Here is a 362,723-nt window from a genome sequence, read left to right on the forward strand (position 1 = left end):
AGGGTGGCGTTTAAAAATACCTGCATTAATACTTCTGATAATTGCTGGATTTGTTTTAGGACCAATTACAGGATGGATTAACCCTAAAGAAGATCTTGGCGATATAATGCATCCTATAATCTCTCTTGGTGTTGCAATAATTCTATTTGAGGGTGGAGTAAATTTAAAGTGGCATGAATTTAAACAAAACTCTCAAGTCATAAACCGCTTAGTAACATGGAATGTTTTAGTTACTTTTTCATTAGGTGTAGTTGCTTCGCACTATCTTGTGGGCTTATCTATGCCTGTAGCATTAATCTTTGGAGCTATTATTATAGTAACTGGACCTACTGTAATTGTACCCTTATTAAAGCAAGCAAATCTAAATAGACGACCAGCGGCACTTTTAAAATGGGAAGGGATTATTAATGATCCTATTGGAGCATTATTAGTCGTATTGATATATGGTTATTATATGTTATCAGAGAGTGAAACTTTGATAATTGATGTAATTATAGGGCTAGGATTAAGTCTTTTTACCTCTTTGATACTTGGTGTTGGTATTGGTCATATTATTGCAGAATCTTTTAAAAAGGGAAAAGTTCCTGAACACTTAAAATCACCTATTATTTTAATTAGTATTTTTTTAGTTTATACCCTAGCAAATCTTGTTCAAAGTGAAGCTGGACTTATGGCAACAACTATATTAGGTATTACACTTGCAAATACAAGATTAAGTTCATTGGATGAATTAAGACGCTTTAAAGAGTATGTAACAATACTTTTAGTTTCAACTATATTTATTATATTAACAGCAGATATAGACCCTGAAATACTGCAAAGATTGGGTTGGGAAAGTTGGCTACTTCTATTTTTAATAATATTTATATTTAGACCTGTAAGTGTTTATCTTTCTACAATCAAAACTAATATTAAATGGAAAGAGAGACTATTTATAGCTTGGGTTGCTCCTAGAGGTATAGTTGCTGCTGCTATTGCTGGTCTATTTAGTCCACAACTTATGGAAAAGGGTTATGTTGGTGCTGAATTATTACTTCCTTTAGTCTTTGCTTTGATTATTCTTACTGTTGTATTTCATGGATTAAGTATTGGTTGGTTGGCTAAAAAACTTGATTTGGCATCTAATCATCCCGATGGATTGATGTTAATTGGCGCATCTTCTTGGTGTATAGCCTTAGCTAGTGAATTAAAAAAGAATGAAATTCCTGTATTGATAGTTGATAAAAAGTGGGATAATTTAAAACCTGCAAGAATGCAAAGTATTCCTACTTTTTACGGAGAAATATTAGCAGAGAGGACAGAGGAGGTCTTAGAACTTTCTCATATTACTAAGCTTCTTGCATTGACATCAAATAAGTCATATAATACTTTAGTATGCTCACAGTTTGCTCCAGAACTTGGACAGAATAATGTTTATGAAATAGGTTGGTATGAAATAAAGGAAAATGAAAAGAAAATACCAAGTGAAGCAGTAAGAGGAAATACTCTCTTTGATTCAGAAATATATTATAGTGATTTTGTAGCTAAGTTTAGAGAAGGATGGAAGTTTCAAACAATTTTATTATCTGAAGAATTTACATATGAAGATGCAATAAATAAAAAGAAAGATGATTCTTTGACTATTGCTATTATAACAAAAAGTGAGCATATTTTTCTTTACCCTTTTGAAGAAGATAAAATAGATAAAGATTTAAAAATTCTTATAATGTTTATACCTCCAAAAAAATAAATAAAAAATAAAAAATAAAAATTAACATAAAATTAACAGAGATATATAATAATCTTTCTCAAAATTTAAGGAGAAAGTATTGAAAAAATCTATTTGTTTATTTAGTATTATTGCTTCAACTTTTTTATTAGCTAATGAGATTGAAGTGCCAACTGTAAATGTTGAGGAAAAAGTTAATACAAAAGTTGTAAAAAGTGTAAGTGAAAATGAGATTAAAAGTGCTGATTTAGCAGAAGCTTTAACTCAAAACATCCCTTCAATATCACTTGTTAGAAGAAGTGGAATTGCAAATGATATTATTCTTAGAGGTCAAAAGAGAGATAATATTAACGTAATGATTGATGATGCAAAGATTTACGGAGCTTGTCCAAATAGAATGGATCCACCAACATCACATATTCTATCAAACAATGTAGAAAGTGTTGAGGTAACAGAAGGTCCATATGATGTAGAGAACTTTGGAACACTTAGTGGAAAAGTAAAAGTAAATACAAAAGAGCCAAGAAAAGATTTAGAAGGTGAAATCAACTTAAATGCAGGAAGCTTTAATTATAGAAAAGCAAGTGCAACTATTAGTGGTGGAACTGATAGATTTAAATTGTTGCTTTCTGCTTCAACAGAAAGCAGTGACCAGTACGAAGATGGAAATGGAAATGATTTTTATGAACAGCAAGTTAAATCTGGAATGCCTGCAGCAAATCAGTATTCAACAAATAATAGGGATAAAAAAGCCTATACTAAAAAAACATTACTTTCAAAAGCAATATTTAATATAGATGATAGTTCAGAAATCAAATTATCATACACTGCAAATAGAAGTGATAATGTTCTTTATCCAAACACACCAATGGATGCTAATTATGATGATTCAAATATTTATACTTTTGCATATGCAAAAAGAGATTTAGGAAAATATTCTAAAGAGTTAAATTTTGATTATTACTATTCCAATGTTGATCATCCTATGAGTACAACACTGAGAAATAATGGTGCAATGCAGATGACAAATCACATGAAATCATCAATTTGGGGTGCCAAAATAAAAAACAGTATGGATATAGAAGATGATATATTATCTCTTGGCTTAGACACAAGTGTAAGAAACTGGAAAGGTAAATATTATAATAAGACAAATCCATATATTAGAGACTCAATTGCTAGTACAGATACAAAAAACAAAGCAATATTTGCAACATATGAAAAAAGTGTTGGTGCCTTAGATATTGAACTTGGAACTAGATATGATAACACTTCAATAGATAATGTTGATGCAACAAAAAAAGATAATGATTATGATGCTTTAAATGCAAATATTTTTACAATATATAACTTAGATAAAAAAACAAAAATCTTTGCTGGCTTTGGAAAGTCAGAAAGAGTTCCTGATGCTAGAGAGTTATATTTTGTAAATTCAGGTGGTACAGTGGTTGGAAATCCTGATTTAAAAGCTGTAAAAAACTATGAAGCTGATTTTGGTTTTGAAAAAACTATTGGTGACTTTAATATTAAATCAAAACTTTTCTATTCTGTTTTAAAAGATTATATTTATAGTGTAAATGGAACAGGCTTTACAAATATTGATGCAAAAATATATGGGATAGATGTAAGTGGGTTTTATTATATGAATGATGCACTATCACTTGATTATGGAATTGCTTATCAAAGAGGTCAAAAGGATGAAGCACTTGCTGGACAAACAGACAAAGACTTAGCAGACCTTCCACCTTTAAAAGCTAATTTAGCACTAAATTATGAATTTTTAGCACAAAAAATAACAGCAGAAATGATAGCTGTTGATAATTGGAGTAATAATGATAGTGATAATGGGGAGCAAGAGTTAGGTGGATATGCTGTTTTTAATCTAAAATATAAAAATAAAATCAACAAAAATTTTGAACTTACTCTAGGAGTTGATAATATTTTTGATAAAACTTATGCTTCAACAAATACTTATAAAGATATCACTTATGTGTCAACAGGTGGAAATCCAACACTTATAAATGACCCAGGAAGATATGCTTATGTTAATCTAAGATATAAATTCTAAAAAGATAAAAGGAAGTAACTCTTCCTTTTATTCAAAATCCATTCTAACTTGAGTTTGTCCTGTAGTTCCAAAGGCTAAGTCTATTTTGGTTGCAATCTCTTTAAAGTCAACGTCTTGTACGATTTTTAAAGATTTTAAAATCTCTTTTTTCCCATTTACTAACTCTTTTGATTTTATTCCATGGGAGATTGATAAACTAGCTTCAATAAAAGCTGATAACTTATCACACTGTTTTAATGCAAGACCATCTATTGCATTGTATTTATCTACGTTATATGATGCTAGTCCGTTAGTTACAACTTTTATTTCATCTTCATAAATTTTGTCTAAGAACTCATCTTTTATTCCATCATATAAACCTAAAAGGTATGAAAACTCATCTTTTATTTTTTCTGGAACATTTGGCATAATATCATCATCTATTTTGATAATCTCATACTCACTTATAATATCAGATAAATCATCAACACAATATTTTACAGGCGAAATAATATCTCTTGTAAGAGCTTCTGGTAAATCATGAAAAAGGGCTGTATAAAAGTTATTTTGCAATCGTTTTTCACAAGCATTTACATCAAGTGAATAAAAATATCCAAATAAAGCTACAGTTAACATATGACCTAAAACAGACGTTTCTGGTATTCTTGGAGTTTGAGACCATCTTTTTTGAAATCTTAGTCTTCCACTTAAATCAATAACTTTTGATAGCTTTTTATTAAGTGCAATTTTTCGCACTCCTATTAACTCATAATAGTCTTCAATCTCTTCTTCAACACTTTTTTTAACCTCTTCAATATCACTTAAAAAAGCACTTGTTTGATATACAATTGAAAACTCCCATTTAGTAGAGAGATATGAGGCTGCTTTATTTATAAATCTCTCTTTTTTGTACATATTTGGATTTTCAAGATACTCTTCAAATTTTTTAAGAAAATTACCACCATCTATATCTTTTATAGAGTCATGTAGTTTACTTATAACCCAGCTATTTATCTCTTTTGATTTTCTTTGCAGAGCTTTTCTAAATACATCAGGTCTTATATCAGTAACTACCACCCGTCGTAAAAATTCAAAAATTCCTGCTTCTATTAGGTGGGTATAATTTACATTATCTTCAAGTTTTGCTATAAAATAAGCTATTATAAACTTATGTGCTTGTTTATCAAGTTCTACTAGCTCAACCATTCTAGGATAGTCATTCCATCTTTGAATTGAAGCTGAAGAGAAAATATAATCTATAATCTTGTGGTTAATCATCTTTTTTATCTTTCTTTTTTGAGTCATCGCTAAAGAATATCATTTTTTTACCTATCATCATCAATGTAACTACTGTTCCAACTACTACATAAGCTACCCAAGGTTCCTGCATCTTTGACTCTTTATTTTTGTTTTGATTATCCCATAATATTGATAAATAGGTACTTAGAAAATTCTTTTTTTAAATTTGATGCAAAATGAAAAATAAGATGTATAATTCCAAAAATTAATATAAGGAAAAAGATAAATAATGTCAACTTTGACAATAAGCAACTACACTTTAAAACACTTTGATTTAAAAGCACGTGATACTATGACTGAGTATTTAGAACTCATCAATGTAGACGTAAGTGATTACACATTTGCAGGTAACTATATTTGGCTATCAACAGCTACTGGGTTTTATGCAATAGTAAATGATACCTTTTGTCTATTTATTTTAAATTCTGGTGAATTATCTATGCTTTTACCTCCAATTGGAAAAAAAGATAATACCTATGATGCCATGCTTCAATGTTTTGAAATAATGAATGCACACAACAGTAATAGAAACTATTCAAAAATAGAGTATGTACATGAAGAGTTATTAGAAGGGTTTGTTGATTATTTGGAAGAGGGTACTTTAGTATATGAGATGCTAAAAGACTTTATTATTGAGAAAAAACTTGTAGATTATATTTATAAAGTTGAAGATTTAATTGAATTAAAGGGTGACTCTTATAAATCAAAAAGAAATGAGATAAATAAATTTAAGAAAATTTATCCAGATCATAGAATAGAAATTTTAAATAAAGAAAAACATGGAACTGAAGTATTAAACTTATTTAATAAATGGGTAAAAGATAGAACAACATATATGCCAAAAGAAGAAGTAGAAATTTTTATGGATGGGATATATTTTGAGAGATTTGCCATCAAAAGATTGATAAATGATTATGATAACTTGGATATTATAGGACTTGTTATTTATATAAATGATGAGTTAAAAGGCTTTACAGTTGGAGAGCAAATAAATGAACAAACTGCAAGCGTTATTATAGAAAAAACAGATTTTGAGATTCTTGGTTGTGCTCAGTTTATCTTTAGAGAGTTTACTAAAATATTAAAAGAAAAGTTTGATATCGAATATATAAATGTTGGTGATGATATGGGATTTGAAAACCTAAAAAAAGTGAAAATGTCATATAGACCAAATAAGTTAGTACCAAAGTATACAATTTACCAAAAATGAAAATTCAAGTAGCAAATAAGGAAGATATAAAAGAGCTTTTAAATATAGAAGAAGCTCTTTTTACAAATGATAGTTCGGCTTTATCAAAAGCTTCTTTTTCATATCATTTGAAAAAAAATATAATTTATAAAGTAGTAATTGATAAAAAAATAATTGCTTATATTTTATGGCTTAAAAGAAAAAATTATTATAGACTCTATTCTGTAGCTATTTTAAAAGAGTTTCAAGGAAAAGGATTGGGAAAAGCTTTGTTGGAATACTCTTTGACAAATCTTGACAAAGATATATTTGAACTTGAAGTAAGAGTTAAAAATACTGTTGCAATAAAACTATATGAAAAATTTGAATTTAAAAAAGTAAAGATTTTAGAGAATTTTTATGATGATGAAGATGGGATTAAGATGAGACTAAAGAGATAACTCTTTAGTCTTTAGTTTCTACAGCTACCAAAAAGGTTATTGATTTTTTTAACTCTACCTTCATGTCTTCCACCTTGGAAAGTTGCTTTATCCCAAGCTTCAACTATAGCTTCAACCATACCTGGACCTGTAACTCTTTCACCTAAGCAGATTACATTTGCATCATTATGTTCTCTTGCCATTTGTGCAGAGTATTCATTATGACAAAGTGCTGCTCTAATTCCATCAAATTTATTAGCAGCCATACTCATACCAATCCCTGAACCACAAATTAAAATACCTTTTGAACCCTCATTTGCTAAAACTTCTTTACAAACTTTTTCTGCAAAATCAGGATAATCAACTCTATCTTTGCTTTGTGGTCCCAAATCAATAACTTCATGACCTCTTGCTTCAAAAAGCTTTTTTACATAAGCTTTTATATCAATACCTGCATGATCTGCGCCAATATAATATTTCATTAATAAATTCCTTTTTCATGATTGATAGAAAGCTCTTTGCCTTCCATCTCTTTTTCTATACTTTCAACTGTTCTAAAAACTCTATTCCATCTAACTTCATAGTTTTTATCCCAAGAAAAATAGATAAACCAAGGAGTTCCAACTATATATTTGTATGGAACAGTACCCCAAAATCTAGAATCATTTGAATGGTCTCTATTATCACCCATCATAAAATATTCATTTTCAGGTATTTTAATCGGATTCATATCAAAAAGTTGTCTAAAAGGTGTTCCAATTCTTGATATTGAGGGGTCGTTATGAATACCAGGATGCTCTTTTTTATAAGGGTCCATTACAAATAGTTTTCCATCTACTTCTGTTACATGATATCCAACATAGTTTTTCTTAACAAATTCATTTCCCTCTTTTGGATGTAAAAATAGATGTTTATCTTGTAAAGCAACAATGTCTCCACCAACTGCTACACATCTTTTTACATAATGAATTGTCTCTTCTTTTGGATATCTAAAAACAACTATATCCCCTCGACTTGGTCCTTCTGCACTTATAAGATGTCCATTATCATTAAAATCAGGAAGTACTTTTACCTCAAGCCAAGGAAGTCTAGGTGTTGGGATACCATAAGAAAATTTTTTTACAAAAAGCATATCCCCTATTAAAAGAGTGTTTTTCATACTCCCACTTGGAATTACAAAAGCTTGAGCAACAAAAAATATGATACTCAATACAATTACAATAGTACCAGTCCAAGAACTAGACCAGTTGTATAGTTTTTTTAACATTAATTACTTTCTCTTTTCTCTCTTAATTTTGCAGCTTTAAGAGTATTTTTTAATAACATCCCAATAGTCATAGGTCCAACTCCACCTGGAACTGGAGTGATAAATGAACATTTATCTTTACAATCTTCAAAATCAGCATCACCTGTTAATTTACCACTATCTAGTCTGTTGATACCAACATCAATAACAACAGCCCCATCTTTTATCATGTCTGCTTTTAGTAAATGTGGAACGCCAACAGCAATAACAACTATATCAGCCTCTTTTGTATGAGCTTTTAAATCTTTTGTTCTTGAGTTACAAACTGTAACTGTAGCTTTTGCATTGATTAAAAGTGATGCCATTGGTTTACCAACTATGTCACTACTTCCAATAACAACTGCATTTTTACCACTTAATTCTATACCATACTCTTCAAACATTCTCATAACACCAAAAGGGGTTGCTGGTAAAAATGAATCTAAGTTTGAAACCATTCTTCCTACATTGTATGGGTGAAAACCATCCACATCTTTTAGAGGATTTATAGCTTCTAAAACTGTTGTTGTATCAATATGTTTTGGAAGTGGTAATTGCACTAAAATACCATCAAGTTTTGGGTTATTGTTCATACCTTCAATTAAAGCCAATAACTCTTCTTGAGTTATTGATTCATCTTTTGTATGAACTTCTGAATATATACCTGCTGTTTCACATGACTTGTGTTTACTATTTACATAAGTAGAACTTGCAGGGTCATTACCCACTAATATAACTGCAAGTCCTGGTGTGATTTGCTCATTTTTTACAAGTTCTGTTACTTCAACTCTTACTTCTTCTTTTATTTTTGCTGATAATGCCTTACCATCTAATATAACCATTCTAGTTACCTTATAACTGTTTTAATTTTAGCTTGCTATAATACCCAAAAAGAATTTATACAAAGGTTAAGTTTGAGAATAGTAGTTTTTGCGATTTTACTTTTATTTTATAATGTATGTTTTGCAAAAGATATTATAAATAACTCTTTTATTACTGATTATGAATATGGGGCAATGTTATATGAAAACCCAAGAGGAATAGGGTGTAACAAATGCCATGATAGAGGTGATAAAAGTGTAATTATTGCAAAATATAAAAATAAAAAAAATGAGACTAAGACCTTAAATTCTCCCGCAATAAATAACGTACCTTTTGAAAAATTTGTAGATGTATTGACTACAAAAAGAGGTAGTTCTAATATTATGCCTTCATACTTTTTGACTAATGATGAAATCAAGTCTATATACTTTTATTTAAAAAACTTAAAAAAATAGAGTCCAACTTAAACTTAGTTTAAATTAATTTTTAGTATAATCCCCAACTTTAAATTAAAATAAGGAATTAAAATGTTAGAGGGTATCGTAAGAGATAGTATAACTAAGCAAAATGCTAAACAACTAAAAAGAGATGGTTACATTTTAGCTAATATTTATGGAAAAGGTGTTGAGAATATCAATGCTGCATTTAAAAGAAATGATTTTATCAGATTCTTAAAAAACAAAACAACAATTGCATTTGATGTAAAAGTTGGAGATACTACTTGTAAAGTAGTTGTAAAAGAGTACCAAAAAGCACCTATTACTTCTGAATTATTACATGTAGATTTAATGATGGCTTTACCAGGTGTAAAAACTAATTATACTGTGCCAGTAACTGTTGAGGGAACTCCAAAAGGTTTAAAAAACAAAGGTCTTTTTGTTTTCCATAAAAAAAGAGTTGCAGTAAAATGTACAATTGAAAACTTACCAGAAAATTTCCATATCAAAATTTCTGATTTAGATACAGGTGATAACGTTTTAGTAAGAAATCTTACAATGCCAGAAGGTGTTGATTGTTATTTAGACCCAAGAGTACCAATCGTTGGTGTAATTAAAGCTAAGTAGTAAAAAAATATGTTTTTAATAGTAGGACTTGGTAATCCAGGGACTAAATATGAAAACAATCGCCACAATGTAGGTTTTTTAGTTATCGATGAGATAGCTAAAAACCTTACAACTTCAAATATAAACAAATCAAACTTCAATGCAGATGTTTTAAAATCATCAAATGATCTTCTTGTAAAACCAATAACCTATATGAATAACTCTGGACTATCAGTTCATGCAATAAAAGAGTACTATAAATTATGTCTTGATGATATCATTGTAATCCATGATGATTTAGATTTACCTTTTGGAACTGTTAAGTTTAAAATAGGTGGTGGACATGGTGGACATAACGGCTTAAGATCAATAGATTCTCATATTGGAAATATGTATATACGTGTTCGAATAGGAATTGGAAAACCTCAATCTAAAGAGGATGTTGCTAATTATGTATTATCAGACTTTTCAAAAGAAGAATTAAATAAACTAGAAGGTATAATCTCTCATACTATCAAAGCTATAGAATCACTGAAAACTGATTCAATAGATGAAGTAAAATCCAAATTTACAATGAAATAAATGAGAATAATAACAAAATATTTACTACAAAAATTTATTAGAAATTTTGTCATAGTTTTAATATCTTTAGAGATATTTTTTGTGGGAATTGACTTCTTGCAAAATTATGATGAACTTCCAAATTCAGCAAACCTTCAACTATTATACATGCTGTATAACAGTTTTTTTACACTTACACTTACCTTACCTTTATCTTTAGTTTTTGGTTGGATTATTACAATTGTAATAATGGTTAAAACAAATGAAATGGTTGCATCTTTATCTCTAGGGGTTGGACATAGACAAATTTTTATGCCTGTAGTTAGAGTATCTATGGTATTAGTTATTTTACTAATTGGACTTCAAACTACACCTCTTGCTTATTCATATGATTACACTTCAAAGATTTTAAAAGGGACATACTTTACAAATTCAAAGAGTGATATTTTTGTTAAATATAATGATTATTTTGTCTACTTTAAGAAGTTATATCCTCTTCAAAAATATGCTGAAGATATACATATTTATAAAGTTGTAGGTGAAGATATAGAAGAGGGGATTGTTGCAAAAAAAGCATACTTTCAAAATAACAAATGGTATGTAATAGATGCAAAAATTACTAAAAAACCAAAAAATATAGATTGGAACAGTTCTAAAGTTGAGATACATTATGAAAAATTTTTATATACCCTTGAGGGCTTTAAACCTAAAATTTTAGATAATGTTTATGAATCAACATCATCTTTTTCAATAGTAGATGCAATATCAGCATTGGTACTTTTAAATGACCAAGATGTTAATACTGATAAAATAAGGGCTTCCCTATACTATGAAATTGTTGCCCCTTTATATTTTATACCTTTGATAATTTTAATATTTTCATATACATCATTTAATAGTAGATTTTTTAATATAGGAAAATTTACCTCTTTATCTATTGCTTCAACTTTAGTTATATGGGGGATATTTTTTATGCTACATAAATTTTCATCTTCAGGTGTATTAAATCCAGAGTTTTCTATTTTATTACCAATTATTTTATGGTATATTATTACGTACATTTTAATAAACAAAAAAATAGGTTATAAATAATGGCAAAAAAGTATGCTTATGGTGTGTGTTTGTACAAGATTGAAGATAATGATATAAAAATATTATTATGTAAGTCTGTAAAGAGTTTTAATAAATGGGGCTGTCTCAAGGGCGTGAAGTGTAGTAATGAAACTGCACATGAGTGCGCAAAAAGAGAGTTTTTTGAAGAGAGCAATATTAAAGTTGAAATTTCAGATTTTGAAGAGTATTTTGATCAAGTTAATTTAGAAAAAGATATTGGGATTTGGCTAATAAATGCGAATAAAGTAGCAGATTTAGACCATTATTTTTTAGAAGATAGACTTTTAGATAATAATTTATCTTGGGAAAACTCAAAAGTGAAGTTTTTTTCTATCTTTAAATTACCAAATATTAGAACTAAACAGATAAAACTAATAGATAATATTACTGATTTTTTGCAAAATAAGCATCAATTCCATCAGCAATACCTTTAGCCAAGGTTTTTTGATAGCTTTTTACAAAAAGTCTTCTTCCCTCTTCTTTATGAGTAATGTAACCAATTTCTATAAGAATTGAGGGCATTTGAGCTCCCACTAGAACCCAAAATGGACCTTCTCTAACTCCACCATCAACTACATCTTTATATTTCTTTCTTGCACTATATAAGAGGTGTTGTTGTACATCAATACCTAACTTTTGACTAGAAGTAATTTTACTTTGATTTAAGATTGTTAAAAATGTATTTTGAGAGTTATTACTCATTGCATTCATATCTGAACTATTTTCTAAGGCTGCAACTCTTTTTGCCCTAGCACTTCTAGCAGGACTTAAAAAGTAAGTTTCAATACCTCTTGCTTTTGCTCTTACAGATTTAGGTGCTGCATTTGCATGTATGGAAATAAAAATATCTGCTTTTTTTCTATTGGCTAAAACTGTTCTATTTTTTACTTGAATAAATCTATCTTTATTTCTTGTAAGGTAAACTCTATAACCTCTTTTTTTCAAGTCATTGTATAAATACTTACTTACCGCAAAAACAGTATTTTTTTCATATCTCTTTTTATCTCCAACTGCACCTGAATCTTTTCCTCCATGTCCTGAATCAATAACAATAACTTTATTTTTATTTAATAAAGTTTTTACTGCAGTAACATTTGATTTACTCTCTTTTATATCAAGAACTTTTATTATTATTCTTTTTTTACCTATAATATATATTGTTTTTAGATTTTTTCTATGTATTAATTCTATTCTTAGTTTTCTATATTTGTATTGAAAAATTTTAATTCTATCTACACCATTCATTTTAAGTACAGTAGGAGATGCATCTTTAAATCTACCATTAAAATCAAAAATATCTAAATATTTATTTCCTCTTTTTTCTTCTATAAATTTAATATAATCTTTTTTAAGATAATGTTTAAAATCAATAATAATTTGATTGTCTTTTACAAAAACATTGTCAATGTTATATGTAGAATTTTTATATTCTGGTTCTTTTTTTAAAGGCTCAATTTTTTTGATTTTGTCTATTTTTTGAACTTTATCGATTTTTTGAATTGGTTGATTATTTGAAGCTAGTTTTTCCAGTTCTTTTTCATATGTTGTTGTATTTTTATTGAGTTTTTTCCCAATTTTGACTAAGTCTTGTAAATGTATTTTTTCATTTTTTTGGTCACTATTTAATACAGCTCTTAAATAGTTCATCTTAGCTGAATTAAATTTTGTAGTTAATTCAGAAGATGTAGCAAATAAATTATATGATAAGAGAATTAGAAGAATAAATTTGATTAAAATTTTATTCCCCTTTTATCAATTTTTCCATAAGTTCATGAACAGTAATTATTTTATCAATTTTATATCCATTTGAACCTGTAAAAAATAATCCAGTCTCTACATCACCTTGATAAGCAGCACCTAGTCTATCTGCAATACAGTATCCAACAGCTTTTGCTTCAACTCCTCTATGACATGGAGCCACACAGTTTGAAATACATACTACTTTTGGAGCAGTACCTTCTAGCATAGATTTTTGTAAGTTTGTTTGAACACCACGTGCAGGAAGTCCAACAGGAGATTTCATAAGTTTTATATCTTCAGATTTAGCTTGAATTAAAACATTTTTCATATTAACATCAGCATCACATTCAAAAGTTCCTATAAATCTAGTTGCCATTTGAACCCCAGCACAGCCCATATTTAAATATTTATCAATGTCATTTTTATCCCAAATTCCACCTGCTGCTATAATTGGAGGATTTCCCCAGTTTTTAGCTTCTTCAATAACAGGAGGCACAATATTTTCTAATTGGAACTCTTCTTGGAAACATTGTTCATAAGAGAAACCTTGATGTCCACCACTTAATGGACCTTCTACTATTACTGCATCTGGAAGTTTATTATATCTTTTCCATTTTTTACAGATAAGTTTTAAGGCTCTTGCACTTGATACAATAGGTATAAGTGCAACATCTGGATAATTTTTTGTAAATTCTGGCATATTTGTTGGAATACCAGCACCTGTAATGATGATGTCTATACCCGCTTCACATGCATCTTCAACTATTCTTCCATAGTCATTACACGCATATAATATATTACAAGCAAGTGGTGCATCACCACAGATTTTTCTTGCATTGTCAATGATTTTTTTAAGGGCATCTTTATTGTAGAAGTTCATTACATCTACAGGTTTTTCTCTTCTCATTTTAATAGATAGGTCTTTGTTTTCTTTATAATATCCAGTTCCTACTGCTGATATTACTCCAAGTCCTCCCTCTAAACTTACGGTTCCTGCTAATTTATCCCAGCTTATACCAACACCCATACCACCTTGTATAATTGGATGTTTTATTTCATATTTTCCTATTTTCAAAATTAGCCCTTTATTTTATTATTATCTTAGCGAAACTTTTTTTACCTTTTTGTAAAATATATTCACCCTTTGATAAATTTAGTTTGTCATCGCTTACTTTTTCTTGATTAATTTTAACAGCACCTGCTTTAACATCTCGTCTAGCTTGTGAAGTTGAATTAACTAATTTTGAATCAACTAATGCTTGGCAAACCCAAGTGTTATCACTTAATTCAAACTCTTCTATATCTGTAGGGATATCTTTTTTTGCAAAAACTTTTTTAAACTCTTCTTGAGCTTTTAAACCCTCTCCCATTCCATGAAATCTATCAACAATCTCAATAGCTAAAGAGTCTTTTACAACTTTTGGATGAATAGTTCCATCTTGTACACCTGTTTTTAACTCTTCTATCTCTTTTAATGATTTAGACGATAAAAGTTCAAAATATCTCCACATAAGTTCATCTGATATAGATAATACTTTTCCAAACATATTATTAGCTTCATCAGTTACACCAATATAATTGTTTAAGGATTTTGACATCTTTTGAACTCCATCAAGCCCTTCCAAAATTGGCATCATTAAAACAGCTTGTTGTTTTCCTGTATTATACGCTTTTTGTAAGGTTCTACCCATAAGTAAGTTGAACTTTTGGTCTGTTCCACCAAGTTCTATATCAGACTTTAGATGAACAGAATCATAACCTTGAAGTAAGGGGTATGTAAATTCACTTACTGCAATAGGAGTATTTGAAGCATATCTTTTAGAAAAATCATCTCGCTCTAACATTCTAGCTACTGTTAAATTTGAAGCCAAGGCAATAATTCCTGCAGCCCCTAAGTCATTTAGCCAATTTGAATTAAATACCACTTCAGTTTTACTCTCATCTAAGATTTTAAATACTTGATTTTTATAACTTTGAGCATTTTCTAAAACTTGGCTCTTTGATAATATTTTTCTTGTTTCACTTTTACCAGTTGGATCACCAATACTTGCTGTAAAATCACCAATTAAGAATTGAACAATTCCTCCAAATTTTTGGAAAACTGATAGTTTTTGAAGAAGAACCGTATGTCCAAGATGTAAATCTGGAGCAGTTGGATCAAATCCAGCTTTCACATAGAAATTTTCACCTTTTTCATAATAATTTTTTAATAATTTTTCAATTGATTCAATATCTATTATTTCAAAGCTTCCTCTTTGAATTTCTAATAGTGCTTCTTTTATTTTGTTTTCCATAATCCCTCTTTAAATAATCGTTTATTATACTTTTTATTTATTAAATAAAAATTTAGTTTTTGTTATATGCATCTTTTTTTGAAAAAAACTCTATAACCTTTACTTTTTGTTCTATTAATTTACGAACTTCATCTCTATTTTTCTTATTTATTTCAAATTCTATATCACAATATTGAATATAACTATGTGATTCTCTACCATAACTAACAGATAATATATAGCCTTCATATTGACTCATATAAGTTAATAGTTTTGCTAACTCACCTTTTGTATTTGGTAAACTAACAACCATTTTATATTGGTAGAGTTTATTTTCTATCCATTTACAAAAAAGCATCTCTTTTTCAGTTTTTATTTTTTTGTAGGCTTTATCACACATTTTGTGGTGAATTATAGCTTTATTTCCCTCTTTAAATGCAACAATATCATCTCCAAATTTTGGATGACAGCAGTGTTCAAAAGAGATTGAACTAATTGAAGTGTTTGAATAAAAAAGAATATTTTCAAATTTATACTCTTTTAGCTTTGTTGTAGGCATTTTAAACCTTGCAACAAAGTTCATATTTTCTTGTATTTTTTTTTCAACTAATCTTTTTGTATGTTTTAAAAAATCTAATAATAAAGGAACTCTATGGAGATGTTCAACTTTATATATATCCACAATATTTGGTTTATATTTTATAAAAATTGTATTTAAAATATTTTTACCACTGTACTCATTTATCTCTTTTTCTCTTTGTGTACATAATATTTTAATCTGTTTTTTTGCTCTATTTGTTCTAACCATATCAATCCAAGAACATCTTGGAATATTGTGGTCTGTAGTATTGATTGAGACTATATCACTACTTTGAAGTTCTGTTAGAAGTGGCTTTCGAACCTTATTTATAAAACAATCAATTGCTCTGTTTCCAACATCAGTGTGAATCATATAAGCATAATCGTAAGCAGTTGCATTTCTAGGAAGAGTAAAAGTATCACCTCTTGGAGAATAGATTACCATATCTTCTGAATATAGGTTTTCTTTAGCTTCACTATAAAACTCTTCTATGTTTTCATTTGAGTATTCTAAGGCCTTTAGCCAATTTAGATTTGGAGAGTGTTTTGCCCCACTTTTATACTTCCAATGTGCTGCAATTCCAAACTCTGCAACTTTATGCATATCATATGTTCTAATTTGAACTTCATGAATCTTAGAGTTATAAAAAACTGTTGAGTGAATAGTTTGATAGCCATTCTCTTTAGGTGTTGCCACATAATCTTTAAATCTTGAGATTAAAGGTTTATACTCTAAATGTATATGTCCTAAGACTTTATAACAATCAATCTCTTTATCAACAAGAATTCTAATAGCCATCAAGTCTAAGACTTCATCTATAGTTACACCTTTTCTTTGCATCTTCATATAGATTGAGTAGTAGTGTTTAACCCTTGTATATATTTTAATTTTGCTATCATCATAACCATTTTTTTCTAAAAGAATTTTTGTTGATGAAATAAATTGATTGAAACTTACTTGAATAGTTTGTTGATGCTCTTTCATAAAATCATCGATTTTTTTATACTCTTCTGGGTATATATAAAAAAAACCTAAATCTTCAAGCTCATTTTTAATAGTTGAAATACCAAGTCTATGGGCAATAGGAACATAAACAACTAAAGTCTCTTCAGCAATTCTAAACTGTTTATTTTCAGGTAAAGCAGAAAGGGTAAGCATGTTGTGAAGTCTATCACAAAGTTTAACAACTAAAACTCTAGGATCATCAATTGAGGCAATTAGCATTTTTCTAAAAGATAGTGCAGAGGTTATAAGTTTCTTGTCTGAGCTTGATGGTAGTAACTCATGCTCTCTTATCTCATCAATTTTAGTAAGTCCATCAACAACATGGGCAATATCTTCGCCCCATTTTTCTTTTACAAACTCTAAGTCATATTTTGTATCTTCTACAACATCATGAAGTAGGGCAGCTGCAACAATAGTCTCTTCTGCTGAAAAGTGGGCAGTTATACAAGCTACTAAAAGAGGATGTACCGCATAAGGTTCACCACTTTTTCTATATTGACCTTCATGGGCTTGAATTGTAAAATTAACAATGTCTTTTAATTTGGGGGTTATTTCAATTTGAGAGTTTAACTCAGCATAAGCACTTTTAATAGTGTTTATACGCTGAATTTTATTAATATATGGGTCCATATTAATTATTTATTTACTAAACCTTCAATAACTAATAGTCCTTGACCAATTTCGTCAATTGCAATATCTGTATATTTCATATGTTGTGTATTTTTTTCTAAAAGTGGTTTTGCACCTTTACTTAATTCATCAGCTCTTTGACCAACTGCTAATGAAAGGATATATCTATCATTGTTTACTCTTTTTAATGCTTGTGATAATCTCTCTTCTAATCTCATACTATTCCTTTATTTATTTTACTATTGAACATTGACTTAAATCACCATTTATGATTTTAAGTAAATTACCTTTTGTGTACATATCTGCAACAACTATTGGGAGTTTATTGTCTTTTGCAAGAGCAATTGCAGTATCATCCATAACTTTTATTGAATCTTCTAATGCTCTATCATATGATATTGTATCTAATTTTAGTGCATCATCATATTTATTTGGATCTTTATCATAAACACCATCAACTTTAGTTGCTTTAATTAGCATAGATGCGCCAATCTCTGTAGCTCTAAGTGTTGCTGCTGTATCAGTTGTGAAAAATGGATTTCCAGTACCTGCACTGAAAATAACTACTCTTCCTTTTTCTAAATGTCTTTTTGCTCGTCTTACAATAAATGGTTCAGCAATTTGTTCCATTTTAATAGCAGTTTGTAATCTTGCATTTAAACCTTTATGCTCTAATGCTTCTTGCATAGCAATACCGTTCACTACAGTTGCTAACATACCCATATAGTCTGCACTAGTTCTTTTAATAACACCATCAGCAGCGGCTGTAACACCTCTAATAATGTTTCCCCCACCAATAACAATACCAACTTCTATACCGTTATCAATCAACTCTTTTATTTCATCTGCAATGTAATCAAGTATCTTTGTATCAATACCATATCCATCACTACCAGCTAAAGCTTCTCCAGAAAACTTAACAAGTACTCTTTTTTTCATAGGTATGTTTCCTTAATATAATTTTTGGATTTTATCTAAATTAAACTAAATACTCATTTAAACGAATTATTGAACAGCCCATTCATAAAAGGGTAAAATATTTATTTCTATTTTTTTGTAGCTTAAAACATCACTATTTCCAGCAGTTATTATATAAACTTGTGTAATATTTAACTCATCAATAATATTATGAATTTTTTTAATAATTGCACCATGAAGCATGGTATTAAAAAAAGCAATTGATAAAACTAGACTTTTATTATCTTCAATAAAAAAGTCAACTTTATCTAGGTAGTATATATTTTTATACTCTTTTTGAAGATGTAAAAAAATCATATTTGTAAACTCATTTTTAAACTTTTTATTATGAGAAATTGAGCTTAAAAAGGAGTGATTGTAGGCATATATTTTTTTTGTTGATTTTTCATGGTTAAATTTTTTTAAAAAAAATATTAATTGATTTGATTCATAAAATTTACAAAGTTCATAAAATCTATCCTTTGAAATTTTTATGCTTTTTTTAAGTATGGTAAAAAGTTGATTGATAGATTTATTTTCATCTATTGATGAAAATAAGAGTTTCAAAACTTCAATCTCAGTTTTATCTTTACAAAAGAGTTTAATAATTTCTTGTAATCTATTAAATTTTTTGTTTTCATCTATTGCTATCATTTCAGGTAAATTGCCATATTTAAAAAAATGATTAAAAGAGGCAATTGTATTTTGGTGTTTATTATCATGTAATAAAAACTCTTCAAAATCTAAGCCATGTACAAATATAGTTTTAAATCCAAAAAGTTTTTTATAATTTGTTGTAGTAATTAAAACACTTTGCATAATAGGAATTTCAAAATCAAAATCAAAGTTTTCTAAAACTAAAACTTTTATCTTCTTTTCTTTTATAAAGTCATCTAAAAAAATAATTATTTCTTCTTTTTGATTTCTAAAATCATCCAAATTAATATAGAGATAATCTTCACTTTCAAAGTTAGATAAATAGTCATATATTAGGTAACTTTTTCCTGTTTTTGGAGGTCCACAAACTATTGTTTTAGGATGTGTTATTTTATTTTTTCTCTCTTGAAAGTTTATTTTATTAAATTCAAGTTCATAACAAGAGTCTAAGGTTTTCATTATTATTTACTTAAATTAATAGCTTCTTTTACTGCATTAATGTAGCTTTTTAAAGATACTTTTGAGTTTTTATAAGCTATGTCAAATGCAGTTCCATGGTCAACTGATGTTCTAATAATTGGAATATTTAAACTTACATTAATACTCTCTTCAAAATATAGTGCTTTTAGTGGTATTAATCCTTGGTCATGATACATACATACGTAGTGTTTATATCTTTTTCTATTCATTGGAGAAAAGGCAGTATCAGGTACTAATGGACCTTTAAAAATATTTTTGCCAAGTTCTTTATTTGCATTTTTTATGGCTTTTACAATCTCAACTTCTTCATCTCCTAAAACTCCATTATCACTTGCGTGGGGATTAAGCCCAAGAACTGCAATATTTGTCTGTTTTACATTTCTATAAAAGTCAAGTAGAAATTTTGTTATTTTCTCTTCTTCGATTCTTTTTGCAACTTTTCTAAATGCTATATGTTCAGTGTATAAAGCTACAAACATTTTAGAACATCCAAGCATCATAATTGCATCTTTTCCAAAATAGTCTCTTAGAACTTCTGTGTGACCTTTATAATGTAAATCAGCCTTATTCCATGACTCTTTATTTATAGGTAGGGTTACTATTGCATCCACTTTTTTCTTTGAAGCTAGTTTTATGGCTGTTGTAAAAGAGTCAAAAGAGTAAGCTCCTGCATCTTTTGTAACAGTACCTGGTTTTATAGTAAATTTACCTTTTACTTTTTCAATCTCAAAGTCTTCAGGAACATCTAGATTTAATAGTTTTGCACCATCTTTTAACAAATCTTTATTTATACAATAAATTGGAGTACAGAGTTTTTTGATTTTCTCGTGGGCTTCAAGGGCTATTTGTAAACCAACACCATTTAGGTCTCCAATAGATATTGCAATTTTCATTATATTAGTCCTTAATTAGATTTTTCATATCAATAATTGCATCTTTAAGGCCTGTAAATACAGATCTTGCAATTATACTTTGTCCAATATTCAATTCTCGTATTTGTTTTATTCTTGATATCATAGTAACGTTTTGATAATTTAGTCCATGACCAGCAGCTACTTTTATATTTAAATCATCTGCTAAAAGAGCAGACTTTTTTATCTCTTTTCTTGATTTTGTTAAAAGTTTTTTTAACTCTTCACGTGGTAATTCTAACTCTTTTATACTGTGGTGTGTATTGATTAGATTCCCATGAAGCATCGCGTAAATATTTGCAAATGTTCCAGTATGAAGTTCTACCCACTCAACTTGAAGTTGCTCTGATAGTTCTATCATATCTTTAGTTGGATCTATAAAAAGTGAAACTTCAATCTCATTTTCATGTAGTTTATTAACAGCACTTTTAATTTTTTCAAAATTAGATTTTAAATCTAAGCCACCTTCTGTTGTAACTTCTTCTCTATTTTCAGGAACAAGAGTAACTCGAGCTGGTTTAAATTTACATGCTATTTCTATGATTTTTTCATTGATTGAACACTCTAAGTTTACAGGTAGAGTTGAAAGTTTAATAATATTTTTTGCGTCATCATCATGTATGTGACGTCTATCTTCTCTTAGATGAATTGTAATTTGATCTGCACCTGCTAATTTACAAATGCCAAGTGAATCAAGGGGATTGGGGTCATTTATTTTTCTAGCTTCTCTTAAAACGGCAATGTGGTCTATATTTACGCCAAGTAGCAAAGTTTATCCTTTTAATATTGGTTGTTATTTTAAAACAACATCATATCCAATATTAATTAAGATAAATCTTTTAATGTTTTATGCTAAATCTTTTAGTGTTGCAATATTTGCAGCTAATTTATTCTGTACTTCAAGGTATTCAAGTTCAGGAACAGAATCTGCAACAACTCCTGCACCTGCTTGGAATATCACTTTATCATCAGTTAGCATTGTAGTTCTAATTGTAATTGCACTATCCATATTTCCATCAAAACCAAAATATGCAATACTTCCAGAGTAGAAGTTTCTTTTTATTCCTTCAAACTTTGCGATTAATTCCATAGCTCTAATTTTTGGAGCTCCTGTCATAGTTCCTGCTGTAAAAGTGGCTGCAAAAAGGTCAAACATATCATACTTCTCATCAATAATTGCTTCTACATCTGAAACTATATGCATAACATGAGAGTATCTCTCTATTCTCATTAAATCAGTAACTTTTACAGTTCCCGGTTTTGCACATCTTCCCACATCATTTCTACCTAAATCAATTAACATAATATGTTCAGCTCTCTCTTTTGGGTCAGAAATAAGCTCTTTTTCCATCTCTAAGTCTTTATCGATGGTTTTTCCTCTTTTTCTAGTACCTGCTATTGGACGTAAAAGAATATGTCCATCGATAAGTCTAACCATAACTTCTGGCGAGCTTCCTGCAATAGAAAAGTCTTCAAATTGTAGTAAATAAAGATATGGACTTGGATTTTTACTTCTTAATGCTCTATAAAAACTCAAATGATCCACAATTGCTTTTTGTGTAAATCTATTTGACATAAGTATTTGAAAAACATCTCCACTTCTTACCATCTCTTTTGATTTTTCTACCATTTCAAAAAATTGCTCTTTTGTATAATTGAATTTTCCTTCATCTAAAAGCTCGGCTTTTTTTAGAGGTAAAAAATCATAAGGTGTGAAAAGTTCTTTTTCAATAAGGTCTAAATCATCTTTACACTCTGATATGGATGTAAGAAGTACTAGTTTAGAAGTTTTATGTGAAAATCCTAAAATAATTTTAGGACGTATTAAGTCCAAATCAGGGATATTTAATTCATCTTCTAAGTTATCCATATATGGCTTTAATACAGGCTCAAACTCTTTTCCAATGTCATAACCAACATTTCCAATAAAACCATCAATTAGGCCAATTCCTAACTCTAAAGATTTCTCTTTATAGAACTCTTTATCGAACTGTTTGTAATACTCTTTTAAAAACTTTAAAGGGTTTGAATCAACTTCTTTTACTTCATTTAGTTCATTTCTAAAAAATGTTTTTGAGCCTTCGTGCCATACTCTCTCACGTGCACCAATTATGATATAAGAGTAGTTTCCATCGCTAGAGTTTATAGTACTTTCAAATAAAAAAGTAATTTCATCTTTATAGATTTCTTTTACTTTTTTATAAATTGATACGGGTGTAAATTGATCTAAAAAAAGTTCCTTAGAAAAAATTTGCATATATTAGAACCTTTTTTATAATTTTAAAATAAAAGCACTTTTGATATTCAATTTAGCTTTTACACTATTAATATTTTTTAGGGCATCATTTCTAGTGTTATAAGGACCTACTAATACTTTTGTAAATGTAGTTCCTTTTACATCTACTTTATAAAGTTGATAGTTAAGTCTGCTATTTCTTAAGTTGTCCATATACTCTTTATCAATACTTTTTGAAAATGCACCCACTTGAATAAATGTTCCACTAGGTTTACTTGTACTTGCACTTTTAAAACCAGTATTAGTAACTGGTTTTTTTACTTCTTGTTTAACAACTGGTTTAGGTGTAGGTTTTGGAGTTGTTTTTACAACTACTGGTTTTGGTTTTTCAACTTTTTCTTCTTCTACATTAAAAATATCTTTTTTTAGTTCTTGAGCTTTTTGAATATCTTTAGGTGAAGCTTCTGGTACTACAACCTTTTTTTCTTCTTTTTGAATATTAGTTAAGTCCATAGCTTCACTAATCTCTTTTTTCTCTTCTTCTGTTTTTTTATTTAAAGCTTCAATACTTTTTAGTTTTTCATTTACTATTTTTTGGTACTGTTGCTCAATATTATCACCTAATTGTTTATCTTGAGGAATAGTCTCTTTATTCTCTGCTAATGAGTCATCTATTTTAGATTCATTATCTAAAAGACGAAAGATTATAATTGTAATTAAAAATAAAACAGCAAGAACCAATCCTAAGATAATATATTTTTTCTTATTATCTTTATTTTGTGAAGAGTTATTTGCTCCTAAAAGAATATCATCCAATTCAGATTCTGTTTTATTAACTTCTTCTTCATAAGTAAAATTATCATTACTTGCGTAAGGATTATTTTGCTCATATGGGTTGCTAGATGTAGAGTTTACATTTCTAGCTTGTGATTCAAGTTCCATTAATCTCTCTTCCAATTCTGTTTGTTCTCTTTTTATTTGAACATTTTTTATAAAATCTTCGCCTTTTATTTCCATAATAAGCCTTTATATTGTTTATTAATATGTTGAACTAGTATAAATAACAAAGTTTTTAGCTAGTTCTTCTAACTCTTTATTAACTTTTGCTTGTAAATCTCTGTTTTCAATGTCATCTAAAACATCACAAATTTTATTTGCAATTATTTCAAACTCTTTTTCTTTCATCCCTCTACTTGTAAGTGCAGGACTTCCGATTCTAACACCACTTGTAACGAATGGGCTTCTTGTTTCTCCTGGAACTGTATTTTTATTAACAGTAATCCCAGCATTTCCTAATGCAGCATCTGCATCTTTACCACTAAATGGTTTATTTAAAAATGATACTAATATTAAGTGATTATCTGTTCCACCACTAACGATATCATATCCTCTTTTCATTAATACATCAGCTAAAACTTTTGCATTTGCTTTAACTTGTTTTGCATAATCTTTCCATGAAGGATCAAGTACTTCTTTAAATGCAACAGCTTTTGCAGCCATAACATGAACTAAAGGTCCACCTTGAAGTCCTGGGAATATTGCAGAATTGATTTTTTTAGAAATCTCTTCATCATCTGTTAATATAAGTCCACCTCTTGGTCCTCTTAATGTTTTGTGTGTTGTAGTAGTTACAACGTGTGCATGAGGAAAAGGTGATGGATGTTCACCAGCAGCAACTAAACCAGCAATATGAGCAATATCAGCAAATAAAATTGCACCAACTGCATCAGCTATTTCTCTAAATTTTGCAAAATCAATCTCTCTAGCATATGCGCTAGCACCACAAACAATAATTTTTGGTTGTGTGATTTTTGCTATTTCCATAACTTTGTCATAGTTAATTCTACCATCAAGTTCTACACCATAATAAAATGCTTGATAGTTCTTACCTGAAAATGAAGGCTTAGAACCATGTGTTAAGTGTCCACCATGAGATAAATCCATACCTAGAATTTTATCACCTGCTTTAATTAGTGCAGCATAAACAGCACCATTTGCTTGACTACCTGCATGTGGTTGTACATTTGCATATTTACAACCAAAAATTTCACAAGCTCTATCTATTGCTAATTGCTCAGCTTGGTCAGCAAATTCACATCCACCATAATATCTTTTATATGGATAACCTTCTGCATATTTGTTTGTAAATACAGAACCCATAGTTTGCATTACAGCTGGACTTGTAAAGTTTTCACTTGCAATCATTTCTAAATGATGAGTTTGTCTTTCTAGCTCATTTTCTATGATGTCAAAAATTTCTTTATCTGCTTGTTCTAAATTTTTACTACTAATATAACTCATTTTTTAATTCTCCGATTTTGTTTAATATTTTTACTCGAATTAAAAAAAGTGAATTTATCACTTTTTTTAATTCTCCTCATCTGCATGTAAATCTATTTCATGCTTAATTGGTTTCATTGCTGGAAATAGCAATACATCTCTAATAGTGTGTTGATTTGTTAACATCATAACAAGTCTGTCTATTCCTATACCTTGGCCGGCTGTTGGAGCCATACCATAAGATAAAGCATTTACAAAATCTTCATCCATTTCATGTGCTTCGTCATCACCACCATCTTTTGCTGCCATTTGACTTTCAAATCTTTCAAGTTGATCAATTGGGTCATTTAACTCTGAAAATGCATTTGCAATCTCTTTACCTGCAATAAAAAGCTCAAATCTATCTGTTAAGTGTGTCTTCTCATCATTTCTTCTAGCTAATGGCGAGATTTCAACTGGATACTCAGTTATAAATGTTGGATTAATTAATTTTGCTTCAACATACTCATCAAAAAGTTCACCTTGAAGTTGACCAATATTCATATTTTCATTTACTTCTAAATTCTCTTTTTTCATAAATGCAATGATTTTATCTCTATCTTCAACAATCTCTTGTGGAACTCCACCTATTTCATAAAGTGATTGGATAAGAGGAATCTCTGAAAATTGATTAAAGTCTATTTCAAAATCTCCATATGGTAAAACTGTTGGTAAATCTAAATGCTCAAACAGATACTCAAAATACTCTTTTGTAATTGCTATTAAATCTTTATATGTTTTATAAGCCCAATAAAACTCAATAGATGTAAACTCAGGATTATGTGTTGCATCCATTCCTTCATTTCTAAAGTTTCTATTGATTTCAAATACGGCTTCAAACCCACCTACAATTAATCTTTTTAGATATAACTCAGGTGCAATTCTTAAAAATCTATCAACACCAAGTGCATTGTGATGAGTAGTAAATGGCTTAGCATTAGCTCCACCTGCAATTGGATGCATCATAGGTGTTTCTACTTCTAAGAAGCCTTTTGATTCAAAGAATCTTCTAGTAAGACTTACCACTTTACTTCTAACATGAAAAGTTTTTCTAACTTCGCTATTCATAATTAAGTCTAAATATCTTTGTCTATATCTTAACTCTTTATCTTGAATACCATGATATTTCTCTGGTAGAGGAGAAATAGATTTTGTAAGGATTTGTACATCATCAACATGTAGTGATAACTCACCTTTTCCCGTAACAAAAGGATATCCACCCACTTCTATAATATCACCAACTTCAATATTCTTTTTAAATATATCGTTATAAAATCCTTCTGGTAAATTATCTCTTGATACATAAATTTGTAAAATACCGCTCTCATCTTCAATTTTTAAAAAAGAGGCTTTTCCCATTAGTCTGAAAAATTTGATTCTTCCTGAAACTATATAGTGTCTTTTTTCATCTCTTTTATCTTCTTTTTGAAAAATATCACTATTTACATTTAAATATTTTGCTACTGTTGTATTTCTTTTTGATTCATTGGCATATGGATTTACCCCAAGTTCTCTTAAGTTATTTGCTTTTTCAATTCTTTGTTGTATATATTTATTTTCAAACAATATTTAAATCCTTTATTTTTCTTCTGCCGGTTTTGTAAGTGTATCTTTTATTATTTCACTTGCTGTCTCTTTTACTTTTTTAACAGCTTCACTTGTTGATTCAGTGATTTTATCACCTAGAGTCTCTTTTGGCTCTTCAGTTGGTGCAGGAGTATTTTCTAATACTTCCTCTTCACTAGTTGTCTCTTTTACTTCTGTTTGTTCTTTTTTTACTGGCTCATCATTTTTTGCTGGCATGAATTTTGAAGTATCAAGTTTAACTATAAAACCACCAGTTTTTACTAAATATGGAAAAACTAAAGATTTAGAAAATTTCTCATTTAGTGTTGATTTGAATGATTCGATTTGAAATAGGGCATAAACAATTACAGAAATTATTAAAAATATTTTAGCTGTACCAAAAATAAACCCAAGCAGTCTATTTACTGCACCAAGTCCACTCATTTCAGTAATTTTACTTAAAATAGAACCTAGGATATAAACTAAAATCCAAAATCCAATTAAAGTAGCTACAAATCCTATAAGTGAAAGAGTTGCATTACTCTGTATTCCAATTATTGGTTTAATAAGATTGCCTACAACTTCTGACATTCTTGAAGCTATAAATATACCTCCAATGATACCAACAAGTCCAAAAACTTCTTTTATAAAACCTTTAAATAGACCTTTTAGTCCTAAAACTACTGAAATCCCAACAACAATCATGTCAAAAGTAGAAAACTCTTGCATCTAGTTCCTTTTATATAATATTTGGCAATTATATCGAAAATAGTTAAAATAAAAGTTAATGGTTAGTTATTGGTTTATTTGTTGAAGTTTATAATGAAATTTGCACCAAAATATTCTTTTGAATTATAGGTAAAATGGTCATTTTTTGCATGAAGTTTATAATTCATATTTTTTTCTAAAATCATTTTAGACATATACAAACCAAGTCCTTTTCCTTGACTTTTATGTTTTGTTGTAAAATAGGGTTCAAATAAGTGTTCAATTACATCATCTTCTATTCCCTTTGCATTATCTTGAATACTTAAGATTGAGTTTGCATAAGAGATAATAATTAATCTATTTTCATCTATATTTTCAATAAGTGCTTCAATTGAGTTATTTATCAAGTTCAGTATTGATTGTTGAAATTGATTTTTACTACAAAAAAGTTCAATATCATTTGGAATATCTATAACTACTTCTATTTTTTCACGAACAAGTATGTTATTAATAAGCTCAATATCTTTTGATATTACCTCTTTTAAAAGGAACTTACTCTCTTTTTCATTATCTTTAAAAAGCATTCGAAAGTCTTCAATAGTTTTTGATAAAAAATTTGAACTCTCAACAATATGTGAACATAAAAACTTTACTGATTCACCATCTAATACATCTAACTCTTTTTTCAATAAAATAGAACTTGCAGAAGTTGATATTGCACTTAATGGTTGTCTCCATTGATGGGCAATGTTATTTAACATCTCTCCCATTGAAGCCATTTTGTTTTGTTGAAAAAGTATTCTATCTTTTTCTTTATTTTTTTTAATCTCTTCTTCAACTTTAAATTCAAGAAATTCATTTAAATCTTTTAACTCTTTTGTTTTTATATCAACTAAACTTTCTAAGTTGTTATTTAGACGTTTTAGTTCAGATTTTTGTTTGATATCAGCTGTTATATTTGTAAGTGTAACTACAATATATGGTATATTTTCACCCTTGAACTGTGTTAAGCTCACATTTAAAACAAAGTGTTCTAATTTTCCATCTTTTTTCATGGCAGCTTTAAAGCTTTTTTCTGGATTTGTCAAGATATATTCAGCCCAGTTTTTGCCATCATAATCTTTTTCTATTAAATAACTTTCATCTTTTAAATCTACAAACATCTCACAGATACATTTATGTTCTAATTTAAACTCTTCTATTGTTTTATATTGATTAAAAAAGTTTAAAAACTGTTTATTTGCATTATTTAGATTTTCACCATCTGTTAAGATAATAATATTTTGTTGTGAATCAAGTATCTTTTGAGCTTTTCTCTTTTCAAGGATAATTTTATTTGAAAAGAAGTAATAAAAAATAAGTGTTAAAATAAAGAATAAAATAACAAGTGTAAAGACTATATTAAACATGAAATTAGTTTTAAACTTTTTTATTTCACTAATATCTATATCTTGAAGTTTTTTTGAAAGAATTATATATCCAACGTGCTTATTTTTAAAATCATCTACTTTATAGCTTATTACGAAATGATTATCCAAAATCAAAAAGTCATCATTACTTTTTAAGATAGTATCTACTTCATAATTTTTAATTAAATCTATCAAATACTCTTTAGCATTTACATTTGCAATATAATATTCATCTATAAAATTATTGGTAAAAGGAAAAACTACAGTCTTGGAGAATCTTTTATCAGCTAAAACGATAGTATCGCTTTTTGTTTTTTCTAAGGCTCTTGATATGGAGTTAAAGTGTGTTATAACTTCAAAAATTCCTATAAATTGATTATTTTCAAAAATAGGAATCAATGAGCTAAATGTCATATCATAACGTCCCACACTTATAGTGGATTTTATATTTTTATTTTTAAGTATATCTTTTATGTCATCTCTAAATAATAAAGAGTCATTTCTCTTTTCACTCCAGCTTCTATAAATGCTTTTACCTTCTTTGTTAATAAGCTGAAACCAAACATTTTTAAATTTTGTTTCAGTTCTTAGCTCATTGGAAAAAGAAGAAAAGTCTAAATTATCTACATCTTTTGAAATAAAAGCATTTTTTACTCTTTCAATTTTAGATGCTGCAATACTAAAAGATAGTGTGGCTACTTTTTTATCTTCAATTAAAAAACTAATATTTTTTTTAATCTCTTTTGATAGAAGTGTAAATTTTGTGTTCAATAACCTATCTTCTTCATTTTCAAGGTACTTAAATGAAATGATTATTACTGTTAGAAGTATAAGTATAGATAATAATATGTAAATGGTAAATGCTTTTTTATTCATTATTTCTCCATATATAAAATTGTACCATTTCTTATATAAAATATTAAAGTTTTTTTTTATTTTAAAATTTATCTTTTTTTGCTACAATCCCGTCATGATAAAAAGATACCCTACAAAAAAAATATATGTTGGTAATGTTGCAATTGGTGGAGATGCTCCAATATCTGTTCAATCTATGACATATAGTAAAACATCAGATATCCAAGCTACAGTAGAGCAAATAAGACAATTACACTTTGCTGGTGCTGATATAGTTAGAGTTGCTGTTCCAGATATGGAAGCTGCCCTTGCACTAAAAAGTATCAAAGAACAAACTTCTTTACCCCTTGTTGCAGATATACACTTTAACTATAAGCTTGCACTTATTGCTGCTGAAAGTGTTGATTGTATTAGATTAAATCCGGGAAATATTGGAAGTAAAGATAGAGTAAAAGAGGTAGTTCGTGCTTGCCAAAATAGAAATCTACCAATAAGAATCGGGGTTAATTGTGGTTCTTTAGAAAAAGAGTTTGAAGATAAATATGGACAAACACCTGAGGGTATGGTTGCCTCTGCTGATTACAATATCAAATTTTTAGAAGATTTAGGATTTACAGATATAAAAGTATCTCTAAAAGCTAGTGATGTTCAAAGAACTGTTCAAGCTTATAGAGATTTAAGACCTATGAATAATTATCCTTTTCATTTAGGTGTAACTGAAGCTGGGACACTTTTTCACTCAACTATTAAATCATCTATTGCATTAGGAAGCCTACTTCTTGATGGTATTGGTGATACTATGCGTATTTCTATAACTGGTGAGTTGGAAAAAGAGATTGAAGTAGGGCGAGCTATATTAAAAGATGCAGGGCTTACTAAAGAGGGCTTAAACATTATCTCTTGTCCAACTTGTGGAAGAATTGAAGCTGATTTAGTAAGTGCAGTAGCAGAGGTAGAAGAGAGAACAAAACATATAAAAACTCCTCTAAATGTTTCTGTTATGGGCTGTGTTGTAAATGCCTTGGGTGAAGCAAAAAGTGCTGATGTGGCAATTGCATATGGAAAAGGTAGTGGTTTGATTATAAAAAAAGGTGAAACCATAGCCAAACTTCCTACAGAAGAACTACTTGAACGATTTTTGCAAGAGGTTGAAAAAGAAGTAGAAAAACAAAAAGAGTAGATTAACAAAAGAATAATCTATTCTTAGCTAGAATCGTATCCTTTAATTGGAGAAATAATGGATAGTATTTATAGTATAAACATAGAAAGAGCAGTCTTAAGCTCAATTTTATTTAATCCCGATGAGATAGAAGATGTTTTAGGGATTTTAAAAGCAAAAGATTTTTATCTTCCTGCTCATCAAAAAATCTTTGCTGTGATGGAAAAACTTCATAATGATGATATGCCAATCGATGAAGAGTTCATTAGAAAAAGAGTAAGTGCAAAAGATGTTGATGATGATATTCTTATTGAAATTCTTTCCGCAAATCCAATAACAAATACCTTAGCTTATACAAAAGAGATAAAAGATGGAAGTGTAAAAAGAGAGCTTTCAACACTTGCAACAACCATAAAAAAAGTAGCAATTGAAGATGATATTCCAGCAACTCAAGCTGTAGATACAGTTCAAAATGAACTTTATAAAATCACTACTGATTCGGCATCTAGTGAACTGAAAGATATTCATGTAATAACAGATGATACTTTGTCATATATCAAAAGAATGAAAGAACTAGGTGGAAAACATCTTATTGGTGAAACAACAGGTTTTTATGAGTTAGATAAAAAAACAACTGGTTTTAATGATGGGGATTTAATTATTATTGCAGCACGTCCTGCTATGGGTAAAACAGCATTAGTGCTAAATATGGCACTTAAAAATGTTGAAGCAAATAAAGGGGTGATTTTTTTCTCACTGGAAATGCCAGCAGAACAACTGATGCTAAGAATGCTAGCTGCTAAGACCTCAATTGAGTTACAAAATCTTAGAAAAGGTGATTTAAATGACCAACAATGGTCAACATTAAGTGCTGCCTTTGAAGATTTAAATAAAAAGAAACTTTTTGTTGATGATGGGGGAAGTGTAAATATTAACCAACTTCGAGCAAGAGTGAGAAAACTAGCCCAAAATAAAGATAATAATATCTCTTTAGTTATCATCGATTATTTGCAACTTATGCAAGGAACAGGAAATAAGGATAGACACCAAGAGGTTTCTGATATTTCAAGGGGTCTTAAAATGTTAGCAAGGGAGATGAAAATACCTATTATTGCCCTTTCTCAGCTAAATAGAGGACTTGAGAATAGACCTGATAAAAGACCAATGCTAAGTGACTTAAGAGAGTCTGGTTCTATAGAACAAGATGCGGATATTATTATGTTTGTATATAGGGATGATGTATACAAAGAAAGAGATGAAGCTAGAAAAGAAAAAGAGGCAAAAGATAAAGGTGATGAGTATAAATCATCATTTATAAATAAACCAATAGAAGAGGCAGAAGTTATTATTGGTAAACAAAGAAATGGACCAATAGGAACAGTAAAACTTGACTTCCATAAAGCTTTAACAAAATTTATAGATAAAGAACATAGAGGCGAAGCTCCTATTGAAGTTGTTTTTGAGTCTGTTGCTGATAATCAAAAAGAGACAAATATTGACATACCAAATATATTATAGGGGAGCTTTTTGTTAGAAAATATAGATTTAAATGATATAAAAAATATAGCCCTAGAAGCTAGCAAAGTGATAATGGAAATTTACAAAAGAGATTTCAAAGTTGAGTATAAAGATGATAAGTCACCTTTAACTGAAGCTGATTTACAAGCAAATGAAATCATATGTAATAGTTTAAAAAATCTATATCCAAATATCCCAATCATGTCTGAAGAGAATAAACAAACAGATTATGAGATAAGAAAAAATTGGGAGTATTATTGGTGTATAGACCCAATAGATGGAACAAAAGAGTTTGTGAAAAAAAATGATGAGTTTACTGTAAATATTGCTTTAATACATAATCACGAACCAGTTCTAGGAGTGGTTTACGCTCCTGCTATTGATGTAATGTATAGTGCAAAAATAGGTGTGGGAGCATTTAAAAACACGCACAAACTACCAATAAATAGAGATGATAATAAATATATCATAGTAGCAAGTAAATCTCATATGTCAAAAGAGACACAAGAGTATATAGATAATATAGAAACTTCAAAAGAAAAAGAGTTAATTTCAATGGGAAGTTCTTTAAAACTTTGTTTAGTAGCAGATGGAAGTGCCAATTGTTATCCTAGAATTGCTCCAACCATGGAGTGGGATACAGCAGCAGCAGATGCAATTGTAAGAATTGCAGGAAAGATGACATATCATTTTGAGACGCAAAAACCACTTATTTACAACAAAGAAGAGTTGTTGAATCCTGATTTTGTGGTTAAATAATATATAATAAAATAAAAAGGAGTTAAGATGAAATATGAATTTTTTAATGATTTTGATTTTATACCATATGATTTAGTATTAAAATTTGAGTATAGATTAGAAAATGTAATTTACAAATTAGAAAATTTTTTCAAAAATGTAAAAATTGACTCCTTTGAAGATGAATATGTTGAGTTTTATTTGGCTGGTTCTTGTATAAAAGCGGATAGTTTTAGAGATATTGATATTTTCTTAACTACAAAAGAGAAGTTAAAAAGAGTATGCTCAAACTTAGATAGAAAATATTTTTTGTATGAAAATAACTCAAATACCTATTTTTATGATACAGATTTGATTCAACTAGTTTACAGAGAAAGATTTTTAGAAAAAGATTTAAAGTTTATAGTTGATATTTTTGATTTTTATTCGACAAAGATAGGTTTTAAGTGTGTTTTAAATACAAAAAACTTTACTATAGAAATTGTAGAAGCAGATATAAGAAAAGAGTTTGTTGACTATGTTTTAACAAAGAAAAATGGCTTATCAAGGGTTAATACAAATCCTTTTGTGTCACTACAGCGTGCAATTCACTTCTTAAGCAGAGGGGATGATGTTCCTTTTTATGTATTTTTAGAGATTTTTTCAAAAATATCACAAATTGATAAATCTGAGCCAATAGAAAAATATTTTGATAGATTACAAGGTGATGAAAATAGAGTAAAAGAAGTAAAAGAAGCAATTAATAAATTTTTATCTTTTAGTAATTAAAAAGTAATTTAAAAATTTCATGATATAATCTTTTTTATTATTAAAAAGGTTTAACATGGCATATAAAAAAGCTTTTTCACTTTTAGAGTTGATTTTTGCAATAGTTATTATTGGAATTATATCTACTGTTGCTGTTCCAAAATTGATGGATACTAAAGCAAATGCTGAAGTTGCAATAATAAAAAAAGATATTGCTACTATTGTTTCTTCTGTTAGATCTTATTATCTTGTAAATGATAGTTTAGATGACTTTACGAGTGCTTTAACTTTAAATCAAAATATATGGGAAGTAGATGGAATAACAGCTACATTTAATGATAACGAAACTCCTTGTATAACTATTTCAATAGAAGATAAAAAATTAAATGTTATAGTAGCCAATGACAATAGCGGGAAAATTTGCGAAAAAATAAAAGATTCTGGTATTGCCTCAACAATTTATGAATTATAATGGACAAATAATGCAAAAAGCAATTTTTTTAGATAGAGATGGTGTTATAAATATAGAAAAAAACTATGTTTCAAAAATAGAAGATTTCCAGTTTATTGATGGTGTTTTTGATACATTAAAACATTTACAAAATAGTGGTTACAAACTCTTTATCATCACAAATCAGTCAGGTATAGGTAGAGGCTATTATACTAAAGATGATTTTGATAAATTAACATCATGGATGTTAAGTGAATTTGAAAAAAAACAAATCTCTATTTCTCAAGTAGAACATTGCCCTCACAATCCAGATGAGATGTGCCTTTGTAGAAAACCAAAAAGTGGTATGATAGATAATATTTTAAAAAACCATAATATTGACTTGGAAAAATCTTGGCTAATAGGAGATAAGAAATCAGATATCCTATGTGCAAAAAATGCTGGTATAAAAAGTACAATTCAAGTAAAAACAGGACATGCTTTTGATGAAAAAGATTGCCCTGCGGATTTTGTATGTGACTCTATAAAAGAAGCAAAAAATATAATTACTCCTTCTCTCTAACTCTTAAAAATGAAGCAAATTTTGGTTTGCCATTTTTAGTTAAATCATAATATTTAAATGTTATTTGCTCTCCTATCTTTGGCGGGTTTAACCTTTGTTTATCTGTAAATCCATTGCCAAGGTTAAAGGAAATTCCATTTTTTAATTTGATACTTAAACTTTTCATTTTATGATCGACATAATTAATTTTTTGAATAATTCCTTCATCATCATAATGCCTCTTCACCTTCAGAGAGTTTTTACTTCTTTTATTTATGTATTCAAGAGTTGGATTTTTTATTATTACTCCTTCCCCTTTTAATAATACAATTTTTTCAAGGAAGGTATTTAGTTCTTTTTTATTTTTACATTGTATTTGTTTGATTATATGTACATTTATATTTGGATTTTGATTAAACCAATTTTTAATTTTTTCTAACCGTACATAAAAGTTGCCCTTAGTATTTGGAGTTTCAAAAATGTTGTATGTTATTTCACTCCATTTTGAACTTGGAGTTTTATCTAAAACTATACTTTGAATATTCTCAAAGTCATCTCTTTTACTCCAAAGTTCACCATCAAGTTCAAAGGGTGGAAAATTATCTGTAAATCCATTTGGTGTAAATATTTTATTTCCGTTTTTGGTATATAGAGTTTTTCCATTCCAATAGGCTCTAATACCATCTAACTTTTCACTCATAAGCCAATTATTTATATTATGTTCTTTGTATATTTTGGGTTTTTCTAAATCAAGACTAAAGATATTTGAGATAATAAAAATAAAGATAATTAATATTTTCATATGAACTCCATAAATAATATAAAAAATTATATTTTAAATTGTCTGATTTTATTATAAAACCGTAACTTATTTTTCGCTAGAATAAAGCCCATTTATGTAAAGTAGGTAAATATGAAATATACAGAATACGATTTTAATGAAAAAACTATATTAATTACAGGGGCTGCTGGATTTATTGGCTCAAACTTATGCTTTTATTTTCAAAACAACTATCCCTTGGCAAATATTATTGCTTTAGATTCATTTAGAAGTGGTGAAACACTAAGCAATGGAAACCTAAAGTCTTTTGGACACTATAAAAACTTATTAGGCTTTAAGGGTACAGTTATTAGTGGTGATATAAATGATAAAGAGTTATTAAAACAAATCGATGAAGATTATAATTTTGATTTTATTTTTCATGAAGCTGCTATCTCTGATACAACTGCCAGTGAACAAGACTTGATGATAAAAACAAATGTTAATGCCTATGAAGATTTATTAAAAATGGCAATTAGACATAATGCAAATATGATTTATGCAAGTAGTGCCGCAACATATGGGGATGCTGCATCTCCTCAAACTGTGGGAAATGAAAACCCAGGTAATGTTTATGGTTTTTCAAAACTTATGATGGATAACATTACTTATGATTATTTAAAAGATGATTTAGATATTTCTATTGTAGGACTAAGATATTTTAATGTATATGGTCCAAGGGAGTTTTATAAAAATAAAACAGCCTCTACAGTGATACAGTTTGGACATCAAATAATAGCAGGTAATACACCAAAGCTTTTTGAAGGAAGTGATAAAATACTTAGAGATTTTATCTATATAGAAGATGTAATTCAAGCAAATATAAAAGCAGCAACTCCTAAAAAAAGCGGAGTTTATAATGTAGGAACTGGAAAAGCTAGATCTTTTCAAGATATTGCAGATATTTTACAAAAAGAGTTAGGAACTAATTTAGGAACAAACTATATTCCAAATCCATATGTTGGACAATACCAATTTCACACAGAAGCAAATATAGAAGAGACAAGATTAAATCTAGATTATGAGCCAAGATATGAGATGGAAGATGGAATAAAAGATTATATAAGCGAAATAAAAAGAATATATGAAGTGGAGGTTAAATAATGGAAAGAATTTTACAAAATGATAAAAAACCAAATATTTTAGTTATTGGTGATTTGATGGTCGACCACTACTTATGGGGAACTTGTGATCGAATTTCACCAGAAGCTCCTGTTCAAATAATTGATGTACAAAAAGAGACAAAAGTTTTAGGTGGAGCTGGTAATGTTATAAATAACCTTTTAAGCCTTGGTGCTGATGTTGGTGTTTTATCAGTTGTGGGAGATGATGAGGTTGCAGAAGAGGTGAAATATCTAATTGATGCAACTGATGCTAAAAGTTTTTTAATACTTCAAAAGGGAAGAAAAACTTCTAAAAAATCAAGAATCATGGCATCAAAATCTCAAGTTGTAAGATATGACCATGAGAGTAAGAATAATATCTCTTTTGATTCTACTGATAAAATGTATGCTAAATTACAACAGATAATCAATGGATATGATTTAATCTTATTATCTGATTATGGAAAAGGTGTTTTAACAAATGATTTAACACAAAGAATTATTAAAATAGCAAATTCTCATAATAAAAAAGTAATAGTTGACCCAAAAGGTACAAATTATGCTAAGTATTCAGGAGCATACTTTTTAACACCAAATAAAAAAGAAGCAGAAGTAGCAACTGGTATAAAAATAAATTCAGATGATAGTTTAAGAGATGCCTTAAAAGAGCTTCAAAAAATAGCAAATCTTCAAATGTCAGTAATAACTCTAAGTGAAGAGGGAATTGCAGTACTTAAAGATAAAGAAGTAACAGTTAAACCAACTGTTGCAAGGGAAGTTTATGATGTAACAGGGGCTGGAGATACAGTTTTAGCATCACTTGGTTACTCTTTAGCATTGGTTGATGATATCTATTCTGCAATTGAGTTTGCAAACTTAGCAGCTGGTGTTGTTGTAGGAAAACTTGGAAGTGCAACAGTTACCCTTGATGAGATAGAAGATTATAAAGCAACTTTACATAAAAGTTCTATTGAACTACATATAAAAACAGTAAAAGAGATAAAAAAAGTAGCAAAAAGATTAAGAAAACAAAATAAAAAAATCATCTTTACAAATGGTTGTTTTGATATCTTGCATAAAGGACATGTAACTTATTTAAATAGTGCAAAAGCCTTAGGTGATATATTAATAGTTGGTTTAAATTCTGATGATAGTGTTAGAAGATTAAAGGGTGAAAATAGACCTATAAATGACCATGACGATAGAGCATATATTTTATCTGCTTTAGAGTGTGTTGATTATGTGGTTATATTTGATGAAGATACACCTTATGAGTTAATAGAGAGAGTTAAACCAGATGTTTTAGTAAAGGGTGCTGACTATGAAGGTAAAGAGGTAGTTGGTTCTGATATTGCTAAAGAGACAGTTTTAATTGATTTTGTTGAGGGTAAAAGTACAACTTCAACAATTGAGAGAATATTAGGTAGATAATATGAAGAAAACAATAGAAAATGAATTTCAATCACATTTAGAGACTATTCAAAAAGTGATTGAAACTATGACAGAGCCATTGAAAAAAGCTTCAAAGTTAGCAGTTGAGACACTAAAAGCTGGAAATAAAATCTTGATTTTTGGAAATGGTGGAAGTGCTGCAGATGCTCAACATATAGCAGCAGAACTTACTGGAAGATACAAAACTGAAAGAAGAGGCTTACCAGGAATTGCCCTTACAACAGATACAAGTGCCCTTACTGCTATTGGAAATGACTATGGATATGATAGAGTTTTTGATAGACAAGTTGAAAGTTTAGCAAATGAAGGTGACCTTTTAATTGGAATTTCAACATCAGGAAATTCAAAAAATGTAATCAATGCTTTTGAAGTAGGAAAAGACTTAGGTTGTAAGATTATAGGTTTTACAGGACGAGATGGTGGAGAGATGGACTCTTATTGTGATGTTAACTTAATAGTTCCTTCAAATAATACTCCAAGAATACAAGAGATGCATATACTTTTTGGACATACTATATGCCAACTAATTGATGATGCTTACGAAGGATAATAATGAGTTTAACACAAGAAAATAGAGATTTAATTTTTAATTCAATAAGAGATATAAAAGATTTTCCTAAAGAGGGAATAGTATTTAAAGATATTACAACACTGTTAAATAATAAAGAGGCATATCAAGCACTAATGAATCATCTTGAGGAAAGATACAAATCTTATGATTTGGATTATGTTGCAGGTATTGATTCAAGAGGATTTATTTTTGGTGCTGCTTTAGCTGATAGACTTAATATTGGTTTTGTTCCAGTTAGAAAAAAAGGAAAACTACCTGGTACTACAGTTTGTGAAAAATATGAGTTAGAGTATGGCTTTGATGAGGTTGAAATTCACTTAGATGCTTTCCCTAAGAAAAATGCAAGAGTTTTAATGATTGATGATTTAATTGCAACAGGTGGAACTGCAAATGCTGCTGCAAAACTTATCAAACATGTTGATGCTAATTTAGTAGAAGTGTGTTTTTTACTTAATCTTAAATTCCTAAAAGGGGATAAAAAAGTTTCTGAACATGCCCCAGTATATTCTGTATTGGATATCTAATGAGAGAAGTTTATATTCCAAAAAGAAGTAAATTTGATCCAGATGAAAATGGTCATTTTGGAGAGTTTGGGGGAAGGTATGTTCCAGAAACTTTGATGCCTATTCTACTTGACCTTGAAAAACAGTATGAAAAATATAGATTTGATAAAGAGTTTTGGGAAGAGGTAAATGAACTTCTAAAAGAGTATGTTGGAAGAGATACACCTTTATATCATGCTAAAAATATCTCTGATGAGATAGGGGCAAAAGTATATTTAAAAAGAGAAGATTTAAACCATACGGGTGCACATAAAGTAAATAATGTAATTGCTCAAGGACTTTTTGCTAAAAAACTTGGTAAAACAAAAGTTATAGCTGAAACTGGTGCTGGTCAACATGGGGTTGCAACTGCAACTATTGCTGCACTTATGGGTTTAGAGTGTACAGTATTTATGGGTGCAAAAGATGTTGAAAGACAAGAACTAAATGTATTTAGAATGAAACTTTTAGGTGCAAAAGTTGTCTCTGTTGAATCAGGAAGTAAAACATTAAAAGATGCTATGAATGATGCAATTAGATACTGGGTTACAAACGCTAGAGATACTTTTTATATAATAGGAACAGTTGCAGGTCCTCACCCATACCCAATGATGGTTAGAGATTTCCAAGCAGTTATTGGTTGGGAAGCAAGACGTCAAATTTTACAAAAAGATGGAAGATTACCTGATTATGTATTGGCTTGTATTGGCGGTGGGTCTAATGCTATTGGTATTTTTTCACACTTCTTAGAAGATGAAGAGGTAACTTGTATAGGTATTGAAGCAGGTGGACTAGGAATTGATACCAATAAGCATGGTTGTTCTTTAGAGAAAGGAACTCCTGGTATTTTACATGGACAATGCTCATATTTACTTCAAGATGAAGATGGACAAGTAACAGAAGCTCACTCTTTTAGTGCTGGATTAGATTACCCAGGAATTGGTCCTGAACACTCTTTTCATATGGTAAATAAGAGTGTAGACTATGATTCAGTAACAGATAAAGAGGCCTTAGATGCTTTTGTATGGTTAAGTAGAAAAGAGGGAATTATTCCAGCTTTTGAAAGTTCACATGCCATAGCATATTTGAAAAAAGCAAAAGAGAAATTTAAAGGTAAAACAGTAATTGTAAACTTATCAGGACGTGGGGATAAGGATATGGTTCAAGCAAAAGATTTATTAAATTTTGAATAGGATAATTTTTGACTAAACGATTAAAAAATAACTCAGGTAAGATACTTTTTGTTGTAGTAGCGACATTTTTTTCATTTATTGCATATAGTTTGTATCAAGCACCAGTTAGTGGATTGGAAAATAAATTTTTATATTTATTAAAAGAGTATGGATATATTATTCTTTTTGCCTGGTCTATTTTAGAAGGAGAGTTAGGTTTAATCATGGCAGGTCTTATGTCTCATGATGGCTCTATGAACTTGTATATGGCTATTTTTGTAGCTGGTATTGGTGGCTTTGTTGGTGATCAAATCTATTTTTATATAGGAAGATTTAATAAAGCTTATGTGCATAAAAAATTTGCAGGGCAGAGACGAAAGTTTGCTTTGGCACACTTATTGCTACAAAAATATGGTTGGCCAATAATCTTTGTTCAAAGATATATGTATGGAATGAGAACAATAATCCCAATTTCAATTGGACTTACAAGATATAGTGCAAAGATGTTTGCCTTTATCAACCTTATAAGTGCTTGGTGTTGGGCAGCGCTTACTATTGTTCCTGTTTGGTATTTTGGAGAAGAGATTTTAAAAGTGATTCATTGGGTAAAAGAACACTGGTATTTTGCAGCTCCATTTGCAATCATTATTGGTGGAAGTATGATTTATTATTTTAGTAAAGCATCAAAAAAGAAGGAAAAGAACTATGAAAATAACGTTAAGTAGTGAAAATATAAAAAAAGTTGATACAGCAGTTGAGATTAAAGTTGTTTTAGATTTAGAAAATATATGTAAATATGATAAAGAGATTTTAGATGATTTAAACTTTAAAGCAAAAGATGAAGAAGTAGTATTTTTAGTTGAGTCAAAAAAGATTTATGTAGGTTGTGAAGAAGAGTCTTATGATGCAATAGCAATTGCAATATCAGCAGCTATCAAAAAGTTTAACTCTACAAAATACAAAGATGCCAAAATAGAGATTTTTGGTGAAGAAAAATCAACACTAAAAGCTCTAGTTGAAGGTGCTATTTTAGGTTCATATATTTTTGATAAATATAAAAGTGAAAAAGAAAAAGAGATTAAAAAAGAGCTAATTATTATTTGCCAAGCCTCTAAAGAGCTAGAAAAGATAGTTGAAGAATCAACTTATATTGCAGACTCTGTAAATAAAGTTAGAAATTATGTAAATACTACACCTCAAGACTTTTATCCAGAAGTGATGGCTAAAGAGGCTAGAAAAGTTGCAAAAGATAATAATATAACTTGTAAAATCCATGGTGAAGAGTATTTAGAAAAAAATCATATGAATGCCATGTTAAGTGTTGCAAGAGCAAGTGTTCATGAACCAAAACTAATTCACATGACATACAAACCTAAAAATGCAACAAGAAAAATCATACTTGTAGGAAAAGGTTTAACTTATGATTCTGGTGGATTGTCTTTAAAACCTGCTGATTTTATGGTTACAATGAAATCAGATAAAAGTGGAGGTTGTGCAGTTATTGGTATTTTAAATGCTGTTGCAAAACTAAACTTACCAATTGAAGTTCATGGAGTAATTGGGGCTGTTGAAAATATGATAGGTGGAGATGCTTATAAACCTGATGATGTACTTGTGGCTAAAAATGGTAAAACTATTGAAGTGCGAAATACAGATGCAGAAGGAAGACTTGTACTTGCTGATTGTTTATGTTATGCCCAAGATAAGATAAAAGATTTTGATTATATTTTTGATTATGCTACTTTAACAGGTGCTTGTGTTGTTGGTGTTGGAGAATACACAACAGGAATTATGGGAAATAATACAGTATTAAAAAGAGATGCAGTATGTTCTGCTTTAAACTCTGGAGAGTATGCTACAACTTTACCATTTAATAGATTTTTAAGAAAAACTATCAAATCAGAGATTGCAGATATTTGTAATATCGCTAACACAAGATATGGTGGAGCTATTACAGCAGGTCTATTTTTAGATAACTTTATCTATGATGAAAATAAAGAAAAATGGCTTCACTTTGACATTGCAGGTCCTGCATTTGTTGAAAAATCTTGGGGTTATAATCCTCATGGTGGAAGTGGTGCAGGGGTGAGAATGACAGTTGAGTTTCTTAAAAACTTGGCTTAATTTTTCATTAAAGAGGATTTTGAATACCTTTTGGGTATTATTTCGCAAGTAAAAATGTAAGGGAAAGATATAAACAATGATTGAAAAAAAAGGTTCAATACTATCAGTTAGAGAAGACATCAAAGTTTTTGATTGTACTATTAGAGATGGTGGATTAGTAAATAACTACCACTTTACAGATGAGTTTATAAAAGCACACTACGAAACCTGTGTTGCTGCTGGTGTTGATTATATGGAAATAGGGAAAAACAACTCTCCAACTATCATGAGTGAAGATGAGTTTGGAGCATGGAATTTCTGTAAAGAAGAAGATATTAGAAAAATCGTTGGTGAAAATAACACAGATATGAAAATAGCAGTAATGTCTGATATTGGTAGAACAGTTCCATCTGAGCTATTACCTAAAAGTGAAAGTGTTGTTGATATGATTAGAATAGCAACATATATTCACCAACTTCCTGCTGCAATTGAGTTAATTGAAGAGGCTCATGCAAAAGGTTATGAAACAACTGTAAATATCATGGCTATATCAAAATCTTTTGATGATGAGTTAAATGAAGTACTAGAACAACTAGCTAAAACAAATGTTGATATTATTTATATTGCTGATAGTTTTGGATCATTTTACCCTGAACAAATCAATAAACTTACAGAAAAATATTTAAGTTATGCAGAAAAAACTGGTAAAAAAATAGGTATTCACGCTCACAACAACTTACAACTTGCATACGCAAATACAATTGAAGCTATGATGTATGGAGCAAGTTTTCTAGATGTTACTATTTCAGGTCTTGGACGAGGGGCAGGAAACTGTCCACTTGAGCTTTTAATTGGATTTTTGAAAAACCCAAAATATAAACTTATGCCAGTACTTAAGTTCATAGAAGAGTATATCGTACCTTTAGAAAAAGAGCTTGATTGGGGTTACTCAATTCCATACATGCTAACTGGTCAGTTAAACGAACACCCAAGAGCTGCTATGAAAGCAAGAGATGAGGGTGATACTAAGTATAGAGAGTTTTATAGAAACTTACTAGCTGAGTAAAATAATGAAGAGTTAAAACTCTTCATTAGTAATAAGGCTTTTTATTTTGTCACTGATTTCATTATCCTTTGGAAATCTTCTTTTCTCTTTTGGTAAAGCTAGTTTACTAAAAATCTCTTTTTTATCAACTTCTACTATGAACGTGCCGCCGCTACCTTTTATAAGATTTATTTTTGCATCTGGAAAATCATCCTTTAATTCCTCTTCTAACCTAGAAGCTTGTGGTAGATAATTTCACATACCGCAGTAATATATTTCTATATTCATTGTATATCCTTGAAATTTTTTATATTAATAAATTTATCAAAATATAAGAAGAAAAAGCTTAAAGTCTACATCTAATTATAAAAGGAAATTTATGGCAAATATTACAGATAAACTTAGCAAAATAGATATAGAATTTATAGAAAATCAAAAGATGTTTTTTATTTCAACTGCTCCAAAAGATGGAAAAATAAACCTTTCACCAAAGGGTTTAGATGATACTTTTAAAATAATAGATGAAAACAAAATCCTATGGCTAAACTACTTTGGTAGTGGAAATGAAACAGCAGCTCACTTACTAGAAGATAACAGAATGACAATCATGTTCTGTGCTTTTGAAGGTGATGCAAATATTTTAAGACTATATTGTAAAGCAAAAGCCATACAAGAAAGAGATGATGAGTGGGAAGAGTATATCTCTAACTTCTCTACCAAAAGAGCAGCAAGACAAGTTTTTGAAGTAACTATTGAAAATGTAAACAACTCATGTGGTATGGGTGTTCCTTTATATGACTTCTTAGGTCAAAGAGATGAGTTAACAAATCTTTATAATAAGATGACTAAAGAAGAACACATATCTTACATGAAGAAGAAAAATCAAGTAAGCTTTGATGGAAAAGATACAAAGCTTTTCGAAGATTAAAAGAGAGAAAACTCTCTTTTAAATCAAGGCCTCTTTTGGTGCTTTTTTTGTATTTTGATAGATAAGTACACCTGCTAAAATAAATATAATATTTTTTACAATATATTGTCCCACAAGTGTAAAGGCATAAGGAGCTTGTGTAAATGAAAGCTCAGGCAATAAAAATAGTGGGGTAAATGTAAACAGCATATGCGTTAAAAATATAGCTACGATAAATCTAGTATAAACTCCAAATATAAATCCAAGTCCAATACAAACTTCCCATATAGCCAATAACTTTATAGATAGTGTTTCAGGTATTAGTCCAAAGAAGAGTATATCTATAGTTTTAGTGGCTAGTACTTCTGCGGGGCTTAGGTTAGGGAAGAATTTTAGGATTCCATACCATAAAAAGATTATCCCTAAAGAGATTCTAATTAATTCAATTGTTTTTGTCATATTATTCCTTTTTTTGAAATTATACTTTTCTATACCTTTAATATATATTAATATTCATTATCATTATTGTATAGTTTTTCTTTTTTATGTTGGGTTAAGAAAATAGGGTGGGTGTTTTGTTTGATAAATATAAGTCAAAACATATATTAAAAATTTAAATAATAGTCTATATAAAGTTGTTAATATATCACAATAAAGCAACAAATAATGTCATTACATTAAGGTTATTTTATATAAAATAAATCATTAATCAATAGTTACATACATTAGAGATAAGGGAATTAAATGAAACTAGATGCTGTAAAAATAAAAAATTTTAGAGGGTATAGAAATGAAATAACAATTCCTATATCTAATTTAACTGCTTTAATAGGTAAAAATGATGCCGGTAAAACTACAGTACTAGAAGCTTTAGAAATTTTTTTTAATAACAAACAAGTAACTTGTGAAAAAGATGACCTCAATATAAATGCTACTTCTAATCAAATTGAAATCACATGTATATTTTCTGATTTACCTGCACAAATAATAATTGATGCTACACAGCCAACAACACTATTAGATGAACACTTATTAAATATAAATGGTAAACTAGAAATTAAAAAAGTATTTGTTGCTACTATTGCAAAACCAAAAGAAAATATATATATTGTATGTAATCATCCAACTGTAGAAAATGCAGATGATTTACTTACCTTAAAAAGAAACGAATTAAGAGCGAGAGCAATATCTCTAAATATTGATGAAACATTATATAATGCTTCAATTAACACTTCAATTAGACAAGCAATATTAGCAAACTTTCCAAATCTTGGATTAAGTCATACTGAACTCTTAGTTGACAAGGAAGACTCTAAAAAAGTATATGAATCTATTAAAAACTATTTACCACTTTTTGCATTGTTTCAATCAGATAGACAAAGTACGGATGATGACAAAGAAGTTGTTGACCCCATGAAAATAGCTGTTCAACAAGCATTATCTGAATTAGCAACTGAACTTGAACATATAAGAACACAAGTAAAAAATAAAGCAATTGAAACCGCGAATAGAACTCTTGCTAAATTGCAAGAAATGTCTCCTGAACTTGCAAGCCAGTTAGTGCCAGAGTTTAAAGCTGAACCAAAATTTGATTCACAATTTAAATTATCCATTAAATCAGATGATAATATTTCAATTAATAAAAGAGGGAGTGGTGTTCGAAGATTAATATTATTAAACTTCTTTAGAGCGGAAGCAGAACGAAGAAGAAATGCTAATAATACAAATGAGGTGATATTTGCATTTGAAGAGCCTGAAACATCTCAACACCCCGACCATCAAGAAATGCTTATCAATGCTTTTTTAGAGTTATCCAATACATCAAATAGTCAAATTATTCTAACAACACACACTCCAGCTTTAGCTGGATTATTACCATTAGAAAGTTTACGTTTTATTGAAAATAATAATATTGAATATGGAACAGATGAGATATTTGAAAAAATTGCTGATACATTAGGAATCCTTGCTGACCCAATTTCTAAAAGTGCTAAAGCATTACTCTTAGTTGAAGGGAAAGGTGATGTGACATTTATTAATCATACAGCCGAACAATTGAAAAATGCAGGTTATATAGCACATACTTTTATTGAAAAAAGGATAGCTATTGTACCAATTGGGGGATGTGGAAATATTAAGCATTGGCGAACCATGCAATTGGCTAATCAATTTGATATTCCATATTGTGTTTTATTAGATTCTGATAAAGGAACAGCAGAAGAAGCACAGAACATAGCAAAACAATGTGAACTTCATAATGATGGTGTAAAAGCTTATTTAACTCGTAAGCGAGAGCCTGAAAATTATGTACATTTAGATTGTTTAGACTTAGAAGCAGGAAGTACATTTAGTTTCACTGATTTAGATGATGCAAAGATATTGATTAGTCAAGAAAAAGGTACTAGAAGAACCAATGTATTAGAAGATTACTGGGTTAGAATGAATGTAGAACAAATTAGAGAAGTAGAAAAATATAATATTGATGGTATTGATAAATATGAATTTACAGAAATGTTCAATGACTTTTTAGAGCTTGCTGATTAAAGTTTCGAGTATAGGACAATTATTTGACTATTTAATTAAAAATATTTATCATAAACACCTAAAGGTATTCCCTTTCTCTTACTTTGTGTGGACAAAGTAAGCAAAACCACCAACAGAGTTTCAAAGCCCTTTGGGTACCCTCACTTATTATTTTTATCTTTTCTGCTTGGCAAAACTCGCTTATTAAAACTTCCATTTAGGAACTTTTAAACACTCAAACAGTTGCCAACCTTGTTTAGAAAAGAAAAAAATAAACGTTCGGCTTTTGCAAATGTTGGAGATAAAAGGTGGGATAAGGACATTGTATTTTTGATTTGTTTAGACTTGTAACTTATATATGCTAAATTTATAAATGATAGTTTGAACTTTCTTTCTTCCCAGACTTTGATGAAGCCGAGTAGTTTTAAATTTTTTTCGGAAAAAGTCGAGGACATGTTTGAAATAAAAAAGAGTGATAAACTCACTCTTTTTTATGAGTCTCGCAGACTAGAAAATAAATTTAGAACTGGGAGGGAATCTTTGACTTCATCAACTCGTCTGGTGGCTTTCTTGTTTCTTCTTTGCCATCAAAGAAGAAAAGAGCGGAGAGGTTTACCTCTTCAAGAGAGAAATTTTAAAAGTTCAGTAACTAGTTATATTATTAAGCTATAATCAAAAGAAAAAAAGGAAACACCATGTCGGGAAAAATATCAAATCTTCTTATTTCAAAAAGTATTGAAAGTTCTATGCAAAATGTAAACCAAGTGGTTTTAGAAGTTGGTAAAGGTATATTTGGAGATAGATATTATAATCAAGAAGGGACATTTTCAAACAAAGGTACAGTTGAGCCTGATAGAGATGTTACTTTAATAGAGATTGAAAATATAAATGCATTAAATGAAGAACATAATCTTTCAATTACACCTGAAGATTTTAGACGAAATATTGTTGTTTCTAATTGTGATTTAAACTCACTAGTTGATAAAGAGTTTCAAATAGGTGAAGTTATTTTAAAAGGTATTAGACTTTGTGAGCCTTGTAAATATCTAGCTGATAAACTAGCTGAACAAAAAACATTGACTCAGATGGTACATAAAGCAGGACTTAGAGCTGAAATTATTAAGGGTGGAAGTATAGACTTAAACTGTCAGATTGAAGTATTGTAATTAAAAGGCTTCACTAAAGAAGCCATTTAATTATTATTTATAATATCCTGCACCAATCCACAAGTTATCATTGATTTTTTTAACATAAGATGTTTTATCTGCAATTTTTTTAGTTGTAGGATTAGACCATTTATAATCTACCCATCCCTCACCAGTTTTTGCAGTTTCAATTAACTCTTGAATAACCATTTTACCACCTGCACCTTTTACATTAATAAGGTTTTTACCTACCATTACTGGTTTTCCACCAAATGCTTGTACAGTACCCTTAAAATCATAAGCGAAGATATAAAGTTCACCTTGAACAAATTCACCTTCTTTAACGTTAAATGCTTTTAAACATGCATCAACACCTTTATCTGCACAAAGTTGTGCACCTTTTTCAACAAATGTCTTTGCTTCATCTGAAGTTGTAGCAAAACTTAATGTCATACAAAGCCCTAAACCTAAACCTATTTTCGCAATTTTTGAAATCATTGTCTCTATCCTTATATTTATATTCAAAAATCATTTTAGCCATAGCATGTAAGATTTTTATGATAACAGTATGAAAATGGTGTGATATTTTAAGCTAAATTTTAGTTTAATAGAAATATTATATTTTACTTACATAATTTTTACATAAAAGGGGAGAAAATGAAAAAAATTGCGCTTTTACTGGTCTTTTTGTACAGCTTAACATATGCAGCTGAATATGATCCTATTCGAGGTCAGATGTTGTCATTATCTTGTGCCTCATGTCATGGGACAGATGGTAAATCAGAAGCTATCACTCCATATATAGCTGGTATGGGCAAAGCTAGTCTTTACCAAATATTATTGGATTATAAAAATGGAAAAAGAGTTGAAACTATGATGCAAAAACATGCAAAAGGTTTTACGGATGAAGAATTAGAGCAAATTGCTTATTATTTTTCTAATGTTGAAAGATAAAAGGATATTATTATGATGAATAGAAGAAATTTTAACAAAATACTTTTAGGAACAACTGCACTCTCTTTTGCTGCATGTAATGGTATGACTTCTCTTTCTTTTCCTGCTGATAAAAAAAGAGTTGTAATAGTTGGAGGTGGTTTTGGTGGTGCAACTGCTGCTAAATATCTCAAAAAATTCTCTCCCCAAACAGAAGTTGTTTTGATAGAACAAAACAAAGAGTATTATACTTGTCCATTTAGTAATACTGTAATTGCAGGAATAAATGATATGGATTTTATAAAACATGATTATAAAACTTTAGAGAGTAAATACAAAGTTATAGTATTGCATGAAAAAGTAAAAAAAGTTGATGGTGCAACAAATAGTGTTATTTTAGAAAGTGGGAAAATCATACCTTATACTAAAGCAATAGTATCTCCAGGTATTGATTTTAAGTATGAAAAAGGTTATGAAAAAGGCTCAGAACTTCTTGCCCCTCATGCTTATAAAGCAGGTTCTCAAACTGAACTTTTAAGAAAACAACTTGAAAATATGAAAGATGGTGGGACTTTTGTAATGGTAGCTCCTGCAAATCCTTTTAGATGTCCTCCTGGTCCTTATGAAAGAGTATCTTTGGTTGCACATTATTTAAAAAATCATAAGCCTAATTCTAAGATTGTAATTTTAGACCAAAAAAACAAGTTCTCAAAACAAGGCTTATTTCAAGAGGGTTGGGAAAAACTCTATCCAGATATGATTGAGTGGAGAAGTGCTGAGTTTGGAGGAAAAGTTCTATCTGTAAATCCAAAAACAAAGGTTGTAACAACTGAAGATGAAGAAGTTAAAGCAGATGTATTAAACTATATTCCACAACAAAAAGCTGGGGAGTTGGCATTTAACTCTGGACTTACAAAAGGTGACTGGTGTCCTGTAAATACAAAAACTTTTGAATCTAAATTAGTAAAAGATGTTTATGTGATTGGTGATGCTTCAATAGCTACAAAAATGCCAAAATCAGGATTTTCTGCAAACTCACAAGGAAAAATTGCTGCATTGCAAATCTCAAGGGTTTTAGCAAATCAGCCAATAATAAATCCTCCAAAACTTGCAAATACTTGTTATAGTTTACTCTCTCCAACTTATGGAATTTCTGTTGCTGCAGTTTATGAAGCACATGAAGATAAAATTGTAACGGTAGAAGGTGCGGGGGGATTAAGTCCATCAAATGCACAAGCGAATTTTAGACTACAAGAAGCTGAGTATGCAGAAGGTTGGTATAAAAATCAAATGGCAGATATCTTTAGATAGGTTAAAGTAGAGTAAGAGATGAAAATCTCTTATTCTTTTATTTATTAAATGGTTTTATAAGTTCTTCTAACCATTTACTAGCATCTTCAATTGTTTCAAATCTTTTTGATTTTGCTACTTGGTCTTTACCTTCATAAAATCTAACTCGAATACCATCTTCCACATGGTCAATCTTTGTTCTTGTGATTCTATTTAGGTTTAAATGTACTCTTTCATTTAGTTTTATAAACATTTGTTCTCCTTAAATTTGTGACATTATATCTATTTTTAACTTTTTTATTTTAATCTTCCCGTTATAAATCTAACTATTAAAAATACAACAACAGAAAACCCAATAATAACAGCAGCAACGGGTGCAGAGAAACTTAGTCCATAGGAGTTAAATCTATCGAAAATAAGCACAGGTGTTGTCATAGGATGATATACAAGTATAACAACTGCTCCAAACTCTCCTAGACCTCTACTCCACATCATAAGTGCACCATTTATAATATCTTTTTTAGCATTTGGTATGGTGATTCTAAAAAATACTGATATGGGGTTTGCCCCTAGTGTTCTTGCTACTTTCTCTAGTTTTACATCTACTTTTCTAAATCCATCTTTTGCAGAGTTTATTAAAAAAGGAGCTGATAAAAACATCATAGCAATCATAATCCCATACTCAGTTCCTACAAACTCTATGCCAAAAAACTTAAAAAAATCTCCAAGCATGGTATCACCAAAAGTTGTAAGTAGTGCAATACCAGCAGCAGTATGAGGAATCATAATAGGTATATCTACTATTGATTCTAAAAGACTTCTTCCATAAAAGTTATATCGCGCAATTATATATGCTAAAGGAAGTCCAGTAAAAAGTACGAAAACCATGGCCCATGCCGATACTTTCATGGTAAGTAAGATTGAGTCAATAACTTCTCCATCTTGAATAGTCTCTATTAATTTTGCACTTCCAACGCCAACAAACATTTTTAAAATAGGAATAGATAGGAAAAATATAATAATAAATCCTAAAGCTACTAGGGTGATAATAAACGATTTACTTTTCATATAAAACTGATATCCTTTTTGTCAAATCCGATATTTATAATACTTCCACTGTGAGCATAACACCCTTCGTAATCTCTTTTAAGTATTTTTATAAAAAATTGATGTTCGTTTACATTTACAAAGAGTTTATAGTGGTCAACTATTCCCATACACTCTTCAAGTCTACCTTTAAAAATATAATCACAAAAAAGTTCATCTTCAACAGATACTTTTATTACATTTGGGTCAACTGAAAAAAACTCACAAGAAGAGTTGTTATCTATAAAAGAAGCTGGAAAAATATTTTTAAATCCTAAGAATTTTGCAACATCAATATTTATAGGATTGTTTAATACCTCTTCGGCATTTCCTACTTGTTGAATTTTACCTTCCATTAAAATAGCAATTTTATCGGCTAAATACGAGGCTTCCCTAAAGTTATGGGTTACATGAATAGTTGTTAAATCATATCTTTTATGAATATCTTTAAGACTTTTCATAATAGAGTTTCTAAAAGTTGGATCTATTGCACTTAAAGGTTCATCAAGAAGTAAAATCTTTGGTCTTGAAAATAAAGCTCTAGCAATAGCAACACGCTGTTTTTCTCCACCACTTAAGTTTTCTATCTCTCTTTTTAGCAATTTTTCAAGCTTTAAAAAACCTACTATATCATCAAATAACTCTTTTGATTTTTCTATTTTTTTATAACGTGCAGAAAATCGTATATTCTCTTCCACATTTAGATTAGGGAAAAGTGCAAACTCTTGATATACAAATCCAACATCTCTTTTTTCAGGAGTAAAATTTATTATATCAATGTCATGATGATATATACTTCCAGAACCCTCATTTAAGCCTGCAATTGTCTCAAGAAGTCTTGTCTTTCCACTACCACTTTGTCCAAGAAGTACAAAATACTCATTTTTGTCTATGGTTAGGTCTATATTATCAAGCAAGAAATTATCTATCTTGCTTGTTAATTTTTCTATTCTTAAATAGCTCATTATCTTCCTATAATTGATGCATCACCAGTTATAATTGGTGGGTTAATTACACCTTGACCATTTTTAGTCATAATAGCTTGTCCTTCACTTGATAATACAAAGTTTACAAACTTGATTGCTCCATCTTTGTTTTGTGGAGATTTTTTGTTTTGTGCAACTGTAATACCATAAACCATAGCTCCACCTTTTTTACTGATTAGTTCACCTGGCTTTTTTCCATCAATTTTAAATGATGCAGTTTTATAAAACTCTGCATTTTCATTATCTTTTAGAGAAACCTCTTTTGGAAGAGTAATATATTTTAAACCATGTTGTTCTGCTACTGATTTATAAATATATAGATAATCATAAGCATTTGCTTCAATAAGTCCTAGTAAATCAGTCTCTTTAGGTCTAACTATTACTTTATCTTTATTCTCTTCACCAACTTTATATGACTCTCCATATCCAAATAGTTTTTCATAAAAACCAGGCATCTTGTAGTGTGATTCTGCTAATTTTGTAACAAGGATAGATCTATATCCACAAGGGTCCATATTAGGATTTGAATGTCCAACTTTAACACCATCTCTTAGGAAGATTTCTGGCCAGTTTTGTGCATTGATTTCATCTGCATATTTTGCTTTTGGAGTGAATGCTATTGCCATCTCATTTGTTGCAAATTGAGCGTTGAATTTTGCATCTTTTGGAATCAATAAGTTATCAATAACTTTATAATCAGCACTTGCCATAACATCAGCAGCTTTACCAATCTCAGATATTTTCCTAGCAGCTGCTCTACTTCCTGATGCTTCTCTTTGTACATCATATTGTGGATACTTTGCTTCAAATGCTTTTTCAACTTGAGAAAAAGGAACCGCTAAACTTCCTGCATGAAATACTACTATTTTCTCTTTTGCCATAAGGCTACTTGCAACTACTGCACTTAATCCTAGTGTTAATAATGTTTTTTTAATCATTGTTTTCCTTTTAGTTAAATATATTGATTTGTTTGTTTTGTAATTTTTTATTAAACTCAATTACAAAAACATCTTGATTTGCATTTATAAGTGAAGTAGAATTTCCCGTAACCAAAATAGAGTTACTCTCATAAAGTGCTGTTATCATTCCTGAACCATATTTGTTATCTCTTGTCACATCAAACATTGTATTTTTGAGACTTCCTAATACTATATTGACCCTCCCGTTTTTAGTTTTAAACTCTTTTGTATTTGTAGCTTTTGATATATCATGGTAATACTCATTTGCTCCTTGTAGTTTTTTAAGCATTGGTATTACAAACAAATAGATATTTACCATGGCAGTTAGTGGATTTCCAGGAAGACATATAACAACACTTTTATCCATTTTTCCCATCATGATAGGTCGTCCTGGTTTTATATTTACCCCATGAAAAGATGTCTCTAAACCATTTTGTAAAAATGCCTCTCCCACAAAGTCAGCATCACCCATAGAGATGCCTCCCGTTGTAATTATCACGTCGTAGCTTTTCAAGTTTGAGATATAATTTTTTGATTCTTCTAAACTATCAGGAACTACTCCACAATATGTAGCATCGAAGCCTTTCTCTTTTAGCTGTGAGATTAAAGCATAAGAGTTACAGTTGTATATTTCTTCTTCATCTGCATTTTCCCATGGCTCTTTTATCTCATTACCCGTTGAAAGAACAGCTATAGTGATTTTTTTATACACTTCAATCATCACAATACCTTGTGAAGCTAGAAGTGTTATATGAGATGAGTTTATCTCTTCACCTTTTGCAAAAAGTCTGTTTCCCTCTTTTTGCTCTTCACCTTTAAGTCTTAGGTTTGCACCTTTTTTTATATCTTTTGGAATAGTTACACTATCCTTTGTAACATCAAGGCAATTTTCTATAGGTATAATTGTGTCTGCATCACTTGGAACTTTTGCCCCTGTCATGATTTTATAACACTCATTTTGTCCCAATGACTCTTGTACTTTTTCACCCTTATCTCCTGCAAAAATAACTTTGTTTATTTTAAGTGTTTTTCCAGCATCACTAAACTTAATGGCAAAACCATCCATAGCAGAGTTATCAAAAGAGGGAAGATTCTTTTTGCAAATAATATCTTTAGATATAACTCTTCCTAAAGCTTCAGATATTGAGACTATTTCTACCCTTGAATTTTTATTTGCAAGCTCTAAACTTTTAGTAAAAGCTTCATCGAAATCCAAAAAGTTTAATTTCTGATTCATCTAGTTTCCTTCATTTAAGACTTTTATTTGTCTATATTTTTTTGCTAGTTTTTGTACTATTTTTTCAACTTCATCTTGTGTATACGCTTTATCAAAACTAAAAGAGATAGAGTTTCTACTTGTAGTTTCATCATAAGCCATAGCTTGTATGATTCTTGATGGTTTTGATAGTCCTAAAGAGCATCCTTCTCCATTTGTAATATGAATATCATCTAAGGCCAAAGTTCGTATAAGCTCCCTTGCTTTAATGCCTTTTAGTGCAAAATGTAAAGAGTAGGGGAGGGTTTGTTTATTATCTACAAAAAAGTAAATATCATCTTTTAAAACCTCTTTTAAACTCTTTTCAAAAAGCTCTTTAGAACTCCCATCAAAACTCTGTTTTTCTAAAGCTTCATATATAAAATCAACGGCAATAGAATTTGTAAAACCAATAGTTTTTTCTTCAAATAACTCTTCATCAAAAAGTATCACTCCTCCCATAAAAAAGCCAGTCAATTTATAAGAGTCAAAATATATTGCATCACTTGAAATATCATAGTTTGCACTTGCATTTGAGATGATTTTTGCATTTGTAAGTTTTTTTATCTCTTTTAAATTGGTTTTTACAAAGGTATCCATAACATATGAAGAGATAAAGATAAAGTCAAATTCTGTTGAAATATCTGCTTTATTTATATTCCCATCTTTTTGTAGATTTATCCAAGATAGCTTTAGTCCAAGATTTTCAAACTCTTTTGCAGCTTCTATTAAACTCTGCGTTTCTCCCACACTTATAGCTATCTTGCCTTTTTTGTTTAGTTGAAGTAAAAGCTCTAAAAAACCGGCTTTATCAAAGGAAAAAGTATTTAAAAAATTGAAACTATATTTTGATAGAAACTTTTTTTCTAACTCTAAATAGCTTTGGTTATTTTCTAATATGCTTAACTTTAACTCAGGTCTAATATGTAGATTTTGCATATTACTATATTGCAAAATATTTAACTTAGTCATTGCTATTTTCCTTTGTATTTATTAGTTCAGAGTTCTTCAAAATAAATAGCTCTTCAAATCTTTTTGTAGCGAACTCTTTTATATCTTCATCTAAAGTTTTATATAAAGACATTAGCTCTTTAGCCTTTGGAGTAAGTTTTGTTCCACTATCTTCTCCTCTACCTTTTTTTGTAATTACCAAATCTTCTTCTATATAGTTCTCAAGTATTTTTATGTGACTCCATGCTTTTTTATAGTTCATACCTACTTTTTGGGCAGTTTTTGAAATAGAACCCGTTATGTCAATATATTCTAATATCTCAGTTTTTCCACTTCCAAAAACAAGATTTCTATTTTCATCTTCTATCCAGACTTTAACTTTTATGTGCATTCTTTAAGCCTTTCTTTTCTCTAAAACATCCAAGTTGACAGTGTGTTACTTCAATATCTGAGTTTTTTACAGTTGAACCTACAATATTTAGTGTTGATTTTTGGGCTTCATCCCATAAAACTTTACACTCTAAATCTTTGTGTCCCATGTAGTTTTGTTTTATTCTGTTATATACATTTATATCTGATTGTCTGAATTTTAACTTCCCAAAAACTCCAAGCTCACAATTTGTAATTTTTATACCTAAGCTTTTTGTAATAGCAGACATCTCTATTGGTTTTCTTCCAATCTTTCTTGCCACTTTAAAAGCTTTTAGACAAGAGAGTTTCCCCTCTTCATCTAAGTTTGTAAATATGAACTCTTTTTGAGTAGAGTCCAACTCTATATTTATATTATCATCAATACTAGACATCTATTCTTCCACTATGTGTATATAAATTCATCTTTTTACCACGGGCAAAACCTATAAGAGTAAGCCCATGTTTGTGTGCAGTTTGAACTCCAAGATAAGTTGGAGCTGTTCTTGAAACTACTATTGGGATTTTGTGCATTACTGCTTTTGTAACCATCTCTGAACTCAATCTTCCCGATACAAAAAGTATGGACTTTGAAGTATCTAGTTTTTGAAGTTTACATTTTCCCATAACCTTATCAATAGCGTTGTGTCTTCCTATATCTTCAGCTGTAATAGTTGTGCCATCAAGTAGATAAATCATAGCTTTGTGAACACAACCTGTTAAATTATAAAGTTCACTATCTTGATAAAACTTTTTTACTTCTGTATAAATTGTCTCAGGTTTTATTTTAAAAGCAGTTTGGTTAAATGGTATTTCCAAACTACCCTCTACATTGCCAGTGACTCCACCACCACAGCCACTAACTAATGTTTTTTCTTTATAAAGATTTTGTAAAGATTTTTCATCAATCTTTGCTTTAATATCAACTCTTAAGCCATCAGCACTAACTTCTAAGAGTTCTATATCATCAATACTTGATATTACATTTTCACTCATCAAAAAACCAATTGCATGGGCATCTTGGTCTTTTGGTATAGTCATCATCGATATGGCTTTTTCTCCATTTAAAAATAGATTCAGACGTGCCTCTTCTATAGTTACGTCTTCAAATTCATGAGCTTCATTTTCTATAAGTTTGTCAATTACTACTGTTTTTAAATATTTTGTGTTGTCGTCCATATCTTTCCTTAATATGCAAAATTTGCATATTTAAATATTTAAAGAGCAAACGTTGCTCTCTTTAGGATTTGCTTCTTCAACTGTAATTTATTTACAGTGTTAAAAGAAGTAAAAAAATGAAAAAAGAGAAGCAAAAAGCTCAAAAGAGCTTTTGTGCTAATCTTATCTTAAACTACTGTCTTCTTCTAGAACGTCAGGTCTTATCTGCTCTAAATACTCAACAGGTAACTTCCCTGTTATTACACCTGGAATATATCCTTTTACAGATACAAAATAAGAGTAAACTGTTTCAAATGTAAAAAATGAAATAATTGCACTTCCCATAAAATGGATAAAAAGAAGAAATCTTTTTATTTGGATTGTCTCAGCATGAGTAGCTGCATCTGGAAACATATACCAGATGATAAAACCACTAATTACTAATTTTGAACCAAATGCCACAAACATGTAGTAATTGATTCTATCCATATGCTTATATTTTCCTCTTAAGAAAATTTTATTCCATATTTTTACACTAGGTCTTACAAAATACTTATGATCTTTAAAGGCAATTATTGTCATTAAAAACCAAATAGGCATCCATCCTAGTCCCACAATTTCATGTGTTGCTCTCATCATTCTTGCTAAATATCCTCCACCAGTCCAGTTTCCAAATGTGATTGAAAAACCAGTGATAAAAAGATAAATCATAATTACGATGTTTAATAAAATCACAACTCTTTGAAAAAGTGAATAGACTTGTACTTTGTCATTTTCTCTTGTAATTTCTGCTTGTTTTCTTCCTTTTGCTACAATGAACATTGTTAAAAATAGAAAAAATTCTACTAAAAATACTATTGGTAGAAGATGTTGTCTCTCTTCAAATGCTCTTATAACTTCTGGTGCAATTGCATCATATCTTGGACCAAATAATCCTACTTCCATTTGTTGATAATGAGTTAAACTCTCAAAAGGAACAACTTGACCTGTAAAATTACCTTGTGCCATTTGCAATAAAAACTGATATACATAATTTATATCAGCTATCGTTGCTAACCAAAAATACCAATATGTTAAAAGGATGAATAATAAGCCTATAATACAATAGGCTTTATACTCACTTAGAAAACTTTTATTTTCCATATGCTTTGTCCCAACCATAAGGCATAGACTGTACTCCATGTCCAAATGATAGCACTCTCTCTCTGTAAATGTTTGCTATAGATTCTGAATCACCAACTAATAATGCTTTTGTAGAACACATTGCTGCACAAACTGGAACTTTACCTTCAGATATTCTGTTTTGACCATAAAGTTCTCTTTCGTGTTCACTATTAGTTTCATCAGGACCACCAGCACACATAGTACATTTATCCATAACACCTTTTGTTCCAAATGCTCCATCTTTAGGAAACTGTGGAGCTCCAAAAGGACAGGCATATAGACAATATGAACAACCAATACATGTATCTTTATCATGTAAAACGATTCCATCTTCTCTGATATAGAAACAATCTACTGGACATACTTGTTCACAAGGTGCATCTGTACAGTGCATACAAGCAATAGATAAAGAGAACTCCATCCCTTGCTTACCTTCATTAACTGTTATTACTTTTCTTCTAGAGATTTCAACTGGTAACTCATGCGCTTCGGCACAAGCAACAGAGCAACCGTCACAATGAATACATCTGTGTTCATCGCAGTAAAATTTCATTCTTGAAAAGTCTACTTTATTACTACTCATGTTACTTCTCCTACGCTCTTGAAATCTGACATAAACCACCTTTTGTTTCAGGGATTTGTGTAACTATGTCATAACCGTAGTTAGTAACAGTGTTTGCACTTTCACCTGTCGCATAAGGAGCAGTTCCATCAGGATATTTATGTAATAAGCTTTCACCTTCCATTACACCCGCAAAGTGAATTGGAATAAATACTCTGTCATTACTAACAGAGAAAGAATAGTGTGCTTTTACTTTTATTTTAGTTCCTTGAGGTGAATGAATCCACATCATTGAACCATCTCTAATTCCGTATGTTCCAGCTAAGTCTGGATGAATATCACAGAACATTTCTGGAGTTAATTTCGCAAGATATTTACTTGCTCTATTTTCCATACCAGCACCATTTAAGTTTACAAGTCTTCCTGTAACTAAATTGATTGGGAAATCTTTTGCCCAGTCTTGTTTAGTTTGCTCAGAGATATATCTTGTATCAACTCTATAGTGATCTTTTTTATCTGCAAAACTTGGATACTCTTTTGTCAAATCCGTTCTTGGAGAGTGTAATGGCTCTCTATGTTTTGGAATCGGATCAGCAAATGTCCATACTTTTGCTCTTGCTTTTGCATTTCCATAAGGAGCAATACCTGCCTCCATACATTTTTCAGCAATAATATTTGACGTATCAACTTTCCAGTTTTTACCAATTTTAGATTTCTCTGCCTCAGTTAACTTGATTTTTAATACTGCTTCAATATTATCTTTTGTAATTTCAGGATATCCATCTTTATTATTTGAATCTTTTGGAGCACTTCCTTTACCTGCTAGTAAATCTACACCATCATGTTCCAATCCAAATCTATTCCTAAATCCCATACCACCTTCTTTTACTGATCTGTTTATATTATATAAAACAGGGCTTCCAGAGTGTGATGTTGTCCAACAAGGCCATGGTAAACCATAGTACTCACCAGTCATTTCACCATATCCTCTACCAGATACTTCATCAAACATATGCCAATTTTCTTGATGTTTTTTCAATCTATCAGCAGTCCAACCAGTTAATCCAATAGTTTTAATAGTTCTAGCAATTTCATTTGTTGCATCATCTGGCCAAACAAAATCTTTACCTTTTTGCATACCTGCTGTTAATTGTTCAAAGAAACCAAGTTTTTTAGCTAATTCAAACATAATGTCTTGGTCTGTTTTAGACTCATACATTGGTTTAACAACTTCTGTTCTCCATTGAGCAGATCTATTTGTAGCAGTAACACTTCCTGCTGTTTCAAATTGAGTTGCCGCTGGTAAGATATAAACATCGTTTTGCTTATCAGTGATAATTGCACCTTCATTAACAAATGGGTCACAAAAAACTGCAAGGTCTAAGTTATCTAAAGCCTCTTTTACTTTTTTTGTTTGAGCTGTTGATGTAATACCATTACCCATAACAAATAGAGCTTTTAATCTTGTTCCTGCATTGTGAATAGCATCTTCTCCTGGATTTTCTCCAAGAACACCTGCCCACCATCTAGCTAATGTAAATCCTTTTTTACCCATCCATGATGGATCTTTAAATCTACCTTGAAGCCAATCAAAATCTACATTCCACATTTTTGCAAAATATTTCCATGAACCTTCACTTAATCCATAATACCCTGGTAATGTGTGTGATAAACAACACATATCAGTAGCACCTTGAACGTTATCATGACCTCTTAGGATATTACATCCTCCACCTTCAACACCCATGTTTCCAAGAGCTAATTGTAAGATTGGAGCCATTCTTGTATTTGATGATCCATTTGTATGTTGAGTTAAACCCATAGCCCAAATCAAAGTTCCAGGAGTATTTTGTGCATAATGCTTAGTGATTTGTACAATCAAATCAGCATCTACACCTGTAACATCTGCAACTCTTTCAATTGGCCAGTTTTTAGCCTCTTTCATAATGTCTTCCATACCATAAACTCTATCATTGATAAAGTTTTTGTCATGCCAACCATTTTCAAATATAATTTTTAACATTCCATACATAAATGGAATATCAGTACCTGGTCTAATTTGTGCATAATAATCTGCTTTTGCAGCAGTTTTAGTATACCTTGGATCTACTACAATTATTTTTGTATTATTTCTCTCTTTTGCTTTGAGGAAATGTTGGAAACCAACTGGGTGGTTAACCGCTGGATTCGCTCCAAAAATAATAATCGCCTTAGAGTTTTGAATATCCCCTAAAGAATTTGTCATAGCACCATAACCCCATGTATTTGCCACACCGGCAACTGTTGAGCTATGTCAAATTCTAGCTTGGTGATCTATATTATTAGTTCCAAACATTGCAGCAAATTTTCTAAAATAATAAGACTGCTCCGTTCCAAATTTTGCTGATCCTAAAAACATTGTAGAATCAGGACCATCTTTTTGTCTTAAGTCTTCAAGTTTAGAAGCTATACCATTTAAAGCTTCATCCCAAGAAATTCTTTGCCATTGACCATTTTTCTTAACCATTGGGTGTTTAAGTCTTACTTCAGATCTAACCATATCAATCATATCAGCACCTTTACAACAGTGCCCTCCAAGTGATACAGGATGATCTTGAGCAACTTCTTGTCGTACCCAAACTCCATTTTGAACTTCAGCTATTACACCACAACCTACAGAACAAGCAGTACAAATAGTTTTAACTAATTTTGAACCAGGGAATGGATTTTTAATCTCTTCCGCTGTTGCTTCTCTAGTTGCAGTAGTACTAGCAAAAGATGATGTTACTCCAAATGCAGTTGCTACAGCAGCCATTTTCATAAATGACCGTCTACCAACCTTAGCATTAAGAGTTTCATATGTATTTGCTGACATACATGTCTCCTTTAACTATTTTGCGTTTTTATAATACGCTTCCCAAGCTGCAGTTTTTTTGTAAAGAATCTCTTTATTTCTAGAGCTTCCTTTAACAACACCATTATTACTATCATCTTGAACAGATGATTCACCAGTAGCAGCCAATACACTTGTACCAGCAATTGCTGCTGCACCTGCAGTAATCATTGCTGTTTTTTTTGCAAATTCTCTTCTGCTTTTTTGCACGACTGACCTCCTTATAGAAATTAAGCCCCTAATATATAGAGACTTTATAAAAAAAGCTTGGCTTTCTTTATAAAATCTCTAATATAGGATTTACCTATATTAGATTTCTGATTCTACATCATATGCGATATCAATTGGACAAGCTTCATCTTGAGCATTCTTAGGTCCTAGTGCTTTTAATGCTTTATTTTTAGCTCGTCGTTCCATCTCTTCTTCTGAGATAGTTTCGTTAGTATCTTTTTCTACTTTTTCTTTTGGTGCAGGTTTTGAAACTTCTAAATACAATCTTTCAAACTCCACAAAAGAGTGAAGAACTACCATTAACTCTCTGAAAACATCTGATTTTTTATGTTCATAAACATCTTTTGCAAACTCATCTATAAATTCATTTATAATTTGTGCAAAGATACAGTGAACTGTATTTTCATACTCTTTATTACCATTTGCAACAGCATCACAAAGAGATGCCATAAGTGAAAAAATAAATCCAACTGAATCTTCATATTCAAAAAAGTTTTTTTCATCACGTCTAAGTTTTGTTTTGGCAACAAATTGAATCATTTCAACTCTTTTTTTACCAGACTCAACTCCTTCGTCATAAAAAGAAGCAGTTGTTCTTATTTTTTTTGTAAGGGGATTATGAAACAGATCATCATACTCTTGGACTAACTTTACATTTGAAGTAGGGTCAAGTGTTTCTGAAATCTTATTTAATGAAGTTCCAGAAGTTACATCTAAAGGGTTCTCTTTTAATACGTTTATTAATCTTATTAGCTCAAAGTAGTTTTCACTTTTTGAACTAACTACAAAAAAGTTTTCAAAAAGATTATAATAAAGGGCTCTTGCTTTGTTTATAGAGTTTTTATCTTGCATCATTTAGTCCTTGGTTCTTTTGATCAAAATAGTTTTGCATCATAATTTTTGGTTTACAATCAGCACAGCAATAAAGGCTTCTTTCTTTTACTGGATCACTTGCGAACAGTGGTCCCATGATTCCAGCTATTTTTTCTATTGATTTTGTAGTGGCAAACTCTTTTCCACACTCTACACAAGCAAAAAGTGTATCTTGTGCTAAGATATTTTCTTTAAACCAAGTAGGTTCTAAGTGAATCACATCTCTCTCAATTGTCAGACAATCAGCTTCAGGACATGAAACTTCACAATAACCACATGAAGTACATAAACTTGGGTTTAATCTTAGAGTGTTATCACTAGCATCTGCTTGAAGAGCATCCACATTACATGCTCCAACACAAACTAAACATAAAGTACAGTTTGCATCATTTACTTTTACTAGTCCATAGTGCACATGTTCACCTGTTTTAACTACACCTAAATTATCATCGCCTACGATTTTTTGTAGTCTATGTGAGAAAATTTCTCTTTTTTTAAGTTCATCTTGATTGAAATTAAAATAAGAGCCTTCTATGAAAGATACTTCTTCTATTGCTTTAGTTAACTCTTCTTCATTTTCTGCAATTATAATGGCATCTTTTGAGTACTTTTTTTGATAGATATCATTTAAGATTCTAATAGCATCACCAGTACCTTTTGAGATAAAGTCAGTATAGAATATAAGTTGTGAACCTGACATTTGAAGAAGTGTTAAAAGTGTCTCTTCATGTAAGAACTTTTCTCCTTCAATTGCAAAAGGTAAAACATCTTCTTTTAATGAAACATCTAAATTATCAAGTTGCATTTTTGCAGGAATTATTAGAGGGTATCTATTTTTATAAAATTTACTTAATTCAAAAAGTGATTCTTTGTTTGATGGAGCATAATCAAGTGCACCACTAGGACAAACAGAGATACATCCACCACAACCATGACAATCAATTTGTGAAAACTCTAAAGTTTTTGTTTTATCATCTTTTACAATAGCAACAGTAGGACAAACTTCTTCACACTTGCTACAAATCTCTTCTCTTCTTTCGTGGTACTGACAAATGTTTTTATCATAAGTAGTAAACTTTTTGTATGAGTATGAGGTGATATTTTCTCTTAAAGTATTTATTACATCTTCTAGGGTAGATGTATTTGGGTCAAAGGTTCCACTTTGTTTTAGACCCTCTTCTTTTGCATCAAACCAGACAATTTGTGCAACATTTAATGTTACATCTTTACTTTCATCATCAACTACTACACTCAAACTTCCAATATGTCCAGAGATAGATTTTAAAATATCCTCTTTTATATAAAAAAGGTTGAAATCATCGTTTAACGTTGAAGCAATAAAATTATCATAATCCTCTTTTTCATTTGCCACAAGTAGAATATCTTTTGATACCTCTTGGTCATATGAGATATCTTGGGCAAAATCATACTTTGTAGCAGCTATTTCATAAAGTAGTGATACATTTTCAATTTTTTTTGATAAAGCATCTTTAGAGTTTTTTATGTAAAAATCAACTTCTCTTGCTGTTAATTCACTTGATATAAGATTTGTATTTGATATTAAAAATGATTTGTTTTGAACTTCATTTAGGCTAGTAGTAACCAAAATATCATCGCTAATAGGAAAGTCAAGTCCCTTAGGATTGTAGTAAATAAATTCTTGCATAAACTATGCCCTTTGGTAAAATATATTTTACCTTATTTTAGTTGTTTAATATTAAAAATAACTTAAAAGTTAAAAAATAGTTTACCTTTTTTTATTGAAGTGTTACCTATTGATAAAGCAAATTTTTCTGTTATTTTTAGTAAACTTCAATATGATTAAAAGAGCCCCAATTATCTTGTTTATATTTGTTATATTTTATTACTACTTTAAAAGTGAAGTATATACTGAAAATAAGATTGTAGTAGGTTCCTCACTACCTAAAACTGGAATTATTAAGTCTTGGGGTGAATCGGTAATTTATGGAGCAAATTCATATTTTACTTATGTAAATGAAACAAATTTATTGGGAAATAAAAAAATTGAGTTTTTAACTTATGATGATAAGTATGAGCCAGAACTTACAATTGACAATTCAAACAGACTTGTTTATCAAGATAAAGTATTTGCACTTTTTGGTTTTGTGGGCACTCCTACAGTAAAATCAATTTTACCAATACTATATGATGAAAAGATACCTTTTATTGCTCCTTTTACAGGGGCCTCGTTTTTAAGAAATAACCATAATAAAAACTTTATAAACTTAAGAAGCTCATACTCAGAAGAGATAGAGAGTTTAGTCTATTATTTGCATAATAAAAAAGGCTTAAAGAAAATTGCAGTTTTTTATCAAAATGATGATTATGGGGAAGAGGGTTATGTCTCTCTTTTAAAAAGTTTAAGAAGTAGAAACTTGCCCTTGGTTGCAGAGGGGTCATATAAAAGAAATACCTTATCAATAACCCATGCTTTTAATGAGATAAAAGATGCAAATCCAGAAGCTATAATTATGATTGGAGCATATAAATCAAATGCACTATTTATAAAAAAAGCTAAAGAGAATATACACTTTAAAGATACACTTTTTTGTAATATATCTTTTGGAGATGCAAATGCCATGATAAAAGAGCTTGACAATTATAATTTAGATGCAAATAATTTGATTTTTTCACAAGTTGTTCCAAGCTATACACAAACTTCAATTGCTGTTATAAAAGAGTATCAAACTCTAATGAAAAAATATTATCCAAAAGTTGAGTTAGGATTTATTTCCCTTGAAGCATTTTTATCTGCAAAAGTTTTAGTTAATGCAATATCACGTATTCAAGGGGATAGAACTAGAGGTAAATTAATTTATACTTTAAGAACTACTCCTGTTGATGCTTTACCTGGTATTGATATAAACTTTAAAAATACGCAACTATTAAATAAAACATATCTTTTTAAATATATAAATAATGAATTTGTAGAGATAAAATAATGAAAGAAAAATTCTCAAATATACTTGAATATTTTGATAGATTAAGTTTTGCATATAAAACATATTTTTTGATTTTTATTATTGCAGGAGGAATGGTTTGTATAGTCTTATTGTCCCAAGTCTCAATTTTTACAGTCAAAGAGGATTTTGATAGATTCTTTAATAAAAGAACAAAATCTCTTATAAAATTAGAAAATATAAAAGATACATATAAGGTAAATATTCAAGATACTTTAAAAGATTTTGACAATAAAAACCTAAGTTATGAACAAGGACGAGAGGTAATTTCACTTGGAAAACAGATAATAAGAAAAAACTGGGAGCTATATAAAAAAGAGATGGCTTTTGAGGATGATGAAATAATTACCTCTTTTATAAAAGAGTTTATAATCACAAAAAGTAAAAATGATGATAATGAAATATTAAAAGAGAATATTATTAAAAATATAGATACTAAAATGGTAGCTATTGAGAGTGCATTAAATAGTATTAAAAATGAGCCTGATGAAAAGCAATTGACAAAATTAAATTTGCAAATAAATGCCATATCTATTTATTTAACTAGTTTGATAAACTATGACTTAGCAATTGCAATAAATGAAAAAAGTGATACTCAAAAAGTCTTTAATACCATCATCATATTTTCAATTATCTCCATTTTCTTTGTTTTTTTATTTTCCATTGTTTTATCAATCTTTATTACAAATAACTTTAAAAAACTCCATGATTCTTTGGAGAAAAATGTTGATGAAAAAACCATGGAGTTAACACTACTTAATAACTCTTTGGAAAAAAAGATATTTAAGGAAGTTCAGCAAAATAGAAAAAAAGATATTATTATGTTTCAACAAGCAAGATTGGCAAGTTTAGGTGAGATGTTAAATAATATTGCTCACCAATGGAGACAACCTTTAGGCTCTATTACAATGATAGTACAAAGTTTCCAAACAAAAATGCAACTAGGAAAACTTACAAATGAGTTTGTAGATGATAAGGTAAATGATGCCTTATTACTTGCAAGTAATATGTCAAATACTTTGGATGATTTTAAAAACTTTTTTTCACCTGATAAAACAAAAATAAAATTTGATATTCAAAACTGTATTGAACATACAATAGAGTTATCAAAATATCTTTTAACAAAAGAGAATATAAAAATAGAGTTACTAGTAAAAGATAAAATTACAATAAATAGTTACTACAATGAACTCTCACATGTTTTTTTAAATATTATTTCTAACTCAAAAGATGCTTTATGTTCAAATATTGATAAAAATGATAGAATAATTAAAATAATAGTTAGTAAACATAAAAATAATGCAATTATAAATATGATGGACAATGGTGGTGGAATTTCCCAAGAAATTGTACCTAAAATATTTGAACCCTATTATACTACAAAGTATAAAAGTGCAGGTACAGGTATAGGGCTTTATATGTCAAAACAGATAATTGAAAAACATATAAGTGGTTCAATTATTTATAAAAATGTAATGCATAAAATAAAAGATAACAAAAATTATAGTTGCTCTCTTTTTACAATAAAAATACCAATAAATGATGGAGAAATAAATGAATGATAGAAATCTAAATATTTTACATGATTTCAATATTTTGTATTTAGAAGATGATGAAAATCTTTTAAAACACACTTCAGATGTTTTGGAGGATTTTGTAAATAATATATATGCAGTTAAGACATCAAATGAAGCTATGGAAGTCTTATTAAATAAGAAAGTTGATGCGATTATTTCAGATATTTTACTTGAAAATGAAAATGGAATTGATTTTTTAAAACATATAAAAAGTAAAAATATAAATATTCCTACCATACTTACAACAGCACATACTGATACAAACTATTTGCTTGATGCCATAAAATTAAAAGTTGAAAACTACATAGTAAAACCTATAAATATAAAAGAGTTACTTAATACTTTACATGATATCTTATTGCCTATTGTTCAAGAAAAAGAGATAAGAACAAATGCAAATGTTATAAGAACAATTGCTGCAATTACTGATAGTAAACAAGTTGCCATTGTAAAGTACATAATAAGCAAATTAGATAATGAAAACCATTTTACTGCTTCTTATTCAGATGTAATGGAAGAGTTTTCTATTTCTAAACCTACCTTAATAAAGCTATTTAAAGAGTTGGCAGAAAAAAACATTTTAGTAAAAGTTCAGCATAAGACTTATAGGTTTAATGAAGCTAGCTTAGAGAGCTTATAAAGTTCATCTTTTAAAAGATTTCTGCGTCAAAGACAAGTTTCAAAATGCTCATGTACTGCTTGTACACTCCGCTTTTGAAACTTGCCTTTTCCTTGAACTATTTTAAAATATGAACTTTGTAATTTATAATTAAATTAATCATTTTTTGTATTGAGAGGTTGAAAGCACCACCCCTTCATAGGAAGTTGTTTTTATTGCATCTAGAATATCTTTAAGTTTTACTTTTTCATCATAGATGACTTTTGCTTCTTTTGTATTTAGTCTCACACTTACTTTTTCTATGCCATCGAGTTTTTTTATAGCTTTTTTAACAGCTGTTGTACATAAAGGACAGTGCATTTTTTCAACTTTTATAATGCTAATATTTGAAGCAAATAAAAAAGAACATAACGATAAAAATAGTATAAGTGTTTTCATAATCAATCCATAAATAGTGGTATTAGTTCAGGGTAAAAAAGTAAAAAAAAGATTAAAGAAAAAAATGCAATAAAAAGTGAACACTGCATAATAATATCTTTTTTTGAACACTCACATGAGATTTTTTTCTTTAATCTTTTTATTGCAAAAAATAAAAGTGCAATAGTAAGTATAGCCATTGGAACTCTTAGATAATCAAGGCTTGTAAAGTAAGTTAATACTCCACTTGATACTCCAAAAAATATAAATAAAAATGCTGGTAAACAACATAGTGTTGATAAAAGAGCAGTAAAAACTGCCCCAATTATCGGAATATTTATTCTACTCATACAACTTCTTGTGAGATATAACTATATGCAAATGATTTTGCATCATAATAATCTTGTGCATCTTCACCAAGTTCAGCATAAGGATAACCTAACATATTTAGTGGGTATTGAGCAGGTTTTGGATTTAATACAAAATCTCTAGCATAGTTAAATGCTACCCAGTTCATCTCCCAATTTCCAAACATAAAGGCTTTTGTATCTTTTGTTTTTTTATCTTCATTTGTTAGTTTTTCACCAAGTCTAACTTTTGTAACATCAGCAGGATCAGCTGGAACCCAACCTAAACCACTAAGGTAGAATTCTGCACGACAATGTTGACCACCAGTTATTTTTGCTAAACCAGAAGCATCTGCTTTTCCACAAACTTTTGAAATCTTTGATTTACCAGCTCTTATTCCAAATACTTCCCTTGCTGGAATATTTGCATTTCTAAGTAAGGCTACAAATACAGAACTTATATCTGTACATTTCCCACCATAGATTTTCTCTTCAATAGTTCTTTTTGCATCACCAATACCACAACCAATAACACTGTTATCTCTATACATAGTAGTAACAGTCCAGTCATAAATAGCTTGTGCTTTTTCAAGTGGAGTATTTGCATCTTTTATAATGTTTTGTGTGAAAGTTTTCATTTTATTGCTTACTGGAATATGAGCAGTTCCTTCTAGGAAAGTTTTCACTTCACTTGGATAATTCATATCATTTTTTGCAAGGCTAAGATTATGCTCTTTTTGCATAGTTACAACATTCATATGAACAGTTAACTCTCTTTTTTCTGTTCCTTTGTCCCATTTTACGTAAAGAACTTTTGCATCATAATCATTTTTAGAGATATATGCTTCTTTGTAATTTCCTTCATATTTTAACTCTGCAACTTTTTGATATGATGAGTCTAAAGGAATTGGAACCCATAACTGTGCTTCTTCTTGGCTTGGCTGAATTTCAAAGCTGTTAGTAATAGAGAATTTTCTAGTTCCCTCTTTGATTCCAAAAGCATTTGTCTCTTTTGCGCTTAATAAACTTGGATTTATCAACATAGTTGTTGAAAGTAGTGCTGAACCTTTTAAAAATGTTCTTCTTTTCATGGGTAATAACCTCTAATAGTGTTTTGTTCTATTAAGAGATAAAGTAAGTAAATCTACTTTATGTCAAACCATAACCTATGGTCTTGAACTAAATTTATAGTGGAATAATATAGTATGCTTTATAAACAAAAGCTTAAAAAGTAAAAAATACTTTACTATAATTAAATCTATATTTAAAAATAAAAAGATATAATCTCTGTAATAAATTGCATTAACTCATGGATTGGGTTTACATAAATGTTCTCTACTGCGTCTTATATTAAATCAATCCACAAAATGCAATCACAAGGGTAGTTATGAACAACGAATATAAATTAACAAAATTCGTTCAAGCTGCTGGTTGAGCTGCAAAGATGGGTCCGGGTGATCTCAAACAATCTATTTGCAATCTTAAACCAACAGATGAAAGAGTTTTAGTAGGCTTTGATACAAGTGAAGATGCTAGTGTTTATCAAATAAGTGATGATAATGCACTTGTTCAAACACTTGATTTTATCACACCAGTAGTTGATGACCCATATATTTTTGGGAGAATTGCTGCTGCAAACTCTTTAAGTGATGTCTTTGCCATGGGAGCCGAAGTTAAAACTGCTATGAATATAGTAGGTTTTGATGTGAAAAATCACAAAAAAGAAGTTTTGGCTGAGATGTTAAATGGTGGAAACGAGAAGATAAAAGAGTGTGGTGGAGTACTATTGGGTGGACATACTATTGAAAGTCTTGAGATGTATTATGGTCTGTCAGTTACGGGGATGATTCATCCAGATAAAATATATAGAAACAATACAGCTAAAATAGGACATGTATTAGTTCTAACAAAACCTCTTGGAATGGGAATATTAACAACTGCAATTAAAAGAGATATTTTAAGTGATGAGACAAGAGATGAAGCTATTAAAATAATGGAGACACTAAATTATCTACCATCTAAAATACTTAGACAATATGATGTGAGTGCTTGTACAGATATAACTGGATTTGGTCTTTTAGGTCATGCCTTAGAGTCTACAAATCCTTTGACATCATTTGCAATACATTGTGGAATAGTTCCTGTTATGCCTGACGCTCAGGATTTAGCTGAGCAAAATGTAATACCAGGTGGAACAAAAAGAAATATGAAATATCTTGAAGATAAGACAACTATTATGTGTGCTACATCTAAGTGTTATACTATGTATTGCGATGCCCAAACTTCGGGTGGATTGTTAGTTGCTATGGATAAAGATGATGCGAAAGAGTACATAAAAAAAGTAGAAGAGTTAACTTACGGTTATGCCACGATTATTGGGGAAGTTATTCCAAGGGGAGTTACACCAATTATAATTTATTGATTGGCGAGAAGATGAAGGAATCGAACCTCCCACGGCGTATTACACATAAACCGTCAATCAGGGTTGAAGCCTGTGGTGCCCACCAGGTACACTTATCTCCCATGTAAGAAAGAATATTACATTAAAAAATTTTAAAACCATCTGAAAGGGTAAAAATGATTTTACTAAAATCTATTCCAAAGATAGACAAATTTGTATCAAAGTCTTGTTTTGATGGATACTCAAAAAACTTGATTACTAAAATATCAAAAGAGGTAATTGATAGTTTGCGAAATGAGATACTTCAAAGTAATGTTACAAATATAAATGAAGATGATTTAGTAAAAGAGGTTATTAGCAAATATGAAGATATAGTTTCTCCTTCACTACAAAAAGTTATAAATGCCACAGGAATAATAGTACATACAAATCTAGGACGAAGTTTAATAAGTAAACAAAGCCTAGAAAAAGCTATGGAAATAGCAACTTCTTATAATAACTTAGAATATGATTTACAAAAAGGTCAAAGGGGAGAGAGATATTCTCATATAGTAAAAACACTACAAGCTCTAACTGGATGTGAAGATGCCATAGTTGTAAACAACAATGCCAGTGCAGTTTTTCTTATCATGAATACTTTTGCTAAAAACAAAGAAGTGGTAGTAAGTAGAGGAGAACTTGTAGAGATAGGAGGAAGCTTTAGAGTTCCAGAAGTTATGGCTCAAAGTGGAGCAGTTTTAAAAGAGATAGGTACTACAAATAAGACTCACCTAAGAGATTATGAAAATGCTATAAATGAAAATACCTCTATGCTTATGAAGGTGCATAAATCAAACTATACTATTGAAGGCTTTGCCAGTGAAGTTGAGTTTGAAGATATAGTAAAAACAGCTTTTGAACATGATGTAATAGATTATTATGATATGGGAAGCGGACATATGATTGACTTGCCTTTCAATCTATCAAGTGCTGAACCCTCTATTTTAAAAATAATGGAATACAACCCTTCACTTTTGAGTTTTTCAGGGGATAAACTTCTAGGAAGCGTACAAGCAGGCATAATCATAGGTAAAAAAGAGTTAATAGAAAAGATTAAAAAGAATCAACTTTTACGAATGTTGAGGGTTGATAAAATCACTTTAGCAATAATTGAAGATACACTAAATTCATATTTAAAAAATGATTTAGAAAATATTCCTACACTAAATATGCTACATATTAAGATAGAAGTACTAGAACAAAGAGCCAATAGACTTAAAACTCTTATAGGTGATATATGTAAATGTGAAGTAATAAATACCCAAACATTAATTGGTGGTGGTACAACTCCAAATAAAAAGATACCTACTATTGCATTAAGTTTGCAGTTTAAAGATTACAAAGCAAATAAAATAGAACAAGAGTTAAGAAAGCATAATCTTATTAGTAGAATAGAGAATGAAAAAGTACTCTTAGATTTTAGAACAATACAAGAAGATGAGATAGAACAAATAGAAAGTATAATAAAAAAGGTATTTAATTAATGTCAAATATCATTATTGGAACAGCTGGACATATAGATCATGGAAAAACAGCTTTAATAAAAGCTTTAAATGGTTTTGAGGGTGATGATACAAATGAAGAAAAAGAAAGGGGTATTACTATTGATTTATCCTTTTCAAACCTAAGTCGAGGTCAACAAAACATAGCTTTTATAGATGTCCCTGGTCATGAAAAGTTAGTTAAGAATATGATTGCTGGAGCTTTTGGATTTGATTATGTGATGTTGGTTGTAAGTGCAGTGGAAGGTATAAAACCTCAAACAGTAGAACATATAGAAATCATAAACTTACTTGGAATAAAAGAGTTAATAGTAGTACTTACAAAAAAAGATTTAGTAAGTGTCGAAGAGTTAGCTTTAAAAAAAGAGCAGATATTGATGTTCTTAGGAACTTTTGATTTTGAGATAAAATTTGTAAGTGAAGTCTCTATTTATGATGAAGCTTCAATAGAGAAACTAAAAAATCAACTTTTTACCATAAGTAATAGTACAAAAGAAGAAGAGAATTTCTTTAGGTTTTATGTGGATAGAGTATTTTCTCCTAAAGGTATAGGTACGGTTGTAACAGGAACAGTCTTAGGAAAAAAAGTAGAACTAAATGAAAAAGTTTTTATTAGTGAAATTCAAAAAGAGACAAAATTAAAAAACATACAAGTACACAATCAAAATGTCTTAGAAGCAAATATCTCAAATAGGGCAGCACTAAACTTACAAAATGTAGATGTGAAAAGTATAACAAGAGGTGACTTGATTACTAAAAGAGGATATGTAAGGGGATTTGATGGAATAGATATCTCTTTTTCTTGCTTGAAAGATAAAAAACTACTGCATGATAAAACTTACACACTATTTATTGGAGCAAAAAAAGTGGAGGTGAAAACTTTACTTTTTGATTGTATTAGCTCACTTGAAACAGGATTTGCAACACTAAAAGCAAAAGAAAAACTCTATACAGTTTTTGGTGAGAAAGTGATACTTAGAAGTGGCAATGAAACCATATGTGGTGGAAAAGTTCTAAATCCAGTAATTGACCCCATGAAAAAAAATCAAAAAAGAAGATTGCTAGAAGCTTTAGATAAAAGTGATTTTACAAGTGCTTATTATGAACTTTTAAATGCTCACAAAAAAGGACTTGGAATAATCTCTTCAACTCAAAGATTTGCCCTAAGTCATGAAGAGGCTTTAGAGTTTGCAAAAAGACTTGATGAGGTATTTGTGGATGAAAAAGATTTAATCATCTATCCAAACTCTACAAAAGAAGAGTTAAAAGAGCAGATTAAAAATATATACGAAAAGAACTCCTATGCTATGCTTTCAAACTCTTCTATATCATTGAGAGCAAAATGGGCAAGTGCACTATTTATAGATGCTGTTTTAGATGAATTAGTAGAAGAAAGCTTTTTAATTAAAGAGGGCAATTTATATAAAAATGCCAATATAAAAGAGGATTTTTTAAAAGATTTAGAAGAGATAGTTTTAAATAGATTAAAAGAAGAAGATATAAGTCCAACTGCTCCATATAATATCTATGATGATTTAGATATTGATAGAAAATTAGGTGATGACATCTTAAAATCATTGACATCAAAAAAACAAGTAATAAGACTACAACATAACCTTTTTATTCATTTTGAGAGTCTAAATAGCATAGTAAAAGCTATGAAAAGTATCATAAAAGAAGAGGGGTATATAGAACTATCAAACTTCAAAGAGAAATTTGAACTAAGTAGAAAATATCTAATTGCATACTTAGATTATCTTGATAACTATTCAGAGATAAAAAAAGTAGAGACAAAAAGAGTTTTTGCCTAAATGACTTGTCCTTTATGTTTTAATAATGCAAAACTTTTTTATAATAATACTCACTACAAGTGTGAGTGTTGTACTGGTATATTCAAGGCAAAAGAGTTTCACTTAATTGGTGTTGATGAAAAAAATATTTATGAAAAACATAAAAATGATTCAAGTGATATAAGATACCAAAACTTCCTCTCTCCTATTACAAACTCAGTTTTAAAAGATAAGCCTAATAATAGTATAGGTCTTGATTTTGGTTGTGGAAAAGATTCTGCGATTATAAAAGTACTTAAAGACAATGCTTATGATATACATGGCTATGATCTATTTTATTTAGATGATAAAGGGCTTTTAGAAAAAAAATATGATTACATAACTAGTAGTGAGGTTATTGAGCATTTTCAAGAGCCAAATAAGGAGTTTACTCTTTTAAAATCACTTCTAAAAGATGATGGTAGTCTATATCTTATGACAGATATTTATGATGAAAATATAGACTTTGATACCTGGTACTACAAAAATGACCCAACGCATATTTTTATGTATCAAAGAAGAACTTTTGAGTGGATAAAAGAGGAGTTCGGGTTTTCTCGGGTTGAGATAGAGGGTAGGTTGATTCGGTTTTATATTTAATTTTTCTCATGAATACCTAAAGGTTTTCGCTTCTCTTACTTTGTGTGGACAAAGTAAGCAAAACCACCAACGGCTGCGAAGCCCTTTGGGTACCTTCGCTTATTGTTTTATCTTTCCTGTCTTGCAAAACTCATAAATAAATATGCGTTTAGCATATTTATTTACTCAAACAGTTGCAAGCCTTTTCCGAAAAGATAAAACAAACACTCAGCTTCTGTAGATGTTGGAAACAAAGGTGGGATAAGGACATTTGAACTTTTGATTTGTTTAGATTCCAAACTTTTACTTACTCTAATTAATATAAAGACTGTACAGAAGAAGAAACAACCGAAGGGATTTCTTTCTACATCTGCAGGAGCCGAATGTTTATTTTTCATTTCGGAGAAAGCTGAGGACTTGTTTGAGTAAAAAAGAGTGATAAACTCACTCTTTTTTAGGAGTTCCGCAAGCTAGAAATTAAAAATAATAAATGAGGGAACCTTTGGCTCCGAAGCCGTAGTTGTTTTTGCTTACTTTTCGTCAATACAAAAGTAAGAAAGCGAAGAGGTTTACCTCTTCAAGAGAATAAATATAACAAAATGTAGTTTTATCACGATTTCTGACAAATAGTTATACATAATGTAGTTTTATTAGGTAAATACAGGGGTAAACCATACATAAAATTTCAGAAATATACTTTAAAAATATTACAATATAGACAAATTGAAATCAATAATTAAAAGAAAAGCCTAAATAAAGGCTTTTCTTTCATACATTAAACCAACATTATTTATGTTATAAATATCACAAATTCAAGGCTATTTTGTATATAATGAATGTTCAATAAATAATTATGTGAAGGACAGACAATGAGATTATTATTAGCATATCCAACGAAAGTTGGTACATTTTATATAGGACAGTCTTCAGATGGAAGATTTCATCCAATATTTGATAATGAAAGTTTAGGCAGTTATGCTGAAGCTTGGCAAGCATCAGAAGATTTAGCAAATGATGTCACTTTTTCAGTGCTTCATCCAGAAACAGGAGAACTGCTGGATACATCTACTTTTGGAATTCCAGAAGATCCAACAGAATGGGAAAGAGTTTAATTAACTATGAAACAAAAACTGTTTGAAACTTGGTTAATTGACAACAACAGACCAGAAAGATATGCTAAAACAATAATAACTATTTCAAAAGACTTAGAAAAAATAAAATATACAAATCATGATTTATACTCAATAAATAATGTACAGACTATTCAAAAAATTAAAACCGATTACTTTAAGATTGATGAATATTATGAAAAAAATCGTCGTGGTCAAAATATGTACAATAGTGCATTAAATAGATATATCGAATTTTTAAAAGAACATAATGAAAATATCTTGATTGAAAAATCTACACAAAAAAATAACATGCTAACAATCAAAGATAAAGCATATTTCGCATTACAACAATTAGGTGGAAGAGCAACAGAAGCACAGTTGGTAGAGAAATATATCAAAATGTACCCAGACTATGACAAAAACTATACAAAAACTGAAAAAACATCAAAAGAAAAGATTAGAGGTACACTTAGTGCTGTCTTAATTTCAAATACACAACATGAAAAAATAAAAGTTGACAAGACAAAAAAACCATATGAATATTACACAATTGATTCAAAAAAACAGTTAATTGTTGTACAACCTATTGGAACACATAATTCTATTGATGATTTTTTAGAATATAACAATAGTAGATGGGCAGAAAAAGAAAGATATAAACAACAATGGCTGCAGTCAAATGGTGCCATTGTTCTTTTTGTAAAAAATGCTAATGTATTTGCGATGGGAAATATTACAAACATTGAAGAAACAGATGACAAAGAATATCCATTGGATTATTCATATAATCTAGAATTGGTTGATTATATTGATTATCAAACAATTTTAGAAATAGTAAAGCCACAGTTAGGAAATTTTAGAACTTATCAGTTATTAGACAATATAACGAGTAAAAAAGTTATTGACCATATAAATTCCCAAAAAGTTTACTATCTTGATGATAATTCAGCGGATGTAGAATTGCAAGAAAATATAGAAAATATAAATTCAAATGAACCCGAACATAAACCACAGCCGGTAAAATCGTCAAAAGAAAAAAATGGTGGAAAAATATATCCTAGAAATTTAGCATATGCAAAAAAAGCCTTGGAAGAAGCAAGTTTTATATGTGAAGTGGATAGTACACATAAAACTTTTTTCTCAAGAGCAACAAATGAACAATATATGGAAGCACATCACTTAGTACCTCTACAATTTCAAGAAGAGTTTTTGTATAGTTTAGATATCCCCGCAAATATTGTTTCTGTATGCCCTACTTGTCATAGAAAATTACATTTTGGTTTTATAGAAGATAAAACAGAAATATTAAACAAATTATTAGAAATAAAAAATGACAGACTAAAAGAGTTTGGCATAGAAATTACTGAGGATGAGTTATTTGAAATCTACACATAACAAATCAGAGGAGCCAATAAATTACCCCTGCGGGCAATTTATTGGCTCATTTTAAACGTTATACTAAATTGAAAAGGAAAAAAATGTACACACATTTTAATACTGACAGTTGCTATTATCCTGAATGCCAAAATATAGCGATTAATGCACATGCAATTTCCAATAAGATATCCTTACAATCTATTTCTGAGAATCAACATTTAAAATGTTTTCTTCCAAAACAAAATAGTCAATATACTAAAAAACCGTATTTTGATAATATTGGAATTAATGAAGCCACTGCTTCTTATATTTTTTGTAAAAAACATGATGATATATTTGAAAAATTAGATACAAAAGGTATATTTACAGTAGAAGATATTATTTTACAAACATTTCGTTCTTTAGCAATTTTATTAAATAATGAAAAAAATGCTTTATTAAGTACATATAATTACAAAAATTGGAATAAACCAGAATTAATATCAATAGAAGAAGTTAAAATATATTTACAGAGGAAAGGATATGATTCGTTAATAGAACATTTAAATAATGATGAAATATTAATAGCGATAAAGAAAAAAATCATTTTTGAGGTCAGTGAACATACAGATTCTGAAATCATAACAATAGATAATTTATTAAAGTATTTAGAATATAAATTATTACCTCAATCTAATAACAATCAACTAAAAGATAATATTTTAAATACTTTAACAACAGAAAATATGGAATACACATTGTTATATTATATCACTGATTTTCAAATGCCAGTAGCAATTAATTCACTTAATAAACTTATTATTAAAGAAAAAAAAGTTAACTATTATATTACCGTAATTCCATTTGAAAATAAAACAGTTATTATTATTTTAATACCTAATGAACTCTTAGAATTTCAAGAGATTGTAAATAAAATAAATAATTTTTTTACAACTAAACTTACAATATTAAATTTTATTGAAGCGATTATGGCTTCGCATGATGATTGGTATGTGCAACCATCAATTATTGATAATTTATCGGAACATAAAAGGAATATTTTTATAGAAGATTGTATGTTTATTAATGAAAGAAGATTTTATAATGAATATGATCTTTCTATATTTGATAAATTAAGAACAGAATTATGTTATGAATTAAATAATAGAAATGAATTAGAAAAAGTTTTCTTTATTCCTAAAAGGGATGAATATAAAACTAGATATAAAAAGATGCTTGAAAAGATAGTTGATTCTAGTTTTATATAAGTATAACAAAGCCTAGAAAAGGAACAAGTAACCCAGCGAATTTTATAGCATTTATTAGCTATCATCCAGTGGTTACAAAAAGAAATCAGCGAACTGTTTGAGGGGTATTGTCCCTTAAGTCGGTCGTTAAAGTTTTCAAAAGCGACTAACAACCTTTATTTACACTACACAATAAAACAATAAAATCATTCCCAAGTATAAAAATACTAAGGAAAATTTATGAAAGTAGATAAAAGTCACGATACATACTCTGAAAAAGCTTCTAAAGAAAAAGAGACTAAGAAAGTTCATGATTGGAAAGCTCACAATGACTTTGATATGATGCTAAAACAAATCATGGAAAAAGATTTAGAAGATGAAAAAGTAAGAAAGCGGAGAGGTTTACCTCTTCAAGATAATTTCTAACTACACCTTTCATCCAAATCTTTTAATTCTAAGTTCAAAGCATTTGATGAGATATATACTTCCCACAAAGAGATACATAAAGATAGACACATAGTTATTAAACTTAGTCCAAATACTTTTTTACCCACATCATAAAATCCTAAAAAAAGTGCAAACATTGAAATAGTACATAAAAGCATAGATACTACTCCAAAAAACTGCATCCATTTTGTTAGCTCTAGTCTTCTTTTTAAATTTGCTATTTGTCCACTAAGCTCTTGCTCACCGTGTTCTCTAGCTTGTCGACTAAGTGAACGAATAAGTTGACCTGTTGTTAAAAATCTATTTGTATATGCTAAAAGCAGTAGTGAAATTGCTGGGAAAAGTAGGGCTGGGGTGGAGATTTCTATTTCCATAAAGTGCCTTTTGTATTTTTTTGTATTGTAACAAAAAGAATAAAAAATGATGGTTAAAATATATACAGTAAATTTATATATTTAATGACTTACAAATATATTTCTAATAGCAGATGTAGTAGAATAAAATATCTATATTTTAATATATTAGGAAGACATATGTCAGATATCGAAATAGCACAAAAAGCCTCTATGAAACCCATAATTGAATTAGCCAAAACAAAGTTTAATATTCCCCCTGAACATTTGGATCCTTATGGTCATTATAAAGCAAAACTCTCTTTAGAGTATGTTGATAGTTTAAGTCATCAAAATAAAGAGGGAAAGCTTATCTTAGTAACTGCAATAAGCCCAACTCCTGCAGGTGAAGGAAAGACAACTACAACAGTTGGTTTAGGTGATGCTTTAAATAGAATTGGAAAGCAGACAATTATTTGTCTAAGAGAGCCATCTTTGGGACCATGTTTTGGTCTAAAAGGTGGAGCTGCTGGTGGAGGATATGCTCAAGTTGTGCCTATGGAAGATATAAATCTTCATTTTACAGGTGATTTTCACGCTATTGGAGTTGCCCATAATTTGCTGGCAGCGATGATTGATAATCATATTCATCATGGTAATGCTTTAACTATAGACTCAAGACGTATAAAGTGGAAGCGTGTTTTAGATATGAATGACAGGGCTTTACGAAAAATAACTGTGGGTCAAGGTGGTGTTGGAAATGGCTTTTTAAGGGAAGATGGCTTTGATATTGTGGTTGCTTCTGAAGTTATGGCAATACTTTGTTTGGCTACCAATAGAGCTGATTTAAAAGAGAGATTAGGGCGAATAATTATTGGATATAAGACTGATAAGATAACACCTGTATATGCAAGTGATTTAAAAGCTCATGGGGCAATGGCTGCTGTGTTAAAGGATGCAATTAAACCAAATATTGTACAAACTTTAGAGAACAATATTGCCATAGTTCATGGGGGTCCTTTTGCAAATATTGCCCATGGATGTAACTCTGTAACTGCTACTAAAACAGCTCTAAAACTTGCAGACTATGCAGTAACAGAGGCTGGCTTTGGGGCAGATTTAGGAGCTGAGAAGTTTTTAAATATCAAATGTAGAAGTTCAAAACTAAAACCTTCTGCTGTTGTATTAGTGGCAACTGTTCGAGCACTAAAGTATCATGGTGGAGTTGAAATTGACCATCTAAATCAAGAAAATCTTGAAGCTCTAGAAGCGGGTTTTTCAAATATTAAAAGACATATTATAAATATCACAAAGAATTATAATCTTCCTGTAGTAGTTAGTATAAATCATTTTACTTATGATACAGATGATGAAACAGAACTGTTAAAGAAAAAGTGTGAAAAGTTGGGTGTTAAGTGTGTGATTTCTAGACATTGGGCAGAAGGTGGAGCAGGTGCAGAAGAGTTGGCACATGAGATTGTAGATATAGTTGATAATAGGGAAGCTGGTTTTGATTACCTGTATGAAGATAAACTTCCTATTTGGAAAAAGATAGAGACAATAGCTACTAAAATATATGGAGCAAAAGAGATAGTTGCAAGTGCAAAAGTACATGATGAAATAGAAAAACTACAAAAAGAGTATGGAAAACTTCCTGTATGTATGGCAAAAACGCAGATGTCATTTTCAACAGATCCACACTTAAAAGGGGCTCCTAGTGGGCATATTATTGAAATAAGTGATGTAAAGCTAGAAAATGGGGCAGGATTTATTGTAGCAATTGCAGGAAATATGATGACTATGCCAGGACTTCCTAAAGTGCCAACTGCTGAGAGAATAGATATAGATGATAGTGGTGTTATTACAGGACTTTTCTAAGATGGCAAAGTAAAACTTTGCCAGATGTTTATACTCTTGAAAGTTTTACTAGCTGATTAATCATAATCTTAGCGCTATCTTCACTTAGTGGTTTTTCATAGGTTGTTAGTAATTCTCTTGCTAGAATATTTGCACCTAAGTGTTGAAATTGGATTCTCATAGCTTGAAGACCTTTTTGTCCACCTCCACCACTATGTGTTGCTAAACCTACAATCTTCTCATTGAAAGCATCTCTCCAAGACTCAGTTGCTCTTGATGTCCAAGCCATAGCATTATTAAGAACTGGTGGCATAACTCCATTATACTCAGGAGCTACAATAATAAAAGCCTTAAGTGCTAAGATTTTCTCTGCTAACTCTTTTGCCGTATCTGGTATGCCATTTTTTTCTTCTTCTACTGTACTATATAATGGTAGATTTAAATCTACTAAATTAATAACTTCTGTTTCAACGTTTTGTATTGTTGCTAACTCTTTAAGTTTATCTCCAAGTTTTCTGTTGTTGTTTGCACTTGCAACCAATATTCCAATTTTTGACATATAAATCCTTATAATATTTTTTAAAATATATCAAGTAAAACTTTAGTGCATATAATAAACAAAAGCAATATAAAAATCTAATAAAATCTTAAAGAGAGAATTAGTGTTGGTTATTTCATATTTGCTTTAACTTCGTTTACAAATGCTTTAAATATTTTTCTATGATTCTTTTTATAAAAAAGATATTCAGGGTGCCATTGCACACCAAATATCAAATTCTTTTCATCTTTTTTTGATATGGATTGAATAATATCATATTCATCCATTGCTTCTATTTTAAATGAGGCAGGTGTTTTTTTTACAGCTTGGTGGTGTAAGGTATTTATTTTTATAGTTGTACTTTCTAAACAAGCTTCTAAAACACCACCTTTTTTTATGGTTATATTTTTCCAAGGCAAAGGTGTATACTTATATCTATAGCCATCCTTTCTTACATCTTTAAAAAGTTCTCCACCAAAAAATATATTTATTAGTTGATGACCTCTACATATGCCAAAAACAGGCTTGTTCTCTTCTACGGCTTTATTTAAAAGTTTGTACTCTAATACATCTCTTTGATAAGTAATTACATCTTCTATTTTGCAACTCTCTTCTTCTATGAAAGCATTATATAAGTCATTGCCTCCACTAATTAATAATCCATCCATTTCCCAGTCATCATAAGGAACATTTGGAGTGATTATTTTACTACGTGCTCCACATAAGAAAAGTGAAAACATAATAAAAAATCTAGATATAAATCCTTTTTTAGGACCTGTGATTATGATAAGAGGTCTAGTATATGGCTGTGACATTGGTCTATCCATTCATTTTTGTTAAATAAAGGTGAATCAAGTTGTATTAAAAACTCTTTACTCATTTTTTCAAATATCTCTTCATTATTTGCAAGAAGTTCAACTATAACCCAAAGTTGAAACTCTTGAGAAAGATTCCATCTAAAAAGATTTACTTTTGAGTTTGGTAATCTATAATGATAGGTTGGTCTTGGGTTAATTTTTTCGTTTGGAAGATATCCTCTTACTTTTTTTTCATCCCAAAAAGCTAGTTGGGGTAACATATCTAAAATACGATTTCTAGTTGGATTATCTTTAATATAATCTTCTAAAAACTCTTCTTGCGTGGGTTTGTAATCTAAGTCTATTATTTTTTTAATATACTCTTTTGGAAAATCATTTATATAAGGTGATATTTTTCTAGCAATGTCAACTTCACTTTGTATTTCTATCCATTTTTGGATTAGTAAAAATGATTTAAAAAGTTTAAGTACATCTTCTATATCTTGGCTTGGTGGTTCTATATTAAAATGAACTCCAAAAGCATAATAGAGGGTATGTGTTGTTCCTAAAGCACCATTTAACCTTAGCTGTTCAACCATTATATCTGCATCATGAATATTTTCAATGGGTATAGGAGGTGCAGCTATTTCAAATGGTACAAATCTCTTAGATGTTTTATCTACTATATCATCTATATCATGGGAAACATTTCCTATGATTTTGCTAAGTTTATCAAAAAGATTGTCACTTTGCATTTTTTGAAGTAACTGTGCATCAAGTTCAAATTTAAAATCCCCATACTTCGTATCTTTTAACAATAGTTCATATTTTGTAACTTTTTTTAAGTCTCCACCAAACAATTGAGATACAATCTTGGCACTTCTTTCTAAAGAAAGATTTGAATACTCTATTTCAATACCAAGATGTCTTGGTTTGTTTTTTTTATTTAAATATAGTCTAGAAAGATACTTTTTTTCTATGATTTCATTATATTTTGTTTCCATGATACCTCTTTTGTCTCTTCTAAGTTATGAGTTAATTTTTGGTATATCCCAAGTCCTATTATAGCAAATATAGCAGTTAATATTAAGGCAGATGGATAGATTAGCAGTGTTACGTCTTTTGTTCCAGCTTTGAAGATATAAACTAAACCTTCAACACTAACAGCAATAGCAATAATTGTCATTATTTTAGTAAGGGTTCTTCTTGCTTCCTTTACTTCTCTTAGCTCTTTATTTCTAAACACTTCTTCTTCAATAAAATATTTTGCAATATCTAAAATGGCAATAGAAATAATTGTGGTACTAACAGATTGAAGCATCACAAGAATAAATTTATCTTTACCTATATAGTTATCTACTGCATATAGTACTTCATTTGTAGACCACCACAAAATACAAAATGATATTCCTGCTAATATTAATGCAAATCCAAAATAGATAATGGTGATAAATATTTCAAACATTTTTTTCATTATTTATCCTTTTTTCTAGGTTAGAATCAAAGATAACATAAGTTATTTAAAAATAACTTAACAATTTATTAAGACAAGTTTTATAATTTATTGATTAGTTTTCACTATCTATTGGCAAAATTATTTGGAACTCTGCACCTTTGAATTGTTGATTTTTATATTCAAAATCTACATTTGCAACTTCAAGTTTACCATCCATATTTTCAATTATTTGTCTACTCATGTAAAGACCTATTCCTGTTCCATCACTATCTTTTTTTGTTGTGAAATATGGAGTAAATATTTCATTTATAATATCCTCTGGAATACCACCGACATTATCTCTAATTTTTATATATACATTATTATTTTCTTTATATGTATCTATAAATAAGTACTGTTTATTATTAGTATCTTTTTTTAGAAACTCATCTTTTGCATTTTTAATGATATTGATAAGAACTTGTAATAGCTCATTTTGATAGCCAGAAATCTTAATGCTGTCAATATTTTTAATAATCTCTATATTGCTAGTTTTAAACTCTGAATTTATTAGTTTAAAAGTCTTTTCCAAAATAGTTTCTGTACTAAATAGTGTTTTTTTCTTATGAGGGTCAAAGAAATTTCTAAAATCATCTATGGTAGTAGATAAGTGAATAACCGAATTATCAATATTTTCAATAGCTTCATTTATCTCTTCTTGTGTATTTAAACCTTCCTGTTCTTTATTTAATTTAACTAGAGTATTTGACATACTAATTAAACTTAGAGGTTGTTTCCATTGGTGAGCAATATTTCCTATCATTTCTCCCATAACAGCCATTCTTGATTGTTGAACTAGAAGTTTTTCTTTTTCAATAGTTTTGTTTATCTCTTCTTGTATATTATTTTTATATTGAGTAAACCTTTTTGAGATTATATTTGAAATATAAAAAGATATGGCAACAAGTAAAATTGTAACAAGTATGCTAATTCTTAAAATCTTATTTATTACTGATTCATTATTTTTTACAAGTTCTTTTTCTCTTTGTTTTATATCTTTGCTTAAGCCATCTAAGTAAAAACCAGTTCCTATGACCCAGTCCCATTTTTCAAAAAGTTCAACATAAGAAATTTTATTTGATGAGCGCATGTTATTATTGAAAGTAGATAGATAATTAATATACCCCTCTTTTTTCTCTTTTGCAAAAGTAATAATATCATTAATTGGATAGTTCTTATTTTTGTCTTGTATATTAAGTCTATTTTTCCCAATATTCTCTTCTACAATATGAGATAAACACACACCATTTTTATCATAAATAAAAATATAACCATTATCCCCATATCTTATCTTTTTTATCCAATCTAAAATTTTCTCTTTTAATTCTTGCTCAAAGTCAACTACATATTCACCTGTACCTATAACTGCATTATATGGAGCAAAATATTTATAAAAACTAATTTTTTCATAGACTTTAGTTTTATCATTTGGCTTGTACCAATAATACTTATCATAGGCCTCAGTTTTATCTTTTATTGTTTGTGAAATCTTTTTTACAAATTTATATCCCTTTGCATCTTCAAATTCCATCATATTTTTACCTTCAAAGGCTTTATTAAAAGGTTGTAATATTTTTACTCCATTTACATCATCCATGAAAAAGTAACCTCTATCATTGTTATATGACATTCCTGTTAGGGCACGTTTAATTGTTTCTAATATATGTTTTTTAGAATGGTAGTGTCCATTGTCATTTAAATCTTTTGATTCACCTTGATAAAGACTATTTGCCACTTTATATGCTTCGTATACTTTCTTTTTTATGGATTTTTTTAGACTCTCTTCTGATTTTTTAATTTCACCATTAATCAAATCTATGACATTATAAATCTCTTTTTTTATTATTATTTTATTTTGATTAAGATAATTCTTTTTTAAAGTTTGAATGTCACTATTTAAGTCTTGTTTTTTTTGTTCTATAAAAATGTTAGTTATTATGAGTGAAAAGATGACAACAGCAACTATTGCCCCATATTTGATTATATTTAAGATATATTTTTCGTTATCCAAAATTTTCATTGTATTCCTAATTTAATAGTATATTAAAATTATTTCTATTCTATCTAATATAAAATTAAAGTGTGACTATTTTGCAAAATTAAGAAAACTATTTATTAATTTCAAAAGTTATACTAGTTGTTAAGCCTTTATAATGTTTAGAGTTATATTCAAATTCATCATTATAAATATTTATCTTTCCATGATGTCTTTCTTGTATTATCTTATTTGCAATTGAGAGGCCTAGTCCTGTTCCTACAGACTCATGTTTTGTTGTAAAATAAGGCTCTTGTATTCTATTAATTATTTTTTCATCTATTCCACCAGCTGTATCTGTAATTTTTAATTCAATTGAATTTGGTGAAAGTTTTTTTGTATTGATAAAAATAAATTTATCATCTTCATTTTTAATTTTTTCTTTTAGAGCATCTTTACTATTGTTAACTATGTTTATCATAGCTTCAATAAGTTCATTTGTGGAACCATCTATTTCTAGGTTGTCATCAATATGTATAACCAAAGTAATAAAATTGTTTCTTAAGGAAGCTTCAACTAAATTGATTGTTTCATTAACAACTCTTTTAATATTTGTTTTTCCAAAGTCTTTACTCTCTTTGATGAAATCTCTAAAGTTATCAATAGTTTTAGATAAGTATTTAGCTTGGTCTAAAATCACATTCATATTTTCATCTATAGATGTAAGTGCTAAGGTTTTGTATTCAGCTTCCAATTTTATACCACTTGCAACGGTGGTAATGACACTCAATGGTTGTCTCCATTGGTGCGATATATTTCCAATCATCTCTCCCATTGATACAAGTTTTGCTTGTTGGAAAATTATTTTATCTTGTTCAATAAATTCAGTTTTATCCACAAAACTAAGTACAATAGCTTTATTACTTTTATCTTCACTCATGGGTAAATTTATTCTTTTGATACTAAAATAATAATTTCTTTTTTTATATGTAACATCATAACCAGTTTCAAAATCATAGTTTAAACACTTTTTAATGTTTTCTAATAAATTTGGTAGTTCAATATTAGAATTTAATAATACATTTGAAAAACTCTCCTCATCATTTGTAGATAAATCAAAGAAGTCAGCAATTCCAGCTGTATATTTTACAATATTTAATTTGTCATCAAGTATTACTACGTGTGCACCTAGATTTGCCAATACATTATTAAAGGCATTATTTGCAAAATCTAATTCTATATTTGAAGTATTTAGCTCATCATTTACTGCTTGTAACTCTTCATTAGTACTTTGTAGTTCTTCATTACTTGTCTCAAGCTCTTCATTTGTGCTTTGTAGTTCTTCATTAGTGCTTTGTAGTTCTTCATTAGTACTTTGTAGTTCTTCATTTGATGTTTCTAACTCTTCAATAGTTATTTGAAGTCTCTCTTTTAATGTTAATAATTCATCTTCAAGTACATTCATATCTGTGTCATTAAAATCGATTGGGTCATATTTATCTTCACTGACACTTGACTTTGTATCTGTTATTTTGTCAAAAGAAACAAAATATGTATCTTCTCCTAATTTATTTTTCTCTAGTGGGTATACATTGATTATTACATACTCTTTAGGCTCTGAGATTGGCAAAATTCTTATTTTTTTTGAAGATACATAAGAACCTGTTTTTTTTGCTTCACTAATTGTTGCCCTTACATCTAATCTTAGAAAATCTACAACTAATCTAAATAACTCATTGGTATGAACACCTTGAGGATGGTGTAAAAACTCTTTGCAGTCACCTTTATAAAAAAGAATATTATAACTAGTTCCATCTACTACTATACCATTTTGTATAAACCTATTACTTATTGATTTATTAATTGAAATATCAATATCAATTAAATTAGTAGCTTGATTATTTATGTATCTATCTTTGGCAAAGGTTGAATTTCTTTTTCCATAGGTTAATGTTTCAAGGTCAACTTTTGCCAGGTCATTAAGTTTTTTATATATTTTAGATTTATTACTTATAACTGAAAATAGAGAAGTTAAGGTTCCAATAGTTTCGCTTTTCCCTAGAAATAACAAACTTTCATATCTTAGTGAATAATAAAATATACTCAAAATTCTTTTTTGTAATTCATTATTAAAATAAATTAATAAATTTCTACAACTTATCATATCAAGGTTTAAAAATGGTGGATCTTTTATTATATCATGTTTAGAAAAGACAATCATATCTCTAATTTTTTTATTTACTTTATATGATTTTTGAGTTTTTTCGAAATATTTATCTATATGGCTTTTGCGTACTCCATGCAGTTCATCAGCTTTAAATACTCTATTTCTAGATTCATTTATAACTTTATCACTAACATCTGTTGCAAATATAGTTACTTTTTTTACTTTATTATGCTCTTCTAGAATATCACTAATTATCATGGCAATTGAGTATGCTTCTTCTCCTGTTGCACAGGCTGTGACCCAAATTCTAATATTATTATCTAGTTTTTTTTCAATGAGTGAGGTTAATTGTTTTTTTAACTCCACAAAAGCATCTTCATCTCTAAAAAATGATGTTACTATTATAAGAAGTTCATCTTTTAATTTAGTAACTTCATCTGCATCACTTTGGAGAATTTTTATATATTCATTGACACCTTCAGCTTTTTTTTCAACAATTCTTTTTTTTATTCTTCTTGTAACCGTAGCATTTTTATAAGAACTAAAGTCTACAAAAGTTTCGTCTTTTAAGATGCTAAATATTTTTTCTAGGGAGTCTTCTATTTCAAAGTATTTATCAAAATACTTTCTATCTTCTATTAGGTTTATTATTCCATCAGCTAAAAGTTCTGGAGGTAGAGCTACTAATACTTTACCAGAGTCTATTGCTGATTTTGGCATAGAAAAGTATTTTGCAGCTTCATCTTCAGCTAAAGCAATACCACCATTTTTTTCAATTTCAATTATACCTTCTGTGCCATCACTTCCCGTTCCACTTAAAATAATACCAATAGCTTTTTCTTTTTTTTCTTGAGCAAGTGATTTAAAAAAAATGTCAATTGATGGTTTAGGGGAATGTATGTTTTTTGTAGGTTCATAAAATAAAAATTTACCATCTTGTACAATTAAATTTTTATCAGGTGGACAGTAATATATATGATTGCCCTTGATCTCTTCTTTTTCAGAGATAGCAGATATATTAAATCCAGAAAATTTACTTAAAAGTTCACCTAGTAAGGTAGGTTTTTTGGCATCTAAATGTTGGCAAATTACATAAGATATTCTATCATCCATTTGGATTTTTGATAAAAATTTTTGTAAAGCTTCAAATCCACCAGCACTGGCTCCAATGCCTACAATAAATACATCTTTATAATTCATAATAACCCTTAAAATATTCTTCTTAATTCTCTTAATATTTTTTGTTCTTTTGTAACATCTTTTTGAATACCTAAATAATAAATTATTGTATCATTTTTCTCATCAAAGATTGGAGAAATTGATAGCTCAATATATTTTAGTTTATTACTTTTTGTATAATTTCTTAAAACTACAGTTGTACTTTTATCGTTTTCAATTGCATTTTTTAATATGGTTATACCTTTTTGTTCTAAATCCTCATTTCTTAAAAACCCAGGGTTTTTACCTAAAACTTCTTCTTGTGTATATTCAAAAAGTTCTGTAAAAGAGTTGTTTACATATAAAATATTTACCTTGTCATCTGTAAGAATCATACTTGTAGAAGCCTGAGAAAGTATTAGTTTAGGATCAATATTTTTTGATAAAAAACTATTAGCAAGTTTATACTCATGGTTACTGTATTTTACTTTGTCTTCTAGTTTAGATTTGTAGTGAAAGTAAAAAATTTCATTGATTTTTTTAAATACAAAAAAGATAACAACAGCAATAAATATCATCAATGAAGTGAAAATAAAAACTCTTAGTTTAAATTGGTCATTTTGAAATTTTTTAAAATATTCTTCTTTTAATTTTGAGACTATAATTACATTATTTTTTATTGTTGTATCAAATTTATTTGAAATATAGTTTTCACCTATATGCTCTTTTTTAATTAAAATATCTCTAAAACTATCAGGAAAATAACTATTCAACCTGCTATTATATGTCTTATCTTCTTTATCAAATGGCAAAATTACTTTTCCATTTGAATCACAAATCATGACATTAAAAAGTGTAGAATCAAAAAATAGATTAACTTCTAGATTTACTATTAGTTCTCCAACAAACTTATCATTTTGTAAAACTGGTAAAATTATTCTTAATGTTGGTCTAAATGGAAACTCAATATGTCCATTTTCAATATTTAAATCAAGGTTTGAAATATAAATATCACTCATTTTTTTTGATTCTATAAAATAATCTCTATTTGACTTGTCTTGAAGATTATTTTTAGTTACGTTGGTTGGATTAACTGATAGACTACTTCTATCAACTCTTAGTTGTTCTTTTCCTTGGTTATCGACAAATCTTAACTGCATAAAATAAATATTTGTTTGAGATATTGTTAAAAATAGAGTTTTTAATTCTTGTAAATTGTTATTAGCAACAGCTTCTTTAAAGATTTTTAAATTACTGATATATTTTAATGTATTTTCTGTGTCAAATATTAATTTATTTAATTCATTTTCTTTTTTTATGATACTTACACCAAAGCTATTTAATATCTGTTTTTTAAACTCATTTTCTAAAAAATATTTTTCAATTATTACAAATGCAGCAAATATAAGTAAAGTAGAAATTATCAATGTCTTTAAAATTGATTTTCTATATTTAAAATCAATTTCGCCATTATTATTTTTGTTATCTTTCATAAGAAATATTAACTAAAAGATACTAAATTAAACAATAAACATAAAGTTATTATTTAAAAAGCTTATAACTTTTAATAAGTCTATTTAATAAATAAAAGCTCTTTAGCTACTTCTTTGCCATTATCGTTTATAATGCGATTAAATAAAAAAACAAATATTTAAGATAAAAGGTAAAAAATGGGATTAGGTGTAGGAATAGTAGGACTTCCAAATGTAGGTAAATCAACAACTTTTAATGCTTTGACAAAAGCTCAAAATGCAGAGGCTCAAAATTATCCATTTTGTACTATTGAACCAAACAAAGCGATTGTTCCAGTACCTGATAAAAGACTTGATGCTTTAGCAAAAATAGTTATACCTGATAAAATCCAATACTCAACAATTGATTTTGTTGATATTGCTGGACTTGTAAGAGGAGCTTCTAAGGGTGAAGGTTTAGGTAATCAGTTCTTATCAAACATTAGAGAAGTTGAAGTGATTTTGCATATGGTTAGATGTTTTGAAGATGGAAATATTACTCATGTGGAAGGTGATGTAAATCCTTTAAGAGATATTGAGATAATTGAGACAGAACTTATTTATGCTGATATTACTCAATTAGAGAAAAAAATCGATAGACTTAAAAAGCAAGCTAAGTTTGATAAGTTGGCTGCAGCTGCACTTGTAGTTGCGGAAGAACTATTTAAACACTTAGAAGAGTTAAATCCTGTTAAAACTTTTGAAAAACTTGATGATGAAGTTTTTATGGCACTTGATAAAGAGCTTAGATTTTTATCAAATAAAGATGTGATTTATGGAGCAAATGTTGATGAAGATTCACTAGCTGATGGTGGAAATAAATTTGTTGATATATTAAAAGAGCATGCAAATAGTGTAAATGCTGATGTAATAGTTCTTTGTGCAAAGATTGAAGAAGAGTTAGTAGGACTTGAAGATGATGAGGCACAAGAGTTTTTAACTGATTTAGGTGTTGAAGAGTCAGGGTTAGAGCAAATTATTCATAAAGCTTTTGATAAATTAGGACTTCAATCATATTTTACAGCAGGTAAAATAGAGGTTAGAGCTTGGACAATTAAGAAGAATACAAAAGCACCACAAGCTGCAGCTGTGATTCATAATGACTTTGAAAAAGGGTTTATTAAAGCAGAAGTTATTGCCTATGAAGATTTTGTCTCTTTAGGTGGAGAAGCCAAATGTAAAGAGGCTGGAAAGCTTAAGCTTGAAGGTAAAGATTATGTAGTTCAAGATGGTGATGTGATGCACTTTAGATTCAATGTTTAACCTACAGAAGAAATAATACTAACATAAAATAACTCAAAAAATAATTTTACAGTTTTGTATAGTTTTTATACAAAATTGTAAAAAAAACTCCTACAAAAAAAAGTATAATTTTACCGGAATATAGAAAGGGTAAAAATGAATAATCAATTAATAAATTATAAAGGTATAGAGGTAAAATCAGACTTACTTCAATATTTTAAACATATGGTTTTAGTAGATGAATACAGAGAAGAATTAGTATCATTATCAAAAAGTTGGGATAACTTATCATTGCTTAGCCATTTTGGTAATAGCAGTGCAAATATAAATGAAACAAAAAATAACTTTTCTAAGCTAACTTCAAAACTATTAAATCACTTATCAAATGAATTGTTAGAAAAAACAATAAGACAAATGAATTTTAAATCACAAATTTCAATTGATATAGTAATTAGAAATCTATTTGAAAGAACTGCTGATATTGGATTTTTATCTACTGATAATGACATTCGAGAGTTTATTGAAAATAATAAAAATAGATACGACCATGATTTTACAAATAATGTAAAGATACTACGAAATAGATTTTTAGAATATACACAAAAGTATAGTGTTTATTATGACATTGTGTTAATGGATACAAAAGGTAAAGTTCTAGTTCAGCTAGATAAAAATCAAAAAATAGATAAATCAGAAGATGAGATTATTAATTTATCGTTGAGTAGTAATGACTACGTAGAGTCATTTAAATATCATGACTTTATACCAAACAGAAAAAAGAGTTTAGTATATGCTTCAAAAGTTACTAAAACTAATGACCCTAACTCTGAAGCAATTGGAGTGTTATGTTTATGCTTTAGATTTCAAGATGAGATGAAAGGTATTTTTAATAATCTAAAAGATAACAAAAATAAAGAGTGTTTAACTATTTTGGATAAAGATGGTGTAGTAATTGCAAGTAGTGATAAATATCATGTCAACTTAGGAACAATTTTAGAATTTAATCCAAATAGCAAGTTCTCAGTTGTTTCCCATGCGGGTAGAGACTACTTAGCTAAAACTTGTAAAACAACAGGATATCAAGGATATTTTGGTCAAGAGTGGTATGGTCATATCATGGTTCCTTTAGAGTATGCCTTTGTAAGTGAAGATGATAATTTAAATATAGACCAAGATATATTATTGGCTATTTTACAAGAGGGTGAAGGCTTTAGTGATGAGTTAAAGAAGATTCCCTTAGAGGCGAATAATATACAAGTAAATCTAAATAGACTTGTTTGGAATGGAAATATCAATAAAGGTGAACATGACCAAAGTGAGATGACAAGAACTTTTTCAAGAGCCCTATTAAATGAGATAAGTTCAACAGGTGAAAAGACTAAAAAAATCTTTGATTTATCAATAGCTAATTTGACTAAAACAATTATTTTAAACAATGCCACTTATGTAGCTTCTTTAATGGTAGACATTATGGATAGAAACTTATATGAAAGAGCAAATGATTGTAGATGGTGGGCGTTGACACAAGACTTTATGGATGTATTAACATCAAGTAATGTTGATAAAACTCACAACCCAAAATTAACTGAGATATTAAAATATATAAATAATCTATATACAGTTTATACAAACCTTTTCATTTATGATACAAATGGAATAATTTTGGCTGTTTCAAATGAAAAAGAGAAACATCTTATTGGAATGCAATTAAATGATAATACAGTTGAAAAAACTATGGATATAAAAGATAACAATGATTATTTTGTATCAAAATTTAAAAAGACAAAGTTTTATAATGATGATTTTACGTATAACTATTATGCCTCAATCAAATCAGATGAAAAGGTAGTAGGTGGTATTGGAGTTGTTTTTGATTCAAAGGTTGAATTTAAAGCTATGCTTGAAGAGTCAATTCCAAACTTTAAATCAAGTGAAGATGAAAAAAGATTTGGAGTATTTACAGATAAAAGTGGACTAATAATTTCATCTACAAATGAGGAGTTAAAAGTAGGTACAGTTTTAGATATAGATTCAAAACTTTTCAATATGGTAAATGGTGAAACTCATAGTGAAATTATAGTTTATAATGGGAACTATTATGCTATTGGGGTGAAGTGTTCTCAAGGGTATAGGGAATACAAAGTGAGTGACAACTACTCTAATGATGTGTATGCAATATTTTTCTCATATATTAGTTCTGCTGAGTTAAAGATATCTCATACAAAAGAGATATTCAAAGAAGTAAGTGGAAATAAAATAGAAAATACACAAGAAGTAGGTACTTTTTATATTGGTGGCAAATGGCTAGGTGTTGAGATAGAGAATGTAATAGAAGTGGTAAGTGTTGATAAACTTGAATTATCACCAACTTTAGATAACGATCACTATTTTAAAGGTACATTAATCTATAAGAATAATGCAGTTGGAGTAATAGATATCAAAAACTTCTTAGGTGAAGAGATTGATAGGGAGTATAAAGAAGTAGTAATTATAAAACACTTTGATAAAAATAGTGAAAACTATATTGGAATACTTGTAAATGAACTAGGAGATATCCCTGAAGTTCCAAAAACAAGAATTAAAAAAATAGATAACTATTTATTAGGAAGTTGTACATTAATAAATAAAGTTGTTGTGCCACAAGAGGAAGATAAAGAATCTAAATTATTATCAATACTTGATATTGCAATGTTAAAAGATAATTTGGTTGAATAAAAACTAAAAAAATTATTATTTAATTTTTTATCTAATAATAATCTATATTTTATAGTTTAAAATAAGTATAAATATCATACAATAGCTTCTTTATGATATTAATACTTATGGCGACAATATGAATTACAAAAATGAACAAACTATTTTAAAAATTATTAAATTTACTCCTCCAATATTTATTATTTCTATGTCAATCTTTTTAATTATTTTCTTATATTTTGAATATAAAACAACATACCTCCAAGAAAAACAGCTAATGGAAAAAGAGTTTGTGAAATACAATAAAAAAATAATTAAAAATAATGTTGAAACTGTCTATAACACTATATTGGAAATGCAAAGAAATACAGAATCTGAATTGAAAAAATCAATTAAAGAGAGAGTATATGAAGCTAAAAAAATAGCAACTAGAATTTATAATGAAAACAAAGATAGTAAAGATAAAGAAGCTATTACTAAGATGATAAAAGATGCTTTGGTTGACATTAGATTTAATGAGGGCAGAGGTTATTATTATATTTATTCTATGGATTATGAGTGTATTTTATTTCCTTTAAATAGAGAGATTGAGGGAAAAAACTTTTATAATTTTAAAGATGGAAACGGAAAGTATTTAACTAGAGATATAATTACTCAATTAAAACAGACAAATGAAGGTTTTTTGAGTTGGTATTTTTATAAGCCAAGTGATAAAAACAATAATTATAGAAAAATAGGATTTAATGTATATTTTGAACCTCTTGATTGGTTTATTGGTACGGGGGAATATTTAGATGAGTTTGAAGAGGGTATTAAAGAAAAAGCACTTTCTTATATAAAAACTTTAAAATATTTAAATAACAACTATATTTTTGTGCTAGATTATGATGGAACTTATTTAAATCATATAAAAAAAGAGGTTATAGGAACAAACGGTATAAAACCAAGAGGTACTCCTGATGTAAAAAATAGTTTCGACGTTGTTTCAAAGGCAATAAATATCGCAAAAAATCAAGGTGAAGGTTATTTGAGTTATATACAAAATAATAAACCAACTAGTGGAAAACCTACTACTAAAACTAGTTTTGTAAAGGGTATACAAAACTGGGAGTGGTTTATTGGACAAGGTTTTTATGAAGATGATTATGAAATAGCCTTGGAAGAGAAAAGAGTTATATTAGAAGAAAAATTTAAAACATATGTTAAAAATATCTTTATCATAAGTATTTTATTGATGATAATTTTATTATTTGTTTCAAAATATGTATCTATGATTTTACAAAAGAAGTTTAAAGATTATAAGATTGAGATAGAAGAGTTTGTAAAAGAAAATAATCATCAACGAGATGTTTTAGCTCACCAAAGTAAAATGAGCGCAATGGGAGAGATGATAGGTAATATTGCCCACCAATGGAGACAGCCACTATCTGTAATAACAACAGCTGCAAGCGGTGTGAAGCTAAATAAAGAATTAGGTATTTCAAATGATACAGATATTGATACTTCTATGGATGTAATTGTAGAACAGTCAATGTATTTATCTCACATAATAGAAGACTTTAAAGATTTTCTTAAAGATAATAAAGAAAAAACCTGTTTTAAAATTGAAAGAGTCGTTGAAAAAGCTATTAATTTAGCATATGGACAGTTTGAAAATAGTGGAATAAGAATTATCAAAAATATTGATGAAATAGAGATGCAAAGTGCTGAAAATCAATTTGTTCAAGCTTTAATAAATATTTTTAAGAACGCAAGTGATGAGTTTGAAAAAATAAATGAAAAAGATAAACTTTTAATAATCTGTGCAAAAATTAAAAATAGTGAGATATATTTCACTATACAAGATAATGCAGGCGGAATTCCAGAAGATATACTTCCTAGAATCTTTGAGCCATACTTTACAACTAAACATCAATATCAAGGTACGGGTATGGGACTTTTTATGTCTGAAGAGATATTTACAAAAGTAATGAATGGAAAAATAACAGTTTCCAATGAAGTATTTAAGTATGAAGGTAAAGACTACAAAGGCGCTAAATTCGAAATTATTTTACCTTTAGAAGATAAAATTTAAAAAAAATATGTATTGATATTGATTAAGCTTATTTGATATTTTTAAGATATAATATAATAAATTATATCTTAAAAAAAACTGGATTAAATGTGAAAATTATTGAGACAGAAAAAAATATATTAAATATTATAAAATATGGCGCTATTGTTGGGATTTTAACTATTTCTTTAATTCTGACCTATATGTTTATACAGCAGAAAAATGAAGACTTAAAAAAAGATATTGAATCTATCAAAAATACCTATTTAGAAGAGAATAAAAGAGTAGTTCAAAATGAAGTTTTAAGGGTCTATGACTATATACAGTTTAATGTTGAAAATTCAGAAAAAGAGTTAAAAAAACTCCTAAAAGAAAAAGTTTATGAAGTACATAATTTAGCAACTAATATATATGATGAAAATAATAATGATAAACATCATCATGAAAAAGATGAAATTTTTGCTTATATAAAAACTGCAATATCTGGTATCTCACACAATAAAGATAAAAAGTATTTTTTTATTTATAGTTCAAACGAAATTAAATTAATGCCTCATATTCAAGAGTTTGAAGGTAAAAAAATGAGTGAGTTTGAAGATATAACAGGTTATAAATTTAGTCAAAAAATTATTGAAACAATAGATAATAAAACTGAGTCATATGATAGATATTATTGGTTTAAACCCAATCAAAATACTCCTTCAGAAAAAATCTCTTTTTATAAATATTTTAAACCATATGATGTTGTAATTGGAACAGGTCAATATATAGATGAGTTTGAAGAAAATATAAAAAAAGAAGTATTAGAATGGATTAGGAAAATTAGATTTTCCAATGGCAATTATATATTTATCTTTGACAAAGAAGGTAATACCTTATCCCATAAAGATGAAGAGTATATAGGGACAAATAGACTTAATATCAAAAATAATAGAGGTAAATATTTAGTAAAAGAGTTATTAGATTTTACAAGAGAAAATAAAGAAGGTTTTTATAATTATGAGTCAACTTATAAACTTGATGATACTTTAAATACCACAGAAAAAATATCTTACTTGAAACTATTTGATAAATGGGGTTGGACAATTGGTACTGGATTTTATTTAGACTCCTTAAATAGTAAAATAATAAAAAAAGAGGAAGAGTTAAGACAGAGCAATAATAATATTATTAATTCAATAATAGTAGTAAGTTCTATAATTACTCTTTTTCTTGTGATTGTATCTTTTTATCTATCTAAAATTATTGCACTTAAATTTAATGACTATAAAAAAGAAATAGAAAAAGACACTAAAATTATCATCGAAAATGAAAAGCTTTTAGTTCAGCAATCAAAGATGGCACTTATGGGTGAAATGATAGGAAATATTGCACACCAATGGAAACAACCTTTGAGTTTAATTAGTATGTCAAATGCTTTAATTCAACTAGATAAAACAAAGGTAATCAAAGTTGAAGAAAAAGAAGTAGACGAAGCCATAGAAAATATTGATAATTCTGTTAAACATTTATCCCAAACTATTGATGACTTTAGAAACTTTTTTAAACCAAGTAAAGAAAAAAGCTTTTTTTATATTGACAAGGTATTTAATAAGACATTTAAACTAATAGATTCTCAGTTTAAAAATAACCTTATTGCAACACATAAAGATATTGCTGATATAAAAGCTTATGGATATGAGAATGAACTTCTACAAGTGATAATTAATATCTTTAAAAATGCTAAAGATGAGTTTGTAAAAAAAGAATCAAAGGCAAAAAGATTGCTTTTTATAAATACAGATGAAAAAGACAATCAATTAATAATTACAATAAAAGATAATGCAGGTGGAATACCCGATGAATTTCTAAACAAAATCTTTGAAGCATACTTTACAACAAAATCTGACAATGATGGAACAGGTATAGGATTATATATGAGTAAACAAATTATTGATGGAATGGATGGTGAGTTAAAAGTTTCAAATGTAGAGTATGAGTTTGAAGGAGAAAATTATATTGGTGCACAGTTTACTATAAAAATCCCATGTACTCCTTTTGAAAAAAATATATAGTAACTCACTTCTCTAATAGTTTAAGAAATAAAGAGTTTAGCCTTTATATAATAAATTTGACTTATTTTTTAAAATTTGTGATAATATTGAATATAAATTTCATAATATGAAAGGATATAAAATGAAAAAAATATTAATGAGTTTAATAGTTGCTGGAATTTTAGTAACAAATGCTTCATCAAATGAATGTATAGAAAAAGAAAATAGAATTGCATTTGGAGTACTTGGAATTTTACAAGGAGCACTTATTGGTGGTCCTATTGGTGCATTTTGGGGACTTGGTACTGTCTTTTATGCAGACAAATATCAAAATGATTGTGTTAAAGATGAACCCAAAATGGCTTCAATAGAACCTAAAAAAGAAAAAACAGGTGCAAGTGAAAATGTTGATCAAAAGCTTGATAAACTACAAAATGATAAATCAATGGAAGATGAAAACAAAAATTTTCTAGAAGTAGAAAGTTTTGTAAATTTTGCATTTGATTCATATGTTATAAAAAAAGTTAATAAAGATGTGAAATCATTAGAACTTTCTAATAGTAACAAAGTAGTTATAGAAGGGCATACAGATTCTGTTGGTACAGATGAGTATAACTTTGCTTTAGGGTTAAAAAGAGCAAAAGCTGTAAAAGACTATTTTTTAAAAAATAGTGTAATAGAAGAAGGTAAGTTATCTGTTGTGTCATATGGAGAAACTGCACCAATTTCTACAAATGATGCAGAAAATAGAAGAGTTGATTTAAAACTTTTCAATAAGTAGTATCGATCAAAAATAGAGATTTTCTCTATTTTTGATAAGTAAAGAAATATATAAACCTCTCTTCTTTTTTGATATAGTTTTAAGTACTAAATTATTTTATTCTTCACACTTTTCTTCTTCTAATCTTTGTAAAATAGCAGGAATAAACTCCACTTGTGCATTATCATTTTCTTTATTTTTTGATGTTAAAACAAGTGCTGTATTTGCTAACTGATAGATTCGATGTTGGGTTTGCTGTTGGGGAATAGTCTCTCCACTTTGAATAGAACGTTCACAAAGTGAGGCATCTGGTGAAGTAAACCATCTGCATACTAATGGCCTTTGTTCATAAATTTTACAGCATTTATCTTCACCTAAAAAAGGGCAAGTGGCTCTAAAATACGGAGCTTTTCTTTCTTTTATATTTTTATGAAATGCTACTATAAGGTTTTTAATTTCTTCTTTTGAATAGTTTGTTTCAATATGTTTTGCAATATGCTCAATAGTTTGAGGTGGACAATGTATAGGAAAAGAACAACAAGAAGAACACTTCGCCTGACAAGCAATAACTGATTTACTTGGAAAATATAAGCTAAAGGCATCAAGGATTTCATCTAGTTCTTTATGTACAATATCTACTTGCTCACAACTACCCTTTTTCATAGATAGTTTTTCATAAAGTTTAATGCCAAAGTTATCAAATAATTTGTCATACTCTATACCAACTTGTTGCATTTGTTGGGCGACTTTTTCTACTTGCGTTTTGAAAGACATGTGATTACCTTTTATTTATTAGTTATATTTTAAGATTTAAGTATTTGTTCTTTCTTTAGTAAAGAAATTAATAATTTTTTTTTTGATTAATTATAAGCATTATTATTATAAAATAATCTTAAGAAAACACCGGGAGTGTAAAATGTTTAAAAATATAACTATTAAAATGAAGCTTATTATTTCTACTTTGATAAGTGTTGCAGGGTTGATTTCATTGATAATATTTTTTTATTTTTCATCTTTAAAAATTGAGACCTTAGATGAAAACAAACTAATGATAGAAGTTTTAAAATCAGATATGCTTATGTTAAGAAGAAATGAAAAAGATTTTATTCTTCGTAAAGATATAAAATATGTGGATGAATTTAATAAGAACATAGAAGAAATACGTTCAAATATCAAAAATTTACAAGCTGCTTTTATATTAGATGATTTTGATACAAAACATATAAATAGTTTTGATAAAGTGATAGTTGATTATCAATTGAAATTTGAAAGTTTTGCAAAAGCTCAAATAGAAATTGGACTAAATGAAAAACTAGGATTGTATGGAAGTTTACGATCAAGTGTTCAGAATGTCCAAGAGAATGCAAAAAAAACAGAAAACTATGAACTTCTTTCAATAGTTTATGACCTACGAAAACAAGAAAAAGATTTTATGCTTAGACGTGATTTAAAATATGTGGATAAATTTAAAGATAAAATTGACATGTTACTTACAAAAGATTTTGTAACAGCTAATATTAGCAGTGATATAAATAATTATAAAAATGACTTTTTATCGCTAGTTAAAGCAGAAGAATTAATTGGTTTAAATAGTAAACAGGGACTTCAAGGTGAAATGAGAGAAACAGTTCACCAAACAGAAACAATACAAAAAAAATTAGTTGAATATACTGAAAAAGAAGTACATGCAAGAATAATTGCACTAGAAAAACTCATAGTTATTATTGGTGGAATCTTTGTATTTATAATCACATTTTTGTCTATTCTAACAATCAAATCAATCATAAAAAATATTGAGACATTTAGAGAAGGTTTATTTAATTTCTTTAAATACTTAAGTAGAGAAAATGAATCAGTTATTCCATTAAAAGTTGATACTAAAGATGAACTTGGTGAAATGGCTGAAGTTGTAAATGAGCAGATTAAATTAATTGAAAAAGAGGTTGAAGAAGATAGAAGTCTAATAAATAGTTCAATTAAAATTTTAAAAAGTTATGAAGAGGGTGATTTTACACCAAAAATTAATGAAAAATCTTCAAACCCTTCCTTAAATGAACTTACATTAATAATGAACAATATGAGTATCAATTTAGAGAAAAATATTGATGATATCCTTAAAGTAATGAGTGACTACTCAAATTCAAATTATAGAACAAAGATTTCATTAGGTAATAAAAAAGCACATTTAGAGAAACTTGCAACTGGTGTAAATAACTTGGGAGGTAGTATTTCTGAACTTCTTAAAAAATCTCTTGAAATTGGATTAACTTTAGGAGATTCCTCTAATGTTTTAATATCAAATGTTGAGACATTAAACAACTCTTCAAATACAGCCGCTGCATCATTAGAAGAAACAGCCGCTGCTTTGGAAGAGATAACTAGTACAATCATAAATAACTCTCAAAATATTGCAGAAATGAATAAATATGCAAATGAGTTAAGTGACTCTGCAAAACAAGGTCAAACCCAAGCTTCAAATACAACAAAGGCAATGGAAGAAATTACAAATCAAGTAACTATGATAAATGAAGCTATTATAATCATTGATCAAATAGCTTTTCAAACAAATATTCTTTCTCTTAATGCTGCTGTTGAAGCAGCTACTGCAGGTGAAGCAGGAAAAGGCTTTGCTGTTGTTGCACAAGAAGTTAGAAATCTAGCTTCAAGAAGTGCAGAGGCTGCAAAAGAGATAAAAGAGTTAGTAGGAAATGCAACAACAAAAACAAATGAAGGTAAAAAAATTAGTGCAGATATGATTGAGGGTTACAACTCTTTATTAATAAATATCGAAAAATCTACTAAAAAAATTGATGAAATTTCAGTATCTAGTAAAGAACAAGAAACAGGTATTAAACAAATTAATGATGCCGTAAATCAGCTTGACCAACAAACACAACAAAATGCTTCTATTGCTGCAAAAACAAATTCGATTGCAATAGAAACAGATTCTTTAGCAAAAGAGATTATAAGTGATGCTCAAAGTAAAGAGTTTGAAGGCAAAGAAAATGCTAAGTTAAGAAAACATTCTGAAATTGAAGAATCTACAAAAAAGTTAACAGCTACTAAAACTAAAGATAATAAAACAACAACAGTAAAAGAAATATCAAAAAAAGAACCTGCCCTTAAAAAAGAAAAAACAAAGGTTCAAGTTATCACTCCAAAACAGAATAAAGATGACGAATGGGAAAGTTTTTAATTAGTATTGAATACAGAGACAAAAGTCTCTTTATTCATCTATTTTTATATTCCTTGAAGTAGAATCTGCCAAATATATTCCACTTCTTCATCATCTAAATAAATAAGAGATTTCTCTTTAAATAGTTCATCTATTTTATGAAATTCAAACTTTTTTGAGTAGGTACAGTTTGGATGAACTGGATGAAAACTTCTTACAAGTGAGATTTCATTTTCTATTTTTTTCTCGCAAAGCAGACAAACATATTCACTATGAAGTCTTCCTTCTTCTTCTAGTAGTTTTATATAAATTTCACAAATAGCTCTTTTGGCATTTTGTTTTATAAGTTTATGGGCTAGTTCTTCAAGTAAGTTAAAATAAAAGCCATCTATTGTTTCTACATCTTTTAAGTGAGGATAAAAAAGCTTTAAAAATCTTTGCCAACAGTAGAGTTTCTCTTTTTCAAAAATCCAATTAAAACCTATTTGAATAACATCTTTAAGTCTAGGCATTGTACTTTTATGATTTGATTCTAATTCAAAGTCAATTTTATAGCCCACATTTACATTGGAGTGCCTTCCTCCATAAAATCTATAGGTAGTATAGATATTTTCATCTGTTAAAATTGTAACAATTAAATCATCATCTCTAACAGACTTTATATCAATAATATAACCTTGCATCTACTCTTTTAGACTCTTCATATCTATAATTTCATCAATTATCTCTTGAGCTTCTTCTTCATCAATCTCACCAGCTTCTATATCATCAATAAGATCTTGAAACTCTTTTCTCATCTCTTGCATATATTTTATCTCTTCTTTTGTCTCATCATCGCTTTTTTTAGAAGCAACTAGTTCAAAAAGTTCATCTAAATAATCTTCAACATCAGGTATTACTTCATTGTGTACTAGATTTAAAAGTTTTTCTTGTGTAGTCATATCTTTCCCTATTTAAATTTAAAAAATTATAACAAAAATTATAATACTTTTACCTGAAAATTCAAATGATAAGTTTTTGCTATTTAGTGGTATTTTAGATGATTTTATGGTATATTATATACACTAATTATATATTTTTAGAAATGAAGGAACATGATGTTTTTTGGTAATAGTAAAGAAAAAGATAAAGAGATAGCTAAATTAAAAGCTAGGGTTGAAGAACTAGAAGCTCAAAATAGAAGTGAGGATGTTTTACTTGAAGAGATTAGTGAAGTTTTATTAAAATTTGAAAAAGGATTTTATGGGATTTTTGTTAAAGGAGATAGTAAGAATAATCATTTAAATCAAATAAAAGATAATTTAAATAATGCACTTGTAAACAATGCAAATTTGGCAGATAGAGGTATTCAAACACTGATTGAATATGGAAATGCAAATTTTGAACATAATGTAGATACAAATGATTTAAGTGGGAAAATGGGTTCTGTTATTCTTGGTATTAGAGCATTAGGAAGTAGTATTTCTGAACTTTTAGCCCTATTGGATATGACTTCTGAGGAGTTACATAATGAAATGGTAGAGTTATCAAATGCTTCAAATTCATTGGCAACTGCATCAAATCAACAAGCTGCAAGTTTAGAAGAGACAGCAGCTGCTCTAGAAGAAGTTACAAGTACGGTCATAAGTACAAGTGAAAATACTGCAAAGATGGAAAAACTTTCTCAAACAGTTAATCAATCAGTTAAAAAAGGTCAAGATCTTGCAAATAATACATTTACGTCAATGGATAATATAAATAATGAAGTTAGTTTAATAGAAGATGCAACGTCAATGATTGACCAGATTGCTTTTCAAACAAATATTTTATCTCTTAATGCGGCTGTTGAAGCAGCAACAGCTGGAGAAGCTGGAAAAGGCTTTGCTGTAGTTGCTGCAGAAGTTCGTAACTTAGCAACACGAAGTGCAGATGCTGCAAAAGAGATTACCTCAATAGTTCATAAAGCAAAAGAGAGAGCTTCTGAAGGAAAACAGACTGCACAGAGTATGATAGATGGTTATAGTGTATTAAATGAAAATATCTCTAGCCAACTTAGTATTATTCAAGAAGTTTCAGCTGCTAGTAAAGAACAGCAGCAAGCAATAGAACAAATTAATGATTCAATAAATGAATTAGACCAAACAACACAGCAAAATGCAGCATCAGCAGCTCAAATTAGTTCACAAAGTCAACATATTGAGACACTTTCTCAGAACTTAGTTAATGTGGTTAATAAAACTACTTATATAAAAAAGGCAAGGGAACAAGTTAAAGATATAGAGTTAATGTTTACATTAAATAGATTAAAACTTGACCATATCAATTTTAAAGATACAAACTATAAACAACTAGATTCAAAAACAATTTGGAAAGTTAAATCAGAAAAAGAGTGTAACCTAGGAAAATGGATACTTGAACAAGAAAATACAGATAAAGAGTACACAAAAACAGAAAACTGGGCACATCTAAAAGAGGTTCATTATCAAGTACATAATGGAGTACAAAGAGTTATTGAAGATAATGCAAATGGAGATGTTAAAGATATGTTAAGTACCTCATTAGAGATAGATAAAGCGATTTCAGATGTATTTTGGACAATCCAAAAAACAAAAAGAGAAAATAATAAGTAAACAATAGTTACTACTTATAGAATAATTGGAATAAACAATATTACTTGTTTGTTTCATAATTATTCTTATGGTATGATTCTGCATAGATTACAATAAAGGAAAATTTTGATGGCTGTGTTTGAAAATGTAAAAATAGCTAAAAAAGCAAATATTTTATATGAAGGTCATGTTACAAGTAGAGCAATTGAGTTTGAAGATGGAACAAAAAAGACTTTAGGTGTTATGTTACCTGGAGAGTACGAATTTACTACTATTCACGAAGAAATTCTTGATATACAATCAGGGGAATTAGAAGTATTATTACCAGCACAAGACTGGAAAAAAATTGTTTCTCCTCAAAGTTTTTCAGTTCCTGCAAACTCTAGATTTAAATTAAAAGTAGTTTCACTAGTTGATTACTGCTGTTCATTTATAAAACATTAAGATAGAACTTAGTTTCTATCTTAACTTATCTGTAAAAGCTTATACCCTACACCTCTTAGATTTAAAACCATTCCATTTTTTAGTTTTGTTCTAAGTTTATGAACTATTGTTCTCATACTAACTGATTCCATCTCTTTACTATCCCAGACATATTCATGAATCATATCTAAAGTTACTGTTTTATTTATGTTTTTAACTAAAAGTGATAATAGAAGTTTCTCTTTTATAGTTAGTTCTATTTCATGACCATGTTTATATAAAGTTTGATTAATCAAATCAAAACTGTACTCATATCCTAAATCAATACTAAGATTTACATCACTGCTTTGAGTTATGTGGTTTAGATGATATTTTATTCTTAAAAATAGTTCTTCAAAATCAAAGGGCTTTTTTATATAATCGTTACAACCAAACTCAAAAGAGTTTTTGATATTTTCTATATCTATTTCAGCACTTATCATGATAACTGGGGTGTTAGTATTATCTTTTCGTATGGTTTTTAGTATTTCATGTCCATTAAATCCAGGAACATTTAGGTCTAAGATATAAAGATCATACTTGTTGTTTATTATTCGTGTGGCAGCTTCATATCCATCACTACAGTTTTCCACAAAAAAACCTCTATTTTCTAAAGAGAGTCTTATGATTTTATTTAGTGAAAAATCATCTTCAAGTAAAAATATTTTCATTTTATGACTCTTTATTTATTAGATTTTTTGGGAATATATATCTAAATGTTGTATATTCATTTGACTCTATTTCTACTTCTATTTTATAGCTATCACAGATAGATTTTACAATATTTAATCCAAGACCAAGACCTATGTTTTTTACTTTTTCTTGATAGTATTTTTCAAAAACTAAAGAGGTATCTTCTATCTTAATTCCTTCATTAATTATTTCTAAAAAGTACTCTCTTAATGAGATTGTTAAAGTAGTATTTTCAAAAGAGTATTTTATAGCATTTGAAATTGTGTTATCAACAACTCTTTCTAACTCATACTCATCCATCAAAACTTCAAATTCTGAATCTATCTCTAAATCTATAATTATATTTTTTGTTTTTGCAATCTCATCAAAAAATATTATTCTAGAAGATAAAAAGTTTACAAGGTTTATGGCTTTTATATGTTTTTGGATATTCTCTTTTTTTGTTAAATAGTATAGGTCGTTATATATTGATGAGAGAGATTTTGAAGATGCTTTTATAGCTTCAAATTGCTCTTTAGGTCCTAATTCTCTCTCTAAATTATCTACATTTAGTGATATAACACTTAGTGGTGTATTCATCTCATGGATTATTTTTTTAAGAAAAAAGTCTTGTTGTTCTACAAGATTTAAAATCATTTGATTGTTCTGAAATATTTTTAGCTGAGTTTTTATTCTTGCTATTACTTCTTCTTTTTTAAAAGGCTTCGTTATATAGTCAACTCCCCCTTGCTCAAAGGCTTTTACCTTTATTTCCACATCATCTATTGCACTTATAAAGATTATAGGTATACTTTTAAGTTTTTCATCTTTTTTAAATAGTTTACAAACTTCAAAGCCATCAATATTTGGCATTTTAATATCAAGTAAGATTAAATCAGGAGGATAGCTTTGTGACGATGTTAAAGCAAAGCTAGGATCTGTAGTAGCTCTTATATTATAATCATAACTTTTTAGTATATTATTTAAATAGTGAAGGTTTTCACTTTTATCATCAATGATTAATATTGTATATTTTTTATGCATTATTTAGCTCGTTTTATATTACTTTGTTGCTAAGATTATAGGATAAAAGATATAAAATCAAAATGAGGGTGCCTTTGAATCTAAAAAAACTCTTTATGTTACTTTTTATTTTAAATACTATTTCATTTATTAGTGTGGCAGTAGTTATTAATAAATATCAAAACTCTACTATAAAGCTAGAAGATGCTTATCAAATGCAGTACAAGTCACTTATTCTTGCCCATGAATTAAGACAAAGTAGCGATGACTTGACAAGAATGGCAAGAACTTATGTTATCACAGGCAACCAACGCTTTGAAGAGCAATATAAAAGAGTACTTGACATTAGAAATGGAACAGCAAATAGACCTAAAAGATATAATGGAATCTTTTGGGATTTTTATACTTTAGATAATACTACCCCTATCTTAGATGGAGAAAAAGTACCCTTAAGAGAGCTCATGAAAAGAGCAAATTTCCCAGAGTCAGAGTTAAATTTGCTTTTTGCTTCACAAAATGAATCAGATGATTTGACAAAATTAGAACATAAAGCTATGAATGCAGTAAAAGGAATATTTCAAGATGACAAGGGAGAATTTACCATAAAGGGTAAACCTGATTTTAAATTAGCGAGAGAACTTATGCATTCCCCTGATTATCATAAAGCTAAAATAAGAATTATGGAACCCCTTGACAACTTTTACAAAGCCTTTGAAAGTAGAACACAAGAGAAGGTAAATGAAGCAAGAAAGATGGTAAAAGAACAAGAATTTTATGTAAATGTGATAGTTCTTTTTTCTGTAATATTTTTCTTGATGTCATTTTTTATCATATTGTTTAGAATTGTATATCCAATAGATTTATTAAGAGTTGCTATGCTTAGACTATCGTCAAACGATATGAGTGTAGAACTAGAAAAAAATAAGTACGAAGATGAAGTTGGAGATATGATTGGTGCCGTCTCTATTTTTAAAGATAATACAGAAAAACTAATCAAAAGTGAACATCAACTAAAACTTGCGATGGAAGATGCAAAAAGTGCAAATAGAGCAAAATCAATATTCTTAGCTCGTATGAGTCATGAACTGAGAACTCCGCTTAATGCCATACTTGGATTTTCAAATATTCTAAAAAAATCCATGAATGCAAACCAAGAAGAAAAAAACAATCTAAATATCATAAAAAGAAGTGGAGAACACCTTTTAAACATCATAAATGAGATTTTAGAGTTATCAAAAATAGAGGCTGGAAAAATAGAGATTATGCCAAAGGTCTTTAATCTAAAAGAGCTTATAGAAGATATTAACTCAATTTTTGCTTTTAGATGTAAAGAAAAGGGATTAGAGTTTAAAATTATACTAGATGATAATTTACCCCAAATAGTCAAAATGGATGATTTGAGACTAAGACAGATACTGATAAATCTTTTAAGTAATAGTTTAAAGTTTACAAATAAAGGAGAAATCTCTTTATATTTATATGAAAAAAGCCATAAGCTATTTTTTGAGATAAAAGATAGTGGTATAGGAATAGAAAATAAAGATTTAAAAAAGATATTTAGGCCATTTGAGCAGATAAAACATGATGATTATAATAAAAATGGAACAGGATTAGGACTCTCTATTACAAAAGAGTTAATAAACTTGATGAATGGTTCTATTTATGTAAAAAGTAAAGTAGATATAGGAACAGAGTTCTATTTTAGTGTTGATTATAAAAGTGCACAAAAAAGTGAAATTTTAGTTCAAACAAATGTAAGAGATATCATAGGTATAGAAAAAATATCAGAAAAAAAATCTATACTAGTAGTTGATGATATAGAAGTAAATAGGAATTTAATGACCCAAATATTAAGCTCTTATGGTTTTGAAGTATTTCAAGCAAGTAGCGGTTATGAGGCAATTGAAATATTTGAAAAAATGAATTTAAATCTTATATTTATGGATATAAAAATGAGTGGTATTGATGGGCTAGAAACTATAAAAATAATAAGAGAAACAAACAAAGATATACTAATAGTAGCAGTCTCAGCAAATGTATTTAATGAAGATAAACAAACAGCTCTTAGAAGTGGAGCAGATAATTTTTTAGCAAAACCTATTAATGAAAAAGAGTTATTGATAGTTCTTTCAGAGTATTTTAACTTGAAACTAAAATTTATGAAAAGTGATAAAGATGAGATTGATATCTTTGAAAGATTAGCAAAGCTTGATAAAGAGTTTTATACAAGCTTAAATGAGTTTGCTTTACTAATGGATTCAAATAGTATCAAAGACCTTTTGTCAAATAGTAATTTAGATGAAGATTTAAAAACTTACTTCAAAAATCTAGTTGAAAACTTCAAATATAAAGAGATAAATGAAATCTGTATAAAAAATATACAGTAATTTTTAAAAGTTCTTTTTAAAACAACACTTAAACAACACTTCTATTTTATACTTCTTCTTAGTAGTCATAAAGACTAAAATTAAAGGAGAATTAATGAAAAGTAGATTCACAAAAGTTTTAGCTGCATCAGCAATTGTAACTATGAGTATGATAGCTCAAGCTGCTGATACTATCAAAGTTGGTGTTTTACACTCACTTTCTGGAACAATGGCAATTTCAGAAACAACACTTAAAGATACAGTTTTAATGTTGATTGATGAGCAAAATAAAAAAGGTGGAGTTTTAGGTAAAAAACTTGAAGCTGTTGTAGTTGACCCTGCATCAAACTGGCCTTTATTTGCTGAAAAAATGAGAGGTCTTTTAACAAAAGATAAAGTTGATGTTACATTTGGTTGTTGGACATCAGTTTCTAGAAAATCTGTTCTTCCAGTTGTTGAAGAGTTAAATGGTTTACTATTTTACCCTGTACAATATGAGGGTGAAGAGTCTAGTAAAAATGTATTTTATACAGGTGCTGCGCCTAACCAACAAGCAATCCCTGCAGTTGATTATTTAATGAATGATATGGGTGTTAAAAGATGGGTACTAGCAGGTACTGATTATGTATATCCAAGAACAACAAACAAAATCTTAGAAGCATATTTAAAAGCAAAAGGTGTTGCTGCATCTGACATTATGATTAACTATACTCCATTTGGTCACTCTGATTGGCAATCAATTGTATCTGACATCAAAAAATTTGGATCAGCTGGTAAAAAAACAGCAGTAGTTTCAACTATCAATGGTGATGCAAACGTTCCTTTTTATAAAGAGTTAGGTAACCAAGGTATTTCATCTTCGTCTATTCCAGTTATTGCATTCTCTGTTGGAGAAGAAGAACTTTCAGGACTTGATACTAAACCTCTAGTTGGACACTTAGCTGCATGGAACTACTTCCAAAGTGCTGAATCAGAACTAAATGATGAATTTATTTCTTCTTGGAAAAAATATATCAAAAATGATAAAAGAGTTACAAATGACCCAATGGAAGCTACATATATTGGATTTAACTTATGGGTAAAAGCTGTTGAAAAAGCTGGTACTACAAATGTTGATAAAGTAGGTGATGCGATTATTGGTCTTTCTGTTCCTAACCTTACAGGTGGAACTGCGACTATGCTTAAAAACCACCATATTACAAAACCAGTTCTTATTGGAGAGATTCAAGAAGATGGTCAGTTTGAAACTGTATGGTCTACTGAAGGTGATGTTGCTGGAGATGCTTGGTCTGACTTTCTACCAGGAAGTAAAGATTTAATCTCTGATTGGACAAAACCAGTTAATTGCGGAAGCTATAACACAAAAACAAAAATGTGTGTAGGTGCAAAATAATTAAAATATGAGAGGAAACTCTCATATTTTATACTTCACAATTTATGAAAGGTAACCATGAAAATATTTAAAATAATATTGCTTAATTTATTAATTCTAACATCGTTAGTTGCTTCAAATCTTCAAACTGACTCACAAGAACTCTTATCAAACAGTTTTTCTAAAAAAGAGAAAGCTATTTTAAACTTAACTAAAAACTATAAAGATAATGAGAAGTTAGAAGTTTTATTACAAAAACTTTTAGGTGGAGATTTATACTATACAAAAAGTGATAAAAGAGTAGTCTTTTTAAAAGAGAAAAAAGCTAAAGAGTATTTAACAGTTGATGTTTTTACAAATAATCAGTTAGAAATAGCTTCAAAATATGATTTTAAAAAAGTAAAAATCAATAATAAATTAAGAAATATTATAAAAGCTTCATTGGCGAAAATAAATCTATTTTCAAGAAATGAAGATAAAAGATTAAGTTCAGCAAAGAACTTGTTAAAGTATTTAAAAATAGAGGACAAAGAGCTTATTGTAGAGGCTTTAGAAAGTGAAAAGTCTTCTAATGTAAGAGATGTGCTAGATGAAGCAAATACTATTTTAATAGCCAAGTATGGAAGTGATAAAGAAAAGTATGAAGCAGTTGATAAATTAGGAAGCTTCATATCTTCTAAGACACTTGTAACTTTAAAAGATGTTCTCAAAAATAGTAAAGATGAAAAACTAAAAGAGATAGCAAAAAGCTCTCTTGATATAGTTGAACTTAAAAAAAGTTTTTACTCTTTTGTAGAAACAGCATTTTTTGGACTTAGTATGGGGTCAGTTTTACTTTTAGCTGCTATTGGACTTGCTATTACCTTTGGTGTTATGAAAGTAATTAATATGGCACATGGTGAACTTATTATGATAGGTGCTTATACCACATATACAATTCAGCAACTAATGCCAGGCTTGATAGAGTACTCTGTAATTATTGCGATACCTGCTGCTTTTGTTGTAAGTGGAATTGTGGGAATTTTAATTGAAAGATTAGTTATAAGACATCTATATGGAAGACCACTTGAAACACTACTTGCTACTTTTGGGGTAAGTCTGATTTTACAACAGTTAGTGAGAACAATATATTCACCCCTTAATCAAGAGGTAAAAACTCCTTCATGGATGAGTGGCGCATGGGAAGTTAATAGTGCCTTGTTTCTTACCTACAACAGATTGTATATAGTTGTATTTTCAGTGATGGTATTTTTAGCAATTCTTTATGTTATGAAAAAGACTTCACTTGGATTAAAAGTGAGAGCTGTTTCACAAAACAGACCAATTGCTCGTGCTATGGGAATAAAGTCAAGCTTTATTGATGCAGCAACTTTTGGTATAGGTTCTGGAATAGCTGGTGTTGCTGGTGTTGCTTTATCGCAACTTACAAATGTAGGACCAAACTTAGGACAAGCATATATTGTAGATAGTTTTATGGTGGTTGTATTTGGTGGAGTTGGAAATCTATGGGGAACTTTAATAGCAGCACTTACACTTGGTGAAATTAACAAATTTATTGAACCAATATCAGGAGCTGTACTAGCTAAAGTTATTATCTTAGTATTTATTATTTTATTTATACAAAAAAGACCTAGAGGATTATTTCCTCAAAAAGGTCGAGATGCACAGGATTAGAAGATGAGAAAAGAATCAATAATTTTTAAAATTTTACAAAATGACAAGGGTGGAAAAATAGTACTTTCAACTCTTGCAATTGTAGTATTTGTAGTATCATTTTGTAACTTATTTGTTCCTAGTGATTCAGTGTTTTATATCTCAACTTTTACGGTTACTATTTTAGGTAAGTATTTAGCCTTTGCACTTTTAGCACTTGCTTTAGATTTAGTCTGGGGATATTTAGGTGTTTTAAGTCTTGGTCATGGAGCATTTTTTGCTCTTGGTGGATATGGACTTGCCATGTACCTTATGAGACAAATTGGTGATAGAGGAGTTTATGGAAATCCTGATTTACCTGATTTTATGGTATTTATGAATCTAAAAGAGTTGCCATGGTTTTGGTATGGATTTGATAATCCTTTATTTACATTTATTATGGTTATGCTCATCCCTGCAATCCTAGCTTTTGTATTTGGTTGGTTTGCTTTTAAGTCAAGAGTTACAGGAGTTTACCTTTCAATCATAACTCAAGCTATGACTTATGCTCTTATGTTAGCATTTTTTAGAAATGACATGGGCTTTGGTGGAAATAATGGTTTGACAGATTTTAAAGATATTTTAGGATTTGATTTACAAGCTGATTCTACAAGAGTAGGGCTTTTGATTATTACCTTCTTAGCTTTAGTTTTAGGATATTTGATTTGTAGATTTATTATAAACTCTAGACTTGGTCGTGTGGTTATATCTATAAGAGATGCAGAAAGTCGGGTGAGATTCTTAGGATATAAAGTAGAACAGTACAAAGTATTTATTTTCGTAGTTTCAGCAATACTTGCAGGAATAGCAGGGGCACTTTATGTTCCACAAGTGGGAATCATAAATCCAGGAGTTTTTTCACCACTATTTTCTATTGAGCTTGTTATTTGGGTAGCAATAGGTGGACGGGGAACTCTATATGGAGCAATCATTGGAGCAATCATTGTAAATTTTGCAAGTACATATTTTACATCTGCTCTTCCAGAAGTTTGGTTATATGCCTTAGGTGGATTGTTTGTATTAGTAACTCTTTATCTTCCACAAGGTGTAGTTGGGCTTATCAGTAAAATCAACGCAAGACTTGGAAAGGCTAAATAATGAAACTATTAAGACATGAAAATGAACAAAATATTGGTAATCTTAAAATTGGAGATAGAATATTATTAGTTGATGGTGTTAGTGTTAGTTTTGATGGGTTTAAAGCCTTAAATAATCTAAGTTTTTCAATCAATTATGGAGAACTAAGATGTATCATTGGTGCAAATGGTGCAGGAAAGTCAACTATGATGGATGTAGTAACTGGAAAAACTACTCCTGATGAAGGGGAAGTGATTTTTGGTGAAGCTGTTAATTTACTTGAATTAGATGAACCATCAATTTCAGAAATAGGTATTGGAAGAAAATTTCAAAAGCCAACAGTTTTTCAAAATCATTCAGTTTTTGAAAACCTAGAACTTGCCATGAAAGATGACAAAAGATTTTTCAAAACACTTTTTTCAAAACTTAGAAGTGAACAAAAAGATAAAATAGAAGAGACTATGAAACTAATTGGTCTAAAAGAGCTTTACAATATGGACGCAGGTATCTTGTCACACGGTCAAAAACAGTGGTTAGAAATTGGTATGCTTATCATGCAAGAGCCAAAACTACTATTAGTAGATGAGCCAGTTGCTGGAATGACACCACAAGAGGTGGAAAAAACAGCAGAGATTCTGACAAGTTTATCAAAAGAGAATGCAGTAGTTGTAGTTGAACATGATATGGAGTTTATACGAAGTATTGCTTCAAAAGTAACTGTGTTACATGAGGGTTCAGTTTTAGCAGAAGGTAATATGGATGCCATACAGAACAACGAGAAAGTTCGAAAAGTATATCTAGGAGAATAAAAATTCAAATTATGTCACTATTGCGGCGTTAAAGATTTCTCATTTACTAATAGTAAACTTCAAAATCTTTGCCTTGTACTAGCAACATACTTTGAATTTTTTGGGAAATTGAAGGGAAAATTATGTTAAAGATAGAAAAAATAAATCAATTTTATGGACAAAGTCATACCTTATGGGATTTGGACTTGGAGATTAAAAAGGGACGATGTACTTGTCTTATGGGAAGAAATGGTGTGGGTAAAACAACACTTAGTAAAGTAATCATGGGCTTACTTCCAATCAAAGATGGAAAAATCATCTATGAGGGGCAAGATATTTCAAAATTAGCTGACCACAAACGTGCAAGTATTGCTATAGGTTATGTTCCCCAAGGAAGAGAGATATTTTCACAACTGAGCGTCCTAGAAAACTTACAAATTGGAGTTTTGGCAAATAGAAATAAAATCTCAAAAGTTCCAGAAAAGATATATGAACTTTTCCCAGTATTAAAAGATATGCAAAAAAGAAAAGGTGGAGATTTATCAGGTGGACAGCAACAACAACTTGCAATCGCAAGAGCACTATGTATTGATCCAAAGTTTTTGATTCTTGATGAACCAAGTGAAGGGATACAGCCAAATATAGTAGCTCAAATTGGTGAAGTAATTGATTATCTTACAAAAGAAGAAGATATGACAGTTTTACTTGTGGAACAAAAGTTGCCATTTGCAAGACGACATGGGGATGATTTTTATGTTGTAGATAGGGGAAGTGTAGTTGCCCAAGGAGAGATTTCACAGTTAAGCGATGATATAATAAAACAACATTTATCAGTATAACTAGGAAAAATATGAGTATTAAGTTTAAGTTTGAAAATGAGAAGTTCTCTTTAGATAAATTGGAACTTCCCTCAAGACACTATTATTTTCAAAATGAAGAAAACTATATAAAACTTCTTAATATTGGGGAAGGTCTTTTCCCCAAAGATAAAATTCGAACATCTTTTAAACTTAATAACTCAAAGCTAATATTAACAACAGAATCAGCTACAAAAATCTATCCATCAAAAAAAGAGTATGGAATTCAAAAAATTGATATTACTTTAGAAAACAGTTCAAATTTAGAGTTTCTAAATGATGAACTTATCTTATACAAAGACTCAAAATATATTCAACTATTTAATTTGAAGTATGATGATAGTTCAACATTCTTTTATACAGATATTTTGAGTCGTGGAAGAAGTTTTGAAGATTTTGATTTTTCAAATATGCTGATTAAAAATAGTTTTATTTGTGATAAAAAACTTGAATATATAGAAAAGTTTGATGTATGTGGCAATGAATTAAAAGATTATATGCAAAGAAAAGATAGTCAGAATTTTATCTTTGCAAAGATATATATAAAAACAAAAGAAAATGAAAATTTTATAAAAAATATACAGCAAAATGGCTTTGAGTCTTTTACTTTTAGTCATAATAAAAAAATCATAATTGGAGTAATTAGTTCCAATAATATGTCAAACTTGAAAAAGAAAGTTATGCATATTTGGGAAATTTATAGAAAAGATTTAAATAAAGAAAAATTTAGTCTAGGAAAACAATAAATTAATTGGAGGTAAAAAGATGTTTCTAACAAATCGTGAACAAGAAAGATTGATGATTTATACAGCTTCAAAATTGGCACTTGAGCGAAAAGAAAAAGGTTTAAAGCTAAACTATCCAGAAGCTGTTGCAATTTTGAGTTCATACATTCTTGAAGGCGCAAGAGAAGGTAAAACTGTAGCACAACTTATGGTTGATGCTACGAAAGTTTTAGGTGAAGATGATGTTATGGATGGAATTGCTTCTATGATGCATATGGTTCAAATAGAAGCTACCTTTGATGATGGTACAAAACTTGTCACTGTTCACAATCCTATTACTACAAGTAAAAAAGCAAAAATAGAACCGGGTGAATATTTTGTAAATGAAGGTGAAATAGTTCTAAATGAAAACAAAGAACTTACCACAATACAAGTAGAAAACAGAGGTGATAGACCAGTACAAATTGGATCACACTATCACTTTTTTGAAGTTAATAAAGAACTTGCCTTTGATAGAGCACAAGCTTATGGCAAAAGACTTGATGTTCCAGCAGGAACTTCAGTGCGATTTGAGCCAGGTTCAATAAAAGAGATAAATCTAATAGATTTTAGTGGTAAAAGATATATGAGTGGATTTAATGGTTTAGTTGAAGGCTTTTTAGATGATGTTCCAACAAAAGAAAATGCCATGAAAAATTTAGAAAAGTTCCTAGGAGTATAAGATGAAAATATCAAAAGAAAAATATGCTTCAATGTATGGACCAACGACTGGTGATAGATTTAGACTTGCTGATACATCTTTAATAGCTAAGATAGAAAAAGATTATACAACTTATGGAGAAGAGAGTAAGTTTGGTGGTGGTAAAACAGTAAGAGATGGAATGGCACAAAGTCCAACGGCTGTTGATGTTGCTGATTTGATTATTACAAATGCTGTTATTATTGATTATACAGGTATTTATAAAGCTGATATTGGTATCAAAGATGGTGTAATAATAGCTATTGGAAAATCTGGAAATCCAAATCTTTGTGATGGTATTACAGAAGGTTTAGAAATAGGAGCAAACACTGAAATACTATCAGCTGAAGGTAAAATTATAACTGCTGGTGGTATAGATTCACATATTCACTTTATAAGTCCTGGTCAAATTGATGTTGCACTAGCTAGTGGAGTTACTACTATGGTAGGTGGTGGAACTGGACCAAATACAGGAACAAATGCCACAACTTGTACCCCAGGGGAGTGGAATATAGGTAAGATGATACAAAGTGTTGATAACTTACCACTTAACTTTGGTTTTATGGGAAAAGGAAATAGTTCTTGTAAAGAGGCTTTAGAGGTTCAAATAAAAGCTGGAGCTATGGGACTAAAACTCCATGAGGATTGGGGAAGTACACCAAAAGCTATTGATACTTGTTTAAGTGTTGCTGATGAATATGATGTACAAGTTGCTATTCATACAGATACCTTAAATGAATCAGGCTTTGTTGATAATACAGTTGACTCTTTTAAAGATAGAACAATACATACCTTCCATAGTGAAGGAGCAGGTGGTGGACATGCACCTGATATTATGAAAGTGGCTGGACTAGCAAATATATTACCATCAAGTACTAATCCTACTTTGCCATATACAAAAAACACTATTGAAGAACATCTTGATATGCTCATGGTATGTCACCATTTAAGTCCAAAGATTCCTGAAGATGTAAGTTTTGCAGAGAGCAGAATTAGAGGTAAGACAATTGCAGCTGAAGATGTGTTACATGACTTGGGAGCTATTAGTATAACTAGTTCAGATTCACAAGCTATGGGAAGAGTAGGGGAAGTACTTACAAGAACTTGGCAAGTGGCAGACTCTATGAAAAAACAAAGAGGTGCTTTAGATGGAGATGATGAACTAAGTGATAATAATAGAATCAAAAGATATATCGCAAAATATACTATAAATCCTGCAATCGCTTGTGGAATAGATGAGTATGTAGGAAGTGTAGAAGTTGGTAAGATGGCTGACTTAGTTTTATGGAATAGAGCTTTCTTTGGGGTAAAACCTGAGATTATTATCAAAGGTGGATTTATAGCACTTAGTATGATGGGTGATTCAAATGCTTCAATTCCAACACCAGAACCAAATATGTATAGACCTATGTTTGGAAGTTTAGGAAAAGCAAGTGCAAAAACAAGTGCAATCTTTACTTCAAATATAGCAATTGAAGAAGGTATAAAAGATAAACTTGAAATCGATAAAGCTGTACTTGCTGTTAAAAATACAAGAAGTATAGGTAAAAAAGATATGAAGTTAAATGACTTTATTGGAGATATTGTAGTTAATCCAGAGACATATGACGTAACAGTTGATGGAGAGTTAATAGAATCAAACTATGTATCAACAGTACCAATGGCAAAAAAATATTTTATGTTCTAGGAAAGAGTATGATAAAAAAAGTTATAGAAATCAAGAAAGATATAAAAGCCAGTGATGAGGTTGAATTATCTTGGTTTGATATGCAAAAACCAAACCTAACTGCTGTTAGTAAAAGTGGAGTAAATTTTGTAGTAAAAGCAAAATTTACCCATCTACATGAAAATGATATTTTAGTTTGTGAAGACGACTATTCTATAAAAGTAAAACGAAGTGCTGATGAAGTTTTTGTTTTAGAGTTTTCAGATGCTCTAATTTTTGCAAAAACTGCATATGAAATAGGGAATCGACATCAACCTGTGATGATAGAAGAGTTTAAAATAACTATTTTAGACGATATTTCTTTAGGTGATATTATAAAAGATTGTTATGCAAATAAAGATATAAATATAGAAAAAACAAAAGGGTATTTTAAGCCAAATGGTAAAGCACACCACTCACACTAGTCTTAAATCACTAAGTAGATTTATACAAATACTTGATGGAACTTTTCCCTCTGGAATGTTTGTGCACTCTTTTGGACTTGAACCTCATATTGTTAAAGAGGTAGTTTATGATGAAAAGAGTTTAAAAATCTATTTGAAAAATCTAATTATAGACCAATACTCTAAAATGGAGTTTGTATATATTAAAAAAGTATATGAAGCTTTAGAAAAAGATAAATTAAATTTAATAAAAAAGCTTGATAATGAATATGGGGCATATCTAACTTTTGAGTATGCAAAAGCTTCTAAAGATATAGGTGAAAACTATTTTGTACAAATAAAAAGTTTAGCCTCAAAAGATATAGTAATAAAATATTTCAAGGAAATTGAAAATAAAACTTGTGAAGCAAATGAAATAATAGTTTTAAGTGCATTAGCTTATGATTTAGATATTTGTATGGAAGATTTTATTGTGATGTGGACGAAAAAGAACCTTATAAACATAGCAGCAACAACACTTAAAATATCAAGAATAAAACCCTCTCAAATACAACAAATGCTATTTGAATTTGATGAAATATTAGAGAATATTGTTTTTGAAAAAATTGATAAAAAAATCACAAACTTTAATCCACTTTTTGAAGAAATCATTTTTTCTCACAAGAATTTAGAACCAAAGATGTTTATAACGTAAAGGATAATTAAAAAATGAGTTTAAAAATAGGAATAGCAGGACCTGTAGGAAGTGGTAAAACTTCACTAATAGAGAGTCTTACAAATATATTAAAAGATAAATATTCACTTGCAATTGTGACAAATGATATATATACAACAGAAGATGCAAATTATCTTAAAAAAACACTTGACTTAGATGAAAATAGAATAATAGGTGTAGAAACAGGTGGTTGTCCTCACACAGCAATAAGAGATGATATCTCTATGAATCAAAAAGCTGTACGAGAACTTGAAGAAAAGTTTAATCCAGATATTACTTTTGTGGAGAGTGGTGGAGATAACCTTAGTGCAACTTTTTCTTATGAACTTGTTGATTATTATATGTATGTAATTGATGTGGCACAAGGGGCAGATATTCCACGTAAAAAAGGTGCAGGATTGCTTTTTTCTGATTTACTTGTAGTAAATAAAACTGACTTAGCACCATACGTAGGAGTTGATTTAGAGTTAATGAAAGATGATGTACAAAATAATAGAAAAAATAAACCTTCTGTTTTTATATCTAATAAAGAAGAAAAAAGTTTAAAACAACTTGCAACTTGGATTGAAGCACTAATATAATCTAAATTATTATTTAGATATAATCCAATATTTTATTAGGAATTCTTATATTTGAAAAGATTATTTAGCTTAATTTTAACACTGTTTTTTACACTTCATTTATTTGCTTCACACGTTGAATTAACCCAAAAAGAGAAAAAATGGCTTGCAAAGCACCCTGTAATCACATTGGGTACAGAAACAACATGGGCACCATTTGTTATAAATAATGGCAACTCCATTAATGGATTTGATGTTGATATATTAAGCTTAGTTAATAAAAATACTGGCGCAAACTTTCAATTAAAAGTTGGTACATGGAAAGATATGGTACAAAAAGCTATCAATAAAGAGATTGATGGCTTAAGTACAAGTGCTGTACATGAAGAGAGAGCCAAATTTTTCAACTTTTCAAATAGTTATACTTCTACAAAAAAATATTTTATTACACTAAATAATAATCCTAAAAATATCAATTCTATTGATGATTTACTTGGTAAAAAAATTGGATATTTAGAAAATAATTTATTTGATAAAAAACTTATTTCCCAATACAAAGAGTCGATTTTAGTTCCCTTAAAAACATTGGATGAGATACTGCATAATCTTATAACTGGAAAAATTGATGCTACGATTGGCAATCATGAGATTTTTTATTTAGCACAAAAAGAGAGGTTACCCTATCTTAAAATTGTGGATAAAGTACAAAACAGTACTTTAAACTTAGTATTTTCCATAAGAAAAGATTATCCTGAAGCAATTTCTATTTTAAATAAAGGCTTAGCTTTTATACCTGAAGATACAAAAAGCTATATAAGTAAAAAGTGGTTTGCAACACCACAAAATATCCCAGATGAAAACCATCTAAATTTAACAAAAGAAGAAAGAGAGTATTTAAAAAATAAAAAAGTCCTTCATGTTGCAAACTTAAAAACATTTCCACCTTTTAACTTCAATGAAAATGATATTCCAAAAGGGTATAGCATAGATTATATGAAGTTGGTAGGCAAATATTTAAATATAGAGATTAATTTTATCACTAATAAATCTTGGAATGAGTTTTTGATAATGTTAAAAGATAAAAATATAGATTTAATTCCACATGTTGCAATTACTAATGAAAGAAAAAAATACTTAGATTTTACAAACTTTAACCATATTGAATTTTCAACTGGAGTTGCAGTAGATAAAAATAGTAATTTCAAGTCAATGAATGACTTGAAAGATAAAATAATAGCAGTAACAAAAAAATCATTTGTAGAGACATATTTAAAAGATAATTTCCCAGAACAAAAACTACTATTCTCTTCATCTACTGCAAATGCAGTTGAAGATGTATCTATGGGACAAGCAGATGCTGCAATAGGAAGTCTTCCTGCTTTACAATATTATATTCAAAAAGATTGGTTAAGTAATGTAAAGACAATAACTTTAAATGATCTTGGATTAGAGAAAAAAACTGCTCTTCCTATGGCTGTATCAAAAGATAATTTATTATTAAAATCCATATTAGAAAAAGTAAATGATGTGATACCTCACAATGAAAAAGTAAAGCTAAAACATAAATGGATGAACCTTTCAGATTTAAATTATAGTTTAAATAATGAAGAAATTAAATATTTAAAAAAGAAAAAGATAATAAAAATGTGTGTTCTTCCAGACTGGTTACCTTTTGAACAAATTGACAATAATGGAAACCATAATGGAATAGGGGCAGATTTAATAAATATAATTTCTACATATATTGATACTCCTATTAAACTTGTCCAAACTAAAGAGTGGTCACAATCTTTACAAAATATTAGAGATAGAAAATGTGATATTCTTCCTGTTGCGATGGATCTTGCAAGCCGTAGAGATAGTATGAACTTTACAAATCCTTATCTAGCTGAGCCATTTGTTATTGCCACAAAATTAGATAAATTATTTATTAAAGACTCAAAAGAACTTAGTAACAAAAAAGTTGGGATTGTAAAAAGTTATGCTTTTAAAGATGTATTAAAACAGAGAAATCCCTTAATTGAAATTGTAGATGTTAAAAATGCAAAAGAGGGACTAGAAAGAGTTAGTAGTGGGGAGTTATTTGGCTATATAGATATTATGCCAGCTATTGGTTATGGTATACAAAAGTACTCTATGTTTGATTTGAAAATTGCAGGAAAGTTAGAATTTGATATTAAATTGAGTATTGCATCAAGAAATGATGAACCCCTATTAAATAATATTATGCAAAAAGCTTTAGATGAGATAAGTGAAGAACAAAAAAGAACAATTATAAATAAATGGATAGAGATAAAGGTTGCCCAAGAAGTCAATTATACACTGCTTTGGCAGACAAGTTTAGTTTTTGCGATTATAGTTTTAATTATTTTATATAAAAATAGAACAGTACATTTACTTAACAAAGATCTTACAAAAGCAAAAAATGAGATAGAAGAACAGCAACATATGGTTAATAAATATGTATTAATTCTTACAACTGATACAAATGGAATAATTACAAAAGCAAATGAACCATATTGTAAAACTGTTGGTTATACAAAAGAAGAACTACTTGGTAAAAAACATACCCACATGCGACATCCTGACCTTGATGATGATTTTTTTGTTAATTTATGGGAAACTATTTCAAAAGATAAGATATGGTCTGGAGAAATTAAAAACTTAAGAAAAGATGGTGAAACCATTTGGCTTAATATGTATATTGAACCAATAATTAAAGAAAATAAAAAAATTGGATATAGAGCAATATCAGAAGATATTACAGATAAAAAAAGAATCGAAGAACTCTCAATAACTGATAAATTGACAGGCTTATATAATAGAATGAAACTTGATGAAACAATGTTAATAAAAGTAGAAGAGTTTAAAAGATATAAAACACAATTTTCAATTATATTATTAGATATTGATGATTTTAAAAAGGTAAATGACACCTATGGTCATGATGTTGGTGATTATGTATTAAAAGAAATTGCAAAAGCTTTAAAAATCAATCTTAGAATTACAGATATTATTGCAAGATGGGGTGGAGAAGAGTTTCTTATTATTTGTGAAAATACAAGTTTAAACGATGCTAAAATTGTTGCTGAAAATATAAGAAAACTTGTAGAAGATATAAAGTTTGAAATTGTAGGAAGAGAAACAATTAGTTTAGGTGTAGTAGAGTTTAATAACACTGATACAATTAATACGATTTTCAAAAGAGCAGATGAGGCTTTATATGAAGCAAAAAAAACTGGAAAGAATAAAGTAATTGCGATTAAATAGATTAAAATAAATTGTAAGTTAGTTTTTCTAATATCTTTTGTAAGTTTTTTTGTTCATCTATTGTAAGTACATCAAATAGTCTCTTTCTATGTTCTACTATGTCAGTTAGACATTTTTCTACAAGTTTTTCACCTTTTTTCTCCAAATATACTAATGTACTTCGTTTATCTTTTTCGGAAGGTTTTCTTGTAATATAAGCACTGTTTTCTAGTTTTTTTAGAATTTTTGTCATGCCACCTGATGAGAAAACTGTAGCTGCATATAAATCTGTTGGTGAAAGAACTTTACCATTAAAATATAAAGCAGTTAAAACATCTATATCAGAATGTATTAAATCATAGGTTACTTTTAAATAACTCTCTGTTTCATTAAATATATTTCTATATATAAGCATTATTGGGAGTGTAAATCCAAATTGATTGTATTCTTGTATTGTTACGATATTTTCAAAAAAATTGTCTATGTGCTTTTTTTCCATAAGCGAAGTTTAGCGAAAGTTTTATTAAAGAACTATATCTTTCTAGAAAGACAAATTTAAGTTACTCTATGTTATCTTTCTAGCAAGATAAAAGGAGTGAAATTGAAAAAATTGTGTTTTATTTTCTTAATACCAATTTTTATGTGGAGTCAAAACTTAAATGAGCTAGTTGAACTTTCATTAAAAAATAGATTGGTTGATTCTTATAATTATGAATTAGAGTCATTAAAAAATGAGTTTGAAAGTGTGAAAAGTGGATATCTACCAAAAGTTGATGTTGGGGCAAGTTATTCTCAAACAAATAAAGAAACAGCAAATGTTGCAAATGAAGGGTCAACCACCTATGCAACGGCAAGTTTTATTTTATATGATGGTGGGAAAAGAAGTGATACTTTCAAAAGCTATGATTCAAATATTAAAAGTACAGAAGAAGCTATTCAAGCCAATAAAAATAAGATTGCTTTAAATGTAGTGAACTACTATTTTAGTTATTTATCTCTTCTTTCAAGCAAAGAAGCAAAAGAAAAAGAGATAGAACAATTAAATGCCCAATATAATAGATTAAAAAAATATTTAGATGTTGGAACTACAACTGAAGATGAATTAGAAAAAATAATCTATAGAGTTGAAAGTGCAAATGTAAGTTTGCATGAAATAGAGTTACAATTACAAACAATAGTGCACAATCTTAATTATATTACTGGCGTTGATGTAAGCATTGAAAGTGGTTCTTTATTAAATGAGTTTTCACAATTGCCAACTGAATTAACTAGAGCAGATATTAAGTCTTTAGAATATGATTTAGATACACTTTTAAATAATGCAAATATAGAAAAAAGTGGCTATCTTCCTACAATAAATTTAAAAAATACATATACAAAATATGATATGAATTATAAAAATTCAAGTTATGATTCTACTTTAGATGATCAAAATATTGCATCTATAAATTTGACTTGGAATATATTTTCGTTTGGAGAAACAAAAAACAGATATGAATCTCAATATAAAAAATATTTAAGTCTAAAATCAAAATATATGTATGAAAAAAATAAAGCAAATGTTGATTTACAACTTGCAATAAAAGCATATGATATAGCAAAACTAAAAGTAAAATCTGCACAATCAGGTTTAGCAGCTGCAAATAGTGCCTATAAAGTTGTTAAATCAAAATTTGAGAATGGATTAATTGATAATATTGCTTATTTAGAATCATTAACTGAAAAATACAATGCAATAAGTGTTTTAAAAACAGCCCAATATGACATAGAAATCAAAAAAGCTAATGTAATTTACAATAGTGGAAATAATTTAAAGGAATATATTAAATGATAAATCAAAAAATATTGTTATTTATAACAGCAGTAATTATAGTTTTTACAGGATGTAATGATAGTAAAACAAGCACTCCTACAACAAATGTATCAAAAGAGAAACCTGCTTTACCAGTAAAAGTTTTTATTGTAAAAAAAGAGAATACTTCTATATCTAAATCTTATCCTGGATTAATTACACCTTTTGAGGAAGCAGGTGTAACAGCAAGGGTTAAAGGTATATTAGAAAAAAAACATTTTAAAGAGGGTAGTTTAGTTAAAAAAGGTGATTTACTTTATACAATAGAAAAAGATACTTATAAAGCAAGTTTAGATCAAGCAGAAGCTAATTTTAATAAAGCAAATAAGGATTATGTTAGAGCAAATGCACTTTTAAAAAGTAAAGCTATTAGTGTACAAGATTATGATACTTACGAATATACCTATGAAGATGCCAAAGCAAAATTAACTGAAGCAAAGATTCAATATAGCTATACAAAAGTACTTTCTCCTATAAAAGGAATAGCAGGAGTTAAGCATAATGATATAGGTGACTTAGTAGGCACTGATTCAACAAATACTTTACTTGTAACTATTACTTCAATTGATCCTATACATGTTGAGTTTTCTTTAGCTAAAGATGATATTAGCCTATTTCTTTCACAAATAAGAGAAGGGAAAGCAACTGTTACACTTGTGAATAATGATAAAAAATATGAAAATGGTATTATTGATTATATCTCTCCTAAACTTGACTCTCAAACTGATACTTTACCCTTACGTGCAAAGTTTGAGAATAAAAATCAAGAACTTTTAGTAGGAGAATTTGTACAAATAGAATTGGGTAATTTAAATATTCCAGATGTATTTATTATTCCTGAGGAGGCATTATTAAAAACTGTAAAAGGAAACTTTGTTTATGTAGTAAAAGATAATCAAGCTAAAATAATACCAATTGAAATAGGTCAATTATTATCACAAGGCGTAGTTATAAAAAGTGGATTAAGTACAAATGATAATATAATCATAAGCAATATTGCAAAAGTAAGACCTGATACAAAAGTACAAATAATAAATGAGACAAAATAATGTTTTCATCATTTTTTATTAAAAATCCTGTATTTTCAGCAGTCGTATCTATAATTATTGTATTAGCTGGAATAATCTCAATGATTAATTTACCTATTGAACAATATCCAAGGGTCGTTCCTCCTCAGATTATTGTTTCTACAAATTATCCAGGAGCTAGTGCCGAAACTATTTCAAAAACAGTTGCAGCACCTATTGAAGAACAAATTAATGGTGCTAATAATATGCTTTACATGAACTCTGTAGCTGCTGATAATGGAAGTGTAAGTATTAATGTATTTTTCCAAGTTGGTACAGACCCTAGTGATGCAAAGATTGATGTTAATAATAGAGTGCAAGCGGCTCTTTCAAAACTACCTGAGCAAGTACAAAGACAAGGTATAAATGTACGCGAGCGTTCACCTAGTATGCTACAAGTTTTTATGCTTTATTCTCCAACAAATAGTCGAGATATTACATATCTATCTAATTATACTTTGATTAATATTGTTGATGATATTAAGCGTATAAGAGGAGTAGGTGATGCAACAATATTTGGGGCAAAAGATTATGCAATTCGTATTTGGATTGATCCTTTAAAACTCTCAAATCAAAATCTAACTACATCAGATGTTATTGATGCAATTAAAGAACAAAATGCTCAATATGCAGCAGGAAAATTTGCAGCTGAGCCAATTAAAAATAAACAGATGTTTACATATACTTTGCAAACACCTAAACGATTAACTAATCCAAAAGAGTTTGGAGAGATAATTATACGTTCCAATATGGATGGAAGTGCTTTACATTTAAAAGATGTAGCTACTGTTGAGTTAGGTTCTCAAAGCTATAATATGACTACACAATTAAATAACAAACCAGCTATTCCCGTTGGAATATTTTTACAAAGTGGTGCTAATGCATTAGATACAGCACGTGCTGTTGAAAAGGTTTTAGAAGAGGCAAGTAAAAAGTTTCCAGAAGGTGTCGCTTACAGTATTCCTTATGATAGTACTGCCTTTGTTGAAATTTCAATTAAAGAGGTTGCTAAAACATTTATTGAAGCAATTATCTTAGTTATTGCAATTATTTTTCTATTTTTACAAAACTGGAGAGCAACACTTATTCCAATATTAGCAGTACCTGTTTCAATTATAGGTGCTTTTGCTGGGATGTATGTTCTTGGATTTAGCATTAATTTACTTACCCTTTTTGGTTTAGTTCTTGCCATTGGAATTGTTGTTGATGATGCTATTATTGTGATTGAAAATGTTGAGAGGCATATGAGTGAAGGAATGAGCCCAACAGAGGCTTCTTACACTGCAATGAAAGAGGTTTCAAGTGCATTGATTGCAATTATATTAGTACTTTCGGCCGTATTTATTCCAGTTGCATTTATGGGTGGATTAAGTGGAGAAATGTATCGACAGTTTGCTATTACGATTGTTGTATCAATAGTGATATCAGGATTTGTTGCTTTAACTCTTACACCATCTTTATGTGCAACTATGTTAAAAGCTGAACACACTAAACCTCAAGGATTTTTCAAATGGTTTAATAATTTATTTGATAAAGCAACAAGTGGTTATTCTTTTTTAGTGAAAAAAACTATTCGTTACTCACTTATAAGTATTTTACTATTTGGTGGATTGATTTATATTTCATATGATATGTTCGATAGTATGAAAAAGGGTTTAGTACCACAAGAGGATCAAGGTACAATTTTCTTATTTAGTTACAACCCTCCAGGATCTTCATTACATAGAACTGAGAAGTTAACAACAGAAATTAATAATACAGTTTTAAAAGATAATAACGTAAAAGATGTGATTACCTTAACAGGACTTGATTTAGTTACTTTTGGACAAAGAACTCACGCAGCTGCAACTATTGTTAAATTAAAAGATTGGGATGAGAGAAAAAGACCTGAACAACATGCCTCAGTAATTAATAAAAAATTTAATGGTCAACTTATGGGGACAACAACAGATGGATTTACATTTGGTGTACTTCCTCCTCCAATTATGGGTATGAGTTTATCTGGTGGATTTGAAATGTATGTACAAGATAGAAGTGGTGGAACAGTGCAGGATTTAAATAAATATGTTTCACAAATTATTCAAAAAGCAAATGCAAGACCTGAGTTACAAGGTGTAAGAAGCTCACTTAATGTGAATATTCCTCAATATAAAATAGATGTAAACACACAAAAAGCAAAAGCAAAAGGTGTGAAAATATCAGAAATATTTTCAACTCTTAGTTCAACTTTAGGAAGTTATTATGTAAATGATTTTAATTTATATGGGCGTACATATAAAGTCAATCTTCAAGCAAAAGGTGAATTTAGAAAAGGTATTGATGATTTAAAGTTTATTTTTGTTAGAGGAGCCAATAATGAACTTATTCCAATTAGTTCTTTAGTAAGTGTTATTCCCACTGTTGGAGCAGATTTGATAGAAAGGTTTAACCTCTTTCAAGCAGCAAAAGTTTCAGGACAACCCGCACTTGGATATAGCTCAGGAGATGCACTTAGAATAATTGAAGAAGTATCAAAAGAAGTATTACCACAAGGATATACTATTAGTTGGATTGGTACAGCTTTTCAAGAGAAACAGATTTCAAGTAGTAGTGCACAAGCATTTATTTTTGGAATTGTTTTACTATTTTTAATTTTAGCAGCACAATATGGAAAATGGTTAATGCCTATTTCAGTTGTTTTAGCAGTGCCATTTGCCATTTTTGGAGCAATTTTAGCTACTCTTCTAAGAGGTTTAGAAAATGATATTTATTTTCAAGTGGGACTTCTAGTACTGGCTGGACTTGCTGCAAAGAATGCAATCTTGATTGTAGAATTTGCATTACAAAAACAAAAAGAGGGAATGAATTTAGTCGATTCAGCTCTTGAAGCTGCAAAAATAAGACTAAGACCAATCATAATGACATCATTGGCATTTACTTTAGGAGTTATTCCTTTAGCTATTAGTAGTGGAGCAGGAGCAGCAAGTAGGCACTCTATAGGAACAGGTGTAATTGGGGGGATGTTATCGGCAACATTTTTAGCAATTATATTTATACCACTTTTTTATATTTTAGTTTCTAAGTTAAGTAAAGCAAAAAAATAAAGATGTCTTCTTTAATTAATAAAAATAAAAAGAGAAAGTGCATAGCACTTTCTTGTAAAAAAATACTTTTAGAAGAAAGAATAAATAAACTAACAATTGCACAACTTGCAAAAGAAGCAAATATTGGAAAAGGTACTATTTACGAGTATTTTGAAAATAAAGAAGATATAGTCTTAGAATTAAATACTCTTTTATATGAAAATTATAGAGAGAATATTTATGAAAAAATAGAAAAAGAAAAAGATTATAGAGAAAAAATCAAACTCTTTTTAACCTTGATTTATGAAGATAAATTCAATTGTCATCGTAAAATATTTAAAAAATTTATAGGAATAACTTATTCTTCTGAAAACAACTCAATTATAGAATTTCAGAGAAATTGGTATAAAGAAAACTTTGAGTATTTAAAAGTTTTAATAAAAGAGTCAAGTGAGAATAAAAGATTAATTAATAATGATATAAATGTAGATGAATTAGTTGATTCAATAATAAATACAATGTTAGGTTTTTTTCTTTTATCTTTTTTTACAAAATCTATTAGTGAAACACAACATGATATAAAAAAATATATAAATAGTATATATAAAAAGTAATAGAGAAGTTGAGAGAGAAGTTCTCTCTCAATAAGAAGTTAACTATTCTGCTACAGCTACTTCTACAGGAGTTGATTCCCAAATACCATGTTTTGTACAGTATCCATGAGCAACTAAGTTTAATTTTTTACTAGTTGGAATAATAGTAAAAGTTGTAGTATTGTGTGCTTTTACATTTCCTAATGTTCCTGGAACATAACTAGCTTTTGCTAATTGAGTATCACCGTTAAATAGTGTAACTGATTCAATAAAGTGATCAAAATCATCTGGATGAGTATATTCATTACCCATTTTAACAGTTACTTCAAACGGCTCACCTGCTTTTGCATTATCGCTACAGTGGATAAATGGTGAGTGTCTATCAATTAAGTCTTTCTTAGCTTCTCTTTCAACAGTATCTATATCAACATATTTGTTAATCTTTGGCATATTTCAATCTCCTATAAATTTGTGTATTGCATTATACAGTATGTTTATTAAATTTTAAAGGATAAATTTTATCCTAAGCTTTAATTTAAGATAAATATCAGAAAATCAAGTCTATTTATGATAAAATCCGCGCTATGAACAAAGAAGATTATTTTATAAAACAATTTAAAAACAATCATAAAAATGTTATTGGTGATGATGGAGCAGTTATTGGTTCTCATGTCTATAGTATGGATGCTTTTTTTGAAAATATTCATTTTAAACGTGAATGGATGAGTCTAAAACAAATAGCAAGAAAAGCTATGATTGCAAATATATCTGATGCAATTGTTATGAATGCTATTCCAAAATATGCACTTTTAAGTGTTGCAATTCCAAAAAGTTTTTCAAATGAAGATTTAAAAGAGTTAGCAAAAGGGTTTAAAAGTGTTGCTAAAAAATTTGGAATCAAAATAATTGGAGGAGATACAATATCAAATAATAAACTTGATATTTCCATAACAATTATTTCAAAGACAAAAAAACCAATTTATAGAAAAGGTCTAAAAAAAGATGATTTACTTTGTTATAGTGGTGAGTTAGGAACTTGTAAGAAAGACTTAGACTCTTTATTAAATGGAAAGAAAGTATCTAAAAAATCAAAGTTCATAAAGCCAAAATTAAAGCCAAAATTCTTTTATGAAATTGCACCTTATATTAATTGCGCTCTTGATATATCAGATGGACTCTTTTTTGAGCTTGAAAGATTGTCTAAAATAAATAGTTTAGGTTTTAATTTTTTTGATAAAATTAGTAAAGAAGTAGGATGTTCAGGAGAAGAGTATGAAGTTTTATTCTCTTTTTCACAAAAAAACAAAGAGATAATCTCTAAGATTGCAACAAAACACGAAGTAAAACTAAACATCTTTGCAAAAGCAGTTGATGGAACATATAAATGTGATTGTCAAAATCATCATTTTAAATAAGGGAAAATATTGGAAGATAATACACAGTTAAATAAACATAATTTGCAATACTATTTAAATCACTCAAAAATAGATGTACTTTTTAAACAAAATAAAGATGATTTCGTAGTAACTGAAATTCCTTTATATGAATTTACAGGTGAGGGTGAGCATATAGTTGTAAAACTTAGAAAAAAAGATTTATCTACATGGGATGCATTACAAATTATTGCTGATAGTATTGGATGTAAGCTTAGAGATATAGGATATGCTGGTTTGAAAGATAAAAATGCAATGACAATCCAGCATATATCTATTCCAAAACAATTTGAAGAAAAGATAAATAGCTTCACCCATGAAAATATAAAATTTTTAGAAACTATAAATCACAACAATAAAATTAGGATTGGACATCTAAAAGGTAATAAGTTTTTTATTAGATTAAAAAGAGTTAGTTTAATGGATGCAAAAAAAATAGAACAGACCTTAGGAAAAATTGCAACATTTGGTATTCCAAATTATTTTGGTGTTCAAAGATTCGGTGCATATGGGGATAATCATGAAAAAGGTCAACAAATAGTTGAAGGAACTTTAAAAGAGAAAAGAAGAAATCTAAAACAGATGTTTTTAAATGCTTATCAAAGTTATCTTTTTAATTCATGGCTTTCAAAAAGAGTTGAGATATCAAAACTAATAGATGCCTTTGAGCCAAAAGAGATTTGCGATAAAGTTGGACTTCCACAAGATATTGTTAAGCAAATGAAAGCTCAAGCTCATCCCTTTAAGATGCTTCCTGGGGAACTTATGAGTCACTATCCTTTTGGAAAGATATTTATAGCAGAAGAACTTGAAGTTGAGAGTGATAAATTCTATAAAAAAGATAGAGTGCCAACTGGTTTATTACCAGGAAAAAGAGTTAAGATTAGTGAAGGTTTAGCTTTTGAGATAGAAAAAGAGTTTGATAAAAAAACTTTTGAAGATGGTGCTAGAAGATTTGCTTGGGTTTTTCCAGATGAAATTGAATCAAATTATAAAGAAGATAAAAATTGGTTTGAAGTTTCATTTACTTTACCAAAAGGTTCATATGCCACACAAGTTATCTCTGAAATAATCCATTAATAACATATTTTATTCTTATCTCTTTAAGCTTAGCTTTGATAAACTTTAAATAATAATAAAATAAAAGGCTTACTATGAATTATGAAGAGATAGTAGCAGAACTAGATCAAGTGACAAAAAGTTCTGAAAAGGTGGCTGTAAAAGTTTTTGAGAAACTAGAATCAGCTTTATCATTTACTAAAGACAAAGAGTCTTCTGATTTAATCCTTGAAGTCATGAATATGATTCAAGAAGAAGATATATTTAGACAAAAAATTGAGAGGGTTATTAATAGTATTTGCGAAGCTCAAGATATAGATGTAACACAATTTAACATAGCCCCAACTGCAAAGCACATTTCAGGTGATAACTACGACGAAATGTCACAAGAAGATATCGATAATATGTTTGCTGCTAATAATAAATAGAAAGTTTAAACTCTCTATTTATTTTTACAAACTACCTTTTTTACTTCATTTAATACATTAAATATTTTCATTGTTTCATCATCAGCTTCTTTAGCTTTTTGAGCTAAAGTACTATTTGATTCATTATTTGCATTTGCATCTATCAAGGCTTGCAGTTTTGAAGTTAAAACTTGACTTAAACTTTTTAAGTTCTCTATTAAGTCATCAGCTTGACCTGGGTATTTACCTTCAAAATCATTTATAAAAGTAGTTAATGATTTTGAGTTAGAAGTAGCCCATTTCTCTTTAGTTCCTAATTTAGCAAAGATATCATCTTTTTGTTCAAGGATATGTACTTTTACTTTAGCAGTATTATAAACTAAATCCACATCAGCAACTTGTTCTCTTGAATCTTGAAGGAAACTAGCATTTGAAGCAGCTGTTACAAGTGAGTTTGACATTTCAGCAATTACTGTTGACATTTTAGAAATATCTTCCGCTACACTTGCATTTTGTTGTGTTGCTTGGTCTAAAGTAGTAATTGCATCATTTATTTGAGTGATTCCACCCTCTTGTTCTTTTGAAGCAGTTGAAACACTTTCAATCATCTCTATTGTATTTGAGATATTTTGATTTAGTTCGTTATATCCTTCAATCATTTTTGCTGATACTTCTTTACCACTTCTAGCTTTTGCAGTTGCTGTTTCAACTATACCTTTAATCTCTTTTGCAGCTTCAGCACTTCTTGAAGCTAGATTTCTTACTTCTTGTGCAACAACAGCAAATCCTTTTCCAGCTTCACCAGCAGTTGCAGCTTCAACAGCAGCATTAAGAGAAAGAATATTTGTTTGGAAAGCTATTTGATCAATTACTTCAATGGCCTCATTGATTGAACTAACTTGTTTATTGATATCTTCCATTGAATCAGCAGTTTGACTTGCAAGATTTTGACCACTTTTTGCAGAGGCAGTAACATTGTGTGCAAGCTGAGTCATTTTAACTGTAGCTTCTGTTGTTCCTTTGATATTACCTGTTATTTGTTCTAAAGCAGCTGCTGTCTCTTCTAAAGAGGCAGCTTGTTTATTTGAAGATAAAGATAACTCATTTGCTGCAGATGATAGTGTTTGAGTATTTTGTTTTAATGAATCACCCGTATTCATAATCATTGCTAAGATTTCAGAAGTATTATTACCCACTAGTTTTATACTAGCCGTAAGTGAACCTAAATCACCATATATACCCTTATCATCAATAACAAAATCAAATTTTGATTCAGAATAGTGTTCTAATGATTGATTGATTCTTTCTAAAGTATCTCTTGTATGAGAAATCATTGTATTAAGTTTAGTTTTTAAGTTCTCAACATGAGGATTTGAAGCTTGCGCTTTTACATCATATACAAAGAAACCATTTCCAGTTTTTTCTAATACATCATTTGCCTCTTCAATAACTTTTTCATCTTGTACTAAACCAGCTTTTACTTTGTCCATATAAGCATTAAACAGTTCAGCAACTTCTGCAATTTCATCTTTTGATTGAACAGTTAATCTTATATTTGTATCATTTGATTCAATCAAGTTTGTAAAACCTGCTTTTAATGAATTAATTGGTTTTGTAGCACCTCTTACTATAAAGAAGATAATTGCCATAGTTAAAAGACCTAATATAAGTGATGTAGTTGAAATACTAACAACTAAATCAACTAATCTTTCATCTGATTCTTTTAACGAGAAAGTTAAATCCATAACACCAATAACATCACCAACTTGCTGATTAGCATGACACATCAAACAGTCTTGCTCTGCAATCATTGGTTTTATCATTCTAATTTGATGACTTCCATTTTCATTTATTTCAAGAATCTGAGGAGCTTTTGTTTCAAAAGATTTTAAAATGTCTGAGTCTTCTGTAAATTTTGACTCTGGTGAGTACATTTCAATTAAGGGCTTACTTTTTGCAACTATTAGGTTTTTTACACCTTTTATGTTTTGAGCATCTTCTTCTGCTTTTTGAATAGTTGCGACATCTCCTGTTGACATTGCATTTCTAAGACTTTGGAACATTGCAGTATTAAGCATTTCCAAATTCTCTTTTGTTATTGCAATTGAATCACTTTTTACTTTTGTAGTACTAAAATAAACTACGGATACACTACTAATTGTCATTAAAATCACTAGTGCAAACATAATTTTATTATTAATCTTTTTAGTTATAAAATCAAACATAAACTAACCTTAATCTTTAAGTTAGGATATTATATAATTAAAACTATTTATAAACGATAAAAAAACAGAAAGAATTTAAAAAATAATGATAGTTGGCATAAAAGGTAAAATTGAGAAAAAAGAACCAACCTTACTACATATAGATGTAAACGGATTAGTTTATGAAGTATTCGTATCGGTTAACTGTAGTTCTAAAATCACAGAAAATAATATTTCACTCTTTACTACATATATAATAAGAGAAGATTCACAAGCTTTATATGGTTTTTTAGATATAAATGAAAAAAAACTATTTGATACGGTTATAAAAATAAATGGTGTAGGTCCTAAAGTTGCCTTAGCAATTTGTTCTACCTTTACTCCTAGTTCTTTTTCTCAAATAGTAAGTTCAAATGATATCTCTATGCTAAAAAGAGTTCCTGGTATTGGTCCAAAAGGGGCAAGTAGGATTTTAGTAGAGTTATCTGGCTTTGTTATTGATGGAAATGGGGAAGAGGATTCTGTAGGTACAAATATGATGGAGGCTTCTATGGCCTTAGAGTCTTTAGGGTTTAAAAAAGATATTATAACTAAGGCATTAAATAGTTGTAGTGCTACAAATACAAGTGATTTGGTAAAAGAAGCACTTAAAAAATTACAAAAATAGATTAAAAGGTTAATAAAGTATGAAGATTGCTATAGTTTTTGGTGGAAGTAGTTATGAACATGAGATTTCAATAGTATCAGCTATTGCGATGAAAGATGTTATTAAAAGTGAAGTAGAATATATATTTTTAGATGAAAATAGAGATTTTTATCATATCCCAACAAAAACAATTAAGTCAAAACTTTTTAGCAGTGGTGAATATAAAAAGTGCGATAAGCTTACTATTAAAAAAGGTACTTTTTCAAAAAAAGCTATGTTTGGTGAAAAAAATGTAGAGTTTGACGTTGTATTAAACTTAATCCATGGTGGAGATGGTGAAGATGGAACTATTGCTTCACTTTTTGAGTTTTTTGATATTAGATATATAGGTCCTAGAGTTGGAGCTTGTAGTGTGAGTTTTAATAAGTTTTTAACAAAAGGTTATGCTTCATCTTTAGGTATTAAAACAATAGATTATAAATACTTTACAAAGTTTGATAAAGTAAGTGTAGATAACTATCCAGTTATTGTAAAACCAGTTACTTTAGGTAGCTCTATTGGAGTTAGTATTGTAAAATCTAAAGAAGAGTTAAACTATGCACTTGATGTTGCCTTTGAGTTTGATAATGCAGTTTTAATAGAGACATTTATTCCAAATATAAAAGAGTACAATTTAGCAGGTTGTAAAATAAATAATGAGATAAAATACTCAATAGTTGAAGAGCCACAAAAAGTTGACTTCTTAGATTTTGATAAAAAGTATTTAGATTTTGCAAGGACGCAAAGAGTTAGTATTGCTGATATAAGTGATGAGTTAAAAGAAAAGTTGAAAAAAAGTTTTGAAACTATTTATAATACTACTTTTGATGATTCAATGATTAGATGTGATTTTTTTGTGATAGATGATGAAGTATATCTAAATGAAATCAACCCAATCCCAGGGTCTATGGCAAACTATTTGTTTGAAGATTTTGATTCAACTTTAAATGAACTTGCTAAATCGCTAAGATTAAGAGATAAAATCAAAATTTCATATGATTATGTAAATAAAATCCAATCGGCAAAAGGTAAATAAGCCTTGGCTTTAAAATCAATCCAATATGATAATAAAAACTTTGATATCTCATATGAAATAGTAAACCAAGGTTTAAAAAAAGATATTATTATTCTTCATGGTTGGGGTTCAAATAAAGATATCATGAGTAAAAACTTTAAAAACTATTTGCCAAGCTTTAGACATATCTATATTGACCTGCCAGGTTTTGGTAAGAGTATAAATGAGTATGTCTTAAGTACAAATGATTATGTAACTATCATGGAGATATTTTTAAAAGAAATTCATGCTTCAAAAGATACAATTATGGGACACTCATATGGTGGGAAAGTTGCTACAAAATTAAATCCTAAAAACCTTATACTTTTAAGCAGTGCTGGAATAGTTGAAGAAAAATCTGCTAAAGTTAAAAGTAAAATTAAGATGGCAAAGTTATTTAAATTTTTGGGTTTAGGTGCTATTACAAAGATTTTTAGAAGTAAAGATGTGGATAATATGAGTCAAAATATGTATGAGACTTTTAAAAATGTACTAAATGAAGATTTTACAGATGAGTTTAAAAATTATGAGGGAAAAGCATATATATTTTGGGCTGAAAGTGATACTGCGACCTCTTTAGAATCTGGTAAAAAAATAGCCTCACTTATAAAAAATAGTGAGTTTAAATCATATGAAGGGACACACTTCTTTTTTGTAGAAAATGCAAAAGATATAAGTGAAAGAATAGAAAATGGAATACTTTAATATATTTACACACATAGTTTTAGTTATGTCTTTAGGTTGGTATTTGATTACCAATTTACAATGGTACAGCTATAAAATAGAAAGAGTTATCTTTAAACACCACAAACTAAACTGGCACATTATCTATTTTGTGATGCCTTTTGTTATGTATTATTTTTTACCTTCATTATATTTTTTAATATATTTTTATGCTTTATATTTGCCTATTTTGATTTTATGGAATATGAAACTTGATAAGCCTTTGGTATTAACTTCAAGGGTTCAAAGATTTTTGGCCATACTTCTGTTTGTAACATTTTCTATAAGTCTTTTATGTTTTGTAAGTGAGAATTGTAAAACTTCAGGCTTATTTATACCTCTATTTATAGCTTATATGGTCTCATTTTCACTAGAGAGAATATTTTTTATATCTTTTAAGCATAGAGCAAAAAAGAGACTTCAATCAATTCCAGACTTAAAAATCATTGCAATTACTGCCTCATATGGAAAAACATCCATAAAAAACTATTTGTATCAAATTTTAAAAACAAAGTTTCATGCATATAAAACACCAAGAAGTGTAAACACACTAGCTGGACTTGTACTTGATGTAAACAGAGACCTACCTGATAATGCAGATATATACATAGCAGAAGCAGGTGCTAGGATGCCAGGGGATATTGAAGAGATATCTAACTTTTTAAAACAAGATTATGCCATCTTAGGACAAGTAGGTGAGCAACATATAGAGTATTTCAAAACCTTAGATAATATAATTCATACTAAAATGGAAATCCTAAAATCACCAAAGATGATAAAAGCATTTGTGCATGAGTCTGTGCCTATTTTAGATTATAAAAAGGTAGTAAAATTTCCAAATAACCTAAACATAACCATGAGTAACCTAGATGGTATCTGGTTTGATATAGAAATCGATGGAAAACAAGAACATTTTCATGCGCCAATACTTGGTAGTTTCAACGCTGTAAATCTAACAGCTTGTATTCTTATGGCAAAAGAGTTAGGTATGAGTATAGACCAAATCAAAATAGCCTTAGATAAAATCAAGCCAGTAGAACATAGACTTCAAAAAATAGAAGCTGGTGGAAAAATCATCATTGATGATAGTTTTAATGGAAACTTTGAGGGTATGTTAGAGGCTGTAAATCTTTGTAGTGAATACAAAGGAAGAAAAGTGATCATAACCCCTGGACTTGTTGAATCAACAGATGAGACAAATATCCTTTTAGCAAAAGAGATAGATAAACACTTTGATTTTGTTATTTTAACTGGTTCATTAAATACTCACCTTTTTAGTGATAACATAGATAAAGAAAAACAATTTATCTTAAAAGATAAATCAAAGATGGAAGAGACTTTAGCAGAACAAACTAGAGCAGGGGATTTAATCCTTTTTGCAAATGACGCACCTAATTTTATTTAAGCTTTTGGCTTTAATAAAATGAAAAATGAAAAGTGAAAAGTGAAAAATGAAAAATATTTTGAAAGATAAATCTTATCAATTTGCTATTCGCATAGTCAAATTAACTAAATATTTGCAAGAAGAGAAAAAAGAATCCATTTTGTCAAAACAAATTCTTAGAAGTGGTACTGCTATTGGTGCTTTAATTTCTGAATCTGAATTTGCACAATCAAAACCTGATTTTATATCAAAATTACACATTGCTTTGAAAGAAGCAAATGAGACTAATTATTGGATAGATTTGTTAAGGGACAGTGAATATATAAATGATAAAATGTATGGTAGTATTCAGCCTGAAATAAAAGAACTTATTAGTATTCTTGTAAGTAGTATAAAAACTTCAAAGGAAAACAATGCAAAATAATTTTTCACTTTTCACTTTTCATTTTTCACTTATTTTCCAAAGGAAAATATAATGGAAAGAATATATGCACCTTGGCGATTTGAGTATGTAACAGAAGATAAAATCGAAGGTTGCGTATTTTGTCATATATACAATAATTCAAATGATGACGAAAAGCTAGGTGTAGTTTTTAGAGATAAAAACTGCTACGTTGTCATGAACAAATACCCATACACTCCAGGTCACATGATGGTAATACCAAATATTCATACAGATAATATAGAAGAGTTAGATGATGAAGTTTGGATTGATATGTCTTTGCGAGTAAAACAAGCTACAAGGATGCTTAAAGAAGTACTTAATGCAGAAGGCATAAATATAGGGATGAATCTTAGCAAAGCAGCAGGAGCTGGAATTGCAGAGCATGTTCATTATCATCTTGTTCCTAGATGGGGAGGGGATACTAATTTTATCACTTCTATTGGGAATACTAGAGTTTATCCTGTGGATTTTCATAAGTTGTATAAAAAGCTTTGTGAGAATCAAGGTAAGTATTTTTCTTAATATTTAAATTTAAAATAAATAATCTAAATTGTTTTTTATAAATATGTATATTATTTATTGGAATTAATTAATTACTTTTTTGATAATATCAATAAACTAATTTAGGAAAAATCATGCCAATTTATCCAAACCTTTTGGAATCCCTTTATCACATTGATGGAAAGTTAAAAAATCATATTGTTTTAGAATATGTTAGTACATATATTAAAAATGAGATATTAATTGAAAATTTTTCAAATACAATTAACTCTTTAATTAATAAGGCTAAAAAAGGTGATATTGATACAGACCTTGCTAATGAGCTGTATAGTAAACTAAATAAATTAAAAAGTATGTTGTCATCAAATACAAATATATCTGCTTATAAAATTGATATAGTAGATATTATGAATGACTTTATTACTAAATACACTGATACCCAAACTATTAACATATCGGAAGATGAATTTTCTAAAAGATATGATAAATTAATTTCACTATTAAATGAGACTTCTGAAGAATCAAATCTGACTTTACAAACAAAGGCTAAGAATAAGCCTTTTAAGGTTTATAAAAGTAAAAATAATGCAATTATTTTTATTGGTGGTGAAGAAAAAACTGATATGTCAGTATCAAAAGAAAAATTTATTAATATTGCATTTCATGATATGCTACCACAATATGGCTCATACGAGCCAATTATTATTGAAAAGATAATCGATAATACAATTTTTAATGAACTAGATGTTAATGATTTAATCAATAATTTTAAAAATAGTTCAACTGAAGGAGAAAGACTAAGAAAATTAGAAGATGATAAGTTAAAGTTAACAGGAAAAATTACAGAGCTAGAAGAGAAATTAGATTCTAATAAAGAATTATTTGATAGTGTTAAAAATTTATATGAGAATGCTTCATCATTAGAAGAAGATTACAAAAATGCAAAAGATACAGTTTTGAGTGAATTAAGAGTTCATGCATCAACAGAATTTTGGGAAGACCAAATTAATTTTTATTCAAAAAGGTATATAATATATTTATCCATTGCAATAATTGCTTCTCTTATACTAGTATTTAGTATTTTAGAAATTGATACAGGTTTTGCATTAGAAGCAAAAGCAGAAATAATTAAGACAATTGAAGTGTCAAATCCAAACGTTCAAAAAGATAGCGAAACATTGAGTAATAGTTTATTCAATATAGATTTAATTAAGTATGCCTTTATGCTTTTACTAATTTCATTAACAATTTGGATTATTAGAATAGTGATGAAAATTGCTCTTAGTAGTTATCATTTATCTATTGATGCAAAAGAAAGAGTTACAATGATAAATACTTATTTGGCATTAATGAAAGAAGGAAATACCTTAGAAGAAAATGATAAAAAAATCATGATAGAAAGTATTTTTAGACAAACAAATCATGGAATTATAAAAGATGAAAATAGTGTAACTGTTACAGATATAATTTCATCATTTAAGAAATAAAGACTGATTCTTATTTTATTCTTGAACACCTAAAGGTCTCCGCTTTCTCTTACTTTGTGTGGACAAAGTAAGCAAAACCACCAACGGCTGCGAAGCCCTTTGGGTTTCTTCTCTTATTGTTTTCTCTTTTCTGTCTTGCAAAACTCACATAAAAATATGCTATTAGCATATTTGTTCTGTTCAAACAGTTGCAAGCCTTTTCCGAAAAGATAAAACAAACGCTCAGCTTCTGTAGATGTTGGAGATAAAAGGTGGGATAAGGACATTTGCATTTTTGATTTGTCTAGTCTTTTATCTTTTTCTTGTTCTACTTTACAAATGATAGTTTGAACTTTCATTCTTCCCAGACTTTGATGAAGCCGGAAGTTAGATGTTTATTTTCGGTTATGCCCGAAACTGTTTGAGCGTTAAGAAGAGTGCTAAATGCACTCTTTAGTGAGTTTTGCAGGGCAGGAAATAAATATTTAACTGGAAGGGAGCTTTGCCTTCATCAACTCGTCTGGTTGCTTTTTGTCTTACTTTTTACAACTAAAAAGTGAGAAAGCGAAGAACTTGTTCTTCAAGAGAAAAAATCTTACAATTTCATTCAAATATAACTTTACAATGTTATACTAAAACTATAAAACTCAAAAGGGATTGATATGATAATTAGAAAACAAGTAAATGAAAGAATGAGTAGAATCGTTGAGCACAATGGAGTTATTTATTTAGCTGGTATAGTATCTGATGATAAAGATCTAGATATCAAAGGTCAGGCTCAAAGAGTGTTGGCTATGGCTGAAGAGAGACTTGCTGAAGCTGGTAGTGATAAAGATAACATTTTACGTGCTGAGATATTTGTAAAAGATATAGCTCGTGATTTTGCTGATTTTAATGAAGTTTGGGATTCTTGGGTATCTAAAGAAAATCCTCCCGCTCGTGCTTGTGTAGAAGCAACTATGGCAAGTACTAATACACTTGTTGAGATAATATTCATTGCAGCAAAAGTTTAAACAAATATATTACATCTTTTTCTTACTTTAAGTATAATATTTGCATAGTATTATGCCAAGATAAATATTGGAGAACTAATTATGAAACGAGACACTATTATTATAGGAGCTGGAGTTGTTGGCCTTATGTGTGCTTACTCTTTGCATAAAGCAGGGCGTAAAGTAACTATTATAGATGAAGGCGATATCACAAATAGTACATCATTTGGAAATGCTGGATTATTATCTGCTTTTGATAAGGGCTCTTTGAGTTACCCAGGTGTTATTACAAACACAATGAAGCAGATGATAAAAGGTGAGTCTCCTGTAAAAGTTCATCCAAAACTTGATCCAAAACTTTTTAAATGGCTTTTTAAATTTGCCACAAGTGCAAATGAGACTAGATTTAAAAGAACTATTATGTTGTTTGAAAAGTATGGGGAAGAGACTCTAGGGCTTTATGAAAAAATGCAAAAGAAAGAAAACCTTGATTTTGATTATCATCGTACTGGTATGCTCTCTGTTTTCACTGAAGATGCAACTTATGAAAAGAAGCTAAAAGAGTGCGAATCAAAAGAAGCTAAAAACTATAAAATATTATCAAAAGAAGAGACAAAAGAGTATCTACCTTGTGGAAATGAGAAGATAAAAGGCTCAATCTTATTTAATAGAAATGCACACTTTGACCCTCAAAAAGTTATGCTTCAAACAAAAGAGTTTTTACAAAAAGAGGGTGTTGAGTTTATACTAAATGAAAAAATCACAGATATAAAATTTGAAAACAAAAAAGTCAAATCAGTAAGTTCTGCTACTAATACCTACAAGGCAGAAAACTTTATACTCTCTACAGGGTATCAAACACTTTTGGCTGATATTAGAAAGAAAAGTTTGATGATGACTCCGGCAAAGGGTTATAGTATAACTTTTTCTATGCCTAATGAGCTCAAACCAAAAACATCAACACTATTTAGCGATTTGTTTATCGTTATGACCCCTAGACGCCATAGCGTAAGACTTACTTCAAAGTTAGAGTTAGGTTCAACTGATACAAATATAGTAAAAGCACAAATTGAAAGTATTAAATCAAACTTTGAAAAATACACAGTTCCTTTTGAGATGAAAGAGATAAAAGAGTGGACAGGATTTAGACCACTCACTCCAAATGACATGCCACTTCTTGGACGAGATGAAGAGTATAAAAACTTGGTATACGCTATGGGGCTTGGATGGCTTGGTATGACTTTTGCTCCAAGTGTAGGAAAAATAGTAAAAAAGATGATTACAAAAGATTTAGACAACAAAGACAGTGATGATATTTTATTATTTTCTGGTTTATACCAATAATAAAGATTTTTCATGTCATGTAAAATAGCAAAGCTTGGTGAAGATGTACTAAGATTAAAAGCAAAAAAAGTAAAAGATATACATAGTGATGAAATACAAACTATCATAAAAGAGATGTTATCTTGTGTAAAGAAAAGTAATGGAGTTGGCTTAGCTGCTCCTCAAGTTTTCCACTCTTATGAGATACTTATAATCTCTTCCCATCCAAATGAAAGATATCCCCATGCACCATATATGGAAGATGAAATTATCATTAATCCCACAATAATAGAAAAGTCAAAAGAAAAAGAAAAAGGCTGGGAAGGGTGTTTAAGTATCCCAGGTATAAGAGCCCAAGTTCCAAGACATACAAAAATCAAAGTTAAATATACAAACATAAACAATGAAGAAAAAACAGAAATATTTGAAGGATTTATCGCAAGGGTTTTTCAGCATGAATATGACCACCTAAAAGGTCTTGTTTATCTTGATAGGGTAGAAGATATGAAAGATATTATTACAGAAGAGATATATTTTAAAAAGATAGATTAACTCTAATTCAAATCTCTTTTTTTTATCTCATCTTCTAAGTCGTCAAATTTAAATCGAGTATTCATCTGCTTTAGGCAATCTTTGTGAATAAGAATTTGTTGTTCATCAAAGGAGTCTGCATTGTCTTTTAGTTTATCATACATATCTTCTAGTTCATTGTCATTGAACTCATCAGTTGATCCCTCATAATTAATCTCTTCAATCTCTTTTATATCATCAGGCATTTTAAAATCACTATAATAAAGCATATCTTTATTTACGCCCCAATATCTAAGTCCTAGCTTATTATAAAATTTTATTGAATTATTTACACTATGAAGTTTACATCTTTCTATATTTTTAGGTTTTACAGAAGAAAAAAGATATTTTAAAAGTTTATATGCATAGCCATTTCGTCTATATTTAAATGGAGTTAGGATATTGTTTATTGTTAAGTATTTGTTATCTTTAGAAATATTATAAAATAAATAAGTAACATGGCGTTTATTGACAACAAGAGCCAAGGGAGGAAATTTTTCCCAGCTGTAGTAGTTGTCCCATAAGTCAAGTGCTCTTTTTAGAAATTTTAGATTTTCAAAATGGCTTAGTTTTTGTACGGATTCAAGGTATTCTTCTCTAGTTAGTTTTACTACTTCCAAAACTACTCTTTGCTTTCTTCTAGCAAATCCATAATTTTTTCATAAACTTCTGCAGCTTCCACATCACTAATTTGGTTTGTATTAATTGCTTCTACGATATTTTGAAGTTCTACCATAAATGATTCCATCTCTTTAATTGCATCCATATCATCATCTGTTGCTTCGTTATTTTCTATAAGTTTTAATAAATCTTCTAGGTATAATTCAACCTCAGGTAGCATAGTTACTTCAACAATTTCTTTTAATTCGTCTTTTATATTTGGCATTTTTTCTCTTTAAAATAAATTTTTGTATGGTTAAAATACAAATGCAATATCTGCAATAGAAATATTATACATTAAAACCTTTGTATTGTCAGAATCAATAACACTATATTTTATAGTGATATCATCTGGATTTTCAATTTCACTATATTTTTCTACAAAATTTCTATACTTATCTTTGTCTATAACTGAATATATGAAAAAAACTTTTTCTTTAAACTTCTCATTATTAATGTATAGGTCAAATATTTCACTTTGAGTATCTTTATCATATTTTTCAGTAAAGTTACTTTTATATAAATTTTCTACAAACTCACTTTTTGTAAAATCTTTTGAATTATAAGTATAATAATCATCAGTTAATATCTCTTCTAATTCATCAGAAATCTCAAATAAATTAAATCTTGCATAACCATTATCTTCTTCTATTAGGTATTTTTTCTCAATCATAAATCTCCTTTTATATGAGACACTTTATAAAAATAGGACTTTAAGAAAAATAAAATAAAATTTTTGAAGAAAACTTCCATTTAACTTAATAATATGTCAAAAAAAGGATAGTTATCCTTTTTAAAAGGAAATAAAAATAGTAATTAATGAGATGAAGACCCATATATGTTGACATTTTATATAAAAAAAGTTATAATCCGCGTCCATGAAAAATGGTTAGAGTGTGTTTATCGCACATTTAACGAGTTCTTTAAAGGAAAAAAATGGAAAAAATAAGATTAAAGCTTAAAGCTTACGATCACAGAGTTTTAGACAGAAGTGTTGCTTCAATTGTTGAAGCTGTTAAGAGAACTGGTGCTGAGTTGAGAGGTCCTATACCTTTACCAACTAAAATCAGAAGATATACAGTAATCAAAGGTCCTCACGTAAATAAAGATTCAAGAGAACAATTCGAAATCAGAGTTCATTCAAGAATGATTGATATCGTATCTGCAACTCCTGATACAGTAGATTCATTAATGAAACTTGACTTAGCTCCTGAAGTTGATGTTGAAGTTAGATCTATGGGTCAAGAATAAGAAAGGGTAACAAATGGAATTTATCGTAGAAAAAATTGGTATGAGTAGAACTATTTCAGTTCCTGCTGTTCCTGTTACACTTTTAAAAGTTCTTGATACTAAAGTATGTGAAGTAACTGATGGTGTAGCAATTGTATCATATAGTAGTGGTAAGAAATTTAACAAGACTATTGAAGGGCAACAAAAAAAATACAACTTATCTAAAGAGTTCAATAGATTTGCAACTATGGAAGTAGCAAATACTGAAGCTGGAGATTTAGATGTATCTGTATTAGCAGACGCTAAAGTTTTAAAATCAACTTTTAAAACAAAAGGTAGAGGTTTTGCCGGTGCTGTTAAAAGATGGAACTTTGCTGGTGGTAGAGCATCACATGGTCACAGAATGGGTAGAAGAACAGGTTCTATCGGTAATGCTGAATGGCCAGGTAGAGTTATGCGAGGTAAGAAAATGCCAGGGCATTACGGAAATACAAATGTAAGTGTTAAAAATGAGATTTTCTCTTTTGATGCTGAGACTGGTATTTTAGCTGTTAAAGGTTCAGTATCTGGATCAAATGGTGGATTAGGAAAAGTAAGGATTGCTAAATGAGTAAAGCAGTATTAGTAAAAACAAGTGAATTACCAGAAACATTTCAAAATGTTAATTCGCACAACTTGTACTTATATGTTAAATCATACCTAGCAGCTCAAAGAGCAAATACAGCTAGAGTAAAAAACAGAACTGAAGTTAGAGGTGGTGGTAAAAAACCTAAAGCTCAAAAAGGTTCTGGTGGTGCTAGATGGGGTTCTAAGAGATCTCCGTTATTTGTTGGAGGTGGACAAGTATTTGGACCATCTGCTAGAAATTACAATCAAAAAATTAATAAAAAGCAAAAAGTATTAGCATTAAGATATGCAATTAATACTCATGCTGAAAAAGATTCTTTATTTGTAGTTGATTCTGTTAAATTAGAATCAGGTAAAACTAAAGATGCAGTTGCAGTAATAAATGGATTAAAACAAAGAGATACTTTAATCATCGTTGATACAATTGATGAAAAAACATACTTAGCGTTCAGAAACATTAAAAACTGTTATATGATTGAAAAACAAGAAGTAAATGCTTATATTGCAGCTGCTTATCACTCAATCTTAGTTGAGAAGTCAGTTCTTGAAGCATTAAAAGAGGCATAAGATGGCAGATATTACAGATATAAAAGCAATATTATACACAGAAAAAACTATTGAGTTACAAGAGAACGGTGTAATTGTTGTTCAAACTAGTCCTAGAATGACTAAAAGCGGATTAAAAGATGTTTTCAAAGAGTATTTTGGAGTTACACCTTCAAAAGTTAATTCTTTAAAACAAAGTGGTAAAGTTAAAAGATTTAGAGGAAAAATTGGTAAAAGAGCTGATTTCAAAAAATTCTATGTAACATTACCTGAGGGCGCTGAAATAGCGAACCTTTCAGCATAAGGAGATAGTATGGCAATTAAAAAATTTAGACCAATAACTCCTGCTAGAAGATTTATGTCAGTTATGGATACTTCTGATATTACTTCAAAACCAACAGTTAGATCTTTACTTAAAAGAGTAAAAGCTACAGCTGGTAGAAATAGTAATGGTAGAATCACTTCAAGACACAGAGAAGCAGGTGCTAAAAAACTTTACAGAATTATTGATTTTAAAAGAGATAAATTTGGAGTAGAGGGTACTGTTTCAACAATTGAGTACGACCCATATAGAAACTGTAGAATCTGTTTAGTAACATATTCAGATGGTGATAAAAGATATATTTTACAACCAAGTGGTTTAAAAGTTGGAGATAAAATCTCTGCTGCTGAATCTGGTTTAGATATTCTTCCTGGAAATGCAATGAGACTTATCAACATCCCAGTTGGTACAATGGTTCATAATATTGAAATGAAACCAGGTAAAGGTGGACAAATTGCAAGATCTGCTGGTGGATATGCTCAATTAATGGGTAGAGAAGACAAATATGTAATTATGAGACTTCCTTCAGGTGAAATGAGAAAAATTCTTGCTGTATGTATGGCAACAATTGGTATCGTTGGAAATGAAGATTTCTCTAACATGGTTGTTGGTAAAGCGGGTAGAAGTAGACACCTTGGTATTAGACCTCAAACTAGAGGTTCTGCAATGAACCCTATTGATCACCCACACGGTGGTGGTGAAGGTAAAACTAACTCAGGTAGACATCCAGTTACTCCATGGGGTATGCCAACTAAAGGTTATAAAACTAGAAAGAAAAAAGCTAGTGATAAATTAATCATTTCAAGAAAAAAGAAGTAAGGGTTTAAGATGTCAAGATCAGTAAAAAAAGGTCCATTTATAGACGCGCACTTAATGAAAAAAGTTATCAAAGCTGTTGAAACTAATGATAAAAAACCAATTAAGACTTGGTCAAGAAGATCAACAGTATTACCTGATATGATTGGGTTATCTTTTAATGTGCACAATGGAAGAAACTTTGTACCTGTAAATATTACAGAGAACCACGTAGGTTATAAATTAGGTGAATTTGCACCAACTAGAACTTTTAAGGGTCATAAAGGCTCTGTTCAGAAGAAGGTAGGATAAGATGGGTAAAGCTATATTAAGATTTATTAGAGTTTCTCCAATCAAAGCAAGACTTATTGCTAGAGAAGTTCAAGGTATGAATGCAGAGTATGCTATAGCATCTTTAGAATTTACACCTAACAAAGCTGCTGGATTAATTTCAAAAGTTATCGCTTCTGCAGTTGCAAATTCTGGTTTAGAAGCAGAAGATGCAATTATTACATCTGCAAGAGTTGACAAAGGTCCAGTACTTAAAAGATTTACTCCAAGAGCAAGAGGTTCTGCTTCTCCAAAGCATAAGCCAACTGCACATATTTTTATTGAAGTAGAAGCTGCACCTAAAGGAGATAAGTAATGGGTCAAAAAGTTAATCCAATTGGTTTAAGATTAGGTATCAACAGAAACTGGGAATCAAGATGGTTTCCAAAATTTTCAAGTATGCCTTCTAATATTGCAGAAGATAGCAAAATTAGAAAATTCGTTAAAAAAGAGCTTTACTATGCAGGAATTGCTCAAACTTTAATTGAAAGAACAGCTAAAAAAGTAAGAGTAACAATCGTTGCTGCTAGACCTGGTATCATTATTGGTAAAAAAGGTGCAGACGTTGAGAAATTAAAAAATTCTTTAACTAAATTAGTTGGTAAAGATATCGCTGTTAACATTAAAGAAGAGAGAAAGCCTCAACTTTCTGGACAGTTAGCTGCTGAAAATGTTGCTCAACAATTAGAAAGAAGAGTTGCATTTAGAAGAGCTATGAAAAGAGTTATGCAAAATGCTATTAAAGGTGGAGCAAAAGGAATTAAAGTTTCTGTTTCTGGTAGACTTGGTGGAGCTGAAATGGCTAGAACTGAGTGGTACTTAGAGGGAAGAGTTCCTTTACATACTTTAAGAGCTAGAATCGATTATGGTTTTGCTGAAGCACATACTACATATGGTTGTGTTGGTGTAAAAGTTTGGATATTCAAAGGTGAAGTACTTGCAAAAGGTATTCCAGTTGAAAGAGAAGAAACTTCTAAACCAAAAAGAAGACCAACAAAGAAAAGAGGTAAATAATTATGTTAATGCCTAAAAGAACAAAATACAGAAAAGTAATGAAGGGTCGAAATAGAGGTAAATCTATGAGAGCCAATACTTTAGCATATGGTGATATTGGTATCAAAGCTTTAGAACATGGAAGAATTGATTCTAGACAAATTGAAGCTGCCAGAATTGCTATGACAAGAGCTATCAAAAGACAAGGTAAAGTATGGATTTGTGTATTTCCTGCTAAACCACTTACTGCTAAACCATTAGAAACAAGAATGGGTAAAGGTAAAGGTCCAGTAGATAAATGGGTAATGAACATTAAGCCAGGTAGAGTATGTTTCGAAATGGCTGGTGTAAGTGAAGATGTTGCTAGAAAAGCATTAACTTTAGCAATTCACAAATTACCATTCAAATGTAAAATTGTAACTAAAGAGAGTGAAAATGACTTATTCTGATATCCAAGATAAAAGCTTACAAGAGCTAAACGAGTTATTAAAAGAGAAAAAGGTGCTTCTTTTTGAATTAAAAGCTAAGCTAAAAACTATGCAGTTGACTAATACATCTGAATTAAATGTTGCGAAAAAAGATATCGCAAAAATTCAAACAGCTATTACTGCAGTAAAAGCTAAGTAAGGATCTGTAGTATGAGTACGCATAAAAGAGAGATTCAAGGTGTAGTGGTAAAAAAATCTGGAGATAAAACTGCTTCTGTAGTAGTTACAAGATACGTTTTACATCCAAAATATCACAAGACTGTAAAAAGATTTAAAAAATATTTAGTTCATGATGAAAAAAATGAATTAGCTGAAGGTGACACTGTAATTGCTATTGAGTGTAGACCTTTATCTAAAACTAAATCTTTTAGATTAAAGACAATTGTAGCTACAGGAGTTAAATAATGATTCAAAGTTTTACTAGATTAAATGTAGCAGACAACACAGGTGCAAAAGAGATCATGTGTATCAAAGTTTTAGGTGGTTCTAAAAGAAGATACGCAACAGTTGGTGACGTTATTGTTGCTTCTGTTAAAAAAGCTATTCCTACTGGAAAAGTTAAAAAAGGTCAAGTTGTTAAAGCTGTTGTTGTTAGAACTCACAAAGAAGTTCAAAGAGAAAATGGTTCATTAATCAGATTTGACGATAATGCAGCAGTTATCCTTGATACTAAAAAAGAACCAATTGGAACAAGAATTTTTGGACCAGTTGCTAGAGAAGTTAGATATTCAGGTTTCATGAAAATCGTTTCACTTGCACCGGAGGTATTATAATATGGCAGTTAAATTAAAAATCAAAAAAGGTGATACAGTTAAAATCATCGCAGGTGACGATAAAGGTAAAACTGGTGAAGTTTTAAGAGTTATCCCATCTAAGTTACAAGTTATCGTAAAAGATTGTAAAGTAGCTAAAAAAACTGTTAAGCCTGATCAAGATAAAAACCCTAATGGTGGTTTTGTAAACAAAGAGATGCCTATTGATATCTCAAATGTAGCAAAAGTAGAAGGTGAGTAAGATGGCAAACAGATTACAAGAAAGATATAATGCAGAGATTAAACCAGTTTTAGAAACTGAGTTTCCTAAAAACAAGACGTTAACTGCTAAGTTAGAAAAAGTAGTTATCTCTGTTGGTGCTGGTGAAGCAATGAAAGATACTAAGTTGATGCAAAATATTCAAGATACTATCTCTTTAATTGCAGGGCAACATGCTGTGCAAATTATTGCTAAAAAATCAGTTGCTGGTTTTAAAGTAAGAGAAGGTATGCCAGTAGGTGTAAAAGTTACACTTAGAGGTGAAAATATGTATGCATTCGTGGACAAATTATGTTCAGTTGCATTACCAAGAGTAAAAGACTTTTTAGGTCTTGACAGAAATGGTTTTGATGGAAGAGGTAACTTTAACTTTGGTCTTAACGAGCAATTAATGTTCCCAGAAGTTGAATACGATAACATTATTAAAACTCATGGTATGAATATTTCTATTACTACATCTTCAGCTTCTGATAAAGAAGCTTATAGATTATTAGAGTTAGTAGGAATTCCATTTACAAAAGGTAGAGAATAATGGCTAAGAAATCAATGATTATGAAACAACAACGAACTCCTAAGTTCGCTGTTAGAGCATATACAAGATGTTCAGTATGTGGAAGACCACATTCAGTTTATAAAGACTTTGGTCTTTGTAGAATTTGTTTAAGAAAAATGGCTAACGAAGGTTTATTACCTGGTGTTAGAAAAGCTAGTTGGTAAGGAAATAAAGCTATGATGAATGATATAATCGCAGATGCTTTAACTAGAATTAGAAATGCAGCATTGAGAAAACTTGAAGTTACTACTTTGTTACATTCTAATACAGTTGTAGGTATCCTAACAGTATTAGAGGCAAAGGGTTATATAGACTCTTTCAAAGTTGTTGATGGTGTAAATAATAAAAAAACTATTCAAGTTGCATTAAAATATGATGAAAAAGAGACTTCTGCAATCAATGAGATTAAAAGAGTTTCTAAAGGTGGAAGAAGAGTTTATAAAGGTTCTTCTGAGCTTAAAAATTTCAAAAATGGATATGGTACAATCATTGTTTCTACAAACAAAGGTATCATTGCTAACGATGAAGCTTTCGCTTCAAAAGTTGGTGGTGAAGTACTATGTACTGTTTGGTAGGGAGTTAGAAAATGTCAAGAATTGGAAAACAACCTATCGTAATCCCATCAGGTGTAGAAGTTACAGTTGATGGAACAGTTATCAATGTAAAAAAAGGTAACAAAACTTCTTCAGTAGAGACTCATGGTAGAGTTTCTGTAGAAATTGCAAATAACAGTGTAGTTTTAGGAAAAGTTGGTGAAGCAAAAGAATCATCAGCTTTCTGGGGAACTTATAGAGCTTTATTAAGTAATGCAATTGTTGGTTTAAGTGAAGGTTTTAGTAAATCTTTAGAAATCAATGGTGTTGGTTATAGAGCTGCTGTAAAAGGTAAAGTATTAGAGTTACAATTAGGGTATTCTCACCCAATTAACTATGAAATCGCTGATGGATTAGATATTACAGTTGAGAAAAACTTAATTCACGTAAAAGGTGCTGACAAACAACAAGTTGGTCAAGCTGCTGCAATTATTAGAGGCTTTAGAAAACCAGAACCGTACAAAGGTAAAGGTGTTAAGTATACTGACGAGCATATCGTTAGAAAAGCCGGAAAAACTGCTAAGAAGTAAGGTGTAAAGAATGAGTAGAGCAAAAGATATAGCTAAAAAAAATTCTTTAAGAATTAAAAGAAGAAGAAGAGTAAGAGGAACAATTTCTGGTACTGCTTCTAAGCCAAGAGTTTCAATTTTTAAATCTAACAAATATTTAAGTGCACAAGCAATTAATGATGTTGAAGGTGTTACACTGGCTTCGGTTAGTTCTCAAGCACTAGATTTAAGAGTTAATAAAGATAATGCAGTAAAAGTTGCAGCACAATTTGCTGAAAATTTAAAAGCTGCTGGGATTGATACAGTTGTATTTGATAGAAATGGTTACCTATATCATGGTGTTATTGCTGCATTTGCACAATCACTAAGAGATAATGGTATCAAATTATAAGGGTTAATGATGGCAGCAGTAAATAGAGAAGATTTTCAAGAAGCAATCGTTAAAATCGGAAGAGTAACAAAAGTTGTAAAAGGTGGACGAAGATTCAGATTTACAGCTCTAGTTGTTGTTGGAGATAAAAACGGTACAGTAGGATTTGGAATGGGTAAAGCAAAAGAAGTTCCAGATGCAATTAAAAAAGCTTTAGATGATGCATTTAAATCTTTAGTAAAAGTTTCTATTCATGGAACTACAATTGCACATGATATCGAGCATAAATATAATGCTTCTAAAATATTATTAAAACCAGCATCTGAAGGTACAGGACTTATCGCAGGTGGTGCGGCAAGACCAGTTCTTGAGCTTTCTGGAGTTAAAGATATTATTGCAAAATCTTTAGGTTCAAATAATCCTAACAACTTAGTGCAAGCTACAGTTGAAGCTTTAGCTAGAATAAAAGGATAAACTATGACATTAGAAAGTTTAAGACCAGCAGATGGTAGTACAAAAAATGTTAAAAGAGTTGGTAGAGGACAAGGTAGTGGTACAGGTAAAACTGCCGGTAAAGGTAACAAAGGTCAAAAAGCTAGATCTGGTTACAAAATAAAAAGAGGTTTTGAAGGTGGGCAAATGCCAATCCAAAAAAGACTTCCTAAAATCGGTTTTACATCAAGAGTAACTAAGCCTTATTCAATTAACGTTGATAGAGTTAAACAAGTTGCTGAGTTAAGTGAAATTACATTAGAGACTATAAAATCTGTGTATAAATTATCAAAATCAGTAACAAAAGTTAAATTAGTTGGATCTTGTGCAAAAGATTTAACTTCTAAGATCAAAGACGAAAACGTTACTACAACTGGTAAATAACCATGAGTAAAGATCTAATAAATAAGATTCTTATTACATTAGGTTTTATATTTCTATACAGAGTATTGGCATACGTGCCAGTACCTGGTGTAAATATTGACGTAGTGAAAGAGTTTTTCGACTCAAATGCAAATAACGCATTAGGGCTAGTTAATATGTTTAGTGGAAATGCAATTGAAAGATTGTCTATTATTTCACTTGGTATTATGCCTTACATTACAGCTTCGATTATTATGGAGCTTCTAGCAGCAACTTTCCCTGGCCTTGGTAAAATGAAAAAAGAACGTGATGGTATGCAAAAATATATGCAAATTATCAGATATGCAACTATTGTAATTACTTTAATTCAAGCAGTTGGTGTATCAATGGGTCTTAATTCTTTAACAGGAAAAGCAGGTCAAAGTGCAATTTCTATAGATATGGATACATTTGTTGCAGTCTCTGCAATCTCAATGTTAACTGGAACTATGCTTTTAATGTGGATTGGTGAACAAATCACACAAAAAGGAATAGGAAATGGTATTTCATTAATTATCTTCGCAGGTATCGTTTCGGCAATTCCTAGTGCAATTGGTGGAACTATTGATTTAGTTAATAACGGACAAATGAATTTCTTAACAGTACTTGCAATATTAATTATTATTTTGGCAACTGTTGGAGCTATTATTTATGTTGAGTTAGGGGAGCGAAGAGTTCCTGTTTCATACTCTAGAAAAGTTATGATGCAATCTCAAAATAAAAGGGTAATGAATTATATTCCTATTAAAGTTAATTTAAGTGGTGTAATTCCAGCAATTTTTGCTTCTGCAATATTGATGTTCCCAGCTACAATTTTACAAGGTAGTCAAAACAAAATGTTATTGACACTTTCTGACTTTTTAAGTCCAACAAGTTATACATTTAATTTCTTGATGTTCTTATTTGTTGTATTCTTTGCATTCTTTTATGCATCAATTACTTTTAATGCGAAAGATATTTCTGAGAATTTGAAAAAACAAGGTGGTTTCATTCCTGGTATTAGACCTGGAGAAGGAACAGCTGAATTTTTAAATGAAACAGCAAGTAGATTGACATTTTGGGGAGCTTTATATTTAGGAGCGATATCTACTGTACCTTGGCTTTTAGTTAAGTCTATGGGCGTGCCATTCTATTTTGGTGGTGTAGCAGTACTTATTGTTGTTCAAGTAGCAATTGATACTATGAGAAAAATTGAAGCACAACAGTATATGAATAAATATGAAACATTAAGTGCAGTTGGTCTGTAAATAAAATGGCAATTCCATTAAGAAAATCAAATGAAATAGAAAAGCTTCGTACAGCAAGTGTTGCTGTTGCGAAGACTTTAAAGTATTTAAAAGAGAATGTTAAACCAGGTATGACTTTACTTGAAGTTGATGCTATGGGTGATAAATATTTAGAAGACTTAGGTGCTAGACCTTCATTTAAAGGCCTTTATGGTTTCCCAAATGCAGTATGTACATCTCTTAATGAAGTAGTAATTCATGGAATACCATCAAATACTATTTTACAAGAGGGTGATATTTTAGGAATAGATATTGGTTCTGAAATTGATGGTTGGTATGGTGATGCTGCCATTACTATGCCTATTGGAAAAATATCAAAAGAGGATGAGGAATTAATTGCTTGTTCAAAAGATGCGTTATATTACGCTATTGATATTATAAAAGAAGGTATGAGATTTAAAGAGTTATCTTACGCAATAGAGCAATTTATTGTAGAAAGAGGATATCAACCATTAATTAGATTTTGTGGACACGGAATTGGTAAAAAACCTCACTGTGAACCAGAAATCCCTAATTATGTAGAGACACCAAATATCAAATCTGGACCTAAAATTAAAAATGGAATGGTATTTTGTTTGGAACCGATGATTTGTCAAAAAGATAGAGAACCAGTTATTTTAGATAATAATTGGGATGTTGTATCAAAAGATGGGTTAAGAGCTAGTCATTATGAACATACAGTTGCTGTTATCGACGGAAAAGCAGTAATTTTAAGCGATGCATAGAAGGAAAAAATGTGGCAAAAGATGATGTAATTGTAATTGATGGTAAAGTAATTGAAGCTTTACCTAATGCAATGTTTAGAGTTGAATTGGATAATAATGGGCATGTAGTTTTATGCCATATATCTGGAAAAATGAGAATGCACTACATAAAAATCTTACCAAATGATAAGGTAAAAGTAGAAATTACTCCTTATTCTTTAGATAAGGGTAGAATTACTCACCGATATAAGTAGTTAGAAAATAAGAAGGTATTAAATTAATACTTTCTTTTTTTTAGCTTATTTTAAAAACTTACTGATATAATCTTCACACCTATATTAGTAATGGACAAATAATGCAAAAAGATATTGATAATAATGAAGAGTTAGAAGTTAGTACACAACCAAACTCTAGTTCAAGTTTTATATCAAAAGAGATGTTACATAACACAAAATCTCAACTTCAAAATATAGAAATACTAAAATTTATAACTTACTTACCCGAACTACTAAAACCTTCAATAGATCAAACAATTTATCATAAAATAGAAGAAGTTGTTTTTGATTTAATGAAAAGCCCTGAAAAACTTGATGAAGATTCAATGATTAATAAACTAGTAAATATTACCAACGAAAGGGTAGATTTAGATAGATTAACACTTAAATCAAAATCAGAAGATACAAAAAAATTTATATCACTATTACTTAAAGAGTATGAAAAATCACTAATTGTAAGTAATAATTCAAATGAAAAAATAGAAAATATTAAAGATGATTTAGCATCCCTTGAAATATCAGAACACTCAAATAGAGAGATGAAGCTTTTGCATGCAAAATTATCAGATGTTATTTATGACTTACAAACTAACCTGAGCGATTCAAAAAAAGAGTTAGCTAGAGGAAAAGACGAGTGTCATAAACTTGATAAAAATATTAAAAAACTACAAAAAGATTTAGAAAAATTAAAAGTTGAAAAAGATATTGACTTTTTAACTGGTGTATTAAATAGAAGAGGGTATACCTCAGTTGTTTTAAAAGTTGAAAATAGATATATAACTTTTAACTCTGATTATGCAATTATATTTATAGATATAGATAACTTCAAAGAGATAAATGATGAGTATGGTCATGATTGTGGTGATGTTGTATTAAAAACGTTTTCTACTATATTGAAAAAGATGATGAGAGATGAAGATGTTATTTGCAGATATGGTGGCGAAGAGTTTGTTACTTTGATAAACTATACTAAAGAAGATGAAGTTTTCAAATATATAAAAAGAGTCAAAGAGATAGTTGATAGTCACAAATTTATATATAATGAAAAAACAAAAATAAAAGTTAATTTTTCAGCAGGTGTATCTTTTAGGTCAAAATATAATTCATATGAAGATGCTATAAAATATGCAGATATATTGCTTTATAAAGCAAAACATGAAGGTAGAAATAAAATTATTTTCGATGATTCAAAAACTTTATCATAATACTCATATCTATGAAGCCTAGTTTCATGCTAGCGCAATTTAAAAGTATGCAAAAAACTAAAGCTCCATAAAAATAAGTACTAAATATTTTCCATTACTCTTTGTTGTGTTAAACTAATCTCCTCTTCCAATATTTTCTTTTGTTGTATTAAAAGATTTAAATTCTTTTTTAACATCTCTTTGTCTTTATATGAATCAATTATAAATTCAAAAAGCTTAGGTCTACTTTTCTTCCAATTATGCAATGTTGTTTTATTTATTTTTAAATCATTCTCTAATTTTCTTAAACTTGGTGCTGTCATAATTAATCCTATGAAATATCTTACTTTTAAAATTGTACAACTATTTGGAACGTTTGTCAAGTAATATTTATAATTTGTTCCAATTATTTGAACAAATTATAAAAAAAGGGATAATTATGTACAATCTCATATGACAAAAATATTACAAAATAGATTACTCTATCAGCTTAATTTTTTAAAATCTATTGGTTATGAATATGGACAAAATATTAATTTCCAAAATAGTAATAACGAACAAGTGGAGTTGCCAGAAGATATTAATAAACTAGAAGAGTTAGTAAAAAACTGTTATTTGTGTCAACTTTCAAAATATCGTGAAAATGTACTATTTGGTAGTGGCAATATAGATTCAAATATTATGTTTTTAAAAGAGTCACCTACTATTAGCGAAGATGAATGTGGAACATTTTATGTTGGTAAGTCAGGAGATTTGCTAAAAAATATGATTGAAAAAGTTTTAAAAGTCAATTGTGAAGAGGTCTATATTACAAATATTGTTAAATGTATATCTCCTAATAGTGAAATAAAACATGAACATGTAAATTTTTGTAAATCCTACTTAGATAAACAAATTGAACTGATTAAACCAAAACTTATTGTGATTTTGGGAGAGAGTGTATATAGGTATTTTACTAATGATAACACAGCTTTTAGTGAAATTAGAGGTAAAGTTATACGTAATAATGATTTAGATATTATGTGCACTTATGAACCAAGTTATCTTCTTAGAAATCCTTCATCAAAAGGTGAGGCATACGAAGATTTATTAAAAATTAAAGCAATTATGGAGCAGATGTGAAACAATTTTACCTTTTTGTAGCGATACTTTTTTTATTTACTGCTTGTAATAATAAAGAGATAAATTTACCAAAATCTGAAAGTGCGAATGAGAATACACAAAGCTCATCTTACACTTATATAAAAACTACGCCAGATTATTTAAAGAATAATGACTTAGATGAAGATGGAAACTTTAGAATAGCAGTTGTTTTCCCTTCAAAGGTTGTTGGAAAGTATGGAAATAGTACTATAAATAGTGTTATTGGATATTTACTTTTTCAAAATAGTAAATTTGAAATTGAATCATTTGATAGTGAAGATGAAAGTATTGAAAATATATATAACACTTTAAATGAAGTAAAAAATAAAGGCTACAAAAAAGTTATAGCTTTATTTACAAAAAACTCTTTGGCAACTGTAAATAATATCTCTTCTGTTGGTAATATGGAAATATATTTTCCACTAATTAGTAAAAGTGAATCTTATTATAAAAATACATCAAATTTTATTTATGGGGCAATTTCATATGAAAACCAGATGAAAAAGCTTTTAGAATTATCAAATGGAGGTAATACTCAGTTTTATGAAGATTCTAGTATTGGTTATAGATTAAAAAATATTTATGAAGGTTTAGTTCCTCAAGTACTAGTAAATCAAAAAATATTACAAAGTAATAATAATTTTAAAGAGATGGTTACCAACGAGAACTTAAAACATACAAATCTTATGTTAAATACTACAATTGTAAAAGCATCAATTATTCTTTCTCAATTGTATGCATATGAGACTCAAAATGGCGCTATTATGACTACTCAACAAAATTTTGATCCTTTGATTTTATCCCTAACTCAATATGAAGATAGACTAAACTTATTTTTTGCAAATTCTATTGAAAATACAGATGATAGACTTACAGAGTTACTAACTTTACTTGATACTGATGTGAAGTATAATTGGGTAAATTATTCAACTTTAATAGGAATTGACTACTTGTTTTCTAAAAATAGAGATGCTTTGATTAAAAATAATATTGTAAATAATGAAGTACTTTATAATACATATTTATACTACAGTACTGAGGCTAGTTTCAAAAAATTGGAACATAACTAACACTTTAAAAAAACTCTTAACAACTTTTGGATATAATCGCGGATAATTTATAAAGGGCATTAGCCCTGTTTTGGAGCATGAATTGAGAACGCATTATTGTACAGAAGTTACTGAATCACTTATTGGTCAAGAAGTTACTGTTGCTGGTTGGGTAAACAGTAGAAGAGATCATGGTGGTATTATTTTTATTGATTTAAGAGACAAGGGTGGATTAGTACAACTTGTTGCTGATCCTGTTGATTGTAAAGATGCCTTAGAAGTTGCAGAAAAAGTTAGAGATGAATTTGTTCTAATTGCAACAGGAAAAGTAAGACAAAGAGGTGAGGGATTAGAAAATCCAAACTTAGTTACTGGAAAAATAGAGATTATATTAACTAATTTGATTATTGAAAACAGATCAAAGCCAATGCCATTTGACTTAGGTGATGAAAAAGTAAATGAAGAGATTAGATTAAAAAATAGATTCTTGGAACTTAGAACAACAAAATCTTATGATATTTTTAAATTAAGAAGTACTGCAAATATTGCTATTAGAAACTGTTTAAACGAATTAGACTTTTTAGATGTTGAAACACCAATCTTAACAAAATCTACTCCAGAAGGTGCAAGAGATTATTTAGTTCCATCAAGAGTTCATGGTGGAGAGTTTTATGCATTACCTCAATCTCCACAACTATTTAAACAACTACTTATGGTAAGTGGTTTTGATAAATATTTCCAAATCGCAAAATGTTTTAGAGATGAAGATTTAAGAGCTGATAGACAGCCAGAGTTTACTCAAATAGATGTTGAAATGAGTTTTTGTACTCAAGAAGATGTTATCAAAGTAGCTGAAAAACTTATCCACGATACATTTAAAGCTTGTGGTAAAGATGTTCCTCAATCATTCCCAAGAATTACATATAACCAAGCTATGGAAACATACGGAAGTGACAAACCTGATTTAAGATTTGATATGCCAATGGTAGATGTAATTGATATCTTTGCTAATAGTACAAATGAAATCTTTGCAGATATCGCAAAAGATAAAGCACACAATAGAATCAAAGCAATCAAATGTCCAAATGGAGATAATCTATTTTCTAAAAGACAAATGAAAGGTTTTGAGGATTATGTTAGAAAATTTGGAGCTAAAGGTTTAGGATACTTTCAAATGAAAGAGGATGGATTAAAAGGTCCATTAACAAAATTCTTTAGTGAAGCAGATTTAGAAGAGATTGTTAAAGTAACTGAACTAGAAATTGGTGACGTTGTATTCTTTGGAGCAGGTCATAAAAAGGTAGTTTGGGACTATATGGGAAGATTTAGACTTTATTTAGCTGAGCAAATGGATATCATCCCAGCAGATACATTTGAGTTTGTATGGGTTGTTGATTTTCCTATGTTTGAAGTAGAAGAGGGTAAAATTAAAGCACTGCATCATCCTTTTACTATGCCAAAAGATTTAAATAAAGATAATCTTGAAGAGATTGAATCAATCGCTTATGATATTGTATTAAATGGTACAGAATTAGGTGGTGGAAGTATAAGAATTCATAAAGAGCATATTCAAAATGAAGTTTTCTCTTTAATGGGAATAAGTGAAGAAGAAGCACAAGAGAAATTTGGTTTCTTATTAGATGCTTTACAATTTGGTGCACCTCCACATGGTGGTTTTGCTATGGGACTTGATAGAATGATTATGCTTTTAGCAGGAACTGATTCTATTAGAGATGTTATAGCTTTCCCTAAAACTCAAAGAGCACAATGTCTTATGACAAAGGCTCCAAGTGTTGTTGATGATGAACAACTAAAAGAGTTAAGCATAAGAATCAGAAAACAAGCTAATATCTAAGGATATTAGTTTTTTATAAAAAGGAAGTTTTAACTTCTTTTTTATACACTACTATAATGAAAAAATTAATTTTAATACTAATCCTTTTATCATCTTCACTTTTAGCAAGAGTTATATACACTGTAACAATTGAGCCCCAAAAGTTCTTTTTAGAGAGAATTGGGCAAAGTAAAATAAAAGTTAAAACTATTTATGAGAATGTTGACTTTACAAAAGAGTTACCCCATGTGCATTTTAGGAAATTTGCTTTTTCTGATGTATATTTTACAATAGGGCTTCCTTCAGAGAAAGCATATGCAAAAAAGTTACTTGAATTTAATGATGAAATTAAAGTTGTGGATACTAGTAAAAATGTAGAGATGCTTTATAATGATGGTAAAAAAAACCCTTACTTTTGGTTAGACCCATTAAGAGTAAGAGAAGTTACAAAAGTAATGCTTGAAACATTAATTAAAAATGACCCTGAAAATAAAGAATACTTTGAATCAAATCATGAAACCTTGATGAGAGAATTAGATAAAATATTTTTAAGGCTAAAAGATACTCTTTTTTATTCAACAAATGCAGTTATGGTATTCAACAATAAACTAGATTACTTTTTAAGAAGATTTGATGTTCGATATTATAGAGCTGAAAACAAGGTATTAAGTGGTCCTAGATTTACTGAAGTTTTTAGATTAAGCAAAGAAAAAAATATAAAATACCTTATAGTTGATAGTAGCATAAATTATGAAGTCTATAATACCTGGTCAAATGCAAACAATATGGAAGTTATACATTCTGATATTTACTCATATAATTGGTTTTCTGATTTATTTGTTCTTTCCGATAAGATAGCCTCTAAAAAAGAGGAATAAATGTTTTTACCCACTACAAAAGAGGAGATGGACAAACTTGGTTGGGAACAATTAGATGTTATCTTAATCTCTGGAGATGCCTACGTTGATTCTCCATTTATTGGTGTTGCTGTTGTTGGAAGAATACTTGAAGACTTAGGTTATAAAGTAGGAATTATAGGACAGCCAAATTTAGAAAATGGTGATATTACAAGACTAGGTGAACCTAAACTTTATTGGGGTGTTAGTGGTGGAAGTATTGATTCTATGGTTTCAAACTACACAGCAACTAAGAAGTTTAGAAATAGTGATGATTATACACCAGGTGGAAAAAACAACAAACGGCCAGATAGAGCTACCTTAGTCTATACAAATCTCATAAGACGTCATTTTAAAAATACAGTTCCCATCGTACTTGGTGGTATAGAAGCAAGTCTGCGAAGAGTTACACATTATGACTACTGGACAAATAAATTAAAAAAACCAATTTTATTTGATGCAAAAGCTGATTATCTAATCTATGGCATGGGAGAAATAGCAATAAGGGATTTTACAAATGCCTTAGCAAATGGTGAAGATCCAAGAAGTGTTAGGGGAGTTTGTTATATATCAAAAGAAGCAAATGAAGATTATATTGAACTTCCAAGTCATGATGAGTGCTTGAAAGACAAAAATAAATATATAGATTTATTTGACCATTTTTATCAAAACAATGACCCAATAAACGCAAATGGACTTTGTCAACAAATAGATAGTAGATATTTAATTCAAAATCCTCCTTGTGACTATTTAGATGAAAAAGAGATGGATTATATTGCAGATTTTAAATATGTTCGTGAGTTACATCCATATCATGTACCTGAAGGTAAAGTAAAGTGTTTAGAGACTGTAAAATTTTCTATACAGACTCATCATGGCTGTTGGGGAGAGTGTAATTTCTGTGCTATTGGGGTTCATCAAGGACGAACAATACGAACAAGAAGTGAAGCAAATATTTTAAAAGAAGCAAAAGAGTTTACAACGTACAAAGATTTTAAAGGAATTATCTCTGATGTTGGTGGGCCAACTGCTAATATGTATGGTTATGAGTGTGGTAAAAAGCTTAAAAAAGGTACTTGTGACGATATAAGATGTGTAGATTTTGATAGGCTTTGTAAAGTAATGAAAGTAGACCACTCAAGACATTTAAAACTTTTGCAAAATATTAGAAAAGTTCCTGGAATAAAAAAAGCTTTTGTAGCATCAGGCCTAAGATATGATTTTATAAGTGCGGATAAAAAACATGGTTATGAGTACTTAAAAGAGCTTGTAAATCATCACATATCAGGACAGATGAAAGTAGCACCTGAACATACCTCAGATAGGGTTTTGAAACTTATGGGAAAACCAGGAAAAGAACCTTTGATTGAGTTTAAAAAGATGTATGATAGATTAAATAAAGAGGCTGGAAAACAGCAGTTTTTAACATACTATTTAATAGCAGCACATCCAGGATGTGAAGAAAAAGATATGCATGAACTTAAGCATTTTACAAAACATGAATTAAAAATGAATCCAGAACAAGCTCAAGTATTCACTCCAACTCCGGGAACATACTCTAGTGTTATGTATTATACTGAATTAGATCCAGTTACTAGAAAAAAGATATTTGTTGAAAAAGATACAAAAAGAAAAGAGAAACAAAAAGATATAGTAATTGACAAGAGTTATTACCAAAGAAGAAAATCTGGCGGTGCTAGTTTTCAAAGCTAAAAAAAAGGGCAAAACTTATAAGTTTTGCCCTTTTTTATTTTTTTAAGTTATTTTCTAAAGTGCAGCAATCATATCTTTAGTTACTTCTGATACATCTTTTGTACCATCAAGTTCAACAAATACACCCATATCAGTATAAAAATCAATAAGTGGTGCTGTTTGTGCATGGTATGCTTCAAGTCTACTTTTAACAGTCTCTGCATTATCATCTTTTCTAATGATAAGCTCTCCACCACAGTAGTCACATACATTTTCTTCTTTTGAAGGATTAAATTCTACATGAAATGAAGCTCCACATTTAGAACAAACTCTTCTTCCTGTAATTCTTCCAACAATTAGTTCATCTGGAACATCTAATGAGATTACTTTATCAAGTAATATTTCCATATCTGCCATTAGTTTATCTAAAGCCTGTGCTTGAGCTAATGTTCTTGGAAAACCATCAAGGATAAAACCTTTTTTACAGTCATCTTCAGCCAATCTATCTTTTATAATACCAATAATTGTTGAATCAGGAACTAACTTTCCTTCATCCATGAATTTTTTTGCTTCCATTCCCATATCTGTATTATCAGCAATAGCTGCTCTTAAAATATCTCCTGTAGAGATTTGAGGAATACCATACTTTTCAATTAAAAATTTTGCTTGTGTTCCTTTACCCGCTCCTGGTGCACCAAATAGCATTAAATTCATAGTTTACTTTCCTTAGTTTTTTTGTATTGTATTCAAAAAGCTTTTAATAACAAATAAAAATTTTAAATCAATTTAGATATAATCAGCTCACGTAAATTGGACTAAGGGCATAAATGAAAAAACTATTTTTGATTATTGGAGCACCAGGAAGTGGCAAAACTACTGATGCAGAATTAATAGCAGCAAAACATGATAATATCACTCATTATTCAACTGGAGACATGTTTAGAGCAGAAGTAACAAGCGGAAGTGAAAGAGGAAAAATAATTGATAAGTATATCAGCGTAGGTGCTATAGTACCAATTGATATAGCTATTGAGACAATTTTAGGTGCAATAAAAAAAGCTTCTACAAGTGTTGTGATTATTGATGGTTATCCAAGAAGTTTTGAACAAATGAATGAGCTTAATAAATATTTAGTAAATGAAACTGAGGTTGAATTAGCAAATGTTATTGAAATAGAAGTTTCGCAAGAAGTTGCATGTGAAAGAGTTTTAGGTCGTGCAAGAGGCGCTGATGATAATGTTGAAGTATTTAATAATAGAATGAAAGTTTATACTGATCCTTTAGCTGAGATTCAAGAATTCTATTGTAGAAAAAATCTTTTACAAAAAATTAATGGTGAGAGAACTATTGAAGAAATTGTAGAAGAAATAGATGATTTTATTCAATCAAGAATATAATGCAAAAAGATTTTAACTTTTACTCAGTTATTATTGGAACTGAGCTTTTAAATGGGCGGAGAAAAGATGCCCATTTCTCTTTTTTAAATGAACAACTTCTTAAAAGAGGTTGGACACATAAAGCATCTTTTGTTATTGAAGATGATACAAACTTGATGAAAAACATCTTTAGACTTATAAAAGCTGATAAAACTAGCGTAATGTTTTGTTTTGGTGGCATTGGAGCTACTCCTGATGATTATACTAGACAAATAGCTGCTGAAGTTTTTACAGATGGACAAACAGAGTATCATGAGAAAGCAAAAGAGTTAATTATAAAGCAGTTTAAAGATGAAGCTTATCCTCATAGGATTGAGATGGCACATCTACCAATTAATGCAAAGCTTTTAAAAAATGTAGTAAATAATGTCCCAGGATTTTATTTAGAAAATAGATTCTTCTTTACCCCAGGTTTTCCAACTATGAGTCAAAGTATGATTATAGAAGCACTTGATAAATACTATAAAAAAAATGATATAGAAAAATTTAGATTAACATTAACAGCTATTTGTGGAGAAAATGACTTAATTGATATTATGAAAAAAATTTCAAATGAAGTTGAGTTATCATCTTTACCTAAAATTATTGATAATAAAAGAAAAGTTGTTTTATCACTATCCTCAAAAGATAAGAAAAAGTTAGATGATGATTTCTCGATGTTTACACTGTTTTTGGATAAACAAAAAATAGAGTATGAATTAAAAGATGTGGATTAAGGTTCATTATAAAATTTAAATTTAAAGCCTTTATCCTCAGGATATTTATCTAAATCAAAATCTTCCCAAACTTTTACACAAAGCTTGTATCCTTTTTTATATCCAGGTTTTGCAAAGGCATGTGCTCTACCCATATTTTGCCAAACACCTTTTCCTGATGCATACATAAAAGCCAAATTACATTGGGCATTTATATAACCTTGTTTTGAAGAGGCTTCATACCATTTTACAGCTTCTTTGAAATCTTTTTCTAAAATTATACCTGCTGTTAGATACATGCCAACTCTATTTTGTGATGGAGCATGACCCTTTCTTGCAAGTTCTAGAAAGTATGATAAAGCTCTTTTTGCATCATGAAATGGTGTTCTTTGACTTAGATAAAGAAGTCCTAGATTATATGTCCCTTGTATATGCCCTAAATATGAAGCAGCACTAAAATACTCTAAGGCTTTTAAATAGTCTTTAAAAACGTATTTACCCTCAAAATAAATCTTTCCTAGTTGAAAGTAAGCTTCTGGATCATCATTAAGTGCAGCTTCTTGATAATCTTTTATTTGTTGTGCCATTTTATTGTTTTCATTGCTTTGTGAAATATCTTCTTGTGCAGCTAAACTAATAGTTAAAAAAATCAATAGTATATATTTAATCATTTTATCTCCCTTTCTAATTCAGTACTTAAGGTTGTAATTATTTCATAAGAAATTGTATTATGTATTTTAGCTAATGGTTTTGCATCATCAAAAATACAAACTTTTTCATCATCACTATCAAGTGATAAACTATCCATTGAGACTCTTCCTAATACTTTATATCCTTTTGGAGTTTGGTAGTGTTGATTTTCATTAATTCTTAAAAAACCATCTCCATAACCTATATCATATGTTGAAACTGTCACATTTTTGTAAGCTTTATATGTTCCACCATATCCAATAGCTTGATTTTTCTTAAGAACTCTTGTTGATATTTTTTCACCCCAAAGTGATAAAACTGGTCTTAAATCTATCTTATCAAAGGCTAAATCATTTTCTATATATCCATAAGTTGCTATTCCAGCTCTAGCAAAATCATCATCAAAATTTGCTGTTCTAAATAGTGCAGCAGAGTTACAAGAATGGAACATAGGTAGGGGTAAAAAAAGTTGTTCACATATCTTTATTACTTCTTCTTTTATAAGCTTAAATTCACTTCTTTGCCAATAATATTCACAAGAAAGTTTATCTGCACTTCTATGATGAGTCATGACTCCAGTTAAGTTTAAGTTTTGGCTAGAAAGCCCTTGAATAGCCTCTTTAAGTTGATTTTTAGATATACCATTTCTATGCATACCTGTGTCAATTTTAAGATGAACGTTCGTATTCTCGGGGAGTTGATATATTTTTTTAATATCATTAACAACAATGTGAAAAGTATGTGAATAAGTAGTAATATTATTATCTGATAAAATTAAAATCTTTTCAAAATAATCTTTGATTTTTAATGCTTCTTTAAGGTTTTTTACGACAGCTTTTTTTATACCAAACTCTTTCGCCATTGATGCTATTTCTATAAGTCCATGTCCGTATGCATTATCTTTTAACACTACAGCAACCTTATCTTTTGAGCCAGCTTTACTTGAAATTATACTTAAATTATGAAAATAATTTTTTTTGTTTATAATTATTTTAGACAATAACGTAACCTTGTTATTTTAGTTTTGATTAAAATGATTTGATATTAGAATACTATCTTTTTCATTTAAAACCTCTTTGAGATTTTCAATAGTGGCAGATTTTATATTTTCAAAAGTTCCAAAATAAAGAAGTAATTTTTTAACCTTAGCTTCTCCAATACCTTTTATATTTAAAAGTGAGATTTGTTTATCTTCTGCTCTTTTTTGTTTTTTATGGTAGTTTATAACAAATCTGTGAGCTTCATCCCTTTGTCTTTGTACAAAATGTAATCTTTTATCCGATGTTAGAAGTTTTATTGATGTAAACTCTCCTTCTTTTTTAAAGTGAACAATATCTTTTGCTGCTCCTTTTGCCCGGTGAGCTTTAAAATCAATCTTTTCCTTTGCAATTGCAATAATATCAAGGTTAACTCCAACTGATTGGACGATATCGTAGGCTAGTTTAAGTAATGTTGAACCACCATCTATTATCCACAAATCAGGTGCTGGGTTTTTATCGAAGCTTTCGACTCTTCTTATAAGCATTTCTCTCATTTGTGAATATTCATCGTGGGATTCTAAGTTGTAGTGTCTAAAATCACTTTTTATAAACTTGTCATTATCCCAAACAACCATAGCTCCAACAGTAGCTTGCCCCATCATATGTGAGTTATCAAAGCTTTCTACTCTTAAAGGAGTTTGACTCAAATTAAATAGCTTTTGTATCTCTTCATAAAGTGTATTGGAACTTTTTGCACTATCTATTCTTAAAAGCTCGTCACAGTTATTTAAAGCTATCTGCATCAAGTCTTTTTTCTTTCCAACTTTTGGATTAATAATATTTATTTTTTTAGAAAATTTTGTTTTTAGAAACTCTTCCATATCTTCTACTTCATCTATTTCATTAGCAAGTAAGATCTCTTTTGGGATTATTGGCATCTCATTTGAATAGTAGTTTATTAGTGTTCTTTTATACGCTTCATTAAAATCAAAATCTTCATTATCTTCAAGAGTAACTTTTAAAAAGTCATGGGATGAAGAGGCTAGCTTCCCATCTCGTATAAACATTCTTACAATCACTGCTTTAGTTTTAGAATTTTTGATAGCAAAAATATCAAGATTTTCATTTGTTGCTAAATCCATACCTGTTTTTATTTCTGATTTTTCTATAGTTTTGATTCTATCTCTTATCTTCATAGCCTCTTCAAAACGAAAATCATTTGAGTACTCTTGCATTTTTAGTTTTAGTTTTGTTAGCAGTTTTGATTTGTTGTAGATGTACTCCATAGAGTTATTTAAAATTTTTGCATACTCTTCTTTTGTAATTCTATTTTCACAAGGTGCTAAGCATTTTTTGATTTGGAAAAAAAGGCAAGCCTCTTTACCTTTTATGCAAGCTTTTTTTTGTACAAGTGGAAAAGTCTCATAAATAGAGTCTAAAATATCCCTTGCTCCACTTGAATATGGACCAAAATATTTTATATTGGCACCTTTTAAAACTTTTCTTGTAATCTCTAATCTTGGAAAATCCTCATTTAAGTCCACATAAATATAAGGATAGGTTTTATCATCACGAAGAAGAATATTATATTTTGGTTTTAACTGTTTAATAAGAGAATTTTCTAAAATTAGTGCATCGTGTTCATTTGGTACTACAATCCATTCACAGGATTTTACTTCACTAATCATTTTGAAAATTCTAGGACCTAGTTTTTCAGAAGGCCTAAGTTGAGGGGTAAATTTAAAGTAAGATTTAACTCTATTTTTTAGAACTTTTGCTTTTCCTACATATAAAAGATGTCCAGCTTCATCAAAGTATTGGTATACTCCTGCATCAGAAGGGAGTTGTTTGAGTTTTTCTTCTAGGTTCATAAGTGGGATTATACCAAAAAACCTTTTCAAAAGCTTTTTTAATCATCATTTTTCTTCATATTTCTGCGTTGAAAATATAAAAACATTCGTCACATACTTTAGTATGCTCCTCAAATTTTGATATTTTCGCCTTGAACTATTTTAAAATCTAATGATTTAAAAAGTTTTTTAATTTTTTAGTATTTTAGTTAATCAAAAATCTTTTTATAAACATGACAGTAGGGCAAGGAACCTTTTCTTTGATAATAATCTTGATGATATCCTTCTGCGCTATAAAACTTATCCGCTTTTTTAAGTGAAGTTGCTACTTTGTATCCTTTTTGAGTTAGTATTTCTATAAGTTCTTGTGCGGTTTGTTTCTCTTTTTCATCATTGTAAAAAATTGCAGAGAGATATTGACTTCCTATATCTGGACCTTGTCCATTTGTTTGCTCCATATCATGAATCTCAAAAAAGAGTTTGGCAAGTTTTTCAAAGCTTGTTTTACTAGGGTCATAGACAACTCGAACACTCTCTAGATGACCTGTATTTCCACGAACTACACCATAATAATCAGGATTTTCAACTGTACCACCCATATAGCCACTAATGGCATCCAAAACGCCTATTTGTTTTTCAAAGTGGTACTCAACTCCCCAAAAACATCCTCCTGCAAAATAAGCACTTTTGCTATTTTCAGGATAGGTTTTATGTTTGATTGAATCATCTTTTGAAAATGATGCTGCATACAACAGTGTAATAACTGCCAAAATAAGTATAAAATATTTCATATTATTCCTTTGGCTTAATTATAAAGTTTTTTTGTGTATTCTCTATGTATTAAAGTAATAAGGTTTTATCCAAAAAAGCCTTTTTTTTCATCTTTATCTTCTTGGTCATTTTTAGTTCTTTTTAGTTTTCCAAGTTCTATTTTATATTTTGTTATGTTCTCACGGCAAGTATCTACTGCATTTTCTTTTATTTCAAGAATATGTTCTAGTTCTTCTATTTTTCCTAAAAGTTTGTTTTTTTCATTTTTTTGTTTTTCAATTATTTTGTTTTTTAAAGCTATCTCTTCACTTTTTTTCTTTAAAATTTCCATTTTATCACCACTTTTGTAGATAATATTATCTTCATATTCATTTAGTTGGGATAAAAGTTTTTGTTTTTGGATTGATATTTTTTCTATTTTTTCTTTTAATGAAGTTATTATCTCATTTTGAGAAATAAGTTGATTTTTTAATGTTTCGTTATCTTTTACTGTACTTTTATGTGTTACTGTATTTTTTATTAACCGTGAAGCTAGTTCTCTTTTCTCTTCATATTCATCTGTTATGATAAATCTAATAGCTATGTATTCAATTATATTTTCATTTTTATCATCAAATATTGGGAAAATAGTTGATTTTGCGTACCAAGGATTTCCTTGTTTGTCTATATTTCTAACTTTTCCTTCCCAGTTTTGGCCACTTTGAATAGTATCCCAGAGGTTTTTATATACCTCTTTTGGGTTTTCTGGGTGTCTTACTATATTATGATTTTGACCAATAAGTTCTTCTTTTGTATATCCACTAACTTCACAAAAAGCATCATCTACATAAGTTATGATACCATTTAAATCAGTTTTTGATATTACGGCAACACTTTCTATTATATTTGTATAGGTCTCTAACTCTTTTTGTTTTTTATAAAATTGGTTTTTGTAATATATTTTTTGTGCAATCTTTTTTATATTTTCAAAAAGTTTTGCAACATTTATAGGTTTTACAATATATGCAGAAACTCCCAATTCAATAGACTCTAAAAAGGTCTCTTTTTCATTGTCTGCTGTTGTTAAAATAATAGGAATATCATCATCAAGTAATTTAACTTTTTTAACCATATCTATACCATTTAATTTTGGCATATTAAGATCAGTAATAATAAGCTCATAAGGTGTTTCATTTTCAAAATTCTCTTGAATTTTTAAGAAAGCTTCTTCACCATCTTGGGCTACTTCTACAAAATCTGAAATTTTTTTAAGTAGATTTTCAAGTCTTTGTCTAACTTCTGGGTCATCTTCTACATAAAGGATTTTCAAGTTTTTAATATTTTGGCTTATTTCTTGCATATACATCCTTTGTGAGATTATAGCACATTACAATTATATAAAAGTTGTATATAAAGATAATTTGGTAAGAATTTTATAAACTAAGGAGATTGATATGCCACACTTACAGTTTGAAATTAATAAAAAAATAGATGATCAAAGTAAAAAAAGTTTTTGTAAAAAAATAAGAGATTCTTTTTCAAGAATCATGGATACTCAAACTTACCATATAGCCATATCTATTAGAGAGTATGAACCTTTTAATTTATCCATTGGTAGAGTTGAGATGGGAGAAGAGGTTTGCTTAATGAATTTAGATATTAGGCAAGGACGAACAATGGAACAAAGAAGAGAGTTAGCTTTGGTTTATATGAGTATTGTAAGTGAAGAGTTTAACATACCAAATAGCAATCAATATATCACTTTTACTCAACATGAGGGTGAAGATTTTCATCTAATTGAAAAGTATTTATCCTCTTGGGAGAGTGGTGAAGATCCTTTAGCTTAAGTTATCTTAATCATATATTTGATACATTTCTTTTTTAATTTAGGAGAAATATTGAGTATTATAAAACAGACAATCTATTTGGCAAGAAAAACTAAAGAGAAAGATTTAGAAAAAAAGCTATACAATTTGAAAAATTCATTATTAGATATGAAGGGTTGTATTTATTTTGAAGTTTACAAATCTGATGATTGTGATGATGAATTTTTAATTTATGAAGAGTGGGATAGTGAAGAGTTATACACAAGTTCACTCTCTTGTGAAGCTTATGTAACTTTTCAAAAATATTATGATGGCTTAGTCTTAAAAAGACACAATTTACCTATTCTTTAAACTATTTATAAATATTTAAAAGAACATCTTTATGATGATTTAATTCCTGCATTAAATCATCTCCATGGTTATTTATATCTGGATGATACTTTTTAGCTAGTTCTTTATATCTTTTTTTTATCTCTTCTCGTGTGGGCTCACTTGTAAATCCAAAAAAATCTTTTGCTTTTTGAACTTCATTATGTGATGGCTGAGCTTTAAAATTGCCATTTTGAAAATCTTCATAGTTAAATTTAAAACCTTGATTATTGCCTTGTTTAAAGTTTCTTCCATTAAAATGAAACTCGAAGCCTTGCGTTCTTGCCTGTTCTTTTATTTTTTTAACTTTTGTATAAATAAAAAAGAATATCAATACAGCTATAACAGAGATAACTATTAAAAAAGTACCAAAGTTAGTAAATATTAGATAAAGTATAAAAAAAAGTATCGAAAATCGAATTAGTCTAGAAAAAAAGTAGTCTATATTACCCATAAAAAATATTAATCCTTGTAAATTTATTTTGAAGTATATCTTTTTTTATTTGTTTGTCTTATTAAGAATAAGTCTATCAAATAAAAAATAAAATTATATTTTTCTAATTATAACTTGAAAGTCAGAATAGCTGTCTTTGTGACTAAATTTTTTTATTATTTTTAAAGTGTGAGATTTTTTGTCTTAATAAGTAATTAAATTATAAGATAGTAATATTATTTATATGAGTATTTAAATTTTTTTGGTATTATTATAATATTTAGGATAATATAATGGACTATGAAGAATTTCAAAATGCAGTTGACAGTTTAGGGATATTGACTAAACTTGATCAAAAGAGTTTAAAAAAAAACTATTTAAAACTGTCAAAAAAGTATCATCCTGACGCTGTGGATGGAAGTGATGAAAAGTTTCGAGAGATAAATGAAGCATATAATCTTTTGAAAACTTACGTTGAGAACTATAAATTTTCTTTTGAAAAAGAGGAATTTTTAGAACAATATCCATCATTTACTAATTATAAAAATTGGAATAGGTAAAAGGAAACTAAAATGTTTGATAAAAGAAAGGCAAAAGAGCTTGTATTAGGCTCTTTAATTGCTGATTCATATTGTTTAGGGTCTCATTGGATATATGACGAAAAAGAACTGAAGAATTTACCTACTAATTGGGAAGAGTTAAATAATGCTTGTTCTCTTTGGCATAAAGGCAAAAAAGCTGGTGAGTTTACGCATTATGGAGACCAATTATATTTTTTATATCAATACATAATTGAAAATGATAATTTTGACCTAGAACAATATATCCATTTTTGGAAAGAAAAAATGGAGAAATATGATGGTTATATTGATGGAGCTACAAAAACTACTTTAGAAAATCTAAATGCAAACAAAGCTATTCCTTGTGGTTCCTCATCTACAGATATCTCTGTTATTGGAAGAATTGCACCTTTATTACTTATAAGTAAAACTAAAAACCAATTTTTTCAAAATGTAGAAAAATTTGTAAGAGCAACACACAACTCTTCAATTGTTGTAGAAGGTGCCAAATTTTTTGCCAAAGTTTTAGTTGATGTTTTAGATAATATAGAGATGATGGAAGCAATAAAAGAGAGAAAAGATGAGTTTTCAACAACTATACAAAAATATGTTAACGAAGGTTTATATTCAATAGAAGATGAAACCTTTGATGCCATAAGAAAATTTGGTCCAGCGTGTGGGATTGACGAAGCTTTTGGTGGAGTTATACATCTTTTAGGTAAGTATACAAATTTTAAAGAAGCTTTGATAAAAAATGCACAAGCAGGTGGTGATAACTCAGCTCGTGCAATGATTGTAGCTATGTTTTTTATAGCAAGATATGGACTAAAAGTAATTCCTAAAAACCTTACAAAAATAAAAGTTCAAATAGATATTTCTTAAAATCTAGAAATAAACATTTGAACTTAAGTTTTCAATTTGTTTTAGTATCTTATTAACGTCATTGTATTTTATGTTGATAGGGTAGAGCTCTTTTTTATACTGTAATACAAGTGATGGAAAACTAAAAACTTTTAACTCTCTTCTTTTTTCTAAATCACTTTGAAATAACTCATCTATTTTTTCACTTTTCAAATCACTTTGAAACATAGTCATATCCAGGTTTAAATCTTTTGCTAAAGATACAAGAGTCTCTTCATCACTTGGATTTTGCGCTTTTTGATAATATGCCTCTTGAATTGCATCAATCATCTCATTTTCTCTGTTTTGTTCTTTTGCGCAAAGCACTGCTTTACATGCTAAATAAGTAGCTCGTCTAGGTTTGCACTTTTTCCAAAAGTCATAATTAAATTTTGCACCTGTCATCTTTTCTATTTCGTGCCAGATTGATGCAATCTTTTCTTGCATATCTTTTGGCATAGGTTCATCTGTATCTTTTGCCAACCCACCTACAATATTTACCAATTCAATATTTGCAGGTAGTTTCTTTTTTAATTTGTCATAATCTTTTTTAAAAGCATAACACCAAGAACACATTGGGTCATGTATATAATATAATTTACTTTTCATAATCTTATTTTACTACTAAATATCTTTAAATAGGTAAAATTTATAAATTAAGTAAAATAAAATAAAATATCCATATAATACTATATCTAAAGGAGATGTTATGAAAACATTTATAGGTAGATTTTACAGAGATAAATTTTATATTGAACTTATAGTAGCTGCAAGTCTATTTTTGATAGCACTTGTTTTAAATATGTTAATGGAGTTTATTATCTACATGTTATATTTTATAATATTTTTAGAAATAACACGTGCAGTGATAAACTATATAAGAGAACAAAGAGTTGTTTTAACCATATTAGTTGATGCCTTTATAATATTAGCTCTTAGGGAGTTGATTGTAAATGTTGTAAAAATAAACAATGAAAAAATAGAATCTATAGATGCACTATTAGCAAGTAGTTTAAACTGGAATATCATGGTTATTGCAGGTGTTGTTATATTTTTATTACTTGTTAGATATTTATCAATAAAAACTTCTCAAAGATATATGTTTGAGAAAAAAAATTTAAAAAGTATTCCAGAAAATGAATATGTATCATGAGCCTCTTTATAGACCACCAGCTGAAGCTAACTCACTAATACTGCAAATTACTTTAGGGTGTAGCTATAACAAATGTAGCTTTTGTTCTATGTACGAAACAAAAGCTTTTAAAATAAAAGATATAAAACAAATATTTGAAGAGATAGATAGTTTGTCTATTTATCAAGATACAAGAAGAGTATTTCTAGCTGATGGTGATGCCTTAGCTTGTGATACATCATTTTTATTAGAGGTTTTGAAGTATCTTAAAAAAACATTTCCAAAACTTCAAAGAGTAGCTTCATATGCAAGTCCTTATAATCTTTTAGAAAAAACGCAAGAAGAATTAAATAACTTAAGAGAACATGGATTAAGCTTAGTATATTATGGAATAGAGAGTGGAAATCATGAGTTATTAAAATATATAAATAAACCTATGAAACCATCTAAGATGGTGGAGGGATTAAATAAAGCCACAAATGCAAACATGAAAATATCAGCAACTCTAATATTAGGACTTGGAGGAAAGAGTTTATCTATACAGCATATAGATGATAGTGCAAAGCTAGTCAATGAGTGTGAACATATAAATTATTTATCAACTTTACAGCTTGGAGTTAGTCACACAAAAGAGGATGCTTTTTTCAAAAGATTTGAAGATAAGAATCAAGAGTTTATTTTTTGTAGCGATGAAGATATGTTAGAAGAACAAAAAAGACTTATAAGTCTAATAAGTCCAAAAAAGCCAATAATTTTTAGGTCAAATCATGCTTCAAATGCTTTACCACTTAAAGGAACATTGCCAAAAGATAGGGATGATTTATTGAAGGTTTTAGGTGAAGCTATAGAAGATAACTCTATGCTTCGCCCAAAGTTTTTACGAGGGTTCTAATCTAACTATTTTTTAGATTTTTTCTTAGACTTCTTTTTTGAGTCTTTTTTCTTCTTTTTTAAAGCTTTTTTTGCTTTCTTTTTTTTGTCAAGTTTTTTCTTTTTGATAACTTTCTTTTTCTCTTTTTTAAGTGTTTTTTTCTTAGCAGCTTTTTTAGCTTTTAATTTTTTCTCTTCTTCTTTTTTCTTTGCCATTTTGATGACTCCTTATATAAAATATAGAGGATGGTACTATTTTATATTATAAATGTCAATAAAGTTTTGGAAAATATATAAACAAATTTCAATTTGTAATATTTTATAGTCTAATAAAAATAATATATTAAAATACTTTCATAAATCATAGGAGTATATTTATGGAAAAACTAGCAATAGAGGTAATAAACTCAAAGATATATACAATATGTGGTGAAAAAGTTATGCTAGATAGTGACTTGGCAAAACTTTATGAAGTTGAGACAAAAAGGTTGAATGAACAAGTAAAAAGAAATATTGAAAGATTTCCAATAGATTTTATGTTTCAATTAACAGAGGCTGAACATGAAAAATTGCGGTCGCATTTTGCGACCACAAATTTTTCTATGACTAGAACTTTACCTTTTGCTTTTACTGAGCATGGGATATTAATGCTTTCTTCTGTCCTTCGTAGTAAAACTGCAATAGAAGTCAATATTCAAATCATGAGAACTTTTACAGCATTACGAAGATATGCCTTGACTTATGATAACTTGCTAAAAAAATAGAGCAGATTGGGTTTGTTAATAATTACTAATTATAAAATAATATTTTAAAGGAGTTTACTTATGGAAAAAGAGCTTTCAAATATAATAGTTGATGATAAAATATTTATTATCAGAGGTATTCAAGTTATGATAGATAGAGATTTGGCAGAGTTGTATCATGTAGAAACAAAGAGATTAAATGAGCAAGTAAAAAGAAATATAAAAAAGTTTCCAAATGATTTTATGTTTCAACTAATGGATGGAGAAAAAAATGAACTAGTCGCAAAATGCGACCGGTTAGAAAAATTGAAACACTCAAGTTCAAATCCATTTGTATTTACTGAACATGGTGTATATATGCTTTCTACTGTATTAAAAAGTAAAGTTGCTACAGATGTAAGTCTATCTATCATGAGAACATTTGTTAGGTTGAAAAATCAAGCTGTGCCATATTTTGATATTATAAAAAGATTAGAGAAGTTAGAAACTAGTGATAATGAGACAAGGGAACTTTTAAGCAAGGTTGTACAAGTTGTTTCAAATATGCAAGATATTCAGGAAGAGGCAAAAGAGGGGACGAATAAGATTGGGTTTGTGAAATAAAAAATAGAATTTCTCTTGAAGAGGTAAACCTCTCCGCTTTCTTACTTTTGTGTTGACGAAAAGTAAGCAAAAGCAACTACGGCTTCGGAGCCAAAGGTTCCCTCACTTATTATTTTTATCTTTTCTGCTTGGCTTGTGCTTGCACTCTCTTTGAGAAAACTCGTTTATTAAAAATTGCGTTTAGCAACTTTTAAACACTCAAACAGTTGCCAATCTTGTTTAGAAAAGAGAAAAATAAACGTTCGGCTTTTGCAAATGTTGGAACCAAAGGTGGGATAAGGACATTTGCATTTTGATTTGTTTAGATTACTAACTTTTACTTACTTTAATTAATATAAAGACTGTACAGAAGAAGTAACAACGGAAGAGATTTCTTTCTACATCTGCAGGAGCCGAATGTTTATTTTTCATTTCGGAGAAAGCTGAGGACTTGTTTGAGTAAAAAAGAGTGATAAACTCACTCTTTTTTAGGAGTTCCGCAAGCTAGAAATTAAAAATAATAAATGAGGGAACCTTTGGCTCCGAAGCCGTAGTTGCTTTTGCTTACTTTTCGTCAACACAAAAGTAAGAAAGCGGAGAGGTTTACCTCTTCAAGAGAGAATTATGTATGTAAATTAATTAAAAATATAATATTATAGTAACTATTATATTGTTTTGTGACATGATATATGATGAAGAAAAGATATAATATTTTTTTATTTAAAAGGATTATTGTGCAAGAACAAATTATTGACTGTAAAAATATATTAGAAAATCTAACTCCAACAGATAATGTAAAAAATAATGGAGTTTATGAGTGCTCGTTAAAACATGGAATTGATGAGCAAGATATAAAAAATATTGCATTGTCAGGAGCTTATGGTTCAGGGAAAAGCAGTATTCTTAAAACATTTGAAAAAAAATATAAAGATGATTATTCTTTTTTAAATATTTCTCTTGCAGATTTTTCTGATTCAGAAAAAAACAATGAAAACACTGATGTAGAACGTAGTATATTACAAAAGATGTTTTATACAGTAAAAAACGAAGAGATACCATTTTCTCGATTCAAGAGAATAAAAGATATTACCTTTCAAGAGTTGCGAGATTATAGTCTATATATTTTTATCTTTATATTTTTCTTTTTTATTGCATACAAAAATAAAGATTTACCAGAGTATTTAGACTTTTTAAAGTTTGATATAGTGTATATAATTGGTTTTATAATTACATTTATTAGTATATTTCTTGCTCTCCCAAAAATAATAAGCTTATTAGGTGATATTGATTTGAAAAAAATTAATCTAAAGAGTGGTGAAGTTGATTTAGGGCAAAAAGATGGTAGTTCAATATTAAATAAAAATCTTGATGAGATTATATATTTTTTTAAAGCAACAAATTACAATATTGTTATATTTGAAGATTTAGATAGATATGCTAAAAATATTGATATCTTTGTAAAGTTAAGAGAAATAAATTTAATTTTAAATAATTCAAAAGAAGTTGAACAAAGTGTAACTTTTATTTATGCAATAAAAGATGATAATTTTAAAGACGAAGAAAGAACAAAGTTTTTTGATTTAATTGTTCCTGTTATTCCTATTGTTGATTATTCTAATTCAAGTGAACAATTAAAAATCATGATAAGAAAATATAAAAAGTATATGGGATTAGAGTTAAATGTATTAAAAAATAGTTTTATAAATGATATTTGTCTTTATATAGATAATATGAGACTACTAAAAAATATTTTTAATGAATTTATTATTTATAACGAAAAACTTGAATCAGATAGTTTAGAAAAAGAAAAGTTATTTAGTATGATTGTTTATAAAAATTTATTTCCTGATGATTTTTCAAAGTTAAGTAATAAAAAAGGTTTAGTTTACGAAGTATTGTCAAAAAAAGATAAATTGATAAATACAAGAATTAAGTCTATTGATGAAAAAATAAATAATATTAAAAATAAATTGGAAGAAATAGAAAATGAGCAAATAAAATCAATTGATGAATTAAGAAGTATATATATTTATAATGTATTAAAGAAATTTAATTCAATACACAATAATAGAATAATAGTTAACAATATTTCTATAGATATACCAGATTTAGAAGAGGAAAGTAACTTTAGTATATTAAAAGAATCTTCCAATATAAAATGCGATAATTATTATGAAAATCCATTAGTTTTTAAAAATATAGGAAATGAAGTTTGTGAGAAAAGTTATGATGAAAGAGAAGAGTTAATAAAAAATAAAAATAATGAATATATAAATACTAGTAACAAAGAAATTGAATCTTTAGAAAATGAAAAGCAATTGATTAAAATAAAAGAGCTAAAAGATTTAATTGAAGATAGTAATACTGTATTTGGGGACGACTTTAATGAAAAAGGTTTATTAATATTTTTAATTACAAATGGACATATAGATGAAACATATAACTATTATATTTCACATTTTTATGAAGAAAGTATTACAAAAGAAGATAGAGACTTTATTTTATCTATTAGGGAAAGAAGAGCTAAAGACTATACCTTTAAATTAGAAAAAGTTAGTGAAGTTATTAAACAAATACACTACTATGAGTATGATAAAAAAGAAGTATTAAACTATAGTTTATTGGAATATTTAATAGAAAAAGAAAATATAAAGAATTTGAATCAAATAATAAAACAGATAAATCAAAGAAAGGATTTAGAGTTTATAAAAGGGTATATTGATTTAAATTATCAGCATATTAATAAATTTATTGATTTAGTTATTAGTAAATGTAGTTGGTTTTGGGAAGAAATAGAAAACTCTTCTTTTACAATTGAGAAAAAAGAAAATTATTTAAAATTGATTTTGAAATATGGAAAAATTGAAAATATAAAAAAATTGAATATAAATTTAATAAGTAAGTATATTTCTAATATTAATAATTTTATAAAATTTAGAGAAAATATTGATATGAAAAAAATTAAAGATGTATTATTAATACTTCAACCTAAATTTAATAAAGCATCACAAATTAAAGATAATATTAGTCTATTTGAGTTTAGTTATACTAATAATTTTTATGAAATTTCTTTTGAAATGATAAAGGGAATTTTAAAACAGTTTAATAAAAATGAATTTAAATTAGAAGATTTAGATAAAAAGAATCTAACAATAATAAAAAATTCTACATGTAAAAATTTAATAGATAATATTGAAGAGCATATAGAAAGTTATATAGATAATATTTTATTAAGTATGGAAAAAATTAATGATGATGAAAACATATTTGTTGATTTACTCAATAATGAACATATATCAGATGACTTAAAAATTGAAATTATAAAAAGAGAAGAAACTTTAATATCTAATATTTCAGAGGTTACAAATCATGAATTATGGAAGAATTTATTTGAGGAAAATAAAATAAAAGCTGATTGGAATAATATTTTATATTATTACCAGGAGCATAAAGAGATAGATGAAAGTTTAATCAAATATTTTAATATAATTGAGAATGCAAAAGTTTTATCAGATGTAAGAATAAATTCTAAAACAAAATTCATGGAAGATAGTAAATTCGATATTAGTTTAGTAAATAAACTAGTAAAAAATATTTTATTTGCAAATGAAATAGAGATTAATTCATATAAAGAATTAATTAAATCAAATGGTTATTGGTATCCAGATTTAGATATATCTACTATTGACGAAGAAAGAATTATAGAATTAGTTAAGACTGAAAAATTTCAATTCACAGTTCAGAATTTTAAAAGATTAAAAGAATGTACAAAAAGTCAACATATAAAACTTATTGAAAAAAATATTGATAAATTTTTAATAAAATATGAAGAATACAATTTAGATGAAAATGATGTACATAATTTATTACTTAGTTCATTTGTAAAAGAAATAAAGATAGAGATAATAAAAAAACTTGATTATGAATTGATAAATAATAAAAATATTGGAAAGTTAGTTTATGATAATATGGATAAAAAAATTAAATACCCAATTGGTTTTTTAGAAAGTTTAATTATAAATTTAAATACAAAAGAAATGCAAGTTAATATAATTGTTGAACAAAATGAATATTTATCTGAAGATGAATTTCTAAATTTATTAAGTCTTTTAGAAAATGAATATAGTAATATTGCAAGATTAGATGGTAAAAGACCAGTATTAATAGATAAATATTATAATAGAAAACTTATTGGTATTTTAATTGAGAGAAAATTTATTACAAAAAGTAAAGAAGAAAAAAATAAATCAATTAGGCTTTTTGTTAAAAATAGAAATAAAGTATAGAAAAATAGGCTTTATAGAAAAAGCCTATTTTATGTGTCTATTATATCTCTATCTCCAAAGCAATAGGGCAGTGGTCACTTCCCATAATATCACTCATAATGTAAGCATTTGAAATATGAGGTTTTAAATCCTCACTTACATAAAAATAATCAATTCTCCAGCCAACGTTATTGGCTCTTGCATTTGCTCTATAACTCCACCAGCTATAGTTATCTGGCTCATCACCTATAACATGTCTTAGTGTATCTATGTATCCATGCGATAAAAACTTGTCTATCCATTCTCTCTCCATAGGTAAGAAGCCTGATGTACCTTCATTTGCTTTTGGTCTTGCTAAGTCTATTGGTCTGTGGGCTGTGTTTACATCTCCACATATTATGATTGATTTACCTTGTTTTTTTAAAGACTCACAATGATTTAAAAATCTATCGTAAAACTCCATTTTATATACTAGTCTCTCTTCTTTACTTTGACCATTTGGAAAATATACATTAAAAAATGCTATATCTTTATCTGCTAGTGTGAAATGAACTTCGTTTATTCTTCCTTCATCTAATACATCAACAGTAGGACAAGTACATTCAAAAGTTATATCTAAGTCTGTAAATAGAGCAGTTCCTGAACGTCCCTTTATTGCTGATTGGCTAGCAGTCATATTTTTGAAGTTTTTTTCAAAGATAGTTTCTGGAATTTGTTCTTTCATTGATTTTGTTTCTTGCACACCTAAAAGATGAATATCGTGTTCATCTACCCATTTTAGGGCTTCTTTTTTATCAACTGCTCGGATACCGTTTACATTCCATGATACAAATTTATATTTATTCATTAAAAACCTTATAATATTTTTTAAATTTTCACATTATAGCTAAGATTGTTTTAGGGTATAATCTTGTGAGATTAAGAGATAAATATGTATCTAAAAAAAGATACATATTTATTAGATATTAACGTTTATTTATCATATCTTTTTTTATAACATCAATGATTGTTTTGGGTTCACATCTTTTTCTATAGTTTTCATCAACAAAGGCATAGATGATTTCATAATTTTTATTTACAATATATGTTGCAGGTGAGGGTAAATCAAAGGTACCATTTCTGTTTGCTTCTAAGATATCTACTTTAAGTTTGTCATATGTAGATATAACTTCATCACTTAAAGTATAAACTATACCAAACTCTTTTGCTATTGTGTTATTTTTATCATACAAAATATCAAAGTTTAAGGAGTGCTTTTCAAATAAATATAAGGACTTATCTTGCGTTTGTGGAGATAGAGTAATTAGGGCTGCATTTAAGATTTTTAGTTGAGAAGCAACTTTTTGTAATGCCATTAATTGCAAATTACTATAAGGAGACCACGAACCATCAAAAAAGTTCAGGACAGTATATTTGTTTTTTTCAACTATATCTTTTATATTTATTATTTTTCTATCATGATTTGAGAGTGAAAATTCTGGAATTTTATCTCCAACTTTTAGTGCTTTTGATAATTTTTTTGATTCTTTTAATTTTTCAATTGCATTATTTAATACATCTTGTGTCTCTTTAGGGACATTTTTTTGAAAATCTAATAAATAGTTTTCTATATTTTCTTCTAACGTAGGCATTTAAACTCCTTATGTGAAGAGAATATCTCTTTTCTTCACAACATACTATAAAATATTATTTAAGCATTATAAAAAAAGCTAACTTTAAATAATTTGTATTATATTACAACTTATAACATTATGGGAAACTTTATGAATCAAGAAATAATATTAGGTTTGATAACTTTTTTAACTTCAACAGTAGCTGGAGTAGTTGGTATAGGTGGTGGTATGATGCTTATTGCTATACTTCCATCCTTTTTACCACTAAATGCACTTATACCTGTGCATGGTTTGACTCAAATGTCTAGTAATTTTAGTAGGGCAGTATTTGGCTATAAAGATGTAAAATTAGAAGTCATACCAAAGTTTTTATTTGGTTCTTTACTTGGGATTGCTCTTTTTGCTTCTATTTTGTATTTTATATCTTTAGATTATGTTCCACTTTTTATTGGAGTTTATATTTTACTCTCTCTTTGGTCAAAGAAGTTTAATGAAAAAATCAAAAGATATGAGAGTTATTTTTTAGCTGGATTTTTTCAAACAGGGCTTTCTATTGTAGTTGGAGCAACGGGACCTCTTACCATGACACTTTTACTAAAAGATTATGATAACAAAGATATAGTGGTGGCAACAGGGGCAGCTTTGATGAGTATTACTCATACACTTAAAGTCTTTGCTTTTATGTTTTTTGGTTTTGTATTTTTTGACTATATTGGGATTTTGCTTGCTATGATTTTAGGTGCTGTTCTTGGTAGTTGGACAGGAACAAAACTTCGAGATAAAATAGATGGTAAAAAGTTTATTATGTTTTTAAAAGTTCTATTATCTATATTAGCTATAAAAGTTATTGTTAGTATATTTATTTAAATCTATAAGCCCAAATCTTTCAACTCTTGAAGATTTGTCTCTTCTTGTATTTCTCTAGTGGGCTCTTTTTTATCTTTTACTTTGTCCATTAGGCTATTTTGATTCATGTTTGAAAAGGGGCTTTTATTCTTTAGTAAGCTATCACTTTTCCCTCCATGCATATCTATTTTTCCTGAACTTTCATTTGTGTAGTTATAGTTTGCCAATAAAGAGCTCATTAAAAGAGAAGTTAGTATTAGTAATATTTTCATAATTTATCCTTTAAATAAAATAGTTTAAAACAAAAAGTATACAAACAATTGAGATAAGAGTTTGCACTGTAATAATTGATGACATTAAGTTTACATTACCACCTAGTTGCCTTGCTAGTATAAAAGATGAGGGTGCAGTAGGAAGTACTGCAAAAAGTACTAAGATAGATAACATCATTCCATCTATTTCAAAAATTCTTCCAAAAATATAAATCAAAACAGGAAAAATAAGGTGTTTGCCAATGCTTGAAATAATAACTTCACTTTTTGAAGACTTAATCTCTTTTATTACAAGACCAAAGCCAACTGACAAAAGTCCCATTGGAAGTGCAGCTTGACTTAGTATTTCTAAAGTATTGTTTAAAACAAGTGGAAGATGAATACCTAGAAAGTTGAGACTCCCTCCAATAATACAAGCTACAATTAGTGGGTTTGTAACAATTGATTTTAATAGATAAATAAAATCTAATTTGTCATTTGACATATAGAGTGCAAAAATTGTAATACACAATATATTTATAAATGGTATGGCAAAGGTAAGTATTATTGCTGCTAAAACTAAACCTTCATTCCCATAAATAGATCCAGCAAGAGCTAAAAATACATAGGTATTAAACCTAATTGCACCTTGAACCATAGAGGTAAATGAGCTTGGTTCTGAGGGTTTTATTTTATTTATGATTATAAGAATAATCATGGTAAAAAATATTGCTAAAATAGCAGATAATACAAAGCCAAAACTATTTTGAGAATCAAGAGATGCAGTTGATAGTTTATAAACAAGAAGTGATGGCATAAGTACATAATATGTTAATTTATCAGCCTGTGGCCAAAACTCATATGATGGAAACTTTATTCTTTTAAAAAAATAACCAATAAGAATAAGTGAAAAAACAGGAATTAGTGCTGAAAAAATATGTATCATAAAAGATTCTTTTTGTTAAATATAAGTAGAATATTATCATATTACATATAAATTACAAGGAAACCCACTTTTAAGACTCTTAGGCATGCTAAAATTTTTTTTTGCATAAAGGAGAATATCATGTTAGCAGAAATAAATGACTTATTAAATAACCTTATCTGGGGAAATATCCTAATATATTTACTTCCAGCTTTGGGTTTGTTTTTTACAGTTAGTTCAAGATTTGTACAGTTTAGATACTTTTTTAAGATGTTTAATATCTTAAGAGATACAGTACATGATAAAGAGGGACATATTAGTTCTTTTCAAGCACTTATGTTAAGTGTTGCAGGTAGAGTTGGTGGTGGAAACATCGCAGGTGTAGCAGTTGCAATAACACTTGGTGGACCAGGTGCTGTTTTTTGGATGTGGATTATTGGATTGATTGGTATGAGTACTAGTTTCTTTGAATGTTCATTGGCTCAACTTTATAAAGAAAAAGATAAGGCAGACTCTTGTGTTTATAGAGGAGGTCCTGCTTATTATGTAACAAAAGCTTTAGGACTAAGATGGGTAGGTATTATTATTTCTGTTTTACTTCTTATTACTTTTGGATTTGCATTTAATGCAACTCAGTCATTTATTATTGCAAGTTCATTTGAAGCTTCATTTAATACTCCACTTTGGATTACAGGTTCTATTTTAACTGTTATTTTTGGTTTGGCTATTTTTGGTGGTATTAAAAGAATTACAAAATTTTCAGAAGTTGTTGTTCCTATTATGGCAGTGGGTTATTTATTGATTGCTATTGTTGTTATTGCTTTAAATTATGATCAAATTCCTTCATTGATTAGCATGATTGTATCTGAAGCATTTACTCCAAGTACTGCAATTAGTGGTGGTATTGGTGCAGTGATTTTACAAGGTGCAAAAAGAGGTATGTTCTCAAATGAAGCAGGTCTAGGTTCTGCTCCAAACGTGGCAGCAGTAGCTTACGTAGCACATCCAGTTCAACAAGGTATCGTTCAATCATTCTCTGTATTTATTGATACTATTATTTTATGTTCTTGTACAGCATTTATCATTTTGCTTTCAGGTGTTTATTCTCCAGGTGCAGATGGTGTTCAAGGTGTCTTATTGACTCAAAATGCATTGATTGAGCATATTGGTCCTTTAGGTGGATACTTTGTAACAGTTGCTTTATTACTGTTTGGTTTTTCATCAATGTTATATAACTATTACTTGGCAGAAAATAGTTTAAACTTTTTTAGTAAAGGGAATGTAACACTTTTTAATATTTTTAGAGTAGTTTGTATTGCTTTAATTGCATGGGGAGCATTTCAAGACTTAGGGTCTATTTTTACATTTGCTGATTTATCTATGGGATTATTGGCTGTTATTAATATGATAGTTATTGCTGTTTTATATAAACCTGTATTGAGATTAATCAAAGGGTATGAAAGACAACTTAAAGAGGGTAAAAAACCAGTTTTAAGATATAACGATTACAGTGAGTTTAAAATTGATAAAGAGACTTGGAAAGAGATTGTTGATAATATCAATGACGAAAGAGCAAAAGCTAAAGAGTAAGTATATACTTACTCTTTGATATATATTAGTTAATATTTAACTAATATGTATCTTCTAAAAGAGCAATAACAGCTAATCTTCAAGTAAAGTTAGACATTATTTTATATAAATTACATACAAAGGATAGAGATGTTTAATAAAGAAGGTATCCCTTTTTTTACAATAACTATTCCTTTTTTATGTATTGTTTTTTTAGCTTTCTTTTCAACTTCATACTACTTAAAAACCACACAAGAGAGTTTTGAGTCTGATTTAATACTATTTGAAAAATACAATATGCAAAATAGTGATACAACTTTAGAAAAGTACTCTTTAATGATTAAAGAGAAAAAAGATATCTTAGAAAAAAAGAATGATGAGTTTATAAATTTCATTTTTATTTTAAGTATTTCAATCATATTTTTTATGGCACTTTTTAGTTTTCTTATGACATCAATTATTAGTGATATTATAAAAAAGTATAAAAAACAAGTCCAAAATAAAGAAGAAAAACTTGAAACCCTCAATAAAACTCTATATTCAAAAGTAGCAAAAGGAATAGAAGATGGAAAAAGAAAAGATAAAGCAATTCTAGATCAGTCAAGATTAGCAAAAATGGGTTCAATGATTTCAATGATAGCCCATCAATGGAGACAACCATTAAGTGAACTTTCTGGGATTTTGATGGAATTAGAGACTGCTACAAGATTTAAAAAAGTTGATGAGAGTCATATTTTAAACTCAGTAAATAAAAGTAATGATATGATTGATTTTATGTCAAATACCATTGATGATTTTAGAAACTTTTATAAGCCAGATAAGAAAAAAGAGTATTTTTTTATAAGTGATGCTTGTAAAAAAGCTATCAACTTGGTAGATGCGACACTTCATAACTTATCAATAGAGTTGATTTTTGATATAAAAAAAGATAAAAAGATATTTGGATATCCCACAGAATATTCGCAAGTTATATTAAACCTTATAAGTAATGCAAAAGATATATTAGTAGAAAAAGAGATAGAAAATTCTAAAATCTTTATTACGATTGCGTCAAAAGGCATGCAGAGTATTGTAACTATAAAAGATAATGCAGGTGGAATAAAAGAAGAAAATTTTGATTTGATTTTTGACCCTTATTATAGTACCAAAGATTCATCAAAAGGCACTGGCCTTGGACTTTATATTTCAAAGCTTATAATTGAGCGAAATATGGGTGGTGAACTTAGTGTTGAAAATGATAAGGATGGGGCAATTTTTAAAATAGTAGTGTTAGGATAAGTATGGATAATAATTTAATAGATGAATTAAAAGATGTAACAATATTATGTGTTGAAGATGAAGATGGTATTAGAGAGTTTATTGTAAATACTTTAAAATACTATTTTAAAGAGGTGTATGCGGCTAAAAATGGACTTGAAGCCTATGAAATCTACGAAGAGTACAAACCTAAAATAGTTTTAACAGATATTGAGATGCCAAAGATGGATGGGATTGAACTTGTAAAAAAGATACGTAAAAATGATTTATCAACTATGGTTATCATGTTAACAGCCTATTCAAATGAAGAGTACCTTATGAATTTGATAAATTTAAATGTTGACCATTTTATTTTAAAACCTCTAAATTCAAAAAAGCTAAATGAAGCCTTAACTAAATATATAGAGAGAAACTTTTCCCAACAGATACTTTTACACGAGGATTTAAAACTTAATTTATCAAAAAGAGAATTGATTTATAAAGATACTGAAATAATACCCTTGAGAAAAAGAGAACAAGATTTTTTATATCTTTTACATAAAAATAAAAACTCAATAACTACATATGAACAAATAGAAATAGAGCTATGGCAAGATAAGTTTATGACAAACCATGCTTTAAAATCTTTTATAAAAGAGATTAGACATAAAATACCTATAAATATTATAAAAAATATTTCACAAGCAGGTTATATATTAGTAAATGAGTAACAATTAAATGTATGAGTTTTTATTTTTGATATAATTATAAAAATTTAATATAAAGATATAATATGCAATTTTTAAAAACACATTGGAATAAATTCTTAATTTTAATTTTATCAATAACTATAATATTTTTTGCTTTTTCATATACTCTTGATGTAAAAGGTAAGGAGTTAGTTGATAATAGTTTTAAAGAGGCTGTTATTGTATTTGGAAGTGCAAAAGCACTTAATGCAGTGATTTCTTTAGCCCAAGGAACTGAACTAGACCTTCCTTTTTTTACTGTAGCAATTGGGGAAGTTCTAGATCCTGTAAATGATTTAGTAGAGCAATTTTCTCTTGTGATGTTAGCTAGTATGGTTTCTCTAGGTATTCAAAAAATCATGATGAATTTTGTTACCAATGATATATATAACTATATTTTGTTTTTTTCTGTAATAGTTTTAAACCTATGGATGTTTTATAGGTTTTCAAAAGATGAGAGGTTTAGAACACTTTTTTTTAAAATCTCTGTGATATTGATTTTTCTGCGTTTTGCAGTTCCTCTTATTGGCTTAGTTAATGAGTTTGCTTATAATAGTTTTGTAAAACAAGATTATAATATTAGTCAACTAAATGAAAGTATTGTAAAAGTAAAAGAAGATGTTAATGAGGTTACAAAAAATACAATAGAACACAAAGAAAACAGCTCATTTTTCAATAAAGTTGCAGAGAAATTTGATTCAAACTATTATGCAAAAAAAGTAGATGAATATAAAAAAGCAGTTGATAGTTCAAGTGAGTATATAGTGGCACTTATTATTGCTTTTGTTTTTCAAACCATACTGCTACCTTTGATATTTCTTTTTATCCTTTATCACTTTGTAAGAGGTATTTTTAATTTAGGAAAATAAGCTTAAAAATAAGTCCTAAATTATTTTTCAAACTTTAAAATTATTTTAATAAGATAAAAGTATTAAAAGACTAAAATTAAGATAGATATAGGTGGTAAAAAAATCTATAGAAATCTAAAAATAGATTTATTAGGATTTTAATGCAAAACTATAATATAACAAGTGAAGAAAATGATTATAAATTTTCTGATTTGATTGATATTGTTGAGTTTGAAGAACTACTAGAGAGTTTTTTTAAGGCAACAGGTATTCCAAATGGTATTGTTGGTAATGATGGCGAGATAATATCTCAAAAGGGCTGGGTTAGTGCCTGCTCTTTATTTCATAGAATAAATCCAGAGTCAAATTTATGCTGTGTTGAGAGTAATCTAAAGCTTATGGAAAATTTGATTGATGGAAAAGTAAATCATAATTTATGTAAAAATGGTTTACTTGATTATGCAACTCCACTTGTAGTTGATGGTAAGATTTTAGCAACGATATTTTTAGGTCAAGTTTTAGAAAAAGTTCCTAATATGAAGTTTTTTAAAGAACAGGCTAAAAAATATAATTACGAAGAAAAAAAATATTTGGATGCCATAAGAGTTGTTCCAGTTGTTTCAAGAGAAGAGATGGAAGCACACATGGATTGTATTGTAAAGATGGCAAGGATGTTAGCTCAAAGCTCTTTGTCAAAGTTTCATCAAAATAAACTCCAAGATACTTTAGAAAAAACTACCAAGCAGCAGATTCAGTTGAAAGATATTTTAGACTTTTCTCCTGTTGGAGTTGGCTGGGCAGATAGTAGCGGAAAAATAGAATATCTAAATCATAAATTTACAAAATTATTTGGATATACCATTGATGATTTGCCCGATATTGATACTTGGGCAAAAAAAGTATATCCAGACACTAGCTATAGAGAAACTGTTATTACTCCTTGGCTTGAGGGGTTTGTTTCTGCTATTCAAAAAAATATTTCTATTCCAGAACTTGAGGTTACAACAACTTGTAAAGATTGCACTGAAAGAAGAATTTTAATTAAGGTTTCTTGGATTGGAGATAAACTTTTAGCTAACTTTACTGATATAACAGAGCATTGGAAAAGTGAGCTTAGAAATCTAGCCCATGATAATATGCTGGAAATGGTAGCAAAAGGTTCAAGCCTATCTGATATTCTTTACAATATTGTTCAAACAATTGAGTCTGAAGATAATACATCTATTTGTAGTATTTTACTCTTAGATGAAGAAAAAAGGCGTTTATTATTAGGTGCTTCTATAAATTTACCTGAATTTTATAATGAAGCCATAAATGGTCTTGAAATAGGTAAAGGTGTAGGTTCTTGTGGTACTGCTGCATATCTTGGCAAACGTGTAATAGTTGAAGATATTATGACACATAAGTATTGGAAAGGATATACAGATTTGGCCAAAAAAGCTGAACTTGGTTCATGTTGGTCAGAGCCTATTTTTTCTTCAAATGGTGAGGTTTTGGGAACTTTTGCAATCTATCATAAAAAACCTACAAGACCATCCCTTGAAGATATAGAGCGTATCTCTTTTGCTGCCAATTTAGCTAGTGTTGCCATAGAAAATAGAAATGCAAGAATTGAGTTAGAGCATCGTGCTTATTTTGATTATCTTACAAATCTACCAAATAGAAGATATTTTATAGAGCATGCAGATATAGAACTGTCTCGTTATCACAGATATGGTGGAGAGCTTTCTATTATGATGTTTGATATTGATTTTTTTAAAAATCTTAATGATACATATGGACATAATATTGGTGATTTGGTATTGCAAAGAATATCTGAAATAAGTCGTAATATTTTACGTGATATTGACATTATTGGTCGTATAGGTGGTGAAGAGTTTGCTATTTTATTACCCCAAACAAATATTAGTGAAGCAATAAATGTTGCAGAACGTTTACGTATAGAAATTTCAAAAGGAGAAGTCTCTTTTGGTAGTGAAATATTATCTGAATTTACAGCCTCTTTTGGTGTATCTGATGCGAAAGATTGTAGGAGTATAGACAACTTGTTAAGTCAAGCAGATTTAGCTTTATATGAAGCTAAAAAAACGGGACGAAACAAAGTTTGTATGTATAAAAAAGAAAATGACAAAAAATAGAACTTCATTTGAAAAAGATAGCAATAGTGAACATGCTGAACTCTTTTTAGCAGTACGTGATTATATAAAAATATGTATAGGAAATGATGTAAAAGAGAGACACAATGAACATACCACTTCCTTTTATTCAAAAGAGGGTGGTTTTTGTTCAATTAGAGTAAAAGAAGATTATATCTTTTTGAGTTGGTTTAGAGGATATATTGTAAAAGATAAATATAACTTACTTTATGGAACTGGGAAAGTGGCAAGAAAGCAGAAAATTTATCAGCTTGATAAACTTACACGAGAATCCATAAGATATTATATAAATGAGACTTTGATGTTTTTGTTTGAACACAATGAATTAATAAAAATGAAGTGTAAAAAAAGATGATGGCAAATGGATATATAAGAGAAGTAAATAGAAAAGATATAGATGATTTGAGTAACTTATCAAATAGTTTATTGACTTATCTTTTTAAAGAAGCTGCACCCAAATGGTTTGTTGATGAATTGTTACCTAAGGCTTACGAAGAGAGAATTTTAGATAAAAAATATGAGCAATTTGTATATATCTTAGATGAAAAGATAGTTGGAATACTTACCATAAAAGATAAAAATCAGATTTTCCATCTCTTTGTTGATAAAAAATATCATCGAAGAGGCATAGCAAAAAAGCTTTGGGAGTTTACAAAAACAAACTATGAGATTAAGAATATGAAAGTAAATGCTTCTTTGTATGCCATAAAAGTTTATGAGAGCTTTGGATTTGAAAAAGAGGGTGAGGAAAAGATTTTTCAAGAATTAAAATATCAGCCAATGATTTATAAAAGATAATTAAACCTATTCAAATACTCCTTCTAGTTTTTTATTACACTGTGGACAAGACCCATTTACAAGACTGTTTTTTGTAACTTGAAAATAACTTCTTTCAATCAATGTATTTCCACATGAAGAGCATTTTGTACTATTTTCATATTGGACATTTCCCACATAAATATACTCTAAGCCTACACTTTTTCCTATTTCATAGGCACGATTAAGAGTTTGCAAAGATGTTGGAGGAAGACTTAACTCTTTGTAATCAGCGTGAAAAGCAGATATATGCCAAGGAGTAAAAGTGCCTAGTTCCTTGGCAATAAACGAAGCGATTTTAAAGAGTTCTTCATCACTATCATTTTGAGTTGGAACGATCAAAGTTGTAACTTCAATCCAGAGATTATTTTTTCTAAAATGTTTTAGGTTTTCAAGATTTTTCTTTAAATTTCCACCTAAGTTATGTTTATAATATTTTTCATCAAATGATTTTAAATCTATATTTATGGCATCTATTATGCCAACCATATCATCTATGACTTCTTTTGATTCATATCCATTACTTACAAATATATTTTTAAGACCAAGTTTTTTAGCTTCAAGTGCAATATCTTTTGCGTAAGGGTAAAAGATAGTTGGTTCATTGTAGGTATATGAGATAGATTGACAACCCTTTTGTAGTGCTAAAGAAGCTATTGTTTTAGGTTCAAAGTATCTGCTTTTATCTATGTTGTGTTCTTGTGATATCTGCCAATTTTGACAAAAACTACAGTGGAAATTACAACCAACAGTTCCTATTGAAAAGGATTTAGATGAGGGTAAAAAGTGATATAGTGGTTTTTTTTCTATAGGGTCAATATTAATTGCACTTGGATAACCATAAACTAAATTTTCAATATGAGAGCCAACATTTTGATTGATTCCACAAACTCCAGTTTGCCCAGCTTTTAATTTACAATAGTATTGGCATAACAAACACACAAGCCTATCCTTTTCTTTTTTATAATAGTTCATCCACACACCTTTATATCTATAATTATACAATAGTATAGTGTTAAATAATAATTAATAAAAAGTTTGTATTGACATTAAAAAATAAATGGCAATCATAAAACATCAAAAGTGAAATAAGAAAACCATTACCATCTTTTGTTAAGTAAAATGGGTTTATAAAATATACATTGTGTTAGAATTCTAACATTAAAAAAATGAGATAATAATATGATAGAAAAATTTGATTTTACAATGATAGTTTTAAAGAATGACCAATATGATGGAAGTACAATAGATGCTTCAACTATACCTGATAGCGTAGAAGTGTTTGAAGAAGAGTTACTTTTATTGATAGAAAAACTAGAGAATAAAAAACTTTTATGGGTAAAACTTGATATTGTTCAATCAAATTTAATTCCACTACTTACAAAATATGATTTTGTTTTTCATCACTGTAATGAAAGAGATATTACCTTAGTAAAAAAGCTTATTCATAAACCTATTATTCCTACAGCCACAAATCATACTTTAGGAGTAGGGGCAGTTGTAATTGATGACAATAAACTTTTAGTAATCAAAGATAAAATTTGGCAAAAATATAAACTTCCTGGTGGTCATATAGATGATAGAGAAAATATCTCTTCTGCTTTGATTAGAGAAGTATATGAAGAAACAGGTATAAATGTAGAGTTTGATTCTATTGTAAGTTTAGGCCACTTCTCTCCTGGACAATTCAATGAGTCAAATCTTTATGTAGTATGTAAAGCAAAACCTTTATCTAAAGAGATAAACATTATAGATACAGATGAGATACTAGAAGCAAGATGGATAGAGATTGAAGCTTATTTATCTTTAGATGATGTTCATCCTTACAATAAAACAATAGTAAAAAATGCTTTAAAAAACGAGGGATTTAAAATAGATGAAAGTGAAAATTTAATCACAAAAAATGATTTAAATTATGAAATATTTTTTTAAACCAAGAAAAAATAACTAGTAGGTTTCTCCTACCAGTTATTTTTCATCAAATCTTGTTCTTTCATTGCTTGTGTTAAAACTTCATAACCTTTTAACTCTTCAGGTCCTGTTTTAACCCACTTGTTTAATCCTTCCATTTGCATCATTTTCTTTATGATTGGCTCATTTGGATCTTGTGATAGTAGCATCTCTGTGAATTTCTCTTGAATAGTTTTATCTAAACTTTCAAGAACAGTAAAGTTACAGTGACAATAACCCGAACTTACATAAAATGATTCTATTTCACCACTTGGGAACATCCCATCTTCAATCATTCTTACCCATGAACTAATTCCAATCGCACCTGCATCTATTTCATCATTTAAAATAGCTTCAAGTATGTCAAATTCACTTCTTCCTGTATCACCATGTTTTCCTAAGTCTGAATTAAATCGTACGATATTTACATCATGATTTTTTCCAAGTTTATCTTCAATATATTTTAAAGGTAAAATTGCAGCTTGAGCAGAGTCTGCACTTCCTAAAGCAAATTTTCTTGTATTTAAATCTTCTATTTTTTTGATACCACTAGAGGCTTTTGTGATAAAAACAGATTGAAAATCTATATCTGTATCTCTCATAACTAAAGCTTTAGTTTTCCCTCCACTTAGTTCATAGCTTCTAACCCATGCAACATTTGTATTCCAAGCAACATCAATCTTATTTGATAAAAGATATTCAACTTGAGCCTCATAGTTTGAAAATAAAATATAATCAAGTCTTACACCATTATCATTAAAATAGTCTCTTATAATATCCCAAATAGGAATTACTTTTGGGTCGTAAGCTACCGCTCCTAGCATAATTGGTTTTTTCATAATTTTCTCCTTAAGGGATTGGTTGGTTTGTTAAAGCTTTTCCAAGCCAAATAGAAAGTACATCAGTACTTGGTGCCATAACTTGTGCTGCATAAGCATCTCTTAGTAATCTTTCAATTGTGATACGTTTAGCATAAGCAGTTCCTCCACCAATTTTCATAGCTTTATTACAAACTTCTACTGCCATATCTGAAGCATTTAATCTTGCAGAAATAATTTGAGCCAAGGCATCTGCATCACCATTTGCTCCACTTTTTGCAGCTGCAAGAGTAAAGTGTTTTGCACTAGTTGCTTTTGTGAAAATTTCAGCAATATGATTTTGTACAGTTGGGATATTACATAAAGCACTCTCATCACTATATTTTCTATCCATTGAGTATTCAATAATAGTATTACATGCATTTAAAGCCACACCTGTATAAACTGCACCCAAACCTATTACAAAAAATGGTGCAACTACATTAAATACTTGCTCTGCACCACTTCCTGCAGGTCCTACTCTATTTGAAATATCAATATCTACATTATTAAATACCATTGGCATAGAAGCATTTCCTCTCATACCTAATCCATCCCATGCTGACTCTTCAAATGTTATACCTTTTAAGTCTTTTTGTATAATCCAATTATCTAAACCCTCAGCATCGAAACTATTTGAAAGTACCAGATAAAAATCAGCATAAAGTGCAGAAGTAACAAAACTTTTTCGTCCATTCATTAGTAATTTATCACCATCTTTTGATACAGTTATTTCAGGATTGTAAAAGTGTGTACCTGTACCTGTTTCACTAAAGGCAAGTGCTAAAAGTAACTCTCCATTTGCGATTTTAGGTAAATACTCTTTTTTCATATCATCACTACCAAATGCAACTATGCACATAGTTGCAACATTATGCATCATATAACAAAGTCCTGTTGTAGCACAACTTGAAGCAAATGCAAGTACTGTTTGAGTATGCTCTTCTAGTCCTAAGCCTTGACCTCCATACTCTTTTGGTACAATCAAACCTGTGATTTTATCTTTTTTTATAGCTTCAAAACTATCAACTGGGAACTTTGCTTCTTCGTCTACTTTTTGTGTATATGGTTGGATATTTGATTTTGCAAAATCCAACATTTTATTATAAATATTATTCATTGTTTTTCCTACATAAAATTTGGTGTATGAACTTTTGAAATGTCATTTGCCAACTCTTCATCCATACCTATATCTATCAATCTCTTTACTCTGTTTGTATTCATAGTCTCTTTTAATTCTTCAACTAAATCAAAACCTTTTTTATAGTCATTTGGAGCATCACTTCCACCAGCTAAAATAGCTAGGGCTTCTAATAACAAAGAAGACTCTCCACTAACTTCATCCATAAACTCTTTTCTCTTATATGCTGTTGCTTTTAAAGAGTTGATGCGATTTGGATTTTGTGCTATTGCAGATTTTACATGCTCTAAGCCGTATGATACGTGTCTCATTTCATCTCTTTTAGCAAGTTTTATGATTTTTCTTGTGGCATCATCAGGCATATGTTTTTCTAAAAAACTTAATAAATCAACAAAAGTACCTTCTCCCATAACATGAAGTAAAAATGAACTTTTTATATAATCATCTTCTTTAAATAGTGAATAAAGTGAGCGTTGTGTAACTTCACTTGAATATTGAAATCCCGCACCAAAAGCATGGGCTCTTTTTGTAAATACTTCAATATGTCGCGCTTCATCATTCATAAGTGAAGATAAAAAAAGTGGAATTTCCATATAATAAGGATTGATTTGACTAATAAATTTTCCTGGAATATATAAAGCTGAAAATTCATTTTCAACTAAATATGTCATTATTTGACAAATAGCTTTTTCAATGATTGGATTTAGTTTTGGTATCTCATTCCAAGCAATATCAGTTGTAGCATTCCATTGTAAGTTTTTACCTTCTTCATAAAGTACAGAAACAGGTTCTGACCAAACTAATTCTTTATGGGAAAGTGCAAAATCATATGAAGGTGTACCTTCTTGGGTTATCATTCCTCTTGTTAAAAGACCATTGCTATTGGGAGCTTTTGCTAAAATTTCATGGCTTAAATTCAAATCTTTTAGTTTTGGATTTGAAGTTTCAATACCTTTTAGTTCTTTTCCCCAAGATGGTGAGCTTTCAAAATTATTTTTACTAATTTTTTGAATTTTATAAGAGAATTGAGCTCCTAAATTTTCACGACCTAAATATAGATGACCTTTAAGTTTTGTCCAACCTCTAAGTTCTATTTCTATATTCTCTTTTAAAGATACAACTTCAATAATATCATGAATATTTGCAGTTAAAAAAGCATTTTCAAGTTTTAAAAATAGTTCTTTTGAAGGGTATAGGTTTCCAGTAAATAAAGATATACAGTGATTATGGTTGTTCAAATAATTCTCCAAAATTATAGTTAATCTTGGTCCATCTAAAAGTTATGATGGCATCTCAACCTGAGACATTCTTGGCATTGTACAAAAACAATAGTAAAAGTTTATTAAAATGGTAAAAAAAATTTAACCAAAATGAAAATATATAAAATTAAACTAAATGAGGCTAAAATATCTAAATTATAACTAAAAAGAGAAATAATGAAATATAAAATTTTTGTAGATGGACAGTTTGGAACAACTGGATTAAAAATAAATGAAATGCTAAAGAATAGAAGTGAATTAGAGCTTTTAACAATAAGTGAAGAAGAGAAAAAAGATATTGAGATTAAGAAAAAGTTTTTAAATGAAGCTGACTTAGTTTTTTTATGTCTACCTGATGCTGCTTCAAAAGAGTCAGTAGCTTTAATAACTAATGAAAATACAAAAGTAATAGATGCAAGTACAGCTCACAGAACAAACCCAGAGTGGACTTATGGAATAGCTGAACTAACTATAACACAAAGAGAAAATATAAAAAACTCTAAGCGAGTTTGTGTACCTGGTTGTCATGCAAGTGGATTTATTATGGCTATGAAACCTTTGTTAGAAAATAGTATTGTTTCGCCAAAAGATAAGATTGTATGTCACTCTATTACAGGATATAGTGGTGGGGGAAGAGCTTTGATTGATGCTTATGAAGAGCCTGAAAACAAAGGTAAGTTTGATAGTCAAAGACCTTACGCATTAGGTTTAAGTCATAAACACTTGCCTGAGATGAAACATGTTTTAGGATTGAAACATGCACCATTTTTTACGCCAAGTGTTGGAAACTTTAAGCAAGGTATGCTTGTAATGTCATACTTAGTAAAGAGTGAATTTTTAAATAAAAAGATTACAAGAAAAGAAGTATTAGCAATATATAAAGATTACTACAAAGATGAGCAGTTTGTTAAAATCATCGAAGATGATATTGCGTATCTTGATGATGGTTTTTTAGATGCAATGAATTGTAACAACACAAATAGAATCGAAATATCAGTTTATGATAGTGAAGATTATATGCTTGTGATTTCAAGACTTGATAACCTTGGAAAAGGAGCTTCAGGAGCTGCTGTTCAAAATATGAATATTATGTTAGGTCTTGATGAAAAATTAGGGTTAAAAATATAATATTTGACATTGTTAAGTTAATATCTTACAATTCCAAAAAAATTTAAAAGGAAATAGATGAGCCAATTACCAAATTGTCCAAAATGTGGAAGTGAATATACATACGAAGATGGAAGTTTATTAATCTGTCCAGAGTGTGCACATGAGTGGTCAGCAAATGAAGTAGAATCAGATGAAGATATATTAGTAGTAAAAGATGCAAATGGAACTATTTTACAAGATGGTGATGATGTAACAGTTGTAAAAGACTTAAAAGTTAAAGGAAGCTCATCTGGTATCAAAGTTGGTACTAAAATAAAAGGTATTAGACTTGTTGAAGGAAATGATGGTCATAATATCGATTGTAAAGTGCCAGGTGTAGGTGCTATTAAACTTAAGCAAGAGTTTGTAAAAAAACAATAAACTATAAAGAGAGAAAACTCTCTTTATACCTCTTTTAGTCAATCACTCTTATAAAGATATGTACATTTCTATTTTTATTAAAGGGTATCTCATTTAACTCTAGATAATCCAATGATTTCATTAGTTTACCATACTTATCATATCCATATGTTCTTGGGTCAAATGAAGGGTAGTTTTTATTTATATGTTTAACTACTGCTGATAAATTTGCCCAGTCATCATCATCTGATACAGCAATTACTGCTTTTGTGATTATATCTTTTAATCTATTTTGTTCATTATTTGTTTGTGGTACTTCTTTTATTTCTCGCAAGTTTTCAGTATATACAAACTTATCACAAGCAGAGATAAATGCTTCTGGTGTTTTTTGTTCCCCAAAGCCATATACTTTAAGTCCTGATTCTCTGATTCTTGTAGCCAGTCTTGTAAAGTCACTATCTGAAGAGATTATACAAAAACCATCAAGACGATTTTCATGTAATATATCCATAGCATCAATTATTAGTGATGAGTCAGTGGCATTTTTTCCATTTGTATAACTAAACTGTTGAATTGGCTGTATGGCATGGGTATGTAAGTGATCTTTCCAACTTTTTAGTTGAGTAGTAGTCCAATCCCCATATGCTCTTTTTATATTTGTAATTCCAAACTTTGCTATCTCTTCTAATAGTTCAGAGATAACAGAAGCTTGGGCATTATCTGCATCTATTAAGACTGCAAGTTTATCTGTACTCATTTCTTCCATTTATTAAATCCTTTATATCAAATATTATATCTAATTACATGTGTTTTTATTTAAGATATTCTAATAGATAGAAAAGTTTTAAGAGTTTTATAATCTATATGGCTGTAGAGTTTTTATTAAGTAGTATATTCTTTGTTTGTAATTTTTTTATAGTAGAATAAAAGCACACTTTTTACATACTAATTTATAATAGTATTTTGAATAACTACAAATAAGATAAAAGAGGTCATATGGAAACTTTATATAGAATAGAAAAAGATTTTTTAGGTGAAAAAAAGATAGAAAAAGATTGTTATTATGGAATACAGACTTTAAGAGCTAGTGAAAATTTTGATATTACTCATACTAGTTTATCTTTATTTCCAACTTTTATAAAATCCCTTGCAAAGGTTAAAAAATCTTGTGCATTGACAAACTATGAGTTGGGTGATTTAACAGATATTCAAAGGGATGCTATCGTTCAAGCTTGTAATGAGATAATTGATGGAAAATTTCATGATCAGTTTATAGTTGACCCTATCCAAGGTGGAGCTGGAACTTCTACAAATATGAATGCAAATGAAGTAATAGCCAATAGAGCTTTAGAAATACTTGGAAAACCAAGAAGCTCTTATGATATCATCCATCCAAACAATCACATAAATATGAGTCAATCTACAAATGATGTATATCCTACTGCTATTAAATTAACTCTGTATGAATTAATATATAAATTAAAAGATAGTCTACGGTATTTAAGAGATTGTTTTGAAGAGAAGTCAGTAGAGTTTAAAGATGTACTTAAAATGGGAAGAACACAGCTTCAAGATGCTGTTCCTATGACTTTAGGTCAAGAGTTTAAAACCTATGCAGTTATGATTGATGAAGATATTTTTAGACTAAGAGATGCACAAGCACTTTTAAAAGAGGTTAACTTAGGAGCAACTGCAATAGGTACTGGAATAAACTCAAAACCTGCATATCAAAGAAAGGTTATTAGTAATCTAAGAGAAGTAACAGGAATAGATTATATTAATGCCGGAGATTTAATAGAAGCAACACAAGATACTGGAGCTTTTGTTCATATTTCTGGGATACTAAAAAGAGTTGCAATTAAGATGTCAAAAATTTGTAACGACTTAAGACTTCTAAGTTCTGGTCCAAGAGCAGGATTCAATGAGATAAATCTTCCACCAATGCAGCCAGGAAGTTCAATCATGCCTGGAAAAGTAAATCCAGTAATCCCAGAAGTTGTAAACCAAGTTGCCTTTGAAGTAATAGGTGCTGATACAACTATCTCAATAGCTAGTGAAGGTGGACAGTTACAGTTAAATGTATTTGAACCACTTATTGCATATAAACTATTTACCTCTATAAATATGATGAGAAGAGCATTTTACTCTTTAGGTGAAAAGTGTGTTAAAGGAATCACTGCTAATGAAGAGGTTTGTATGAACAACATCTTAAATTCTGTTACCCTAGTAACTTGTCTAAATCCAATCTTAGGGTATGAAAAAAGTTCAGCAATAGCAAAAGAGGCTTTGGCTACAAATAAAAGGGTATACGATATTATTTTAGAACAAGAACTATTTACAAAAGAAGAGTTAGATGATCTTTTACATCCAGGAAATATGGTACACAACTTGATTAAGGAAGTTAGATGAATATAACAGTTTTAAATACTGGTGGGACTTTTAACAAAAGATATAACCCTATCAAAGGAAAACTTGAAGTTCCTAGTGATAGTGTAGCTTTAGATAAGATAATAAAGTCTTGCCACAATATAAACTTTGATATTAAAAATATAGTTTCAAAAGATAGCTTAGATTTTACGCATGAAGATAGACAAACTATTTTAGATGAGGTTAAAAACAGCACAAGTGACAAAATCATAATCATACATGGAACTGATACAGTAGACTTAACTTCAAAATTCTTTGAAGGAAAAATTGAAGGTAAAAAGATAGTCTTTACAGGTGCTATGGTTCCTATGAGTATAGATGAGGTAGAAGCAACAATGAACTTCTCACAAGCTTTGGGGTTTTTAAATGCAGATGTTAACCCAGGCCTTTATATCTCTATGCATGGGGTTGTTGTAGAACACAGCAGACTTAAAAAAGATAGATCAGTAGGGCAATTTTTAATTAATTAGCTATATTTAATAAAGTTTCAATATAATTGTTAAGTCTGAAACAATTATGAAACAGGTTATTAAATGATTTTAAAAAACAAAAAAAAATACAGCTTAAATGATATAGAGCGATTATATTCTCAAATACCCCTTATATTTATAATCGTAATCGCTTTATTGTCTTTTCTTATTACCTTTTTTATTTTAGATTCTAAACAAACACGACAGATAGATTTACTTAAACAGAAATACTCTTTAAATTATGAATTTGCTCAAAAAGAGGAGATAGGAAGATTCAAGTCTTATGTTGAAAAAAGATTAAAAGACAGATTCTCAAATGAAGAGATACATCTTAAGAATATAACCTATAAAGTTGTTGGATATATTCAATCAAATCAGCTAAAAGAGTATGATAAGTTAAATAAATACCTAAAAGAAATAGAAAAAACAAACAATATAAATCTTGCTATTTTTAAAGAAGATAGCCTAAATATCTTATATGGGAACAAATCAATTTACTACTTGCAAAATCTAATTTATAGTTACAAGGAGAAAAAATATAAAGACTTTACTTTAAAATATATTTATTCTCAAGGTAAAAACAACCTTCAATATTGGAAAGATGATGTTGCAAAAACTGTAAGGTTGAGTTTCTTTGATAGGTTAGTTATTGGCAAAGAAAAGTATTACATAGGTTCCTTTTCTACAATAAATTCTATTAAAGAGATTACAAAAACAGCAATTATAGATGCGATAAATAGTAACAAGTTTGATATTTGGTTTTATGATATTATCTCACAAAAAACATACAATTTTAACAGTCAAAAAAAATATGCAGACTCCGCAGTATTATTCAAAAATAAAAAATCAAACAAATCATATGACATCTTAAACCACTATTTTAATGACTTTGAATATAGTGATAAATTTAAAAACTACAGTTACTTTTATGAGAAATACAGTTTTTTAGTCTCAGGATTTTATGATAAAAAAATTGTAGAAAATGAGATAAAAGATACTATTTATAAAATAAAAAATGATTATAGAAATCTACTTTTTAAAATCTTTATTTATATCTTAGTTAGTGCTGCTTTACTTATCTTACTTACTTATCTTTTTACAAACTTTATCAAAACAATTATCAATGAGTATAACAAAGAACTGGAAAATAAAACTGTCTCTTTAATACATTGGAAAAAGAGATTTGAGTTGGCAATTATTGCTTCAAATGATGGATTATGGGATATTGATTTTAAGACACAAAAAATATATTTTTCTGATAAATGGCTAGATATGTTTGGTTATGAAAAAGATGAAGTTTTGACTTTTTCTGATTGGTTTAACTTAATACACAACGAAGATAAAGCAAATGTAGAAAAACTCTTTGACAAAATATTTGCAAAAGGCGATGATACTTTTATTTGTGAATATAGATTAAAGACTAAAAATGAGGGATTTAAATGGGTACTTGCCCGAGGTAAATCTTTCCTTGATGATAATAATGAACTAGATAGAATGCTTATGATGTCTATGGATATAGATAAAAATAAAAGGATGAAAAAAGAGCTACTTGATGTTGAACTTTTAGTTGAAGATGGAAAGATTGTAATTTTCAAACTTCTAAATAATGAAAACCTATCAGTGCAATATATCTCAAATAGTATTCAAACCTTTGGATATAGTAAAAAAGAGTTTGAAAATGAGAATATAAAGTTTATGGAACTAATCCATAAAGATGATATAGATGATGTACAAGTTGCTATTAATGCAGCTGTAAAAAAAGACCTACCAAACTTTACTTTTACATGCAGAATAATAAATGCTGCAAATGAGACAAGATGGATATCAAGTAGGGTAATACTTATAAAAAATCACTCTGGACAAGTAAGCCATTTCTATGGATATTTAAATGATATTACGAAAATAAAACTTAGCGAAGAGGAACTTAAATTAAAAGTTCAAGATGAACTTGCAAAAAATAGAGACAAAGATAGAATTCTTATCCAGCAAAATAAACTAGCAGCCATGGGTGAGATGCTAGGAAATATTGCCCACCAATGGAGACAGCCTTTAAATAATGTCTCTTTGATACTGCAATTCTTGCGGGATAATTACAAAAATAAAGAAGTAAGTGATGAGAAGCTAGATAAGTTTATGAACAAAGCAAATAAACATATCGAGTATATGAGTGATACTATCGATGACTTTAGAAACTTTTATAAACCCTCAAAAACTCAAAATAAGTTCTTTGTAAATGAGTCTATTGATACTCTGCTTGATATGATAAAAAATCAATATGAAAGTGAAAATATTAAAATAAATTTTGAGTATGAAGAGATTGAAATAACAAACTACGAAAATGAGCTAAAACAAGCCTTATTAAATATCTTAAACAACGCAAAAGATGCACTTCTTTTAAAAAAACAGAAAGAAAAGTTTGAAGCCTTGATTAACATATCCCTTCATAAAGATGATGATAAATTGATTTTAGAAATATCAAACAATGGAGGAAATATAGATGAAGAGATTTTATATAAAATTTATGAACCATATTTTACAACTAAGTTTGAAACCCAAGGTACAGGCATAGGTTTATATATGACAAAATCAATAATAGAAACTAATATGAAAGGAAAGATTGAAGTAGAAAATATAAGTGAGGGTGTAAGATTTATTATTACACTAAATATCTAACTTCTAAGGAAAAATTATGAATGAATATATTACAAGAGTATTATTAGTTGAAGATGAAGAAGATGCAAGAGAAATATTAAGTTTTTACCTTGATACAGTTTTTGATGAAGTAGAGATTGCTTGCGATGGAAAAGAGGGCTTTGATTTATATGAAAAAGCATATAAAGATAATAAAACATTTGATTTAGTCTTAACAGACATACAAATGCCAAATGTAGATGGACTAACTATGATTGAAAACATCACAGCTATAAATGAAAATCAAAAGTTCATAATAGTATCAGCCTACAAAGATGAAGAGTATCTTTTCAAATCTATAAACCTAAATGTTATCTCATATTTTGTAAAACCATTAGAAGTAAAAAATATGATGGAGATGTTAAAAAAGGTCAAATCAAAAGTTTTAGAAGATAAATCAAATGAGCCAGTAGAAGAAGAAATCATAGCTTTAAATAGTACATATCAATACAATAGAAAAACAAATCTTCTATATAGAAATGATGAGTTAGTAAACCTATCAAAAAAAGAGAAACTTCTTTTAGAGGCTTTAATTAAAAATATAAAAGAGATAAAAACAAAAGAGTATCTAAAAGAGTTCATTTGGGACGATATTAATACTTCTGATGCTACTATGCGTACGGTTATAAAAAGGGTTAAAGATAAGATAGCTGATGATGATTTTATTGTTTCTAAGAAGGGGTTGGGGTATTTGATTGAGAGAGGGTAATTAATAAACAGTTGTACATCAAAATTAACATTAATCAATCTTCAGCTAGAATATCAAATCTAAACTTTACAGACATAATAAAAGAAATACATTGGGAAAATAAATGGCACAATCAATAGAACCAAATATTGCAGATTTAGCTAACGGATGGCTTAAATCTTATAAATTAGATTATAAACTAGAACAAGAATCTTTAAACAGTCAAATAGACAAGGCTCTTAAAGAGTATGAATCTAAAGGTGGTGGGAAAGGTGGAAATCGTCCTGATGCTAAACTATTACTAAAAGATAAAAATACAAACTATTTCCCAGTACTTATTGAATATAAAGGAGTTAAAGGAAAACTAGAAAAGCTTAACTCTAACGGACAAGTTGAAAATAAAACAGCTAAAAATGAACCAAATTTTAAAAATATAAAAGATTTTGCAGTAAATGGTGCAGTTCATTATGCAAATGCTCTATTGCACCATACAAACTACACAGATATTATCGCTATAGGTATGACAGGCTATAAAGATGCTAAGGGAGATATTCAACATGAAATAGGTGTCTATTTTGTCTCAAAAGACAACTTGGGAGTGGGACAAAGAGTTGGAGATTTTTCAGATTTTTCTTTTTTAGCAGATAAGAATTTTGACAGCTTTATTGAAGATGTGAAAAACTTACATCTTACACAAGAAGAACTAGACACTCTAAAAGCACAAAAAGAAAAAGAGATTGATGCTAGCTTAGTAAAACTTAACAACGACATTTATCAAAATGAAAAAGGCTTAGGGGAAAATGACCGTGTTTATCTTGTAGCTGCTTCTATTATAGCAACGATTGGAATACCAAATAAAGTTCCTGTTTTAGATAAAACAGATTTAAAATCACAGACATTTGTTGGTGGGAGAGATGGAGATATTGTCATTGGTAGAATTACTGCTTTTTTAAACGAAAAAGGGATTCCACAAGAAAAAAAAGAGTTAATCATAAGAACATTATCAAATACTCTTCTTACTGAAAACATCAACAAAGTACAAAATGGTGAGAGTCAACTAAAAAGAGTATTTACTAAAATTGTAGATGATTTAGGGATATATTACAAGATAGGTTTAACGACAGATTTTACAGGAAAACTTTTTAATGAGATGTATGGTTGGCTTGGTTTCTCACAAGACAAGCTAAATGATGTAGTTCTAACTCCTTCATATATTGGTACACTTTTAGTAAAGTTAGCAAGGGTAAATAAAGATTCTTATGTATGGGATTTTGCTACTGGTTCAGCTGGTCTGTTAGTTGCAGCTATGAATGAGATGTTAAACGATGCAAAAGAGAGTATCCCTTCACCTGATGAGCTTACTCAAAAACAGATAAAAATAAAAGCAGAACAACTCCTAGGTTTAGAGTTACTTTCAAGTGTTTATATGTTGGCTATCTTAAATATGATTCTTATGGGTGATGGAAGCTCAAACATTTTAAATAAAGATTCACTAGCAGATTTTGATGGAAACTATGGATTTGGTAAAACTGACAGTAAATTTCCTGCTGATGCTTTTGTGTTAAATCCTCCATATTCAGCAGATGGAAATGGGATGGTTTTTGTACAAAAAGCTCTGGACATGATGAACAAAGGATACGCCGCAATCATCATACAAAACTCAGCAGGTTCTGGAAAAGCAAGAGAGTACTGTAAAAAAATACTTGAAAAACACACTTTATATGCAAGTATAAAAATGCCTGTAGATATATTTATAGGAAAAGCAAGTGTGCAAACCAATATATATGTTTTTAAAGTCAATGAAAAACATCACAAAGATGAGATGGTAAAATTTATAAACTTTTCAAACGATGGTTACACAAGAACAAACCGTAAAAAAGCGAGTAACAACCTAAAAGATACAGACCGTGCAAAAGAGCGTTACGAAGAGCTTGTAAACTTAGTGCGTTTTGGAAAAAGTAAGCTAAATATCTTTAGTGAAAAAGAATACTATGAAGGTAATATTGACCCGACAAACGGAGCAGACTGGAACCAATCAGCACCCTTAGATACTAAACCAACATTAGAAGATTTTAAAAAAACTGTAAGTGACTACTTAACTTGGGAAGTCTCTACACTTTTAAAACAAAGAGGTGATGAGGGAAAGTAGATACCTCGCTTAACAAAATGTTAGAAAATGTTGAGTGGGGTGAATTTGAGTTAAAAGATTTATTTGATAGTTTTAATGGTGATTTTGATATTCAAAAAGGGCATATTAATGGACTTGGTAATTATGTTATTACAGCTGGTTTAACTAAAAATGGAATTTTAGGAAAAACTGATATAAAAGCTAAAATATTTGATGCAAATACAATAACTATTGATATGTTTGGTTTTGCATTTTATCGTCAGTTTAAATATAAAATGGTAACACATGCTAGAGTTTTTTCATTAAAGCCTAAATTTATGATTTCACAAAAACAAGGATTATTTATAGTAAATTCATTTCACTTTTTAAATAAAGAATTTGGTTATGAAAATATGTGTTCTTGGACAAAAATTAAATCTAAAAAAATAAAGCTCCCAACAAAAAATCAAAAAATAGATTTTGATTTTATGGAAAGTTTCATAACAGAACTTGAAACTGAGCGAATATCAAAGCTTGAAACTTATTTATTAGCTAATGAATTAAAAGATTATATTTTAACAGATGAAGAACAAAAAGTTTTAGAAAATTTTGAAAATGGAATTATTGAATGGAATGGATTTAATCTTGAAAAACTTTTTGGAAAATCAACTCGTGGAAAAAGACTAAAAAGTGATGATAGAATTTCAGGAAGTTTGCCTTTTGTAACAGCAGGTGAATCAGATGAAGGGATTTCAGATTTTATTGGAAATAATGTAAATATTTTTTCAAAAAATACTATAACAATTGATATGTTCGGCTCAGCAAAATATAGGAATTATCAATATGGAGGAGATGATCATATTTCAGTTGTACACACTGAAAACCTACCTAAACTTGCATCAGTTTTTATAACAAGTGCAATACATAAAACATCTTATACAGGTAAGTTTAATTATGGAAGAAATTTCTATCCAAAAGATGCCGATGAATTAGATATTTCACTTCCAATAAAAAACAATCAACCAGACTATAAAACTATGGAAACACTTATATCAGCTATTCAAAAACAAGTTATCAAAGATGTTGTTTTATATACAAATAAAAAGCTAAATGTTGCAAAATGACATGTTTTTTGAAAATTTTGGGAAAGGATACTAATTATTTGTAAATTGAATTTTAATTTTTAATAAAATATATATTCTATATTCTATATTCTCTTGAACACCTAAAGGTCTTCGCTTCTCTTACTTTGTGTGAACAAAGTAAGCAAAATCACCAACGGCTGCGAAGCCCTTTGGGTTCCTTCACTTATTGTTTTATCTTTTCTGTCTTGCAAAACTCATAAACAAATATGCTCCTCCCAGCACATTTATTTACTCAAACAGTTGCAAGCCTTTTCCGAAAAGATAAAACAAACGCTCAGCTTCTGTAGATGTTGGAATCAAAGGTGGGATAAGGACATTTGCATTTTTGATTTGTTTAGATACTTTATTTTAATTTACTCTAATTTACACTAGATAGTTTAAACTTCAAAAGTAAAGAAACAACCGAAGAGATTTCTTTCTACATCTGCAGGAGCCGAATGTTTATTTTTCATTTCGGAAAAAGCTGAGGACTGTTTGAATAAAAAAGAGTGATAAACTCACTCTTTTTTGTGAGTTCCGCAAGCTAGAAATTAAAAATAATAAATGAGGGAAGCTTTGCCTCCGAAGCCGTAGTTGCTTTTGCTTACTTTTCGTCAATACAAAAGTAAGAGAAGCGGAGAGGTTTACCTCTTCAAGAGAGAACAAATATAAATTAATACATTCCACAAAAAGTTGTTTTTAGATACATTTACTCCATTTGTTTCAAAACATCATTTACACTCATTCTCTAAAACTCCTATGTAGTAGTACTTTTAAAACAAATTTCATAATTTAAAACAATTTTGAAACAATACAGTTTCAAAATATGATATACTTTCTTTGTACAAAAACAAAGGAGAATATCATGTTAAATATTTCAATTTTCAAAAAACTATTAGCAACTTCAGTTATAACTGCAGCAATGCTAAGTGGTGCAAATGCTGCATCTGAAACTAAGTATGTAATAGCAACAGCTAGTACAGGTGGGACTTATTATCCAGTTGGTGTTGGTATTGCAACTATTGCTTCTATAAAATTAGCAAAAAAACATAAAACAACATTTTCTGCAATAACAAGTGCAGGAAGTAATGAAAATGTGGACATGCTTGGTAAAGGCGAAGTTAACTTTGCAATTTTACAGGGGTTATTTGGTTCTATGGCTTGGCAAGGTAAAGATAAATATGAGGGAAATGCTCAAAAAAATCTAAGATCAATCTCAATGTTATGGCAAAATGTTGAACAATTTACTATTAAAAGTAAATATGCAAAAACTGGAAATATCAAAGATATAAAAAATCTTTATGGGGAGAGATTTTCTATAGGTGGAAGAAGTTCTGGTTCTAGAGTTTCATCTGAGACTATTTTAAGTTCACTTGGAATTGATTTCAATAAAATGGATTTACAGTACTTAGGTTATAGCCCAAGTTCAACTGCACTTCAAGATGGAAAAGTACAAGGTATGACTACTCCTTCAGGTCCTCCAACATCAGCTGTAACAAATGCATTTGCATCAATTGGAAATGACAATATCAAAGTACTTGATTTCAATGCAGATGATTTAAAAGCAATAAATGATAACTATCCTGTATGGACTCCTTTTACTATTAAAGCTGGAACATATCCAGGACAAGAAAAAGATATAAATACTATCGCACAGCCAAACTTACTTGTTGTTACAAAAGATACACCAGCAGAAACAGTTTATCTTTTAACAAAAACAATTTATGAAAATCTACCATTTTTAAATAGTGTACATAAAGCAACACTTGCTATGTCTCTACAAAAAGCGATAGATGGACTGCCTATGCCTTTACACGAAGGTGCTGCAAAATATTATAGAGAACAAGGTATCAAAATACCAGCTTCACTAGTAGAATAAATAAAGAGAGTTTTTACTCTCTTTATCTCATATATATCTTACATAAGTGATTAAAAATCATTTATGTATCCTATAAACTTAAGGACAATAATCATGATACAAATAAAATACTTCAAAGAGATAACCTTTATATATGCAATATTGATTTCACTTTTTCACTTTTACGTAAATATTTGGGGTGGGATTAGTGATTTATGGTTTAACTCAGCTCACTTTGCTCTGTTAGCTTCACTTGGATTTTTAACATATGAATCATCAAAGGGTGAAAATAAAATAAGTATCTTTAATATCATCTTTGCACTTCTTTCAATAAGTACCTTTGTATATATGGTTTTATTTGAAGAGAGTCTGTATGCTGTTGGAAATGGACAAATGAGAACAAGTGATGTGATTGTAGTGTGTCTTACAATTGCCCTTGCCATAGAGATGGTAAGAAGAACAACAGGGTATATTATTCCTGCAATTATCATTTTGTGTATCTCTTATATCCTATTTTTAGGACAATATTTTGAAGGTATTTTTGCCTTTGGCGGAATGCATTATGAGAGATTTCTGTATAGAATGTATTATACAAGTGAAGGGCTTTTTGGACCCATAGCTACTATCTCTTCTACTTATGTATTTATGTTTATACTTTTTGCAGCTTTTTTATTAAAATCTGGAGCTGGAGATTTTATTGTAGATGTTTCAAATGCAGTTGCAGGGAGATATACAGGGGGAACTGGACATGTGGCAGTCTTTTCATCAGCTTTGATGGGAACTATATCTGGAAGTGCAGTTGCAAATACTGTATCAACTGGATCTATTACAATCCCAATGATGAAAAAAGCAGGCTTTAAAGGAACCTTTGCAGCAGCAGTAGAAGCAGCAGCTAGTACGGGTGGTCAAATTATGCCACCTATTATGGGAGCAGGGGCTTTTATTATGGCTCAAATTACCCATATACCTTTTGTGACAATTGTAACAGTCTCTATTTTACCTGCGATTTTATATTTTGCCTCAATTGCTTTTTATATCAATATTCATGCTAAAGAGAACAATATAAAAGGTGAAGACAATGACATTAAAATTCTTCCAATATTAAGGGAAGGGTTTCATTTTATTATTCCATTGACAACTTTAGTTGGGCTTTTAATTTATGGTTTTTCTCCTACCTATGCAGCTTCAATTGCGATAGTTACTATTGTTTTAGCTTCATATTTAACTAAAAATAAAAGAATGGGAATAAAAGAGATTTTAGAAGCCTTAGCCCTAGGAAGTCAAAATATGGTAGTAACTGGTGTTTTATTAATTGCTGTTGGTATTATTGTGGGAGTTATAAATATCTCAGGAGTAGGAATTACTTTCTCACAATTAATTATGGAGTGGTCAGGAAACTCTTTACTTATAGCTATTGTTTTAATAGCTATTGCTTCACTTATTTTAGGTATGGGATTACCTGTAACTGCTTCTTATGTAGTATTGTCTGTTTTATCTGCTCCTGCACTTGTGGGACTAATGTTAAGTCCAGAAATGGCAGCACTTGTAAATGCAGGTATTGAGCTTCCAGAAGTAGCTATGTATCTCTTGTCAGCCCACTTGATTATATTTTGGTTATCTCAAGATTCAAATCTTACACCTCCTGTTTGTTTGGCAGCTTTTGCAGCCGCAGCAATAGCAAAAACACCTCCTATGAAGACTGGTTTAGTCTCTTGGAAAATAGGTAAGGGTATGTATATTATTCCTTTACTATTTGCTTTTACTCCCCTTGTAACTGGTTCTTGGTTTGAGAGGTTTGAGGTATTTACCTTTGCATTTTTTGGAATAATGTGTTTTTCTATAGTTATGGAAGGATTCTGGGATAAAAAGATGATGATATTAGAAAGAGTTATGTTTGCAGTAGCTGGAATACTGTTATTAACAGAAGATGAAGCATATAACTTTGAGACATATTTTGGTATAGTTCAAAATACACATCTAGTAGGGTTTGCAATATTTGCAGCTTCAATGCTACTACATAAAATGATGTTTAAAGAAGGAAGAAAATATGCAGAAGTTAATTGAAACTCTTAAATCTTGTGGCTATGATGCACACTTTGTACAAACAAAAAAAGAAGCATTTGAGTTATCTAAAACTTTTATAAAAGAAGGGATGAGTGTAGGTCTTGGTGGTTCAGTTACAGTAGGTGAGATAGGATTACTTGAATATATTACAAATAAAAAAGATATAACTGTTCATAACCAATATGAAGCTGGCATTACTATGGATGAAAATAAAGAGCGAAGAAGACAAGGTTTAGTCTCTGATATTTTTGTTACGGGAATAAATGCCTTAACAAAAGATGGAAAAATAGTAAATGCAGATGGAAGTGGAAATAGAGTAGCCGCTTTTTGTTATGGCCCAAAAAAAATCTTAGCAATTGTTGGAGTAAATAAAATAGTTGAAAATCTTGAAGATGGTTTTAAAAGAGTCATGGAAGTTGCAGCTGTTAAAAATATAGATAGAATGAATAACAAAGCAATAGAGATGGGAAAAGAACCAAGACACAACCTTGATAATATCGCCAATAAATTCACTTGGGTAAAAGCAGATGATAAAGATAGAATCACTATAATTTTAATAAATGAAGAGTTGGGGTATTAAAAAATATGTATGATTATTTGGTGATTGGTGCAGGAATTATTGGGCTTAATATTGCTAAGAATTTAAAAGATAGATTTCCCCAAAGTAAAATTTTAGTTATAGAAAAAGAGCCTGAAGTTGCCATGCACAGTAGTGGAAGAAACTCAGGGGTTTTACACGCTGGGTTTTATTACACTGCAAACTCACTTAAGGCAAAGTTTACAAAAGAGGGTAATATTGCCCTTAAAAAGTTTTGTAAACAGAGAAATCTAAAAATAAATGAGTGTAAAAAAGTAGTAGTAGCTACAAATGATGATGAACTAATTGGATTGTTAGAGTTAAAAAATAGGGGAGATGCCAATGGCGTTGAACTGCAATGGCTAACAGAAGAAGAACTGAATACTCTTTATCCTAATATAAAAACTCATGAAAAAGCACTTCTTTGTCCAAGTACTGCAACTGTAAATCCAAAAGAAGTAACAAAAGAGTTTGCTAAGGTTATAGAAGAGTTGGGTGTTGAGTTGCTTTTAGATTGTAAATATATATCTTCAAGTAATGATGCTGTTCTTACAAGTAAGGGCGAGTTTTACGCTAAAAAAGTGATAAATTGTGCAGGTTTATATGCTGATAAAATTGCAAGAGATTATGGCTTTTCAAAAGATTATGTAATCATTCCTTTTAAAGGAGTATATTTAAAAGATAAAACAAATGTTTCTCAACTAAGAACAAATGTTTATCCCGTACCAAACTTAGCAAATCCTTTTTTAGGAGTTCATTATACTTTAACAGTTGATAATGAGAGTAAAATAGGACCCACAGCCATCCCTGCTTTTTGGAGAGAGAACTATAAGGGTCTTGATAATTTTTCTTTTAAAGAGTTTTTAGAAATCTCATATTATGAGTTAAAACTTTTTATTACAGATGCCTTTTCATTTAGAAGTTTAGCTTTTAGTGAGATAAAAAAATACAATTTTAAATACTTTAAAAACCTAGCTATGAAACTAACTAAAAATATGAATCATGATGGTTTTGATTCTTGGAGTACTCCAGGTATAAGAGCACAACTTTTAAACAAACACACCTTAGAACTTGTACAAGATTTTGTTGTAGAATCCGATGAAAACTCTGTTCATGTCTTAAATGCAGTTAGTCCTGCTTTTACTTCTTCTATTCCTTTTGCAAACTGGGTAGTAGAAGAACATATCTTAAAATAAAATCATTTTATTTTAAGGTAATACCTCTTCTTTTACTTTCTCAAATTCATCATACGCTTTATTAAGTAGTTCTCTTGCTTTCTTTTCTCTTCTGTATTGACCAAAAAAGTATATCAAGGCAAATGCTCCTAATAAATCAAAAGCAAAGGCAAACCAAGCTTCCATAAGAAAAGCATAAGTACCCCACGAGATAGTAGAAATCAAAAGTAAAAGTTTCATTTTAAATGAATCTTTTGAAATAGTAGCCAAAGGCGTTGTAATTGAGGCCAATACTAAAAATAGTCCTTCATACTCTTTTAGTCCTAGCAGTAAAAATATAGAGAAAAATGGAATAGAGTAGAGTATTACTTTTTCAACTCTTCTATATTCTAAGGCTCCAATATAATACATAATAGCTATAACAATTGACTGGTAAACCCCATGAATACCATTACTTAAATATAAATCAGGGATTATAAAAGCAATTGAAGTACCTAATAAAACTTTAGTTTTTATTACATCTTTTATTGCCATACCTATGGCATTTAAGATTATTGCTAGTACACCTAGCAAAGGCACAAAAAAAGAAAACATTTAGTTTTCTTTAGAAGTTAAAATTAGCTAATCTCATAAGAGATATACTAACTGGTTTTATTAGTTTATCATTAAAATCATAGTGTACATTGTGACAAGCTTTTTGATGTTTTTCAATTCCATCATCGCTACCTATTAGAGCAAAGGCTCCTGGAATTTCATTTAAGTAGTAACTAAAATCTTCACTTGCCATAATTGGTGTTGCAATATTGCTTTGCCAGTTTTCCCCTAATGTCTCTTTTAACACTTCTCTTACCTTAAAAGCTGCATCCTTATGATTAATTGTTGGTTGATATCTATCTCTTAAATCAATATCTACTTCTACATCATAAGCACTTGCAATGCCTTTTGTAATATTTTCTATTTGTTGAAATACTTTTGTTTTAAGTTCGTTTGTAGGAACTCTAATACTTCCTTCTACTTTTGCACTATCTGGGATAACTGTTACGCCACTTATTGCATCTATTGATGTAACTGAAACTACAACAGCATCTTGAGGTGCAACTTGTCTACTTACTATTTGTTGTAGTGCCATTGTTAAAGCAGAAGCTGCAAGAACTGGGTCTTTACAAATTTCTGGTTGAGATGAGTGACCACCTAAACCTTTAAGTGTGATATGAAAAGTTCCATTTCCAGCCATTACTGTACCTTCTGGGCATACAGCTTGACCAAATTTAATAGCTGGCCAATTGTGCCAACCAAAAATCATATCAACCCCATCTAAACATCCCTCTTCCATCATCTTTTTAGCTCCATGTCCTCCCTCTTCAGCAGGTTGGAATACTAGAGATATAGGATTTGTTAATTTATCTTCATTTTGTTTTAACCAAATAGCAGCTGCCATTAGAGTTGCCGTATGTCCATCGTGACCACAAGCGTGCATACATTGATGTTTGACTGATTTGTAAGAGACATCGGTTTTCTCTTCTAAAGGAAGGGCATCAATATCTCCTCTTAAAGCTATATGCGGACCACCCTTATCTTGAGCTAGTAGTCCAACTGTTCCTGTACCCGCATAGGTTTTATATACAATATTATGTTTATCTAATATTTCTCTTATGGCTTTTGCAGTATCTGTTTCTTCCCAAGTTAACTCAGGATTTTTATGTAAATTGTGTCTAAAATTTGTAGCAAATTCTACGACTTCATCAAAATCTTTATACATAAGGACTCCTTTTTACTCTAGTATTTTCATTATACAACTAAAACAGGTATATCAGAAAGTCCTGCAACTTTATGTGAAACACCTCCTAATAGATATCCACTAAGATCACCTTTACCTTGTTTACCAATAATAACTATTTCAATATCTTTATCTTTTACAAACTCTAATATCTCTTTTGTAGTTGGTCCTATACGAACAAAACCTTTTACATTTTCTTTTTTTACTCCAAAGCTAATTGCCAGCTCTTTTGCTTCTGCTACTAGCTCTTTTGAGTATTCTCCTAATGCATCTTCAAGATTATGAGCCTTATCATTTATTTGTCTTGGTAGCATAGATAAAGAGCCTTCTATAAAGCTATGGTGCTTAAATACAGATAAAATATTTAATTGACCATCAATAGCTATTGCCATTTCACAAGCTACTTTCAGTGCCTTATTTGCTTGTTCTGAACCATCTGTAGGTACTAAAATTTTTTTAAACATTTTATCTCCTTAATTAGTCGCTTGGGGTGTTAGCCCAAACATATTTTGAATAAGCTCAAATGCAGTTGCATCTCTAAAGGCAAGATCTCTTAAAAATAGTGCAATCTCTGGAACAAAAATAAGTGCAACAGACACACTTAATAGAATAACAATAAAAGGCGGTGTACCTTTTATCACTTCTATATATGGTCGTTTAAATACTGCAATAGCTGTAAAAATATCACATCCAAAAGGTGGAGTTGCTGAACCAATTGCAACTTGTAAGGTAATAAGTGTACCAACTAAAACTGGGTCTAATCCTACAGAGTTTACAACTGGTGCAAAAATTGGAACTAAAACTAAAATTACAACAATAGGATCAACAAACATACAACCCACAAAGAAGGCTATTGAGATTACAAATAAAACTTGATATGAACTCATAGAAGTGATACCAATAGCATCTAAAATCTCTTGAGGTACTTGTGCAAATGATAATACCCATGCAAAACCAGCTCCTGCACCAACTAAAATAAATACAACACCAGTAACAAGACCTGTTGATTTTGCAGTTGCATAAAGATCTTTTAGTTTCATTGTTTTAAAGACAACACCCTCTAAGAATATGGCATATGCTACACTTACTGCTGCTGCTTCAGTTGGACTAAAAATCCCACCAAAAATCCCACCAACAATAATAAAAGGGAAACCTAAAGGCCACAATGCTTTATAAAGTGCCATCCATCTTTCTTTCCATGTAGCTTTTGGTTCTGTTGGAATATTATGTCTATATGCATATATAATACTATAGATTGAAAATAAGAAAAGAATCAAAAGTCCTGGACCAATACCCGCAATAAAAAGTTCAGGAATAGAAGTTTTTGCAACAATACCATAAATAATCATCCCAATACTGGGAGGGATTAAAAAGGCAATATCACTTGAATTTACAATTAAGGCTAAGATAAATGAGTCTTTATATCCACCTTTTTTTAGTCTTGGTCTAAGTGGAGAACCAATTGCAACAACAGTTGCTTGAGTTGAGCCTGAAACTGCACCAAACATAGCACAAGCCCCGGCTGTACTTACTGCAAGTCCACCTTTGATATGTCTAACAAAAGCCATTACTAAATCAATAAGTTTTTCAGCAGATTTACCTCTTGTCATAATATCAGCAGAGAGTATAAACATAGGAACTGCTATAAGTGCTGCTGGTCTGATCCCACCCATCATTTGCTGAATAAGAAATTCCATTTTTGAAAAATCCCCATCAAATAAAAGGTATATACCAAGTGTTGTACCAGCTATTAAAGGTATCATCATAGGAAAACCTGAAAGAAGTAGTACTACCATTAAAAGAAAAATAGAAATAGCAAGATGTTCTTTTAGATATTCATCTAATTTAAAGCTAGTATCTTTGATAGTGTTTTTGTCACTTATTAGACCTAGTTCTTGGTTCTTTTCATTTACCATTGTTGCATTAATTAAAAGTTCTCCATCACTTAAGCTTGTAATATCTATATCTTCAATTTCCCAAAAACCTCTTTTGTCTGATTCTACTTCAAAATCTAGAGTATTTGATTTTAAATCAATAACTTCTATATTTACTATCTGCCATTTGTGCGAATCAAAGTCTTCTGATTCAGCTGAACCATATATTGAGAGTTTAAGCTCTTTATTGTCTATTTCAACTTCATCAAGATACATAGTTACGCTATCTTTTGCAAAACTTGATATGGAAAAACTTAAGATTAAAAAAAGCCCGATAAAAATCTGTTTTAAATGAGTTTTCATGATTTTTCCTTATACTTCAATGTCATTTTTAGCATCACTATATCCATCTTTTGTGCTTGTTGATAGATACACGTCAGGTTCAAGTATATTTTTAATTACTGTGAAAAAATATTGCAAACCTGTAACTGTAAAACCTATAGGAACCCATAAATATACATAAAAAACAGGAATACCTAAAGCTGGAAGAACTCTTCCACTTTGATAAACTTCAACTATATAACCAAAAGAGTATTTAGCTAGCAAAAACATAAACATAGAAGTAATAAAAGAGATGCAAATCATTGCAATTTTTCTTGCCTTTGTGGGCATGGCATCATATATTGCTGACATTCTAATATGTCGTCCATTTCTTGCTGCATAGCTTAAACCTGCAAAAGTTACTACTACAATAAAAATCATATTTAGTTCATCAGTAACTGTTAAGGCATCATTAAAAATAAACCTTGAAACTACTGCTGCAATTGTAGTTACTGCCATAGCAATAACACCTAAAGCTAACATAACTCCCTCAAATTTACTTAGAAGATTGTCAAAGATATCTAAGGTCTTTAATAAAGGATTTTTTTTTGTATCATCATTCATATTATTTTCCTTTTACCATAGTAGATTGCAAAATTTGAAATCTACTATAGTAAATCCACAAATTGTGGATTACTATAATTTTATAAAAGATTATTTTGCATTAGCTTCTGCAGCTGCTAAATCTTTTTCCATTTGTTCCATTATTTTTTTGTTTGATGCACTTTTAGATGCAAAAGATTTTTGAACAGCTTTTGCTTTTTCTTTAAATACATTTTTTTCATCTTTAGTTAAAGTAACAATTTTATATGTTGGGTTAGTTCTAATAATTCTTCCTAATCCATATGCATCAAGTTTTTGAGCTTCGCTTAAAATTGTTTTATGTGCATAATCTGCTGCTTCTTGAACTAGTTTTTTATCTCTTTTTGATAAACCATCATAAAATTCTTTGTTTGCACTAACAGAGGCATTAAAGTGTCCATGTCCTGTATATGTTAATACTTTTGTTAAATCATCTAAACCATAAGCTTCAATCCAAACAGTAGGATTTTCTTGTCCATCTACCATACCTGTTTTAAGAGCACCAACTAAGTCACCCCAAGACATTGGCTGTGGTGAAGCACCAAATGCTTTATATGTTTCTACTAAGATTGGAGAACCAGGCATTACTCTCATTTTTTTACCTTGTAAATCTGCAGGAGAGTGGAACACTTCAAAAGTTGTAATTGCCATTTCACCTTCTGGAAAAATAGATAATAACTCTAATCCATGCTTATTAAAAATCTTTGGTAACATTTTATTTACAACTTTTGAATTTTTAAAGAAATAATCTAATTGTTTAGTATCAGTAGGCATTACATATGGCAAAGTGAAGATATCCATTTCTGGAATTGTTCCACCCATGTATCCTGTTGATTGTCCTAAAAATTGGATTAATCCAGCTCTTGTTTGTTCCATTAAATCTGTCTCTTCACCAAGACTTCCTACTTTATATAGCTCTATTTCATTTCTAGAATTCTCTTCAATAAAATTCTTGAATGCTGTTGCATAAATACCTTGTGGATCACTTGTACCCTCTCCAAATGCATACTTCCATGTTGCTGCACTAAGAGATGTTGCTGCAATCATACCTGCTAAAACTAGAGGTTTTAAATTAATTAATTTCATAAATTTTCCTTTATTTTTTGTTAATTGTTTTGTACACCGTTATCATGGCTGTTTTAAAAAGATTTCTTATTTTAATCCTCCTTATACTCTATTTAATAAATAATTCTCTTGGGAAATCACAAAAAGTTTCAACTCCTGTATCTGTTATATAGATACTTTCTGTTATCTCCATTCCCCAGTCAGCTTGCCAAATACCAGGCATAAAGTGAAAAGTCATACCTGGTTCTAAAACAGTGTGATCTGAAGACCTTAAACTACAAGTTCTCTCACCCCAATCAGGTGGATAACTAACTCCTACTGGATAACCACATCTTGTACCATTTCTATCAATATTATATTTTCTCATTACTAAATCAACTGCATTTGCTATATCACAAGTTCTATTTCCTGGTTTTGCTTGCTCTAAGCCTGCCTCAATAGCTTCTACTAAAGCTTTTTCGCCATCTAGAAATTTTTGGTTGGGTTTTCCCATAAAAATAGTTCTTGACATAGGACAATGATATCTTTTATAACAACCTGATATCTCAAAATATGTAGCTTCATTTTTTCTAAAAGGACGCTCATCCCAAGTAATATGTGAAGCAGAGGCATCAGCTCCTGATGGAAGTAGGGGAACAATTGATGGATAATCACCACCATGTCCATCAACACCTGCAATTGCAGTTTCATAGATTTGTGAAACCACATGACTTTTAGGAATACCAACTTTAACTACATCTAAAACTCTTTGGTGTATTTTTTGAGTAATTTTTCCAGCGATTTTCATAAACTCAATCTCTTTTTCAGACTTTACACCTCTAGCCCAGTTTACTAAATTATTTGCATTAATAAAGTTTGCATTTGGAAGTGTTGCATTTAATCTAAAATGAGCTTCAGCAGTATAATAATAACTATCTCTTTCTGTTGCTATAACACTTTTACTCCAACCTCTTTTATTAAGAATATTTTCACCAATCCATGTCATAGGGTGTTCATCTAAATTTTGTACATATTTTTCTGGATAACCATAAAGATTATCCTCTTTCATATAACATTTAATTAATGCAGCATTTCTATCCATAAGTCTTCCAAACCAAATAGGTTCTTCTTCATCAAGGGAGATAATAACCCCTTGATGAACATAAAAAGACCAACCATCATATCCTGTAAGCCAATTCATATTTCCAGGGTCAGTTGCAATTAATACATCGATTCTTCTTTGTTGCATCAATGACTTAACTTTTCTAACCCTTTGAACATACTCTTTTTTAGTAAATGGCAATTTAGCTCTCATTTAATTTCCTTGAAAATGACTATTTATTTAACAGGACCTACCCAAACTTGTTGAGTATTCACAAACATTTTAATACCATGGGGTCCTAATTCTCTTCCTAAACCTGATTTTTTAACTCCTCCACTTGGAAGTCTTGGATCTGATTTTACAATTCCATTTATAGAGACTTGTCCTGTAACAATTTTACTTGCTATTTCTTTACCTTTTTGAACATCTCCTGTCCAAACAGAACCACCTAACCCATACTCTGTATCATTTGCAATTTTTAAGGCATGCTCTGCATCTTTTGCTTTAATTACAGCTGCAATTGGTCCAAATGTTTCTTGACAAGATACAACCATCCCAGGTTCTACATCTGCTAAAAGTGTTACTGGGAAAAAGAAACCCTTACCTTCATGTCTTTTTCCACCTAAAATGACTTTTGCACCTGCACTAACTGATCTATCAACTTGCTCATGCATCTCATCTACTAATTCTTTTCTAGCTATTGGACCGATTTTTGTTGATTCATCTTTTGGGTCACCTAGAGTTAGTTTTTCAAATCTTTCTTTTAATAAAGAGATAAACTTTTCATAAATAGGTTCTTCTACAATGATTCTTTTTGCTGCAATACAAGATTGCCCAGCATTGATATATCTTGATAATACAATTACATCTGCTGCATGTTCTAAATCTTTTGTATCAGCTAATACAATAGCTGCATCACTTCCGCCAAGTTCAAGAACTACTGGCTTGATTTCACTTCCTGCTATACCACCAATTGCAGCACCTGCTTTTGATGAACCTGTAAGGGAAACTCCTGTAACAAGAGGATGTCTAATGATTGCTTCAATTTGTGAGTGATTTATCACAACATTTTGAACTAAATTTTCAGGCATACCTGCTTTTTGGAAAGCTTGCACAATCTTTACTGCACATAAAGGGGTATGAGAATCATGTTTCATAATACAAGTGTTTCCTGACATAAGTGCAGGTGCTAAGTATCTAAAAGCCAACCAAAAAGGTGCATTCCAAGGTAAAACTCCTAAAGTAACTCCTAAAGGTAAATATTGAACAAAACTCTCCGTTGCATCAGAATCAATAAACTCTGTTTTTAAATATTCTTGCGCATTTTGGGCATAGTGTTCTGCTGCCCAAGCTGCTTTTGTTACTTCACCTCTGGCTTCATTGATGGGTTTACCCATCTCTTCTGTCATAGGTAGAGCATATTCATCAAGATTGTCTTTCATCTCTTTTGCAACAGCTTTTAAAAGCTCTGCTCTTTGTTCAAAAGATGTATCTCTCCAAGAGTTTACATATGTCTCTTGTGACTTTTCAATCATCTCTCTTACTTCTTGTGGTGTATTCATCGGAATCTCATATACTGTCTCTTCAGTATATGGATTAATTGATTTAAAGTGTGTTGAACTATATCCCATAATGTTCTCCTTAACCTAAAATAGCTTCAACAGATTTTACAAATCTATTTAGCCCTTCTTTTAATGTTTCATCCTCAATAGTTAATGGAGGAATAAATTTAATAATTTCCCCAGTACTACAAGCACCAATGATTAGTTTATTTTCAAAACATTTTGTTGTAATAGCTTTTGATGTTACTGGAGTATCAAATTGTATTGCTAACATCATCCCTTTTTGTCTTACACTAGCAACTTGAGAATATTTACTGTTTAGTTCATCTAAGGTAGCTCTTATTATTTTACCTTTTCTTATTGTTTCATTGTTAAAAGTTTCATCTTTAAAAAAATCAATTCCAACTTTACCTGCTACATAAGATAATCCTTGACCTCTAAATGTACCTGTATGTTGACCTGGGCTCCAAGCTTTGTCATATTCTGGCTTATTTACACACATACCAATTGGAGTTCCGATTCCTCCAAGACCTTTTGCAAGAATAATAATATCTGGGTCAATATCCATATCATCAAAACTAAAATAACTACCTGTTCTACCACTTGCACCTTGAATATCATCGATAATAAAAAGTGCTCCAGTATCATGAGCTAGTTTTTGAACGGCATGAATCCACTCTTTACTTGCTTCATGAACTCCCCCTTCAGCTTGTAGTGTTTCTACAATAAATGCTGCAGGAGCTGTAAGTCCTGATCCTGTATGCTCAATTTGTTGTCTAATAAGTTCAAGAGCATGCATATCATTAAATGTTCCTCTAATTACATTGTTTAAAGGAACACCTGAACTACTTCTAAAAGCATTATTAGCTGTACAAGCCAATGCACCTAAAGTCATACCATGAAAACCTCTATGAAAAGCTACTACTTCTGTTCTTCCTGTAACTTTTCTAGCTAGTTTTAATGCTGCTTCAACTGCATTTGTTCCTGTTGGTCCTGTAAATTGAAGTTTGTAATTACCCATTCCTCTTGGCTCTAAAATTGTTTTTACAAAACTTTGAATAAAGTCTCTTTTTACATCTGTAAACATATCAAGAGATTGGATTACGCCATCATTTTTTATAAACTCTATAATTGCATCTTGCATTTTTTGATTGTTGTGACCAAAGTTTAAAACTCCAGCACCTGCAAAAAAATCTATATAATCATCATTGTTCTCATCTATCATTACTGCATTTTTAGCAGATTTAAAAACTGTTGGTACAGCTCTACAATAAGCTCTAATTTCTGATTCATATTTTTCGAATGTATTCATTTCGTTTTGCATGTTTTTTCCTTAAATAATAGTATTAAATTTTTTGATTTGTTAAAAAGACCCTCTAAATTAAGTTTAATATATGAAATAAATTATTTATTACTTAATTTGACAATTAAAATAATCAAGGATAATTGTGTGGGGTCTACCTGGCAGCTTGTATAAAATTTCTATCTTGTATAAGTAGGTTTTGAATTTGTTTTATAGGGTGTGGAATAACATAAATAATATTTGAGAAAATAAAAGAATTTATTACTTTTATTAGTTCTAATAATCGATTATTATAAAAAATCATATAGTAACTCCTCATATAGATTAGGTTATAAATGTAGTCTAACCAAAAATAAATTCTATGTCAATTTTAGATTTGTATATTATATATACAGTATAAATGACAACATATGTAATTATCTTACTTACTTTTTATTATTAACATATTTAACAAATAAGTAAATAAAATTATTTTATGTATTTTTAATAATTATATGATAAAGGAGATAATTTATAGTAAATTTTTTTATTTAGTGGAGTATATTTTAGTGTAAAATATAAAATAAGTCTTATTTTATATTTAAAAGCTATTATTTCAATACATTTTAATATGGAAAAATAATGATAAAAAATCTTTTTAAATCAAGAGTAGCCTTACTTTATATTATGTCAATATCTATGGTATTTTCTTTTTCTGCATGGATGAGTCTACTAAATAATTATGTAGTAGAAGTAGTATCTTTTGATGGTAGTCAAATAGGTATTTTACAAAGTCTAAGAGAGATACCTGGATTTTTAGCTTTTACTGTTGTAATTGCCATCATATTTATAGCTCAACAAAGACTTGCATATGTTTCAATGATAGCTTTAGGTTTAGGCGTATTTTTAACAGGATTATATCCAAGTGCTTTAGGCTTATATATTACAACTGTTCTTATGTCTATAGGGTTTCACTATTTAGAAACATTAAATCAATCTTTAGCTTTACAATGGGTTCCAAAAGAGAAGGCTCCTATAGTATTGGGAAAAATAACGGCAGCTAAATCATTTACTTCACTTATAGTATTTGTACTTATTTTTATAATGATGAAATTTTACAGCGTAGAGTATAAATATGTATATGCTTTTTTCGGTCTTACTACCTTATTTGTAGGAATAATAGCATGGATAGGATTTGAACACTTTAGAGATGATGTTGTTCAAGAAAAAAAATTAGTAATAAAAAAAGAGTATTGGCTTTTTTATGTTTTGACTTTTTTTGCAGGGGCAAGACGACAGATATTTATTGTTTTTGCTGGATTTTTACTTGTGGAAAAATTTGGTGTAGATATTCATAATATGGTGATTTTACTTTTTGTGAATTCAATATTAAATATTTATTTTGCACCTAAAATTGGAAAGTTTATTGTTAAAGTTGGCGAAGCAATAACATTAAGAATTGAGTATATTGGACTTATAATAGTATTCGTTTCTTATGCTTTTGTTGAAAATATTTATTTTGCTTTCTTCTTATATGTACTTGACCATTTACTATTTTCAATGGCAATTGCTCTTAAAACATATTTTCAAAAAATTGCAGACCCTAAAGATATAGCAAGTGCAAGTGCTGTTAGCTTTACTATAAATCATATAGCAGCTGTATTTTTACCATTTTTATTAGGAATTGTATGGTTAACCTCACCATCACTTGTTTTTATAATTGGTGCTTCAATAGGATTTTTATCCCTAGTATTGTCATTTTTAGTTCCTCTTGACCCTAAACAAGGTTTTGAAACTACAATCAAATATAAAAAAGCAGAGTTAGAAAATATCTAACTCTTAAGCTTGTGAAGTTGGGTCAACAAAAACTCTTGAACCTAACTCTTGGTCAATGGCATAAAGTCCATATCCATCATTACCTACAAGTTTCATTTTGTCTATGATTGTATTTAGTGTAGCCTCTTCTTCAACTTGTTCAGTTACATACCATTGAAGCATATTATATGTTGCATGGTCTTTGTTTTTCATAGCTAAATCACTTAGTTCATTTAGGTTGTTTGTCATAGATTCTTCATGAGCTAAAGCTTTTTTAAAAGTATCTAATATAGACTTGAACTCTACATTTGCCTTTTTAATTTCAGGTAAGCTTATAGCTACCTCTTGATTTTCAAGATATTTAAATAGTTTCATTGCATGGGCAACTTCTTCTTGGTATTGAACCAAAAACCAACTTGACGAACCATTTAATCCTATTTTTGAAGCATATGCTGACATACCTAAATAAATATATGACGACTGGAATTCTTTGTTTAGTTGCATTATTAATGCATTTGCGATTTCTTCTTTTAACATGATAACTCCTTAATTTTTATTGTATCTAATTAGAAAGAAATATTCTTTAAAAGTAAAATAACATAACTTTAGATAAAATCACAAAAACTTAATATAGGAAATTTTTTATGGCAATTTATACATGTGGACACACAACTCCTGATTCAGATTCTATTTGTTCAGCACTTTCATTAGCATACTTATTAAATAAAATAGGAAAACCTGCAATTCCTGCACGTCAAGGCCCTGTTTCTCCTGAAACACAATTTATCCTAGATAGATTTGGATTTGATGCACCAGAGCTTAAAACAGAATTTGCAGGATGTGAATTATTTATTACAGATTATTCAGATAGAGGACAAGCACCAGCTGATTTAGATAAAGCAACTGTTGTTGGTATTGTTGACCATCATAAATTAGGTGATATTACTACTTCTACTCCCTTAGAGTGTTGGATAAGACCTGTTGGATGTACTAATACAATTGTAAAAGAGATGTATGATTTTCATGGTGTTGAGATTCCAAAAAACATAGCAGGAATTATGCTATGTGCAATTTTATCAGATACTGTTATTTTCAAATCACCAACATGTACAGAAACAGATATCAAAGCAGTTAAAGAATTAGCTAAAATCGCAGAAGTTGAAGATTTTGGAGCTTTAGGTATGGAGATGTTTAAAGTAAAATCAGCAGTTGAAGGTGTACCTGTTAGAGATTTAATATTAAGAGATTATAAACCTTTTGATATGCATGGAAAAAAAGTTGGTATTGGACAACTTGAAGTTATTGATTTAGCTATTTTTGATAGTGTAAAAGATGAACTACAAGCAGACTTAGACAAACTCAGAACAGAAGAAGGTTTACATACAGCATGTTTACTTTTAACAGATATTATGAAAGAGGGTTCTGAAGTTTTAGTTTCTTCAGAAGATGCTTCAATTTTTGAAAAAGCTTTTGATGTAAAACTTGAAAATTCAAAAGTATGGCTTGATGGCTGTTTATCAAGAAAAAAACAGATTATTCCTTTCTTAGAACCTGCATTCGCTTAACATAAAAGATAGCATCACGCTATCTTTTTTCTAGACTATACTTATATTAGGATTCCATATGGAACTTTTCGCTGATATTACACTTTACTGGGTAGTGGGGTTTGTTATTGCTGGTTTTTTAGCTGGATACATTGATTCAATCGCTGGTGGTGGTGGGATGGTGCAGGTTCCTGTATTACTTTTAAGCGGTATGTCTCCCCTTCATGTTTTAGCCTCAAATAAAATAGCAAGTTTAGTTGGTGTTTTAATGGCAACAATTAAATATGCAATAAGTAAAAAAATATCATGGAAAGTTGTAAGTATTGCAATTATACCTTGCTTGCTAGCTTCTTATATTGGAAGTATTTTGGTTATGTATGTTTCTGATGATGTAATAAAATGGGCTATTATCTTAGCTATTCCTGTGGCTTTAGTCTTTTTATTTAAAAAGAGTAAAAAAATTGTAGAAGAAAAAACAGAAGTAAATAGTAAAAATATTATTTTAGCAACTGCACCAATTGGATTTTATGATGGACTTTTAGGACCTGGTACTGGAACTTATATGACTATTTCTATGAAAAAGTTTTTACATTTAGACTACTTAGTTTCAACTGCTTCAACCAAGCCACTAAACTTTGCTACAAATGTAGGTTCTGCAATTGCTTTTATATTTGCAGGAAAAGTTTTATGGGGAGTTGCTATTGTTTTAGGCTTAGCAAATATTGCAGGCTCTTATGTTGGAAGCCATTATGCAATAAGAGGTGGAGAAGAGTTTATAAAAAAAGTTCTTATCTTTGTACTTATTTTTATGCTTGGTGCTAATATTATAAAAATAGTTGTAAGTTAAAAAAAGATAGAATCCTTTTTCAATGTTAATTAAGTGAATTGATAATCAATTCATGGGAAATAGGTGAAAATCCTATGCTGCCCCCGCAACGGTAATACATGTATAATAGTAAAATATAATACAATACTTAAATCCACTATCTTTATGATGGGAAGGTAAGTTTTACTTGAAAAAGTATGTTTAGTCCGGAGACCGACTTAATTAATAAAATGCAAATCAGGCGGGGTGACCTGAAATTTAGCAATAAATTTTATTAGATTTTCTAATACCCTTAATGATTCTTGTATTAATTTTATTAATAGGAAGTCTCATGTTTTTATTACGGTACTTTTTAGTACTCTTTTTTTCTTTATTTTCATACAGCAATATTTATGCTCAAGAAGAACCAAAATCTGTTTTTTCAATTGTTTCTGATAGGTCAGCCATGATGTTAAACTCAGGTGCTAATGCTTATTTGAAAAAATCCCAAGATACTATTACTATAAAAACAGTAAGTCAAGTTGCAATGATGGATGATAAAGAGTTGACTAGCCATATACAAAATGCTGATGTCTTTTTAATGTGTGGTATTTTTGGTGATATTGTTGAGAGATTACTTGTGCAAAAACTACCCTCTTCACAGTTGAGAATCTCTCTTCAAGGTGATAGAAAACTTTTACTTTTAAATAATGATTTACAACAAAATAGTTATAAAAATATCCCAAGTCGTTTATTGAAAAAAAATGATGAGGGTCTCTCTTATATGGACTCTTTAAAGAAAAAACAAAAAGAGTTTCCTTTATATGCTTTTTATCTACAAGCTAGAGCATATTGGGATAATAGAGGAAGTCAAAATATCTCAAATTTATTTTCATTTTTATTGAACCCATCTTTACAAAGCAGTACTTGGGAAAAAGTAGTAGAACTACAATCTATTCGATACTTTTTAGATGCCAAAGAAGAGAAGACATTTTTTGATATAAATAGCCTACTTAAAAGTATTGATAACTCTAAAGATATTCTTTTTGTTTTAGATAATGACAGAGCTGATAGTTCAAATGAGTGGAAAATCCATGAATCTTTAGTAAAAAACTCCTCTTTTCAAGTTGTATCTATCTTAACTAGGTGGGGAAAATCAAGTTTTGATGCCATAAATAACCTAGAGAAACTTATAAACAAACTTCCTAAAAAACAACTATATTCTGTTGTATCAATGCATGACTTTGTCATTGGTGGAGGAAGTTTCACTCAGGAAGTCTCTTCTGTTTTAAAAAGACTAAATGTACCAATTATAAAGGGTTTAAGAGTTTTAAACTTTGATTTCCTAAGTTATTCACTTTCTAGTGAAGGTTTACCAAAAAACTCTATTCATTATAGACTTGCAATGCCAGAGTTACAAGGTATAGGTCAAGTACATTTACTCTCTTTAAATGATACCTTTGCTCTTGATAAAAAGACAGGTGTTTTACTCTATTCAGTAAAGATATTAAATAATGAAATAAAAAATCTTATTTCAAAAGCTAATAAATGGATAGATTTAAAGAGAAAAGTTAATAAAGATAAAAAAATTGCAATTATTTATTATAATCATCCTCCCGGGAGACATAATATAGGAGCAGATAATTTAAATGTGCCCAAATCACTTTTTACTATTTTAAAAAATCTAGAAAAGGAGGGCTATTCTGTAGGTCAATTACCTAAAGATGAACTTGCCTTACTGGATATACTTCAAGAAAAAGCTATCAATTTACCCAACGATAAAAAGGCTTTATCAGTAATGAGTTCTAAGGTAAATAAACTATCTACTAAAGAGTATAAAAGATGGTTTCAAACCTTGCCTTTATATATACAAGAAGAGATGGAACAAGGTCCCTTAGCCGCACTTCATGTTGAGATAAAAAACTTTTTAAGCAATGATGTAGAAGATATCGCCTCTTCTCATAAAGTCAAAGCCTATGATTCTATAAGAAATTATATGAATAATACGATGGATAATTTACACCACGCATTAGATGGTGTACGAAGTAAAAACAGACAACGATCAATCAATTTACTTGAGCAGTTAAAACAAGAATATGAAAATGTTTTCAATGCTTCACAAAATGAGAGAAAATACTCTTTTAAAAAGATGGATGATTTAAAAACGGCCATTATAAAACTTCAAATAGAGGGAATAAAAGGTTGGGGGAAAGCCCCTGGAAAGGTGATGACATATGAGGAACAATTATTGTTTCCTAGTGTGGAGTTTGGTAATATTCTTTTGGCTCCTCAACCTCCTAGAGGGTGGGAATTGAATGAAGAATTACTTCATGCCAACCTCTCTTTTCCTCCCACTCATCAATATTTGGCTTTTTATCACCATATAAAAGATAGGTTTAAAGCAGATGCTATTATTCATGTGGGAAGACACTCTACATATGAATTTCTACCTAGAAAAAGTGTGGGGCTAACTTCCCTTGATTATCCCTATTTGATGATTGGAAACTTGCCTAGTATTTATCCCTATATTGTAGATGGAGTAGGGGAAGGAATTCAAGCAAAAAGAAGAGGACAAGCTGTTATTATAGACCATTTAACTCCTCCTTTGGCTATTACAAAACTTTATGATGACTTATTGAAGCTTAGACAATTGATTGAAAGTGCAGAATCTGCCAATGAAGAGACAGTTAGAAAAAATGCTATTAAAAAGATAAGAGAATCCATTGATGCAATGAATCTGAAAGATGAATTAATAAAGAGTATGGATGAAGAACTTGCAGTTAGAGGTATTGGATTTGATGAAGTAGATGATGCTTTTTTATTGCATGAATTGGGGCATTATCTCACCCACTTACAAGAAGAGTTTATGCCTTTGGGCTTGCATACTTTTGGAAAAGATTGGAATGATGAAGCAGTCAACACAATGCTTAAATCCATGGCTGAAAATCTACAGGAAAATTCTGATGTGAAAAGTGCATTGATACAATCGCCAGCCAATGAAATGAACTCCTTAATAAACGCACTTAAAGGTGGATTTGTACTTCCTGGAAAAGGAAATGATCCAATACGTACAAAAGATGCTTTACCTACAGGACGAAATTTTTATGCCTTAGATGGAAGTTTAATTCCAAGTTCGGTGGGATACGATATGGGTGTTAAACTTGCCCAAAAAGTACGAGATAAAAAAAACTATGACATAAAAAAAAAAGAAGCTATTATTCTTTGGTCATCGGATACAGTAAGAGATGAAGGTGCGATGATTGCTTTTGGATTAGATTTATTAGGATTAAAGCCCGTATGGAACAGTCGAGGTATTTTAAAAGGTTTAGAATTATTGCCTTTAGATGAAAAAAGAGCTAGAAGGCATGATGTTATATTTACAGGTTCGGGACTTTTTAGAGATTTATATGCCTCTAAGTTAGCTTTACTTGATAAAGCTGTTCTTTTAGCTTTGAGTGCAAGTTATGAGCAAGTTGTTTCAAAGTATCCTGCTTTAACACTGGCATTAGATTTTGCTTTAGAACCTTTAGGTGATTTAAAAGTAAAAGGAGATGAAGCTATTGAAAAAAATAGTGTGGCTCTTAACTGGGTTGAAGAAGCACGAGAACTTCTAAAACAAAATCCCAATATCTCTATTGAAAGATTGGGAAAAATATCGAGTAAAAGAGTATTTGCAACAGCACCGGGGTCTTATGGTTCAGGAATAAATAGATTGGCAGAGCGTTCAAGTGCTTGGAATAATAGAAGTGAACTATCAGATGTATTTATAAAACGAATGGCATACTCTTATTCCAACGATAGCTTTGGAGAATTATCAAAAGAGAGCTTTAAAAGACAGTTATCAAAAGTAGAAAATACATATTTAGGAAGAGCTAGCAACTTGTATGGATTGATTGACAATAACGACACTTTTGATTATTTGGGTGGTTTAAATTTAGCCATTGAGCAACAAACAGGTCACCAGCCCAATAGTTTTGTAATTGATCACTCAAATCCAAATAAGCTTAAAATTACTGCTTTAAATACGGCTTTGTTACAAGAATTAAGAGGAAGATTTCTTAATCCGCAATGGATAGAGCCTCTTATGAAAGAGGGTTATAGTGGCGCAAGAACTATGGGAAGTGAGTTTATTGAGTATTTATGGGGTTGGCAAATCACTAGTCCTGAGATTATTAAGGATTGGGTTTGGGAAGAGGTTAAAGCAGTTTACGTGGATGATAAGTTAGATATACAATTAGATGAGTTTTTATCTTCAAGTCATCAAGTTCACGTTCAAACTAATATGTTAGCTGTGATGCTTGTGGCTATACAAAAGGATTTTTGGAAAGCCGATGAAAAAACACAAAAACAGTTATCTAATATGTTTGCTGAGAATATAATCAAGTATGGTATTCCAGGAAGTGGACATACCCATGCTAATCATCCTATTTATGATTTTGTAAAATCTAAAATAAGCCAAGAGATGAGTAAAAAACTTGAAGATATTTTAGCTCAGAGTAGGATGGAAAAGATAACTTCAAAAGAGAGTATTACCTCTATTCAAGAAGTAAAACTCGAACAACAAAACAGTGAACAAACAAAGAGATATGAGTCTACAGAAAAAAATAAAAATGAGATGCAAAGTAAAGAGACATACATGAAGTATCTTTTAGCTTTGGCACTATTTGTTTTATTTTTAGGTTTTAGCAAATCTCTATTTTTCAATAAACACAAAGGACAATAATGTTTTCATCAATATCAGTTGGTTTGATGCACCAAATATCATCACTACTTTTAGAACCTGTTTCTTGGGCCTTACTCTTTTTTATACTTTTTTCAATATATGAAATAGGTATTACTATTGGAGAAAGAGTTTTTGAAATAAAAAGGTTGATAAATACAAATGATACTCAAGTGGTTATCAATCTTGCAAAAAGAAGAATTGAACGGGCAGATTTTATTACACGCTTGGCTCCGATGTTAGGACTTATGGGAACACTAATACCTTTAGGTCCAGGGCTTGCTGCACTTGGTGATGGTGATGTACAAATCCTAAGTACAGCTATGAGTGTTGCTTTTGACACAACTGTCTTGGGACTATTAGCTGGGATGACGGGCTTTGTGATTGCACGGCTTAGAAGAAGATGGTATGACAAAGCCTTGAATATAATGGAAGCAAAAGATGAAAAATAGATTTTCAAGTGAACATTTTGCAAAAGAAGAGGATGAACCCTTAGGACCTTTGGCCAATTTGGTTGATATAATTTTGGTATTTGCATGTGGTTTGATTGCAGCTTTGGTTGCCTTAAGTCCAAACTTACAAGAGCATTTTAGTGTAGAAAAACAGACAAAAGTTATCACCCAAGGTAAAGAGTTGGTGGATGTTCCTAAAAATATAAAAGACTCAATGAGTGGTACAAAAGGCTATGAGTCTTTGGGGCAAGTTTATAAAGACCCTAAAACTGGAAAATTAATTTTGATTTCTAAATAAGAGTTTAGAGAGTATATAAAACTATTAACACTTCTTAAACTTTTGTTAACTTTTTATCAATATACTTATTTTATAAATAAATATTTTGATTTAAATAAGGTTTTCCATGAAAAAAATAGTAATACTACTTTTTATATCTTTACTTTATATTGCCCATGCAAACTCCAATGTTAAAAGCATTCTTTTTTTAGGAGATTCATTAACTGAAGGATTGGGAGTAAGTAAAGAAGATGCCTATCCCAACTTGGTAGAAAAATTGATTGAAAGTAAACTAAATAAAAATATCCTTGTAATTAATGGTGGAGTTAGTGGTTCAACTACTAGCGATGGTTTGGCAAGACTTCAATGGTATCTAAAGAAAAAGCCCGACTTGGTTTTTATTGCACTAGGTGCAAATGATGGATTAAGAGGTTTAGACCTGCAACAAACTCAAAAAAACCTTGAAGAGATTATCACTCATGCCAAAAAAGCCAATGCCAAAGTTTTACTTGCTGGTATGCTCATACCACCCAATTATGGAGCTCAATACTCTGAGCGTTTTAAAAAAATGTATGAAGATATAAAAGACAAATATGAGTTAAAGAGTATGCCTTTTTTACTGCAAGGTGTGGCAGGAGAACAAGAGCTTAATCAAAGAGATGGTATTCACCCCAATGAAAAAGGGCATGAATATATTGCAAAAGAAGTGTTTACGTTTTTAAAGGATGAATTGTAATGTTAAAATTAAAATCACTCAAAAAGTCATATCAGCAAGGATTGGAAAATATTGAGATATTTGAACATTTGGATTTTCATGTTGATATTGGACAAAGAGTTGCTATCATGGGGAAATCAGGAAGTGGTAAATCGACACTGCTTTCACTAATATCTGGAATAATTAAGCCTGACTCAGGTGATATTGTTTTAAATTCTGTTTCCTATAAGGATTTACAAGAGAGTGAATTAAATGATTTTAGAGCAACCAACATAGGCTTTATATTTCAAAACTTCCATTTGGTTTCTTATTTAAATGCACTTGAAAATGTGATGCTTCCTGCCAAAGTTTGTGGTATTTCCAAACCCAAAGAAAAGGCCATAGAACTTTTAGAAAGTGTTGGGCTTTCTCACCGTCTTGACCACTTACCTTCACAACTTAGTGGTGGAGAAAAACAGCGGGTGGCAATCGCAAGGGCGCTCATACATAATCCAAAGATCATATTAGCAGATGAACCAAGTGGAAACTTAGATGATGAGACGGGCAATGCCGTTATGGATATACTTTTTGAACTTATCAAAAAAAACAATACCACCTTAATCCTTGTGACACACTCAAAAGATGTTGCTGCTCGTTGTGAAAAAACTTATGAGCTTATACATGGGAAATTGACCTAATGTTGGTGCTTGAACTTGTTTACAAAGCACTGGCTCGTTCAAAGTCCTTTAGCTTTGTATTTATCTTAAATTTTAGTTTGGCTATTGCGGCACTCTCCTATTTACAATTTTTTAAAGGAAGTATTGATAGCTCCTTAGAGACTCAAGCAAAAAATCTACTAGGAGCTGACCTTGTAGTTTCTTCAAGGTTTCCTATAAGTTCTTCCCAAGAAGAGCAGATAAAAAAGAGACTTCCTACAATAAAAGGTTTTAGCCAAGGGGTTTCAACAGTGAGTATGATTGCTTCCCAAAAAAGAGCAAGACTCATGGAAGTGGTAAAAGTAAATGAGGGTTACCCTTATTATGGCGGCTTGGTATTTAAAGATAAAGCAAGCTATCCCAATGGACAAGACCTACCAAAACCAAATGAAGTGTGGGTCTACCAAGAAGTGTTGGATTTGCTGAGTTTAAAAAAAGGTGAAGCTTTAACAATAGGTCAAGCCAATTTTGTCATAAAAAAAGTCATAGAAACAGACAGCTTAAAAAGTGTCAGTTTTAGTGGTTTTATGCCAAAAATCTACATCAGTGAAGAGGGTTTAAAAAAAACAGAGCTTTTACAGTTTGGATCAACGGCCAGATATAAGTTAAACTACCTTTTTAAAGAAAATCTCAGCAATGAAAAACTTGAAAAGATTGAAAATAACTTAGAAGAGGTTATTGACCAAAACTTGAGGGTGCTCTCCCCCAACGATGGAAAAGACAGATTGCTTCGTGTCTTAAACTTTGTGACCAACTTCTTATCTTTGGTCTCTTTGGTATCTTTCTTTTTAGGTTTGGTGGGACTTATTTATCTGTATTCTGGATATCTTAGAAAACATCAAAAGGATATTACTGTTTTAAGTGACCTTGGTTTGAGTAAAATAAATTTGAGTTTGATATACTTTTTACATCTGTTTGTACTCATTGCTATTTCAACTATTTTTGTCTTTTCATTTATAACCATAACAGCACAGTTTATTGGCCCAATGATTGCCAAACTTGTGGACTTTGATTTTGATTTTTCATTGAATTATACTTTCTTTTTAAAATCAGCATTGGCACTTTTTGTACTAAGCATCACTATTGGTTTACCTTTGATTTTACCACTAATTCAACAAAGTAAGAGAGACTTTACTAAGGTAGTTTTGGCTTTTATTCCTTTTCTTAGTTTGTTGTTACTTTTGTCTGATTTTGTTACTTCTGCTAAAAATGTTGGTTTGTACTTTGCAGGTTCTGTGTTACTTATTATCATTTTGTTGTTTGCAGTTGGTGCACAAGTGTTAAAATGGGTTGATTTTTCTGGACATTTAGAAAACCTATCCTTATCTTTGGCATTTAAAAATATCACTCGGCAAAAGAAAACATCATTGACACTCTTTTCTGCCATTTTATTATGTACTACTTTTTTTAGTTTGATTCCTCAGGTGGGTTCATCGCTCTCATCTGCTTTAACTTTAAGTGTAGAAGAAAAACCACGTTTTTTTGTCATAGATGCCAAAGAGGAGCAAATAAAAGATATTGAAACACAAGTAAATAATATGGGAGCACGCTTAGAAAATGTATCTCCTATGATTCGAGGACGTATCATCAAAGTCAATGATATTGACTTTAGTGAACACTCTTTAAATTATGGTGATAAAAAACTCAAAGAGGAGAAAAATGAACTTAAAAATAGAGCTGTTAATCTCTCTTATCGAAACAATCTAAAAAAGAGTGAAGAGCTAATTGAAGGGAGAGAATTTTTAGGTGTCTATGACTCAGAGGATTTTTCTAAACCCATTGAGGTGAGTGTTGAAAAAAGATATGCTAGTAGAAGAGGGATAAACTTAGGAGACCGACTTGTTTTTGATGTTTTAGGTTTAGAATTAGAGGGTAAAGTGGTCAATATAAGAAGTGTAAAATGGACTGAATTTGTACCAAACTTTTTCTTTATTTTACAAGAGGGTGCTATAAACGATGCTCCAAAAACAATGTTGGCTACTATCTCTTCCGGGAATTATGATGCTCAACAAATGCTCATAAGCTTATCTGAAGAGTTTCCTTCATTGACTGTAATTGATGTTAAAAATATATTTGAATCATTTGCCAACTTAGTAAAAAATGTAACCAATATAACCGATAAAATGAGTCTTTATTCCATCATCATTGGGCTTTTGATGAGTTTTATTATTATTCAATATCAAATGAACCTACAAAAAAATAATATACTAAGACTAAAAATGATTGGGGTCAATAACAAAACCATCCGAAACTCTTTTTTACTTGAGTTTGGTCTAATCTCTTTATTAGCCAGTTCTTTAGGTATCATCCTAGGTAGTATTGGCTCTTATTTTATAAGCAAGATTCTTTTTGAGTCCTATTGGGATTTTAGACCTGATGTTCTATTGCTATATTTTTTCTTTATACCAGTTTTAACCCTCGGAATTGTTGGGTTTTTTACTTCAAGGATAATTAATCAAAAAGAAAATGTCCTTTTTGGGGAGTAGGAATTTAATAGTTCTCTTGAAAAGCAAAGCTTTCCGCTTTCTCACTTTTTAGTTGTAAAAAGTAAGACAAAAAGCAACCAGACGAGTTGATGAAGGCAAAGCTCCCTTCCAGTTAAATATTTATTTCCTGCCCTGCAAAACTCACTAAAGAGTGCATTTAGCACTCTTCTTAACGCTCAAACAGTTTCGGGCATAACCGAAAATAAACATCTAACTTCCGGCTTCATCAAAGTCTGGGAAGAAAGAAAGTTCAAACTATCATTTATGAATTTACTCAAGAAGAAGTTATGAATCTAAACAAATCAAAAATGTAAATGTCCTTATTCCCATTTTTGTTCCCAACCTTTGCAATAGATATTATTAAGTTTTTACTTTAATAAAATTTGTTGAGGATAATCAATTTTATTTTGAAATTGATAAGTTATAATAAATTAAAATTTTTATTATAAGGGAACATTATGAAAGTTCTATTTACGCTTATTTGTTTTGGTTTAATAATGTATTTAAATGCAGAAATTATTAAGCAGTCAGAATTTACAGTTAAAGATACAAGAACAAATATATTATGGCAAGATACAAAAGAAGTAAATAGTATTAAAAGAGATTTTAATGAAGCGAAAACTTATTGTGAATCTTTAAAATTAGATGGATATAATGATTGGAAGATACCAAGTTTTATGGAACTTTTTTCAATAGTAAATACAAAATCTTACAATCCAACTTTATCAAAAGAGTTTAAATATTTTAAGTCTGAAAATTATTGGACAAGCAAAAAATTTAGTCATGGCGCTAGTGGAGAAGCATTTGTAGTGAACTTTTTATCAGGAGCATTTAATAGAGAATCAATGGATAATAAGTTTTATGTAAGATGTTTTAGAAACGAAAAGTGATAAGAAAGAACATAAAAGGCTTTGAATATGATGTCATTAATATTAGCCTATATTTTAAAATAGTCCAATTTGATATTGTTTTTAAATCATAAGTAGGTCTACATTCAACAAAAGTCGAATTTTTTAAAACTTCAACTCATCAAATATTTCTTTTATAATCCAAATATTTATTCAAATATAACAATTTGAAATATAAATCATCTTTTTTAATAACTTATTATAAAATAGAATAAAAACTTTGGAAGTGATTAATGGCAGAACAGTTAAAAAATGTATATACAAAAGAATATATAAAAAAACTTGCTTTTAAAATAGAAGAAAACTATCAAGAGTTTGATAGTGATAGTTTTATAAACTCTATTTTTAATCCTACTTGGAAAAGCCTTGAACTAAAAGCACGCATGAGACATATTGTAATAACTCTTAATGAATATTTGCCTTTATCTTATAAAAAACAACTTGAAGTATTAAAACCAGCATCTAAGGATTTTGGTTCATTTGAAGCTATGTTTTTTCAAGACTTTGTAGAAGTATATGGTTTAGATGATTTTGAAAACTCTATGGAGGCTTTAGAAGTATTTACTCAAGGTTCTAGTTCTGAGTTTGCTATACGGCAGTTTATATTGAAGTATGAAGATAAAACTATGAAGAGGATGAAACTTTGGTCTAAGAGTTCTAATGAAGATATTCGAAGACTCTCTTGTGAAGGGTGTCGTCCTAGACTTCCTTGGGCTGTATCATTGCCTAAATTTAAAGATAATCCTTTAAAAGTACTGGAAATAATTGAAGAGCTTAAAAATGATAAAAGTCTATATGTAAGAAAATCTGTAGCTAATAACCTTAATGATATCTCAAAGGATAATCCACATTTTGTAATAGAGTTTGTAAAGAAGAACCTTGGTATTTCTAAAGAGCTTGATTGGGTATGTAAACATGCCTCTAGGACTCTACTAAAAAAAGCAGATGATGAGATATTGGGACTGTTTTCATTTGCACAAGCACATCATGTGGATATTTTAAATTTCACTTGTGATGAAATTGTAAATATTAATGAGTATTTAAACTTCTCTTTTGAGATAGTCTCTGATGAGCCTTTGGGAAACTTAAGAATTGAGTATGGCTTGTATTATTTAAAAGCTAATAATACACATAATAAAAAAGTTTTTATGATAAGTCAAAATGCTGTAAAATCAAAAAGTAAAAAGTTTATAAAAAAACAGAGTTTTAAAAATATGACTACAAGAAAACATTATTTAGGAAAACACTATATTTCCATAATAATAAATGGAAAGCAGATGATAAAAAAGGAGTTTATTTTAAATGACACCAGCAATTAAATTGTTAGAAAAAAAGAAGTGCAAGTTTGAAGTCCATAAATATGATCATGACCCAGCTTGTACAAACTTTGGAGAAGAGGCAGCTGTTAAATTAAATCTTGATAAAAATAGAGTATTTAAAACACTGTTAGTAGAACTTACTCCCAAAGAGTTGGTTGTTTGTGTAATACCTGTTTCAAAACAGCTGAGTTTAAAAGAGGTAGCAAGTGCCTTTAAAGTAAAAAAAGCACTCATGGCCAACAAAGATGAAGCTCAAAAAACTACAGGGTATTTACTTGGTGGGATCTCACCTTTGGGACAGAAAAAAAGATTAAAAACTATTGTTGATAAATTGGCATTTAACTATGATACAATATATGTAAGTGGCGGAAAAAGAGGTTTAGATATAGAGTTAAATCCTCAAGATTTAAAATTAATTTTAGATGCAAAAGAATTTGAGATTAGTGTTTGAGTTTAACTTCTTCTTAATCTTTTAGAAGTAGTATTATATATAGAAAAAAAAAAGGATGTTTATGGCTTCTTCAGATATGAATGCAGTATGTTCACAGTTACTAAGACCCCAAGATTTAGAGGTTTCAGATGAATTGTTTAAACAAGTTCAAAAAGAAAAGGTAGTTACAACAATTCTAAATGAAAATGATACAATCAATATAAAAATATATTCAACGTATCAACTTTATTTATCATTGGTTACTCCAATATTACATGATATTGGTTTTTTGATTATTGATGAAGTTACTTATAATATACAAAATGGAAAAGACCAAATATTTGTTTCAAGGTTTAATTTAAAACTTACAAAAGATGATGATTTAGAAAAGATTTTTAATGCAAAAAATAATTTAGAAAAAGTAATAACAACTGTTATTGGTAATCAAAATACAAAACACTCAAAAGTATTTTCACTAGTTTATTCTCAAGATTTTGATGCAAGAAAAATAAAACTTGTGAGGGGTATAGTTGAGTATATTGACCAAGCAGTTCTAACTATAAACTCAACAACTATTTTAAATACATTTATTGCTCATAATGATATTACCAAACTTTTTGTTGATTATTTTTATGCAAAATTTGACCCAACAATCACAAAAAGAGATAGTAAGTTAAAAGATATAAAAGAGAAAATCGAAGAAAAAGTCAAACATATACCACAAATAACTGATGATAGAATTTTAAAAATTACGTTGTCATTTTTAGACTCTTTATTAAGAACAAGTTACTTTTTAAATAAAGAGACAATTGGATTCAAAATAGATGCCTTGAAGTTTGGAGTAAATCTAAAAGGATTACAGCCAAATTTAGAAAACTTTATTTATCACGAATCATTTTATGGTATTCACTTAAGAATGAGTAATGTTTCAAGAGGTGGATTAAGATGGAGTGATAGACATGATGATTATCGTCAAGAGATAAAGTCACTAATGATTACACAAGAGGGGAAAAACTCTATTATTATACCTGATGGCGCAAAGGGTGGATTTGTAATAAATAAAGAGACTATGGATGTAACAAAAGAGTATTTTAAAGAAATCTATACACTGTTTATAAATGCAAACCTTGACTTAGTGGATAATATGGTTAATGGTGAAGTTGTAAAAGACAAAAACCTTGTTTGTTATGATGGAGATGATGCTTACTTTGTAGTTGCTGCTGATAAGGGAACTGCAGCTATGAGTGATGTTGCAAATGAGATTGCAATAAGTAGAGGCTTTTGGCTTGGAGATGCATTTGCTAGTGGTGGAAGTAATGGATATGGACATAAAGAATTAGGAATTACAGCACGTGGTTCTTTAGTCTCTTCTCAAAGATTTTTTATTGAAGAGGGAATAAATATTTATAAAGACAGTATATCTGTTATGGGTATTGGTTCTATGAGTGGTGATGTTTTTGGAAATGGATTAATAGAGTCAGATAAGTTTAAACTTTTGGGTGCAATTGCACATAAAGAGATTTTTATTGACCCAACACCAGACTTAGCAAAAAGTTTTGCCGAGAGAAAAAGATTGTTTGAATCTAAAGATGGAAGTTGGAAAAACTATAATAAAAAATTAATTTCTGCTGGTGGAGGGGTATTTTTAAGAAGTGAAAAAGAAATAGAACTTAGTCCTGAAATAAAAACCCTTCTAGGAACTACAAAAAAAGTAGTAAGTGGAGAAGAACTTTGTGTTATGCTTCTTTGTATGCATGTAGATTTATTGTTTAATGGTGGAGTTGGAACATATGTAAAAGCAAGTGATGAAAACTCATTAGATATTGGTGACAAACAAAATGAAGCAGTAAGAGTTGATGCAAGTAATTTAAAAGCAAGAATTGTTTGTGAAGGTGGGAACTTAGGTTTTACACAAAAAGCAAGAATTGAGTTTGCCTTAAATGGTGGAAGAATTAATATCGATGGAATCGATAACGCAGCTGGCGTTGATACTTCAGATCATGAAGTAAATTTAAAGATTTTATTAAACATGATTGGAGCTAAAGAGAATATTTGTAAAGAAGATACTCAAGCAACACTTGATTCTATGACTGACCAAGTTGTAAATTTAGTTTTAGAAAGCAATTATAATCAAGCTTTAGCAATCTCTTTAGATGAGAGATTTTCAAGACGTTATTTAAATGACTTTTTAAAGGTTGTTGATATTTTAGATAATTGTATACCTGCTTTTAATAGAGCAGCTTTTTATATACCAAAAAATGAGAATATAAACGATATAGTTGATATGAATGGTTCAATTGTTAGACCAGTATTATGTTCTCTTTTATCTTATTCAAAAATCTTTTTAAAGAAAGTTTTATTAGAGTCACAGTTAATTAATGAGCAATTTGCTTTACAATATTTATATAGATATTTTCCAAAGTCATTTGTTGGAGCATATGAACATGAGATATTAAATCATCCTCTAAGAAAAGAGATCATTGCAACTATGATGGCAGATATTATAGTAAATACTCAAGGGTGTACCTTTGTAAGTGATTATGAAAAACTTGGTAATGAAAGATTTATCTTAAAAATCAAATCATATTTAGTAGCAAAACAGTTATTTGGTGCTAAAGAGATGAGAGAGAAAATATATAAACAAGATTATATTATGGATGTAGATAAACAGTATAAACTTATCAACAAACTAGAGTATATCTTATATGCAAGTACAAGATGGATGGTAAAATATCTTAAAAAGAATCAATTAGATGCAACTCATATTTTAGACCATAAAGATGAGTTATTTGAACTGTTAAAAAAAGTGCATAATCAAGAAATAGAAAACCTAATAGATAAAGATGATGAATTTAATTTATTCTTTTCTGTGATTGATTACTTAAGATTTGCAGTTCCTGCTATTGTGATAAAAGAGAATACGAGTCATCCTTTTAAAGATGTGGTTATATTATTCTACTCACTAATTCACGAGTTTAATATTTTAGATATTATTTTTGCACTTAATAAAATAGAAATAACATCTAAAAATGACATGGTTTTAAGAGGTCAAGTTTTACAGTTCATAGAGTTTATCGTAGTTCATTACACTAAAAAAGTATTAAACTTCCAAAGAGTTAATGAAGCACCAGATATTGCTTTTGCAAACTTTGTTAATAATGAAAGTGATTCTTTTTATAAAGTAAGAGAACACCTTGATACATTTATGACTAAAGAAAACAAAGATATAAAAGAGATTGCAGTAACTGTCAATCAGATGATGGTTTCTTTATTATAATATAAAATTATAATAAATGGTTAATCTCTGTACTGTATAATATAAAAAAACTTAAAAAGGATTTATTATGAAAAGCAATATAAATGATGAACCAAGTTTAGATAAAATAGATGATTTTAATAATAAAGAGTCAAAAGATAAAAGAAATACAGTAAGACTTGTAGTTGTAGGTATACTTGTTATTGGGGCAATTTACTCATTTTTTAGATATGAAAATAATCAAGTGAGTGATTATGTAGGTACTCCTGAAAAACCGGGAATCAACACAACCAAAGGGAAATAATTGTTTCAAGACTTTTTTGAATATCATCAACAAACTAAACACTCATACTATTCTGTTAGAAGTAATCCTAACAGAATAGATTGGGACAATCCCCCTTCTAGATTTAAGCCCTATTATGAAAATAAAAGAATAGTTTTAGATTTAGAAAAAGAAAATCACAGATTTATTTATCAAAGTGCTGGAATAACGGCTAAGAAAACTTACCCTGGTGTGGAGTATTATTTAAGAGTAATACCAAGTGCTGGTGCTTTGTATCCCAATGAAATATATTTCCAAAGTAGAAATAACCAAGATATAGATGATGGAATTTATCACTATGATAGCTCATCAAACTCTATTGAACTACTATATCCTATCGAAGATGAGGGATTAGAACCATATTTAAAATATGAAAAAAAACAAAATGGTTTTATCTTTTTAGTTTCATCTGTTTATTATCGCTCTTCTTGGAAGTATAAGAATAGAGGATATAGATATTGTCTGCTTGATGCTGGACATATCTTAGGAGCTTTAGAAGCTTCTTCTTATGTTTTTGCTAAGTCTTATGAGATAAGATATGATTTTGATAAAGAGTCTTTAAATAGTATGTTTGGTTTTGATAGAGATGAGTTTTTCACCTCTGCTTTTGCTATGACCTTTTCTACAAATAAAGATGTTGAAAAATCAGATTTTAAATTAGACTATGTATCTCCTACTGGGGATTTTGTAGAAAATGAATTAATCGAAAATGGATATAAAGATAGTCTACTTATATCAAATAAACAGCCCCAAACAACTCCACCAAGTTTCAACTACAACAAAGAAGTTTTTCAAGAAACACTTTTAAATAGAAGGTCAATAAGAGAGTTTAGTCAAGGCTCTATGAGTAAAATAGAGTTTGAAATGATAATGAAAAATATAAAAGATAACATAGTAAGTGATTGTGATGAAGAGGTTGAAATTTATTATGTGATTAATAGAGTAAAAGATATGATTTTAGGTCTTTATCTTGATGAAAAGATTATAAAAGAGGGTGACTTAAAAGAAAAAGCTGGATATTTGTGCCTAGAGCAAGATTTAGGTAAGAGTTCTGCTGTAACATTTTTCTTAACAACAAAATCAAAAAACTACCAAGCAGCTTATCAAAAAGCTGGAATCATAGGCCATAGGCTCTATGTAGCTTCAAATTATTTAGGATATGGATGTAGTGGAATAGGGGCTTATTATGATGATGAAGTTTGTGAATTTATAGGTGAAAATACAATGGTACTTTATGCTTTAGCTATAGGGAAATAGCAAAGCATAAAAACTATACTTTAAATACACCTTGTGGTGTGTCACTAGAGTTTACCATCCAAATAGAAAAAATATCAATATAGTTCCAAAATGATTTTTTTAACTCTTCATCTAAATTTGTTTCTTCTATTGCTTTTGCAAAATTTTCAAGCCAAATAATTCTAGCTTTTGAATCAATTCTAAAAGGTGAATGTCTAGCTACCATTCTTGGTGCTCCCCTTGATTTATCAAAATATCTAGGTCCTCCACAAATTTGTATGAAAAAATCAGCTGCATGTCTTTTTGCAGCATCTAAACCCTCTTTTGTTGGAGGGAACAATCCCTTTATTTGGGTTTCAACTAATAGCTCATAGTGATTGTTTATCATCTCTCTCATGCCTTCTTCTCCTAAGCTCTCTAAAACCTTGGGATTTGGCAAGTCTACATTTGGTCTTTGTCCAAATTGACCTTCTGTTATTGTGTAATTCATTATTTACCTTTTTTATAAAAACTAATCTTACAAAATAAATCTTAAATAAAAATCTGTGATATAATTTTAATAAATATTTTAAGGAGTTTACATGAAAATAGTTTCTTATTTTGTAAGTGCAGCTGTTGCTTCACTTATGTTTACAACATCTTTAATGGCATCAGATATTGACGTCTCTTTTGTAGATGAAAAATGGAATGGGAAAGTTGTTCCTATTGATGAAGTTTGCTCTGATTATAATATAGAAGCTGGTAGTACTCCAGGTTTATATATTGAAAATCTACCTGTTGGGGCAAATAAAGTTATTATGAAGTTCAATGATAAGACATTTGTAAAAATGGATAATGGAGGGCATGGTATTTTATCTTATAAAATTGAACCTGAGACTTCTAGTGTAGAAATTTCTCCACAAATAGGAGAAACATTTGATTTGGATGAGGGCTTTGAAGTAGTAAGTGCACATACAGGTACAAGATTCAATAAAACAGAAGGGGCATACTTAGCACCATGTTCTGGAGGTAAAGGAAATACTTATACAGTAGAAATCTCAATTGTTGATACAAATAATAATATTTTAGCAACAAAGGAGTTAGTGTTAGGGAAGTATTAAACTATCAATAGTTTAAGATGTTTTATGTCAAAATAAAAAATAATATAAGTTTTTTTGAAATTAGATAGTAATAAATAACTTTATTTATTACTATCTATAGTAAGATAATGTAAAAGTGGGGTTATAGTGTTTTCTAAAATAATTGAAACTTCCTATCAGTTAAAAAAGATAAAAGTTTTATATATTGATAGTGATGATAATTATATTGAATCTGCATTAGAAATACTAAAAAATTATTTTGAAAATATAGTGGTCTCAACTAGTAGTGCTGATGCCTCTTTAAACCTTGAAAAAAGTCATTTTGATTTTATACTTATAGATATAAATATATCTAATAATGAGGGAATAGAACTTGTTAAAAAAATAAAAGAAAAGAATGAAGATGTTCTTATTGTATTTTTCTCAGAGTTTGATAATCATGAGTATTTATTAGAAAGTATGAAATTAGAAGTAGATGGATATATCTTTAAGCCAATAGACTTAGTGCAATTTAACTCAGTAATAGAAAAAATCACAGATAAATTTAATTGTAAATCTCAGTTATCAAATAATATCAACTTTTTAAACCAATATGTTGATATCGTTGATAATAGTACTATCATCTCAAAGACTGACATTGATGGGAATATTACATATGTAAATGATAAGTTTTGTAATATCACTGGATATAACAGAGCAGAACTCATTGGTAAAAGTCACAACATTCTTAAATATAAAGATAATCCAGATGAATTTTATAAAGATATGTGGCGCACAATAAAAGTAGAGAAAAAAGAGTGGCATGGCATAATAAAAAACGTCTCAAAAACAGGCAAAATTTATTATATGAAGGCTACTATAAAACCTCTTTTTGATATAGATGGAAATATTGTTGAATTTATTGCTTTTAGAGATAGTTTAAATCTTATTTTAGATGATAAAAAACACTTACTTAATAAAATAGAATTAAATAAATTATCACTGCTTATTTTAGTACAAATTCAAGAGTTTGATATGTTAGAAAAGTTTTATAATATAGTAAAAGTTGATCAAGTTGAAAAAACCTTTGCCTCAAACTTAGTATCCTATTTGCCTGCTTCATTTATTTTTGAAGATGTGTATACTTTAGGTGATGGGAAATATGCACTTTTAACTGATTATAGAAGTTTTGAAAAATTAGAAATTAAGTTACATGATTATCTTGAAGATTTTGTAAAAAATGTTACAGATTCTATTTTAGAAATAGATGGCATAGAGTATGATTTAAATATAATTCTTAGTTATTCATGTGGAAAATTCAGTCTTTATGAAGATGCAAAAGCTGGTCTAGAAGTTGCAATAACAAAGAATAAGATAATAAACTATTCAAATGATTCATCTATAAAAATCAACTTAGAAGCAAAAAAGAATTTTGAAATTATAAAGATGGTTAAGATAGCCCTTGACAACTACAAAATAGTCTCTTATTTTCAACCAATTATTAATAACAAAACAAAAGAGATAGAAAAATATGAGTCTTTGGTTAGATTGATCAATGAAGCTGGAGATGTTATCTCTCCTTTTGACTTTTTAAATGTTTCTAAAAAAGGTAACTATTATAATAAAATCACTAGTAGAGTTTTAGAAAACTCATTTAAGATGTTAGATTTTGTAAATACAAAACTATCTATAAATTTATCTGCACTAGACATAGAAAAAGAGCAAACAAGAGAAGAGATATTTGATTTACTTGATAAATATAAAGAACAAAATAATAGAATAGTTTTTGAGTTACTTGAAGATGAAAATGTAAAAGACTTTAGAAGTATAAAACTTTTTATTAAAAAGGTAAAAAAAAGAGGTGTAATGATTGCAATTGATGATTTTGGAGCAGGATACTCTAACTTTGAAAGGTTGCTTGACTTTGAACCTGATATTCTAAAGATAGATGGCTCTTTAGTGAAAAATATTGAAAAAGATGACTATAGTAAAAATATTATTGAAACAATAGTTTCATTTGCTAAAAAACAAAAAATCTTAACTATTGCAGAATATGTTGAAAATGAGACTATCTTTAATCTACTAAACGAAATAGGTGTTGACTACTCACAAGGTTACTATTTTGGTAAACCAGAATCCTTAGAAAAAAAGCATTAAGCTTTTTTGATAATACTTCTAATCATATTATTAAAAACAAAATAGTGAACTGGTATTAAAATATACCAATAGAGTCTTCCCCAAACCCCTTTAGGATAAAAATAAGCTGATTGGATAAGTTTATCTCCATCTATTTTAAACTCAAGCCAAGCAGTTCCTGGTAGCTTCATTTGAGCAAATAATAAAAGTCTTTTATTCTCTTGTACATCAATTACTTTCCAAAAGTCCAAACTATCTCCAACCCTTAGATTAAATTGATCACGTCTTCCTCTTTTTAGTCCTACACCACCAATTATTTTATCAATCACCCCTCTTATTTTCCATAAAAAATCATAATCAAACCATCCAAAATCACCACCAACACTAATAAAAGATTTGTATATGTTTTCTTGTGAATATTGTGATATATCTTCAACTCTTCTATCTACAAAAACTGCATCTGCTATCTCTTTTGTATGGTCTTTATCCCAAGCTTTTCCATATCTATCACTCCATCTACTTATGACTTGGTTGTTTTGTATCTCTTTTACTGCTTTTTTTACTGCATCTATATAAGACATTGGTTTTATATGTGGAAAATATTTCTTTGCATTTTCATTTTGTATTACAACTTCAGATTTTAGTCCTTCAATTAAAGCCTTTGCTACACCATAAGGAACAGGAGTAAAAAGATTTAGCCAATAAGATGATAATCTTATAGATAAAAAAGGCAAGGGAATAATATATCTTTTCAATCCTAAAGCAAGAGCAGTTTTCTCCATCATTTGTTTATATGTTAATTGCTCTGCTCCTATATCTACAATAAGGTTTTTTTTCTCTTCTAGGTATATGGATGAATAAAGATAAGAAAGTACATCATCAACTGCGATTGGCTGTGCTTTTGTATTTACCCATTTGGGTGTTGTCATGATAGGAAGTTTTTCAGTTAGATTTCTTATTATCTCAAAACTTGTACTTCCAGAACCAATAATAACCCCAGCTCTTATCCAGATAGTTTGAATCTTGTCACTTGAGCTTAATATCTCACCAGTTTCTAAACGACTTAAAAGATGTTCACTTGTATGTTCATTTTTAACACCAAGTCCTCCTAGATATATCACTTTTTTTACACCAGATGATATTGCCATATCCAAGAAGTTTTGAGCAGAAATTTTATCAAGGTTTTTATAGTCTTTTCTATTTAGTGAGTGTATTAAATAAAAGGCAATATCCACATCTTTTAGTGCTTTTTCTAAACTCTCTTTATGAAAAGTATCACCTTCAAAAACTTCAACTTTTTCGATTATTTTAGAAGAGATAGACTTCTTATCTCTTACTAATAATCTTAAATCAATATTTTCATCTTGAATGAGTCTATGTTTTAATCTTCTTCCAATATATCCAGTGGAACCTGTGAGTAATACTTTCATAAAATATCCTTTTAATATAGAATATTATATCTAGTAAATTTGTCTTTTCGTAGGGTAAATAAGAGAGTTGGACTCTCTTATTTTATGTAGTTGCTTTTTTTATCACTTGTATCTAACTCTTGACCGATATCTTTATATCTTGCAAAGTAGTATTTTACAAAGTCATTTATATTTTCATCTATTGGCATAAAATATTTGCCATCTTTTTTAGCAAAGTTATTTAAAAACTGTGTTGCATCTTTTTTATCTAAGTAGTGTTTTGCTAAATCACTATATGTACTTATATACCAAGTTTTTAGTTTCTCATATTTTTCATCAGATAAATCAATACTTAACTTTTCATTTTCCCAAGATAAAACTTGTGAATCAAATAGACCATTTAGGTGAATCAATCCTTCACAATAGTAAGGCTGTACTTCATCAACTTCCATCCAACCCATAAGTCCAACTGCTCTTTTAACACTATCGATTAAAACTTGTTTTTGTAAGTGTTTTTCATCGTTGTTTTCATCTAAGAAAAATGAAACTAGCCCACCAGTAGTTGCTTTGAACTCTTCTATATTTTTAAAATTACCTGTTTTGTTCATCACTGATTCTGTCTCATCATCGCACCATAAAATATGTCCATACTCATGTCCAATAGTTGTGATATCATAAACTTGATGCCAAGATGATGTTTCATTAAATAAAAACTTTCTATCTTCATTTAAAAACTCATTTCCAAAGACTTCAGCACTAAGACGTAAAAATGGTTTAGCACGACTAGTTTGTAAAATCTCATCAGCAAAAGCAAATATCTTTTTACCTTCTTCACGTGATACTATTTCATCATTTGGTACAACTTGAGCTGAAAATAGTCCATTTAATTCAGCACCAAAAAATATGGCAGGTCGACCAATATATAGTTGAACCTTGTCAAGAGATTTTAATGAGAAATCATAGATGTTCTTATAAGCAGTGTTCTCTTCAAAGCTAGAAAAAATATTTGCAAAAGCAGATTTTATTTTATTTACTCTGTGGTCATTTTGTGCAAATTCTGGATTTGTAAATCTTATATCCCACTCCAAGGCAACTGCTTTTCTAAAGTGGTCTTCATAGTATTCAAGTGGATGTCCTATTTGAATAGGTGATTTTATTTTCATCCATGCTCTATCTACATTTGCCCATTTGTCTACTAATAAATTTTCATTATCTTCTGCAAAAGCTAAAATAAGTGATTGGATATATAAAATATAATCCCACTTGTGACCGAAAATATCATCCTCACACTCTAATAAACTCTCTTCAAAATCTTCTAAGGCATTAATTACTTCTGTTGTTTGTTTTTTGAAAGCTTTTATATAAGCTTGATTTTCATATCCATTGCCTTTTTTTACTAGTGCAGAGTATGACCTATCGGCAGTAATAGAATTATGTCCTAAGTCAAATAGAGAGTTTGTTTCAAGATAATCAAAAACTTTTGTCTCATCACCATCAAATTTTGCTAGTAGTTCTTTATTTATACCATTTATAATATGTGCAGTCCAAGAGCTTTGCCATGATGACATTTTTATTCCTACATCATAAACACCTTGAAATATAGCTTGGTAAAATGGAGTTAAAAGATTGTTTTCTTTTATAAATGCTACTGTTTTTTTGTGTTTGTTATGCCAAAACTCTTTTACAAATAGAAATGCTTTTTCTTGTAACTCTATAACTTCTTTTTCATCTTTATCTAATTTTTTTAATACTTGAACAAGTGAATCATCTCGTAAGTTTACTATTCTTGTAACTAGTGCAAATCTTAAGTCATCACTCATTTTTAGCTTTAAACTTTTTGCAAAATCATCAATTAGAGTTAACTCCTCATACCGTTTATCTTCTAAGGCAGATACTAATTTATTTATTTCATCTTTTTGAGTGTTTAAGTATTCATATATTTTTTTTGAATCTTCTAAAAATTGTTCTTTATTCATATTGTTTATCCTTTAAAAGTAAAATTCTACCATGATTATTTTTATATACAATAAAATAGTAAAAGTAATAATAAAAGGTAAATTTAGCACTTATGACTTAAAAGTGCTAAATTTTATCAAAACTTTAGCTTCCTTTTATAAAGTTTTGATAAAATTTCTCTTACAAAAACTAAAAATTATAGGAGAAATTCATGGCGAAACATCAATTTCAAACAGAAGTTGGACAATTATTACATTTAATGACACACTCTTTATATTCTAATAAAGAGATTTTTATAAGAGAACTAGTATCAAATGCAAGTGATGCAATTGATAAATTAAACTACTTAAAACTAACAGATGAGTCAATCAAAGCAGTACTACCTGAAGATTGGGCTGGTGAGATTAATGTTTCTTTTGATGAAGCAGATAAATCATTAACTATTTCAGATAATGGTGTAGGTATGAATAATGAAGATTTAATCGCTTCTATTGGTACTATCGCAAAATCAGGAACAAAGTCATTTGTTGAAGCTTTAACTGGTGATGCTAAAAAAGATTCAAACCTTATTGGACAATTTGGTGTTGGTTTTTATTCTGTATTTATGGTAGCTTCACATGTTGATGTTATCTCTAGAAAAGCAGGTGAAGAGACTGCATATAAATGGTCAAGTGATGGTACTGGAGAGTTTGATTTAGCTCCTTGTACAAAAGAATCAACAGGAACTGTTATTTATATCAAACTAAAAGATGAAGAAGCAGAAGAGTTCGCTAGCAAACCTAGAATTGAAAATATTGTAAAAAAATATTCTGACCATATAGCTTATCCAATTTTCCTAAACTATTCAGAAGAAGTTAGTGAAGAGTTAAGTGAAGAAGATGAAAAAGCTGGAAAAGAAGCTAAAAAAACAACTGAAAAAAGACACGAAAAAATCAATGCAGCAACAGCTCTTTGGATGCAACCAAAAGCTAAAATCAAAAAAGAAGAGTACAATGATTTTTATAAATCTATCTCTCATGACTCAACAGATCCTATGCTTACTATGCATACAAGAGTTGAAGGTGTAAACGAATATACAACACTTTTCTATATTCCTGCAATTGCTCCAATGGATATGTATAGAGCTGATTATCAACCAGGTGTTAAGCTTTATGTTAAAAGAGTATTTATTACAGACTCAGAGAAAGAACTATTACCAACTTACTTAAGATTTGTAAGAGGTATTATTGATAGTGAAGATTTACCATTAAACGTTTCAAGAGAAATCTTACAAGAAAACAGAGTAATGGCAAACATCAAACAAGGTTCTGTTAAAAAAATCCTAAGTGAAATCAAAAAATTATCTAAAGATGAAGAAAAATACGCTGAATTTGTTGCTCAATATAACAGAGCTTTAAAAGAGGGTGCATACCAAGACTTCACAAATAAAGAGGCTATCTTAGAACTACTTAGATATAAATCAACAAAAACTGAAGATGGAAAAATGACTTCATTAGAAGCATATAAAGATAGAGCTGATAGTGAGCAAAAAGCTATTTACTACATCATTGGTGAAAATGAAAATGTAATGAAAAACTCACCACTACTTGAAGCTTATAAGAAAAATGATATTGAAGTATTACTTTGTGATGACAAAGAGATAGATGAGATTATCACTCCAGGATTACAAGCTTATAAAGAGTGGGAATTTAAAGATATCACTTCTTGTGAAGCTCCAAAAGTAGAGCAAAGTGAAGAAGAGAAAAAAGAGGTTGAAGAGAAATTTGAATCAATCACTAAAAAAATCAAAGATAATTTAGGTGAAGCTGTTAAAGAAGTAAGAGTAACTAACAGATTAAGCGAATCACCATCTTGTGTTACAAAAGATGCAGGTGATGCACAAATGGCTCAAATGATGCAAATGATGAAAGCAATGGGACAAGCAATGCCAGAAGGCGCTCCAATCTTAGAAATCAACCCAGAGCATGACATCGTTAAAAAATTAAACGGTTGTCCAGATGATGCACTTATTGCAGATGTATCATGGGTACTATTAGACCAAGCGAAATTATCAGAAGGTATGGAAATTACTGATGCAGTGCAGTTTGCACAAAGACTAAACAGAATTACAGCTAAAGCACTTTAATAAAAGAACTATTTGCACGCATCTTCTGCGTTGCAAATAGTTTTTCTTTCAATCACCTACTAATTGTAGGCTCAATCAAAAAAAACTATTTGCGCATTGAATCTACATACAACTAGTTTTTTTATATAAAAAGTTTAAAAAAAGTATTCTTTATAAATATTATTTTAAAGTTTAATTAATATAATATTATAAAATAATAAGGATTACTATGGGATGGAAATTAAAAAGTTCAAAATCTAAGAATTCAAGAGATGTTTATATTATACATGTTAAAAAAAATAATTTAACAGGAGAAATTATTAAAATTGATAAACTCGGTGATTATGAATACTCTTACACTCCTAAAAAAATTGGAATTTTTAGAGTGATGGAAAATACAGATACTTCGAAATATGCTTTAAAAGGATGTTATATAGTTTATCAAGGTAATGAAGAATATCTTCAAAGATGTAAACTTACAGATAATGAAGTTCGAGAAATGACTGATGAACAAATCAATGATGAAAGCTTTTTAAATGATTATGCAATGGAAAAAATATCTAAATACAATAATTAAATAATATGCTACAATAAAACAATAAACAAGGATAAAAAGTGACTAAAGAATATATTATTAAATATCTTAGCGAACATAAAGATGAATTTTCTAAAAAATTTGGTATTACAAAGCTTGGACTTTTTGGCTCTTATGTTAGAAGTGAAGCTAAAGAAAATAGTGATATAGATATTCTTGTGGAGCTTGAAAATGGTCTTATAAATATTCATGATAAAAAATCTGATTTTAAAGATACTTTGGAAAAATATTTTAATCTTAAAGTCGATATTGCTAGAGAAAAATATTTAAAACCTCTTGCTAAAAAAGAGATATTAAGTGAAGTAGAATATGTCTAAACTTCGTTTATCTTTATTATCTATTCTTGAAGCGATTGATAAAATTGATAGATATACGCATGAGTATAAATCTGCTGATGAGTTTTATCATGAGGAAAGAGATTTTGATGCTACAATGATGCAATTTGTGATTATTGGTGAGATGATTTCAAAGCTTGATGATGCTTTTAAAAATGAATATTCTGATATTCCATGGCAGAAAATCAAAGATTTTAGAAATATTGTAGCCCATAATTATTTTGGTATAGATGCCGATGAGATTTGGGAAATAATTACTACTAAAATAAAACCACTTAAAAAAGATATTGAATCTATCCTTCCAAAAATATAATTTAAAATATAAATACGTTTCAAAATAAAAACTAATTCCTCTTAAAAGAAAATTTATCTTTTTTAGCTATAATTATTAGTAATATCATTTGGTATTACTGATAATTATATGTAATATTAAAGGTAGTCATATGGACTTTGATTTTATTCTTGCTTTTGCTTTGATTGTTTTTCTCTCTTCTATTGTTCATGGTGGTATTGGTTTTGGCTTTGGGATGATTTGTACTCCCTTGGTTGCTATGTTTACTGATATACAAACTACTATAATGTATATGCTTATTCCTACTATGCTTGTAAATATTGTTAGTATCATGAGTGAGGGTAAGTTTTTTGAGGCTTTAAAAAAGTTTTGGTTTATCATAACTCTTATGGTAATAGGAAGTTGCATAGGTACTGTTTTACTTATATTTGCTAACTCTGATTATTTTAAACTTCTTTTGGCTTTGATTATTTTTGTATATCTGTTTCAATCTTTGGTCAAAATAGAAGCTACTTTTGTGGCAAAATATCCTAAGTCTTCAACTTATGGTTTGGGTATCTTTGGTGGTATTTTATCTGGTCTTACAAACATCGTAGCACCTTTGATGATAATGTACAGTTTGGAGATGAAATATAGTAAAAAAGATACTATTCAACTATCAAACTTATGTTTTCTTTTTACAAAAATAGGGCAGATGGGTGTGTTTTTGTATTATGGGGCATTTACAAGAGAGTCATTTGATATATCTATGTTAAGTTTGCTCGCTGTTTCTATTGGGCTATTTTTTGGAATAAAACTCAAAAAAAGAATAGATGCAAAATTTTATGCAAAGATATTAAAAGTTTTACTCTTTATCATAGCTTCTATTTTAGTTGTTCAAACATTAAATTCTTAAAAGGCATATAAGTGGATTCAAATTTATTAAAAGTATTTATTGCAGTTGCAAACACAAAGAGCATATCATTAGGTGCAAAAGAGTTGAACTTTACTCAGTCAAATGTAACCTTAAGAATAAAACAGCTTGAAAAAAGTTTGGGTTATGATTTGTTTCATAGGACAAATAGGGGAGTTGTTTTAACCCTAGCTGGACAGAAACTTTATCCTTATGCTGTAGATATAGTAAAGAAGGTTGAAGAAGCTAGTTTAAAGATGAGAAATGTAGATTATCAAAAGCTTTTAAAAGTAGGTTCAACTCAATCAAATACAACTATAAGACTTACAAAATTTATAGAAAAAGTAAATGATGATTTTCCAGATATGAAACTAGACTTTGTAGTTGATAGTAGTTTAAATTTAATAGAGCAACTACTTAATTATAAACTTGATATTGCCTTTGTAAATGGAAACCCAAATCACAAAGATATAGAAGTACTAAATATAATCAAAGAAGATATTGTCTTAGTTGAACCCAAAGATAAAATTTCAGAGAATACAATCTTTGCATATAAAAATGGCTGTCTAAATCGTATATTTTTAGAAAAGTATTTAAGTGATGAAAATGAAAATAAATATAAAAAAGTAAATCTAGAGAATTATGAGTTGATTTTAGCTTGTGTAAAATCAGGTTATGGTGTGGCACTATTTTCTAGAGAAATAATAGAAAAGTTTGGATATCAAGATAAACTAAAAGTTACTGATATGGATTTTAATCTTGATACTTATTTGATATGTAGAAAAGACTTTATTCCCATGATTGAAAACTATCTTAGAGATATAAGTTTAGAGTAAAATATAAATTTAATAATTTTTTTGCAAATTACTTGAATATAATAGATTTTTCTCTTATAATATGGTAACTTCGTATTAGGTAGCCACTATGAACTTTTTTAAAAAGATTATTAATTCATTAAACCAGATGTCAAGCCCCATATATACTTTTAATGCACACAGTTCTGAGCTATCCTTTTTATTACCAAATGATGAAAAGATAGACTTCACACTTGATAAGTTTGATGTAAAGACTAGACATGATCCTTATGCTATTGATGCATATACTTTCAATAATCCTGATATATATTTTGAGTATATTCATTTAGATTCTGTTTGCTCTTGGAATGGCTTAGCTCGTGGTTACTTTGTAAGTTTATTACAAAAGACTATCAAAGAAGAGTTAGAACTACAAGAGAGATTTGAGTTTGGTCATTATGAGTTCTCTACATACAAAACATCAAAAAATAGTTATATACATTTAATATGTATTTGGGAAGTAAATAAAGAGGTTTTTATAATTGATAAAAAGGGTGTACTTTATAAAAACTTCATAAACCTTTTAGATAGTGATTATAAATATGAGTTCACTGATAAAAAGATGTATGAATTAGATGCTGAAATAAGTTTAGTTAAACAAAATTCATTAAATCAATACTTTAATGCAAGTGGAGATTGATTTGATGTATAATTAAGAAAATGAAAGGATGAAATATGTTTTTAAAATTAATTATTGCTTCGATTATCTCATTATTACTTACTTCATGTGTATCAAATAATTTTCACTATGATATGAAAAACTCTTCTCTTAGTTTCCCTTTAGAAAATTTAAATAAAAAAGTCTTTCTTACAGATGTAAAATATGAAAATACCTTTTCTGGCTGCTCTGTTGATACTTATATTTTAAGTGGTAAGAGTAAAGAATATGGTAACTTTTTTATAGAAAATATAGAATTAGCAAACAACTGTCAATGGAATGGTGCAGCTAATGGATTTTTTACGTATGAGTTAAAAACTAGACTTAAATTTAAAACTTTTAAATTAGTAGATAGATTTACAAAACAAAACTATGAAATATCTACATATAAAGTAGATGGAGAAAAGTATGTAAGTATTATAGAAAGATATACAGTAAATGGAAATATTCTTATTATTGATAATAGAGGAAAACTTTCAGCTGAAATAATTAAAACACTAGACCCAGAGTTTGAGTATAAATACTTAAATGAACAAAGAACAGATATAAAATATGATTATAGTCTTGTGAAAAATAATGTTTTTTTCAGATATTTTGGAAAAGAAGTTGAAGTTTTAGATAGAAAATAACGGTGAAAATCACCGTTACTTATAAGGAGACAATAGCAAGGAAAGCTAAAGTTTGTTTGTATGACAGAAGAATTGTAATGTAAATAGGATAAAATATATCCTATTTAAAAAAGTTAGAAATTAAATTTAAATTTTATTTAAGGAGAAACTTTATTGTTTGAAGAATTAACACAGTTTTTATACCAATATAAAAACAAACAATTAGAAGCAAATGAGATATCAAAATTAAAAGATGATTTTGATAAATATAAAATAGACATAACAAATAGTGAGTATTTTGATAAATACTACAATAACTATTTGAACATCAAAGGTTATACCTATAGGTTAGATGACAGAGCTATGAGACTATTTTATACTTTTCAAGAAGCTGTTTATTCTATAGACTTAGCAAAGCTAACTCGGGATGAAGATGGTGTTTTATTAAATAGTATTGTTTATACTTTAGTTTTATGTGATTGTATAGATGAATATTTAGGAAATAGTATAGATGAAACTATAAAACAAAAAGCAATAGAGTTTTATAAAAATGAACAAAAAAGAGTTTCAGCAGAAAATAAAAAATACCACATGTACCAAAACTAGTTAATTTTTATTAAATAGTTTTAGTATATCTTTTTCAATAAATTCAATATCATCACTTAACGTTAATATATCTAACTCATCTATGCTAATCATATTCTCTTTTACTAGGGTACCTTCAAGAAATATAAGCATATTTTTCCAAAATTCTGTATCATAAAGATATATTTTTAGGTTTTCTATCTTTTGTGTTTGAACTAAAATTATTATCTCAAATAGCTCATCAAGAGTTCCATATCCTCCTGGAAATACTACACAAGCTGAGGAGTGTTTAACTAACATGTATTTTCTAGAGAAAAAATAGTTAAAAGTATGACTTCTTGTTGTATAAAGATTTAGTTTTTGTTCAACTGGAATAATGATATTTAATCCAATAGATTCTGCAGTATTTGCATCATAGGCACCTCTATTAGCTGCCTCCATAATACCACCACCACCGCCAGTTACTATATTGATACCTTTTTTATTTAAATTGAAAGCTAACTTTTCAGCTAATTTACAAAACCTATTATCTTGTTGTATTCTTGCACTTCCAAAAAATGTTACACAGTTATCAATATCTTTGAAAATCTTTTCACTATCATTAAAGTCACTTGCTATCTCATTAAAATCATTTGCAATTTTATTTTTTTCAACTATCTCTTCACTACATTCAATCAAAATATACTCTTTCATTAATTTATATAATTATATTAGAATAACATAAGAAAATAATTTAAATATAAAATTTGTTATAATAAATACAATAAATTACTAGGTGAGTTAATGAATATAAAATTAAATTGTGACATGGGTGAGAGTTTTGGCATTTGGAAGATGGGTAAAGATGAAGAGATAATGCCTTATGTTAGTATGGCAAATCTTGCTTGTGGTTTTCATGCCTCAGATCCTTTGACAATGAGTAGAGCTGTTAGTTTAGCCTGTAAACATAGTGTTGAAATTGGTGCTCATCCAGGATATCAAGATTTAGTAGGCTTTGGTAGAAGAAAAATAGTATGTTCGCTTGAAGAGATTGTTGCTATTATCTTATATCAAATTGGAGCATTAAATGCCTTTTGTAAAACTTACGATAAAAGTATCACTTATGTAAAACCCCATGGGGCACTTTTTAATGACATGATGAAAGATGAATTAACTTTTAAAGCAATTTTGAGTGCAATTAGCTCATATGATAAAAGTATAAAACTAGTAATACTATCCACATCAAAAAATGAAGAATATAAACAAATAGCCTTATTGTATGGAATAACTCTTATGTTTGAAGTATATGCTGATAGAAACTATGGAGATGATGGTTTATTACTTTCAAGGGTTGAAGCTGATTCAGTTATTACAGATGAATTAGATATCCTAGAGAGAATAGAAACCCTAAAAGATAGAGGATATATAACAAGTATAAATGGTATGAAACTATTTTTACAAGCAGATACTTTATGTATACACGGAGACAATGAAAAAAGCTATGAGTTTATAAAAATAGCAAGTAGATTGTTAAACTAATGATTTTTAAAGTTGCTTCTGTTGATTCTTTAATTATATATTTTGGCAATGAGATAAATGAAAAAATTGCTTTAGATGTAAAGAGGGCTTATCATTGTCTGATGGGTTTAAATATTGATGGCTTAATAGAAATAATTCCTTCTTATACCTCAATATATATATCTTATGATATTTTTAAGTATGAGTATCTATCTTTAGTGGAACTGCTAAAAAAAAATATAAATTTAGAGTATGAAAAAAGCTTTAAAGAAAATATAGTTACTATAGATGTTTATTATGCAGAAGAGGTAGGATTAGACTTATCTTATATGAGTGATAAAACAAATCTAAGCATTAGCGAAATAATTGATATACACTCAAGTAAGCTATATGATGTATATGCAATAGGATTCTTACCAGGCTTTGCTTATCTTGCTAGTGTTGATGAAAAAATAGCTCTTCCTAGATTATCAACTCCTAGAAAAAAAATACCAAAGGGCTCAGTAGCCATTGCCAATACTCAAACAGCAGTTTACCCTCAAAGTTCACCTGGTGGTTGGAATATTATAGGACGAACTGCAATAGAGTTATTTGATAAGAGTTTAGAAAAACTATCTCCTTTAAGTGTAGGGGATAAAGTAAAATTTAATCCAATATCAAAAGAGGATTTCTTATTGCAAGGTGGGATTATATGAGTTTAGAGATAATTAACAATCCTATCTTAGCAACTATCCAAGATATGGGAAGATACTCTTATTCTCATATAGGAGTTACAAATTCAGGGGTAATGGATGAACACGCCTTTTTATATGCCAATAAAATGCTTTTAAATGCATATACTACAAATACAATAGAGATATCCTTTTCAAATCTTATTTTAAAAGCCCATGCCAATACTCAAATAGCAATCACAGGTGCAATATGTGAATTTTATATAAATGATATACCTAAAAAGTGTTGGCAAACTCATATTATAAAAAGTGGAGATATCTTAAAAATAGGAAAAATACTACAAGGAGCAAGAGTATACTTAAGTGTTAAAGGTGGCTTTGATATAAAAAAAGAGTTTGGTAGTAATAGTACAACTATAAAAGAAAGTCTTGGTGGGTTAGAAGGGGATAGATTAAAAAAGGGTGATATCTTACCTTTTAAACCTTTTTCAAATAATTATAACAAAAGATTACAAGAGAAGTTTATTCCAAAATATGAAGATGAATTAACACTAAGGGTAATACTATCATATCAAGAAGATAGATTCTCTCAAACGCAAAAAGATAAGTTTTTCTCAAGTACCTATACCATAACAAATGAGTTTAATAGAATGGGCTGTAAATTAAGCGGTGAAGCAATAACTTGTGATGTAAATGGAATCATATCAGAAGGGATATCTTTTGGATCTATTCAAATACCAAGTGATGGAGCGCCAATTATATTATTAAAGGATAGACAAACAATAGGTGGATATCCAAAGATTGGTAGTGTATTTAGTATAGATTGTTTTAGTTTATCACAAGCAAAACCAAACAATAAAGTAAGATTTATACCCATAAGTATAGAAGAGGCACAAGAGAAGTTAAGAGCTTTTTATCACTATTTTAGATAGTATTCTCCCTATTAATAAATATAGAGGATTAATTTGGAAGATTTAATAAGAGATGGTGGATATTTAGCATATGTAATACTTTTTTTATATTCATTTGGCGGAGGTTTTGTAGGGCTTGTTATTGCTGGAGTTTTATCGTATGCAGGTGATTTAAATTTAGTTGTATGTATGATAGTTGCTGGTAGTTCAAATTTCTTAGGTGATCAGTTTTTATTCTACATGGCACGGACAAATAAAAACTATGCTAGAGATACAATGAAAAAATATGGTAGAAAAGTTGCTCTTGCACATATATGGATGAGAAGATATGGTTCTCCTGTAGTATTTTTACAAAAGTATGTATATGGGATAAAAACTTTGATTCCACTTGCTATGGGACTTACAAAATATTCATTTCAAAAGTTTACAGTATACAATGCTTTAGCAACAGTGCTTTGGGCAGTAGTAGTAGGTAGTATAAGTTATTCATTGGGTGAGATTGTTTTAACATATGCAGAAGAATACAAGTATTATGGAGTAGCAATTATTTTAATGATTGTACTTGGTGTTACTTATTACTTAAAGAAGATATAAATGCAAGCAATAGATACATTAAACATAGACGATAAGCTAAAAGAGAATCTAAAGTCATTAGGTTATGAAACACTTACTCAAATCCAAGAAGAGTCTTTACCTTTAATACTAGAAGGAAAAGACGTAATAGCAAAAGCAAAAACAGGAAGTGGAAAAACAGCTGCTTTTGGAATAGGGCTTTTAAACAAACTAGATGTAAAAAAATTCAAAGCACAGTGTTTAGTCTTATGTCCTACAAGAGAACTTGCTGACCAAGTAGCAGAAGAACTAAGAAGAATAGCTAGATATAAACACAATATCAAAATATTAACTTTATGTGGTGGTGTTCCATCTAGTAGACAAACACACTCATTAAGCCATGGAGCACATGTGATAGTTGGAACTCCTGGACGAGTGTTATTTCACTTAAGAGAACAAAACCTAGACCCTGAGCATATTGATACACTTGTACTAGATGAAGCAGATAGAATGCTAGACATGGGATTCTTAGAGGATATAGAAAAGGTAATAAGCTTTATACCAAAACAGCGACAAACACTACTATTTTCTGCAACCTATGATGAAAATATAAAAGAGCTTTCAAAAGATATACTTATCAATCCTACATTTAAAAGTGTAGATACTGTGCATACAGAAAGTACAATAAGAGAAGAGTTTATAAAAACCTCAAGAAAAGACACTGTTTTATTAAGGCTATTTTCAACATATAAACCAAGCTCTGTAATAATCTTCTGTAATACTAAAATCAAATGTGATGAACTAGATACATACCTATATGACATGGGATATGACCCTTTAGTTTTACACTCTGATTTTGAACAAAAAACAAGAGATGAAATTATTACACTTTTTTCAAATAAATCATACCCAATACTAATAGCAACTGATGTAGCAAGTAGGGGACTTGATATTGATGATGTGGAGATGGTTATAAACTATGATATGGCAAATGATACAAATGTTTATACACATAGAATAGGAAGAACTGCACGTGCTGGAAAAAGTGGGGTTGCTTTAACTTTATATAATGATTATGATGAAGATAAAGTAGAAGAGCTACAAGACAATAAAGAGTTAGTTTATGTAGATGAAGAGAGTTTGATTGATGAGGTGTATAAATTAACTTCTGAATACAAAACTATTTATATAAGTGGTGGAAAAAAATTAAAACTAAGACCTGCTGATATTTTGGGATGTTTAATTCAAGATAATGGCTTAGATAAAGATGACATAGGAAAAATAAAAATTCTTCCTATGTGTTCTTATGTAGCAATAAAAGTTGATGCCTTTGAGAAAAAAATAAAAGAGTTAGAGTCTTTAAAAATAAAAGGTAAATTTTTTAGAATATTTGATAGATAATAAATATTTTAAAAGTAAAAGCATAATATTGGTAAAATAATTGAATAGGATGTTTTTTCAAGGGATTTGATGAATAATTTAATTGTAAATAATATAAAAAAGTTTTTGGAAGTTAATAGCTTCAATAATGACATCTATGCTTATCTTAAATTTTATGATGAATTAAGAGAGTTAAAAGAAGTAAAACTTATATATGAAAAATTACAAAAATGGGTTGAAGAAACCTTTAATATAAAATCATTAAAAATTACAATTTACTCTGAAAGTGAACATGTTAAAGAGATAGCATATCAAAACTCACCAGATGAAGTTTATGAAAATAGTTCTTTAATTAAACAATACAAAGTAAGTATGAATGCAAATCTAACTATAACATTTAGTCTAGTTTGTAGTGATAAAAAACAACTTCAAGAACTATCAAATAAAGATGGTATTTTAAATACACTTTTTTATATGGTAGCCCCTTTTATTAGCAGTGTATCTTATCAAGAGTTAGTAAAAGAGTTGACATTTAAGGATTCTTTGACTAGTGTATACAACAGAAAGTTTTTAGTTGAACATCTAAATAAACTTTTACCTTTGGCAAAAAGAGAAAATAAAAACATATCATTTTTGATGGTTGGAATTGACCATTTTAAAGCAGTAATTGATGAGTTTGATTATGATATTGGTGATAGAGTTTTAATTAATTTAGCTGAAATATTACAAAAAAATGTTAGAGAATCAGACTTGGTAGTAAGATTAGATTCTGATGAGTTCTTGATAGCATTAGTTGGTATTACAAAACAAGAAGATGCTATGTATGTAGCTCAAAAACTAATTGATGCTTTTGCTACTTGTGAAGTTCAAGTATCCCAAGAGGGTCATGTTTTAAAGAAAACTATCTGTGTGGGTGTTACCCATAGAGATGAAGAAACAAAAACAGTAGATGATATTTTAAGAAATGCTGATATCTCACTGTATGAAGCAAGAAACTTAGGAAGAAGCAAAATAAAAGAGTTTTTTCCCAATAGCGTTGATTGCGTAGATTTATTTTAAAAAAAGGAGTATTTATGGCTGTTGAAGCAAGTGCGAGACATATTTTAATTGATAATGAAGATATTTGTAATCAAGTAAAAGAACAGATTATTAGTGGTGATTTAGATTTTGTGGAGGCTGCTGAACAGTACTCTTTATGTCCTTCAGGTGATGTTGGTGGAGCTTTAGGTACATTTGGTAAAGGTCAAATGGTAAAAGAGTTTGAAGATGTAGTTTTTTCTGCACCTGTAAATGAAATCCAAGGTCCTGTAAAAACACAGTTTGGGTATCATCTTATTGAAGTTACTTCACGAAATGACTAAAATCATTTAATATAAAGGCTAACTTTTTACAGTTGCCTTTATTAATGATTTTAGTTCAAAAATCTCTTCTCTTAATTTTTTAATTTCATCATTTACATGGTGCTCATTTGTTTGTACTTCTTCTATTATATGTTTTTCTTCTTCTTGATTTAAAATAGCCATTGCATCAACTATTATAGCTACAACTAAATTTATCATTACAAAAGTGACTACAAATATAAAAGGAACAAAGAAAATCCAAGCATAAGGGTGTATTTCCATTATTGGCCGTACAATTCCCATAGACCAAGACTCTAAAGTCATAATTTGAAACAGTGTATAAAATGATTCTCCCAATGTACCAAACCATTGTGGGAAAGTTTCAGAAAAAAGATGAGTAGCCATTATTGCAAATATATAGAAAAATAGAGTCATAAGTGCAATAACAGACAACATTCCCGGTATTACACTAATTAGAGCTGTAACTATCTTTCTCATTTGTGGAACTACAGTAATAAGTCTAAATAATCTTAGTACCCTTAAAACTCTCAGTATCTCAAAGCCTGAACTTAGAGGAACTAAAGATATTGCAACTATTGTAAAATCAAAGATACTCCAAGCATCTTTGAAAAAAGAGATTCTATGAACATAAACTCTTAGTATTATTTCTATAGTAAATATAGTAATAACTATTTGATTAAAAATTATTGCATAATCGCCATAGTTAGCCATAAACTCTTTTGAAGTCTCTAATCCCATTGTAATACCATTTAAGACGATTAAATAGGTTATGAACTTGGTAAATAAACCACTATCTACAAATGATTTAATTTTATTAAACATGATAATTCCTATTAGGATAATTTTCGTAATAATAACTAAATTTTCTTAATAAATTATCTTATTTTATCATTCTTCAAAAATTTTAAAGACTATTGCTTTTAGTTCTTTTGCAAGAGTTAAGTTCATATCCTTTTTATTTGTATAGATATAAAATGGTACAGTGTTTAACATAGATTTTTTAAGCCTTTTTCTAACTGTGGATATTTCATCAATAGGGATTATTACTTCTCCATCATATAAGGTAAACTCTTTATTTAATCCTAAAGTAAAAGATACTATTTGATAAGTGAAAAATATATTTTCCTCTTGGGCTTCCCATTTTCTTATAAAATTATCAAGCTCCATACTAAGCTTTTCAAATTTATTTTTTGTAAGATAACCAAAACTTTCTCTAAATTTATATCTCTCAATTTTTGAAAAATTTAAGACTTTATAAAACTCATTTAGATTTTTCCAAGGAGATCTAAAAAATCTTTTACCAAAAAGCACCTCTTCAAAAGACTTGAGGTATTTTTTATCATCATTACTTTGTATATCTTTATTTTTTATCTCAAAATACTCTTTTTTAAATAGTGATATTAGCCAGTTTTCATCAAGCATAGAAACAATATCTAATCTTTTTGTATCATTTTTTTCATTTAAAAAATTCCAAAGCATTGCAATACAATTTGAGGAGTTTTTCTCATAAAACATACCATTTTTAAAATATTTGTTTGACAGGTATAAAACAACATTTTCTAATAAAGCATCAGTTTTTGCAATACCATGGTTATATATTACTTTTTTGTATAAGTTAAATCTCATCTCTAAAAGATGTTCTATATCTATAAGTCCCATATCAAAAAAGCTTATCTGAAAAGATTTTTTTGTTTTTACAAGAACTGTATGTTTAGTGATTCGTAAATTGTCATTTGCACCACCAATATATCCAGATGCGACCATATCTCTATTTATATAATCTAATCTATCCGCATCTATAGTACCACTAATAATTGAGTGCAAGACTTTAAAATCAAATCTATTATGAACTTTCTCTTTTAAAATAAACATACAAAGTTTATGTATAAGTTTTAGGTAATCACTATCAGCTTTTGATTCACTATTTTTTATAAGTTCTTCATTAAATAATATATCTATAAAGTTTTCCCCTATGGCTTCATGTAGTACTTGTGTTCTATTTGATGTGATATTTTCATAAAGAAGTTTAAACTCTTTTTCTTTTTGTAATATCTCATCTGAATTGTTTATTTTATTGTAGACTTTTTTTAAAGCATTTTCAACTTGATGAGAAAAAGGTAGATGTCCTACATCATGTAGAAGTCCAGCTAATCTTAGAGCCTGCAGTGTAATTATATATGTTTCATTGTAGATTTTTGAGTTTGTTGGAATTGTAAATTGATATAAAGCTTTATTATCAAAATATGTGGCACTATCATTAAATGATATATTTAAGTTATCTGTTTTTATAATATCTTGAATAACTCTTCTCATGCCTTTTAAAAACATATCCCTAGTGCTTGAATCACTATTTAAAAGCGCATTTTTTAGCATATAAGAGCTTACATGCATGGTTCCTAAAGAGTGAATAAATCTTTTTGTTGTAATTGAAGGAAAAGAGAAATATGCCAATGCATTTTGTGTAATAAACTGCAATCTACTTAGTATCTTACTTTGAAGTATAGAATCTTCTAGTCTAGTGTACTCTATATGGTTATATATTGTGTCATTGATTAACCTATTTTGAATAGCAAATCCTTTCCTCAAAAATATTTTTATACTATAATTATGACTTAATTTTATTTAATGTTACTACATTATTTCAATTTAATTACAATTTTGTAAATAAGATTGTGATATTGTAATTTGTATGCAAAGGATTAATATATGGAAAAAATTATAATCTATTCAATTGTTTTTTTAGCTGCTTTTTTTATATTGAAAAAAATATTTAAAAAAGGCGGAGGATGTGGCTGTGCAGATGAAGAAAACTGTTCTAATAAATAGAACAGTTTTTTCATAAACTAGTTTTTCTTATTTTCAAATATTCGCTCAGTAAACTCTGCAAATTTACCTCTTACTGCTTTTTCAAGCTCTATTGCAAACATTTTTATTTCATCGTGCTCAATATTTGTCTGTTTTAAAAGTGTAGTTAAGCCATTATTGTATTTATTTAAATACAAATTATCAATTTGTCTATTTGAACCAATAACTATAGCCATACAGCTTTCATCAAGTCTTGAAAGGATTAGTTGAGTAGTTTTTTCACTTGAATTTTGCCACTCATCCATAATAACAATAGCAGAACTAAGTGTTCTTCCTCTTGCTTCTCCAGGCCATAAAGTTTCAATACAATACCTTGAAGTTAGTTCAGATATCTTACTATCTATTGATTCTTTATTTTCTCTATTTTCTGATTTTTTTAGTTGTTTTTTTGCTACAAATTCTAAAGTATCAGATAGTGCCATATTATAAATACGAAATTTCTCATCATTTCCTGATAAGAAACCAATATCAGCACCCTTATCAAGTGATTCAATAGAGTTTCTTACATATACTATTTTGTCATATAATCCTAAATCGATTAGTCTCATGGCAGCTGATATTGACATCAGTGTCTTACCACTTCCTGCTTTTGCATCAATAACTAATAAATCAAACATATTAGAGATAATAGCTTTTGAAAATAGTTTTTGCTTTAGATTTACAGGTTTTACTTGTAAGGCTTTAAAATCACTCTCAGTTAAAACATTTATTATTTTATTTGTAATAATTGCATACTCTTTATTCCCATCTTCACTATTAAATTCATATGCAAAATTTTGAAAAGAGTACTCCTCATCAAAAGATGTTATTAGTTTCCCATCAAGTGAATTAAACTTTGATGAGTCTAAATCTAAAGTTTTTAAAAATTGAAATGTAGGAACTATGGATTTATCATCATGCAGAGTTTCAGCTTTTATTCCTTTAAACTGGGCAAATGTTCTAGCATAAATATCTATTGATAAAAATATTATTTGAGCACCCTTATAATACTCTTGAGCAACACTTGCAACTTCAATTATCCTTTTATCATTGCTTTCACTTAAGTGTACTTGCTCTATTTCAGATTCATATTTATCTTTTGCAATAACATGTAGTTGAAGTTCATCATTAAAATACTTTACCACCTTAAAATTACTTTTATGGTCAACTTCTTTTATTTTCATTTTGGCTAGAAGTCTAGCAAACTCTCTTGATTGATATCCAAGTTCATTAGTTAACTTTTTTTTATCTTCAAGTTCAAATAAAACAGTTTCTGGCACAACTAGTACATTAGAGCCATCATCACTAATTTTATACAGGTTTTGTAGGTTCTGTAGAATAATGTTTGTATCTACTACGTATATTTTTTCTTTCATAAAGTATTATAGCATTTATTTATTACATATAAATAACAATAGATAAAAAAATTATTTATTACAAAATGGTAACAGATGTTTTACTTTTCCTGCAAATTTTATGTGTTAGTATTTTCAAAAAATTTAAAAAGGAATTTTTAATGAAGAATATATCAATTAGAAATAAGTTGATTGGTTTAATTGTTACAAGTTTAGTTCTTTTATCCATTATATTACTTCTAGTAAGCCTTACAGAGACTTCAAAAGCTACAAAAAAAGAAAAGCTAGCTCAACTTGACTCATTAGTCGTGTCTAAAAAACAACATATCACAGATTATTTTAATACTTTATCTGGACTACTTATATCAGTTGCAAATAGTAATTCTACATCTGATGCATTATATTATTTTTCTAGATTTTATAAAGCAATTGAAGAAGATGTAAAAAATGATATAGATTTAATATTAAAAAAAGATTTTGCTACTGTTAAATCTGAAGTAATAAATCATTATGAAACACACTACCTTAACAAGATAAATTTTGAACTATCAAATGTAGATAATAAAAGAGCGACAGAAGAGTATTTACCAAAAACAAACAGTGGTATCATTGCACAATATATCTATATTGTAAAAAATGAAGCTCAAATAGGCAATAAAAATGATATGCCAAATGAAACAGTCTTAGCAGCTACATATACAATGACCCATGAAAAATACCATGATACTTTTAATACGGTTTTAAAAAAATTTGATTTATACGATATCTTTTTAGTAGATAAAAAAGGCAATATTGTTTATTCAGCCTATAAAGAGAAAGATTTTGCCACAAATATAAATACAGGAGTTTATTCTAAAAGTGCAATTGCAGAAGTTAATAGTAAAGCTTCAAAGTTAAAAGCTGGAGAAATAGCATTTTCAGACTTTAAACCATATGAACCAAGTCTCAATGCTCCTGCCTCATTTTTAGCAACACCAGTATTTAGAAAAAGTAAAAGAGTTGGAAATTTGATTATTCAGTTACCAACTTCAAAAATTGATTCTATTATGAGTTTTAATAATGAGTTTGATAAATCAGGTTTAGGAAAAACAGAAAGTGTATTTTTAGTTGGAAGTGACTATAAAATGAGAAATGATTATAGATTTATTGATAGTTTAACAAATAAGGATGTTAAAAGTTCAAGTACAACTGTTTCTCTTTTTGAAATGAAGACAGAGTCCACACTTGATGTTTTTAAAAATGGTAAAAATCATAAAGAGATAAAAAATATAAATGCAGAGGATGTCTTAAGTTCTTATGATACTTTAGATGTATTTGATACAAAATGGGCAGTAGTTGCTGAAATAAATAGTGATGAAGCCTTTGAACAAGCAACACAATTAAATATGATATTGATAGGTATATCTTTACTTGTTTTATCTATCACAATATTTGTATCAATAATTTTACTAAATGGATTTATTATTAAGCCCTTAAATAGGTTTCAAAATGGACTGTTAGGCTTTTTTAAGTATTTAAATAATGAAGTGTCAAATGTTGAATATCTAGATGAAAGAGGAGATGATGAAATCTCTAAGATGTCAAGTGTGGTAAATGAAAATATTAAAAAAACAGATGAAACAATAAAGAAGGATAAAATTCTAATAGCTGAAACAGTTAAGGTTTTAGGAGAGTTTCAAAATGGAGATCTATCACAAAGAATTAAAAAAGATTCCAATAATCCAGCACTAAATGAACTAAAAAATGTTTTAAATAATATGGGAAGTAATTTAGAACACAATATAGAAAATATCTTAAATGTTTTAGAAAAATATACGCACCATAACTATTTGGAAAAGGTTGACAGTGGAAATCTACAAGTTCATTTATTGAAATTAGCAGATGGGGTAAATAATTTAGGTGACTCAATAACTGAGATTTTAATTGAAAATAAAAGAAATGGATTGACCCTTGATGAAAGCTCTGATATGTTACTTGTAAATGTAAACAAATTGAATCTAAGTTCTAGTGAAGCTGCAGCATCTTTAGAGCAAACAGCTGCTGCTATTGAAGAGATAACTGGAAATATAAGAAACAATACTGAAAATATAGCAAAAATGTCTCAACTATCTACAAATGTAACAAAATCTGCTGACAATGGAGAAGATTTAGCAAACAAAACTACAATAGCAATGGATGATATAAATAAACAAGTTAGTTCTATAAATGAAGCAATTGGTGTTATTGATCAAATTGCTTTCCAGACAAATATTCTATCACTTAATGCTGCCGTTGAAGCAGCAACAGCAGGTGAGGCTGGAAAAGGCTTTGCAGTAGTTGCCCAAGAAGTTAGAAACCTTGCAACAAGAAGTGCAGAGGCGGCACGTGAGATTAAAACAATAGTAGAGATTGCTACATCTAAAGCAAATGAGGGTAAAAATATTGCTGATGATATGATAAATGGTTATAAGAATTTAAATAAAGATATTACTCAAACTATAGGATTAATTGCTGATATTGAAATGGCAAGTAAAGAGCAACTCAATGGAATAGAGCAAATAAATGATGCAGTAACAAATTTAGATAGACAAACACAAGAAAATGCAATTGTAGCTGCTGAGTCAAACGAAATTGCTATGATTACAGATGAAATATCAAAATTAGTTGTAAGTAATGCAAACTCAAAAGAGTTTATAGGTAAAGATGATGTTAAAGGTAGAAAAAAGAAGAAAATGAGAAAATTAAAAGATAACCATGAAAGTAACTCTATTGAAGTAGGTAAAAAAGAAGAAAATGAGAAAATTAAAAGATAACCATGAAAGTAACTCTATTGAAGTAGGTAAAAAAGAAGAAAAAGGTGATTGGGAGAGTTTTTAAACTCTCCTTTGTTAAATAAGTTTTTCTCTTGAAATAATAACTCCATCAGAATCTGCATATAAATAATCACCCTCATTAAAAGTAACTCCACCAAAACTTAGTTGATTTCCTCTTGATGAAGGTGTTTTTTCAAAATTTCTTAATGGACAAGTTCCAATAGCATATAAAGCAACATCTATATCTTTTGTATAAGAAGTATCTCTAACATAACCATTTATAATAATAGCTTGCCAATTATTTTTTTTAGCAAATGCCATAAGTTTATCCCCAACAACTCCAAAAAAATATCTAGCATTATCTACAACTACAACTTTTCCTTCTCCATTTTCATCTCTTAACATCTCTAATAGTTCCCAGTTACTTTTATCTAGTTTAATAGTAACAATTTCCCCTGCACATTTTTTAAGTCCTCCATAGTTTTTATATTCATTGGATAGTACTTCTATCTTTTTGTCCTGATTATCATCACATAAATCAGCAGTATCAAAAATCATTTTTTCCCCTTTAAATTATTATTGAAGTTGGGAGTTTATATAAATAAAGTGTACATTATATGTACAACTTAAAAAAATTTAAGAATTTGCAAGTAAAAAAGCAAAAATGCTACAAAAAGAAACATAATTTTAGATATTGTATTGTATTTATTGAGTTAAATAAAAATAAACTTAAGAGATAAGTAGAAAAAAGAGATAAAAAAAGGCTAGTCTAAAAGACTAACCTTAAATATAATAGTAAATTAATTTATTATTATAAAGCTGTTACGTTCTCAGCTTGTGGACCTTTTTGACCTTCAGCTACTTCGAAAGTTACTTTTTGACCTTCGTTTAAAGATACTCTTCCGTATCCAGTACTGTTAATTTGTCTATAATGTACGAATACATCTTTTCCACCGTTTTCTTGTTCGATAAATCCAAAACCTTTTTCACTGTTGAACCATTTTACTGTTCCGTTTACTAAATCTGCCATGCAGTTTCCTTTGTTGTTTAAAATATACTTTATTGCTAAAGTGGTAGAAAATATAAATTTGAGTGTTCTTTATGGTAGATTATTTGTATACTTGTAAACAGTTTTCAATAAAAAAAGCCAAAGATGAAACTCGAAACCATCTTCATAAAAAACAGTATAGCAAAAATAAAATTTAAATGCAAGTTTTAAGCATAAAAATTACAATTTAACTCTTTCTTCGTCAATTATTACACTCCATCCCTCATATTCAGGGGATTCTTCTATCTCTTTTATTTTAGAATTTGTTAAGTTTAAATAGCTCATTTTCTTTCCATCCCACACAATACAAGGAAAAGTCTTCTCTTTTATAAAAATTGACTTAATTATTTTTAATATATTTTTTATCATAATACTCTTTTATATACTGCAAAAAAATGAGGAACGCTAGGAACTTGCTCATCATCATAAGCTAAAAAACTAATTTCTTTTAATTTATCACTTAGAACAAACTGGTCTATTTCATCTTTATCTAAAGGTAGAGGTATATCATCTTTTTGTCTACTTTTTTCTCTACTTCTACAAGAAACTAAAGCATAACCATTTTTACAAACTAAATTAGATATTGCTACTCTTGCTTTTGTTCTATAAACTCCTGGTAAAACTTGAATGGTATTACACTCATAAACTAAATCAAAATTTTGGAACCATGAATTATCATATTCAAAAAGATTTGCAACTAAATAGTTTACTTTTGAATTAGGGTATCTTTTTTTACAAAGTTCTATTGCTGTTGGTGCTATATCAAATGCAGTTACCTCAAATCCAAGTTGACTTAAAGCTTGGGCATCATCACCAACTCCACATCCTACAACAATAGCTTTAGGATTTTGTTTTTTTATTGGATGGTTTTTTATCCAATCCATTAAATAAGGATTGGGTTCTAAATCAGCCCAGAATACTTTTTTATAATCGCCATTAGCAATTTTATAAATAGTATCAAACCAATCTAGTGGTTTATCATTATCTTGATACTCTTTAACCATCTGTTTGTATTCTATTGGATCAAATATTTCCATTTCAACTCCTAATATTTTTTATTTTATAAAAAATAAGTTTTTATTAGTATAATTTTAACTTTTAAAAAAATATATTTATGTTTCATTAATCTATTAATATTAGAATATGAAAATTAGGAGAAAAAATGCAAAATAAAAAAGTTGTTATAGTTTCAGTTGCCATTTTAATAGGACTGTTTTTAATAGGTGGATATTTTTATAAACAAAATAAAACAGATTCATATAAAAAAATATCAAATGAAAATGCAGAACTCTTTCAAAGAGATTACTCTTTAGTTATTGGACCAAAAGATGCAAAAGTTCAATTAGTAGAGTTTTTTGATCCAGCTTGTGGTGCTTGTGCTTACTATTATCCATATGTAAAAGGGATATTGAAAAAACATAAAGATGATATTAAATTGGTTGTAAGGTATGCACCTTTTCATCAAAATTCAAACTATGCTGTAAAAATGCTAGAAGGAGCAAGGGCTCAAAATCTTTTTAATGAGACTTTAGAGTTAATGTTTAATACTCAAGCTCAATGGATAGATGGACATGTTGTAAACCCAAGAAACCTTTGGATAGTTTTAGAAAGATCTAACCTTTTAGATATGAAAAGATTGTCTGCAAGTATGGATGATATATTTATAGATAAGATTGTAGAACAAGACTTAAGTGATGCAAGAGTTTTAAATGTAAGAAAAACTCCATCATTTTTTGTAAATGGAAAACTTATTCAAGAGTTAAGTTTAGATAATTTAAATAAACTAATCGAGTCTGAGTTATAAAAGATACTTTAAAAGTATCTTTTATTGACATTCTGTATTTATAAACTTAACATCTTCATTTTTTAAATAATCACAATCTTTTTTTAGTAAACTAACTCCATTGAACTGTGCACCAAAAGCCAAAACATCACTTAGGTTTGAAGTAGTTAAATCCACATCAACAAATCTTGCATCTGCTATTCTTGAAGATGAAAAATCCACATTACTAATAACTGCTTCGTTAAATTGTACTCCCCAAAGATTTGTTCCTACAAAAGAGATATTTTCCAATTCTGTAAGTTGTAAATTAGCACCTTTTAAAATACTTCTATCAAAAGTTGAGTTTTTAATTATTGAACTTTCAAAATTTACTCTAAAAAAGTTTGAATCAATTGCTTTAACGTTTTCAATTCTTGTTCCCCATAAAATGGCTTTGGCAAAATTTGATTTTGATAAATTCGCACCTGATAAATTAGACCCAGCTAAATTTGCACCTCCTAGGTCCATATTCGACAGGTTTGCACCTGATAAATCACACTCTTCACAAATAAGTGTTTTTTTGAATTTTTCAAGTTCTACATTATCATATGAAAAAAGAAAAGAAACACAAAAAACTAAAAATAGTAGGTTTTTCATTTTTTACTCTCCTTCATAAGCGTTATAAACTTGTCAGCTTTTAAGCCACCCATAGTTTTGTTATAAACATTTTCTCCATCCATTGAAAAGTAAAATCTTGGTATTCCCCAAAACTGCATCTGCTTTGGAATATTTTTGTCACTTATATCAAATTGATATGAGATAAAATTTTTATTAACGAAGTTTTTAATTTCCTCTTTTGTAAAAACATGTTTTTTCATGTAGTTACACTCTGGACAAGTTGGAGAACTGACCATTACGAAGATTGGCTTATTTTGTTCTTTCGCCTTTTTTATCGTATCTTCATAATTCTTTTCCCAATTAATACTTGCTGCATTTAATGAAAGAAAAGTAATAAATAATATTGCAAAAAATTTAAACATTTTGACTCCTTTTTATATCTTGATATTATAACTATTTTTTATGCTAAAAGATTCTTAAATTTGAATTTTAGTTATTAAGTAAGAATATAATAAAATAAATCCTTTAACTAGATTATTGGAGATATTATGAGTATTATAAAAAAAGTTACATTTATTGCAAAAGATGATTGTATTAAAGAAATGAAAGATTTATTAAAAACAATGGTTGAGCCTTCTAAAAATGAGAAAGGTTGTCTGTCATATGAAATTTACCAACTAAAAGAAAATCCTGCAAAATTTGTAGTAGTTGAAGCTTGGGAAGATGACGTTTCTTTAAATGGACACAAAACTACAGAGCACTATATTCACTATAAAGCAACATTTGAACCATACTGTAAAGAAAAATACAGTGATGATTTAGAAATCATATAAGGTGTTGATTTGAAAAACTTATGGACAAATGAAGAAGCGCAAAATTTTAAAAGTGATTTAGAATTAAGAGTATATACCTCAAATTTATTGGGACGAAGTGATGAACTTGTGTTGCATGGGGGAGGAAATACTTCTGTTAAATCAAAAGTAGATGGCGAAGATATCCTTTATGTAAAAGGTAGTGGTTGGGATTTGGTAAGTATTGAAAAAGAGGGATTTGCTCCTGTTAAACTTGATACTTTAATCAAAATGGCTAAGCTTGAAAGTTTAAGTGATAGTGATATGGTATCACAACAAAAAGCAGCAATGATTGACAAAAGTGCACCAAATCCTTCAGTGGAAGCAATTTTACATGCAATTATTCCTTTTAAATTCGTAGACCATACACATGCAGATGCAGTTGTAACTATTTCAAACAGTAAAAATGGAATAGAGAACATTAAAAAAGTTTTTCCAAACTTTTTAATTATCCCTTATGTTATGCCAGGTTTTATTTTAGCACGTACAATTTATGAAATGGCAAAAGATTATGATTGGAAAAATAGTGATGGAATTATTTTACATAATCATGGAATTTTTACTTTTGATGATGATGCAAAAAAATCATATGACAAGATGATAGCTGCTGTTAGCTTAGCTGAAAAGTTTTTAGAAGATAATGCAAAACTAGATATTGCTTCTTTAGATGTAAAAGAGTTTGATTTAACAGAGCTAAAAGAAGTTATCTCAAAAGAGAAAGGCTATGAAGTATCACTTACGGTAAATCAAGATAAAGAGGCTGTATATTATGCTTCACAAGAAAATTTAAAACACAATGTTACAAAAGGGGTTTTAACTCCTGAGCATATTATTAGAACAAAAAGAGTTCCTTTAGTTTTAGAAAATAGTGATATCCAAAATAGTGTAGATGAGTACAAAAAAGAGTATATAAACTATTTTGAAAAATACTCAAAAGATGAGATATGCTTAAATCCTGCTCCAAACTATGCAGTTATAAAAGATTTTGGAATTGTATGTTTTGGAAAAAATGAAAAAGAAGCAAGTATTATAAATGATATTGTTTCACATACTATTAGTGCAGTATTAAAATCAGAAAAACTAGGTGGATATGTAAGTATAAGCCAAAAAGATAGTTTTGAGATGGAATACTGGGAATTAGAACAAGCAAAATTAAAAAAGTAAAAGAAGTACAATGAAATATTTAATGGCCATAGATGCAGGAACAGGAAGTGTTCGTGCAGTAATATTTGATATTAATGGAGAACAAATTAGTGTAGGTCAGAGGGAATGGACACATTTAGAAGAGAGTGGAGTTCCTAACAGCATGAGTTTTGACTTTGATACAAACTGGCAATTATGTATTGATTGTATAAAAGAAGCAATTAAAAAAGCAGATATAAATTCTGATGATATTTTAGCCCTTAGTTCAACTAGTATGAGAGAAGGTATTGTTTTATATGATGAAAATGGAAGTGAGCTTTGGGGTGTAGCAAATGTTGATGCAAGAGCATCAAAGGAAGTAAAATATTTAAAAGAAAACTTTCAAGGAATTGAAGAAGAGTTTTATAAAACTTCTGGGCAAACTTTTGCTTTAGGGGCCCTTCCTAGAATAATGTGGTTAAAAAACAATAGTCCAGGAGTTTATGAAAAAGTAGCAAAAATCTCTATGATTGGAGATTGGATTTTAGCAAAACTAAGTGGCATAATTGCAAGTGATCCAAGTAATGGTGGAACTACTGGAATCTTTTCTCTTAAAAATAGAACTTGGGATACAAAACAAGCTTCAAAGGTGGGTTTAAAAGATGATATTTTCCCTCCTTGTTATGAAGTGGGAACAGTAATTGGTAGTGTAAACGAAAAAGCTTCAAAACAAAGTGGACTATCCTTAAATACAAAAGTTGTTATGGGTGGAGGAGATGTTCAATTAGGCTCTGCTGGTCTTGGTGTAGTCGAAATTGGCCAAGTTGCGGTTCTTGGTGGTTCTTTTTGGCAACAAATTGTAAATATATCAAGTGATATTAATCCTCCTCAGGACATGAGTTTAAGAGTAAATCCTCACGTTATAACAAATCAATCTCAAGCTGAAGGGATTACATTTTTTTCTGGGCTAATTATGAGATGGTTTAGGGATGCTTTTTGTGATATGGAAAAACTTGAAGCTAAAGAAAAGAATCTTGATGTTTATGAGATATTAGAAGAAAAAGCAAAAAATGTACCCCTTGGTTCAAATGGAATTATGCCTATTTTCTCTGACTCTATGAAGTATGGTAAGTGGTATCATGCAGCACCTTCTTTTATAAATCTTAGTATTGATTCAAATATTTGTAATAAAGCCTCTATGTTTAGAAGCTTACAAGAAAACGCTTGTATAGTTTCATCTATAAATTTAGAAAAAGTAGAAGAGTTTACAAAGCTTAAATTTTCTGAAATAGTTTTTGCAGGAGGGGCCAGTAAAGGAAAACTTTGGCCTCAAATATTAGCAGATGTAACAGGGTGTAAAATAAAAATACCAAAAGTTACAGAAGCAACAGCCCTAGGAGCAGCAATGGCTGCAGGTGTTGGAGCTGGAATCTTTAAATCATTGAGTGATGCCTCAAAAGAGTTGGTTGTTTGGGATAAAGAGTATCTACCAAATATGGAAAATAAAAAAGCATATGATGATATAAAAAATAAATGGATTAAAGTTTATGAAAAACAGTTAGAGTTAGTTGATTTAGGATTAACTAATTCTATGTGGAAAGCACCAGGAGTATAGATGAAATTAACAAATGAAAATGATCACGAATATAGATATGGAACACATGGACCAAAATATTTAACAAAAGGTCCTATGGTAGATATGGGAGTTGTTGTTATTGGAGTAGGGGAAGAACACCCTTGTCATAAACACGTTTTTCAAGAAGAGTCATTTTTTGCATTAGAGGGTGAGTGTAGTGTTTATCTTGATGGTGTTAAAATCACACTTAAAAAGGGTGATTATCTACAGTGTGAATTAGGTGAGTCACATATGTTTATAAATGAGAGTGATAAACCTTTTAAAGCAGTTTTTATTAAAGCACCACATTCTGATGTAAAAGATTCTGTATATATTGATTGGAAGCCAGGGGAAGAGTTTATAAAAGAGGAATAGTTATGGAGTTTAAAAAAAATCTATATCTAGTCTTAGAACATCCAGATAAACATAAATATGGCATGATAGTTCAGTTTATTATTTATGCTAATATTTTTGTAAGTATCTTAGTTCTTTTTTTAGAGACAGAAGAGTCATTAAAGTCTTATAAGTATGTTTTTGAGATTATTAATGAAGTAAGTATTGTGATTTTTACAGTAGAATATATCTCCAGAATTTATAGTATAAATTATATGAATAATCGTAAAAGAAGTAAATATATTTTTACTCCTTTTATGATTATTGATTTACTTGTACTTTTGCCTTTTTATTTATCTTTTTTGAATATAGATTTGACTTTTTTAAGAACACTGAGAATTTTAAGAATATTCAAACTCTTCAGACTTGCTAAATTTATAGAGTTTGATAATATATTAGCACAAATTGTTACAGAGAAAAAAGAGGAGTTTATATTTATTTTAATTGCTTCTGTTATAATATTGTTTACAATTGCACCTTTGGTTTTTTATTTTGAACATGATGTTCAGCCAACAGTTTTTAAAAGTATGTTGGATGCTTTGTGGTGGTCTGTGGTAACATTTACAACAGTTGGATATGGGGATATGTATCCAGTTACTGGAATGGGAAGAATTTTAGCCACTTTCCTAGGTATATTTGGTATAGCTTTTTATGCAATACCTGGGTCAATTTTAACATCTGCATTTTTAGATAAAATGAATCATAAAAAGCATGATAAAGAAGAGAAGAATCTAAAAGAAAATAATAGTGATGATAAATAAGGTCAAAGATGGAAAAAAGAGTATTAGAAATCGAAAAATTAAAAGCTGCCTTAGGTGAAACTATGAGTCAAGAAGATATTGAAAAAAAATTAAGAGAAAAAACACAAGGTACCAAAGAAAATACTTCTACTGACAATGAAGAGATTATAGAAGATGCTGAAATTATAGAAAAAGAAGATGAAATCTCTGTTGATAAACCTCAAGATGTAGAAGAAAATAAAACAGAAGATAAAACAGAAAATAATACAGAAGAAAAAGTTGAAGAGTACAGTGATGATGAATATGTTGAAGAAGTAGAAGAAGTAGAAGATAAAAAAGACAATGATGATCCTGTAACTTTCGAAATCCAAATGGAAGAAATATCTCCTGAAAAATTAGCACTATTAAATAAAAGAAAAATGGAAGAAAAAAATGGCAAAAGTTCAATAAATACTATTATTTATATTTTTTCTTTTATTGCTATTTTATTGATGATTTTTGCAGGATATTTATATTTAAATAAACCTGTTGCAAAAGAAGTTGTTGTTTATAAACAAAGTGAACCAAAAGAGATAATTAAAGAAGTAATAAAAGAAAAAATAGTTCCTTTAGAAAATGAAATTGATGATAAAACTCTAAAAAACTATTTCAATTCACAAAAGTTTGAGATTTATAAATGTTATGATTTTAATGAAGGACAAACTATTTTCCCAAATGAATGTAAAAAATCACTGAAAGAGTTTTTAGCTAAAAACAAAGATAGTTTTAAACTTGAAGTAACTGCTGTAATTTCACCTGATGATAAAGTTATACTTGAAGATGCAAATTTAAATAATGCAGATGAAAAAATTAAAGAGTATATATTAAGAGGTTTTTCTAGGGAGAGAGTACTTGAAACGACTTTTTATATTACAGATGTTTTAAAAGATGATGCAATTTTAACCCCTGTTAATTATTATGTTACCTCTAAAAAATTAAGTAAGGGTATTATAATTAAAGCTTACTATTTAGAAAAATAGTAAGCTTTTTATTTATGAGAGATGTTTTTTTGAATTAGTTTACCTTCTTCATTCATTAAATAAGTAGCTCCAAAACCTAAGACTAAAGATTTTTCTTTAGGTACTAACTCAACAATTTTAAAATCTTTCATTTTTCTAATAAAACTTAGAGTCTCACCATATCTTTTATCAAAAAGTTCAAAATACTCTTCACCATCTACTATCTTACACTCTGCATTAAAATATAATCTTTTTCTTGCAAATATATGTGAAGCATCTTTTTCATCTTCTATTATTAGAACATGGGCTTTTAAACTCTCTTCAATATTTTTAAAATGTGGCATAGCTGAGCTCATAACAGTATAGAATTTATTTGAATCTTCTACAAAGGGAGAATAGCTTGTAAGTGGCTCAATATTTTTATTTACAGTAGAGAGTATCAGTGAAAATTTGTCTTTTGTAAATGTATTAAATGTTTCGATAATTTCACTATTGCTTGTTTTATTCATAAATTTCCTTTTTTGCATTATATATTTAAAATATTAAAATAAATTAAAAAGGTTATTTTAGTAAAATAGTGTAATAAAAGGGATTCAATGAAAAGATTTACAAATGAAAATATGATAGATATAATTGAATATTTAACAGATTATTTAAAAGATAAAGAAGAGAAGTTTATTTGTGAGTTTGAAGTTTTAAATCCTGATATTTCATTAAATTCATATAGTGGAGAGAAGTTTAATATAGATGGTATAGAGTATATATATAGAGGATTTAATTCATGGAACTCTTTAGCTCAAACTCTATTTTGTAAACTTATGACACCAACTCTTATATCTAAGAATTTTATAAAATTGTCATTTATGAAATTAAATAAGAATGATAGTTTTCATAAAAGTACAATTGAACAAAATGAAAAGTATGGAACAGACTCTATTTTTGATAATATCAAAAAAAATGAGGAAGCCTCTTTTATAAACTATTATTTAAATGCATTAAAAAATGTTGATGTAAGTTCTAAAAAAAGAGTTTTAAATTTGGGAATAAATAGTGGTGATGAGTTTGAAGTTATAAAGCAAATCTCTTCAAACTACAAAAATACAGATTTTGTGGGGATTGATTTTTGTAAATCTGCTATTAACAGTGCAAAGAAAAATTTACCAGAGTCAAATTTTTCTTTCTTAGTTGAAGATATAAATAATATAAATAATTTAGATTTAGGTAAGTTTGATTTGATAATATCAATAGGAACTTTACAAAGTACGACTCTAAACTTCAAGACTTTTTTTATGTCATTAGTTCAAGATTATTTAGAAGATAAAGGTGCTATAATTCTAGGATTTCCAAATTGTAGATGGATTGATACAGAGATGATTTATGGGGCTAAAGCTCCAAACTACTCATATTCTGAACTTTCAATACTTTTTAATGATGTAATATTTTGTAAGAAGTATTTACAGCAAAAAAAATATAGAGTTACAATTACAGGAAGAGATTATATTTTCTTAACCGCTACATCGATTAAAAAGGAGCTTGTGTGAAATTTTTATTAATTTATTTATTTATATTTTCAACTTTTTGTATTGCAGAAGATTTCAATAAGCTAAAGAGTGTTGAAGAGTTTAAAAATCATATGTATAAAACGCATAATTATAATAAAAAAGAGTTATCAAATTTATTTTCAGATGTTGAGATTCAAAAGGACTCTTTATGGTTTTATACAAAGAAAAAAAAGAGTGATTATAAAACTTATTATTGGAATGATTACAGCAAGGGCTTTTTAACACAAAAGAAAATTCAAGCAGGCGTTGATTTTTTAAAAGAGCATAACTACTATTTATACTTAGCATATAAAGAGTATAAAATACCAAGTGAATATATAGTTGCAATAATTGGAATTGAGAGTAACTATGGTGGTTTTATGGGTAAACATCCCACCTTTGATACCTTAAGTACATTAGCTTTCAAAGATAACAGAAGAAATAAGTTTTTTAAAAAAGAGCTTGAAGAGTATTTACTTATGACAAAAAAAGAAAAAGTAAATCCAAGAGAGATAAAAGGTTCTTTTGCTGGGGCTATTGGATATTGTCAATTTATGCCTAGCAATTTTAAAAAAGTTGCAGTTGATTTAGATAAAAACAGACAAGTAAGACTTGATAGACCAGTTGATGCAATAGGAAGTATTGCAAACTATTTAAGAATAAGTGGCTGGGAAAGAGGACTTCCTGTTGCTGTTAAAGTTAAATATGATGGTGGGGAGAGATTTGATAAATATAAAACAGGTTATACTACCTCATATAATAGAAATGATTTAATAGGAATCCAGCCAGAAGAAAGATTTTATTATGATAAGAATGTAAGTTTAATAAAGTTAAAAAGAAAAGAGAATGATGAACTTTGGTATGGAACTAAAAACTTCAAAGTTATTACAACTTATAATAGAAGCGCATATTATGCAATGGCTGTTCATCAGTTGGCAAGTAAAATAAAAGAAGAGTATTTAAAAGAAAAAAATAATTAATGATAATTTATATAATTAGGTCTTTTCCAAATCAAGGCACCTCTTACAGGTTCTAATCCTAATATTTGTTTAGGTGTCATAAGTGGTTTAATATCATTTTTGTAAAAAATCTTGAATCCACCTTGAGCTATTTTATTTGCTTCTTCATTATATAAATGATTATAAATTTTTATTTTTGTAGGACCTCTTCCATGTCCATCAATATTGTATAGTAGGTTTATCGAATCATAGTTTTTTATTTGATTTTTACTTCTTAACATTCTTTTATAAAACATGTGAACTAAAAGCATTCTTTTACCTTGAATGTTGTTTTCAATCAAAAAGTTTTGCATCGCTTCTTGAACTTCATTAACATCTTCTGCAAAAATATGCCCTATGAATTTTCCTGGAGGAAATTTTTTGTGTGTTGGAATCTTAAACTCTGGATCAATTGCTAAGTGAACATTTGGATATTTTAAAAATTTTAATATTGGTTTAATAGCTTCAATAGGAGTCATAGTTCCTAATTGAACATCTAAAATTACTGCAAAGTTTTCTTCTTGAGCTTTATTTATATATTTCATAATTAAAGCTTCATTAAGTGGCTTTATGTGGTCTCCATCATTACCAGCTTCTAATGTTGCGATATCTTTAATTATATGATAAGTTGGTACTATTTTTGTTCCATTAGATAACTGTTCATACTCTTTTTTTATAACTTTCATTTTTTCAGTAAGTTCTTCAATATCATACTCTCCCAATATACCTAAAGCTTTAGAGTATGGTCTGCCATAAAAACCTACTAGTATATCACTTGGCATGTAACTATTTTGTATGATATTCTCTTGAATAATAACATTTTCTTGAATGATATTTTCTTCTAGAATATTTTTTTGTTTGATATCACTTTTTATAATATCTTCAGCTATAAGATTCTTTTGAGTTGCATTTGAAAAAGTTATAAAAGCTATTGCAATTAAAAAGACAAAATTTTTTATTTTAAACATTTATTTCCCTATTAATAATTTGCGATTATGCCAAAAAAGTATTGTAATTATCTTGAAAGTGAGATAAATTTTTAATTTTTTAATTTTTCAATTAGATAATCAAGGGATTCTTCTTCAACTGCACCTAAAAATTTTTCAATCATTACCCCATCTTGTGTAAAAAGGTATGATTCGGGAATTCTTTGGATATTATTGAATGCTTTTGCAAGCTTTGCATTATCTGCACCTACTGTAACATCAAAAGTCATCTTATACTCATCCATAAACTCTTTTAAGGCACTCATCTTGATTGGGTCTTGAAAAAGTATAGATAAAACAACAAAGTCATTAGGATATTTTTTTACTAATTTATTAAATATAGGAATCTCTTCTTTACAAGGTGGACACCATGTAGCAAAAAAGTTTATTAAAACTATTTTTCCATTTAAATCTTTTGAAGTCAATATATCTTTATGATACTCTAAAGTTATTTTTTTACCCTCTGTTGTAATTAAATTATATACGTTCTCATTTTTTTTCTCTTTTAGTTCGCTAAAACTTGGAGTCTCTTTTACTACAGTTTGTGCATCATCGCAAGCAGTAAAAAAGAACATTGCACTTATTAAAACTATTAAGTATTTCATTATTTTTCCTTTAGATTTTTATAAATCATTAGTTGCAAAATAAAAAGTAAAAAATATGCAACAAATGATAAAAGAGGGATTGTTATAAAACCAAACCAATCTAGATAAATAGTTGAACAAGGAACCCCTTGTACACAAGGAACCATATCTTCAGATATTATACCAAACATAAGTAAATTATGATAAATGCTAAATGTAAGTCCAATCAAAATGATTATAAAGGTATATTTAAATATCTTATCATCTGGGTATAATAAGTTTATTAGAAATATAAATACTAATGGGTACATAAAAATTCTTTGATACCAACACATTGAACATGGGACAAATTGCATTATTTCACTAAAGAAAAGACTTCCTAGTGTGGCACTTAGTGAAACGATAAATGATAATAAAATATAATTTGGATTTACTCTTTTTTCTTGCATTTATGACCTTTGTGTGAAAATATATCAATTTATTTTTAACAGAAACTTAATTTAAATATATTTATAATGAAATTAAAAATAAAGGGTTAAAATTGACTGAATTATCAATTATTTTATTTATTATAGTAAGTATTGCTTTATTTATCTTGGTATTTAAGCAACTTGGAAATAATAAAAAAGCAAAAAGACCAACAGTTAATACAAAGCAAGATATTGTTGATAGTTATGAAAAACTTATTTTAGATGTAATTGAAAATAATAAGGAAGATAAAGAAGCACTGCTTGAGAAAAAAACTCAGGTTCTAAAAGTGATTTCTAAAGATTTACACAATAATATATATTTTGATGATGATGAAGCAAAATACATAGTATCAAAGCTTGCTCAGCTATAAAGTCTTACTTTTATATTCTTTTGATACAATAATATAACTAACTTTTGGGGTAAATTTTGAAAAAAAACTTCTCTTTATATATTATATTAATTCCTATTTTAGCTGTATTAATCTCTATTACCCTAATAACTATTCATAATATTAAAGAGTTAAATGCGACTGCTAAAGATGATATCAAAGAGTTTACAAAAAACTATTTTATTGAAGAAAAAACAAAAATTTATAATAAAGTACATTTTTTTTCAAATCTTATAAAACTAAAAACAGATGAGTTTTCAAAAGAACAGAGAAATTCAATAAAACAAAATGTTGAGAAAATTGATTATTTTGAGAGTTATTTTTTAGATAATCATAATAAGGCGTATTCAAAAAAACTAAATAAAGCACCTGCTTTAAAAAAACTATTTAAAAATAACTATATAAATATAATTATTGACTTAGATAGTAAAAAAATACTTCTAGATGAAAAAAAAGTTTTTCATAATTTTAAAGTTGAAAATATTAGCGACTTAAATGGATTAAAAGTTTTAAACAAAAACAGAAAATTTGATGAATTTATAGAAATAAAACTTCATAAAAACAAATATCTCTTCTACATAAAAAAACTTAAAGATTCAAATTTATTAATTTTGAGTGGTAATGATAGTAAAAAGTTAGAAGATGAGATTAAAAAGAAGATTCTAAATACCTTATTATATTTTGATACAGATAATAGATACTATATGTTTATTATGGAGATATTTAATAAGCATGGAGGTCATAAGTACGGACAAGTTTTACTTCACCAAGCTAACCCCTCTTTAGTAGGTAAATTTTTAGATGAAAAAAATGAAAATAAAGATATCCAAAAATATAGAAGAGATTATTTGAAGATTATAAGAGAATCTGGGGAAGGGTTTATTACTTATGATTATTTTAAACCAGAGAATAATACTATTTCTAAAAAACTTTCATTTTTCTATTTACAAAAAGAGTGGAATTGGGTTATTGGAAGTGGATTTTACTTTAATGACTTAGAGAGTAAAAAAGAGGAGTTTAGACTCTCAATTGAAGAAAAAATCAAAGAGAGTGTTAAAACTGCATTGCTTGTGGGATTTTTATTGATACTTTTTATCTCAATTGCCTTATATTTTATAACTTCAAAAATAAATCGATTGATAAATAATTATGCAACAAGTTTGAGCGAAAGTAATGAAAATCTAAGAAAACAAAAAGATATTTTTGAAACTTTATTTAATAAATCCTCAGATGGCATTATTATCTATTCTGAAGAAGGTTTAATTATTAACTGTAATGACTCTATTGAGAAAATGTTGGGATATGATAAGTCAAATATACGAAATAAAAGTTTAAAAGATTTTTCACCAAAACATCAATTTGATAATGAATTGAGTATTTCAAAGGAAAACTTATTTAAAGAAGTTGCTTTTAATAATCAAACATATAACTTTGAATGGGTATTTCTTTCAAAAAAGAAAATAAGACTTTTTTGTGAAATTAGAACAACTAGACTTAATTTAGATGGTAAGAATATAGTTCATGTGGTAATAAGAGATATTACATATAAAAAAGAACTAGAGTCAAAGACAAAAAGACAGCAAGTAATGCTAGCTGAGGAGTCAAAAAAGTCTGCCTTAGGTGAAATGTTAACAATGATTGCCCATCAGTGGAGACAGCCACTAAATAATATAAATCTTTTAATCCATTTTGTAAGGGATACCTTTGATAGTGGTAAATTTTCAAAAGATGAATTAAAAGAGATAACTTTAGATATGAAAACACAAATTGAGTATCTATCAAATACAATTAATGACTTTACAAACTTTACAAATCCTAAAAAAGAGTTAACCCTTTTTTGTGTAAAAGATGTTATTACTAAGACATATAATTTAGCAATTGCTCAGTTTGAAAAAAATAATATAAAAGTGTTTATAGAATCTGAAGAGATAAAAGTTTATGGTATAGAAAATGAGTTTATGCAGGTTATTTTAAATATTTTAAATAACTCAAAAGATGCACTTTTAGAGATTGAAAAAAATAGATTACTTTTTATAAATGCAAAAAAAGAAGAGAATAAATTAGTTTTAACTATTAAAGATAATGCTGGTGGAATACCTGCAAAAGTTATATCAAGAGTCTTTGAGCCATATTTTACAACTAAACACAAAAATAATGGTACAGGAATAGGACTATATATGAGTACTGAAATAATTAAGCAGTATAAAAACGGTACTATTGATGTTAAAAATGTTAGTTTTTATCATGAAGAGATATTTTATGAGGGTGCAATGTTTACTATTAAAATAGATTTAGATTAGTTGATTTTTTACAAACTCTTGATAGTGGCCTTCTACATCTTCTAGTTCTTCATGAGTACCACTTTGTACAATCTTTCCAGCATCAAGTACAAATATTTTATCTGCATTTTTAACGGTACTTAGTCTATGGGCAATTGTTATTAGTGTTTTATTTGCAAGTATTGGTTGTAAAGAATTAAAAAGTTTTGTCTCAGTATGAACATCTAAAGCTGATGTTGACTCATCAAAGATTACAACTTTAGCTTTGGATACAATCATTCTAGCTATGGAGAGTCTTTGTCTTTGTCCTCCACTTAATCTTATACCATGTTTACCAACAACTGTATCTAAGCCACTTGGCATATCTTGTATACTTTCATAAAGTTGAGCTATTCTAAGAGCTTCAAATATATCATTATCACTAATATTAGCATTATCCATTGAGATATTAAATCGTAGAGTATTGTTAAATAAAATTGGCATTTGTAAAACTAAAAAAATATTTTCTCTTAAAGACTCTTTATCTATCTCATCAATACTTATATTATTATAAGTAATTTGACCACTATTCTTTTGGTAAAATCCTGAAATAATTTGAGCCAATGTAGTTTTCCCACTCCCACTTGCCCCAATTAGTGCAATTTTATCTTTTGGTTTTATATTAAGTGTTATATCTTTTAAAAGTGGCTTATCAAGACTATATGAGAAGTATAGGTTTTTTATATCAATCTCAACATTACTATTTGAGTTAAGTTTTAAAGCCCCATTATTCTCTTTTTTTAAAGACAATATTTTATTGATTCTCTCTATTGCAGAGTTTGCATTTGCATAGGAGTATTGTATAGATAATATATCTTGTATAGGGGTCATAATAAACCAAATATACCCAAACATAGCAAACATCATACCAATAGATAAATCACTATATGCAACCATTACAAGCCCTGATGCTCTTAAAATCTCAAAGGCAATTAAAAAAATAGTAAAAGAGAATCTTTCATAAGCAATACTTTTATAATTAAATTCATCAGATGTATTTTTTACATTTAGTGCATTTTTAATTGATTGTTTAAAAAAGTATTTCTCTTTATTACTTGCTTTTATTTGTCCAAACAAATCTAAGGTTTCACCTAGATTATCTTGAAACTTTTCAACTGCTTCATTCTCTTTTTTCTTTAGTTTTCCTACATTTTTTGATATACGTTTTGATAAAAGTATAATAAGAGGTTGAATAAACAAAATCATAAACCCTAAAATAGGGTGAATTGTAATCATTACTATTGATACCCCAAGTAGGGTTAGAACAGAAGATATAAATTTACTAGCACCATTTATAATAAAAGCATCTAAAGTATTAACATCAGTTACTAAGTTTGAAGTAATAGCACCAGACCCTAAACTTTCGTACTCATTCATATTTACATCTTTTAGATGTAATAAAACTTTTTCTCTAATTTTAAAAGTTACAAATTTTGATATTCTAGTAAATATCTTAGTTGTTATTGCACTAAATATAAAAAAGAGTATTCTTAAAAATATAACTGCTGCTGTAACAATTGCAATATAGTAAAAAGTATTTCCTGAAGAAAATAGGCTATCGATATTATTTACAAAAAAACCTGGCTTATTTAATAAAACTTCATCTACAAGAGCAGGAAGCATTAAAGGAATAGGAATACTTAATGAAATAGCAATAAAAGTAAAAAATTGTCCCCAAAGGAGATCTTTTTTATTTTCTACGATTAATTTATATATATTTTTGAAGCTTATGGAGTCTTTTTTCATATTTGAATTATAGCTTTGTTATTTTAATAGCATATTAACTCAAAATTATTGTAATTTATTTAAAATATAATTTAAATCAAAAATCTTTTTGGATATTATTTCATATGGAAAAAATCATAAGTACAAGAGAATTAAAAAAGAATTTTTTAGAGTTGTGTAATGAGATATCAAATGATGACTCAAAAGCTTTATTAGATTTAAAAAATACAGAAAAAATAGAATTTATGTTAAAACCTTATTGTACTGAAGAATACCCTATAAGAAAAGTATTACTTACGTATCATAGATATGCAAGTATTGCTTTTATATCAGCAGAGTTTGTAAAAAATGCAAAGGTTTTTATTGATGATGTATTGACTAAATATGTTGTTTTAGCCCTAGTAAATAAACCAGACCCAGATGAAGTATCTGTTGTATACTCAAATGTTGACGCCCTTTCAAAATTTCCCACAAGACCTATATCTATAAAAGATATTATTATATTTTTAGAATCTGAAAATATAGAAGAGAATTTAAAAGAGTTTTATAAAAATAAGCAACTCTTCTTTTAATTTAATATATTTAAAATATCTTCTAGTTTATCAATTTTATATTTTGCTTTTGAAAAGTCTTGAGTTTTAGTAAATTCATTATGTACAATCACACAATCAATATTTGCTTTGTTTGCAGAGATTAAACCACGTTCTGAGTCTTCAACAACTATTGCTTCCTCATTTTTAGCATTGAATTTTTTTAAACCTTTCAAATATGGATCAGGATATGGTTTTGATTTTGCATAGTCTTCTACACATAAAACAAAATCCATAAAGTCAGTGATTCCCCGATTATTGTGAATTATTTCAAAATCTACACGTCGTGAAGTTGTAACAATTCCCATTTTATATTTTTTACTAAGTTCATTTAAAATATCATGTACCTTATCAATGGTAATATTCTCTTTTCTTAAATACTCTTGATAGTATATATCTCTTTGCTTTCTTGCTACTATTATCTCTTTTTGCGTAGCATTTGGGGCTGCTACCCAAACTCCTTTTCCATCTGTCATAATTTTCATGTATTCATCAAAGTGAATATTTACATTAAAAAATTCTTTCAAAGCTCTTTTGCTTGCTTCAAAATAAAAGGGTTCAGTCTCTACTAAAACCCCATCATTATCAAAAAGTATGTATTTTTTATTCAATTATATATTTCTCCAAATAATCTGCAACTTTTAAATTGTGCTCTTTTAACCTATCTTTTAAAAGGATGATTTCAGCTTTACCCTTATTCCAATATAAAGCACCAATTGCATTTTTATAATACTTTAGCTGAAATAGACTTGAAGCAAATATTGGTTTATTATTCATTATATGAATTTTATAATATTGACTAATAAATATAATATCACTTTTATAGATTTCTTTTGTATATTGTATATTTTTAAATTTGTATATTGGATTTCCAATATTGTAAATTAGTATCTTATTTTTATCTGGGAAAATACCTTCAAAAATTTTTTCATGAAGTTTTGAATAAACTACTTCAGCTTTTGCAAAAGTAATTAAAATAAATAGTGTAATAAAAAGTTTTCTCATATAATACCTTTAAAAAGGCTATATAGTATCTAAAAGCAATTTAAAGTATTATTTGAGAAAGTTTTATGAATTATTCATATGGTTTTGGAGTTGGTGGAAGCTCTCTAAAAGATTCTTTTATTGCATTTGTTATACTACTTCTGTATTTGTAATTTTCAACTGGATTACTAAATTGCAGTAATTCTTTTGCATTCTCTAATCCTCTTTCTTTTTTATAAACAAAGGCAACTTTTTTGCCCATATCTTCAATCCTATTGAACAAAGTATTACAATATGTTCTAATAAAAGTAAACTCTTTTTGGCTTATCTTATCTCCCCAACAAAAGAAAATAAACTTACCTGATGGAACTAGGTTATTTGCATCTAGATACATAATATCTCTATCAAATTCAGTATTTTGAGCTGTATAGTATTTTTCTAAGTCTTGGTCAAATTTCATAAGTAAAGATGAAGCATTAATATTTTTTTCTATTAAGTTAAATAGACTTTTCATTTCAACTAATTTACCTTTTAATCTAGGTCCAATAGCATGCTTAAATACTGTAATATATGTTTCACATTTAAGTTCAACAAATTCACCAAACTCTTCAAAATCTTGGTCAAGTAAGAATTTTTCTGAATCATATCCTACGGGAGTTACCACAGGATTGTATATAAAGATAGTTCCTTGAATATTGTTTTTTATATCTTTAGTTGTTTTAAGCATGTTTTTTATATCTTTTGCAGTTACTACTTCATCATCATGATTAAAATAAAGATAACTAGATGTTAAAAATACCTCTTCATATTTAGTCTCGATTTTACCAAAATATTGCATTTATACCCTTCGACTTTTTTTATTTTGTGATTATATTAAAAAGTTTCATTCTTTATACTTATATAAGAATAATTATCTGTTTTTTAAACTATTTAATAGGCTTAAAAGATTTTCTGGTTCAACTAAAACACCATGAACTCTTGTGGCAAAGTGTAGGTGTGGACCTGTTATTCTTCCTGTATCTCCAGAAAGTCCAATTAATTGACCTTTTTTTACTACATCATTCTCTTTTACAAGAAATTTACTTAAGTGAAAATAACAGGTATATACCCCTTGTCCATGATCTATTATGATTGAATTTCCTGCATAGAATCTATTTTTTGCTAATTTAACAACTCCACTATTTGAAGCAATAATATTAGTTCCTACTTCTGCTTTAAAATCTATACCACTATGAAAACTTTTTAATGTATTATTATAAACTCTTTTTGTACCAAACTCACTTGTTATTTTGCTATACATTGGCAATATAAAATCTCTATTCCAAAGTATTTTTTCACTTGCAAAATTATATATTTCCATAGCCTCTTTATACTCTTTTTGGGTACGTATCTTGTCATTATTTTTTGGATTTACTTTTGATTTTTGTACTTTTATTTTTTCACTTTTATATTTGGCATCTCTAATTCTAAGCTTTGCAGAAGTAAATTCTCTTTTTTTGTTTTTTACATATGAAATAATCACTTTTTGTGGTCCTATTTTTTCGTAATAAGAGATTGGAACAAGTGCATAAAAATAGTTTTTTCTAAATGGATTTTTATAAAAAGGAAGATTCAAATCTTTAAAAGTCAGCTTTACATCTGAGATTCTTTTTCCATATATTTCTAAAAGTAGAGTTTGTGCATTTTTTATTGTAGGTGTATAAAATAGTCTTATATCAGATGTTTTTTTTCTTACAAGTAAATCTTTTGCATCTCTTATATTTTTTTCATATTGATAGATATTTATAGGATTTGTAAAGGCAACATTGCTAAAAAAGATTAAAAGTAGGGTAATTCTTAGATAATTCATAGTCTCTTAAAATTCATTTCCTTCTATTAAATTATAATCAAACGATGTAACTATACCATCTTCTACATTGTAAGAAACTTCAATAGGACGACAACATACTTCACAATCATCTACAATTTCTGTGTAACCAAATACACCAGTATCAAGTAGTATTGTAATAGCTTGTTTACAATAGGGACATGTTAAATTTAACTCTTCCATCTTAACACCTTTTAAAATGTATAATATCATATTTATAACAAACTTGCTATAATCGCACAAAATTATGAAAATTACTGGAGAGATTTATGGGTAGAGCCTTTGAATATAGAAAAGCAGCTAAGATGAAAAGATGGGGAAATATGTCAAGAGTTTTCCCTAAACTTGCAAAAGCAATTGAGATGGCAGCAAAGGCTGGAGTACCAGATCCTGAGATGAATTCTGCACTTAGAACTGCTATATTAAATGCAAAAGCTGAAAATATGCCAAAGACAAATATTGATGCAGCTATTAAAAGAGCATCAGGAAAAGATTCAGCAAACTTTTCTGAAGTTAACTTTGAAGGAAAAGGTCCTCATGGCGTTTTAATTTTTGTCGAAACAGCAACAGATAACAATACAAGAACAGTTGCAAATGTTAAAATGTACTTTAATAAAAATGGTGGTTCTATGGCACCAACTGGTTCACTAGAATTCTTTTTTGATAGAAAAGCGATTTTTGAGTTTAATAAAACTGAAGATATGGATATTGAAGAGCTTGAGTTAGAGTTAATTGATGCTGGATTAGAAGAGATTGAAGAAGAAGATGGAGTTGTTTTAGTAACAGCTGATTATAAAGATTTTGGTACTTTAAATAAAGCATTTGAAGATTTAGGAATTGAACTTACAAAAGCAAAACTTGAAAGAATCTCAAATAACCCTCAAGAGTTTACAGAAGAACAACAAGAAGATATTGGTAAGTTATTAGAAAAAATTGAAGATGATGATGATGTTCAAGCTGTTTATACAAATATAGCATAATAATATATAAAATAATACCAAATAAATCTATTTGGTATTATTACTATTTTTATTTTTAATCTCTTTTATAACTTCAGCTATATGTGCGATTCTTGTACTTGAGTTTGGATGTGTTGAGAAAAACTCAATAGACTCTTTTTTCCCTTCACTCATATTTTGCCAAAACTTTAAAGCCTCATTTAAATCGTATCCAGCCTTATACATAAGATGTATTCCAATTTCATCTGCTTCACTCTCTTGAAGTCTTCCATAAGGAAGTAAAACACCATATTGTGCACTAGCTCCATATGCTATATTAAAGGCATTGGTATATTCTGGTGCTTGAGAACCTAAAACTATATTTCCTAAAAGTTGAACACCTTGAGCAAGCATCCCTGTACTCATTCTCTCAGCTCCATGTCGAGCTAAGGCATGGGCAATTTCGTGGGACATGACAGTTGCTAGTTGAGAGTCATTTTTAGCAACTTCTAAAATACCTGTATAAACAACAACTTTTCCACCTGGAAGGCAAAAAGCATTTTTTTGTTCATTTTTAACTAAATTAAATTCCCATTTATAATCTTTATTATCTACAACTTTTGCAATTTTTAGACCAATCTCTTTTATTTTTTTAGACTCTTTTGTATCTGTAATAACTTCTGATTTTTTTAAAGTATCTTCATATGACTTTTCACCTAAAGCTAACTCTTGATCTTGTGATATTAAAATCATTTGAGATCTATTAGTAATAGGAGCTTTCCCTGTACATCCAATCATTAAAAAAGAGAAAATTAAAATTGCAATATATTTTTTCATTATTATCCTTTGTTTATTTTAAAATCTATCATTTTACCCGTTATATCACCAAATATAAGTACATCTTTTAATACAGCTTTATCACAAAAACCTTCACTATTTAAAGAGATAAAAAGCTCACCATTAGAACTTGAAAATATTTTTTGATGAATTGAAACAATAAATTTTTTATTTTTAGTGTTTAAAGATTCTTCTAATTCTTTATATGCTTCATTTTTTGGAATTATTATATCCAATTCACCATTATCTTTATTTGCACCTATAGCTTTTAGAGCATAGGTGTTTCCCTTTTCAAAGCTTGGAATTACATGTGTAATATTAAAAAACAGTGATAACAAATCATTTGAAGCAAAAAACTTTGAGAACTCTTTTGAGTTGCTTGTTACCCAAGACTCATCTTTTTGTAAATCTTTATCATATTTTATTATTAACTTTTTTTCATGTTTTTCAAGAGAAATTTTGTTTTTTTTATAATCAAAGATATATATTTTTTCTCTTTTTTTATAATCATTATTTGTGATTGCTTTATATTTTTTGGGAATTAGTAAGTTGTTTTTTACAAAACCATAGCTTTCATAAAACTCCTCTTTGTTACTACTTAAAAATTTTGCAATACCTGTTGCATAGGCATGGACTTTTATTTTATATGTATTATTGGGAAAAAGTTCAAGTGTTGTTTTGGCAAGGCCTAGTTCACCAAAAATGCCATAGCTAATTTTATATGTTGCCTCTATGGTTTTGCCATTTAAAAGTACAGATAATAAAAATAGAAGTAATATTGTTTTTTTCATAAGTTGATTATATCATAGAAAGTTTTACACTTTTTTAATATAATATGTTCCTCTAAAATCTACACAAATCTCTTTATTTTCTATAACTTGCGCATTTATTTTAATTGTTCCACTATTTTTTATTTCAAGTTTTGATTTTAATATCTTTATATCTTCATCTTTTGGTATATAGGTAGTACAGATAATATCTTTTGTAACTGGTCTTAAGAACTTGGTCTCATTTTTTACAATTACTATATTTGAGTCTTCAAGATTTAATTTTTTTGATAAATAATAAGCTATGCACCATGATGAAATGATAGTTATACTACTTAAACTTCCACCAAAAGCTGTTCCCTTATCATTTACATTTATATGAAGTGGTGCTGTTGTGATTAATCTAGTATTATCTATACTTTTTAATTCTAATTGCATTAGCCTTGTCATGGGTATTTGTGTATGTATTTTATTCTCTATATCTTTAATCATCTTTTTCCTTGATTTTATGTTGCTGTATAAATTTTATGATTTCATCATATAACTCTTTTGTATCTTCTCCTTTTACAATCACATGATTTTTTCGCTCTAAAATTACTAACTCTTTTTCTTTAGATTTTATTTTATCAAATATCTCATAAGCAGATGTTGGATTCACAACTGGGTCATCTTTACCTTGAATTATTAAGATAGGACTTTGTATATCTGATAGGATTTTTCTTGTTTTACTCATCAAATCACTTAACTGTTTTATTGATTCCACATAAAATTTATCATAATTTATATCTGGGTTTTCAGCATTATTATCTACATATTTTTTGCTATATTCATTAGCATGAACAGCATTTAATATATCATTCCAAAATGATAGGGCTGGAACTAGGGTTTTTACTCGTATATCGTTTAAATGTAAAGCGGCATTTATACATATTATTCCGGCAAATTCAATATAACATTTCTTAGTACTTAATAGTGCTAATAGTCCTCCTGTTGAAAAACCAATAACATATATTTTTTTATATTTAAGTGTTGCAATTACTATTGCACGGGAAAGTGAAAAGTACCACTCTTGCCAGCTTCTCTCCTTTAGGTCTTCGGGAACTGTTCCATGGCCTTTTAATCGAGGAGAATAGACATTTAAACCTTTGTTATGAAGATATTCACTCATTTGTTCAACTTCTTGTGGTGAAGATGAAAAACCATGAACAGTGATAACACAAATATTAGAACTAGTATGATTATAATATCTTGATGATCCAGTTATTTTTGGTTTTATATTCTCATAATCCTTATATTCGTTATAGTCATTATCAAATTCATCTTTCTCTTCTTTTTCCAAAAGTTCAAGGAGTTGTGTGTTTATCTCTTTTTTATCTTTTAAAACTAAATCTTTTGCAATTATATTAAGGCTATCAATAATTAGTACTTCATTTAATATTACACGAAGTATGTTATTTAAACGTATTGTATGGTGAGTGTATGTATTTAAAAGTGCATTTTTGTCTATAAAATAGTTTAAATTATCTTCATAAATAATATTATCTTTTATTGCAATTTTTAAAATATCTTCAAAGGGTTCAAACTCTTCATATGAAATAAGATTTATAATATTTTGTTCCAAATCTTTATCATAGTTAAGACAGTTATGTTTTATTTCATTCCATAAAAGATAAATCATTCTTTTTAGATGATTTTTATTAATCGATTTTTTAGGATATAAAAAAATAAGAAGTGTAAAAATATGGTCAAAGTTTATGGTTAAGCTTTTATATATTCTATCCATAAAGCGATGGGTCAATTCATATCTATATTTATTGATAATCTTATTATGGTTAGGTTCTTTTTTATAAAAATCAACTAATAAATCTTGAGTACTAAGAGGTTTGAGAATTTGGATTATTATTTTTGAGTTTAAAACGATATTTGACTCTATTTCTAATTCTTCTAAAAAATGTTTACCAATCTTATCCATAAACCTAGGAACCATATCAAGTAAAAAGTTTTTGCCAGTTCTTAGCTTTGAGTATGAGATATTGATTGGTACAATCATAGTCTCTTCATTTGAGATGTTTTTAGACTCATCTAAAAAATATTTACGTTGAAATTTTTTTAAATCTTTTATTTTATTATTAAAATAATCATTTCGTAATAGTTGCGAATATAGAGCAAAAAAAGCAGAGCCTGTATGAACTACTTGACAAGTTCCATTGATTTTTACGCAGAAGTGATTTCCTTCTTTTGATATATCTTTTGCTTTAACCATATTTCCTTCTGGGAAAATCATCCAATCCTTGTGACCAGTGATTAAATCACCAAGCATGATATTATTTCTCAATGGTGCAGATATTGGCATTGCACCTAAGTTTTTTAAAAAGTCACCAAAATATGTATCAAACAAGCTATCATCAGCAATTACACCTACTTTTTTATTGGTAAGTTCATATAGAGCATAGGGTACGATTAAAGCTTCAATTCTTGTGAAGTGGTTTGCCACAAAAATCCTAGGATTATTTTTAGGAATATTTTCAATACCCTTAATCTCTATATTTGTATCAAGAATTTTTTCTATGATATTGAGTACAACACCACTTGAATTTATTAGCAAATCTTTATTCATCTTTTTCCTATCTCATTGTTTTGTATGTTCTTGCTTTATATGAATCAACTTCAATGATTTTTTGTTTTACTTTATGGGCTCTTTTTAGTTTGCTTAACTCCTCTTTTGTAATAATAGTTTTTTCAAAAGCTTCTTTAAAAATGTTTTCTAAAGAGTCTTTTTTCAAATCACCATTTTTTACAGCAAGTTTTATTTTTATAAATGATGGTTTTGTCTCATTATTTAACTCAATAGCTTTTTCTAGAATATTTAGTCTATCTTTTGTATCACTTGATACAAATACACTTGATGTTAAATCTTTTAGATAAGTTTCATCTTTTAAACTATTTACTATTTTTTCATTTAATTTATCAGGGGATTTAATACTTATTGGATTAATTCTAGCAAGAGGAACAAATATTTTTAGCATAGGAAGATTGTATAAAATATCCTCTTTTGCTATTTGAATTTGTTCAAATGCATAATTACATACATAATCAACTAAGATTTTATCTTGTGATTTTGGATTATTATCAAACTCTCTAAGAGTAGCAGTAATCAAATACATATATGAAAGCATATCTCCAAATCTTCCTGAGATATTTTCTCTTTTTTTCAATGAAGGTCCCAGCAAAGCAAGGGCTGTATTACTTAAAAGAGTAAATTCAGCACTTGACCAAATAAGTTTTTGTTTATATCGTTTGAAAGAGCCTTCTGTTTGTAAAAAGAATCCCCTTGTAAGATAGCAAGTTAAAGTTTTAGAAAATGATTTGACTACAAGTCCTATATGTGCAAAAAATGCCTTGTCAAAACTATAGACATCATTATTATTTAGTGCTTTTATTTGAGTATAAATATATGGATGAGATTTTATTAATCCTTGTCCAAATTGCATTAAATTACGAGTAAGTATGTTTGCCCCTTCAACGGTGATTGATATAGGTAAGGCAAAATAAGCATGGGCTAAAAGATTTTTTTCACCTCTAATAATTGCACTTCCACCTAAAACATCCATAGAGTCATTTATGATTTCTCTAAATTTTTCTGTTGCATGGTATTTCATAACAGAGTTTATAACTCCTGGACGTACTCCATTATCAATAGCATCTAAAGTATAATTACGAGAAGCATTTAACATATAGGTAAAGGCTGCTATTTTTGCTATTTTTTCTTCAATTCCTTCAAATCTATCAAGGCTAAGTCCAAATTGTTCTCTAATTTGTGAGTAAGAAGATACTACTTTTAAAGCAAATTTACTTCCTCCTAAAGAGACACTAGGAAGTGATATTCCTCGTCCTATTGAAAGAGATTCAACAAGCATTTGCCAACCATGACCAATGCCATCTTTTCCGCCAATTACATCATCAAGTTCGATAACTACATCTTTACCAAATAGTGGAGAATTTATAAAAGGAATTCCTAGTGGGTCATGTCTTCTTGAGTTATCAATTCCTTTTAGTTTTGAATCAAGTAATCCAAAAGTAATTCCTAAGTCTTCTTTCTCACCCAATATATGTTCTGGGTCATATAATCTAAAAGCTAAACCAATAAGAGTAGCTATATTTCCCAAGGTAATATAACGTTTCTCAAAATTTAATTTAATTTTGATTTTCCCCATTTCATCTTTAAATAATACACCATTTGAAGTAATAGAAGTAGCATCACTTCCTGCATTTGGTTCTGTTAATCCAAAACAAGGAACTTGTTTCCCATGTGCTAAATCTTCAAGGTATCTGTCTTTTTGTTTTTGAGTACCATGTTTTAAAATAAGTTCAGCAGGTCCAAGTGAATTAGGAACCATAATTGTTATAGCTAAAACTTGAGAACGAGATACAAGTTTTTCTATTATCTGAGAGTGAGCTGTTGCACTAAAGCCAAGCCCTCCATTTTCTTTAGGAATAATCATTCCAAAAAACTTTTTCTCTTTTATAAACTTCCAAACATCAGGACGTAAATCCCTATCTTGAAAAATCTCCCAATCACTAGTCATAGAACATAGCTCATTTACTTCATTATCTAAAAAAGCTTTTTCTTCTTCTGTTAACTTGGTGACTTTTTCTTCTTTAATGGCCTTAAAATTAATATCAGCATTAAAGTAATCTGCTTCAACCCAGTTTGTTCCAGCTTGTAGTGCTGCCTCTTCTGTTTGGGATATTTTAGGTAGCAAGCCTTTTTTCATAATAAATTTAACTAAAGGAGAAGAGATAAGGTTTAATCTATTTTTAGGAATTAAAAATAGTATTGCTAAAAGTGCAAATACAACCCAAAATAAAACACTTGTATCAAAAAATATTAGTGAATACGCACCAATAAATCCAAACCATAAAATTAGTGGATAAGAAAAGTATCCAAATATAATAAGTATAAGTATAAATGCTAAAGTTTCCATAACTCTTCTCCTGTTTTAAAATCTTTATTCTCTTTATTGAGCTTTTCTAATAAAAGACTTGGTTTAAATCTCTCCCCATAACTTTTTTCATATTTTTTAAGCTCATCTACAACATATGAAATCCCCATGTCATTTGCATAGGCACAAATTCCACCTTTATATGGAGGAAATCCTGTACCTGTAATCATAGCAAAATCTATAATTTGTGGATCATTAACAATTCCTTCTTCTAAACATCTTGATGCTTCATTTATCATGATAAACATACAACGCTCAATTATCTCTTTATCAGTAAAAGTTTTTCTATTACTTGAAAGTAGTTTTGAAACCTCTGTATTTATATCTAAATCTTTTGTATTATGAAGATAAAATCCTTTTTTATCTTTTTTACCTAATAGTTTTAAATCATTATAAACCTTTGTAAGTATTGGAGCAACAGCCATTCTTGAACCATATGATTCATTTAAAATAGTTGCAACTTTAAAACCAATATCAATACCAACAGTATCTGCTAAAGTAAAAGGTCCCATTGGCATACCAAACTCTTTTAGTAGTTTATCAATTGTTTTAATATCAGAGCCCTCTTCAAGTATAAAAGCTGCTTCATTAATATATGGAAGTAAAATACGATTGACAATAAATCCAGCACAATCTCCTACTATAATAGGTGTTTTCCCACAAGAAGTCAGAAGTTCAATAACTCGATTTATAGTCTTTTTAGAGGTATGTGAAGAGGGAATAACTTCAACTAGTGGCATAATGTTTACAGGATTAAAAAAGTGTATTCCTAAAAAGTTTTTTTTATTTTTAAGTTCACTTCCAAGTTTTTCAATAGAGATTGAGGAAGTATTTGTAGCAATAATTGAGTCTTTATCCATAACAGCTTCTAACTCTTCAAAAGCCTCTTTTTTAGCATCTTCATCTTCAATTATAGCCTCTATTGCTAGTTGAGTTTGGCTTAAACCATTAAACTCATCTGTGTATGATATTTTGTTTAGTTTAAAATCCACTTGATTTTGACTCATACTTCTTCTTTTAATTGAAGAGTCATAAAGTTTAGCAACACTATTTATAATATCATGGGCTTGTTCTATTTTTCTAATTTTGATTCTTACTTCATTTAAAAATTTAGAAAATAGCCAAATAATTCCTTTCCCCATTACTCCATTACCAAGAACAGCTACATTTGTAATTGGAACTTGTGTTTTGTCGAAGTTTTTATTTAGTTTTTCAAACATGAAAAAAAGTTTAATCATATATTTTGATTCTTTACTTGCTGCAAGGTTCGAAAAAGCTTTTGCTTCTATTTCAATCCCTTTTTCAAAGGGTTCATTAAAAGTTTTTTTAATAACATCAAGGGCAGTGTATGGCGCTTTAAAGTCTTTGTTGACTTTTTTCTCTATTGTTTCCAAAGATTTTTTATAAACATAGGCTCTTGTAAGGGAGAACTTTTGCATCAAGTTATTTACAAAGGAAAGTTTTTTATTTTGAATTTTATTTTCTAAAACTTTTGTAATAAACTCTTTTAATTTAAACTCTTTTTGTCCATTATCAAATATCTCATTTACAAGTCCAATTTTTAATGCTTTTTTAGCATCATAATTTTTACCAGTTAAAATCATCTCAAGAGCAGTCATGAGTCCCACAAGTTTTGGAGCCCTTTGTGTTCCTCCTAATCCTGGGAAAAACCCAAGTTTAACTTCTGGAAAAGCTAGTTTTGTTTTTTCATTTGTAGTTGCTATTCTATAATTACAACATAAAGCAAGTTCTAATCCACCACCCATACAAGCACCATGAATATATGCAATTGTTGGAATTGTTAATTTTTCTAACTTATTTAAGATATCATCACCCTTTGAGATTTGTTCATAAATCTCCTCTTGGGTACTCATTGCTTCTATCTCTTTTATATCAGCACCAGCAATAAAGATAGAAGGCTTTGCACTATCAATAACTAATGCTTTTATTTCACTATTTTCTTTAATATCATCTAAAACCTTATCCAGTTCAGCTAGTAGCTCAAAAGATAATTTATTTGCTTTTGAATTTTTTAAATCAAAGGTTAATGTTGCAATACTATTATCAATATTTAATGTTAAATTATTCATCTTATACCTCCACTAAAAAACTTGCACCTTGCCCACCACCAACACAAAGTGTAGCAAGACCAGTTTTTAGACCTTTTCTTTTTAATTCTTTAATAGTGTGAAGTACAATTCTAGCTCCACTCATACCAACTGGATGTCCCATGGCAATTGCTCCACCATTTACATTTAATATATCTTCATTTATTTCACCTAATGGTTCACTATTAAACTCTTTTTTACAAAAGCTTTTTGATTTAAAAGCTTCAAGATTTGCAATAACTTGTGCTGCAAAGGCTTCATTTAGTTCTATTAAATCTATATCTTTTAAAGTTGTTCCTGTTTTATCAAAGAGTTTTTTTGTAGCAAAAATAGGTCCTAGTCCCATTCTATGTGCATCTAATCCTGCATAGGCATAATCTTTTATAAAACCAATTGGCTCAAGGCCTAGTTCTTTTGCTTTTGATTCACTACATAAAATCATCATACAAGCACCATCAGAAACCTGTGAAGAGTTTCCAGCTGTTACTGTTCCACTAGTTCTATCAAATATTGGTTTTAGTTTACTTAGGGCTTCAATAGTTTGATTGAATCTTATTCCATCATCATCCATAATTGAAGAGTCTTTTGTCATGATAGGATGTATTTCATCTTTTAGTATTCCACTCTCTATTGCTTTTTGAGCTTTTAGGTGTGATTGAAGTGCATATTCATCTTGCGCTTGGCGACTTATTTTAAACTCATTAGCTAGATTTTCAGCAGTGATTCCCATGATTTTACCTGAAATTGGGTCGGTCAATCCAGAAATTAATCCAATAGTAGGTTTTAAAAAACTAAGGCGAAAAGTTGTAAAAAGTTTTATTTTCTCAGATGCAGTTTTTGCATAGGTAAATTTTGTCATAAAATCTTTGAATTGATTTGAAAATAGTAAAGGAATATTACTCATGGATTCTACTCCACCTGCAAGATAAATTTCACCTTGATTTGTATATATTTTTTCAATTGAGCTTGAAAGAGCCTGCATTCCTGAAGCACAATTTCTATGAACTGTATATGCAATTGTTTTTTTAGGAAATCCTGCTCTTATAGCTAGTACTCTAGCTACATTTGCTGCATTTGCTGGTTGTGCAACATTTCCTATTATTACTTCATCAAAATCATCATAGGGTATATTGTTTCTAAGAACTAACTCTTTTGCAATAATAGCTCCTAAACTATCCACTTGAAGATGATTTAGTTTTCCATTTGCTTTTGCAACTGGGCTTCTTAATCCATCAATTATGGCTATTCTTTCATTCATTTTAAGCTCCTATACATACTTTGGATTTCTTTTTCATATTTCTTTTCAATAGCTTCCCTACAAACTTTCATAGAAGGAGTTAATTCTCCTCCTTCTATTGTTGCAAGTTTTGTTATTAATTTATATCTTATTACTTTTTCCCATTTATTTACTGTTTTATTTAACTTATCTATATGCTCTTGGATAGATTTATGGATTGCAGATTGATTATAATACTCTTCTATAGTTAAATTACTTGATTTTTGTTGTTCATATCTTTCATGATCAACAAAAAGTAGGGCAGTTGTATATTTTTGATTATGGGATATAACTACTGCAAATTCAATATATTTGTTTTTTGATAAGTTTTGTTCAATAGGGATTGCATTTACATACTCTCCAGTTGAAGTTTTAAAGATATCTTTTTTTCTACTTTGTATATAAATATATCCATCTTCATCAATTGAGGCAACATCTCCTGTGTGAAACCAACCATTTGTATCAATTGCTTTTTTTGTTAGTTCTTCATTATTTAAATACCCTTTCATAAGTGAAGGACCTTTTACTAAAAGTTCATCATCTTCTATTTTAACTTCAGCTGTTGGCATAGCTTTTCCAGAACTTCCAACACGATTTGCACCTGGATAATTTGTAGAAATTACAGGTGAAAATTCTGTCATCCCATAACCTTGATATAAAGGAATACCAATATTTAAGAAGAACTGATAAATATTTTTTTCTAATGGAGCTCCACCTGAAACAACCCATTTAATTCTTCCCCCAAATATTTCACGAAATTTTGAATAAACAATTTTATCAAATAGTTTAAATAAGAAAGAGTTTTTATCTATATCTTCTAGCAAAGCAAAACGAAAAGCCAATGAGCCTATTACTCTACTAACTATTGGTTTATCAGATATATTTGTTTTTATTTTGTTAAATATTTTTTCCAATAATCTTGGTACTACGGTCATCATAGTTGGACGAACACTTTTCATAAGATTCGCTACATTTGTTATATCATCAACAAAGTATATTGATACACCCCTTGAAAGATAATAACTCATAACCGCACGTTCAAATATATGAGCAAGGGGAAGAAGTGAAAGAATAGTCTCTTTTTCATTTAAATGAATAACTTCATTTATATCTTTTAATTGAGAAATTATATTTTTATGCGTAAGAACAACACCCTTTGGTGTTCCGGTGTTACCACTTGTATAAATTATAGAAAAAATATCATCTTCATTAGGTTTGTTTTCAATATACTCAAGTCTGTCACAAATCTCTTTTCCCATAACTAAAATCTCATCAAGGTTGTAATAGTTGTCTTTTTTGATACAAAAATTATGAGTTATAACTGTCATTTGCTTTTTTATATCATCAATTCTTTCAATATCATCAATAAATATAAATTCGCAGTTTGAGTCTTCTAATTCAAAGTTTAGATTTTTTGTTGATATATTTGCAAAAATAGGAACAGATATTGCTCCTAATTGTTGAAGAGCAAAATCAAAGATTAACCAAAAGGGTGAAGAACTTGAAAAGATAGCTACTTTAGTACTTTTTTTTATGCCAAGTTTTTGTAAGGCTGCACATAAGCAAATAACCTTTTCTTTAAACTCAATAACAGAGATTGATTCATATTCATTTTTGTGATTGATATAGTTTAGTAGGGTAGGATTATCATAACTTGTTGTTAAATAATCGAACATTTCATTATATGTTAAAAATCTATATGGACTCATAGTTGATCCTTTACAAATTTATATAATATTGTATCATTATAACAAAAAAATAATCGAAATGTTTTTATTAATAATTATATTTAAGAAAAATATAACTTTAATACTTCTTTGTACAAAAACTGTACAATTACTAAAGAATAAGAACAGAATATAGACATCTTATAAAATTATAACTTTAATAAATTAGTAGAAATAAAAAAATTGGCTAGATATACAAGTTAAGGAATATAGGCATTTGTTAGAAGTAGAGGGCTTTTTTGTAACTTATATATACACAAATAAAACTTGTACTACACATTGCAAGAATTGTACAATAATAACTCATTGTATATGATATAATTGCTTTACAAATTAATTAGGAGTTATATATGAGTTTAATCGCTGATTATAGAGCACATACTGAAGAAAGATTACAAGAGGGTGGATTACCACCATTAGCATTAACTGCTGATCAAACTGCACAATTAGTAGAAGTTTTAAAAGCTAATACTGCTGATGCTGATTATGCATTAGAATTATTTAAAAATAAAGTTAACCCAGGTGTTGATGACGCTGCTTATGTTAAAGCTGCATTTTTAAATGATATTGTACAAGGTAACGCTTCATGTTCAGTTATTTCTAAAGTTCAAGCAATCGAAATTTTAGGAACAATGATGGGTGGATTCAATGTTACTCCACTAGTTGACGCATTAAAAATTGATGAAGTTGCAGCTGCAGCTGCTGCACAATTAAAAAATACAATTTTAGTTTATGATTCATTTAATGATGTTAAAGATTTAGCTGATGCTGGAAATGCACAAGCAAAAGAGATTATTGAGTCTTGGGCAAATGCAGAGTGGTTTACAAATAAACCTGCATTAGAAGAAGAGATTACTTTAACAGTATATAAAATCCCTGGTGAAACAAATACAGATGATTTATCTCCTGCAACTGTAGCATTTACAAGAGCTGATATTCCATTACATGCAACTGCAATGTTACAATCTAGAATGGAAAAACCATTAGAAAAAATGGCTGAACTTAAAGAAAAAGGTTACCCTTTAGCATACGTTGGTGATGTTGTTGGAACTGGATCTTCAAGAAAATCAGGGATTAACTCTGTTCAATGGCATATGGGTAGAGATATTCCAGGTGTTCCTAATAAAAGAACTGGTGGTGTTGTAATTGGTTCTATTATTGCTCCAATTTTCTTCAATACTGCAGAAGATTCAGGTTGTTTACCAATCCAAGCTCCAGTTGATGAATTAGAAACTGGTGATGTTATTACTTTAAAACCATATGCTGGTCAAATCCTTAAAAATGGTTCAGTTGTTTCTGAATTTAATTTAGCTCCTAATACATTAACTGATGAAATGAGAGCTGGTGGAAGAATTCCATTAATTATTGGAAAAGGGCTTACTGCAAAAGCTAGAGAAGCTTTAGGATTAGATGCATCTGATGCATTTGTAACAGCTTCACAACCAGCAGCTTCTACTAATGGGTTTACACAAGCTCAAAAAATGGTAGGAAGAGCATGTGGTATTGAAGGTGTAAAACCTGGTATGTACGTTGAGCCAATCTGTACAACTGTAGGTTCTCAAGATACAACTGGGCCAATGACTAGAGATGAGATTAAAGAACTTGCTGCATTATCTTTTGGTGCAGATATGGTTATGCAATCATTTTGTCATACTGCTGCTTATCCAAAACCAGCAGATATTAACTTACAACATACACTTCCAGAGTTTATTACTTCAAGAGCAGGTGTTACTTTAAGACCAGGTGATGGTGTTATTCACTCTTGGTTAAATAGATTATGTTTACCAGATACTGTTGGTACTGGTGGAGATTCTCATACAAGATTCCCAATTGGTATCTCATTTCCTGCTGGTTCTGGTCTTGTTGCATTTGCTGGTGTTACTGGTATGATGCCTTTAACTATGCCTGAATCTGTACATGTTAAATTTACTGGTGAATTACAACCAGGAATTACTTTAAGAGATTTAGTTAATGCTATTCCTTACCAAGCTATTCAAGATGGTTTATTAACTGTTGAGAAAAAAGGTAAGAAAAATATTTTTGCTGGTAATGTAATTGAAATTTCTGGTCTTCCACAACTTAAAGTTGAGCAAGCATTCGAATTATCAGATGCAGCAGCAGAAAGATCAGCAGCAGCTTGTTCTGTTCAATTAGATAAAGAACCAATCATTGAGTACTTATCTTCAAACATCGCTTTAATTGAAAAAATGATTGAAGAGGGTTACCAAGATGCTAGAACTTTACAAAGAAGAGCTGATAAAATGAAAGAATGGATTGCTAATCCTGAATTAATCACTCCAGATGCAGATGCTGAATATCTTGCAACTATTGAAATTAATTTAAATGAAATCACTGAACCATTATTAGCTTGTCCTAATGATCCAGATGATGTTGATACATTAACAAACATCTTAGCTGATCCAAAAAGAATCACTGACAGAATTGACGAAGTATTCGTAGGTTCTTGTATGACTAATATTGGACTGTTTAGAGCTTTAGGTGAAGTTCTTAAAGGTGAAGGACCAGTTCCAGCTAAATTATGGGTTGCTCCTCCAACAAAAATGGATCAACAACAATTAACTGAAGAAGGATACTATGCAATATTTGGAGCAGCTGGAGCTAGATTAGAGATTCCAGGATGTTCTTTATGTATGGGTAACCAAGCAAATGTTGCACAATCAGCAGTTGTATTTAGTACATCTACAAGAAACTTTGATAACAGACTTGGAAAAGATTCTCAAGTTTATCTTGGATCTGCTGAAGTTGCAGCATTATCTGCACTTTTAGGAAGACTTCCAACTAAAGAAGAATACCTTGATATGGTACCTAAGAAAATCACTCCTGAAAAAAGAGATGATATTTATAAATACTTAAACTTCCACACTATTAGTGATTCTGAATTAACTAACTTAGTTCACTCTTAATAGATATAAAACTCAAGCAATTTTGCTTGAGTTTTTATTTTATTTCCTCTATCTACTGAATATTCATTTATAATTAACATATTTTTTAATATCATATATCATTATTAAACTAAGGTAAAAAAATATGTCTGCAAAAGAAGATAAAAAAACCAATATTATTCAAAAATCATTAAAATTATTTGCAAAAAAAGGCTTTTATAATACAACAATTCCAGATATAGCAAAAGCTATGAGTATGAGTGTGGGAAATATGTATAACTATTTTTCTTCAAAAGAGGAGTTAGCAAAAGTTGCTATAAAATACTCTACAAATATTATTGCTGATGATTTAAGAATAATCAATAATATGGATATTAGCTCAAAAGAAAAACTTTATATGTTTATTAAAAACTATCTAACAAATGTAAAAAATTCTCCTGAAGTTATAGAGTATTTTTTAAGGGTTTATTTATCAAATAGGGAAGTTTTTAAAGATGGATGTGAAGGTTTTTTGTGTGTAGGTGAGTTTGTAACAGAAGTTATGATTTTACTTGATGATGGTGCACAAAAAAAAGAGTTCAGAGATCAAGAGTTTTTCCCTGCATTTGGTATGTTAATGGGAAGTTTAGGTGGCTTTGCTTTTATGAATGGAGAGAATGTTTTAGAAAAAGATTTACTAGAATATTCAGATTCAATAGCTGAAAATATCTATCGAGCATTAAAGTATGAAGAAGAGTAATGAACCAAACTTGCCAAGAGTAGTTTGGCTTCAGGGTATTACTTGCAATGGAAATACTCACTCTTTTTTATCTTCAAGTTCATCAAGATTTGAGCAGTTTAATAATAATTTTAATTTAATTTATCATCCAAGTTTAAGTACAAATATATCACTTGATGAGATTTTACAATCAAATGATAGAATTGATTATTTGTTAGTTGAGGGTGCAATAACAAATAATGAGTTCTATTTTTCAATATCTAATAAAAAAATATCAGATATTTTAAACCAATTAATTTCAAAATCTAAATTTATAATAGCTGTTGGTTCTTGTGCTTCATATGGCGGTATACATTCAAGATTTGAAGAAAATGATGATATTGCTGGAGTGAAAGATTATATAAGTTCACAAAACGAATCTTTACTCTCCCATGAAATAATAAATCTAACTGGATGTCCAGTTCATCCTGAATGGATACTACAAACACTATTTACACTAAAATTTAATGCTTCAATAATACTTGATGATAAATCAAGACCTATTGAGATTTATGGTGGATTAGCACATCATGGTTGTACAAGAAATGAATATTTTGAATGGAAAGTTGAAGCTAAAAGTTTTGGACTTAAAGAGGGATGCTTATTTTATAATGAAGGGTGTCGTGGTCCTATGACTCACTCAAACTGTAATAAAATACTTTGGAATGATGTAAGTAGTAAGACAAGAGTAGGTATGCCTTGTATTGGTTGTACTGAATATGATTTTCCAAGATTAAATATGTTTGAAACAAAAAAACATATAGGAATTCCACTTGAGCCACCTTTAGGAATTTCTAAAAGAGCATATCTATCTATTTCTGGTGTTGCAAAAACATTTACAATACCTAGGTTAAATCAAAGATTAAATCAATTCCATGAAAGTAAAGACAAATGAAAACAGTTGATATAATTGAACGAATTGAAGGTGAAGCAAAACTTAGTTTAACTTGGAGAAATGAAAAAGTAAGTGATGCTTCAATTGATTTCTTAAATTTTAGAGGATTTGAATATATATTAGAAAACAAGCCTATTTTAGATGCTTTAGTTTATACCCCAAGAATCTGTGGTATTTGTGGACAAGCACATCTATTAGCAACTGTAAATGCCATAGAAAACCTATATAAAAATGCAGGTATAGAATTAGAAATAACAAATAAAGCAAAAATACTTAGAGAACTTGGTTTGATTATAGAGATAATAGATTCTCATATTAAATGGTTTTATATGTTTATAATGCCAGATGTAGTAAATCAATCAAAAAAACAATACAGTGGTTACACACCTATAAAAGGTGAAAAGTGGTTAGAAGCCCAAAAGGCAGCGAGTGAAACAATAAAAGCTCTAGCCATTTATGCAGGGCAGTGGCCACATACATCTTATATGGTTCCTGGTGGAGTTGTTAGTGATCCAACTCTTTTGGATATTGTTACTTGTGAAAATTATCTTGACCAAACTATTAAGTATTTTGAAAAAAGTATTGCAGGAATTAGTATTGAAAATTATTTGTCTTTAAAAAGATTTGAGGAAATAGATACTATTTCTTCATCATTAAGAGATTTTTCTGAGATTGCATTTGAAACTAAATTGGAGCAGGTTGGAAAATCACATAACAGTCATATTGTTTTAGGAAATATGCTAGATATGGAACCTGGAATTCATAAACATAGAATTTCTAGAAAAATTGATATGGATAAAATTGTAGAACATGATGAGTATACATTTAAAGTAAATAGCAAAAATGATAGAAAAGCACATACTTGGTCAAAATCAGTTCAATACAATAATGAGTTTTATGAAGTTGGTCCACTGTCTCGTGCAATTATCAATAAAAGAGAGTTTATAAAAGATATTCATAAAAAGTATGATGATTCTGTTTTTACAAGAGTAATGGCAAGGGTTGATGAAATTGCACATCTATTAGTTTATAGTAAAAAGTTAATAAGTCAATTAGATATATCCCAAGAGTCATATATAAAGCCAACAGTTGATTTAAAATCACTAGATGATATTAGTGCAACTTCAACAGTTGAAGCATGTAGAGGTTCTTTATTGCACAATATTACGGTTAAAAAAGGATTGATTGCAAAATATGATGTGATTACTCCAACAGTTTGGAATTTAAGCCCTAAACATAATAAAGAACTAGGTGTTGCACAAAAAGCAATTATTGGTTCAAAGTCATTAGAAGAAGCGACAATTATTTTACGCTCTTTTGATGTTTGTTCAGTTTGCACAACTCATTAATGAATAATCATTCATAAAGTAGAGTACTTTTGTAACAATGTTTAAAATTTCTTAAATTTATATATTACTTATGTACTTTTAGTATAAAATCTTATTTAAATACCAATTTACCGAATAAACTATAAATGCTCCTTAAAGTTATACAAATTTTTTTGTATAAAATGCTATTTTATTGCTATTTAAGCGATATTTATACGTGTACAATTAAGTTTATTATAAGTTTTTAAAAGCTAAATTACGTAAGTAAATGAACATTCATTTTTTAAACTAAAAGGAGAACATATGGCATACGATTCTCAGGAGATGGTTAAAAAAGTTTTTAATCAGAACTCTGCAAGAGTGGATACGAACAAAGGTGAAGAGTACTACAACAGCATGTTTGAAAAAGCAAAAGCTAGATTGAGTAGTCTTAGAAATCAACCTGCACTTAAAGATATTGATTTGATGGAAGTAGTAGAGAGTGAAGGTGTAAATAGAAGAGATTTCATGAAGTGGGCAAGTGCAACAACTGCAACGCTTATGTTACCTCCTATGTTTACTCCATTGGTTGCAGAAGCAACTGAACTTATGAATAGAGTTCCTGTAATTTGGATTGAGCTTCAAGATTGTGCTGGAAACTCTGAAGCACTGTTAAGATCATCTGCACCTACTGTTGATGATTTATTATTTGATGTATTATCATTAGAGTTCCATGAAACTATTATGGCAGCTTCTGGACATCAAGCTGATGCACAACTTGAAGATGCAATTGAGCACTTTAAAGGTAAATATTTACTGTTTGTAGAAGGGTCAATTCCTATGGCTATGAATGGTCAATATGGAACTATTGGAGCATCTGGTGAAACTTTCCATGAACATTTAATGAGATTGTCTAAAGATGCAGCTGCTGTTGTTGCTGTAGGTGCATGTGCTACTTTTGGAGGAATTCCAGCTGCTGCTCCAAATCCAACTGGTGCAGTTGGTGTTATGGATTTAGTAAAAGGTAAACCTGTTATTAATATTCCTGCCTGTCCTGCAAACCCAGCAAATATGGTTGGGGTTGTATTACATTATGTTTTAACTGGTCAAATTCCAGAATTAGATTCACTTCTTAGACCAAAATTTGCATTTGGATATAGAATTCATGATAACTGTGAAAGAAGAGCACACTTTGATGCTGGTGAATATGTAGAAGAGTTTGGTGATGAAGGTGCTAAAAATAACTGGTGTTTATATAAAGTAGGTTGTAAAGGACCTATGACATTTAATAACTGTTCAATTATCAGATATAACGAAGGTGCAAACTGGCCAATTGGTGTCGGTCGAGGTTGTATTGGATGTTCTGAGCCAGACTTCTGGGATAAATATGCTTATGAGAGACCAATGGCAGATGCAAATATCAAAGCACCAACAGGTGGAGTTGAAAAAACTGTTGATGAGTTTGGATTAGGATTATTAACTGCAACTACTATTGGTATAGGTGTTCATGCAGTAGCTTCAGCAGTAGCTGGAAAAAGATCAATAAATAATGGTGAAAGTGAGGAGGAATAATGAGTAAACATATCGTAATTGATCCTATAACAAGGATTGAAGGACATTTAAGAATTGAAGCGGTAATTGATGACAATAATGTTGTTACTGACGCTTACAGTTCTTCTACAATGTTTAGAGGAATTGAAGAGATTTTAAAAGGAAGAGATCCAAGAGATTGTGGTTTACTTGCAATGAGAATCTGTGGAGTATGTACTGGTACTCACTACCAAAGAAGTATTGAAGCTGTTGAGCATGCATTTAAAGTTACTATTCCAAAAAATGCAAGATTGGTGCGAAACTTAATGCAAGGTGGTTTATATATTCATGATCATATTGTTCATTTTTACCATTTACATGCACTTGATTGGGTAGATATCACAAAAGCTTTAGAAGCTGATCCTAAAAAAGCAGTTGCAGAAGCTCAAAAGTGGGCAAAACTTTCAGGGCAAAGACCTTGGAATGCAAGTGAAGATGTATTTGCAGAAGTTCAAGAAAGAGTTACTAAGTTTGTAAAACAAGGTAGACTTGGAGTATTTGGAAATGCATATTGGGGAAGTAAAGCTTATAAACTTACTCCTGAGCAAAATTTAATTGGTCTTTCTCACTATTTAGATGCTTTAGACTTACAAAGAGATATTGCTAAAGCACAAGCTATTTTTGGTGGTAAAAATCCACATCCTCAATCAATAGTTGTTGGTGGGGTTACTTGTGTTCAAGATATTAAAAACCCTGCAAGAATTGCTGAGTTTAAAGATATCATTCAAAAAGCACAAAAATTTACAAAACAAGCATATTTACCAGATGTTTATATGGCTGGAACTATGTATGCTGATGAAGCATTAAATGGAACTGGTGGTGGTTTAGGTAACTTTATGTCTTATGGTGACTTTAACTTAGATGATACACCATTTTATGAAGCTGCTAAACTTTTCCCTTCTGGAATAGTTATGAACAAAGACTTATCAAAAGTATTTGATTTAGACCAAACAAAAATTACTGAAGATGTTACTCATGCTTGGTATGAAGGTGAAACAAATTTACATCCATATGATGGTGAAACAAAACCAAAATATACTGGATTTAAAGAGAAAAAAGATGGTATTGCATATCTAGATTTAAAAAACAAATATTCTTGGATTAAGTCACCATTATATGATGATGAAAGAATGGAAGTTGGACCATTGGCTAGAATGATAGTTGGAGTTGCACGTGGTGATGAAAGAATTAGTAAATATGTTACAACATTCTTAAAACAAGGTAATCTTCCAACTTCTGTATTATTCTCAACTGTAGGAAGAACAGCAGCTCGTGCAATTGAAACTGAAATGATGTGTGATGTAGTTATTGAGTGGGCAGATGAGTTAGCTAAAAATGCTGCAGGTGGAGATTTATCTACTTGGACAGAGTTTGACTTTGATAAAGTTTCTAAAGATGCTCAAGGTTTTGGTATGGCAGAAGCACCAAGAGGTGGATTAGGTCACTGGATTAAAATTAAAGATGGAAAAGTTGTAAACTATCAAGCAGTTGTTCCTTCTACTTGGAATGCAGCACCAAAAGATTATAAAAATAGAATGGGTGCTTATGAAGCTTCTTTAGTTGGTACTAAAGTTGTTGACCCAAATATGCCATTAGAAATTTTAAGAACAATTCATAGTTTTGACCCATGTATTGCATGTGCAGTTCATATTGTTGATACTAAGGGTAAAGAATTAGGTGTTTACAAAATCGATCCTACAGGTGTTTGCCGTGCCTAAATTTAATAGGGTTGAGAGAATGACTCCAATCATGCGAACTATCCATTGGACAAATGCGATTTGTATGATTGTTGCAGTTGCAACCGGACTTTATATAGGTCATCCATATTATCAAACTTTTATTGCAGATCCTGCAGTTGATAAATATGTTATGGCATGGAATAGATGGGGACACTTTATAGTGGCAATCATCTTTGATGTTACAGCTATTTTGATTGGTTATTTATATCTATTTTCTAGATTTGAAAAACCATATAAGAAGATTTTACCGACTAAGAAAAACTTTATTGAGTTTTGTGAAGTATTTTTTAACCTTATAACTTTTAATAGAAGAAAAAAGTTTGATTCAACACATAGTGATAGTTATAACATTATGTTTTTTACACTTTTTCATATATTATTAGTGTTTATGCTTTTAACTGGACTTCAAATGTATGTTCATGGTTTAGCTTCAGGACAGAGTTCTATTGGAGCTTGGTGGCCATGGCTATTACATTTCTCAACTGATTGGACTTTAGATGTATTTGGTGGAAATATGGGTGTAAGAATTGCACATCATACAGCAATGTATTTATTGTTGATGTGGGTTATGTCTCATATTTATTATCAAGTATGGAGAACTATTTTTTGGAGAGAGGGTGATATCAATATTGTATTTGGTGGAACTAAATTCGTAAACAAAAAAGCTAATTCTCAAAAAAAATAAAAAAATAAAAGGATATGGAAAAACCATATCCTTTTAACTTCCTCTTAATATATCCACAAGTAAAATCTATTTTGTTTTTGAATGTATTAAATAAATGTGAAGGTTATATATGAAAAATATAGTAATAGGTGTTGGAAACTTACTCTTTAAAGATGAAGGTGTAGGTATTTTAGCTGCTAAGTATTTAGAAGAGAATTATAAATTTGAAGGTGATATCGAGATTATGGATGGGGGGACATTAGGTTTTAAACTAATGACCTATTTTCAAGAGTATGATAATGTGATTATTTTAGACACAGTTTCAATTGAAGATAAAGCAGGGGATATCTTTAGACTTCCTTCTGATGTTTTATTGGGACTTGGACAATATAGAAAAACAGCCCATGAAGTTGAAATTGTAGAGATGTTAGAGATTTGTTCAGTTTTAGATAAACATGCAGAAGTTACAATTATAGGAATTATTCCTGAAGATATTGTAAGTGTACAAATTGGACTTACAAAAACTATTGAAGAGAAATTTATAGGGCTGATTAATCAAGCAATTATAGATGTTGAAAATCTAGGTATAAAAGTAAGTAAAAAAGAGGAACAAAAATCTATTGCTCAAATTTGTAAAGGACTTTTAGGTTCCTACAATGATGAATACGATGATAGAATTCCTAATAATGAGGATACTACAAGATGAAACTGTTTTATAAAATAGAGTTCAATAGTACAAATTTATATTATAAACATATCCTAGAAAATTTAGTAGAAGAGAATAAAATAAATGCGACGGTTAAACAATACATAGGGTTTATTTTAATTACATGTGATGATAGTGAAGAAAAAATCGAAGAGTTTTTTAGCTTTTTAGGCGAGAATCTTCCCCTATCTATATTTTTAGGTAAGTCATATACAATTGACTTCTTTGATGAAACACTAGAAGAGTTAGAAGATAAAAAGATAATTCAAAATATATCAATGTTTACAAATAAAGATATTGCAAATATAATAAAAGAGAATGAAAATATCAATTTTTCTAATGATATAAATAGAATAAAAGAGGGAAAAGTATCTAAAATAGAGACCCATAATGGTTTTAAAGATTTGTTTTTACCTTCAAAGAGTTTAAGGGAAGAGTTTGAAGCTAAAGATTTAGAAGTAAAACTTTTTGTTTGTAATTTAAATAAATTATCACAAATAGTATCTTTAAATCAGAAAGATTTACAACTTCTATGTTCTGTTGAAAGACCTTTGGTAAAACTAAAATTTGATGTATTAAAAAACAAAGATAAAGAGTACTCAAAAACTAACTTCATAAATGTAAAATTACCTGATGATAAAGAGACAATTCTTTTTGCAAATGCTTTACAAAAAGAGGGAATTGATTATTTACTTTATGCAAAAGAAGAGAGTTTACAAGATGGTTTAAAAGTTACATATTTTAATGATGAAATATTAGTAATCAATGGTGAAAAATCTTTGTTTCCAAGATATGATTATAATTTAGATAAGAAATATAACAGCTCAAAAGAGTTTTTTGATGACAATGGTGGAGTGATAAAAGCAACACTAGCTTCTAGAAACAAAAGAATAAAACCAAGTATTGCAATATATTTTTCGTATGCTAGTGAAAACAGTACAATTTCTGTAAATGTTCCAGGAAAAGGTTTAAAAGATATTATAAAAGTTCCAAATATTATTTGTGATGTATCAAATGCTTTAGATGAAATATCAGCAATCGATGAAAATACTCAAAGATTAACTGAAAACTATAAAAAGAAATTCTCACAAAATTTTGAAAAAGAGTTAAAAAACAAAGATGCAAATGGTTTTGAAGCCATCTTAAATCTATGTGCTTATATGTTAGGTATGGAAGACTACTTGGAGTTTGAAGATGCAGCTTTTGCTTATAACTCTAAAAGTGGTATTCAAATAGATATGAAGTTAGCAAAAATAGATGGGGAAAACTATTTGGACTATAGAAGAGTAGTGCAAAGTATTATGAGCTACAAAATGGCAGATGTTGATAATAGAATGTTAGCCTACTCTTTTTATGAAAGCCTAAGTGACCTTATAAAAGATAATGTAACAAAAATAAATAGTGAACTAAACACAAAAGATGTAATCTTATGTGGAGATATGTTTGCTAATAATATTTTATTGACAAAAGTAAATGATGGATTAAATAAAACTTTTGATATTATATTACCAAGAGATACTGCATTAGACTATTAAAAGAGATTAATGATACAAAAAAGAGTTCAAGTAAAAGGACTAGTCCAAGGAGTTGGATTTAGGCCATTTATTTATAATTTAGCTTTAAAATATGACCTTAAAGGTTGGGTAAACAATGATGATAAGGGTGTAAATATACTTTTGTCATCAGTTGATGAAAAAGCTATTGAGTTATTTTTATATGAACTAAAAAACAATCCCCCACCACTAGCTAAAATCAATGAAATACTCATTAAAGAAGAAAAAAAAGAGTTAGAATATAACTCTTTTGAAATTAAAGAAAGTGAAAACTCAAATAATAAATCAACAATAATCTCTCCTGACATTTGTATTTGTGATGATTGCATATCTGATATAAATGATGAGAATAATTTTAGATATAACTATGCTTTGACAAACTGTACAAATTGCGGTCCAAGATACTCTATAATTAAAACAGTTCCCTATGACAGATGTAATACTTCAATGGCTTTGTTTGAACTTTGTACTAAGTGTAAAAAAGAGTATGAAAACCCAACAAATAGAAGGTACCATGCCCAACCTGTATCTTGTGAAAAGTGTGGCCCTCAAGTTAGTCTATATGATAATAAAAAAAATAAACTAGCCTCAAATATTGATGCCATAAAACAAATAGCCCATTTAATAAATAGTGGCAAGATAGTTGCCATAAAAGGTATGGGAGGTTTTCATTTAGTATGTGATGCTACAAATGAAGATGCAATAAAAAGTTTAAGAGAAAAGAAAAATCGTCCAACAAAACCTTTTGCTGTTATGTTTAAAAATATCCAAGAGATAAAAAATCATACAATACTTTCACAAAAAGAAGAAGAGATAATATTATCAAAAGAAAAACCCATAGTAATAGTAAATAAAAATGATAATAAAAAGATTTGTGAAACTGTGGCTCCCAGTATAGATAGACTTGGAGTTTTCTTGCCATATACACCTTTGCATTATTTACTTTTTAGATATTTAGATAATCCTATTATTGCCACAAGTGCAAATTTAAAAGATGAACCAATAATAAAAAGTGTTGAGGATATTTTTACAAAATTATCAAATGTAGTTGAGTATGTAGTTGATTTTAATAGAGAGATAATAAATGCTTGTGATGACTCTATTGTTCAAGTTGTGAATAATGATATGCAAATATTAAGATTAGCACGTGGTTACACTCCCATATCATTTAAAACAGACAAAAAATTTGATAAAAATATTTTAGCCCTTGGAGCAAATCAAAAAAGCTCCATAACAATAGGTTTTGAGGATAATATGATATCTTCACCTTATATAGGGGATTTGAATTCAATAGTTTCAATGGATTATTTCCAAAGAAGTGTAGATACCTTTAAAAAGTTTTATGATTTTGAGCCTGAGACTATAATCTGCGATAAGCATCCAAATTATGAAACAACAAAATGGGCAAAAAAACAAAATAAAGAACTTATTCAAATACAACATCATTATGCTCATGTTTTATCTTGTATGTTAGAAAATGATATAGATGAAGATGTTTTGGCTTTTATTTTTGATGGAACAGGATATGGAGATGATGGAAATATTTGGGGTGGCGAAGTTTTTATCGCAAATAGAAGTTCATATAAAAGAACTAATCATATAAAATATTATAAACTTTTAGGTGGACAAAAAGCTGTAAAAGAGCCAAGACGTGTCGCTTTAGCTTTATTGTTTGATAACTTTACTTTAGAAGATGTGTTATCTTTGGATAATGCTTGTGTAGACTCTTTTTCAAAAGATGAAATAGTTCTACTTCATAAAATGTGGCAGAAAAATTTAAATGCTCCATTAGCAAGCTCTTTTGGAAGAGTTTTTGATGCAGTTGCTTCCTTTGCAAATATTTTACAAGTACAAACTTATGAGGGAGAAACAGGGCTTCTCATAGAAAAAGAGTATGATGAAAATATAAAAGATGCATACACTTATGAAATAGTTGATAATCAAATTGATTTATCCAAAGCAATATATGAAATTTTAAGAGATAAAGATAAAAAAGAGATTTGTTCTAAGTTTATAAATATGATTATAAATATAATTTGTGATATTTCATTTGAAAATAAAAATTTAAAAGTAATACTTTCTGGTGGAGTCTTTCAAAATAAAATACTATTAGAGCAATTGTCTAAAAAGTTTAAAAATGAAAAAAGGGAGTTTTATTATTCTAAATCAATACCTCTAAATGATCAGGGTATTTCTTTAGGACAGTTATATTATAAAAAAAGTTAGAGAAAACTCTAACTTTTACTCTTTTTTATCTGATTCTTCTTTGTTACAACTCTCTTTATCACAACAACTTGTATTGATTTTAAGTGGACAATATAGTGGACACCATCCAATAAGTGCAGTACCTAATGGGATTAACCCAATAACACCTAACCAACTATTAGTTGCTACACCAAAAAGTATAATTGCAACACCAACAACAATTCTTATTATTCTATCTACTTTACCTATATTTTTAGTCATTTTGAATCCTTGTATATATTAGATATTCTAATGATACTACAATTTCAATACAATTTAGTTACAAAATTTTTTATTCTAAAAGTATTTGTTTTATTTATATAAGTTTTTTTATTTTTTTCTCTATGATAAATGAACCAAAGGGGATAATTGAGTATATAAATAACCTCACACTAAATCTATTTTCCCAATTGTATTTCCTAAGTGATTCAAACAAAAAAATCATAAATAGTATAAACAAAATACCATGAGTCATACCTATGATTTTTACTGGATATGGATTCTCACCAATATATTTTATAGGCATAGCAATAAAAAGAAGTACTAGATAAGATAATCCTTCAATATATGAAATGAATCTAAATCTATGTAAAGCAGTTTTAAACATATAATTCCTTTTTTAAGTGTGTAATATTAGCTAGTTTGATTTAATATTAAATTAATATTATTTGCTATAATCTACAATTAAATTTAATTAGGAATATTTATGGATGATAGACTACATGAAATAATTGCACGATGTGCCATAATACATGAGACAAATATAAATGAAAATATAGTAGATGATTTAGAAAAAATTGAAGATAAGTTAAGTGATGAAGAGGATGATATTATAGAACACTATTTTACTCTTCTTATGCAATACTATTTTCAAAACAACAAAGTAGAACAGCTAAAAGAGCTTCTTTTAAAGGGTTTTAAATTTGATATGAGATTTATTGATGTTGTTGAGGCTTTTTGTCATCTAAAAGATGATGAAGAAAATGTTATAGAATTTTTAGAGGATAATGTAGTAATGTTAAAAGATAATATTACTAATGATAATTTGAAAAAAATGTATGAATACTATCATGAAAATTTAGAGTATAAAAATTTCATAGAAGAGCCTTTAAATCTTATAAAAAGAAATAGATATGTCTGTGTTAAAGCCCATAAAAGTAAAGAAGAGTTTGCAAAATTCTTTTTAAATGAAGATTTATTAGAATCACTTCAACGAGATATGCCATTTTTATTAAAATAGAGATTTTTTAAAATCTCTATTTGTCTATTTTGTAAATAATTAAATTTAAACTCACACTCTTTTAAATAATAAAAAAAATTCTTCTCATCAATACCTTTATATTTTTTTAGGTTTTCCTCTAAATATTTCCAAAAAATACTCAATGGAGTTTTGTAAGAGTTTATTGAGTATAGTTTATGCCACTTTAAATAGTATTCATAATCTTTTGTACTACTTTGAATACTATACTTAGGTAATCTTGGCATAAGTAGAGTATAAATTTTTTGATTTGAATAAAATCCTATGATATTAATAGCTTCAAAAAGTGAACGATTTTTTTTATTTTGTTTTCTTTGTGTAAAGTAATAATACTCTTCATAAGAACTATTATCTTTTATGCTGCTATTATATTCATCTTCTAGAAAACTAGCTATTAACTTTCTAAAAAGCATATAACGATTTTGTACTGTACGATAGTTTACATTTAAAAGCTTGGATGTTTTGTTTGCATTTATATTGTTACAAAAAAAGTTTATAATTTTTAAATCTGTTTCTAATTTAGTTATTGAGAACTTAGTTTTACAAGCTTTACATTTTTTATAGTTGTCTTGTAAAGTATAAAGAGAGTTGTGATTACAAAAGGGACAGATTGTTATGTTCATAAAAAATTATAGCTAAAGTTCTATTTATATAAATTAATAAGTTAGAATATATATAATCTAAAAATATAAACTCTAGGAGATATTTATGAATAATTGTGCAAAAATTTTATGGACAACTGATAATAAAGAGACTGCTTTAAATATGGTTTGTCTTTATGCTCACAATGCAAAACTTAAAGGCTGGATTGAAAATGTTCAAATATTGGTTTGGGGTGCTTCTCAAAAACTTATAAGCGAAGATAAAGAGATTCAAGAAGAAGTAAAATCAATGATTGCAGATGGTGTTGAAATAATTGCCTGTCAGAAATGTTCAGAAAACCTAGGTGTAAAAGATGAATTACAAGCTTGTAATATGCAAGTTTATTATACAGGTGAGCTTTTAAGTTCTTGGATAAAAAGTGGTGAAACTGTTATTTCAGTATAAATCTTTTTGTAGCAATTGTAATAGCTACTATTATAAACAATCCTAAGCCTATTACTAAAAAGAAATCTTGTATTTCAAATATTTCAATAAGAGGATGAAAAATTATTGGGGATGAGAATTGTCCTAAAAATAAACATGAGGTAAAGTATCCAGAACTTTTTACTCTTTTTTTAATAGTAGTTTTACTTAACATCCAGGCAGTTACATTTGTCATCATAATTCCACCAGCAAAACCTAAAATAGGACTTGTAATAAAAAAGAAATATATATTATTTATAAAACCAACCGTAGTAAAACCCAAGGCAATAAGCAATAAGCCTATTAAATAAATAGTTGAAAAAGAGAATTTAGTTTTTAACTTTGAAAAAGCAATAGCACCTAAAGCATTACAAAAAAAGGCAGTGGCGATAATAGTTCCTGCAAAAGAACCACTTGCATTAAACTTCTCTATTAATAAAAAAGGAATTTGAGTTGGTAGTACAAAAAATAGTAGCATATAAATAAAGGCAAGAAAATAGACTACTAAGATATTTTTACTAATATTTAGTATCTCATCTTCTTGAATATGTTCAATAACTACTTCTTTTAGATTTGCAAAAACTAAAGGTAATAAAACCAATCCCATAAAATATATACCAAAAGGTAGTCTCCAATTTATATCAGATAAAAATCCTCCACCTATGACAAAAAAGACTCCACCAATAGCCATAAATGCACTTTGAAAGCCCATGAATTTATGTCTTTCTTCTTCTTTGAAATAATCTCCCACTAGTGAAGTTGAAACAATCATCAACGTAGCAACACACAAACCAAATAGAGCTCTTGAAATGAGAAGTGATTCTATGCTATCAAGATATAAGCCTGCTGTTCCAAAAAGTGAAAAGAAAAATAGGGCTATTAAAGCTGATCTTTTTTTCCCAAATCTAAAAATAAAATGACCTAGAATAGGAGCAAGAAGCGCTATTATTAAAGATGGCAAGGTCAACATTAGTCTTGAATAAAACTCTATATTATCTATATGTGTAAAATATTCTTTAAGGTGTGGCAGTGATGTTACTATTGCAACGTTTGACATCATAGTTGTCATTGCAAGTAACAGAAGTGTTAAAAGTAGAAGTTTAGGTATATTTTTCATTTGCGAAATTGTACCATTATTTCTTTAATTTCGAAAACTGTATATTTTTTGTTCTAAAAATACATAAGACAATATAAAAATTTATTATACTATAACAACACACGATATATAATTTTGAAAATATAGAGAAGGAAAGTTAATTAATATGAAAAAAATAGTATCGGTTTTAATATTTATTGGATTATATGCAAATGCACATTTTCTTACTTTTTTACCAAATACAGATAATGTATCAGATAAAAAAGAGGCTAAGATTGATTTTGATATAGCTTTTATTCATCCATTTGAGCAAACTGGAATGACATTAGAAAAACCAAAGATTTATTTAGAAAACAAAAAAACTACATTACCTTTAATCGAAACTACAAAGTTTAATCATAAAGCCTGGAAAAGTAGTTACACAATAAAAAGACCTGGAGTATATAAATTTTTTGTAGAACCACAAGCATATTTTGAACCAGCAGAAGAAAAGTTTATCTCCCATATACCAAAAGTGATTATTAGTTCATTTGGATTTGAGGATGGATGGGATGAACCTTTAGGATTAAAGTATGAAATTATTCCACTTACTAAACCTTTTGGAGTTTATAGTGGAAATACATTTACAGGTAAAGTTTTCCACGATAATAAGCCAGCCGCAAATGTAGAAGTGGAAGTTGAACTTTATAATGAGTTTGGATTAAAAGCACCAACTGAGGCTCATATTACACAAGTTGTAAAAACAGATGACAATGGTGTATTTGTATTTACAATGAATCATAAAGGCTGGTGGGGATTTGCTGCTTTAATAGAAGAGGGTGAATTAAAACATGATGGGAAAAGCTATCCAATAGAAAATGGTGCATTACTTTGGATAAAGGCATACTAGGATGCATATTTCTGATGGGGTATTAAGTTTAGAGGCTACAGTTGTAGTCTCTGCTATATCTTTAATAGCTTTAGTTAAAGCAATAAAAGATTTAAAAAATGAAGATATATCACTTACAGCAGTTGCAAGTGCTATGTTTTTTATATCTTCTTTTATACATATACCCTTTGGTGTTACTCAAATACATCTTATTCTTATAGGTGTAATAGGGATACTTATATCTTGGAGTACTTTTGTTGCTATCTTTGTAGCACTTTTACTTCAAGCTTTACTTTTAGGATATGGTGGTATTGTAAGTATAGGAGTAAATCTTTTCGTAATGGCAATGCCAGCAGTAATAGTACACTATATTTATAACACTACTTTTGTGCAAAAAATAAATGATAAATTAAAGTTCTTTTTAGTAGGTTTTATTGGAACTTTTTTTGCGACACTTTTTTTAACTGCAATTTTATATTTTTCAAAAGATGAATATAACTATGTATCAATGACAATATTTTCTGTAAATACTATAACTATGGTAATAGAAGGTATAGTAAGTATGTTTTTACTTTTATTTATAAAAAAAGTATATCCTAAGGTACTAAAGGTTTAGTTTGAGATATTTTATTTTACTATTTTTATTATGTAGCTTTTCAAACGCACATAAGGTTAATCTTTTCATAAGTGAAGAGAATAGTATTTTAGATATCTACTCTTATTTTTCTAGTGGTAAACCTTGTATGAATTGCCAGCTTATAATAAAAGACAAAGATAAGATTATCTTAGATAATAAACTTAATAGTGAAGGTAAATATCTCTACTCTCCAAAGATAAAAAATCTTGAGGTGATAGTAGAAGCAGATGGTGGACATAGAGCTAGCGAAAAAATTCAAGTAGAAAATATAAAACATGAAGACCTAGAAGAGCATATAAAAGATGAACAAAGTAAAGAATATATAAATATTATAATTGGATTGGCACTAATAGTTTTAATATTTTTAATATTAAAGTTAGTAAAAAGAAAATGAAAGAATCATTAAAACTAATCAACTCCTTTTTATACTCATTTGTAGTAGCTTTTTCTTCACTACATTATATATTTTTACTTCCTTTGATTATTGTTTTATTCATGGAAAGAGAGTCTTTTTTTCAGATAATAAAAAAGCTTGTTTTACTAAATACATTTATATTGGTTCTTGTTTTTTTTGTATATTTTCAAAATAGTAGTGAAGCATTTAGTTTACTTATTCGCACAAATTTAATTCTTCTTTTTAATATTACACTTTTTTACAAATCAAAGGGTTATGATATAGTAAGGGGACTAGATAGTTTGAGTTTTCCTCCAAAGATTGTTAGTGTATTTTATTTTACTCTTTCACTTATAACTTTTTTGACAAAAGATTTTAAAGAGACAAAAAATACTCTAAAAGCAAGAGGTTTTGTAAGTAACACTTCCATATTTACATACCAAACTTATGGTAATATTTTTGGCATGATATTTATAAAAGCATTAAAAAAATCAGAGGATATGAAACTAAGTATGAAAGCTAGAGGTTTTAAAGATAGAATATTTTTTATAAATTCAAATAAAATTATTCTTTTTGAAAAAGTATTATCTTGCACGATTATAGTAGTTTTATTAAAGGTTGGGTATGAGTTGTTCAATTAACTTAAGAGCTGTATCCTATAAAGATAAGCTTTTAAAAGATATAAATTTAAATCTAGGACATGAGGAAAAGATTGCAATAATTGGATCAAATGGAAGTGGTAAAAGTACACTTTTGAAGATTATTGCAGGATTTATAAAACCATGTGAGGGCTATGTAGAAATATTTCATAATAAAATGGAAAAGTTAAAAGACTTTAAAAGATTTAGAAATGATATTGCATATCTTCCACAAGATGTAACAAATCACTTTTTATGTCCTACTGTTATAGAAGATGTGATATTCTCCTTACGTGCAAGAGGTGAAGATAAATTTGAAGCTTTAAAAAAAGCTGAAAAGATTTTAGAAGAATTACATATATCACATTTAAAAGATAGAGTAATATTTGATTTAAGTGGTGGAGAACAAAAAATAGTAGCACTAGCTGGACTTTTGATTTTAGAACCAAAGATATTACTTCTTGATGAACCAACAAATGCTTTAGATGAAGATTCTGAAAAAAAGATTGTGAATATATTAAAAACAATAAAAAAATCTATGATAATAGTATCTCACCACAAAAGTTTTATAGATAGTCTTACTCCTACTATTTATAAATTACACAATAATAGTTTGGAAAAATTATAATAAATTTATAACCTTTTTTTAATACATATGGAGTAATAATTGCATATAGGAGAAAGTGTAGTATACTCTTTAACAAAAAAATAAAATAAGGCAAATAAAATGAAAATAGCAATTCCAGTAAAAGATGAAAATTTAACATTTTTTAGCAACGCAGGACATACTCCTAAATTTGCTATATATGAACAAAGTGGAACAGGAATGTTTCGTTCTTTTAAATTGAACTCAGTTATTCAAAACCCAAGAACAGATATAGACCATGACCATGCAGAAGAAGATCACGCTTGTGACCATGCTCATGATGATGAAGAACATATTGCTCAACACAACAAAATGGGTGTTGCACTTAATGATTGTAATTATATAGTAGTAAAAAAAGCTTGTAAAAATACAGCTAAATCTTTTACTTCACAAGGTATAAAGTTAGTAAAATACAATGGTGAATCTTTAGATGTAAATAGTATATTAAAAGAGACATCTGCAAGTTTTGTATAAATAGAAGTTCCTATTTATCAAAACTTGTTCTAAATATGCACAAGTAAATCTTTTTTTAGTTTCCTTTTAGAATAGTTTCATTAAACTACATCAAATGAATAACTATTCATAAATATTTTTAAATGGGATAATTAAAAAAAGGTAACTCGTTACCTTCTTTAGGTTTTGCTACTTTTAGCAATTTTTTATAAATTGCGCTAAAAAGTAGACAAAGAACTAAAGGTCCCTTTTAAAATGTACTATTTTAAAAGGATAACTTATGTGTAAAGATTGCGGTTGCAGTATTACAGACCATCACCATCATCATGACCACGAGCATGAACATACTCATTCACACGAAAGTCATAGTCACCAAGCGGCACATGAAACACTTAATCATAATCCACAATTAAATGATGCTAAAACAATATCAGTAATCAAAAAAATACTTGATAAAAATGACCATGAAGCAGAGCATAATAGAGCTCATTTTGAAAAAAATGGCGTATTGGGTATAAATCTTATGTCAAGCCCTGGTAGTGGTAAAACAACACTTTTAGAAAGTTTTGCAAGTATGGTTGATTTTAAATTTGCTGTTGTAGAAGGTGATTTAGAAACATCAAGAGATGCAGATAGATTAACTGCAAAAGGTATAAAGGCTGTTCAAATACAAACAGGAAGTGCCTGTCACTTAGATGCTTTTATGGTACACAAAGGATTACATGATATATCTTTAGGTGATATAGATGTATGTTTTGTAGAAAATGTTGGAAATCTTGTGTGTCCAGCTTCTTATGATGTGGGGACTCACTTAAATATTGTTTTGGTTTCTATTCCTGAAGGTGAAGATAAAATAGAAAAATATCCTGTAATGTTTAGATGTGCAGATTTGATTTTGATTACTAAAACAGATTTATTGCCATATTTTGATTATGATATTCAAAAAGAAAAAGAAGCAGCTAGAAAACTAAATCCTAGTGTAGATATTTTAGAAGTATCAACAAAAGATGAAAGTTCAGTTCAAAAAGTAATTGATTGGATTAATTTTAAACGAAGGATGCGATAAGCGTAAGAAAAAGTAAACTGCTTTGCTTTTTTAGTTTAGAGCCAAAATCGATGTGCGTTAGCACCGATGACAGGATGAGGAGAAAATAAAAATGTGTTTATCAATACCATCAAAAATAAAAAGTATAAATACAGAGATGAATAGCTGTATAGTGGATACTATGGGAGTAGAAAGAAGTGCAAGTTTAGACTTGATTGATAGGGATGTAGTTGTAGGTGATTATGTACTTATTCATATAGGTTTTGCCATGAATAAAATAGATGAAGAAGATGCCCTAGAGTCTTTGAAAGTTTACAAAGAGATAATAGATAAAATGGATGAACTAGATAGGCAAGAAGCGATATTAGAAGCTGAAAATTGTCCTAGCAGGTAGTGTTGATGGGTGAACTACAACTAAAAGATTTATATGATGGTTTTAGGGATGCTAAAACTATAAAAGCATATCAAAAACTTATTCAAGAAGATGCTAAAAAATTAGAAAAAAATATTAATATTATGGAAGTGTGTGGTGGTCATACCCACACTATTATGAAATATGGATTGTTACAATTACTTCCTGAAAATATTAACTTTATACATGGCCCTGGTTGTCCTGTTTGTGTTATGCCAAAAGAGAGAATTGATCATGCATATATTTTAAGTATGCAAAAAGATGTGATACTTGTAACCTTGGGAGATATGATAAAGGTGCCTGGAAGCAGTGGCAACTTACAAGATGCAAGAAGTAAAGGAGCAGATGTAAGGTTTGTATATTCTCCTTTAGAGTGTATAAAAATAGCAGATGAAAATCCAAATAAAAAGATTATCTTTTTTGCTATAGGATTTGAAACAACAACTCCTATGACCAGTGCTTTAATTAATCAAGTAATAACAAAAGATATTAAAAATATATTATTTCATATAAATCATATAACTGTACCTGAACCTATGCGAGTAATTTTAGATGATGAAACAAACACAATAGATGCTTTTATTGGACCTTCACATGTGAGTGTTATAACTGGAAGTAAGATTTATGAAGAGTTTCCAAGGGATTATAAAAAGCCTGTTGTAGTTTCTGGTTTTGAGCCAGTTGATGTAATGCAATCAATCTCTATGATAGTTAAACAATTTGTCGAAAATAGATGTGAATTAGAAGTAGAGTATAAGAGACTTGTGTCATATGAGGGAAATATAAAAGCTCAAGAGTTAAATGATAAGTTTTTTGAAAGAAGAAGCCATTTTAGATGGAGAGGTATTGGAGATATTCCAAATAGTGCTTTACAATTAAAAGAGCAATATGATTATCTAAATGCTGAAAAACTCTATGAGAGTATACTGCCAAATGAAGAGATAGATGATCATAAGTTATGTATTTGCGGTGAGATATTAAAGGGGAAGGCAAATCCGAAGGATTGTAAAGTGTTTGGTACGGCATGTAAGCCGAGTAGTCCTTTAGGGTCTTGTATGGTGAGCTCAGAGGGAGCATGTGCGGCGTACTATAAATACGGAAATCTAATAAATTGATTTATAGCATCGCCTTTTTGCTAAACTCGGCGTTGAAAAATTAAATTTAGAAACTCACTTACTTCGTGTAAGCTCCTTCCTAAATTTATTTTTTCGTCTTGATTTTAACAAAAATTCAATACACTAAATCAATTTATCGTGAATATAGGAATAAAAAATGACAGATGAAAAAAATAAAAACAATCCACTTCATGGCGTAAAACTACAAGATATATTAGAATATCTTGTGGAGAATTTTGGATTTAAAGAGTTGGGCAATCGTATAAATATCAAATGCTTTTTAGTAGACCCATCTATTAATTCAAGTTTAAAATTTCTTAGAAAAACTCCATGGGCAAGAGCAAAAGTGGAAGAGTTGTATTTAAAAACTAGAGCAAAAGAAAAGTAGGATTAAAATGAATAAAACAATAACACTAGCACACGGTAATGGTGGGCAGGAAAATAATGAGCTTATAACTGAGGTTTTTTATAAAGCTTTTAAAAATGACATATTAAGAAAGAGTGAAGATGCAGCAGTTATTCAAGATGGAACTTTAGCTTTTTCTACGGATTCTTTTACCGTAAGTCCAATATTTTTCAATGGTGCAGATATTGGTAAGCTTGCTATTTGTGGTACTTGCAATGACTTAGCTATGATGGGTGCAAAGCCTAAATACCTTACTTGTTCTGTGATTATTGAAGAGGGCTTTTCTGTTAGTGATTTGGAAAAGATTGTTTTGAGTATGAAAGTAGAGTTGGAAAAAAACGGTGCAATTGTTGTAAGTGGTGATACAAAGGTAGTACCCAAAGGTGCTGTTGATAAAATCTTTATAAATACTACTGGTATTGGAGAGATTTTATATAAAGGTATTAGTTCAAACAATATTAGTGCTGATGATTTGATACTTGTAAGTAGAGATATTGGAGCTCATGGGGCTACTATATTTGCAGCGCGAGAAGGTATGGATTTAACTACATCTTTAAAAAGTGATTGTAACTCTTTATATCCACAAGTAAAAGCTTTGATAGACTCTGGGGTAAAAATAACTGCTTTACGTGATGCTACGCGTGGAGGAGTAAGTGCTGTTTTAAATGAGTGGGCAAAACAATCAGATGTTTGTATAGAAATAGAAGAAGAAAAAATACCAGTATGTGATGAAGTAAATGGTATTTGTGAGTTACTAGGGTTTGAAGCTTTAAGCTTAGCCAATGAAGGTACTTTTGTTTTGGCTATAAAAAAAGAAGATGCTCAAAAAGCCCTTGAAGTTTTACAGACTTTTGAAGAGGCAAAAAATGCAAGTATCATAGGAAAAGTTACAAAAGAGTATGAACAAAAAGTTGTAATACATAGCCAATGGGGAACAAAAAGATTTTTGGATGTTCCAACTGGTGAATTACTTCCAAGAATCTGTTAGGATTTGCTTCTTTAAAGGGAATTTATTTCCCTTGTTAAAAGAAGTTAAAAAATATATAAGTCCCTTTTTTAATGGGGCATTAGGAAAGGAAACTGATGCACGAATATTCAATTGTCCAATCATTACTAGAAAGCTGTGAAGAACATGCTAGAGAAAATGAAGCTACAAAAGTTACAAAAGTAATAGTAAAAATAGGTGCTTTAAGTGGTGTTGAGCCTGACTTATTACAAACTGCATTTGATACTTTTAAAGAAAAGACCATATGTGATGGCTGTGAGTTTGTGATAAATTATCAAAAAGTAGTCATCGAATGTCTTGATTGTAAAGAACAATCTACCTTAGAAAAAAATGAGTTTAACTGCCCTAAATGTGATTCATACAGTACAAAAGTAATTGATGGTGAAGATATGTATTTAATGACTCTTGAGTTATCTTAGCTTAAAGTAAAAAATTAATTAATTATTACATGAAAAGTTAAAAAATCTTATATTATTATAATATTTTAAACCCCTTTAAAAAAGGTCTGTTTTGGAAAAAATAACGCTAAAAAAAATTATTTATAAAAATTATTTAAAAACTACATTAACTTCTATTCTTTTTATTGAATTAGCATTATTAATACTCTATTTTAACGCCAATAATAATATCTTGCAAAAGAGTACAGAATTTGTTTTAAAAGATGTTAAAGAGAGTGTCTATGATAGAGTTAAAGATATAAAATATCATTTTAATAACTCTTTTTATGTGGTAGAAAACAGTTTGAAATCTTTGCAAAATGAACAAGAAAACTTTTTTGAGCAAATAGATAATCTAAAAGTATCAAACAATGAAAAATATAAATTTGCAGAAAATGGAATCTACTATAATACAAATAATGAAACTGACTCTTCTGTAATAGTTTCGAAGAATACTTCGATAACAAGTGAGTTGATAGAAGAAATAAAAAAAACAAAATATCTTGAGAAGAATTTAAAATCAAATGTTGAAAACAATCAAATTGTAGTTGCTGGATATTTTAATTCAAGACATAATTATAGTCGTTATTATCCCTTTAATAATAATGCATACAATAACTTTCCAGCAGATTTAGATATGCAAAATTATAATTTTTACTATAAAGCAGATATTAAACATAATCCAGAGAAAAAAATAGTTTGGACAAATGTATATTTAGATCCTGTTGGTAAAGGCTGGATGATAAGTGCAATTGCACCTATTTATAAGAGTGATGTTTTGCAAGGAGTTGTAGGACTTGATGTAACAGTCGATAAGATTATTGATAACTTCTTAACTTTAAAAATCCCTTATAAGGGAGAAAGTTTTTTAATTGATAAAGACCTAGAGATTATTGCAATGAGTAGAAAAATTGCACAGATATTAAAGGTTGAAAATTTTAACAACTATGTATATAAAAAAGATGAAAAGATTTCAAATACTATATTTAAAAGTGAAAAAGAGCCATTAAAATACAAAAGTGTTGAACTAAAAAGTATTCTAAAAGATATTGTAAATAATAAAAACTATAAGAATGACTTTCTTTTAGATGGTAAAAGGTACTTTGTTTTTACAGAAAAAATTGAAGAGTTATCTTGGTATACAATTACACTAGTCAGTGAAGATGATATTTTAAGTGACGTAAAAGATTTAGAAAAAGAGTATTTGTATTTAGGAATTATTGTAATTATATTTATAGTTTTATTTTATTTAATATTTTTTATATATTTACATAAAAAAGCTAATGATTTTGTTTACACAATAAATAAACCCTTGAGCAAAATTATAAATATGACAAAAACTCTTGGACGTAATAAAAATCAAACACACTTAGTAGATTGTGGAATAACAGAAATTGATGAAGTAAATAAAAACTTTAATACACTTGCAAAAGAGTTGGAAAATAGAACAAAAGAGTTAATTAAAACAGAAGCTAGTAGAGCTATGCATGAAGAACTTTCAAATACAGATGCTTTAACAAAAGTTTATAATAGAAGATTTTTAGAAGATTTTTCTAAAAAATATTTTGAAATAATGAAAAGAGAAAAAGGTATTTTATCTATTCTCTTAGTTGATATAGATGATTTTAAAGCTATAAATGATAATTATGGTCATGATATGGGTGACCAAGTATTATTGGATTTAGTTGATATTATGAAAGAAAATATAAGAGAAAATGATTTCATTGTAAGACTAGGTGGAGATGAATTTCTAATACTTTTACCTAATTCCAATATCAATGGAGCAAAAATTGTTGCGCAAAAATTAATTGATTGTATAAGTGAAAATACAAAAAGTAATAAAAAGTTTACAGTAAGTATAGGAACTTCAGAATACAATAACAATGATAAAGAAATTAATACTTTAATTAAAAGAGCCGACACTAGCTTGTATGATGCAAAAAAAGATGGAAAAAATAAAATAGTTTAGTTTTGTTTTTATTTAATAAAGAGTATAGTTGCATTTATTATTGATTGGAGAAAAAAATATGAATATTTTAAAAAAAATTTTAGGTCTTACACTTACATCACTTCTGGCTTGTAGCTCAGTATTAGTGGCAAAAGAAGTTAAAATTGGTGTAATTATGCCAATGTCTGGACCAATTGGTGGATTTGGACAAAGTGCTGTTGAGGGATTAAATCTTATGCATAAATTAACCCCTAAATTAGAAAATGGTGATGATATCAAACTTGTGTTAGTAGATAATAAGTCTGACAAGATTGAATCAGCAAATGCTGCATCTAAGTTAATTTCTTATAATGAAGTAACAGCAATAATTGGCGCTTTAACTTCTACAAATACAATGGCAATGACAAAAATCGCAGAAAATGCAAAAACACCAGTTGTTGCACCAGTTGCTACAAATATTTTAGTAACAAAAAGAAAAGATTTTGTTAGTAGAGTTTGTTTCTCAGATGCTTTTCAAGGTGAAGTGGCTGCAAATTTTGCAATTAATAACTTAAAACTAAAAAAAACAGTTTTAATTACAGATGTAAAACTTGATTATTCAATTGGTATTTCTAAAGTTTTTAGAAGAGCTTATAAAAAACTTGGTGGAACTATTATGCAAGTTGCAAAAATAAACTCTGGTGATAGTGATTTTAAAGCAATGCTTTCAAATATTAAAGCATTAGACCCAGAACTTATCTTTTTCCCTATTTACTCAGCAGAAGCAGGGCTTATTGCAAAGCAAGCTAAACAACTTGGAATAAAAGCTAAGTTTTTAGGTACTGATGGTATGACTGCTGATAAAGTATTTTTTGATGCAGGTGGAGATGCTGTTGAAGGTTTTTATGGAACAGACCTTTATTCAAGTGATGCTCCAAAAACTACAGATTTATCAAAAAAATATGAAAAAGCTTATAAAAAAGAGTTGAATAAAGAGGTTCATCCTTTTGGTGTTTTAACAGCAGATTCATACAATGTAATAGTTGCAGCAATGAACAAATGTGAAGATCCTACAGATAAAATATGTGTAAACAAAAATATTAGAGCAACAAAGAATTTTCAAGCAGCATCTGGAGTGATTACTTTAGAAAATGGTGATGCAGTAAGATCAGCTGTTATAAATAGAATAGTTAATGGTGAAAAAAAATATTTAACTACAGTTAATCCATAAGGTTATAAAATTATATGGATTTATTGACTTTTTTTCAGCAGATAATAAATGGAATAAGTTTAGGAAGTATATACGCTCTAATAGCCATAGGTTATACTATGGTTTATGGAGTTTTACGACTTATAAACTTTGCCCATGCTGATGTTATGATGGTAGCAGCTTTTGCTGCTTTTTATGCAAGTGATGTTTTAGGTTTATCTTTGGCTTTTGCTACTCTTTTTGCTGTAATGATTTCTATTATAGTTGGGGTATTAACTGACAAAATTGCTTATAAACCTTTAAGACACTCTCCTAGAATCTCACTTTTAATAACTGCAATTGGTGTTTCATTTTTTCTAGAAAATATAGTAAATGTTACATTTGGAGGTACTCCAAAAGCTTTTACTGTTCCAGAGTTTTTTGACCAAGTAATAAATGTAAAAGGAACCACTTTAACTCCTACTGTTATTATTGTTCCAATAGTTACCCTATGCTTACTTGCAGTGCTACTTTTTATACTATTTAAAACAAAATATGGAATGGCAATACGAGCCCTTGCTTTTGATATTAAAACAGTATCTCTTATGGGAATTGATTCAAATAGAATTATTATGATTGTCTTTATTATAGGTTCAGCACTAGCTGCTGTTTCTGGTATATTTTGGGCTATTTCTTATCCAATTTTAACTCCATATATGGGTGTAATGATTGGACTAAAAGCATTTGCAGCAGCAGTCTTAGGTGGAATAGGAAGTGTAACAGGGGCAGTTTTAGGTGGATTTATTTTAGGTTTTACAGAAGTAATATTTGTAGCATTTTTCCCTGAACTTGGTGGATATAAAGATGCTATTGCTTTTATATTCTTAATCTTTGTATTGCTATTTAAACCAACAGGAATTATGGGAATAAATTTTGAAAAGAGTAGGTTTTAATATGAATAAAAATTTTGTTATTTACTTACTAGTATCTATTTTAATAATTGTTTTTACACCATATATTTTTGATGATTATGGAATGAGAATTATAAATAATATTTTTATATTTATAATCTTAGCAGCTTCATATAACTTAATAAATGGGGTTACTGGACAGTTTTCTTTAGAACCAAATGGTTTTGCTGCAATTGGTGCTTATGTTACAGCCTTATGTTTATTGAGTGAAGATTTAAAATGGGAGCTTTTCCAACTTGAAGATCCTGCACCTTGGGTACTTGCACTGAATACATCACTAGTGCCTGCATTACTTCTTAGTGGTTTAGCAGCTACTTTTGTAGCTATTTGTTTAGCTATTCCTGTATTTAGAGTAAGGGGCGATTACTTAGCTATTGTTACTTTAGGTTTTGGTTTTATTATAAAAGTTATTGCAATAAATTCACCAGAGATTACAAATGGTAGTATTGGTTTAAATGAAATACCATCTGTGATAAATATATATTGGACTGGTGGTATTGCTATTTTAACAGTTATTATTATGTTAAATATTATATATTCAAAGTATGGACGAGCTATGAAAGCTGTTCGAGATGATGAAGATGCAGCAAGTGCAATAGGTATAAATACTTTTAAAATCAAAACTATGGCATTTGGAACTTCTGCTTTTTTTGAAGGTATTGGTGGAGGATTATTGGCTGTTTTACTTACAACAATAAGTCCTGATTTATTTACCTTCTTTTTAACTTTTCAACTCTTAATTATCATCGTTCTTGGTGGTTTAGGTTCCATGAGTGGAGCAATACTAGGAACAATTCTAGTTATTGGTGGAAGCGAATGGCTTAGATTCCTAGATGATAGTTTAAATATTTTTGGATACCAAACAGATGCCCATCCAGGGCTTAGAATGGTAGTTTTCTCTCTAATTTTAATTATTGTAATGTTATTTGCAAGAGAAGGAATTATGGGAAGAAAAGAATTTAGTGATATTTTTAAAAGGAGAAGAAAATGATTTTAGAGATTAAGAATATTACTAAAAGTTTTGGTGGTGTTGTTGCTATAAATGATACTTCTTTTTCTATAAATAAAAATGAGATTTTTGGTTTAATTGGTCCTAATGGAGCTGGTAAAACTACGATGTTTAATATTATTACAGGTAATTATAAGCCAACCTCTGGTCAAGTTTTTTTAGATGGAAATAAAATTACAAATAAAAAGAACTTTAAAATTGTAAGAGCAGGGATTGCAAGAACTTTTCAAAATATTAGACTTTTTTCATCAATGAGTGTTCTTGATAATATACTAATAGGTCTTGAAAATGAGACAAATTATACATATTTAGAATCAATACTAAGACTTCCAAGATATTTCTCTCAAGAAAAAAGAGTAAAAGAAAAAGCAGTTGATATTATGAAGTTTTTAGGAATAGAAAAATTCAAAGATGAATTAGCAACCTCTTTATCTTATGGTAGTCAAAGAAAAGTAGAAATTGCAAGAGCTCTTGCTACTTCTCCAAAGTTACTACTTCTTGATGAGCCAGCAGCTGGAATGAATCCAAATGAAACAAAAGAGTTAGCAGAACTTTTATTTAAGATAAGAGATAAGTTTGATATAACTATTTTACTAATAGAACATGATATGAAATTTGTAAATCATTTGTGTGATAGAGTAATGGTACTTGACTATGGGAAAACTATATTTGAGGGTAAAATTGAAGATGCAATTAAAGATGAAGAAGTGATTAAGGCTTATTTAGGAGATTTTAAACATGCTTAAAATAAATGATTTAGAAGTCTATTATGGCCTTATTAAAGGTGTAAAAGGGATTAGCTTTGATGTAAAGAAAGGACAAATAGTCTCTTTGATTGGTTCAAATGGAGCAGGAAAAACATCAACTTTAGAATCAATTGTAAATGACGTAAAGAAAAAAGGAACTATTCTTTTTAATAATTTAGATATTTCAAAATTTCAAACACATAAAATTGTTCAAAGTGGTATTTCACTTGTTCCTGAAGGAAGAAGGGTTTTTATAAATCTAACAATAGATGAAAACCTTAGAATGGGTGCTTTTAACAATGATGATAAATATGAAGAGTTAAGAGAACATGTTTATACACTTTTTCCAAGGCTTGTAGCTAAAAAAGAACAATTAGCAGGAACCATGAGTGGAGGGGAACAACAAATGCTTGCGATTGCAAGAGCTTTGATGAGTTCACCAAAGCTTCTTATGCTTGATGAGCCTTCTTTAGGACTTGCACCTAAGATAATCGGAGAACTTTTTGAGACAATTATCAAACTTAAAGATGAAGGTATTACTATATTGCTAGTTGAACAAAATGCCTATGCAGCTTTAGAGGTTTCAGATTACAGTTATGTTTTAGAAAATGGAAAGATTGCTTTAGAGGGTAAAGGAAGTGAACTTTTAAAATCAAATGAGATAAAAGCAAAGTATTTAGGTGCTTAATTGTTTACTACTTATTAATAAATTAACAGTAGTATGTCATATACAAAAATAGGAAAATAATATATGTTATTGATGAAATTACAAACAAAAGAGAAATTTGCTTTTTTGCAACTTGCACAATATTTAGCAAGAGTTGATGGGGAATATGGAAATAAAGAGCAAGATGTAATTGATGAGTATTGTGTTGAAATGGGAATTGATAAGCCAACAATCTTTAATGAAGAAGATTTCAATTTAGATGATATTTTATCAGCTTTTAAATCAATAAAAAGCAAAAAGATAGTAATTCTTGAGCTTATGATACTTGTACATATAGATGATAAATATGATAATAAAGAGCATGAACTAACAAAAAAAATAGTAGACTTTTTTAAAATAAAGGAAAAAGATTTAAAATATTTTTCTTATTGGGGAAAAGCTGTATCTTCACTTTATGAACAAGGAAAACTTTTTATTGAGGATTAGTTGAAACTTTTGTAAATATTTGAAACAGATGGCTATTTGGGTCTATAAAAAAAACTTCACTTTTAGTGGAGGTTTTTTTTATTTTTTTATTTTCAAGATTATTAATATTATCTCCAAAATACATCTCTTCTTTTTTTAAATTCATAATAATAGTATCAAAAAAGTTTTGATCAACTTCAAAAATATAGTGGTTGTTTATATACTCTTGTGTATTTTCAAGTTTAAATTCCATTTTTTCATTTATTTTGATGGTTATGTTATTCTTCTCTTTTTTTACGCACTTAAATCCAAAAATTCTTTTATAGAAGTTTCTAGCAACTATTGAGTCAATACATGGAACTATAAAGTGGACAAGATTAATATTCATAAACCAAACCTTACTTATTTTCTTTTTTATTATACTAAAATTTATTGTAATAGTTATAAAATTTAGATAAAATCACCACATGGAAATAACTGAAAAGCTTAATGCTCAAATAGAAAAACTATTACAAGAGTACGAATTATTAAAATCAAAAAATCAATATTTGGCAATTGAATTAGATAAATTAAAAAATAAGAATGATGAATTAATAAGAAATAATCAAGATATGCTTTTAAAAATTGACAGTACTCTTACTTTAACAAAGGCAAAAAATGGTGAATAAAAAACTTACTTTTCATATTGATAATATGGCATATAGTATTAATATTGACCCAAAATTAGAAAAAGAACTTACAAAATTTTTATCTCCAGATAGATCCCATACAACAAAAGAACTTTTATACGCTTATCTTTGTAAAGCCCAAGAACACTACACCATGAAAGAAGAGATTGAAGATATCTCAAATAAACTTCCTCAACTTTAATGAAAAGAGCTTTTTCCTTAATAGAAATTATTGTAACTATATTAATAATTGGTTTAATAGGAACATTTGCTATAACTAAATTTTTTAACTCTATTGATAAAGCAAATGAATTTAAAATCAAATCAGAAGTTGCTCTTATAAATGAAGCAATAAATAGAGTATATTCAAATCAAATTTTATTGGGTAATTCAAACTTTGTTTTAGAACGATTAGATGATGCTTCTATTAATGGAAGCGATGAATCCCTATTTATAGGTTATGAAGAGTATGTCTTACTAGATACTGTTATCTTGTCAAGCTCCTTGGATAATAAAGAACTTGGTAAATGGATTAAAGTCTCAGATACAAATTATAGAGTCTATTTAACAAAAGAAAAATCTTTAGATTTTCAATTTGACCCAAATGAAGCTCTTTTTTCCTGTGATAAAAAAGATACTTTTTGTAAAGAATTTATGTTATGAGTTTTTTTTATGAATTGGCACTTCTAAAATCTCCTTTAGATAATCTAACTTATTGCAGTGATGAAAAAATTGATATTGGTTCTTTAGTTGAAGTTAGTCTGCAAAGAAGAAAAGTCTTATCAAAAGCAGTTGTTATAAAAGAGGTTGAAAAGCCAGCTTTTAAATGTACTACAATTCAAACAGTCACAGAACAATATTACTCTAAAGAGATGATTAAAGTTGCAACATTTACTTCTATGTATTATGTCTCTTCTCTTGGAGAAGCTCTGTCTTTATATATTCCTTTTGATAAAACAATAGATAAAAAAGATGAGAATGATAATTTTAAATCAAACATAGAGTTATCAAAAGAGCAAGAAGAAGCCTATGAATTTTGCTTAAAAAATAAACAATCATTACTTTTTGCAAATACAGGTGCTGGAAAAACAGAGATTTATATTAAGGCAATAGAAGCACATCTAAATAGCGGCAATCAAGCCATATTACTTATGCCAGAAATCTCTTTAACCCCACAGATGCAAAAAAGATTAGAAAAGGTATTTAAAGAAAAAGTTGCTATTTGGCACTCTAAGATTACTAAAAAAAGAAAAAATGAGATTATCAAAAATATTTTATGTGGAGATATAAAATTAGTAGCGGGTGCACGTTCAGCTCTGTTTTTACCTTTGGATAAATTGAGTTTGATTATTGTTGATGAAGAGCATGATGAATCATATAAAAGTGATAGTAAACCAAGATATAATACAAAAGACTTAGCACTTTATATTTCGAAAACTTTAGATATTCAAGTTATACTTGGAAGTGCAACCCCTTCTTTAAACAGTTATCATAAAGTTCCTTTTTATAGATTGTCTAAGACATACTTTGATACTAAAAAAAGTATAAATTATGATGATAGTACATCAAATCTTAGTCCTAAGATTGTAAATAAAATAAAAAGTACAATAGAGCAAAATCATCAAGTAATTATTTTCCTTCCAACAAGAGCAAACTATAAATATCAAGTTTGTACAACTTGCGGAAGTTCTGTAGAGTGTCCATTTTGTTCTGTATCTATGAGTTTGCATAAAAATTCACTTGCTTTAAAATGTCACTATTGTGGATATACACAACAAATCCCCAAAAGTTGTCCTTCTTGTAATACTGGAGTAATTCATAACTTACGAGTTGGAACTGCCCAAATTGAAGAGGAGTTAAACTTTATTTTTGAAGATAAAACTGTTAAGAGATTTGATAGGGACGAAGTAAAAACTGATAAAGAGTTACGAAAAGTTCTTGAGGATTTCAACTCAAATAAAATAGATATTTTAGTTGGTACTCAAATGCTCTCTAAAGGACATGATTATCACAATGTCAAACTAGCTGTTGTACTTGGGATTGATTCAATACTTAAAATGAACTCATATAAAGCAAGAGAGAGAGCACTTTCACTCTTGATTCAAATCTCTGGAAGAAGTGGTAGAAAAGGGGAGGGTGAAGTTGTTATACAAACTCAAAATAGAGAGTTCTTTGATTTTTATTTAAATAATAGGGATTATAAAGAGTTTTTAGATGAAGAGCTCACCTTTAGAGAAGACTTATATCCTCCATATTATAAATTGGCCAAAATACTTTTTGCCCATACCAATGGACTAAAAGTAAAAGATGAGTTTGATAAATATACAAATATTTTAAAAACAAATGAAAATATCGAACTGGTAGGTGCAAACCAATCTCCTATATTTAAATTGGCAAATAAATATAGATATGAAATAATAGTACGTTCTAGAAATGTAAAACCCCTACTGGAAGTACTGCATAGTATTGAATCACCAATGGTGAGCATAGATATGGATACTATTTATTAAATATTGTTTTATTTTCTCTTAGTATAGTTTATAGTATAATCGGCAAAAATTTACATAGGATAATATATGATTTACACAGCAGATGAATTTAAAAAATTAGTAGAAGAAGTACAAGGACAAGATTGGTATAGAAATCCAATTGGATTTGGTATTGCAAGAGTTGATAGAGGACAATTAAATCCAGATAAGATTCTTCAAGCAACATACCCAGTTTTAAACTGGAATGAAAACTTTGGAAGTGCGGCTATATTTTTAAATGCATTAAAAAAATCAGGTGCCAATGTTGATACTACAAAATCAGAATTAGTATGTAATGTTACAGATGAGTTTTTAACTTCTTGTATTGAGGCATTTAGACCTTTTAACCCAGAAGCTAAAGGTGATGCACATAGAAACGTACAAGTTATCTCTTCACTTGCTACATTACCACTAGATTCAGGTCTTAGTGCTGATGATTTTAAAGTAGTATTTATATTTGAAGATGCAAATCCATTAAGCGTAGAAACTGTTTATTTAAAACTTTATGCTCTATCTTTAGGTAAAGCAAAATTAAGAAGCTTGAACTTAAATGGTGCATTTGGAGTATTGGAAAATTGCGCATGGACTGGAAGTCAACCTATAGAATTAGATTGGTTAAGAGCAAATGAAATTTCATTAAAAATTACTAATCAATACCCAGAAATCACTATGGTAGATAAATTCCCAAGATTTTTATCTCATGTTATCCCTGCTGATAATACTAGAATCCTTGAGACATCAAAAGTTAGATTTGGAGCACAATTAGCAGCTGGTACAACTGTTATGCCAGGAGCTGCTTATATTAACTTTAATGCAGGTACAGAAGGTGCTGTTATGGTTGAAGGAAGAATTTCTTCAAGTGCAGTAGTTGGAGCTGGTTCAGATGTTGGTGGTGGAGCTTCTATCTTAGGAGTTTTATCAGGAACTGATGGTGTACCTGTTTCTATTGGAGAAAATACACTTTTAGGTGCAAACTCTTGTACAGGTACAGCTATTGGTGATTCTTGTATCCTAGATGCGGGTGTAACAATTTTACCAGGGACAAAAATCACACTATCAGAAAAAGCTGTTGCTTCATTAAAAGAGATTAATCCAGATAAAGAGATTACAACAGTAATGAAAGGTAGTGATTTTATTGGAGTTAATGGAGTTCATTTTAGAGTAAACTCTCAAACGGGTCAAACTGTTGCTATGAGAAGTACTAGAGAAGTAAAACTTAATTCAGATTTACATTAATCAAAAGTTTTAAGCAATAAAAAAGGGGATGATTTAAAAATCATCCCCTTTTTTTATAATTATAAAATATGTTATTAGAACAGTTCCACACTAGTCTTTTGTTCTTTTGTATATCTAACAACTTTATCTCTACCATTACTTTTTGCCTCATATAAAGCAATATCTGCATTTTTAACAACTGTTTCAAATGAACTAGAATCTTCAGGGAACATAGAAAGTCCCATACTAACAGTTTTTTTGATAGTTGTACCTGCATATACATCTATTTCATTTTCTCTTACTTTTGCGCCAATTTTATGTGCAATAGCAAGGGCACTCTCTTCTGAATCAACACCAATAAGAAGTACCATAAACTCTTCTCCACCATATCTAACTAATATGTCAGATTCTCTTACATTTTCTTCAAGAATTCTAGATAACTCTTTTAATACTTTATCCCCTATATCATGTCCATACTCATCATTTACAGCTTTAAAGTGATCCATATCTAACATTAATAGACCAATATTTTTCTTATCTCTTTTAATTTGAGGAATAAGAATTTTTAAATTTTCATCTAAGAATTTTCTATTGTAAAGTTGTGTTAATCCATCTTTAAAGGCAGACTCTTCTAATGCTTGCATTAAAAGTTTAACTTCAACAGCAGGTCTAGCTTCCTTTAAAAATCTACTAATAAATAGACTCTTATTTTTTATCTCTTCAAGCTCTTCTTTTGTATCAGTTACAAAATGAACTATTAAGTATAAGTTTTCAATAATGTCTATATTTAAACAGTAGTAAAATTTATCTTTTTTGTTAAAGAATGGACAACTTTCATGAAAATCTATTGAGATAACATCACTTTTTGTCCTAGCAGCTCTACATAAATGTGGATTATCCTTTATTGAATCATAACAAAAAAGAGATTCTCCAACACTAATAATTCTTTCCATTTTCTGTTTTTTAATATCTATTTCAAAGAATGTAAAGTTTTTTAGGTTGAATTTATTTTCAAAAACTTGTGCAATTCTATTATAGATTTCATTTTTTGTATTATCAAGTTCAACTTGCTTTTTAAATTGATATAGATTTGATAGATTATCAATGATATCTTTTGATTCATTTAGAGGGTTTGTATTTAATGTAGTTTTATCCCTATATCCAACAAATCCTTGAAGCTTTTCATCAATATCTAGTGATGTATCTTTAAAAATTGTAATTAAATTATTATAATCTTTTGTAACTTGAACAACTTCTGATGAAAGTCCAGGGGGTATACTAATATTTATAAATTTACCAACTTTTGCTTGATTTATATTATCTCTTAGTTTTGTATATAGTGAAAAGTATGGATTAAATACTTTTTTAGAGAATAAAAATACCATGATTACAGCTAAAAGTATAATTGTTATAATCACATAAATAGATCTAATACCAATCTCTTTTAATGTACTTACATCTAGAACAATACTAATTGCTCCTAAAGTTTGTCCCTCTTTTACATTATGACAAGATAGGCAAGTAACATTTGCATTATAAGGTATTGTAACCCTTACATTTGTATTGATAAAACCTTCCGAAACTATATATTTTGTTTTACCAGCTCTTAAAACAGTTCTATCTAAGTCATCTTTGGGATCTTTAAATTTTGAATTTTCAAATTGTGAGCTTATTAAATCACTTTTTACAAGCCATAAGTCTTTTACGTTTTTCATACTTGAGACAGATTTTAAAAATTCATCAACATTTGAATTATCTTTTATATGTAAATCTAAACCACTTTTAATAACTTCTGATATTGATTCTGCACTTGTAACAGATGATTTAATAGAAACAGTTCTTAAGTTATAAAGTGAAATTCCTGTTATAAAAATAGCAACTAAAATCAAAAGGATTAAAAATTGTACTATTATGTTTTTTTTCATATTTACCTTTCAAAAATAATATTTTAGTCTATTAATTATTAAAGAAGTTATATTATTAATAACTTTTTTAATAAAAAAGATTTTCTGGATTTACATAGGAGTTATTTATAATTGCTTGGAAAGTTAAGTTTTCATCAACTCTTCCAACCACATAACCTTTTTTTATCCACTTTCCGACTTTTAAAGTAGGAGATATTTGGTCTAAGTGTGAATAAATAGTATGAAGACCATTTTTATGTTGAATAATTACAACATTTTCAAGCATACCAGAATCTTGTTTTGAATATATTACTTTTCCATCTAATACAGAGTATACTTTTGCATTTTTACTATTAGATTTTAACAAAATTGATTCATTAAAAAGTTTGATTTTATAAACAGGGTCATAATATTTCCCAAACTTTTTTAATATAGTGTATGACTTTAAAGGTGCAATCGTTTTTGAACCTCTATATCTACTTATTTTAACACCTTTAGTAGAAGAACCAAGAATTCTAACATCTAAATCAATATCTTCAGCATAATTCTTTTGTACAGACTCTTGGGTTTTTTCAATTTCGTTGGAAGGCTTATCTTTATTTTTTAAAGCCTGAATCTCTTTTTGTCTTTCTCTTTTTCTTTTTAGGGCAATTAATCTATCTCTTTTTCTCTTCTCTTCAGCTTTTAGTTCTTTTTCCTTTAAGATATTCAAGGTTGAAAGTAAGTTTGTAAGGGAGTTTTGTTTTTTAATAATATTTTTCAACTCTTCTTGATAGAGTTTATGTTTATTCTCAATAGATGCTAAAGACTTAGAGTGTTTGTTTAGTAAATAGTTTAATATTTTTTTCTTTTTTTCTCTTTTTTGAATATATACATTTAACTTTCTTATTTCTCTTTCATTATCTGCTTTATCTTGAGATATTTTAATATATTGATTATCAATTTTTAGCATTTTATCTTTTGCTTCTGAAGCCAATATTTCATAAACTTCACTATCTGTTAACTCTTGAATAGAGTCTTTATTTGCAAGTCTCATAGCAACAGCAGAAGAGTAGTCTTCAATTATTGTGTTAATCAACTCTTCTTCATAATCTTTTTTTTGATTTTGTAGTATTTCACTTTTAACACTCAATGTTGTAAGGTTCTTTTTAGAACCTTCTAATAACTCTTTGTGTTGCACAATATCTTTAGTTACTAAATTAATCTCTTTTTCTAGTTTTTTCAACTCTTCATTTTGATCTCGTATTTGATCAGCAATAGATTGAATCTTTTGTTCTGTTTTATTTTTAACATTTTCACTTTTATTTAATATAGTTTTATTATTTTTAATTTTGTCATCAATAGATGCTGCGTTAACAATTATAGTGATAAGTAAGAGAGAATATATTAATTTATGCATTTTTTATTTTATATCTAAAAAGTACTCCAAAAATTGTAACTATTGATATCCCAAATGATAATAAAAATAGTTTTAGAACTTCAAGTTCAACAAAAATCTTGGTGTTTAATATCTCATCTAATTCAATAGGTAGAATCATTTTTAAATTATATGATACAAAGAGAAATAATCCTCCTGAAATAATAAAAGATAAAAATGCACCATAAACCGCATGTTTAATCACTGGTGCCGCACTATATAAAATAGATGCACCATGTAGTTGAAAAATCATAATTCTTTGATTGTGTGCAAGGAACCAAATTGTAACTTGCTTAGATAATATAATTACAACAAAAACAAGGATTAAACCAAAAAGAGTAATTATAATATCATTAATCATTAAAAGCAGAAGATAAATTTGATTATGGTTTTTTGAAAATATCTCTATTCTTTTGATGTTTTTATTATTTAAAAGAGCAGCTCTTATTTTTTTCAGTTCTGTTGAAGTTGGAAATACTTCCAAATGAATTTCATAAAAGTGGGGTAGTCTTTTGTTTAATAAGTCAATTGAACTTTCAGATAGGGTACTTTTTACATTGTTGATAATACTCTTATTTGATAGGGTATTTATTCTATCTACTTTTATACCAGCAATTGTATTGAAATCCTCTTTTATCAAAGGGGTGTGAGTGATTATTACAATTGAATAATCATTTGATATTGTTTCTTTATAATTATTTACAATATTGTTAGTCAATAGATATATTGAAAATGTAATTAACATTACTGTTAATGGTATAACAAAGGTAAAGATATTTTTAAGAGACTTCATATATTATACCATCCTCAATTGATAATTGTCTAAATCTAATTCCGAAGTTTTTTGGTACTCTGTGTGTTACAACTACTACTGTGATGCCAAGTTGTTCATTTGCACCTTTTAGTAAGTTCCAAACAACATCCGCAGAATAATCATCGAGGTTTCCTGTAGGTTCATCTGCTATAATTATTTTTGGGTTGTGTGCTAGTGCACGTGCTACTGCAACACGTTGTTGTTCCCCACCACTTAGCTCATTTGGGTAGTAACCTTTTCTATGAGAAAGTTTTACGTGGTTTAATAGCTTATTTGCTTGTTCTTTTGATATTTCATTTGAATATCCATTTATTTTAAGCGGCAACATGATATTTTCTTCAATTGTCCACTCTTTAATAAGTTTGTAATCTTGAAATATTACTCCAACATCTTTTCGTAAATTTCGTAAATTTTTATTTCCTATATGTGCTAATTCAAAATTATCAATTACAAAACTTCCATGTTTTAAAGCTATATCACCATACATAGATTTTATCAGAGTAGATTTACCACTACCACTAGCTCCACCTATAAAGATAAACTCTTTATGACCAATATGAAATGTACCTTTTTTTATAATAAACTTATTTTCATCATATGCAAGGTATATATTTTTAGCAGTTATCATTTTAATATCTCTTTCATTTTATTATGGGCTTTTATATTACTACTTGTGGGGATTGGTTCCCCTTGAAAGTATGATATATTACCTTTATTTATTAATAGATATTTTGAAACTGGTCTATTAAATGAGCCAAAAGTCACTTGAATAAGCCCAGAATTCTCTTCATTTTCAATTACAAATAAATCTTCTATATGATAAAAAAAGTCATCAAATACTTGGGATTTTTTAGGTAAGGCTTGAAAGATATTTATTAAATCAATTTTTTCTTCAAATGAAAAATCTTTATCTTGTTCTATTTCATCATCATTAGAGTTAGAGTATAAAGTAACATCATAGATATTTTTATTTTGCTTCTTCCATCTATCTTCATATTTACTAGATATTGGCAAATCTTTATTAATATCAATCTCAATTCTACCATTAGGTAAATTTGTTAATAATCCTACACAAAAATCAAAATATTTTCTACTATCAGTTCTAAGTTCTAGTGTCCCACTATATTTTAAAACTCTTTTTGCTTCATAGATGAACTCATTGCTATAAACTCTTCTTTGTGGTTTCTTATCCCAAGGTACTGGAAAATGAACAAATATTTTCCCCACACTATTTGATTTTATAAACTCCATAAAAAGTCGTGCATCATAATTGATAGCTAAGATATTTTTTATACCTAAAATTTTGACTTGTTTTAACATTTGTTCAATTGATGGAGTATGAATCTCTAAACCAATAAATTGAACGTCAGGATTACTTTGTGCTTGATAAAGCAGGTGTCTTCCTGAACCAAAACCTATTTCAATTTGAATTTCTTTGTTGGTTTCAAACTCATCTACAAAATATTTTATATCTTTTAGATACTCTTTTTGAGGTTCTAGTTTCTGATTAAAGTTATTTGTATTTGAAAAAACAGTTTGGGCTTGAGTAAAGGTAGAGTAAGTATTTAGTGCATCTTTTACAATAGTAACAGGTGTGACTCTTGTTACTTTGTCAGCTTTTATCATCTTATTTTCATTGTTATCTTTTAGAGTTAACAAAAACTCTTTATTTTGACTTGTAACGCCTATTTTATACTCTGTTTTTCTAGGCTTATCACTATTATTATAAGATTTTGCTATAAAATTAAAATCTACGCCATCACTATTTGATGGCGTGATTAATTTTTTATTTTCACTAAATACTATGTGGGGCATACTATTTATCTAATAACTTAGGTAATACTAAAAGTGTTTCATTTGTTTTTTCAGAGACTATACCATTTTCATCTACTGCTTCAATAGCGTATTGGTATTCAACTCCTCTTACTATATCTTTATCTTCAAATCTAAGATCAGTAATATTTGTATATTTCTCTTTTCTAGTTTTGAAAAAACTATCTTTTATAGTTTTATAAATATTATAAAATTTTGCTCTATTGTCACCTGGTTGCCAATTTAATATAGCTTTTTCACCTTGAATTTGAGCAAGCGTTAGGATAGGCTTATTAAGTTTTGTTAAGGTAATACCCATTACTGGATTTACTTCTGGACTACTTTCTAAACCATCTTTATCTATTGTAGTTACTTTATAGAAGTATCTTTTTCCATCTTCATTTATAAAGTCTTCATAAGTAAAAGTAGCATTATTTATTTGTTTTAACTCACTAAAAGAACCATCTGGTGTAGTGTTTCTATATATGATATATCTAACAGCATCAACTGAAGGTGAAGGTTCCCAATTAAGTGTTATTTTTTTAGGTTGATTATTTGTAGCAGTTAAGTTTTGCACACCAGCTGGTAATGCTTTTGTTTGAGCTTTAACTATTTCACTATCAAGTGAAGGAATATCTTGGAATGTATAAGCAACAACTTTATATAAATATACAATATTATCTTTTAGTTTTGTATCTATGTATTCTGCTTGTAATCTACCATCAAGAGTCTCAAGTTTTTCCCAATCAGAGTCTTGAGGAGTTGATCTAAATACTTTATAGTACTCAATAGCTTCACTTTCGTGTGGTCTCCAGATTATTTTTATTTGTCTTGGTAGGTTAGAAATAGCTTGGATAAAAGCAATTCCTTCTGGCTGGGGAAGTGTCATTACTTGAAATGTTTTTGTAGGTTTTGATTCTATATCATTTGCAGTACCACTTGAAAAAGTATAAGCATACTTTGTATTTGGTGTTAAATCTTCATCTAAAAAGTGAGAAGCATATCTATTTTCAATAAAGTTTACTAATTTAAGTTTTGTGCTCTCTTCACTCAAGTTTGCTCTGTAAAGATTGTATCCAATAACTCTAGAGTCATCAACCTTTTGCCATTCAAAGGCAATTGATGTTATTCCTGATATTGTTCTAATAGATCCAGAATCAATTACTTCTAAGGTTTCATCAATTTTTGGTTTATTTCCTTCTCCTAAATTCTTAGTGCTACAACCACTAATCAATAAAGCTAAAAGCAGAGTTAATGTAATCTTTACCCAATTTCTCATTTACGGTCTCCATATTAAAGTTTTTATTTATAAATTCATTTATATCATTTGTGATATTTGCTTTAAAATCCATCTTCTCATTTGTAATAGGATGAATTAAGTATAAGTTAAAAGCGTGTAGATAAAACCTGTTTATTTTATTTAATTCGCCCTTAAATCCATATAAATTATCACCTAAGATATGACGATTGATACTATTTAAATGAACTCTAATTTGATGGGTTCTTCCTGTAAAAAGTTTACAACAAATAAGCTCGTATTTTTCATTTGTACTTGTTTGTAGTTTTGCAAAAGCAGTTTTTGCATTTTTGCCATCTGGTACTATTCCCATTTTTAATCTATTATTTGGACTTCTTCCTATAGGTTTTTCTATTACTATATTATCTTTTAATGGCATATCTAAAATAGCTAAGTAGTATCTTCCCATTGTTTTATCTTCAAGTTGTTTAGACAACCCCACATGAGCTTCATTTGTCTTTGCTACAACCATTACACCACTAGTTCCTTTATCTAACCTATGTACTATGCCATGTCTCTCTTCACCACTAATAGTTGATAGGGATACTTTTTTAGCTTTGAGCCAATCCACTAAAGTAGCCTCTTTTACACTTGGTGCTCCATGAACTACTAAGTCATAAGGTTTATTTATTACTAAAATATGTTCATCTTCATATATTATTTCAACATCAAAATCTACTTCATAATCCTTTGGTTCTTCTGCTTCTGGAAGTTCCACTAATATCTCTTGATTTTCTTTTAATTTATAGCCTGTTTTTGTGATGATTTTACCATCAACTTTTACGTACTCTTTTTTTATAAGTTGTTCTATTTGATTTCTTGTTTCTTCAAGCTTTTGTGATAAATATTTATCTAGTCTTGATTCTTCCAAAACAATAAAGTTTTTATGCATATTTCGATACTCTTTCACTATGAGATTTATTGACAAAAGAATTATTTCACAATTTGATTATCCCTTGATAGTTTTTATTATACCATTAATAGCATTGTCTTACCATTTAGTGAGTGAGATTAATGAATCTTTGGCACAAAGACAATTAGGATATTTTACTCTTTCTATTTTTCTATTTTTAGGTGTATTCTTTTTACCTTTGCGAAGAAACTTAAGAATTATTCCATTTTTTTATTGGATAGGTATTGCTTTATTGATTGCTGTGGAGTTTGTTGGTGTTACCAAACTTGGAGCACAAAGATGGCTTCAAATACCAGGTATTGCCATGACAATTCAACCCTCAGAACTAATAAAACCGATATTTTTATTGATGATTGGATATTTAGTTAAAAATCGACCACCACCTCGTGATGGTTATGATTTAAAAGATTTTTTATACTTTTCTTTGTATATTTGGATTCCTTTTATATTGATTGCAAAAGAGCCTGATTTAGGAACAGCATTAATATTATTATTAGTAGGTTATGGGATATTATTTATTATTGGAGTAAATTGGAGAATTTGGGCAACTATTTTAGTTGTCTTAGCAACACTATCTCCCTTTATTTATACAAACCTAATAAAAGATTATCAAAAGCAAAGAATAAAAGACTTTATATCAGAGGAACCCAGTTATCACGTACAGCAATCAATTATTGCCATAGGTTCAGGTGGATTAACTGGTAAATCATCAGAAGAGGCAACCCAAGCACAGTTGAAGTTTTTGCCAATTGCCACAAGTGATTTTATTTTTGCATATTTAGTGGAAAGACATGGTTATGTTGGTTCTTTAATTCTTATTGTTATTTATATATTATTAATTTTGCATCTACTCTCCATGAACTACTATTTTTCCGATGATTACGTTGTGCGTTGTTTCGCCTCGGGGATTGCATTATTAGTATTTTTAAATATGAGTGTAAATATTTTTATGGTCATAGGTTTTGCCCCTGTTGTAGGACTGCCCTTACCCTTAGTTTCATATGGTGGGAGTTCTTTTATAAATTTTATTGTAATATTCGCAATTTTAGAAAACCTACTAGCATTTAGGTTTATGGATTTATATAATTTTGAAAGGAAACTTTAGTGGAAGCACAAATTAGTGGTTTTATTGGATTTGAAGATGATTTTGAAGAGTCAAAAGCAGTTTTATTTGGAGCACCATTTGATGGAACAACTTCATTTAAACCAGGAGCTAGATTTGCACCAAATGTTATGAGAGAAGATTCATGGGCAATAGAGAGCTATAGTCCATATTTAGAAAAAGATTTAGAAGATTTAAAACTTTTTGATTATGGAAATCTTGAATTACCCTTTGGAGATAAAAAAAATGCTCTTAGAATGATTCAAGAACATGTTCAAGAAATTATTGATGCAAATAAAATTCCAATTATGATTGGAGGAGAGCATTTAGTCTCCTTAGCTCCTGTTAAAGCACTTAGTAAAAAATATGATGACTTACACGTAATACATTTTGATGCACATACTGATTTAAGAGAGGATTATTTAGGTGAGGCATTAAGTCATGCTACAGTTATAAGACGAATATATGATCAACTAGGTGATGGTAAGATAAATCAATTTTGTATAAGAAGTGGATTAAAAGATGAATTTGAGTGGGCAAAAAAACATACTCACTTAGAAAAGTTTACATATAATACTCTGCCTTCATGTGTAAAAAGACTTAAAGATAAACCTGTATATATAACAATAGACTTAGATGTTTTAGACCCTTCAGTATTTCCAGGAACAGGAACACCAGAACCAGGTGGAATAGATTTTCATGATATGCTAAATATAATAAAAGAGCTAAGTAAACTTAACAATGTTGTAGGTATGGATGTTGTTGAACTTAGTCCTAAATATGATGCAAGTGGTATTTCAACTGCAGTTGCATGTAAAACACTTCGAGAATTAGTATTAGCTACAGTTAAATAACTGTAGCAAGAACTTAGTTTTCTTCCATTATCTTTTTTATCTCATGAAGCAATTCAATTGAAGCTTCAATCTCTTCTTTTCTTATGGCTACACTTTCTACATTACAACCAATTGGTATACCTTTTTCTTTTCCAAAAGTATAAAGCTCTTTAAAAATATCAATACACAGTTTCATAGAGTCATGTAAAATATCCCCTGAAGCTTTTAAATCCTCTTCTAAATAGTTTGGAATACTAATCCCTAACCATTTCATAAAATCTAAGGTTTTAGCACTACCACAAGGAGTAAGAGTAAATATAATTGGTACTATTTCTTTTTCATTCTCTTTTGCATATTTTGCATAGTCAGTTAAAAATATTTTTGATGCTTCAAGATTATACACACATTGAGTAATAAAGTATTCGCATGAGTTGTCTATTTTTGAAAATACTCTAATATGTTCATCATGTTTTACCATATGTCGTTCAGGGATTGCTATTCCACCCAAACAAAGGTTATTATTAATCTCTTTTTTTAATCTATACGCTTCTGGAAGTGTCATTGGTTTTTTTATATTATGTGAAGCAGCACCTACAAATACAGAGTGAACTTGATTCTCTTTTGTAATTTCTAGCCATGCAGGAAATGTTTTCTCTGTATAGTTTCCTACAGCTCTGTAAACTACTCTTGGTATCTCTAAATCTTTTAAATAAGTTCTTGAATATTCACATGGGTCTAAGGTTTTTATAAAAGGAAAGGGTCTTTTTTCATCTGTTCTATCTGATTCATCTTGTATATCATAAAGAACTAATCCATCTATAGGAAGTTTTGAAATTCTTTCAATGTGTCTAGCTGCAATATCTCTTATTTCATCTTCTGTATGTTTTATTTTTGGTGGAGTAATACCATATAGTAATATTCCACTTTGTTTGTTTCGTATTTTATCAGTTAACATAATTCTCTTTTAAAGTTATAGTTTTTTTGTATTCTACAAAGTTTTTTATTAATAAAGCCTATAAGTAACATAGATTCTTATTTTCGTAGGCTCATTTGGTCTTGGATAGTCTTTATATGCAATTTCAATAGTTTTAATTGTATTTTTATCTAAAGCTTCATATCCAGATGAAGTAGTAATTAAAGGCTGAGTAATATCTCCATTTGGATGTAGAATGAACTCTATTATGTTCATACCACTTTGTCTTGTACGAACAGAAATAGCAGGATATCTTAAATATTTTTGAGTGATTGAACCTATTGTTTTTAGGTTTTTTCGTAAAAATACTTTTTGAACTTTTGTATATGAATTATACTCTTCTCCATAAAGTTTAATATAGCTTTGAGTTATTTCATCTACAAGTTCTACATCTTCAGGAGGTGTTGCTAAATAAGTCTCTAAAGTATCTTGTTGAAGTTTTGTAGGATTTAATTTTGCATAATTGGGCGTAACCTCTTTTTGTTCACTGGGCTTTGGCTCAATTTTTTTAGGAACATCCTTTTTAACTTCTCTTTTTTTTGCAACTTCAATTTGATTTTTAGTGACTTTCTTATAAATAGTCTCTTTTTTAGTAACTTCTTTTATTATCTCTTTTTTTACTTCACTTTTTTTAGGTGTTTCTTTTTTTTGCTCCACTGATTTTGGAGTTGATTTTAGTCTCACATAATTTACAGCAGATTTTTTATTATCTTTAGATGTTGATGGTGAGTCTTGAACTTCATCATTTTTTATGTGAAATGTTTTGAAAGTTAACAGATGTATAGATATTGATAAAATTAAGGCAAAAATGATGTATTTCATAAAGTCTATTATAGTACAATGTTGCTTTTAATTTAAAATAAAAGTTTAGGAATGTATATGTTTGAAAAATCAATAAATGCTTATGAAGATGCTAAAAAAGTAATACCTGGTGGAGTTGACTCTCCTGTTCGTGCTTTTAATAGTGTAGGGGGAACTCCTCCTTTTATATCAAAAGGTGAGGGCGCTTATTTAATTGATTTAGATGGTAATAAATATTTAGATTTTGTACAAAGCTGGGGTCCTCTTATTTTTGGGCATTGTGATAAAGATATTGAAGAAGCAGTAATTAAAACAGCAAAAGATGGTTTGTCATTTGGTGCACCAACAGTATTAGAAACAGAGCTTGCTGCTGAAATTGTTGATATGTATGAAAATATTGATAAAGTAAGATTTGTAAGTAGCGGAACTGAAGCTACAATGAGTGCTATTAGACTAGCTCGTGGTGTTACTGGTAAAAATGATATTATCAAGTTTGAAGGGTGTTATCATGGACACTCTGATTCGCTATTAGTACAAGCTGGTTCTGGTATGGCTACGTGTGGAGCTCCAAGTTCTCCTGGTGTTCCTGCTGATTTAACAAAACATACACTTTTATGTGAATATAACAATATAGAAAATCTTAAAAAATGTTTTGAAGATAGTTCAGATATCGCTTGTATTATTATTGAACCAATAGCAGGAAATATGGGATTGATCCCTGCTGATATTGAGTTTTTAGAAGCTTGTAGAAAACTATGTGATGAAAATGGTACATTACTAATTTATGATGAAGTTATGTCTGGGTTTAGAGCAAGTTTAACAGGTGCTAGTGGTGTTGTTGGTCCACAAGCTGATATTATTACTTTTGGAAAAGTAATTGGTGCTGGTATGCCTGTTGGTGCTTTTGCATCAAACAGTAAAATAATGGCACAATTAAGCCCTGAAGGTAAAATCTATCAAGCAGGAACACTAAGTGGTAACCCAGTAGCAATGGCAGCTGGACTTACAAGTTTGAGAAAACTAAAAGCAAATCCAGCTATTTATGATGAATTAACTGCAAAGTCAACAAGACTTATGACTGGACTAAAAGATGTTGCAGCAAAATATAATATTCCATTTCAAACAACAGTAAGAGGGAGTATGTTTGGGTTTTTCTTTAGTGAAAAAGCACCTAAAAACTTCAAAGATGTTGGTAGTTCTGACTTTGATAGATTTGCAACTTTTCATAGAGAGATGATAAAAAGAGGTTTCTATTTTGCTTGTAGTCAGTATGAGTTAGGATTTATTTCAACTGTTATTACAAATGAAGATATTGATGCTTGTATAAATGCAGCTGATGAAATTATGAAAAGTTTTTAAGGATAGAAGATGAGTATTTTAAAAAATATAGATTTAGAAAAAAAAGCAAATGTTTATTTTGATGGAAAAGTTACAAGTAGAAGTTTTGTAGATAAAGAGGGCGAAAGAAAATCCTTAGGTATAATGATGCCAGGAACTTACAACTTTGGAACTGCAGCAGCTGAACTTATGGAAATCATTGATGGGGAATGTGAAGTTAAATTAAAAGATTCAAACGAGTGGAAAACATATAGCGCAACTGAAACTTTTTTAGTGCCTGCAAATTCTAGCTTTGATATAAAAGTTAAGACTTTGACTGATTATTGTTGCTCGTATCTTAAATAAGGAATTTTATGGATAATAAAACAAATGAAGAAAAACCAAAACATCAGTCAAAACTAGTTGCTTTAGATAGTTTATCTTTAGGTATTTCAATTGTAGTTGCAGTATTTATTGGTTTTGCTATAGGTTATGGCTTAAAACAATGGACAGGATATACTTGGACCTTGTGGTTAGGTCTATCTTGGGGACTAGCTGCTGCTGGACTGAATATCTATAGAGCATATAAAAGAGCTCAAAAAGAGTATGAAGGCTTGGAAAATGACCCAAGATATGCCCACAGAGCAAAATATGGTGATAAGTCAAACGACGATGATGATTAAAAAGTTTGCCAAACTATTTTTTATAATAGATTTTGGCGTTGTTATTTTTTGTATTTTGTCAAATAACTATGTATGGCTTATAAATACACAAGTGGCATTTATATCTTCTTTATTTATCTCCTTTGCCACATTTCTTTCATATAAAAGAAATGTAAGTAAAAGGCTAGAAAATATTGATTATGATGCTCAGCTTTCTAATGATAGGGATGAGATTGATAAAATTGATGATCCCTATGATTTATACGATGAAGATGAGATAAATGAGAAAAAAGACTTTTCAGCTTCAGAAATAAAAGAGATAATAAAAGAAGAGAAGTCAAGAATTAAACAAAATAGCTTTAAAAATACTATTTATAGTAGTGGTAGCTTTATATCTATTTACAGAATAGTAGGTTATGTAATACTTATATTTGGATTTTTTTCTTTGAATAACAATGGGATATTTAATGCAATGCCTTATCTAGTAGGACTTTTTATTGTCCCACTATCAATGCTTTGTGCTAAATTTATTTTAAAATAAGTGGTAAGTCTATTATAGCCTTATCTCTTTCTAAAGATAAAATCATAGAGCTTCTATTTTTATCATGTCTTATCAAGTCAGAATCACAATTATAGTTCTCTCCATAAATTTCAATAGTAACTAATGAGTACTTCTTCTCTTCTAATCTAATATATTCACCTGTTTTTAACTTCACAGATGTATTTATAAGTTTACAATCACTATTAAATGAGTCATAAATACTATTTAAAAGTTTTAGAAAATCTGAAGCAACCATCATAAACTCTGGAATAGATGGATCATAATTTTTGATAAATTTAATCTCTGATTTAGTTTTTCTTGTTGAGATTGTCAAATCAACTAGCGTGAAAATATTTGTTTTTGAAACATTTTTAGGTGCATATTTTTTATCTTGCTTAACATTTGTACTTTTATACAGTTTCATATGAATTTCATTGTCATTTTCATATGTAACTGAAATAGCATAAAAAATATAGTTGTGCAATATTAAGTTTATATATGAGGTTTCAAAACCATAGTTTGCTGGAGCATGTTTTAGTGCCAGGTCATAAAGTTGCTCTTTTTTTACTCTGTTTAGTAAAAATTGAGCTTCTTGATTTGTATATAAAATTTTACCTTGGGAAGAGAAAGATAAAATAGGATTTAAATCTTGCTCTACCCAATTTTCATAGATACTCATTAAATATTAGCTTTCTACGTAATTCTTAAGATTTTTACCAACTTTAGGGTGTTTTAGTTTTTTAATTGCACTTGATTCAATTTGTCTTACCCTCTCTCTTGTAACACTTAACTCTTTTCCAATCTCTTCAAGAGTTCTATCACTAGCATCATCCATAAGACCAAATCTCATTCTAACAACTGCTTGTTCTCTTTCATTTAGTTGAGCTAATATTTGATCAATTTGATTTTGTAAATCCTCTTTCATAATATTATCAACAGGAGTTGGAGCTTTTTCATCAGGTACAAAATCTCCAAATTTACCATCTTCATCAGATCCAATAGGAGCCTCTAAAGATACTGGTTCTTTTGTGATTTTAATAACTTGTTTAACTTTATCAACAGGTAGTCCAACTTCTTTTGCGATTTCATCCACATTTGGCTCTTTTCCGTTTTCTTGAATACCTTTTCTAATAATCTTATTGATTCTATTAATAGTCTCAATCATATGAATTGGAATTCTAATAGTTCTAGCTTGGTCAGCAATTGCTCTTGATATTGCTTGTCTAATCCACCAAGTTGCATAAGTAGAGAATTTATAACCTTTTTTATACTCAAACTTATCAACAGCTTTCATCAGACCTATGTTTCCTTCTTGGATTAAGTCTAGGAAAGGTAAACCTCTATTTGTATATCTTTTTGCAATAGATACAACAAGTCTAAGGTTCGATTTTGCCATTCTAGTTTTAGCTTCATCTGTGATTTTCTTACCACGTTTGATTTGCTCTAAAACGTCTACTAACTCTTCAGGTAATAAGTCAAATCCACCCTTAGATGCTTCTGCTGTTTGGAAAAGTTTTTTGATTTCCATATAAGTAGAAACCATAGTTGCTTCTGGAACCATAGATGTAATTTGTATTTTAGATAAGTTAATAATATTCTCTAAAAGTTTTTCATGGTTTTTCTTTAGAGTATCATTAAAAAGTGGTAGTTTATACTCTAATCTTTTTAATTCTGAATCAAAACCAGTATCTGATTTAAGAGCAGTTTCCATAGCTTTTACAATCTCTGTAATAAGTTTAGATGTTGGTCCTAAGTCAATTAGAGCTTGTTTTAAAATCTGTTTTTTAAATGCAGTTGATAGGTTGAATGTTATAGTATCAAGTTCATCATTTGATTTTGGAGTCTCTTTTGCTTGGAATTTTAACCAATCTTTTTTTGCTTTTTCTAATACTTTAAATGCAGCAATAATAGTTTCAGCTCTTTTATCTAGTTTCTTTTGTTTTTTTCCACTAGTTTCCTCTTCAGTCTCTTCAATTTCCTCAGAATCATCAGTTGAACTATCTTCTGTTTCATCAGCTGAATCATTGTCTTCATCATCAAAGTTTCTAAAAAGCTCTTTAACTTTTCTTTCTCTATTTACTAAAGGCTCTCTATATTCTAAAATAAAATCTACTAAATATGGAACAAAACAAATAGCATCAAGGATTATATCCTCACCCATTTCTATTTTTTTAGAGATCTCTATCTCTTCTTCTTTTGTAAGTAATGGAATTTGACCCATTTCTCTTAGATACATTCTCACGGGAGAATCAGATCTTGACCATTCTAAAAGTTCTTTATTTTTAAGTAAGTCGTAAACACTACTCTCACCATCAATCATTTTATTTCGTTGGTCTTCTCTTTTTTTAGCTTCAAAAGCATTCATCACTTTAGCTTGTTCTTGTGAAGTCATCATATTTACATTATATAGTTGCATAAGGGCAATTAGTTTTTTAATATTTTGACTTGATGGAGCTTTAGGGAATAACTTTATGACTTTTTCAAAAGTTAACGTTGAATCTTTATATTCTTTCGCTAATTTTTCAATTTCTTTATTTAAATCTTTTGCACTCATATTTTTTGTAAGTTCCTTGCTTGAAAGATAAGTCAGATATTATATCCAAAGTTGCTAAAATAACTATTAATTTTAAGTGTTTAATCTATATTTTCTAAAAATTTAGATAAAATTCGACTTTATTTGAAGATAAAAATTATTAAAAGAAAATAAAACTTGATCGTTATGTATCGTTTATTTTTTAATTTTAAAGGATTAAAAATATGAGTAAAATTACTGGTAAAGTATGGAATTTTGGGGCTAACATTGACACTGATGTTATTATTGCTGCAAGATATTTAAATAGTTCAGACCCAGAGCATTTGGCAAAATATGTTATGGAAGATGCAGATCCTGAATTTCCAAAAAAATTACAAAAAGGTGATATTATAGTTGCTGGTGAGAACTTTGGATGTGGAAGTTCAAGAGAACATGCACCTATTGCTTTAAAAGCTGCAGGAGTTGCTGCTGTTGTTGCTCCGTCTTTTGCTAGAATTTTCTATAGAAATGCATTTAATATGGGATTACCAATTTTTGAATTACCTGAGTCTTTAGAGATAAAAGAGGGTGAAGAAATTTCAATTGATTTAGACAATGGTGAAATTACAAATAATACACAAAATAAAACTTACAGATTTACAGCTATACCTCCTTTTATGCAAGAATTGATACAAACAGGTGGGTTAATAAATTATGCAAAAGCTGAAATGGGTAAGGAAAAATAATAATGAAGACATATAATATTTCAGTAATAAAAGGTGACGGAATTGGACCAGAA

General features: G+C 29.0%; 366 protein-coding genes, 1 pseudogene and 1 riboswitch (1 of these 368 cut by a window edge). Of the genes and pseudogenes, 230 read left to right on the forward strand and 137 right to left on the reverse strand.

Annotation, left to right across the window (positions count from 1 at the left end; translation table 11 throughout):
- Together Q0617_RS13775 and Q0617_RS13780 are read left to right on the forward strand one after the other, a co-directional pair.
- Window positions 1–1,729 carry the 3' portion of a sodium:proton antiporter gene (locus Q0617_RS13775; protein ID WP_298754050.1) on the forward strand. It extends 68 nt beyond the left edge of the window, so 1,729 of the gene's 1,797 nt are visible here — the last part of the coding sequence; its start codon lies beyond the left edge, outside the window; the stop codon is at window positions 1,727–1,729.
- A 79-nt stretch (window positions 1,730–1,808) separates the two neighbouring features.
- Window positions 1,809–3,776 carry a TonB-dependent receptor gene (locus Q0617_RS13780; RefSeq protein ID WP_298754052.1) on the forward strand — a complete coding sequence of 656 codons (1,968 nt, stop codon included), beginning with the start codon at window positions 1,809–1,811 and terminating at the stop codon, window positions 3,774–3,776.
- Window positions 3,777–3,803: 27 nt separating this feature from the next.
- On the opposite strand, the gene Q0617_RS13785 is transcribed toward Q0617_RS13780, so the two are convergent.
- Window positions 3,804–5,033, reverse strand: a complete 1,230-nt coding sequence (locus Q0617_RS13785; protein ID WP_298754056.1) for an HD domain-containing protein — start codon at window positions 5,031–5,033, stop codon at window positions 3,804–3,806.
- A 250-nt stretch (window positions 5,034–5,283) separates the two neighbouring features.
- Here Q0617_RS13785 and Q0617_RS13790 point away from each other — a divergent pair, with 250 nt between their 5' ends.
- Window positions 5,284–6,264 (forward strand): phosphatidylglycerol lysyltransferase domain-containing protein, encoded by a 981-nt coding sequence (locus Q0617_RS13790; protein WP_298754058.1) that lies wholly within the window; start codon window positions 5,284–5,286, stop codon window positions 6,262–6,264.
- Window positions 6,261–6,683, forward strand: coding sequence for a GNAT family N-acetyltransferase (locus tag Q0617_RS13795; RefSeq protein ID WP_298754060.1), 423 nt, complete (start codon window positions 6,261–6,263; stop codon window positions 6,681–6,683). Before Q0617_RS13790 ends, Q0617_RS13795 begins: the two co-directional genes overlap by 4 nt.
- 11 nt (window positions 6,684–6,694) lie before the next feature.
- On the opposite strand, the gene rpiB is transcribed toward Q0617_RS13795, so the two are convergent.
- From rpiB to folD, 3 genes are read right to left on the reverse strand one after another with little or no spacing between them, the layout of a single operon-like run.
- A complete protein-coding gene (rpiB, locus tag Q0617_RS13800) occupies window positions 6,695–7,144 on the reverse strand; it encodes a ribose 5-phosphate isomerase B (RefSeq protein WP_298754062.1) in 450 nt (149 codons plus the stop codon).
- Window positions 7,144–7,929: a signal peptidase I gene (gene lepB, locus Q0617_RS13805; protein ID WP_298754064.1), complete on the reverse strand. Its 786-nt coding sequence runs from the start codon at window positions 7,927–7,929 to the stop codon at window positions 7,144–7,146. The genes rpiB and lepB overlap by 1 nt, the downstream gene beginning before the upstream one ends.
- A complete protein-coding gene (folD, locus tag Q0617_RS13810; protein WP_298754066.1) occupies window positions 7,929–8,789 on the reverse strand; it encodes a bifunctional methylenetetrahydrofolate dehydrogenase/methenyltetrahydrofolate cyclohydrolase FolD in 861 nt (286 codons plus the stop codon). Before folD ends, lepB begins: the two co-directional genes overlap by 1 nt.
- A 72-nt stretch (window positions 8,790–8,861) precedes the next feature.
- Between folD and Q0617_RS13815 the strand changes: the two genes are divergently transcribed.
- From Q0617_RS13815 to Q0617_RS13835, 5 genes are all read left to right on the forward strand, one after another.
- Window positions 8,862–9,224, forward strand: coding sequence for a cytochrome C oxidase subunit III (locus tag Q0617_RS13815; protein ID WP_366517907.1), 363 nt, complete (start codon window positions 8,862–8,864; stop codon window positions 9,222–9,224).
- 72 nt (window positions 9,225–9,296) lie between these two features.
- A complete protein-coding gene (locus tag Q0617_RS13820; protein WP_298754070.1) occupies window positions 9,297–9,833 on the forward strand; it encodes a 50S ribosomal protein L25/general stress protein Ctc in 537 nt (178 codons plus the stop codon).
- A gap of 9 nt (window positions 9,834–9,842) precedes the next feature.
- Window positions 9,843–10,394, forward strand: a complete 552-nt coding sequence (gene pth, locus Q0617_RS13825) for an aminoacyl-tRNA hydrolase (RefSeq protein WP_298754072.1) — start codon at window positions 9,843–9,845, stop codon at window positions 10,392–10,394.
- A complete protein-coding gene (locus tag Q0617_RS13830) occupies window positions 10,395–11,465 on the forward strand; it encodes an LptF/LptG family permease (RefSeq protein ID WP_298754074.1) in 1,071 nt (356 codons plus the stop codon).
- A complete protein-coding gene (locus Q0617_RS13835; RefSeq protein ID WP_298754076.1) occupies window positions 11,465–11,920 on the forward strand; it encodes an NUDIX domain-containing protein in 456 nt (151 codons plus the stop codon). The genes Q0617_RS13830 and Q0617_RS13835 overlap by 1 nt, the downstream gene beginning before the upstream one ends.
- Here Q0617_RS13835 and Q0617_RS13840 read toward each other — a convergent pair.
- From Q0617_RS13840 to Q0617_RS13910, 15 genes are all read right to left on the reverse strand, one after another.
- Window positions 11,871–13,133 (reverse strand): N-acetylmuramoyl-L-alanine amidase, encoded by a 1,263-nt coding sequence (locus Q0617_RS13840; protein ID WP_298754078.1) that lies wholly within the window; start codon window positions 13,131–13,133, stop codon window positions 11,871–11,873. The genes Q0617_RS13835 and Q0617_RS13840 overlap by 50 nt on opposite strands.
- A gap of 91 nt (window positions 13,134–13,224) precedes the next feature.
- The gene (locus Q0617_RS13845) at window positions 13,225–14,301 is read right to left on the reverse strand and encodes a nitronate monooxygenase (protein WP_298754079.1); all 1,077 of its coding nucleotides are present in this window, start codon (window positions 14,299–14,301) and stop codon (window positions 13,225–13,227) included.
- A 10-nt stretch (window positions 14,302–14,311) separates the two neighbouring features.
- Window positions 14,312–15,520, reverse strand: a complete 1,209-nt coding sequence (gene tyrS, locus Q0617_RS13850) for a tyrosine--tRNA ligase (protein WP_298754080.1) — start codon at window positions 15,518–15,520, stop codon at window positions 14,312–14,314.
- A 52-nt stretch (window positions 15,521–15,572) separates the two neighbouring features.
- A complete protein-coding gene (locus Q0617_RS13855; RefSeq protein ID WP_298754082.1) occupies window positions 15,573–17,714 on the reverse strand; it encodes a RelA/SpoT family protein in 2,142 nt (713 codons plus the stop codon).
- Window positions 17,715–17,719: 5 nt separating this feature from the next.
- Entirely contained in the window at window positions 17,720–17,932 is a 213-nt protein-coding gene (locus Q0617_RS13860) for a DNA-directed RNA polymerase subunit omega (RefSeq protein ID WP_298754084.1), read from the reverse strand.
- Window positions 17,933–17,945: 13 nt separating this feature from the next.
- The gene (gene pyrH, locus Q0617_RS13865; RefSeq protein ID WP_298754086.1) at window positions 17,946–18,653 is read right to left on the reverse strand and encodes a UMP kinase; all 708 of its coding nucleotides are present in this window, start codon (window positions 18,651–18,653) and stop codon (window positions 17,946–17,948) included.
- A 66-nt stretch (window positions 18,654–18,719) separates the two neighbouring features.
- Window positions 18,720–19,787, reverse strand: coding sequence for an ATP-binding protein (locus Q0617_RS13870; RefSeq protein ID WP_298754088.1), 1,068 nt, complete (start codon window positions 19,785–19,787; stop codon window positions 18,720–18,722).
- 2 nt (window positions 19,788–19,789) lie between these two features.
- A complete protein-coding gene (gene pdxA, locus Q0617_RS13875; protein ID WP_298754090.1) occupies window positions 19,790–20,701 on the reverse strand; it encodes a 4-hydroxythreonine-4-phosphate dehydrogenase in 912 nt (303 codons plus the stop codon).
- Window positions 20,702–20,705: 4 nt separating this feature from the next.
- Window positions 20,706–21,488 carry a pyridoxine 5'-phosphate synthase gene (locus Q0617_RS13880; protein WP_298754092.1) on the reverse strand — a complete coding sequence of 261 codons (783 nt, stop codon included), beginning with the start codon at window positions 21,486–21,488 and terminating at the stop codon, window positions 20,706–20,708.
- A 78-nt stretch (window positions 21,489–21,566) separates the two neighbouring features.
- Window positions 21,567–22,976, reverse strand: a complete 1,410-nt coding sequence (locus tag Q0617_RS13885) for an anthranilate synthase component I family protein (RefSeq protein ID WP_298754094.1) — start codon at window positions 22,974–22,976, stop codon at window positions 21,567–21,569.
- A gap of 15 nt (window positions 22,977–22,991) precedes the next feature.
- Complete coding sequence (locus Q0617_RS13890; protein ID WP_298754096.1) at window positions 22,992–23,972, reverse strand: SPOR domain-containing protein; 981 nt, start codon at window positions 23,970–23,972, stop codon at window positions 22,992–22,994.
- 21 nt (window positions 23,973–23,993) lie between these two features.
- A complete protein-coding gene (locus Q0617_RS13895; RefSeq protein ID WP_298754098.1) occupies window positions 23,994–25,256 on the reverse strand; it encodes a serine hydroxymethyltransferase in 1,263 nt (420 codons plus the stop codon).
- 66 nt (window positions 25,257–25,322) lie between these two features.
- A complete protein-coding gene (gene lysS, locus Q0617_RS13900; protein WP_298754796.1) occupies window positions 25,323–26,843 on the reverse strand; it encodes a lysine--tRNA ligase in 1,521 nt (506 codons plus the stop codon).
- Between the two features lie 9 nt (window positions 26,844–26,852).
- Window positions 26,853–27,569 (reverse strand): CvpA family protein, encoded by a 717-nt coding sequence (locus Q0617_RS13905; RefSeq protein WP_298754100.1) that lies wholly within the window; start codon window positions 27,567–27,569, stop codon window positions 26,853–26,855.
- 74 nt (window positions 27,570–27,643) lie between these two features.
- Window positions 27,644–29,833 (reverse strand): ATP-binding protein, encoded by a 2,190-nt coding sequence (locus tag Q0617_RS13910; protein ID WP_298754102.1) that lies wholly within the window; start codon window positions 29,831–29,833, stop codon window positions 27,644–27,646.
- Window positions 29,834–29,927: 94 nt separating this feature from the next.
- On the opposite strand from Q0617_RS13910, the gene ispG reads away from it, so the two are divergent.
- Genes ispG through gmhB form a run of 6 tightly spaced genes read left to right on the forward strand, consistent with a single transcriptional unit; the run spans window position 29,928 to window position 34,987 of the window.
- Window positions 29,928–30,992: a flavodoxin-dependent (E)-4-hydroxy-3-methylbut-2-enyl-diphosphate synthase gene (gene ispG, locus Q0617_RS13915; protein ID WP_298754104.1), complete on the forward strand. Its 1,065-nt coding sequence runs from the start codon at window positions 29,928–29,930 to the stop codon at window positions 30,990–30,992.
- Window positions 30,993–31,049: 57 nt separating this feature from the next.
- Complete coding sequence (locus tag Q0617_RS13920) at window positions 31,050–32,489, forward strand: replicative DNA helicase (protein ID WP_298754105.1); 1,440 nt, start codon at window positions 31,050–31,052, stop codon at window positions 32,487–32,489.
- 9 nt (window positions 32,490–32,498) lie between these two features.
- Complete coding sequence (gene cysQ, locus Q0617_RS13925; protein ID WP_298754106.1) at window positions 32,499–33,248, forward strand: 3'(2'),5'-bisphosphate nucleotidase CysQ; 750 nt, start codon at window positions 32,499–32,501, stop codon at window positions 33,246–33,248.
- Between the two features lie 27 nt (window positions 33,249–33,275).
- Window positions 33,276–33,995 carry a hypothetical protein gene (locus tag Q0617_RS13930; RefSeq protein ID WP_298754108.1) on the forward strand — a complete coding sequence of 240 codons (720 nt, stop codon included), beginning with the start codon at window positions 33,276–33,278 and terminating at the stop codon, window positions 33,993–33,995.
- A 55-nt stretch (window positions 33,996–34,050) separates the two neighbouring features.
- Window positions 34,051–34,446, forward strand: a complete 396-nt coding sequence (locus Q0617_RS13935) for a prepilin-type N-terminal cleavage/methylation domain-containing protein (protein ID WP_298754111.1) — start codon at window positions 34,051–34,053, stop codon at window positions 34,444–34,446.
- A 10-nt stretch (window positions 34,447–34,456) separates the two neighbouring features.
- A complete protein-coding gene (gmhB, locus tag Q0617_RS13940) occupies window positions 34,457–34,987 on the forward strand; it encodes a D-glycero-beta-D-manno-heptose 1,7-bisphosphate 7-phosphatase (RefSeq protein WP_298754114.1) in 531 nt (176 codons plus the stop codon).
- On the opposite strand, the gene Q0617_RS13945 is transcribed toward gmhB, so the two are convergent.
- A complete protein-coding gene (locus tag Q0617_RS13945; protein ID WP_298754116.1) occupies window positions 34,971–35,768 on the reverse strand; it encodes a DNA ligase in 798 nt (265 codons plus the stop codon). The genes gmhB and Q0617_RS13945 overlap by 17 nt on opposite strands.
- A 111-nt stretch (window positions 35,769–35,879) precedes the next feature.
- Here Q0617_RS13945 and rfaD point away from each other — a divergent pair, with 111 nt between their 5' ends.
- From rfaD to Q0617_RS13985, 8 genes are all read left to right on the forward strand, one after another.
- Window positions 35,880–36,890: an ADP-glyceromanno-heptose 6-epimerase gene (rfaD, locus tag Q0617_RS13950; protein ID WP_298754117.1), complete on the forward strand. Its 1,011-nt coding sequence runs from the start codon at window positions 35,880–35,882 to the stop codon at window positions 36,888–36,890.
- The gene (gene rfaE1 / locus Q0617_RS13955) at window positions 36,890–38,320 is read left to right on the forward strand and encodes a D-glycero-beta-D-manno-heptose-7-phosphate kinase (protein ID WP_298754118.1); all 1,431 of its coding nucleotides are present in this window, start codon (window positions 36,890–36,892) and stop codon (window positions 38,318–38,320) included. The genes rfaD and rfaE1 overlap by 1 nt, the downstream gene beginning before the upstream one ends.
- Window position 38,321: 1 nt before the next feature.
- Complete coding sequence (gene gmhA, locus Q0617_RS13960; RefSeq protein ID WP_298754121.1) at window positions 38,322–38,891, forward strand: D-sedoheptulose 7-phosphate isomerase; 570 nt, start codon at window positions 38,322–38,324, stop codon at window positions 38,889–38,891.
- 2 nt (window positions 38,892–38,893) lie between these two features.
- Window positions 38,894–39,436, forward strand: a complete 543-nt coding sequence (locus Q0617_RS13965) for an adenine phosphoribosyltransferase (RefSeq protein WP_298754122.1) — start codon at window positions 38,894–38,896, stop codon at window positions 39,434–39,436.
- Entirely contained in the window at window positions 39,436–40,647 is a 1,212-nt protein-coding gene (gene trpB, locus Q0617_RS13970) for a tryptophan synthase subunit beta (RefSeq protein WP_298754126.1), read from the forward strand. The genes Q0617_RS13965 and trpB overlap by 1 nt, the downstream gene beginning before the upstream one ends.
- Window positions 40,648–40,655: 8 nt before the next feature.
- Window positions 40,656–41,351: a DedA family protein gene (locus Q0617_RS13975; RefSeq protein ID WP_298754128.1), complete on the forward strand. Its 696-nt coding sequence runs from the start codon at window positions 40,656–40,658 to the stop codon at window positions 41,349–41,351.
- A complete protein-coding gene (locus tag Q0617_RS13980; protein WP_298754130.1) occupies window positions 41,332–42,750 on the forward strand; it encodes a leucyl aminopeptidase in 1,419 nt (472 codons plus the stop codon). Before Q0617_RS13975 ends, Q0617_RS13980 begins: the two co-directional genes overlap by 20 nt.
- Window positions 42,751–42,826: 76 nt before the next feature.
- Window positions 42,827–43,795, forward strand: a complete 969-nt coding sequence (locus tag Q0617_RS13985) for an aldolase catalytic domain-containing protein (protein WP_298754131.1) — start codon at window positions 42,827–42,829, stop codon at window positions 43,793–43,795.
- Between the two features lie 12 nt (window positions 43,796–43,807).
- Here Q0617_RS13985 and Q0617_RS15675 read toward each other — a convergent pair whose 3' ends face one another.
- Window positions 43,808–44,062, reverse strand: a complete 255-nt coding sequence (locus tag Q0617_RS15675) for a SelT/SelW/SelH family (seleno)protein (RefSeq protein WP_366517909.1) — start codon at window positions 44,060–44,062, stop codon at window positions 43,808–43,810.
- A 91-nt stretch (window positions 44,063–44,153) separates the two neighbouring features.
- Here Q0617_RS15675 and Q0617_RS13995 point away from each other — a divergent pair, with 91 nt between their 5' ends.
- Entirely contained in the window at window positions 44,154–44,702 is a 549-nt protein-coding gene (locus tag Q0617_RS13995; protein WP_298754132.1) for a pyridoxamine 5'-phosphate oxidase family protein, read from the forward strand.
- A gap of 18 nt (window positions 44,703–44,720) precedes the next feature.
- Here Q0617_RS13995 and Q0617_RS14000 read toward each other — a convergent pair whose 3' ends face one another.
- Window positions 44,721–45,140: a DoxX family protein gene (locus Q0617_RS14000; RefSeq protein ID WP_298754133.1), complete on the reverse strand. Its 420-nt coding sequence runs from the start codon at window positions 45,138–45,140 to the stop codon at window positions 44,721–44,723.
- Window positions 45,141–45,425: 285 nt separating this feature from the next.
- On the opposite strand from Q0617_RS14000, the gene Q0617_RS14005 reads away from it, so the two are divergent.
- Window positions 45,426–47,225 carry an AAA family ATPase gene (locus tag Q0617_RS14005; RefSeq protein WP_298754135.1) on the forward strand — a complete coding sequence of 600 codons (1,800 nt, stop codon included), beginning with the start codon at window positions 45,426–45,428 and terminating at the stop codon, window positions 47,223–47,225.
- Window positions 47,226–47,899: 674 nt separating this feature from the next.
- Complete coding sequence (locus tag Q0617_RS14010) at window positions 47,900–48,370, forward strand: MOSC domain-containing protein (protein ID WP_298754138.1); 471 nt, start codon at window positions 47,900–47,902, stop codon at window positions 48,368–48,370.
- Between the two features lie 33 nt (window positions 48,371–48,403).
- Here the strand turns inward: Q0617_RS14010 and Q0617_RS14015 are convergent, their stop codons facing one another.
- Window positions 48,404–48,847, reverse strand: a complete 444-nt coding sequence (locus Q0617_RS14015; protein WP_298754140.1) for a cache domain-containing protein — start codon at window positions 48,845–48,847, stop codon at window positions 48,404–48,406.
- Between the two features lie 159 nt (window positions 48,848–49,006).
- Between Q0617_RS14015 and Q0617_RS14020 the strand changes: the two genes are divergently transcribed.
- Entirely contained in the window at window positions 49,007–49,303 is a 297-nt protein-coding gene (locus Q0617_RS14020) for a c-type cytochrome (protein WP_298754142.1), read from the forward strand.
- 12 nt (window positions 49,304–49,315) lie between these two features.
- Complete coding sequence (locus Q0617_RS14025; RefSeq protein WP_298754144.1) at window positions 49,316–50,593, forward strand: NAD(P)/FAD-dependent oxidoreductase; 1,278 nt, start codon at window positions 49,316–49,318, stop codon at window positions 50,591–50,593.
- 37 nt (window positions 50,594–50,630) lie between these two features.
- On the opposite strand, the gene Q0617_RS14030 is transcribed toward Q0617_RS14025, so the two are convergent.
- The 15 genes from Q0617_RS14030 to Q0617_RS14100 all read right to left on the reverse strand — a co-directional run bounded on the left by Q0617_RS14030 (window position 50,631) and on the right by Q0617_RS14100 (window position 64,743).
- The gene (locus Q0617_RS14030) at window positions 50,631–50,825 is read right to left on the reverse strand and encodes a sodium-dependent tyrosine transporter (RefSeq protein WP_298754146.1); all 195 of its coding nucleotides are present in this window, start codon (window positions 50,823–50,825) and stop codon (window positions 50,631–50,633) included.
- Window positions 50,826–50,869: 44 nt separating this feature from the next.
- Window positions 50,870–51,640, reverse strand: a complete 771-nt coding sequence (locus Q0617_RS14035) for an ABC transporter permease (protein WP_298754147.1) — start codon at window positions 51,638–51,640, stop codon at window positions 50,870–50,872.
- A complete protein-coding gene (locus Q0617_RS14040) occupies window positions 51,637–52,623 on the reverse strand; it encodes an ATP-binding cassette domain-containing protein (protein ID WP_298754149.1) in 987 nt (328 codons plus the stop codon). Before Q0617_RS14040 ends, Q0617_RS14035 begins: the two co-directional genes overlap by 4 nt.
- On the reverse strand, window positions 52,623–53,582 hold the full coding sequence (wtpA, locus tag Q0617_RS14045; protein WP_298754152.1) for a tungstate ABC transporter substrate-binding protein WtpA: 960 nt from the start codon (window positions 53,580–53,582) through the stop codon (window positions 52,623–52,625). Before wtpA ends, Q0617_RS14040 begins: the two co-directional genes overlap by 1 nt.
- Before the next feature lie 10 nt (window positions 53,583–53,592).
- Window positions 53,593–54,840, reverse strand: a complete 1,248-nt coding sequence (locus Q0617_RS14050; protein ID WP_298754155.1) for a molybdopterin molybdotransferase MoeA — start codon at window positions 54,838–54,840, stop codon at window positions 53,593–53,595.
- The gene (locus Q0617_RS14055; protein ID WP_298754157.1) at window positions 54,841–55,830 is read right to left on the reverse strand and encodes a cysteine desulfurase; all 990 of its coding nucleotides are present in this window, start codon (window positions 55,828–55,830) and stop codon (window positions 54,841–54,843) included.
- A complete protein-coding gene (locus Q0617_RS14060; protein WP_298754159.1) occupies window positions 55,823–56,200 on the reverse strand; it encodes a winged helix-turn-helix domain-containing protein in 378 nt (125 codons plus the stop codon). Before Q0617_RS14060 ends, Q0617_RS14055 begins: the two co-directional genes overlap by 8 nt.
- Entirely contained in the window at window positions 56,184–56,612 is a 429-nt protein-coding gene (locus tag Q0617_RS14065) for a ModE family transcriptional regulator (RefSeq protein ID WP_298754161.1), read from the reverse strand. Before Q0617_RS14065 ends, Q0617_RS14060 begins: the two co-directional genes overlap by 17 nt.
- The gene (gene fdhD, locus Q0617_RS14070) at window positions 56,605–57,396 is read right to left on the reverse strand and encodes a formate dehydrogenase accessory sulfurtransferase FdhD (protein ID WP_298754162.1); all 792 of its coding nucleotides are present in this window, start codon (window positions 57,394–57,396) and stop codon (window positions 56,605–56,607) included. The genes Q0617_RS14065 and fdhD overlap by 8 nt, the downstream gene beginning before the upstream one ends.
- 162 nt (window positions 57,397–57,558) lie before the next feature.
- Entirely contained in the window at window positions 57,559–58,518 is a 960-nt protein-coding gene (locus tag Q0617_RS14075) for a cytochrome b/b6 domain-containing protein (RefSeq protein ID WP_298754164.1), read from the reverse strand.
- Window positions 58,508–59,122: a formate dehydrogenase FDH3 subunit beta gene (fdh3B, locus tag Q0617_RS14080; protein WP_298754166.1), complete on the reverse strand. Its 615-nt coding sequence runs from the start codon at window positions 59,120–59,122 to the stop codon at window positions 58,508–58,510. Before fdh3B ends, Q0617_RS14075 begins: the two co-directional genes overlap by 11 nt.
- Window positions 59,123–59,132: 10 nt before the next feature.
- Window positions 59,133–61,955, reverse strand: a complete 2,823-nt coding sequence (locus tag Q0617_RS14085; protein WP_298754168.1) for a formate dehydrogenase subunit alpha — start codon at window positions 61,953–61,955, stop codon at window positions 59,133–59,135.
- Between the two features lie 15 nt (window positions 61,956–61,970).
- Window positions 61,971–62,183 carry a Tat pathway signal protein gene (locus Q0617_RS14090; RefSeq protein ID WP_298754170.1) on the reverse strand — a complete coding sequence of 71 codons (213 nt, stop codon included), beginning with the start codon at window positions 62,181–62,183 and terminating at the stop codon, window positions 61,971–61,973.
- 99 nt (window positions 62,184–62,282) lie between these two features.
- Window positions 62,283–63,056: a molecular chaperone TorD family protein gene (locus Q0617_RS14095; RefSeq protein ID WP_298754172.1), complete on the reverse strand. Its 774-nt coding sequence runs from the start codon at window positions 63,054–63,056 to the stop codon at window positions 62,283–62,285.
- A complete protein-coding gene (locus Q0617_RS14100; RefSeq protein WP_298754174.1) occupies window positions 63,046–64,743 on the reverse strand; it encodes a 4Fe-4S dicluster domain-containing protein in 1,698 nt (565 codons plus the stop codon). The genes Q0617_RS14095 and Q0617_RS14100 overlap by 11 nt, the downstream gene beginning before the upstream one ends.
- A 175-nt stretch (window positions 64,744–64,918) precedes the next feature.
- Between Q0617_RS14100 and Q0617_RS14105 the strand changes: the two genes are divergently transcribed.
- The 3 genes from Q0617_RS14105 to Q0617_RS14115 are packed head-to-tail and all read left to right on the forward strand — an operon-like array spanning window position 64,919 to window position 68,275.
- Window positions 64,919–66,040, forward strand: coding sequence for an ABC transporter substrate-binding protein (locus tag Q0617_RS14105; protein WP_298754176.1), 1,122 nt, complete (start codon window positions 64,919–64,921; stop codon window positions 66,038–66,040).
- Window positions 66,040–67,620 carry a HAMP domain-containing sensor histidine kinase gene (locus Q0617_RS14110; protein ID WP_298754178.1) on the forward strand — a complete coding sequence of 527 codons (1,581 nt, stop codon included), beginning with the start codon at window positions 66,040–66,042 and terminating at the stop codon, window positions 67,618–67,620. Before Q0617_RS14105 ends, Q0617_RS14110 begins: the two co-directional genes overlap by 1 nt.
- Window positions 67,613–68,275, forward strand: coding sequence for a response regulator (locus Q0617_RS14115; RefSeq protein ID WP_298754180.1), 663 nt, complete (start codon window positions 67,613–67,615; stop codon window positions 68,273–68,275). The genes Q0617_RS14110 and Q0617_RS14115 overlap by 8 nt, the downstream gene beginning before the upstream one ends.
- Before the next feature lie 138 nt (window positions 68,276–68,413).
- Here Q0617_RS14115 and Q0617_RS14120 read toward each other — a convergent pair whose 3' ends face one another.
- From Q0617_RS14120 to Q0617_RS14130, 3 genes are read right to left on the reverse strand one after another with little or no spacing between them, the layout of a single operon-like run.
- Window positions 68,414–68,692 (reverse strand): heavy metal-associated domain-containing protein, encoded by a 279-nt coding sequence (locus Q0617_RS14120; protein WP_298754182.1) that lies wholly within the window; start codon window positions 68,690–68,692, stop codon window positions 68,414–68,416.
- A 2-nt stretch (window positions 68,693–68,694) separates the two neighbouring features.
- Window positions 68,695–69,021 (reverse strand): hypothetical protein, encoded by a 327-nt coding sequence (locus Q0617_RS14125; protein WP_298754183.1) that lies wholly within the window; start codon window positions 69,019–69,021, stop codon window positions 68,695–68,697.
- Complete coding sequence (locus Q0617_RS14130) at window positions 69,018–70,109, reverse strand: transglutaminase domain-containing protein (RefSeq protein ID WP_298754185.1); 1,092 nt, start codon at window positions 70,107–70,109, stop codon at window positions 69,018–69,020. The genes Q0617_RS14125 and Q0617_RS14130 overlap by 4 nt, the downstream gene beginning before the upstream one ends.
- 296 nt (window positions 70,110–70,405) lie before the next feature.
- Between Q0617_RS14130 and selD the strand changes: the two genes are divergently transcribed.
- The 8 genes from selD to Q0617_RS14170 all read left to right on the forward strand — a co-directional run bounded on the left by selD (window position 70,406) and on the right by Q0617_RS14170 (window position 79,509).
- Window positions 70,406–71,440: a selenide, water dikinase SelD gene (gene selD / locus Q0617_RS14135; RefSeq protein WP_298754188.1), complete on the forward strand. Its 1,035-nt coding sequence runs from the start codon at window positions 70,406–70,408 to the stop codon at window positions 71,438–71,440.
- Window positions 71,441–71,595: 155 nt separating this feature from the next.
- Window positions 71,596–72,942: an L-seryl-tRNA(Sec) selenium transferase gene (selA, locus tag Q0617_RS14140; RefSeq protein ID WP_298754191.1), complete on the forward strand. Its 1,347-nt coding sequence runs from the start codon at window positions 71,596–71,598 to the stop codon at window positions 72,940–72,942.
- A complete protein-coding gene (gene selB, locus Q0617_RS14145; protein WP_298754193.1) occupies window positions 72,942–74,771 on the forward strand; it encodes a selenocysteine-specific translation elongation factor in 1,830 nt (609 codons plus the stop codon). The genes selA and selB overlap by 1 nt, the downstream gene beginning before the upstream one ends.
- Window positions 74,772–75,389: a class I SAM-dependent methyltransferase gene (locus Q0617_RS14150; RefSeq protein ID WP_298754195.1), complete on the forward strand. Its 618-nt coding sequence runs from the start codon at window positions 74,772–74,774 to the stop codon at window positions 75,387–75,389.
- 848 nt (window positions 75,390–76,237) lie between these two features.
- The gene (locus Q0617_RS14155) at window positions 76,238–76,480 is read left to right on the forward strand and encodes a hypothetical protein (RefSeq protein WP_298754197.1); all 243 of its coding nucleotides are present in this window, start codon (window positions 76,238–76,240) and stop codon (window positions 76,478–76,480) included.
- Between the two features lie 6 nt (window positions 76,481–76,486).
- Window positions 76,487–77,875, forward strand: coding sequence for a hypothetical protein (locus tag Q0617_RS14160; RefSeq protein ID WP_298754198.1), 1,389 nt, complete (start codon window positions 76,487–76,489; stop codon window positions 77,873–77,875).
- Window positions 77,876–77,958: 83 nt separating this feature from the next.
- Entirely contained in the window at window positions 77,959–79,104 is a 1,146-nt protein-coding gene (locus Q0617_RS14165) for a hypothetical protein (RefSeq protein ID WP_298754200.1), read from the forward strand.
- A 219-nt stretch (window positions 79,105–79,323) separates the two neighbouring features.
- Window positions 79,324–79,509, forward strand: a complete 186-nt coding sequence (locus Q0617_RS14170; protein ID WP_298754202.1) for a hypothetical protein — start codon at window positions 79,324–79,326, stop codon at window positions 79,507–79,509.
- On the opposite strand, the gene Q0617_RS14175 is transcribed toward Q0617_RS14170, so the two are convergent.
- Window positions 79,506–79,904 carry a DUF2721 domain-containing protein gene (locus tag Q0617_RS14175; RefSeq protein WP_298754203.1) on the reverse strand — a complete coding sequence of 133 codons (399 nt, stop codon included), beginning with the start codon at window positions 79,902–79,904 and terminating at the stop codon, window positions 79,506–79,508. The genes Q0617_RS14170 and Q0617_RS14175 overlap by 4 nt on opposite strands.
- 159 nt (window positions 79,905–80,063) lie before the next feature.
- On the opposite strand from Q0617_RS14175, the gene Q0617_RS14180 reads away from it, so the two are divergent.
- Window positions 80,064–81,740 (forward strand): formate--tetrahydrofolate ligase, encoded by a 1,677-nt coding sequence (locus Q0617_RS14180; RefSeq protein ID WP_298754204.1) that lies wholly within the window; start codon window positions 80,064–80,066, stop codon window positions 81,738–81,740.
- 28 nt (window positions 81,741–81,768) lie between these two features.
- On the opposite strand, the gene Q0617_RS14185 is transcribed toward Q0617_RS14180, so the two are convergent.
- From Q0617_RS14185 to Q0617_RS14215, 7 genes are all read right to left on the reverse strand, one after another.
- Window positions 81,769–82,278 carry an NAD(P)H-dependent oxidoreductase gene (locus tag Q0617_RS14185; RefSeq protein ID WP_298754205.1) on the reverse strand — a complete coding sequence of 170 codons (510 nt, stop codon included), beginning with the start codon at window positions 82,276–82,278 and terminating at the stop codon, window positions 81,769–81,771.
- Window positions 82,279–82,388: 110 nt separating this feature from the next.
- On the reverse strand, window positions 82,389–83,072 hold the full coding sequence (locus tag Q0617_RS14190) for a gamma-glutamyl-gamma-aminobutyrate hydrolase family protein (RefSeq protein WP_298754206.1): 684 nt from the start codon (window positions 83,070–83,072) through the stop codon (window positions 82,389–82,391).
- A complete protein-coding gene (locus Q0617_RS14195; protein ID WP_298754207.1) occupies window positions 83,039–84,058 on the reverse strand; it encodes an amidoligase family protein in 1,020 nt (339 codons plus the stop codon). The genes Q0617_RS14190 and Q0617_RS14195 overlap by 34 nt, the downstream gene beginning before the upstream one ends.
- Window positions 84,031–84,528, reverse strand: coding sequence for a hypothetical protein (locus Q0617_RS14200; protein WP_298754208.1), 498 nt, complete (start codon window positions 84,526–84,528; stop codon window positions 84,031–84,033). The genes Q0617_RS14195 and Q0617_RS14200 overlap by 28 nt, the downstream gene beginning before the upstream one ends.
- A 94-nt stretch (window positions 84,529–84,622) precedes the next feature.
- Window positions 84,623–86,569, reverse strand: a complete 1,947-nt coding sequence (locus Q0617_RS14205) for a cache domain-containing protein (protein ID WP_298754209.1) — start codon at window positions 86,567–86,569, stop codon at window positions 84,623–84,625.
- An 88-nt stretch (window positions 86,570–86,657) separates the two neighbouring features.
- A complete protein-coding gene (locus Q0617_RS14210; RefSeq protein ID WP_298754210.1) occupies window positions 86,658–89,891 on the reverse strand; it encodes a CheR family methyltransferase in 3,234 nt (1,077 codons plus the stop codon).
- A gap of 8 nt (window positions 89,892–89,899) precedes the next feature.
- Window positions 89,900–91,342 carry a PAS domain S-box protein gene (locus Q0617_RS14215; protein WP_298754211.1) on the reverse strand — a complete coding sequence of 481 codons (1,443 nt, stop codon included), beginning with the start codon at window positions 91,340–91,342 and terminating at the stop codon, window positions 89,900–89,902.
- A 177-nt stretch (window positions 91,343–91,519) separates the two neighbouring features.
- Here Q0617_RS14215 and ychF point away from each other — a divergent pair, with 177 nt between their 5' ends.
- The 5 genes from ychF to Q0617_RS14240 all read left to right on the forward strand — a co-directional run bounded on the left by ychF (window position 91,520) and on the right by Q0617_RS14240 (window position 100,163).
- Window positions 91,520–92,623: a redox-regulated ATPase YchF gene (gene ychF / locus Q0617_RS14220; RefSeq protein WP_298754212.1), complete on the forward strand. Its 1,104-nt coding sequence runs from the start codon at window positions 91,520–91,522 to the stop codon at window positions 92,621–92,623.
- Window positions 92,624–92,758: 135 nt separating this feature from the next.
- Window positions 92,759–95,317, forward strand: coding sequence for a chemotaxis protein CheW (locus tag Q0617_RS14225; protein ID WP_298754213.1), 2,559 nt, complete (start codon window positions 92,759–92,761; stop codon window positions 95,315–95,317).
- A 118-nt stretch (window positions 95,318–95,435) separates the two neighbouring features.
- Window positions 95,436–97,370 (forward strand): cache domain-containing protein, encoded by a 1,935-nt coding sequence (locus Q0617_RS14230; protein WP_298754216.1) that lies wholly within the window; start codon window positions 95,436–95,438, stop codon window positions 97,368–97,370.
- Window positions 97,371–97,459: 89 nt separating this feature from the next.
- On the forward strand, window positions 97,460–99,403 hold the full coding sequence (locus Q0617_RS14235) for a cache domain-containing protein (RefSeq protein ID WP_298754217.1): 1,944 nt from the start codon (window positions 97,460–97,462) through the stop codon (window positions 99,401–99,403).
- A gap of 121 nt (window positions 99,404–99,524) precedes the next feature.
- Window positions 99,525–100,163, forward strand: a complete 639-nt coding sequence (locus Q0617_RS14240) for an OmpA family protein (RefSeq protein ID WP_298754219.1) — start codon at window positions 99,525–99,527, stop codon at window positions 100,161–100,163.
- A 96-nt stretch (window positions 100,164–100,259) separates the two neighbouring features.
- On the opposite strand, the gene Q0617_RS14245 is transcribed toward Q0617_RS14240, so the two are convergent.
- A complete protein-coding gene (locus Q0617_RS14245; protein ID WP_298754221.1) occupies window positions 100,260–100,916 on the reverse strand; it encodes a YkgJ family cysteine cluster protein in 657 nt (218 codons plus the stop codon).
- A 142-nt stretch (window positions 100,917–101,058) separates the two neighbouring features.
- Here Q0617_RS14245 and Q0617_RS14250 point away from each other — a divergent pair, with 142 nt between their 5' ends.
- Entirely contained in the window at window positions 101,059–103,338 is a 2,280-nt protein-coding gene (locus Q0617_RS14250) for a methyl-accepting chemotaxis protein (RefSeq protein ID WP_298754223.1), read from the forward strand.
- A gap of 44 nt (window positions 103,339–103,382) precedes the next feature.
- Here the strand turns inward: Q0617_RS14250 and recO are convergent, their stop codons facing one another.
- The gene (gene recO, locus Q0617_RS14255) at window positions 103,383–104,000 is read right to left on the reverse strand and encodes a recombination protein RecO (protein ID WP_298754225.1); all 618 of its coding nucleotides are present in this window, start codon (window positions 103,998–104,000) and stop codon (window positions 103,383–103,385) included.
- Complete coding sequence (locus Q0617_RS14260) at window positions 104,001–104,258, reverse strand: hypothetical protein (protein WP_298754227.1); 258 nt, start codon at window positions 104,256–104,258, stop codon at window positions 104,001–104,003.
- 156 nt (window positions 104,259–104,414) lie between these two features.
- Here Q0617_RS14260 and Q0617_RS14265 point away from each other — a divergent pair, with 156 nt between their 5' ends.
- Together Q0617_RS14265 and Q0617_RS14270 are read left to right on the forward strand one after the other, a co-directional pair.
- Entirely contained in the window at window positions 104,415–105,926 is a 1,512-nt protein-coding gene (locus Q0617_RS14265; RefSeq protein ID WP_298754228.1) for a methyl-accepting chemotaxis protein, read from the forward strand.
- Window positions 105,927–106,034: 108 nt separating this feature from the next.
- Window positions 106,035–106,349, forward strand: coding sequence for a pyrimidine/purine nucleoside phosphorylase (locus Q0617_RS14270; protein ID WP_298754230.1), 315 nt, complete (start codon window positions 106,035–106,037; stop codon window positions 106,347–106,349).
- 20 nt (window positions 106,350–106,369) lie between these two features.
- Here the strand turns inward: Q0617_RS14270 and Q0617_RS14275 are convergent, their stop codons facing one another.
- Both Q0617_RS14275 and Q0617_RS14280 read right to left on the reverse strand, forming a co-directional pair.
- Entirely contained in the window at window positions 106,370–107,038 is a 669-nt protein-coding gene (locus Q0617_RS14275; protein WP_298754233.1) for a response regulator transcription factor, read from the reverse strand.
- 1 nt (window position 107,039) lies between these two features.
- Complete coding sequence (locus Q0617_RS14280) at window positions 107,040–108,083, reverse strand: hybrid sensor histidine kinase/response regulator (protein WP_298754234.1); 1,044 nt, start codon at window positions 108,081–108,083, stop codon at window positions 107,040–107,042.
- A gap of 68 nt (window positions 108,084–108,151) precedes the next feature.
- Here Q0617_RS14280 and Q0617_RS14285 point away from each other — a divergent pair, with 68 nt between their 5' ends.
- The 13 genes from Q0617_RS14285 to Q0617_RS14345 all read left to right on the forward strand — a co-directional run bounded on the left by Q0617_RS14285 (window position 108,152) and on the right by Q0617_RS14345 (window position 124,332).
- Window positions 108,152–110,449, forward strand: a complete 2,298-nt coding sequence (locus Q0617_RS14285; protein ID WP_298754798.1) for a response regulator — start codon at window positions 108,152–108,154, stop codon at window positions 110,447–110,449.
- A gap of 94 nt (window positions 110,450–110,543) precedes the next feature.
- Entirely contained in the window at window positions 110,544–111,821 is a 1,278-nt protein-coding gene (gene urtA, locus Q0617_RS14290; protein WP_298754235.1) for an urea ABC transporter substrate-binding protein, read from the forward strand.
- A gap of 57 nt (window positions 111,822–111,878) precedes the next feature.
- Window positions 111,879–113,474, forward strand: a complete 1,596-nt coding sequence (gene urtB, locus Q0617_RS14295) for an urea ABC transporter permease subunit UrtB (RefSeq protein ID WP_298754237.1) — start codon at window positions 111,879–111,881, stop codon at window positions 113,472–113,474.
- Between the two features lie 3 nt (window positions 113,475–113,477).
- The gene (urtC, locus tag Q0617_RS14300; protein ID WP_298754239.1) at window positions 113,478–114,590 is read left to right on the forward strand and encodes an urea ABC transporter permease subunit UrtC; all 1,113 of its coding nucleotides are present in this window, start codon (window positions 113,478–113,480) and stop codon (window positions 114,588–114,590) included.
- Entirely contained in the window at window positions 114,590–115,378 is a 789-nt protein-coding gene (gene urtD / locus Q0617_RS14305) for an urea ABC transporter ATP-binding protein UrtD (protein WP_298754241.1), read from the forward strand. The genes urtC and urtD overlap by 1 nt, the downstream gene beginning before the upstream one ends.
- Window positions 115,379–115,500: 122 nt before the next feature.
- Window positions 115,501–116,196: an urea ABC transporter ATP-binding subunit UrtE gene (gene urtE / locus Q0617_RS14310; RefSeq protein WP_298754243.1), complete on the forward strand. Its 696-nt coding sequence runs from the start codon at window positions 115,501–115,503 to the stop codon at window positions 116,194–116,196.
- Between the two features lie 11 nt (window positions 116,197–116,207).
- Window positions 116,208–116,960: an urease accessory protein UreD gene (locus Q0617_RS14315; RefSeq protein WP_298754245.1), complete on the forward strand. Its 753-nt coding sequence runs from the start codon at window positions 116,208–116,210 to the stop codon at window positions 116,958–116,960.
- 19 nt (window positions 116,961–116,979) lie between these two features.
- Window positions 116,980–117,660, forward strand: coding sequence for an urease subunit gamma (locus Q0617_RS14320; protein WP_298754247.1), 681 nt, complete (start codon window positions 116,980–116,982; stop codon window positions 117,658–117,660).
- Window position 117,661: 1 nt separating this feature from the next.
- Window positions 117,662–119,365, forward strand: a complete 1,704-nt coding sequence (gene ureC / locus Q0617_RS14325; protein WP_298754250.1) for an urease subunit alpha — start codon at window positions 117,662–117,664, stop codon at window positions 119,363–119,365.
- An 8-nt stretch (window positions 119,366–119,373) separates the two neighbouring features.
- Window positions 119,374–119,808, forward strand: coding sequence for an urease accessory protein UreE (locus Q0617_RS14330; protein WP_298754251.1), 435 nt, complete (start codon window positions 119,374–119,376; stop codon window positions 119,806–119,808).
- Complete coding sequence (locus Q0617_RS14335; protein WP_298754253.1) at window positions 119,783–120,481, forward strand: urease accessory UreF family protein; 699 nt, start codon at window positions 119,783–119,785, stop codon at window positions 120,479–120,481. The genes Q0617_RS14330 and Q0617_RS14335 overlap by 26 nt, the downstream gene beginning before the upstream one ends.
- Window positions 120,482–120,495: 14 nt before the next feature.
- Window positions 120,496–121,083: an urease accessory protein UreG gene (gene ureG, locus Q0617_RS14340; protein WP_298754254.1), complete on the forward strand. Its 588-nt coding sequence runs from the start codon at window positions 120,496–120,498 to the stop codon at window positions 121,081–121,083.
- Between the two features lie 51 nt (window positions 121,084–121,134).
- Window positions 121,135–124,332: a transporter substrate-binding domain-containing protein gene (locus tag Q0617_RS14345; RefSeq protein WP_298754256.1), complete on the forward strand. Its 3,198-nt coding sequence runs from the start codon at window positions 121,135–121,137 to the stop codon at window positions 124,330–124,332.
- Between the two features lies 1 nt (window position 124,333).
- Here Q0617_RS14345 and Q0617_RS14350 read toward each other — a convergent pair whose 3' ends face one another.
- Window positions 124,334–124,810, reverse strand: coding sequence for a MarR family transcriptional regulator (locus Q0617_RS14350; RefSeq protein WP_298754258.1), 477 nt, complete (start codon window positions 124,808–124,810; stop codon window positions 124,334–124,336).
- A 96-nt stretch (window positions 124,811–124,906) separates the two neighbouring features.
- On the opposite strand from Q0617_RS14350, the gene Q0617_RS14355 reads away from it, so the two are divergent.
- Genes Q0617_RS14355 through Q0617_RS14370 form a run of 4 tightly spaced genes read left to right on the forward strand, consistent with a single transcriptional unit; the run spans window position 124,907 to window position 130,906 of the window.
- On the forward strand, window positions 124,907–126,142 hold the full coding sequence (locus Q0617_RS14355; RefSeq protein ID WP_298754260.1) for a TolC family protein: 1,236 nt from the start codon (window positions 124,907–124,909) through the stop codon (window positions 126,140–126,142).
- Window positions 126,139–127,212 carry an efflux RND transporter periplasmic adaptor subunit gene (locus tag Q0617_RS14360; RefSeq protein WP_298754262.1) on the forward strand — a complete coding sequence of 358 codons (1,074 nt, stop codon included), beginning with the start codon at window positions 126,139–126,141 and terminating at the stop codon, window positions 127,210–127,212. The genes Q0617_RS14355 and Q0617_RS14360 overlap by 4 nt, the downstream gene beginning before the upstream one ends.
- Window positions 127,212–130,313, forward strand: coding sequence for a multidrug efflux RND transporter permease subunit (locus Q0617_RS14365; protein WP_298754265.1), 3,102 nt, complete (start codon window positions 127,212–127,214; stop codon window positions 130,311–130,313). The genes Q0617_RS14360 and Q0617_RS14365 overlap by 1 nt, the downstream gene beginning before the upstream one ends.
- A gap of 2 nt (window positions 130,314–130,315) precedes the next feature.
- Window positions 130,316–130,906, forward strand: coding sequence for a TetR/AcrR family transcriptional regulator (locus tag Q0617_RS14370; protein WP_298754267.1), 591 nt, complete (start codon window positions 130,316–130,318; stop codon window positions 130,904–130,906).
- Between the two features lie 42 nt (window positions 130,907–130,948).
- Here the strand turns inward: Q0617_RS14370 and Q0617_RS14375 are convergent, their stop codons facing one another.
- A complete protein-coding gene (locus Q0617_RS14375; protein WP_298754269.1) occupies window positions 130,949–131,335 on the reverse strand; it encodes a class II SORL domain-containing protein in 387 nt (128 codons plus the stop codon).
- A gap of 134 nt (window positions 131,336–131,469) precedes the next feature.
- Here Q0617_RS14375 and Q0617_RS14380 point away from each other — a divergent pair, with 134 nt between their 5' ends.
- From Q0617_RS14380 to Q0617_RS14390, 3 genes are all read left to right on the forward strand, one after another.
- On the forward strand, window positions 131,470–132,300 hold the full coding sequence (locus tag Q0617_RS14380) for a thiamine-phosphate kinase (protein ID WP_298754271.1): 831 nt from the start codon (window positions 131,470–131,472) through the stop codon (window positions 132,298–132,300).
- A gap of 9 nt (window positions 132,301–132,309) precedes the next feature.
- Window positions 132,310–133,398 (forward strand): tRNA pseudouridine(13) synthase TruD, encoded by a 1,089-nt coding sequence (gene truD / locus Q0617_RS14385; protein WP_298754274.1) that lies wholly within the window; start codon window positions 132,310–132,312, stop codon window positions 133,396–133,398.
- A 74-nt stretch (window positions 133,399–133,472) separates the two neighbouring features.
- Window positions 133,473–133,805: a hypothetical protein gene (locus Q0617_RS14390; RefSeq protein ID WP_298754276.1), complete on the forward strand. Its 333-nt coding sequence runs from the start codon at window positions 133,473–133,475 to the stop codon at window positions 133,803–133,805.
- 14 nt (window positions 133,806–133,819) lie between these two features.
- Here the strand turns inward: Q0617_RS14390 and Q0617_RS14395 are convergent, their stop codons facing one another.
- Entirely contained in the window at window positions 133,820–136,009 is a 2,190-nt protein-coding gene (locus tag Q0617_RS14395; protein WP_298754278.1) for a methyl-accepting chemotaxis protein, read from the reverse strand.
- Window positions 136,010–136,094: 85 nt separating this feature from the next.
- On the opposite strand from Q0617_RS14395, the gene ruvA reads away from it, so the two are divergent.
- The 7 genes from ruvA to Q0617_RS14430 all read left to right on the forward strand — a co-directional run bounded on the left by ruvA (window position 136,095) and on the right by Q0617_RS14430 (window position 142,267).
- Window positions 136,095–136,655 (forward strand): Holliday junction branch migration protein RuvA, encoded by a 561-nt coding sequence (gene ruvA, locus Q0617_RS14400; protein ID WP_298754280.1) that lies wholly within the window; start codon window positions 136,095–136,097, stop codon window positions 136,653–136,655.
- Between the two features lie 19 nt (window positions 136,656–136,674).
- Window positions 136,675–137,709: a D-alanine--D-alanine ligase gene (locus Q0617_RS14405; RefSeq protein ID WP_298754283.1), complete on the forward strand. Its 1,035-nt coding sequence runs from the start codon at window positions 136,675–136,677 to the stop codon at window positions 137,707–137,709.
- A gap of 3 nt (window positions 137,710–137,712) precedes the next feature.
- A complete protein-coding gene (locus tag Q0617_RS14410) occupies window positions 137,713–138,432 on the forward strand; it encodes an alpha/beta hydrolase (protein ID WP_298754285.1) in 720 nt (239 codons plus the stop codon).
- Window positions 138,419–139,855 carry a UDP-N-acetylmuramoyl-tripeptide--D-alanyl-D-alanine ligase gene (gene murF, locus Q0617_RS14415; protein ID WP_298754287.1) on the forward strand — a complete coding sequence of 479 codons (1,437 nt, stop codon included), beginning with the start codon at window positions 138,419–138,421 and terminating at the stop codon, window positions 139,853–139,855. Before Q0617_RS14410 ends, murF begins: the two co-directional genes overlap by 14 nt.
- 46 nt (window positions 139,856–139,901) lie before the next feature.
- A complete protein-coding gene (locus Q0617_RS14420) occupies window positions 139,902–140,258 on the forward strand; it encodes a four helix bundle protein (protein WP_298754289.1) in 357 nt (118 codons plus the stop codon).
- 51 nt (window positions 140,259–140,309) lie between these two features.
- Complete coding sequence (locus Q0617_RS14425) at window positions 140,310–140,801, forward strand: HIT domain-containing protein (RefSeq protein ID WP_298754291.1); 492 nt, start codon at window positions 140,310–140,312, stop codon at window positions 140,799–140,801.
- Window positions 140,802–140,914: 113 nt separating this feature from the next.
- On the forward strand, window positions 140,915–142,267 hold the full coding sequence (locus Q0617_RS14430; protein WP_298754293.1) for a DUF6161 domain-containing protein: 1,353 nt from the start codon (window positions 140,915–140,917) through the stop codon (window positions 142,265–142,267).
- 49 nt (window positions 142,268–142,316) lie between these two features.
- Here the strand turns inward: Q0617_RS14430 and Q0617_RS14435 are convergent, their stop codons facing one another.
- Window positions 142,317–142,451 carry a hypothetical protein gene (locus tag Q0617_RS14435; protein WP_298754295.1) on the reverse strand — a complete coding sequence of 45 codons (135 nt, stop codon included), beginning with the start codon at window positions 142,449–142,451 and terminating at the stop codon, window positions 142,317–142,319.
- 457 nt (window positions 142,452–142,908) lie between these two features.
- On the opposite strand from Q0617_RS14435, the gene Q0617_RS14440 reads away from it, so the two are divergent.
- From Q0617_RS14440 to def, 3 genes are all read left to right on the forward strand, one after another.
- Window positions 142,909–143,259, forward strand: coding sequence for a RidA family protein (locus tag Q0617_RS14440; RefSeq protein ID WP_298754297.1), 351 nt, complete (start codon window positions 142,909–142,911; stop codon window positions 143,257–143,259).
- Window positions 143,260–143,340: 81 nt separating this feature from the next.
- A complete protein-coding gene (locus Q0617_RS14445; protein ID WP_298754299.1) occupies window positions 143,341–144,582 on the forward strand; it encodes an FAD-dependent oxidoreductase in 1,242 nt (413 codons plus the stop codon).
- 12 nt (window positions 144,583–144,594) lie between these two features.
- Window positions 144,595–145,113 carry a peptide deformylase gene (gene def / locus Q0617_RS14450; RefSeq protein ID WP_298754301.1) on the forward strand — a complete coding sequence of 173 codons (519 nt, stop codon included), beginning with the start codon at window positions 144,595–144,597 and terminating at the stop codon, window positions 145,111–145,113.
- A 2-nt stretch (window positions 145,114–145,115) separates the two neighbouring features.
- Here def and Q0617_RS14455 read toward each other — a convergent pair whose 3' ends face one another.
- The 3 genes from Q0617_RS14455 to Q0617_RS14465 are packed head-to-tail and all read right to left on the reverse strand — an operon-like array spanning window position 145,116 to window position 146,464.
- Complete coding sequence (locus Q0617_RS14455) at window positions 145,116–145,751, reverse strand: GNAT family N-acetyltransferase (protein WP_298754303.1); 636 nt, start codon at window positions 145,749–145,751, stop codon at window positions 145,116–145,118.
- Window positions 145,752–145,753: 2 nt separating this feature from the next.
- On the reverse strand, window positions 145,754–146,017 hold the full coding sequence (locus Q0617_RS14460) for a hypothetical protein (RefSeq protein ID WP_298754305.1): 264 nt from the start codon (window positions 146,015–146,017) through the stop codon (window positions 145,754–145,756).
- 30 nt (window positions 146,018–146,047) lie between these two features.
- Window positions 146,048–146,464: a hypothetical protein gene (locus Q0617_RS14465; protein ID WP_298754307.1), complete on the reverse strand. Its 417-nt coding sequence runs from the start codon at window positions 146,462–146,464 to the stop codon at window positions 146,048–146,050.
- Window positions 146,465–146,727: 263 nt separating this feature from the next.
- On the opposite strand from Q0617_RS14465, the gene rpsJ reads away from it, so the two are divergent.
- The 24 genes from rpsJ to Q0617_RS14585 all read left to right on the forward strand — a co-directional run bounded on the left by rpsJ (window position 146,728) and on the right by Q0617_RS14585 (window position 158,543).
- The gene (gene rpsJ / locus Q0617_RS14470) at window positions 146,728–147,042 is read left to right on the forward strand and encodes a 30S ribosomal protein S10 (protein ID WP_013134908.1); all 315 of its coding nucleotides are present in this window, start codon (window positions 146,728–146,730) and stop codon (window positions 147,040–147,042) included.
- 13 nt (window positions 147,043–147,055) lie between these two features.
- Window positions 147,056–147,631, forward strand: coding sequence for a 50S ribosomal protein L3 (rplC, locus tag Q0617_RS14475; protein WP_298754317.1), 576 nt, complete (start codon window positions 147,056–147,058; stop codon window positions 147,629–147,631).
- Window positions 147,628–148,215 (forward strand): 50S ribosomal protein L4, encoded by a 588-nt coding sequence (gene rplD / locus Q0617_RS14480; RefSeq protein ID WP_298754320.1) that lies wholly within the window; start codon window positions 147,628–147,630, stop codon window positions 148,213–148,215. Before rplC ends, rplD begins: the two co-directional genes overlap by 4 nt.
- Before the next feature lies 1 nt (window position 148,216).
- Window positions 148,217–148,498 (forward strand): 50S ribosomal protein L23, encoded by a 282-nt coding sequence (locus tag Q0617_RS14485; RefSeq protein WP_298754323.1) that lies wholly within the window; start codon window positions 148,217–148,219, stop codon window positions 148,496–148,498.
- Between the two features lie 9 nt (window positions 148,499–148,507).
- The gene (gene rplB, locus Q0617_RS14490) at window positions 148,508–149,335 is read left to right on the forward strand and encodes a 50S ribosomal protein L2 (protein WP_298754326.1); all 828 of its coding nucleotides are present in this window, start codon (window positions 148,508–148,510) and stop codon (window positions 149,333–149,335) included.
- A gap of 9 nt (window positions 149,336–149,344) precedes the next feature.
- Window positions 149,345–149,623: a 30S ribosomal protein S19 gene (gene rpsS / locus Q0617_RS14495; RefSeq protein WP_298754329.1), complete on the forward strand. Its 279-nt coding sequence runs from the start codon at window positions 149,345–149,347 to the stop codon at window positions 149,621–149,623.
- Between the two features lies 1 nt (window position 149,624).
- Window positions 149,625–149,957 (forward strand): 50S ribosomal protein L22, encoded by a 333-nt coding sequence (rplV, locus tag Q0617_RS14500; protein ID WP_129101157.1) that lies wholly within the window; start codon window positions 149,625–149,627, stop codon window positions 149,955–149,957.
- Window positions 149,957–150,655, forward strand: coding sequence for a 30S ribosomal protein S3 (rpsC, locus tag Q0617_RS14505; protein ID WP_298754336.1), 699 nt, complete (start codon window positions 149,957–149,959; stop codon window positions 150,653–150,655). The genes rplV and rpsC overlap by 1 nt, the downstream gene beginning before the upstream one ends.
- A 2-nt stretch (window positions 150,656–150,657) precedes the next feature.
- A complete protein-coding gene (rplP, locus tag Q0617_RS14510) occupies window positions 150,658–151,083 on the forward strand; it encodes a 50S ribosomal protein L16 (protein ID WP_298754338.1) in 426 nt (141 codons plus the stop codon).
- Complete coding sequence (rpmC, locus tag Q0617_RS14515; protein ID WP_298754340.1) at window positions 151,070–151,261, forward strand: 50S ribosomal protein L29; 192 nt, start codon at window positions 151,070–151,072, stop codon at window positions 151,259–151,261. Before rplP ends, rpmC begins: the two co-directional genes overlap by 14 nt.
- A gap of 11 nt (window positions 151,262–151,272) precedes the next feature.
- Window positions 151,273–151,527 (forward strand): 30S ribosomal protein S17, encoded by a 255-nt coding sequence (gene rpsQ, locus Q0617_RS14520; RefSeq protein WP_298754342.1) that lies wholly within the window; start codon window positions 151,273–151,275, stop codon window positions 151,525–151,527.
- Window positions 151,527–151,895 (forward strand): 50S ribosomal protein L14, encoded by a 369-nt coding sequence (gene rplN / locus Q0617_RS14525; RefSeq protein WP_298754343.1) that lies wholly within the window; start codon window positions 151,527–151,529, stop codon window positions 151,893–151,895. Before rpsQ ends, rplN begins: the two co-directional genes overlap by 1 nt.
- A 1-nt stretch (window position 151,896) precedes the next feature.
- Window positions 151,897–152,136 carry a 50S ribosomal protein L24 gene (rplX, locus tag Q0617_RS14530; protein WP_013134920.1) on the forward strand — a complete coding sequence of 80 codons (240 nt, stop codon included), beginning with the start codon at window positions 151,897–151,899 and terminating at the stop codon, window positions 152,134–152,136.
- 1 nt (window position 152,137) lies between these two features.
- Window positions 152,138–152,686, forward strand: coding sequence for a 50S ribosomal protein L5 (gene rplE, locus Q0617_RS14535; protein WP_298754347.1), 549 nt, complete (start codon window positions 152,138–152,140; stop codon window positions 152,684–152,686).
- Window positions 152,686–152,871 carry a type Z 30S ribosomal protein S14 gene (locus tag Q0617_RS14540; protein ID WP_013134922.1) on the forward strand — a complete coding sequence of 62 codons (186 nt, stop codon included), beginning with the start codon at window positions 152,686–152,688 and terminating at the stop codon, window positions 152,869–152,871. Before rplE ends, Q0617_RS14540 begins: the two co-directional genes overlap by 1 nt.
- 12 nt (window positions 152,872–152,883) lie before the next feature.
- On the forward strand, window positions 152,884–153,282 hold the full coding sequence (gene rpsH, locus Q0617_RS14545; protein WP_298754350.1) for a 30S ribosomal protein S8: 399 nt from the start codon (window positions 152,884–152,886) through the stop codon (window positions 153,280–153,282).
- 11 nt (window positions 153,283–153,293) lie between these two features.
- On the forward strand, window positions 153,294–153,830 hold the full coding sequence (rplF, locus tag Q0617_RS14550; RefSeq protein WP_298754352.1) for a 50S ribosomal protein L6: 537 nt from the start codon (window positions 153,294–153,296) through the stop codon (window positions 153,828–153,830).
- Window positions 153,831–153,840: 10 nt separating this feature from the next.
- On the forward strand, window positions 153,841–154,200 hold the full coding sequence (rplR, locus tag Q0617_RS14555) for a 50S ribosomal protein L18 (RefSeq protein WP_298754354.1): 360 nt from the start codon (window positions 153,841–153,843) through the stop codon (window positions 154,198–154,200).
- A 9-nt stretch (window positions 154,201–154,209) separates the two neighbouring features.
- Window positions 154,210–154,653, forward strand: coding sequence for a 30S ribosomal protein S5 (gene rpsE / locus Q0617_RS14560; protein WP_013134926.1), 444 nt, complete (start codon window positions 154,210–154,212; stop codon window positions 154,651–154,653).
- 3 nt (window positions 154,654–154,656) lie between these two features.
- Entirely contained in the window at window positions 154,657–155,055 is a 399-nt protein-coding gene (rplO, locus tag Q0617_RS14565) for a 50S ribosomal protein L15 (RefSeq protein WP_298754356.1), read from the forward strand.
- 2 nt (window positions 155,056–155,057) lie between these two features.
- Complete coding sequence (gene secY, locus Q0617_RS14570; RefSeq protein ID WP_298754358.1) at window positions 155,058–156,320, forward strand: preprotein translocase subunit SecY; 1,263 nt, start codon at window positions 155,058–155,060, stop codon at window positions 156,318–156,320.
- 5 nt (window positions 156,321–156,325) lie between these two features.
- Window positions 156,326–157,084: a type I methionyl aminopeptidase gene (map, locus tag Q0617_RS14575; protein WP_298754360.1), complete on the forward strand. Its 759-nt coding sequence runs from the start codon at window positions 156,326–156,328 to the stop codon at window positions 157,082–157,084.
- Between the two features lie 11 nt (window positions 157,085–157,095).
- Complete coding sequence (infA, locus tag Q0617_RS14580; protein WP_013134930.1) at window positions 157,096–157,317, forward strand: translation initiation factor IF-1; 222 nt, start codon at window positions 157,096–157,098, stop codon at window positions 157,315–157,317.
- Between the two features lie 101 nt (window positions 157,318–157,418).
- Entirely contained in the window at window positions 157,419–158,543 is a 1,125-nt protein-coding gene (locus tag Q0617_RS14585; RefSeq protein ID WP_298754362.1) for a GGDEF domain-containing protein, read from the forward strand.
- An 80-nt stretch (window positions 158,544–158,623) separates the two neighbouring features.
- Here Q0617_RS14585 and Q0617_RS14590 read toward each other — a convergent pair whose 3' ends face one another.
- The gene (locus Q0617_RS14590) at window positions 158,624–158,845 is read right to left on the reverse strand and encodes a hypothetical protein (RefSeq protein WP_298754365.1); all 222 of its coding nucleotides are present in this window, start codon (window positions 158,843–158,845) and stop codon (window positions 158,624–158,626) included.
- 130 nt (window positions 158,846–158,975) lie between these two features.
- Between Q0617_RS14590 and Q0617_RS14595 the strand changes: the two genes are divergently transcribed.
- From Q0617_RS14595 to Q0617_RS14615, 5 genes are all read left to right on the forward strand, one after another.
- Window positions 158,976–159,644, forward strand: a complete 669-nt coding sequence (locus Q0617_RS14595; RefSeq protein WP_298754366.1) for a uracil-DNA glycosylase — start codon at window positions 158,976–158,978, stop codon at window positions 159,642–159,644.
- Window positions 159,641–160,735, forward strand: a complete 1,095-nt coding sequence (locus Q0617_RS14600) for a hypothetical protein (protein ID WP_298754367.1) — start codon at window positions 159,641–159,643, stop codon at window positions 160,733–160,735. The genes Q0617_RS14595 and Q0617_RS14600 overlap by 4 nt, the downstream gene beginning before the upstream one ends.
- Window positions 160,736–160,817: 82 nt before the next feature.
- The gene (gene aspS / locus Q0617_RS14605) at window positions 160,818–162,569 is read left to right on the forward strand and encodes an aspartate--tRNA ligase (protein WP_298754368.1); all 1,752 of its coding nucleotides are present in this window, start codon (window positions 160,818–160,820) and stop codon (window positions 162,567–162,569) included.
- 56 nt (window positions 162,570–162,625) lie between these two features.
- Window positions 162,626–163,426, forward strand: coding sequence for a zinc ABC transporter substrate-binding protein (locus Q0617_RS14610; RefSeq protein WP_298754370.1), 801 nt, complete (start codon window positions 162,626–162,628; stop codon window positions 163,424–163,426).
- Window positions 163,427–165,157 (forward strand): YgiQ family radical SAM protein, encoded by a 1,731-nt coding sequence (locus tag Q0617_RS14615; protein WP_298754372.1) that lies wholly within the window; start codon window positions 163,427–163,429, stop codon window positions 165,155–165,157.
- Window positions 165,158–165,211: 54 nt separating this feature from the next.
- Here the strand turns inward: Q0617_RS14615 and Q0617_RS14620 are convergent, their stop codons facing one another.
- Window positions 165,212–165,850 carry an adenylate kinase gene (locus tag Q0617_RS14620; protein WP_298754374.1) on the reverse strand — a complete coding sequence of 213 codons (639 nt, stop codon included), beginning with the start codon at window positions 165,848–165,850 and terminating at the stop codon, window positions 165,212–165,214.
- 113 nt (window positions 165,851–165,963) lie between these two features.
- On the opposite strand from Q0617_RS14620, the gene Q0617_RS14625 reads away from it, so the two are divergent.
- Window positions 165,964–166,533, forward strand: a complete 570-nt coding sequence (locus tag Q0617_RS14625) for an adenylate kinase (protein WP_298754376.1) — start codon at window positions 165,964–165,966, stop codon at window positions 166,531–166,533.
- Window positions 166,533–167,288 carry a molybdopterin-binding protein gene (locus Q0617_RS14630; protein WP_298754379.1) on the forward strand — a complete coding sequence of 252 codons (756 nt, stop codon included), beginning with the start codon at window positions 166,533–166,535 and terminating at the stop codon, window positions 167,286–167,288. The genes Q0617_RS14625 and Q0617_RS14630 overlap by 1 nt, the downstream gene beginning before the upstream one ends.
- Here the strand turns inward: Q0617_RS14630 and Q0617_RS14635 are convergent.
- The 5 genes from Q0617_RS14635 to Q0617_RS14655 form a co-directional block, all read right to left on the reverse strand.
- Window positions 167,285–167,938: a tetratricopeptide repeat protein gene (locus Q0617_RS14635; protein WP_298754381.1), complete on the reverse strand. Its 654-nt coding sequence runs from the start codon at window positions 167,936–167,938 to the stop codon at window positions 167,285–167,287. The two genes, Q0617_RS14630 and Q0617_RS14635, sit on opposite strands and share 4 nt — an antisense overlap.
- Window positions 167,935–168,957: an alanine racemase gene (locus Q0617_RS14640; RefSeq protein WP_298754383.1), complete on the reverse strand. Its 1,023-nt coding sequence runs from the start codon at window positions 168,955–168,957 to the stop codon at window positions 167,935–167,937. The genes Q0617_RS14635 and Q0617_RS14640 overlap by 4 nt, the downstream gene beginning before the upstream one ends.
- Before the next feature lie 18 nt (window positions 168,958–168,975).
- Complete coding sequence (gene uvrC, locus Q0617_RS14645; RefSeq protein WP_298754384.1) at window positions 168,976–170,808, reverse strand: excinuclease ABC subunit UvrC; 1,833 nt, start codon at window positions 170,806–170,808, stop codon at window positions 168,976–168,978.
- A 188-nt stretch (window positions 170,809–170,996) separates the two neighbouring features.
- A complete protein-coding gene (msrA, locus tag Q0617_RS14650) occupies window positions 170,997–171,578 on the reverse strand; it encodes a peptide-methionine (S)-S-oxide reductase MsrA (RefSeq protein WP_298754386.1) in 582 nt (193 codons plus the stop codon).
- Between the two features lie 65 nt (window positions 171,579–171,643).
- Complete coding sequence (locus tag Q0617_RS14655; protein ID WP_298754387.1) at window positions 171,644–172,897, reverse strand: response regulator; 1,254 nt, start codon at window positions 172,895–172,897, stop codon at window positions 171,644–171,646.
- Window positions 172,898–172,991: 94 nt separating this feature from the next.
- Between Q0617_RS14655 and Q0617_RS14660 the strand changes: the two genes are divergently transcribed.
- Together Q0617_RS14660 and Q0617_RS14665 are read left to right on the forward strand one after the other, a co-directional pair.
- Complete coding sequence (locus Q0617_RS14660) at window positions 172,992–173,384, forward strand: tautomerase (protein ID WP_298754389.1); 393 nt, start codon at window positions 172,992–172,994, stop codon at window positions 173,382–173,384.
- A gap of 51 nt (window positions 173,385–173,435) precedes the next feature.
- Window positions 173,436–173,714, forward strand: coding sequence for an antibiotic biosynthesis monooxygenase family protein (locus Q0617_RS14665; RefSeq protein ID WP_298754391.1), 279 nt, complete (start codon window positions 173,436–173,438; stop codon window positions 173,712–173,714).
- A 1-nt stretch (window position 173,715) separates the two neighbouring features.
- Here Q0617_RS14665 and Q0617_RS14670 read toward each other — a convergent pair whose 3' ends face one another.
- Window positions 173,716–174,186, reverse strand: coding sequence for a J domain-containing protein (locus Q0617_RS14670; protein ID WP_298754394.1), 471 nt, complete (start codon window positions 174,184–174,186; stop codon window positions 173,716–173,718).
- A 272-nt stretch (window positions 174,187–174,458) separates the two neighbouring features.
- On the opposite strand from Q0617_RS14670, the gene Q0617_RS14675 reads away from it, so the two are divergent.
- A complete protein-coding gene (locus Q0617_RS14675; protein WP_298754396.1) occupies window positions 174,459–174,725 on the forward strand; it encodes a DnaJ domain-containing protein in 267 nt (88 codons plus the stop codon).
- A 12-nt stretch (window positions 174,726–174,737) separates the two neighbouring features.
- Window positions 174,738–175,607 (forward strand): ADP-ribosylglycohydrolase family protein, encoded by an 870-nt coding sequence (locus tag Q0617_RS14680; RefSeq protein WP_298754398.1) that lies wholly within the window; start codon window positions 174,738–174,740, stop codon window positions 175,605–175,607.
- A 3-nt stretch (window positions 175,608–175,610) separates the two neighbouring features.
- Here Q0617_RS14680 and Q0617_RS14685 read toward each other — a convergent pair whose 3' ends face one another.
- Window positions 175,611–176,234 carry a DsbA family protein gene (locus Q0617_RS14685; RefSeq protein ID WP_298754400.1) on the reverse strand — a complete coding sequence of 208 codons (624 nt, stop codon included), beginning with the start codon at window positions 176,232–176,234 and terminating at the stop codon, window positions 175,611–175,613.
- A gap of 100 nt (window positions 176,235–176,334) precedes the next feature.
- Here Q0617_RS14685 and Q0617_RS14690 point away from each other — a divergent pair, with 100 nt between their 5' ends.
- Together Q0617_RS14690 and Q0617_RS14695 are read left to right on the forward strand one after the other, a co-directional pair.
- A complete protein-coding gene (locus Q0617_RS14690) occupies window positions 176,335–176,778 on the forward strand; it encodes a hypothetical protein (protein ID WP_298754402.1) in 444 nt (147 codons plus the stop codon).
- Entirely contained in the window at window positions 176,762–177,649 is an 888-nt protein-coding gene (locus Q0617_RS14695; RefSeq protein ID WP_298754404.1) for a radical SAM protein, read from the forward strand. Before Q0617_RS14690 ends, Q0617_RS14695 begins: the two co-directional genes overlap by 17 nt.
- Window positions 177,650–177,654: 5 nt before the next feature.
- Here Q0617_RS14695 and Q0617_RS14700 read toward each other — a convergent pair whose 3' ends face one another.
- Window positions 177,655–177,843: a hypothetical protein gene (locus Q0617_RS14700; protein WP_298754407.1), complete on the reverse strand. Its 189-nt coding sequence runs from the start codon at window positions 177,841–177,843 to the stop codon at window positions 177,655–177,657.
- Window positions 177,844–178,004: 161 nt separating this feature from the next.
- Here Q0617_RS14700 and Q0617_RS14705 point away from each other — a divergent pair, with 161 nt between their 5' ends.
- The 3 genes from Q0617_RS14705 (at window position 178,005) to Q0617_RS14715 (ending at window position 183,238) form a co-directional block, all read left to right on the forward strand.
- Window positions 178,005–178,391: an ORF6N domain-containing protein gene (locus Q0617_RS14705; RefSeq protein ID WP_298754410.1), complete on the forward strand. Its 387-nt coding sequence runs from the start codon at window positions 178,005–178,007 to the stop codon at window positions 178,389–178,391.
- Between the two features lie 60 nt (window positions 178,392–178,451).
- On the forward strand, window positions 178,452–178,973 hold the full coding sequence (locus tag Q0617_RS14710) for an ORF6N domain-containing protein (RefSeq protein WP_298754412.1): 522 nt from the start codon (window positions 178,452–178,454) through the stop codon (window positions 178,971–178,973).
- 713 nt (window positions 178,974–179,686) lie between these two features.
- Window positions 179,687–183,238: a hypothetical protein gene (locus Q0617_RS14715; protein WP_298754414.1), complete on the forward strand. Its 3,552-nt coding sequence runs from the start codon at window positions 179,687–179,689 to the stop codon at window positions 183,236–183,238.
- 40 nt (window positions 183,239–183,278) lie between these two features.
- On the opposite strand, the gene Q0617_RS14720 is transcribed toward Q0617_RS14715, so the two are convergent.
- Together Q0617_RS14720 and Q0617_RS14725 are read right to left on the reverse strand one after the other, a co-directional pair.
- Window positions 183,279–184,064 (reverse strand): exodeoxyribonuclease III, encoded by a 786-nt coding sequence (locus Q0617_RS14720; protein ID WP_298754416.1) that lies wholly within the window; start codon window positions 184,062–184,064, stop codon window positions 183,279–183,281.
- A 118-nt stretch (window positions 184,065–184,182) separates the two neighbouring features.
- A complete protein-coding gene (locus Q0617_RS14725; RefSeq protein WP_298754418.1) occupies window positions 184,183–184,848 on the reverse strand; it encodes a peroxiredoxin-like family protein in 666 nt (221 codons plus the stop codon).
- Between the two features lie 132 nt (window positions 184,849–184,980).
- On the opposite strand from Q0617_RS14725, the gene Q0617_RS14730 reads away from it, so the two are divergent.
- A complete protein-coding gene (locus Q0617_RS14730; protein ID WP_298754420.1) occupies window positions 184,981–185,697 on the forward strand; it encodes a sulfite exporter TauE/SafE family protein in 717 nt (238 codons plus the stop codon).
- A gap of 2 nt (window positions 185,698–185,699) precedes the next feature.
- On the opposite strand, the gene Q0617_RS14735 is transcribed toward Q0617_RS14730, so the two are convergent.
- Together Q0617_RS14735 and Q0617_RS14740 are read right to left on the reverse strand one after the other, a co-directional pair.
- A complete protein-coding gene (locus tag Q0617_RS14735; protein WP_298754422.1) occupies window positions 185,700–185,948 on the reverse strand; it encodes a hypothetical protein in 249 nt (82 codons plus the stop codon).
- Between the two features lie 10 nt (window positions 185,949–185,958).
- Entirely contained in the window at window positions 185,959–186,873 is a 915-nt protein-coding gene (locus Q0617_RS14740; RefSeq protein ID WP_298754424.1) for an AEC family transporter, read from the reverse strand.
- Window positions 186,874–186,993: 120 nt separating this feature from the next.
- Here Q0617_RS14740 and Q0617_RS14745 point away from each other — a divergent pair, with 120 nt between their 5' ends.
- The 7 genes from Q0617_RS14745 to Q0617_RS14775 all read left to right on the forward strand — a co-directional run bounded on the left by Q0617_RS14745 (window position 186,994) and on the right by Q0617_RS14775 (window position 194,208).
- Entirely contained in the window at window positions 186,994–188,442 is a 1,449-nt protein-coding gene (locus tag Q0617_RS14745) for an alanine/glycine:cation symporter family protein (protein ID WP_298754427.1), read from the forward strand.
- Between the two features lie 129 nt (window positions 188,443–188,571).
- Window positions 188,572–189,699 (forward strand): HAMP domain-containing sensor histidine kinase, encoded by a 1,128-nt coding sequence (locus Q0617_RS14750; RefSeq protein WP_298754429.1) that lies wholly within the window; start codon window positions 188,572–188,574, stop codon window positions 189,697–189,699.
- A 2-nt stretch (window positions 189,700–189,701) separates the two neighbouring features.
- The gene (locus tag Q0617_RS14755) at window positions 189,702–190,388 is read left to right on the forward strand and encodes a response regulator (protein ID WP_298754433.1); all 687 of its coding nucleotides are present in this window, start codon (window positions 189,702–189,704) and stop codon (window positions 190,386–190,388) included.
- A 62-nt stretch (window positions 190,389–190,450) separates the two neighbouring features.
- Complete coding sequence (locus Q0617_RS14760; protein ID WP_298754435.1) at window positions 190,451–191,275, forward strand: hypothetical protein; 825 nt, start codon at window positions 190,451–190,453, stop codon at window positions 191,273–191,275.
- A 140-nt stretch (window positions 191,276–191,415) separates the two neighbouring features.
- On the forward strand, window positions 191,416–193,392 hold the full coding sequence (locus Q0617_RS14765) for a diguanylate cyclase (RefSeq protein WP_298754437.1): 1,977 nt from the start codon (window positions 191,416–191,418) through the stop codon (window positions 193,390–193,392).
- The gene (locus tag Q0617_RS14770) at window positions 193,379–193,765 is read left to right on the forward strand and encodes a hypothetical protein (protein WP_298754439.1); all 387 of its coding nucleotides are present in this window, start codon (window positions 193,379–193,381) and stop codon (window positions 193,763–193,765) included. The genes Q0617_RS14765 and Q0617_RS14770 overlap by 14 nt, the downstream gene beginning before the upstream one ends.
- The gene (locus Q0617_RS14775; RefSeq protein ID WP_298754441.1) at window positions 193,762–194,208 is read left to right on the forward strand and encodes a GNAT family N-acetyltransferase; all 447 of its coding nucleotides are present in this window, start codon (window positions 193,762–193,764) and stop codon (window positions 194,206–194,208) included. Before Q0617_RS14770 ends, Q0617_RS14775 begins: the two co-directional genes overlap by 4 nt.
- 6 nt (window positions 194,209–194,214) lie before the next feature.
- Here Q0617_RS14775 and amrS read toward each other — a convergent pair whose 3' ends face one another.
- Window positions 194,215–195,201 carry an AmmeMemoRadiSam system radical SAM enzyme gene (gene amrS / locus Q0617_RS14780; RefSeq protein WP_298754443.1) on the reverse strand — a complete coding sequence of 329 codons (987 nt, stop codon included), beginning with the start codon at window positions 195,199–195,201 and terminating at the stop codon, window positions 194,215–194,217.
- Between the two features lie 207 nt (window positions 195,202–195,408).
- On the opposite strand from amrS, the gene Q0617_RS14785 reads away from it, so the two are divergent.
- Window positions 195,409–196,158: an NUDIX domain-containing protein gene (locus Q0617_RS14785; protein WP_298754446.1), complete on the forward strand. Its 750-nt coding sequence runs from the start codon at window positions 195,409–195,411 to the stop codon at window positions 196,156–196,158.
- 29 nt (window positions 196,159–196,187) lie between these two features.
- Here Q0617_RS14785 and Q0617_RS14790 read toward each other — a convergent pair whose 3' ends face one another.
- The 3 genes from Q0617_RS14790 to Q0617_RS14800 are packed head-to-tail and all read right to left on the reverse strand — an operon-like array spanning window position 196,188 to window position 199,412.
- Window positions 196,188–197,015, reverse strand: a complete 828-nt coding sequence (locus Q0617_RS14790) for a PhnD/SsuA/transferrin family substrate-binding protein (RefSeq protein WP_298754448.1) — start codon at window positions 197,013–197,015, stop codon at window positions 196,188–196,190.
- A gap of 10 nt (window positions 197,016–197,025) precedes the next feature.
- The gene (locus Q0617_RS14795) at window positions 197,026–198,153 is read right to left on the reverse strand and encodes an acyl-CoA dehydrogenase family protein (protein ID WP_298754451.1); all 1,128 of its coding nucleotides are present in this window, start codon (window positions 198,151–198,153) and stop codon (window positions 197,026–197,028) included.
- Window positions 198,154–198,161: 8 nt separating this feature from the next.
- Complete coding sequence (locus Q0617_RS14800; RefSeq protein ID WP_298754452.1) at window positions 198,162–199,412, reverse strand: ferritin-like domain-containing protein; 1,251 nt, start codon at window positions 199,410–199,412, stop codon at window positions 198,162–198,164.
- Window positions 199,413–199,610: 198 nt separating this feature from the next.
- Between Q0617_RS14800 and argC the strand changes: the two genes are divergently transcribed.
- Both argC and Q0617_RS14810 read left to right on the forward strand, forming a co-directional pair.
- The gene (argC, locus tag Q0617_RS14805; protein WP_298754454.1) at window positions 199,611–200,561 is read left to right on the forward strand and encodes an N-acetyl-gamma-glutamyl-phosphate reductase; all 951 of its coding nucleotides are present in this window, start codon (window positions 199,611–199,613) and stop codon (window positions 200,559–200,561) included.
- 57 nt (window positions 200,562–200,618) lie between these two features.
- The gene (locus Q0617_RS14810; protein WP_298754456.1) at window positions 200,619–200,963 is read left to right on the forward strand and encodes a zinc ribbon domain-containing protein YjdM; all 345 of its coding nucleotides are present in this window, start codon (window positions 200,619–200,621) and stop codon (window positions 200,961–200,963) included.
- Window positions 200,964–200,997: 34 nt separating this feature from the next.
- On the opposite strand, the gene Q0617_RS14815 is transcribed toward Q0617_RS14810, so the two are convergent.
- Window positions 200,998–201,708 (reverse strand): NYN domain-containing protein, encoded by a 711-nt coding sequence (locus tag Q0617_RS14815; protein ID WP_298754459.1) that lies wholly within the window; start codon window positions 201,706–201,708, stop codon window positions 200,998–201,000.
- 230 nt (window positions 201,709–201,938) lie between these two features.
- Between Q0617_RS14815 and aspA the strand changes: the two genes are divergently transcribed.
- The 10 genes from aspA (at window position 201,939) to lhgO (ending at window position 216,144) form a co-directional block, all read left to right on the forward strand.
- On the forward strand, window positions 201,939–203,351 hold the full coding sequence (gene aspA, locus Q0617_RS14820; protein ID WP_298754461.1) for an aspartate ammonia-lyase: 1,413 nt from the start codon (window positions 201,939–201,941) through the stop codon (window positions 203,349–203,351).
- Window positions 203,348–203,839, forward strand: a complete 492-nt coding sequence (locus tag Q0617_RS14825) for an asparaginase domain-containing protein (RefSeq protein ID WP_298754463.1) — start codon at window positions 203,348–203,350, stop codon at window positions 203,837–203,839. Before aspA ends, Q0617_RS14825 begins: the two co-directional genes overlap by 4 nt.
- A 63-nt stretch (window positions 203,840–203,902) precedes the next feature.
- Complete coding sequence (locus tag Q0617_RS14830; protein ID WP_298754465.1) at window positions 203,903–206,512, forward strand: PAS domain-containing protein; 2,610 nt, start codon at window positions 203,903–203,905, stop codon at window positions 206,510–206,512.
- A gap of 16 nt (window positions 206,513–206,528) precedes the next feature.
- Window positions 206,529–207,239, forward strand: a complete 711-nt coding sequence (locus Q0617_RS14835; protein ID WP_298754467.1) for a response regulator transcription factor — start codon at window positions 206,529–206,531, stop codon at window positions 207,237–207,239.
- Between the two features lie 103 nt (window positions 207,240–207,342).
- Window positions 207,343–209,367 carry an N-6 DNA methylase gene (locus Q0617_RS14840; protein ID WP_298754469.1) on the forward strand — a complete coding sequence of 675 codons (2,025 nt, stop codon included), beginning with the start codon at window positions 207,343–207,345 and terminating at the stop codon, window positions 209,365–209,367.
- Window positions 209,368–209,384: 17 nt separating this feature from the next.
- Complete coding sequence (locus tag Q0617_RS14845; RefSeq protein ID WP_298754471.1) at window positions 209,385–210,449, forward strand: restriction endonuclease subunit S; 1,065 nt, start codon at window positions 209,385–209,387, stop codon at window positions 210,447–210,449.
- 865 nt (window positions 210,450–211,314) lie between these two features.
- On the forward strand, window positions 211,315–212,328 hold the full coding sequence (locus Q0617_RS14850; protein ID WP_298754473.1) for a TAXI family TRAP transporter solute-binding subunit: 1,014 nt from the start codon (window positions 211,315–211,317) through the stop codon (window positions 212,326–212,328).
- 93 nt (window positions 212,329–212,421) lie between these two features.
- Entirely contained in the window at window positions 212,422–214,371 is a 1,950-nt protein-coding gene (locus Q0617_RS14855; protein WP_298754475.1) for a TRAP transporter fused permease subunit, read from the forward strand.
- A complete protein-coding gene (locus Q0617_RS14860) occupies window positions 214,355–214,951 on the forward strand; it encodes a lactate utilization protein (protein WP_298754478.1) in 597 nt (198 codons plus the stop codon). Before Q0617_RS14855 ends, Q0617_RS14860 begins: the two co-directional genes overlap by 17 nt.
- Window positions 214,952–214,956: 5 nt before the next feature.
- Window positions 214,957–216,144, forward strand: a complete 1,188-nt coding sequence (gene lhgO / locus Q0617_RS14865; protein WP_298754480.1) for an L-2-hydroxyglutarate oxidase — start codon at window positions 214,957–214,959, stop codon at window positions 216,142–216,144.
- 12 nt (window positions 216,145–216,156) lie between these two features.
- Here the strand turns inward: lhgO and Q0617_RS14870 are convergent, their stop codons facing one another.
- The 9 genes from Q0617_RS14870 to Q0617_RS14910 form a co-directional block, all read right to left on the reverse strand.
- Window positions 216,157–216,717 carry a YgjV family protein gene (locus Q0617_RS14870; protein ID WP_298754482.1) on the reverse strand — a complete coding sequence of 187 codons (561 nt, stop codon included), beginning with the start codon at window positions 216,715–216,717 and terminating at the stop codon, window positions 216,157–216,159.
- Window positions 216,718–216,727: 10 nt separating this feature from the next.
- The gene (gene doeB2, locus Q0617_RS14875) at window positions 216,728–217,882 is read right to left on the reverse strand and encodes a N(2)-acetyl-L-2,4-diaminobutanoate deacetylase DoeB2 (protein WP_298754484.1); all 1,155 of its coding nucleotides are present in this window, start codon (window positions 217,880–217,882) and stop codon (window positions 216,728–216,730) included.
- Between the two features lie 29 nt (window positions 217,883–217,911).
- On the reverse strand, window positions 217,912–218,364 hold the full coding sequence (locus Q0617_RS14880; RefSeq protein ID WP_298754486.1) for a universal stress protein: 453 nt from the start codon (window positions 218,362–218,364) through the stop codon (window positions 217,912–217,914).
- Between the two features lie 9 nt (window positions 218,365–218,373).
- Window positions 218,374–220,137, reverse strand: coding sequence for a TRAP transporter large permease (locus tag Q0617_RS14885; RefSeq protein ID WP_298754488.1), 1,764 nt, complete (start codon window positions 220,135–220,137; stop codon window positions 218,374–218,376).
- Between the two features lie 9 nt (window positions 220,138–220,146).
- Entirely contained in the window at window positions 220,147–220,719 is a 573-nt protein-coding gene (locus Q0617_RS14890; protein WP_298754491.1) for a TRAP transporter small permease, read from the reverse strand.
- Between the two features lie 90 nt (window positions 220,720–220,809).
- On the reverse strand, window positions 220,810–221,823 hold the full coding sequence (gene dctP, locus Q0617_RS14895; RefSeq protein WP_298754494.1) for a TRAP transporter substrate-binding protein DctP: 1,014 nt from the start codon (window positions 221,821–221,823) through the stop codon (window positions 220,810–220,812).
- An 88-nt stretch (window positions 221,824–221,911) separates the two neighbouring features.
- Window positions 221,912–223,096 carry a M24 family metallopeptidase gene (locus Q0617_RS14900; RefSeq protein ID WP_298754496.1) on the reverse strand — a complete coding sequence of 395 codons (1,185 nt, stop codon included), beginning with the start codon at window positions 223,094–223,096 and terminating at the stop codon, window positions 221,912–221,914.
- Window positions 223,097–223,119: 23 nt separating this feature from the next.
- Window positions 223,120–224,514, reverse strand: coding sequence for an NAD-dependent succinate-semialdehyde dehydrogenase (locus Q0617_RS14905; protein WP_298754497.1), 1,395 nt, complete (start codon window positions 224,512–224,514; stop codon window positions 223,120–223,122).
- Window positions 224,515–224,524: 10 nt separating this feature from the next.
- Complete coding sequence (locus Q0617_RS14910; RefSeq protein ID WP_298754500.1) at window positions 224,525–225,769, reverse strand: diaminobutyrate--2-oxoglutarate transaminase; 1,245 nt, start codon at window positions 225,767–225,769, stop codon at window positions 224,525–224,527.
- Window positions 225,770–226,369: 600 nt separating this feature from the next.
- Here Q0617_RS14910 and Q0617_RS14915 point away from each other — a divergent pair.
- Window positions 226,370–227,563: an MFS transporter gene (locus tag Q0617_RS14915; protein ID WP_298754502.1), complete on the forward strand. Its 1,194-nt coding sequence runs from the start codon at window positions 226,370–226,372 to the stop codon at window positions 227,561–227,563.
- Window positions 227,564–227,566: 3 nt separating this feature from the next.
- Here the strand turns inward: Q0617_RS14915 and Q0617_RS14920 are convergent, their stop codons facing one another.
- Complete coding sequence (locus Q0617_RS14920; protein ID WP_298754504.1) at window positions 227,567–228,079, reverse strand: ferritin; 513 nt, start codon at window positions 228,077–228,079, stop codon at window positions 227,567–227,569.
- 107 nt (window positions 228,080–228,186) lie between these two features.
- On the opposite strand from Q0617_RS14920, the gene Q0617_RS14925 reads away from it, so the two are divergent.
- The 14 genes from Q0617_RS14925 (at window position 228,187) to Q0617_RS14990 (ending at window position 246,728) form a co-directional block, all read left to right on the forward strand.
- Entirely contained in the window at window positions 228,187–229,107 is a 921-nt protein-coding gene (locus Q0617_RS14925; RefSeq protein WP_298754506.1) for a manganese-dependent inorganic pyrophosphatase, read from the forward strand.
- 58 nt (window positions 229,108–229,165) lie between these two features.
- Entirely contained in the window at window positions 229,166–229,933 is a 768-nt protein-coding gene (locus Q0617_RS14930; protein WP_298754509.1) for a TSUP family transporter, read from the forward strand.
- 14 nt (window positions 229,934–229,947) lie between these two features.
- Window positions 229,948–230,149, forward strand: a riboswitch (cobalamin riboswitch).
- A gap of 94 nt (window positions 230,150–230,243) precedes the next feature.
- On the forward strand, window positions 230,244–234,614 hold the full coding sequence (locus Q0617_RS14935; protein ID WP_298754511.1) for a cobaltochelatase subunit CobN: 4,371 nt from the start codon (window positions 230,244–230,246) through the stop codon (window positions 234,612–234,614).
- Window positions 234,614–235,063: a MotA/TolQ/ExbB proton channel family protein gene (locus Q0617_RS14940; RefSeq protein ID WP_298754513.1), complete on the forward strand. Its 450-nt coding sequence runs from the start codon at window positions 234,614–234,616 to the stop codon at window positions 235,061–235,063. The genes Q0617_RS14935 and Q0617_RS14940 overlap by 1 nt, the downstream gene beginning before the upstream one ends.
- Entirely contained in the window at window positions 235,053–235,361 is a 309-nt protein-coding gene (locus tag Q0617_RS14945; protein ID WP_298754515.1) for a DUF2149 domain-containing protein, read from the forward strand. Before Q0617_RS14940 ends, Q0617_RS14945 begins: the two co-directional genes overlap by 11 nt.
- A gap of 106 nt (window positions 235,362–235,467) precedes the next feature.
- Complete coding sequence (locus Q0617_RS14950; RefSeq protein WP_298754517.1) at window positions 235,468–236,076, forward strand: arylesterase; 609 nt, start codon at window positions 235,468–235,470, stop codon at window positions 236,074–236,076.
- Entirely contained in the window at window positions 236,076–236,732 is a 657-nt protein-coding gene (locus Q0617_RS14955; protein WP_298754520.1) for an ABC transporter ATP-binding protein, read from the forward strand. The genes Q0617_RS14950 and Q0617_RS14955 overlap by 1 nt, the downstream gene beginning before the upstream one ends.
- Entirely contained in the window at window positions 236,732–239,236 is a 2,505-nt protein-coding gene (locus tag Q0617_RS14960) for an FtsX-like permease family protein (protein WP_298754522.1), read from the forward strand. Before Q0617_RS14955 ends, Q0617_RS14960 begins: the two co-directional genes overlap by 1 nt.
- Before the next feature lie 458 nt (window positions 239,237–239,694).
- Window positions 239,695–240,126 (forward strand): DUF1566 domain-containing protein, encoded by a 432-nt coding sequence (locus tag Q0617_RS14965; protein ID WP_298754525.1) that lies wholly within the window; start codon window positions 239,695–239,697, stop codon window positions 240,124–240,126.
- Window positions 240,127–240,377: 251 nt separating this feature from the next.
- Window positions 240,378–241,463: a DNA alkylation repair protein gene (locus Q0617_RS14970; RefSeq protein WP_298754527.1), complete on the forward strand. Its 1,086-nt coding sequence runs from the start codon at window positions 240,378–240,380 to the stop codon at window positions 241,461–241,463.
- Window positions 241,447–241,914, forward strand: coding sequence for a Cys-tRNA(Pro) deacylase (ybaK, locus tag Q0617_RS14975; protein WP_298754529.1), 468 nt, complete (start codon window positions 241,447–241,449; stop codon window positions 241,912–241,914). Before Q0617_RS14970 ends, ybaK begins: the two co-directional genes overlap by 17 nt.
- A gap of 61 nt (window positions 241,915–241,975) precedes the next feature.
- Window positions 241,976–245,170, forward strand: coding sequence for an NAD-glutamate dehydrogenase domain-containing protein (locus tag Q0617_RS14980; RefSeq protein ID WP_298754531.1), 3,195 nt, complete (start codon window positions 241,976–241,978; stop codon window positions 245,168–245,170).
- Between the two features lie 67 nt (window positions 245,171–245,237).
- On the forward strand, window positions 245,238–245,453 hold the full coding sequence (locus tag Q0617_RS14985; protein ID WP_298754533.1) for a hypothetical protein: 216 nt from the start codon (window positions 245,238–245,240) through the stop codon (window positions 245,451–245,453).
- Window positions 245,454–246,728: a SagB family peptide dehydrogenase gene (locus Q0617_RS14990; RefSeq protein ID WP_298754535.1), complete on the forward strand. Its 1,275-nt coding sequence runs from the start codon at window positions 245,454–245,456 to the stop codon at window positions 246,726–246,728.
- Window positions 246,729–246,741: 13 nt separating this feature from the next.
- On the opposite strand, the gene Q0617_RS14995 is transcribed toward Q0617_RS14990, so the two are convergent.
- On the reverse strand, window positions 246,742–247,197 hold the full coding sequence (locus Q0617_RS14995) for a globin (RefSeq protein WP_298754537.1): 456 nt from the start codon (window positions 247,195–247,197) through the stop codon (window positions 246,742–246,744).
- Window positions 247,198–247,288: 91 nt separating this feature from the next.
- Here Q0617_RS14995 and Q0617_RS15000 point away from each other — a divergent pair, with 91 nt between their 5' ends.
- Together Q0617_RS15000 and Q0617_RS15005 are read left to right on the forward strand one after the other, a co-directional pair.
- A complete protein-coding gene (locus tag Q0617_RS15000) occupies window positions 247,289–247,807 on the forward strand; it encodes a hypothetical protein (protein WP_298754539.1) in 519 nt (172 codons plus the stop codon).
- A 126-nt stretch (window positions 247,808–247,933) separates the two neighbouring features.
- A complete protein-coding gene (locus Q0617_RS15005) occupies window positions 247,934–249,922 on the forward strand; it encodes an EAL domain-containing protein (RefSeq protein ID WP_298754541.1) in 1,989 nt (662 codons plus the stop codon).
- Here Q0617_RS15005 and Q0617_RS15010 read toward each other — a convergent pair.
- On the reverse strand, window positions 249,919–251,331 hold the full coding sequence (locus tag Q0617_RS15010) for an SDR family oxidoreductase (protein WP_298754543.1): 1,413 nt from the start codon (window positions 251,329–251,331) through the stop codon (window positions 249,919–249,921). The genes Q0617_RS15005 and Q0617_RS15010 overlap by 4 nt on opposite strands.
- 77 nt (window positions 251,332–251,408) lie before the next feature.
- Entirely contained in the window at window positions 251,409–253,286 is a 1,878-nt protein-coding gene (gene ciaB, locus Q0617_RS15015; RefSeq protein ID WP_298754545.1) for an invasion protein CiaB, read from the reverse strand.
- Window positions 253,287–253,477: 191 nt separating this feature from the next.
- Here ciaB and htpG point away from each other — a divergent pair, with 191 nt between their 5' ends.
- From htpG to Q0617_RS15060, 9 genes are all read left to right on the forward strand, one after another.
- Window positions 253,478–255,391 carry a molecular chaperone HtpG gene (gene htpG, locus Q0617_RS15020; protein ID WP_298754548.1) on the forward strand — a complete coding sequence of 638 codons (1,914 nt, stop codon included), beginning with the start codon at window positions 253,478–253,480 and terminating at the stop codon, window positions 255,389–255,391.
- 208 nt (window positions 255,392–255,599) lie between these two features.
- Window positions 255,600–255,947: a hypothetical protein gene (locus tag Q0617_RS15025; protein WP_298754550.1), complete on the forward strand. Its 348-nt coding sequence runs from the start codon at window positions 255,600–255,602 to the stop codon at window positions 255,945–255,947.
- Window positions 255,948–255,985: 38 nt separating this feature from the next.
- A complete protein-coding gene (locus Q0617_RS15030; RefSeq protein ID WP_298754552.1) occupies window positions 255,986–256,282 on the forward strand; it encodes a nucleotidyltransferase family protein in 297 nt (98 codons plus the stop codon).
- Complete coding sequence (locus Q0617_RS15035) at window positions 256,275–256,613, forward strand: HepT-like ribonuclease domain-containing protein (RefSeq protein ID WP_298754554.1); 339 nt, start codon at window positions 256,275–256,277, stop codon at window positions 256,611–256,613. Before Q0617_RS15030 ends, Q0617_RS15035 begins: the two co-directional genes overlap by 8 nt.
- A 130-nt stretch (window positions 256,614–256,743) precedes the next feature.
- Window positions 256,744–257,487: a sulfite exporter TauE/SafE family protein gene (locus Q0617_RS15040; RefSeq protein ID WP_298754556.1), complete on the forward strand. Its 744-nt coding sequence runs from the start codon at window positions 256,744–256,746 to the stop codon at window positions 257,485–257,487.
- An 11-nt stretch (window positions 257,488–257,498) separates the two neighbouring features.
- Window positions 257,499–258,320, forward strand: coding sequence for a LysR family transcriptional regulator (locus Q0617_RS15045; protein WP_298754558.1), 822 nt, complete (start codon window positions 257,499–257,501; stop codon window positions 258,318–258,320).
- A gap of 88 nt (window positions 258,321–258,408) precedes the next feature.
- Complete coding sequence (locus Q0617_RS15050) at window positions 258,409–258,978, forward strand: hypothetical protein (protein WP_298754560.1); 570 nt, start codon at window positions 258,409–258,411, stop codon at window positions 258,976–258,978.
- Between the two features lie 35 nt (window positions 258,979–259,013).
- A complete protein-coding gene (locus tag Q0617_RS15055) occupies window positions 259,014–259,625 on the forward strand; it encodes a hypothetical protein (protein WP_298754562.1) in 612 nt (203 codons plus the stop codon).
- A gap of 153 nt (window positions 259,626–259,778) precedes the next feature.
- On the forward strand, window positions 259,779–260,210 hold the full coding sequence (locus tag Q0617_RS15060) for a hypothetical protein (protein WP_298754564.1): 432 nt from the start codon (window positions 259,779–259,781) through the stop codon (window positions 260,208–260,210).
- Here the strand turns inward: Q0617_RS15060 and Q0617_RS15065 are convergent, their stop codons facing one another.
- On the reverse strand, window positions 260,211–260,882 hold the full coding sequence (locus Q0617_RS15065; RefSeq protein WP_298754567.1) for a TIGR00730 family Rossman fold protein: 672 nt from the start codon (window positions 260,880–260,882) through the stop codon (window positions 260,211–260,213).
- Window positions 260,883–260,972: 90 nt separating this feature from the next.
- On the opposite strand from Q0617_RS15065, the gene Q0617_RS15070 reads away from it, so the two are divergent.
- The 7 genes from Q0617_RS15070 to Q0617_RS15100 all read left to right on the forward strand — a co-directional run bounded on the left by Q0617_RS15070 (window position 260,973) and on the right by Q0617_RS15100 (window position 266,561).
- On the forward strand, window positions 260,973–261,707 hold the full coding sequence (locus Q0617_RS15070; RefSeq protein ID WP_298754569.1) for a 5-oxoprolinase subunit PxpA: 735 nt from the start codon (window positions 260,973–260,975) through the stop codon (window positions 261,705–261,707).
- Complete coding sequence (gene pxpB / locus Q0617_RS15075) at window positions 261,707–262,381, forward strand: 5-oxoprolinase subunit PxpB (RefSeq protein WP_298754571.1); 675 nt, start codon at window positions 261,707–261,709, stop codon at window positions 262,379–262,381. The genes Q0617_RS15070 and pxpB overlap by 1 nt, the downstream gene beginning before the upstream one ends.
- Window positions 262,378–263,289, forward strand: a complete 912-nt coding sequence (locus tag Q0617_RS15080; RefSeq protein WP_298754573.1) for a biotin-dependent carboxyltransferase family protein — start codon at window positions 262,378–262,380, stop codon at window positions 263,287–263,289. The genes pxpB and Q0617_RS15080 overlap by 4 nt, the downstream gene beginning before the upstream one ends.
- 33 nt (window positions 263,290–263,322) lie before the next feature.
- Window positions 263,323–263,862 carry a DedA family protein gene (locus Q0617_RS15085; RefSeq protein WP_298754575.1) on the forward strand — a complete coding sequence of 180 codons (540 nt, stop codon included), beginning with the start codon at window positions 263,323–263,325 and terminating at the stop codon, window positions 263,860–263,862.
- Window positions 263,863–265,221: an ATP-dependent RNA helicase DbpA gene (gene dbpA / locus Q0617_RS15090; protein ID WP_298754577.1), complete on the forward strand. Its 1,359-nt coding sequence runs from the start codon at window positions 263,863–263,865 to the stop codon at window positions 265,219–265,221.
- A 69-nt stretch (window positions 265,222–265,290) separates the two neighbouring features.
- Window positions 265,291–266,259, forward strand: coding sequence for a GGDEF domain-containing protein (locus Q0617_RS15095; RefSeq protein WP_298754580.1), 969 nt, complete (start codon window positions 265,291–265,293; stop codon window positions 266,257–266,259).
- A 14-nt stretch (window positions 266,260–266,273) separates the two neighbouring features.
- Window positions 266,274–266,561: a peptidylprolyl isomerase gene (locus Q0617_RS15100; RefSeq protein ID WP_298754582.1), complete on the forward strand. Its 288-nt coding sequence runs from the start codon at window positions 266,274–266,276 to the stop codon at window positions 266,559–266,561.
- Between the two features lie 18 nt (window positions 266,562–266,579).
- Here the strand turns inward: Q0617_RS15100 and Q0617_RS15105 are convergent, their stop codons facing one another.
- Both Q0617_RS15105 and Q0617_RS15110 read right to left on the reverse strand, forming a co-directional pair.
- Window positions 266,580–267,383 (reverse strand): ion transporter, encoded by an 804-nt coding sequence (locus Q0617_RS15105; RefSeq protein WP_298754584.1) that lies wholly within the window; start codon window positions 267,381–267,383, stop codon window positions 266,580–266,582.
- Between the two features lie 66 nt (window positions 267,384–267,449).
- The gene (locus Q0617_RS15110) at window positions 267,450–269,147 is read right to left on the reverse strand and encodes an HD domain-containing protein (protein WP_298754586.1); all 1,698 of its coding nucleotides are present in this window, start codon (window positions 269,145–269,147) and stop codon (window positions 267,450–267,452) included.
- A gap of 120 nt (window positions 269,148–269,267) precedes the next feature.
- On the opposite strand from Q0617_RS15110, the gene Q0617_RS15115 reads away from it, so the two are divergent.
- Window positions 269,268–269,387, forward strand: a complete 120-nt coding sequence (locus Q0617_RS15115) for a FeoB-associated Cys-rich membrane protein (RefSeq protein WP_298754589.1) — start codon at window positions 269,268–269,270, stop codon at window positions 269,385–269,387.
- 17 nt (window positions 269,388–269,404) lie between these two features.
- On the opposite strand, the gene Q0617_RS15120 is transcribed toward Q0617_RS15115, so the two are convergent.
- Entirely contained in the window at window positions 269,405–270,781 is a 1,377-nt protein-coding gene (locus Q0617_RS15120) for a PhoH family protein (RefSeq protein ID WP_298754591.1), read from the reverse strand.
- Between the two features lie 1,364 nt (window positions 270,782–272,145).
- On the opposite strand from Q0617_RS15120, the pseudogene Q0617_RS15125 reads away from it, so the two are divergent.
- A pseudogene (locus Q0617_RS15125) lies at window positions 272,146–273,552 on the forward strand (methyl-accepting chemotaxis protein); the annotation flags it as partial.
- 75 nt (window positions 273,553–273,627) lie between these two features.
- Here Q0617_RS15125 and Q0617_RS15130 read toward each other — a convergent pair.
- The 4 genes from Q0617_RS15130 to Q0617_RS15145 form a co-directional block, all read right to left on the reverse strand.
- Complete coding sequence (locus tag Q0617_RS15130) at window positions 273,628–274,110, reverse strand: S-adenosylmethionine--2-demethylmenaquinone methyltransferase (RefSeq protein WP_298754593.1); 483 nt, start codon at window positions 274,108–274,110, stop codon at window positions 273,628–273,630.
- Between the two features lie 253 nt (window positions 274,111–274,363).
- Window positions 274,364–274,582, reverse strand: coding sequence for a cold-shock protein (locus Q0617_RS15135; RefSeq protein ID WP_013135109.1), 219 nt, complete (start codon window positions 274,580–274,582; stop codon window positions 274,364–274,366).
- A gap of 198 nt (window positions 274,583–274,780) precedes the next feature.
- A complete protein-coding gene (locus Q0617_RS15140) occupies window positions 274,781–274,969 on the reverse strand; it encodes a hypothetical protein (RefSeq protein WP_298754598.1) in 189 nt (62 codons plus the stop codon).
- On the reverse strand, window positions 274,966–275,637 hold the full coding sequence (locus Q0617_RS15145) for a class I SAM-dependent methyltransferase (RefSeq protein ID WP_298754600.1): 672 nt from the start codon (window positions 275,635–275,637) through the stop codon (window positions 274,966–274,968). The genes Q0617_RS15140 and Q0617_RS15145 overlap by 4 nt, the downstream gene beginning before the upstream one ends.
- A 125-nt stretch (window positions 275,638–275,762) precedes the next feature.
- Here Q0617_RS15145 and Q0617_RS15150 point away from each other — a divergent pair, with 125 nt between their 5' ends.
- Window positions 275,763–276,404, forward strand: a complete 642-nt coding sequence (locus Q0617_RS15150; protein ID WP_298754603.1) for a thioredoxin domain-containing protein — start codon at window positions 275,763–275,765, stop codon at window positions 276,402–276,404.
- A gap of 21 nt (window positions 276,405–276,425) precedes the next feature.
- Here the strand turns inward: Q0617_RS15150 and Q0617_RS15155 are convergent, their stop codons facing one another.
- Together Q0617_RS15155 and Q0617_RS15160 are read right to left on the reverse strand one after the other, a co-directional pair.
- Window positions 276,426–277,019: a pentapeptide repeat-containing protein gene (locus tag Q0617_RS15155; protein WP_298754605.1), complete on the reverse strand. Its 594-nt coding sequence runs from the start codon at window positions 277,017–277,019 to the stop codon at window positions 276,426–276,428.
- On the reverse strand, window positions 277,016–277,402 hold the full coding sequence (locus Q0617_RS15160) for a thioredoxin family protein (protein ID WP_298754607.1): 387 nt from the start codon (window positions 277,400–277,402) through the stop codon (window positions 277,016–277,018). Before Q0617_RS15160 ends, Q0617_RS15155 begins: the two co-directional genes overlap by 4 nt.
- Before the next feature lie 126 nt (window positions 277,403–277,528).
- Between Q0617_RS15160 and Q0617_RS15165 the strand changes: the two genes are divergently transcribed.
- The 6 genes from Q0617_RS15165 to Q0617_RS15190 are packed head-to-tail and all read left to right on the forward strand — an operon-like array spanning window position 277,529 to window position 282,720.
- The gene (locus Q0617_RS15165; RefSeq protein ID WP_298754609.1) at window positions 277,529–277,813 is read left to right on the forward strand and encodes a putative quinol monooxygenase; all 285 of its coding nucleotides are present in this window, start codon (window positions 277,529–277,531) and stop codon (window positions 277,811–277,813) included.
- 9 nt (window positions 277,814–277,822) lie between these two features.
- A complete protein-coding gene (locus Q0617_RS15170) occupies window positions 277,823–278,995 on the forward strand; it encodes a class II aldolase/adducin family protein (protein WP_298754611.1) in 1,173 nt (390 codons plus the stop codon).
- Window positions 278,996–279,005: 10 nt separating this feature from the next.
- Window positions 279,006–280,568, forward strand: coding sequence for an autoinducer-2 kinase (lsrK, locus tag Q0617_RS15175; protein WP_298754612.1), 1,563 nt, complete (start codon window positions 279,006–279,008; stop codon window positions 280,566–280,568).
- Window positions 280,569–280,943: a cupin domain-containing protein gene (locus tag Q0617_RS15180; RefSeq protein ID WP_298754614.1), complete on the forward strand. Its 375-nt coding sequence runs from the start codon at window positions 280,569–280,571 to the stop codon at window positions 280,941–280,943.
- Between the two features lie 2 nt (window positions 280,944–280,945).
- Window positions 280,946–281,722 carry an ion transporter gene (locus Q0617_RS15185; protein ID WP_298754615.1) on the forward strand — a complete coding sequence of 259 codons (777 nt, stop codon included), beginning with the start codon at window positions 280,946–280,948 and terminating at the stop codon, window positions 281,720–281,722.
- An 8-nt stretch (window positions 281,723–281,730) separates the two neighbouring features.
- Complete coding sequence (locus Q0617_RS15190) at window positions 281,731–282,720, forward strand: hypothetical protein (protein ID WP_298754619.1); 990 nt, start codon at window positions 281,731–281,733, stop codon at window positions 282,718–282,720.
- A gap of 8 nt (window positions 282,721–282,728) precedes the next feature.
- Here the strand turns inward: Q0617_RS15190 and Q0617_RS15195 are convergent, their stop codons facing one another.
- Window positions 282,729–283,208: a pyridoxamine 5'-phosphate oxidase family protein gene (locus Q0617_RS15195; protein ID WP_298754621.1), complete on the reverse strand. Its 480-nt coding sequence runs from the start codon at window positions 283,206–283,208 to the stop codon at window positions 282,729–282,731.
- Between the two features lie 87 nt (window positions 283,209–283,295).
- Between Q0617_RS15195 and Q0617_RS15200 the strand changes: the two genes are divergently transcribed.
- Window positions 283,296–284,240, forward strand: a complete 945-nt coding sequence (locus tag Q0617_RS15200; RefSeq protein WP_298754623.1) for a methyltransferase domain-containing protein — start codon at window positions 283,296–283,298, stop codon at window positions 284,238–284,240.
- The gene (locus Q0617_RS15205; protein WP_298754625.1) at window positions 284,237–285,220 is read left to right on the forward strand and encodes a lytic transglycosylase domain-containing protein; all 984 of its coding nucleotides are present in this window, start codon (window positions 284,237–284,239) and stop codon (window positions 285,218–285,220) included. Before Q0617_RS15200 ends, Q0617_RS15205 begins: the two co-directional genes overlap by 4 nt.
- Here Q0617_RS15205 and Q0617_RS15210 read toward each other — a convergent pair.
- The 3 genes from Q0617_RS15210 to Q0617_RS15220 all read right to left on the reverse strand — a co-directional run bounded on the left by Q0617_RS15210 (window position 285,217) and on the right by Q0617_RS15220 (window position 287,257).
- The gene (locus Q0617_RS15210) at window positions 285,217–286,206 is read right to left on the reverse strand and encodes a hypothetical protein (protein ID WP_298754626.1); all 990 of its coding nucleotides are present in this window, start codon (window positions 286,204–286,206) and stop codon (window positions 285,217–285,219) included. The genes Q0617_RS15205 and Q0617_RS15210 overlap by 4 nt on opposite strands.
- Window positions 286,207–286,277: 71 nt before the next feature.
- Entirely contained in the window at window positions 286,278–286,829 is a 552-nt protein-coding gene (locus tag Q0617_RS15215) for a TlpA disulfide reductase family protein (RefSeq protein ID WP_298754628.1), read from the reverse strand.
- Window positions 286,829–287,257, reverse strand: coding sequence for a disulfide oxidoreductase (locus Q0617_RS15220; protein ID WP_298754630.1), 429 nt, complete (start codon window positions 287,255–287,257; stop codon window positions 286,829–286,831). Before Q0617_RS15220 ends, Q0617_RS15215 begins: the two co-directional genes overlap by 1 nt.
- 92 nt (window positions 287,258–287,349) lie before the next feature.
- On the opposite strand from Q0617_RS15220, the gene Q0617_RS15225 reads away from it, so the two are divergent.
- Window positions 287,350–287,649, forward strand: a complete 300-nt coding sequence (locus Q0617_RS15225; protein ID WP_298754633.1) for a hypothetical protein — start codon at window positions 287,350–287,352, stop codon at window positions 287,647–287,649.
- 56 nt (window positions 287,650–287,705) lie between these two features.
- The gene (locus tag Q0617_RS15230) at window positions 287,706–289,967 is read left to right on the forward strand and encodes a cache domain-containing protein (RefSeq protein WP_298754634.1); all 2,262 of its coding nucleotides are present in this window, start codon (window positions 287,706–287,708) and stop codon (window positions 289,965–289,967) included.
- Here the strand turns inward: Q0617_RS15230 and Q0617_RS15235 are convergent.
- Entirely contained in the window at window positions 289,959–291,731 is a 1,773-nt protein-coding gene (locus tag Q0617_RS15235) for an ABC transporter ATP-binding protein (protein ID WP_298754637.1), read from the reverse strand. The two genes, Q0617_RS15230 and Q0617_RS15235, sit on opposite strands and share 9 nt — an antisense overlap.
- Before the next feature lie 104 nt (window positions 291,732–291,835).
- Here Q0617_RS15235 and Q0617_RS15240 point away from each other — a divergent pair, with 104 nt between their 5' ends.
- Window positions 291,836–292,282: a hypothetical protein gene (locus Q0617_RS15240; RefSeq protein WP_298754639.1), complete on the forward strand. Its 447-nt coding sequence runs from the start codon at window positions 291,836–291,838 to the stop codon at window positions 292,280–292,282.
- Here the strand turns inward: Q0617_RS15240 and Q0617_RS15245 are convergent.
- From Q0617_RS15245 to Q0617_RS15265, 5 genes are all read right to left on the reverse strand, one after another.
- Window positions 292,279–292,911, reverse strand: coding sequence for an HAD family phosphatase (locus Q0617_RS15245; protein ID WP_298754642.1), 633 nt, complete (start codon window positions 292,909–292,911; stop codon window positions 292,279–292,281). The two genes, Q0617_RS15240 and Q0617_RS15245, sit on opposite strands and share 4 nt — an antisense overlap.
- Window positions 292,904–293,305 carry a hypothetical protein gene (locus tag Q0617_RS15250; RefSeq protein WP_298754644.1) on the reverse strand — a complete coding sequence of 134 codons (402 nt, stop codon included), beginning with the start codon at window positions 293,303–293,305 and terminating at the stop codon, window positions 292,904–292,906. Before Q0617_RS15250 ends, Q0617_RS15245 begins: the two co-directional genes overlap by 8 nt.
- Window positions 293,306–293,375: 70 nt before the next feature.
- Window positions 293,376–294,122: a hypothetical protein gene (locus Q0617_RS15255; RefSeq protein WP_298754646.1), complete on the reverse strand. Its 747-nt coding sequence runs from the start codon at window positions 294,120–294,122 to the stop codon at window positions 293,376–293,378.
- Between the two features lie 72 nt (window positions 294,123–294,194).
- Window positions 294,195–295,133 carry a M23 family metallopeptidase gene (locus tag Q0617_RS15260; protein WP_298754648.1) on the reverse strand — a complete coding sequence of 313 codons (939 nt, stop codon included), beginning with the start codon at window positions 295,131–295,133 and terminating at the stop codon, window positions 294,195–294,197.
- A gap of 6 nt (window positions 295,134–295,139) precedes the next feature.
- Window positions 295,140–295,334: a CPXCG motif-containing cysteine-rich protein gene (locus tag Q0617_RS15265; protein WP_298754649.1), complete on the reverse strand. Its 195-nt coding sequence runs from the start codon at window positions 295,332–295,334 to the stop codon at window positions 295,140–295,142.
- Window positions 295,335–295,420: 86 nt separating this feature from the next.
- Between Q0617_RS15265 and Q0617_RS15270 the strand changes: the two genes are divergently transcribed.
- On the forward strand, window positions 295,421–296,131 hold the full coding sequence (locus Q0617_RS15270) for a YebC/PmpR family DNA-binding transcriptional regulator (RefSeq protein ID WP_298754651.1): 711 nt from the start codon (window positions 295,421–295,423) through the stop codon (window positions 296,129–296,131).
- Between the two features lie 27 nt (window positions 296,132–296,158).
- On the opposite strand, the gene Q0617_RS15275 is transcribed toward Q0617_RS15270, so the two are convergent.
- Genes Q0617_RS15275 through Q0617_RS15310 form a run of 8 tightly spaced genes read right to left on the reverse strand, consistent with a single transcriptional unit; the run spans window position 296,159 to window position 307,789 of the window.
- Window positions 296,159–296,926 carry a M48 family metallopeptidase gene (locus tag Q0617_RS15275; protein ID WP_298754653.1) on the reverse strand — a complete coding sequence of 256 codons (768 nt, stop codon included), beginning with the start codon at window positions 296,924–296,926 and terminating at the stop codon, window positions 296,159–296,161.
- A gap of 2 nt (window positions 296,927–296,928) precedes the next feature.
- The gene (locus Q0617_RS15280; RefSeq protein WP_298754655.1) at window positions 296,929–297,717 is read right to left on the reverse strand and encodes a DUF3108 domain-containing protein; all 789 of its coding nucleotides are present in this window, start codon (window positions 297,715–297,717) and stop codon (window positions 296,929–296,931) included.
- Window positions 297,718–297,741: 24 nt separating this feature from the next.
- Entirely contained in the window at window positions 297,742–298,185 is a 444-nt protein-coding gene (locus tag Q0617_RS15285) for a YiiD C-terminal domain-containing protein (protein WP_298754657.1), read from the reverse strand.
- A complete protein-coding gene (locus tag Q0617_RS15290) occupies window positions 298,178–300,310 on the reverse strand; it encodes an alpha/beta fold hydrolase (RefSeq protein ID WP_298754659.1) in 2,133 nt (710 codons plus the stop codon). Before Q0617_RS15290 ends, Q0617_RS15285 begins: the two co-directional genes overlap by 8 nt.
- A 7-nt stretch (window positions 300,311–300,317) precedes the next feature.
- Window positions 300,318–302,678 carry an acyl-CoA dehydrogenase gene (locus Q0617_RS15295; RefSeq protein ID WP_298754661.1) on the reverse strand — a complete coding sequence of 787 codons (2,361 nt, stop codon included), beginning with the start codon at window positions 302,676–302,678 and terminating at the stop codon, window positions 300,318–300,320.
- On the reverse strand, window positions 302,666–304,786 hold the full coding sequence (locus tag Q0617_RS15300) for a 3-hydroxyacyl-CoA dehydrogenase NAD-binding domain-containing protein (RefSeq protein ID WP_298754664.1): 2,121 nt from the start codon (window positions 304,784–304,786) through the stop codon (window positions 302,666–302,668). Before Q0617_RS15300 ends, Q0617_RS15295 begins: the two co-directional genes overlap by 13 nt.
- Window position 304,787: 1 nt before the next feature.
- The gene (locus Q0617_RS15305; RefSeq protein ID WP_298754667.1) at window positions 304,788–306,062 is read right to left on the reverse strand and encodes a thiolase family protein; all 1,275 of its coding nucleotides are present in this window, start codon (window positions 306,060–306,062) and stop codon (window positions 304,788–304,790) included.
- The gene (locus tag Q0617_RS15310; protein ID WP_298754669.1) at window positions 306,059–307,789 is read right to left on the reverse strand and encodes a long-chain fatty acid--CoA ligase; all 1,731 of its coding nucleotides are present in this window, start codon (window positions 307,787–307,789) and stop codon (window positions 306,059–306,061) included. The genes Q0617_RS15305 and Q0617_RS15310 overlap by 4 nt, the downstream gene beginning before the upstream one ends.
- Window positions 307,790–308,157: 368 nt before the next feature.
- On the opposite strand from Q0617_RS15310, the gene Q0617_RS15315 reads away from it, so the two are divergent.
- From Q0617_RS15315 to hypF, 10 genes are all read left to right on the forward strand, one after another.
- Window positions 308,158–310,731 (forward strand): bifunctional aconitate hydratase 2/2-methylisocitrate dehydratase, encoded by a 2,574-nt coding sequence (locus Q0617_RS15315; protein ID WP_298754671.1) that lies wholly within the window; start codon window positions 308,158–308,160, stop codon window positions 310,729–310,731.
- A gap of 124 nt (window positions 310,732–310,855) precedes the next feature.
- Window positions 310,856–311,449 (forward strand): TetR/AcrR family transcriptional regulator, encoded by a 594-nt coding sequence (locus tag Q0617_RS15320; RefSeq protein ID WP_298754673.1) that lies wholly within the window; start codon window positions 310,856–310,858, stop codon window positions 311,447–311,449.
- Window positions 311,436–312,362: a Ni/Fe hydrogenase gene (locus Q0617_RS15325; RefSeq protein WP_298754674.1), complete on the forward strand. Its 927-nt coding sequence runs from the start codon at window positions 311,436–311,438 to the stop codon at window positions 312,360–312,362. Before Q0617_RS15320 ends, Q0617_RS15325 begins: the two co-directional genes overlap by 14 nt.
- Window positions 312,359–313,711, forward strand: coding sequence for a nickel-dependent hydrogenase large subunit (locus Q0617_RS15330; protein WP_298754676.1), 1,353 nt, complete (start codon window positions 312,359–312,361; stop codon window positions 313,709–313,711). The genes Q0617_RS15325 and Q0617_RS15330 overlap by 4 nt, the downstream gene beginning before the upstream one ends.
- 282 nt (window positions 313,712–313,993) lie before the next feature.
- The gene (locus tag Q0617_RS15335; RefSeq protein ID WP_298754678.1) at window positions 313,994–315,241 is read left to right on the forward strand and encodes a hydrogenase small subunit; all 1,248 of its coding nucleotides are present in this window, start codon (window positions 313,994–313,996) and stop codon (window positions 315,239–315,241) included.
- Window positions 315,238–316,977 (forward strand): nickel-dependent hydrogenase large subunit, encoded by a 1,740-nt coding sequence (locus Q0617_RS15340; protein ID WP_298754800.1) that lies wholly within the window; start codon window positions 315,238–315,240, stop codon window positions 316,975–316,977. Before Q0617_RS15335 ends, Q0617_RS15340 begins: the two co-directional genes overlap by 4 nt.
- Before the next feature lie 19 nt (window positions 316,978–316,996).
- The gene (locus tag Q0617_RS15345; protein ID WP_298754802.1) at window positions 316,997–317,683 is read left to right on the forward strand and encodes a cytochrome b/b6 domain-containing protein; all 687 of its coding nucleotides are present in this window, start codon (window positions 316,997–316,999) and stop codon (window positions 317,681–317,683) included.
- A 109-nt stretch (window positions 317,684–317,792) separates the two neighbouring features.
- Window positions 317,793–318,368: a HyaD/HybD family hydrogenase maturation endopeptidase gene (locus Q0617_RS15350; RefSeq protein WP_298754680.1), complete on the forward strand. Its 576-nt coding sequence runs from the start codon at window positions 317,793–317,795 to the stop codon at window positions 318,366–318,368.
- Window positions 318,365–319,903: a hypothetical protein gene (locus Q0617_RS15355; protein ID WP_298754683.1), complete on the forward strand. Its 1,539-nt coding sequence runs from the start codon at window positions 318,365–318,367 to the stop codon at window positions 319,901–319,903. The genes Q0617_RS15350 and Q0617_RS15355 overlap by 4 nt, the downstream gene beginning before the upstream one ends.
- 9 nt (window positions 319,904–319,912) lie before the next feature.
- Window positions 319,913–322,147 (forward strand): carbamoyltransferase HypF, encoded by a 2,235-nt coding sequence (gene hypF, locus Q0617_RS15360; RefSeq protein WP_298754686.1) that lies wholly within the window; start codon window positions 319,913–319,915, stop codon window positions 322,145–322,147.
- Between the two features lie 15 nt (window positions 322,148–322,162).
- Here hypF and Q0617_RS15365 read toward each other — a convergent pair whose 3' ends face one another.
- Window positions 322,163–322,387, reverse strand: coding sequence for a DUF2892 domain-containing protein (locus Q0617_RS15365; RefSeq protein WP_298754687.1), 225 nt, complete (start codon window positions 322,385–322,387; stop codon window positions 322,163–322,165).
- 94 nt (window positions 322,388–322,481) lie between these two features.
- A complete protein-coding gene (locus Q0617_RS15370; protein ID WP_298754689.1) occupies window positions 322,482–322,772 on the reverse strand; it encodes a DUF3817 domain-containing protein in 291 nt (96 codons plus the stop codon).
- Window positions 322,773–322,871: 99 nt separating this feature from the next.
- Between Q0617_RS15370 and Q0617_RS15375 the strand changes: the two genes are divergently transcribed.
- Entirely contained in the window at window positions 322,872–323,405 is a 534-nt protein-coding gene (locus tag Q0617_RS15375) for a hypothetical protein (RefSeq protein WP_298754691.1), read from the forward strand.
- Here the strand turns inward: Q0617_RS15375 and Q0617_RS15380 are convergent.
- A complete protein-coding gene (locus Q0617_RS15380) occupies window positions 323,375–324,046 on the reverse strand; it encodes a hypothetical protein (RefSeq protein WP_298754693.1) in 672 nt (223 codons plus the stop codon). The genes Q0617_RS15375 and Q0617_RS15380 overlap by 31 nt on opposite strands.
- Window positions 324,047–324,131: 85 nt before the next feature.
- Here Q0617_RS15380 and Q0617_RS15385 point away from each other — a divergent pair, with 85 nt between their 5' ends.
- Window positions 324,132–324,470, forward strand: a complete 339-nt coding sequence (locus Q0617_RS15385) for a DsrE family protein (protein WP_298754695.1) — start codon at window positions 324,132–324,134, stop codon at window positions 324,468–324,470.
- Here the strand turns inward: Q0617_RS15385 and Q0617_RS15390 are convergent.
- Window positions 324,457–325,605, reverse strand: a complete 1,149-nt coding sequence (locus tag Q0617_RS15390) for an MFS transporter (RefSeq protein ID WP_298754697.1) — start codon at window positions 325,603–325,605, stop codon at window positions 324,457–324,459. The two genes, Q0617_RS15385 and Q0617_RS15390, sit on opposite strands and share 14 nt — an antisense overlap.
- Window positions 325,606–325,750: 145 nt before the next feature.
- Between Q0617_RS15390 and Q0617_RS15395 the strand changes: the two genes are divergently transcribed.
- From Q0617_RS15395 to Q0617_RS15485, 19 genes are all read left to right on the forward strand, one after another.
- Window positions 325,751–326,473, forward strand: coding sequence for a DUF4198 domain-containing protein (locus Q0617_RS15395; RefSeq protein WP_298754700.1), 723 nt, complete (start codon window positions 325,751–325,753; stop codon window positions 326,471–326,473).
- Window position 326,474: 1 nt separating this feature from the next.
- A complete protein-coding gene (gene cbiM / locus Q0617_RS15400) occupies window positions 326,475–327,068 on the forward strand; it encodes a cobalt transporter CbiM (protein ID WP_298754702.1) in 594 nt (197 codons plus the stop codon).
- A gap of 1 nt (window position 327,069) precedes the next feature.
- Window positions 327,070–327,483, forward strand: coding sequence for a hypothetical protein (locus tag Q0617_RS15405; RefSeq protein WP_298754704.1), 414 nt, complete (start codon window positions 327,070–327,072; stop codon window positions 327,481–327,483).
- The gene (locus Q0617_RS15410) at window positions 327,480–328,124 is read left to right on the forward strand and encodes an energy-coupling factor transporter transmembrane component T (protein WP_298754705.1); all 645 of its coding nucleotides are present in this window, start codon (window positions 327,480–327,482) and stop codon (window positions 328,122–328,124) included. The genes Q0617_RS15405 and Q0617_RS15410 overlap by 4 nt, the downstream gene beginning before the upstream one ends.
- Window positions 328,108–328,749, forward strand: coding sequence for an ABC transporter ATP-binding protein (locus Q0617_RS15415; RefSeq protein WP_298754707.1), 642 nt, complete (start codon window positions 328,108–328,110; stop codon window positions 328,747–328,749). Before Q0617_RS15410 ends, Q0617_RS15415 begins: the two co-directional genes overlap by 17 nt.
- Before the next feature lie 99 nt (window positions 328,750–328,848).
- The gene (locus Q0617_RS15420; RefSeq protein WP_298754709.1) at window positions 328,849–329,241 is read left to right on the forward strand and encodes a hypothetical protein; all 393 of its coding nucleotides are present in this window, start codon (window positions 328,849–328,851) and stop codon (window positions 329,239–329,241) included.
- 259 nt (window positions 329,242–329,500) lie between these two features.
- Window positions 329,501–330,286, forward strand: coding sequence for a hydrogenase nickel incorporation protein HypB (hypB, locus tag Q0617_RS15425; RefSeq protein ID WP_298754711.1), 786 nt, complete (start codon window positions 329,501–329,503; stop codon window positions 330,284–330,286).
- A gap of 91 nt (window positions 330,287–330,377) precedes the next feature.
- A complete protein-coding gene (locus Q0617_RS15430) occupies window positions 330,378–330,659 on the forward strand; it encodes a HypC/HybG/HupF family hydrogenase formation chaperone (RefSeq protein ID WP_298754713.1) in 282 nt (93 codons plus the stop codon).
- 5 nt (window positions 330,660–330,664) lie between these two features.
- Window positions 330,665–331,792 (forward strand): hydrogenase formation protein HypD, encoded by a 1,128-nt coding sequence (gene hypD / locus Q0617_RS15435; protein ID WP_298754715.1) that lies wholly within the window; start codon window positions 330,665–330,667, stop codon window positions 331,790–331,792.
- A 157-nt stretch (window positions 331,793–331,949) separates the two neighbouring features.
- Complete coding sequence (locus Q0617_RS15440; protein WP_298754718.1) at window positions 331,950–332,180, forward strand: VF530 family protein; 231 nt, start codon at window positions 331,950–331,952, stop codon at window positions 332,178–332,180.
- A gap of 7 nt (window positions 332,181–332,187) precedes the next feature.
- On the forward strand, window positions 332,188–333,186 hold the full coding sequence (gene hypE / locus Q0617_RS15445) for a hydrogenase expression/formation protein HypE (RefSeq protein ID WP_298754720.1): 999 nt from the start codon (window positions 332,188–332,190) through the stop codon (window positions 333,184–333,186).
- Between the two features lie 95 nt (window positions 333,187–333,281).
- On the forward strand, window positions 333,282–333,623 hold the full coding sequence (hypA, locus tag Q0617_RS15450) for a hydrogenase maturation nickel metallochaperone HypA (protein ID WP_298754723.1): 342 nt from the start codon (window positions 333,282–333,284) through the stop codon (window positions 333,621–333,623).
- Window positions 333,624–333,714: 91 nt separating this feature from the next.
- Complete coding sequence (locus tag Q0617_RS15455; protein ID WP_298754725.1) at window positions 333,715–335,610, forward strand: diguanylate cyclase; 1,896 nt, start codon at window positions 333,715–333,717, stop codon at window positions 335,608–335,610.
- A gap of 58 nt (window positions 335,611–335,668) precedes the next feature.
- Window positions 335,669–336,799 carry an ABC transporter substrate-binding protein gene (locus Q0617_RS15460; RefSeq protein ID WP_298754727.1) on the forward strand — a complete coding sequence of 377 codons (1,131 nt, stop codon included), beginning with the start codon at window positions 335,669–335,671 and terminating at the stop codon, window positions 336,797–336,799.
- Window positions 336,800–336,813: 14 nt separating this feature from the next.
- On the forward strand, window positions 336,814–337,710 hold the full coding sequence (locus tag Q0617_RS15465; protein ID WP_298754729.1) for a branched-chain amino acid ABC transporter permease: 897 nt from the start codon (window positions 336,814–336,816) through the stop codon (window positions 337,708–337,710).
- A 1-nt stretch (window position 337,711) separates the two neighbouring features.
- Window positions 337,712–338,719, forward strand: a complete 1,008-nt coding sequence (locus tag Q0617_RS15470; RefSeq protein WP_298754732.1) for a branched-chain amino acid ABC transporter permease — start codon at window positions 337,712–337,714, stop codon at window positions 338,717–338,719.
- On the forward strand, window positions 338,716–339,483 hold the full coding sequence (locus Q0617_RS15475; protein ID WP_298754734.1) for an ABC transporter ATP-binding protein: 768 nt from the start codon (window positions 338,716–338,718) through the stop codon (window positions 339,481–339,483). Before Q0617_RS15470 ends, Q0617_RS15475 begins: the two co-directional genes overlap by 4 nt.
- Window positions 339,476–340,171 (forward strand): ABC transporter ATP-binding protein, encoded by a 696-nt coding sequence (locus tag Q0617_RS15480; RefSeq protein WP_298754736.1) that lies wholly within the window; start codon window positions 339,476–339,478, stop codon window positions 340,169–340,171. Before Q0617_RS15475 ends, Q0617_RS15480 begins: the two co-directional genes overlap by 8 nt.
- 72 nt (window positions 340,172–340,243) lie before the next feature.
- Entirely contained in the window at window positions 340,244–340,636 is a 393-nt protein-coding gene (locus tag Q0617_RS15485) for a TerB family tellurite resistance protein (protein WP_298754738.1), read from the forward strand.
- On the opposite strand, the gene Q0617_RS15490 is transcribed toward Q0617_RS15485, so the two are convergent.
- The gene (locus Q0617_RS15490; protein ID WP_298754740.1) at window positions 340,623–341,003 is read right to left on the reverse strand and encodes a hypothetical protein; all 381 of its coding nucleotides are present in this window, start codon (window positions 341,001–341,003) and stop codon (window positions 340,623–340,625) included. The two genes, Q0617_RS15485 and Q0617_RS15490, sit on opposite strands and share 14 nt — an antisense overlap.
- Window positions 341,004–341,082: 79 nt before the next feature.
- Between Q0617_RS15490 and Q0617_RS15495 the strand changes: the two genes are divergently transcribed.
- From Q0617_RS15495 to Q0617_RS15515, 5 genes are all read left to right on the forward strand, one after another.
- A complete protein-coding gene (locus Q0617_RS15495; RefSeq protein WP_298754742.1) occupies window positions 341,083–341,283 on the forward strand; it encodes a hypothetical protein in 201 nt (66 codons plus the stop codon).
- A complete protein-coding gene (locus Q0617_RS15500) occupies window positions 341,273–341,485 on the forward strand; it encodes a hypothetical protein (protein ID WP_298754744.1) in 213 nt (70 codons plus the stop codon). Before Q0617_RS15495 ends, Q0617_RS15500 begins: the two co-directional genes overlap by 11 nt.
- Window positions 341,485–341,946: a prepilin-type N-terminal cleavage/methylation domain-containing protein gene (locus Q0617_RS15505; protein ID WP_298754746.1), complete on the forward strand. Its 462-nt coding sequence runs from the start codon at window positions 341,485–341,487 to the stop codon at window positions 341,944–341,946. Before Q0617_RS15500 ends, Q0617_RS15505 begins: the two co-directional genes overlap by 1 nt.
- Entirely contained in the window at window positions 341,943–343,793 is a 1,851-nt protein-coding gene (locus Q0617_RS15510) for a primosomal protein N' (protein WP_298754748.1), read from the forward strand. The genes Q0617_RS15505 and Q0617_RS15510 overlap by 4 nt, the downstream gene beginning before the upstream one ends.
- Window positions 343,794–343,859: 66 nt before the next feature.
- The gene (locus Q0617_RS15515) at window positions 343,860–345,047 is read left to right on the forward strand and encodes a tetrahydrodipicolinate N-succinyltransferase N-terminal domain-containing protein (RefSeq protein ID WP_298754751.1); all 1,188 of its coding nucleotides are present in this window, start codon (window positions 343,860–343,862) and stop codon (window positions 345,045–345,047) included.
- A 74-nt stretch (window positions 345,048–345,121) separates the two neighbouring features.
- Here Q0617_RS15515 and Q0617_RS15520 read toward each other — a convergent pair whose 3' ends face one another.
- The 7 genes from Q0617_RS15520 to Q0617_RS15550 form a co-directional block, all read right to left on the reverse strand.
- Entirely contained in the window at window positions 345,122–346,951 is a 1,830-nt protein-coding gene (locus tag Q0617_RS15520; RefSeq protein WP_298754753.1) for a GGDEF domain-containing protein, read from the reverse strand.
- Between the two features lie 67 nt (window positions 346,952–347,018).
- Window positions 347,019–348,329, reverse strand: coding sequence for a M23 family metallopeptidase (locus tag Q0617_RS15525; protein ID WP_298754754.1), 1,311 nt, complete (start codon window positions 348,327–348,329; stop codon window positions 347,019–347,021).
- Window positions 348,322–349,140, reverse strand: coding sequence for a cell division protein FtsX (locus Q0617_RS15530; RefSeq protein WP_298754756.1), 819 nt, complete (start codon window positions 349,138–349,140; stop codon window positions 348,322–348,324). The genes Q0617_RS15525 and Q0617_RS15530 overlap by 8 nt, the downstream gene beginning before the upstream one ends.
- A complete protein-coding gene (locus Q0617_RS15535; protein ID WP_298754758.1) occupies window positions 349,127–349,789 on the reverse strand; it encodes an ABC transporter ATP-binding protein in 663 nt (220 codons plus the stop codon). Before Q0617_RS15535 ends, Q0617_RS15530 begins: the two co-directional genes overlap by 14 nt.
- Entirely contained in the window at window positions 349,786–350,976 is a 1,191-nt protein-coding gene (trmB, locus tag Q0617_RS15540) for a tRNA (guanosine(46)-N7)-methyltransferase TrmB (RefSeq protein ID WP_298754761.1), read from the reverse strand. The genes Q0617_RS15535 and trmB overlap by 4 nt, the downstream gene beginning before the upstream one ends.
- 1 nt (window position 350,977) lies before the next feature.
- A complete protein-coding gene (locus Q0617_RS15545) occupies window positions 350,978–352,252 on the reverse strand; it encodes a hypothetical protein (protein ID WP_298754764.1) in 1,275 nt (424 codons plus the stop codon).
- On the reverse strand, window positions 352,200–353,162 hold the full coding sequence (locus Q0617_RS15550; RefSeq protein ID WP_298754766.1) for an RluA family pseudouridine synthase: 963 nt from the start codon (window positions 353,160–353,162) through the stop codon (window positions 352,200–352,202). Before Q0617_RS15550 ends, Q0617_RS15545 begins: the two co-directional genes overlap by 53 nt.
- Window positions 353,163–353,181: 19 nt before the next feature.
- On the opposite strand from Q0617_RS15550, the gene Q0617_RS15555 reads away from it, so the two are divergent.
- A complete protein-coding gene (locus Q0617_RS15555) occupies window positions 353,182–354,288 on the forward strand; it encodes an FtsW/RodA/SpoVE family cell cycle protein (protein ID WP_298754768.1) in 1,107 nt (368 codons plus the stop codon).
- Window positions 354,288–355,139, forward strand: coding sequence for an agmatinase (gene speB, locus Q0617_RS15560; protein ID WP_298754770.1), 852 nt, complete (start codon window positions 354,288–354,290; stop codon window positions 355,137–355,139). Before Q0617_RS15555 ends, speB begins: the two co-directional genes overlap by 1 nt.
- Window positions 355,140–355,152: 13 nt before the next feature.
- On the opposite strand, the gene Q0617_RS15565 is transcribed toward speB, so the two are convergent.
- Both Q0617_RS15565 and Q0617_RS15570 read right to left on the reverse strand, forming a co-directional pair.
- Window positions 355,153–356,073, reverse strand: coding sequence for a methylenetetrahydrofolate reductase (locus Q0617_RS15565; RefSeq protein WP_298754772.1), 921 nt, complete (start codon window positions 356,071–356,073; stop codon window positions 355,153–355,155).
- 48 nt (window positions 356,074–356,121) lie between these two features.
- Window positions 356,122–356,913: a TonB family protein gene (locus Q0617_RS15570; RefSeq protein ID WP_298754774.1), complete on the reverse strand. Its 792-nt coding sequence runs from the start codon at window positions 356,911–356,913 to the stop codon at window positions 356,122–356,124.
- A 57-nt stretch (window positions 356,914–356,970) separates the two neighbouring features.
- Here Q0617_RS15570 and hemL point away from each other — a divergent pair, with 57 nt between their 5' ends.
- The 4 genes from hemL to Q0617_RS15590 are packed head-to-tail and all read left to right on the forward strand — an operon-like array spanning window position 356,971 to window position 359,412.
- Window positions 356,971–358,251 carry a glutamate-1-semialdehyde 2,1-aminomutase gene (gene hemL, locus Q0617_RS15575; RefSeq protein ID WP_298754775.1) on the forward strand — a complete coding sequence of 427 codons (1,281 nt, stop codon included), beginning with the start codon at window positions 356,971–356,973 and terminating at the stop codon, window positions 358,249–358,251.
- 9 nt (window positions 358,252–358,260) lie between these two features.
- Window positions 358,261–358,575 (forward strand): pyrimidine/purine nucleoside phosphorylase, encoded by a 315-nt coding sequence (locus Q0617_RS15580; protein WP_298754777.1) that lies wholly within the window; start codon window positions 358,261–358,263, stop codon window positions 358,573–358,575.
- An 8-nt stretch (window positions 358,576–358,583) separates the two neighbouring features.
- On the forward strand, window positions 358,584–358,892 hold the full coding sequence (locus tag Q0617_RS15585; RefSeq protein WP_298754779.1) for an AtpZ/AtpI family protein: 309 nt from the start codon (window positions 358,584–358,586) through the stop codon (window positions 358,890–358,892).
- Complete coding sequence (locus tag Q0617_RS15590; RefSeq protein ID WP_298754781.1) at window positions 358,831–359,412, forward strand: hypothetical protein; 582 nt, start codon at window positions 358,831–358,833, stop codon at window positions 359,410–359,412. The genes Q0617_RS15585 and Q0617_RS15590 overlap by 62 nt, the downstream gene beginning before the upstream one ends.
- Here the strand turns inward: Q0617_RS15590 and Q0617_RS15595 are convergent.
- Both Q0617_RS15595 and rpoD read right to left on the reverse strand, forming a co-directional pair.
- Window positions 359,399–360,091 (reverse strand): hypothetical protein, encoded by a 693-nt coding sequence (locus Q0617_RS15595; RefSeq protein ID WP_298754782.1) that lies wholly within the window; start codon window positions 360,089–360,091, stop codon window positions 359,399–359,401. The genes Q0617_RS15590 and Q0617_RS15595 overlap by 14 nt on opposite strands.
- A 6-nt stretch (window positions 360,092–360,097) precedes the next feature.
- A complete protein-coding gene (rpoD, locus tag Q0617_RS15600; protein ID WP_298754804.1) occupies window positions 360,098–362,002 on the reverse strand; it encodes an RNA polymerase sigma factor RpoD in 1,905 nt (634 codons plus the stop codon).
- A gap of 167 nt (window positions 362,003–362,169) precedes the next feature.
- Between rpoD and Q0617_RS15605 the strand changes: the two genes are divergently transcribed.
- The gene (locus Q0617_RS15605) at window positions 362,170–362,670 is read left to right on the forward strand and encodes a 3-isopropylmalate dehydratase small subunit (protein WP_298754784.1); all 501 of its coding nucleotides are present in this window, start codon (window positions 362,170–362,172) and stop codon (window positions 362,668–362,670) included.
- Window positions 362,671–362,723 lie beyond the last annotated feature (53 nt).

This window comes from uncultured Arcobacter sp., from assembly GCF_937982575.1.
GTDB lineage: Bacteria > Campylobacterota > Campylobacteria > Campylobacterales > Arcobacteraceae > Arcobacter.

Bases quoted from the DNA above. Each gene is read 5' to 3' on its own strand.
- Q0617_RS13785 (WP_298754056.1), bottom strand. From the start codon at position 5,033: ATGATTAACCACAAGATTATAGATTATATTTTCTCTTCAGCTTCAATT.
- Q0617_RS13790 (WP_298754058.1), top strand. From the start codon at position 5,284: ATGTCAACTTTGACAATAAGCAACTACACTTTAAAACACTTTGATTTA.
- Q0617_RS13795 (WP_298754060.1), top strand. From the start codon at position 6,261: ATGAAAATTCAAGTAGCAAATAAGGAAGATATAAAAGAGCTTTTAAAT.
- rpiB (WP_298754062.1), bottom strand. From the start codon at position 7,144: ATGAAATATTATATTGGCGCAGATCATGCAGGTATTGATATAAAAGCT.
- lepB (WP_298754064.1), bottom strand. From the start codon at position 7,929: ATGTTAAAAAAACTATACAACTGGTCTAGTTCTTGGACTGGTACTATT.
- folD (WP_298754066.1), bottom strand. From the start codon at position 8,789: ATGGTTATATTAGATGGTAAGGCATTATCAGCAAAAATAAAAGAAGAA.
- Q0617_RS13820 (WP_298754070.1), top strand. From the start codon at position 9,297: ATGTTAGAGGGTATCGTAAGAGATAGTATAACTAAGCAAAATGCTAAA.
- pth (WP_298754072.1), top strand. From the start codon at position 9,843: ATGTTTTTAATAGTAGGACTTGGTAATCCAGGGACTAAATATGAAAAC.
- Q0617_RS13830 (WP_298754074.1), top strand. From the start codon at position 10,395: ATGAGAATAATAACAAAATATTTACTACAAAAATTTATTAGAAATTTT.
- Q0617_RS13835 (WP_298754076.1), top strand. From the start codon at position 11,465: ATGGCAAAAAAGTATGCTTATGGTGTGTGTTTGTACAAGATTGAAGAT.
- Q0617_RS13840 (WP_298754078.1), bottom strand. From the start codon at position 13,133: ATGAACTATTTAAGAGCTGTATTAAATAGTGACCAAAAAAATGAAAAA.
- tyrS (WP_298754080.1), bottom strand. From the start codon at position 15,520: ATGGAAAACAAAATAAAAGAAGCACTATTAGAAATTCAAAGAGGAAGC.
- Q0617_RS13855 (WP_298754082.1), bottom strand. From the start codon at position 17,714: ATGGACCCATATATTAATAAAATTCAGCGTATAAACACTATTAAAAGT.
- Q0617_RS13860 (WP_298754084.1), bottom strand. From the start codon at position 17,932: ATGAGATTAGAAGAGAGATTATCACAAGCATTAAAAAGAGTAAACAAT.
- pyrH (WP_298754086.1), bottom strand. From the start codon at position 18,653: ATGAAAAAAAGAGTACTTGTTAAGTTTTCTGGAGAAGCTTTAGCTGGT.
- Q0617_RS13870 (WP_298754088.1), bottom strand. From the start codon at position 19,787: ATGAAAACCTTAGACTCTTGTTATGAACTTGAATTTAATAAAATAAAC.
- pdxA (WP_298754090.1), bottom strand. From the start codon at position 20,701: ATGAAAATTGCAATATCTATTGGAGACCTAAATGGTGTTGGTTTACAA.
- Q0617_RS13885 (WP_298754094.1), bottom strand. From the start codon at position 22,976: ATGCAAATTTTTTCTAAGGAACTTTTTTTAGATCAATTTACACCCGTA.
- Q0617_RS13890 (WP_298754096.1), bottom strand. From the start codon at position 23,972: ATGGAAATAAAAGGCGAAGATTTTATAAAAAATGTTCAAATAAAAAGA.
- Q0617_RS13895 (WP_298754098.1), bottom strand. From the start codon at position 25,256: ATGAGTTATATTAGTAGTAAAAATTTAGAACAAGCAGATAAAGAAATT.
- Q0617_RS13905 (WP_298754100.1), bottom strand. From the start codon at position 27,569: ATGCAAGAGTTTTCTACTTTTGACATGATTGTTGTTGGGATTTCAGTA.
- Q0617_RS13910 (WP_298754102.1), bottom strand. From the start codon at position 29,833: ATGAATAAAAAAGCATTTACCATTTACATATTATTATCTATACTTATA.
- ispG (WP_298754104.1), top strand. From the start codon at position 29,928: ATGATAAAAAGATACCCTACAAAAAAAATATATGTTGGTAATGTTGCA.
- Q0617_RS13920 (WP_298754105.1), top strand. From the start codon at position 31,050: ATGGATAGTATTTATAGTATAAACATAGAAAGAGCAGTCTTAAGCTCA.
- Q0617_RS13930 (WP_298754108.1), top strand. From the start codon at position 33,276: ATGAAATATGAATTTTTTAATGATTTTGATTTTATACCATATGATTTA.
- Q0617_RS13935 (WP_298754111.1), top strand. From the start codon at position 34,051: ATGGCATATAAAAAAGCTTTTTCACTTTTAGAGTTGATTTTTGCAATA.
- gmhB (WP_298754114.1), top strand. From the start codon at position 34,457: ATGCAAAAAGCAATTTTTTTAGATAGAGATGGTGTTATAAATATAGAA.
- Q0617_RS13945 (WP_298754116.1), bottom strand. From the start codon at position 35,768: ATGAAAATATTAATTATCTTTATTTTTATTATCTCAAATATCTTTAGT.
- rfaD (WP_298754117.1), top strand. From the start codon at position 35,880: ATGAAATATACAGAATACGATTTTAATGAAAAAACTATATTAATTACA.
- rfaE1 (WP_298754118.1), top strand. From the start codon at position 36,890: ATGGAAAGAATTTTACAAAATGATAAAAAACCAAATATTTTAGTTATT.
- gmhA (WP_298754121.1), top strand. From the start codon at position 38,322: ATGAAGAAAACAATAGAAAATGAATTTCAATCACATTTAGAGACTATT.
- Q0617_RS13965 (WP_298754122.1), top strand. From the start codon at position 38,894: ATGAGTTTAACACAAGAAAATAGAGATTTAATTTTTAATTCAATAAGA.
- trpB (WP_298754126.1), top strand. From the start codon at position 39,436: ATGAGAGAAGTTTATATTCCAAAAAGAAGTAAATTTGATCCAGATGAA.
- Q0617_RS13980 (WP_298754130.1), top strand. From the start codon at position 41,332: ATGAAAATAACGTTAAGTAGTGAAAATATAAAAAAAGTTGATACAGCA.
- Q0617_RS13985 (WP_298754131.1), top strand. From the start codon at position 42,827: ATGATTGAAAAAAAAGGTTCAATACTATCAGTTAGAGAAGACATCAAA.
- Q0617_RS13995 (WP_298754132.1), top strand. From the start codon at position 44,154: ATGGCAAATATTACAGATAAACTTAGCAAAATAGATATAGAATTTATA.
- Q0617_RS14000 (WP_298754133.1), bottom strand. From the start codon at position 45,140: ATGACAAAAACAATTGAATTAATTAGAATCTCTTTAGGGATAATCTTT.
- Q0617_RS14005 (WP_298754135.1), top strand. From the start codon at position 45,426: ATGAAACTAGATGCTGTAAAAATAAAAAATTTTAGAGGGTATAGAAAT.
- Q0617_RS14010 (WP_298754138.1), top strand. From the start codon at position 47,900: ATGTCGGGAAAAATATCAAATCTTCTTATTTCAAAAAGTATTGAAAGT.
- Q0617_RS14015 (WP_298754140.1), bottom strand. From the start codon at position 48,847: ATGATTTCAAAAATTGCGAAAATAGGTTTAGGTTTAGGGCTTTGTATG.
- Q0617_RS14020 (WP_298754142.1), top strand. From the start codon at position 49,007: ATGAAAAAAATTGCGCTTTTACTGGTCTTTTTGTACAGCTTAACATAT.
- Q0617_RS14025 (WP_298754144.1), top strand. From the start codon at position 49,316: ATGATGAATAGAAGAAATTTTAACAAAATACTTTTAGGAACAACTGCA.
- Q0617_RS14030 (WP_298754146.1), bottom strand. From the start codon at position 50,825: ATGTTTATAAAACTAAATGAAAGAGTACATTTAAACCTAAATAGAATC.
- Q0617_RS14035 (WP_298754147.1), bottom strand. From the start codon at position 51,640: ATGAAAAGTAAATCGTTTATTATCACCCTAGTAGCTTTAGGATTTATT.
- Q0617_RS14040 (WP_298754149.1), bottom strand. From the start codon at position 52,623: ATGAGCTATTTAAGAATAGAAAAATTAACAAGCAAGATAGATAATTTC.
- wtpA (WP_298754152.1), bottom strand. From the start codon at position 53,582: ATGATTAAAAAAACATTATTAACACTAGGATTAAGTGCAGTAGTTGCA.
- Q0617_RS14050 (WP_298754155.1), bottom strand. From the start codon at position 54,840: ATGAATCAGAAATTAAACTTTTTGGATTTCGATGAAGCTTTTACTAAA.
- Q0617_RS14055 (WP_298754157.1), bottom strand. From the start codon at position 55,830: ATGACTAAGTTAAATATTTTGCAATATAGTAATATGCAAAATCTACAT.
- Q0617_RS14060 (WP_298754159.1), bottom strand. From the start codon at position 56,200: ATGCACATAAAAGTTAAAGTCTGGATAGAAGATGAAAATAGAAATCTT.
- Q0617_RS14065 (WP_298754161.1), bottom strand. From the start codon at position 56,612: ATGTCTAGTATTGATGATAATATAAATATAGAGTTGGACTCTACTCAA.
- fdhD (WP_298754162.1), bottom strand. From the start codon at position 57,396: ATGGACGACAACACAAAATATTTAAAAACAGTAGTAATTGACAAACTT.
- Q0617_RS14075 (WP_298754164.1), bottom strand. From the start codon at position 58,518: ATGGAAAATAAAAGTTTTCTAAGTGAGTATAAAGCCTATTGTATTATA.
- fdh3B (WP_298754166.1), bottom strand. From the start codon at position 59,122: ATGAGTAGTAATAAAGTAGACTTTTCAAGAATGAAATTTTACTGCGAT.
- Q0617_RS14095 (WP_298754172.1), bottom strand. From the start codon at position 63,056: ATGCAAGATAAAAACTCTATAAACAAAGCAAGAGCCCTTTATTATAAT.
- Q0617_RS14100 (WP_298754174.1), bottom strand. From the start codon at position 64,743: ATGCAAGAATTTATTTACTACAATCCTAAGGGACTTGACTTTCCTATT.
- Q0617_RS14110 (WP_298754178.1), top strand. From the start codon at position 66,040: ATGAAAGAAAAATTCTCAAATATACTTGAATATTTTGATAGATTAAGT.
- Q0617_RS14115 (WP_298754180.1), top strand. From the start codon at position 67,613: ATGAATGATAGAAATCTAAATATTTTACATGATTTCAATATTTTGTAT.
- Q0617_RS14120 (WP_298754182.1), bottom strand. From the start codon at position 68,692: ATGAAAACACTTATACTATTTTTATCGTTATGTTCTTTTTTATTTGCT.
- Q0617_RS14125 (WP_298754183.1), bottom strand. From the start codon at position 69,021: ATGAGTAGAATAAATATTCCGATAATTGGGGCAGTTTTTACTGCTCTT.
- Q0617_RS14130 (WP_298754185.1), bottom strand. From the start codon at position 70,109: ATGAAAAGAAGAACATTTTTAAAAGGTTCAGCACTACTTTCAACAACT.
- selA (WP_298754191.1), top strand. From the start codon at position 71,596: ATGATTTTACTAAAATCTATTCCAAAGATAGACAAATTTGTATCAAAG.
- selB (WP_298754193.1), top strand. From the start codon at position 72,942: ATGTCAAATATCATTATTGGAACAGCTGGACATATAGATCATGGAAAA.
- Q0617_RS14150 (WP_298754195.1), top strand. From the start codon at position 74,772: ATGACTTGTCCTTTATGTTTTAATAATGCAAAACTTTTTTATAATAAT.
- Q0617_RS14155 (WP_298754197.1), top strand. From the start codon at position 76,238: ATGAGATTATTATTAGCATATCCAACGAAAGTTGGTACATTTTATATA.
- Q0617_RS14160 (WP_298754198.1), top strand. From the start codon at position 76,487: ATGAAACAAAAACTGTTTGAAACTTGGTTAATTGACAACAACAGACCA.
- Q0617_RS14165 (WP_298754200.1), top strand. From the start codon at position 77,959: ATGTACACACATTTTAATACTGACAGTTGCTATTATCCTGAATGCCAA.
- Q0617_RS14170 (WP_298754202.1), top strand. From the start codon at position 79,324: ATGAAAGTAGATAAAAGTCACGATACATACTCTGAAAAAGCTTCTAAA.
- Q0617_RS14175 (WP_298754203.1), bottom strand. From the start codon at position 79,904: ATGGAAATAGAAATCTCCACCCCAGCCCTACTTTTCCCAGCAATTTCA.
- Q0617_RS14180 (WP_298754204.1), top strand. From the start codon at position 80,064: ATGTCAGATATCGAAATAGCACAAAAAGCCTCTATGAAACCCATAATT.
- Q0617_RS14185 (WP_298754205.1), bottom strand. From the start codon at position 82,278: ATGTCAAAAATTGGAATATTGGTTGCAAGTGCAAACAACAACAGAAAA.
- Q0617_RS14190 (WP_298754206.1), bottom strand. From the start codon at position 83,072: ATGTCACAGCCATATACTAGACCTCTTATCATAATCACAGGTCCTAAA.
- Q0617_RS14195 (WP_298754207.1), bottom strand. From the start codon at position 84,058: ATGGAAACAAAATATAATGAAATCATAGAAAAAAAGTATCTTTCTAGA.
- Q0617_RS14200 (WP_298754208.1), bottom strand. From the start codon at position 84,528: ATGAAAAAAATGTTTGAAATATTTATCACCATTATCTATTTTGGATTT.
- Q0617_RS14205 (WP_298754209.1), bottom strand. From the start codon at position 86,569: ATGAAAATTTTGGATAACGAAAAATATATCTTAAATATAATCAAATAT.
- Q0617_RS14210 (WP_298754210.1), bottom strand. From the start codon at position 89,891: ATGAATTATAAAGATGTATTTATTGTAGGCATTGGAGCCAGTGCTGGT.
- Q0617_RS14215 (WP_298754211.1), bottom strand. From the start codon at position 91,342: ATGAAAGATAACAAAAATAATAATGGCGAAATTGATTTTAAATATAGA.
- ychF (WP_298754212.1), top strand. From the start codon at position 91,520: ATGGGATTAGGTGTAGGAATAGTAGGACTTCCAAATGTAGGTAAATCA.
- Q0617_RS14225 (WP_298754213.1), top strand. From the start codon at position 92,759: ATGAATAATCAATTAATAAATTATAAAGGTATAGAGGTAAAATCAGAC.
- Q0617_RS14230 (WP_298754216.1), top strand. From the start codon at position 95,436: ATGAATTACAAAAATGAACAAACTATTTTAAAAATTATTAAATTTACT.
- Q0617_RS14240 (WP_298754219.1), top strand. From the start codon at position 99,525: ATGAAAAAAATATTAATGAGTTTAATAGTTGCTGGAATTTTAGTAACA.
- Q0617_RS14245 (WP_298754221.1), bottom strand. From the start codon at position 100,916: ATGTCTTTCAAAACGCAAGTAGAAAAAGTCGCCCAACAAATGCAACAA.
- Q0617_RS14250 (WP_298754223.1), top strand. From the start codon at position 101,059: ATGTTTAAAAATATAACTATTAAAATGAAGCTTATTATTTCTACTTTG.
- recO (WP_298754225.1), bottom strand. From the start codon at position 104,000: ATGCAAGGTTATATTATTGATATAAAGTCTGTTAGAGATGATGATTTA.
- Q0617_RS14260 (WP_298754227.1), bottom strand. From the start codon at position 104,258: ATGACTACACAAGAAAAACTTTTAAATCTAGTACACAATGAAGTAATA.
- Q0617_RS14265 (WP_298754228.1), top strand. From the start codon at position 104,415: ATGTTTTTTGGTAATAGTAAAGAAAAAGATAAAGAGATAGCTAAATTA.
- Q0617_RS14270 (WP_298754230.1), top strand. From the start codon at position 106,035: ATGGCTGTGTTTGAAAATGTAAAAATAGCTAAAAAAGCAAATATTTTA.
- Q0617_RS14275 (WP_298754233.1), bottom strand. From the start codon at position 107,038: ATGAAAATATTTTTACTTGAAGATGATTTTTCACTAAATAAAATCATA.
- Q0617_RS14280 (WP_298754234.1), bottom strand. From the start codon at position 108,083: ATGCATAAAAAATATACAATATTAATCATTGATGATAAAAGTGAAAAC.
- urtA (WP_298754235.1), top strand. From the start codon at position 110,544: ATGAAAAGTAGATTCACAAAAGTTTTAGCTGCATCAGCAATTGTAACT.
- urtB (WP_298754237.1), top strand. From the start codon at position 111,879: ATGAAAATATTTAAAATAATATTGCTTAATTTATTAATTCTAACATCG.
- urtC (WP_298754239.1), top strand. From the start codon at position 113,478: ATGAGAAAAGAATCAATAATTTTTAAAATTTTACAAAATGACAAGGGT.
- urtD (WP_298754241.1), top strand. From the start codon at position 114,590: ATGAAACTATTAAGACATGAAAATGAACAAAATATTGGTAATCTTAAA.
- urtE (WP_298754243.1), top strand. From the start codon at position 115,501: ATGTTAAAGATAGAAAAAATAAATCAATTTTATGGACAAAGTCATACC.
- Q0617_RS14315 (WP_298754245.1), top strand. From the start codon at position 116,208: ATGAGTATTAAGTTTAAGTTTGAAAATGAGAAGTTCTCTTTAGATAAA.
- Q0617_RS14320 (WP_298754247.1), top strand. From the start codon at position 116,980: ATGTTTCTAACAAATCGTGAACAAGAAAGATTGATGATTTATACAGCT.
- ureC (WP_298754250.1), top strand. From the start codon at position 117,662: ATGAAAATATCAAAAGAAAAATATGCTTCAATGTATGGACCAACGACT.
- Q0617_RS14330 (WP_298754251.1), top strand. From the start codon at position 119,374: ATGATAAAAAAAGTTATAGAAATCAAGAAAGATATAAAAGCCAGTGAT.
- Q0617_RS14335 (WP_298754253.1), top strand. From the start codon at position 119,783: ATGGTAAAGCACACCACTCACACTAGTCTTAAATCACTAAGTAGATTT.
- ureG (WP_298754254.1), top strand. From the start codon at position 120,496: ATGAGTTTAAAAATAGGAATAGCAGGACCTGTAGGAAGTGGTAAAACT.
- Q0617_RS14350 (WP_298754258.1), bottom strand. From the start codon at position 124,810: ATGGAAAAAAAGCACATAGACAATTTTTTTGAAAATATCGTAACAATA.
- Q0617_RS14360 (WP_298754262.1), top strand. From the start codon at position 126,139: ATGATAAATCAAAAAATATTGTTATTTATAACAGCAGTAATTATAGTT.
- Q0617_RS14365 (WP_298754265.1), top strand. From the start codon at position 127,212: ATGTTTTCATCATTTTTTATTAAAAATCCTGTATTTTCAGCAGTCGTA.
- Q0617_RS14370 (WP_298754267.1), top strand. From the start codon at position 130,316: ATGTCTTCTTTAATTAATAAAAATAAAAAGAGAAAGTGCATAGCACTT.
- Q0617_RS14375 (WP_298754269.1), bottom strand. From the start codon at position 131,335: ATGCCAAAGATTAACAAATATGTTGATATAGATACTGTTGAAAGAGAA.
- Q0617_RS14380 (WP_298754271.1), top strand. From the start codon at position 131,470: ATGAACAAAGAAGATTATTTTATAAAACAATTTAAAAACAATCATAAA.
- Q0617_RS14390 (WP_298754276.1), top strand. From the start codon at position 133,473: ATGAATTATGAAGAGATAGTAGCAGAACTAGATCAAGTGACAAAAAGT.
- Q0617_RS14395 (WP_298754278.1), bottom strand. From the start codon at position 136,009: ATGTTTGATTTTATAACTAAAAAGATTAATAATAAAATTATGTTTGCA.
- ruvA (WP_298754280.1), top strand. From the start codon at position 136,095: ATGATAGTTGGCATAAAAGGTAAAATTGAGAAAAAAGAACCAACCTTA.
- Q0617_RS14405 (WP_298754283.1), top strand. From the start codon at position 136,675: ATGAAGATTGCTATAGTTTTTGGTGGAAGTAGTTATGAACATGAGATT.
- murF (WP_298754287.1), top strand. From the start codon at position 138,419: ATGGAATACTTTAATATATTTACACACATAGTTTTAGTTATGTCTTTA.
- Q0617_RS14420 (WP_298754289.1), top strand. From the start codon at position 139,902: ATGAAAAATATTTTGAAAGATAAATCTTATCAATTTGCTATTCGCATA.
- Q0617_RS14425 (WP_298754291.1), top strand. From the start codon at position 140,310: ATGGAAAGAATATATGCACCTTGGCGATTTGAGTATGTAACAGAAGAT.
- Q0617_RS14430 (WP_298754293.1), top strand. From the start codon at position 140,915: ATGCCAATTTATCCAAACCTTTTGGAATCCCTTTATCACATTGATGGA.
- Q0617_RS14440 (WP_298754297.1), top strand. From the start codon at position 142,909: ATGATAATTAGAAAACAAGTAAATGAAAGAATGAGTAGAATCGTTGAG.
- Q0617_RS14445 (WP_298754299.1), top strand. From the start codon at position 143,341: ATGAAACGAGACACTATTATTATAGGAGCTGGAGTTGTTGGCCTTATG.
- def (WP_298754301.1), top strand. From the start codon at position 144,595: ATGTCATGTAAAATAGCAAAGCTTGGTGAAGATGTACTAAGATTAAAA.
- Q0617_RS14460 (WP_298754305.1), bottom strand. From the start codon at position 146,017: ATGCCAAATATAAAAGACGAATTAAAAGAAATTGTTGAAGTAACTATG.
- Q0617_RS14465 (WP_298754307.1), bottom strand. From the start codon at position 146,464: ATGATTGAGAAAAAATACCTAATAGAAGAAGATAATGGTTATGCAAGA.
- rpsJ (WP_013134908.1), top strand. From the start codon at position 146,728: ATGGAAAAAATAAGATTAAAGCTTAAAGCTTACGATCACAGAGTTTTA.
- rplC (WP_298754317.1), top strand. From the start codon at position 147,056: ATGGAATTTATCGTAGAAAAAATTGGTATGAGTAGAACTATTTCAGTT.
- rplD (WP_298754320.1), top strand. From the start codon at position 147,628: ATGAGTAAAGCAGTATTAGTAAAAACAAGTGAATTACCAGAAACATTT.
- Q0617_RS14485 (WP_298754323.1), top strand. From the start codon at position 148,217: ATGGCAGATATTACAGATATAAAAGCAATATTATACACAGAAAAAACT.
- rplB (WP_298754326.1), top strand. From the start codon at position 148,508: ATGGCAATTAAAAAATTTAGACCAATAACTCCTGCTAGAAGATTTATG.
- rpsS (WP_298754329.1), top strand. From the start codon at position 149,345: ATGTCAAGATCAGTAAAAAAAGGTCCATTTATAGACGCGCACTTAATG.
- rplV (WP_129101157.1), top strand. From the start codon at position 149,625: ATGGGTAAAGCTATATTAAGATTTATTAGAGTTTCTCCAATCAAAGCA.
- rpsC (WP_298754336.1), top strand. From the start codon at position 149,957: ATGGGTCAAAAAGTTAATCCAATTGGTTTAAGATTAGGTATCAACAGA.
- rplP (WP_298754338.1), top strand. From the start codon at position 150,658: ATGTTAATGCCTAAAAGAACAAAATACAGAAAAGTAATGAAGGGTCGA.
- rpmC (WP_298754340.1), top strand. From the start codon at position 151,070: ATGACTTATTCTGATATCCAAGATAAAAGCTTACAAGAGCTAAACGAG.
- rpsQ (WP_298754342.1), top strand. From the start codon at position 151,273: ATGAGTACGCATAAAAGAGAGATTCAAGGTGTAGTGGTAAAAAAATCT.
- rplN (WP_298754343.1), top strand. From the start codon at position 151,527: ATGATTCAAAGTTTTACTAGATTAAATGTAGCAGACAACACAGGTGCA.
- rplX (WP_013134920.1), top strand. From the start codon at position 151,897: ATGGCAGTTAAATTAAAAATCAAAAAAGGTGATACAGTTAAAATCATC.
- rplE (WP_298754347.1), top strand. From the start codon at position 152,138: ATGGCAAACAGATTACAAGAAAGATATAATGCAGAGATTAAACCAGTT.
- Q0617_RS14540 (WP_013134922.1), top strand. From the start codon at position 152,686: ATGGCTAAGAAATCAATGATTATGAAACAACAACGAACTCCTAAGTTC.
- rpsH (WP_298754350.1), top strand. From the start codon at position 152,884: ATGATGAATGATATAATCGCAGATGCTTTAACTAGAATTAGAAATGCA.
- rplF (WP_298754352.1), top strand. From the start codon at position 153,294: ATGTCAAGAATTGGAAAACAACCTATCGTAATCCCATCAGGTGTAGAA.
- rplR (WP_298754354.1), top strand. From the start codon at position 153,841: ATGAGTAGAGCAAAAGATATAGCTAAAAAAAATTCTTTAAGAATTAAA.
- rpsE (WP_013134926.1), top strand. From the start codon at position 154,210: ATGGCAGCAGTAAATAGAGAAGATTTTCAAGAAGCAATCGTTAAAATC.
- rplO (WP_298754356.1), top strand. From the start codon at position 154,657: ATGACATTAGAAAGTTTAAGACCAGCAGATGGTAGTACAAAAAATGTT.
- secY (WP_298754358.1), top strand. From the start codon at position 155,058: ATGAGTAAAGATCTAATAAATAAGATTCTTATTACATTAGGTTTTATA.
- map (WP_298754360.1), top strand. From the start codon at position 156,326: ATGGCAATTCCATTAAGAAAATCAAATGAAATAGAAAAGCTTCGTACA.
- Q0617_RS14585 (WP_298754362.1), top strand. From the start codon at position 157,419: ATGCAAAAAGATATTGATAATAATGAAGAGTTAGAAGTTAGTACACAA.
- Q0617_RS14590 (WP_298754365.1), bottom strand. From the start codon at position 158,845: ATGACAGCACCAAGTTTAAGAAAATTAGAGAATGATTTAAAAATAAAT.
- Q0617_RS14595 (WP_298754366.1), top strand. From the start codon at position 158,976: ATGACAAAAATATTACAAAATAGATTACTCTATCAGCTTAATTTTTTA.
- Q0617_RS14610 (WP_298754370.1), top strand. From the start codon at position 162,626: ATGAAAAAATTAATTTTAATACTAATCCTTTTATCATCTTCACTTTTA.
- Q0617_RS14615 (WP_298754372.1), top strand. From the start codon at position 163,427: ATGTTTTTACCCACTACAAAAGAGGAGATGGACAAACTTGGTTGGGAA.
- Q0617_RS14620 (WP_298754374.1), bottom strand. From the start codon at position 165,850: ATGAATTTAATGCTATTTGGTGCACCAGGAGCGGGTAAAGGAACACAA.
- Q0617_RS14625 (WP_298754376.1), top strand. From the start codon at position 165,964: ATGAAAAAACTATTTTTGATTATTGGAGCACCAGGAAGTGGCAAAACT.
- Q0617_RS14630 (WP_298754379.1), top strand. From the start codon at position 166,533: ATGCAAAAAGATTTTAACTTTTACTCAGTTATTATTGGAACTGAGCTT.
- Q0617_RS14635 (WP_298754381.1), bottom strand. From the start codon at position 167,938: ATGATTAAATATATACTATTGATTTTTTTAACTATTAGTTTAGCTGCA.
- uvrC (WP_298754384.1), bottom strand. From the start codon at position 170,808: ATGAACCTAGAAGAAAAACTCAAACAACTCCCTTCTGATGCAGGAGTA.
- msrA (WP_298754386.1), bottom strand. From the start codon at position 171,578: ATGAAATATTTTATACTTATTTTGGCAGTTATTACACTGTTGTATGCA.
- Q0617_RS14655 (WP_298754387.1), bottom strand. From the start codon at position 172,897: ATGCAAGAAATAAGCCAAAATATTAAAAACTTGAAAATCCTTTATGTA.
- Q0617_RS14660 (WP_298754389.1), top strand. From the start codon at position 172,992: ATGCCACACTTACAGTTTGAAATTAATAAAAAAATAGATGATCAAAGT.
- Q0617_RS14670 (WP_298754394.1), bottom strand. From the start codon at position 174,186: ATGGGTAATATAGACTACTTTTTTTCTAGACTAATTCGATTTTCGATA.
- Q0617_RS14675 (WP_298754396.1), top strand. From the start codon at position 174,459: ATGGACTATGAAGAATTTCAAAATGCAGTTGACAGTTTAGGGATATTG.
- Q0617_RS14680 (WP_298754398.1), top strand. From the start codon at position 174,738: ATGTTTGATAAAAGAAAGGCAAAAGAGCTTGTATTAGGCTCTTTAATT.
- Q0617_RS14685 (WP_298754400.1), bottom strand. From the start codon at position 176,234: ATGAAAAGTAAATTATATTATATACATGACCCAATGTGTTCTTGGTGT.
- Q0617_RS14690 (WP_298754402.1), top strand. From the start codon at position 176,335: ATGAAAACATTTATAGGTAGATTTTACAGAGATAAATTTTATATTGAA.
- Q0617_RS14695 (WP_298754404.1), top strand. From the start codon at position 176,762: ATGAATATGTATCATGAGCCTCTTTATAGACCACCAGCTGAAGCTAAC.
- Q0617_RS14700 (WP_298754407.1), bottom strand. From the start codon at position 177,843: ATGGCAAAGAAAAAAGAAGAAGAGAAAAAATTAAAAGCTAAAAAAGCT.
- Q0617_RS14705 (WP_298754410.1), top strand. From the start codon at position 178,005: ATGGAAAAACTAGCAATAGAGGTAATAAACTCAAAGATATATACAATA.
- Q0617_RS14710 (WP_298754412.1), top strand. From the start codon at position 178,452: ATGGAAAAAGAGCTTTCAAATATAATAGTTGATGATAAAATATTTATT.
- Q0617_RS14720 (WP_298754416.1), bottom strand. From the start codon at position 184,064: ATGAATAAATATAAATTTGTATCATGGAATGTAAACGGTATCCGAGCA.
- Q0617_RS14725 (WP_298754418.1), bottom strand. From the start codon at position 184,848: ATGCCTACGTTAGAAGAAAATATAGAAAACTATTTATTAGATTTTCAA.
- Q0617_RS14730 (WP_298754420.1), top strand. From the start codon at position 184,981: ATGAATCAAGAAATAATATTAGGTTTGATAACTTTTTTAACTTCAACA.
- Q0617_RS14735 (WP_298754422.1), bottom strand. From the start codon at position 185,948: ATGAAAATATTACTAATACTAACTTCTCTTTTAATGAGCTCTTTATTG.
- Q0617_RS14740 (WP_298754424.1), bottom strand. From the start codon at position 186,873: ATGATACATATTTTTTCAGCACTAATTCCTGTTTTTTCACTTATTCTT.
- Q0617_RS14745 (WP_298754427.1), top strand. From the start codon at position 186,994: ATGTTAGCAGAAATAAATGACTTATTAAATAACCTTATCTGGGGAAAT.
- Q0617_RS14750 (WP_298754429.1), top strand. From the start codon at position 188,572: ATGTTTAATAAAGAAGGTATCCCTTTTTTTACAATAACTATTCCTTTT.
- Q0617_RS14755 (WP_298754433.1), top strand. From the start codon at position 189,702: ATGGATAATAATTTAATAGATGAATTAAAAGATGTAACAATATTATGT.
- Q0617_RS14760 (WP_298754435.1), top strand. From the start codon at position 190,451: ATGCAATTTTTAAAAACACATTGGAATAAATTCTTAATTTTAATTTTA.
- Q0617_RS14765 (WP_298754437.1), top strand. From the start codon at position 191,416: ATGCAAAACTATAATATAACAAGTGAAGAAAATGATTATAAATTTTCT.
- Q0617_RS14770 (WP_298754439.1), top strand. From the start codon at position 193,379: ATGACAAAAAATAGAACTTCATTTGAAAAAGATAGCAATAGTGAACAT.
- Q0617_RS14775 (WP_298754441.1), top strand. From the start codon at position 193,762: ATGATGGCAAATGGATATATAAGAGAAGTAAATAGAAAAGATATAGAT.
- amrS (WP_298754443.1), bottom strand. From the start codon at position 195,201: ATGAACTATTATAAAAAAGAAAAGGATAGGCTTGTGTGTTTGTTATGC.
- Q0617_RS14785 (WP_298754446.1), top strand. From the start codon at position 195,409: ATGATAGAAAAATTTGATTTTACAATGATAGTTTTAAAGAATGACCAA.
- Q0617_RS14790 (WP_298754448.1), bottom strand. From the start codon at position 197,015: ATGAAAAAACCAATTATGCTAGGAGCGGTAGCTTACGACCCAAAAGTA.
- Q0617_RS14795 (WP_298754451.1), bottom strand. From the start codon at position 198,153: ATGAATAATATTTATAATAAAATGTTGGATTTTGCAAAATCAAATATC.
- argC (WP_298754454.1), top strand. From the start codon at position 199,611: ATGAAATATAAAATTTTTGTAGATGGACAGTTTGGAACAACTGGATTA.
- Q0617_RS14810 (WP_298754456.1), top strand. From the start codon at position 200,619: ATGAGCCAATTACCAAATTGTCCAAAATGTGGAAGTGAATATACATAC.
- Q0617_RS14815 (WP_298754459.1), bottom strand. From the start codon at position 201,708: ATGGAAGAAATGAGTACAGATAAACTTGCAGTCTTAATAGATGCAGAT.
- aspA (WP_298754461.1), top strand. From the start codon at position 201,939: ATGGAAACTTTATATAGAATAGAAAAAGATTTTTTAGGTGAAAAAAAG.
- Q0617_RS14825 (WP_298754463.1), top strand. From the start codon at position 203,348: ATGAATATAACAGTTTTAAATACTGGTGGGACTTTTAACAAAAGATAT.
- Q0617_RS14830 (WP_298754465.1), top strand. From the start codon at position 203,903: ATGATTTTAAAAAACAAAAAAAAATACAGCTTAAATGATATAGAGCGA.
- Q0617_RS14835 (WP_298754467.1), top strand. From the start codon at position 206,529: ATGAATGAATATATTACAAGAGTATTATTAGTTGAAGATGAAGAAGAT.
- Q0617_RS14840 (WP_298754469.1), top strand. From the start codon at position 207,343: ATGGCACAATCAATAGAACCAAATATTGCAGATTTAGCTAACGGATGG.
- Q0617_RS14845 (WP_298754471.1), top strand. From the start codon at position 209,385: ATGTTAGAAAATGTTGAGTGGGGTGAATTTGAGTTAAAAGATTTATTT.
- Q0617_RS14850 (WP_298754473.1), top strand. From the start codon at position 211,315: ATGTTAAATATTTCAATTTTCAAAAAACTATTAGCAACTTCAGTTATA.
- Q0617_RS14855 (WP_298754475.1), top strand. From the start codon at position 212,422: ATGATACAAATAAAATACTTCAAAGAGATAACCTTTATATATGCAATA.
- Q0617_RS14860 (WP_298754478.1), top strand. From the start codon at position 214,355: ATGCAGAAGTTAATTGAAACTCTTAAATCTTGTGGCTATGATGCACAC.
- lhgO (WP_298754480.1), top strand. From the start codon at position 214,957: ATGTATGATTATTTGGTGATTGGTGCAGGAATTATTGGGCTTAATATT.
- Q0617_RS14870 (WP_298754482.1), bottom strand. From the start codon at position 216,717: ATGTTTTCTTTTTTTGTGCCTTTGCTAGGTGTACTAGCAATAATCTTA.
- doeB2 (WP_298754484.1), bottom strand. From the start codon at position 217,882: ATGTATAAAGATTTTGATGAAGTCGTAGAATTTGCTACAAATTTTAGA.
- Q0617_RS14880 (WP_298754486.1), bottom strand. From the start codon at position 218,364: ATGTTTAAAAAAATTTTAGTACCTACAGATGGTTCAGAACAAGCAAAT.
- Q0617_RS14885 (WP_298754488.1), bottom strand. From the start codon at position 220,137: ATGAAAACTCATTTAAAACAGATTTTTATCGGGCTTTTTTTAATCTTA.
- Q0617_RS14890 (WP_298754491.1), bottom strand. From the start codon at position 220,719: ATGAATGATGATACAAAAAAAAATCCTTTATTAAAGACCTTAGATATC.
- dctP (WP_298754494.1), bottom strand. From the start codon at position 221,823: ATGAAATTAATTAATTTAAAACCTCTAGTTTTAGCAGGTATGATTGCA.
- Q0617_RS14900 (WP_298754496.1), bottom strand. From the start codon at position 223,096: ATGAGAGCTAAATTGCCATTTACTAAAAAAGAGTATGTTCAAAGGGTT.
- Q0617_RS14905 (WP_298754497.1), bottom strand. From the start codon at position 224,514: ATGGGATATAGTTCAACACACTTTAAATCAATTAATCCATATACTGAA.
- Q0617_RS14910 (WP_298754500.1), bottom strand. From the start codon at position 225,769: ATGCAAAACGAAATGAATACATTCGAAAAATATGAATCAGAAATTAGA.
- Q0617_RS14915 (WP_298754502.1), top strand. From the start codon at position 226,370: ATGATAAAAAATCTTTTTAAATCAAGAGTAGCCTTACTTTATATTATG.
- Q0617_RS14920 (WP_298754504.1), bottom strand. From the start codon at position 228,079: ATGTTAAAAGAAGAAATCGCAAATGCATTAATAATGCAACTAAACAAA.
- Q0617_RS14925 (WP_298754506.1), top strand. From the start codon at position 228,187: ATGGCAATTTATACATGTGGACACACAACTCCTGATTCAGATTCTATT.
- Q0617_RS14930 (WP_298754509.1), top strand. From the start codon at position 229,166: ATGGAACTTTTCGCTGATATTACACTTTACTGGGTAGTGGGGTTTGTT.
- Q0617_RS14935 (WP_298754511.1), top strand. From the start codon at position 230,244: ATGTTTTTATTACGGTACTTTTTAGTACTCTTTTTTTCTTTATTTTCA.
- Q0617_RS14940 (WP_298754513.1), top strand. From the start codon at position 234,614: ATGTTTTCATCAATATCAGTTGGTTTGATGCACCAAATATCATCACTA.
- Q0617_RS14945 (WP_298754515.1), top strand. From the start codon at position 235,053: ATGAAAAATAGATTTTCAAGTGAACATTTTGCAAAAGAAGAGGATGAA.
- Q0617_RS14950 (WP_298754517.1), top strand. From the start codon at position 235,468: ATGAAAAAAATAGTAATACTACTTTTTATATCTTTACTTTATATTGCC.
- Q0617_RS14955 (WP_298754520.1), top strand. From the start codon at position 236,076: ATGTTAAAATTAAAATCACTCAAAAAGTCATATCAGCAAGGATTGGAA.
- Q0617_RS14960 (WP_298754522.1), top strand. From the start codon at position 236,732: ATGTTGGTGCTTGAACTTGTTTACAAAGCACTGGCTCGTTCAAAGTCC.
- Q0617_RS14965 (WP_298754525.1), top strand. From the start codon at position 239,695: ATGAAAGTTCTATTTACGCTTATTTGTTTTGGTTTAATAATGTATTTA.
- Q0617_RS14970 (WP_298754527.1), top strand. From the start codon at position 240,378: ATGGCAGAACAGTTAAAAAATGTATATACAAAAGAATATATAAAAAAA.
- ybaK (WP_298754529.1), top strand. From the start codon at position 241,447: ATGACACCAGCAATTAAATTGTTAGAAAAAAAGAAGTGCAAGTTTGAA.
- Q0617_RS14980 (WP_298754531.1), top strand. From the start codon at position 241,976: ATGGCTTCTTCAGATATGAATGCAGTATGTTCACAGTTACTAAGACCC.
- Q0617_RS14985 (WP_298754533.1), top strand. From the start codon at position 245,238: ATGAAAAGCAATATAAATGATGAACCAAGTTTAGATAAAATAGATGAT.
- Q0617_RS14995 (WP_298754537.1), bottom strand. From the start codon at position 247,197: ATGAATTACACAATAACAGAAGGTCAATTTGGACAAAGACCAAATGTA.
- Q0617_RS15000 (WP_298754539.1), top strand. From the start codon at position 247,289: ATGAAAATAGTTTCTTATTTTGTAAGTGCAGCTGTTGCTTCACTTATG.
- Q0617_RS15010 (WP_298754543.1), bottom strand. From the start codon at position 251,331: ATGAAAGTATTACTCACAGGTTCCACTGGATATATTGGAAGAAGATTA.
- ciaB (WP_298754545.1), bottom strand. From the start codon at position 253,286: ATGAATAAAGAACAATTTTTAGAAGATTCAAAAAAAATATATGAATAC.
- htpG (WP_298754548.1), top strand. From the start codon at position 253,478: ATGGCGAAACATCAATTTCAAACAGAAGTTGGACAATTATTACATTTA.
- Q0617_RS15025 (WP_298754550.1), top strand. From the start codon at position 255,600: ATGGGATGGAAATTAAAAAGTTCAAAATCTAAGAATTCAAGAGATGTT.
- Q0617_RS15035 (WP_298754554.1), top strand. From the start codon at position 256,275: ATGTCTAAACTTCGTTTATCTTTATTATCTATTCTTGAAGCGATTGAT.
- Q0617_RS15040 (WP_298754556.1), top strand. From the start codon at position 256,744: ATGGACTTTGATTTTATTCTTGCTTTTGCTTTGATTGTTTTTCTCTCT.
- Q0617_RS15050 (WP_298754560.1), top strand. From the start codon at position 258,409: ATGAACTTTTTTAAAAAGATTATTAATTCATTAAACCAGATGTCAAGC.
- Q0617_RS15055 (WP_298754562.1), top strand. From the start codon at position 259,014: ATGTTTTTAAAATTAATTATTGCTTCGATTATCTCATTATTACTTACT.
- Q0617_RS15065 (WP_298754567.1), bottom strand. From the start codon at position 260,882: ATGAAAGAGTATATTTTGATTGAATGTAGTGAAGAGATAGTTGAAAAA.
- Q0617_RS15070 (WP_298754569.1), top strand. From the start codon at position 260,973: ATGAATATAAAATTAAATTGTGACATGGGTGAGAGTTTTGGCATTTGG.
- pxpB (WP_298754571.1), top strand. From the start codon at position 261,707: ATGATTTTTAAAGTTGCTTCTGTTGATTCTTTAATTATATATTTTGGC.
- Q0617_RS15080 (WP_298754573.1), top strand. From the start codon at position 262,378: ATGAGTTTAGAGATAATTAACAATCCTATCTTAGCAACTATCCAAGAT.
- dbpA (WP_298754577.1), top strand. From the start codon at position 263,863: ATGCAAGCAATAGATACATTAAACATAGACGATAAGCTAAAAGAGAAT.
- Q0617_RS15095 (WP_298754580.1), top strand. From the start codon at position 265,291: ATGAATAATTTAATTGTAAATAATATAAAAAAGTTTTTGGAAGTTAAT.
- Q0617_RS15100 (WP_298754582.1), top strand. From the start codon at position 266,274: ATGGCTGTTGAAGCAAGTGCGAGACATATTTTAATTGATAATGAAGAT.
- Q0617_RS15105 (WP_298754584.1), bottom strand. From the start codon at position 267,383: ATGTTTAATAAAATTAAATCATTTGTAGATAGTGGTTTATTTACCAAG.
- Q0617_RS15115 (WP_298754589.1), top strand. From the start codon at position 269,268: ATGGAAAAAATTATAATCTATTCAATTGTTTTTTTAGCTGCTTTTTTT.
- Q0617_RS15120 (WP_298754591.1), bottom strand. From the start codon at position 270,781: ATGAAAGAAAAAATATACGTAGTAGATACAAACATTATTCTACAGAAC.
- Q0617_RS15130 (WP_298754593.1), bottom strand. From the start codon at position 274,110: ATGATTTTTGATACTGCTGATTTATGTGATGATAATCAGGACAAAAAG.
- Q0617_RS15135 (WP_013135109.1), bottom strand. From the start codon at position 274,582: ATGGCAGATTTAGTAAACGGAACAGTAAAATGGTTCAACAGTGAAAAA.
- Q0617_RS15140 (WP_298754598.1), bottom strand. From the start codon at position 274,969: ATGATAAAAAATATATTAAAAATAATTAAGTCAATTTTTATAAAAGAG.
- Q0617_RS15145 (WP_298754600.1), bottom strand. From the start codon at position 275,637: ATGGAAATATTTGATCCAATAGAATACAAACAGATGGTTAAAGAGTAT.
- Q0617_RS15150 (WP_298754603.1), top strand. From the start codon at position 275,763: ATGCAAAATAAAAAAGTTGTTATAGTTTCAGTTGCCATTTTAATAGGA.
- Q0617_RS15155 (WP_298754605.1), bottom strand. From the start codon at position 277,019: ATGAAAAACCTACTATTTTTAGTTTTTTGTGTTTCTTTTCTTTTTTCA.
- Q0617_RS15160 (WP_298754607.1), bottom strand. From the start codon at position 277,402: ATGTTTAAATTTTTTGCAATATTATTTATTACTTTTCTTTCATTAAAT.
- Q0617_RS15165 (WP_298754609.1), top strand. From the start codon at position 277,529: ATGAGTATTATAAAAAAAGTTACATTTATTGCAAAAGATGATTGTATT.
- lsrK (WP_298754612.1), top strand. From the start codon at position 279,006: ATGAAATATTTAATGGCCATAGATGCAGGAACAGGAAGTGTTCGTGCA.
- Q0617_RS15180 (WP_298754614.1), top strand. From the start codon at position 280,569: ATGAAATTAACAAATGAAAATGATCACGAATATAGATATGGAACACAT.
- Q0617_RS15185 (WP_298754615.1), top strand. From the start codon at position 280,946: ATGGAGTTTAAAAAAAATCTATATCTAGTCTTAGAACATCCAGATAAA.
- Q0617_RS15190 (WP_298754619.1), top strand. From the start codon at position 281,731: ATGGAAAAAAGAGTATTAGAAATCGAAAAATTAAAAGCTGCCTTAGGT.
- Q0617_RS15195 (WP_298754621.1), bottom strand. From the start codon at position 283,208: ATGAATAAAACAAGCAATAGTGAAATTATCGAAACATTTAATACATTT.
- Q0617_RS15200 (WP_298754623.1), top strand. From the start codon at position 283,296: ATGAAAAGATTTACAAATGAAAATATGATAGATATAATTGAATATTTA.
- Q0617_RS15210 (WP_298754626.1), bottom strand. From the start codon at position 286,206: ATGTTTAAAATAAAAAATTTTGTCTTTTTAATTGCAATAGCTTTTATA.
- Q0617_RS15215 (WP_298754628.1), bottom strand. From the start codon at position 286,829: ATGAAATACTTAATAGTTTTAATAAGTGCAATGTTCTTTTTTACTGCT.
- Q0617_RS15220 (WP_298754630.1), bottom strand. From the start codon at position 287,257: ATGCAAGAAAAAAGAGTAAATCCAAATTATATTTTATTATCATTTATC.
- Q0617_RS15235 (WP_298754637.1), bottom strand. From the start codon at position 291,731: ATGAAAAAAGACTCCATAAGCTTCAAAAATATATATAAATTAATCGTA.
- Q0617_RS15240 (WP_298754639.1), top strand. From the start codon at position 291,836: ATGGAAAAAATCATAAGTACAAGAGAATTAAAAAAGAATTTTTTAGAG.
- Q0617_RS15250 (WP_298754644.1), bottom strand. From the start codon at position 293,305: ATGAGAAAACTTTTTATTACACTATTTATTTTAATTACTTTTGCAAAA.
- Q0617_RS15255 (WP_298754646.1), bottom strand. From the start codon at position 294,122: ATGCAATATTTTGGTAAAATCGAGACTAAATATGAAGAGGTATTTTTA.
- Q0617_RS15260 (WP_298754648.1), bottom strand. From the start codon at position 295,133: ATGAATTATCTAAGAATTACCCTACTTTTAATCTTTTTTAGCAATGTT.
- Q0617_RS15265 (WP_298754649.1), bottom strand. From the start codon at position 295,334: ATGGAAGAGTTAAATTTAACATGTCCCTATTGTAAACAAGCTATTACA.
- Q0617_RS15270 (WP_298754651.1), top strand. From the start codon at position 295,421: ATGGGTAGAGCCTTTGAATATAGAAAAGCAGCTAAGATGAAAAGATGG.
- Q0617_RS15275 (WP_298754653.1), bottom strand. From the start codon at position 296,926: ATGAAAAAATATATTGCAATTTTAATTTTCTCTTTTTTAATGATTGGA.
- Q0617_RS15280 (WP_298754655.1), bottom strand. From the start codon at position 297,717: ATGAAAAAAACAATATTACTTCTATTTTTATTATCTGTACTTTTAAAT.
- Q0617_RS15285 (WP_298754657.1), bottom strand. From the start codon at position 298,185: ATGATTAAAGATATAGAGAATAAAATACATACACAAATACCCATGACA.
- Q0617_RS15290 (WP_298754659.1), bottom strand. From the start codon at position 300,310: ATGAATAAAGATTTGCTAATAAATTCAAGTGGTGTTGTACTCAATATC.
- Q0617_RS15295 (WP_298754661.1), bottom strand. From the start codon at position 302,678: ATGGAAACTTTAGCATTTATACTTATACTTATTATATTTGGATACTTT.
- Q0617_RS15300 (WP_298754664.1), bottom strand. From the start codon at position 304,786: ATGAATAATTTAACATTAAATATTGATAATAGTATTGCAACATTAACC.
- Q0617_RS15305 (WP_298754667.1), bottom strand. From the start codon at position 306,062: ATGAATGAAAGAATAGCCATAATTGATGGATTAAGAAGCCCAGTTGCA.
- Q0617_RS15310 (WP_298754669.1), bottom strand. From the start codon at position 307,789: ATGAGTCCATATAGATTTTTAACATATAATGAAATGTTCGATTATTTA.
- Q0617_RS15315 (WP_298754671.1), top strand. From the start codon at position 308,158: ATGAGTTTAATCGCTGATTATAGAGCACATACTGAAGAAAGATTACAA.
- Q0617_RS15320 (WP_298754673.1), top strand. From the start codon at position 310,856: ATGTCTGCAAAAGAAGATAAAAAAACCAATATTATTCAAAAATCATTA.
- Q0617_RS15325 (WP_298754674.1), top strand. From the start codon at position 311,436: ATGAAGAAGAGTAATGAACCAAACTTGCCAAGAGTAGTTTGGCTTCAG.
- Q0617_RS15330 (WP_298754676.1), top strand. From the start codon at position 312,359: ATGAAAACAGTTGATATAATTGAACGAATTGAAGGTGAAGCAAAACTT.
- Q0617_RS15335 (WP_298754678.1), top strand. From the start codon at position 313,994: ATGGCATACGATTCTCAGGAGATGGTTAAAAAAGTTTTTAATCAGAAC.
- Q0617_RS15345 (WP_298754802.1), top strand. From the start codon at position 316,997: ATGACTCCAATCATGCGAACTATCCATTGGACAAATGCGATTTGTATG.
- Q0617_RS15350 (WP_298754680.1), top strand. From the start codon at position 317,793: ATGAAAAATATAGTAATAGGTGTTGGAAACTTACTCTTTAAAGATGAA.
- Q0617_RS15355 (WP_298754683.1), top strand. From the start codon at position 318,365: ATGAAACTGTTTTATAAAATAGAGTTCAATAGTACAAATTTATATTAT.
- hypF (WP_298754686.1), top strand. From the start codon at position 319,913: ATGATACAAAAAAGAGTTCAAGTAAAAGGACTAGTCCAAGGAGTTGGA.
- Q0617_RS15365 (WP_298754687.1), bottom strand. From the start codon at position 322,387: ATGACTAAAAATATAGGTAAAGTAGATAGAATAATAAGAATTGTTGTT.
- Q0617_RS15370 (WP_298754689.1), bottom strand. From the start codon at position 322,772: ATGTTTAAAACTGCTTTACATAGATTTAGATTCATTTCATATATTGAA.
- Q0617_RS15375 (WP_298754691.1), top strand. From the start codon at position 322,872: ATGGATGATAGACTACATGAAATAATTGCACGATGTGCCATAATACAT.
- Q0617_RS15380 (WP_298754693.1), bottom strand. From the start codon at position 324,046: ATGAACATAACAATCTGTCCCTTTTGTAATCACAACTCTCTTTATACT.
- Q0617_RS15385 (WP_298754695.1), top strand. From the start codon at position 324,132: ATGAATAATTGTGCAAAAATTTTATGGACAACTGATAATAAAGAGACT.
- Q0617_RS15390 (WP_298754697.1), bottom strand. From the start codon at position 325,605: ATGAAAAATATACCTAAACTTCTACTTTTAACACTTCTGTTACTTGCA.
- Q0617_RS15395 (WP_298754700.1), top strand. From the start codon at position 325,751: ATGAAAAAAATAGTATCGGTTTTAATATTTATTGGATTATATGCAAAT.
- cbiM (WP_298754702.1), top strand. From the start codon at position 326,475: ATGCATATTTCTGATGGGGTATTAAGTTTAGAGGCTACAGTTGTAGTC.
- Q0617_RS15410 (WP_298754705.1), top strand. From the start codon at position 327,480: ATGAAAGAATCATTAAAACTAATCAACTCCTTTTTATACTCATTTGTA.
- Q0617_RS15415 (WP_298754707.1), top strand. From the start codon at position 328,108: ATGAGTTGTTCAATTAACTTAAGAGCTGTATCCTATAAAGATAAGCTT.
- Q0617_RS15420 (WP_298754709.1), top strand. From the start codon at position 328,849: ATGAAAATAGCAATTCCAGTAAAAGATGAAAATTTAACATTTTTTAGC.
- hypB (WP_298754711.1), top strand. From the start codon at position 329,501: ATGTGTAAAGATTGCGGTTGCAGTATTACAGACCATCACCATCATCAT.
- Q0617_RS15430 (WP_298754713.1), top strand. From the start codon at position 330,378: ATGTGTTTATCAATACCATCAAAAATAAAAAGTATAAATACAGAGATG.
- hypD (WP_298754715.1), top strand. From the start codon at position 330,665: ATGGGTGAACTACAACTAAAAGATTTATATGATGGTTTTAGGGATGCT.
- Q0617_RS15440 (WP_298754718.1), top strand. From the start codon at position 331,950: ATGACAGATGAAAAAAATAAAAACAATCCACTTCATGGCGTAAAACTA.
- hypE (WP_298754720.1), top strand. From the start codon at position 332,188: ATGAATAAAACAATAACACTAGCACACGGTAATGGTGGGCAGGAAAAT.
- hypA (WP_298754723.1), top strand. From the start codon at position 333,282: ATGCACGAATATTCAATTGTCCAATCATTACTAGAAAGCTGTGAAGAA.
- Q0617_RS15460 (WP_298754727.1), top strand. From the start codon at position 335,669: ATGAATATTTTAAAAAAAATTTTAGGTCTTACACTTACATCACTTCTG.
- Q0617_RS15465 (WP_298754729.1), top strand. From the start codon at position 336,814: ATGGATTTATTGACTTTTTTTCAGCAGATAATAAATGGAATAAGTTTA.
- Q0617_RS15470 (WP_298754732.1), top strand. From the start codon at position 337,712: ATGAATAAAAATTTTGTTATTTACTTACTAGTATCTATTTTAATAATT.
- Q0617_RS15475 (WP_298754734.1), top strand. From the start codon at position 338,716: ATGATTTTAGAGATTAAGAATATTACTAAAAGTTTTGGTGGTGTTGTT.
- Q0617_RS15480 (WP_298754736.1), top strand. From the start codon at position 339,476: ATGCTTAAAATAAATGATTTAGAAGTCTATTATGGCCTTATTAAAGGT.
- Q0617_RS15485 (WP_298754738.1), top strand. From the start codon at position 340,244: ATGAAATTACAAACAAAAGAGAAATTTGCTTTTTTGCAACTTGCACAA.
- Q0617_RS15490 (WP_298754740.1), bottom strand. From the start codon at position 341,003: ATGAATATTAATCTTGTCCACTTTATAGTTCCATGTATTGACTCAATA.
- Q0617_RS15495 (WP_298754742.1), top strand. From the start codon at position 341,083: ATGGAAATAACTGAAAAGCTTAATGCTCAAATAGAAAAACTATTACAA.
- Q0617_RS15500 (WP_298754744.1), top strand. From the start codon at position 341,273: ATGGTGAATAAAAAACTTACTTTTCATATTGATAATATGGCATATAGT.
- Q0617_RS15505 (WP_298754746.1), top strand. From the start codon at position 341,485: ATGAAAAGAGCTTTTTCCTTAATAGAAATTATTGTAACTATATTAATA.
- Q0617_RS15510 (WP_298754748.1), top strand. From the start codon at position 341,943: ATGAGTTTTTTTTATGAATTGGCACTTCTAAAATCTCCTTTAGATAAT.
- Q0617_RS15515 (WP_298754751.1), top strand. From the start codon at position 343,860: ATGATTTACACAGCAGATGAATTTAAAAAATTAGTAGAAGAAGTACAA.
- Q0617_RS15520 (WP_298754753.1), bottom strand. From the start codon at position 346,951: ATGAAAAAAAACATAATAGTACAATTTTTAATCCTTTTGATTTTAGTT.
- Q0617_RS15525 (WP_298754754.1), bottom strand. From the start codon at position 348,329: ATGCATAAATTAATATATTCTCTCTTACTTATCACTATAATTGTTAAC.
- Q0617_RS15530 (WP_298754756.1), bottom strand. From the start codon at position 349,140: ATGAAGTCTCTTAAAAATATCTTTACCTTTGTTATACCATTAACAGTA.
- Q0617_RS15535 (WP_298754758.1), bottom strand. From the start codon at position 349,789: ATGATAACTGCTAAAAATATATACCTTGCATATGATGAAAATAAGTTT.
- trmB (WP_298754761.1), bottom strand. From the start codon at position 350,976: ATGCCCCACATAGTATTTAGTGAAAATAAAAAATTAATCACGCCATCA.
- Q0617_RS15545 (WP_298754764.1), bottom strand. From the start codon at position 352,252: ATGAGAAATTGGGTAAAGATTACATTAACTCTGCTTTTAGCTTTATTG.
- Q0617_RS15550 (WP_298754766.1), bottom strand. From the start codon at position 353,162: ATGCATAAAAACTTTATTGTTTTGGAAGAATCAAGACTAGATAAATAT.
- Q0617_RS15555 (WP_298754768.1), top strand. From the start codon at position 353,182: ATGAGATTTATTGACAAAAGAATTATTTCACAATTTGATTATCCCTTG.
- Q0617_RS15565 (WP_298754772.1), bottom strand. From the start codon at position 356,073: ATGTTAACTGATAAAATACGAAACAAACAAAGTGGAATATTACTATAT.
- Q0617_RS15570 (WP_298754774.1), bottom strand. From the start codon at position 356,913: ATGAAATACATCATTTTTGCCTTAATTTTATCAATATCTATACATCTG.
- hemL (WP_298754775.1), top strand. From the start codon at position 356,971: ATGTTTGAAAAATCAATAAATGCTTATGAAGATGCTAAAAAAGTAATA.
- Q0617_RS15580 (WP_298754777.1), top strand. From the start codon at position 358,261: ATGAGTATTTTAAAAAATATAGATTTAGAAAAAAAAGCAAATGTTTAT.
- Q0617_RS15585 (WP_298754779.1), top strand. From the start codon at position 358,584: ATGGATAATAAAACAAATGAAGAAAAACCAAAACATCAGTCAAAACTA.
- Q0617_RS15590 (WP_298754781.1), top strand. From the start codon at position 358,831: ATGACCCAAGATATGCCCACAGAGCAAAATATGGTGATAAGTCAAACG.
- Q0617_RS15595 (WP_298754782.1), bottom strand. From the start codon at position 360,091: ATGAGTATCTATGAAAATTGGGTAGAGCAAGATTTAAATCCTATTTTA.
- Q0617_RS15605 (WP_298754784.1), top strand. From the start codon at position 362,170: ATGAGTAAAATTACTGGTAAAGTATGGAATTTTGGGGCTAACATTGAC.